Genomic DNA, 450324 nt, shown 5'->3' with positions numbered 1-450324 from the left:
GAGCAGGAGCTGGTGGCATTGGCGGAGGCGGCGGGGGTTGAGGTGAATCCGCTCAGCGGCTATTGGCTGGACGACAGCGATGAGCCTGTGGACAAGCGCGCAGGCCTGGTGCTCGGCTTTGCCGCAGTCCCGGAAGCGCAGATTGCAGACGCCGTGATGCGCCTGCGCAAGGCATGGCGCTAGAAGCCCGCTAGAGAGTGCGCGCTGGCCCTGTAGGAGCGGCGTGAGGGCCAGAACGCTATCAGGTACCGGACTTGATCCGGGTCCAGGCGCGGGTCCGGGCTCGCTCGGCGTCGCGGGCCAAGGGTTTGAGGGTGTACAGCGTTTGCATCGCCTCAGCCGTCGGGTACAGGTTGGGGTTGTTGCGAATCGCCGCGCTGACTTTCTCGGTAGCGTCCTTGTTGGGATTGGGGTATCCGACAAAGTCGCTGATAGGCGCGATCACTTCTGGGCGCAGCAGATAGTTGATGAACACATGCGCGTCCTCGGCGTTGGCGGCATTCTTCGGAATCGCCAGCATGTCGAACCAGATCGGCGCGCCTTCTTTGGGCAGGCGCATATCCACGACTACGCCATTGTTGGCTTCGCGGGCACGGTTGGCGGCTTGGGAGAAGCTGCCGGAATAGCCGACCGCGACGCAGATATCGCCATTGGCGATGTCTGCCATGTACTTCGAGGAGTGGAAGTAGGTGATATACGGGCGAATCTTCAGCAGCAACGCTTCGGCCTTCTTGTAGTCCTCGGCCTTGTTGCTGTTCGGGTCCAGGCCCAGGTACTTCAGCGCCAGCGGCAGCACCTCCGACGGCGAGTCGAGCACGGCCACGCCGCACTGCTTGAGCTTGGCCAGGTTTTCTTCCTTGAAGATCAGGTCCCAGCTGTCCACTGGCGCGTTGTCGCCCAGCGCTGCCTTGACCTTGGCTGGGTTGAAGCCGATCAGCACGGTGCCATACATGTAGGGCACCGCGTACTTGTTGCCGGGGTCATTGGCTTCGATCAGCTTCATCAGGGCCGGGTCAAGGTGCTGCCAGGTGGGCAGTTTGCTGCGGTCCAGCGGTTGGAACACGCCGGCCTCGATCTGCTTGGCCAGGAACACGTTGGACGGTACCACGACGTCATAGCCGGAGTTGCCGGTCAGCAGCTTGGCTTCAAGCGCTTCGTTGGTGTCGAAGATGTCGTAGATCAGTTTGACCTGGCTGTCTTTTTGGAAGTCAGTCAGGGTCTGTGGGGTGATGTAGTCGAACCAGTTGTATACGCGCAACGTGCGCTGTTCGGCCTGGGCCTGGATGGCACTGCTGAGCAGGCCAACGGCGAGCAGCGGGGCAAGCATGTGCTTTAGGGTGATCATGGTCAGGCTCCTGGCTGGGCACGCTGGAAACCTTCCAGCACGTTGACTGCGTTGATGCCGATTTCTTCCACAGCGTAGCCACCTTCCATCACGAACAAGGTCGGCTTGCCCAGGCGCGCGATGTGCTCACCCATCTCCAGGTAGTCGGGGCTATCGAGTTTGAACTGCGAAATCGGGTCATCCTTGAAGGTATCGACGCCCAGCGAAATCACCAGCACATCCGGTGCATAGCTGACGATGCGCTCGCAGGCCGCCACCAGCGCCTGCTTCCACGCCGCCCAGTCGCTGCCGGCAGGTAGCGGGTAGTTGATGTTGCAGCCCTCGCCGGGGCCTTCGCCGAGTTCGTCGGCATAACCGAGGAAGAACGGGAATTCGTCCTGCGGGTCGCCATGAATAGAAGCGAAGAACACATCATCTCGTTGGTAGAAGATGTCCTGAGTGCCGTTGCCGTGGTGGTAGTCGACATCGAGGATCGCCACTTTCTTGTGTCCCTGGTCGAGGAATGCCTGCGCAGCGATGGCGGCGTTGTTCAGGTAGCAGTAGCCGCCCATGACTTCGCTGGCGGCATGGTGGCCCGGTGGTCGGCACAGCGCAAAGGCAGCGTGGGCGCCTTGCTGGATAGCGTTCTGGGCGGTGAGGGCGACCTGCGCAGCGCTGTAGGCGGCCTGCCAGGTGCCGGCGGTGATCGGTGCACCGGCATCGAAGCTGTAGTAACCCAGCTCGCCATGCAGCCCGGTTGGTTTGACCTGGCGCAGAGTGCGCGCTGGCCAGGTGAACGGCAGCAGGTCGCCGTCGTGGCCCAGCGCTGCCCAGCGCGCCCAGGCGCCTTCGAAGAAATTCAGGTAGTCGGCGCTGTGGATGCGCTGCAATGGTGCGCGGCCAAAGTCGCGAGGCGCCTGTACCGGGCCAAGATTGCGCGCCTTGACCCGATCAAGCACGTGATCGGCGCGCGAAGGCATCTCGAAGCAGGGCATCAGCTGCCCGTCGATCAGCTCGCAACGGCCGTGGTGCAGGCGGTGGTCATCGGAATAAATCGTCAGCATTTTGTTGTTCTCCGAAGTAACTGGCGTGCGCCATTGTCGGCGGCACGCAGCTGAGGGAGAACGGCAGGCATGGCCAAAAGGGGATCAATGTGGCCAAGCTCGCTGGCCACTCTGGGCTAACCGCGAAAGTGGCTCGGCGCTACACCGCTCCAGCGTTGAAAGGCATGGCGGAAACTCGCCGTCTCGCTGAAGCCGAGGGTTTCGGCGATTCGGTAAATGGGCATCTGGTCCTCGGCGAGCAATTGCTTGGCACGCTCGAAACGCAGGCTGTCGAGGATCTGCTGGTAGCTGCTGCCCAGCAACTGCAGGTGCCGGCGCAGGGTCCGCGAGGAACAGTTCATCTGGCGTGCCAGGCCTTCCAGCCCAGGTGCTGCATCCAGTTGCTGCAGCAGCAACTGGCGAATCCGCCCCAGCCAGGCCTGGCGCCCGGTGAACTCCAGGTTCAGCTGGCGACAGCGCTCACTCATGGCCTTGTGGGTAATCGGGTCGGCCAGCGGCAGCGGCGTGTCCAGCCAGCGTCGCTCGAAGGCGAAAGCGTTGTCACGGGCGGTAAAGCCCAGCGGACAGTCGAAGGTTTCGGCATAAAGCCCGTGATAGGCAGGCGCTGGCTGAGCAAAGCGGGCCGCCAGCAACGGCAGCCGCTGGCCGAGCAAGTCTTCGCAGATGGTCTTGAGGGACACCAGGCAGAATTCGGCATTGAAGCTGGCCAAGGCTGGGCTGTCGGAATAGTCACTGGCACTCAGCCACACCCGCTGGCCATCTTCAATCAGGCGCAGGCTGAACACGGTGCCCAACAGCGCGGGGTAGCGCAGCGCCAGGCGCAGGGCGTCACCCAAAGTGGCACTGGAGAGCAAGGCGTAACCGAGCATGCCGTAGCACGACACATGCATGCGCCGGCCCAGCTCCAGGCCGATCTCCTCGCGCCGGGCCACGGCGTTGGCGCACACCTGCAATTCCTGTTGGGTGGTGATGCGCGCATCGGCATGGCCAAGGTCGGCCGGGCCAATGCCGCTGCCGGCCAGCAGGCTCGAGGCGTCGTTATGCTCTTCCTGAAAAACCTTGAGGATCAGCGAAACGGCATTGAGGGTGGTCAGGTGGCTGTGCAGCATGCTCGTCTATCCCGTGGCTTGGGAGGGATTAACGAGCAAGTTGTGTGCCGCACCGCTGGGCTGATACCCCGCGGCGGTAAAGCGCAGATAAAAAAAGGGCCCGATGCATGCGCTCGGGCCCTTGAAAGGTCGAGAGGTGTCTAGTCCCTCAAACCTGGTGAGACGGGTTACAGCAGCCGGTTATGCCTTGAGTGGCACCAGGCGTGGAGCAATCATGTTTTCCGGACGCAGGATGTCGTTGAGCATCGCTTCGTCGAGCAGCTTCTCTTCACGCACCAGTTCCAGTACGCCGCGGCCTGTTTCCAGGGCAATGCGGGCGATACGGGTGGCGTTTTCGTAGCCGATGTACGGGTTCAGTGCGGTGACCAGGCCGATCGAGTGCTCGACCAGTTCACGGCAACGTTGTTCGTTGGCAGTGATGTCGACGATGCAGTGCTCGCGCAGCATGTCCATGGCGCGCTGGAGCAGGCGGATCGAGTCGAAGATCTTGTAGGCGATCAGCGGCTCCATCACGTTCAGCTGCAGCTGGCCACCTTCGGCGGCGATGGTCAGGGCGAGGTCGTTGCCCATGATTGCGAAGGCAACCTGGTTGACCGCTTCCGGGATAACCGGGTTGACCTTACCGGGCATGATCGAGCTGCCTGGCTGACGCGCCGGCAGGTTGATCTCGTTGATGCCGGTACGTGGGCCGCTGGACAGCAGGCGCAGGTCGTTGCAGATTTTCGACAGCTTGACTGCAGTACGCTTGAGCATGCCCGAGAACAGCACGAAAGCGCCCATGTCGGAAGTCGCTTCGATCAGGTCGGCAGCCGGAACCAGTGGCTGGCCGCTGATGGCAGCCAGGCGCTGCACGGCGAGCATCTGGTAGCCCGGGTCGGCGTTGATGCCGGTGCCGATGGCGGTGCCGCCGAGGTTGATTTCGGTGAGCAGCTCAGGAGCCAGCGAACGCAGACGGTTGAGGTCTTCGGTCATGGTGGTGGCGAAGGCGCGGAATTCCTGACCGAGGGTCATCGGTACGGCGTCCTGCAGCTGGGTGCGGCCCATCTTCAGTACGTGGTTGAACTCTTCACCTTTGGCAGCGAAGGCCTGGATCAGGCTGTCTAGGCTGGCCAGCAGCGCGTCGTGACCCAGCAGCAGACCCAGACGGATCGCAGTCGGGTAGGCGTCGTTGGTCGACTGCGCCATGTTCACGTCGTTGTTCGGGTGCAGGTACTGGTACTCGCCCTTCTGGTGACCCATGGCCTCCAGCGCGATGTTGGCGATGACTTCGTTGGCGTTCATGTTGGTAGAAGTACCAGCACCGCCTTGAATCATGTCGACCACGAACTGCTCGTGGTAGTCACCACGGATCAGACGGGCGCAAGCCTCGCTGATCGCAGCATGCTTGGCATCGCTCAGGTGCCCCAGCTCACGGTTGGCATCAGCAGCAGCCTGCTTGACCATCGCCAGGCCCACTACCAGTTTCGGGTAGTGCGACAGCGGGACGCCGGAGAGGTGGAAGTTGTTGGCAGCGCGCAGAGTCTGGATGCCGTAGTAGGCATCAGCAGGGACTTCAAGGGTACCAAGCAGATCTTTTTCGACGCGGAACGATGCAGCGGAGGACATGATAGATATCATCTCGAGTTTGACCCGGCACCTGCCGGAATGCCGCCAATCCTAGGCTGGAGCGCATTTGTCGGCCAATGCTGTTAGGCGCTATCCTATGCACAAACGGCATAATGATTGATGTGACGTCAACTGACATTCGAGCGTGTTCCATTTTGGTGCATGCCGGGAGATGGCTGCATGAACCTAGAAAGCAAATGGCTGGAAGATTTCAGCGCGCTGGCCTCGACGCGCAGTTTTTCGCAGGCGGCCGAGCGTCGCTTCGTTACCCAGCCTGCTTTCAGCCGGCGTATCCGCAGCCTTGAAGCGGCACTTGGGCTGACCCTGGTCAACCGCTCGCGCACGCCAATCGAGCTGACCGAGGCCGGGCAGCTGTTTTTGGTCACGGCGCGCACGGTTGTTGACCAGTTGAGCGAAGTTCTCCGCCATTTGCATCATCTGGAAGGGGGGCAGGGAGAGGTTATTCAGGTGGCTGCGGCGCACTCGCTGGCTTCGGGGTTCTTCCCGCGCTGGGTGGCTCAGCTGCGTAACGACGGCCTCAACATTGCCACCCGGCTGGTCGCGACCAACGTTGGCGATGCCGTGCATGCCCTGCGCGAAGGCGGCTGTGACCTGATGCTGGCCTTCTACGACCCCGACGCTGCGCTGCAGATGGATGCCGAGATTTTCCCGTCGCTGCACATGGGCACCACCGAGATGCTGCCGGTGTGTGCTGTGGGGCCGGATGGCCAGCCGCTGTTCGACCTTGAGGGCGAAGCCAGCGTGCCGTTGCTGGCCTACAGCGCCGGGGCGTTTCTGGGCCGTTCGGTGAGCCTGCTGCTGCGCCAGCGCAACCTGCGCTACACCACCGTTTATGAAACGGCGATGGCCGACAGCCTCAAGAGCATGGCCCTGGAGGGCATGGGCGTGGCCTGGGTGCCGCGTCTGTCGATGCAGGGTGAACTCGCCCGCGGCGAGCTGGCGGTGTGCGGCAGCAGTGCCTGGCATGTGCCGCTGGAGATCCGCCTGTACCGCTGCGCACTGGTGCGCAAGGCCAACGTAAGGCTGCTGTGGCGCAAACTGGAAGGCGGCACAGTTGACCCAAAAGTCAGCCAAACCCCCGAAAAATAGGCTCGACAGTTGGTCGCCAGGGGTGCCGGGATGCGCTTGCGTTACGTTATACTGCGCGGCCCCTGGACCGGATAGATATTCCGGTCGTGATCAGCATACAAGCCACGCCGGTCGTCCCGCGTGGCTTGTTGTTTTTTGACGCGCCTGCGGGCGCACAAGCGAAGAGGCTCGACGATGAGTGCACTGGTTGGCGTGATCATGGGCTCCAAGTCCGATTGGTCCACCCTTAGCCACACCGCCGATATGCTGGAAAAACTCGGCATTCCCTACGAAGTGAAGGTGGTTTCTGCCCACCGTACTCCGGATCTGCTGTTCCAGTATGCCGATGAGGCCGATGGCCGTGGCATCGAGGTGATCATCGCCGGTGCTGGTGGCGCTGCCCACCTGCCAGGCATGTGCGCCGCCAAGACCCACCTGCCGGTACTCGGCGTGCCGGTCCAGTCGGCCATGCTTTCGGGCGTCGACTCGCTGCTGTCGATCGTGCAGATGCCGGCCGGCGTGCCGGTCGCGACCCTGGCCATCGGCAAGGCAGGCGCGATCAACGCCGCGCTGCTGTCGGCGAGCATCCTCGGTGCCAAGTACCCGCAGTTCCACGCCGCGCTCAAGCAGTTCCGCGTAGAGCAGACCGAAACCGTCCTGGACAATCCTGACCCGCGTCAGGTTTGAGGCTTAGCACATGAAGATCGGTGTAATCGGTGGCGGCCAGTTGGGCCGCATGCTGGCCCTGGCGGGCACTCCGCTGGGCATGAACTTCGCATTTCTCGACCCGGCTCCGGACGCCTGCGCCGCGCCGCTCGGCGAGCATCTGCGGGCTGACTATGGCGACCAGGACCACCTGCGCCAGTTGGCCGACGAAGTCGACCTGGTAACCTTCGAGTTCGAGAGCGTCCCGGCCGAAACCGTGGCCTTCCTCTCGCAGTTCGTGCCGGTATACCCGAGCGCCGAAGCCCTGCGCATTGCTCGCGACCGTCTGTTCGAGAAGAGCATGTTCCGCGATCTGGGTATCCCGACCCCAGCCTTCGCCGACATCCTCTCGCAGGCTGAACTGGACGCGGCGGTCGCCAGCATCGGCCTGCCGGCCGTGCTCAAGACCCGTACCCTGGGTTACGACGGCAAGGGCCAGAAGGTGCTGCGCACAGCTGAAGACGTGGTCGACACCTTTGCCGAGCTGGGCAGTGTGCCGTGCCTGCTTGAAGGCTTCGTGCCGTTCACCGGCGAAGTGTCGCTGGTGGCGGTGCGTGGTCGCGATGGCGAGACGCGCTTCTACCCGCTGGTGCACAACACCCACGACAACGGCATCCTGCGCCTGTCGGTTGCCAGCGAAGACCACCCGCTGCAGTCGCTGGCCGAAGACTACGTTGGCCGCGTGCTCAAGCAGCTCGACTATGTCGGCGTGATGGCGTTCGAGTTCTTTGAAGTCGACGGTGGCCTCAAGGCCAATGAAATCGCCCCGCGCGTGCACAACTCCGGGCACTGGACCATCGAAGGCGCCGAGTGCAGCCAGTTCCAGAACCACCTGAGGGCCATCGCCGGCCTGCCGTTGGGTTCGACTGCCAAGGTCGGTGAGAGCGCCATGCTCAACTTCATCGGTGAAGTACCGGCGGTGGACAAGATCGTCGCCGTCGACGACTGCCACCTGCACCACTACGGCAAGGCCTTCAAGGTCGGGCGCAAGGTCGGCCACGCCACCCTGCGCTGCGCCGACATGGTCAGCCTGCATGAGAAAATCGCCGAAGTAGAGGCGTTGATCGCAGGCTGAGGGAACCTCTGCCGGTTGCCTGCCCTCTGAGATGGCAACATGCCAAAGCGCTGTCTAGGCTTTGGCATGTCTCATCTTCAAAAGCAGAGGGATTGCCATGGGCATCATCGGAACCATTTTCATCGGCCTCATCGTTGGCTTGCTGGCGCGCTTCATCAAGCCAGGCGACGACAGCATGGGCTGGATCATGACCATCCTCCTGGGTATCGCAGGCTCCCTGCTGGCGACCTACGGCGGCCAGGCACTGGGCATCTATCAGGCCGGTCAGGCTGCAGGCTTCTTCGGTGCGCTGGTTGGCGCCGTGGTCCTGCTGGTGATCTACGGCATGATCAAGAAACGCTGATTGCACGGTAGAATGCTCGGCAATTCTCCCCGAGTTGCCGAGCGTTCTCATGCGTGCGTTGTTCCTCCTTCCCCTCCTGCTGGCCAGCACCCTGGCCCATGCCGAGCTGCCCGAAACCGACTGGCTGGAACTGATGCCCAAGTCGGACCAACTGGCGCTGGAGCAGATGCCAGAAATCGATCATGACTCGCCTGAAGCTACCGGTACCTTTACCGACAAGGGCGGCCTTAAGCAGAGCAAAGGCTTGCCGGCAGTGATGTACTCGAGCAAGACCGTGCCGGCCATGAACGGCAAGCAGATTCGCCTCGGTGGTTATCCGGTGCCGCTGGAAAGCGACGCCAAGGGCAACAGCACGTTGTTCTTCCTGGTGCCGTATCCAGGCGCCTGCATCCACGTACCGCCGCCACCGCCTAATCAGTTGGTGCTCGTGCGCTATCCGAAAGGCTTGAAGATCGACGATATCTACACACCGCTGTGGGTCAGCGGGCGTCTGCAGGTGGAGAAGGTCAGCAATGATCTGGCGGATGCTGCTTATGCCTTGGAGGCCGGGCAGGTGCGGGTTGTGGAGGATGCGGACCTTTGATGTAGGTCCCCGAAGATAGGTGCAGCACTGCAGAATGCCGGGGGCCGCTGCGCAGCCCTTTCGCGACCCAAGGCCGCTCCTACAGGGGACCGCGTTGGCAAGTAATGCGCAGTCACTGTAGGAGCGGCCTTGTGTCGCGAAATGAGGGCGCAGCCCTCACCGAGGCCAGCAGATCAGAGCCTCGCTGCCTATCTGCAGGCTCAACACATGCCGCTCACCAGCCTTGAGCTCAACCAGATCATCCCAGACATTCGCCGTCTCGATGCACAGCATTCGCTGCCAGCCATCGTCGGCCATGTCCGGCAATTCGCGGGCGCGGTCGGTCCAGGGGTTCCAGATCACCGCCGAACGCGAGCCGCTGCTGGTAAGGGTAATCCGTCGCTGCCAAAGCGGGTCGACAATGCTTAGCTGCTCAGGGGTATCGAGGTAGATGCGATCGGTTTCGCCGCTGAAACCCAGCGCGTCCTGCTGCGTGCGTTGCTCCCAGTCAGCCAAGGTCTCGATGTAGCTCAGCCCTGCAACGCCTTCGACCTGCGCCTGGCGCACATCGCTGACGGCAAAGTAGCTGTGCAGCGCCTGGCTGATGGTGACGCTGTCATCCCCCAGGTTGTGACTGGTCAGGGTGACACTGAGCTGCGCGCCAACCTCGATCAGCAGCTTCAGCTCGACCTTGTGCGGCCAGCCCGGCAGTTCGCCGTTGGCAGCCTCAGGCAGCGAGAATTGAATCTGCACGGTTTCGCCCGCCTGCTCGATGCCCAGCAACTGCCAGTCACGGCCACGCACCAGCCCATGAGCCGGGGCCTCTGCGCCGCTGTACATTTTTTGAACAGACTGTGGGTTGCGTTGCAGGTTGCCAAACCAGGGCCAGCATACCGGGACCCCGGCACGCACCGATTTGCCCTGGCGGAACAGCGCTTGCTCACTCAACCACAGCAGCGGCGGTTGGCCGATGCGCTGATAGCTGAGAATCTGCGCGCCCTGCTGAGCGATCAGCAGTTCCGCCTGCGGGCAGCTGACGCGCCAGCAAGCTAGCTCGCCGTGGGTTTCGGTTTCGACCTGAAAGTTAGCCATACGCTCATCTCGTTGTTTGCACCTGGGTTTCCGACCCTGTGCTGTGCAACGAGTTTAACCCCGGCGTGGCTCAGCGACGAGGGACCGAGCGGGTGCGGCCACTGCCATCGATGGCGACGAACACGAACACCGCCTCGGTGACCTTGCGCCATTCGCTGGACAGCGGGTCGTCGCTCCACACTTCGACCATCATCTGGATCGAGCTGCGGCCAATTTCTACAGTTTGGGTGTAGAACGACAATTGCGCGCCAACCGCCACCGGGACCAGAAAGGCCATGCGGTCGATCGCCACGGTTGCCACCCGGCCACCGGCAACGCGGCTGGCCATGGCGGTACCGGCGAGGTCCATCTGCGCGACCAGCCAGCCGCCGAAAATATCGCCAAAGCCATTGGTTTCGCGGGGCAACGCGGTGATCTGCAGGGCCAAATCGCCTTGCGGGATAGGATCTTCTTGTTCGAGCTCAATCATGCCGTGGGGCCTCTGACCCGTGACGCTTCGTTGGTTGGCGCAATCAAGGTCGCCGTGAAAACGATCAGCCCATACTACGCTGATTTCGTTTTGGAGGGCGGCCGCAGGGAAACTCTGCGAAACCGCCTGAGCATAATGACCGGCGTTTTCGCACAACATCCCACAACGGGAGCATTCTTTTCATTCGAATGGGCAGTATATAGACGCATGCCGCCACGGACGACCATGCATTGATGAATATCGAGAGAGTTTTTCTGCCGCTATGAGTGCCGGCAGGCAATTTGTTATCTTCTTCCCTCAACTATCCAGAAGCCGCGTTGCAAGCGGCCTGCACGTCCAACAAGAGACTTCCGATGACCTCCGTGCCGAGCAGTATCGAGCAGCCTTCGCGGCCGCTGACCCGCAGTGACTACAAGACGCTCTCGCTGTCCGCCCTGGGCGGGGCGCTGGAGTTCTACGATTTCATCATCTTCGTGTTCTTTGCCACCGTGGTCGGCAAGCTGTTCTTCCCGCCGGACATGCCCGAATGGCTGCGCCTGATGCAGACCTTCGGCATTTTTGCCGCAGGTTACCTGGCGCGGCCCTTGGGCGGCATCATCATGGCGCACTTCGGTGACCTGCTCGGGCGCAAGAAGATGTTCACCCTGAGCATCTTCATGATGGCTCTGCCGACGCTGATCATGGGCCTGCTGCCGACCTACGCGCAGATCGGCCTGTGGGCGCCGATCCTGTTGCTGCTGATGCGGGTGATCCAGGGTGCGGCGATTGGCGGGGAAGTGCCCGGCGCCTGGGTGTTCGTCTCCGAGCACGTGCCGGCGCGCAATACCGGCTACGCTTGCGGCACCCTGACCGCCGGGCTGACCGCGGGCATCTTGCTCGGCTCGCTGGTGGCAACCCTGATCAACACCGTCTACACCCCGGTAGAAGTGGCCGATTATGCCTGGCGCATCCCGTTCCTGGTCGGCGGTGTATTTGGCCTGTTCTCGGTGTACCTGCGCCGCTGGCTGCATGAAACCCCGGTATTCGCCGAGATGCAGCAACGCAAGGCCCTCGCCGAAGAGCTGCCGTTGCGGGCAGTGCTGCGTGACCACCGTGGCGCGATCGTGCTGTCGATGCTGCTGACCTGGCTGCTGTCGGCAGGCATCGTCGTCGTCATCCTGATGACCCCGGCGCTGCTGCAGACGCTGTATCAGGTCAGCGCGCTGGATTCGCTCAAAGCCAACAGCGTGGCCATCGTCCTGCTCAGCCTGGGTTGCATTGCCGCTGGTAGCCTGGCCGACCGCTTCGGCGCCGGGCGTGTGCTGGTGATCGGTAGCCTGGCGCTGCTGGCCAGCTCGTGGACCTTCTACCACAGCCTGCCCAACCACCCCGAGCTGCTGTTCCCGCTGTATGCGGTAACCGGCATGTGCGTTGGCGTGATTGGCGCTGTGCCGTATGTGATGGTCAAGGCGTTCCCGGCGGCGGTGCGCTTCAGCGGCCTGTCGTTCTCCTACAATGTCGCCTATGCGATCTTCGGCGGGCTGACGCCGATGGCGGTGACCGGCCTGTTGAAGATCAGCCCGATGGCGCCGGCTTACTACGTGGCGGTGCTGTGCACGGTCGGCCTGCTGGTGGGCCTGTATCTGCTGGCGAAAAAACGCTGACAGAGGCGTTTCAGCTTTAACAAAAATGAAAGGCCATCTCGCGGATGCGATGATGGCCTTTCATCCAATTGTCACATTGAAGTCATAGAGTGTTCATGCGCCCTGCAGATACTGGGGCCCGTTCCATCCAGCACCCCCCATATTCCTGCTAGGAGCAAGGCATGAAACTGAAGCGTTTGATGGCGGCCCTCACGTTCGTCGCCGCTGGCGTTGCAACCGCCAACGCGGTGGCCGCTGTCGACCCAGCGATCCCGACCTACACCAAGACCACCGGTGTATCGGGCAACCTCTCCAGCGTCGGTTCCGACACTTTGGCGAACCTGATGACTCTGTGGGCCGAGGCCTACAAGAAGGAATACCCCAACGTAAACATCCAGATTCAGGCTGCCGGCTCCTCGACTGCGCCACCCGCGCTGACCGAAGGCACCGCCAACCTCGGCCCGATGAGCCGCAAGATGAAGGATGTCGAGCTGCAGGCCTTCGAGCAGAAGTACGGCTACAAGCCTACTGCCATCCCGGTCGCGGTCGACGCCCTGGCAGTCTTCGTGCACAAGGACAACCCGATCAAGGGCCTGACCATGGCGCAGGTCGATGCGGTGTTCTCGTCGACGCGCCTGTGCGGTGCCAAGGCCGACGTGAAAACCTGGGGTGACCTCGGTGTGACCGGCGACCTGGCCAACAAGCCGGTACAGCTGTTCGGTCGCAACTCGGTATCCGGCACCTATGGCTACTTCAAGGAAGAAGCCCTGTGCAAAGGCGACTTCAAGCCTAACGTCAACGAGCAGCCGGGTTCGGCTTCGGTGGTACAGTCGATCAGCAGCTCGCTGAACGGCATTGGCTACTCGGGCATCGGCTACAAGACCGCCAGCGTCAAGACCGTGCCGCTGGCCAAGAAAGAAGGCGGCGAGTTCATCGAAGACAACGAAGAGAACGCCCTCAACGGCAAGTACCCGCTGTCGCGCTTCCTCTACGTCTATGTCAACAAGGCGCCGAACAAGCCGCTGGCCCCGCTCGACGCCGAGTTCATCAAGCTGGTGCTGTCGCAAGCAGGCCAGCAGGTGGTAGTGAAAGATGGCTACATCCCGCTGCCGGCCAAGGTAGCTGCCAAGGCGCTGGCTGATCTGGGCCTGTCGCATGCCGGCAACGTTGCCAAGCAGTAAGTAACACTGGACGGGGTTGGCCTGTGGGCCGGCCCTGTCAGCTATTTTCAGTCCGGCGCCAGGCTTACTGTGCGGCGGGCTTTGTTGCGTCAACGCACTGTCATGTTTTTGTAATATGGGACCGCTAGGGTGTGCGCATGAATGATCTGGCCAACTCCACCATGAGCGACAAGGCTCCACCGGTGCGCATTGACTTCAATACGCCCGAGCTGCAACGCAAGCGCCGCATGCGCGCCCTCAAAGATCGCCTGACCCGCTGGTATGTCCTGGTGGGCGGGCTTGCCGTGCTGGCGGCGATCACCCTGATCTTCTTCTATCTGGCGTACGTGGTGCTGCCGCTGTTCCAGGGCGCCGAGCTGACCCGCAAGCAGGCGTTGCAGCCGGCCTGGCTGCAGCAGGATGCCGGCAAGCCGCTGTTGATCGCGCTTGAAGAACAGAATCTGGTCGGCCTGCGGGTGTCCGACCAGGGCCAGGCGTTGTTCTTCGACAGCAAGACCGGGGCCGAGCTGAAACGTGTTGACCTGCCAGTTCCGGCCGGGGCGCACGTGACCTCGATCAGCGCCGATCAACCGGGCAGCCCGCTGATCGTGCTCGGCCTGTCCAACGGCCAGGCACTGCTGTTCAGCCACACCTACAAGGTCACCTACCCGGACAATAAGAAGACCATCACCCCCGGCATCGACTTCCCCTACGGCGAGACGCCATTCGTGCTCGATAGCGCAGGCCGCGCGCTGGAACATGTCAACGTCAACCTCAATGGTGAGTCGCTGATTCTGGCCGGCTCGCACGGTTCGCAGTTGCTGGTCAGCCAGCTCACCCGCGAAGAAAACATGATGACCGGCGAGGTCAGCAGCGAGCAGACCAGCATCGACCTGCCGCAGATGACCGAAACGGTCAAAGCGATCTATGTCGACCCGCGCCAGCAGTGGCTGTATGTGGTCAACGGTCGTGCCCAGGCCGATGTGTTCAGCCTGCGCGACAAGAGCCTCAACGGTCGCTACAAGCTGCTCGAAGACGGCCAGGCGGAAATCACCGCCAGCACCCAGCTGGTGGGCGGTATCTCGCTGATCTTCGGTGACTCCAAGGGTGGCCTGAGCCAGTGGTTCATGGCCCGCGACCCGGATGGCGAGTCGCGCTTCAAACTGATCCGCAGCTTCCAGCTCGGTAGCGCGCCGGTGGTGCAGATCGACGCTGAAGAGCGTCGCAAGGGCTTCATTGCTCTGGACAGCGCCGGCCAGTTGGGCGTGTTCCACAGCACTGCGCACCGCACCCTGCTGGTCGAGCCAGTTGCCGAGGGCGCAGGCATTCTGGCCCTGTCGCCGCGGGCCAACCGCATCATCATCGAGCAAGGCGGCAAACTGCTGCCGCTGAGCCTGAAGAACCCGCACCCGGAAGTGTCCTGGAGCGCGCTGTGGGGCAAGGTCTGGTATGAGAACTATGAAGAGCCGAAGTACGTTTGGCAGTCGACTGCCTCTAACACCGACTTCGAGCCCAAGCTGAGCCTGTCGCCACTGACCTTCGGCACGCTCAAGGCAGCCTTCTACGCGATGATTCTGGCGGCACCGCTGGCCATCGCTGCTGCGATCTACACCGCCTACTTCATGGCTCCGGGCATGCGCCGCAAGGTCAAGCCGGTGATCGAGTTGATGGAGGCGATGCCGACGGTGATTCTCGGCTTCTTTGCCGGCCTGTTCCTCGCACCGTACCTGGAAGCGCACTTGCCGGGCGTGTTCAGCCTGTTCCTGCTGATGCCATTGGGCATTCTCTTGGCCGGCTTCGGCTGGAGCCGCCTGCCCGAGTCGATCCGCCTGCGTGTGCCGGACGGCTGGGAAGCCGCGATTCTGCTGCCAGTGATCCTCTTCACCGGCTGGCTGTCGCTGTCCATGAGCCCGTTCCTCGAGAGCTGGTTCTTCGGCGGCGACATGCGCCTGTGGATCAGCAATGACCTAGGCATCACCTACGACCAGCGCAACGCCCTGGTGGTTGGTATCGCCATGGGCTTTGCAGTCATCCCGAACATCTACTCGATCGCTGAAGACGCCGTGTTCAGCGTGCCGCGCAGCCTGACCCTGGGTTCGCTGGCGCTGGGCGCAACGCCATGGCAGACCCTTACCCGAGTGGTGATCCTGACGGCCAGCCCGGGGATCTTTTCGGCGCTGATGATCGGCATGGGCCGTGCGGTCGGCGAAACCATGATCGTGCTGATGGCCACCGGCAACACACCGGTGATGGAGATGAACCTGTTCGAAGGCATGCGCACCCTGGCGGCCAACGTTGCGGTGGAGATGCCGGAGTCGGAAGTCGGCGGCAGCCATTACCGGGTACTGTTCCTCGCGGCGCTGGTGCTGCTGATGTTCACCTTTGTGATGAACACCCTGGCCGAGCTGATTCGTCAGCGTTTGCGCAAGAAATACTCGTCGCTTTGATAGAAAGGTAGAGATCCGTGAAAAAGGATTCCCTCAAAGGCTGGTTCAAGAGCGGCGCTCCCGGCGTTTGGATCAGCGGTGGCGCCGTCGCCATCGCCGTGATCATGACCGTTGGCCTGCTGGCGGTGATCGCCGTGCGTGGTCTTGGCCACTTCTGGCCGGCCGACGTGATCCAGGCCACCTACAAGGTGCCAGGGCAGGCCGAGCACATCGTCGTCGGCGAAGTGGTGCAGCAGGAACAGGTACCCCTGGCTCGGCTCAAGGGCGCTGGCCTGCCGGTGCCGGACAACGGCCCGGAATTCATGACCCGCGAGCTGATCAAGGTCGGCAACCGCGACCTCAATGGCAGCGACTTCACCTGGGTGGTCGGCGACTGGCTGGTTGATCAGACCGCCCCGGCGGACTTGATCGCCTTGGAACGCCGCGAGTGGGGCAACTTCTATGGCTATCTGGTCAGCGTCAAGCAGGACGGCCAGGTGGTGGCCCACGGCGATGCAGCCTGGGCCGAGCTGCAAGCTCGCCTGAAACGCGCGAACAAGCTTGCCGGCGAGCTGCAAAACCTTGAGAAGAAAGACATCGGTGCCATCAACCATGGCCTTGAACGCCTGCGCCTGCAGAGCCGCAAGCTGGAGCTGGCGGGCAAGCTGGACGCCACCGCGCAGGCCGATCTTGAGGCCGAGCGGGCCGAGCTGAACAGCCGCTACAAAGCCATCGAAGAGCGCCTCGGCGCGCTGCACCGCGATTTCAGCCGGGACAGCCTGGTGGTGCGCGATGGCAATGGCCGCGAGCTGGAGATCAACCTCGACAAGGTGGTGCACGCCTATCAGCCTAACGGCATGGGCATCGTTACCAAGATGGGCACCTATTTCGCCAAAGTGTGGGAATTCCTCAGCGACGACCCGCGTGAGGCAAACACCGAGGGCGGGATTTTCCCGGCCATCTTCGGCACGGTGATGATGACCCTGATCATGGCCATCATCGTCACCCCGTTCGGTGTGCTGGCGGCGGTCTATCTGCGTGAATACGCCCGCCAGGGCCCGGTCACCCGGCTGATCCGCATCGCCGTGAACAACCTCGCTGGCGTCCCGGCGATCGTCTACGGCGTGTTTGGCCTGGGCTTCTTCGTCTATGTGCTGGGCGGCTCGATCGACCGGCTGTTCTTCCCCGAGGCGCTGCCGGCGCCGACCCTGGGTACGCCGGGCCTGCTCTGGGCGTCGCTGACCCTGGCGCTGCTGGCCGTGCCGGTGGTGATCGTGGCCACGGAAGAAGGCCTGGCGCGAATCCCGCGGACCCTGCGCGAAGGCTCGCTGGCGCTCGGGGCGACCAAGTCCGAGACGCTGTGGAAGATCGTGCTGCCGATGGCCAGCCCGGCGATGATGACCGGCATGATCCTCGCCGTTGCCCGCGCCGCTGGCGAAGTCGCGCCGCTGATGCTGGTGGGGGTGGTCAAGCTGGCGCCGACGCTGCCGGTCAACGGCAACTACCCTTACCTGCACCTTGATCAGAAGATCATGCACCTGGGCTTCCACATCTACGACGTCGGCTTCCAGAGCCCCAACGTCGAAGCCGCGCGGCCGCTGGTGTACGCCACCGCGTTGTTGCTGGTGCTGGTGATTGCCACGCTCAACCTGTCGGCGGTATGGATGCGTAACCACCTGCGCGAGAAGTACAAGGCGCTCGATCACTGATTCAGCTTCACGCCACAAGCGCCCGGCTCAGCAGCCAGGCGCTTTTGCCCAGACCGCAGCTTGCAGCTCGAAGCCGGCAGCTACAAACGGAGTGAGACCATGCAACACGAAACTCAAGCCCATGGCATCGACATGTCGGCCCTGGGTCGCAACAAGCAGGGCCTGCGCCTGGCCGAAGAAGCCGTGGCCATCGAAGTGCCTGGCCTGTCCCTGTACTACGGCGACAAGCAGGCGCTGTTCGACGTCAGCCTGAATATCCCCAAGCAGCGCGTGACCGCCTTCATCGGCCCGTCCGGCTGCGGCAAGTCGACCTTGTTGCGCACCTTCAACCGGATGAACGACCTCGTTGACGGTTGCCGCGTCGAAGGCGAGATCAACCTCTACGGCACCAACATCTACCGCAAGGGCGAAGACGTAGCCGAGCTGCGCCGGCGGGTCGGCATGGTGTTCCAGAAGCCCAACCCGTTCCCCAAGACCATCTACGAGAACGTGGTCTACGGCCTGCGCATCCAGGGCATCAACAAGAAGCGCACCCTCGACGAAGCGGTCGAATGGGCGCTGCGCGGCGCGGCCTTGTGGGATGAGGTCAAGGACCGCCTGCACGAGTCGGCCCTGGGTCTGTCCGGTGGCCAGCAGCAACGTCTGGTGATTGCCCGCACGATTGCCGTCGAGCCGGAAGTGCTGCTGCTCGATGAGCCGTGCTCGGCGCTCGACCCGATTTCCACGCTCAAGGTCGAAGAACTGATCTACGAGTTGAAATCCAAGTACACCATTGTCATCGTCACCCACAACATGCAGCAGGCGGCGCGCGTCTCCGACTACACCGCGTTCATGTACATGGGCAAACTGATCGAGTATGGGGACACCGATACGCTGTTCACCAACCCGGCCAAGAAGCAGACCGAAGACTACATCACCGGTCGTTACGGCTAGCAGCCGCTGCCGGCTCCACGCCGGCACCGACCCGAATACTCTGAAGCTTGCAGCAGCGGGCTTCTGCGCGGAGCGAACGCATGATCAACAAAGAAAGCCTTACCCATCACATCTCCCAGCAGTTCAATGCCGAGCTCGAAGAAGTGCGCAGCCACCTGCTGGCCATGGGCGGGCTGGTCGAGAAGCAGGTCAATGATGCCGTCACCGCGCTGATCGAGGCTGACTCGGGCCTGGCCCAGCAAGTGCGCGAAGTCGATGAGCAGATCAACCAGATGGAGCGCAACATCGACGAAGAGTGCGTGCGCATTCTCGCCCGGCGCCAACCAGCGGCTTCTGACCTGCGCCTGATCATCAGCATTTCCAAGTCGGTGATCGACCTTGAGCGCATCGGCGACGAATCCACCAAGATCGCCCGCCGCGCGATCCAGCTGTGTGAAGAAGGCGAGTCGCCGCGCGGCTACGTCGAAGTGCGCCACATCGGCGACCAGGTGCGCAACATGGTCCGCGACGCGCTGGACGCCTTTGCCCGCTTCGACGCCGAGCTGGCGCTGTCGGTGGCGCAGTACGACAAGACCATCGACCGCGAATACAAGACGGCGCTGCGCGAGCTGGTCACCTACATGATGGAAGACCCACGCTCGATCTCGCGGGTCCTCAGTGTGATCTGGGCGCTGCGTTCGCTGGAGCGGATCGGCGACCACGCACGCAACATCGCCGAACTGGTGATCTACCTGGTGCGCGGCACCGACGTGCGCCACATGGGCTTGAAGCGGATGAAAGCTGAGGTCGAAGGCACCGCAGGCCGCGAGGCTGAAATCGCTAATGTTTTGGCTGAATCGGACGATAAATAGGATTGCTCCCGAGCCTCAACGCCCGGCCCAGTGCCGGGCGTTTTCGTTTGCGGTCGAGCAGCCAGCAGGCACCCGCGAACAGTGTGCGACGTCCCGACCTGATTCGCTGCTTGGCAAATGGCCATCAGTGAGCGTTATGCTAGTCGGGATCAAGAGGAGTATCGATGAGTAAAGTCAATGTGCTGGTTGTGGATGACGCCCCGTTCATTCGCGATCTGGTAAAGAAGTGCCTGCGCAATGCCTTCCCGGGTATGGTCATCGAAGATGCAGTGAACGGCCGCAAGGCCATGGCATTGCTCGGCAAGGAGCATTTCGACCTGGTCCTGTGCGACTGGGAAATGCCGGAAATGTCAGGCCTGGAATTGCTCACCTGGTGCCGTCAACAGCCAGAGATGAAGGCCCTGCAGTTCATCATGGTGACCAGCCGTGGCGACAAGGAAAACGTTATTCAGGCGATTCAGGCCGGGGTTTCCGATTTTGTCGGCAAGCCGTTCACCAACGAACAGCTGCTGACCAAGGTGAAAAAATCCCTGAGCAAGATCGGCAAGCTCGACAGCCTGATGGCAACCGGCGTGGCCAAGGTCAATTCGGCGTTTGCCAATGATTCGCTGAGCGCCCTGACCGGTGGCCGCCCGGAGGCTGCCAGAGCCGCTCCGGTGGCTGCCGAGGCTGCCCGGCCGCTGGTCGCCGCAGCTGCGCCGAAGGCCGCGCCAAGCGCCGCACCGGCCGGTCGTGGCCAGGGCCAATTGCGCCTGGCCAGCGGCGCGCAGGCCTGTGTGATCAAGGCCCTGAGCCTGAAGGAAGCGCTGCTGGTGGTGCGTCGCAGCGCCAACCTGCCGCAGGTGCTTGAAGGCGCAGTGCTCGACCTTGAGCAGGGTGACAACGCTGAAGTCGCGCGTCTGAACGGCTATCTGCATGCAGTGGCGGCGATGGAGCCCAAGCCGGACAGCGACTGGCTGCAACTTACCTTCAAGTTTGTCGACCAGGACGCGCAGAAGCTCGACTACCTGTCGCGCTTGATTGCCCGCGGCACTACTCAGAAGCACTTCACGCCCGGCGCTTGAGGCGCTGTCCGACGCAGCCGCGGCCCCAGTCAGCACGGGCCGCGGCTGCGCCGACCAACTGCGACACCCATTGGCAATCCGCCTGCTAGGCTTCGACAGAACTCAACTGTCATAAAGCCACCATCCTATGCCCAGCCGCCTGCTGCTGTTCTGTGCCTTGCTCACGGCTTCGGCGTCGAGTCTGGCCATGACCCTGTATCGAACCACTGATGCCTACGGCGTGGTGTCGTACTCCGACCACGACAGCGAAGGGGCCAAGGCCTATGTGATCTTTCGCGAGCCGATCGTCGAGCGCCTCGATGGCCAGGTTCGGCTTTACAGCGAGGTGATTACCGGCGGGATGCGCTTCAGCGCGCACAACGAGCTGTTCGCGCCGGTCGAGGTCGAGTTGCGTCTGCAGGGGCTGAGCAATGCTCAGGGTGGTAACGCGCCGCGGATCGTGCGCAAGGTGCTGCCAGCACGCTCGACCCAGCTGCTGAGCGTAGTCATGGCCCAGCCCGGCAAGCAGCTGGGGTATCAAAGCAAACTCGACTACGCCCTCGGCAGCCCGCTGCAGCGGCCGCAGGCATTTCGCTACCCGTTCCCCTGGCGGGGCGGCCCGTTTCGCTTAAGCCAGGGGCCGAACGGGCGCTACAGCCACTTCGGCGCCAAGGGCCGCTATGCGATGGACATCGCCATGCCGGAAGGCACGCCGATCATCGCTGCGCGCGGCGGGGTGGTGATCAAGACCGAGAACAGCCAGAACGGCCGCGGTACCAATGCCTCAGGCAACTTTGTGCGCATTCTTCACAGCGACGGGACCATGGGCGTCTACCTGCATCTGATGCAGGGCTCGGTGGTGGTGGGTGAGGGGCAGCGGGTCAGCGTAGGGGATGCGCTGGCCAAGTCGGGCAATACCGGCAACAGCAGCGGGCCGCATCTGCACTTTGTGGTGCAGCGCAACGTTGGTTTGGCGCTGGAGTCGATCCCGTATCAGTTCGACCGGCCCCTTGGCGGGCTGCCCAATTTCACCGCGGGCAATCCGTGAAATTTGGGGTCGCTCTGCGACCCTTTCGCGACACAAGGCCGCTCCTACAGGGTCCGCGCAAGCAAGTCATGCGCAGTCAACTGTAGGAGCGGCCTTGTGTCGCGAAAGGGCTGCGCAGCAGCCCCAAAGACCTGGCGGACACTGGTTATTCCAGCTTGAGCACCTTGGCCAGAACGATCTTGGGCCCCTTCATCTTCTTGATGATGATGCGCAGCCCTTCGACTTCCAGCAGTTCCTCTTCCTCAGGCACCCGATTCAGCGTCTCGTAGACCAACCCGGCCAAGGTCTCGGCCTCGATGTGGTCGAGGTCAACGCCCAGCAGCCGCTCGACCTTGAACAGCGGGGTATCGCCACGCACCAGCAGCTTGCCTGGCTGGTAGGCGAGGATGCCGCGCTCGGTCTTGCGGTGCTCGTCCTGAATGTCGCCGACCAGCACTTCCAGCACGTCTTCCATGGTCAGGTAGCCGATCACCTTGCCATCGGCTTCTTCAACCAGCACAAAGTGCGCGCCGCCCTTGCGGAACTGCTCGAGCAACTGCGACAGCGGCATATGCCGGGACACCCGCTCCAGTGGCCGGGTCAGGTCGTCGAGGTCGACGCTGCCAGGGATATGGTCGAGGTCGGCCAGCTCCAGCAACAGGTCCTTGATGTGCAGCAGGCCGGTGAATTCCTCACGCTCGGCGTCGTACACCGGGTAGCGGCTGAACTTGTGCCGGCGGAACATCGCCAGGATTTCCTTGAGCGGCGCCTTGGCGTCGAGGCTGATCATGTCCTCGCGCGAGTTGGCCCAGTCGACCACCTCCAGCTCGCCCATCTCGACCGCCGAGGCCAGTACGCGCATGCCCTGATCGCTCGGGTCCTGGCCACGGCTGGAGTGCAGGATCAGCTTGAGCTCTTCGCGGCTGTAATGGTGCTCGTGGTGCGGCCCCGGCTCGCCCTGGCCAGCCACCCGCAGGATGGCGTTGGCGCTGGCGTTGAGCAGGTAGATGGCCGGGTACATGGCCCAGTAGAACAGGTACAGCGGCACCGCCGTCCACAGCGACAACAGCTCGGGTTTGCGGATCGCCCACGACTTGGGCGCCAGCTCACCGACGACGATGTGCAGGTACGAGATGACGAAGAAGGCGATGAAGAACGACACGCCCTTGATCAGCTCCGGCGAGTCGACGCCAAAGTACGCCAGCAACGGCTCGAGCAGGTGCGCAAAGGCCGGCTCACCGACCCAGCCCAGGCCCAGCGAGGCGAGGGTGATACCCAGCTGGCAGGCAGACAGGTAGGCATCGAGCTGGTTGTGCACCTTGCGCAGAATGCTGCCGCGCCAGCCGTGCAGCTCGGCGATCGAGTCGACCCGGGTCGAGCGCAGTTTGACCATGGCGAACTCGGCGGCAACGAAGAAGCCGTTGAGCAAGACCAGGAACAGTGCAAAAAGAATCATGCCGAAGTCGGCAAACAGGGAGGTGACGCTGATACCAGGGGAAGGGTCCATGATGGGGTTTTACGGGGTCCGTCTGCGAAAATGATGATAAAAAGCCGCCAGCTGTGCCGGCGCAGGACAGCCAATGTAGCGGCTGAGGCGGCAAAAGCAAAGGGGGGCAGGGCGGCATTGGTCAGTGCCCGCCAGCCACTGCGGCTATCTGCCCTTGCGGATATCCATCTGCACAGCGGCAAAATGGCAGGTAAAGGTGCTGCCGTGGCCGGGCACGCTGCTGATCTCCAGCCGCGCGCGGTGGCGCAGGAGTACGTGCTTGACGATCGCCAGGCCCAGGCCGGTGCCGCCGGTGTGGGAGTTGCGACTGGAGTCCACCCGGTAGAAGCGTTCGGTCAGGCGCGGCAGGTGCTTGGCCTCGATCCCCATCCCCGAGTCCTGCACCGACAGGTGCGCGCCCTGTTCATCGGCCCACCAGCGGATACGGATGTTGCCGCCGTCCTGGGTGTACTTGACCGCGTTGAACACCAGATTGGAGAACGCACTGCGCAGCTCCGACTCGCTGCCTTTGAGGTAGACCCCGGGGCTGGCTTCGAGGCTGATGTTCTGCTGGCGCGGGCCGGACAGCGCCTGGGCGTCGGCCTTGATCGCAGTGAGCAGCGCATCGACTGCCACGGGCTGGTTGTCCGAGGGATAGTCGGTGGCTTCGAGCTTGGCCAGCAACAGCAGGTCGTTGAGCAGCGTCTGCATGCGCGAGCCTTGCTGGCTCATCTGCTGCAGGGCGCGAGTCCAGCGTGGATTGACGTCTTCGACGTTGTCCAGCAGGGTTTCCAGGTAGCCGCTGATCACCGTCAACGGTGTGCGCAGCTCGTGCGAGACGTTGGCGACGAAGTCTTTGCGCATCTGCTCGAGCAGGTGAATGCGGGTGACGTCGCGCACCAGCATCAGGTGCTCGTTGTTGCCATAGCGGGTGATGTGCAGCTGCACGCGCATGCGATCGTTGATCGGCGAGGGGATTTCCAGCGGCTCAAGATAATTTTCGGCTTCGAAGTATTCTTTGAAGCGTGGGTGGCGGACCAGGTTGGTCACCTGCTGGCCGCCGTCCTGCGGGGTCTTGAAGCCGAGCAGCGTTTCTGCCGCGCGGTTCCACCATTCCAGGTTGCCGTCGCTGTCGAGCATGATCACCGCGTCACGCAGGGCGGCCGTTGACTCCTGGACTCGGTCGATCACTGCCTGCAAGCGCCCGCGCACGCGCTGATCGCGGCGTTGCAGATGGTAGATGCTGTCGAACACCTCGCCCCACAGGCCATAGCCGTCGGGTGGTGCTTCGTCGGGCTGATGGTTGCGCAGCCAGTCGTGCAGGCGCAGCAACTGCTTGAGGGTCCAGCCCAGGTACAGCGCCAGGCCGATGGCAAAGCTCCAGCCATAGTAGCCGCTGACCAGGCCGCCGATGATGCAGACGGTGATCAACAGCAGCAGGTGGCGAATCAGGGTCGCGTGCCAGTTCTGGTTCAATGGTTACGGTCCTTGTACAACAGTGTGCAGCCAGCTGCGCAGGCGTCGCTCAGCTTTTGGTCGAGAAACGATAGCCAGTGCCGCGCACGGTTTGTACCAGATTTTCGTAGGCCTCACCCAGCGCCTTGCGCAGGCGGCGGATGTGCACATCGACGGTACGCTCTTCGACGTAGACGTTGCCGCCCCAGACCTGATCGAGCAACTGGCCACGGGTGTAGGCGCGCTCCTGGTGGGTCATGAAGAACTGCAGCAGGCGGTATTCGGTGGGGCCCATCTCGGCTGGCTTGCCGTCGATGGTGACGCGGTGGCTGATCGGGTCGAGCAGCAGGCCGCCGATCTCGATTGGCGACTCGCTGTCGCTCGGGCCGGTGCGGCGCAGTACGGCTTTAAGCCTGGCGACCAGCTCACGCGGCGAGAACGGCTTGGTGATGTAATCGTCGGCGCCGACTTCCAGGCCCTGGATCTTGTTGTCCTCTTCGCCCTTGGCGGTGAGCATGATGATCGGGATGTCGCCGGTCAGTTCATCACGCTTGAGGCGCCGCGCCAGCTCGATGCCCGAGGTGCCCGGCAGCATCCAGTCGAGCAGGATCAGGTCCGGCTTGCGGTCGACGATGATGGCATGGGCCTGCTGCGAGTTCTCCGCCTCGAGGCAGTCGTAGCCGGCCATTTCCAACGCAACGGCGATCATCTCGCGAATGGGCGCTTCGTCGTCGACGATCAGAATGTTCCTGCCAACCATGCTCTCAACCTCTCCTGAATTGGATGTCTTGGCCCGCATTAGATAACGGAATTATTGCAGTCGTGTGACAGGTCGTGGGCTGCCACGGCAAGTATCGACGGCTGAGCTAGGCTGTAAATCCCAACCCCCGAATAAATACGGTGAAATCCAATGACACGATCAACGCTGAACTGGATGGCCTTCTGCGTAGTTTTGGCGCTGCCGGGGGTGGCCCTCGCCGAGCATGGCGGCATGGGCATGGCCAAGGGCGGCATGCTGGTCGACGACAAGGGCATGACCTTGTACACCTTCGACAAGGACAGCGACGGCAAGTCGATGTGCAACGGCGACTGTGCCAAGGCCTGGCCGCCGCTGATGGTCAAGGAAGATGACAAGGCTGCGGCAGGCAAATGGACCCACATCAAGCGCGACGACGGCAGCATGCAGTGGGCCTACGATGGCAAGCCGCTGTACACCTTCGTCAAGGATACCGAAGCGGGCAAGACCACCGGCGATGGCATGAAGGACGTCTGGCATGTAGCCAAGCCCTGAGGGCACCGCTACGCCCTGTGCGAGCGCCTGACAGCGCTGGCCCAGGGCACGCCATCAGCCCAGGGCGTAATCCAGAACCACGCCGATAAAGATCAGCAGCCCCGCCCAGTGGTTATGCAGAAACGCCTTGAAGCACGCGTCGCGATCCAGCTTGCGCGTCGACCAGAACTCCCAGGCAAAGCACAGTAACGCACCCACCAGGCCGAGGTGGAACCAGCCGCCCAGGCCGAACTTGATGCCCGCCAGCAGCAGGCAGGCCAACGACAGCAGCTGCAGGCCAAGGATGATTGCTCGGTCGGCCTCGCCAAACAGGATCGCGGTGGATTTGACCCCGATCTTCAGGTCGTCATCGCGGTCGACCATGGCGTAGTAGGTGTCATAGCCCACCGTCCACAGCAGATTGGCGATGTACAGCAGCCAGGCACTGGCCGGCAGATCGCCGCCAGCGGCCGTGAAGGCCATCGGGATACCCCACGAATACGCTGCGCCCAGTACCACTTGCGGGTAATAGGTGTAGCGCTTCATGAACGGGTAGCAGAACGCCAGGGCGACGGCACCGAACGACAGCCAGACCGTCTGGGCGTTGGTGCACAGCACCAGCAAGAAGCTCACCGCTACCAGCACGGCGAACAGCACCAGCGCCTCGCCCGGCTTGACCCGACCGCTGGCCAGCGGCCGGTCGGCGGTGCGTTTGACGTGGCCATCGACCTTGCGATCGGCGAAGTCGTTGATGCAGCAGCCGGCTGCGCGCATCAGCACTACGCCTAGGCCAAAGATCAGCACGTTGGCCACCGTCGGCGCGCCCTGGCCGGCAATCCATACCGCAGTCAGGGTCGGCCACAGCAACAGGTAGATGCCGATTGGCCGATCCATGCGGCTCAGCTGGACGAAGTCCCAGGCGCGCGGGTGCAGGCGGTTGAGTGACTTCAGCAGTTGCAGGTACATCAGCCGCTTACCTCGCTGGAGGCTTGCCACAAGGCCGGCAGAAACACCTCGGCCACCAGGAGTTGCAGGCCATCGCGCTCGAAGCGCGAGCGCCGGCCCCACAGATCCGCTGCAGCGACTTCAGTGGGCAGCCAATGCTGAGGGTAGCTGCACACCTCGATAGGGTGGCGCACAAAGGCCTGATCGCAGAACAGCAGCTCACCTAATGAACGGCTGCCCAAGGTTTCCAGATCCAGCCCACCGCGCTCCAGCGCGGCGCGCCCGGCCACGCTGCGGGCGAATACCCAAGGCTGGCCATGGCCACGCAGGTAGACCTCACGCACCCAACCTTGCGCACCAGGCTCAAGGCCAAGCGCCAGGCATTCGTCATCGCGCAGTGGCTGCCAGCCCTGGAACAAGGGGGTGACACTGAAATGATCAGCGGACAGGGCAGTCAGGCGGCGGGTCAGCGAGCCTTCATCGAACAGCCAGTCGAGGGTCGGCTGGGCAAGCGTGGTTGCCAGCTGTGGATACGGCAGCCACGCAACAGCGGCTGCTAGCGGGGATTCGTACGACACGTCGGTATGCTTGTTACAGCCAGAGAGGCGCCGAGCTTAGCATGATTGCCTGCGCTGCTTGCATACTGCAGGCTGGGCCAGTAAAAAGCCCGTGGCAGCCGCATGAGCCATAACTCAGCCTGTTGCGTGGCAACAGCGCGATAAGCGGCAAGGCCAAGCCTGAACCTGGATGAGGAGCTGTTGATGAAGAAGTGGCAATGCATTGTATGTGGCCTGATCTACAACGAAGCCGAAGGCTGGCCAGATGACGGCATCGCGCCGGGCACCCAATGGCAGGATGTCCCTGAAGACTGGCTGTGCCCTGATTGTGGCGTAGGCAAAAGCGACTTTGAAATGATCGAAATCGCCTGATAGCAACCCTTGGCAACGTAAAAGGAATACGGCATGACCTCCCCAGTAGTGATCATCGGCACCGGCCTTGCGGGCTACAACCTGGCCCGTGAGTTTCGCAAGCTCGACGGCGAAACGCCGCTGCTGTTGATCAGCGCTGACGACGGCCGTTCCTATTCCAAGCCGATGCTGTCCACCGGCTTTGCCAAGAACAAGGACGCCGATGGCCTGTGCATGGCAGAACCCGGGGCCATGGCCGACCAGCTCAAGGCGGAGATCCGCACCCACACGCGCATTAGCGGTATTGATCCTGGGCACAAGCGGCTGTGGATCGGCGAAGAGGTGGTCGAGTACCGCGACCTGGTCCTCGCCCTGGGCGCACAGACCGTGCAGCTGCCGCTGCAGGGCGATGCCAGCGATGCGGTGTACGCGATCAACGACCTTGCCGACTACGCCCGCTTTCGCCGCGCTGCGGCAGGCAAGCAGCGGGTACTGATTCTTGGCGCCGGGCTGATTGGCTGCGAGTTTGCCAACGACATGAGCCTGGGCGGTTTCCAGGTCGACGTGGTCGCCCCGTGTGAGCAACTGATGCCGACCCTGATCCCGGCTGCCGCCGCAGGTGCGGTGCAGGCCGGCCTGGAGGGCCTCGGTGTGCGCTTCCACCTCGGCCCGGTGCTGGATCGCCTGCAGCGCGACGGCGCTGACCTGCAGGCGCATTTGTCCGACGGCAGCGTGATCGCCTGCGACCTGGTGGTCTCGGCCATCGGCCTGCGCCCGCGCACCGAACTGGCAGCCGCGGCCGGGCTGGCGGTCAATCGCGGGGTGGTGGTGGACCGTCAGCTGCGCGCCTCGCACGCCAATATCTACGCCCTGGGCGATTGCGCCGAGGTCGATGGCATCAACCTGTTGTACGTGATGCCATTGATGAGCTGCGTGCGGGCGCTGGCCCAGACCCTGGCTGGCAATCCGCAGGCGGTAGCTTACGGGCCGATGCCGATCACCGTGAAGACCCCCGCCTGCCCACTTGTGGTTGCGCCACCGCCGCATGGCCGCGCGGGCGTGTGGCAAGAGGAAGGTGAGGGCGCCGATCTCAAGCTGACCTGCCGCGATGAGGCGGGTGCGCTTCTCGGCTATGCCCTGACCGGCAGCGCCGTCATGGAAAAACTCGCTCTAAATCGGCAGCTTCCAGCGCTTATGGCGTAAATAGCTGGCGTTCTGTCGCTTATGACGTTGGCTTGCCGACACAATGGCCGTGCTGATACTGGCGCGGTCCCGGTTGGCGTGCCATTCTCACTCGCGTCTGCCGCAGTTTAGAGCCTGCGGCGCCTTGAGCGCTGCCTCTCCTGGCAGCACGGCAATAACAACAAGAATTCCCGTCCAAGAGGCTTCACTATGCGCAAACCAGAACTCGCCGCTGTCATCGCTGAAAAGGCCGATTTGACCAAGGAAAAGGCCAATGAGGTGCTCAATGCGATCCTCGACAGCATTACTGGTGCCCTCGATAAGGATACCGTTACCCTGGTCGGCTTCGGCACCTTCGAGAAACGTCACCGTGGCGCCCGCACCGGCAAGAACCCGCAGACTGGCGAACCGGTGAAGATCAAGGCCAGCAACACCGTTGCGTTCAAGCCAGGCAAGGGCCTCAAGGACACGGTCAACCCGACCGGCAAAGCTGCAGCACCGGCCAAGGCTGCGGCCAAACCTGCTGCGAAGGCTGCTGCGAAGAAAAAGTAAGCGGCTGAGTTGATTGGGGCCGCTTTGCGGCCTTCGCGGGCAAGCCCGCTCCCACAGGTTAATCAGCGCTGCAGACCCTGTGGGAGCGGGTTCACCCGCGAAGGCTGCAAAGCAGCCCAAAACGCTACCTCTGACATAGCCAACAAACGGGCGCCTTTATGGCGTCCGTTTTGCTTTACATAGGGTAACGGTGGCGGGCTTGTATAAAGTGTTCTGAAAGAGGATAAACTCGGCACTTTCAGTCACATTAAAGTCGAGTCTTGCCGATGAAGTTCCGTTTTATTCTGTGGGCCATGGGCTTGTTGATGGCCCGTGCCAGCCGCAACAATCCGGCGTTCCAGCAGCAACTGCGGGATAAGGATCTGGTGTTCCAGATGCAGACCCTGGATGGCAAGGTCGCCCGTCACTTCATCGTCAGCAACGAGCGCATCAGCAGCAGGGCCGGGCAACATGCGCAGCCAGCCTTCGCCATTGCCTTCAAGGACGCCGCCTACGGCTTCGCCACCCTGCAGGCCAGCAACAAACAGCTGGCGTTCATGCAGGGGATTCAGGACAAGAACATCCAGATCAAAGGCAACCCGGCGCTGGTAATCTGGTTCCAGGGCCTGATGAAGTACCTGAAACCGCGCAAGCGTAAGGCCTGAGTCAGCGGGGCGCCTGGCGCCCCAGTAACAGTCAGCTCAATGCGGCGGGTGGAACTGGGAGGCTAGTTCGCGCAGCAGCGCTTCGGCCTCAAGTACCTTGCTGACGACATCGTCGGCCTTTTCGCGGCTCAGCCCCAGACGCTCGAGCAGGGCATCAGAGATTTCTTCCTGCGGCCCTGAGCCGATCCCGCGCGAGCGCAGCAGACTGGTCGCCAGGCAGACCAGGTTGGGGAACACTGCCAGTTCGCCGTCGTAGCCAGGATCGTGCTGGAAGCGCAGTGCGTTGGACAGCTCTTCAGGCATGTCCCACAGCTTCATCAGCCACGCGCCGATCTGCTCACGGCTGATGCCGAGCAGATGCTGTTCGATGTAGGTGTGGCTCAGGTGCGGGTTGACCTCCAGGTGGCGGCAGATCAGCGAGAAGTGCGGCGGAAATACATGCGCCAGCAGCAGATAGCCAAAGTTGTGCAGCAGCCCGGCGAGGTAGGTCAGGCCAGCTTCAGGGCGCTCGGCGCGCGGCATGGCGCGGGTCAGGCCCTCGATCACGGCAGCGGTGTAGATCGACTGCTGCCAGTACGGCGTGGCTTGCTGTGGGTGGTCCTTGGGCAGGCTCAGGGTCTTGCCCAAAGCCAGGCCCAGCGCCAGGTTGATCACCAGATCGAAGCCGAGCACACGCACGATGGCGTCTTCCACCGAACGGATCTTGCCAGGTGAGGCGTAGTACGGCGAACCAGCCCAGCTGACCACCTGCGCGGCCAGCGCCGGGTCGGTTTCGACCACACCGGTGATGTCGTCGATGCTGGCGTTTGGGTCGACCCGCAGCTTGATGATCTTTTGCGCCGTGTCGGCCAGCGGTGGAATCTCGATGGTTTCTTCCAGGCGCTTCTGAATCCGCCGTGCGGTGAACGCCTGCACCGCCTGGGTGATCTCGTGGGGATCATCGTCAGGACGGTTGAGGTTGGGCTGGATGTCCGCCACGGTCTGGCCGAACTTGCCTGCGCTGGCCTTGCCCAGCATGCGCTTGAACGCGCCGCGCTCGATCTGCAGCAGCAGGCCGCGTTCGCCCGACTGGATCAACAGCGCCTCGGCATCGAGCAGGCGCTCGTCATACAGGCAGGGCGAGCTGGTCAGGGCCGGCAAGGCAGGCAGCGCTTTGAGTTTGTGCTTGTCGAGCATCTGGTTCAGGCGCGTCAGCGGTACAGCGTGCAGCTTGCGCCCGGTCAGCTCGGCGAGGCGATTGAGGTCCAGCAACTGAGTGTGCGGGAACAGCACCAGCAACGCGCCGATTTCGTCATCCAGCAGCACCGCCTGCACGCGCGAGGCGGCAGGCAGGGACGGATGCTCAGGCACCTCCTGATAAGCCACGCCGAGCTTGTCCAGCAGTTGGCGGATAACAGACGGTGCTTGCGGGGATGCGGCGTCCAGGGCTGCTTCAGTCATGAGCTGGATCCAATAGTTTCTTTAAACGCGAAGTATAACCAGTCTGAACGGCAGGCTGGTTGCGTAGTGGGACGTATGTCACACCTGGCCATATTGTTGGCCATGGCGTAGCCAGCGATCGAGCAACGGGCTGACGTGTGCCGGCCAGCGCGTGAGCAGTGCCTGGGCGGCGTCGCGCACGGCTGGCAGCAAGTCGGCGTCGCGCATCAGGTCAGCGACCTTGAACTGTAGCAGGCCGGTCTGGCGTGTTCCGAGCATCTCGCCGGGGCCGCGCAGTTCGAGGTCTTTCTCGGCGATGACGAAGCCGTCGTTGGTTTCGCGCATGATGCCCAGGCGCTCGCGGCCGACCTGCGACAACGGCGGATGATAAAGCAGCACACAGTGGCTGGCCGCGCTACCACGGCCGACTCGCCCGCGCAGCTGGTGTAGCTGAGCCAGGCCAAGCCGTTCAGGGTTTTCGATGATCATCAGGCTCGCGTTGGGCACGTCGACGCCGACTTCGATCACCGTGGTCGCCACCAGCAGCTGCAGGTTGCCGGCCTTGAACTCGGCCATCACCGCAGCTTTTTCGGCTGGCTTCATGCGCCCGTGGATCAAGCCCACGCGCAGTTCGCCCAAGGCTGCGCCGAGGTCTTCGAAGGTGCTTTCGGCGGCCTGGCAGGTCAGCTCTTCGGACTCTTCGATCAGGGTGCAGACCCAGTACGCCTGGCGCCCTTCGGCGCAGGCGGCGCGGACCCGTTCGACCACCTCGAAGCGCCGGCTGTCGACCACCAGCACGGTATTCACCGGGGTGCGACCGGGCGGCAGCTCATCAAGCACCGAGGTGTCGAGGTCGGCGTAGGCGCTCATGGCCAGCGTCCGCGGGATCGGCGTGGCGGTCATGATCAGCTGATGCGGGCATTGCTCGCCGGCCACGCCTTTCTTGCGCAAGGCCAGCCGTTGCTGAACGCCAAAGCGGTGCTGTTCATCGATGATCGCCAGCGCCAGATGCTTGAACTTGACCTCGTCCTGGAACAGCGCGTGGGTACCGACCACCATCGGCGCGCCGCCGGCGATCTGCTCCAGGGCGCTGACCCGAGCCTTACCCTTGAGCTTGCCGGCGAGCCAGGCGACTTCGATGCCGAGCGGCTCCAGCCAACGCTCGAAGGTGATGAAGTGCTGCTCGGCAAGGATCTCGGTGGGCGCCATCAGCGCGACCTGATAACCGGCTTCCAGCGCTTGCAGGGCAGCCAGGGCGGCGACCACGGTCTTGCCTGCGCCGACGTCGCCTTGCACCAGGCGCAGCATTGGCTCAGGTTGGCTGAGGTCGTAGGCGATCTCGTTGCCGACCCTTTGCTGGGCGCCGGTGGGGTTGAAGCCCAGGTTGGCCAGGTACTGCGCGGGCAGCCGGCTGGCCTTGGGCAGCGCCGGCGCACGCAGGCTGCGCAAGCTCTCGCGCAGGCGCTGCTGGGACAGTTGGTGAGTCAGCAGCTCTTCGAACGCGAGGCGATGCTGAGCCCAGTGATGACCCACCGCCAGCTCTTCCAGATCAGCATCGGCGGGCGGGTTGTGCAGGTAGCGGATCGCCTCGTCCAGCGGCGCCAGCTGATAATCGTTGGCCAGCTCCGGTGGCAGCCAGTCGGGCAGGCTGCGCGGGCCGAGCATGGCCAGGCTTTGCTGGCACAGCTGGCGCAGGCGCTGCTGGGTCAGGCCTTCAGTGGACGGGTAGATCGGGGTCAGGGTTTGCTCGACCGGTGGCGCCGGCTCGCTGCCATTGAGGGCGCGGTATTCCGGGTGGTAGATCTCCAGGCCCGAAGCACCTGGGCGGGCCTCGCCGTAGCAGCGCACATGAGTGCCGCGCTTGAGGGCTTCTTTCTGCGCGTTGCTGAAGTGGTAGAAGCGCAGGCTCAGTACGCCGGTACCGTCGCCCAACCGCACTACGAGACTGCGGCGCTTGCCCATGGTCACGTCGGCGCCACTGACCACGCCTTCGATGACCGCGTCCTGGCCCGGCCGCAGCTGGCCGATCGGCACTACGCGGGTGCGGTCCTGATAACGCAGGGGCAGGTGGAACAGTACGTCCTGCAGGTTCTCCAGGCCGACCTTGGCAAGCTTTTCAGCCATCGCCTCGCCGACGCCCTTGAGTTCAGTGACCGGTACCTTGGACAGCTCGCTCATGACTCAGGCCGACTGTTCCACGGGTGACTTGACCACCGAGCAGAGCCGGATCGAGTCGGCCAGGATCTCGATCGCCTTGGGCCGCGGGAAGCTCGCGCGCCAGGCAATCGCCACCGTGCGGAAGGGCGTCGGTGCGGTCAGCGGGCGCACTTCGATGATGCCCGGTGCGTAGTGGTGGCTGTGCACGGCCGACAGCGGCAGGATCGAGATGCCCAGGCCCGAGGCGACCATGTGGCGGATGGTTTCCAGCGAGCTGGATTCGACCGTGGTGTGCTTGGAGCCGTCGTTACCCTTGGCCAGGGTCGGGCAGGCTTCGAGCACCTGATCGCGGAAGCAGTGGCCTTCACCGAGCAGCAGCAGGCTCTTGTCGTTGAGCATGGCCGGGTCGATGGTCTTGCGTGCGGTCCACGGGTGATCCGCCGGCATCAGTGCGCAGAACGGCTCGTCGTACAGCGGCAGGGTCAGCACGTCGGCCTCGTTGAACGGCAGGGCGATGATCACTGCGTCCAGCTCGCCGTTGCGCAGTTTCTCGCGCAGCACATGAGTGAAGTTTTCTTCGATGTACAGCGGCATCTGCGGGGCGACCCGGTGCAGCTGTGGAATCAGATGGGGGAACAGGTACGGGCCGACGGTGTAGATCGCGCCGACCTTGAGTGGTGCGGTCAGCTGGTTCTTGCCGGCTTGAGCCAGTTCACGGATACCTTGCGCCTGCTCCAGGACCTTCTGCGCCTGGGCGACGATGGTTTCACCGACCGGAGTCAGGCGAACCGCGCTCTTGCTGCGTTCGAAGATCAACACGCCAAGCTCGTCCTCGAGCTTCTTTACCCCGACCGACAGGGTCGGCTGGCTGACGTGGCAACGCTCGGCGGCATGGCCGAAGTGTTGCTCCTGGGCGAGGGTGACGATGTAGCGGAGTTCAGTGAGGGTCATAACGTGCGTCCATGAAGTTGCAGCCCCAGCATAGCGGCTGCAATTGATAGACGCACGTTATCAGACTTGCGCTTTTGTGACAGAAACAAAGTGTCAGCGTTTATCCAGCGAGTAGACGAAGGGCGCTACCACTTCGATCGAGCCATTGGTCAGCAGCTCTGCCGGCGGCTTGGGCAGCGAGCCCGCACGGCGGATCATTTCCATGGTCGCTCGGTCCAGCGCTGCGCTGCCTGAACCACCGGCCAGCGAGTAGGACAACACCTTACCGTCGGCGTCGACTACGAAGCGCAACCGGTTGATGCCTTGCAGGCCACGCCGGCGGGCGTCTTCAGGGTAGCGCTTGTACTTGGCCAGGTGACGCAACAGATCGCTCTGCCAGGTCGGCAAGGCCTTGCTGTTGGAGGCGATGCTTGGCGCTGGCGCTGCCGATTTCTGCGGTGGCGCATTGCTCGGCGGCGTATCGACTACCTGCTCATCGGCCGGTGGCGCTTCCTTCGGCGGCTCAGGCTTCTTCTCGGGCTTGGGCGGCTGCGGTTTGGCCTTCGGCTTGGGCGGCTTGGCGATCGCGATCTTCGGTTTTGGAGCCTCCACCAACTTCGGCAGCGGCGGCTCTTCGACCGGAGTCGGAGGCTGCGGAGCGACCTTGGGCGGTGGTGGTGGCGCTGGCTCAGGCAGCGGTGCCAGCTCGACCATCATGGCTGCCGGGGGCAGCTCGATGGCCTGAGGCACCGACCAATTGAGCGTCAGCAGCACAGCGATGGCATGGACACCCAGCACGATCGCCAAGCTGCCGCTGTAACGCGCCAGTTTGTGCCGCGTCTTGATCATTTTTTGGCTGCCGTCTCGAGACCTACCAGACCGACCTTGAGGTAACCGGCCGCGCGCATGTTGTTCATCACTTCCATCAGGTCGCCGTAGTCCACGCCTTTATCGGCCTGGAAGAAGATGGTGGTCTCCTTGTCGCCCTTGGTCTTGGCGTCGAGCATCGGGCCAAGCTGGCTGGGCTGAGCAACCATGTCGTCACCGACGTACAGCTTCTGGTCGGCCTTGACGCTGACGAACACCGGTTTCTCCGGCCTCGGCGCCGGTTTGGCGGTCGAGGCGGGCAGGTCGACCTTGATGTCGACGGTGGCCAGGGGAGCTGCGACCATGAAGATGATCAGCAGCACCAACATCACGTCGATGAACGGCGTAACGTTGATTTCGTGGTTTTCGGCGAGGTCATCGCCACCTTCGTTAAGATGCAGGCCCATGGCTTACCCCACTTTCACCATGTGCGGGGCGACGCGTTCGCCACCCTGGTGGTCGAGGTCACGGCTGACCAGCAGCAAGACCTGCGCCGAAGCATCGGACACCTGTGCGCGGTAGCCGGCGATGGAGCGTGCGAAGACGTTGTAGATGACCACCGCCGGAATGGCCGCAACCAGGCCCAGTGCGGTCGCCAGCAGCGCTTCGGCGATGCCGGGTGCAACTACTGCGAGGTTGGTGGTCTGGGTCTTGGCGATGCCGATGAAGCTGTTCATGATGCCCCATACGGTACCGAACAGACCTACGAACGGCGCGGTCGAACCAATGGTGGCGAGCACGCCGGTACCGCTGCTCATGTTACGGCCGCTGGCAGCAACCAGGCGCTCGAGACGGAAGCTGACGCGTTCCTTGATGCCTTCTTTTTCGCGAGCGTTGGTCGACAGGCGCATTTCCTCGAGGGCGTCATGCACCAGGGTGTGGGCCAGGGTGCCTTCCTTGTTGGATGCTTCGGCAGCTTCCTTGAGGCTGGCGACGCGCTTGAGCGCTGCGATTTCGCCGCGCAGGCGGCGCTTGGCGCCCATCAGCTCGAAGCCTTTGGCAATCCAGATGGTCCAGGTGATGATCGAGGCGATGGCCAGGCCGATCATCACGATTTTCACGACGATGTCGGCGTTCTTGTACATGCCCCATGGCGACAGGTCGTGGGCCATGCCCAGCGAGGTGTCTTCAACCAGCGGCTGCACGTTGTCTTCGGCAGGTGCCTGAGCTTGCCCTTCGGCAGGAGCGGCGGCTGGGGCCTGGCCCTCAGCGGCGGGCGCAGCAGGCGCGGTAGCGGCAGCTGGGGTGGTGGCAGCGGTGGCGTTTGGCTCATCGGCCATGGCGACCGGGGCCAGTACCAGGCTGAACATCAGCGCGGCAATGGCGCGCCAGGCGCGCGACTGGGTTGGCGAAGCGGAGGGTTGAGTACGAGTCATGCTGGCCGGACCTGATGAGTAAAATGGATTGACGTTCACCACGGCCCCGAGACAGGCCGAGAACAGATAGGTCGCCATTATTGCAATTAATTCTTGTTAACAAAAGTAATACAGTATCTTTTTTTTAGCTTTGTCTAGCCGTTGATCGCTCGATCCGGCTAGCCTGACCCTTTATCAATGGAGCTGAATGATGTCGGATTTGTCTGCTTTGATCGTCGGCTGCGGCGATGTCGGCGGCCGACTGGCCCAGCAACTGCTGGCCAAGGGCTGGCATGTGAGCGGCCTGCGCCGCTCGATCGATCAGTTGCCGGCAGGGGTCCAGCCGGTCGCGGCTGACCTCTCGGATACGCAGATTCCAGCGACCTGGCCTGAGCGAGCGCCGGACTATCTGGTGTACTGCGTGGCTGCCAGTCAGCATGACGAAGCCGGTTATCAGGCCGCTTACGTCGATGGCCTGCGCAACGTACTCAGCTGGTTGCAGGCGCGCGGGCAACAGCCGCGGCGGCTGCTGTTTGTGTCCAGCAGCAGCGTGTTCGCCCAGCAGGATGGCCAGTGGGTAGACGAAACAGCGCCGACCGAGCCTACGGGTTATTCCGGCAAAATCATGCTGGAAGCCGAGCAGGTGGCATTGACCAGCGGTATCCCCGCCAGTGTGGTGCGCCTGACCGGCATCTACGGGCCGGGCCGGGAGTGGTTGCTGAGCCAGGTGCGCCAGGGCTACCGGGTTGCTCAGGAGCCACCGCTGTATGGCAATCGGATTCATGCCGAGGATGCTGCGAGCCTGCTGGCCTATCTGCTCGACGCGGATGCCCGTGGGGTTGTATTGGAAGACTGCTATATCGGCGTCGACGACGACCCGGCGCCGCTGGCCGATGTGGTCGCATGGTTGCGCGAGTATTTGGGTGTAACCGAGTGGTCGGATGAACAGCGCGTGCGCCGCACCGGCAGCAAGCGCTGCAGCAATGCCCGAGCGCGGGCGCTGGGTTGGGCGCCGGTGTATCCGAGTTACAAGGAAGGCTATGCGGCGATTTTGCGGGGGGCGGCCAAGCCTTAGGGTTCGTTGGGGGCGCTTTGCGCCCCTTTCGCGACACAAGGCCGCTCCTACAGGGACCGCGAATAACCTTCAGACGCGGTCCCCTGTAGGAGCGGCCTTGTGTCGCGAAAGGGCTGCGAAGCAGCCCCAACATACTTGAATCAGACCCAATTTTTTCAGGCTGCTTCCGGTCAGCTACGCTCCAGCAACCACTGCCGCGGCCCTGGCGCCAACTGCGGCATCTCATCCGGCTGAGCCCGATTGACGGCCTGGAAAATCTCCAGCTGATCACCGCTGTGCTTGAAGATAAACGGCGCACCACGCTGGTCGCGCTCCAACCACAGGCTGTCGTTGCCACCGCCCATGGTTGCGCAATCGCCACCCAGGCACAGCGCATAGCGATTCGGCCCCGGCAGGCCAGTCACGCCGCCAGTGTCGCTGAACTGCACGGTCTCACCTTTGCCGGTGCCTTCGACGATCTTCCAGTTACCACCCAGATACGCGCCATACAGCGCCTTCTCGAAGGTGCTGCCGACCGGCGCATCGGCAGCGGCTGGCGTCAGCGCCTTGCTGAATGCCTGCTCTTTGCCGCCTTCGGTAACGGTAACCAGCTCCTTGCCTTTGAGCTGCAGCGGCGCGCTTGGGCCGCCGTCGAAGTCGACTTGCCATTGCTTGTCGCTGAGGCGCAGGCGGCCGTTGACGCTTTCGTAGCCGTTATAGAGGTAGCTGGCCTGTTGGCTGGCGACGTCGACACGGACTTCCGACACCGGGCCGTTGGCTGCCAGCGCCTGACGCAGGCTGCCACCTTTGGCGGCGGCATCGATGGCGGCTTGGTTGATCCAGGTGCCGTTGTAGTCTTCAGGTTTGTGGCTGGAGCAGCCGCCCAGAATCAGGGCTGCCAGCGCGAGGGGCAGGGCGTGACGCATGGTGGGGAGACCTTCAGGCAGAGGAGGGTGACGGGCAGGGCGCCCGTCACCGCAGGCATCACTCGATGACGAGGATGGCGTCCATTTCGACCTGGGCGCCCTTGGGCAGGGCTGCCACGCCGATGGCGGCACGCGCCGGGTAAGGCTGCTCGAAGTAGCGGCCCATGACTTCGTTGACCTTGGCGAAGTGGCTCAGGTCGGTCAGGAAGATGTTCAGCTTGACGATGTCCTTGAACGAACCACCGGCAGCTTCAGCCACCGACTTGAGGTTCTCGAACACCTGAACGGTCTGCGCTTCGAAACCTTCGACCAGCTCCATGGTGGTCGGATCCAGTGGGATCTGGCCAGACATGTAGACAGTGTTGCCGGCCTTGATCGCCTGGGAGTAGGTACCGATGGCGGCGGGGGCCTTGTCGCTGGTGATGACGGTCTTGGTCATGGTGACTCCTTGCGGTTGGCGGATTTACGCACGCATGCGGGTGATGCGGACCACGCCGGTCAGGGTGCGCAACTTCTTGATCACACGAGCCAGGTGCACGCGGTCGTGCACGCTGACCACCAGCTGGACCACGCTGATGCGGCCATCGCGTTCGTCCATGCTGATTTTCTCGATGTTGCCGTCGGCGGCGTTGACGCTGCTGGCCAGCAAGGCAATCAGGCCGCGCTGGTGCTCAAGCTCGACGCGCAGCTCGACGTTGAATTCGCCGGTGACATCCTTGGCCCAGGACAGCTGCAGGCACTTTTCCGGGTTGTGGCGGATTTCACTGATGTTGCGGCAGTCTTCCAGGTGCACGACCATGCCTTTGCCGGCCGACAGATGGCCAACGATCGGGTCGCCCGGGATCGGTGTGCAGCACTTGGCGTAGCTCAGCACCAGGCCTTCGGTGCCGCGGATGGCCAGCGGGCCTTCCGGGCTTGGCAGCTGTTCGCCTTCGGCCGATAGCAGCCGACGGGCGACCACGTAGGCCATGCGATTGCCCAGGCCGATGTCTTCGAGCAGGTCTTCGATGACTTCCAGGCGATACTCGTTGAGGATCGGCTGGATACGTTCCTGCGGGATCTTTTCCAGGCTGCTGTCGAAGCCGGTCAGCACCTTGTTCAGCAGGCGCTCGCCAAGGTTGATCGACTCGGAGCGGCGCTGCTGCTTGAGCGCGTGGCGGATGTGCGTGCGCGCCTTGCCGGTGACCACGAAGTTGAGCCAGGCCGGGTTCGGCCGGGCGCCCGGGGCACTGACGATTTCCACCGTCGAGCCGCTCTGCAAGGGCTCGGACAATGGCGCCAGGCGGCGGTTGATGCGGCAGGCAATGCAGCTGTTGCCGACGTCGGTGTGCACCGCGTAGGCAAAGTCGACGGCGGTGGAGCCTTTGGGCAGCTCCATGATCCGCCCTTTCGGGGTGAACACGTAGACCTCGTCCGGGAACAGGTCGATCTTCACGCTCTCGATGAATTCCAGCGAGTTGCCGGCACGCTGCTGCAGCTCGAGGATGCCTTTGACCCACTGGCGGGCGCGGGCGTGGCTGCCCTTGGGCTGCTCTTCCTCGTTGGACTTGTACAGCCAGTGTGCAGCGATGCCGTTGTTGGCCAGCTCTTCCATTTCGCGGGTGCGAATCTGGATTTCGATGGGAACGCCGTGCATGCCGAACAGGGTCGTGTGCAACGACTGGTAGCCGTTGGCCTTGGGGATCGCGATGTAATCCTTGAAGCGCCCGGGCAGCGGCTTGTACAGGTTGTGCACAGCGCCGAGCACGCGGTAGCAGGTGTCGACCTTGTCGACAACGATGCGAAACGCGTACACGTCCATGATCTCGTTGAAGGCGCGGCGCTTGCCGCGCATCTTCCGGTAGATGCCATAGAGGTGTTTCTGGCGACCGCTGATTTCGCCCTGAATGCCATCAGTGCCGAGGCAATTGGCCAGGGACTGTTCGATCTTGGCGACGATTTCCTTGCGGTTGCCGCGGGCGCGCTTGACTGCCTGGTGGATGCGCGCCGAGCGCATCGGATGCATCGCCTTGAAGCCAAGGTCTTCGAACTCCACGCGCACATTGTGCATGCCCAGGCGGTTGGCAATCGGGGCGTAGATCTCGAGGGTTTCTTTGGCGATGCGTCGGCGTTTTTCGCCCGACAGCACTTCCAGGGTGCGCATGTTGTGCAGGCGGTCGGCAAGCTTGACCAGGATCACGCGGATATCCCGCGCCATGGCCATGGCCATCTTCTGGAAGTTTTCGGCCTGCGCCTCGGCCTTGGTCTCGAAGTTCATCTGGGTCAGTTTGCTGACCCCATCAACCAGTTCGGCAACCGTCTCGCCAAACTGCTGGCTGAGGGCTTCCTTGGCGATGCCGGTGTCTTCGATCACATCGTGCAGCATGGCCGCCATCAGGCTTTGATGGTCCATGTGCATGTCGGCGAGGATGCCGGCGACTGCCAGCGGATGAGTCACGTAGGGTTCGCCACTGCGGCGGCGCTGCCCATCGTGCGCCTGTTCGGCGTAGAAATAGGCTCGGCGAACCAGGTTGACCTGGTCCGGACCGAGGTAGGTCGATAGCCGTTCGGCGAGGGTGTCTATGCTCGGCATGGGTATACCTCCTGCCGAGGAAGAAGTCCGGTTGCCGCGCGACGTCGACCTGGCATCAATCAGACAGCCTCGTTGGACTCGTCCTCGAACGCGGCGAATACCGGATCTTCGGTGACGATCTCTTCGGCAGCCAGGAATTCGTTGGTGATGATGCCTTCAGCGATTTCGCGCAGGGCAACAACGGTAGGCTTGTCGTTTTCCCATGCAACGCGTGGCTCTTTACCACCGGTGGCCAGCTGACGGGCGCGCTTGGTGGAGAGCATGACCAGCTCAAAGCGGTTATCCACGTGTTCCAGGCAGTCTTCTACAGTTACGCGGGCCATGGTCTTCCTCAGTAGCAATGCGGTAGGGCGTACAGCCCATAATGGGCGGTGGACTGGGTAGTTTAAAAAATCACCAGCCAATAGGGAAGGGCTGTTTTATAGCCAGCCTTGCCCGTCAGTCCTGAAACTGCCTCGATCATGCCGTTCTGGGCTGGCCTGCAAGGGCCGGCCCGCAGCGCGAAAGCACCGTTTCAGACGCCTCGATAGCGCTGACGATAACGGGTTCCGGGGCTGCAATACAACAGCCGCAAACGGCTTATCGCAACAATGCTGCACGCAAATGTGGGGTCAGCTCCTCAAACAGCGTCTGCACCGAGCGCAGCGCACGGCAATCGGGGCGTGTCAGCAGCCACAACTGGGTATCGCAACCGGCCAGCGGTGCGCTCAGCGCCTCGACATCAGGCATGTCGTGCACCATGTAATCGGGCAGCGCTGCCACGCCCAGGCCAGTGCTCACCAGCTGCGCAATGGTCGACATGCCGCTGCACTGATAGCGCGGGTTCAGGCCGGGATACTGCTGGTTGCGCCAGACCACGGTGGGGTGGTCCTGCATCGAGTCATCCGGCGCAATCCAGGCCACGCTGCTGACCGACTGCTCGAGCCGCTCGCGCAGGCTGGCATGGCCGCAGATAACGTAGGAGGTCGAGCCCAGGCAGCGCCCGACCAGATGCTCAGGCGGGGTGTTGGTCAGGCGCAGGGCAATATCGGCGTCGCGCCGGCTGAGGTTGGCGAACGTGTTCGAGGTGCCCAGCTCCAGCGACAGCGCCGGGTAGTTGGGCATGAACGTCGCCAATGCCGGCAGCAGCAGGCTGTGCAAAACCGCCTCGGTACAGGTCAGGCGCACCGTGCCGCTGACCACCTGCTCACCGCTGGTCAGGGCAATCCTTGCCGCTTCCAGCGCCAGCTCGGCACGTTCCGCTTGCTCGGCCAGGGCCTGGGCAGTGTCGGTCGGCAGGTAGCCTTTGCGGCTTTTGACGAATAATGCGGTGCCCAACGCCGACTCCAGGCGGCGAATCGAGCGGAACACCGTCGAAACGTCGACTTTCAGCAGCTCTGCGGCCTTGGCCAGGGAGCGACCGCGCTCCAGTGCCAGGACCAATGAAAGGTCGGCATGAGTAATCTGATATTGCATTGGTGCACGCTCTGCTTGCCGAAATGCCAATGTCTGTTGCGTTGAGGCCATTTTATAGTGAAACGGCCTGCGGGAATCAATGCACTCCGTCGGGCCGACAATCCCCACGATGGGACAGTGAAAAGAACAACAGCAGCATCCATCGTCGCCCATAAGGCGCCAGCCGTATCTCTCCACATCGCCGCTCCACACCCAAAGGATGTACACCATGACGTCGGTAAACCCGCGCGCCAGCACTTCCAGCGAGATGTCCGACTTTCTCAAGGCGCATCCGGACATCCAGTACGTTGATCTGCTGATCTCCGACATGAATGGCGTGGTTCGCGGCAAGCGTATCGAGCGTGCCAGCCTGCACAAGGTCTACGAGCGCGGCATCAATTTGCCGGCGTCGTTGTTCGCCCTCGATATCAACGGCTCGACTGTGGAGAGCACCGGTCTGGGCCTGGACATCGGCGACGCCGATCGGGTCTGCTACCCGATCCCCGGCACCCTGTGCTACGAGCCCTGGCAGAAGCGCCCAACCGCGCAGCTGCTGATGACCATGCACGAGATCGAAGGCGAGCCGTTTTTCGCCGACCCGCGTGAGGTATTGCGCAAGGTAGTGAGCAAGTTCGACGATCTGGGCCTGGATATCTGTGCCGCGTTCGAGCTGGAGTTCTACCTGATCGATCAGGACAACCTCAACGGCCGGCCGCAGCCGCCACGCTCGCCGATCTCCGGCAAGCGCCCGCAATCGACCCAGGTGTACCTGATCGACGACCTCGACGAGTACGTCGACTGCCTGCAGGACATGCTCGAAGCCGCCCGCGAGCAAGGCATCCCGGCCGATGCCATCGTCAAGGAAAGCGCCCCGGCGCAGTTCGAGGTCAACCTGCATCACGTTGCCGACCCGATGAAGGCCTGCGACTACGCGATCCTGCTCAAGCGCCTGATCAAGAACGTCGCCTACGACCATGAGATGGACACCACCTTCATGGCTAAGCCCTATCCGGGCCAGGCTGGCAACGGCCTGCACGTGCACATCTCGCTGCTCGACAAAAAGACCGGCAAGAACATCTTCACCAGCGAAGACCCGCTCGAAAGCGCGCCGCTGCGCCACGCCATTGCCGGCGTGCTGGAAACCATGCCGGCGTCGATGGCGTTTCTTTGCCCGAACGTCAACTCGTACCGCCGCTTCGGCGCGCAGTTCTATGTGCCCAACGCGCCGAGCTGGGGCCTGGACAACCGTACCGTGGCCGTGCGCGTGCCGACCGGCAGCAGTGACGCAGTGCGCCTCGAACACCGCGTGGCCGGCGCCGACGCCAACCCGTACCTGATGATGGCGTCGATCCTGGCCGGCATTCACCACGGCCTGACCAACCAGCTCGAGCCGGGTGAGCCGATCGAGGGCAACTCCTACGAGCAGCTTGAACAGAGCCTGCCGAACAACCTGCGCGACGCCCTGCGCGCGCTGGATGACAGCGAGATCCTCAACCAATACATCAGCCCGGACTACATCGACATCTTCGTCGCCTGCAAGGAAAGCGAGCAGGCCGAGTTCGAGGTGTCGATTTCCGACCTTGAGTACAACTGGTACCTGCACACGGTGTAAGCCCATGAGCGCAAACGTGGTCCCTCTGATCGGTGTCAGCGCCTGCCGCCAGCAGGTCGGCAAGAATGCTTCGCACACTGTTGGCGACAAGTACGTGGAGGCGGCCGGCTTTGCCGGGGTCCCGTTGATCCTGCCTGCGCGCGATGTCGGCAGCGACCCGCTGGCACTGCTGTCGATCCTCAATGGCATCGTTTTCACCGGCTCGCCTTCCAATGTCGAGCCGCATCACTACAATGGCGCCGCCAGCGTTGCCGGCACCCGCCATGATCAGGCGCGTGATCGCCTGACTCTGCCTTTGCTGCGCGCAGCCATCGCCGCCGGCGTGCCGGTGCTGTGTATCTGCCGCGGCTTTCAGGAATTGAATGTGGCCCTGGGCGGCAGCCTGCACCAGCGCGTGCAGGAGCTGCCTGGCTACCTCGACCACCGCGAACCGCAGGACGCGCCGCTGGAGGAGCAATACGGCCCTCGGCATCTGGTGCGCACTGAGGCGGGCGGGCTGTTCGAGCGTTTTGGCCTGCCTGAGCAGTTCGAGGTCAACTCGCTGCACAGTCAGGGTATCGACCGCCTGGCCAGTGGCCTGCGTGTCGAAGCACGGGCCCCGGATGGCCTGATCGAAGCGGTGTCGATGCTGGACGCGCCGGGCCTGGTGCTCGGCGTGCAGTGGCACCCGGAGTGGCGTTTCGCCGAAAACCCGGTCTCGCTGCGCCTGTTCCAGGCGTTTCGCGAGGCCTGCAAGGCCCATGCTGTGCGGGAGGTTTCACGCCAGAAAACAGTCTGACGTCAGCCGAAGGTCTCGGATGACTCACCCCCGACAGCAAGCTTTCAATGAGTGAAAGCGGACCCTCAGCGGTCTGTGAAAACAATACCAATATCGACGGCGAATACTCATGAGCGAAAACACAGACAACGGCCGCCCGCCCGGTGCGGCGGCCGCTTCAGACGGCAGCGCCCCTCGCGCCAGCAAAGGCCTGGCCAAGGGCCGGCTGGGCTTGCTGGCCAGCGTGGTGCTGGGCATTTCCACCATTGCCCCGGTCTACACCCTGACCGGCGCGCTTGGCCCGACCGTGCGTGAGGTTGGCGCGCACCTGCCGGCCGTGTTCATTGTCGGTTTCCTGCCAATGCTGTTGGTTGCCCTCGGCTACCGTGAGCTGAACGCGGCAGAGCCGGACAGCGGCACCTCGTTCACCTGGTCGGCCCGCGCGTTCGGCCCGATGATCGGCTGGATCGGCGGCTGGGGCCTGGTGGTGGCGACCACGATTGTGTTGTCCAACCTGGCTGGCGTGGCGGTGGACTTCTTCTATCTGTTCCTCGCGCAGATCACTGGCGATCAATCGCTGGCCGCGTTGGCCGACAATCTGGCGATCAACATCATCACCTGTTGCGTGTTCATCGCGCTGGCGGTGTGGATCTGTTGTCGCGGCATGGGCACCACCATGACCGTGCAGTACGGCCTGGTCGCCTTGCAGTTACTGGTGCTGATCGGCTTCGCCTTTGCTGCCTTCGGTGAAACCACCGCGCCGCCACCGCTGGCATTTGACCTGGCCTGGTTCAACCCATTCGGGGTCGAGTCGTTCTCGGCGTTTGCTGCGGGCTTGTCGTTGTCGATCTTCATCTTCTGGGGCTGGGACGTGTGCCTGACCGTCAGCGAAGAGTCGATCGGCAGCGATGAAGTGCCGGGCAAAGCGGCGACCTGGACGGTGCTGTTGATTCTCTGCCTGTACCTGCTCACCGCCATCGCCACCCTGCAATTCGCCGGGATCAGTGATGTCGGCCTGGGCCTGGGTAACCCGCGCATTCAGGAAAACGTCTTCGCGCACCTGGCCGGCCCGGTCATGGGCCCGTTGGCGATCCTCATGTCGATCGCGGTGCTGGCCAGTACTGCAGCGTCGTTGCAGTCGACCTTCGTTTCGCCGGCGCGCACATTGCTGGCGATGGGTTACTACGGCGCGGTGCCAAAGCGTTTCGCCAACGTCTGCCCACGTTCGCAGACGCCACGCTATGCCACCATTTGCGCGGGCATTGCCGCAGCACTGTTCTACGTGACCATGCGTACCCTCAGTGAGAACGTGCTGGCCGACACCATCACCGCGCTGGGCATGATGATCTGCTTCTATTACTCGCTGACTGCGTTTGCCTGCGTCTGGTACTTCCGCCAGAGCCTGTTCAGCAGCCTGCGGCACTTCCTCATGCGCGGCGTCTGCCCGCTGCTGGGTGGCGCAATCCTCTCGGTGATCTTCGTGCGCACGGCAATCGACAGCGCGTCGCCAGATTTTGGCAGCGGCTCGCATGTGGGTGGGTTGGGGCTGGTGTTCGTGATTGCGGCGATCATCTCGCTGCTGGGCATCTGCCTGATGCTGCTGTCGCGGCTACGCCTGCCGGCGTTCTTCCTCGGCGCTACCTTGCAGCAGCAGGCCAAGCTGCAGTTGCAGGAGTGAAGTGATTTGGGGCCGCTAGCGGCCCCAAAACAGATCAGCCAACCAATTGCTCGAGCAGCGCACCATGGCGCTGCTTTTGCTTTTCAAGCAGCAGGCGATTGGAGCGGAACACTGCCTTGATGTCCGCCAGCGCCGCATCGAAATCATCATTGATGATCACGTAGTCGTACTCGTCGTAGTGAACCATCTCGTTGACCGCTTCCTTCATGCGCCCTTCGATGATCTCTTCGCTGTCCTGGCCGCGCCCGGTCAGGCGTTGGCGCAACGCATCCTGGCTCGGCGGCAGGATGAAGATCGACAAGGCATCGGGCATCAGTTCGCGCACTTGCTGAGCGCCCTGCCAGTCGATCTCCAGAATCAGGTCAAAGCCCTCATCCAGGGTGGATTGCAGCGCGCTGCGGGAGGTGCCGTAGAAGTTGCCGAACACCTCGGCGTGCTCGATGAAGTCACCCTTGTCGATCAGGCTCTGGAACTGCTCGCGGTCGACGAAGTGGTAGTTGACCCCGTCTTTTTCGCCCGGTCGCATTGCACGGGTGGTGTGCGAGACCGATACGCGGATATGCGTGTCTTCCCGGGTGATCGCCGTGAGTTCGGTAACCAGGCTGGTCTTGCCCGCGCCAGATGGCGCCGAGATGATGTAGAGAGTGCCGCTGCAGTGGTTCATGGTCGGGATGGCCTTACTCGATGTTCTGTACTTGTTCACGCATCTGCTCGATCAACACCTTGAGGTTGACCGCCGCCTGCGTACTGCGCGGGTCGAATGCCTTGGAGCCAAGGGTGTTGGCTTCGCGGTTGAGTTCCTGCATGAGGAAGTCCAGGCGTCGACCTGCAGCGCCACCGGACTTGAGCACCCGGCGCACTTCGGTGATGTGGGTGTTGAGGCGATCCAGCTCCTCGGCGACGTCGCTTTTTTGCGCGAGCAGGACCATCTCCTGCTCCAGCCGCTGCGGGTCGAGCTCGGCCTGCATGTCGTGGAAGCGATCGAGGATCTTCTGCCGCTGCACCGCCAGCATCTGCGGCACCAGGGCGCGCAGGGTAGTCACTTCGCTGGCCATGCCGTCGAGGCGCTCGTTGATCAGCCGCGCCAGCTCCTGGCCTTCGCGTTGGCGCCCGGCCTTGAGCTCCTGCACCGCTTCGTCGAACAAGGCGATGGCTTCGGCATTGAGGGCCTGCGGGTCGCTGGCATCGGCCACCAGCACGCCGGGCCAGGCGAGTACTTCCAGCGGGTTCAGCGGCGCTGGCTGCTTGATCAGGCTGGCGACGGTTTCGGCGGCGGCGACCAGTTGCGCGGCGCGCTCGCGGTCGACCTGCAGCGGCTTGCCGGTGCTGTCTTCATTGAGGCGCAGGGTGCATTCGATCTTGCCTCGTGACAGCCCTTGGCGCAGGCCTTCGCGCACCGCGCTTTCAAGCTCGCGCAGGGCTTCTGGCAGGCGCAGGTGCGGCTCCAGGTAGCGGTGGTTGACCGAGCGCAGCTCCCAGACCAGAGTGCCTTGGCTGCCGGCGCGCTCGACGCGAGCAAAAGCGGTCATGCTGTGCACCATGGCGGACTACCTCGCATAAGAATGATGGGGCAGCCGGGTCAGGCTGCAAGGCGCGCGATTGTAACGCAGAGTGGGCTGTGCGCCCAATTTCGGCCATGTCATCGATCGCCTTGGCCGAAGGTTGGAGAAGCCGACAGGCTGGCGCCTGCGACGATAGGCATGTCCTCGCCGGGCTGCGGGCTTTATAATGCTCGGCAGATTCGAATCCCAGTACAGGTATCCCAAATGAAACGTCCAAGTGGTCGCGCCGCCGATCAGCTCCGCTCGATCCGCATCACCCGCAACTACACCAAGCACGCCGAGGGCTCCGTACTGGTCGAGTTCGGTGACACCAAGGTCATCTGCACGGTCAGCGTCGAAAACGGCGTGCCGCGCTTCCTCAAAGGCCAGGGCCAGGGTTGGTTGACCGCCGAGTACGGCATGCTGCCGCGTGCAACCGGTGAGCGTAACCAGCGCGAAGCCAGCCGTGGCAAGCAGGGTGGCCGCACCCTCGAAATCCAGCGCCTGATCGGCCGCTCGCTGCGCGCTGCGCTGGACATGAGCAAGCTCGGCGACCTCACCCTGTACGTCGACTGCGATGTGATCCAGGCTGACGGCGGCACTCGCACGGCCTCGATCACTGGCGCCATGGTCGCGCTGGTCGATGCCCTGGCGGTGATCAAGAAGCGCGGCGGCCTCAAGGGCGGCAACCCGCTCAAGCACATGATTGCTGCCGTATCGGTAGGCATGTATCAGGGCGAAGCAGTACTCGACCTGGATTACCTGGAAGACTCCGCGGCCGAGACCGACCTCAACGTGGTCATGACCAGCGCCGGTGGCTTCATCGAAGTGCAGGGTACCGCTGAAGGTGCGCCGTTCCAGCCGGAAGACTTCAACGCCATGCTGGCGCTGGCGCAAAAGGGCATGAACGAGATCTACGACCTGCAGAATGCGGCTTTGGCTGACTGAATGGGTTGGTAGCGGTTGGGGCCGCTGCGCGGCCCTTTCGCGACACAAGGCCGCTCCTACAGAAACCGCGTTTGCCAAGGCTACGCGGTCCTTTGTAGGAGCGGCCTTGTGTCGCGAAAGGGGCGCAAAGCGCCCCCAATGGCGGATCAGATCGTCAGAGTCCAGTCATAGTCCACAATCAGCGGCGCATGCTGAGAGAACCGCGGCTGACGCGGCAGGCGGGCACTGCGCACAAAGCGGCGCAAGCCCGGCGTAAGGATCTGGTAGTCGAAGCGATAGCCCAGGTTGAGCATCTCGGCCTGTTCGTTATCGGGCCACCAGCTGTACTGATCGCCTTCGCGGCTGACTTCACGCAGCGCGTCGACATAGCCCATGTCACCCACGATCGAATCCATCCACGCCCGCTCGGGCGGCAGGAAACCAGGCGACTGCTGGCTGTCGCGCCAGTTCTTGATGTCGAGCTTCTGCTGCGCCACGTAGAACGAGCCGCAATAGATGTATTCGCGACGCTTGCGCCGCTGTTTGTCCAGATACTTGCCAAAGTCGTCCATCAACTTGAATTTCTGGTTCAAGTCTTCGTCGCCGTTCATGCCCGAAGGCAGCAACAGGCTGGCAATACTGACTTTGTCGAAATCTGCTTGCAGGTAACGTCCGTAGCGGTCGGCTGTCTCGAAGCCCAGGCCGGTGATGACTGCCTTGGGCTGCATCCGCGAGTAGAGCGCCACACCACCTTGGGCGGGCACCTCTGCATCGCAGGCATAAAGGAAATAGCCATCGAGCTGGAAAGCTGGGTCGTCGAGTTCAAAGGCCGAGGCGCGGGTATCCTGAAGGCAGATGACGTCGGCATTCTGGGCTTGTAGCCAGCTGAGCAAACCACGCTCGGCTGCAGCCTGAATGCCATTAACGTTCACACTGATGATCCGCATAAATGGCCCCAAAAATCTCGTGCGTGTATGATACCCGAGCTCAACTCATTTAGCTAAATCCGTGGTGTCTGGGACTTTTTCATGCAGCCGTATCAGCGCGACTTCATCCGTTTTGCCATCGATCGCGGCGTTCTGCGCTTCGGTGAATTCACCCTGAAATCGGGGCGTACCAGCCCGTACTTCTTCAATGCGGGGCTGTTCAACAGCGGCTCGGCACTGGCGCAGTTGGGACGTTGCTACGCGGCGGCCATCGTCGACAGCAAAATCCCCTTCGACGTGCTGTTCGGCCCGGCCTACAAGGGTATCCCGCTGGCTTCGGCCACTGCAGTCGCCCTGGCTGACCAGCATCAGCTGGACGTGCCGTGGTGCTTCAACCGCAAAGAGGCCAAGGCCCATGGCGAAGGCGGCAGCCTGGTCGGCGCGCCGCTGGAAGGCAATGTGCTGATCATCGATGACGTGATCACCGCCGGTACTGCGATCCGTGAAGTCATGCAGATCATCAGCGCCCAGCAGGCCACGGCCGCTGGCGTACTGATCGCGCTCAACCGCGAAGAGCGTGGCAACGGCGAGCTGTCGGCGATCCAGGAAGTGGAGCGTGACTTCGGTATCCCGGTGGTCAGCATTGTCTCGCTGACCCAGGTGCTCGAGTTCCTCGCCGACGATCCGCAGCTCAAGCAGCACCTGCCAGCGGTCGAGGCGTACCGCGCGCAATACGGGATCTGAATGCCCTGCGCGGCCTTTGTAGGAGCGGCCTTGTGTCGCGAAAGGCCCGCAAAGCGGGCCCGACAATGTTGCGGTGCGGCATATATCTAGGGGCCGCTACGCGACCCTTTCGCGACACAAGGCCGCTCCTACAGGGGGCGGTGTCGGGTGCTTAGTCAGTACCGTACTTGGGCGAACGCGGACCGTACAGGATGCCGCCGTTCGGATACGGTGACAGCAACCGCGCGCTGGTCATTCCGGCAATCGGGTAGCCGGCGTCATCCTGCACGCTGCTGATGACCTGGTTGACCGCCGCCATCACCAGCATGCCGATCAGACCACCCTGGTTCTGCCGACCTTCTTCACTGGACGCCGTCGCGCTACCGGTCCACAGCGTGGTGCCGCTCTTCAGGTCGACCAGCTTGGCGCTGGCGGTAACGATGGTCGCACTGCTCAGCACCATGTAGCGGGTGCCATAGTCACTCACGGTCACGTACAGGCCGGCATCGGCGCCGAAGATCTCCTGCAGCTTGCTGGTCGGCAGCTCATGGATATCCGACGGCGTAGTCATGCCGTTCTGGCGGAACGTCTCGTCGACCAGCGCCACAGGCATCACGTAATAACCCGCTTCGGCCAGCGGATAGGTCACCTGCGCAAGCATGCTGTAGGTAGCCTTGACGTCCGGCGACTGGTTCAGCGGCGGCAGAATCAGGATCGACTTGGGCCGCGCCTGCTTGTACGCCGAGTAGTCCACGCTGCGGCGCTCGGCGCAACCGGCGAACAAGGCCAGCACGCAGGCGCCGACGATCAGTTGGGTGATCCGCTTGATCATTGCTTGGCTCCCTTGCGTGCGTTGTTCATGAGAAAGTCCATGTACTTGGCCGACTCGGGGAACAAGGCCTTTTCAGTCTGGAACTGCTGAATCATCTGGTCGTCCTTGCCCAGGCTGGAATAGATCAGCCCCAGCTGCGCGTGATAACCCGGCGGCACTGCGCCGTTCTTGGCCTTGATCTTCTCCAGGTCGCGTTCAAGGGCGATGGCCTGTTCTTCCTTGGCCTGGCCCTTGAAGTACTCATTGACCTGCGGCTGGTAGCTTTCCCATTGATACAGCGGTTTGTGCGGGGTGCCGCAGCCGGTCAGCAGAACGCTGCCCAGCGCAATGCCGGCGACCAGGCGCCAGCCTTGAGGGAGGATGCTCATGAGTGTGTCTTCCTTGTCGTGCAACTCGGCCTATCGGGCCTGAGGCTTCCATTGGCCGTTGTCGATCGCGTCGACCATCTTGTTGATTGCTTCGCGCATGGCCAGGTCGAGGACCTTGCCATTGAGCGTGGAGTCATAGCTGGCGGTACCGCCAAAGCCGATGATCTCGCGATTGGAAAGGGCGTACTCGCCGGCACCCTGGGCCGAATAGACCACTTCCGAGGTGCTGATATTGACGATGTTCAACGCCACTTTGGCGTAGGCGATCTGGGTCTTGCCGCGGCCCAGAATACCGAACAGCTGGTGGTCGCCGACTTCTTTGCGGCCGAACTCGGTGACGTCACCGGTGACCACGAAATCCGCACCTTTGAGCTTCTGCGCCATGCCCTTGATGGTCGCTTCCTGCTGGATCTCGCCCATGTTGTCGCGATCAAGCACATTGAAGCGGTTGGTCTGCTGCAGGTGGGTGATGAGGATGGTCTTGGCCTGGCCGCCGAGGCGGTCGACGCCGTCGGAGAAGATCCCGCGCATGTAGCTGGAACGGTTGTCGAACTTGCCCACAGCGATTGGGGTGCGTTGGCCGCTGTACGGGCGGTTGACGCTTTCGACCTGTTGCACGGCAACAGCTTTGGACGTTTCAGTGGCGCAGCCGGCGAGGGACCCAACAGCCAGAACGGCTGCCAGCACGAGTCCATGTGATGCGTATTTCACGCGCTTTCTCCAGGGTAGATATTAGTTTTTGCAGGGGTATTACGGGGCCGCTGCGCAGCCCTTCGTGGCGGTCCGGCGTCCCGGTGAACCCGCTCCCACAGGGACATGAGCTGTACTTGTGGGAGCGGATTCACCGGGACGCCGGACCGCCGCGAAGGGCTGCAAAGCAGCCCCAATAAATCAGGCCAAAGCGCGCTTGCTGTTGGTGATCAAGGTGCCGACGCCGCTGTCGGTGAAAATCTCCAACAGCACCGCGTTCGGTACGCGACCGTCGATGATGTGCGAGCTCTGCACGCCACCTTGTACCGCTTCCAGCGCACATTTGATCTTTGGCAGCATACCGCCGTAGATGGTGCCGTCGGCGATCAGCTCGTTGACCTGCTCGGTGGTCAGGCCGGTCAGGACCTGGCCCTGCTTGTCCATCAAGCCGGCAATGTTGGTCAGCAGCATCAGCTTCTCGGCCTTCAGCGCTTCGGCAACCTTGCCCGCCACCAGGTCGGCGTTGATGTTGTACGACTCACCGTTGGCGCCGACACCGATCGGCGCGATCACCGGGATGAAGTCCCCGCGCACCAGCATGTTGAGCAGATCGGTGTTGACCCCGACCACTTCGCCAACGTGGCCAATGTCGATGATCTCGGGCGAGGTCATCTCTGGTGTCTGCCGGCTGACCTTGAGCTTCTTCGCGCGGATCAGCTCGGCGTCCTTGCCGGTCAGGCCGATGGCGCTGCCGCCATGGCGGTTGATCAGGTTGACGATGTCCTTGTTGACCTGGCCGCCGAGCACCATCTCGACCACGTCCATGGTCGCCGAGTCGGTCACGCGCATGCCGTCGATGAAGTGGCTTTCGATCGACAGACGCTTGAGCAGGTCACCGATCTGCGGGCCACCGCCATGCACTACCACCGGGTTGATGCCGACCGCTTTCATCAGCACGATGTCGCGGGCAAAGCCGGTCTTGAGCTCTTCGCTCTCCATCGCGTTGCCGCCGTACTTGATCACCAGCGTCTTGCCGACGAAGCGACGGATGTAAGGCAGCGCTTCGGACAAGACTTCGGCTACATGGGAGGCGGCTTCGCGATCGAGGGTCATGCAGGGCTCCATTGGGTACGGATAATCGGTCAGAACGGCAGTTGCAGGTCAGGGGCTACCCGCAGCAACTGCGCGCGGAAAACATCCTTGATACGTTGCAATTCGGCCTCGCTGTCGGCCTCGAAGCGCAGCACCAGCACCGGCGTGGTGTTGGAGGCGCGGACCAGGCCCCAGCCTTTGGCGTAGTCGACCCGCACACCGTCGATGGTGGTCAGGTTGGCTTCACCCCAGTCGGCGTCACGTTGCAGTGCATCAATGATGCTGAATTTACCCTCGTCGGTCACATCAATATTGATTTCCGGCGTAGAGATGTCGTTCGGGAACGCAGCGAACAGGCTCTCGGCGTCCTGCTCGGCCTGGCTGAGGATCTCGAGCAGGCGTGCGGCGCTGTAGATGCCGTCGTCAAAGCCGAACCAGCGTTCCTTGATGAAGATGTGCCCGCTCATTTCGCCAGCCAGCAGCGACCCGGTCAGTTTCATCTTCTTCTTGATCAACGAGTGACCGGTCTTCCACATTAGCGCGCGACCGCCGTGCTGTTCGATCAGCGGGGTCAGGCGACGGGTGCATTTGACGTCGAAGATGATCTCGGCGCCTGGGTTGCGCGAAAGCACGTCCTGGGCAAACAGCATCAGCAGGCGGTCGGGGTAGACGATGTTGCCGGTGTTGGTCACCACGCCCACGCGGTCGCCGTCGCCATCGAAGGCCAGGCCGATATCGGCGCCGGTTTCCTTGACCTTGGCGATCAGGTCTTGCAGGTTTTCAGGCTTGCCCGGATCCGGATGGTGGTTAGGGAAGTTGCCGTCGACTTCGCAGAACAGCGGGATTACTTCACAGCCCAGAGCTTCGATCAGTTGCGGGGCATTCACGCCCGCTGCGCCGTTGCCGCAGTCGACCACTACCTTGAGTTTCTTCGCCAGCTTCACATCGCCAACGATCTGCTGATGGTAGCGCTGAAGGATCTCGACCTGCTCGACGCTGCCTTCGCCGCGGCTCAGGTCGTTGGTTTTCAGGCGGGTCAACAGGGCCTGGATCTGCTCGTTGGCGAGGGTGTCGCCGGCGATGACGATCTTGAAGCCGTTGTAGTCAGACGGGTTGTGGCTACCGGTGAGCATCACCCCGGAGGTACCGGCCAGCACGTTGGCGGCGTAATACAGGGCAGGGGTTGGCACCAGGCCAACGTCGCTGACCTTGCAGCCGGCTTCGACCAGGCCCTTGATCAGTTGCTCGACCAGCATCGGCCCGGACAGGCGACCGTCACGGCCAACCGAGATATTCGGCTCGCCCTGAGCGAGGGTCTGGGCGCCAATGGCACGGCCGATCCAGTAAGCGGTTTCAGCGTGCAGGGTCTTGCCGACCACGCCGCGGATGTCATAGGCGCGGAAGATGCTCTCAGGCAGTGCAGGGACCAGCTGGGCCATATCGTTCATCTCTGGGAAAGCTCCAATGTCTAAGGCTTCTGGGTAGGCGCAAACTGCACGCTTGGACGGTACTTTCGCCAGAGAGTTCGCCATCCGTGGCGCAAACGAGGGTTCTCTGGCCGTTATTGGCTGCCCGAATGACCGAAGCCGCCAGCGCCACGTTGGCTCTCGTCGAAGGCCTCGACGATGTCGAAATGCGCTTGTACCACAGGTACCAGGACAAGCTGTGCAATACGCTCGCCAACATTGATGGTGAACGCGCTATTGCCGCGGTTCCAGCACGACACCATCAGCTCGCCCTGGTAATCCGAGTCGATCAAACCGACCAGGTTGCCGAGCACGATGCCGTGTTTGTGGCCCAGCCCCGAGCGCGGCAGGATCAACGCTGCCAGGCCTGGATCGCCGATGTAGATCGACAGGCCGGTCGGGATCAGCAGGGTCTGGCCCGGCTCGAGCACGGTGTCCTGTTGCAGCATGGCGCGCAGGTCCAGGCCGGCGGAACCAGGCGTGGCGTACTGCGGCAGGGGGAATTCGGCGCCGATGCGCGGGTCGAGAATCTTGGCTTGAAGAGCGTGCATGTAACTTATTGAACCTGCTTGAGTCGTTCGGCGATAAAAGCAACCAGCTGGCGGGCGATCTTGCCCTTGCTGGTCTGCGCGAATAGGGTCTGGTGCTGCTGGCGATCGATCACGGTCAGGGCGTTTTCCTCGCTGTTGAAGCCGATGCTGGGGTTGGCCACATCATTGGCGACGATCAGGTCGAGGTTCTTGTCCTTGAGCTTGCGCGTGGCGTAATCGAGCAAGTGTTCGGTCTCGGCGGCAAAGCCGACGCTGAACGGGCGGTCGGCACGGCCAGCAATGGTCGCAAGGATATCCGGATTACGCACCATCTGCAGCAGCATGCCGTCGCCGGTCGTAGGATCCTTCTTGAGCTTCTGTGTGGCGACTACTTCCGGGCGGTAGTCCGCTACCGCAGCCGAGGCGATGAACAGGTCGCAGGGCATGGCGGCTTCGCACGCCGCGAGCATGTCCCGCGCGCTCACCACGTCGATCCGGTTGACCCGGTCGGGGGTCTGCAGGTGCACCGGGCCTGTCACCAGGGTTACCCGAGCCCCGGCTTCGGCAGCCGCTTCGGCCAGAGCGAAACCCATCTTGCCGGAGCTATGATTGGTGATGTAGCGCACCGGGTCGATGTTCTCTTGGGTCGGCCCGGCGGTGATCAGTACGTGCTTGCCGGTCAGTGCCTGGCGCTTGAAGCTCTCGGCGGCGCACCAGGCCAGGTCGGTGGCTTCAAGCATGCGGCCAAGGCCAACGTCACCACAGGCCTGGCTGCCGGAAGCCGGGCCGAATACCTGAATACCACGGCTTTGCAGCAGTTCCAGATTGGCCTGGGTCGCCGGGTCGCGCCACATCGCCTGATTCATCGCCGGAGCGACGGCCACGGTGGCATCGGTGGCGAGCACCAGGGTGGTCAGCAGGTCATTGGCCATGCCTTGGGCCATGCGCGCCATGAGGTCGGCGGTGGCCGGGGCAATCAGCACCAGATCGGCCCACTTGGCCAGTTCGATGTGGCCCATCGCCGCTTCGGCGGCAGGGTCGAGCAGGTCCATGTGCACCGGGTGACCAGACAGCGCCTGCAAGGTCAGCGGGGTAATGAACTCGGCGCCGCCGTGGGTCATCACCACGCGCACCTGGGCGCCGTGTTCCAGGAGTCGGCGAATCAGCTCGGCGCTCTTGTAGGCGGCGATGCCGCCACCGACGCCGAGAACGATGCGCTTGCGATACAGCCGCTGCATAGGCTTGCCTTTTTTCAGTAAGCGGATGACGACGATTGGGCCTGCGGCAGATCGTCGCATTTTCGAAGCGAAATAGATTAACACACGGCTTAAACGCGCCGCAGCAGCACTCAAGGAGCAGTAATGAACATCAGGGAATGGCCGGCTGACGAGCGGCCGCGAGAAAAGCTGTTACAGCGCGGTGCAGCGGCGTTGTCCGATGCCGAGTTGCTCGCCGTGCTGCTGGGTTCGGGGGTGGCCGGGCGCAATGTAGTCGACCTTGCACGGGGTTTGCTGGCGCGCTTTGGCGGGCTTCGGCAGTTTCTCGAGGCGCCGCGCAGCGCAGTGCTCGGTGAGCCTGGGCTGGGGCCGGTGAAATACGCGCAGTTGCAGGCGCTGCTGGAGACCGGGCGGCGTTATCTGCACGAGACCATCGAGCGCGCCCCCGCGCTGGAAAGCCCAATGGCGGTCCGGCGCTATCTGAAGTCGATGCTGCGCCATGAACACAGTGAGGTATTTGGCTGCCTGTTTCTCGACTCCAAGCACAGGCCGTTGGCGTTCGAGATCCTCTTTCGCGGCACCATCGACCGGGCCAGCGTGTACCCGCGTGAGGTAGTTCGGCGCTCGCTGGTGCACAACGCCGCGGCGCTGATCATCTGCCACAACCATCCTTCCGGGAGCAGCGAGCCGAGCCAGGATGATGTACACCTGACCATGACCCTCAAGCGCGGCCTGGCGCTGATCGATGTGCGTGTGCTCGATCACCTGATCATCGGCGAGGGCGAGCCGCTGTCCATGGCCGAGGAGGGCTGGATCAGCGGCTAAGCGCGGGTCCCGCTACCACACGCTCGGTGTAGGAGCGGCCTTGTGTCGCGAAAGGGGTGCGCAGCGCCCCCAAAATATCAGCTTCGCTACTGACATCGCCGGGCCAGCTACGCTGGCCTTTCGCGACACAAGGCCGCTCCTACAAGGACCGCGTGAATCAGCGGGTGACTGTGACCTTGCTGAAATCCAGCCGCCCGAACGGGCTCACCTGGTAGCCCTCGACGCCTTTGGCCAGCAGGGTTGCGGCGGTTGGGTGAGCCAGCGGCAGCCACAAAGCCTGCTGCTGGATCAGCGCCTGGGCCTGCTGATACAGCCGGCTGCGCACGCTTTGGTCGTTGGTGGTGCGGCCAGCGTTGATCAGCTGGTCCAGACGGCTGTCGCAGAAGCGCGCGAAGTTGGTCCCGGACTTGACCGCCGCGCAGGAAAACTGCGGGCTGAGGAAGTTGTCCGGGTCGCCGTTGTCGCCGGCCCAGCCCATGAACAGCAAGTCATGCTCACCGGCTTTGGCGCGGCGGATCAGCTCGCCCCACTCAATCACGCGGATCTCGGCTTTGATGCCGATCTTGGCCAGGTCCGCCTGCAGCATCTGTGCGCCGAGGTTGGGATTGGGGTTGAGCAGGCTGCCCGACGGGCGAGTCCAGATTGTGGTGCTGAAACCGTCTGGCAGGTCCGCCTTGGCCAGCAGCGCCTGGGCTTTTTTCAGGTCGGTCGGATAGCCGGGCAGGTCCTTGGCGTAGCTCCAGGTATTGGCCGGGTAAGGGCCGTTGGCGGCGGTTGCGGTGCCCTCGAACACGGCTTTGAGGTAACTCGACTTGTCGAAGGCGAGGTTGATCGCCTGACGCACCTCGGGCTTGTCCAGCGGCGGATGCTGGCTGTTGATGGCGACAAAGGCGGTCATGAAGGCAGGGGTGGACTCGACCTTGAGCTTGTCGTCCTCGCTGGCCGCAGTGATGTCCAACGGCTTGGGCGAAAGCGCCACCTGGCATTCGTTGCGCTTGAGTTTCTGCAGGCGCACGTTGGCGTCCGGGGTGATCGCGTAGATCAGCGGCCCGACCGCAGGTTTGCCGTCGAAGTACTCAGGGTTGGCCTCGTAGCGCACCTGCGCGTCCTTCTGGAAGCGTTTGAATATGAACGGGCCGGTACCTATCGGTTGCGTGTTGAGCTTCTCCGGGGTGCCTGCCTTGAGCAGCTGGTCGGCATATTCAGCCGAGTAGATCGAGGCAAAGCCCATGCTCAGGGTGGCCAGGAAGGTCGCATCCGGGTGGCTCAGGGTGAAGCGCACGGTGTGCGGGTCGCTGGCATCGATCGATTTGATCAGGCTGCCCAGCTGCAGCGACTGCGCGTGCGGGTAACCGCCAGGGGCGGTCTTGTGCCAGGCGTGGGCCGGGTAGAGCATGCGCTGGAAGCTGAACAGCACATCGTCGGCGTTCAGGGCCCGGCTAGGCTTGAAGTAGGCGGTGCTGTGGAATTTGGCGTCGTCACGCAGCTTGAAGTCGTACACCAGGCCGTCGGCCGAGACAGTCCAGCTCAGCGCCAGGCTTGGCACCACTTTGCCCTGCTTGGCATCGAATTCGACCAGACGGTTCATCAGCACATCGGCCGAGGCATTGGTGGTGGTCAGCGAGTTGTACTGCACCACGTCGAAGCCTTCCGGGCTGGCTTCGGTACACACCACCAGTGGTGCGGCCTGGGCGAGGCCGGCCAGCAGCAGGCTGGATGAAAACAACAGGGAACGAGCGGCGGCGCGCATGTAAAGTCCTTGGCTGATCAGTGACCCATCTGCCGGTGCAGTCTGGAAATGTCCTACCCTAGTGTGCGAACTGACAAATGACCACACCCTTTTTTACAAACCTAGCGACGAGCGGTCGACAGCCGGCAACCCTAGTCGTTATGCTTGCCGCACTCGCTTGGCCTGCTGCAGAAAGTCATTTTCTGTTGTTGTGGCCGAGTCTTTCTGATATAAAGCAGCGCTCTTTTCTAGGGGCTCGCTCTGTCGCGAAAGCGGATCAGGTTGATAAGACCCCCGGAAACACGGCGCCTAGCGCCATAGACTGAGAGATTAAGCGGCCAACCCATGCCGGGTTGGGCATGTGGTTTTAGAGGGCTGAGGCATGTCGAGAGTCTGTCAAGTTACCGGTAAGGGTCCGGTGACTGGGAATAACATTTCCCACGCAAACAACAAAACCCGTCGTCGTTTCCTGCCAAACCTGCAGCACCACCGTTTCTGGGTTGAATCCGAGAAGCGTTTCGTGCGTCTGCGCGTTTCCGCCAAAGGCATGCGTATCATCGATAAGCGCGGCATTGATGTCGTTCTGGTTGAAATTCGCCGTGCTGGCGCCAAGGTTTAAGGGAGAGCATCATGCGTGAATTGATCCGTCTGGTATCGAGTGCTGGCACTGGCCACTTCTACACCACTGACAAGAACAAGCGCACCACCCCGGACAAGATCGAGATCAAGAAATATGATCCGGTCGTCCGTAAGCACGTGACCTACAAGGAAGCCAAGATCAAGTAATTGATCCGGCGACCGAAAAAAACCCGCTTCCTCACGGAAGCGGGTTTTTTTTTGCCTGAATGGCTGGGCAGATATCGTTCAGGCAAGGCGCTGGTCAGCGGCAATAGCGCCTTGCTCAAGACCTGCCCGGCGGGCTCAGGAAATCACCAGGCCAGTGATGCAGTTGTCGCCATCAGCCTGGATAAGTACGCGGTCGGTGCGTATATCCATGGTGCTGATGTCGTTGGGGCCGACTGCGATATGCAGGTCGGTGAGCTCGAGAATGTAGGCTTTGACGCTTTCTACATAACGCGAGCCGATGACGTGACGAGCAGGGCCGAGGATGTCGGTGGTCATGGTGAATCTCCTTGAAGTGTCCGAAATTGGACGCTTGCATGATTCACTGCAGCGCTTGCCGATCAGCGGTACATGTTCACCACGCCATGGCGTGACTTACTTCTGCTCGAACATCACGTAAATCTTGCGGCAGGGCTCAAGTACTTCCCAGGTACCCTGGAAGCCTGCCGGAATGACGAATCGGTCACCTGCACGCAGCGTCTTCGCATCGCCGGCCTGGTCACGCAGCACCGATACGCCGTGGACGATCTCGCAGTACTCATGTTCGGTGTAATTCACCGTCCATTGGCCGACCGCGCCTTCCCACACGCCCGCCGCAAACTGACCGCATGGGCTGGAGTAGTGGTTGTAGACAGCCTGATCCGGCTCGCCCTTGAGGATTTTCTCGGCCGCCGGGCGATAGCGTTCTGCTTCGGTGAGGACCTGGGCGAAGTCGATAATGCTGGAGATGGTCATCGGTCAAACCCTGTTGTTGTTTAATAAAATTAACATCTGTAGGCGTTTGGGCCTTTGGTGTCAAATATATTGATAGTTTACCCGGGCTGGTTTAGGGTAACTCCTGCCCGCGTGCGCTTGTCGCCCGGCCAGAATTTTTGCCAGCGCCCGAGAATCCTCAGTGCGGCGCTGCACCTTAACAAGAGGAGGAGTTTCCTATGACCACCCTGACGCGTGCAGACTGGGAACAGCGTGCCCAACAACTGAAGATCGAAGGCCGCGCCTTCATCAATGGCGAGTATACCGGCGCCGTTTCCGGCCAGACCTTCGACTGTCTGAGCCCGGTGGACGGACGCTTCCTGGCCAAGGTTGCCAGCTGCGACGTGGCCGACGCCAACCGCGCTGTTGAAAACGCCCGTGCTACCTTCGAGTCTGGCGTCTGGTCGCGTCTGGCGCCAGCCAAGCGCAAGGCCAAACTGATCCGCTTCGCCGAGCTGCTGCGCAGCAATGTCGAAGAGCTGGCCCTGCTCGAGACCCTCGACATGGGCAAGCCGATCAGCGACTCCTCCAGCATCGACATCCCCGGTGCGGCGCAAGCCCTGCACTGGAATGCCGAGGCCATCGACAAAGTCTACGACGAAGTCGCGCCAACCCCGCACGACCAGCTTGGTCTGGTGACCCGCGAGCCGGTTGGTGTGGTCGGCGCCATCGTACCGTGGAACTTCCCGCTCCTGATGTCCTGCTGGAAGCTCGGCCCGGCGCTGGCGACCGGTAACTCGGTGGTGCTCAAGCCATCCGAAAAATCGCCGCTGACGGCCATTCGCATTGCCCAGCTGGCAATTGAAGCGGGCATCCCGGCTGGCGTGCTCAACGTGCTGCCAGGCTACGGCCACACCGTGGGCAAGGCGCTGGCCCTGCATATGGACGTCGATACCCTGGTATTCACCGGCTCGACCAAGATCGCCAAGCAGTTGATGATCTATGCCGGCGAGTCGAACATGAAGCGCATCTGGCTGGAAGCCGGTGGCAAGAGCCCGAACATCGTCTTCGCCGACGCACCGGACCTGCAAGCCGCTGCCGAAGCCGCTGCCAGCGCCATCGCCTTCAACCAGGGCGAGGTCTGCACCGCCGGTTCGCGTCTGCTGGTCGAGCGTTCGATCAAGGACAAGTTCCTGCCTATGGTCGTCGAAGCGCTCAAGGCCTGGACCCCAGGCAACCCGCTGGACCCAGCGACCACCGTAGGTGCGCTGGTCGACACTCAGCAGATGAACACCGTGCTGTCGTATATCGATGCCGGCCATCAGGACGGCGCCACGCTGGTCGCCGGTGGTAAGCGCATCCTTGAAGAAACCGGTGGCACCTATGTGCAGCCGACCATCTTCGACGGCGTGACCAACGCCATGAAGATCGCCCAGGAAGAGATCTTTGGCCCAGTGCTGTCGGTGATCAGCTTCGACACCGCCGAAGAAGCCATCGCCATCGCCAACGACACGCCATACGGCCTGGCCGCAGGCATCTGGACCTCGGACATCTCCAAGGCGCACAAGACCGCTCGCGCCGTGCGTGCTGGCAGCGTGTGGGTCAACCAGTATGACGGCGGCGACATGACCGCGCCGTTTGGTGGCTTCAAGCAGTCGGGCAACGGCCGTGACAAGTCGCTGCACGCACTGGAGAAGTACACCGAGCTGAAGGCGACCTGGATCAAGCTGTAATCCTCTAGGTAGCGTCTGCGGGCAAGCCCGCTCCCGGCGGTTCGGCGTCAGTCTCAGTGACTGCGCCGTACCTTTGGGGGCGGGCTTTGCTGCTGTTGGGTGAAAGACAATTCTGCCTGGGAGGCAGTCATGCGTTGGGCAACCTACTTTGCCGTGCTGGCCTCAGTGCTCAGCGTCGGCCTCGCGCTGGGCGTGAGCATGCCGCTGGTATCGCTGCGCCTGGAAATCTGGGGTTACGGCAGCTTCGCCATCGGCGTGATGGCGGCAATGCCCGCAGTGGGCGTGCTGATCGGCGCCAGCCTGGCCAGCCGCCTGGCTGGCTGGGTCGGCGTGCCGGCAGCGATGCGCCTGTGCCTGTGGGGCGGGGCGTTGTCGATTGCGCTGGTCGCGTTGCTGCCCAGCTACCCGTTGTGGCTGGCGCTGCGGTTGGTGATTGGTATGTCGCTGACAGTGGTGTTCATCCTTGGCGAGAGCTGGATCAACCAGTTGGTGGTCGAGCAGTGGCGCGGCCGGCTGGTGGCGCTCTACGGCAGCAGCTATGCCTTGAGCCAGCTGGCCGGGCCGCTGGTGCTGGGTATGCTCGGCTCGGATGATGACTTTGGCTTCTGGGCGGCAACCGCGTTGCTGATCCTTGCGCCGTTGCTGCTGTTTGGCCGTGGCGGCGCGCCGACTACCGAAGCCTGTAGCGTGACCTTTCGCGACCTGCTCGGGTTCTGCCGCCGGCTGCCGGTGATCGCCTGGGCGATTGCCTTGTTCGCGGCGTTCGAGGCGATGATCCTGACCTTGCTGCCGGTGTACTGCCTGCAGCAGGGGTTCAGCACCGAAGTGGCGTTGTTCATGGTCAGTACGGTGGTGGTGGGCGATGCGGTGTTGCAGCTGCCGATTGGCCTGCTGGCCGACAAGATGTCGCGGCGCACCCTGTTCAGTGGTTGTGCGCTGACATTGATGGTGTCCAGTCTGGCGATTCCGTTGTTGATGGAGACCGCGTTGATCTGGCCGCTGTGGGTGCTGTTTGGTGCCAGCGCTGGTGGCTTGTTCACCTTGTCGCTGATCCTGATAGGCGAGCGTTATCGCGATGATGAACTGGTGCGGGCGAACGCCCATGTAGCGCAGTTGTGGGGGATTGGTTGCCTGCTTGGGCCGTTGTTGGCCGGGGCGGGCAGCCAGTGGATCAGCGGGCATGCATTGCCGTTGATCATGGCCTTGGGGGCGGCGGGGTTGGTGCTGCTGACCCGGCGGCCTGGGGCCTTTGAACCGGTGGCTGACTGAGGATTGCTGGGGGCTGCTGCGCAGCCCTTCGCGGGTGAACCCGCTCCCACAGGGTTTTGCAGCGCCGCCTTAACCTGTGGGAGCGGGTTTACCCGCGAAGGGCCGCAAAGCGGCCCCAGCAATCTCAGATCAAAGCATTTTCTCCAGCCCCACCGCCTTGCTCACCCAGGCATTGAACCGCCGCCAAACCCCGCCCGGCTCCTTGCTCAGCACATGCCGCTGGCCGTTGTCCTCGGTCACCCAGACCATCTTGCCGTCTTCCAGTACCGGCTGATAACTCAGCGCCGGCGCCATACCCTGCAAGGCCAGCTCGCGGGTGTATTCGGCCAGCTCCGGGCTGTCTACCAACACGCCGACTTCGGTATTCCACAACACCGAGCGCGGGTCGAAGTTGAACGAGCCGATAAAGGTCTTGTGCCGATCAAACACAATCGCCTTGCTGTGCAGACTCGAATCCGAACCACCATGGAAATTCAGGCCGCCGGCACTCGGATCACCCGGCTGACGGCGCAGCTCGAACAGCTGTACACCGTGTTCAAGCAGGGCACGCCGATACGGCGCATAGCCGCCATGCACCGCAGGTACGTCAGTGGCTTCCAGCGAGTTGGTCAACAGCCGCACCGACACCCCAGCGTCAGCCCGGCTGGTCAGATACACCAGCCCCGATTCACCTGGGACGAAATACGCCGACACCAGAATCAGCTCATGTTTGACGCTCTCCAGATCCGGCGCCAACTGCCGCGTCAGCAGCAGATGCGGATCCGGTTCGTCCTGCGCCAGCACCTTGCTCGGCGCGTCCCACAGCGCCTGGCTGTGGGCCCAGATCAGCTCGTTGCGCCAGGTGTCCAGGCGTGGCTGCGATTGATACGCCATCAGCCGGTCATACAGCGCTTTGCGCTTGATCCGCGCCTCGGCCAGTGACACCTCCAGACGCTGGCGGCTGGCGCGCAGGTCGTCGGCATCCGGCATGCTCCAGAGGAAATCGCCGATCGGCCGGCTGAGGGCGCTGTTCCAGTACTGGTCAAAACTGTGCCCAAGCTGCTCGGCCACCGGGCCGACACCAAGCATGTCGATGTCGGTGAAGTTCAGGTTGGGCTCGGCGTCGAAGTACTCGTCGCCCAGGTTGCGCCCGCCGACAATGGCCATGCTGTTGTCGACCAGAAACAGCTTGTTGTGCATGCGCCGGTGCTGGAGCGACAGGTTGAACAGGCGGCCGACGGCGCGGGTGACACCGGTGCTACGGCCCAGGTGCAGCGGGTTGAACACGCGCATGTGGATGTTGGGATGGGCGGCGAGGGTGGCCATCAGCGTATCGAGGCCGTCACTGGTGGTGTCGTCGAGCAGGATCCGCACGCGCACACCACGGTCGGCGGCTTGCAGCAGTTCATGCACCAGCGCGCGGGTGCTGAGGCCGTCATGGACGATGTAGTACTGCACGTCGATGCTGGCCTGGGCGTTGCGGATCAGCTCGGCACGGGCGCGGAAGGCCTCGTTGCTGTTGGGCAGCAGGCGAAAGCCCGAACGGCCTTCATAGGGCGCGGCCTGGCGCTGCACCGAGCGGCCAAAGGCCGAATCACTGGCCGGTAGCGCCTGGCTGACTTCACGAACCGGATTGACGCTGGCGCAGCCAGAAAGGCCGAGCAGCAGCGCCAGCATGAGAGGCAAAGCTCGCTGAAGTCTCAAGGATGAATCGTCCTGTGCGCAGAAGGCTGAGTGCTATGGACCATGTCAGGTGGGGCAAAGTTACGCCTCGCTGTGTTCATCGATCAGCAGGCGCAAGGCGGTTTCGCCGACCTTGCGTACCGCCGCCTCGATCTCGGCGCTGGGCCGCGCCGCGTAGTTCATGCGCAGGCAGTGCCGGTACTTGCCGGAGGCGGAGAAGATACTGCCCACGGCAATCTGTACCCCTTGCTCCAGTAAAGCGCGGTTCAGCCGCAGCGTGTCGAAACTTTCCGGCAACTCGACCCACAGCATGAAGCCGCCCTGCGGCCGGCTGACGCGGGTGCCTGGCGGGAAGTAGCGCGCCACCCAATCGCTCATCAGATCGCGCCCACGCTGGTACTGGCTGCGCATCCGGCGTACATGCGGGTGGTAGTGGCCGCCTGCGATGAAGTCGGCGATGGCCAGCTGCGGTTGCACGCAGGTGCTGCCAGTGCCGATGTACTTCATGTGCAGCACCCGCTCCAGATAACGCCCAGGCGCCACCCAGCCGATGCGCAGGCCCGGCGCCAGGGTCTTGGAGAAAGAGCTGCAGAGCAGCACACGGCCGTCTTCATCGAACGACTTGACCGTCGGCGGGCGCGGGTAGTTGTAGGCCAGGTCGCCGTAGACGTCGTCTTCCAGAATCGCCACGTCGTAGCGTTGGGCCAGGGTCAGCAGGGCCTTCTTGCGTGCCTCGGGCATGATGTAGCCCAGCGGGTTGTTGCAGCTGGGGGTGATCTGGATGAGCTTGATCGGCCACTGCTCCAGGGCCATTTCCAGCGCCTCCAGGCTGATCCCGGTGGTTGGGTCGGTGGGGATCTCCAGCGCCTTCATGCCCAGGCCTTTGAGCGTCTGCATGGCGCCGTGGAAGCTGGGCGAATCCACCGCAACGATGTCGCCCGGTTCGCACACTGCGCGGATGCTGGTCGACAGCGCTTCGTGGCAGCCGGTGGTCACCACCAGGTCGGCCGGGCTGACGTGGCAGCCGGAATCGAGCATCAGCCGCGCGATCTGTTCGCGCAGGGCGATGTTGCCGTGGATGTTGTCGTAATACAGGCCGGGCATGTCCTGGCGCCGGCTGAGCTGGGCCAGGCTGCGCAGCAAGGGCTTGAGGCTTGGACTGTTGACGTCAGGCATGCCCCGGCCAAGCTGGACCACGTCTGGTCGAGGCGTGCCGCGCACCAGCTCCAGCACCTGCTCCCACTGTGAAATCTCCACCGGCCGTTGCGCTGGCCGGGTCACGGCGGGCAGGGCTGGCAGGCTGCGGTGGTCGGTGACGAAGTACCCCGATTTAGGCCGCGGCGCGACCAGGCCGTTGTCCTCGAGCATGCGGTAGGCCTGCTGTACGGTGCTCAGGCTGACCCCGTGTTCGACGCTCAACGCGCGCACCGACGGCAGTCGCTGGCCAGGGCGGTAGAGCCCTTGTTCAATGCGCGCGCCGAGCATTTCAGCGAGGTTCAGATACAGCGTCACGGCAATACTCCTGCAGCGCACGAGGCGATTGACCAGTACAGATCGGGCAAAAATACAGCATTCAGCGTCAGATTCGCCAATTCTGTATGGGAATAATAAAGGTTTTGTGCGTCTGTATTGGCTATGGTTCAGGCGCGCATGCTTTCTCCACGGTTGAACTGGAACAGGAGCAAGCAGCAATGGGTTTTTTCAGCGATGTGCGTGTGCAACCCACAGTCGAACAGCTTGAGGCGCGTCAGCCCCAGGTCACCAGTGCTCAAGCAGGCTTGAGCGGTGCTGGCCTGATGCTGCATCGCTGGCGCACGCGGCGCGCCCTGCTCGAGCTCGATGACGCGCAACTGCGCGATATCGGCCTGAGCTGGGAGCAGGCGCGTCAGGAGGGCAGCAAGCCGTTCTGGAAGGCCTGACGTGCGCGGCGGCTACACCAGCTCTTTGAGTCGATGCCAGAGCATGCCCAGCGCCAACAGCGGCGAGCGTAGGTGTTGGCCGCCAGGGAAGGTAATGTGCGGCACCTTGGCGAACAGGTCGAAGCGCCCGCTGTGCTGGCCGCTGATCGCTTCGCCGAGCAGACGCCCGGCCAGGTGCGTGGCGTTCAAGCCATGGCCGGCGTAGGCCTGGGCGTAATACACGTTGGCCTGGCTGGCCAGCCGGCCAACCTGCGGCAGGCGGTTGGCGCCGATGCCGATCATGCCACCCCATTGATAGTCGATGCGCACATCCGCCAGCTGCGGGAACACCTTGAGCATCTTCGGCCGCATGTAGCCGGCGATATCCTGCGGGTCGCGCCCGGAGTAGTGACAGGCGCCGCCGAACAGCAGCCGGTGATCAGCCGAAAGGCGGTAGTAGTCGAGCGCCACGCGTTGGTCGCAGACCGCCATGTTCTGCGGCAGCAAGGCCCGCGCGCGTTCTTCACCCAAGGGTTCGGTGGCAATTACGTAGCTGCCGGCGGGTAGTACCTTGCCGCCCAGTTCACGGTTGAGGTCGTTGTGATAAGCGTTGCAGCACAGCACCAGCGTGCTGGCGCGGACCGTGCCGCCGGCAGTTTGCACCTGCACTTGCGGGCCATAGTCGATGCGCGTGACCTCGGAGTGTTCGTGCAGACGCACGCCCAGGCCAGCAGCAACAGCTGCCTCGCCCAAGGCCAGGTTGAGCGGATGCAGGTGGCCTGAGCCCATGTCGATCAGGCCGCCGACGTAGCGCTCTGAGTTGACCACAGTGCGGATGTCTTCTGCCGGCACCAGACGCAGCTCATGGCTGTAACCGAGGCTGCGCAGCTCTTCGGCATCGGCGGCAAAGCCCTGCAGCTCGCCGGGCTTGTTCGCCAGGTCGCAGTAGCCCCAGGTCAGGTCGCAGGCAATCGCATGGCGCTCGACCCGCTGGCGGACGATATCCACCGCTTCCAGGCCCATCAGCTTGAGGCTGTGCACACCCTGCTCGCCGAGCACCGGCAAAAACTGCTCAAGGCCATGGCCGACCCCGCGAATCAGCTGACCACCGTTGCGCCCGCTGGCGCCCCAGCCGATCTTGCGCGCTTCGAGCAAGATCACCGACAGGCCGCGTTCGGCCAGTTCGATGGCTGTGTTCAGGCCCGAATAGCCACCGCCGACGATGCACACGTCGGCGCTGTGCTGGCCTTGCAGGGGTGAATGATCCGTCTGTGGCGCGCTGCTGGCGGCGTAATAGGAGGCGGCGTGCTGCGCGCTGTGGATCATCGGATCGGCCTTGGCGGAGAGTCAAAGGCGGCGAGCATAAGCCGCTGATCAAGCTCGCGGCAAGCCAGGCGGGTTGCGGCGGCAAAAGGGCTTATAATCAGCGCACATTCCGCATCGTTATCGCTGTCACGCCATGTCCTGCAACCGCCACAAGATCCACTTTTTGCGCGAACTGATCCCTTCTTTCGAATGCGAACCCGGCTGTCACGACTGCTGTGGGCCGGTGACCACCTCGGCGGAAGAAATGGCCGCACTGCCGCGTAAATCCGCTGAAGAGCAGGCCGCCGCGCTGGAGCGGCTCGACTGCGTGCACCTCGGCCCGCAAGGCTGCACGGTGTATGGTGAGCGGCCGATGATCTGCCGCCTGTTCGGCACCACCCCGCGCCTGGCCTGCCCGCGCGGGCGCGGCCCGGCCGAACCGATCGAGCCCGAGGCGGAGCAGTTGGTGCACCAGTTCATTGCCAGCACCCGCCAGGTGCTGGTCTGAGGGTTGGACCCAACCCGGGTGCACACGGTCCCTGTAGGAGCGGCCTTGTGTCGCGAAAGGCCCGCAAAGCGGGCCCGGCGATTTCGGCGGCGAAGCTGAGATCTGGGGCCGCTACGCGCCCCTTTCGCGACACAAGGCCGCTCCTACAGGGGCCGCGTCATGCCTGTTTACGTCTGTATCTCAGTCGGGAATCGGCAGGCACAGGCTCTCTTTGACTTCTTCCATGACGATGTAGCTCTTCGACTCGCGCACGTGCGGCAGCTTCAGCAGGATGTCGCCGAGCAGCTTGCGGTACGAGGCCATCTCGGAAATCCGCGCCTTGACCAGATAGTCGAAATCGCCCGACACCAGGTGGCACTCAAGTACATGGGGCAGCTTGAGCACAGCGCGACGAAACTCCTCGAAAGTATCTCCAGACTTGTAGTCCAGGCTGATCTCGACAAACACCAGCAAACTGCCCTTGAGATGCTGCGGATTGAGCCGGGCGTTATAGCCCATGATGATCCCCTCGCGCTCCAGGCGACGCACGCGCTCGGTGCACGGGGTGGTGGAGAGGCCGACCTTTTCACCCAGCTCGGTGAACGAGATACGGCCGTCATTCTGCAGGATCCGCAGGATATTGCGGTCGATCTTGTCCAGTTCACGCTTGCTCTGATGCTGGGTTCTCATAGGGGATGCCCCTCCGTAAAAGCCGACATGGCCAAGAATTGTCGCCAAATATAGGCCTTTATATAGTGAAATGCACTGGCCGGTCCTTCATATACTGCGCCCATTCGTGCCATACAAACAAAATGTTGCGGCGTGCCGCATGCGAGGGATAGACGATGCGAGTTCTGGTACTTGGTAGCGGTGTAATCGGTACCGCCAGTGCCTACTACCTGGCCCGGCAAGGTTTCGAGGTGACGGTGGTCGACCGCCAGCCAGCGGTGGCCATGGAAACCAGCTTTGCCAACGCCGGCCAGATCTCGCCGGGCTACGCCTCGCCCTGGGCTGCTCCAGGTGTGCCGCTCAAGGCCATCAAGTGGCTGCTGGAGCGCCACGCCCCGCTGGCGATCAAGCTCACCGGCGATGTAGACCAGTACCTGTGGATGGCGCAGATGCTGCGCAACTGCACCGCCAACCGCTATGCCGTGAACAAGGAGCGCATGGTGCGCCTGTCCGAGTACAGCCGCGACTGCCTCGACGAGCTGCGCGCCGAGACCGGCCTGAGCTACGAAAACCGTGCGCTGGGCACCACTCAGCTGTTCCGCACCCAAGCACAACTTGATGCGGCAGCAAAAGACATCGCCGTACTCGAGCAGTCGGGCGTTCCGTACGAGTTGCTCGACCGCGACGGCATTGCCCGTGTCGAGCCGGCCCTGGCCGGGGTTACCGACATTCTTGCCGGTGCCCTGCGCCTGCCCAACGACCAGACCGGCGACTGCCAGCTGTTCACCAACAAGCTGGCCGAGATGGCGATCAAGCTTGGCGTCGAGTTCCACTTCGGCCAGGACATCCAGCGCCTGGACCATGCCGGCGACCGCATCAACGGCGTGTGGATCGACGGCAAGCTGGAAACCGCTGACCGCTACGTGCTGGCGCTGGGCAGCTACTCGCCGCAGATGCTCAAGCCGCTGGGCATCAAGGCGCCGGTGTATCCGCTCAAGGGTTACTCGCTGACCGTGCCGATCACCGACCCTGGCATGGCGCCGACCTCGACCATTCTCGACGAAACCTACAAGGTCGCGATCACCCGCTTCGAAAACCGCATCCGCGTCGGCGGCATGGCCGAGATCGCCGGTTTTGACCTGTCGCTGAACCCGCGCCGGCGCGAAACGCTGGAGATGATCGTCAACGACCTTTATCCTCGCGGCGGCGACCTGAGCCAGGCCAGTTTCTGGACCGGCCTGCGCCCGGCCACCCCGGACGGCACGCCGATCGTGGGTGCGACCAGCTTCCGCAACTTGTTCCTCAATACCGGTCACGGCACCCTGGGCTGGACCATGGCGTGTGGTTCCGGGCGTTTGCTGGCCGACCTGATCGCCAAGCGCAAGCCGCAGATCAGCGCTGAGGGCCTCGATATTTCCCGTTACGGCAACCACAAGGAGTTCGCCAAGCATGGCAATCCAGCGCCAGCTCACCAATGAGCGCATGAGTCAGATCGTCACCCACAACGGCACGGTGTACCTGGCTGGCCAGGTCGGTGATGACCTCAGCGCCGGCATCGAGCAGCAGACCCGCGAGACGCTGGCGACCATCGAGCAACTGCTCGACCAGGCCGGTACCGACAAGACCCGCCTGCTTTCGGTGACTATCTACATGAAGGACATCGACGCCGACTTCGCCGGCATGAACGCGGTCTGGGACCAGTGGCTGCCGGCCGGCGTCGCGCCAGCCCGGGCTACCGTCGAGGCCAAGCTGTGCGAGCCGGAAATCCTCGTCGAGCTGTCGGTGGTCGCTGCACTGCCGTAACCCGTTCCCTCACCCCGGCGCGGTGGCTACTTACCCCCACCCGCCGTGCCGGGGGCTTATTCAACAACCCGTACTGCCAAAAGGCTGCCGCCATGCGTCCCGCCCGCGCCCTGATCGACCTCCAGGCCCTGCGCCACAACTACCGTCTGGCCCGTGAACTGTCCGGTGCCAAAGCCCTCGCCGTGATCAAGGCCGATGCCTATGGGCATGGCGCTGTGCGCTGTGCGCTGGCGCTGGAGGCCGAGGCCGATGGCTTTGCCGTAGCCTGTATCGAAGAGGCGCTGGAGCTGCGTGCTGCTGGCATCAAAGGGCCGATTCTGTTGCTTGAAGGCTTCTTCGAGGCCAGCGAGCTGGCGCTGATCAGCGCCAATGATCTGTGGTGCGTGGTGCATTCGTTGTGGCAACTGGAAGCGATCGAGCAGAGCGCTGTGGCCAAGCCGCTGAAGGTCTGGCTCAAGCTCGACAGCGGCATGCACCGAGTGGGTCTGCATCCAAAGGATTACCAACAGGCCTATCAACGCCTGCTGGCCAGCGGCAAGGTGGCGCGTATCGTGTTGATGAGCCACTTCGCCCGCGCCGACGAGCTTGATGCGCAGGCTACTGCGCAGCAGCTCGCGGTATTCGAAGAGGCGCGCCAAGGCCTCAGCGCCGAATGCAGCCTGCGCAACTCACCGGCCGTGCTTGGCTGGCCGCAGGTGCCGAGCGACTGGGTGCGCCCGGGCATCATGCTGTACGGAGCAACGCCGTTCGAGGTGCCTCAGGCCGAGGCGAGCCGGCTGCAACCGGTCATGACTCTGCAATCGCGGGTCATCAGCGTGCGCGAACTGCCTGCCGGGGAACCGGTCGGTTATGGCGCCAAATTCATCAGCCCACGGCCGACTAGGGTCGGTGTGGTTGCCATGGGTTATGCCGACGGTTATCCACGTCAGGCCCCGACCGGCACCCCGGTGCTGGTGGCCGGCAAGCGCAGCCAACTGATCGGCCGGGTGTCGATGGACATGCTCTGCATCGACCTCACCGATATCCCCGAGGCAACCCTGGGCAGCCCGGTGGAGCTGTGGGGCAAGCAGGTATTGGCCAGTGACGTGGCCGGGCATGCCGGGATGATTCCTTACCAGCTGTTCTGCAACCTCAAGCGGGTGCCGCTGGAATATATCGGCGAATAAGCCTGCCCGCGGACGGGCAGGGGTGTGGAGTGTTGTAAATACTGAACGGCATTGCCATGATATCGTTCACATTCGACCCCACCCCCACCGTTTCAGGAGGCGCAAGCTTTGGACGTCGGCGAACGACTGCAAGCCATCCGCAAGCTCAAGGGCCTGTCCCAGCGGGAACTCGCCAAGCGCGCGGGGGTAACCAACAGCACCATCTCGATGATCGAGAAAAACAGCGTGAGCCCGTCGATCAGCTCGTTGCGCAAGGTGCTCAGTGGCATTCCGATGTCGATGGTCGAATTCTTTTCGGTAGAAATGGAAGTCGAAAGCCAGGCCCAGATCGTCTACAAGGCCCATGAGCTGATCGACATCTCCGACGGTGCGGTGACCATGAAACTGGTCGGCAAGTCGCACCCCAATCGCGCCATCGCCTTTCTCAACGAGGTCTATCCACCAGGCGCCGATACCGGTGACGAGATGCTCACCCACGATGGCGAAGAGACCGGCATCCTCCTTGAAGGCCGCCTGGAGCTGGTAGTCGGAAGCGAGACATTCTTGCTCGAAGCTGGCGACAGTTACTACTTCGAAAGCACCCGCCCGCACCGTTTTCGCAACCCGTTTGCCGAGCCCGCACGCTTGATCAGTGCCGCGACACCGTCGAACTTTTGATCCAGCGCAGCGTATTGATTCGCCAATAGCCCTTTCCCTTGTGTGGTCGTTTCCCGGCTCTGATGGAGCCGCTATACTTTTCAACGCCCGCAATTCGTGGCTGCGGGCGTGATCAGCCACCATGAGGGTGAACGCGTGAACCAAATCAAGAAGATGCTGGCCATACCAGCTGCCGTTTTCGCCCTGTGGGCAGTCACCGCAAACGCGGCGACCAACGATGATATTGCCAAGCGCCTGGCACCGGTCGGCCAGGTGTGTGTTCAGGGTCAGGAATGCAAGGGTATGGAAGTCGCAGCCGTGGCCAGCGGTGGCGCGGCCAAGTCGGCTGATGATGTGATCGCCAAGCATTGCAACGCCTGCCATGCCACCGGCCTGCTCAATGCGCCGAAGATTGGCGATACCGCTGCGTGGAAAGAGCGGGCTGATCATCAGGGCGGGCTTGATGGGATCCTCGCCAAGGCGATTACCGGGATCAATGCCATGCCGCCTAAAGGCACCTGTGCCGATTGTTCGGATGATGAGCTGAAGGCGGCGATTCAGAAGATGTCCGGGCTTTGATGCGGAGTTGATAGGTTGATTGCTGGGACCGCTTTGCGGCCCTTCGCGGCGGTCCGGCGTCCCGGCAAGCCCGCTCCCACAGGAATAGCGCCAAGTCTGCCTTCAGCGCTGTCTCTGTGGGAGCGGGTTCACCCGCGAAGGGCTGCGCAGCAGCCCCCGCAATCCCAGCCCAGGTGCAGCAAATCCCGCCCGCCCACGGTCCAACCCCCTGACCGCATGGACGTCAAAGGAGGCACCGATGGCCCACAGCTGCAGCATCGACCAGGCCGTAGACCACGTTCTGGCCCATTTGCCCACCCATATTCACATGGGCCTGCCGCTGGGCCTGGGCAAACCGAATGCCTTCGTCAACGCGCTCTATGCCCGCATCCGTGAGCTGCCCGAACGCCGCCTGACCCTCTACACCGCGCTCAGCCTCGGCCGGCCGCCAATGGGTGATGGCCTGCAGAAGCGCTTCCTCGAGCCCTTCATCGAACGGGTCTTTGCCGACTATGAAGAGCTCGACTACCTGGCCGACCTGCGCGGTGACAAGCTGCCCGCCAACATCCGCGTCGAGCAGTTCTTCATGCAGCCCGGCAGCCTGCTGCACAGCAGCATGGCCCAGCAGGACTACGTCAGCAGCAACTACAGCCACGCCGCCCGCGATATCAACGCCAAGGGCCTCAACCTGATCGCGCAACTGGTGGCCGAAACCCCGGAACGCCCGGACCATCTGAGCCTGGCCTGCAACCCGGACATCACCCTCGACCTGCTGCCGATGGTCGCCAAGCGCCGCGCCGCCGGCGAGACCATCCTTCTGCTCGGCCAGGTGCACACCGAGCTGCCGTACATGCCCGGCGCTGCCGAGCTGGATCGCCAGGCCTTCGACCTGTTGATCGACCAGCCCGAGCAGCGCCGGTTGTTTTCCACCCCGAACATGCCGGTGGCGACCCAGGACCATTGCATCGGCCTGCACGCCAGCGCCCTGGTGCGCGACGGCGGCACCCTGCAGATCGGCATCGGCGCCATGGGCGATGCGGTAACCGCCGCGCTGCTGGCGCGTCAGGGCGACAACGAAGGTTACCGCGCCGTGCTGGACGAGCTGGATATCCAGCCGTGGCTGCCTCTGATCGAGCGCGAAGGCGGCCTGGATGGCTTCGCCCAAGGCCTCTATGGCTGCAGCGAAATGTTCGTTAACGGCCTGCTGGCGCTGGCCGAAGCCGGCGTGGTGCGGCGCCCGGCCGATGAGCACGGGGTGCTGGTGCACGGTGGTTTCTTCCTCGGCCCGCGGGCCTTCTATCAGCGTCTGCGCGAGATGCCGCTGGAGCAGCGCCAGCGCTACGCGATGACCGCCATCAGCTACATCAACGAGCTGTATGGCCAGGAAGAGTTGAAACGCCGCCAGCGCCGCGATGCACGCTTCATCAACACCGTATTCGGCATGACCCTGCTCGGCGCCGGCGTTGCCGACCAGTTGGAAGACGGTCGTGTGCTGAGCGGGGTAGGCGGGCAGTACAACTTCGTCGCCCAGGGCCACGCGCTGGAAGGCGGCCGCTCGGTGCTGCTGCTGCGCAGCTGGCGCGAGGCCGGTGGCGAAGTCAGCTCCAATCTGTACTGGACGTACGGCCACTGCACGATCCCGCGGCACCTGCGCGATATCGTCGTCACCGAATACGGCATCGCCGACCTGCGCGGGCAAACCGACAGCGAAGTCATCGCCCGGCTGCTGGCAATCAGCGATTCACGTTTCCAGGGCGAGTTGCTCGAGCAGGCCAAGGCCGCCGGAAAGCTGGCCAAGGACTTCGTGCTGGATCAGCGTTTTTGCGACAACACCCCGGAGCGCCTCGAAGCGCTGCGTGAGCGGCATCCACGACTGTTCCCGGAGTATCCGCTGGGCACGGACTTCACCGCCGAGGAGCGTGATTTGTTCAGGGCGCTGAACTGGCTCAAGAGCAAGTTCAAGCTGAGCGAGGTGCTCGAGCTGGGCAAGGCAGCGCTCGATGCACCGCCGCCCGAAGCCTATCCGGCGCAGCTGGCGCGGATGGGCCTGGAGCAGCCGCAGGGGCTGAAACACGAGTTGTATCAGCGCCTGCTGCTGGCCGGGTTGCAGGCAACCCGGTGAGGGTCACTCGATGAAGGTGACCACGCCGCCCGCGAGCGACTTGACCCGCGCCAGCGACTCGACCCGGTAACCCTGGCTGTCGAGCTCGGCGCGACCGCCCTGGAACGACTTCTCGATAACGATGCCAAGCCCGGCGACGGTAGCGCCAGCCTGCTTGATGATCGAGATCAGCGCCTGCGAGGCCTTGCCGTTGGCGAGGAAGTCGTCGATGACCAGCACGCGGTCGCTGCTGTTGAGATGACGCGGCGAAATCGCCACGGTGTTCTCGGTCTGCTTGGTGAACGAATACACCGAGGCAGTCAGCAGGTTTTCGGTAAGGGTCAGCGACTGGTGCTTGCGGGCGAACAGCACCGGTACACCGAGTTTCAGGCCGGTCATGATCGCCGGAGCGATGCCCGAAGCTTCGATGGTCACGATTTTGGTCACGCCGGAGTCTGCGTACAGGCGGGCGAATTCGTCACCGATCAGCTGCATCAGGGCAGGATCGATCTGGTGGTTGAGAAACGCGTCGACTTTGAGAACCTGGTCGGAAAGCACGATGCCTTCTTCGCGAATCTTCTGCTGCAGTGCTTCCACTGTGGTATTCCTCGATGTAGCAAAAAGTGGCCACGGCTGAGTGCCATGACAAAAGTGTAAAAGGGTTCAGCGCTTGAGCATTGCCCGTATATCGGCCAAGGCGTTATTGCCGCGCGCGGCTTTGACTTCCACCGGCGCATCGTCCAGACCTTCCCAGCACAGATCATCCGGCGGCAGTTCGTCAAGGAAGCGGCTAGGCGTGCAATCGATGATTTCGCCGTACTGCTTGCGCTTGGCAGCGAAGGTGAAGGCCAGGGTCTGGCGGGCGCGGGTGATGCCCACGTAGGCCAGGCGCCGCTCTTCTTCGATGGTGTCGGCCTCGATGCTGGAGCGGTGCGGGAGGATTTCCTCTTCCATGCCCATGATGAACACGTAGGGGAATTCCAGGCCTTTGGAGGCGTGCAAGGTCATCATCTGCACGCCTTCGGCGTTTTCCTCTTCTTCCTGCTGACGCTCGAGCATGTCGCGCAGGACCAGCTTGCCGATGGCGTCCTCGATGGTCATGTCACCCTCTTCGTCTTTCTCGAGGGTGTTTTTCAAGGCATCGATCAGGAACCAGACGTTGCTGATACGGAAATCCGCCGCTTTGTCGCTGGCGGTGTTCTGGCGGATCCAGTTTTCGTAGTCGATGTCGCGGACCATTTCGTGCAGCGCGGCGATCGGGTCGTCCAGCGCAACCTTGTGACGAACGCCGTCGAGCCAGTGCTTGAAGCGCTGCAAACGCTCGGTGTAGCGCGCATCAAGGTGCTCGCCGAGACCGATTTCATCACTGGCGGCATACATCGACACGCCACGCTCGGTGGAATAGTTGCCGAGCTTTTCCAGGGTGGTCGAGCCGATTTCCCGGCGCGGCACGTTGATCACGCGCAGGTAGGCGTTGTCGTCATCCGGGTTGACCAGCAGGCGCAGGTAGGCCATCAGGTCCTTGACCTCCTGGCGGCCGAAGAAGCTGTTGCCGCCCGACAGGCGATACGGCACCTGGTGGTGCTGCAGCTTCAATTCGATCAGCTTGGCCTGGTAGTTGCCGCGGTAGAGGATGGCAAAGTCGCTGTAGGGGCGGTCGGTGCGCAGGTGCAAGGTGAGGATTTCCATGGCCACGCGCTCGGCCTCGGTTTCTTCGTTCTTGCAGCGGATCACGCGGATCTCGTCACCGTGGCCCATCTCGCTCCACAGCTGCTTTTCGAAATCATGCGGGTTGTTGGCGATCAGCACGTTGGCGCAACGCAGGATGCGGCTGGTCGAGCGGTAGTTCTGCTCGAGCATGACCACCTTCAGCGACGGGTAGTCCTCTTTCAGCAACATGAGGTTTTCCGGGCGAGCACCGCGCCAGGCGTAGATCGACTGGTCATCGTCGCCGACCACGGTGAACTGGTTGCGCATGCCGATCAGCATCTTCACCAGCAGGTACTGGCTGGCGTTGGTGTCCTGGTATTCGTCGACCAGCAGGTAGCGCACCTTGTTCTGCCAGCGCTCGAGCACCTCCGGGTGCTCCTGGAACAGCTTGACCGGCAGCAGGATCAGGTCGTCGAAGTCCACCGCGTTGTACGCCTTGAGCGTGCGCTGATAGTGGGTGTAGACGATGGCGGCGGTCTGTTCGCGCGGATTACGGGCTTTTTCCAGCGCCTCGGCGGGCATGATCAGCTCGTTCTTCCAGGCACCGATCATGTTCTTGATCTCGTCGATGCCGTCGTCGCCGGAGTACTCCTTCTGCATGATGTCCGACAGCAAAGCCTTGATGTCGGCCTCGTCGAAGATCGAGAAGCCCGGCTTGTAGCCCAGGTGCTTGTGCTCCTTGCGGATGATGTTCAAGCCCAGGTTGTGGAAGGTGCACACGGTCAGGCCGCGACCTTCACCTGGCCGCAGCAGGGTGGCGACCCGCTCCTTCATCTCGCGCGCAGCCTTGTTGGTGAAGGTCATGGCGACGATGTACTGGGCACGGATGCCGCAGTTCTGGATCAGGTGGGCGATCTTGCGGGTGATCACGCTGGTCTTGCCGGAGCCAGCACCGGCGAGCACCAAAAGTGGGCCGCCGACATAGTCACAGGCTTCTTGTTGCCGGGGATTGAGTCGGGACATGCTAGAACCGGGGTCGCCAGAAAATAGCCGCGCATTCTAACAGGCAAGTCACGCTTGTGGCGCGACCGTCTGACGCCGGAGTCAGACTTTTGTGACGTCCGGTGCCCTGCCTGGCGGGAGTGGATCAGGGCATTGCCGCCACAATCGAGCTATTACTCAAATCAGATTTGCCGGTTGTACGATTTATGGAGCAGGATGCGCGACAGAATACGACGGAGTGCAGCCCCGGGATGGGTGTTAATAAGAGTGAATATCATTTGACTCTTGAGGTAGGATACCCCCGTTACGGTTAACGATCTCGCCTAAGGAGCGCGCTTGTCCACGCCTGTCGAACCCTTGCGTTTGCTGCTGTTGGCCGATGAGCCGGAGTGGGCCGCCAGCTTGCGCGACTGCCTGCAGCCTTTGGCCGGCAGCGCGGTGCTGCTGACCGCGCCCAACTGGGAGGCGGTCAACAGCCTGTTTGCCCATGACCGTCAGGCGGTGGTGCTGGCAACCCCTGCGCTGCTGCCGACCCCAGGCCGCTGCGAGTTGCCGACCATTGTCCTGCTCGAAGAGGAGCCCGAAGCGCCGCCCGCCGGCGTCAGTGACTGGCTGGTGCTGGCGCAACTGAGCAGTGACAGCCTGCGCCGCTCGCTGCGCCATGTGCGTGAGCGCGGCGTGCTGGTCGCCACCCTGCAGCGCCTGGCCGAGCAGGACCCGCTGACCGGCATCGCCAACCGCCAGGGCTTTCAGGCCCTGCTGACCACGCGCCTGGCCGAACACGACGGCCGCGGCGTTGCCCTCGGCCATCTGGACCTGGACAACTTTCGCCACGTCAACGATGCCCTCGGCCATCAGGGCGGCGACCGGCTGATCCTGCAGGTGGTGACCCGGCTCAAGCTGCAGCTGGAGGCGGGCGATCAGCTGGCTCGGCTGGGCAGCGACGAATTTGCCCTGCTGATCGACACCCGCCGCGAGCCGAACCGCGCCGAGTGGGTCGCCGAGCGCATCGTCGAAGCGCTGGGTGAGCCGTATTGGGTCGATGGCGAAAGCCTGCTGGTGGGCTGCAGCCTGGGCCTGGCCCATGCCCGCGCGCAGGCCGGCGCCGACCCATTGATGTGGCATGCGCACATCGCCATGCGTCAGGCCAAGAGCGTGCAGGGTTGCAGCTTTCATGTGTTCAACGAGCGGATCAACCGCAACGCACGCAGCCTGGCCGACCTTGAAGGCGAACTGCGCCGCGCCCTGCGCCGCGACGAGCTGGAACTGCATTACCAGCCACGGTTGAACCTTGCCGATGGCCGCATCGTTGGCCTCGAAGCACTGGTGCGCTGGAACCACCCCGAACGCGGCCTGCTGCCGCCGAGCGAATTCGTGCCGCTGGCCGAGCAGAGCGGCCTGATCGTGCCGCTCGGCTACTGGGTCATCTCACGTGCCCTGCGCGACATGCAGGGCCTGCGTGAGCACGGCATTGCGCCGCTGCACATGGCGGTCAACCTGAGCTTTCGCCAGTTTCAGGACAGCCAGCTGCTGGCGACCCTGAGCCGGTTGATCATCGAGCATGGCGTCGATGCCCGCTGGCTTGAGTTCGAGCTGACCGAAACCGCGGTGATGCGCCGCAACGAGCTGGTGCGCCAGACCATGGACGCCCTGGGCCGCCTGGGCGTGCGCTTCTCGCTGGACGACTTTGGCACCGGTTTTTCGTCGTTCGTGCACCTGAACAGCCTGCCGATCACCTTGCTCAAGGTCGACCGCAGTTTTGTCGGTGGCATGGAGCTGCGCGAAGAGAACCGCAAGCTGGTCCACGCGATGATCAACCTGGCGCACAACCTCAACCTCGAGGTGGTTGCCGAGGGCGTTGAAAGCGAGGAGCAGATGGCCCTGCTGCGCGGCTTTGGCTGCGACCAGGTGCAGGGTTTTCTGGTCAGCCAGCCGCTGCCGGTGGATGAACTGGTGAGCTACCTGCAGCAGGTGCCGGTCGCGGCGATTCGGGCTGTCTGAGTCCGTTGGGGCTGCTTTGCAGCCCTTTCGCGACACAAGGCCGCTCCTACAGAGGACCGCGTCGTCTGGCCCTTACGCGGTCGGCGTAGGAGCGGCCTTGTGTCGCGAAAGGGGTGCGTAGCGCCCCCGGCATTGCCACTGACACAATCCACCAAGATCATCACAAGCAATCGCCGTCAAACCCCCACGGCAGCCTTGCGCAACATCCGCCCCATCCGCCATTCAAACGCGAAGGTCAGCGCCACCGATGAGCAGGCCAGACCCAGCGCCAGGCCCCACCAAATGCCAAGTGCACCGCCGCCGAGGTTGAAGGCAAACAACCACGCACTTGGCGCACCGATCAGCCAATAGCAGCACAGACCAATCAGGAAGGTGGTCTTGGCGTCTTGCAGGCCGCGAATCGAACCCATGGCAATGGTCTGCACGCCATCGAACAACTCAAACCACGCCGCCACCATCACCAAACCCACTGCTAGCTGGAAGATGCCGGCAAAGGCAGGGTCATTGCGGTCGATGAACAGCCCGACCAACTGCTCGGGCAGCAACAGGAACAGCGCGGCAAAGGCAAACATCAACAGCGCACCAAAGCAGATACCGACCCGCCCGGCACTGCGCGCCGCGAGCAGGTTGCCTCCGCCGTAATACAGGCCGACCCGCATGGTCACCGCATAAGACAACCCGGTCGGCACCATGAACGCGGTCGAGACGATCTGCAGGGCGATCTGATGCGCCGCCAACTCGGTGCTGCCGAGCACACCCATGCACAGCGCGGCGAAGGCGAACAAGCCGACTTCGACCATGTACGTGCCGCCAATCGGCAGGCCTAGCCGCCACAGCTCGCGCAACGCCGACAGCGATGGCCGCGCCAGGCCCTTGCGCAGCGGGTAGGCGTCGTAGAAACGGTGCCAGCGGATATACAGCGCCAGGGCGATGGCCATGCCCAGCGAGACCAGCGCGGTGACCAGGCCAATGCCGACCAGGCCGAGCTTGGGCAAACCGAACATGCCCTCGATCAGCGCATGGTTGAGCAGGTAGTTGAGCACCGTGCCGACCAGGCTGATGACCATCACCGGCGTCGACCGGCCCAGGGCGCTGGTAAAGCCGCGCAAGGCCATAAAGGTCAGGTAGCTGGGCAGTGCCAGTGGCAACAGGGTGAGGAAGGCCATGGCCGCCTCGACGTTTTCCGGTTGCTGGCCAAACATCAACAGCACCGGGCCGAGGTTCCACAACGCCAGCGCGGCGCCCAGCGCCAAAGCCCAGGCCAGCCAGATACCGGCTTGAGCCAGGCGGGTGGCGCCGGCGATATCCCCGGCACCCTTGCGGATCGCCACCAGCGTGCCGACGGCGGCAATCACGCCCAGGCAGAAGATCGACACGAACGAATAGCTCGCTGCGCCCAGGCCACCACCGGCCAGGGCCTGCGGGCTGATCCGCGCCATCATCAAGGTGTCGGTCAGCACCATCAGCATATGCGCCAACTGCGAGGCAATCAGCGGCCCGGCCAGGCGCAGCAGAGCCTTGAGTTCAACGGTGGGCGCTACATGCATGGTGAGAGTCCTTGATGCTGAGGGATGAACAGGAGGTGGATTCTGAGGCCTGGGTCAACTTTCCACAAAAGGATAAATGCGATCGTTGCCATGAGTTGAACTCATGTATGTATGATTTGCCATGCCAGTTCGTGCCCCCCGTATTGCAGGTGCCCCATGTCCAGACAACTCCCTGCGCTCTATGCGCTGCGCGCATTCGAGGCCGCTGCACGGCACACCTCGTTCACCCGCGCCGGCGAGGAGTTATCGATTACGCAAAGCGCCGTCAGCCGGCACATCCGCACGCTGGAGGAGCACTTCGGCTGCCGCCTGTTCGTGCGCAGCGGCCGCAGCCTGCAGCTGACCGAGGCGGCGCGGATGCTGCTGCCCGGCGTGCGCGATGGCTTCGCATCGCTGGAGCGCGCCTGCGATACCTTGCGCGGCGAAGATGACATCCTGCGCATGAAAGCCCCATCGACCCTGACCATGCGCTGGCTGCTGGCGCGGCTGAGCCGCTTTCGCCATCTGCAGCCGGGCAACGAAGTGCAACTGACCAGCGCCTGGATGGACGTCGATCATGTCGATTTCAATCACGAGCCGTTCGACTGTGCGGTATTGCTCAGTGACGGTCAGTTCCCGGTTGACTGGGAGGTGCGGCGGTTGTTCTCCGAGCTGCTGATCCCGGTCGGCGCTGCACAGCTGATCGACGAGGGGCCGTGGGATGAGCAGCGCCTGGCCGGCATCGAGCTGCTGCATCCGACCCCGGACAAACGCGACTGGCGCAGCTGGCTGGCGCGCATGGGCCTGGCCGACAAGGTCTCGCTCAAGGGCGGGCAGGTGTTCGACACGCTTGAACTGGGCATGATCGCTGCAGCGCGCGGCTACGGGATTTCCATGGGCGACCTGTTGATGGTGGCCGAAGACGTCGCTCAAGGCCGGCTAAGCCTGCCGTGGCCGACCGCAGTGGCCAGTGGTATGGACTATTACCTGGTGTGGCCACGCACAAGGCCCGGCACAGAGCGGCTGCGCCGCCTGAGCGGATTTCTCCAGGAAGAAGCGGCGGCAATGGACTTGCCAGCCGTGCAGATCCTGCCAGCGCTGGCGCAGTAAAACGTTTGCGAATGTCCCGGTCAGACACTCAAGTATTCGTCCGCGACGCCGACTTAATGGCACCAGCGTCCCGCAAGAGGACGCGATTACCCGTCGAAAGCAGCGGGCGGTCAGCGCGATCAGGATGATCCCGGCCCCTTGCCAGGAGCTTGCACATGCCTCAACCCCGTGCCCGGATTGCCTCACAGCTCGGTATCGCCCTCGCCATCGTGCTGGCGCTGGTGATCACCGGCAGTACCCTGTTTGCCCTGCGTTCGCTGGACAACGCCAACCTCGCCACCCGCCAGGAACACCTGGCCAGTGAAGCGCGGCTGTTGGCCGACCAGCTGGATACCTTCCATGGCTCGCTGAAGGACAACACCCAGCGCCTCAGCGGCCTGTTCGAGCGCCGCTTCGCCTCGGGTCTGAGCCTGCATGCCAGTGAAACCGCCACCGTCGCCGGCCAGGCCACGCCAGCGTTGTATCTGGGTGAGCGCCTGCTCAACAACGATTTCCAGCAGGTCGACGAGTTCAAGCAGATGACTGCCGGCGTCGCCACCGTGTTCGTGCGCAGCGGCGATGACTTCATCCGCATCAGCACCTCGCTGACCAAGCAGGATGGCAGCCGCGCCATCGGTACCCAGCTCGACCGCCAGCACCCGGCCTACGCCAAGTTGATGGCCGGGCAGACCTATGTCGGCCGCGCCGCACTGTTCGACCGCAACTACATGACCCGCTATGTGCCGGTGAGCGATGGCGGCGGCCGAGTCATTGCCGTGTTGTTCGTCGGCTTCGACTACACCGATGCGCAGAACGCCCAGTTCGCCAACCTCAAGCGCTTCCGGATTGGTCACACTGGCTCGCTGGCGCTGCTCGACGAGCAAGGCAAGTGGCTGGTGCCACCGGCTGATGTGCGCGACGCTGATGCGGCTGCGCAAGCTGTCAAGAACCTCGCCGCAGAGCCAGGCACTGGCAGCTTCTGGGACAACTTCGACCAGCAGATTTTCAGCGTTGCCATGCCGTTTGCCGAAGGCCCGTGGACAGTTGTGGCGAGCATGCCCGAGACCGAGATTCGCGACGTGACCTGGAGTGTCGGCCTGCGCCTGGCGATCGGCAGCCTGCTGGCCATGCTGCTGGCGGTGGCGGCGACGCTGTTCCTGCTGCGGCGTAAACTGCGCCCGCTGAGCGACCTGCTGCGCCAGGCCGAAGCCTTGGGCGCGGGTGATCTGAGTGCGCGCCTGACGGTCAGCAGCAACGACGAGATTGGCCAGCTGGCCCGCAGCTTCAACCAGATGGGTGAAGCACTGTCGACCATGGTTGCGCACATCCGCAGCGCCTCCGAGCAGGTCAGCGGCCGTGCTCGTTCGCTGGCCGGGCTGTCGTCCGGTGCCTGCGAAGGCATGGAGCAGCAGTCTGGCGAAATCACCAGCATGGCTGGCGCCGTCGAAGAGTTCAGCGCCACCTCGATGAACATCGCCGACAATATGGCCGGCACCGAGCGCATGGCCCGCGACAATGCCGAGCACACCCGGGTTGGCCGCAGCGCGATGAACGAGGCGTCAGCCTCGCTACGGCAGATCGCCGATGCCCTCGGCGGCACTGCTGAAGTGATGGACACCCTCGGCGCCCGCTCTCAGGAAATCGGTGGCATCGTCGGCGTGATCACGGCTATCGCCGAGCAAACCAACCTGCTCGCGCTCAACGCTGCAATCGAAGCAGCCCGAGCTGGTGAGCAGGGCCGCGGCTTTGCCGTGGTGGCCGACGAAGTCCGCGGTCTGGCGGCACGCACGCGCTCTGCGACCGACGAAATTTCCGGAATGATCGGCAGCATCCAGCAGCAGACCGGGCACGCCATCAGCACCCTGCAGCAGGGCAACCGTTTGATGCAGGAAGGCCTCGAGCGCAACGTCAAAGTGGCTGATGCGCTGGCCCAGATCGACCAGCAGAGCCGTGACGCCGGTGAGCAGTTTGCTGCGATCAGCGCTGCCACTCAGGAGCAGAGCAGCACCGCGACCTTGCTCAGCCGCAACCTGCAGAGCATCGCCCAGGCCAACAGCGAGCAGCACGATGTGGCCAATGAACTGGCCACCACCGCGCGTGAGCTGGAAGGCCTGGCAGCGCAGTTGCGCCAGGAAGTGGATCGCTTCCGCGTCCGCTGACAGCCGCCGCCGCGCAGGTCGGCCTGCGTAGCGGCTGCAATCAGGCGAGGGTTACAGCGCGCTCAGGTTCAGTGCCTGGGCACAGGCCTGCAGCGAGCGCTGTTCGCTCTGCGCGTACAGCGCCAGCTCATCCTGCACCGACAACCCCAGCGCCGCCTCGAATGCCTCGCGGTTGGCATTGCTGCCGTAGTTGGCCTGGGCATCGTCGCCCAGGTTGGACTGGAAGATCCCCGCCGCACTGACCGGCAGGAAGTCTTCGTAAACCAGCGCCTCGAAATGCACATGCCCGGCGTCGATCAGGCCCTGCAAGGTGCTCGGCCGGCCGGCTTCGTTGCGCGCTGCCAGGCCCTTGTCGGTGGCGAAATAACGGAAGTAGGCCAGGCCCTGCTCGCGCATCTGTGCCAGGTCATCGGGGAACTCGGCGAACTGCGCCTGGAGCAACTGCTGGTAGCGCTCGGCATTGGCCTCGGCCGGCACCCCGCCGAGGGCTGCGCGGGTCGCATCGAGCAAGGTGTCGTACAGGGCCCGGCCCTTGGGCGTCAGCGCTGCTCCACGCTGTTCGATTTCGCCGAAGCGCGCGGTGTGGCTGCCTTCGCTGCCGGCCTGATCGGTGAAGGCGACCTTCTCTTGCAGGGCCTTGAAGCTGGTCTGACGCAGCAGGATCGGGTGGCGCCGGGTTGGCGGGCCTTCAACCACGGCCTTGGGTGGAATGCCCTTGGCCGGCATGCCCAGCTGAATCGCATCGATGTCCAGTGTGCGTGGGGTCAGGTGATTGATGTGCGGGCCCTTGAACGCCACCACATCGGCAATCAGCCGGTGCTGGTCATGCAGTTGCTGGTACTGCTCGGCAGTCACCGTCGCCTGCTGGTGCCAGCGGAAGGTGTGCAGCGCCTCTTGCACAAAGGTCTCGGCGTCTGCGGCGTTGAGGCCGTTGTTGCGCTCGCATTGGGCGATCAGCTCCAGCACCCGCGGGGTGAAGATCTGCCGCTTGGCCAGAATGCTCGCCGCCAGCTCGCGCAATTGCGGGTTGTCGATCAGCTCCAGGCGCAGCAGCGAGGTGAACACCCGGAACGGGCTGACGTGCAGCGACTGCTCATGTACTGCACGAAACGCTGTCGAGTGCACCGGCACACCCGCCGAGCTCAGGTCGTAGTAACCCACCGGCTGCATGCCCATCACCGCGAACAGGCGGGCGATGGTGGCCAGCTCGGCGGCGGTGCCAACGCGGATGGCGCCATGGCGTTCGTGGTCGAGACGCTCGATTTCACCGGTCCAGCGCAGCGCCTCAGCGACCTGCGGCTGTTGCTGCATGACCTGCTGGTTGATTTCGCTGACCAGCTCCAGCAGCGTGCCGTAGAGCGGCACTTCCTGTTTGTACATGAGCGACATGGCGGCAGAGAACTGCGCACGGATGCTGTCTGGGCTGACGAAATCATGAGCGGGCATCGCAAGCTTCCTGGTGGTTAATTGGACCATTACATGAAAACTGGGAATGGACTGACGCCACAAGCGAAAAAAAGTAGAGGTGTCATTCCCTTTAAGATTGATGTTGCTTGGTTGGGGCCGCTTTGCGGCCCTTCGCGGCGGTCCGGCGTCCCGGTGAACCCGCTCCCACAGGGTTCGGCGGTGCAGCTATAACCCTGTGGGAGCGGGCTTGCCCGCGAAGGGCTGCGCAGCGGCCCCAACACTATCAGCCCGAAAGCTGATCTCTGGTCCACTCCACCAAAGCCCGCACCTTCGGCACTTCAGCCGCATGCTCGGCATACGCCAGATAATGCGCGCCATTACTGCGCATAGCATGCTGCCAGGCAATCACCAAACTGCCCTCGGCCAGCTCCTTCTCCGCCAGATAACGCGGCACCAGCGCCACGCCGCAGCCCGCCTGAGCCGCACTCAAGGCCATATAGAAGGTGTCGAAGCGCGGCCCGTGGTAGCTGTTATCAGTATGCAGGCCCTGCTCCAGGAACCACTCATGCCAGGCCTCCGGCCGTGAAGTGCTCTGCATCAACACCAATTCGGCCAGCGCACTGGCATCGCTCAACTCGCGGCCTTGCAGCAGCTCAGGCGCGCACACCGGCACCACTTCCTCGTCGAACAACTGCACGCAGGTCGCCCCCGGCCAGGTGCCCTGGCCAAAGAAGAACACCACGTCGGCCGAGCCCTGCAACAGCGAGAACGGCTCCATCTCGTTGCGGATATCCAGGTGGATATTCGGGTAGCGTTTGCCAAAGCCTTTCAGGTGCGGGATCAACCAGCGCACGCCAAAACTCGGTTGAGTAGCTACTTTCAATATCTCGGTCTGCTCGCCGTAGGTGAGGATGTAGCGGCTGGACATGTCGACCTGGGTGAGGATCTTGTTCACCTCGGCCAGGTACAGGCTGCCCGCAGGCGTCAGCTGCAAGCGCCGGCGGATGCGCAGGAACAGGTGGTGGTGGAGCATTTCTTCAAGCTGCGCGACCTGTTTGCTGACCGCACTCTGGGTCAGGTGCAGCTCTTCGGCGGCGCGGGTGAAGCTCAAGTGACGGGCTGCAGCTTCAAAGCACTGCAGGGCCGTCATCGACGGTACCAGACGTTTCGACATGGCAGTCTCTATGCAAGGGGATCATGACCTGACGGAATGATATGCGGAATAAAGGTCGTTTGTTGCACTGCTGTGATCGGATTAATACTGATCCACATCATATTTACCACCCTTCAGCCGATTTAGGAGAAGCACGATGGTTGCTGCATTGCTCGAGCGCCTTGGCGTCGCCGCCCAGGCCTACACCCAGGGCGACTACCCTGTTCATACCCCGATCGACGGTAGCCAGATCGCCACGGTGAAACTGCTCGGCAAGGCCGAGACCACCGCCTGCATCGACCAGGCCCACGCCGCCTTTGAAGCCTGGCGCACTGTGCCGGCCCCGCGTCGCGGCGAGCTGGTGCGTTTGTTCGGCGAAGTATTGCGTCAGCACAAGGCCGAGCTCGGTGAGCTGGTCTCGATCGAAGCCGGCAAGATCACCCAGGAAGGCCTGGGCGAAGTGCAGGAAATGATCGATATCTGCGACTTCGCCGTCGGCCTGTCGCGTCAGCTGTACGGCCTGACCATCGCCTCCGAGCGCCCTGGCCACCATATGCGTGAGTCGTGGCATCCGCTGGGCGTGGTTGGCGTGATCAGCGCCTTCAACTTCCCGGTAGCCGTGTGGGCGTGGAACACCGCGCTGGCGCTGGTAGCCGGTAACGCCGTGGTCTGGAAGCCGTCCGAGAAGACTCCGCTGACCGCACTGGCCTGCCAGGCGCTGTTCGAAAAAGCCCTGCTGGACTTCGGTGATGCACCGGCCGGCCTGGCCCAGTTGGTAATCGGCGGCCGTGAAGCCGGCGAAGCGCTGGTCGACGACCCGCGTGTACCGCTGGTCAGCGCCACCGGCAGCACCCGCATGGGCCGTGAAGTCGGCCCACGGGTTGCCGCACGCTTTGGCCGCAGCATCCTCGAACTGGGCGGCAACAATGCCATGATCCTTGCGCCGAGTGCCGATCTTGATCTGGCCGTGCGCGGCATTCTGTTCTCCGCTGTCGGCACCGCTGGCCAGCGCTGCACCACCCTGCGTCGATTGATCGTGCACCGTTCGATCAAGGACGAAGTGGTTGCCCGCGTCAAAGCCGCCTACGGCAAAGTGCGCATCGGCGACCCACGCGAAAACAACCTGGTCGGCCCGCTGATCGACAAGCAGTCGTTCGACGCCATGCAAGGCGCATTGGCCAAGGCCCGTGACGAAGGTGGCCAGGTGTTTGGTGGTGAGCGTCAGCTGGCCAGCCAGTACCCGAACGGCTACTACGTGACCCCGGCAATCGCCGAGATGCCTGCGCAGAGCGAAGTGGTCCGCCACGAGACTTTCGCACCGATCCTGTATGTGCTGGCGTATGACGACTTCGAAGAGGCCTTGCGCCTGAACAACGAAGTGCCACAAGGCCTGTCGTCGTGCATCTTCACCACCGACCTGCGTGAGGCCGAGCGCTTCCAGAGCGCAGCCGGCAGCGACTGCGGCATCGCCAACGTCAACATCGGTACCAGCGGTGCAGAAATCGGCGGCGCGTTCGGCGGCGAGAAAGAAACCGGCGGCGGTCGTGAGTCGGGTTCGGATGCCTGGAAAGGCTACATGCGTCGCCAGACCAACACCGTCAACTACTCACGCGAATTGCCGCTGGCGCAGGGCATCGTGTTCGACTGATGATCGCAGGCGGGGGTCTCGGCCCCCCTTCGCGGCCGCGTGCCGCGAGCGGCCGCCTGGCGGCCACACCGTAACAAGAAAAATAAGCTGAGGCCGGTCATGCCTGAATTGCGTCAACAATGTCTCTGGGAACACGTCACTCCGGCGAGCGTCGCCGTGCAGGCCCTGGCGGGCGAGCACAAGGCCGACGTCTGCGTCATCGGTGGCGGTATCACCGGCCTGTCGGCAGCGATCCATCTGCTCGAACAGGGCAAGTCGGTGATCGTTGTCGAAGCCTGGAAAATCGGCCACGGCGGCTCCGGGCGCAACGTTGGCCTGGTCAACGCCGGCACCTGGATTCGCCCCGACGATGTCGAAGCGACCCTCGGTCAACAACAGGGCAGCCGCTTGAACAAGGCCTTGGGCGAGGCACCCGCCGAGGTGTTTGCCATGATCGAGCGTCTGGGCATCGACTGCCAGGCCCAGCACAAAGGCACCCTGCACATGGCGCACAACGCCACCGGCCTGGCTGACCTGGAGGCGCGCCACCAGCAATGGAGCCGGCGCGGCGCCAACGTCGAACTGCTGACCGGGGCGCAGTGCCAGGAATACTGCGGTACCGACAAGATTTCCGCCGCGCTGCTCGATCACCGCGCCGGCACCATCAACCCGATGGCTTACACCCAAGGCCTGGCTGCTGCAGTAGAGCGGCTGGGCGGCAAGCTGTTCCAGCAATCCTCGGTCGAAGGCCTGCAGCGCGATGGCGCTGGCTGGCAGGTCAACACCGGCAAGGGCGTGGTCCGCGCCGATAAGGTGGTGATTTCCACTGGCGCCTACACCGAGGGCGACTGGAGCAACCTGCAAAAGCACTTCTTCCGTGGCTATTACTACCAAGTTGCCTCGGCACCGCTGCACGGCGCAGCCGCCGACAAGGTGCTGCCCCATGGCCAAGGCTCGTGGGACACCCGTACTGTACTCAGCAGCATCCGCCGCGATGACCAAGGACGCCTGCTGCTCGGCAGCCTGGGTCGGGTCGACAACAAGCCGGCATGGTTTGTACGGCGCTGGGCCGACCGCATTCAGAGCCACTACTACCCGGAGCTGGGCAAGGTCGACTGGGAAATGCACTGGACCGGCTGCATCGACTTCACCCCAGATCACCTGATGCGCCTGTTCGAACCTGCGCCGGGGTTGGTCGCGGTGACCGGCTACAACGGCCGCGGCAATACCACCGGTACCGTGATTGGCCGGGCCTTTGCCGAGTTTCTGCTCAAGGATGACCCCGAGCACCTGCCGCTGCCGTTCTCGCCGATGAAAGCCGTCAGCGCGCCGTCGTTGCGGACTGCGTTCTATGAGTCAGGCTTCTCGCTGTACCACGCCGGCCAGTGCTTGCGGGTGGTCCTCTAACCTGAAAGCTTGCACGGTCGATGTAGGAGCGGCCTTGTGTCGCGAAAGGCCAGCGTAGCTGGCCCGGGGTTTCAGCGGCGAAGCTGAAATCTTGGGGCCGCTACGCGACCCTTTCGCGACACAAGGCCGCTCCTACAGGACCGCGGCGGGCAGGGCTATTTATGCAGCCAACTGAGAAAACCGCCTTTCTTGACCAGCGCCGGTTTCTGCATCAGCAGTGAATCTCGGCTCTGCCGGCGGAACCGCTGTAGCTTGGTCAAGGCCATCTGCACGTCGTTGCGCTGGTCCAGGCAACTGCGCAGCTGTTCCTTGTCGATCCGATACAGCACGCAGCCGCTCAGGGTGCGGAACTCCACCGCCGACTCTTCTTCATCGACCAAACCCTCAATGGCCAGCAGCTCGCCCGGCCCCATGCGCCCTGCCTCGACCAGCCGCTCGCCGTCGCGCACCGACGCCGAAACCACGCCGCTGGCGATCACCAACACATGTTGCGAACGCTCGCCGATGCCAAGGATCACCTGATCGACCAGGTACTCCACCGCCGTCATGTGCTGGCTCAGCTCGTCGCGCTCGTCGCTGCTCAGGGAGCGGAACAGGCGCACCTCATCCAGCAGCTCGCGCTGGCGGCTACGAGGCGCCGAGGCCAGGTCGGCATTCCAGATCACGCCGCTGGCTTCCAGGTGCCGGTGGGCAAGGTCGAACAGCTGATTGCGCACCTCGCCCTTGCGCGCCATGTCGGCGATGAAACCACTGGCTTCATACTCCACCGACTCCAAGGTCGAGGCTTTCACCGAGACCTTGGGCGCAGGCGTGGCGAGTAACGCAGAGGTGCCCTGCAGGGCCTTTTCCAGCGCATCGAACACTCGCTTGGGACGCACTTTGGCCGGCACCACCACGCTGATGCTCAGCCCATGGCGGTCCGCCGGGCGGCTGTGATTGAGCAGCTTGGCCTTGGCCGCCACCGAGTTGGGTACCACCGCCAGGCTGCCGCTGGCAGTGATCATCCGCGTCGCCCGCCAGTCGATATCGACCACCTTGCCCTCGGTGCCGTCGATCGAAATCGAATCGCCAATCTGATACGGCCGCGTGGTATTCAGAACGATCCCCGAGAACACATCGCTCAAGGTGCTCTGCAACGCCAGGCCGATCACGATCGCCATTACCCCCGACGTCGCCAGCAGCCCCTTGACCGGCAACTGCAGCACATAGGCCGCCGCAGCCACCACCGCCACCAGAAAGATCAACGCCCCCAGTACGTCCTGTAACAAGCGCCCGCCATGGCTGCCGCGCGCCCCCAGCAGCACGCCGAACACCACCGTCACCGTCCGTGCCGCAAACAGCCACCAGCCAATCGCCAGCACTGTCGCCAGCAGATTGCGCGCCACATCATCGACCCACGGCGGCGGCTGCAACGGGCTCATCCCCGCCGCCAACAGCACCGCGCTGAACAACACAAAGATCGCCAGACGCGCAGCGATACGCCACGGCTGGCGCTGCAGCGGGATCAATTGCCAGAGCAGTAGATCAAGCAGGATCAAGCAGGTGCCGAGCAACAGCGGGTAGGACTGGATGAACGCCAGCATGACGGTCTCGGTGCGGGGGAGGGCTGAGGGGTAGTAAAGATTAGGTGAGGGGGACAAGCAACCGGGCCGTAGTCGCAACACAAGGCCCTAATCACCATCGTTCACCAAATAGAACGCTAAAGACAAATTTAGCTATCTAGTCGCACAAAGGGCTTGGTTTTAATCTTTACTCATCAACGCGAAACACCCAACTCACTCGAAACCAAGACCCTTGCGGAGCACCAAACCATGAACAACTTCAAATACAACCGCCTGAACAAAGACGACGCCGTAGTCCTGCTGGTCGACCATCAAGCTGGCCTGCTGTCGCTGGTGCGCGACATCGAGCCGGACAAGTTCAAGAACAACGTGCTGGCCCTGGCTGACCTGGCCAAGTTCTTCAACCTGCCAACCATCCTCACCACCAGCTTCGAGCAAGGCCCGAACGGCCCGCTGATCCCCGAGCTGAAAGCGCTGTTCCCGGATGCGCCGTACATCGCTCGCCCTGGCCAGATCAACGCCTGGGACAACGAAGACTTCGTCAAGGCGGTCAAGGCAACCGGCAAGAAGCAGCTGATCATTGCCGGTGTGGTGACTGAGGTGTGTGTAGCGTTCCCGGCATTGTCGGCTTTGGAAGAAGAGTTCGATGTGTTCGTGGTGACCGATGCCTCCGGCACCTTCAACGAGATCACTCGTGACGCCGCCTGGAACCGCATGAGCAGCGCCGGTGCACAACTGATGAACTGGTTCGGCGTGGCCTGTGAGCTGCACCGCGACTGGAGGAACGACATCGAAGGCCTCGGCGCGCTGTGCTCCAACCACATCCCGGACTACCGCAACCTGATGACCAGCTACAGCGCCCTGACCGCCGCCGGCAAATAAGCCGCGCCCTCAACCCAGCGCCGGCCCACAGCAACAGCGTGGGCCATGGCCAGTCGCCTTTGCCCAGGGAACACCCATGAAAAGTGCAACCGTCGATAACCGCAACGTGGTGACCCTGGTCATCCAGCACAAGGCGCGGGCCGCCGCGCTGGCGCAGTACGAGGCATGGCTCAAGCGCGCGGTCACCACCGCTCGCCAGCAGCCGGGCCACCTCGACGTCAACGTGATCCGCCCCGATGGCGGTGGCTGCCACTTCACCACCGTGGTGCGTTTTGCCGATGCTGAACTGCTGCAGGCATGGGTCAATTCAGCTGAACGCCAGGCACTGGTCAGCGAGGTGCTGCCGCTGCTTGAAGACGGCGATCACACCCATGTGCATGACGACCCGGAGTTCTGGTTCACCCCGGCCAGCAGCAACACGCCAGCGCCGCCGCGCTGGAAGCAGGCCGTGCTGACCTATCTGGTGATCTGCCCGTTGACCATGTTGGTACCGATCGTGCTGGCACCGCTGTTCACTCGCGTGCCGCAACTGGCCGGGCCGGTCATTGGCAACCTGATCGGCAACCTGCTGGTGATCCTGCCGGTGGTGTTTTTCATCATGCCGTGGGTAACCCGCCGCTGCGCCAACTGGCTACGTGGTTGAAACATTTCTGACGCTACGCTGTGCAAGCCCCTACCTAATATTCTGGAGATACCGATATGAGCACGTTCGTAACCCGCGATGGCACTTCGATCTATTTCAAGGACTGGGGCAGCGGCAAGCCCGTGCTGTTCAGCCATGGCTGGCCGCTGGATGCGGACATGTGGGACACCCAGATGGAGTTTCTCGCCAGCCGCGGCTACCGCGCGATTGCCTTTGATCGGCGTGGCTTCGGTCGCTCCGACCAGCCGTGGACCGGCTATGACTACGACACCTTCGCCGACGACATCGCCCAGCTGATCGAGCACCTCGACCTGCGCGACGTGAGCCTGGTGGGCTTCTCCATGGGCGGCGGTGACGTCAGCCGCTACATTGGCCGGCATGGCAGCGAGCGGGTGGCCAAGCTGGTGTTGCTCGGCGCAGTAACGCCAGTGTTCGGCAAGTCCGAGAGCAATCCGGATGGCGTCGATGCTTCGGTGTTCGAAGGCATCCAGGCGGGCCTCAGAGCTGACCGAGCGCAATTCCTGGCTGACTTTGCCACGCCGTTCTACGGCATCAACAAAGGCCAGGCGGTTTCCGCCGGGGTGCAGGCGCAGACCCTCAACATCGCCCTGCTGGCGTCATTGAAAGCGACTCTGGATTGTGTCAGCGCGTTTTCTGCCACGGACTTCCGTCCGGACATGGCCAAGATCGACGTGCCGACCCTGGTCATCCATGGCGACGCCGACCAGATCGTGCCGATGGAAACCACTGGCAAGCGCGCAGCAGAAATGATCAAGGGCGCTGAGTTCAAGGTATACAGCGGCGCGCCGCACGGCTTTGCGGTTACCCACGCACAGCAGTTGAACGAAGACCTGCTGGCGTTCCTGGCCAAGTAAGCCACCGAGGCGGCGCGGTTCACTCCGCGCTGCTCCCGCCCCTAATCCAAGGATTTGCCCATGACCGCCGACCTGATCCTGTTCAACGGCAAGCTGCACACCGTCGACCGTGAAAACCCAACCGCCACCGCCGTGGCCATCAAGGACGGGCGTTTTCTCGCCGTGGGCAGCGACGCCGAGGCCATGGCCTTGCGCGGCGACAGCACGCAGATCATCGACCTCAAGCAGCGCACGGTGATCCCCGGCCTCAACGACTCGCACCTGCACCTGATCCGCGGCGGCCTCAACTACAACCTTGAGCTGCGCTGGGAAGGCGTGCCTTCGGTAGCCGATGCCCTGCGCATGCTCAAAGACCAGGCGGCGCGCACGCCAACTCCGCAGTGGGTGCGGGTAGTCGGTGGCTGGAACGAGTTCCAGTTCGCCGAAAAGCGCATGCCGACCCTCGAAGAGATCAACCAGGCCGCGCCTGATACGCCGGTATTCCTGCTGCACCTGTACGACCGCGCGCTGCTCAACCGCGCCGCGCTCAAAGCCGTCGGCTACGACAAGGACACGCCCAACCCAGCCGGTGGCGAGATCCAGCGCGACAAGTTCGGCAACCCGACCGGCATGCTCATCGCCCGCCCCAACGCAATGATCCTCTACGCCACTCTGGCCAAAGGGCCGAAGCTGCCACTGGAGTATCAGGTCAACTCGACCCGCCAGTTCATGCGTGAACTCAACCGCCTCGGCCTGACCAGCGCGATCGATGCCGGTGGTGGCTACCAGAACTTCCCCGACGATTACTCGGTGATCCAGGAGCTGGCCGACAACAACCAGCTGACCGTGCGCATCGCCTACAACCTGTTTACGCAAAAGCCCAAGGAAGAGCTCGACGACTTCCGCAGGTGGACCTCCAGCGTCAAGCTGCACAGCGGCACCGACTTCCTCCGGCACAACGGTGCTGGCGAGATGCTGGTGTTCTCCGCCGCCGACTTCGAGGACTTCCTCGAGCCGCGCCCTGACTTGCCGCAGACCATGGAAGAAGAGCTGGAGCCGGTAGTCCGCCATCTGGTCGAGCAGCGCTGGCCGTTCCGCCTGCACGCCACTTACAACGAGTCGATCACGCGCATGCTCGACGTGTTCGAGAAGGTCAACCGCGACATCCCGTTCAACGGCCTGCCGTGGTTCTTCGACCACGCCGAAACCATCACCCCGCAGAACATCGAGCGCGTGCGTGCCCTGGGCGGCGGCATCGCCATTCAGGACCGCATGGCCTTCCAGGGTGAGTACTTCGTCGACCGTTACGGCGCCAAGGCTGCCGAACAGACCCCGCCGATCAAGCGCATGCTGGAAATGGGCGTGCCGGTCGGTGCCGGTACCGACGCCACTCGGGTGTCCAGCTACAACCCGTGGACCTCGCTGTACTGGATGGTCAGCGGCAAGACCGTCGGCGGCATGGAGCTGTACCCCGAAGGGCTGAGCCGCGACACCGCGCTGCAGTTGTTTACCCAGGGCAGCGCCTGGTTCTCCAGCGAGCAGGGCAAGAAGGGCCAGCTCAAGGTCGGCCAGCTGGCTGACCTGGCAGCGCTGTCGCTGGACTTCTTCAGCGTCAGTGAAGAGGCGATCAAGAGCATCGAGTCGGTGCTGACCATTGTCGACGGCAAGGTCGTGTACGGGGCGGCCGAGTTCGACAAGTTGGGTCCGGCGCAGGTGCCGGTGTTGCCTGAGTGGTCGCCGGTAGCCAAGGTGCCGGGGCACTGGCGAGCGGGTACACCGTCGCTGGCAGCGATGCCGCATCAGTGTTCCGGGCCATGTGGGGTGCATGCGCACAGCCATGACAAGGCGCGCAAATCGAGTGTGCCGGTGAGTGACTTCCAGGGCTTCTGGGGATCGCTGGGCTGTTCGTGTTTCGCGTTCTGATTTGATCGGAATAGGGCGGCTTCGACAGGTAAATGGGTCGCCTGAACATACACGATCCCTGTAGGAGCGGCCTTGTGTCGCGAAAGGGCTGCGTAGCGGCCCCAAGATTTATGCCACGCCACTGAATCGCCGGGCCAGCTACGCTGGCCTTTCGCGACACAAGGCCGCTCCTACACGAATCGCGTCAAACTCAGGATCAGGCTTCGGGACAGATGTCGCTGTAACCCACTCAAGCCATATCGCAGGACACAAACTCTTCCGCCAGGTGATCGATCAGCGAACGTACCGACGGCAACAAGCCACGCCGCGACGGGAAGATCGCATGGACGATACCGCAGCGCGGATTCCACCCCGGCAGCACTTCCACCAGATGCCCGCTGGCCAGATCCTCACGCACAGCCACCTTCGGCAAGTGCGCAATACCAGTCCCCGCCACCACAAAATGCCGCAGCGCAAACAGGTCATCGGTGACCATCCGCGGCGTATGCGGGATGACGATGCTGCGGCTCATGTCCTCGCCCTGAAACAACTCCCACTGATACTCACGCTGCGCGCCGCCCCAGTGCAGGCTCGGCAGCTGGCTGAGCTGCTGCGGATCGAAGCCCACCGGCAGCTGCTCAAGAAACGCCGGTCGCCCGACCAGGCACTGGGTGCTGTTGCTCAGCACCTTCATCACCATGTCGGTGTTTTCCAGCGGCGGAAAGCGCACCCGCAACGCCACATCGAAGCCCTCGTGCAGCAAGTCGACGCGGCGGTTGGTGCTCTCGATGAACAGCTCGACCCGCGGATATTTGAGCATGTAGCGAGTCAGCATCGGCCCGACCCAGGAGTTGAGCAGGGTGGTCGGGCAGCTCATGCGCACCAGCCCGCGCGGCTCGCTGCGGTTGCGCTCGATCACCTCGGCGGCGCTCTCGGCCTCGACCCGCATGGCCAGGCAACGGCGGTAGTACTCCTGGCCGATTTCGGTCAGCGAGCAATGCCGGCTGGTGCGATGCAGCAGGCGCACGCCCAGGCGTTCTTCGAGGTCGGCGATGCGCCGGCTGAGCTTCGACTTGGGCATGTCCAGCGCCCGCCCGGCAGGCGCAAAGCCACCGTGCTCGACTACCTGAGTGAAGAAGTACAGCGAGTTGAGGTCTTCCAAGCGGGTCTCCTGGTCAGTCGCTTGCTGCTGCGCCGGAGTGTTTGCGACTCGAGCGAGACGGAGCGTAACAGGCCAGGGGTGGCGGGGGCGGGGGATTTTTTGTGGTCGCGGGGTGGCGAGCGGATAGCTGCTTGGGATTTTTCCCACGAGCTTGGCTGAATGCATCACCGCGCATTTCAAGGTCACAAGGCACAGACTGCGCACTTGGAAATAATCCCGTGAGCGTAGCGCTGGGGTGCTGATGCACTGCAGCTGATAGCACGCAGCAGATTACTTGGAGATCGATGCTTGTGTTCAATCCCAGTCACCCAGGCGAATCGCTGCGCGAAGATGTCCTGCCCGCTATCGGCATGAACGTCTCTTCGCTGGCTCGCCACCTTGGCTACTCACGCGGGCAACTGTCCGCGGTCATCAATGGGCGCGCAGCGTTGTCAGCTGACCTGGCTTATCGCCTTGAGCTGGCAGGCCTGGGTGCTGCCCGCCAGTATCTGGCGGAGCAGGCGGCCTACGATCTGTGGCAGGCCGCGCAGCGGGAGCATCCGCCTATCTGTCGATTGGTGTTGGCCTGAGCCGGCCTCAGTCGGCGTCTGACTCGAACAACCGCGCCAGCTCGACCCGTGCTTCCTTGGCGTTCTGCATGACCTTGGCACGGTCGTCGCGGATGCGGCCCTGGGCTTCGAGTACCTGCTCGTCGTGTTCGGCGAAGCGCTGGATGCGATCGGCGGCCTGATCGTCCGACAGGCCAAGCCCGACCAGTGCGCGGCGGCTCATTTCCAGGCTGGAGTGGAAAGTCTCGCGGATCGGCTCGGCGCCGACGTCCATCAGCTTGTGCACATGCTGGCGGTTGCGCGCGCGGGCGAGCACCTTCAGATGTGGATAGAGACGTTTGACCCGCTCTGCCGTGCGTGTGGTGATCTCTGGATCATCGGTGGTCACGATCAGGTATTCGGCCTCGCCGACCTTGGCTGCGTGCAGCACTTCAGCGCGCATCGGGTCGCCGTAGAACACCGGCGCCTGCTCGAAAGTGCGGGTCATCTCGATGGCATCGACCGAGGTGTCGAGCGCAATGAACGGGATCTTCTGCGCACGCAGGATGCGGGACACGATCTGGCCCATGCGGCCCATGCCGACGATCACCACCCGCGGCGCATCGGTCTGGATGTCCTTGTACTGTTCCGGCACTTCACGCGTGGCTGGCGGGCGCTTGAGCAGGCGTGCGCAGATCATCAGCAACAGCGGTGTGGCGGCCATCGACAGGGTGATGGTCATCAACAGCAAGTCATAGGTGTAGCTGTCCAGCAGGCCTTGGTCCTTGCCCAGCTTGAACACCACAAAAGCGAACTCGCCGCCGGCCGCCAGGACGACGCCCAGGCGCAGGGCATTGGCCGTGTTGAGGCCACCCAGACGCCCGACCAGCATCAGCATCGGCAGCTTCACGGCGATCAGCAGTGCAGTCAGACCGAGTAGCAGCCACGGCGTGTCGAACAGCAGGCTGAGGTTGGCACCCATGCCGACACTGATGAAAAACAGGCCGAGCAGCAGCCCTTTGAACGGCTCGATCTGCGACTCCAGCTCGTGCCGGTATTCCGAGTCGGCCAGCAACAGGCCGGCGAGAAATGCGCCCAGGGCCATGGAGATTCCGGCCAGCTCCATCAGCCAGGCAGTGCCGATCACCACCAGCAGCGCAGTCGCTGTGGACACTTCCGGCAAGCCGGTGCGGGCGACGATGCGGAACACCGGACGCAGCAGATAACGGCCACCGACGATGACCACGGCGATGCTGGCGAAGATGGTCAGGCCGTGTTGCAGGCTGTCGCCGTGGCTGGTGTCCGGGCCGCTGGCGGCAAGCAGAGGCACCAGCGCGATCAGGGGTATGGCGGCGATGTCCTGGAACAGCAGGATGGCAAATGCCAGACGCCCGTGCGGGGCATTCAGCTGCTTGGTTTCGGCCAGCGTCTGCAGGCCAAAAGCGGTCGACGACAGCGCCAGGCCAAGGCCCAGCACCAGCGCAGCGGGCAGCGATTGGGCGAAGCCGAACAGGGCGATGGCGCCGAGTATCGCGCCAGTCAGCAGCACCTGCGCCAGCCCCACGCCGAATACCGCTTTGCGCATCAGCCACAGCCGCCGCGGCGACAGCTCCAGGCCGATGATGAACAGCAGCAAGACCACGCCCAGCTCGGAAATATGCGCGACGCTTTCAGTGTCGCGGATCAAGCCGAGTACCTGCGGGCCGATGGCTACGCCGGCAAGCAGGTAACCGATGACGGCGCCGAGCTGCAGGCGCTTGGCCAACGGCACGGCAATCACTGCGGCAAGAAGGAAAATGACGGCGGTTTGCAGCAGGCTGCCTTCGTGTGGCATCGCTCGAACTCCATGAGCTGCAAAGAGGGCAGCGGGATCAGATTAGTCGCGCATTGTGAAGGGCAGGGTAGGTGCAGACAATCCGCCTGTGCAGAGACACATTGTCATTACAGTGGCGACAATCAACGCGCACTGCCTGCAAACAAACGCGGGGCAAGCCTTTTTCAAGACTTGCCCCGCAGAGTGTTTACAGCAACGTTGTACGATGACCTAGCTGAACAATTCCACGCCCAGCTGGAACGCGACCCACAGCGCCAGGCCGGTGGCGAATGCCAGGGCGATGTTCTCGAACAGGTTGTTGCGGTATTCCTTGCTTAGCAGCGACTTCTGGTTGGACATGATCAACAGGCCCAGCGAAATCACCGGCAGACCAATGATATTCAGCGCGCTGACGCCGATGGTCAGGGTGACGAAGTCAGGCATGCCCGGGATCGACCAGATCAGCGGCGTGACCAGGATGAACAGCATGAACCAACGGTGCGCCGGGTCCTTGTGGAACTCCTTGCCATAACGCTCGCGACGCTTGGGCTGCACGTGCTGCAGGGCGTCGGTGATCAGCATCGGGAAGGCCGTGGTCTTGCCGGAAATGCTGGCGAACAGGGTGGCGAACACACCGATGAAGAACACATACCAACCGATCGGGCCGAAGAAGATTTCCAGCGCCTTGCCCAGGTCGCCGAGGGTTTTAACTTCGATGCCGTTGGGCCGCAGGATTTCTGCGCCAACGATCCAGATCGCCAGGTTGATGACGATACCGACGAATACTGCGAAGAGCAGGTCGTTGCGTTGCACGCGCTTGTGCTGCGGGCCAACCCAGCCTTTTTGGCGCATCACGTAGGGGTGGACGAAGTTGGCTACCGAACCGGCCACTGCGCCGATCACCGACACCGCTACCAGCATGGCGCCATGCACGCCTTCGTCAGGCGGGATGCTGAAGCCGATGGTACCTTTGACGATGCCTGCCACATCCGGCCCGGACATCACCGCCAGCGCCAGAAACGCCAAGGTCATGATCGCCAGCAAGGCTTTCATCACGCCTTCGATCAGTGAATAGATATTGCGCCCGACCAACATCCAAACCGCCAGCACCACCGCCATCGAGCACAGCAGCGGGTAGTCGACGCGCAGCAGCATGGCCAGTGATTCGCCGGCGCCCTTGATCATGTAGGCGTTCATCAAATGGCCCATGATCAGCGCGTAGCCGAGCATGAACCAGGCGAACACCGGGTGCAGTTGGGCGTAGCCCTGGAGGATGGTCATGCCCTGGTTATTGCACAGCTGGAAGCGGGCGATGATGTTGACGATCAGGTAGCGCAGCAGCAGCGAAACTGCCAGCACCCACATCATTGCGTAACCGTAGTTGGCGCCGGCCACGGAAGAGGTGATCAGATCACCTGCGCCCAGCCACGACAGCACGGCGATGATGCCCGGGCCGAGTAGCTTGGCGATGCGCCCGAGGCGGCTTTGCGAGGGCACGGCAGCTTTGCCCTCGGCAGAAGGTAGGCTGGTCATTGGATGTCTCCGTTATTTTTGTAGTGAGAGCCGGCGCAGTCGAACATGCTGATAGGACGTCGTACAACTAAAATCGCAGAGCAAACATTACAAAATATTGCGGTAAATCCGGGGTGTTTTGTGCAGGCCTTGCAGGGCTTGAGCTCCCGTGGAATGTGGCCTGCTGACATCACAGGGCGCTTGTAAGACCTTTCCCAACTTCGCACTGGGCGCTTCAGGTTGGATGGCCTTCGGAAGTATCCTACGTCCTTTGCGGAAGCTGCCGTATTGTCGGGGAAATGCCTCAGGGCTAACGTCGTCGGGTCGCCTGAACAGGGCGAACGGGCGTGAGACACCCGGCAACAGGCAAGCAACCGTTTTATGGCGGTCGTATATGGACAGGCGTATGCCTGGCCGGGTTTGCCTGTGCCCCGTGTCTCACACCATGTACGACTGCCACCCAATTCTGTGAGACGAGGAGGACGGCAGTTCCTATCCGAGCACAGGAGTTTCGCCATGAAAAAGATCGTTCCCGATCCACCCCGTTTCAAGCTGATCATTTCCCCACATTTTTCTGCTCACAGCGACATGCTCCCCTCTGATTCCCTGACCTTGGCCAATGAGTTTCTGTGCGGTGTGGTCGAAACCCTCGACCAGCAATGCCAGGAAACCCCTGACGAGCCGGACCTCAACGCCCTGGCCAGCGCCGCCCATGCAACACGCATGGCCCGCACCCTGGTTGAACACGCATTGACCAAACTGCATAGCTGAAGGAGCGAGGGTATGAGCGAGCAAACCAACGCCATCACTACGGTAGGCGTAGCTTCGACCGAGCTGTTCACCGTCCGCCCCGGTATCCCGATCACCCAAGCGTTTGATGAGCTGTCGGTGCTGCTGGGGTGTATCCGTCATCTGACCGATGAGGCCGAAATGCAGGGCGACCTGCAAGCCGGCAGCGCGGCGCGGATCCTCAGCGGGTTGGCCAAGGCGCTGGTCAATGACATGGAGACCGGGGTGAATCGGCTTCGGTGATCGGCTTGGGCGCGGTGTATGGGGGCCGCTTTGCGGCCCTTTCCGACCGGTCCGGCGCCCCGGCAAGGCCGCTCCTACAGTGACCGCGTACGTCGGTATAGCGCAGTCCCCTGTAGGAGCGGCCTTGTGTCGCGAAATGAGGGCGCAGCCCTCACCGAGGCCGCTAAAGCCAAACACAATCCCAATGCGGATACTCGCCAGCTCTGCGCACGAGCCCCGCACGTATTGGGTTGCGAATGATGTATAGCGCGACAGCTTTGACATCCTCATCCCGGCGCAGGGCCCGGTCATGAAAACCTTGCTGCCAGATGTGCTGTCGAGCGGCCCCAGCACGGTACAAACCGACGCTGCAGCGTGATTTAAATGTACACATCAGGCTGGCGAGGGATCCCGTTCCAAGCTCTACCAGCCAGTGTAGGTGGTCGGGCATGAGTACCCAGGCTAAAGAGCGGCATGCACCCTTATCCTGGATTTGGCGTAGTTGATGGATAGCCGTTCTGGCGTAGATCAGATCGGTGAAAACAGGCTGACGATCTCGGGTAACAGTGGTGAGCAAATATAAGCGTCCGGGCTCGGATATGCGGCCACGGCGCAAGCTGCTGGCGTGAGGACTGTCCATGTCCTGCTCCTGTGATTACGGTTTGCAAACGGTAGTCGCGGTGGCGCAGAGGTATGTGTGATTACGGTATCTGGATGTGACTTCGGTGAGGGCTACGCCCTCATTTCGCGACACAAGGCCGCTCCTACAGAGTGGGTGTGCGTCAAAGGCGACGCGGCCTTCATCCGACTTGTTACAAGATTTTTCGTGAAATCCGCCCGCCGCCCTTGAGCAGAAGCGAGTGGAAGTGAACAATGTTCTCTTTCGTATTCCCCTCGAGACTGGCCATGACTTCCCGTCCCCGTTTACTCGCCTGGCTGCTGTGGCCAGTGCTGGCGCTGTGCAGCGCGCTGGCCATGGCCGAAGCCCCTGCAGAGGCAACCAAGGCCTTGCACCTGCTCGATTACATTGGTGCGGATTACCCGCCAACCGTGCGCGAGGGCAGGGTGGTCGATGACGGTGAGTACCGCGAGCAACAGGAATTCAGCGGCGTACTCGCCGAACTGGTGAAAAACCTGCCAGCGCACGCCGAACGCGATGCCCTCGAACGGGGCGTACAGGATTTGCGCACCGCCATCGATCAGCGCCAGGACGGGCCTAACGTTGCTCGCCAGGCACGCCAGCTCGGTGCTCGTCTGGCCGTTGCCTATGAGGTCAGCCAGGCCCCGGTAATCACCCCTGATCCCGCCCGCGGCGCCGCGCTGTACGCGCAAAACTGCTCGATCTGTCACGGCGACAGCGGTGCAGGCGATGGCCCGGCCGGGCTCGGCCTGGAGCCAGCGCCGGCCAACCTGCGCGATGTCGCCCGGCTCGATCAGCTCAGCCTGTTCGACCTCTACAACACCCTTGGCCTGGGCATCGAAGGCACCGAAATGCCCTCGTTTGCCGACCAGCTCGACGAGCGTCAGCGCTGGGACGTAGCGGCCTATGTCGCCAGCTTCAGCGCCGCGCCACAGGCCGCTGCTGGTGCGCCGGCGTGGAACCTGGCTGATCTGGCCCGGCAGACCCCCGCAGAGGTTGCCGCCAGCCACAGCGCCGAGGCCGTCGCTGCGTTTCGCGCTCAGCGCGCGCAGCCGCCGCAGGTGAAACGTGGCCCGGCACAATTGCTCGAATACACCGCCAGCACCCTCGACAAGAGCCTGGCGGCCTATCGCGACGGCGATCACGACCAGGCCTATGACCTGTCGGTAGCGGCCTATCTGGAAGGCTTCGAGCTGGTCGAAAGCTCCCTCGACAACATCGATGCCCAAGTGCGCAAGGACACCGAGAAGGCCCTGATGGCCTATCGACAGTCGTTGCAGGACGGCCTGCCCGTCGCCCAGGCCGAACAGCGACTGAGCGAGGCCAAGGCCAAGCTCGACGCGGCCGCCAAGCTGCTTGGCAGCGATGGCCTGAGCTGGTCGCTGAGCTACATTTCCGGGCTGTTGATCCTGCTGCGCGAGGGCCTCGAGGCGATTCTGGTGCTGGCCGCGATCCTGGCCTTTCTGCGCAATACCGGCCAGCAATCTGCGGTGCGCAGCGTCAACGTTGGCTGGGCGCTGGCACTGGTCGCAGGCTTCGCCACCTGGGCGGTAGCGGCGTATCTGATCGACGTTGGTGGTGCTCAGCGCGAATTGCTCGAAGGTTGCACCGCGCTGTTTGCCAGCGTGATGGTGCTGTGGCTCGGCGTGTGGATGCACGACCGGCGCCACGCTGCGGCCTGGCAGGACTACATCAAGAGCAGCCTGGTCGGCGGCGGCGGGCGCTTTGGTTTTGCATTGCTGGCGTTCTTCTCGGTGTACCGCGAGCTGTTCGAGGTGATCCTGTTCTACGAAACCCTGTGGCTGCAATCAGGGCCTGCCGGGCACAACGCTGTGCTGGCCGGTGGCGCCACCGCGCTGGTGTTGCTGGTGGGCCTGGCCTGGGTGATCCTGCGCGGTTCAGCCAAGCTGCCGCTGGCGCTGTTCTTCAGCATCAACGCCGCGCTGCTGTGCGCACTGTCGGTGGTGTTTGCCGGGCATGGCATCAAGGCCTTGCAAGAGGCGGGCATCCTCGGCACGCGGCCGGTGGCGTTCTTTGAATTCGACTGGCTGGGCATTCATGCCGATGCCTACTCACTGGCGGCACAAGCCTTGGCACTGAGCGCGATCGCACTGCTATATGGCCGTTCTTGGCTGGTCGAGCGGCGCCGCGCTGCGGCCAGTTGAGCTGCGATCTGGCACACTGGGCGCAGTGATGAACAGCCGATGAGAATGCAGCAATGCGTATATGGATCGATGCCGACGCCTGCCCCAAGGCAGCCAAGGACCTGATCGTAAAGTTTGCCCTCAAGCGCAAGCTTGAGGTGGTGATGGTCGCCGGCCAGGCGCAGATCAAGCCGGCGTTTGCCTGCGTAAAGCTGATCGTGGTGCCGAGCGGGCCGGATGCCGCCGATGATTATCTGGTCGAGAATGCCGTGCCCGGCGAGCTGGTGATCTGCAGCGATATCCCTTTGGCCGACCGCCTGGTGAAAAACGGCGTGGCGGCGCTCGACCCGCGTGGCCGCGAGTTCGATGAGCGCAATATGGCCGACCGGTTGGCGACGCGTAACCTGTTCACCGAGTTGCGGGAGCAGGGCCAGGCCAGTGGTGGTCAGGGGCCTTATGGCGAGAAAGAGAAGCAGGAGTTCGCCAACTCCCTCGACCGCATCCTGACCCGCCTCGCGAGGGGCTGATCACGGCTATGATCGCAGCACCACGCAGCGCCGGCCTGGCCAGCGCTGCAGGGCGGCTCAGTGGTCGTTGGCGTGGGTCAGCTCCAGCACCCGGTCGACCAGCTTGTAGATGCCGCTGGCCGCATCGCTGATCGAGGTAGCGAGCATATACGCCGGGGTGGTCACCAGCTTGCGCTGGGTGTCTTCGACGATGTCATGTACATCGCACTCTTCATGGGTGCCGCCCATCTTAACCACCGCCGCGCTGGTGCCGGCATCGTTACCGATGGTGCAGACCACGCCCGGGCCGTAGATCTTCGCTGCCAGGGCTGGCGAAATGCACATCAGACCGACCGGTTTGCCGGCTTCGGCGAAGGCCTCGGCCAGTGCCAGTACGTCTGGTTGAACCGTGCACTTGTCACCTTCAACGGCAAAGTTGGAGAGGTTTTTCGCAGCGCCAAAGCCGCCGGGCACGATCAGCGCATCAAACTCGCTGACGTCTGCTTCGCGAATGTCCTTGACCCGGCCGCGGGCAATCCGCGCCGACTCGACCAGCACATTGCGGGTCTCGCTGGTTTGCTCACCGGTCAAATGATCGATTACATGCAGTTGCGGGATGTTTGGTGCAAAGCACTGCACCTGCGCGCCGCGCTGGTCCAGGCGCAGCAGCGTGATCACGCTTTCGTGGATTTCAGCGCCATCGTAGACACCACAGCCGGAAAGAATCACCGCCACTTTTTTTGTCATGCTTGTTTCTCCAGAGTCCAGGCGCCAATTGTTGCTTGGCACTGTACTAGGATCACGGCAACAGCGGCATGTTCATTCTTGCGGTGGGCTTGGCTTGTCGGTCAGCTGCTCGGCGGCAGCTGCTTCGGCAGCCGCCTTGCGCTCGGCGCGCTGGGTGCGCAAATACCGGCGCAGCCACAGCAGCAGGCCAAGCACCAGCAGGCCGCCAAGTACCCACAGCTCGTACTTTTTGACGTTGCCAAGCAGGCCTTCGAGGATCGCCCCGAAGTGATAGGCCGCAGCGCCCAGGGCCACTGCCCACACCGCAGCGCCAATGCCGTTGAGCAGCAGGTAGCGGCGCGGCGGATAGCCCGACAGGCCAATCGCCACCGGCATCACCGTGCGCAGGCCATAGACGAAGCGGAAGCTCAGTACCCAGATGTCCGGGTGACGGCGGATATGGTCCAGGGCGCGGTCGCCCAAGGCTTGCCAGCGCGGTCTGCGTGCCAGGATTGCGCGGCCATGGCGGCGGCCCATGAAGTACCACAGCTGGTCGCCGGCATAGCTGCCGAAGAAAGCCACCACGCACACCATGTTGATGTCCATGTAACCGCGGAACGCAAGAAATCCCGCAAGCACCAGGATGGTCTCACCTTCAAAAAATGTGCCGAGAAAAAGGGCAAAGTAGCCGAAATCCTGCAGGAATTGTTGAAGCATCTTCTGGGGTGCTGGCGAAATGAACGCGCAGCCTACCCCTTCGCGGGCCGTGGGGAAAGTGTCCAAATGTGTCTCGACGTGAACAATTCCTACAAGGTGATTGCCTGTGGCGACACGTCGCAGGGTTGCCCAAGGGTGTAACACAGGCGTCATAATGGCCGCTTATAACTGTCGCGCTGCCCGCCTGCGCGGGCTCAGGAGTCTGCCGTGAGCTTTACCCCCGCCAACCGTATGTTTCCTGCCACACGTCTGCGTCGCAATCGCCGCGACGAGTTTTCCCGTCGCCTGGTGCGTGAAAACACCCTGACGGTCGATGACCTGATCCTGCCGGTTTTCGTTCTCGATGGTGAAAACCGCCGCGAGGAGGTGCCGTCGATGCCAGGTGTCGAGCGCTTGTCGATCGACTTGCTGCTGGAAGCTGCGCAGTCCTGGGTAGAACTGGGGATTCCTGCGTTGGCCCTGTTCCCGGTAACCCCGGTCGAGAAAAAGACCCTGGACGGCGCCGAAGCGTGGAACCCGGATGGCATCGCCCAGCGCGCCACCCGCGCCCTGCGTGAGCGCTTCCCGGAGCTTGGGGTGATCACCGACGTTGCGCTGGACCCGTTCACTACCCACGGCCAGGATGGCATCCTCGACGAAGACGGCTACGTGCAGAACGACATCACTGTCGATGCGCTGGTACGCCAGGCGCTGTCCCACGCCGAGGCTGGCGCGCAAGTGGTGGCGCCTTCTGACATGATGGACGGCCGCCTCGGCGCGATCCGCGAGGCGCTGGAAGTCGCCGGTCACGTCAACGTGCGCATCATGGCCTACTCGGCCAAGTACGCCAGTGCCTACTACGGCCCGTTCCGCGATGCAGTAGGCTCGGCGCTGAACCTGGGCAAGGCCAACAAGGCGTCCTACCAGATGGACCCGGCCAACAGCGATGAAGCCCTGCATGAAGTGGCCACTGACCTGGCCGAAGGCGCCGACATGGTCATGGTCAAGCCGGGCATGCCGTACCTGGATATCGTCTACCGGGTCAAAACCGAGTTCAAGGTGCCGACCTTTGTCTATCAGGTCAGCGGCGAATACGCCATGCACATGGCGGCAATTCAGAATGGCTGGCTGAGCGAGGCCGTGATCCTCGAATCGCTAACCGCTTTCAAACGTGCAGGCGCCGATGGCATTCTCACTTATTTCGCCGTTCGCGCCGCCCAATTGTTGAGAGGGCAGTAACGCCCTTCAGGAACGTCAGATGAATAACGAAGTGCTATCCCCGGTCGACATCAAGGATGCTCAAGCGCTACCGCAAGAGCTGACGCAAACGCCGCCAGACCTCGAGCCGGTGGCCGAGCCTGTGGTCGAAGCGGTTGCCGACGCCGCAGTCGAAGCTGCGGCGCCGACTCCAGCGCCGGCGCCGGCGATCCCGGTGCCAAGCCTGGACGACAGCAGCCTGTACATTCATCGCGAGCTCTCGCAGCTGCAGTTCAACTTCCGCGTGCTGGAACAGGCGCTGGACGAATCGTATCCGCTGCTCGAGCGCTTGAAGTTCCTGCTGATCTTCTCCAGCAACCTCGACGAGTTCTTCGAGATCCGCGTCGCCGGCCTGAAGAAGCAGATCAATTTTGCCCGTGAGCTGGCCGGCGCCGACGGCCTGCAGCCGCATCAGGCCCTGAGCCGGATCAGCGAGCTGGTGCACCACGAAGTGGATCGCCAGTACGCGATCCTCAACGACGTGCTGCTGCCAGAAATGGAAAAGCACAACATTCGCTTCATTCGTCGTCGCAACTGGACGCCGAAGATCAAAACCTGGGTGCGGCGCTTCTTCCGCGACGAGATCGCGCCGATCATCACCCCGATCGGCCTCGATCCGACTCACCCGTTCCCGTTGCTGGTGAACAAGAGCCTGAACTTTATCGTCGAGCTCGAAGGGGTCGATGCGTTCGGCCGCGATTCGGGTCTGGCGATCATCCCGGCGCCGCGCTTGCTGCCACGGGTGATTCGCGTACCGGAGGAGGTAGGCGGCACCGGTGCCAACTACGTGTTCCTCTCGTCGATGATTCACGCCCACGCCGATGATTTGTTCCAGGGCATGAAGGTCAAGGGTTGCTATCAGTTCCGCCTGACCCGTAACGCCGACCTGGCGCTGGATTCGGAAGAGGTCGACGACCTTGCCCGCGCCCTGCGGGGTGAGCTGTTCTCGCGTCGCTACGGCGATGCAGTGCGCCTCGAAGTCGCCGACACCTGCCCCAAGCATCTTTCCGATTACCTGCTCAAGCAGTTCAGCCTGAGCGAGAACGAGCTGTACCAGGTCAATGGCCCGGTCAACCTGACCCGGCTGTTCAGCATCACCGGCCTGGAAAGCCACCCGGAGCTGCAGTACCTGCCGTTTACCCCGGCGATCCCCAAGCTGCTGCAGAACGCCGAAAACATCTTCAGCGTGGTCAGCAAGCAGGACATCCTGCTGATGCACCCCTTCGAGTCGTTCACCCCGGTGGTCGACCTGCTGCGCCAGGCAGCCAAAGACCCGCATGTGCTCGCCGTGCGCCAGACCCTGTACCGCAGCGGCGCCAACTCGGAGATCGTCGATGCGCTGGTGGATGCGGCACGTAACGGCAAGGAAGTCACCGCGGTGATCGAGCTGCGCGCGCGCTTCGACGAAGAGTCCAACCTGCAGATGGCCAGCCGTCTGCAGGCTGCTGGCGCGGTGGTGATCTATGGTGTGGTCGGCTTCAAGACCCACGCCAAGATGATGCTGATACTGCGTCGCGAACAGGGCGAAATCGTCCGCTACGCGCACCTCGGCACCGGCAACTACCACGCCGCCAACGCCCGTCTGTACACCGACTACAGCCTGCTGACCTCGGATGACGCGCTGTGCGAAGACGTCGGCAAGCTGTTCAGCCAGCTGATCGGCATGGGCAAGACCCTGCGCATGAAAAAGCTCCTGCATGCGCCGTTCACCCTGAAGAAGGGCATGCTCGACATGATTGCCCGCGAGACTCAGTGCGCGCTCGACGGCAAGCCGGCGCACATCATCGCCAAGTTCAACTCGTTGACCGACGCGAAGATCATCCGCGCGCTGTACAAGGCCAGCCAGTCAGGTGTGCGCATCGATCTGGTGGTGCGTGGCATGTGCTGCCTGCGCCCAGGCATTGCCGGGGTTTCGCACAATATTCACGTGCGCTCGATCATCGGCCGCTTCCTTGAGCACACGCGGGTGTTCTACTTCCTCAATGGCGGCGAAGAGCAGATCTTCCTGTCGAGTGCCGACTGGATGGAGCGCAACCTCGATAAACGCGTCGAGACCTGCTTCCCGGTCGAGGGCAAGAAGCACCTGCTGCGGGTCAAGAAGGAGCTGGAAAGCTACCTGACCGACAACACCCAGGCGTGGATCCTGCAGTCGGATGGCCGTTACGTGCGCAGCACGCCGACCGGCAACCAGAACCCGCGCAGTGCCCAGGCGACCCTGCTGGAGCGCCTGAGCAACCCGGTTCTCAACGTACGCTGAGGACGAAGCCGACCCGGGCCAGCCACTCCGCCTCGTTGGCGAAGTCGGCCTGGGTCAGCGGGTGCTGTTCCAGCCAGCCATCCGGGAACACCACTTCCAGGCTGTTCTCGTGGGCTTGCAGCACCACTTTGGGCATCTCTTGGGTGCCGCGGATGTGGTGGAACAGGATGGCGAAGCGCAGCAGCACGCACAGGCGAATCAGCTGGCTGCCTTCATCGCCGAACTCGGCGAATTTATCCTTGGGAATGTTGCGACGATGGCCGCGCACCAGCAGCGCGAGCATCTGCTGGTCTTCCCGCGAGAAGCCGGCCAGGTCGGAGTGCTCGATCAGGTAGGCGCCGTGCTTGTGGTAATGATAGTGGGCGATGTCCAGGCCCACTTCATGGACCTTGGCCGACCAGCTCAGCAGGTCGCGCCAGTTGCCTTCTTCCAGATCCCAGTCCTTGGCCACTTGATCAAACGCGTGCAGCGCCTTGCGTTCGACCCGGGCGGCCTGGTCGTGGTCGACGTGGTAGCGCTCCATCAATGAGTTGAGGGTGCGCTCGCGCACGTCTTCGTGGTGATGGCGGCCAAGCAGGTCGAACAGCACGCCCTCACGCAGGGCGCCGTCGCAGTGATCCATGCGTTGCAGTTCAAGTGCATCGAAAATGGCTTCGAGAATCGCCAGGCCGGCCGGGAAGATCGTGCGGCGGTCAGGCTTGACCCCTTCGAAGTCGACCTTGTCGGTGTCGCCCAGCTTGAACAGCTTGCGCTTGACCCAGGCCAGGCCTTCGGCGTTGACCTCACCGTTGCCCAGACCGCCGGCCTTGATCGCCGCGCCAATGGCGCGAATGGTCCCGGACGAGCCGATCGCTTCGTCCCAGGTCAGCCGGTGCAGGGCGGTTTCGATGCTCATCAGCTCCAGGCGCGCGGCGGTGTAGGCCTGGGCGTAGCGCGCCGGGGTGATCTTGCCGTCGCGGAAATAGCGCTGGGTATAGCTGACGCAGCCCATTTGCAGGCTCTCGCGCAGCAACGGCTCGAAACGCTGGCCAATGATGAACTCGGTACTGCCGCCACCAATGTCGGCGACCAGGCGCTTGCCCGGGTTGTCAGCCAGGGTGTGCGACACGCCGAGGTAGATCAGACGTGCTTCTTCACGGCCGGAAATGACCTCGACCGGGTGGCCGAGGATGGCTTCGGCACGCTGGATGAAGTCGTTGCGGTTGCGCGCTTCGCGCAGCGCGTTGGTGCCGACGATGCGCACGGCGCCATCGGGCATGCCGTTGATCAGCTGGGCGAAGCGCTTGAGGCACTCCAGGCCCCGCTGCATGGCTTCTTCGCTGAGGCGGCGCTCTTCGTCGATACCGGCGGCCAGCTGAACCTTCTCGCCCTGCCGCTCAAGAATGCGGATTTCCGTGTGGTGGGCCTTGGCCACGACCATGTGGAAACTGTTGGAGCCCAGGTCGATGGCGGCGATCAGGGATAGGTTCTTCGCGGAGTTCTGCGGCATGATTTTCGAGATTCTCGGTCGGTTACCTGGCAATCCTGCCACGAACGCGGGCATACGCCAACGCGTGGCTGGGCAAGGTTTGATGCAAAGCAAGGTGCGCACGGATCGTATGACACCTGTGTGACAGTTTCGATGCGTAGCGTCTTGCCCAACTATAGTTACACTCAATCGTCCGCGACTTCCTGTAGCCAGCCGGTGCAGCTATGATGGGCCACGATTTTGCTTTCCACCTGGAGATATCCATGAGCAACGACCTGATCAAACACGTCACCGACGCCACCTTCGAGGCCGAAGTCCTGAAGGCAGAAGGCCCGGTGCTGGTCGACTACTGGGCTGAATGGTGTGGCCCATGCAAGATGATCGCTCCAGTCCTGGACGACATCGCTACTACCTACGAGGGTAAACTGACCGTCGCCAAGCTGAACATCGACGACAACCAGGAAACCCCGGCCAAGCACGGCGTGCGTGGCATCCCGACGCTGATGCTGTTCAAGAACGGCAACGTCGAGGCAACCAAGGTTGGCGCGCTGTCGAAATCACAACTGGCTGCGTTCATCGACGCCAACCTGTGATGTTAAAAGGCCCCGGTAAATCCGGGGCCTTTTCTTTTTGCGAACACTAGACGCGCAAAAAAGCAAGTGTTACATTCGGCCTCGCACTGTTTCTTCAAGTGCCCCCTGCACGCCGTCGCCGAAGCATCCCAATTCGAATCAGTACGCGATCCTGTCGCCTTCTTGCGGCGCGGCTTCATTAAGCCAGAAGCTTAATTCTCCCTTCTTACATGATTACGTCCACTCCCCTTATGAACCTGACTGAACTCAAGCAAAAGCCGATTACTGATCTGCTAGAAATGGCCGAACAGATGGGCATTGAAAACATGGCCCGTTCGCGCAAGCAGGACGTGATTTTCGCCCTGTTGAAAAAACACGCTAAGAGCGGCGAAGAGATCTCGGGTGACGGCGTGCTGGAGATTCTCCAGGATGGTTTCGGTTTCCTGCGGTCGGCTGATGCGTCCTACCTGGCCGGCCCTGACGATATCTACGTCTCGCCCAGCCAGATCCGTCGCTTCAACCTGCGTACCGGTGACACCATCGTTGGCAAGATTCGCCCGCCGAAGGAAGGGGAGCGTTACTTCGCGCTGCTCAAGGTCGACACGATCAACTACGACCGTCCAGAAAACGCGAAGAACAAGATCCTCTTCGAAAACCTGACGCCGTTGTTCCCCAACAAGCGCCTGAAGATGGAAGCCGGCAACGGTTCCACCGAGGACTTGACCGGGCGTGTGATCGACCTGTGTGCGCCGATCGGCAAGGGCCAGCGCGGCCTGATCGTCGCTCCGCCAAAAGCGGGCAAGACGATCATGCTGCAGAACATCGCCGCCAACATCACCCGTAACAACCCTGAGTGCCACTTGATCGTTCTGCTGATCGACGAGCGCCCGGAAGAAGTTACCGAGATGCAGCGCACCGTGCGCGGCGAAGTGGTTGCTTCGACCTTCGACGAGCCGCCAACCCGCCACGTGCAGGTTGCCGAAATGGTCATCGAGAAGGCCAAGCGCCTGGTTGAGCACAAAAAAGACGTGGTCATCCTGCTCGACTCGATCACCCGTCTGGCCCGTGCCTACAACACCGTCATCCCGAGCTCCGGCAAGGTCCTGACCGGTGGTGTCGATGCCCATGCACTCGAGAAGCCAAAACGCTTCTTCGGTGCTGCGCGTAACATCGAAGAAGGCGGCTCGCTGACCATCATCGCCACCGCGCTGGTTGAAACCGGCTCGAAGATGGATGAAGTGATCTACGAAGAGTTCAAAGGTACCGGTAACATGGAACTGCCTTTGGACCGTCGCATCGCCGAGAAGCGTGTGTTCCCGGCCATCAACATCAACAAGTCGGGCACGCGTCGTGAAGAGCTGCTGACTGCTGATGACGAGCTGCAGCGCATGTGGATTCTGCGCAAGCTGCTGCACCCGATGGACGAAATCGCTGCTATCGAGTTCTTGACCGACAAGCTCAAGCAGACCAAGACCAACGACGAGTTCTTCCTGTCGATGAAGCGCAAGTAAGCTTCGCTTGGTGCCAGCAAAAGCCGGGGAAACCCGGCTTTTTGCTGTCTGGTTGTATGCTTTGACGCGATCCATACGACGCTGCTCTGTGTAGGAGCGGCCTTGCGTCGCGAAAGGCCCGCAAAGCGGGCCCAGCAATTCTGCGGCGTTGCCTAAATCGTGGGGCCGCTACGCAGCCCTTTCGCGACACAAGGCCGCTCCTACACTACGGCCCGCTAAGGCGCTAGACTGTGCACCCCGACCGATACGGCCAACACGAGGCTTACGCATGCAGTATCGCGATTTGCGCGACTTTATCCGTGGCTTGGAGCAGCGCGGCGAACTCAAGCGCATCCAGGTTCCGATTTCACCCGTCCTGGAAATGACCGAAGTCTGCGATCGCACCTTGCGTGCCAAGGGCCCGGCGTTGCTGTTCGAAAAACCTGTCGGCTTCGACATCCCGGTGCTGGGCAACCTGTTCGGCACACCGGAGCGGGTCGCCATGGGCATGGGCGCCGAATCGGTCGCGGAGCTGCGCGAGATCGGCAAGCTGTTGGCCTTTCTCAAGGAGCCCGAGCCGCCCAAGGGTCTCAAGGATGCCTGGTCGAAGCTGCCGATCTTCAAGAAAGTCGTGTCGATGGCGCCCAAGGTGGTCAAGGACGCGGTGTGCCATGAGGTGGTGATCGAGGGCGACGACGTCGACCTCGGCCAGCTGCCGATTCAACACTGCTGGCCGGGCGACGTGGCGCCGCTGATCACCTGGGGCCTGACCGTCACCCGCGGGCCGAACAAAGAGCGGCAGAACCTGGGCATCTATCGCCAGCAGGTGATCGGCCGCAACAAAGTCATCATGCGCTGGTTGAGCCACCGAGGCGGCGCGCTGGACTATCGCGAGTGGTGCGAGAAGCACCCGGGCCAGCCGTTCCCGGTGGCGGTAGCGCTCGGCGCCGACCCAGCGACCATTCTCGGCGCGGTCACGCCGGTGCCGGACACCTTGTCCGAGTACGCCTTCGCCGGCTTGCTGCGCGGCAATCGTACCGAGCTGGTCAAGTGCCGCGGCAGCGACCTGCAGGTGCCGGCCACGGCGGAAATCATCCTTGAAGGGGTTATCCACCCTGGCGAGATGGCCCCGGAAGGCCCGTATGGCGATCACACCGGCTACTACAACGAAGTCGACAGCTTCCCGGTGTTCACCATCGAGCGCATCACCCATCGGCGTAATCCGATCTATCACAGCACCTACACCGGCCGGCCGCCGGATGAGCCGGCGATTCTGGGTGTGGCGCTGAACGAAGTGTTCGTGCCGATCCTGCAGAAGCAGTTCCCGGAGATCACCGACTTCTACCTGCCGCCGGAAGGCTGCTCGTACCGCATGGCGGTGGTGACCATCAAGAAGCAGTACCCAGGCCATGCCAAGCGGGTAATGCTCGGTGTGTGGTCGTTCCTGCGACAGTTCATGTACACCAAGTTCGTTATTGTCACCGACGACGATATCAACGCCCGCGACTGGAACGACGTGATCTGGGCTGTCACCACGCGCATGGACCCCAAGCGTGATACGGTGATGATCGACAACACGCCGATCGACTACCTGGATTTTGCTTCACCAGTGTCGGGGCTTGGCTCGAAGATGGGCCTGGACGCCACACACAAGTGGCCGGGCGAGACAACACGCGAATGGGGCCGGGTCATCGTCAAGGATGATGCCGTCACCCGCCGTATCGATGAGCTGTGGGATCAGTTGGGAATAGATTGATGCAGGTAACGTTGCAGCCCTCCGGGGCGGTACTGGCGCTGGAGCCCGGTGAAAGGATTCTTGATGGTGCGCGGCGCCTGGGCTATGACTGCCCGAGCAGCTGTCGCAATGGCAACTGCCATGTCTGCGCGGCCTTGTTGGTCGAAGGTCGCGTGCGCCAGGACGGCGAAGTGCGCGATCATGGCGAGCTGTTCACCTGCATCGCCGAGCCGCTGGAAGACTGCGTGCTGCTCTGGGACGGCGTTCTGGCCCTCGGCGAGCTGCCGTTGCGCACGCTGGCCTGCACGGTCAGCGAGTGTGTCGAGGTGGGTGGTGATGTCTGGCGCGTGCGCCTGCGTGCCCCTGCCGGCAAGCCGCTGCGCTACCACGCCGGCCAATACCTGATGATCGAGCGCGACGGCGCCGACAAGGCTGCCTTCTCGCTGGCCTCGGCACCGCATGCCGGGCGTGATCTGCAGCTGCACGTACTGGCTCGCGAGCCCAGCTCGGTAGCCTTGATCGAGCAATTGCAGCGCGACGGCCTGGCGCGTATCCAGATGCCGTTTGGCGACACCCACCTGGCCGAGCTGCCGGATGGGCCGCTGGTGTTGATCGCCGCCGGCACTGGCATGGGCCAGATGCACAGCCTGATCGAGCACTGCCGGGCCAACGGCTTCAAGCACCCGGTGCACCTGTACTGGGGCGTGCGTCGTCCAGAAGACTTCTACGCGATCGAGCACTGGGACGAGTGGCAGCGTTTGCCGAATCTGTTCCTGCACAAGGTAGTCAGCGACCTGTGCGGTTGGGAAGGGCGCTGCGGGATGCTCCACGAAGCGGTCTGTGAAGACATCGCCGACCTCAATGACGTGCACGTCTATGCCAGCGGCTCGCCAAACATGGTCTATGCCACGTTGGATGCTTTGGTCGAAGCCGGAATGGACGCCCATCGTATGCGCGCTGATGTATTTGCCTACGCGCCGCGTGGCTGATTGCTAATAACCAAAGTTACTCGAGTTGATTATAAGGCGGTAATTGTTACCGCCTGCGCCACTAACTTTATCTATACTCGCAACAGCACTGCCCACTCGCCTGCAATGCCCGTGTTGTAGAGGCTGCTGCCTGCGCCAGGGCTTGTACAACAGTGCCTTTCTGCCGTACGGTAAGTCCAGCGCAGCGTCAGTGAGTTACAGTGGCGCTCATTGCAAGTTCTCGGGGAATAATGGCGGCAGCTTATGTCGGCAATTGAAAGTCTATCCTGGAAAGTGTCCTATCCGCCGTCGCTGGACTTCGGTCAGCAACTCACGCGCGAGCAACTGTCGGTGTCGATGCAGTCGACCATGTCACGTCATCGTGGCGGGCCGGTCTGGTTGTTTGCCTATGGCTCGCTGATCTGGCGGCCGGAATGCAACTCGGTCGAACGCCAACGCGCGCGGGTACATGGTTATCATCGCGGCCTGTACCTGTGGTCGCACGAGCATCGTGGCACGCCCGAGTGCCCCGGGCTGGTGTTTGGCCTGGATCGCGGCGGCTCGTGCAGCGGCTTTGCCTATCGGCTGGAAGACAGCAACCTGGATGACTCGCTGATGGCCCTGTGGCAACGGGAGATGCCGTACCCGGCGTATCGCCCGCACTGGCTGACCTGCCGGCTCGACGATGGCAGCAAGGTGCAGGCGTTGGGCTTTGTGCTGGAGCGGCACTTGCCGTGTTACGCCGGCGACCTGCCGGATGGGCTGCTCAGCCAGATCCTGGCCAGCGCCAGCGGGCGCTTCGGCACCACCCGCGATTATGTCGAGCAGACCTTGAATGCGCTGCGCAGCCATCAGATGCCGGATCGCAATCTGGAAGCACGCTTTCGCCGCTGCCATAACCTGCGCGAGGTTTGAGCCCCGCGCAGGCCTCGTTCAGCGGGTCTGCACCACCAGCTTGCCCACCGCCTTGCGCTGCGCCAGTTGTTCGATGGCGCTGCCGGCTTCGGCCAGTGGATAGGTTTTCGACACCAATGGTTTGATCTTGCCCTCGGCGTGCCAGGCGAACAATTGGCGGAAGTTGGCCGCGTTGTCCTGTGGCTGACGCTGGGCAAATGCACCCCAGAACACTCCCACTACTGCCGCGCCCTTGAGCAGCGCCAGATTGACCGGCAACTGCGGGATCACGCCGCTGGCAAAGCCCACCACCAGCAGCCGGCCGTTCCAGGCCAGGCCGCGCACCGCCTGGTCGAACAGCTCGCCGCCGACCGGGTCGTAGATCACGTCGACGCCCTGGCCGCCAGTCAGGCGCTTGATTTCATCCTTGAGCGAGCTTGTGCTGTAGTCGATTAGCTCGTCTGCCCCGGCAGCCGTGGCTACCGCCAGCTTGTCGACGCTGCTGGCTGCGGCGATCACCTTGGCACCCATGGCCTTGCCGATCTCTACCGCTGCCAGGCCGACGCCGCCGGAAGCGCCCAGCACCAACAGGGTTTCCCCGGGCTGCAGGTTGCCCCGCTGGCGCAGTGCGTGCAGCGAAGTGCCGTAGGTCATGCCCAGCGCGGCGGCGGTGGTGAAGTCCATGCTGTCGGGGATTGGCAGCACGTTGTAGTAGGGCACCGCGACCTGCTCGGCAAACGCGCCCCAGCCGGTCAGGGCCATGACCCGTTGGCCCACCTCGAATGCGCCAGCCTTGGCGCCCACCGCCGCAACCACGCCGGCCGCTTCGCTACCCGGCGAGAACGGTAGCGGTGGCTGGAACTGGTATTTGCCTTCGATGATCAGCGTGTCAGGGAAGTTGACCCCGGCGGCGTGCACGTCGAGCAGGACCTCGTTGATCTTCGGCTGGGGGCTGGCGACGTCTTCAAGCACAAGGTCGCGCGCCGGGCCCAGGGTTTTGCACAACACGGCTTTCATCGGGGCTATTCCTTTGCAGGTGATGGCCGATAAGTGTAGGAGGACTGCTTGCCCGGTCAACGAGCATGCTCGGCCCTGATGGCCCGGCATAAGCCCGGGCTTGGGTTTGCGCGACGTGCTGGGTAAGCTGGCGCCAACTGTATGTGAGGAGCGAATTCGTGAAAGCGTGGATCTTGATGGTTATGGCGCTGATGCTGCCAATGGCGGCGATGGCCGAGGAGGCCGCAGAAGGCGCGCCGAAGGTTGCCTATATCAGCCTGAGCCCGCCCTTTGTCGGCAACTACGCACTGGATGGCAACAGCAAGCTGCGCGTGTACAAGGCTGACGTGGCCCTGCGCGTGACCGGCGATGCGGCCGCAGCGGCGGTCAAGCACCATGAGCCGCTGATCCGTAATCAGCTGGTGGCGCTGTTCACCCAGCAGACTGTGGACAACATGAGCAACGTCGAGGCCAAGGAGCGCCTGCGTCAGGAAGCGCTGAAGCAGGTCCAGCAGGTGATGGAGAACGAGGAAGGCAAGCCGATCGTCGAGGACTTGCTGTTCAACAACCTGATTGTGCAGTGATGTTGATGCGGTGAAGCCCATTGGGGCTGCAAAGCAGCCCCTCTGCTTTTCACTTGGCCAGGGCGAGAATGGCAGCCCACTGCTCCGCAGTCACCGGCATCACCGACAGCCGTGTACCTTTCTGCACCAGCGGCATCTCCTCCAGAGCTGCCTGCTGCTTGAGCAAACCAAGCCCGAGCAAAGGCTTGAAGGTGCGCACATGGGCGACGTCGACGGCGCTCCAGGGGTTCTTGTCGGCGCTGGCCTTGGCATCGTGGTAGTGACTCTGCGGGTCGAGTGCCGTAGGGTCGGGGTACGCCGCTGCAACAATTTTGCCGATACCAGCAATGCCCGGCTGCGGGCAGCTTGAGTGATAGAAGAAAAACTCGTCACCAACCGCCATGGCCCTGAGGAAATTGCGCGCCTGGTAGTTGCGCACCCCGTCCCAGCGCGCTTCGCCGAGGCGCTTGAGGTCATCGATGGACAATTCGTCCGGCTCGGATTTCATCAGCCAATAGGCCATGGACGCTGCTCCTGACAAAGTCTGAAATAACTAGTTGCATGAAACCGACAGCCGGTTGACGTCAACGTTTGCGTGTCGGCTCCGGTTGGCGGAAAATGCGCCGATTTTAAGCACTATGCTCAGTCAGCACTGAAAAAGCTGGCAAGCCCGAATCAGTTGCCAGGGGGCAATCAATGAACAAACGCAAACCGGACCTGCTGTGGATCCTGGCCTTTATCTTTGGTCTTGGGGTCGTTACCACCGGTTATGCGCAGAGTTTGCTCGAGCGAAAGATGGACGTCGCCTACCAGACCCCTGTCGAACAAGCGCCGCAGCAACGTTGAAGTCATTGCGCGCTCAATTACGCGCCAGGTACCAGTGGCGGTCCGAGACCGTGCCTTGCAGTGGTACATCCCAGCTGGCCTGCGCCAGACGCTCGACCTTCTGGCATTCATGCGCCAGTCCCAGCAGCAGTGGTTTCTTCCAGGTCTTGCGCCGGCTCTGATAAGCCAGGCTGCGGTCATAGAACCCGCCACCCATGCCCAAGCGGCCTCCCACTTCGTCAAACCCGACCAACGGCAGCAGGATCAAGTCCAGCGCCCAGATTGGCCGTTGCCGCTTGCGCTCGATTACCGGCTCCGGGATGCGAAAGCGATTGCGCTTGAGCACCTCACCCTGGTCGTAACGCTGGAACACCATGCGTGTGGCCGGCCAGGCGTGCAGCACCGGCAGGTAGATGCGCTTGCCGCGCCGATGGCCCTCGCGCAGCAGCAGACGCGGGTCGATCTCGCCGTCATTGGGCAGGTACAGGGCAATGTGGCGGGCGCGGCGGAACAACGGATGCTGGGCCAGCTGACGGTACAGGCCGCGCGACGCCTGACGCTGTTGTGCAGGCGTGAGGGCTCGGCGTGCATTACGCAGCTGGCGACGGAGTTGCGGGCGGGTGAGGGGCGCGGTGTCGGTCATGGCACAGAGATCCCGGAGGTGTCGGCCGCCGTGGCGGCCAGACCAGTTGCCCGCCAGAGCAGGCGGGCAATGCAGAATTCAGGCTCCCCGATAAGACCGCTATCGGCGTAGCCCTTGAACCCGAAAGTTCAAGGTGGAGATTGCAGGGGGCGTTAAGGCTTTCCGTCGGGCGGACATGCACACCGGCCCCAGCGTGCAACCCCCGTGGTTGTGCGTATCGGCTCAGGGACATAACCGACTGGCGCATCTCCCAGGGAGTGACGCCAGTATACCGATCTCAGCCGTTTTTGGTACCCGTGTCGTCGGCCAATGCGCTGTCGACGCGCTCGAGCAGGTCACGCACCTGCTCGCGAGTGGTGCCGCCGCTGGCCACTTCAGGGGTTTCCTGGCGGTGGAGCATTTCGTGGGTAATGTTCAAGGCCGCCATCACCGCAATGCGATCGGCGCCGATGACTTTGCCGCTGCTACGGATCTCGCGCATCTTGCCGTCCAGGTAGCGCGCGGCGCTGACCAGATTGCTGCGCTCTTCGGGCGGGCAGATGATCGAGTAGTCTTTGTCGAGGATCTGTACGGTGACGCTATTGCTTGAACTCATGAGTCTTGCTCCAGGGCCTTGAGCCGCAAGATCATGGATTCGACCTTACGCCTTGCGATCTCATTTTTTTCAATGAGGTGGGCGCGCTCTTCGCGCCAGGAAGTTTCCTGCGCTAATAGGAGTGCATTTTGCCGTTTAAGTTGCTCGACGCGCTCGATCAGCAGCTCGAAACGGCTCATCAGCGCTTGCAGGTCGTTGTCTTGCATGGGGGGCACTCGTTTCGCTCCATCGTTTACGGCCTGGCCATGATGCCGGTGCCGGGCCTTGGGCGGCCAGTGCCGATGGTCTTGGCGCGCCTGCCGGTGCTAGGATACAAGGTCTTCATTCTAGACATTGCGCCGTCTGGCGCCTAGCAGCCCATGCCTAATACTCAATCGCCGTACACCGCTTTCGCCACACTGCTCTCGAGCAATGGCCACCCTGTCTCCCCCGCCGAGCTGCACGGCCTGTTGATCGGCCGCAGCTGCGCCGGCGCAGGCTTCGATGCCGAGGCCTGGCTGGCCGACGCCGCCAACGCCCTTGAGGTCGAACCGAACGACTCTGTGCGCAACGCCCTGATCGGCCTGCAGGAGATGGTCAAGGCCGAACTCACCGGCGACGACGTCGCTCTGGTGCTGTTGCTGCCAGGTGATGAACAACCGCTGACCGAACGTGCCGCCGCCCTTGGCGAGTGGTGCCAGGGCTTCATCGCCGGCTTTGGCTTGAACGCCGGCGGCAAGGACCTGTCCACCGAAGCCAAGGAAGTGCTGCAGGACCTGGTGGCGATCTCGCAGGTGCAAGACGCCCTGGAAGAATCCGAGGACGGCGAGAGCGACTACATGGAAGTCACCGAGTACCTGCGCGTTGCGCCGCTGCTGCTGTTCACCGAGCTGGCCGCGCCGGTTGCGCCTGCCCCCAAGCCATCGCTGCACTGATCAGTCGGGATCGTCTGCCCATGAGCCACATACCCAAGGCCGAGTATGCCCGTCGGCGCAAGGCGCTGATGGCGCAGATGGTCCCCAACAGCATTGCCATTCTGCCTGCCGCTGCGGTTGCCATTCGCAACCGTGACGTCGAGCACGTGTACCGTCAGGACAGCGACTTCCAGTACCTCAGCGGCTTTCCCGAGCCTGAGGCGGTCATCGTTCTGATCCCCGGTCGCGAGCACGGTGAATACGTGCTGTTCTGCCGTGAACGCAACCCGGAGCGCGAGCTGTGGGACGGCCTGCGTGCCGGTCAGGAAGGTGCCCTGCGCGAGTATGGCGCGGACGATGCGTTTCCGATTACCGACATCGACGAGATCCTGCCGGGCCTGATCGAAGGCCGCGAGCGGGTGTACACGGCGATGGGCAGCAACCCCGAGTTCGACCGGCGCCTGATGGACTGGATCAACCTGATCCGCTCCAAGGCCCGCCTTGGTGCGCAGCCGCCCAACGAGTTCGTTGCGCTGGATCATCTGCTGCACGACATGCGTCTGTATAAATCGGCAGCAGAAGTGAAGGTCATGCGCGCCGCTGCGGCGATTTCTGCGCGGGCCCATGTGCGGGCCATGCAGGCCTGCCGGGCGGGGCTTCACGAATACAGCCTGGAGGCCGAGCTCGATTACGAGTTTCGCAAGGGCGGGGCGAAGATGGCGGCCTATGGCTCGATCGTCGCAGCTGGGCGTAATGGCTGCATCCTGCACTATCAGCAGAACGACGCCGTGCTCAAGGACGGCGACCTGGTGCTGATCGATGCTGGCTGCGAGATCGACTGCTATGCCAGCGACATCACCCGCACGTTCCCGGTCAGCGGGCGTTTTTCCGCTGAGCAGAAAGCCATCTACGAGCTGGTGCTCGAAGCCCAGGCTGCGGCCTTTGCCGAGATCGCCCCAGGCAAGCACTGGAACCATGCCCATGAAGCGACGGTGCGGGTTATCACCGCGGGGCTGGTGCGGCTGGGCCTGCTCAAGGGCGAAGTGCAGGCGCTGATCGACAGCGAGGCCTACCGCGCGTTCTACATGCACCGCGCTGGGCACTGGCTGGGCATGGATGTGCACGATGTCGGCGAGTACAAGGTCGGCGGCCAGTGGCGGGTGCTCGAAGTGGGTATGGCGCTGACCGTCGAACCTGGCATTTACATCGGCGCCGACAATCAGGCCGTGGCCAAAAAATGGCGCGGTATCGGCATCAGGATCGAGGACGACGTGGTGGTTACCAGGCAGGGCTGTGAAATTCTTACCTCCGGCGTACCGCGTACGGTTGCCGAGATCGAGGCGCTGATGGCCGCTGCCCGCGAGCAGGCGGCATGAGCCGGGTCAACCTGGCGATCATCGGCGGCGGCCTGGTCGGCGCCAGCCTGGCGCTGGCGCTGCAGGCCGGGGCCAAGGCGCGTGGCTGGAAGATCCTGCTGATCGAGCCGTTCGCTCCTGGCGATGCGTTTCAGCCAAGCTACGATGCGCGCTCGTCGGCGTTGTCGTTCGGCACCCGGCAGATCTACCAGCAGTTGGGCCTGTGGCCGGCCATCAGCCAGCGCGCCGAGCCGATTCTGCAGATTCACGTGTCCGACCGCGGCCGCTTCGGCGCCACCCGCCTGGATGCCAGCGAAGAAGGCGTGCCGGCGCTGGGCTATGTGGTGGAAAACGCCTGGCTCGGCCAGTGCCTGTGGCAGGGCCTGGACCCGGAAGTAGTGAGCTGGCGTTGCCCGGCCGAGGTCAAGGCGATGCAGCCGATCGAGGGCGGTTACCGCTTGCAGTTGGATGACGACACCAGCCTTGAGTGTGACCTGGCCGTGCTGGCTGACGGTGGTCGCTCGGGCCTGCGCGAGCAGTTGGGTATCCATGTGCAGCGCCGGCCGTATCAGCAGAGCGCCTTGATCGCCAATATCACCCCGGGTGAGGCGCACGGCGGTCAGGCATTCGAGCGCTTTACCGAACAAGGGCCGATGGCCTTGCTGCCGTTGCCGGACAACCGCTGTGCGCTGGTCTGGACCCGCCAGGGGATGGACGCCAAGCGCCTGGCCGAGATCGACGAGCGCAACTTCCTCGCCGAGCTGCAGCAGGTCTTTGGCTACCGCCTCGGTGCGCTGCGCCAGGTTGGCGCACGGCATCTGTATCCGCTGGCGCTGGTGGCTGCCAGCGAGCAGGTGCGCCCGCATCTGGTGGTCCTCGGCAATGCCGCGCACAGCCTGCACCCGATTGCCGGGCAGGGCTTCAACCTGTCGCTGCGCGATGTGCAGGCACTGGCTGAAGGCTTGCTGGCCGGTCCGCAGCACCCCGGCGACCTGGCGACCCTGCAGACCTATCAGCAGCGTCAGCAGCTCGACCAGAGCCTGACCATCGGCTTCTCCGATCAGGTCACGCGGATGTTCGGCAGCAGCCAGCCGTTGCTGGCCACCGGGCGCAACCTGGGCTTGCTCGGCCTCGACCTGTTGCCACCGGCCAAGCGCTGGTTCGCCCGCCAGGCGATGGGCCTGGGCACCCGCAGCGATCTGCGGGGTCGCCTGTGAGCGATTCGCGTCGGCTGGCGCGCAAGGCCCGCATGCTGCGCTGGTTGCTGAATATCTACCCGCCCTACTTGGGTGCCGGTATTCGGGTGCAGCAGATCAGCCCCGACATGAGCCACATCAAGGTGCGCATGAAGCTCACCCGCTGGAACCGCAACTACGTCGGCACCCAGTTCGGCGGCAGCCTGTATTCGATGGTCGACCCGTTCTACATGCTGTTGCTGATCGAGCGTCTGGGCAGCGAGTACATTGTCTGGGACAAGGCCGCCAGCATCGACTTCATCTCACCGGGCAAAGGCCCGGTGTATGCCGAGTTCAACGTCGATGACGCGCTGCTGGCCGAGATTCGCCAGCAGACCGCCAGCGGCAAGAAATACCTGCCGCGGCTGCAGGTCGACATCCGCGACGGCGCCGGTGAACTGGTGGCGCGGGTCGATAAAACTCTTTATGTACGGCTCAAGCCGCAAGTGAGGCAGGCGTAAGGCATGGAAACGCGCGCAGATGTACTGATTGTCGGTGCCGGTATGGTCGGCAGCGCCCTGGCCCTGGCATTGCGCCACAGCGGCCTGCAAGTCGTCCTGCTCGACGGCGGCCCGTTGTCGGTCAAGCCGTTTGACCAGCAAGCCGCGTTCGAGCCGCGGGTCAGCGCCTTGTCGGCGGCCAGCCAGCGCATCCTCGAGCACCTCGGCGCCTGGGACGGCATCGTCGCCCGGCGCCTGTCGCCGTACACCGACATGCACGTGTGGGACGGCAGCGGCACCGGCCAGATCCACTTCTCGGCGGCCAGTGTTCACGCCGACCTGCTGGGTCATATCGTCGAAAATCGGGTGGTCCAGGACGGCCTGCTGGAGCGCTTGCTCGACAGCGACATAGGCCTGCTGGCCAATGCCCGCCTGGAGCAGATGCGCCGCTCCGGTGATGAGTGGCTGCTGACCCTGGCCGATGGCCGTCGCCTGCGTGCGCCGTTGGTTATCGCTGCCGATGGCGCCAATTCGGCGGTGCGCCACCTGACCGGCTGCGAGACCCGCGAGTGGGATTACCTGCACCAGGCCATCGTCACCAGCGTGCGCTGCAGCGAGGCGCACCAGGCCACCGCCTGGCAGCGCTTCACCGACGAGGGGCCGCTGGCGTTTCTGCCGCTGGCGCGTGATGGCGGCCAGCAGTGGTGCTCGATCGTCTGGTCGACTACCCCAGAGCAGGCCGAGCAACTGATGAAGCAGGACGATGCCGCCTTCGCCGAGGCCCTGCAGCGGGCCTTTGAGGGGCGTTTGGGTCAGGTGCTTGAGGTTGACCCTCGGGTCTGCGTGCCGCTGCGCCAGCGCCACGCCAAGCGCTATGTGGCTGAAGGTCTGGCGTTGATCGGCGATGCCGCCCATGTGATTCACCCGCTGGCCGGGCAGGGCGTCAACCTGGGCTTTCTTGATGCCGCGGTACTGGCCGAAGAGCTGGTCCGGGCCTGCGAGCGCGGCGAGCGGTTGGCGGATGTGAAGGTACTGAGCCGCTACGAGCGCCGGCGCATGCCGCACAACCTGGCGCTGATGGCAGCCATGGAGGGCTTCGAGCGGCTGTTCCAGGCCAACCCGTTGCCGCTGCGCTGGCTGCGCAACAGCGGTTTGAAGTTGGTCGAGCAACTGCCTGAGGCGAAGGCGCTGTTCGTGCGTCAGGCGCTGGGTTTGTCGGGCGATCTGCCGGAACTGGCCCGGCCCTGACTGCAACATCTGGTAACTGCTCAGCGGGTGAGCTGCTTAATGGTATTCACTACCATTCGCAGCTCAATCACCCGCGAGGAATTCCCGATGTTGCCACGCAAGCACCTACTGGCCGCCCTGGCCCTGACCCTGTTCGGCGGCACTGTGCAGGCGGCGGACGAAGTGGTGGTGTACTCCTCGCGCATCGATGAGCTGATCAAACCGGTGTTCGACGCCTACACGGCCAAGACCGGGGTCAAGATCAAGTTCATCACCGACAAGGAAGCGCCGCTGATGCAGCGCATCAAGGCCGAGGGCCAGAACGGCGTGGCTGACCTGCTGCTCACCGTGGATGCCGGCAACCTCTGGCAGGCCGAGCAGATGGGCATTCTGCAGCCGATCAAGTCGGACATCATCGACGCCAACATCCCTCCCCAGTACCGCGCCAAGTCCCATGACTGGACCGGCCTGAGCCTGCGCGCGCGGACCATCGTCTACTCCACCGAGCGGGTCAAACCGAGCGAGCTGAGCACCTACGAGGCGCTGGCCGACAAGCAGTGGGAAGGGCGCCTGTGCCTGCGTACTGCGAAAAAGGTCTACAACCAGTCGCTGACGGCGACCATGATCGAGACCCATGGCGAGGCCAAGACCGAGCAGATCATCAAGGGCTGGGTCGGCAACCTGTCCACTGACGTGTTCTCCGATGACACCGCTGTGCTGCAGGCCATCGAAGCCGGCCAGTGCGACGTTGGCGTGGTCAACACCTACTACTACGGCCGCCTGCACAAGCAGCAGCCCACTCTGCCGATCAAGCTGTTCTGGCCGAATCAGGCCGACCGTGGCGTGCACATCAACCTCTCGGGCATCGGCCTGACCAAGCATGCGCCGCACCCGGAAGCAGCGAAAAAACTGGTGGAGTGGATGACCGGCGAAGAAGCGCAAAAGCTGTTTGCCGACATCAACCAGGAGTTCCCGGCCAACCCTAAGGTCAAGCCGTCGGATGAGGTAGCTGCCTGGGGCACGTTCAAGGCTGACAGCCTGCCGGTGGAAGTGGCCGGCAAGCGTCAGGCCGAGGCGATTCGTCTGATGGATCGGGCTGGCTGGAACTAAGCGCCGGGCTTTATCCTTGCTGGCTGCTGATTTTTGGGGCCGCTCTGCGGCCCTTCGCGGCGGTCCGGCGTTCCGGTGAGCCCGCTCCCACAGGTTCTGCGGCGCTGCAGGTCCCTGTGGGAGCGGGTTCACCGGAACGCCGGACCGCCGCGAAGGGCCGCAAAGCGGCCCCAACCTATAAACGAGACTCGAGACTTGTCCCACGACCCCCAACGCCGCTGGTACCTGCCGGTCGGCCTGATCGCCGCTCTGGTACTGCTGCCGCTGAGCGTCCTGCTGCTGTCATGGCAGTCGATCGATATGCAGATCTGGTCGCACCTGCTCGACACGCAAATGAGCCGTCTGCTGGGCAATACCCTGACCCTGGTAGTCGGTGTGGGCATCGGCGTCACCATACTCGGCGTGAGCCTTGCCTGGCTCACCAGCCTCTGCGAGTTCCCCGGGCGGCGCTGGCTCGACTGGGCCTTGATGCTGCCGTTCGCCATTCCGGCCTATGTACTGGCGTTCGTATTCGTTGGCCTGCTGGATTTCGCCGGGCCGGTGCAGAGCGCTCTGCGTGAACTATTCGGGCCGATGCGCCTGCCCCGGGTGCGGTCTACCGGCGGGGTAATCACCGTGCTGGTGCTGGTGTTCTACCCCTACGTGTATCTGCTCGCGCGAAGCGCATTCATGGCTCAGGGCAAAGGCTTGATGGAGGCGGCCCGGGTCCTGGGCCTGTCGCCGTTGCAGGCGTTCTGGCGGGTTGCGCTGCCGATGGCGCGGCCCGCCATCGGCGCCGGCATCGCCCTTGCGCTGATGGAAACCCTGGCGGATTTCGGCGCCGTGGCGGTATTCAATTTCGACACCTTCACCACCGCCATCTACAAGACCTGGTACGGCTTCTTCAGCCTGTCCAGCGCGGCCCAGCTGGCCAGTTTGCTGCTCTTGGTAGTGATGCTGGTGCTGTATGGCGAACGCCGCGCCCGCGGTGCCAGCCGCAGCGGTAACGAGCGGCCACGGGTGCAGGCGTTGTATCACCTGCGCGGGCTCAAGGCGTGGGCAGCCAGCGGCTGGTGTCTGCTGGTGTTCGCCTGCGCCTTCGTCATCCCGCTGCTGCAACTGCTGGTGTGGTTCTGGCAGCGTGGCCGGCACGATCTGGATGAGCGCTATGTCGGCCTGGTCATGCACACCCTGTACCTTGGCGCGATGGCGGCACTGATCACGGTCACCGCCGCGCTGCTGCTGGCGTTTGCCCGCCGCCAGGCACCGACCGGGGCGATCCGCGCCGGTGTTGGCCTGGCCAACCTGGGCTATGCCTTGCCCGGTTCGGTGTTGGCGGTGTCGATCATGCTGGCGTTCAGTTATCTCGACAATCAATTGGTGGTGCCGCTGTCGCAATGGCTGGGCGGTGCCGGCCGGCCGTTGCTGCTGGGCAGCCTGGCGGCATTGTTGCTGGCCTATCTGGTGCGCTTTATCGCGGTCGCCTATGGCCCGCTGGAAAGCAGCCTCGAGCGGATTCGACCGTCACTGCCGGAAGCCTCGCGCAGCCTCGGCGTCGGCGGGCCGAGATTGTTTTTCAAGGTATATCTGCCGTTGTTGGTACCGGGCGCTCTGAGTGCCGCCTTGCTGGTGTTCGTCGATGTGCTCAAGGAGATGCCGGCGACCTTGCTGATGCGTCCGTTCGGCTGGGACACCCTTGCCGTACGGGTGTTCGAGATGACCAGCGAGGGCGAGTGGGCACGCGCTTCGCTGCCCGCGCTGACGCTGGTGCTGGTCGGCCTGTTGCCGGTCATCGGCCTGATACGCCGTTCGGCCCGTCGCCCGGGTCAGACTCACTGAGGATGCCAGCCCGCGCCCTTGCCGCTACAATGCGCGCCATTCGCTGCGGCGGGTCCTACAAGATCAGGTGACGATTGAACGTCGCCGACCGTCGCCGCTTCGCCACGCCCGGAAGGAGAAACCCATGGGACAGCGCACACCTTTGTACGACTGGCACTTGGCGCTAGGCGCCAAGATGGTCGACTTTGGCGGTTGGGACATGCCTCTGCACTATGGCTCGCAAGTCGAGGAGCACCATCAGGTGCGCGCTGACTGCGGCGTATTCGACGTCTCGCACATGACGGTGATCGATGTCGATGGCCCGGCAGCCACACCCTGCTTGCAGTACCTGCTGGCCAATGACGTGGCCCGCCTGGGCAGTACCGGCAAGGCGCTCTACAGCACCCTGCTGAATGAACAGGGCGGTGTGGTCGACGATTTGATCGTGTATCGCACCGAGGCCGGCTACCGGCTGGTGGCCAATGCCGCCACCCGAGCCAAGGTCGTCGCCTGGCTGCAGGCGCACAGCGCTGGCTACGAGGTCAACGTCACGCCACGTCCGGAGCTGGCCATTATCGCCATCCAGGGCCCCCGTGCCCGCGACAAGGTGGCTGAGCTGGTGTCCTGGTCGCGCGCAGCGCTGATCCGTGAGCTACAGCCATTCGAAGGCGTGGCTGAGGGCGATTGGTTCATCGCACGCACCGGCTACACCGGCGAAGACGGCCTGGAGATCATTCTGCCTGCCGAACAAGCTCCGGTTTTTTTCAATGACCTGGTTGGCGCCGGTATCGCCCCGAGTGGCCTCGGCGCGCGCGATACCCTGCGCCTGGAAGCCGGCATGAACCTGTACGGCCAGGACATCGACGAGCAGCACACCCCACAGACCTCCAACCTCGGCTGGTGCATCGCCTGGCAGCCGGCCGAGCGCGAGTTCATCGGCCGCAGTGCGCTGCTCAATGAAATCGAGCACGGCGTGCAGGAAAAACTGGTCGGGCTGGTGCTCGAAGAACGCGGCGTGCTGCGTGCCCATCAGGTGGTTCGCGTCGCCGGGATTGGCGAAGGGGAGATCACCAGTGGTAGTTTCTCTCCTACGCTGAGCAAGTCGATTGCCCTGGCGCGTGTGCCGATGGCCACCGGCGAGCGCGCCGAGGTCGAAATTCGCGGCAAGTGGTACCCGGTGCGGGTGGTCAAACCGACCTTCGTGCGCCACGGCAAGATTCTCATCTAACAATTATCTGGCGGGCCGACCGCTGATCCCTGACATCGAGGACCCTACGACATGAGCAATATTCCCGCCGAACTGCGTTTTGCCGAAAGCCACGAATGGGCACGGCTGGAAGCCGATGGCACGGTAACCGTTGGCATCAGCGATCACGCCCAGGAGGCTCTGGGTGACGTGGTTTTCGTCGAGCTGGCTGAAGTTGGCAAAGTGTTCGCAGCAGGCGACGCTGCTGGCGTGGTCGAGTCGGTCAAGGCCGCTTCGGATATCTACGCGCCGGTCTCGGGCGAAGTGATTGCGGTCAACGAAGACCTGGCTGACAGCCCTGAATCGCTCAATGACAGCCCTTATGAATCGTGGATCTTCAAACTCAAGCCGGCCAACACTGCCGAGCTGGACAAGCTGCTCGACGCCGCTGGCTACAAGGCTGCTATCGGCGAGTAAATAGCCCCGCTGCAGCGCTTGTCGCTCCTGGGCCGGCACGGCTGGGCCAGGAGCGGTCGCTATCACTCAGTTGCCACCATCGGTAGCAACAGCGCGGGCTTATTCAGCTACAGCGTTTTTGGCCAGGATGGCATTGGCCAGTTGCATGTCGCTTGCCTCCAGGCCTGGATTGTCGGCCCGTACCTGACGCATCGCAGCTTCAAGGAACGGCCCGCGAATAGCCCCTTCACTGGCAACGAAGCTGCCGGCATCGTCCTGCGCAGCGACGATCATCTTGTGATCCTTGAACGTCAGATAGGTCGACGCAGTAGTTGCGCCGGACGAGATGACGTTGTGCCAGAAGCTGTCGGCCATGGCCGAGCCAACGGGCAGCGAAAGCAGGGCAGCGGCGGCGATGGCTGTTTTGAAACGCATGCTGAAGTACCTGGGAGGGTGGGCGGATAATGCTTGCTTGGATGCTCGATCCACAGGCCAAGTTCCTTGCGCGCTAAGGAATATTCGTCAGCTGCAGACGTTCAGCACTTCACTCAGACTGGTCAGCCCGCGGGCGATCTTGGCCTCACCGTCGCTGCGCAGATCGCGCAGGCCATCGCGCAGGGCATGCTGACGCAGCTGCGCCAGGTCGGTCGCCGGGCCAATGCTGCCGAGTAAGGCTGCACCTGGTGTGAGCAGCTCAAACAGCCCGATACGGCCCAGGTAACCGGTACTGCGGCATGCCCGACAGGGCATGGGCGGCTGCGCTGACTGGCCTTTGCAGGTGGCGCACAAAGTGCGCACCAGACGCTGGGCCATTACCCCGATCAACGTGGCTTTGATCAGGTAATCGGCAACGCCCAGCTCTTGCAGGCGAACAATCGCTGCGCAGGCATCGTTGGTGTGCAGGGTCGACAACACCAGATGGCCGGTCAGTGCTGCCTGCATGGCCACCTGAGCGGTTTCACGGTCGCGGATTTCACCAATCATGATGATGTCCGGATCTTGCCGCAGCAGCGCCCGAACGCCGTTGGCAAAGCCCAGGTCAAGGCTGGGCTGCACCTGCAATTGGTTGAACGCTGGCTCCAGCCGCTCGATCGGATCTTCGATGGTGCACAGGTTGACCTCTGGCGTGGCCAACCGCTTGAGGCTCGCGTACAGCGTGCTGGTCTTGCCCGAGCCGGTCGGCCCGGTTACCAGAATGATGCCCTGACGCTGGCGCAGCAGTGCCTGCCAGCGGTGCAGCAGCTCGCCATCGAGGCCGAGCCGGTCGAAGTCCTCATGCAACTGCTGCGGGTCGAACAGGCGCAGCACCAGCTTTTCGCCAAACGGGGTGGGCAGGGTCGACAGGCGCAGCTCGACTTCCATCTCGCCGGCCAGCCGCGTCTTCAGGCGACCGTCCTGCGGTCGGCGTTTCTCCGCGACATCCATGCGGGCCAGATGCTTGAGGCGGCTCACCAGCGCCAGGGTAACGGCCAGGGGAAAGGCATACACCGTGTGCAGCAGGCCGTCGATGCGATAGCGCAGCTGGCCTTGTTCACGGCGCGGTTCGAGGTGGATATCGCTGGCGCGCTGCTCGATCGCGTACTGCAGCAGCCAGTCGACGATATGCACGATGTGCGCATCCTCCGCGCCGGCCTCGCCTTGGCGCTTACCCAGCTCCAGCAACTGCTCGAGCTCGCCCAGGCTGGCATCCTGTTGCAGGCCGGCACCCTGAACCGAGTGGGCCAGGCGGAACAGGCTCTGACTCAGTTGGCGAATGTGCACTGGGCTGGCTAGCACGCGCTGGACGCGCTTGCCCAGGCTGCGCGCCAGATCGTGCTCCCACTCACGCTGAAAGGGCTGCGAACTGGCCACGGTGACGCTGTGCACATCGACTGCCAGAGCGAGGATGCCATGGCGGTCGGCGAAGGCACGCGAGATCAGGCTGCCGACCTGGGCCAGGTCGATCTGCAGCGGGTCGAGCCGGACGAAGGGTTGCTGCACGGCATCGGCCAGCCATTGGCACAGGCTGTCCAGATCGAGGACATGGCCGGGGCGCTGTTGATCGCTCAGGTTCAGGCTGGCGATGATTTCGAGCGGGTGGCTGTTGCTCTGGTTAGGCGCTTCAAGGGCCTGCAGGACATCGCTGGGTTGCAGGCGGTGGTCGGTGAGCAAGGCGTCGAGCAGGCGTTTGAGGTCGAGGTCGTGGCTGTCTTGGGTATGCATTGTGGCGGCGTCCGTGCCGGAAAGGTACGGGCAAGGCTAGTCGCCTGGACGGGTTTGGCGTCGATGCAACGATTGCGGGGTTTTACTGGCTGAAATTGGTGTTTTGCTTGAGTAAGTCGGGGGCTGCTTTGCAGCCCTTTCGCGACACAAGGCCGCTCCTACAGGGACCGCGTACTATCTGCTTGCGCGGTCCCCGTAGGAGCGGCCTTGTGTCGCGAAAGGGGCGCAAAGCGCCCCCCAGCGCCCGTCAGCCTGCCGCCACACCCTGCAACTGCGGCAAGTTGCTGAGCTCGACCTCACCAACGCAAACCAGATTGCGCAGCTTCTGCGCGATGACTTCAGCGCGATGCCAGCTCAAGCCATCGATGCCGATGTCCAGCTCCAGCCAGTCGCCCTGCTGACGCATCTGCACACTATTAGGCGTGAGGAACTGCATCGCGAACAGGTTCAGCACTCGGCACAGGCTGTCTGGCTCGGCCTCGGCTTGCAGTTGATAACGCACGTGGCTGTGCGCCGCGCTGGCGGCCCAGACGTCGGAGCGGGGCAGGGTATCGGGCCGTTCGAGTGCGTTCATGAGATTCTCCTCCAGGGCGGAAGAAATTCTGCCACGCGGAAGGCGGCATTTTTTCGCTATGATTGAGTCGATTTGCCAGATCGACAGATAGATCAATTCGCAGGTAAGCAGTTTGGAGAATAGTTAATGCAAAGCGAACTGGACGCCTATGACCGCCGCATCCTGCAGCTGCTGCAAGAGGATGCTTCATTGTCCAGCGCGCAGATTGCCGAACGTGTCGGCCTGTCGCAGTCACCCTGCTGGCGGCGCATTCAACGGCTGAAAGAAGAGGGGGTGATTCGCGCTCAGGTGACCCTGCTCGACCGCAAGAAGGTCGGCCTGAATACGCAGATCTTCGCCGAGGTGAAGCTAAACGCCCACGGGCGTTCCAACTTCGCCGGCTTCACCGAAGCGATCCGCGAATTTCCCGAGGTGCTGGAGTGTTACGTGCTGATGGGGTCGGTGGACTTTCTGTTGCGCATTGTCACCCCGGACATCGAAGCTTACGAACGGTTCTTCTTCGAAAAGCTGTCGAATGTGCCGGGGATCCAGGAGGTCAACTCGATCGTGGCCTTGTCCGAAATCAAGTCCACGACCAGCCTGCCGTTAGCGCGTTGACGGCGACTTGAGCAGGTGCTTCCAGGCACGGTTCTGCTCGATCGCACGGGCCTGTTCGACGCGGGCGATCAGCAGTTCGTCGTTCTCTTCTTCGCCCAGCGGCTGCTCGGCCAGCTTGTGCAGCTTGTTCAGCTCGCCATAGAGGCGGTCCATTTGCGGCACGTCGAGTACCTGGCGGGCGTGGCGCAGCCAGGTCAGCAGGGTTTCAATGCGGGGCAGCTGCTCGCCGAGGTCTTCCGGCTGCTGCACATAACGCTCCTGCAGCTTCAGCGCGCGGGCTTCTTCGCCGACCAGGTGCTGCAGCCAGTTGGCCAACTGCGCCTTGCCCTGGCGCTCGCCACGGGCTTTGCGCTCGACGGTCCAGGTGCGGGCCAGCAACCAGCGTGAGGTTTCCAGCGAGAACTGGCCCCAGCGTGGGTCTTCCAGCTCTTCGCTGAACTGCTCGGGCGCGGCGCGTCGGACGTCTTCGTCGTCGTTACCGGCCTGAACCAGCGGGCGCCAGTCTTCCAGCAACGCGTCGAGGCTGGCGCGCAGGGCGCTGGTGGTCGCGCGCGGCGCGGCCTGGCCCATGCTGCCAGCCAGGGCGCGCAGTTCGCTCAGGCACTGTACCCAGTCCTGCAGCAGGCGCCAGTGGCCGCTGTGGCGGTACTGCTCGGCCAGCCGTTGGCTGCTCGCCAGCAACTGCCAGGCCAGGGCGGTGAAGGCATCGTCGACCGGCATCTCGGCGTCGAGCTCGGCGCTTGGCAGGTCCAGCTCGTAGCTGTCCGGCTCAAGCAGGCGGTAGCCACGCTCGGCCTTGCTGATGTCGCAGGGCATCAACGGCAGGCTGGCGGCCAGCTCGGCGGCCAGTTCCAGCAGGGCTTCGGCGGAACCTTCGCGCAGCTCAAGCTCCAGCTCGCAGATTTCTTCCTTGCGCTTGCCAGCGATGACAAAGCCTTGGTCCAGTGCTGCTTCGATAACCACTTTGGCCTTGCCGCGGCCCCAGGAGATCTCGGCGAACTCGCGGGTGAAGTCGGTGGTGAACAGCGGTTTGATGGTCTTTTTGTCGAGCTCGGCGAGTTGCTCGGGCCAGCAGCTGGCGTCGAGTTTTTTCAGGTCGAGCTTGGCTTTTTCCAGCGACCACTCGAATTCGTTGCGCTCGGACAGGCCAGCGACGCTCTGGCCCCGGCACTTGAGGGTCTGGATGACGGCATCGCCGTCGCGGCGCAGACGCAGGGCGACCCGCGCGGCTGACAGCTCACGCTCAGGGGTGTCGAAGTACTGGTTGAGCAGTTCGCGGGTCTGCCAGCCGGACTTGTTGCGCTTCTTCAGCAGGGGGTGCTCACGAAGGGCGGTGAGAGTCTCGCGGCTGGCGCGGAGTTTGAGTTCGGTTTCTTTGTGCATCGCGGGCTCGAAGGAGGGGCATCGTTGCGAGGCAGTCTACAGCAGTCGGCCGTGCTGCTGTGATCCGACTGGTCGGTTGCCCCGGTGCAGCGGCCTTGCGCCGTCTACGTCAGGCGTTGTTATGATGGGTCGACGTTTTCGAGGAATCCGCGCATGCCGTTGCCATCGCTGAAAGACCAGTTCGCCGCCCTGATCGCCGCGCCATCGGTCAGTTGCACCCAGCCCGCACTGGATCAGTCCAACCGCGTGGTAATCGACTTGCTCGCCGGCTGGCTGAGTGACCTTGGCTTCACATGCGATATCCAGCAGGTCACCCCCGGTAAGTTCAACCTGCTGGCCAGTCGCGGCACGGGGCCTGGCGGGCTGATTCTGGCCGGCCACAGCGACACGGTGCCGTTCGATGAGCAATTGTGGCAGAGCGACCCGCTGAAACTGACCGAGGTGGGCGATCGCTGGGTCGGCCTGGGCAGTTGCGACATGAAAGGCTTCTTCGCGCTGGTGATCGAGGCCGTGCTGCCGCTGCTCGAACATGACTTCAAGCAGCCATTGCTGATCCTCGCCACCTGTGACGAAGAAAGCTCGATGTCCGGCGCCCGCGCCCTGGCCGAGGCCGGTCAGCCGCTTGGCCGTGCCGCGGTGATCGGCGAGCCGACCGGGCTCAGGCCGATTCGCCTGCACAAGGGCATCATGATGGAACGCATCGACATTCTCGGCCGCAGCGGCCATTCGTCAGACCCAAGCCTGGGCCACAGTGCGATGGAAGCGATGCACGCAGTGATGGCCGAGATGATCGGCCTGCGCCAGCACTGGCAGCAGACCTACAGCAACCCGCAGTTCACTGTGCCGACGCCGACGCTGAACTTTGGCTGCATTCACGGTGGCGACAACCCCAACCGGATCTGCGGCCAGTGCGCGCTGGAGTTCGACCTGCGGCCGTTGCCCGGGATGGACCCGGAGCAACTGCGCGCGGCCATTCGCGCCAAGCTGGTGCCGCTGGCCGAGCAGCATCAGGTGAGCATCGACTACAAACCGTTGTTCCCGGAGGTGGCGCCGTTCGAGCAGGCCGCCGACAGCGAGCTGGTGTGGGTGGCCGAGCGCTTGACCGGGCACCGTGCCGAAGCTGTGGCCTTCGCCACCGAGGCGCCCTACCTGCAACAGCTGGGCTGCGAGACCATTGTGCTTGGGCCGGGCGACATCGCCTGTGCCCATCAGCCCGGCGAATACCTTGAAATGTCACGTATCGAGCCTACCGTGCGTCTATTGCGTGACCTGATCAGGCACTATTGCCTGAGCTAAACGTCCATTGAGCTGATTCGTTACCTGCCAGAGGAGAGTGCGTGTGACCGCAAGCCTGTTCCGACGATGACCTCGCACCGTTGTGCGTCTTGACCGTTCTCCGTCCACTTAGCCACAGGCCCTGTCATGCCCGATTACGTAACCTGGCTCCGCCACGCTTCGCCGTACGTCAACGCTCACCGTGACTGCACCTTCGTCGTCATGCTGCCCGGCGACGGCGTCGATCACCCCAACTTCGGCAATATCGTCCACGACCTGGTGCTGCTGCACAGCCTTGGCGTGCGCCTGGTGCTGGTGCACGGTTCGCGCCCGCAGATCGAAAGCCGCCTGGCGGCCCGTGGCCTGACCCCGCATTACCATCACGGCATGCGCATCACCGACGCCGCGACTCTGGATTGCGTGATCGACGCGGTCGGCGCCTTGCGCGTGGCCATCGAAGCGCGCCTGTCGATGGACATGGCCTCTTCGCCCATGCAGGGCGCACGCCTGCGCGTGGCGTCCGGCAACCTGGTCACTGCACGGCCGATCGGCGTGCTCGAAGGGGTCGACTATCACCACACCGGTGAAGTCCGCCGGATCGACCGCAAGGGCATCAATCGCCTGCTCGACGAGCGCTCGATCGTGCTGCTGTCGCCGCTGGGCTATTCGCCGACCGGCGAGATCTTCAACCTGGCCTGCGAAGACGTCGCCACCCGCGCGGCCATCGAACTGGCCGCCGACAAGCTGCTGCTGTTTGGCGCCGAGCCCGGCCTGCTTGATGAAAACGGCCGGCTGGTGCGCGAGTTGCGTCCACAGCAGATCGCGCCGCACCTGGCACGGCTGGGCAGCGACTATCAGGGCGAACTGCTGGATGCTGCCGCCGAGGCCTGCAAGGGCGGCGTGGCGCGTAGCCATATCGTCAGTTATGCCGAAGACGGTGCGCTGCTCACCGAGCTGTTCACCCGCGACGGCGGCGGCACCCTGGTGGCCCAGGAGCAGTTCGAGATCGTCCGTGAGGCGAGCATCGAAGACGTCGGTGGCTTGCTCGAGCTGATCAGCCCGCTGGAAGAGCAGGGCATTCTCGTGCGCCGTTCGCGCGAGGTGCTGGAGCGTGAGATCGAGCAGTTCAGTGTGGTCGAGCGCGACGGTCTGATCATCGCCTGTGCGGCGTTGTATCCGATTGCCGATTCGTCGGCGGGGGAGCTGGCGTGCCTGGCGGTCAACCCTGAGTACCGCCATGGCGGCCGTGGCGATGACCTGCTCGAGCGGATCGAATCGCGGGCGCGCACGCTGGGGCTGAAGACCCTGTTCGTACTCACCACACGTACAGCGCACTGGTTCCGTGAACGCGGCTTCGAGCCCAGTGGGGTCGAGCGGCTGCCGGCAGCAAGGGCTTCGCTATACAACTTCCAGCGCAACTCGAAGATCTTCGAGAAGACCCTGTAAGCCTCACGCCACAATGAAAAACGCCGTCTGAGCAGACGGCGTTTTGATTTACACGGTGTGCAGGTACCAGTTGTACTCGAGGTCGGAGATCGAGTGCTCGAACTCCTCCAGCTCGCTTTCCTTGCACGCGACAAAGATGTCGATGTACTTAGGATCGATGTACTTGTTCAGCACTTCACTGTCGTCCAGCTCGCGCAGGGCATCACGCAGGTTGTTCGGCAGGCTCTGCTCAAGCTGCTCGTACGAGTTGCCTTCGATCGGTTCACCCGGTTCGATCTTGTTGGTCAGGCCGTGGTGCACGCCTGCCAACACAGCCGCCATCATCAGGTACGGGTTGGCGTCGGCGCCCGCTACACGGTGCTCCAAACGCACCGCATCGGCGGAACCGGTCGGCACGCGTACAGCCACGGTACGGTTGTCCAGGCCCCAGCTCTGTGCGTTGGGCACATAGAACTGAGCGCCGAAGCGTCGGTACGAGTTGACGTTCGGGCACAGGAACGCCATCGACGCGGGCAGGGTCTCGAGCACACCGCCGACTGCGTGGCGTAACGCGGCGTTCTGCTCGGGATCCTCGCTGGTGAAGATGTTGTGGCCATCTTTGTCCAGGATAGAGATGTGCACATGCAGGCCATTGCCAGCCTGGCCGGGGTACGGCTTGGCCATGAAAGTGGTGTCCATTTCATGGTCGTAGGCAATGTTTTTGATCAGACGCTTGAGCAGCACTGCATAGTCGCAGGCCTTGAGCGCATCAGGCACATGGTGCAGGTTGACTTCGAACTGCGCCGGGGCGCTTTCCTTGACGATGGCGTCAGCCGGGATGCCTTGCTCTTTGGCACCTTCAAGGATGTCCTGCAGGCAGTCGGCGTATTCGTCGAGGTCGTCGATCAGGTAGACCTGGGTCGACTGCGGGCGTTTGCCCGAGATCGGCGAGCGCGGCGGCTGCGGACGGCCGTTCACGTTTTCCTGGTCGATCAGGTAGAACTCGAGTTCGAAGGCGGCGCAGATGGTCAGGCCCATGTCGTCGAACTTGCTCACGACCTGGCGCAGCACTTCACGTGGATCGGCGAAGAACGGCTCGCCTTCGATCTCGTGCATGGTCATCAGCAGCTGAGCGGTAGGGCGCTTCTGCCACGGCTCGTTGCACAGGGTGTCAGGGATCGGGTAGCAGATGCGGTCCGCATCGCCGATGTCCAGACCCAGGCCCGTGCTTTCAACGGTCGAACCGTTGATGTCGAGGGCGAAGAGGGAGGCCGGCAGGTTGATGCCTTTCTCGTAAACCTTGTGGAGGCTGGTGCGCTCAATGCGCTTGCCGCGCACCACACCATTCATATCTGCAATCAGAAGGTCAACGTAGAGAACCTCAGGATGTTCCTTAAGGAACGCGTTCGCTTCGTTAAGCTGAACGGCACGCGGGGGTACCGACATGATGCAACACCTTTGTTGTTAAAAATATCAATCAAGGGGGGCTTGCAGTTCCAGTCAATCGGAAACGCAAACCGAAGTCAAGCCAACCCCTTAACGCCCTGAAATGGCACATCTACGGCAGATTTGCTGCATATCGGGGCGAAGCATTATCCGCTATTTAAGCCGAAAAGGGTTATCTCGGCCTGCCTGTCTTTTATTTTTTACGGAGGTGTTGTGTAAAAAAATGAACAAGGCTAAGCTCGGTCGCAACCCAAAACACAATAATACGAGGGTCATATGGTCCGCTTGTCGCGACCTGCAAGTGCTGTCTGTGCAGTGCTTTCAGGGACTCAATCCGTCTGCCGCAAGGGCAGCGCTCAGCCATTTGCTGACGCTGATGCTCTGGCCGCAATAATTGACGGTCGCCCCGGTCCATACGCCTTACGTCGCAGTCTGCTACGCCCCCTTCGCTTGATCTGCCCTGTGAATGCTTCAAGGAATCCCGCCGTCGGCGTGGTTCCGGTGACGTCCTGTGTGCGCAGTTTTGCAATGCCCGGCTACTCCATCCAGAATCAAGGCGCGGGTCTGCTGCGGCCCTTGCGCCGAGCCGGCTACCGTCTTGATCGACGCCCGACGTCAGCACTGCCCGAGCTATCCCGACCGGGCCACCTTACCTCCTGAGGTATTTATGAGTAACAACCTCGACCAGCTCACCGATTGGTTGAAAGAACACAAGATCACCGAAGTGGAATGCATGATCAGCGACCTGACCGGCATCACCCGCGGCAAGATCTCGCCGACCAACAAGTTCATCGCCGAAAAGGGCATGCGCCTGCCTGAGAGCGTGCTGCTGCAGACCGTGACCGGCGACTATGTCGACGATGACATCTATTACGAACTGCTCGACCCGGCCGACATCGACATGATCTGCCGACCTGACGAGAACGCGGTGTTTCTCGTGCCTTGGGCCATCGAGCCGACTGCTCAGGTGATCCACGACACCTACGACAAAAAGGGCAACCCGATCGAGCTGTCGCCGCGCAACGTGCTGAAGAAGGTGCTCAAGCTCTACAGCGACAAGGGCTGGCAGCCAATCGTCGCGCCGGAGATGGAGTTCTACCTGACCAAGCGCAGCGAAGACCCGGACTTCCCGCTGCAGCCGCCGGTAGGCCGCTCGGGCCGCCCGGAAACCGGCCGCCAGTCGTTCTCGATCGAAGCCGCCAATGAATTCGACCCGCTGTTCGAAGACGTCTATGACTGGTGCGAACTGCAGCAGCTGGACCTCGACACGCTGATCCACGAAGACGGCACGGCGCAGATGGAGATCAACTTCCGTCACGGTGACGCGCTGCACCTGGCCGACCAGATCCTGGTGTTCAAACGGACCATGCGCGAGGCTGCGCTCAAGCACAACGTCGCCGCCACCTTCATGGCCAAGCCAATGACCGGCGAACCGGGCAGCGCCATGCACCTGCACCAGAGCGTGGTCGACATGCAGACCGGCAAGAACATCTTTGCCAACGCCGACGGCAGCATGAGCCAGCTGTTCCTCAACCATATCGGCGGGCTGCAGAAGTTCATCCCGTATGTGTTGCCGCTGTTCGCCCCCAACGTCAACTCGTTCCGCCGCTTCCTGCCCGACACCTCGGCGCCGGTCAACGTCGAGTGGGGTGAAGAAAACCGCACCGTCGGCCTGCGTGTGCCGGATGCCGGGCCGCAGAACCGCCGAGTCGAGAACCGTCTGCCAGGCGCCGATGCCAACCCGTACCTGGCCATCGCTGCCAGCCTGCTGTGTGGCTACATCGGCATGATCCAGGCCATCGAACCGAGCGCACCAGTGCAGGGCCGTGGCTACGAACGGCGCAACCTGCGCCTGCCGCTGACCCTGGAAGATGCACTGGAACGCATGGAGAACTGCCAGGAGTTGGAGCAGTACCTGGGCAAGAAATTCATCGCCGGCTACGTCGCCACCAAGCGCGCCGAGCATGAAAACTTCAAACGCGTGATCAGCTCCTGGGAACGTGAATTCCTGCTGTTTGCCGTCTGAACCAACCCGGCCCGCAGGAGCGCGGCTGCCTTACAACGGAGAAGCACATGAGCGTCAACAACCCGCAAACCCGTGACTGGCAAACCCTCAGCGGTGAGCACCACCTGGCACCTTTCAGCGACTACAAACAGCTGAAGGAGAAGGGCCCGCGCATCATCACCAAGGCTGAGGGCGTGCATCTGTGGGACAGCGAGGGTCACAAGATCCTCGACGGCATGGCCGGGCTGTGGTGCGTTGCGGTCGGTTACGGGCGTGAAGAGCTGGTGCAGGCGGCCGAAAAGCAGATGCGCGAGCTGCCGTACTACAACCTGTTCTTCCAGACCGCCCACCCGCCGGCGCTGGAGCTGGCCAAGGCGATCAGCGACGTGGCCCCGGCGGGCATGACTCATGTGTTTTTCACAGGCTCCGGCTCCGAAGGCAACGACACCGTGCTGCGCATGGTTCGCCATTACTGGGCGCTCAAGGGCAAGCCGCACAAGCAGACCATCATTGGCCGCATCAACGGCTACCACGGTTCGACCGTGGCCGGTGCCAGCCTGGGCGGCATGAGTGGCATGCACGAGCAGGGCGGCTTGCCGATCCCGGGCATCGTGCATATCCCTCAGCCGTACTGGTTCGGTGAAGGCGGCGACATGAGCCCGGACGCGTTCGGTGTGTGGGCGGCCGAGCAGCTGGAACAGAAGATTCTCGAAGTCGGCGAAGACAATGTTGCGGCGTTTATCGCCGAGCCGATCCAGGGTGCTGGCGGGGTGATCATTCCACCAGAAACCTACTGGCCGAAGGTCAAAGAGATCCTCGCCAGATACGACATCCTGTTCGTCGCCGACGAAGTGATCTGCGGTTTCGGCCGCACCGGCGAGTGGTTCGGTTCGGACTACTACGACCTCAAGCCTGACCTGATGACCATCGCCAAGGGCCTCACCTCCGGTTACATCCCCATGGGCGGTGTGATCGTGCGTGACAAGGTCGCCCAGGCACTCAGCGAAGGCGGCGATTTCAACCACGGCTTCACCTACTCCGGGCATCCGGTGGCGGCTGCAGTCGGCCTGGAAAACCTGCGCCTGCTGCGCGATGAGCACATCGTCGAGCGCGCCAGGACAGAAGCGGCACCGTATTTGCAAAAGCGTTTGCGTGAGCTGCAGGACCACCCATTGGTAGGCGAAGTACGCGGCCTGGGCTTGCTCGGCGCGATCGAGCTGGTCAAGGACAAGGCAACTCGCAGCCGTTACGAAGGCAAGGGCGTCGGCATGATCTGCCGTAACTTCTGCTTCGACAACGGCCTGATCATGCGCGCCGTAGGCGACACCATGATCATCGCGCCGCCGCTGGTGATCTCCCATGCCGAGATCGACGAACTGGTGGAAAAGGCGCGCAAGTGCCTGGATTTGACCTATGAAGCGGTGAAATAGCCGCCTGCTACGCTAGCGTTGTGACATTAGGCGGTTACAAGGGTCTGCTGTTGTTGATACAGCGCCTTGTAACTTGCCAGACTAGCGACTGTTTCAGTCGCCCAGCGCTGCACCATGGGACCTGGCTGCTGAACAGATGGCTTGATAATAAATTCTGGAGCATTACGCATGAAGAAAATGGGCAAGACGTTGCTGGCCGCCGCCCTCATGGGTGCCATGGCTACCGCAGTTCAGGCTGACGACAAAGTACTCCACGTCTATAACTGGTCGGACTACATTGCCCCGGATACCGTGGCCAAGTTCGAAAAGCAGACCGGCATCAAAGTGGTCTACGACGTGTTCGACAGCAACGAGACCCTTGAGGCCAAACTGCTGGCAGGCAGGTCCGGCTACGACATCGTCGTACCGTCGAACAACTTCCTCGCCAAACAAATCAAGGCCGGCGTCTATCAGGAGCTGGACCGCTCCAAGCTGCCCAACTGGAAAAACCTCGACGAAGACCTGCTCAAGGCCGTTGGCGATGCCAGCGACGCAGGCAACAAGCACGCCTTCCCTTACATGTGGGGTTCGATCGGCATCGGCTACAACCCGGAGAAGGTCAAGGCCGCGCTGGGCGTGGACAAGATCGACTCGTGGGACACCGTGTTCAAGCCAGAGAACATGGCCAAGCTCAAGAGCTGCGGCGTGACCTTCCTCGACGCCCCGACCGAAATGATCCCGGCCGCTTTGCACTACCTGGGCAAGCCGACCAACAGCAAAGACAAGGCTGACCTGAAAGCAGCCGAAGACCTGTTCATGAAGATTCGCCCATCGGTGGCCTACTTCCACTCGTCCAAGTACATCTCGGACCTTGCCAACGGCAACATCTGCGTTGCAGTCGGCTACTCGGGTGACCTTGAACAGTCCAAGGCCCGTGCCCACGAGGCTGGCGACAAGGTCAAGCTGGCGTACACCATTCCCAAGGAAGGTGCCGGCACCTTCTACGACATGGTCGCCATCCCCAAGGATGCCGAGAACCTCAACGCCGCTTACCAGTTCATGAACTACCTGCTGCAGCCTGAAGTCATGGCCGAGATCACCAACGCCGTGCGCTTCCCGAATGGCAACAAGGCGGCGACTGCTCTGGTCGACAAGGACATCACCAGCGACCCGGCCATCTACCCGTCGGATGCGGTGAAAAAACAGCTGTACGCAATCAGCGATCTCGATGCAGCCACGCTGCGTCTGATCACCCGCAGCTGGACCAAGATCAAGTCGGGCAAGTAAGCCTGATTGAAAGCCTCTGGGCCGGGGTTTTCGGCCCGGAGGCGCACCATGACGAATAAGTTTGCCGCAGCGTCCCTGCAAGGGTAAGTTGCGCGCCGGTTTTGCCAGTCTGGCGGCGCCTTTATCACTGACGGCTACCGTCACCGAATGCACTGTTTTTCAAGGAGCATCCACTTGTCTAAATCTGTACTTCGCAAGGCCTTGCTGGCCGGAGCGGGCCTGACGCTGGCATGCAGCGTCCAAGCGGCGCCTACGGTGCATCTGTACAACTGGTCGGACTACATCGGGCCAACCACCCTCGCCGATTTCGAGAAAGAAACCGGCATCAAACCGGTGCAGGACGTTTTCGATTCCAACGAAACCCTGGAAGGCAAACTGCTCGCCGGTCGTACCGGCTATGACGTGGTCGTGCCGTCCAACCATTTCCTCGGCAAGCAGATCAAGGCGGGCGCATTCCAGAAGCTCGACCGCAATCTGCTGCCCAACTATGCCAACCTCGACCCGGCGCTGATGAAGCGCCTGGAGAAGAACGACCCCGGCAACCTCTATGCCGTGCCGTATCTGTGGGGCACCAATGGCATCGGTTACAACGTCGACAAGGTCAAGGCCGTGCTCGGCGTCGACAGCATCGACTCGTGGGCCGTGCTGTTCGAGCCGGAAAACATGAAGAAGCTGTCCAAGTGCGGGGTGGCCTTCCTCGATTCGGCGGACGAAATGCTGCCAGCGGTGCTCAACTACATGGGCCTCGATCCCAACAGCAGCAACCCCCAGGATTACGCCGCAGCCGAGAAGAAGCTACTGGCCGTGCGCCCTTACGTGACCTACTTCCATTCCTCCAAATACATCACCGACCTGGCCAACGGCGACATCTGCGTCGCTGCCGGTTTCTCCGGTGATGTGTTCCAGGCCAAGGCCCGCGCTGAAGAAGCGAAGAAGGGCGTCAACCTGGCCTACGCGATTCCCAAGGAAGGCGGCAACCTCTGGTTCGATGTCCTGGCGATTCCAGCCGACTCGAAAAAAAGCAAAGAGGCCCACGCTTTCATCAATTATCTGCTCAAGCCTGAGGTTATCGCCCAGGTCAGCGATTACGTCGGTTACGCCAACCCGAACCCCAAGGCTGGCGCGCTGATGGACCAGGATGTCAGGAACGACGCCGCGGTTTACCCACCGCAGGAAGTACTGGACAAGATGTTCGTCAACAGCGAGTTGCCGCCCAAGGTACAACGTTTGATGACCCGCAGCTGGACCAAGGTCAAGTCGGGCAAATAATCATCCAAACCCGCCTCCTTGAAGGCGGGCTTAAAAATCTTGTTGGGAGTTTCACTCATGGCAGTTGCCTCCGGTGCCTATAAGAAAGCCCTCGAGGGTGGCCAGCAACCCAAGCAGGTGCTGGTCAAGATCGACCGGGTCACGAAGAAGTTCGACGAAACAATTGCCGTGGACGATGTGTCCCTGGAAATCCGCAAAGGCGAAATCTTCGCCCTGCTAGGTGGCTCCGGCTCCGGTAAATCGACCCTGCTGCGCATGCTGGCAGGCTTCGAGCGGCCGAGCGAAGGGCGCATCTATCTGGATGGTGTCGACATCACCGACATGCCGCCGTACGAGCGGCCGATCAACATGATGTTCCAGTCCTACGCCTTGTTCCCGCACATGACCGTGGCGCAGAACATCGCCTTCGGCCTGCAGCAGGACAAGATGCCCAAGGCCGAGATCGAAGCCCGCGTGGACGAGATGCTCAAGCTGGTGCACATGACCCAGTACGCCAAGCGCAAGCCGCACCAGCTGTCCGGTGGCCAACGCCAGCGGGTGGCGCTGGCGCGCTCGCTGGCGAAACGGCCGAAGCTGCTGCTGCTCGATGAGCCGATGGGCGCGCTGGACAAAAAGCTGCGCTCGCAGATGCAGCTGGAGCTGGTGCAGATCATCGAGCGGGTCGGCGTGACCTGCGTGATGGTGACCCACGACCAGGAAGAAGCCATGACCATGGCCGAGCGCATCGCCATCATGCACCTGGGCTGGATCGCGCAGATCGGCTCGCCGATCGACATCTACGAAACCCCCACCAGCCGCCTGGTATGTGAGTTCATCGGCAACGTCAACCTGTTCGAAGGGCAGGTGGTCGACGACGCCGAGGGCCACGCGCTGATCGCCAGCCCCGAGCTTGAGCGCAATATCTATGTCGGCCACGGTGTTTCCACCTCGGTCGAGGATAAGAGCATCCTCTATGCGCTGCGTCCGGAGAAGATGCTGGTCACCACCGAGCAGCCGGGCTACGAATACAACTGGTCGCGCGGCAAGGTGCATGACATCGCCTACCTGGGCGGCCACTCGGTGTTCTACGTCGAGCTGCCGAGCGGCAAGATCGTCCAGTCGTTCGTGGCCAACGCCGAGCGCCAGGGCACTCGCCCGACCTGGGGCGACGAAGTCTACGTGTGGTGGGAAGACGACAGCGGCGTGGTACTGCGCTCATGAAAATCCGCAAGCTCAAGCGAGCCTTCCAGCGGCTGGTCCCGGAGGGACGGCACCTGGTGATCGGCGTGCCGTTCATCTGGCTGTTCCTGTTCTTCATGCTGCCGTTCTTCATCGTGTTGAAGATCAGCTTTGCCGAAGCCGACGTGGCGATCCCGCCATATACCGAGATCTACACCTACGTCGAAGACAAGATTCAGTTAGTGCTCAACCTGGCCAACTATGGCCTGTTGACCGAGGATGAGCTGTATATCTCGGCCTACCTCGGCTCGTTGAAGATGGCCTTCATCAGCACCGTGCTGTGCCTGCTGATCGGCTATCCGATGGCCTATGCCATCGCCAATGCGCGCAAGGAAAGCCAGACCGTCCTGCTGCTGCTGATCATGATGCCGACCTGGACCGCGATCCTGATCCGGGTGTACGCCTGGATGGGCATCCTCAGCAACAACGGGTTGCTCAACAGCTTCCTGATGTGGATCGGTCTGATCGACCAGCCGCTGCAGATCCTCAACACCAACCTGGCGGTGTATATCGGCGTGGTCTATTCGTACCTGCCGTTCATGATTCTGCCGTTGTTCGCCAACCTGGTGAAGCACGACCAGAGCCTGCTGGAAGCCGCTTCGGACCTCGGTTCGAGCACCTTCAACAGCTTCTGGAAGATCACCGTGCCACTGTCAAAAAACGGCATTATTGCCGGCTGCATGCTGGTGTTCATCCCGGTGGTGGGTGAGTTCGTCATCCCGGAACTGCTCGGCGGCCCGGAAACCCTGATGATCGGTAAAGTGCTGTGGCAGGAATTCTTCAACAACCGTGACTGGCCGGTAGCCTCGGCGCTGGCGGTAGTGATGCTGGCGATCCTCATCGTACCGATCCTGCTGTTCAACCGTAGCCAGGCCAAAGAGATGGAGGGCAGAGCATGAAGCGTTTCAGTTTTTCCAAGCTGATGCTGGTGCTCGGCTTGCTGTTCATCTACCTGCCGATGCTGATCCTGGTGATCTACTCGTTCAACGCCTCCAAGCTGGTGACGGTATGGGGCGGCTGGTCGCTGAAATGGTACATCGGCCTGCTCGACAACACCCAGCTGATGGGCTCGGTGATGCGCTCGCTGGAGATCGCCTGCTACACCGCGGTCGCCGCGGTGGCGCTGGGCACCCTGGCCGCGTTCGTGCTGACCCGGGTCACCCGCTTCAAGGGCCGCACGCTGTTCGGCGGCCTGGTCACGGCGCCGTTGGTCATGCCCGAGGTGATCACCGGTCTGTCGCTGTTGCTGCTGTTCGTGGCCATGGCGCAGATGATCGGCTGGCCGCAGGAACGTGGCATCGTCACCATCTGGATCGCCCACACCACGTTCTGCGCAGCCTACGTGGCGGTCGTGGTGTCGGCGCGCTTGCGGGAGCTGGACCTGTCGATCGAGGAAGCGGCAATGGACCTCGGTGCCAAGCCGTGGAAGGTGTTCTTCCTGATCACCATCCCGATGATCGCGCCGTCGCTGGCGGCGGGCGGCATGATGTCGTTCGCGTTGTCGCTGGATGACCTGGTACTGGCCAGCTTCGTTTCCGGGCCGGGCTCGACCACCTTGCCGATGGAAGTGTTCTCGGCAGTGCGCCTGGGCGTGAAGCCCGAGATCAACGCCGTGGCCAGCCTGATCCTGCTGTCGGTGTCGCTGGTGACCTTCATGGTCTGGTACTTCAGCCGCCGCGCTGAAGAGCACCGCCGCAAGGCTATCCAGCAGGCTATCGAGGAGGGTGCAGCGGCAAGCGTTGGCCAGCCTCAGGTGCGTCGCCCGAACCAGGCGCCTGCTTCGGCCTGATCGGCGTTATCACCGCTACCTCGTCGCTTGCCAGAGCGGCGGGGTTCGCAGTGCGACATTTTTCTGAGTTTTTCTCTCGCTTGAGATCGCTGGGCCCGCTGCGCGGGCCTTTCGCGACACAAGGCCGCTCCTACATGGACGGCGCCGTGCAGTAATTTTCGCATTTCGATCAAAAAAACAGGATGCACGCCCTCCCGTAGGAGCGGCCTTGTGTCGCGAAAGGGCCGCGCAGCGGCCCCGACGATTTCACGACAAGTGCACCCTCGGGACACGTAGAAAGGAATCGGGCTTACTTCGGCCAGTTCCATGCGGGCTTGTCGGCTGCTGATCATGCGCGACTGGCGCGACAACCGGTGTACGTCAGTGCTGATTGCGGAACCCTGATCTACGCTAACAGTCGCATCCCTCGAACCATTTGCGCGCAAGCAAGGAGCACGCATGCCGTTGAGGCGCCTATTGTCGGTCGCTTGCCTGGGTTATTTGTCGCTATTGGTGGGTTGCAAGGAAGAAATTGCCCCGCCGGAATTGCCCAGAGTAGGTGTACAGCAAGTCCAGACCACAGATTTTGCCGCCAACGTGACCCTTACCGGTGACGTGCAGGCGCGCGTCCAGACCGACCTGTCTTTCAGGGTCGGCGGCAAGATCATTTCGCGTAGCGTCGACGTCGGCGATCACGTCAAGGCCAACCAGGTGCTGGCACGGCTCGACCCCAAAGACCTGCAAAATAACGTCGACTCGGCCAAGGCCGAGGTATTCGCTGCGCAGGCGCGGGTGACCCAGACCAGCGCAGCCTTCGTTCGCCAGCAGAAACTGCTGCCCAAGGGCTACACCAGCCGTAGCGAATATGATTCTGCCGAGGCGGCGCTGCGCGGCAACCAGAGCGCATTGAAGGCCGCTCAGGCGCAGTTGGCCAATGCCAGGGAGCAGCTGAGCTACACCGCGCTGGTGGCCGATGCCGACGGCGTCATCACTTCGCGCCAGGCCGAGGTCGGTCAGGTGGTGCAGGCGACCATGCCGATCTTTGGCCTGGCCGTGGACGGTGATCGCGATGCGGTCTTCAACGTCTACGAATCGCTGCTGATGGCGCCGCCCAGCGACGCGCCCGTGATCGTCAAGCTGCTCGACAACCCGCAGGTGCAGGCTCAAGGCCAGGTGCGCGAAGTGACCCCGACGGTGTCTGCTGACAGCGGCACGGTGCAGATCAAGGTTGCCCTGCAGAGTGTACCCGCCGGCATGCAACTCGGCTCGCCGGTTACCGCCAGCGGCCGCACCCAGGGCCGGCCGAGCATCGAACTGCCGTGGTCGGCCTTGACCAAGGCGCTCAAGGAGCCGGCAGTGTGGGTAGTCGGCGAGGGCGACAAGGTTGAGCTGCGGCCAGTCCAGGTCGGCCGTTACCTCACCGGTAGAGTGGTGATTGCCGACGGCGTGAAAGGTGGCGAGACCGTGGTGGTCAGCGGCGGACAGCTGTTGCACCCCGGTATGCAGGTCGAGAAAGTCAACGCCAAGGACGGAGGCGCCGCGCCATGAAAGCAGTGTTGTTGATACTCTGCTCGGCGGCGCTGCTGGGCGGCTGTGGCAAGGACGAAGAAGCTGCCGAACCGGTCCGCCCGGTGCTGTCGACCGTGGTCCAGCCGCAGGTTCAGGCGCAGCTGGGGCGCTTCGCCGGGACCATCCAGGCCCGCTATGAAAGCACCTTGGGCTTTCGCGTGTCAGGGCGGATCGCCCGGCGCTGGCTCGATGTCGGCGCCCAGGTCAAACCAGGCGATATCCTCGCCACCCTCGACCCGACCGATCAACAGAACCAGTTGCGCGCCGCCGAGGGCGATCTGGCGCGGGTCCAGGCGCAGTGGATCAATGCCCAGGCCAATGCCCGCCGCCAGCAGCAACTGTACGACCGTGGGGTTGGCGCCCAGGCCCAACTGGACATTGCCCAGACCGATCTGAAAACCACCGGGGCCTCGCTCGAACAAGCGCGCGCCGCGGTCAGCCAGGCCCGCGACCAGCTCGACTACAGCACCCTGCGCAGCGACAACGCCGCCGTGGTCACCGCCTGGCGTGCCGAGGCCGGGCAAACCGTCAGCGCTGGCCAGGAAGTGGTCACGCTGGCCCGCCCGGACGTCAAAGAGGCAGTCATCGACCTGCCGATCGGCCTGGCCGAACAATTGAGCAAAGACCTGACCTTCACCGTTGCCGCGCAGCTCGATCCGACAGTCAACACCACCGCCACCCTGCGCGAACTGGAGCCGCAAGCCGACGCCACCACCCGCACCCGGCGTGCGCGGCTGACCTTGGCCAGCACTCCCGCCGCGTTCCATCTGGGCACGGCGATCAGCGTCAACCTGTCCTCGGCGGTCACTCCGCGTAGCGAACTGCCGCTGAGCGCCTTGCTCGAACGCGACGGCAAGACCCAGGTGTGGGTCCTCGACACCCAACAAAAGACCGTGGCCCTGCGCGACGTGACCCTGATCGACCGCACCGCCAGCAGCATTGTCGTGGCCTCCGGCGTGCAGCCGGGCGAGCGCGTGGTAACTGCCGGCGTGAACAGCTTGAAGCCCGGCCAGCCGGTCAGCTTTGACGAGGATGCCCAATGAAAGGAAGCTTCAACCTGTCCGAATGGGCGCTCAAACATCAGTCCTTTGTCTGGTATCTGATGTTCGTCAGTGTGCTGATGGGGGTGTTCTCCTACTTCAACCTGGGCCGTGAAGAAGACCCATCGTTCACCATCAAGACCATGGTCATCCAGACCCGCTGGCCCGGTGCGACCCAGGACGAGACGCTCAATCAGGTCACTGACCGCATCGAGAAAAAGCTCGAAGAGCTGGACTCGCTCGATTACGTCAAAAGCTATACCCGCCCCGGTGAATCGACGGTTTATGTGTACCTGCGCGATACCACCAAGGCGCCGGATATCCCGGCGATCTGGTACCAGGTCCGCAAGAAGATCGACGACATCCGCGGCCAGTTCCCCGAAGGTATTCAGGGCCCGGCGTTCAACGATGAATTCGGCGACGTTTACGGCACCATTTATGCCTTTACCGCCGATGGCCTGAGCCAGCGGCAACTGCGCGATTACGTCGAGCAGGCCCGCGCCGAAGCCCGCGAAGTGCCCAATATCGGCAAGATCGAGCTGTTCGGCGTGCAGGACGAAGTGCTCTATCTGAACTTCTCCACGCGCAAACTGGCGGCACTGGGGATCGACCAGCGCCAGGTCATGCAGGCACTGCAAGCACAGAACGCAGTTACCCCAGCGGGTGTGATCGAGGCCGGCCCTGAGCGGATTTCGGTGCGCACCAGCGGCCAGTTCAGCTCCGAGAAAGACCTCGAGGGCGTCAATCTGCGGATCAATGATCGCTTCTTCCGCCTGGCCGACATCGCCAATATCCAGCGTGGCTACACTGACCCACCGGCACCGATGTTCCGTTACAACGGCCAGCCGGCGATTGGCCTGGCCATCGGCATGAAGGCCGGCGGCAACATCCAGGCGTTTGGCGCCGAGATGAAAGCCAAGATGGACCAGATCATCACCAACCTGCCGGTCGGGGTGGGTGTGCACACCGTGTCGGATCAGGCCGTGGTGGTGAAGAAGGCAGTTGGCGGCTTCACCAGTGCCTTGTTCGAGGCGGTGCTGATCGTGTTGGCGGTAAGCTTCGTCAGCCTCGGCGTGCGCGCCGGGCTGGTGGTGGCGTGCTCGATCCCATTGGTGCTGGCGATGGTGTTCCTGTTCATGGAATACAGCGGCATCACCATGCAGCGGATCTCGCTGGGTGCGCTGATCATCGCCCTCGGCCTGCTGGTGGATGACGCGATGATCACCGTCGAGGTGATGGTCACGCGCCTGGAAATGGGCGAGACCAAGGAGCAGGCGGCCACCTTTGCCTATACCTCGACGGCCTTCCCGATGCTGACCGGCACTCTGGTCACAGTGGCCGGCTTTGTGCCCATCGGGCTCAACGCCAGCTCTGCCGGCGAGTACACCTTCACTCTGTTCGCAGTGATCGCGGTCGCGCTGATCGTGTCGTGGGTGGTGGCGGTGTTCTTCGCTCCGGTGCTCGGTGTGCATATCCTCAAGGCCAACAAGGTCAAGGAACACGAAGCCAAGACCGGCCGCGTCGGTCGTGCCTTCGAGCATGGTTTGCTGTGGTGCATGCGCAACCGCTGGTGGACGATCATCGGCACGGTGCTGATCTTCGCCCTGGCGCTGTTTTCGATGCGCTTTGTGCAGAACCAGTTTTTCCCGTCATCGGACCGCCCGGAAATCCTCGTCGACCTCAACCTGCCGCAAAACGCCTCGATCGAAGAAACCCGGAAGGTGGTCGATCGCCTGGAAGCGAAGATCAAGGACGACCCCGATCTGGTGCACTGGAGCAGCTACATCGGTCAAGGAGCGATCCGCTTCTACCTGCCACTCGACCAGCAGCTGCAGAACCCGTACTACGCCCAGCTGGTGATCGTCAGCAAAGGCCTGGAAGAGCGTGCCGGGCTGATGGACCGGCTGCGCAAGCTGCTGCGCGAAGACTTCGTTGGCATCGGCAGCAACGTGCAGTCGCTGGAGATGGGCCCGCCGGTGGGCCGGCCAATCCAGTATCGGATCAGTGGCAAGGACATCGACCTGGTGCGCAAGCACGCCATTGACCTGGCGACCCTGCTCGACGGCAACCCGCATATCGGCGAGATGATCTACGACTGGAACGAGCCGGGCAAAGTCCTGCGGGTAGAGATCGCTCAGGACAAGGCGCGCCAGTTGGGCTTGTCGTCCGAAGACGTCGCCAACGTGATGAACAGCATTGTCACGGGCGTGCCGATCACCCAGGTCAACGACAGCATCTACCTGGTCGACGTGATCGCCCGTGCCGAGGACAGTGAGCGCGGCTCGCCCGATACCTTGCAGAACCTGCAGATACTGACCCCCAACGGCACCTCGATCCCGCTGCTGTCGATCGCTACCGTGCGCTACGAGCTGGAGCAGCCGCTGGTGTGGCGCCGCGATCGCAAGCCGACCATCACCATCAAGGCCTCGGTCAACGGTGATATCCAGCCGACCGACCTGGTCAAGCAGCTCAAGCCGAGTATCGAAGAGTTCGCCAGCAAGTTGCCGCCGGGCTACGAAGTGGCCACCGGCGGTACGGTGGAGGAGAGCAGCAAGGCGCAGGGGCCGATCGGCCAGGTTATCCCGTTGATGCTGTTCTTGATGGCGACTTTCCTGATGATCCAGCTGCATAGCGTGCAGAAACTGTTCCTGGTGGTCAGCGTGGCGCCTTTGGGCTTGATCGGGGTGGTGCTGGCGCTGGTGCCGACGGGTACGCCAATGGGCTTTGTGGCGATCCTTGGGATCCTGGCGCTGATCGGTATCATCATCCGCAACTCGGTGATCCTGGTGACCCAGATCGACGAGTTCGAGGCCCAGGGCCTGTCGCCCTGGGCGGCCGTGCTGGAGGCGACCAACCATCGCCGCCGGCCGATCCTGCTCACCGCCGCCGCAGCCAGCCTGGGTATGATCCCGATTGCCCGCGAAGTGTTCTGGGGGCCGATGGCCTACGCCATGATCGGCGGCATCATCAGTGCAACGCTGCTGACGCTGTTGTTCCTGCCGGCGCTGTATGTGGCCTGGTACAAGATTCGCGAGCCAGAACAGTCATCCAGCTAATACTGCGCGCTGTTCAGAAAAGGCCATTGCCCAGCGCAATGGCCTTTCTGCTTTTGGTTATATAAACATTCTTAAATAGTATTTTTAAGAATATCTGCACATCACTATTATCAGCTTCAAGCCAGGCGCAAATCCCCTTCAAACCCCTGCCCGGCACTTCACTCACAGGAGAACGAGCATGAGTGCATCCCTGCGTAGCATCGACGGTCAGGACGAAGCGACCATTTTGCGTGAGATCCAGGCCGCTCTGCGCGACCTGCGCTTCGGCGCGGTAGAGATCACCGTGCACAACGCTCAGGTCGTGCAGATCGAGCGCAAGGAGAAGTTCCGCCTGCAGCAGCCCGGCAACAAGACCGGCTGATCGCGCACCACCTACTAATTAGAAAAATGCCAATTCGGGAGCTTCACCATGTCCATCCGCCGTTATGCGCTCGCCGCTCTGGCCAGTGCCGTGTTTGCCGGTTCCGCCATCGCCAAGGACTACGAACTGCTCAACGTGTCCTATGACCCAACCCGTGAGCTGTACCAGCAGTACAACGCCGAGTTCATCAAGCACTGGCAGCAAGCGCACCCGGATGACAAGGTCAAGATCCAGCAATCCCATGGTGGCTCGGGCAAGCAAGGCCGTGCGGTGATCGACGGCCTGCGCGCCGATGTGGTGACCCTGGCCCTGGCCGGCGACATCGACGAAATCGCCAAGCTCGGCAAGACCCTGCCAGAGAACTGGCAGACCCGCCTGCCGGACGCCAGCACGCCGTATACCTCGACCATCGTCTTCCTGGTACGCAAGGGCAACCCGAAAGGCATCAAGGACTGGGGCGACCTGATCAAGAACGACGTGTCGGTGATCACTCCCAACCCGAAAACCTCCGGCGGCGCCCGCTGGAACTTCCTCGCCGCCTGGGCCTATGGCCTGAAAGCCGGCGGCAGCGAAGCCAAGGCCCAGGAATACGTGCAGCAGCTGTTCAAGCACGTGCCAGTACTGGACACCGGCGCCCGCGGTTCGACCATCACCTTCGTCAACAACGGTCAGGGCGATGTGCTGCTGGCGTGGGAAAACGAAGCGTTCCTGGCCTTGAAGGAAGATGGCGGCACCGACAAGTTCGAAATCGTCGTGCCTTCGCTGTCGATCCTTGCCGAGCCGCCAGTGGCCGTGGTCGACAAGAATGCGCAGAAGAAAGGCAACGAGCAGATCGCCGAGGAATACCTCAAGCACCTGTACAGCCCGGCCGGGCAGAAAATCGCCGCCGAGAACTTCTACCGCCCGCGTGACCAGAAGGTGGCTGCCGAATACGGCAAGCAATTCCCCAAACTTGACCTGGTAACCATCGACAAGGACTTCGGCGGCTGGAAAACTGCACAGCCGAAATTCTTCAACGATGGCGGTGTGTTTGATCAGATTTACCAGGCGCAGTAGGGCCAGGAAAAGCGGGGCCGCTTCGCGACCCTTTCGCGACACGAGGCCGCTCCTACACGCGATCCCTGTAGGAGCGGCCTTGCCGGGGCGCCGGACCGGTCGCGAAAGGGCTGCAAAGCAGCCCCAAGATTCAGAGCCGTGCACCGGCCCGGCATAATCGCCGGGCCTCGTGCGTTCAACCAGGGACCTTTATGTCACGTCGTATATCCCCCGTCATACCCGGCTTCGGGCTGACTCTGGGCTACACCTTGGTGTACCTCAGCCTGATCGTGCTGATACCGCTGGCGGCCATGTTCGTGCATGCCTCGCAGCTGACCTGGGAGCAGTTCTGGAACATCATCAGCGCCCCGCGAGTGATCGCCGCGCTGAAGCTGAGTTTCGGCACTGCCCTGTTCGCCGCCATCATTAATGGCATCATCGGCACCCTGCTGGCCTGGGTGCTGGTGCGCTATACCTTCCCCGGGCGCAAGATCATCGACGCGATGATCGACCTGCCGTTCGCCTTGCCCACGGCAGTCGCCGGCATTGCCCTGACCGCGCTGTATGCGCCGTCCGGCTGGGTCGGGCAGTTTGCCACCGACCTCGGTTTCAAGATCGCCTACACGCCGCTGGGTATCACTCTGGCGCTGACCTTCGTCACCCTGCCGTTCGTGGTGCGGACGGTGCAGCCGGTGCTGGCGGACATCCCCCGTGAAGTCGAAGAAGCGGCTGCCTGCCTGGGCGCAAAACCGTTGCAGGTGTTCCGTCATATCCTCATGCCGGCGCTGCTGCCGGCCTGGTTGACGGGCTTCGCGCTGGCCTTTGCCCGCGGGGTTGGCGAGTACGGCTCGGTGATCTTCATTGCCGGCAACATGCCGATGAAGACCGAAATCCTGCCGTTGCTGATCATGGTCAAGCTCGACCAGTACGACTACACCGGCGCTACTGCCATCGGCGTCTTGATGCTGGTGGTTTCCTTCATTCTGCTGCTGCTGATCAACTTGCTTCAGCGGCGCATCGAAACCCCTTGAAGGAGGACCACCCATGTCTGGTTCAACTCTAGGCGCAACGGCCGCCGCCAATGCCGCCCGGCGCGGCAGCGCCACTTCACGGCGGGTGCTGATCATCTCGGCCTGGCTGGTGTTTGCGCTGTTCCTGCTGTTGCCGCTGGTGATCGTGGTTTCCCAAGCGCTGAAGAACGGCTTCGGTACGTTCTTCGAGGCTATCTTCGAGCCCGATGCACTCTCGGCGCTCAGGCTGACCTTGCTCGCGGTGGCCATTTCGGTGCCGCTGAACCTGCTGTTCGGGGTCAGTGCGGCGTGGTGCGTGAGCAAGTACAACTTTGCCGGCAAGAGCATCCTGGTCACCTTGATCGACCTGCCGTTCTCGGTGTCGCCGGTAATCGCCGGTCTGGTCTATGTGCTGATGTTCGGCGCGCAGGGCTTCTTCGGGCCGTGGCTGCAGGATCACGACATCCAGATCGTGTTCGCCTTGCCGGGTATCGTCCTGGCGACCATCTTCGTCACCGTGCCGTTCGTGGCCCGTGAGCTGATCCCGCTGATGCAAGAGCAGGGCACTCAGGAGGAAGAGGCTGCGCGCCTGCTGGGCGCCAATGGCTGGCAGATGTTCTGGCATGTGACCCTGCCCAACATCAAATGGGGCCTGATCTACGGCGTGGTGCTGTGTACTGCGCGAGCGATGGGCGAGTTTGGTGCGGTGTCGGTGGTGTCCGGGCATATCCGCGGGGTTACCAACACCTTGCCGCTGCACGTCGAAATCCTCTACAACGAATACAACCACGTCGCGGCGTTCAGCGTGGCGAGCTTGCTGCTGATCCTGGCGCTCTTCATCCTGCTGCTCAAGCAGTGGAGCGAGAACCGTATTAACCGTCTGCGCCAAAGCGCAGCGGAGGAATAATTCATGTCGATCGAAGTTCGTAACGTCAGCAAGCGCTTCAACAGCTTCCAGGCTCTGGACAACATCAACCTGGATATCAACAGCGGCGAGCTGGTGGCCTTGCTCGGCCCGTCGGGCTGCGGCAAGACCACCCTGCTGCGGATCATCGCCGGCCTCGAGACGCCGGACGATGGCAGCATTGTGTTCCATGGCGAAGATGTTTCCGGACACGACGTGCGTGATCGCAACGTCGGCTTCGTGTTCCAGCATTACGCGCTGTTCCGCCACATGAGCGTGTTCGACAACGTCGCTTTCGGCCTGCGCATGAAGCCCAAGGGCGAACGGCCGAGCGAGAGCCGGATTGCCGAGAAGGTCCATGAGCTGTTGAACATGGTCCAGCTCGACTGGCTGGCCGACCGTTACCCCGAGCAGCTCTCTGGCGGCCAGCGTCAGCGTATTGCCCTGGCTCGCGCCTTGGCGGTCGAGCCCAAGGTACTCCTGCTCGACGAGCCGTTCGGTGCGCTGGATGCCAAGGTGCGCAAAGAGCTGCGCCGCTGGCTGGCGCGGCTGCACGAAGACATCAACCTGACCTCGGTATTCGTTACCCACGATCAGGAAGAAGCAATGGAAGTCGCCGACCGCATCGTGGTGATGAACAAGGGCGTGATCGAGCAGATCGGCTCGCCGGGTGAGGTGTATGAAAAGCCGGCCAACGACTTCGTCTATCACTTCCTCGGTGACTCCAACCGCATGAGCCTGAGTGAAGGCAACCATGTGCTGTTCCGCCCGCACGAGGTGTCGTTGTCGCGGCATGAAACCGAAGGCCATCATGCGGCTGAAGTGCGTGATATTCGGCCGTTGGGGGCGACTACCCGGGTCACCTTGAAGGTGGAAGGGCAGAGCGAGCTGATCGAAGCCGAGGTGGTCAAGGACCATGACAGCCTGACTGGGCTGGCGCGGGGGGAGACGTTGTTCTTCCGGCCTAAGGTTTGGCAGATGGTTGCTGATATCTGATCCATTTTTGGGGCCGCTTTGCGGCCCAATCGCGACACAAGGCCGCTCCTACAGGGACCGCGCATGCCCTGGCACGGCGCGGTCCCTGTAGGAGCGGCCTTGTGTCGCGATTGGGCTGCGCAGCAGCCCCATACCCCGGCAAACCAATGCCTCCCGTGAATATTTAATATGCCGCCCAGGCATCAAAATCCCCGCCCTCACCCCCAGCCCAACAACCACGCGGCCTGCGGCCCTCGCCCCAATACCAATATTCAATAAAGTTCTAACTTTACGTTTAAACATTACTTTCAGAGATAAGCGTCTGGCGCCGATGATTCAGCCATGAATCGAGACCCCAGGAGTTTGATCAATGGGTAATGTCCATACGGCCGTCAGGGCCTACGACCAGCCATGGCGTCCGGCCCCGGGCGACCTGGTCGAGCTTGGACGCACGCTTCGCCTGCCGCTCGGCCAGCTGCGCCTGCAACGCACGCCGGTCAGCGGCCTCAAGCGCCGCGACAAATGGGCCTTGGCCCTGCTGGTAGTGGCGCTGCATGGCGCGGCCGCGTACTGGATCAGCCAGAGCCCGACGCCACCGTTGCCAGTCGTGCCACCGCAGATCCCACCCATGACCATCGAGTTCGCCGCACCGGCCCCGCCCGTGGTCGAGCCGCCACCGCCTGCACCAGCGCCGCCGGTAGTCGAGCCGCCACCGCCGCCGGTAGTCGATGAGCTGGCGGCCAAACCTGCGCCCAAACCGAAACCCAAGCCGGTACCCAAGCCTGTCGCCAAGCCTGTGGCCAAGCCCGTACCGAAACCGGTGGAAACCCCGCCGCCGCCAGTCGCTGCACCAGCGCCAACGCCAGCTCCACCGGCGCCAGCGCCGGTCACGCCGCCGTCGGCCAACGCTGCCTACCTGAAGAACCCGGCGCCGGAATACCCGCAGATGGCCCAGCGCCGCGGCTGGGAAGGCACCGTGCTGCTGCGGGTCGAGGTCATGGCCAGCGGCAAACCGGGCCAGATCCAGATTCAGAAAAGCAGTGGCCGCCCGGCCCTCGACGACGCCGCACTGGCCGCCGTCAAGCGCTGGAGCTTTGTCCCGGCCAAGCAGGGCGATGTCGCCCAGTCCGGCTGGGTGAGTGTGCCGATCGACTTCAAGCTTCGCTGATTACACCCCCGAACATGCACCTGAACCGTATACCGACCGAACATAGGAAGACTTCATCATGAGCCTGCTGGCATCCGCATCTCCCCTCGAGTCCGTTGAAGTAGCCGTGATCTGGCTGCTGGTTGTGTTCTCTGTCGCCACCTGGGGCCTGGCGCTGATCAAGGCCGTGCAGTTCGTGCGCCTGAAGAACCAGGACAAACGCTTCCACAAGCAGTTCTGGGCAGCGTCGAGCCTCGACTCGGCCGCCGAGCTCAGCCATGAGCTGCCAGGCCCGGCCGCCCGTGTGGCGCAGGCCGGGTACGCCGCCATCGCCGTGGGTGAGCCTGGCCATGCCAGCGACCTGAGCCAGTCGATCAACCATCAGGACCGCCTCGAACGTGCCCTGCGCCAGCAGATCGTGCGTGAACGGCGCTCGCTGGAAACCGGCCTGGCAGTCGTTGCCAGTATCGGCAGCACCTCGCCTTTCATCGGCCTGTTCGGCACCGTCTGGGGCATCATGGAAGCGCTCAAGGGCATCAGCGCGGCAGGTTCGGCCAGCCTCGAAACCGTGGCCGGGCCGATCGGTGCGGCACTGGTTGCAACCGGCGTTGGTATTGCCGTCGCGGTGCCGGCAGTGCTGGTCTACAACTACTTCCTGCGCCGGCTCAAGCTGACCGCTGCCGACCTCGATGACTTTGCCCATGACTTCTACAGCCTGGCCCAGAAGAGCGCCTTCCGCGTCCTGGTCCACCCGACCGCACACAAGCCTCAGGCTGGCTTCACCCAGCCCGTGAAAGAGGCGTCCTGATATGGCCTTTTCAACCCAGGACAACGACGAAGTCCTCAGCGAAATCAACGTCACGCCACTGGTCGACGTCATGCTGGTGCTGCTGGTGGTGTTCATCGTCACCGCACCGCTGCTGACCAACGCCATCCCGATCAACCTGCCCAAGACCGAAGCCGTGGCCCCGGTCGAGCAAAAAGACCCGCTGGTGGTGAGCATCGATGGCGGCGGCAAGCTGTTCATCAACAAGGACGAGATCCAGCCAGACCTGCTCGAAAGCAACCTCAAGGCGGCCAAGCTCAAGGACGCCGAGGTGCGCGTGCAGCTGCAGGCCGACGACGGCGTCAATTATGGCGAAGTGGCCCGCGCCATGGCGGCCATCGAACGCGCCGGGATCACCAAGCTGGCGGTGATAACCGCACGCTAGAGCCCGCCATACCCTCTTCAGGCAAGTGCTTCAGGGCCATACCTCTTGGCAGGGGGATGGCCCTTTTTTTTATTTGCGCCGGTTAGATTGGTTATAAATACATAGCTTCTTATTCCTTTACGGATGTATCTCGCTCCCTATACTGGTCAGCAAGCACGCAAACTTCCTGGAGGCGTCCCCATGCGCAATGAGTCAACTCGTTACCTGATTGTGCCGGGCTGGCAAGGATCGCCAGGCAATCATTGGCAAAGCCACTGGCAGCGTAGCCTGCCCAACAGCGCTCGGGTCGAGCAGGCCGACTGGCTGACGCCGCAGCGGCGCGATTGGGTGCAGGCACTGGAGCAGGCGATTGCCGCCGACAGCACACCGGTAATCCTGATTGCCCACAGCCTGGGCTGCATCACTGTCGCCCACTGGGCAGCAGCAGCCAGCCCGGCCTTGCTAGCGCGGGTACGTGGCGCCTTGCTGGTGGCACCGGCGGATGTCGAACGGCCAACCTGCGCGCCGGCGCTGCGCAACTTCGCGCCGATCCCGCTGCAGGCGTTACCGTTTGCCAGCCAGGTGGTGAGCTCGGACAACGACCCGGCGGTTAGCGTGCCGCGGGCGCTGTACCTGGCTCAGGAATGGGCGGCCGAGGCGGGCCTGTTGGCCAATGCCGGGCACATCAACGTCAAGTCCGGGCATGAGCGCTGGGAGCAGGGCTTTGCCTACCTGTACCGCCTGCAAAGCCGGATCGAGCAGCGCACGCTACGGCGCGCCTGATCCGGCAGTTATCCACAGAATGCCTGAGACGCCCGGCTGCTGATGGCCCGGCGGGAGTTTGTCATGACCTTGCACGCCCCTTTCGGCCAGCCGCTGCTGACCTTCCCCGAGCTGGATAAAAGCCCGCTGAGCATTCGCGCCAAGGCGCTGGTGTTTGTCGACCCGCGCTCGCAGCAGCTGCGCCGAGACCTGGAGCGCCTGGCAGTGCAGCCGCTGCCGGTGCTGATCCGTGGCGAAACCGGCACCGGCAAGGAGCTGCTGGCGCGGCAGATCCATCGCGCCAGCGACCGCGCCGGGCTGTTCGTTTCGGTCAACTGCGCCGCCATCAGCCATACCTACGCCGATGCCGAACTGTTCGGCTACAGCGCCGGCAGCCACGGCGGCACCGCCAGCAGCCGGGCCGGTTGGTTTGGCTCGGCCAATGGCGGTACGTTGTACCTGGATGAGATTGCCGACCTGCCGTTGGCGATTCAGGCCAAGTTGCTCGCGGCCTTGGAAAACCGTGAAGTGACCCGGGTCGGTGCGCATCAACCGCAGCCGGTCGATGTGCGGCTGGTTGCCGCTTCCAGTATCGACCTGGGCCTGGCCGTAGCGGCTGGGCGCTTCAACGAGCGGTTGTACCTGTACCTGCACGAAGGCGAACTGGAACTGCCGGCCCTGCGTGAGCGGGTCGGCGATATCCTGCCGTTGGCCGAGTACTTCGTCGGCATCTACAGCGCTCGGCTGGAGCGCCCGGTGCCACTGATCAGCGACCTGGCCCAGCAAGCGCTGGAGGCGCATACCTGGCCGGGCAATACCCGCGAGCTGGAAAACGTCATCCATTTCGCCCTGCTGGTGAGCGATGGCGACGAGATCCTCGCCGAGCAGCTCGACCTGCCCGACACCGCACCGCTGGCCAGCCTGGCGGCGCGATTGAGCCAGCTCGGTCATAGCCGTGAGCCGCACACCAGCGCAGCCCTGCGCCAGTTGCTCGAGTCCGCCTTGGCGGCACTGAAATAGTCCATCATGCGGCTAATAATCGAAGTCGATGATGGCCAATTCTTTTTGATATAAGCAGCTAATCAAAAGATATTGTTCCGGAATATAAAATCCCGGTATCGTCCGCTTCACGCCCAGCGCAGCTTGCGCCGGGCACCCCATATTGCCGTCGCCGATGGCTCAGCTTACTTAAGGATCACCATGAAGAAATCCCTGCTGACTGCGGCCCTGGCTGCTGCCCTGGCGCTGACCGGCGTTGCCCACGCCGCCGAGAAACTGGTTGTCGCTGCCACCCCGGTACCGCACGCCGAGATCCTCGAGCTGATCAAGCCGACCCTGGCCAAGGAAGGTGTCGATCTGGAGATCAAGGTCTTCACCGACTACGTGCAACCGAACGTGCAGGTCGACCAGAAGCGCCTGGACGCCAACTACTTCCAGACCCTGCCGTACCTGAAGAGCTTCAACGAAGGTAAAGGCACCAACCTGGTCACCGTGATTGGTGTTCACGTTGAACCCTTCGGCGGCTACTCGAAGAAGATCAAGAACCTCAGCGAGCTGAAAGACGGCGCCACCGTTGCCATCCCCAACGAAGGCAGCAACAGCGGCCGCGCCCTGATCCTGCTGCAGAAGGCTGGCCTGATCACCCTGAAAGACCCGAAAAACGCCCTGGCCACGCCGAAAGACATCGCCGAGAACCCGAAGAACCTCAAGTTCAAGGAACTCGAATCGGCCATGCTGGCGCGCGTGCTGGATCAGGTCGACCTGGACATGATCAACACCAACTACGCCCTCGAAGCAGGCCTGAACCCGGCCAAGGATGCCTTGATCATCGAAGGCAGCGACTCGCCGTACGTCAACTTCCTGGTGGCCCGCCCGGACAACAAGGACAGCGATGCCATGCAGAAACTGGCCAAAGCGCTGACCAGCCCTGAAGTGAAAGCCTTCATCGCCAAGAAATACAGCGGTGCGGTACTGCCAGCGTTCTGATTAACGCACGCTGACCGCCCTGTAAAAACGCCGACGCATTTGCGTCGGCGTTTTTTTTTGCGACGCGATTTGCCCAGTGTTTCCAGTGATATAGATATTCTATAAAGATATTTAATAAAGTATTTTTATAGCTGTAGAGTCTAACCAGAGTGTCCACCGGCACGATCCGACTGACCGCAACAACGACGCCGAGCCACCCTCGCGCCGATCTGGGAATGACCTATGTCGCAGCTTCGCCCCCGCCTGCCGAGACGCCTGTCATGAATTTCGACAGCGCATTCTCGATAAGCACCTTGCCCACTTTCTTCCAGGCCGTAGGGGTCACCTTGCAGGTCGGCCTGATCGCCATCGCCAGCTCGTTGCTGGTTGCATTGCTCAATGCTTCGATTCTGGTCATGCGCACGCCTTACCTGTGGCGTGCAGTGCAGGCCTACGTCGAACTGGCGCGCAACACCCCGCTGCTGATCCAGCTTTTTTTCATTTACTTCGCCTTGCCTTCGCTGGGGATCAAGGTGTCGGGCTTCGCTGCCGCGATCATCACCATGACGTTCATGGGCGGCGCTTACTTGACTGAGGTGCTGCGCGCTGGAGTCGAGGCCGTGCCACAGGCGCAGCTGGAATCCGGGCGCTCCATCGGCCTTTCAGAAGGCCAGCTGCTGCGCCATGTGATCTTGCCGCAAGCCGGCATCCTCAGCCTGCCAGCGCTGTTCGCCAATTTCATCTTCCTGCTCAAAGAGACCACCGTGGTCTCGGCAGTGGCGGTGCCAGAGATTCTCTATACCACCAAGAACTACATCGCCTTGTACTACAAGACCTATGAAATGCTGACCGTGCTGACACTGCTCTGCGTGCTGCTGTTCCTGCCGCTGTCGCTGCTACTGCGTTACCTGGAAAGGAGGCTGCAACATGGCCAGTTCGGCTCCTGAGCTCCTGCTGATCTCGCTCCCGCAACTCGCGGCGGGCGCTGTACAGACCTTGAGCATATCCGCGCTGAGTATCCTCCTGGCCACTGCCGGCGGCCTGCTCTATGGGGTGCTGGCGACCCTCGGCAACCGCCTGCTCAATGTGCTCTTGCTGGTCTATCTGGAGCTGTTCCGGGCGATCCCGGTACTGGTCTGGCTGTATCTGCTGTTCTTCGGCCTGCCGATCTTCTTCGCGCTGAACATCCCAAGCTTCTGGTGCGCGGTGCTGGTGTTGAGTTTGTGGGGCGCCAGCGAAGTCGGTGAAGTGGCCCGCGGCGCCTTGCAGTCGTTGCCCCGTGGCCAGCGCGAAGCCGGCCTGTCGATTGGCCTCGCTGGCTGGCAGCTGTATGGCTATGTGTTGCTGCCCCAGGCGCTCAAACGCATGACTCCACCCACCATCAACATTTACACGCGGATCATCAAGACCAGTTCGCTGGCGGTGCTGATCGGCGTGGTCGAGGTGATCAAGTCTGGCCAGCAGATCATCGAGCGCACTTACGAGTCGGTGCTGATCTATGGCGCGCTGTTGCTGTTTTTCTTCTTTGTTTGCTATCCACTTTCGGCCGCCTCGCGTGTGCTGGAACGGCGCTGGGCTCACGCATGAACGCACTGATCGAATTCAACCGCTTCAACAAATTCTTCGGCGAGCAGCAGGTGCTCAACGAAGTGGATCTACAGGTGCAGGCTGGTGAAGTGGTGGTCATCCTCGGCCCCAGTGGCTGTGGCAAGAGCACCCTGTTGCGCTGCCTCAATGGCCTGGAACAGGCCCACAGTGGTCACCTGCGGCTGGACGGTGAGGAGCTGCTTGACGCTGGCACCGACTGGCGCCAGGTGCGTCAGCGCGTGGGCATGGTGTTCCAGAGCTATCACCTGTTCGGCCACATGAGCGTTATCGACAACCTGCTGCTCGGCCCGCTCAAGGTGCAGAAGCGCCAGCGCGCCGAGGCGCTGGCGCAGGCCGAAGCGCTGTTGGCCCGGGTTGGCTTGCTGGACAAGCGTGACGCCTTTCCTCGGCAGTTGTCCGGTGGTCAGCAGCAGCGGATCGCTATCGTGCGCTCATTGTGCATGAACCCGCAGGTGATGCTGTTTGATGAGGTCACCGCCGCCCTCGACCCGGAGATGGTCAAGGAAGTCCTGCAAGTCATCCAGGGCCTCGCCCGCGACGGTATGACCCTGCTCATCGTTACCCACGAAATGGCCTTTGCTCGTGCAGTGGCCGACCGCATCGTGTTCATGGAGGCCGGCAGGATCCTTGAACAAAGCGACCCCGAGAGCTTTTTCACGCAACCGCGAAGCGCACGCGCGCAGCAGTTCCTGGAGAAATTCTCCTTTGTCGAAAGCCTGCCGAAGACACTAGAAAAGGAACTGTCATGAAAGCTGCCGCCCTTACCAAACTGCTCGCACCGTTGTTCGGCCTGGCCTTGCTGGCCGGCTGCAACAAGGCTGAAGAGCCGCCTAAACCGACCACTTCAGCTGCCAGCCCGGCTACCAGCTACCTGGAAGTGATCAAGGCCCGCGACAAGTTGATCGTGGGCGTGTTCACCGACAAGCCGCCGTTCGGTTTCGTCGACGAGACAGGCCGCTACGTCGGCTTTGACACCGACATCGGCCGGCGCCTGGCCAAGGATCTGCTGGGTGATGAAAACAAGGTTGAGTTTGTCGCAGTCGAACCGGCCAGCCGTATACCGTTTCTGCAAAGCGACAAGGTCGATCTGATCCTGGCCAACATGACCGTTACCCCTGAGCGCAAAGAAGCGGTGGAATTCACCAACCCCAACCTGCGCGTCGCCGTGCAAGCCATCGTCGCCGACGGCAGCCCTGTGCAAAAACTCGACGAACTGGCAGACAAGACCATCATCGTCACCACCGGCACCACGGCTGATATCTGGCTGACCAAGAACCATCCGGACTGGAAGCTGCTCAAGTTCGAGAAGAACAGTGAGTCGCTGCAAGCCCTGGCCAACGGTCGTGGTGATGCCTATGCGCAGGACAACCTGATCCTGTTCAGCTGGGCCAAGCAGAACCCGGGCTATCGTGTGCTGCCAGAGCTGCTGGGTGAAGAGGCGCCGATCGCACCGGCAGTGAAGAAGGGCAATATCGAGTTGCGTGACTGGGTCAATGCCGAGCTGGCCAAGCTGGGTGAAGAGAAGTTCCTGCTCAAGCTGTATGACCTGTACGTGCGCAAGGAACTGTCGGACGACACCAAGCCTGAAAGCGTGATCGTCGAAGGCGGCAAGTGGCAGGGCTGATCTGCCACACGCTGCCAGATCAATCAGCGGGCATCAGGCGCAAGCTACTGCGCGCCGGGATCACGCCCAGCTGCGCCCGCTGATAACGGCCTTCGATGTAGTCCTCGGCCTGATCGCGATAATGCCGGTCGAACGGCACGCCGCTCTGGCCGAGCGGGTTGATGCTCAGCGCCTGGGCGGGGTCGGCGAAGTCGATGAGCCGCCGGGTCGAAGGCCCATAGGTCACCGGCCAGGGCGCCGGGCCGATCTTGGCCGAGAGATTGTTCGGCGCCTCGTGGGTCCCCGGCGCTGCAAACGGGCCGACGTTGAACAGCAGATTGAGCGGCTTCTGCACGCCCAGCGGATGGTTGTGGGTCAGGGTATGCGCCTTGCCCCATTGCCAGTTGGCCGGGTCGGCGCCAAAGGTTTCGCCCAGGTGGGCCAACGTCTTGCGCCAGGCCTGGCGCACCACCGCACTGCGACCGGCAGGGTCAGTGGCGCCGCGCTGGCTCCACCAGGGTGATCCCGGATCAGCTGCAAGTCGGGGAAGAGCGGCATCGATGGCGCGGGTGTTGAGCAGCATCGTGAACCAGGTATCGCCCAGTTCATCGTGCAGTGCGGCATGGGCCAGCTCGTACAGGAACTGATTGAACAGGGTCGCGCTGGTCGAATCCAGCGGGTAGTCACCGCGCCAGGCAGCGAGCTGCTCGACCAGCTCCTGCTCCTGCACGCCCTCGGCCGCTTCGCGCAAGGTCGCCAGCAATGGCGCGAGCAGGCGTGGGCCGTAGTCGCTGGCGGTGTCCAGTTGCAGCGCCTGGCTGTTGCTCATGTCCCATTTGATCTGCGGGTTGGCCAGTTGCCGGTCAAGCTGACGGCCGCGGTCGGCCAGGTTGTAGTAACCCGGCACCGGAATCGTGGCCGGCGGCTGAAAGTTGGCCGAGACGATGTAGCCGCTGGCTGGGTTTTCCTGCTGCGGGTTGAAGTTGAAGGGGTAGAAGCCAAGCTTGTCTGCCTGGCCGCTGCTGCCGTCGAGAATGAACGCCGGGTTGACCCCCTCCGGGCGAATCGGCAACTGCGCCGCCGCCCACCAGCCGATATCACCACTGGCATTGGCCCACACAAGGTTCAGCCCGGGCGACTGAATCTTCACCGCCGCCAGGCGCATCTTGTTCAGGCTGTCGGCGCGGTTGAGCTGGTAGAAACCTTCAAGGATCGGGTTTTCGGTTTGCAGGAACGCCCACCACATGGCAATCGGCGTGGCTCCCGCCGTTTCGCCGAGCACGCTGTTGACGATCGGCCCGTGGGACGAGCTGCGCAAGGTGATCTCGACCGGCGCTGCGTCCTTCACGACGATCTGCTGCTGACTGCGTTGCAAGGTTTGCCACTGGCCGTCGATCATCACCTGTTCGGGATTGGCCGGGTTGCTGCGCTCGGCAATCAGGTCGACGTCGTCGTTCTGGAACATGGTCAGGCTCCAGCCGAAATCGCGGTTGTGGCCGAGCAGGGCAAACGGGTTGAGTGCCTGGAAGTAGCCATACAGCTCAAACCCCGGCGTCGACAGCTCGGCCTCGTACCACACCGCCGGCACGGCAAAGCCGATATGCGGATCGCCGGCCAGCAGCGGGCGGCCGCTGCGGGTGCGGCTGGCTGAAACTGCCCAGGCATTGCTGCCTTCGAACTGCGGCAGGCCGGCGGCGGCCAGGGCGTCCTGGCTGGCGCTGGCCAGTTGCTCGAGGCTGCGCCAGTCAGCGGCTGCCAGGCGCGGGGCGAGGGCGCCTTCGGGTTGCCAGTCGAGGTCGAAGATATTCAGGTAGTCAGCGCCGAGCTGATCGCGGATGTAGGTCAGCGCCGGTTCAGTGCGAAACGCGGCGGCGAAGCTGTAGGCCAGATAACCGGCGATGCTTAGAGTGTCCTCGGCGCTGAAGGGGCGTGGGGTGATGCCGAGTAGGTCGAACTCGACCGGTTTGGGGTGGCTGGCCTGCCATTGGTTGACCCCATCCAGATAGGCCTGCAAACCCTGCCAGGCGGGGCCTTGGCGATCCTGACGCTGGACCATGCGGGCGGCCTGCTCGCGGATGCGCAGGCTGCGGAACAGGGTATCGGTGGCGACCAGCTTGCTGCCGAGCACTTCGGCCAGCTCGCCTCGGGCCAGGCGGCGCATGATCTCCATCTGGAACAGCCGGTCCTGCGCGTGCACATAACCCAGTGCGCGGTACAGGTCGGCTTCGCTCTGCGCCTGGATATGCGGCACGCCGCGCTCGTCATAACGCACATTGACCGGCGCCTGCAGGCCGCGCAGGCTCAGCTCGCCATCGCGTTGTGGCTGCTTGCTGTGGACGTACCAGTAACCGCCAGCAGCGGCCACGGCAATCAGCACGACCAGTACGGACAAGCTGCGTTTCATCAGAACTCCTTGTGCATATCAACGCAAACGGTTGTCAGATCATTGACCGAATCGCGCCACCCGCCTAGCCCCAAAAGGAGTCTGCATGTCCCTCAGCGAAAAACAGAAGATGCTCAGCGGCCAGCTTTACCACGCAGGCTGCCCCGAGTTGCAGGCTGAGCAACGCAGCAACAAGCAGTGGATGGACCGTTACAACGGCAGCGACGAGCAGCTCAAGCTCAGCCGCCATAACTTGCTGGCCGAGCATCTTGCCGCAGTCGGCGAGGGCGTGATCATCCGCCCGCCGTTCTATTGCGACTACGGCTACAACATCAGTATCGGTGCCAACACCTTCATCAACTTCAGCTGCGTGATCCTCGACGTGCTGCCGGTACACATCGGCCACGACTGCCAGATCGCGCCGTCGGTGCAGATCTACACCGCCGATCACCCACTCGACCCGGACGTACGCCGCACCGGCCTGGAAAGCGGGCGGCCGGTGCACATCGGCAACAACGTCTGGATCGGTGGCGGTGCGATCATTCTGCCGGGGGTCACCATCGGTGATGACGCGGTGATCGGTGCCGGCAGCGTGGTGACTCGCGACGTCGCCGCCGGGGCGGTGGTGGTGGGGAATCCGGCGAGAGTGCGGGACTAAAGAAGATGCCCTGCGGTGTGGCCGCAGGGCATTGTTCAAGCGTTTTTGAATCCAGGCTTGCCGTTGGCGGCGCGCCATTCCTTGACGCGCTTCAAGACCCCCTCGGGGCTAACGTCGGCGCCGGCGGGAGGGTAGAAAAGAACATCCGTCTGGTCTGGATGTTCAGTGACTTTTACGAAGTGGAGCACCAGGCTTTCCCGATACTTCTCTAACGCTGTACCGGTCAGCGGTGTAGGGTCAGTGTAAAGCTCAGAGATCAACGCTAGAAACTCGGACTCTTCATAGTCTTCAAATTTGTTCTTGAATTTCATTGGCCACCCCGATGATGGTTGATGTGTTGATTGGGTGTCATGACTACGATGTTGTCCAGGTCATAAACACTTCCGCCCTGTGCGACCTCATGGATGTGATGCAACTCGAACTTCATGCGACTGCCTCTTTGCCCGCTGAGGGGGGCGTAGGGTGCTTTTCCGTTCAACATCTCTTGAATGTTCAAAGGAGTGAAATGCTTTCTGAAAACCTCATCTGCTGCCACCTCCATCCAGATCGCCTCACGAAGCTTACCGAAGCTGCTGAATCTCCGCCCCGTGAGCCTTTCCGCAATTCTTGTAGGAATTGCCGCACCCTGCGGTGTTGACCCTGCCTCAAGAAATCGGTCAGTCGGTAGCTGACCTGCGCCCTTGGCAACCCCCGCAATCTCCCGCGGATCGCGGAACATTACATAGATCGGTGCCAACCCGGAGTCGGCTGGGAAGATGATGACGTAGTCATCGATATGCGTATCCGCCAGCTCGGGAAACTCGCGAATGTCCGCTGCAGGCGGGGTGCTGATGCTGCCGGGGTAGTGCTTCTGCAGGTCCTCGACGATGGGCAATCCCGGGATGGCATTGCCGCTCTCCGGGTCGTACCTGTCGAGGCTGGTGGGTGGCGTTGCCGGGTGCCAGAGCAGGGTGGCAGCGCCGGGGCCTTCTGCCGTGAAGCGATAGGCCCCTTGGGCGGTATCCCATTGAGCCTGGCGTACCCGCACATCGCGCAGGACATTGCTGCCATCCGTGGCAACCAGGTACACCTCAGTCCGCGCGTCCCTCGGCGTTGCGTTCATGCGCAGGGCCAGTTCGAGGGTCTGGCCTGCCCGGCGATTGGCCTCCTGAGTGAGGTCCGCGCCGGGGGTGAGGTAGGCCAGTGGCACGCTCACGCCCATGCGTTCACCATCGCCCAGACGGGCGGAGTAGAGCATCAGCGGTAGTGCGCGCGCTGCCGTGACGGCGGCTTCGGCGAGCAGACGCACAGCGCCTTTGCTCACCGCCTGGCCGAGGTCGTCCCAAACGGCTTCGAAGTGGGCCAGGCCACCCGCTGAGCTGGCCAGCACCAATGCATGGCGGGTACTGGCGGTCCAGGCGTGGAAGGTGAGTGGGGTGTTGCTCGGGGTCTGCCCCGAGAGCATCGACAGGTGGGCCTTCTCGTCGTACCCGGCGTGAATGTGGCCTTTGGCGATCGACAGCAGCTCGGCGACTGCCGCCTTCTCCTCAGGCCAGGTGTTGTGATGGTGATCGCTGTGGCGAATGATGCTCTGCTTGAGCTGCAAGAGTTCCGAACGCCGCTCAATCGGCGTTGTGGGGCGCTCCATGCTCAACGTGAAGTCGATCTTTGCAGGGGCGGACTGCAGCAGCTTGAAGCGCAGCGCGGTCTGGGCCGCCTGTTTTCTGACCGTGACTTGCGTTTGAATCAGTTGAGATAGTTCATGCTCAAGTTCGTCGGCGTGTTGCAGCGCCGTCTCTTCAGCGATGTCCTCGTGTTGATGGCGCTGGAAGTCATTGATCAACGTCTCCAGCGTTGCGCGAGAAAGCTGGTATTCATGGCCGAGCGCGAGAGCTGTATTGAGCTCCAGCTCCACCCGGTTGATGAGCTTGGCTACCTGTTCGCGTTGAGTGGCCTTGAGCTTGGCATTGGCGAGGTCGCGTTGCAGTCGCAGGCGCCGCCGGCCGATTTCACCAATCTGCCTGACTAGATGCTTGGCCTCGAAGGCAGCGCGATAGGATGCCAGCCACGCAGCACGGGGATCTGCCGGCGCGTTTGGACGCGTGGTAGCTGCGACGAATTCGTGGAGGGTGCGGTGCTCGGGATCACTGCCGAAGAAGCTGTTGGCCTGTTGCTGGACCTGCTGCAAGCGCGTTTGGTACTGCGCTATGAGCTGATCGGTTGCGGCAATTCTGCGGTCGATCGCGGCGACTTCGCTCAGGCCTTCGAGCGAACCCGCTTGGCTGTCCAGGGCGTGATCGAGCTGTTGACCGAGCGTGGCCTGAAGCCGTTCGTGGTCCTCTTTGACTTGACGTTTATCGGCCTCTGTCTGCGCAACCAGGTCGATGACCAGTCTGCCCGGGCGAAAGGTTGAAACGTAGTAGTGGTGGGGGATCCGGTTGTGGCCCCAGTGCAATTTAAAGCTGTTGTTGGAGTTGCCTGAGACGTTGGTGGGGGGAAGGGTGATGGGTCCTCGCTGTGACATACAGAGCTCCTTGTGCTGTATGTCGCTACGCTAGGGATCCTCCCTGGGGGCTCTGCCGTAGATAATTAGTGGCTGCCCTCTATCTGCCAGGGGCAGAAACACCCGATTGCAAGCGAGTTCGAAGCCTGCACCTGGCGGTCTTCAAGCAAGGCCTCGAGGATCGGCTCGATGAAACTGTTACTCGAGTTGCACACCGCGCCTTCGCTGTATGGGCCGAAGTAAGCCAGGCGGCCCTGGCGGTCCCAGATCGCCACGGCGGGGCTGGCCGGCAGGCTGGCACTGCCGGGCAGTTCGTGCAGAACCTTGAGCGCGGCCAGGTTGGCCGGCAGCGCGCCATGGCTGGCGGGCTTTTGCAGCAGATAGAAACTCACTCCCTGCGGCGTGAACTGCTCTACCAGTTCGCTCAGGTGTTGCTGGTTGCCGACGTTGCACGGGCACGCCGGGTCCCAGAAATGCACCACACGGATAGCCCCGGGGCCGGCAAGCTCGGCGGGCAGGCGCAACTGGCTGCCATCGAACAGCGTCGCCTGATTGGCGAACGGGCGCAGATAACGTGACTGGAAACTGTCGTAAGTCCACCACAGCACGGCGGCGCAGAGCAGGGTGATGGCCAGGGTCGACAGCTTCTTCATGGGGGCCCGCAGCTGCGGTACTCGCTTTTGGCAATGAGTTGGAGGGGCGCCCAGCTTGCCATGCGCCGCGCTTGAGCTGAATATCCCAGATCAATACTTGTTTGCGGACTTTGCCGATGCCTGCTCCTTTCAACGTCGACCTGCGCAGCGGCCTCGCGCCACTGTCGAGCCGCCAGCCGTTATCTGCCGAGGCGCATTCATACCAGCACTTCTATGGCCTGGATCTGCCTGTGCAGCGTTTGCTCGGCAGCTTCGAGGCGGGCGGTTTCGAGCTGGTGGGCCAGGCCTGGCTGCCGCCGCAGCCGGTGGCGACGCTGTTCGTGCTGCACGGCTACTACGACCATATGGGGCTGTACCGGCATGTCATCGAGTGGGGGCTGAGCAAGGGCTTTGCGGTGGTCAGCTGTGACTTGCCAGGGCATGGCCTGTCCAGTGGCGAGCGGGCCAGTATCAGTGACTTCGGGCTTTATCAGCAGACGCTGGTGGCGCTGTTCGGCCAGGCCCGTGAGCTGGAGCTGCCGCGCCCGTGGCATCTATGCGGGCAGAGCACCGGTGGGGCAATCGCGGTCGATCACGTACTGCATGCCGGGGAACACAGCCCGGTCGATGGCGAGCTGATCCTGCTTGCACCGCTGGTGCGGCCGCGGGCCTGGCACTGGTCCAAGCTCAGCTATCGGCTGCTGCGCCACTTCGTCAACGGCATCCAGCGCCAGTTCAGCGAAAACAGCAACGACCCGGCGTTTCTGCCGTTTCTGCAGGCCGACCCGCTGCAACCACGGCGTTTGCCGACTGCCTGGGTGGGTGCGTTGATGAGCTGGGTCAAGCGGATCGAGACGGCGCCGTCGAGCACGCGCAGGCCTTTGATTGTGCAGGGTGAGGCCGATGGCACGGTCGACTGGCGTTACAACCTCAAGGTACTCAAGGCCAAGTTCGCTGATCCGCAAATCCTGCTGCTGCCAGATGCGCGCCACCACCTGGCCAATGAATTGCCGGCAACGCGTCAGCGCTACCTTGAGTTCATCAACCAGCGGCTGGGCTGATTACTTGAGCTGATTGCCGTTCTGGCCGACCGCAAGTCCTGCTCGCACTGCTGCAAGAGCCGCCTGGTAATACGCCTGACCGTCAGCTGATTCGGCGAAGTTGGCGAACTCTTCCAGTTCGGCGTCGCTGAGCTCGCGGTAGACATAGAGCAAGGTGTTGTTGAGGTCTTCGCCGATCTGGTTCATCAGGCGCTGGCGCTGGCCGTCGAGCAACCCTTGCGCCTGACCGCCACCAAACAACCCAGGGATCATCGAGCTCAGGCTGTCGGCAGCCACGCCAGCGATCGCCAGGCTGACTTCGGCGCCGGCCTCGCGCGCGGGCAGGGCCTGGGCCAGGTGGCCCATGATCAGTTGCCGGGTATCGCTGACCTGCAGCTTTGGCAGGCCTTTGGCGTTCTTGGCCAACTGGTCTTTGCGCGTGGCGAGCAACTCGGCGGCCACCACCTTGCGCCCCAACGGCGAATTGAAGAATGCCAATGCCGGCGCCGGGTTGGCCAGCTTGCTGCGCAGCTGCGCCTGTGCGCGCTGGTCCATGGCCTGGGCCTGGAAGCGTTGGTTGCTGTTGCTCACCAGCGCCTGGTAAACCGCAGGCGGCAGGCTGTTGCGGTAGCGCTGTTGGGCAGCACTCACGGCATCATTGAAGTGGGCGCGCTGGTCGGGCCAGCCGGCGGCCTTGTACAGCTGATCGAGGCTGTCTGCCCAGACATGCATGGTGCAGATCATCAGCAACAGCAGGGTAAACAAACGGCGCATTCAGGACTCCTGTCGGCAGTGGGCTATTGTCCGTGGCGCAGTGGGAGTTTGTCGAGACGCAATGACGCCGGTCAGCCAAGTGGCGCTGGAGGGGGCCTGGGCGAATGGCTATGATGCGCCATGCAGATTACTTCCGATGTTTCCAAGCTGTCCGCGATTGTCGATGACCTGGCCGGCCAGGGCTGGTCGCAGCAGGCCGACTTTTTGCCGGCCGAGCTGGTCAGCGCGCTGGCCGCTGAATGCCGCCGGCGCGCCGGCGACGGCCAGCTCAACCCGGCCGGGGTTGGCCGTGGCGGCACGCTTGAGGTGCGCGAGGCGATCCGAGGCGATCATATCCGTTGGCTGGAGCCTGGCGAATCGGGCGCTTGCGATCGCTACCTGGACGCCATGGACGCGCTGCGTCAGGCAATCAATCAAGGCCTGTTCATCGGCCTTGAAGACTACGAATGCCACTTCGCCCTGTACCCGCAGGGGGCGTTCTATCGGCGCCATCTGGACCGCTTTCGCGATGACGACCGCCGCGCCGTGTCGGCTGTGTTCTACCTCAATCAGGACTGGCAGCCCGGCGACGGTGGCGAGTTGCGCATGTTCCTCGATGAACAGCGCGTGCATGACGTCGCGCCCACGGCCGGCACCTTGGTGGTGTTTCTGTCTGGCGATGTGCCCCATGAAGTGCTGGCGGCCGGGCGTGAGCGCCTGTCGTTGACTGGCTGGTTCCGCAGGCGTGGCAATGAGCCGTTCTGAATTGTCGCGGGTTCTGGTCAGTGCATGCCTGCTGGGCCAGCCGGTGCGTTACGACGGGCGCGCCAGCGGGCATCCGGACGTGCTGCAAGGCTGGCAGGCCGAAGGCCGTGTGGTCGCGCTGTGCCCGGAGGTGGCCGGCGGCTTGCCGACGCCGCGGCCACCGGCGGAGATCCCCGGCGGGCAGGGCGCGCAGGTACTCGACGGGCAGGCGCAAGTGATCGCGGTGTCGGGCGAGGACGTCAGTGCGGCGTTTTTGGCGGGTGCGCAGATCGCCTTGGCGCTGGTGCGCCGGCACGGCATCCGGGTCGCCGTGCTCAAGTCCGGCAGCCCCTCCTGCGGTAACCAGCTGACCTACGACGGCAGCTTCAGCGGGGTCAAAGTGGCGGGGCAGGGCGTGACTACTGCGTTGCTGCGCCGCGAAGGTGTGCAGGTGTTCAGCGAGCTGGAACTGGCCGAGGCGCAGCAGGCGCTGGCCGCCCTCGACCGCTGATGCATTACCGGCAGGTCACTGGCCGGCGGTGGGTTGCTCACCCTTGAGCCACTTCTTCTCAAGATCAGCCAGTCTGCCGTCATCCTTGATCCGCTGCAGGGCGTTGTTCACTGCGCTCTCGAAGGCCGGGTTGTCTTTCTGGAACGGGATCACCAGCTTGTCACTGCCAAACGGCTGGCTGACATCCAGTGCCGCGTCGACCTTCTGCGCAGCGCGCAGCTGGCTCAGGGCAACGTCGATCTTGCCGCTCTCGACCTCGGGCAATATCTGCTCTGCGGGTGTTTCGATGAACTCGGCACGCAGGTCCAGCTCCTTGGCCAGGGCCTGGCCAAGCTCGACATCGAAGCCCGCCAGGTGTTCGTCCTGTTTGAAGGCATAAGGCGGTGTATCGGCTTGCACGGCAATGCGCAGTTCGCCCCGGTCGTTGATTTCGTCTATCAGCTCGGCCTGGGCCAACGGACTGATCAGTACTGCCAGCAGTACGCCAATGGTCAAACGCATGAGTATCCCTTCTTGTTCAGCAGGTAAATTTCATTCGCCGCGGCTTTATTTGTGGCTGCGGTCGAACGCTGGCTATGACCGTGGGTCTCTCCTAATGTTTAAACCGCTGATAAATTATTTATGACAGCGGGCCCAGACACCTCGGGCCACATTTGGACTATGTTGATGCTCCGCTGCCGATCGTTTCCTGGCGGCGGTCAATGAAGTGAATCACAGGAGAAGTGAATGAACAGCCTATTTTCGCGTGCTGCCGTGGCCGGTCTGCTTATGGGGGCGTCGGTACTCGCCAGTGCAGCGGATGCTCTGCAAAGCCAGGAGCCACCGAAGGATGCCAAGGTCTTCATTGTTTCCCCGGCGGATGGGGCCACGGTCGACAAGACCTTTACCGTCAAATTTGCCATCGAAGGCATGGCGCTGAAACCCGCTGGCGACCAGACTCCGCATAGCGGCCATCACCACTTGCTGGTGGATGTCGACAAGCAGCCACTGAGCGATACCCCGCTGCCGACCAGCCTGATGCCGGAAAACAACGCGCCGCTGCCGGCTGGGCCGCAGGTGCTGCATTTCGGCAAGGCGCAGACTGAAGCGACCATCACCCTGACACCGGGCAAGCACACCCTGCAGCTGGTGCTGGGTGACAAGTATCATGTGCCGTTCAAGCCTAGCGTTGAATCGCAGAAGATTACCGTTACCGTTAAGTGACAGTAATTGGGGCCGCGTTGCGGCCCTATCGCGACACAAGGCCGCTCCTACAGGGGATTACGCGATCTCCTGTAGGAGCGGCCTTGTGTCGCGATAGGGCTGCAAAGCAGCCCCAATATCTTCAGCCAGCAATCAAGCTCAGAACAGTACGCGCGAGCGGATAGTGCCCTTCACGTGCTGCAGTTTTTCCTGAGCCAGATCCGAATACTCGGCATCGACGTCGATCACCACGTAGCCAACCTTCTCGTCGGTCTGCAGGAACTGACCGGAGATGTTGATCCCGTTTTCGGCGAAGACCTTGTTGATCTCGCTGAGCACGCCAGGGATGTTCTCGTGGATGTGCAGCAGGCGGTGTTTGCCTGGGTGGGCCGGCAGGGCCACTTCCGGGAAGTTGACCGACGACACCGAAGTACCGTTGTCGCTGTACTTGACCAGCTTCTCGGCGACTTCCAGGCCAATGTTGGCCTGCGCTTCGGCAGTCGAGCCACCGATGTGCGGAGTCAGGATGACGTTGTCCAGGCCACGCAGCGGGCTTTCGAACTCGTCATCGTTGGAGCGCGGCTCCACCGGGAACACGTCGATGGCGGCGCCGATCAGGTGCTTGTCCTTGATCGCGTTGGCCAGGCTTTCCAGCTCGACCACGGTACCGCGGGCGGCGTTGATCAGGATCGAGCCCTTTTTCATCGCGCGGATTTCTTTCTCGCCGATCATCCACTGGGTCGATGGCAGCTCAGGCACGTGCAGCGAGACGATGTCGGCCAGGCCCAGCAGTTCATTGAGGCTAGCCACCTGCGTGGCGTTGCCCAGCGGCAGTTTGGTCAGCGGGTCGAAGAAGTACACTTGCATGCCGACGCTTTCAGCCAGTACCGACAGCTGGGTGCCGATCGAGCCGTAGCCAACGATGCCGAGCTTCTTGCCGCGAATCTCGAACGAGTTGGCCGCGCTCTTGATCCAGCCGCCGCGGTGGCAGGCAGCGTTTTTCTCGGGGATGCCGCGCAGCAGCAGGATCGCTTCGGCCAGGACCAGCTCGGCTACCGAACGGGTGTTCGAGTACGGCGCGTTGAACACGGCAATGCCGCGCTCGCGAGCAGCGCCAAGGTCGACCTGGTTGGTGCCGATGCAGAAACAACCTACCGCCACCAGCTTCTTCGCGCAGTCGAAGATTTCTTCGGTCAGTTGGGTCCGCGAGCGGATACCAATGAAGTGCGCGTCGGCGATCTTTTCCTTGAGCTCGGCTTCGGGTATTGAACCGGTCAGGTACTCGATGTTGGTGTAGCCGGCAGCCTTGAGGGTATCGACCGCGTTCTGGTGCACACCTTCAAGAAGAAGGAACCGGATCTTGCTCTTGTCGAGAGAAGTCTTGCTCATCTGCGTAAACCTGTATCCCGGAGAAATAATGGCGAGGAGGTGAAGCGGCGCGGCGTCGGCCTTAGCACGAACAGCGGGAGGGCTATGCTAGCATACGCGACACAATCTGAGCTCCCACCGACAGGTGAAGAGTGCTCAGGGTGACTATGAATAAGTCGAGAGTTCCGGCGATGACCCACCCTGCGGTAATTGAAGAGCTGCTGACCTTGGTCGACCCTGGCAAGGTGCTTACCGACCCTGCTTCGCTGGAGGCGTACGGCAAGGACTGGACCAAACATTACCCGCCCGCGCCAAGCGCGATTGTGCTGCCCAAGACCATCGAACAAGTGCAGGCCATCGTCGCCTGGGCCAATCGCCATCAAGTTGCGCTGGTGCCTTCCGGTGGCCGCACTGGCCTGTCCGCCGGGGCCGTCGCCGCCAACGGTGAAGTGGTGGTGGCCTTCGACGCCATGAATCAGGTGCTCGCCTTCAATGAGTTCGACCGCACCGTGGTCTGCCAGCCTGGCGTGATCACCCGCCAGTTGCAGCAACTGGCCGAAGAGCACGGCCTTTATTACCCGGTCGACTTCGCCTCGTCCGGCTCCAGCCAGATTGGCGGCAATATCGGCACCAATGCCGGCGGGATCAAGGTGATCCGCTATGGCATGACCCGCAACTGGGTGGCCGGCATCAAGGTCGTCACCGGCAAGGGCGAGCTGCTCGAGTTGAACAAGGACCTGATCAAGAACGCCACCGGTTATGACCTGCGCCAGCTGTTCATCGGCGCCGAGGGCACCCTGGGGTTTGTCGTCGAGGCGACCATGCGCCTTGATCGGGCGCCACGCAACCTGACGGCGATGGTCCTTGGCACCGCTGACTTCGATTCGATCATGCCGGTGCTGCACGCGTTTCAGGGCCGGCTCGACCTGACTGCCTTCGAGTTCTTTTCCGACAAGGCGCTGGCCAAGGTCATGGGCCGCGGCGATGTCCCGCCGCCGTTCGCCACCGCCTGCCCGTTCTATGCACTGCTGGAGTTCGAAGCCAGCAACGAGGACGTGGCCAATGACGCCCTGGCCACCTTCGAGCACTGCGTCGAGCAGGGCTGGGTGCTGGATGGGGTGATGAGCCAGAGCGAGACTCAGCTGAAAAACCTGTGGAAGCTGCGCGAGTACATCTCCGAGACCATCTCGCACTGGACGCCGTACAAAAACGATATCTCGGTTACCGTTTCCAAGGTGCCGGCCTTCCTGCGTGAGATCGATGCCGTGGTCGCCGAGCATTACCCGGACTATGAAGTGGTCTGGTATGGCCATATCGGCGACGGCAACCTGCACCTGAACATCCTCAAGCCCGATGACATGAGCAAGGATGATTTCTTTGCCTCCTGCGCCAGGGTCAACAAGTGGGTGTTCGAGATCGTTCAGCGCTACAACGGCTCGATCTCGGCCGAGCATGGCGTTGGCATGACCAAACGTGACTACCTCGGTTACAGCCGCTCAGCGGAAGAAATCGCCTGCATGAAGGCAATCAAGGCCGTTTTCGACCCTAACGGCATCATGAATCCGGGTAAGATCTTCGCTCCTGAATAAAAGCAGCCAGCACAAGGAATCGGCCATGAGTTACCAGCACCAGTACGTAGACGGCACGCGCATCCACTTCCCGCTGGGCAAAGTGGTCTGCATCGGGCGCAACTACGCCGAGCACGCCAAGGAACTGGACAACCCCATCCCGAGCGAGCCACTGCTGTTCATCAAGCCTGGCAGCTGCGTGGTCCCGCTGGCGGGCGGCTTCAAGATCCCGAGCGATCGTGGTGCGGTGCACTATGAAGCCGAGATCGCGGTGCTGCTGGGCAAGTCCCTTTCGGCCAAGCCTTCGGAAGAAGAAGTGCTCGACGCCATCTCCGGCTTTGCCCCGGCGCTGGACCTGACCCTGCGTGACGTGCAGGCCAAACTCAAGGAAAAGGGCCTGCCGTGGGAGCTGAGCAAGAGCTTTGATGGCGCCTGCGTACTGCCGCCGTTCGTGGCCGCCAGCGCATTCGAAGACCTCACCGACATCCCGGTGCGCCTGACCATCAATGGTGCCGTGCGTCAGGATGGCAGCAGCGCGCTGATGCTCAACCCGATCGTGCCGATGATCCAGCACATGGCGGCGCAGTTTTCGTTGCAGGCTGGTGATGTGATTTTGACTGGGACTCCGGCTGGGGTTGGCCCGTTTGAAGCCGGTGACGAACTGGTGCTGGAGTTGCCTGGGGTTTGCCGGTTTGAGAGCAAGGTGCTCTGAGCATTCGATAATGCCGGGGGGCGCTTTGCGCCCCTTTCGCGACACAAGGCCGCTCCTACAGGCAGCGGCGCCAGTAAGCCTTGCGGCTTTTCTGTAGGAGCGGCCTTGTGTCGCGATAGGGCTGCACAGCAGCCCCCGACGCACTCAATACAAACGCAATTCTTGTCATTTTTTTCACAATCGATCTGGATAATGCGGCTACCCGAAAGCCCATTCGCCGCGCCCAACCCTGCTCGGCTGTCTCAGGAATCTCCTGCCATGACGTCATCCAGCGCTTCAATCCCCCCTTCCCGCAAGCGTCGCCTGTTCCTGCGTTGGCCCTTTTTGCTGGGTGTCGTGGCGGTGATCGGCTATGGCGTGGTGTTCGCCATGCACTGGGATGATCGTGGCCTGCTCTGGATCAAGGAGCGCTTCGAGAGCAAATTCGAGCGCAGCGAAAGCATCTGGCTGCCGGACTATACGGCCGACATCGATGCCAAGGTGCTGCCCGGCATGAATGATGACGAAGCCTCAGACCTTGCCTACAACCCCCGGACCAAAACCCTGTTTGCGGTGATGGGCAAGAACCCGTTTCTGGTCGAGCTGACGCTGGACGGTGACGTTCTGCGCAAGATGCCTTTGCATGGCTGGTCGAACCCGGAAGGCGTGGCGGTGCTTGAAGGTGACCAGCTCGCCATCGTCGATGAGCGCAGCCACGATCTCACCTTGGTTACGGTTGGGCCGGACACCCGCGAACTGAATCGCAAGGATTTTCACAGCTACGATCTGGGCGAGTCGGCCGATAGCAACAAGGGCTTCGAAGCCGTCGCCTGGGACCCACTGCGTCAGCGGCTGTTGATCGGCGAAGAGCGCCCGCCGCGCTTGTTCAGCTGGGCCACCGATGGCCGCAGCCCGCTGACCGGAGCCAAGCAGCCGGTGCCCAGCGATGAACTCGACCTGCGTAATCTTTCGGCCCTGAGCATCGATCCGCGCACCGGTCATCTCCTGCTGCTGTCGGCTGATTCGAACATGCTGCTGGAGCTGGATGAAACCGGCGAGCAAGTCAGCTTCATGACCTTGCTCGGTGGTTTCAACGGCCTCAAGGACCGCATCCCGCGCGCCGAAGGCGTGGCGATGGATGAGCACGGCACGTTGTACATGGTCAGCGAGCCGGATCTGTTCTACCGCTTCAAGAAGAAATAACGGCAACGGCAATGATGGCATTAAGCTTGTCTTCAGCTGATCGTGATTAGCTTTGCCTTCCATTCACCGAGTTTGCCTCCATGCGCCGTTATCTCCGCTTGCCTGTGCTGTTGCTGCTGTCCGTTGTTGTCATGTTACTGGTGATCGGCGTGAAGGGTTATGAGTCGCGACTGTTCGAGCGCGGCTGGTTCAACCTCAAGACCTGGTGGCAGCCGGCCGAGCAAAGCATCGGCCTGGACCGCTATCAGGTGGTGCTTGAAGGGCAGGTCATCGAAGGCCTGGATGACGATGTATCGGCGCTGACCTTCGACCCTGATCGTAAAACCCTGTTTACCGTCACCAACAAACGCTCCGAGCTGATCGAACTGTCGCTGGACGGGCGTATTCTGCGCCGCGTGCCGTTGACCGGTTTCGGTGATCCCGAGGCGGTCGAATACATCGGCCCCAACAGCTTCGTGATTACCGACGAGCGCCTGCAACGCTTGATCCGGGTGCACCTGGATGACAACACGCGCTTTCTCGACGCCAACGACGCCGAGCAGCTCAGCCTGGGCATCGGCCTGAACGGCAACAAGGGCTTTGAGGGCCTGGCCTACGATTCGGCCGGCAAGCGCCTGTTCGTGGCCAAGGAGCGCGACCCGATGGTGATCTATGAAGTACGCGGCTTCCCCCACGACAATCCCGAGCAGCCTTATTCGGTGCAGGTCGACCAGGACCGCAAGCGCGACTCGCGGTTGTTCGTGAAGGACTTGTCGAGCCTGCAGTTCGATGAGCGCAGCGGCCATCTACTGGCGCTGTCGGATGAATCACGGCTGGTGGTGGAGCTGGATGTGAAGGGCAAACCGCTGAGTACGCTGTCGCTGCGCAAGGGTTCGCAAGGCCTGCAGAAGACCGTGCCGCAGGCGGAGGGGATTGCCATGGATGATGCCGGGACGATCTATCTGGTCAGCGAGCCGAACCTGTTCTACGTGTTCAAGCAGCCGGCGGACTGAGTACCGCAGCCCACGGCCACCTTGAACAGGGGCCGTGGGCGCGTCGCTGTTTACTTGGCGGTGAGGGTCTTGACCCCTTCGGCGGTGCCGAGCAGCAGCACATCGGCCGGGCGCGCGGCGAACAGGCCGTTGGTGACCACGCCGACGATGGCGTTGATCTGCTGCTCGAGCTCGACCGGGTTGGTGATCTGCATGTTGTGCACATCCAGAATCACGTTGCCGTTATCGGTCAGCACGCCTTCGCGGTAGACCGGGTCGCCGCCCAGCTTGACCAGTTCGCGGGCAACGTGGCTGCGCGCCATCGGGATCACTTCGACCGGCAACGGGAATTCGCCCAGTACCGGCACCAGCTTGCTGCCGTCTGCGATGCAGATGAAGGTCTTGGCCACGGCGGCGACGATCTTCTCGCGGGTCAGTGCAGCGCCGCCGCCCTTGATCAGGTTCAGGTGCGCGTCGCTCTCGTCGGCGCCGTCCACGTAGAACTCAAGCTCACTGACGCTGTTCAGCTCGTACACCGGGATGCCATGGCCCTTGAGGCGCTGGGCAGTGGCCTCGGAGCTGGCGACTGCGCCGTCGAAGGCGCCTTTGTGCTGAGCCAGGGCGTCGATGAAGAAGTTGGCAGTCGAACCGGTGCCGACGCCGACGACGCTCTTGTCGTCCAGCTTGGGCAGAATGAGATCGACAGCGGCCTGGGCGACGGCCTGTTTCAGTTGGTCCTGGGTCATGCGGGCTCCGAATGGGGCAGGGGAGTTTCGAGAGGCGCACAGTATAGCGGCAAGTGCCGGCAAAACCTCGGCTTTGCTGTGGTCCGCCGACGCGGCGCTGGGGTAGACTCGCAGGCCTTGTCCCGCGGCCAGTGATGCTTTCCCGATGCTCGAACAGTACGTCAAGATGATCCTCACCTCGCGCGTGTACGACGTTGCCGTCGAAACGCCGCTGCACAGTGCCGGCCAGCTGAGCAAGCGCCTGAACAATCAAGTGCTGCTCAAGCGTGAAGACCTGCAGCCGGTGTTCTCGTTCAAGATCCGCGGGGCGTACAACAAGCTGGCGCAGCTGACTGCCGAAGAGCTGGCCCGTGGCGTGGTCACGGCATCTGCCGGCAACCATGCCCAGGGCCTGGCCCTGGCTGCGCGCGAGCTGGGCATCAAAGCCACCATCGTGATGCCCAAGACCACCCCGGAAATCAAGATCGAAGGCGTGCGCTCGCGTGGCGGCAAGGTCGTGCTGCACGGCGACTCGTTCCCCGAGGCGCTGGCCTATTCGCTCAAACTGGTCGATGAAAAGGGCTTCGTCTATATCCACCCCTACGATGACCCGCACACCATCGCCGGCCAGGGCACCGTGGCCATGGAGATTCTGCGCCAGCACCCAGGCCGCCTCGACGCGATCTTTGTGCCGGTCGGCGGCGGTGGCTTGATTGCCGGCATCGCTGCCTACGTCAAATACCTGCGCCCGGAAATCAAGGTGATCGGCGTCGAGCCGGACGACTCCAATTGCCTGCAGGCGGCCATGGCCGCTGGCGAGCGGGTAGTGCTGCCGCAAGTCGGGCTGTTCGCCGATGGCGTTGCGGTCGCGCAAATCGGCCAGCACACCTTTGATATCTGCAAGCTGCACGTGGACGAAGTGATTACGGTCAGCACCGATGAAATCTGCGCCGCGATCAAGGATATCTACGACGATACCCGCTCGATTACCGAGCCTGCCGGCGCCTTGGGCGTTGCCGGGATCAAGAAGTACGTGGAAATGACCGGCGTCAGTGGTCACACTCTGGTTGCCATCGACTCCGGCGCCAACGTCAACTTCGACCGCCTGCGGCATGTGGCCGAGCGTGCCGAGCTGGGCGAGAAGCGCGAAGCGATCATCGCCGTGACCATTCCCGAGCGGCCGGGCAGCTTCAAGGCCTTCTGCGAGGCCATCGGCAAGCGCCAGATCACCGAATTCAACTACCGCAAGCACACCTCGGACGAGGCGCACATCTTTGTCGGCGTGCAGACCCATCCCGATACCGACCCGCGCGCCGCGCTGGTGCAGCAGTTGATCGAGCAAGGCTTCCCGGTTATCGACCTGACCGACAACGAACTGGCCAAGCTGCACATCCGCCATATGGTCGGCGGCCATTCGGCGCGGGCCCACGACGAGATCGTGCTGCGCTTCGAATTCCCCGAGCGGCCAGGGGCGTTGTTCAACTTCCTGACCAAGCTGGGCGGGCGCTGGAATATCTCCATGTTCCACTACCGCAACCACGGCGCCGCAGACGGGCGCGTGGTGGCCGGCTTGCAGGTGCCTGAAGACGAGCGTCATCTGGTGCCGGCAGCGTTGGCCAAGATCGGCTACCCGTACTGGGATGAGAGCGAAAACCCGGCCTACCGGCTGTTTTTGGGTTGAGGGGCTAAGCTAGACCTCGAGAGGCTTCTCGGCGCGGTGCTGTATCAGCCAGCCGCGCCAAGGCCCGCACGCGCAACCCAAGGATCTGCACATGGAATACCTGACTACCCTGAAGACCGTGCACGTTGTCGCCACCATGCTGTTGCTCGCCTGCGCCCTGGGCCTGGCCATCTACACCTGGCGGCTGCGCCAGCGTAGCGATGCGGCGGTTTATGGCCAGCTGTTGCGCCGCCCGCTGCTATTCGTCTGGCTGTTGCTCGGCGTGTGTCTGGTGAGCATGCCATTCACCGGCTGGTGGCTGGTGCATCTGGTCGGCTGGCCGTTGGGGCAGACCTGGCTGTTGGCCTCGAGCGTGATCTACACCGTCGGTGCGCTGAGTGTGTGGTGGCTGCTGATCCGCCTCAACCGCTTGAGCCGGGCTGAGCCTGGCAGCCTGCGCCTGACCTTGGCGCTGGCCGTGTTCAGTGCGGTGTGCTTTGTCTCGATTGCGGGCCTGATGGGCGCCAAGCCGGTCTGAGGTAGCCCGCGACAACCCTATTTCACAGGGAATTTCACCTGGCTGCACATAAGCATGGCGGGCGCGTTGCTGCGCTTGTGAGCTTTGTGGAACAATGCGGCAATATGCGTTTTCGAGGTTGCTGCCGTGATCGACCCGGATGGATTTCGCCCCAACGTCGGTATCATTCTCACCAATGATGCCGGACAGGTGCTATGGGCTCGACGGATCAACCAGGATGCCTGGCAATTTCCCCAGGGCGGTATCAACCCTGATGAGACGCCGGAAGATGCCCTGTACCGTGAGCTGAATGAAGAAGTCGGCCTTGAGCGTGACGATGTGCAAATTCTTGCCTGCACCCGCGGCTGGTTGCGTTATCGTCTACCCCAGCGGCTGGTGCGCACGCACAGCCAGCCATTGTGTATCGGCCAGAAACAGAAGTGGTTCCTGCTACGCCTGGTGAGCAACGAGCAACGGGTGCGTATGGACCTGACCGGCAAACCGGAATTCGACGGCTGGCGCTGGGTCAGCTATTGGTATCCGCTGGGCCAGGTCGTGACATTCAAGCGCGAGGTCTACCGCCGCGCCCTGAAAGAGCTAGCCCCGCGCCTGCTGACGCGCGACTGACGACGGAGTTCGACCCCGAGCCATGCTCAATACGCTGCGCAAGATCGTCCAGGAAGTGAACTCCGCCAAAGATCTCAAGACGGCGTTGGGGATCATTGTCTTGCGCGTCAAGGAAGCCATGGGCAGCCATGTCTGCTCGGTTTACCTGCTTGACCCGGAAACCAACCGCTTCGTGCTGATGGCCTCCGAAGGCCTCAACAAACGCTCGATCGGCAAGGTCAGCATGGCCCCCAACGAAGGCCTGGTTGGCCTGGTCGGTACCCGGGAAGAGCCGCTGAACCTGGAAAACGCCGCCGATCACCCGCGTTATCGCTACTTTGCCGAAACCGGCGAAGAGCGCTACGCGTCGTTTCTCGGCGCGCCGATCATCCACCACCGCCGCGTGGTCGGGGTGCTGGTTATCCAGCAAAAGGAGCGGCGCCAGTTCGACGAGGGCGAAGAAGCCTTCCTGGTGACCATGAGCGCGCAGTTGGCCGGGGTTATCGCCCACGCCGAAGCGACTGGCTCGATCCGTGGTCTGGGCCGTCAGGGCAAAGGCATTCAGGAGGCGCGCTTCGTCGGCGTACCGGGTTCGCCTGGCGCTGCGGTAGGCCGCGCGGTGGTAATGCTGCCGCCCGCCGATCTGGAGGTGGTGCCGGACAAGACCGTCGATGACATCGACGCCGAACTGAAACTGTTCAACAACGCCCTCGAAGGCGTGCGCGCCGACATGCGCAAGCTGTCGGCCAAGCTTGCCACCCAGCTGCGCCCGGAAGAGCGGGCGCTGTTCGACGTCTACCTGATGATGCTCGAAGACGCAGCCCTCGGTGGCGAAGTGGTCGAAGTGATCAAGACCGGCCAGTGGGCCCAGGGCGCCTTGCGCCAGGTGGTCGGCGAGCACGTCAACCGCTTCGAGCTGATGGACGACGACTACCTGCGCGAGCGCGCGTCCGACGTCAAGGACCTTGGCCGGCGGCTGTTGGCTTACTTGCAGGAAGCCCGTTCGCAGACCCTGGTCTACGCCGAAAACACCATTCTGGTCAGTGAAGAGCTGACGCCCGCGATGCTTGGCGAGGTGCCTGAGGGCAAGCTTGCCGGTCTGGTTTCGGTGCTTGGCTCGGGTAACTCGCATGTGGCCATTCTGGCCCGGGCGATGGGTATCCCGACGGTGATGGGCCTGGTCGACCTGCCGTATTCCAAGGTCGACGGCATCGAAATGATCGTCGACGGCTACAAAGGCGAAGTCTTCACCAACCCCAGCGACGTGCTGCGCAAGCAGTACAAGGAAGTGGTCGAAGAAGAGCGCGAACTGGCCAAGGGCCTGGACGCGCTGCGCGAGCTGCCCTGCGTAACCCCGGACGGCCACCGTATGCCGCTGTGGGTCAACACCGGCCTGCTCGCCGACGTCGCCCGGGCACAGCAACGCGGCGCCGAGGGCGTTGGCCTGTACCGCACCGAAGTGCCGTTTATGATCCAGCAGCGGTTCCCCAGCGAGAAGGAACAGCTGGCGATCTACCGCGAGCAGCTGGCGGCCTTCCACCCCCTGCCGGTGACCATGCGTACTCTGGACATTGGCGGTGACAAGGCGCTGTCGTACTTCCCGATCAAGGAAGAAAACCCGTTTCTCGGCTGGCGCGGCATTCGCGTCACCCTCGACCACCCGGAAATTTTCCTGGTGCAGACCCGTGCCATGCTCAAGGCCAGCGAAGGCCTGAACAACCTGCGCATCCTGTTGCCGATGATTTCCGGCATCCATGAGCTGGAAGAAGCCCTGCACCTGATCCACCGTGCCTGGGGCGAGGTGCGCGACGAAGGTACCGACGTGCCGATGCCGCCGGTGGGGGTGATGGTCGAAATCCCGGCAGCGGTGTACCAGACCAAAGAGCTGGCGCGCCAGGTCGACTTCCTCTCGGTCGGCTCCAACGACCTGACCCAGTACCTGCTGGCGGTCGACCGCAACAACCCGCGGGTCGCCGACCTGTATGACTACCTGCACCCAGCGGTGCTGCAAGCCGTGCAGACGGTGGTGCGCGATGCCCATGCCGAGGGCAAGCCGGTGAGTATCTGCGGCGAGATGGCCGGTGACCCGGCGGCAGCGATCCTGCTGATGGCGATGGGCTTCGACAGCCTGTCGATGAACGCCACCAACCTGCCCAAGGTCAAGTGGATGCTGCGCCAGGTCAATATGAGCAAGGCCAAGGAACTGCTGGCCGACGCCATGAGCCACGACAACCCGCAAGTTATCCACAGCTCGCTGCAGCTGGCACTGAAGAACCTCGGCCTGGCGCGGATGATCGGGCCTGGCGCGAACAAGACCCTGTAAACCAAAGGATGCTGGTGGCTCTGCTCAGACCACCAGCTCGACCTCACCCAGATGCCCGCCGTAGGGACCAAAGCTGCGTTCGAGCATGCGCCGCTGCCCCGACTTGTGCACAAGCAGCACCGTGCTGGCGCGGGTGCCGTAGTTCTGGCTGGCAATGAACGCGCTCGACAGCAACCGCTCGGTGGCCAGGCCGACACCAGTGTCCGGCAAGTCGGCGTCCAGCGCAGGCTGAGCATTGCCAAGCAACCCCAGCAGGCGCTGCGGCTCGGCCTCGTCGAGTAGTTCGCGCAGGCCTTGGCGGGTCTGCACCAGCTTCGGCCACGGTGTATCCAGCCTTGCATTGGACAGCCCGTAGACGCCCGGCTCAAGCAACTGCGGCGCCGCGTCTGGGGCGTGCAGGTAGCCCAACCGCTGCTTATCGCCAACCAACAGATTGAAGCCTGAGTACTCGCTGCTGCGGCGGGCTACCTGCTCAAGGTATTGCTCGACGCCGAGCTCGCCGCGCAGGTACCCAGCCACCAGTTCACCGCGCGAGCGCAGGCCTTGTGGCTGGCGCGGGTCGCGGATATTGGTCAGCGCCGCGAAGCGCCCGTTCGGGCCGATCCCCAGCCAACTGCCGCCGGCCTCGAGGTCGCGCCCGGCGTACACCCCTGGCGCGTCGTCCCAGGCGCCCAGCGCCTGGCTGGGGCGGGCGTAGAACTCGTCACGGTTGGCCGCAACGATCAACGGCAGGGCATCCCCCGGCCGCCAGGCAAATACGATCAGGCACATGGCGTAGCCTCTGGTTTTTGCCCACTCTACCCACTGCGCCGAGCACTGGCCATCAGCTGACACAGACTTCACTAGAGCGACGAGGCCAGCTTCCGTTACCATGCCGGACTGAATTGTCATGGGGTCGACGAATGGAGTTCGTACTCTACCTGCTGTTGGGCGCCTGCGCCGGCGTCCTGGCCGGGCTATTCGGCGTGGGCGGCGGGATCATCATCGTGCCGGTGCTGGTGTTCAGCTTCACCTTGCAGGGCTTCGAGCCCTCGGTGCTGACCCACCTGGCCGTCGGTACTTCGCTGGCGACCATCATCTTCACTTCGATCAATGCCGTGCGCGAGCACCAGCGCAAGGGCGCGGTGCAGTGGTCGGTGTTTGTCTGGATGACTGTCGGCATCCTGATCGGTGCGGGTATCGGCGCCAAAACCGCTTCGTTGATCCAGGGTCCTATGCTGCAGAAGATCATTGGCGTGTTTGCCCTGGTGGTCGCCGCGCAGATGGCCCTCGACCTCAAACCCAAGGCCAGCCGTGGCATTCCTGGCAAGCCTGGGTTGTCGGCGGCCGGCGTGGTCATTGGCTGGGCCTCGGCAATCTTTGGCATCGGTGGCGGCTCGCTGACCGTGCCGTTCCTGACCTGGCGCAGCCTGCCGATGCAGCAGGCGGTGGCGACCTCATCGGCCTGCGGCTTGCCCATCGCCCTGGCCAGCGCCCTGAGCTTCATGCTGCTGGGCTGGGACGACAGCCAGCTGCCGCCGCACAGTCTCGGTTACGTGTACCTGCCAGCACTGCTTGGCATTGCCCTGACCAGCATGTTTTTTGCCCGTTATGGCGCGCGCCTGGCGCACAAGCTCTCGCCGCGCCTGCTCAAACGTCTGTTCGCCGCGTTGCTGTTCTGCGTCGGCCTGAGTTTTTTGATTTAGCTGCCTGATTTGATCGAGAGGAATCACCATGCTGCCTTACCCGCAGATCGACCCCGTGGCCCTGGCCATCGGGCCGCTGAAAATTCACTGGTACGGCCTGATGTACCTGATCGGCATCGGCGGTGCCTGGCTGCTGGCCTCGCGCCGGCTGAACCGCTTCGACCCAACCTGGAGCCGCGAGAAGCTCTCGGACCTGGTGTTCTGGTTGTCGATGGGGGTGATCGTCGGCGGGCGTTTGGGCTATGTGCTGTTCTATGACCTGCACGCCTACCTGGCCAACCCGACGCTGATCTTCGAAGTGTGGAAGGGCGGCATGTCGTTCCACGGCGGCTTTATTGGCGTGATGCTGGCCGCGCTGTGGTTCGGCAAGCGTAACAACAAGTCATTCTTCGAGCTGATGGACTTCGTGGCGCCGCTGGTGCCGATCGGCCTGGGCGCCGGGCGCATCGGCAACTTCATCAACGCCGAGCTGTGGGGCAAGGCGACCGACGTGCCGTGGGCGATGGTCTTCCCGCCGTTCAGCGACCCGGCGCAACTGCCGCGTCACCCGTCGCAGCTGTATCAGTTTGCCCTCGAAGGTGTGGCATTATTCCTGATCCTTTGGCTGTACTCGCGCAAGCCGCGCCCGACCATGGCCGTTTCCGGCATGTTCGCGCTGTTCTATGGCATCTTCCGCTTCATCGTCGAGTTCGTGCGTGTGCCTGATGCCCAGCTTGGCTACATCGCCTTTGGCTGGTTGACCATGGGCCAGTTGCTCTGCCTGCCAATGATCATTGGCGGCATCGCGTTGATCTGGCTGGCGTACAACCGCAAACCCACGGCCAACGCCGCGGTCTGATTTTCACGGCAGGGGCGATCCCCCTGCCGTTCTCGTTACAGGTAAGTCATGAAACAGTATCTAGATCTGGTCCGCGACGTCATCGACAACGGCACCCTGCAGAGCAACCGCACCGGCGTGCGCACCATCAGCCTGCCCGGCGCCATGCTGCGCTTCGACCTGCAGAAAGGCTTCCCCGCCGTGACCACCCGCCGCCTGGCATTCAAGTCGGCCATTGGCGAAATGGTCGGTTTTCTGCGCGGGGTGAAAAACGCCGGCGAGTTCCGCGAGCTGGGCTGCAAGGTCTGGGACCAGAACGCCAACGAAAACGCCCAGTGGCTGGCCAACCCGTTCCGCCAGGGGCATGACGACCTCGGCGAAATCTACGGCGTGCAATGGCGCCAGTGGCCCGGCTATAAGCGCGTGCCGCTGAGCAACCCGGCAGCCATCGCCATGGCCGAGCAGCAAGGCTTCCGCCAGATCGCCCAGGACGAAGAAGACGGCCAGGCGTTCGTCATTCTCTACAAGGCCATCGACCAGGTGCGCCAGTGCCTGGACACCATCGCCAACGACCCGGGCAGCCGACGCATCCTGTTCCACGGCTGGAACTGCGCCCAGCTCGATGAAATGGCCCTGCCGCCGTGCCACCTGCTGTACCAGTTCCACCCCAATGTCGAGACGAAGGAAATCTCTCTGACCCTCTACATCCGCTCCAATGACCTCGGCCTGGGTACGCCATTCAACCTCACCGAAGGCGCTGCGCTGCTGTCGCTGTTCGGTCGCCTGACCGGCTACACCCCGCGCTGGTTCACCTACTTCATCGGCGACGCCCATGTGTACGAGAACCACCTGGACATGCTCAACGAGCAGTTCACCCGCGAGCCATTGCCGGCACCCAAGCTGGTGATCAGCGACCGCGTGCCCGAGTTTGCCAAGACTGGGGTGTATGAGCCGGAGTGGCTGGAGAAGATCGAGCCTAGTGATTTCAGCCTGGAAGGCTACGAGCACCACCCGCCGCTGACGGCGCCGATGGCGGTGTGATTTGGATTGGTCGCGGGGACAGGTGCCCCGCGATATGTCCGATTGGACGCTTGCATCGGGATGCATGCGCCAGCTGTTCTGACTTCAGCTACCGACGCTCGACATGATCCGAAACACCCTGCTTGACCAGTCTTCTATGTGAATGCAGGAGTTGCTGTATCCTAGGCTCCGCAACCGATTTGGCGTTCAGCAGCGAGTCCGCTGCTACGCTTGGGGTATGTGTTCAGGCGGTGCCTGGAGAGGAATGATTGCATGAGCGGCAAAAATATCTTGGAAACTCTGCTGCAATGGGTTTATCCGCCCTCCGATGAAGCCATGGCCATAGCCAGGCGACTCAACAGGGTCGCGGAGCAGGTGCAGGTCAGTGATCATGGGGCTGTCTCTATGTCGACCTCTACCATCCTGCAGGATGCTGAGTTTGCGCGTGCCTGCGAGGCCGCCAAGGCCGCGATTTCAAGGCACAACTAGGTCGCGTAATGGGTTTTCTTCTCGTATTACCCATCCTGATCTGCGGCTTCATCTACTGTAAGTACAACTTCTACGACAAGACACTCATCGCAAAATACGAAGGGCAGTCCCTGTACCTTCATATCGCGATGAGAGGGCTCGTACTCACATTGCCTTGGCTGGCAATTGTTTTCCTCATCGAGTGGGCCACCGATGGTTTTTTTGGGCTTGCAGAGGTTCTCACCGACCGCGGTTTCACTGCACTCAATGAGAGACACCTATTCTCGACCATGCTGGTGGCAATCCTCACAGCGCCGTTGTATGCCTACCTGGCTGCAAAGGTCCGCTTCAAGATCACCCGGTACCGCCATGGGCTGAACAACGATTATCTCACCCGCTCTTTCATCCTGGAGACAATGCTGCCCACTAGCACTCATCAGGCGCTGCTGCTCGATTCGCTGTTCAACAAACGTCTGTACATGTTCAGCATGGAAGATCGCAAGGTGTACATCGGCTGGGTAAAGTACTTCGGAAACCTGCAGGACCATGACTCGAACAACGATGAAGGTTTCTCGATCATCCCGGTTTACAGCGGCTTTCGCGACAAGGACCAGTTGACTGTCGAGTTCACCACCTTCTACGACAAAGTCTACGACGCGGTTAAAAAAGGCCGGGCGTCAGGCATTGACGACGGCACTGAAGACCGCTGCACCGCCGCAGACCGGGCGGACGAGATTGGGAGTCTGTTCAGCATCAGCTTATTGCAGAAGAACATCGTGTCGATGACCTTCTTCGAAGGTGACTACTGGCAGGAATTCAAAAGGAACGAAGTCAGGCCCGACAGAACTACGGCTGCATCAGCTTGAACACAGCTGCTCTACGCCGATAGTGCAGCCCGATCAATGCCCATGACTCCTCCCCACATGCGAGTGCTCGGTCTCTGGCACTGACACCGCACCATTCACCTCCAGCTGCTGCAGAATCGCGCATTCCGCCCCGGGTGCGGTGCAGCGTTGGCGCAGGTCTACCAGTTGCTCTTGCAGTGCCAACAGGCCGTCGATGCGGGCCTGGACGTGGTCGATATGCTCGTCGATCAGCGCGTTGACGCTGCCGCATTGGCCCTCCGGGCTGTCGCGCAGGCGCAGCAGGCTGCGGATCTCGTCCAGGGTCATGTCCAGCGTGCGGCAGTTGCGGATGAAGGTCAGGCGCTCGACGTGGGCCTGGGTGTACAACCGGTAGTTACCGTCACTGCGGGCAGGCTCTGGCAGCAGTTGCTCGCGCTCGTAGTAGCGGATGGTCTCGACGGCGCAGTCAGTGGCTTTGGCCAATTCCCCGATTTTCATCACAAATCCTCTGCAGATGGCTTGACCCTATAGTGGCTACAGGGTGTTCACTTGGCAATAACTACCCTGTAACCGAGCGTCTTTGCCGCGCAAAGCCTGCTCAAGGGATCGGCGCATCAGCTAAGGACGACTCCATGAACCAGCCTGTCAGCCATGACCACGCACATGACCATGACGCCCATGACCACGGCCATGAGCACAAGCATGCGCATGCCGCCAAGAGCGCTTGCCAAGACACCAAGGCCCACAGCTGCTGTGGCGGCGAGCCTGCGCCTGCGCTGGTGCAACTGACGGAGCAGGCCAGCAGCGATGCGCAGCTCAGCCGTTTTCGCATCCAGGCCATGGACTGCCCGACCGAGCAAGGTCTGATCCAGGACAAGCTGGGCAAGATGGCCGGTATCGAGCAGCTTGAATTCAACCTGATCAATCGTGTGCTCGGCGTGCGCCATACCCTGCAAGGCACCGACGCAATCGAACGGGCGATCGACAGCCTGGGCATGCGCGCCGAGCCGCTGACCGACGATGAGAGCAGCGCCGCTGCGCCTGCCGCCAAGACCCGCTGGTGGCCGCTGGCCCTGTCGGCAGTTGCGGCGATTGCCGCTGAAATCGTGCACTTCAGCGCGCTGGCGCCGGAGTGGGTGGTGGCCTTGCTGGCCTTGGCAGCCATTCTTGGCTGTGGCCTGGGCACCTACAAAAAGGGCTGGATTGCCCTGAAAAACCGCAACCTCAACATCAACGCGCTGATGAGCATCGCGGTGACCGGCGCCGTATTGATCGGCCAATGGCCCGAGGCGGCCATGGTCATGGTGCTGTTCACCGTTGCCGAGCTGATCGAAGCGCGCTCGCTGGACCGTGCGCGCAACGCCATTGGCGGTTTGATGCAGCTGACCCCGGACATGGCCACCGTGCAGCAGGCCGATGGCCAGTGGCGTGAGGTGGAAGTGCGTGGTGTGGCGCTCGGCGCATCGGTGCGGGTGCGTCCAGGTGAGCGCATCGGCCTCGACGGGGAAGTGCTCAGCGGGCAATCGAGTGTCGATCAGGCACCGATCACCGGCGAAAGCCTGCCCGTGGAGAAGGTTGTTGGCGACAAACTGTTCGCCGGTACCATCAACCAGGAAGGCGCGCTGGAATACAAGGTCACCGCCCTTGCCGGCCAGTCAACCCTGGCGCGGATCATCAAGGCTGTAGAAGAAGCTCAGGGCGCGCGTGCGCCGACCCAGCGCTTTGTCGATCAGTTCTCGCGCATCTACACCCCGGTGGTGTTTGCCCTGGCCCTGGCCGTGGCGCTTCTGCCGCCGCTGCTGATGGGCGGCGTCTGGTTTGACTGGATCTACCGCGCGCTGGTCCTGCTGGTGGTGGCGTGCCCGTGTGCACTGGTGATTTCAACCCCGGTGACGATCGTCAGTGGCCTTGCCGCAGCGGCGCGCAAGGGCATTCTGATCAAGGGCGGGGTGTATCTGGAGGGCGGGCGCAAGCTGGACTTCCTCGCCCTGGACAAGACCGGCACGATCACCCATGGCAAGCCGGTACAGACCGATTTCAGCGCGCTTGATCCGCTGTTTGCAGACCGCGCCCAGGCGCTGGCCGCAAGCCTCGGCGAGCGCTCCGACCACCCGGTATCGCGGGCCATCGCGCAGTTTGCCAAAGCGCAGCAGCTGGCGCTGAGCGACGTCAGCAACTTTGCCGCGCTGTCCGGGCGCGGTGTGCGTGGTGAGATCGACGGCCAGCTGTACCACCTGGGCAACCATCGCCTGGTGGAAGAGCTGGGCCTGTGCTCGCCGCAGCTGGAAGCGCAGCTCGATGCCCTTGAGCGCCAGGGCAAGACCGTGGTCCTGCTGCTCGATCGCAGCGGCCCGCTGGCGCTGTTTGCCGTAGCCGACACGGTCAAGGACAGCAGCCGCCAGGCAATTGCCGAGCTGCACGAGCTGGGTATCAAAACGGTCATGCTGACCGGTGATAATCCGCACACCGCGCAAGCGATCGCCGCCCAGGTAGGTATCGACCGAGCCGAAGGCAACCTGCTGCCAAGTGACAAGCTGAAAACCATCGAAGCGCTCTACGCCCAGGGGCACCGAGTCGGCATGGTCGGCGACGGCATCAACGATGCACCGGCGCTGGCCCGCGCTGAAATCGGCTTCGCCATGGCGGCAGCGGGCACCGACACGGCGATTGAAACCGCCGATGTAGCCTTGATGGACGACGACTTGCGGAAAATTCCGGCATTCGTCAGGCTCTCCCGCGCCAGCGCGGCCATCCTCACCCAGAACATCGTCCTGGCGCTGGGGATCAAGGCGATCTTCCTGGCGGTTACCTTTACCGGCATGGCTACGCTATGGATGGCTGTCTTCGCCGACATGGGCGTGAGCCTGCTGGTGGTGTTCAACGGTCTGCGCCTGCTGCGCAAATAAGGGATCTGCATGCTGAGTTCCGAGCTCAAGGCCTTCTACATGGTTGTCCGCCTGGGCAGCATCACCCAGGCCGCGAAGAAGCTCGGGCTCAGCCAGCCCACAGTGACCACGCAGATTCGCCAGCTGGAAAGCCACTACGCGGTAGAGCTGTTCTACCGCGGTGGGCGCCGGCTGGTGTTGAGCGAGAGCGGTGCGCGCTTGCTGCCGATGGTCAAGACCTTGCTGCAGCAGGAAGCCGACATCGAGTTCGAGCTGCGCAACAGCGGTCAGGCCCAGGGCAGCCTGCGTATCGCCGCCACCGCGCCGTATTACATTCTCGATCTGGTGAAAATCTTTCGCCAACGCCTGCCGCAGGTCGACGTGGCGGTGGAAATCGGCAACTCCCAGCAGGTGCTGGAGATGCTCGAAGAGTACCGCGTGGATGTCGCTGCATCCTCGCAACTGGTCGAGGATGCGCGATTGGTGCGGCGCGTGCTGGGCACGGACCCGCTGGTGGTGGCCGTGCACCGCAGCCATCCGCTGGCACAACGGCAGACGCTGGCCATCGATGCCCTGGCCGGGCATTGCCTGCTGATGCGCGAGCAGGGTTCAACCACGCGGCTGATGACCGAGCAGATGCTTGCCGGGCGTGGGGTCAAGGTCGGCACCTTGCTCGAGATCGGCAGCCGCGAGTCGATCCGCGAGGCCGTGCTGCGCAACATCGGCATCAGCATCATCGCCCGCCACGAGGTGCCGCATAACCCCGAACTGGCCGTGCTCACCCTGGAAGGTGCGCCGGTCATGCACGAGTATCTGTACTGCCTCAAGGAGCGGCGCCAAGCGCGCCTGCCAGCGGCGTTTCTTGGTGTCGCGCAGGAAGTATCGGGCATTCAGTTGTAAGTGCTGCGGCGGGCCTCCTTTCGCAAAGGCCTGCACGGCCACTACCAAATCTGCCTATGGCACTATCGCCAGCTTTGCCCTGAACGCCACAGAACCTTCGCATTGCCTCCCTAGCATGGCCTCTATCTGATCACGAGGCCTGGCCATGACCCACGCTATCCCTACCCCTGGCGCACCGGTAAACGTGCGCGGTATCGACAAACGCTTCGGCGCCTTCACTGCGCTGAACAACGTTTCCCTGGATATCGGTGCCGGCGAGCTGGTGTGCTTGCTCGGCCCGTCCGGCTGCGGCAAGACTACCCTGCTGCGTTGCATCGCCGGCCTCGAGCGGCAGGATCGGGGCGAGCTGTACCTGGGCGAGCGCGACATCTCCGAGCTGCCGCCGCAGGCCCGCGACTACGGCATCCTGTTCCAGTCCTACGCGCTGTTCCCCAACCTCACCGTCGAGGCCAACATTGCCTACGGCCTGAACGCCAGTAGCCGCGACCAAGCCCGCCAGCGGGTCGGGCAGATGCTTGAGCTGGTCGGCCTGCTTGGCAGCGAGAAGAAATACCCCGGTCAGTTGTCCGGTGGCCAGCAACAGCGGGTAGCGCTGGCCCGCGCCCTGGCTCCGGCGCCGTCGTTGTTGCTGCTCGATGAGCCGATGTCGGCGCTGGATGCGCGGGTGCGTGAGCACCTGTGTGGCGAGCTGCGCCAACTGCAGCGCCAGCTCGGCATCACCACCCTGATGGTCACGCACAACCAGGACGAAGCCATGTTGATGGCCGACCGCATTGCCGTGATGAACAACGGCCAGGTCGAGCAGTACGACACCCCGCAAGCGATCTACGACCGGCCGGCCACGCCGTTCGTGGCCGAGTTCGTTGGCCAGGGCAACTGGCTGCCGTTCCAGCGCAACAGTGCCAGCCACGCCCAGGTCGGCGGGATGAACCTGCGTCTGGCGGCCAATGCCGGCGCGGCCAGCAGCGGTCGGCTGTTCTGTCGCCCGGAGGCGATCACGGTCAACCCGCCCGTGCATGAAGAGAACCTGTTCCCGGCCAAGGTGCGCGAGATCACCTTCCTCGGTAACCGCTGCCGCATGGCCTTTGAGCTGCAGACCCTGCCGGGGCATACCCTGCTTGCCGAACTGGCGCCGGAGGCCATGCCGCGTCTTGGTTCCCAGGATATCTGGGTGGCGCTGCCGCCGCAGATCCTGCAGGTGTTTGCCTGAGATGGCCGGGCCAATCTCCATGCCCTTGAGCCTGGCCAAGGCGGACCGAGGCAACGGCATCGCGCTGGCCGACCGGATCTTTGTGCTTGGCGGCAAAAGCCTGCTGCTGGTGTTGCTGATCGTGGCGGTGCTGCTGCCGCTGCTGGCGATCTTCTGGCGCGGCTTCAGCGGCGACGCGGGCCAGGGCGGCGGCCTGCTGGCAGCACGGGAGCTGTTTGTCAGCGCCAATTTCCGCTGGCTGCTCGGTAACAGCCTGGCAGTTGCCTTCACCGTGGCCGCCATTGTCATACCGCTGGCGTACCTGTTTGCCTACGCGCTGCAGCGCACACTGATCCCGGCCAAACCACTGTGGCGGGGGATTTCCCTGCTTCCGTTGTTGGCCCCGTCGATGTTGCCGGCAATTGCGCTGGTCTATCTGTTCGGCAATCAGGGCCTGCTGCGCAGCCTGCTCAACGACAACATCTACGGCTTCTGGGGCATCGTTGTCGGCGAGGCCATCTACACCTTCCCGCATGCCTTGATGATCCTCCTGTCGGCGCTGTCGCTGGCCGATGGGCGGCTGTTCGAAGCGGCGTCGAGCATGGGCGCGGGGCCAGTGCGGGCATTCTTCAGCGTGACCTGGCCGGCGACCCGTCAGGCCGTGTTTGCCGCGTTCTGCCTGGTGTTCACCCTGACCATCACCGACTTCGGTGTGCCGGTGGTGGTGGGCGGTGACTATCAGGTGCTGGCACTTGAAGCCTACAAAGCCGTGGTCGGGCAGCAGCAGTTTGGCCGCGGTGCACTGATCGGTATGGTCCTGCTGCTGCCGGCGCTGTTCAGTTTTGCTGTCGATGCCTGGCTGCGTCGGCGCCAGGGCCAGGCCATGAGTGGCCGGGCGCAGGTGTTCGAGCCCAAGCCGTCGCGCCGCCGCGATGCGGTTTTTCTCGCGGTGGTGGTGCTGGTGTGCAGCGTGCTGCTGGCGGTGGTGGGCATGGCGGTGTACTCGTCGCTGGTCACGTTCTGGCCTTACAACCTGTCGCTGTCGCTCAAGCACTACCTGTTCGAGGACACCGCTGGCGGTGGCTGGCTGGCCTATCGCAACAGCGTCAGCATGGCGCTGTGCACCGCCTTGATCGGCAGCCTGGTGATCTTCGTCGGCGCCTACCTGATGGAAAAAACCCAGGGCCAACGCCTGCTCAACCAGTCGCTGCGACTGCTCAGTTTCATTCCGATGGCAGTGCCGGGGCTGGTGTTGGGCCTGGGTTACGTCTTCTTCTTCAACCTCGCCAGCAACCCGCTGCATGTGTTCTACGGCAGCATGACCCTGCTGGTGGTGTGCACCATTGCGCACTATCTGACCACCGCCCAGATGACCGCAACCACCGCCCTACGCCAGCTCGACGGCGAATTCGAAGCCGCGGCGCTGTCGCTCAAGGCGCCGCTGTACCGGCACTTTCTGCGGGTCAGCCTGCCGATCTGCCTGCCGGCCTTGCTCGACATCATTCGCTATCTGTTCGTCTCGGCGATGACCACGGTGTCGGCGGCGATCTTCCTCTACAGCCCGGACACCATCCTCGCCGCCGTAGCGGTGTTGAACATGGATGATGCCGGCAACGTCGGCGGCGCTGCGGCGATGTCGACGCTGATCCTGCTCACCAGTGCTACTGCCTCATTGCTGCTGGCTGCCGCCTCGCGTGGCCTGCTGCGCCGCTCCCAGGCCTGGCGCCAACCCGCGCCCGGCCATTGACCGCCTGCCCCATCCTAAAGGAACCGCACCATGTTCAAGCCAGTTGCCCTTGCTGCTGCCATCAGCGCCATTTTCAGCCTGCAGGCGTCGGCCGCAGAGACTCAGCTGACGGTCTACACCGCGCTCGAAGCCGAGCAGCTGAAGACCTACAAGCAGGCCTTTGAAAAGGCCAACCCGGATATCGAGATCAAGTGGGTGCGCGACTCCACCGGCATCATCACCGCCAAGCTGCTGGCCGAAAAAGACCGCCCGCAGGCTGATGCAGTGTGGGGGCTGGCGGCGTCCAGCCTGGCCATTCTCGACCAGCAGAAAATGCTCGAAGCCTATGCGCCGAAGGACCTGGAGACGATCTCGAGTAACTACCGCGACGCGGCCAATCCGCCGGCCTGGGTGGGCATGGATGTGTGGGCTGCGACCATTTGCTTCAACACCGTCGAGGCCGAAAAGCAGGGCCTGAGCAAGCCGGTCAGCTGGCAGGACCTGACCAAGCCTGAGTACAAGGGCAAGATCGTCATGCCCAACCCGGCCTCATCGGGCACCGGTTTCCTCGACGTCAGCGCCTGGCTGCAGACCTTTGGCGAGCCGCAGGGCTGGGCGTACATGGACGGCCTGCACCAGAACATCGGCCAGTACGTTCACTCTGGCTCCAAGCCGTGCAAGCTGGCCGCGTCGGGTGAGTTCCCGATCGGCATTTCCTTCGAGTACCCGGCTGTGCAGCTCAAACGCCAGGGCGCGCCGCTGGACATCATCCTGCCCAAGGAAGGCCTTGGCTGGGAGATTGAAGCCACTGCAGTGATCAAGGGCACGACCAAGGCCGCTGCCGCCAGGCGCCTGGCAGACTTCTCTGCCAGCCCTGCGGCTATGGACCTGTACAAGGAGAACTTCGCCGTGCTCGCCGCTCCCGGCATTGCCAAGCCACAGACCGAGTTGCCGGCAGACTACGAGCAGCGACTGATCAAAAACGACTTTGCCTGGGTCTCGCAGAACCGCGACAAGATCCTTGCCGAGTGGCGCAAGCGCTACGACGGCAAGTCGGAGAAGGTCGCTCAGCAGTAATTCACAGCTGCTCGAGCAACAGCTCCAGTTGTTCCTGGCGCTCGGCCTGATTGAGCCGTGCGCCAGGGTTGAGCGACGACCATTGCGGGTGCGCCCGGGCCTTGTGCAGGGCTTCGGGCAGCTTGCCCTCGCGCCAGGCCTTGTCATCCCCGGCCTGCAGCTGAATGCTTTGCTGCGCCGCATGGCCGCGGCTGTCCAGGGCCTTGAGCAGCTGCTGCTGACGCAACGCCAGCAGCCGCAGCACAGCGTCATCCACCGTCAATTCACGCTGGCCCTTGAGCTTGCCGAGCAAGCGTGAGCCGTAGCTGCGTGCGGTTTGCAGCGCGCCGCCGGCGATTGCCCCGGCCAGCGCAGCGGCGCCCAGGGTCAGCCCGCCGACCAGCAAATCAACGCCAGCGCCCGCTGCTGCACCGGCAGCGACACCGCTGCCCAGGCGCACACCAAGCAGTTTCAAGGTTTCCGGGTTGAACAGGTCGTCGCCCCAGCGCCCATCCAGTAATGGCAGGTCGCCTGCGCTGGCGTCTTCGCGGCGGAACGCATACAGCTTGAGCAATCCGTCGACACAGCGCTGCTCGCGCTGGCGCACTGCTTGGCGCAGGGCTTCTATCGCCTGCGCTTCGGCCGCCGGTTGGGCCTCGACGCTACGCCGGCAGGCGGCACAATCGAGCAGCAGTTCGGCGATCAGGCGCTTGGCGCTGTGCTGGCGGGCCAGGCGCTGCGCTTGCTGATCCTCGATCAGCCGTTGCAGGGCGGGGCGTGAGTCTTCCAGCAGCAGCGCCAGGCTTTCATACAGGCGGCGCTCGCCGTCCTCCGGCGGGGCCACGCTGTCAAACCGCACCAGCGCATGCAGGCCCAGCCGTGCCAGGGCTTCGCGCCATTCCGGCTCGCGGTGCTCGCTGCTGGCGACGAAGTTGAGCACCGGCAGCAATGGCCGGCCGCAGCTGGCCAGCACTTCCAGTTCATCGCGGTACTTGGCCAGCACCGGCTCACGGGCATCGATCACGTACAGCCCGGCATTGCTGGCGAGCAATTGGCGCAGCACCTTGGCTTCCTGTTCGAAGCGCTGACGGGCTTCGCTGCCTTGCAGAAAGCGCTCGAGCCGGGCCGGCCCGTCCAGGCGTTCGCCGGGGCGTTCGAGGCGTTCGAGGTAATCGAGCAGGGCGATGGCATCTTCCAGCCCAGGGGTGTCGAACAGGTCCAGCAATGGTTCGCCATCCACCGACAACCGTGCGCCTTCAACATGGCGGGTAGTGCTGGGGCGGTGCGAGACTTCGCCGAAACCGACGTCACGGGTCAGCGTGCGCAGCAGCGAGGTCTTGCCGACATTGGTATGGCCGACCACGGCCAGTTTCAGCGGCTCAGTCATGGCCTTGCTCCAACCAGTTGAAAGGGGCGCTGTCGGCATAGGGCAGGCCGAGGCGGTCGAGGGCTTCGTGCCAGTCGCTCAGGCGCGCGCTGTCCAGGCTTTGTCCGGCAAGTGCTGGCAGCAACCAGATCCGCGTGGCGCCTGCGTTGCGCGCCAGCTCGGCGAGCAGCGCCAGACTGCCTCGGTCTGGCGAGCGGCGCGGGTCGCAGGCGATGGCCAGGCGAGCCGGCGGGAAGCGGCTGAGTTGCTCAAGCAACTTATTGCGCGACTCGCGGCTGTCGAGCAGGCCGGCGTCGCTCACGCCTGCCGGCAAGGCGGGCGGCCAAGGGCGCTGATCATCCAGTTCCAGGCCGACCAGCACTGCACCGCTGGCGCTGGCGTCCACTTGCCCGGCGTGAAACTCCGGCAGTAATTGCGGTGCTGCGTCCTGCACGCCCAGCCGTTCGCTGCTGGGCATCAGCGCATCGCGCAAGTGCGCATAGCCGGGCAGGCTCACGTCCAGTTGCAGGCGGTTGCGGCCCTGGCGCCAGCGCCACAGGCACAGCAGCGCCAGCAGCAGGCGCGGCAGCAGGCCATAGACCAGCACCACCCCAAGCAGCCAGCTGGCCCAGGCCTGGCGCGCTACATCCAGCGCCGGCAGGGTCGCGCCGCTGGCGCGGATCATCGCTTCGTCCGGCACGGCAAAGCCCAGCAGCGAGGGCAGGGCGCCAAGGGTGTGGGTCAGGGTAATGAACGGCTCGGCGGCGAGCAGGGTGGTCTCCCAGACAAAGCCGTAACGGCGGGTTGCCAGCAATGCCAGCAGCATGACCACGGCGGCAATCATCGCCAACAGCCACAGGCCATGCACCATGGCACCGAGCAACCAGCGATTGAGGCGCTTGCGTTGCAACAGCACCACCAGGGCCGGCGCCAGGTGCGCGGCCTTGGCGTCGCGGGCGAAGCGCTCGCTCAGCCATAGCCACAGCCGGCCCAGGGTTGCCCCTTGCTCGCCGGCCAACAGCAGCCCGCCGGCCCAGCCGATCAGCATCAGCAGGTTGAGCCCGAGCAGGCTGCCCAGGGCCCAGAACACATTGACCGGGCGCTGGCCATCGCCGAGCGCGGCCAGGCCCAGGCCGGCGCCGCTGACTACGGCCAGAATCATCATTGCCAGCAGTGCCAGCCGTGCGCCTTGTTTCCAGTGGCGCAACGCTCCAGCCAGGCCATCGCGTTCGGCCAGCCACAGGGCGCGGGTTTCGATCCGCGCAGCAAGGTCGCCGCCTTGCTGGCGGGCGCGGCGGTTGGCTTCCTGATCTTCCAGAGGGCCGGCGTGTTCCTCGCGCAGGCGGACCGCTTCGGTGAGCCAGCGCTTGTCAAGTGGAGTCGGTGCAGTCACAGGGTCTTCCAATGCACAGGTCAGGGCACAAGCTTAACCCAGCCGCGGTTTGCTATCCTCGTCGGCATGAAGACATCTCTCCCCCTCAGCCTGATCGCGGCCTGCGCCAGCAACCGCGTGATCGGCATCGACAACTCCATGCCCTGGCACTTGCCGGGGGACTTCAAATACTTCAAGGCAACCACCCTCGGCAAGCCGATCATCATGGGCCGCAAGACCTGGGATTCGCTGGGCCGGCCGCTGCCGGGGCGGCTGAACATCGTCGTCAGCCGGCAGCCTGGCTTGCAGCTGGAGGGCGCCGAGGTGTTCCCCTCGCTGGAGCAGGCGCTGGCCCGCGCCGAGCAATGGGCGCACGAGCAGGGCGTCGATGAGCTGATGCTGATCGGCGGCGCGCAGTTGTATGCGCTGGCGCTGGAGCAAGGACTGGTCAGCCGCATGTACCTGACCCGGGTCGAGCTGTCGCCGCAGGGTGATGCGTGGTTCCCGGAGTTCGACACTGAGCAGTGGACACTGGATTCGAGCGAAGCGCAGGCGGAAGAAGGCAAACCTGGCTATCACTTCGAGGTGTGGACCAAACGTTGATAAACAGGGGCCGCGATGCGGCCCTTGTGCGTTTCAGGTGTGGCTCAGCTCAGCGTGCTGGTCATCGTCCATCACGGTCTTGTCGGTGCTCTTGAGCAACTGGCTGGTGACCACGCCGGCGGTCATCGAGCCATTCACGTTCAACGCGGTGCGGCCCATGTCGATCAGCGGCTCGACCGAGATCAACAGCGCCACCAGCTCGACCGGCAGGCCCATCGCCGGCAGCACGATCAAGGCAGCGAAGGTCGCGCCGCCACCCACACCGGCAACACCCGCCGAGCTCAAGGTGACGATGGCAATCAAGGTCGCAATCCACAGCGGGTCGAAGGTATCGATACCCACCGCTGGCGCTACCATCACCGCCAACATGGCTGGATAGAGGCCGGCGCAGCCGTTCTGGCCGATGGTCGCGCCGAACGATGCGCTGAAGCTGGCGATCGACTGCGGCACGCCCAGGCGCCGGGTCTGCGCTTCGATATTGAGCGGAATGCTCGCCGCACTGGAGCGGCTGGTGAAGGCGAAGGTCAGCACTGGCCAGACCTTGCGCAAAAAGCGCAGCGGGCTGACCCCGGTGGCGGCCAGGATCAGGCCGTGGACCACGAACATCAGGCCCAGGCCGAGGTATGACACCAGCACAAAGCTACCCAGCTTGAGGATATCTTCGATGTTGGAGCTGGCGACCACCTTGGTCATCAGCGCCAGTACGCCGTACGGGGTGAGCTTCATCACCAGGCGCACCAGGCGCATGACCCAGGCTTGCAGGGTGTCGATGGCCGACAGCGCGCGTTCGCCTTTTTCGCGGTCATCCTTGATCAGCTGCAGCGCCGCCAGGCCCACGAACACGGCGAAGATCACCACGCTGATGATCGAGGTAGGCTTGGCCCGGGCCAGATCGGCAACCGGGTTGCTCGGCACGAACGACAGCAGCAGCTGCGGAATATTCAGGTCGGCGACCTTGCCGGCATAGTCGCTCTGGATCGCCTGCAGCCGCGCTGCTTCTGGGATGCCCGCGACCAAGCCCTCGGCGCTGAGGCCGAACAGGTTGGTCAGCAATACGCCAATCAACGCGGCGATGGCAGTGGTCAGCAGCAATGTGCCGATGCTCAGCACACTGATCCGGCCCAGCGCCGAGGCATTGTGCAGGCGCGCTACCGCACTCAGGATCGAGGCAAAGATCAGCGGCATGACGATCATCTGCAACAGCCCGACGTAGCCATTGCCGACCAGATCGAGCCAACCGATGGTGGCCTTGAGCACCGGATGCCCTGCGCCGTAAACAGTGTGCAAGGCCAGGCCGAACCCAACGCCCATGACCAACCCGAGCAGGACCTTCTTGGCCAGGCTCCAGTCGGTGCGGCGGGTTTGCGCCAGGCCCAGCAGCAGGGCCAGAAACGCCAGCAGATTAAGTGACAACGGCAGGTTCATTACAGCTCCGGGATCTAAATAGGGGGGCTTCGCGTCTGGGCGCGATTGCGAACTCAAATGCTAACAGCTTGAAAACAAACGAATTTATATCTGAATGGAATGTGCTTAGGTCGGTATGGAATAACAACGTCTTGGACGTCGCAATAATCAAACCGTTTCACCTGATGAACGCCGCCTGAGCGGGCGCACGGGCTACAGGCGAAAAAAAACCGGCGCACCAGGCGCCGGTCTGTTTTTGCCGAAAAGCCTTACAGCCCGTCGAGCAACGCCTTGTCGCGCACAGCACCCTTGTCGGCACTGGTCGCCAGCAACGCGTAAGCCTTCAGCGCCGTGGTGACTTTGCGCGGACGCACTTCCACTGGCTTCCAGCCCTTCTTGTCCTGCTCGGCGCGGCGGGTGGCCAGCTCCTCATCGCTGACCAACAGGTTGATCGAGCGGTTGGGGATGTCGATCAACACCTTGTCGCCATCGCGCACCAGACCAATCGCGCCACCGGCTGCGGCTTCAGGCGAAGCGTGGCCGATCGACAGGCCCGAGGTACCGCCAGAGAAGCGGCCATCGGTGAGCAGGGCGCAGGCCTTGCCCAGGCCTTTGGACTTCAAGTACGAGGTCGGGTAGAGCATCTCTTGCATGCCCGGGCCGCCTTTCGGGCCTTCGTAACGGATGATCACGATATCGCCGGCCTGCACTTCGTCGGCCAGAATGCCGCGTACAGCGCTGTCCTGGCTTTCGAAGATCTTCGCATTGCCTTCGAACACATGGATCGACTCATCAACACCGGCGGTTTTCACCACGCAGCCATCGAGGGCGATGTTGCCATACAGCACGGCGAGGCCGCCTTCTTGCGAATAGGCGTGCTCGAAGCTGCGGATGCAGCCGTTTTCACGGTCGTCGTCGAGGGTTTCCCAGCGGGTCGACTGGCTGAACGCGGTCTGCGTCGGGATGCCTGCCGGACCGGCCTTGAAGAAGGTGTGCACGGCCTCATCGTCGGTCTGGGTGATGTCCCACTTGGCAATGGCTTCTTCCATGCTCGGGCTGTGCACGGTCGGCAGGTCGGTGTGCAGCAGGCCGCCACGGGCCAGCGAGCCGAGGATGCTGAAGATGCCGCCGGCGCGGTGGACGTCTTCCATGTGGTATTTCTGGATGTTCGGCGCCACCTTGCACAGCTGCGGCACCTTGCGCGACAGCCGGTCGATGTCACGCAGGTCGAACTGGACCTCACCTTCCTGGGCAGCAGCGAGCAGGTGCAGGATGGTGTTGGTCGAGCCGCCCATGGCGATGTCGAGCATCATGGCGTTTTCGAACGCCTTGAAGTTGGCGATGTTGCGCGGCAGCACTGAGGCATCGTTGCCGCCGTAGTAGCGCTTGCACAGCTCGACGATGGTACGGCCGGCAGTGAGGAACAGCTGCTCACGGTCGGAGTGGGTGGCCAGGGTCGAACCGTTGCCAGGCAGGGCCAGACCGAGTGCTTCGGTCAGGCAGTTCATCGAGTTGGCGGTGAACATGCCGGAGCACGAGCCACAGGTCGGGCAGGCGCTGCGCTCGTACTCGGCGACTTTTTCATCGCTGGCGGTAGAGTCGGCAGCGATGACCATGGCGTCGACCAGGTCCAGGCCGTGGCTGGCGAGTTTGGTCTTGCCGGCTTCCATCGGCCCGCCGGAAACGAAGATCACCGGGATGTTCAGGCGCAGGGCGGCCATGAGCATGCCAGGGGTGATCTTGTCGCAGTTGGAGATGCACACGATGGCGTCGGCGCAGTGGGCGTTGACCATGTACTCGACCGAGTCGGCGATGATCTCGCGGCTGGGCAGCGAATAGAGCATGCCGTCGTGGCCCATGGCGATGCCATCGTCGACCGCAATGGTGTTGAACTCTTTGGCCACGCCACCGGCGCGCTCGATCTCGCGGGCGACCAACTGGCCCAGGTCCTTGAGGTGCACATGCCCCGGGACGAACTGGGTGAACGAGTTGGCGATGGCGATGATCGGTTTCTTGAAGTCTTCGTCCTTCATCCCGGTAGCGCGCCACAGGGCACGGGCACCGGCCATGTTGCGGCCGTGGGTGGAAGTCTTGGAACGATAATCAGGCATGAAGCACTCCTGGCGGCTGAATCAGGTCAGAAAAAAGGGAAGTGAGCTTCTCTTGTCCTTTGCACCGCAGGCCGGTTGCCACTGGCACGGATGAGGTCGAAAACACTACGGGATCGCCGCAAGCTCGACCAGAGCTCATAAACCCGCCGGGGATGACTGGCGATGAATAGGCCGATTCTACACCGCTGCGGCCGTGAAGGGAGGCCGATGTGCCGGGTGGATATCGGCTAGGTGTTGGCCGAACTGTCGTAGGAGCTTTCCTAAATGGGTACAACCGGGCAATTGCGTGCTGACGTCCCCGCATCAGCTGCCTATTATCGCCGCGCCGCATGTGCGGCTCGACGAGATACACCCTCAATGGACCTTCCCAGTTTTCAGTTCATCACGAACCTGCATTCTGGCACTGAGCGCGCTGGCGCCAGGGCTGCCGAAGGCTTGCACCTGAGAGGGTGAGGGGCTGCAGGCGCCCGCGTCGGCGCCTGGAGACACCGCATGCACTACTCCCCTGATTTTGTAGAGGCGCAAGCCAACCAGCGCCGCGCCGCCCAGGCTCGACGTGACCAACTGCTGCAGTTGCAGCGTTATCCCATCGGCACCGCCGGCGCGCTGATGATCAGCCACTACTCGAGCCTGGACAGCGGCTTGAGCGCCAGTCAGGCAATCGACATGCTGCGCCGCGAGGCGGCCGATGCCGAAACCATCTACCAGTCCTATGTGCTCGATGAGCAGCGCAACCTGCTCGGCACCGTGTCGCTGCGCGAGCTGATCCTGGCCGCGCCCGAGGCGGCAATCGAGCAGGTCATGGTCCGTGAGATCATCAGCGTCAGCGTGCACACCTTGCAGGAAGAGGTGGCGCGGTTGATCCGCCTGCACGACTTGCTGGCGGTGCCGGTACTCGACGACGGCGGCCGCCTGGTCGGCCTGGTGACCTGCGACGAGGCACTGGATGTGGTGGTGGAAGAAGCCACCGAAGACTTCCACAAGGGCGCGCTGATCGCCAATCACGTCGGCAACCTGCGCGACGCCACGCTGGGGCTGCTCTACCGCAAGCGCGTGCTGTGGCTGGTGTTGCTGGTGTTCGGCAACCTGTTCTCGGGCGCAGGGATCGCGGCCTTCGAGGAAACCATCGCTGCGCATATCGCCCTGGTGTTCTTCCTGCCATTGCTGGTCGACAGCGGCGGTAATGCCGGTGCGCAATCGGCGACGCTGATGGTACGGGGCCTGGCGACGGGCGAAGTGGTCATGGCGGACTGGCTGCGAATGCTTGGCCGCGAGTGCGGCGTAGCCCTGGCGCTGGGTGCGACCATGGCAGTGGCGGTGGCGTCGCTGGGGATGTTGCGCGGAGGTGCGGACATCGCCTTTATCGTCGCCAGCAGCATGCTGGTGATCGTCTTGATCGGCAGCCTGATTGGCATGAGCCTGCCGTTTCTGCTCAGCCGGATCAACCTCGATCCAGCCACGGCGAGTGGGCCGCTGGTGACGTCGGTGGCTGATGCAGTGGGGGTGTTGATCTACTTCGGCATTGCTTCCCAGGTGCTGGATATCTGAGCAGCAGCGATGACAGCGACCAGGCGTCGCTGTCATCGCGCTCAGGCCAGCGGCTTAGCTGTTGGGCAGCAAGCGGCAGGTGATGCTCTTGATGTAGCGGGTTTCAGGGATCGCCGGGTGCACCGGGTGATCAGGACCCTGGCCGCCGCGCTCGAGCAACTGCAGGTTGCGGTCGAGGTGACGGGCGCTGGTCAGCAGGATGTTGTTGAGGTCGTCATCGGGCAAGTGCATCGAGCACGAAGCGCTGACCAGAATGCCGTCCTTGTTGAGCAGGCGCATGGCTTGCTCGTTCAGGCGACGGTAGGCGCCTTCGCCGTTTTTCAGGTCTTTCTTGCGTTTGATGAAGGCGGGTGGGTCGGCGATGATCACGTCGAAGCGCTCTTCAGCGGCCTTCAGCTCGCGCAGTGCTTCGAACACGTCACCTTCGATGCACGTCAGCTTTTCGCCGATGCCATTGAGTGCCGCGTTGCGCTCGACGCCATCCAGGGCAAAGCTCGAAGCATCCACGCAGAACACTTCGCTGGCGCCGAACACGCCGGCCTGCACGCCCCAGCCACCGATGTAGCTGAACAGGTCGAGCACGCGCTTGCCTTTGGCATACGGCGCCAGGCGGGCGCGGTTCATGCGGTGGTCGTAGAACCAGCCGGTCTTCTGCCCTTCACGCACCGGGGCTTCGAACTTGACGCCGTTCTCTTCCAGGGCGACCCAGTCCGGCACTTCACCGTAGACGGTTTCGACATAACGCTGCAGGCCTTCGGCATCGCGCGCGGCGGAGTCGTTCTTGAACAGGATGCCGCTTGGCTTGAGCACCTGCACCAAGGCAGCGATGACGTCGTCCTTGTGCTGCTCCATGGTCGCCGAGGCCAACTGCACCACGAGGATGTCGAAGAAACGGTCGACCACCAGCCCTGGCAGCAGGTCGGAATCGCCGTAGACCAGGCGGTAGCACGGCTTGTCGAACAGGCGCTCACGCAGCGACAGGGCCACGTTGAGGCGGTGCACCAGCAGCGATTTGTCCAGCTGCAGCTTGATGTCACGCGACAGCAGGCGCGCGCAGATCAGGTTGTTCGGGCTCAGCGCGACGATGCCCAGCGGTTTGCCGTTGGCCGCCTCGAGCACAGCCTGCTGGCCGGCTTGCAGGCCTTGCAGTGGGGTCGCGGCAACATCGATTTCGTTGCTGTAGACCCACAGATGGCCGGCGCGCAGGCGGCGATCGGCATTGGCTTTGAGGCGTAGGCTGGGCAGGGACATGACGTCGCTCCGGAAAAAAGAGCGGGATTATAGCCTGTTGCCCGGCCCGCCGCTGCGATGGATGACGAAGCGCTGCGCGGGCTGCAGCCGGCGCTGACACCTCAGGTAGCAATCCCGCTCAGCGCTGCCATCAAGCAGCGGTTGGTGCGTTGGGGTGCGGCGGGGTTAGAATCGGCTGACCTTATCGAGTGTGTACGTATGTCTCAGGAACTCACCGCCGAACAGATCCAGCACGCCTTGCAGGGCATCACCATACCGCCGCAGCCGCAGATCATGGTCGACCTGCAGTTCGAGCAGTACATGCCCGACCCGGATCTGGAAACCATCGCCAAGCTGATCGCGCAGGATCCGGGGCTGTCGGGGGCCTTGCTCAAACTGGTCAATTCGCCGCATTTTGGCCTGAGCAACAAGATTGGCTCGATCCAGCGCGCGGTCAACCTGCTCGGCAGCCGCTCGATCATCAACCTGATCAACGCGCAGTCGATCAAGGGCGAGATGAGCGACGAGACCATCGTTACCCTCAACCGCTTCTGGGACACCGCCCAGGACGTTGCTATGACCTGCCTGACCCTGGCCAAGCGGGTCGGCATTCAGGCAGCGGACGAAGCCTACACGCTGGGCCTGTTCCACGATTGCGGCGTGCCGTTGATGCTCAAGCGCTTCCCCAGCTACATGGAAGTGCTCGAAGAGAGCTACGCGAAAGCCGATGAGCTGACCCGCGTGGTCGATACCGAGAATCGCGCGTTCAACACCAATCATTCGGTGGTGGGGTATTTCACCGCCAAGTCCTGGCGCCTGCCCGAGCACATCAGCGCTGCCATCGCCAATCACCACAATGCGCTGGCGGTGTTCCGCGACGAAACCTCGCGCAATACCCAGAGCCAGCTGAAGAACCTGCTGGCAGTGCTGAAGATGGCCGAGCACATCTGCTCGTCGTATCAGGTGCTGGGCAATCAGTCGGTCGACCATGAGTGGAATGCGATCAGCGCGCTGGTGCTCGATTACATCGGCCTGTCCGACTACGACTTCGAGAACCTCAAACAGACCATTCGCGAACTGGGTGGGCGCTGACCGATGCCTGAATTGCCAGAAGTCGAAACCACCCGCCGGGGGATTGCGCCGTATCTTGAGGGGCAGCGCGTCAGCCGCGTGGTGGTGCGCGAGCGGCGTCTGCGCTGGCCAATCCCGGAGGACCTCGATGTGCGCTTGTCCGGGCAGCGCATCATCAGCGTCGAGCGGCGGGCCAAATACCTGTTGATCAACGCCGAGGTCGGCACGCTGATCAGCCATCTGGGCATGTCAGGTAACCTGAGGCTGGTCGAACTGGGTTTGCCAGCGTCTCGCCATGAGCACGTCGATATCGAACTCGAGTCCGGGCTGGCGCTGCGCTACACCGACCCGCGCCGCTTTGGTGCGATGCTCTGGTCGCTCGATCCGCTCAAGCATGAGCTGCTGCTGCGGCTGGGGCCGGAGCCACTGACCGAGCTGTTTGACGGTGATCGCCTGTTCAAGCTGTCACGTGGGCGGGTGATGGCGGTCAAGCCGTTCATCATGGACAACGCGATAGTGGTCGGGGTGGGCAACATCTACGCCACCGAAGCGCTGTTCGCCGCCGGCATCGATCCGCGCCGCGAGGCAGGCGGTATATCCCGTGGGCGTTATCTGAAGCTGGCGCTGGAGATCAAGCGGGTGCTGGCGGCGGCCATCGAGCGTGGCGGCACCACCTTGCGCGACTTTGTTGGCGGCGATGGCCAGCCGGGTTATTTCCAGCAGGAGCTGTTTGTCTATGGTCGTGGCGGCATGCCCTGCAAGGTATGTGGCACGGACCTGCGCGAACTCAAGCTGGGCCAGCGCGCCAGTGTGTATTGCCCGCGCTGCCAGCGCTGACGCCGCTCAGGGCAGCACCAGTGCCTGGCCAACCCCACGCGGATCACTGGCAGCTTCGAGGCTGCCAGCCTGCTTGTTCCAGTACAGCACCTGCTGGTTGCCATAGCTGCGACCAAGATCCTTCAGGCGATAGCCGCGCGCTTGCAGCTGGGCTTGCTCGCCAGCACTGAACGCCCCCGGCTCGTGCTCGACCACATCGGGCAGGTACTGATGGTGATAGCGCGCAGTGGCCGGCCAATCCTGCACCGGTTGGCCCTGCAAAAAGCCCATCATCGACAACAGCACCATGCTCGGAATGCGGCTGCCGCCTGGTGTGCCGAAGCTGGCGAACTGGGTCGGGCTTTCGATAAAGCTTGGGCTCATGCTCGACAACGGCCGCTTGCCCGCCGCCACGGCATTGGCCTGACTGCCAGCCAGGCCATAGCTGTTGCTGCCACTTGGGTCGGCGGCAAAGTCGTCCATTTCGTTGTTCAGTACGACGCCGGTGCCGGCCACGGTGAACGCCGCACCAAACGGCAGGTTGACCGACAGCGTCGCGGCAAGGGCATTACCCTCGGCATCAATCACTGCAAAATGCGTGGTGTGATCGCCTTCGCGCCAGGCCGGCGCGGGCGGCAGGGCACTGCTTGGGGTGGCTTGATAGACGTCGATGCCGTCCGCCAGACCGGTCAGGTAATTGCGTGCCAGCAGCATGTTGATCGGGTTGCTGACGTAATCGGGATCACCCAGCAGGCCGCGGTCGCGGTAGGCGCGGCGCAACACTTCCAGCACATAGTGGCTGCGCTGGACCGGCTCGGCGCTCTGCCACGGCAGGCGCTGGAGCATCGCCAGGCTTTGCGCCAGAGCAACGCCGCCGGCCGAGGGCGGCGGGCTGCTGACCAGCTCGCGCTGGTCGGCCAGCTTGAAGCGCAAAGGCTCGCGCCAGACGCTGCGATAGCTGGCCAGGTCGTCCAGGCTCCAGATGCCGCCCGCCTGGCGTACCCCGGCCACCAACTGCTGCGCCAGCTGGCCGCGATAGAAGCCATCGCGGCCGTGCTTGGCAAGCTGTTGCAGGGTAGCTGCCAGTTCTGGCTGGCGGATCAGTGTGCCCAGTGCCGGCACCTGATTGTCACGCAGGAACAGTCGCGCGCTCTGTGCATCGTCACGCAACGCTGCAAGACGCATCTGCGCCCGGTCGCGATAGACCCGGTCAACGGCAAAACCTTCGTTAGCGAGGCGAATGGCCGGCGCCAGGCTGTCCTTGAGCGGCAGCTTGCCGTGGGTGCTGGCCAGATCAGCCAGGGCTTGCGGCAGGCCAGGGATGGCAGCGGCCAATGGGCCATTGATCGACAGGCTCGGGCTGAGCTTGCCATCTTTCAGGTACATGTCAGCGGTTGCGGCGGCGGGGGCACGCTCGCGGGCATCGAGAAAACGGTAGCGGGGCGTCTCGCCGGCTTCACGCAGCAGGAAGAAGCCACCACCGCCCAGCCCGGAGCCGTAAGGCTCGACCACGGCCAGCGCAGCGCTGACAGCAATGGCGGCATCGAAGGCATTGCCGCCCTGTTCGAGGATCAAGCGGGCGGCAGCGGTCGCTTCGGCGTGCGGGCTGGCAATCGCAGCGCGGCCAGGCGCCTGGGCCTGGGCGGCCGTCGCCAGCAGTGTGACAACCGCTCCAAGCGCCGCCCGGCGCAAACCGCGCAGGCTGATCACTAGGCTTTGCCAGTGATCCGCTGATATTTGGCCATCAACTCGTCGGTGGTTTCCGGGTGCGCTTCATCCAGCGGGATGCAGTCAACCGGGCAGACCTGCTGGCACTGCGGCTCGTCATAATGGCCAACGCACTGGGTGCACAGGTTCGGATCGATCACGTAGATCTCTTCACCTTGGGAGATGGCAGCGTTCGGGCACTCGGGTTCGCAGACGTCGCAGTTGATGCAATCGTCGGTGATGATCAGGGACATGGGGGCTCCGGCCGGGGCTCTGGGCCCGGGCATGTTTCAGACCTAATGGCCGCAATTGTGCCGCAATCGCGCCCGCAGTGCACGCGGGCGCGACGTTCAGGCGCTGCAGATCACTTCTTGAAGCGTTCGGTGAGGGCCTCGGCCACTGCTGGATGAACGAACTTGGTGATGTCTCCGCCCAGTGCGGCGATCTCCCTGACCAGCGTCGAGGAGATGAACGAGTAACGTTCCGAAGGCGTCAGGAACAGGCTTTCGACGTCGGGCGCCAGTTGCCGGTTCATGTTCGCCAGCTGGAACTCGTACTCGAAGTCCGACACTGCACGCAGGCCGCGCAGGAACACATTGGCGTTCTGCTCCTTGGCGAAATGCGCCAGCAGACTGGAGAAGCCGATGACCTCGACATTGGGCAAGTGGCTGGTGACTTCACGCGCCAGAGCGACCCGTTGTTCCAGCGGGAACAGTGGGTTTTTCTTGGGGCTCGCCGCCACGGCGATGATCACGTGATCGAACAGGCGCGAAGCGCGCTCGACCAGGTCGCCATGGCCCTTGGTAATCGGGTCGAAAGTACCCGGGTACAACACTCGGTTCATCGCGTCATCCTGGCTGGAGTGCGTTGGGGAGTCGGATGGTAGCGCAGCGACTGCGCCCGGCCAAGTCGCACGGCCTGACCAAGGCACTATAGACAGTCCGGGCAGGGCTTGTCATGCGCGCGCGAGTCAGCGAATGAACAGCTTGTAGACCAGCCGTTGCAGTGCCTTGCCGTACGGCGGATAGATCAGCCGGGCCAGATTGAGCCGCTGTTTACTCAGTACTGCCCTGGCGTTGCTGAAGGTCAGGAAGCCGTCGTGGCCGTGATAGCGGCCCATGCCCGAAGGCCCGACGCCGCCGAAGGGCAGGTCATCCTGGGCAACATGCAGCAGGGTGTCGTTGATGCACACCCCGCCCGAGTGACTGTGCTGCAGCACCAACTGCTGCTGCGCGCGGTCCTGGCCGAAGAAGTACAGGGCCAAAGGCCGCGGCCGCTGATTGACGTAGGCGAGCGCATCGTCGAGCTTGTCGTACGGCACCAGCGGCAGCAGCGGGCCGAAGATTTCGTCCTGAATGACCTGCATGTCATCGCTCACATCCAGCAGCAGGTGCGGCGGCAGGCGGCGGCCTTCGCGGCTTTCATGCGGATACAGGTCAAGCACCTGGGCACCTTTGTCGCGGGCATCCGCGAGCAAGCGCTCAAGCCGCTGCAGCTGCTGCGGGTTGATGATCGCGCTGTAGTCGCGGTTGCCGGCGATGCTTGGGTACAGCCGGCGCACGGCCTGGCGGTAGGCGTCGGCAAACGCGCCGACACGATCACGCGGTACCAGCACATAGTCGGGCGCGACGCAGGTCTGGCCGGCATTGAGCAGTTTGCCAAAGGCGATGCGCTCGGCTGCACTGGCCAGGGCTGCGCTGGGCGAAACGATGACCGGCGATTTGCCGCCCAGCTCCAGCGTTACCGGAGTCAGGTTATGCGCCGCCGCAAGCATCACCCGCCGGCCGATGCTGGTGGCACCGGTGAACAGCAGGTGGTCGAACGGCAGGCGGGCAAACGCCTGGCCGACTTCGACCTCGCCCAGTACCACGCTGACCAGATCCTCGGGAAACACCCGCGCCAGCAGCGCTTGCAGCGCAAGGCCGCTGGCCGGGGTGGCCTCACTGAGCTTGAGCATGACCCGGTTGCCCGCCGCCAGCGCCCCGGTCAATGGGCCAATGGCCAGAAACAACGGGTAGTTCCACGGCACGATGATGCCGACCACACCCAAAGGTTGGTACTCCACCCGGGCACTGGCCGGCTGAAAGGCCAGGCCGACCTTGCGCCGCGAAGGCCGCATCCAGCGCTGCAGCTGGCGCTCGGCATCGCGCAGGCCTTGCACCGTGGGCAGCAGCTCGGCCAGCAGGGTTTCATCAGCGCTACGCCCGGCAAAGTCAGCGTCGATCGCATCGATCAAGCGCTGCTGGTCTGCCAGCAATGCTTCGCGCAGGCTCTTCAGCCATTGCCGGCGCTGCGCGGCAGGTGGTGACGGGTTGGCCGCGAACGCCTGTCGCTGCAGGGCGAACATCGCTTGCAGGTCGAGGTCGGAATGCACAGGAGGCGCGCTCAGGGTTGAAGACATCACAGGCTCCGCGAGGCCGGACAGGTGCTAGAGCTTGTACTCTAATTCGATCAGGATTTCGACCCGTCAGCGGCCTTCAATCGTGCAACCGTGGCTGGATTGACCGTAAGATGCGGTATCGAACTGCCCGTAACCTGGAGCTGAGCATGGCCCCACGCATCAACACCCGTGAGCGCATCGTGCAAAACAGCCTGGAGCTGTTCAACCAGCAGGGCGAGCGCAGCGTCAGCACCAATCACATCGCTGCGCACATGGAAATGTCGCCCGGCAACCTGTACTACCACTTCCCCAACAAGCAGGCGATCATCGCCGTGCTGTTCAGCCAGTACGAAGAGCTGGTCGACAGCTTTCTGCGCCCGCCCCAGGGCCGCGCGGCGACCGTCGAAGACAAACGCTTCTATCTCAAGGCACTGCTCGCGGCGATGTGGAACTTCCGCTTCCTCCACCGCGACCTTGAGCACTTGCTCGAAAGCGACCTGGAGCTGGCCGCCCGCTACCGGCGCTTTTCCCAGCGCTGCCTGTTGCAGGGCCAGGCGATCTACCGCGGATTTGTCGATGCCGGCATCCTCGCCATGCTGCCCGCGCAGATCGAATCGCTGACCATCAATGCCTGGATCGTGCTGACTTCGTGGGTGCGCTTTCTCAGTACCACCCGCGAGCATTCGGCGCATCTGGGTGAAGAAGCCTTCAAGCGCGGCGTCTATCAAGTGCTGGTGCTGGAGCTCGGTTTTGTAACCGCCGACGCTCGCGCCGCCGTCGACGCTTTGTGCGATGAATTTCACATACCGTTCAATCAGGCCCTGGCGCACTGACGCCTTGCTGCCATTCGATCAGGAGATTGCCATGCCTCTCGCGCAGTTGATCACCCCACAGCAGTTGGCCGAGCGCCTCGACTCGCCTCAGCTGGTGATTCTGGACTGTCGTTTTGCTCTGGAAGACGTTGACTATGGCCAGCGCAGCTATGCCCAAGGGCATATAGCCGGCGCGCATTTTGCCGATCTGGAGCGCGACCTGAGTGGCAAGGTGGTCAAGGGCGAGACCGGCCGCCATCCGCTGCCGGACCCGCAACGGCTGGCCGAGCGCCTGCGCGAGTGGGGTGTGGATAACCACAGCGAGGTGGTGCTGTATGACGACGGCCCTGGTGCCTTCGCGGCGCGCGCCTGGTGGCTGCTGGCCTGGTTGGGCAAACGCGACGGTGTGTCGATTCTTGATGGCGGGCTCAAGGCCTGGCATGCGACGCAACTGCCGCTGAGCCTGGACCCGCCGGACAAGCGTGAAGGGAGCTTCAGCGGTGAAGCCGACATGCAGTTGTTGATCGATGCCGAGCAGTTGCTGGCCGAGCTGGGCAAGCCCGAGCTGACTTTGCTCGATGCCCGTGGCTTGCCGCGTTTTCGAGGCGAAGTAGAGCCGATCGATCCAGTGGCAGGGCATATTCCGGGTGCCAGATGCGCGGCATTCACCGACAACCTGGGCGCCGATGGCCGTTTTCTGCCGGTTGAACAACTCAAGCAGCGCTTTGCCGAACAGTTGGCCGGGCGCGCGCCAGAGCAACTGGTTGCCTATTGCGGTTCCGGGGTGACGGCGTGTCATAACCTGTTTGCCCTGGCGCTGGCCGGCTATCCGTTGGGCCGCCTGTATGCAGGTTCCTGGAGTGAGTGGATCAACGACCCGCAGCGTGGCGTGGCCACTGGCGACTGAGGCCCTCAGCGCTTAACCGCGCTCGGCCAGCCACTGCGGAATGCGTCGCTCAAGGTAGTACTCAGGCTTGCGCAGGCTGCCTTCGACAAAGCCCACATGCCCACCGCGAGCATGCAGCTCGAATTCGGTCTGCGCCGGCAGCTCTTCCGGCGTCGGCAGGCTGTGGGTGAACACGAAAGGGTCGTCCTTGGCGTGAATGATCAAGGTCGGTGTGCGGTTGTCACCCAGGTAATAGCGGCTCGATGCCCGCCGGTAGTAATCGTGGGCGTCGGCAAAGCCGTGCAGCGGCGCGGTGACCTTGCCGTCGAAATCCCAGAACGTACGCATCTTGCCCAGCGCGCCCAATTGCTCGATCTGCTCCAGCCCCTGCTGCTGGCCGGTGGCACGAAAGTGCTGCTGCTTGTGCTGCACATAGGCGAGCATCTCGCGCATGAAGTGCGCTTGATAGACCTTGGAAAAGCCCAAACCGATGCGGTCGGCGCACTGGTCCAGGCGAAACGGCACCGACACCGCCACGGCCGCCTGCAACTGACTGGCGCTGCCGCTTTCCCCCAGGTATTTGAGCAGCACATTGCCGCCCAGCGAATAACCCACCGCATACAACGGCGCCAGCGGCCGTTGCGCCCGCAGGTGCTGGATGATCTCGGCGAGGTCTTCGCTGGCGCCAGAGTGATAGCTGCGCGCGAGCAGGTTTGGCTCCCCCGAGCAGCCGCGCCAGTTGACCGCAACGCTGGCCCAGTTGCGCGTCTGCAGGGCCTGCTGCAAGCCCTGCACGTAGTGCGAACTGGAAGACCCGGTGAGGCCATGCAGAACCACCACCAGCGGTGCATCCAGCGTGTGCGGGCCGTGCCAGTCGAGGTCGATGAAGTCACCATCCTCAAGCCACAGCCGCTCACGGCTGCGCGCCAGCGCCGGCAGCTTGCGCCAGAGCGGGCCCCACAGGGTTTGCAGGTGAGGGTTGGTCAGGCCGGTGGCCGGGCGAAAAGGGGCGATGTGGCTGGGCATGCTGGGCGGCTCGTGATGTGCCTGCCTAGAGTGCCATGAAACACCGCCCCGGGTGTCATTGCTCGTTGATTGGCAGCTCCGGCAGAGACGCTTGCGGCGCCCGGGTGCCGATGCTCACCGCGACCTTGCGGGTCAGATCAAGCTGTTGCTGCAGGGCTGCGCGTGCGCTCTGCACGGTGACTGCGCTCAACTGCGTTTGGTAGTTGATCAAGTGCTCGGGTGGGAGGCCCTGCTGGCAAGTGATGCTGAGCAGCTCGACCAGTTCCTGATTGGTGGCCACCGCCCGCACCAACTGGCCAGAGCGCTGCTGTCGGGCCAGTGCCAATTCGGCTTCGCTGGGGCCTTGCTCGACCAGCGCCTCGAGCATCTGCGCGACCAGTGTCTGCGTCGCTTTGGTGTATTGCGCTGCGCAGTCCCAGTCGATGCTCAGGACGCCACCCGCCTTTAGTGGCGAGACACGTGAGCGGATGTCATAGGTCAACCCGCGGCGCTGTCGCAGCTCATGCATCAAACGTGAGTCGAAGCCGGCCCCGAGTGCGTCGACCGCCAGCATCAGCGCCGGAAAATCAGCGTGCAATGGCTGCCCGCTCATGGGGACTGCGAGCAGCAAGGTATTGCTCGCGCCGTCGGCATCGGTATGCACCGTGGCCGGGCTGTTCAGCGGCGCAGGCGCCAGCTCGGCCGCGGCCCAGCCCTGCGGCAGGGCCTGCGCGAGGGCCTCGACCAGCGCCTCGGCGTCTGCCCGCGACAGATCGCCAACTATCGAAACCTGCAGGTTGTTGGCGGTGTAGGCACGTCGGTGAAACGCTTGCAGGTCTTCACGGCTGATGGCCTCGATACCTGCTGCGTTGCCACCCATGGGTGTGCCGTAGGGGTGGCCAGCGTAGAGCTGGGCAAACGCCTCGGCCCGCGCCCGGTGTGCACGCGACTGCAGCCGTGAGGCCTGGAAAGCCAGCAGTTGCTGCTTGACCTTGGCCAGTTGCGGCGCGCCAAAGCCAGGTCGTGCAACCATCTCGGTAAACAGTGCCATGGCCGGTTCAAGCACCGCCGCGCTGCTCAGGCTGCGCAGTGACAGTGAGGCATGTTCAAGGCGTATCTGTGCATCGGTGACAGCGCCCAGCTGTTCGATCTGTTCGGCAAACGCGTTGGCGTCGCGCTGCTCGGTGCCTTCATCGAGCATGTACAGGGTCAGGGCGGCCAGGCCGCTGTGCTCGGCGTCCAGGCTGGTGCCGGCATTGAAGCGCAGGACCACATCGACCATCGGCAATTGGCGCGATTCGACGAAGCGTACCTGCGTACCGTGATCGGTCTGCCAGGCCTGCACGTTGGTGCGGACTTGCTCCAGCTGATTCAGGTCGATGCCTCGCGCACTGATCAGGCTTGCGGTGATCGAGTCAGTCATGAGTGGTGTCCCCTGCCAGCATGTAGGTAATGCTCAGCCGTTCGCGAGTGAGGTAGGTGGATGCTGCATGGCGTATATCTTCAGCGCTGACCTGTTCGACAGCATGCTGCTCACGGTCGAGAAATGTAGGGTCCAGGCCACTGGCGGCGAACCTGCCGATGACATCCGCCTGCTCACTGATCCGATCTCGATCGAACACCAGACTGGCCAGCAGGCGCGCCTTGGCCCGCTTCAGCTCGACCTCGCTTGGCGCGCTTTGGGCAAGCGCCTGCAACTCGGCCCAGACCGCTTCCCCGGCTTGCTCCGGAGTGCCTTGTGCGGGGTTGCTGAACATATAGAACGACAACAGGCTGTCGCCGCGCATGACGTGCTCGTAACTGGCGCGCATGGCCTGAAGCAACTGCCTGCCGTTGATCAGTCGCTGATACAGCCGCGAGCTGGCGCCGTTCATCATCAAGCCAGGGATAAGGCGCAGGGCGCAGCTGTGCAGTTCGTCAGCAGCGGTTGCCTGGCTTGGGGTGTTGAAGCTCATGATCAACCCCGGTCGCATGCCTGGCAGCGCGACAGTCTGGCTGCGTGGTGCCAGCTCGGCAGGCGCCAAGGGCCTTTCGATGGCCGGCAAGCTGCTCCAGGCGATGCTGGCGAAATGGCGTTCGACGTATGCCCGCAGCCGCAGCAGATCGATATCGCCTACTACTACCAACGTGGCGTTGTTGGGTTGATACCAGCGCAGATACCAGTCACGCGCCGCCTCGGCAGTGAGCGCTGTCAGATCTGCTGGAATGCCGATGATGGGCGCGGCGTAGGGGCTGCTGCCGTGGGCCATTCGGGTGTGGCGTTCGAGGGCAATATCCAGTGGGGTCTGGTCATCGCTGATGCGGCGCTCCGCCAGCACCACCTGCAGCTCGCGGTTGAACGTCTCGCTGTCGAAATGAGCGGTTTCCATGGCATCAGCCATGGCTTCGAGCACGATCTCCAGGCGGCTGGCCGGCAGCGTCACGGGAAAGTACGTGGCGTCTTCCGAGGTGAAGGCATTGGGCTCGCCGCCGAGCAGGGTGATCAGCTTGGAGTAATGGCCCTGGGCAAGTTTGCTGCTGCCGGCGAACATCAAATGCTCAAGCAGGTGCGACAGCCCGGAGTTGCCGAGCGGCTCGTAACTTGAACCCACGTGGTACCAGAGCTGCGCGCTGACCAACGGCGCCCGGTGATCTTCACGTAGATAAACGGTGAGGCCGTTGTCGAGGGTAAATCCCTGCAAGGGGGACGGCGAGGTCGCCGCGGTGGACGGTAGTGGGGGCGAGGTCATGATCGCAAGTGCTCCTGTTCGGCGTTATGCCGCAGCAGCTTCGATCAAGCGGGGAGCCCACCTGCGTTACTTAGTTACTTAGTTACTTAGTTACTTGGGTTACGCAGGTGTGGAAGGCACTGTCAGCCGCGTTGCCACAGGGCGTAATGCACCTGACCGGCTTTCTTCTCACGGTGCAGGCGCCAGCTGGCTGGCATCTGCAGCGACGACGGCGGTGCTTCGCTTTCGGTGTAGATCCAGGCCCGCTCGCGCAGCCACTGACGTTCTTCGAGCAGGCTGCAGGCGTTGGCCAGCAGGTCCTGATTGAACGGCGGATCGAGGAAGACCACGTCGAACTGCTTTTTCGCTTCGCCATCCAGATAACGCAGGGCGTCGGTTTGAAGGATCTGCCCGCGGGCGCAGCGCAGCAGCTCGAGGTTGTCCTTGAGGTTGCTGACGGCGGCGCCGTTGTTGTCCAGCGCCACGGCATTTTCGGCGCCGCGCGACAGGGCTTCGAGCACCAGCGCACCGCTGCCGGTGAAGGCATCGAGCACCTGCGCCCCTTCGATGTAGGGCGCGAGCCAGTTGAACACGGTTTCGCGCACGCGATCAGGGGTTGGCCGCAGGCCAGGGCCGTCCGGCACCGGCAGGCGACGGCTGCGCCACTCGCCAGCGATGATGCGCAGGTGACCCTGGCCTTGGCTCACGCCGGGTTTGGCGCGAGCGGGGGTGGATGGCTTGGCCATTAATGCTCCGGTACGCCAAGCGGCTGCTCGGCGGGTTTGTCAGTAGGCGGCGGCAGCGGTTGCTGCGCGACTTTCGGGCCGACCGTGACGATCACCAGTTTGTCCGCTGCCAGGTGCTTGTTCATGGCGGCCTTGACCTGCTCGACGGTGAGGCTCTGCGACTGCTGCATGAAGTCTTCGAGCCAGGTCAGAGGCAGGTTGTAGAAGCCGATTGCGCCCAACTGGCCAACGATGCTGGCGTTGCTGGCATTGGACAGCGGGAAGCTGCCGGCCAGTTCGCGCTTGGCATCGTCCAGCTCTTGCTGGGTCGGGCCGCTCTTGAGGTAGTCGGCAAGGATATCCTGAACCAGCTTGAGTGTCCCTTCGCTGAGTTCGGCGCGGGTCTGCAGGTTGATCATGAACGGACCGCGGACCTGCATCGGGCTGAACACCGAGTACACCCCGTAGGTCAGGCCGCGCTTCTCGCGCACTTCGCTCATCAGTCGTGTGCCAAAGGCGCCGCCACCGAGGATCTGGTTGCCTAGCGACAGGGCTGGCCAGTCCTTGTCCTGACGGTCGATACCGAGCTCGGCGAGCATCAGGTGGGTCTGCTTGGACGGGAAGTCGATGTGGGTCAGGCCTGCTTTCGGTTCGCTCGGCTCGGCCGGTTTGGCCAGCGCCGGGCCTTGCGGCAGGGCGGCGGAAACCTGCGCGGCAATCGCTTCGGCATCACTGCGGCTGAGGTCGCCGACCAGCGCGATCACAGCGTTTTTCGAAGTGTAGGCCTTGGCGTGGAACGCTCGCAGTTGCTCCAGGGTAATCGCCGGGATGCTCTGCGCGGTGCCGTCACTTGGCTGGGCATACGGGTGATCGCCATACAAGTTGGCGAACAGCGCCTTGCCGCCGATCTTGGCCGGGTTCTGCTTCTCGTATTCAAAACCGGCCAGCAGCTGGTTCTGGATGCGTTTGAGGGCGTCGGCGGGGAAGGTCGGCTTGCCGACCACTTCGGCAAACAGCTTCAGGGCCGGCTCGCGCTTGTCGCTGGCGCTGAGGCTGCGCAGAGTCGCTACCGCCATGTCGCGGTAGGAGCCATTGCCAAAGTCGGCGCCCAGGCCTTCGAAGCCTTCAGCGATTGCAGTGACGTCCTTGCCGGCGACGCCTTCGTTGAGCATGGCGTTGGTCAGCGTGGCCAGGCCGGCGACGTTACCGTCCTGGCTGCTGCCAGCGGCAAAGGTCACGCGCAGGTCGAACATCGGCAGCTCGCGGGCTTCGACGAACAGCACACGGGCGCCTTCGGCGGTGTTCCAGCTCTGGATGTTCAGTTCACGCCGGCTCGGCGCCTTGCCGTCCAGTTCGGCCAGCGACTGCAGGGTATTGGCCGGGCGCGCGGCAGTGCTGGCGGGCTTGGTATCGGTAGTGGTTGCGGTAGCGGCATCGGACTGCGCCGGGCGGGTCAGCATGATGGTGCCGGCGACTGCCAGGGCAACCGCGCCGAGACCGATCAGGGCGTAGCGTGGAAGGCGGCGATCACTCATGAGCGGACTCCTCGGGCAGTACATGGGCAACGCTCAGGCGTTCGCGGGTGAAATAGGTGCGGGCGGCGTCCTGGATGTCCTGCGGGGTCACTTGCTTGAGCTCGTCCAGTTCGCTGTCGATCAGCTTCCAGGACAGGCCGACGGTTTCCAGCTGGCCGATGGTGGTGGCCTGGCTGCTGATCGAGTCACGGTCATACACCAGCCCGGCGATGACCTGGGCGCGCACACGCTCGAGCTCTTCGGCGGTTGGCGGGGTGGTCTTGAGTTCGTCGAGCAGTTGCCAGATGCCTTTTTCGACATCAGCCAGGGTCTTGTGCTTTTGCACATTCGGCGTGGCCGAGATCAGGAACAGGCTGTCACCGCGGGTAAACGCGTCGTAACCGGACGACGCGCCGGCGACCAGCTCCTGGCCACGCTCAAGCCGCGCTGGCATGCGCGCACTGTAGCCGCCGTCAAGCAGCGCCGAGATCAGCCGCAGGGCATGCACGGTGCGTGGCTCCTTGGCGGTGGCCAGGCCCGGCACGTTGAAGCCGTAGATCAGGCTCGGCAACTGTGTGCGCACGTGCAGGGTCAACTGGCGCAGGCCGGGCTCGGCCAGCTCCAGTGGCAACTTGGACGGCGGCACGGCGCGTTTCGGGATGGCGCCGAAGTACTTCTGCGCAAGGCCTTTGACTTCATCGACGGTAACGTCGCCGACCACCACCAGGGTGGCGTTGTTCGGCGCGTACCAGGACTCGTACCAGTGACGCAGCTCCTCGACCTTCATCCGCTCAAGGTCAGCCATCCAGCCGATGGTCGGCGTGTGGTAGCCGCTGGCGGGGTAGGCCATGGCGCTGAACAGCTCGAACGCCTTGGCGTTGGGCTGATCATCGGTGCGCAGGCGGCGTTCTTCCTTGATCACTTCGATTTCGCGGCTGAACTCGTCGGCCGGCAGGCGCAGGCTGGCCAGGCGGTCGGCTTCGAGCTCGAACGCGACCGGCAGGCGATCGCGCGCCAGTACCTGGTAATAAGCGGTGTAGTCGTCGCTGGTGAAGGCGTTTTCTTCAGCGCCGAGGTCGCGCAGGATCCGCGAAGCTTCGCCCGGGCCGAGTTTGGCGCTGCCTTTGAACATCATGTGCTCGAGCGCATGGGACAACCCGGTCTGGCCCGGCGTCTCGTAGCTGGAGCCGACCTTGTACCAGATCTGCGAGACCACCACGGGGGCGCGGTGGTCCTCGCGCACGACCACTTTGAGGCCGTTGTCGAGGATGAATTCGTGGGTCGGTTGCGGATCGGCGGCAAAGGCTGCCAGGGGCAGGCAGAGCGTGCTGAGCAGCAGGCCAGCAGCGCGGCGGGCTAGAGCATTCATACGATGATTAACCTGTACGGCGGCCCGCTTCGGTTTAGCGTCAGCAGGCCAGGAGGTGCTAGGATACTGATCCGGTTGCCTGGCGACCATGCCTGTCGCCGTTCTGGCCCACAGGACCCTACGACAAAACGTTGCGCATGAACCAGCCGGATTCAAGATAGTCTGTTCTGCGTGATAGAGAATTCCAGATGCGCCACTAATGGCTCATCGCGACTTGAGATAGCCGTCCTCCATGTTTGGTTCCAACGACGACAAGAAAGCGCCGGCCGAGGCTGGTGAGAAAAAAGGCCTGTTCGGCTGGTTCCGCAAGAAACCACAGCAAGCTGTCGCCGAACAGCCGCAAACCCCTGAAACCCAGGTTATAGAGCCTGTTGCACCCGTCGAGCAGGCTGCTCCGGTTGCGCCAGCGGCGCTGGCCGAGCTTGAACCTGTGCTGCGTGAAGCGGCGCCGGTGATCGCGCCGCAGCCGGTTGTCGAGGCTGCGCCTGAACCTGAGCCGCTTGTGCCAGCGCCCGTGGCTGAAACCGCACCGCCGGTCAGCAATCTGGTACTGCCGGTGGCCGAGGAACCGGTTGCGCTGGTGCCGGACCTGGAGCCAGTGGCGCCACCGGTCATTCCTGAGCGGCCGCTGGTCGAGCCGATAGCTGTTGAAGTGGTTGCCGAGCCTGAAGTGGTTGCTGAGGCTCCTGTACTCGAGCCAACGCCAGAACCAGAACCAGAGCCACAAGCTCCGGTAATTGCTGCCGCGCCAGTCGTCGAGCCTGAGCCGGCTGTTGTCGCCGCCGCCGCTGTGCCTGCCGTCGTCGAGCCAGCCGCAGCTCCTGCAGTTGCCAGCGAGCCTGCCAAGGCCGGGTTCTTCGCCCGCCTCAAGCAAGGCCTGTCCAAGACCAGCGCCAGCATCGGCGAAGGCATGGCCAGCCTGTTCCTGGGCAAGAAGATCATCGACGATGATCTGCTCGAAGAAATCGAAACCCGCCTTTTGACCGCCGACGTCGGCGTCGAAGCCACGTCGGTGATCGTGCAGAATCTGACGCAGAAGGTCGCGCGCAAGCAGTTGGCCGACGCCGACGCGCTGTACAAGTCGTTGCAGGACGAGCTGACCGCGCTGCTGCGCCCGGTCGAGCAGCCCTTGCACATCGACACCAAGCACAAGCCTTACGTGATCCTCGTGGTTGGCGTTAACGGCGCCGGCAAGACCACTACCATCGGCAAGCTGGCCAAGAAGCTCCAGCTCGATGGCAAGAAGGTCATGCTGGCCGCCGGCGACACCTTCCGCGCCGCTGCGGTCGAGCAGTTGCAGGTCTGGGGCGAGCGTAACCAGATCCCGGTCATCGCCCAGCACACCGGCGCCGACTCGGCGTCGGTGATCTTCGATGCCGTGCAGGCCGCCAAGGCTCGTGGTGCCGATGTGCTGATCGCCGACACTGCTGGCCGCCTGCACACTAAAGACAACCTGATGGAAGAGTTGAAGAAGGTCCGTCGGGTGATCGCCAAGCTGGATGCCGACGCACCCCACGAAGTGCTGCTGGTGCTGGATGCCGGCACCGGTCAGAACGCCATCAGCCAGGCCAAGTACTTCCACCAGAGCGTCGAGCTGACCGGCCTGGCCTTGACCAAGCTGGACGGCACCGCCAAAGGCGGGGTGATCTTCGCCCTGGCCAAGCAGTTCAAGCTGCCGATCCGCTTCATTGGCGTGGGTGAAGGTATCGATGACCTGCGCACCTTCGAGGCCGAGCCGTTCGTCAAAGCCCTGTTCAACGAGCGGGAGCCTTCATGATTCGATTCGAACAGGTCGCCAAGCGCTACCCCAACGGCCACGTCGGCCTGCACGAGCTGAGTTTCCGCGCCCGTCGCGGCGAGTTCCTGTTCGTTACCGGCCACTCCGGCGCCGGCAAGAGCACCTTGCTGCGCCTGTTGCTGGCCATGGAGCGCCCGACCAGCGGCAAGTTGTTGCTGGCGGGGCAAGACCTCGGCCAGATCAGCAACGCGCAGATCCCGTTCTTGCGTCGGCAGATCGGCGTGGTGTTCCAGAATCATCAGCTGCTGTTCGATCGTACCGTGTTCAACAACATCGCCTTGCCGTTGCAGATTCTCGGGCTGTCCAAGCCGGAGATCGCCAAGCGTGTTGATTCGGCGCTGGAGCGCGTGGCACTGAGCGACAAGGGCGATCTGTTCCCGGCGGACCTGTCCACCGGCCAGCAACAGCGCGTCGGTATTGCCCGTGCCATCGTTCACCAGCCCGCTTTGCTGCTGGCTGACGAACCCACCGGTAACCTCGACCCGCGCCTGGCGGCCGAGATCATGGGCGTGTTCGAGGACATCAATCGTCTCGGCACCACCGTTCTGATTGCCAGTCACGACCTGGCTCTGATCGCCCGCATGCGCCACCGCATGCTGACCCTGCAACGCGGCCGACTGATCGGCGATGGCGAGGCTGGCCAATGAGCACTACCCGCACCCCCAAGGTTTCCGAGCGCGTTGCGCCCAAGCCCGCTGACCCGCAACCAGGCAAGAAACGCGGCGGCAGCGACGACGACGGCCCGGACTTCCGCACCCTGTTCCACGCCTGGCTGGAAAGCCACCGCGCCAGCCTGCTCGACAGCCTGCGCCGGTTGGCCAAGCAGCCGATCGGCAGCTTCTTCACCTGCCTGGTGATGGCCGTGGCCCTGAGCATGCCCATGGGCCTGTCGCTGTTGCTGAAGAACATCGAACAACTGGGCGGCTCGTGGCAGCGTGCTGCGCAGATTTCGCTGTACCTCAAGCTCGATGCGGGCAGCAAGGAAGGCGAGGCGTTGCGCGATGAAATCAAAGGCATGCCTGGCGTAGCCGATGCCCAGTTCGTCAGCCGCGAAGAGGCGCTCGAAGAGTTCCAGCAGCAGTCGGGCCTTGGCCAGGCGCTGCGCGAGCTGCCGGACAACCCCTTGCCAGGCGTGGTTGTGGTTACCCCAACCGAAGTCGACAAACCGGCCCTGGAAGCCTTGCGCCAGCGCCTTGCCGAGTTGCCGCGGGTGGATGTGGCGCAGCTGGACCTGGTCTGGGTCGAGCGCTTGGCGGCCATCCTCAAGCTGGGCGACCGTTTCGTCTTTGGCCTGGCCGTGATGCTGGTTTCGGCTTTGTTGTTAGTAATCGGCAACACAATTCGTCTACATATCGAGAACCGCCGCGTCGAGATCGAGGTGATCAAGCTGGTCGGTGGTACCGACAGCTATGTACGCCGGCCGTTTCTGTATATGGGCGCGCTGTACGGGCTGGGCGCCGGACTGCTGGCGTGGGCGATTCTGGCGTTTGGCCTGAACTGGCTCAACGACGCGGTGATCGGCCTGTCCGGGCTGTATGGCAGTGACTTTGCGCTGGCCGGCGTGCCGGCTGCCGACGGTCTGTCGCTCTTGATTGGTGCGGTATTGTTAGGGTATATCGGTGCATGGATTGCGGTGGCCCGCCACTTGAATGAGCTGGCCCCACGATAATGTTTTTGCGCCATCATTGACGTAAACGGGAACTTGGACGACAGTTTCCGGTCTGTTATGGCAGTGCTCACAAGGCACGAATCCAGTGAGTCGGAGGTTCTTGAATGACCACTTCGTTGCAACCTGCCTATGCGTTGGTCCCCGGTGCAAACCTGGAAGCCTACGTACATACGGTGAACAGCATTCCCCTGCTGACGCCCGAGCAGGAGCGTGAACTGGGCGAACGTCTTTTTTACGAGCAGGATGTTGAGGCTGCTCGGCAAATGGTTATGGCCCACCTGCGCTTCGTCGTGCACATCGCACGCAGCTATGCAGGGTATGGCCTGGCGCAAGCCGACCTGATCCAGGAAGGTAACGTCGGCCTGATGAAGGCTGTCAAACGCTTCAACCCGGAAATGGGCGTACGTCTGGTGTCCTTCGCGGTGCACTGGATCAAGGCCGAGATCCATGAGTTCATCCTGCGCAACTGGCGCATCGTCAAGGTCGCGACCACCAAGGCCCAGCGCAAGCTGTTCTTCAACCTGCGCAGCCAGAAGAAACGTCTGGCCTGGCTGAACAACGATGAAGTGCATCGTGTGGCCGAGAGCCTGGGCGTCGAGCCGCGTGAAGTGCGCGAGATGGAAAGCCGCCTCAGCGGCCATGACATGGCCTTCGATCCTGCTGCTGAAGCGGATGACGACAGCGCGTTCCAATCGCCGGCGCATTACCTTGAAGATCACCGCTACGACCCGGCGATGCAGCTTGAGGACGCTGACTGGAGCGACAACTCCACCAGCAACCTGCACCAGGCCCTGAGCGGCCTGGACGATCGCAGCCGTGACATTCTCTATCAGCGCTGGTTGGCTGAAGAGAAGGCCACATTGCATGAGCTGGCCGAGAAGTACAGCGTATCGGCTGAGCGTATTCGTCAGCTCGAGAAGAATGCGATGAACAAGGTCAAGGCACTGATCGCAGCCTGATCGCTCGCAGCAATGAAAAAACCGCCTGGCCCGGAAGGGGCAGGCGGTTTTTTTGTGGCCGCTGAACGCCGGCGGCTAATTCACTGGCTGCGACCGGCCTCAAGCTGGCGCAGGTATTCGGCGCCACCCAGCTGGCTCATCTGTCGGCGAATCCAGCCTGCGCGGCTGGCCACGTAAGTGCTAGGCCGGCCGGCGTTCCACTTCAACGGGCTGGGCAGCACCGCTGCGAGCTGCGCGGCCTGCTGGCGGGTCAAGCGGCTGGCATCGATGCCAAAGTGATAGCGCGCTGCGGCCTGGGCGCCAAATACCCCGGGGCCCCATTCGACGCTGTTCAGGTACACCTCAAGGATCCGCTCCTTGGACCAGAACAACTCGATCAAGGCCGTGAACCAGGCTTCCAGGCCTTTGCGGAACCAGCTGCGGCCCGACCACAGGAACAGGTTCTTGGCCACCTGCTGGGTCAAGGTGCTCGCTCCGCGGATATTGCCACCGCGCTCGTTATGGGCAAATGCGGCCTGAATCGCCGGGATGTCAAAGCCCCAGTGGCTGGCAAATTTCTGGTCTTCACCGGCGATCACCGCGACCTTGAGGTCATCGGATATGTCCTGCCAAGGCTGCCAGTCGCGCTGCAGGTCTATCGGCTCGCCGCTGAACCACGACTGCACCTTGCGCTCGACCATCAGCGCCGTGCCCGGTGGCGGCACCCAGCGCAGGGCCAGAACCAGCACAATACTGCCGGCGGCAAACCAGAGCAGGGCGCGTACGCAGCGACGGATCAGGGATGACAGCATGGCGATGGCTTGGCCGGACCGATGGAACCGGCCATTATACAGACCCCTCTCGAGGAGTCCTCCCCATGCTTCGCAGCTTCCTTATGCTAGCCGCTTTTTTTGCCTTCACCGGTGTCGCCCTCGGTGCGTTTGCCGCACACGGCCTGAAAAACCGCCTGACTGCCGACTACCTGGCGATCTTCCATACCGGCGTGACCTATCAGCTGGTGCATGCCTTGGCGCTGTTTGGCGTTGCCCTGCTGGCTGCGCATTTGCCAGGGCGGCTGGTCGGCTGGGCCGGTTGTCTGTTCGCCGTGGGCATCGTGCTGTTCTCCGGTAGCCTTTACCTGCTGACCCTGACCGGGGTGAGCAAGCTGGGCATGATCACCCCCATCGGCGGCCTGTGCTTCCTCGCCGGCTGGCTGTGCCTGGGCCTGGCAGCGTGGCGGCTGGGCTGACCGGCTGGTCCACAATCGCGACTAATGGCGCCTGTCGCCCTTGGGTTCAGGGGTTGATCGGGGCTAGAATGCGGGCCCCAAAGAACAACGGTGGCCGTGTGCATGCGCATTCAATTGAACGGTGAACCCTACGAAGTGCCTGCCGGCGAGAACGTTGCCGGCTTGCTCGCGCGGCTTGAGCTGACCGGGCGCCGGGTGGCGGTCGAGCTCAACCTCGATATCGTGCCGCGCAGCCAGCACGACAGCACGCTGCTAAACGAAGGTGATCAACTCGAAGTTGTTCACGCCATCGGCGGCGGCTAGTCGACTGACGTTCACCTGCAAGTCCCGCAACCTTTCCAGAGGAACAACGATGAGCAATGTTCGTAGCGACAAGCCCTTCATCCTGGCCGGGCGCACATTCCAGTCGCGCCTGCTGGTTGGCACCGGCAAGTACCGTGACATGGAAGAAACCCGCCTGGCCATCGAAGCCTCGGGTGCCGAGATCGTCACCGTCGCCGTGCGCCGCACCAACCTGGGCCAGATCCCGGGCGAGCCGAACCTGCTCGACGTGCTGCCACCTGACCGCTACACCATCCTGCCCAACACCGCTGGCTGCTACGACGCAATCGAAGCCGTGCGGACCTGCCGCCTGGCCCGTGAGCTGCTCGATGGCCACAACCTGGTCAAGCTGGAAGTGCTAGCCGATCAGAAGACCCTGTTCCCCAACGTGATCGAAACCCTCAAGGCCGCTGAAGTGCTGGTCAAGGAAGGTTTCGACGTGATGGTCTACACCAGTGATGACCCGATCATCGCGCGTCAGCTGGCAGAGATCGGCTGCATCGCGGTGATGCCGCTGGCGGGCCTGATCGGTACCGGCCTGGGCATCTGCAACCCGTACAACCTGCAGATCATCCTTGAAGAATCCAAGGTGCCGGTGCTGGTCGATGCCGGCGTCGGTACTGCTTCCGATGCCACCATCGCCATGGAAATGGGCTGCGAAGCGGTGCTGATGAACTCGGCCATCGCCCACGCCCAGCAACCGGTGCTGATGGCCGAAGCCATGAAATACGCTATCAATGCGGGTCGTCTGGCCTACCTGGCCGGGCGTATGCCGAAAAAACTGTATGCCAGCGCCTCGTCGCCGCTGGATGGTCTGATCAAGTAAGAGTTTCTGATGACTGAATCGCAAGATACGCCGATCCCCGCTGACGGCGAAGAGCGCCCACACCGCCGCATCAAGAGCTTCGTGATGCGCGCAGGGCGCATGACCGAAGGCCAGCAACGTGGTCTTGATCAGGGCGCGCCCCTGTTCGTGCTGCCGCTGGCCGACAGCCCGGTCGATTACGACCAGGTATTCGGCCGCTCGGCGCCGCGTACCCTGGAAATCGGCTTTGGCATGGGTCACTCGCTGCTGGAGATGGCGGCTGCTGCCCCGGAGCAGGACTTCATCGGCGTTGAAGTGCACCGCCCGGGTGTTGGCGCGCTGCTCAATGGCGTGCTGACCCAGGGGCTGCAGAACCTGCGGGTGTACGACTGCGATGCGATCGAAGTGCTCAACCGCTGTGTCGCGGATAACAGCCTTGATCGCTTGATGCTGTTCTTCCCGGACCCGTGGCACAAGGCGCGTCACCACAAGCGCCGCATCGTCCAGCTGGAGTTCGCCGAACTGGTGCGCAGCAAGCTCAAGCCAGGTGGCGTGTTCCATATGGCCACCGACTGGGAACCGTATGCCGAGTACATGCTGGAAGTGATGAGCGCCGCGCCGGGCTATCGCAACCAAGCCGAGGATGGCACCTATGTACCGCGCCCGGCAGAGCGGCCGATCACCAAGTTCGAACGCCGTGGTGAACGGCTTGGGCATGGGGTTTGGGATTTGAAGTTTGTGAAAGTCGACTGATACCGTGGTGGCTGGATTGGGGCTGCTGCGCAGCCCTTTCGCGACACAAGGCCGCTCCTACAGAGGACCGCGTCGTCTGGTGTAGGAGCGGCCTTGTGTCGCGAAAGGGGCGCAAAGCGCCCCCAATACACGGTCTAGGCATCAACCACGCCGATCAGCCACCACCCCAATCAACACCAACACCACCAGCAACACCGGCGCCAGCGCGTAGTTGTTGAACTGGCTGAGTCCCTTGATCACCCACGGCGTGGCATAGATCAACGCCGCACCGCTGCCCACCATCACCAGCAAGGCCATGAACGGTATGCGCAACGCGCCGGCCAGGCCGCCCAGACGCTGGTCTACCCACCCCTTGATATCTGTGCCGAACAGCACCAGCAGGCAGCCTACCAACGCCAGCGAAATCTCCGACAGGTTGCTGCGGCTCCAGCGCGACACGGTCGCAAGCAGGTCAAGTACCAGGTCCATGGGTCATCCTTAGGTCAAGAAATACTGCAGCAGGTCATTGAGGAACAACTGGCCGCGCGGTGTGGCTGCCAGCCGATCCGGTTCGACCTGCAAAAGGCCCTTTTGTTCGGCCAGGCGCCGGGCTTCGGCCAGCTGCGCCAGCGGCAAGCCAGTGCGGCGGTGGAACAACTCAGCCTCGACCCCATCCGTCAGGCGCAGCGCATTCATCAAAAACTCGAACGGCAGCTCATCGACTGGCAGCAGCTTCTCCCCAGCCTTGTAAGGCTTGGCCGGGTTCAGGTAATCCTTGGGCAGGCGCGTCTTCCAGGTGCGCAGGATGCGCCCGTCGGCGAACGACAGCTTGCCGTGGGCGCCGGCGCCAATGCCTATGAAGTCGCCGAAGCGCCAGTAATTGAGGTTGTGCCGGGCGGCGCGATCGGCCTGGGCATAGGCCGACACCTCGTACTGATGGAAACCATTGTTGGCCAGCAGCAACTGCCCGGCTTCCTGGATATCCCAGAGAATGTCGTCTTCAGGCAGCTCGGGCGGCTGGTTCCAGAACACCGTGTTCGGCTCGACGGTGAGCTGATACCAGGACAGGTGCGTCGGGCCCAGGTCGATTGCCTGCTGCAGGTCGCCCAGAGCGTCCTCCAGCGACTGATCGGGCAGGCCGTGCATCAGGTCCATGTTGAAGTTGTCAAAACCCGCTGCGCGCGCCATATCGGCCGCGCGGATCGCCTCGTCGCCGTTATGAATGCGGCCAAGCTTCTCCAGCTTGGCCGGTTGGAAGCTCTGCACGCCGATCGACAGGCGATTGATGCCGGTCTGGCGGTAAGCCTTGAACTTGTCCTGCTCGAAGGTACCCGGGTTGGCCTCCAGGGTTATCTCGATATCGGCGGCAAACGCGATGCGCTGTTCAACCCCGCGCAGCAGGCGGTCCAGCGCAGCGGCGCTGAACAGGCTTGGCGTGCCACCGCCAAAGAAGATCGTGCTGATGGTGCGGCCCTGTACGGCAGGCAGCTCTTGTTCAAGGTCGGCCAACAAGGCGTCGACGTAGGCTTCTTCAGGCAGATCGGGGCCGGCCTGATGCGAGTTGAAGTCGCAGTAGGGGCACTTGCGCACGCACCAGGGGATATGGACGTACAGCGACAGCGGGGGCAGCTCCGGCAACGCCAGGCGCGCGCCAGCGGCCCGCGGATGGAGCAGCTGGATCGACGGCTTGTCGGTCATGCCAGGCCCAGACGCTGACGCAGCAGGGCCATGGCGCGGGCGCGGTGGCTGAGCTGGTTCTTCTCCAGCGGCGCGAGCTCTGCGCTCGAGCAGTTGCGCTCGGGCACCCAGAACAGCGGGTCGTAGCCAAAGCCATGCTCGCCGCTGGCAGCACGCAGGATGCTGCCGTGCCAGAGGCCTTCGCAGAGGATCGGCAGCGGGTCATCAGCATGCCGTACCAACGCCAGCACACAGACGAACTGCGCACCGCGCTGCTCATCCGGCACGTCTTTCAGCGCGTCGAGCAGCTTGGCGTTGTTGGCGGCATCGCCCTTGCCGTCGGCATAGCGTGCCGAGTAGATGCCCGGCGCGCCGCCGAGAAAGTCCACCGCCAGGCCGGAGTCATCGGCCAGTGCTGGCAGGCCGGAAATGCGCGCCGCATTGCGCGCCTTGAGAATGGCGTTTTCGACGAACGACAGACCGGTTTCTTCCGGCTCGACCTGGCTGAATTCGCCGATCGAACGCAGCTGCACCGACTCGCCAAGCATGGCCTGGAGTTCCTTGAGCTTGCCAGCGTTATGGCTGGCCAATACGAGTTGCTGAAGATTGATCATTCGCCTGGGAACACTTCCTGGTTGAAGCTGAAAGAATGGCTGGCGCCGCCGCTGGCGACCGTGAGTTCGAAGATCAGCGTCTGCACCTGCTCGATCGGGAACTGGGCAAGGTAGCTGACGCCGTTGGGGTCGCTGACCTGGCGGAACGCCAGCGCGCTGCGGCGCCCGGTCAGGTCCTTGACGCTGCCGCTGACCATGGCCAGGTCCGGTTTGCCGCCCTTGAGCACCGAGACGGTCAGCACGCCCTGGTTCTTGCTGCGGATCAGGCCATTGGCGCTGGCAACCGCCGGCTGCAGCATGCTCGAAGTAAAGGCGCTGTAATGCACCGTGACATCACCGAACACTTCCTTGCGCTGGGCTTTGGCCGCATCGGCAGCCAGCACCGGCAAGGCCATGCACAGGCCGAGCAGTAATACAGCGAGTCGACGCATCGGGCGAATCCTCCGAGTTGTAACGGGTCAGACGGCGATCTGGTGTTCGCTCAGGCTTGGGCTGCTGAGGCGATAGATGCCGATCTCTCCCAACAGATTAGGCCAAACCCGGCCACCGATGCCATTGCGGTGCAGGCGGTCGACGGCCAGCCGGTCGAGGACCTTGGCATGGTGATCGACGCACAGCTGCTCGAAGTCGGCAAAGGTGCAGAAGTGGATGTTCGGCGTGTTGTACCAGGTGTACGGCATGAAGTCCGAAACCGGCATGCGGCCCTTGCTGGCCAGGTACCAACGGCAGCGCCAGTGGCCGAAGTTGGGGAAGGTGATGATGCACTCGCGGCCCACCCGCAGCATTTCAGCGAGGATCCGGTCAGGGTATTCGACCGCCTGCAGGGCCTGGGTCATGACTACCACGTCAAAGCTGTTGCTGGCAAAGTTGCCCAGGCCCTTGTCGAGGTCCTGCTCGATGACGTTGACGCCTTTAGCCACGCACGCGGCGATGTTATCGGCGTCGATCTCCAGGCCGTAGCCGGTGACTTGCTTGAGGTCGCGCAACGACGCCAGCAGCTCGCCGTTGCCGCAGCCCAGGTCGAGGACCCGGCTGCCGGCGGGGATCCAGTCTTGGATGATTTCCAGGTCGGCTCTCATGCGGTCCTCAGATGGCGATGCGGTTCATGTAGTTCGAGAAACCCAGCATGTAGCGAGGCGTTGGTATCAGGAAGGCGTCGTGGCCATACGGCGAGTCGATTTCCAGATAGCAGACGTTCTTGCGTGCGGCCATCAACGCATCGACGATTTCTCGCGAGCGGGCCGGCGAGAAACGCCAGTCGGTAGTGAACGAGATAACGCAGTAGTCTGCCGTGACCTTGCTCAAGGTTGCCGCCAGATCGCCGCCATGGGCGGCAGCCGGGTCGAAATAGTCGAGTGCCTTGGTCATCAACAGATAAGTGTTGGCATCAAAGCGGCCGGAGAACTCTTCACCCTGGTAGCGCAGGTAGCTTTCGACCTGGAACTCGACGCTGTGGAAGTCGTAGTTGAGCTTGTCGCTCTTGAGTTCGCGGCCGAATTTCTCGCCCATCGAGTCGTCCGACAGGTAAGTAATGTGGCCGACCATGCGCGCCAGCATCAGGCCGCGCTTGGGGATCACGCCCTGGTCCTGGAACGAGCCACCGTGAAACTCGGGGTCAGTGAGGATGGCCTGGCGTGCGACTTCGTTGAAGGCGATGTTCTGCGCCGACAGCTTGGGCGCGGAGGCGATATCGACGCAGTGACGGACGCGATCAGGGTAGGTGATGGTCCATTGCAGGGCCTGCATGCCACCGAGGCTGCCACCCACCACGGCGGCCCACTGGCTGATGCCGAGACGGTCGGCCAGGCGCACCTGGCTGTGTACCCAGTCTTCCACGGTGAGCACCGGGAAGTCGGCGCCGTAGGGCTTGCCGGTCAGCGGGTTGACGCTGCTCGGGCCGGTGCTGCCGTTGCAGCCGCCAAGGTTGTTCAGGCTGACCACGAAGAAGCGGTTGGTGTCGATCGGCTTGCCCGGGCCAATGCAGCTGTCCCACCAGCCGGGCTTGCGCTCGTCGGCACGGTGAAAGCCTGCGGCATGGTGATGGCCAGACAATGCATGGCAGATCAGCACAGCGTTGCTCGCGCTGCTGTTGAGCGTGCCATAGGTTTCATAGACCAGCTCATAGCTGGCCAGCGATCGGCCGCAGGCCAGCGCCAACGGTTCATCGAACCGGGCAGTCTGCGGTGTTACCAGACCGACGGAATCTTCGGGAAAGACAGTGGACATCGACCCTGCTCACGCTTGACGGAGGCGTAAGTCTAAAGAGCGCTACCCCCAGCGGCAAGCACAGGCTGCCGCTGGCGGTGCACCGGTCAGATCATTCGCCACAGCTCTTGCGGCATGCCGGCATAGGCTGCCAGTGGTGGCATCACGAACGACTGGATCACCTGGATCGCCAGGAAGGCAAAGATCGGCGAGATGTCCAGGCCGCCCAGGTTCGGTATCAGGCGGCGGAACGGCGCCAGCACGGGCTCGGCGATCTGGTAGGCGAGCTCGGCAGCCGGGTTGTGGCTGTTGGGCGCAACCCAGGAGACGATGACCATGACGATCATGGCGACCCAGAAGATCTTCAGGAACAGCGAGGTGACGCCAATGATCGCCCACATCAGCAGGTGCAGGATGTCACCGGCGGTGCCGTAGGTGATCATCAGCACAAAGGCCATCAGCAGCGCCTGAATCAGGATCGCCAGCAGCAGCGACGAGGTATCCAGGCCGAAGATGCTCGGTACGATACGCCGGATAGGCTTGAGCAGCGGTTGCGTGGCGCGCACCGCGAACTGGCTCAGCGGGTTGTAGAAGTCGGCCTTGACCAGTTGCAGCACAAAGCGCAGCAGAACGATCGCCAGATACAGGCTGACCAGGGTTTGCACCACGAAAATCGCGGCGCCAGACAGTGCATTCATCAACAGCTCCTTATTTGCCCAATTGTTCGGCGAGCTCGGCGGAGCGCGTTGCCGCGGCCTGCAGCGCCTGTTCGACGATGGCCTCGAAAGCATTGCCCTGGAACGACTTGATCGCCGCCTCGGTGGTACCGGCAGGCGAGGTGACCCGGCGGCGCAGCTCGGCGGCATCGACATCACTGGCGACTGCCATGTGCGCCGCGCCAAGGGCGGTTTGCAGGGTCAGCTGGGCAGCGGTTTCACGCGGCAGGCCGAGCTTTTCGCCGGCAGCGGTCATTGCTTCGATCAGCAGGAAGAAGTACGCCGGGCCACTGCCGGAGACTGCCGTTACGGCGTCCAGCTGCTGCTCGTGCTCCAGCCACAGCGCCGTGCCTACGGCCGACAGCAGTTCTTCGGCCTGCTGACGTTGCTCGGCAGACACCTGCTCGGTGGCGTACAGGCCGCTGACGCCTTGGCGCAGCAGGGCCGGGGTGTTGGGCATGCAACGGACCACAGGGCGCGGGCCGAGCCAGTCTTGCAGGCTGGCGCAGGTGATCCCGGCGGCGATGGAAACGATCAGTTGGCCGTCCTGCAGGTTGGCCTGCAGGCCTTGGCACACGCTTTTCATGACCTGCGGCTTGACCGCCAGAACGATCACGTCGGCGTCGGCGATTGCTTGAGCGTTGTCTTCGAACACCTCGATGGCGTGCTCGGCGCGAACCCGGTTGCGGGTCTCGGCGCCAGGGTCGCTGGCGCGAATCTGCGCAGCATCCAGACCCTGCGCACGCAGGCCGCCAATCAGGCTGGCGGCCATGTTGCCGGCGCCGATAAAGGCAATACGTGTCTTGCTCATGTCAGGTCCTTAGAAAAAAGTGAGTAAAGCATGGATTCAAGCCTGCCCGTAATCGCGGGCGCCGAACAGGGCGGTGCCAATACGCACCCAGGTCGCACCTTGGCTGATGGCGGCCTCGAGGTCATGGCTCATGCCCATCGACAAGGTATCCAGGCCAAGATTGAGGCTGGCCTGCAGCTCGCGCAGCCGCGCAAAGGCCGCCTCCTGCACCGCGCGCTCGTCGCTCGGCTCGGGGATGGCCATCAAGCCACGCAAACGCAGGCCCGGCAGTGCTGCTACCGCCGCGGCCAGTGCCGGCAGCTCAGCCGGGGTACAGCCCGACTTGCTGTCCTCGCCACTTACGTTGACCTGCAGGCAGATGTTCAGCGGTGGCAGTTCGGTCGGGCGTTGTTCGGACAGGCGCTGGGCGATCTTCAAGCGGTCTACCGAATGCACCCAGGCGAAATGCTCGGCAATCGCGCGGGTCTTGTTCGATTGAATGGGGCCGATGAAGTGCCAGGTCAAGGCCAGGTCAGTTAATTCATCTTGCTTGGCCAGGGCTTCCTGGAGGTAGTTCTCACCCACGTCGCGCACGCCGGCGGCATAGGCTTCACGCACCGCGGCGGCGGGTTTGGTCTTGCTCACGGCCAGCAACCTGATGCTGGCCGGGTCGCGGCCACAGGCCTGCGCTGCGCTGTCGATACGGGCGGCGAGGGCGCCGAGGTGGTCTGCTATGGTGGACATGGAAGAATGCCGGCGGCTCAGTGATCTGCGCCATTCTACCTGCTTGATAGCCTTTGGGGAGTCTCATGGACGTGACTGACCTGCTGGCCCAGGCCGCTGCTGCAGGGGCATCCGACCTGCATCTGGCCGAGGCCGAACCACCACTGCTACGCGTGGACGGCGAACTGCGCCGGCTCGATCTGCCACGGATGCCAGCCGGCCAACTTCAGCAAGGGCTGGCACCGCTGCTGGCTGAGCACCAGCTGCAGCAATGGCTGGCCGGTGCCGAGCTGGATCTGGCCGTGACCCTGAACCAGGGCCGCCGCTGCCGCATCAACCTGTTCCGCCAGCGTAACGGCCTAGCCGCCAGCCTGCGCTTGATCCCAAGCCATGTGCCAAGCATTGCCGAGCTTGGTCTGGAAGATGTATTGCAAGCTGTTGCCCAGTGCACTGATGGGCTGGTGCTGATCGGCGGGGCAACCGGTAGCGGCAAATCCAGCACCCTCGCCGCACTGGTCGACTGGCTCAACCGTGAGCGCTCGTTGCACATCATCACCCTGGAAGACCCGATCGAAGTTATCCACCGCAGCCAGCGCAGCCTGGTCACCCAGCGTGAGGTCGGCCAGCACAGCAGTGACTTTGCCCAAGGCCTGCGCAGCGCCCTGCGTCAGGACCCTGACGTGGTCGTGCTGGGTGAGCTGCGTGACCTTGAGTCGATCCGCCTGGCGCTGCGCGCGGCGCAGACCGGGCATCTGGTGCTGGCGACCGTGCACACGCGCTCGGCGGTGAGCAGCATCGACCGTATGGTGGAGGTGTTTGCCGCCGACGAGAAACCGCTGGTGCGCACTCTGCTGGCCGACTCGCTGCGGGTGGTGGTGGCGCAGGTGCTGGTCAAACGGCGCGGTGGCGGACGGGTTGCGGCGCGGGAAGTTCTGCTGGCGAACACGGCGGTGCGCAACCTGATCCGCGAGGGGCGGTTGGCGCAGATCTATTCACTGATGCAGGCGGGAGGTGCGGCGGGGATGAAGACCATGGACGCAGCTTTGCAACAGTTGCGCGCTGAAGGCGTGATCGAAACGGGGTAGCATCTGCACTGGCCTCATTGCGAGGCCAGCGCGCACCGGTCAGCGTTTGGCCAGGCTCAGCTGTTGCTCTTTCGGCAGGACCCGCTTGGCGACCACGTAGTGTTTCTGCCAGTAGGGCTTGCTCAGTTGGTCGATGCTGACCGACTTGCCACGACGCGGCGCATGGATGAAGCGATCGTTGCCCAGGTAAATGGCAACATGATTGACCCGGCGGCTCTTGATGTTGAAGAAGATCAGGTCGCCTGGCTTCAGATCGCCCTTGGCAACCTTGACGCCGTGACCCTGGGCCATGGCATTGGAGGTACGCGGTAAATCGACGTCTGCCACGTCGTTGAACGCATATTTCACCAGCCCGCTGCAGTCAAAGCCCTTGCCTGGCGTGCTGCCGCCCCAACGATAAGGGGTACCGAGCACATTCACCGCGCGGCTGAGCACGTTGCTGCTCTGCTTGGCGGACATTGCCACAGCCGGCAGAGCATTGGCAGCATTGCTTGGGCGGGCACGCAGATTGGCCGATTTGGCTGCTGCATGTTTGACCGGTGCATGCTTCACAGTGGCGTTGGTGGTGTAGCCCGTGAAGCCGTTGGGAAGTCGTTGCTCACGATTGGTGGCGTGGGCTGCCAGGGGTAATAAGAGGCAGAGGGTCAGCCATGTCTTGAATAAAGGCGGCATAGTTGAAGCTCTTGAAAGATGATTAGGTGATGACGCGCAACTTTATAACAGCTTTTTGCTCAAAAAATGATCCGTTGGTCGACTGGAAGGAACCATGCGTCGACTTCACATGAAAAAGTCACATTTATTCTGAGAATATTTTTGGCTAAGCCACGAGGGCTAGGAATGAATACTTATCAACAAGGGGCGCCTTATCACGACACCCACAGCAAGGTACTGGGCTACCTTTTGTGGATTTTCGGCTTTCTCGGTGCGCACCGTTTCTACTACGGCAAACCGATTACCGGGACCATCTGGTTCTTCACCCTGGGCCTGTTGGGCATTGGCTGGTTGATCGACCTGTTCCTGATCCCGGCGATGGACCGCGAGGCGGACATGCGCTTCCAATCCGGGCGAGTCAACTACAGTCTGGCGTGGGTGCTGCTGACCTTCCTCGGTCTGTTCGGCGTGCATCGGCTGTACATGGGTAAATGGATCACAGCGATCATCTACTTCTTTACCGGGGGCCTGTTCCTGCTTGGCATCCTTTACGACTTCTGGACGCTCAACCGGCAGATTTCCGATGTGAACAGCGGCCGGGTCTGATCACCGTCTGTAGGAGCGGCCTTGTGTCGCGAAAGGGCTGCGTAGCGGCCCCAGGATTTATGCTTCGCCGCATATATCGCCGGGCCAGCTTCGCTGGCCTTTCGCGACACAAGGCCGCTCCTACAGGGGCCGGCGCCGGGCAGGGTCGTTCCGTCAGGGGCCGGCGCCGGGCAGGGTCGTTCCGTCAGGGGCCGGCGCCGGGCAGGGTCGTTCCGTCAGGGGCCGGCGCCGGGCAGGGTCGTTCCGTCAGGGCCGGCGCCGGGCAGGGTCGTTCCCGTAGCGGGCAGGAGGCTATTGGCGGGTCTGTCGCTGTTGCAGCAGCAGATTGCTGAAGCCCGCGCCGGCCAGCTGCTTCTGGGCAACCGTGAGCTGTTCGCGGTTGCTGAATGGGCCGACCAGCACCCGGTACCAGGTCTCTTCCTTGACCGTGCCCGACTCGACCTTGACCACCTGGCCGAGCAGGATGATCTGCGCCCGCACCTTGTCGGCATCGGCTTCTTTGCGGAACGAACCGGCCTGGAGGAAGAACTGCGTCGTCGCCGCTGGCTTGATCACCGGCGGTGGCGGCGGTGGCGTCTGCCCGAGCAAGGCTGCCTGCGCGCGTGCCGTATCGATTTTCGCCGCCTCGGCCGGGGTCACCGGTTGCGCCGGCACCGGCGGGGTTTTCTCCGGCACGGCCTCTGGCGGCACGATCACTTCCGACTCTGGCAGCAAGGTGTAGAAGTCGTACTTCGGCTTGACCGGTGCTTGCGGCGTGGCCGCAGTAGTCTTGGCCGCTTCGGCAGTCCTGCCCGGTTTTTGCTGTTCCGGCTTGGCCCGCTTGATGTCGTCACCGCCAGGCTCGAGCTTCATCAGGAAGACAATGAACGCGCCAACCGTCAGGCCGACCGCCAGCCAGATCCAACCCGGGATCGGTTGTTTGGCAGGGGCCTGTTGGCGGCTGGCGCCGCGCTTGGGTGCAGGTTTTTTCTTGGCAGCCAACTTACATGCGCTCCAGGGTTTCCAGGCCGAGCAACTCCAGGCCTTGCTTGAGCGTGCGGCCGGTCAGGGCGGCCAGGCGCAGGCGGCTCTGTTGTTGTTCAGCGGTTTCGGCGGCGATGATCGGGCAGTTCTCGTAGAAACTGGAGAACAACCCGGCGATGTCGTACAGGTAGCTGCACAGTACGTGCGGGGTGCCTTTGTCGGCGACGCTGTTGAGCACTTCGCCGAACTGCGCCAGGCGTGCGGCCAGGTCCTGTTCGTGCGGGGCCTGCAGCACGATCTGGCCGTCGAGCTGATCGTAGCCCTTGCCCAGCTTGCGGAACACCCCGGCGACGCGGGTGTAGGCATACAGCAGGTACGGCGCGGTGTTGCCTTCGAAGTTGAGCATCAGTTCGAAGTTGAAGCTGTAATCGCTGGTGCGGTGCTTGGACAGGTCGGCGTATTTCACCGCGCCAATGCCGACCACTTCGGCGATCTGACGCAGCTCGTCTTCGGCCAGGCTCGGGTTCTTTTCCTTGACCAGCGCATAGGCGCGGTCCTTGGCTTCGTTGAGCAGGTCGATCAGCTTGACGGTGCCGCCGTCACGGGTCTTGAACGGGCGGCCATCGGCACCGTTCATGGTGCCGAAGCCCATGTGTTCCATCTTCATCGGGTGGCCGACGAAGCCTGCGCGGCGGGCCACTTCAAACACCTGGTTGAAGTGCAGCGCCTGGCGCTGGTCGACGAAGTACAAGGCGCGATCGGCCTTGAGCACGTTGCTGCGATAGCGCACGGCGGCAAGGTCGGTGGTCGCGTACAGGTAGCCGCCATCGGCCTTCTGCACGATCACCGGCAGCGGCTCGCCATCGGCAGTCTTGAATTCTTCGAGGAACACGCACTGCGCGCCCTGGCTTTCGACCAGCAGGCCTTTGCTCTTAAGGTCGCTGATGACGTTGGCCAGGTCAGCGTTGTAGGCGCTTTCGCCCATCACGTCGGCCATGCTCAGCTTGACGTTGAGCAGCTCGTAGGTCTTCTGGCAGTGCGACAGCGAGATGTCCTTGAAGCGCGTCCACAACGCCAGGCAGTCCGGGTCGCCGGCTTGCAGCTTGACCACCAGACCACGGGCGCGGGTGGCGAATTCTTCGGACTCGTCGAAGCGCTTCTTCGCGGCGCGGTAGAAGTTTTCCAGGTCAGACAGCTCGTCGCTGGTGATTGGGTTTTCCTGCAGGTAGGCCATCAGCATGCCGAACTGGGTGCCCCAGTCGCCGACGTGGTTCTGGCGGATGACCGTGTCGCCGAGGAACTCCAGCACTCGGGCAACGCTGTCACCGATGATGGTCGAGCGTAGGTGGCCGACGTGCATTTCTTTTGCCAGGTTCGGCGCCGACAGGTCGACCACGACCTTCTCGGCCGGGCCGGCCTTGCGCACGCCAAGTTGGCTATCGGCCAGGGCGGCATCGAGACGCTCGGCCAGGGCCGCGGTGTTCTGGAAGAAGTTGAGGAAGCCTGGGCCGGCGATCTCGACCTTGCTGATGTCGGCGCTGGTCGGCAACGCTGCGATGAGCTTTTCGACGAGGTCACGCGGCTTCATCCCGGCTGGCTTGGCCAGCATCATGGCGATGTTGCTGGCGAAGTCACCGTGGGTCTTGTCGCGGGCGTTTTCCACCTGAATCGCCGGGGTCAGGCCGTCAGGCAGCACACCGTCGGCGACGAGTTGGGTGAGGGCTTGCTGGATCAGCTGGCGAATGGTGTCTTTCATCGGAATCTCTTTTCGACCGCAAGCGCGGCGGAGCGCTTCGATGCGCAGGTGGAAAAACTGAGCATTATCCGTGGCTGAGCCGTGGTTGCCAACCTTTGCGGGTATCAACGGCGCGTCAACAGCTCAGTACAGGTCGACCGGATCGACGTCCAGCGACCAGCGCACCTGACGTCCGCTGGGCATCTGTTCCAGCTCCAGCAGCCAGGCGCTGATCAGCCGGTGCAGCGGCGCGCGGGCGCTGGCCTGCAACAACAGCTGCGCGCGGAAGCGCCCGGCGCGGCGTTCCATCGGCGCCGGCACCGGCCCGAGCAGCTCTATGCCCTGGCCGCCCTGTTCGGCCAGCAAGCGCTCGGCGGCACTGCACGCTTCATCCAGAAATCCTTCGGCCTGGCCCGGCTTGTGCGCTTCGGCGCGCAGCAGGGCGAGGTGGGCGAAGGGCGGCAGGCCGGCGCCGCGGCGTTCGCTCAGGGCCTGTTCGGCAAAGGCGAAGTAGCCTTCTTCAGTCAACTGCACCAGCAGCGGGTGCTCGGCCAGGTGGGTCTGCACGATGACCTTGCCCGGCTCTTCGGCGCGGCCGGCGCGTCCGGCGACCTGCACGATCAGCTGGGCCATGCGCTCGCTGGCGCGGAAGTCCCCAGAGAACAGCCCGCCATCGGCATCGAGGATCGCCACCAGCGTGACCCGCGGGAAGTGGTGGCCCTTGGCGAGCATCTGCGTGCCGACAAGGATGCTCGGCTGGCCGCGCTGGATGGTGGTGAACAGGTTGTGCATGGCGTCCTTGCGCGAGGTGCTGTCGCGGTCCACGCGCAATACCGGGAAGTCCGGGAACAGTACTTTCAGGCGTTCTTCGGCGCGCTCGGTGCCAGCACCCACCGGGCGCAGGTCGACGTGCGCACACTTGGGGCAGCGCAGCGGCAGGCGCTCGTCATAGCCGCAGTGGTGGCAGCGCAGTACGCCGGAGCGCTGGTGCACGGTCATGCGTGCATCGCAGCGCGGGCAGCCCGACATCCAGCCGCAGTCGTGGCACAGCAGCGTCGGGGCAAAACCGCGGCGGTTGAGGAACACCAGCACCTGCTGGCCGGCCTCGAGGGTTTTGCCGATGGCCTGTTGCAACGGGCCGCTGATGCCGCTGTCCAGCGGCCGGCTGCGCACGTCCAGGCGCAGGAAGCGCGGCTGCTTTGCGCCGCCGGCGCGGTGGTTCATGCGCAGCAGGCCGTAACGGCCGGTGTGGGCGTTGTGCAGGCTTTCAAGCGAAGGCGTGGCCGAGCCGAGCAGGATCGGCACGTTCTCTTGATGGGCGCGCACCAGCGCCAGATCACGGGCGTGGTAGCGCAGGCCCTCCTGCTGTTTATAGGAGCCGTCGTGCTCTTCGTCGATGATGATCAGGCCAGGGTTTTTCATCGGCGTGAACAGCGCCGAGCGGGTGCCGATAATGATGTCGGCTTCGCCATCGCGGGCCGCCAGCCAGGCATCCAGGCGTTCGCGGTCATTCACCGCCGAGTGCAGCAGGGCAATGCGCGCATTGAAGCGCTGCTCGAAGCGCGCCAGGGTCTGCGGGCCGAGGTTGATCTCGGGGATCAGCACCAGCGCCTGCTTGCCGGCTTCCAGGGTTTCGCGGATCAGTTGCAGGTAGACCTCGGTCTTGCCGCTGCCGGTAACCCCAGCCAGCAGAAATGCATGGAAGCTGCCAAAGCCCGAGCGCACGGCTTCGAAGGCTGCCCGCTGTTCGTCGTTGAGCGGCAGCTGCGGCTGCGCCAGCCAGTGCTCGGGGCGGCCAGCCGGGCTTTGCCGGCGCACCTCGAGCTGCACCAGCTCTTTGGCCAGCAGCAGGTCGAGGCTGTCCTTGTTCAGGCCCAATTTGCTCAACAGGCTGTGGGCAACGCCATGCGGGTGCTGCGACAAAGTCTGCAGGGCTTCGCGCTGACGCGGGGCGCGGGCGATCCGCGGGTCGTCCAGGCGCGCGTCGGGGGTAACCTGCCAGAACCGTTCCTGGCGGATTTCGGCTGCTTCGCCCTGGCGCAACAGCACCGGCAAGGCCCAGCTCAAGGTATCGCCCAGGCTGTGCTGATAGTACTGGGCGGTCCACAGGCACAGCTTGAACAGGGATGGCGGCAGCGGCGAGGTCGGGTCGAGCAGGGCAATCGCAGGTTTGAGCTTGTCAGCCGGCACCTCACTGGTGGCGCAGACCTCGACCAGGACGCCGATCATCTCACGCCGACCAAAGGGCACACGGATGCGCATGCCCGGGGTCAGCGGCTGGCGGGCCATGGCGGCCGTGGCCCGGTAGTCGAACAGGCGACGCAGGGGCGAGGGCAGGGCAAGGCGCAGGATGACGTCGGACACGCAGAAGGTCTCTGAAGGGCATTTCGGAACAGTTCAGGGCAGCGCCGAGCCTAGCAGACGACGGTCGGTGCGTGCGACAACTTGCGCTGACGCTGCGCTCTGGTATTATTCCCCGCCTAATTACGTGCGGTATTCAACAATAGGTGTTGGGTGGCGGCACGCAGCTCGAGGAAGTGACCATGAAAGAGAATATTCATCCGAACTACGAAGTAGTTGCAGTCACCTGCAGCTGCGGCGCCAAATTCGAAACCCGTTCGACCCTGGCCAAGCCGCTGGCGATCGACGTGTGCTCCCTGTGCCACCCGTTCTACACTGGCAAGCAGAAAGTCCTGGACACCGGTGGTCGCGTACAGAAGTTCGCAGATCGCTTCGGCATGTTCGGTGCCAAGAAGTAAGATTGCGCATGGCGAAGCCCTTGGCTCTCGCGCTGCTGCAACGAAAAGCGTCCCTTGTGGGCGCTTTTTTTATGGCCGCGATTTGCGCCATGCCGGCGCAGGCCTTCTGCCCACTGCCGGTCAAGCCGCAGCAAGTCGCCGTGCGCCAGGTGGTAGATGGCGACACCGTGCGCCTCAGCGATGGCCGCAGCGTACGCCTGATCGGCATCAATGCCCCCGAGCTGGGCCGCAAGGGCCGCCCAAGCGAGCCCTATGCCGAAGCCGCCAGGCAGCGCCTGCAGGCGTTGATCAAGGCCAGTGATGGCCGGGTCGGGCTGGTGCGCGGGGCCGAGGCAAAGGACAAATATGGCCGCACTCTGGCGCATATCTATGGGCGTAATGGCGACAATCTTGAGGCGGTGCTGCTCAGTGAGGGCCTTGGCTTGCGCGTAGCCATAGCGCCCAATGTGCGCCTGGCGGGCTGCCAGGAAGCAGCCGAGCAGGCGGCTCGTTCGGCTCGCCTTGGGCTGTGGCGGAATTCACCAGTGCAGCGCGAGAGCGCCCTGCGCGAGTCCGGATTTGCCGTGCTCAGCGGCACCGTACGGCGTATCGAGCGTAACCGTGGCGGGGTCTGGCTAGACCTTGGCGAGCGCGTGGTGGTGCAGGTGCCCGCTCGTCTGCAGCGGCACTTCCCGGCGCGCTTCTTCGATAACCTCAAAGGGCGCCAGGTCGAGGTCCGCGGCTGGGTGATCGACCGCTCCCGCAAGGGTGTGATCAAGCCTGGGCAGCGTCGCTGGCTGCTGCCATTGACCGATCCGAGCATGCTCAAACGGGCCTCTGGCTAAAAAATTGTAGACATTAACGTCTGCAATTGTACACACTGAATCCCGCATGCCCCGTGGGTTGTAGCGTAAAGTCGTAGGCCATGGGCCTTGACACATGTGACCGGGCAGTCTTGTCGCCCCCCGGCACTTTGCGTATCCTCGGCGGTCCGTCAGAACAGTAAATAAGCGGAATTGCCCACCATGTCAGACCTGAAAACCGCCGCTCTCGAATATCATGCTCAGCCTCGTCCGGGGAAACTGAGCGTCGAGCTCACCAAGCCAACCGCCACTGCGCGTGACCTGTCCCTGGCCTACAGCCCGGGCGTTGCCGAACCTGTGCGCGAGATCGGTCGTGATCCAGAGCTGGCTTACAAGTACACCGGCAAGGGCAACCTGGTCGCAGTGATCTCCGACGGTACCGCCATTCTTGGCCTGGGTGACCTCGGCCCACTGGCTTCCAAGCCGGTCATGGAAGGCAAGGGCGTTCTGTTCAAGCGTTTCGCCGGTATCGACGTATTCGACATCGAAGTCGAGTCGGAAAGCCCACAGGCCTTCATCGACACCGTGCGCCGTATCTCGATCACCTTCGGTGGCATCAACCTCGAAGACATCAAAGCGCCAGAGTGCTTCGAAATCGAACGCACCCTGATCGAGCAGTGCGACATTCCGGTGTTCCACGATGACCAGCATGGCACCGCCATCGTCACCGCGGCCGGCATGATCAACGCCCTCGAAATCGCTGGCAAGAAGCTCGAAGAAGCGCAGATCGTCTGCCTGGGCGCCGGCGCTGCTGCGATCTCCTGCATGAAGCTGCTGGTCAGCATGGGTGCCAAGGTCGAGAACATCTTCATGATCGACCGTACCGGTGTTATCCACTCCGGCCGTGAAGACCTGAACCAGTACAAGGCGCAGTTCGCTCACGCTACCGACAAGCGCAGCCTGGCTGACGCTCTGCAAGGTGCTGACGTGTTCGTGGGTCTGTCCGGCCCGAACCTGCTGAGCGCTGAAGGCCTCAAGTCGATGGCTGCCAACCCGATCGTGTTCGCCTGCTCGAACCCGGATCCAGAGATCAGCCCGGAGCTGGCTCACGCTACCCGTAACGACGTGATCATGGCTACCGGTCGTTCCGACTACCCGAACCAGGTCAACAACGTGCTGGGCTTCCCGTTCATCTTCCGTGGTGCTCTGGACGTTCGCGCCAAGCGCATCAACGAAGAGATGAAGATTGCTGCGGCCATCGCGCTGAAGGACCTGGCCAAGCAGCCAGTGCCTAAGGAAGTTTGCGATGCGTACGGCGTGCAGGCGCTGGAGTTTGGTCGTGAGTACATCATTCCGAAGCCGATGGACCCACGTTTGATTACGCTGGTTTCTGATGCGGTGGCCAAGGCTGCGATCGAAAGCGGTGTTGCTACCCTGCCTTATCCGAAGCACTACCCGCTGAAAAGCGTGGACGATGTGTTCAACGGCTAAGTATGGCGTAATGAAAAACCGGCCCTGATGGGCCGGTTTTTTTATGCCTGCGATTAGCCGCGCAGCAACGCCGTACACGGTCCCTGTAGGAGCGGCCTTGTGTCGCGAAAGGCCCGCGAAGCGGGCCCGGCGATGTCGGCGGCGGTGCTGAGATCTGGGGGGCGCTTCGCACCCCTTTCGCGACACAAGGCCGCTCCTACAGGGGCACGACACGCGTTCGGTATAGGAGCAGGCCGGACCGCTCGGAATGGGGCGCAGAGCGCCCCCGGCTTTTGGACTTAGAACAGGTCCATCGGCGCTGCCTCATCCGCTGGCAGAGGGCTGCCAGGTGCCGCGCCGTTGCCCAGTTCATCCACCGACGGCGGTGAATCTTCGGCCTTGAACAGTTCGAAGTAGGCATTCGGCGTGCTCGGGGTCGCTGCGCGGCCGCTGACCGGATCGACCCGCAGGCTGAGGATGCCTTCAGGTTCGGCTGGAGCGTGGTTGGGTTTGTCTTTCAAGGCGGCGCCCATGAAGCTCATCCAGATGGGCAGTGCCGCAGTACCGCCGTATTCGCGGCGGCCGAGGGTTTCTGGCTGGTCGAAGCCAACCCAGACAGTGGTCACGTAGTCGGCGTTGTAGCCGGAGAACCAGGCGTCCTTGGATTCGTTGGTGGTACCGGTCTTGCCAGCCAGATCGGTGCGGCCGAGGGCCATCGCCCGGCGGCCGGTGCCGCGCTTGATCACGTCCTGCAGCATGCTGGTGAGGATATAGCTGGTGCGCGGGTCGATGATCTGTTCGGCGAGCACGGGTGTCTGCGCACTGAACTGGGCGTTGGCTGCTGGCGCTTCGCCCGGCAGGCCGCTGCTGATCGGCTGCTCTGGCGCGGCGATGCCGGCCTCGTCGCTGCCGCCGCCCTGCGGCACATGCGCAGGGTTGGCGGTGAACAGGGTATCGCCGTTGCGGCTTTCGATGCGTTCGATCAGATACGGGCTGATCTTGTAGCCGCCGTTGGCAAAGGTGCTCCAGCCGGTGGCGATTTCCATCGGGGTCAGGGTCGCGGTGCCGAGCGCCAGCGACAGGTTGCGCGGCAGGTCCTGCTTGTTGAAGCCGAACTTGGCGATGTAGTCGATGGTGCGGTCGACGCCCATCGCCTGCAGCAGGCGGATCGAGACCAGGTTGCGCGACTTGTACAGCGCTTCACGCATGCGGATCGGGCCGAGGAAGGTGTTGGTGTCGTTTTTCGGCCGCCAGACCTTGTCCAGGTACTCATCGACAAACACGATTGGCGCGTCATTGACCAGGCTGGCGGCGGTGTAACCGCTGTCCAGGGCCGCGCTGTAGACGAACGGTTTGAAGCTCGAGCCCGGCTGACGCTTGGCCTGCATGGCGCGGTTGTAGTTGCTCTGCTCGAACGAGAAGCCGCCGACCAGGGCGCGGATCGCGCCGTTGTACGGGTCGAGGGTGACTAGTGCACTCTGCGCGCCCGGCACCTGGCTGAACTTTAGCTTGCCTTCATCCAGGCGCTGCACGCGGATCAGGTCGCCGATCTGGGCGACATCGGCAGGCGATTGTGGCGCCCGGCCTTGAGCGTTGGTGTTCAGATACGGCCGCGCCCATTTCATGGTGTCCCAGGCCACGTCCTGCTCTTCGCCGTTGCGGGTGAGCACTTTCAGGCCGGTCTTGTCGACCTGGGTAACGATGGCCGGCTCCAGCCCACCGAGGGTGCGCTGCTTGCTCAGCTCCTGCAGCCAGGCGGCGTGGGTCTTGCCCGGGAAGCGTGACTCAGGGCCGCGGTAGCCATGGCGCTCGTCGTAGTCAGACAAACCATTGAGCACGGCACTGTTGGCCATGTTCTGCATGTCGCTAGGCACCGTGGTGGTCACCCGGAAGCCTTCGGTGTAGGCCTCGCTGCCATAGCGGCCGACCATCTCCGCGCGGGCCATTTCGGCAATGTAGGGCGCGTTCACTTCTGGCGTCGGCACGTGGTAACTGGCGTTCAGCGGCTCAGCCAGGGCGGCGTCGTAGCTGGCCTGATCGATCTTGCCGAGCTTGTACATGCGCCCGAGGATCCAGTCGCGGCGCTCTTTGGCCCGGGTCGGGTTGGCCAGTGGGTTGAAGCGCGAAGGGGCCTTCGGCAGACCGGCGATCATGGCCATCTGCGCCAGGCTGACGTCGCGGATCGACTTGCCGTAGTAAACCTGCGCTGCGGCGTCGATGCCGTAGGCGCGGTTACCCAGGTAGATCTTGTTGACGTACAGCTCAAGGATCTCGTCCTTGGTCAGTTCGCGTTCGATCTGCAGGGCCAGCAGGATTTCGTTGGTCTTGCGCGAGAAGCTGCGCTCGCTGGTAAGGAAGAAGTTCTTCGCCACCTGCATGGTGATGGTGCTGCCACCGGTCTGGATATGACCAGACTTGACCAGTTGGGTCGCGGCGCGCATCAAGCTGCTCGGATCGACCCCGTAATGGTTGAGGAAATTATCGTCCTCGGCTGACAGAAGCGCCTGAATGAACTGTGGGGGAATTTCCGCGAAGCGGATCGGCGAGCGGCGCATTTCGCCAAACTCGGCAATCAGCTTGCCATCGCTGCTATAGACCCTCAGAGGGATCTGCAACTGGATGCTTCTGAGCGAGTCGACCGAGGGCAGGCTGGGACTAAGATACAGAAACGCCCCGCTCAGACCGAGTACGAGGGCACAGATGACTGCGACGAAAGACCACCAGAAGAACTTCAGCAGGCGTATCAAGGCTTTTGGGTGTCCAGGTTGAGAAATGGAGTGCGCACAGGTCCGGCAGACAGGCAAAAACGCTGGGCATTATAAGCAGTTTTCGCCCCGTCGGGCGACCGCCGGGGCGACCGGTCGGGCCAATCGCGCGGGCTGACAATGATGGAGCAGGGAGACAGCGATGCTTGGACGCTTGGGCAAGGATGCCGGTTCATTGTTGGGTGTGGAAATAGCCGCCGACTCGGTGCGCATGCTGCAACTGCAGGGGCGCCAAGGGGCTGAGCACGTCAGCGCCTGGGCGTATCAGCCGCTGCCGGTGGCAGTTGGCAATGACTGGGCGCAAGCCCCAGACGCCCTGACAGACGCGCTGCGCTGCGCCTTTGAGCGCTGCGGCAGTCGGCGTGCGCAGGTTGCGGTTGCGCTGCCGGGCGGGGCGACGTTGTGCAAGCTTTGTTGCCTCCCAGCAGGCTTGTCGGCGGCTCAACTGGAGCAGCGCCTGCTGGTCGATGCCGAGCAGATGTTCCCGTTTGCCCTGGAAGACCTGGCGTTGGACTTTCAAGTCCTCGGCCCGGCGGTCGAGCCGGTGGGGCATGTCAATGTGCTGGTTGCCGCCTGCCGCCAGCGCTCACTGGATCAGCTCGAGCAGCTGCTGGAGGCCGCAGGCCTGTGCGCGGTGGCAGTGGAGGTCGACAGCATCGCCCTGCGCCGGCTGGTGGCCGACGGCCAGGCGCTGCTGCGTATCGAGCAGGGCGGGGCAGCGTTGCATAGCTGGCCGGCAAGTGGCCTGCCGCAGCGTCAGGAGCTGACTTTCGGCGCCCATGAGCCAGACGATGCACGCCTGCAGCGCGTGCTTGAGTTGTGCGCAGCAGCGCTGCCAGGCGAGCACGATGTACAGGTGGTTGCGGCCAGCGAACAGGCACCACGCTGGCTAGCCGCTCTCGCTGCTCGATTGCCCTGCGATGCGCTGTCGCCGCTGCACGGTCTGGGCACGGCTGGCCTGAGCAGTCGTGCCGAGCTGGCGCGGGTGGCGCCGCACATGGCGCTGGCCTGCGCTCTGGCCTTGGGCGGTGCTTGCTGATGCTGCGTCTGAACCTGCTGCCCTGGCGCGAACGGCAGCGGCTGGCGGCGCTGCGACGGTTTCAACTGGCGCTGATCGGTAGCCTGCTGCTGGCGCTCGCCGGCGTGATCATGCTTGACCAGCTGGCGCGCCAGCGTGGTCAGCAGCAACTGGCGGCGATTGCCGAACGCCAGGCTGATGTCGCCCGGCTCGATATCCAACTGCAGCAGTTGAAGGCGGTGCAGGGCAGCCATGAGGATGTAATGGCGCAGTCAGCAGCGCTGCAAGCGCTGCGCAATGGCCAAAACCTGCTGCCGAGGATGTTCGCTGAGCTGGAGCAGGCACTCGGGGCCAGTTTGCAACTGACCGAAATGTCCATCCATGAGGGGCAGTTGCGACTGCTCGGGTTGGCGGCGTCGCCTGCGGTAGTGGCGCAGTTCATCCGCGATCTGCAGCAATCAAGGCGATTCGACGCGCTTGAGCTGAAGCATATTCGTGCAGTTGCAGACGGCGATGAGTTCCTGTTGCTCGCACGTCTGTCGGCGCTTGAGCTTTGATCGGCTCATGGCCTCCCGACTGGCAGCAAGTGGCGAGCAGTTCGCCGGTGGCCAGGTTGGCGATGCTGCTCGCACCGCTGCTGATAGTGGCCAGTGTGGCCTGGCTGATGCGCTTTGAGGGTGTGCAGCGCACCTACCGGATGCAGGCGGCAACACTGCAGGTACTGGAGCAGACCTTAGCGGCCAAGACGCTAGGCGTGCAGGACTTGCCCGCCGCGCAGGAGGCACTTGCTGACAGTGAGGTGCAGTTGCAGGACGCCCGCTGGCGCCTGGCGGCCGGGCAGGAAATGAGCGACCTAGTCGATCAGTTGGCGCGGTTCGGTCATGCCCATGGGCTGCTGATCGAGCAGTTGGAGGTCGGCGAGCCAAGCCAGGCGGCCGGCTACCTGGTTGCGCCGCTGCAGTTGCAGGTGATCGGCAATTACCCGGCGCTGCGGGCATGGCTGGATGACTGGCTAGGCCAGATCCGCCTGCTGCACGTCTCGACCCTGCAGCTTGCAGCAGCAGACCAGCCCGGGATGCTGCGGCTGCGCTTGCACGTGCAGGCCTTTGACGCGGGCCAGCAGTTACCGGCGCCGATCTCGCTAGCTCATGAAGCCGCCAGGCAGCGGGCACCGCCAGCGCAGGTCGATCCATTTCAGGCGTGGTCTGTACGCAGCGCAGCCGATGATCTGGCCCGGGTGCCGCTGGCTCAGTTGCAGATGGTCGGCAGCCTCGCCCGCGATGGCCAGTATCAGGCTCTGGTGTGGTGGTCCGGGCGTTTGTATCGCGTGCGCGCGGGTGACTCACTGGGTCGCGACCAGGGTGTAGTGGCGCGGGTTGACGAACGGCAGTTGGAGGTGCGCGAGCAGGTCTTGCTTGGTGGAGCCTGGCAGGAGCGATCGACCCTGGTTGGGTTGCGAAAGCATGTGACGCAAGGAGGCATGAATGAAGCTCGGACAACTGGCAATGCTGCTGGCGACGGTTCTGGCGATGCACGGGGCGCAGGCGAAGACCTATCAGGGTGAACCGCTGTCGCTGAATTTTCAGGATGTCGAAGTTCGCGCGGTGCTGCAGGTGCTGGCCGACTATGCCGGGATCAACCTGGTGGTCAGTGATACGGCAACCGGCAACGTTACTCTGAGGTTGATACAGGTGCCCTGGGATCAGGCGCTGGATCTGGTTCTGCGCAGCAAAGGGCTGGCGAGCCGGCAGGAAGGCAATGTGCTGCTGGTGGCGCCGGCGGCCGAGCTGGCCGGGCAATCACGCGACGAACGGCTGGGTCGGGAGCTGGACGCCCAGTTGCAGCCGCTCGAACGCGCGTTGTTGCCAGTGCATCACGCCAAGGCTGCGGAGCTGGCCGAGTTGCTGTTGGCGACCTTGGCCGACGACGGCATCCTGACCGGGCGCGGCAGCCTGGGTGTCGATGCGCGGACCAACACGCTGGTGGCATACCAACCGGCAGAGCGGCTGGTCGAACTGCGCCGACTGGTCACCGAGCTGGATGTGCCAGTACGCCAGGTACTGATCGAAGCACGCATTGTCGAGGCCAATGTCGACTATGAGAAAAGCCTTGGGGTGCGCTGGGGCAAGCCGTTCAGTGGCGCTGAAGGCCGCAGCGGCAAAGGGTTGTTCGTTGATCTAGGCGTGGATCGGCCGACTTCGGCGGTGGGCCTGGGGCTGCTGCGCGGCGACGCCTTGCTGGACCTGGAACTCAGCGCGATGGAAAAGAGCGGCAATGGCGAAATCATCTCGCAGCCCAAAGTGGTGACCGCCGACAAGGAAACCGCACGCATCCTCAAGGGCACCGAGGTGCCTTATCAGGAAACCAGCAAGAGCGGCGCGACCTCGGTGTCGTTTCGCGAGGCCTCGCTATCGCTCGAAGTTACCCCGCAGATCACCGCCGATGGGCAGGTAATCATGACCGTGCGCGTGACCAAGGACGAGCCGGATTACGTCAATGCACTCAACGATGTACCACCGATTCGCAAGAACGAGGTCAACGCCAAGGTGCGCGTGGCCGACGGGCAGACCATCGTCATCGGTGGCGTCTACTCGACCACGCAAAACAATGTGGTCGACAAGGTGCCATTTTTCGGCGATCTGCCGTATGTTGGGCGGCTGTTTCGACGCGATGCATTACAAGAGAAAAAATCCGAGCTGCTGGTCTTCCTGACTCCGCGTATCATGAGTGACCAGGCGATTGCTGTGAGTCGTTGATTCTGTGCGAAATTTGATACTTGTAGGGCCCATGGGCGCTGGCAAAAGCACCATCGGACGCCTGTTGGCCAAAGAGCTGCGCCTGCTGTTCAAGGATTCCGACAAGGAAATCGAACTGCGGACGGGCGCCAATATCCCGTGGATCTTCGACAAGGAAGGCGAGCCGGGCTTTCGCGATCGTGAAGAAGCGATGATCGCCGAGCTCTGCGAGCTGGACGGCGTAGTCGTGGCGACCGGCGGCGGTGCAGTCATGCGTGATGCCAATCGGCGTGCTCTGCATGCCGGTGGCCGGGTGATCTACCTGCACGCCTCGGTTGAGCAACAGGTCGGCCGCACGGCACGCGATCGCAATCGGCCGCTGTTGCGCACCGCCAACCCGGAAGCGACCCTGCGTGCCTTGCTCGAATCGCGTGATCCGCTGTATCGCGAGATTGCCGATGTGATCGTGGAAACCGACGAACGGCCGCCACGCATGGTGGTCCAGGATATTCTCGAGCGCCTCGAGCAGTTGCCGCCCCGCTAAGCCGGGACTATTCTCGGCCACCAACGCCGAGGCAGGGGTTCAACCTTACCGCGTGTGTCGTTCAGGCGACGCCGCGCTCCAGACATTGTGGGGATACATGCAGACACTTAAGGTCGATCTGGGCGAACGCAGCTACCCGATCTACATTGGCGAAGGACTGCTGGACCAGCCTGAACTGCTGGCCCCGCACATTGCCGGCCGGCAGGTAGCCATTGTCTCCAACGAAACTGTCGCGCCCCTGTATCTGCAGCGCCTGAGTCAGACCCTGGGTGCCTATTCGGTGCTGCCAGTGGTACTGCCAGATGGCGAAGCGCACAAGAACTGGCAAACCCTGCAACTGATTTTCGATGGCCTGCTGACCGCGCGCCATGACCGCCGCACCACCGTGATCGCACTGGGCGGCGGGGTAATCGGCGACATGGCCGGTTTTGCCGCAGCCTGCTACCAGCGTGGTGTCGACTTCATTCAGGTGCCGACCACGCTGTTGTCCCAGGTCGATTCGTCGGTGGGCGGCAAGACCGGCATCAACCATCCGCTGGGCAAGAACATGGTCGGCGCGTTCTATCAGCCCAATGCGGTGCTGATCGACACCACCAGCCTGAAGACGCTGCCGGCGCGCGAGCTGTCGGCAGGCCTGGCCGAAGTGATCAAGTACGGCCTGATCTGCGACAAGCCATTCCTCGCCTGGCTCGAAGAGAATATGAGCGCCCTGCGCGGTCTCGACAACACGGCGCTGACCGAAGCGATTCGTCGCTCCTGCGCGGCCAAGGCTGCGGTTGTGGGCGCCGACGAGCGCGAAACCGGCCTGCGCGCCACGCTCAACCTCGGCCATACTTTTGGCCATGCCATCGAAACCCACATGGGCTATGGCGTCTGGCTGCATGGCGAGGCGGTGTCTGCAGGTACCGTGATGGCGCTGGAAATGTCCATGCGTCTGGGCTGGATTGACCAGGCCGAACGTGATCGCTCGATTCGCCTGCTGCAGGACGCAGGATTGCCGGTGGTGCCACCACAGGAAATGACCCCGGCGCATTTCATGGAGCATATGGCGGTCGACAAAAAGGTCCTCGACGGGCGCATGCGGCTGGTGCTGTTGCGCCAGCTCGGCGAAGCCGTGATTACCGACGACTATCCGCAAGAGATCCTTCAGGCCACGCTGGCAGCGGATTACCGCGCCATTGTGGCCCAGCTTTGAGGTTGTGACAGCGCAATGACCAGTTTGCATGCCGATGAGGCGTTTCTCGACCATTACCAGCTGAGCCACGATCCGTTCGCGCCGCGTGTGCCCGGTTTCAAGTTCTTCCCCGCCCAGCGCAAGCCAGTGCTTGGTCAACTGCATCACCTGGCGCGTTACAGCCACCTGATGCTGGTGGTCACCGGCCCTGTGGGCAGCGGCAAGACCCTGCTGCGTCAGGCGCTGGTCGCCAGCACCAACAAGCAGTCGGTGCAGAGCGTGGTGGTCTCGGCCCGCGGTGCCAGCGACGCGGCCAGCGTGCTCGGCCAGGTGGCGCAGGCGCTTGGCGTCGCGCAGCCGGAAGTGCAGGCGATCCTGTCGCAGGTGGTGCAACTGGCCCTGACCGGCCAGGAAGTCTATCTGTTGGTGGACGATGCGGAACAACTCGACGAGTCGGCACTCCAAGCGTTGCTGGAATTGGCGGCAGGCGTTGCCGAAGGGCGCCCGCACGTATTCCTGTTTGGCGAGCCTTCGCTGATTGCCGGGTTGGATCAGCTCAATGGTGAGGGAGATCGTTTCCACATCATCGAACTTGAACCCTACAGCGAGGAGGAAACCCGCGAATACCTTGAACAACGCCTGGAAGGCGCTGGCCGCGGTATCGAGGTATTCACGGCCGAGCAGATCGCCGATATCCACGAACATGCGGATGGCTGGCCTGGCAACATCAACCAGGTTGCCCGCGACACTTTGATCGAAGCCATGATCGCCACGCGCAGCACGGCGAAGCGACCATCCATGGGGTTCAAGATGCCTAAGAAACACGTACTCGCGCTGTCTGCAGTTGTCGTGGTCGCCGTAGCGGCGGCGGTCCTGATGCCGAAGAAAGGCGCTGACAAGCCTGCTACCGACGCACCCGCAGCGCAGGCTCAACTGCCGCTGGGCGAAGGCCAGGCCAACAGCAGCAACCCGGCTATCGAGTTCTCCGGCTCGCAGCCAACACCACTGCCGCTCAATGGCCAGTCGCAACCGGTCATGCGCGAGCCGCTGGCCCAGGCCGCAGGCATGGGTGACGGTGAAGAAGCCAGCCCAGCCGGCAACACTGCATTGCAGCCTGCCAATCCACCGACCGTAACCACCATTGCCCCGCCTGAAGGCGTACCGGCAGGCCCTGCCGCGGCACCTGCGCAGCCAATCGCCAGCGTTCCAGCGCCCAAGCCTGCCCCAGCCCAGCCAGCCGCTCAGCCAGCCAAGCCTGTCGCAGCGGCCAAGCCAGCCCCGGCGCCAACCCAGGTTGCCAGCGCCAAGCCTGCGTCGTCTGCCGCTGGCGGCAGCGGCAACAGCGCCTGGTACGGCAGCCAGAAAGCCGGCAACTACGTTGTGCAGATTCTCGGCACCAGCTCCGAGGCGTCGGCCCAGTCGTTCGTCAAAGCGCAGGGTGGCGACTATCGCTACTTCAAGAAAACCCTGCAGGGCAAACCGCTTTACGTCGTCACTTACGGCAACTTTGCCAACCGTGATGCAGCAGTTGCTGCAATCAAGAACTTGCCAGCGAAGGTCCAGGCTGGTAAACCTTGGCCACGTACCGTCGGCAGCGTCCAACAAGAGCTGACCACGACCCGCTGATACCTTCCGGGCGGCACCACCCCGCCGCCCAGTTGCTGAGCGACTCCTGACTTTCGTCTAGCCTGCTGCGTGTGATCGCGGCAGGCTTTTCTGTCCCAGACTGCCGGCCACAAGCCTCTAGTTGCAGTTCAGGCTGAAACGCTTCAGACTCCGAACCATGCCGTACCACGGCAAATGTTCAAAAACATTCAAAAATGCGACATAAATTTACAGCGATTCGTCGTTTGAATTTGTGGGCTTCCCTGTCGCTGTGCAACAATGGTTTCACGTTGCCCCCCGCAAAAAAGCTGGCATTCGACCGGTGTGGATGGTAAGTGGTTGTACTAAAAAGAGATTTGCCTCCGTCGAGGGGCGAACCTGGTGAGAATGTGTCTATGAAAACAGGTCTGTACCATCCCGAAGAATTCAAGGACAACTGTGGCTTTGGCCTGATCGCCCATATGACGGGCGAGCCAAGTCACCACCTCCTGCAAACGGCCATGCAAGCGCTGACCTGCATGACCCACCGCGGCGGCATCAACGCTGACGGCAAGACCGGTGACGGTTGTGGCTTGCTCATGCAAAAGCCCGATCAGTTCCTGCGTGCCATGGCCAAAGAGCACTTTGCCGCCGAACTGCCCAAGCAGTACGCCGTCGGCATGGTGTTCTTCAACCAGGACCCGATCAAAGCCGAAGCCGCGCGGGCCAATATGGACCGCGAAATCATCGCGGCCGGCCTGCAACTGATCGGCTGGCGCAAGGTGCCAATCGATACCAGCGTGCTGGGTCGTCTGGCCCTCGAGCGCCTGCCGCAGATCGAACAAGTGTTCATTGGTGGTGAAGGCCTGAGCGATCAGGACATCGCGATCAAGCTGTTCAGTGCCCGTCGCCGCTCGTCCGTGGCCAACGCCCATGACGCCGACCACTACATCTGCAGCTTCTCGCACAAGACCATCATCTACAAAGGCCTGATGATGCCGGCGGACCTCGCCGCATTCTTCCCGGACCTGGGTGACGAGCGCCTGCAAACCGCGATCTGCGTGTTCCACCAGCGCTTCTCGACCAACACCTTGCCGAAATGGCCGCTGGCGCAGCCGTTCCGCTTCCTCGCCCACAATGGCGAGATCAACACCATCACCGGCAACCGCAACTGGGCCATGGCCCGGCGCACCAAGTTCGCCAACGACCTGATCCCCGACCTCGAAGAGCTCGGCCCGCTGGTCAACCGGGTCGGCTCCGACTCGTCGAGCATGGACAACATGCTTGAGCTGATGGTTACCGGCGGCATCGACCTGTTCCGCGGCGTGCGCATGCTGGTACCGCCAGCCTGGCAGAACGTCGAGACCATGGACGCCGACCTGCGCGCCTTCTACGAATACAACTCCATGCACATGGAGCCGTGGGATGGCCCGGCCGGTATCGTCATGACCGAAGGTCGCCATGCGGTCTGCCTGCTCGACCGCAACGGCCTGCGCCCAGCGCGTTGGGTCACCACCCGTAACGGCTACATCACCATCGCCTCGGAAATCGGCGTGTGGGGCTATCAGCCGGAAGACGTGGTTGCCAAAGGCCGCGTTGGCCCAGGGCAGATCTTTGCCGTGGACACCGAAACCGGGCAGATCCTCGACACCGACGCCATCGACAACCGCCTCAAGTCGCGCCACCCGTACAAGCGCTGGTTGCGCCAGCATGCCACGCGCATCCAGGCTACCCTGAGCGACGACCAGGGCGCGGCCAGCTACGACGCTGACCAGCTCAAGCAGTTCATGAAGATGTTCCAGGTCACCTTCGAAGAGCGTGACCAGGTGCTGCGTCCGCTCGGCGAGCAGGGCCAGGAAGCGGTCGGCTCGATGGGCGACGACACGCCGATGGCTGTGCTGTCGCAGCGCGTGCGTTCGCCGTACGACTTCTTCCGCCAGCAGTTCGCTCAGGTGACCAACCCGCCGATCGACCCGCTGCGCGAAGCGATCGTGATGTCGTTGGAAATCTGCCTCGGCGCCGAGCGCAACATCTTCCAGGAATCGCCTGAGCACGCCTCGCGCGTCATCCTCAGCTCGCCAGTGATCTCGCCAGCCAAATGGCGCTCGCTGATGAACCTCGAGCGCGAAGGCTTCGAGCGGCAGCTGATCGACCTCAACTACGAAGAAGGCCTGGGCCTTGAAGCGGCCATCCGCAACATCGCCGATCAGGCCGAAGAAGCGGTGCGCAGCGGCAAGACCCAGCTGGTGCTGAGCGACCGCTTCATCGCCCCGGGCAAGCTGCCGGTGCATGCGTCCCTGGCAGTTGGCGCGGTGCACCACCGCCTGACCGAGCAGGGCCTGCGTTGCGACAGCAACATCCTGGTCGAGACCGCAACTGCGCGTGACCCGCATCACTTCGCTGTGCTGCTCGGCTTCGGCGCCTCGGCGGTGTACCCGTACCTGGCCTACGAAGTGCTGGCCGACCTGATCCGCACCGGTGAAGTGCTGGGCGATCTGGATGAAGTGTTCAAGTACTACCGCAAAGGCATCTCCAAGGGCCTGCTGAAGATCCTGTCGAAGATGGGCATCTCGACCATCACTTCGTACCGCGGTGCGCAGTTGTTCGAAGCCATCGGCCTGTCCGACGAAGTGGTCGGTCTGAGCTTCAAGGGCGTGCCGAGCCGCATCAAGGGTGCGCGCTTCGTCGACCTCGAAGGCGATCAGAAGCTGCTCGCCGCCGAAGCATGGAGCGCGCGCAAGCCGATCCAGCAAGGTGGCCTGCTCAAGTTCGTCCACGGCGGCGAATACCACGCCTACAACCCGGATGTGGTCAACACCCTGCAGGCCGCCGTGCAGCAGGGCGACTATGCCAAGTTCAAGGAATACACCGCGCTGGTCGACAAGCGTCCGGTGTCGATGATCCGTGACTTGCTCAAGGTCAAGGTTGCCGAGCAGCCGCTGGCGATCGATCAGATCGAGCCGCTGGAGGCCATCCTCAAGCGCTTCGACTCGGCCGGTATCTCGCTTGGCGCGCTGTCGCCTGAGGCTCACGAAGCACTGGCCGAGGCAATGAACCGCCTGGGCGCGCGCTCCAACTCCGGTGAGGGCGGCGAAGACCCGGCCCGTTACGGCACGATCAAAAGCTCGAAAATCAAACAGGTGGCCACCGGCCGCTTTGGCGTCACCCCGGAATACCTGGTCAACGCCGAAGTGCTGCAGATCAAGGTCGCTCAGGGCGCCAAACCGGGCGAGGGTGGCCAGCTGCCTGGCGGCAAGGTCAACGGTCTGATCGCCAAGCTGCGCTATGCCGTGCCTGGCGTAACCCTGATCTCGCCACCGCCGCACCATGACATCTACTCGATCGAAGACCTCGCGCAGCTGATCTACGACCTCAAGCAGGTCAATCCGCAGGCGCTGGTGTCGGTCAAGCTGGTGGCAGAAGCCGGTGTCGGTACCATTGCGGCCGGCGTGGCCAAGGCCTATGCCGACCTGATCACCATCTCTGGCTACGACGGCGGCACCGGCGCTTCGCCGCTGACCTCGATCAAGTACGCCGGTGCACCGTGGGAACTGGGCCTGGCGGAAACCCACCAGACCCTGCGCGGCAACGACCTGCGCGGCAAGGTCCGGGTGCAGACCGACGGCGGCCTGAAAACCGGCCTCGACGTGATCAAGGCGGCCATTCTCGGCGCCGAAAGCTTCGGCTTCGGTACCGCGCCAATGATCGCCCTGGGTTGCAAATACCTGCGTATCTGCCACCTGAACAACTGCGCCACCGGTGTTGCCACGCAGAACGAAAAGCTGCGCAAGGACCACTACATCGGCACTGTCGACATGGTGATCAACTTCTTCACCTTCGTTGCCGAAGAAACCCGCGAGTGGCTGGCCAAGCTGGGCGTCAGCAGCCTTGGCGAGCTGATCGGTCGCACCGACCTGCTCGAAGTGCTGCCGGGCGACACCGAGCGGCAGCAGTACCTGGACCTCAGCCCGCTGCTGGGCAGCTCGCACATTCCGGCCGACAAGCCGCAATTCTGCCAGGTCGACAAGAACCCGCCGTTCGACAAGGGCGAGCTGGCCGAGAAGATGGTCGAGATGGCCTTGCCGGCGATCCGCGATCAGGCCGGTGGCGAGTTCGACCTCGACATCTGCAACTGCGACCGTTCGATTGGTGCGCGTATCTCGGGTGAAATTGCCAAGCTGTACGGTAACCAGGGCATGGCCGCCAAGCCGATCACCTTCCGCTTCAAGGGCACTGCCGGGCAGAGCTTCGGCGTGTGGAACGCCGGTGGCCTCAACCTGCACCTGCAGGGCGACGCCAACGACTACGTCGGCAAGGGCATGACCGGTGGCAAGGTGACCATCGTGCCGCCTGCCGGCAGCCCGTTCAAAACCCAGGAAAGCGCCATCGTCGGCAACACCTGCCTGTATGGCGCCACCGGCGGCAAGCTGTTCGCTGCCGGTACTGCCGGTGAGCGCTTCGCGGTACGTAACTCGGGCGCCCATGCGGTGGTCGAGGGTACTGGCGATCACTGCTGTGAATACATGACCGGTGGCTTTGTCTGCGTACTGGGCAAGACCGGTTACAACTTCGGCTCTGGCATGACTGGCGGCTTCGCCTACGTGCTCGACATGGACAACAGCTTCTTCGACAAGCTCAACCACGAACTGGTGGAAATCCAGCGCATCAGTGGTGAAGCCATGGAAGCCTACCGCAGCCATCTGGCGCGAGTCCTTGCCGAGTACGTCGACGAGACTGGCAGCGAGTGGGGGCGTGAGCTCTCGGAAAACCTGGACGACTACGTGCGTCGCTTCTGGCTGGTCAAGCCAAAGGCTGCGACGCTCAAGCAATTGTTGTCCAGCACCCGTGCCAACCCGCAGTAAAAGCAGCTGCAAGTGGCAAGCCCCAAGCTGCAGCCAAAAGCAGCATGGGGTGTTGCCCGGCCTACGTGATTGTCTTGCGGCGTGCAGCTAACGGCTCGCAGCTGCTGTGAAGAGGTATTGAAAATGGCTGAACGTCTGAACAACGACTTCCAGTTCATCGAAGTTGGGCGCAAAGACCCGAAGAAAAAACTGCTGCGCCAGCGCAAGAAGGAGTTCGTCGAGATCTACGAACCGTTCAAGCCGCAGCAGTCTGTCGACCAGGCACACCGCTGCCTGGGTTGCGGCAACCCGTATTGCGAGTGGAAGTGCCCGGTACACAACTTCATCCCCAACTGGTTGAAGCTGGTATCCGAAGGCAACATCCTCGCGGCAGCCGAACTGTCGCACCAGACCAACACCCTGCCGGAAGTGTGCGGCCGGGTCTGCCCGCAGGATCGTCTGTGCGAAGGTGCCTGCACCCTCAACGACGGTTTTGGCGCGGTGACCATCGGCTCGGTCGAGAAATACATCACCGACACCGCCTTCGCCATGGGCTGGCGCCCGGACATGTCCAAGGTCAAACCGACCGGCAAGCGTGTCGCCATCATCGGTGCCGGCCCGGCTGGGCTGGGCTGCGCCGACGTGCTGGTGCGCGCTGGGGTAACCCCGGTGGTGTTCGACCGTAACCCGGAAATCGGCGGCCTGCTGACCTTCGGCATCCCTGAGTTCAAGCTGGAAAAGACCGTGCTGAGCAATCGCCGCGAAGTCTTCACCGGCATGGGTATCGAATTCCGCCTGAACACCGAAGTGGGCAAGGACATCACCCTCGAGCAGTTGCTGGCCGAGTACGATGCCGTGTTCATGGGCATGGGCACCTACACCTACATGAAGGGCGGCTTCCCCGGTGAGGACCTGCCAGGCGTGCACGATGCGCTGGACTTCCTGATCGCCAACGTCAACCGCAACCTGGGCTTTGAGAAGTCGCCGGAAGACTTCGTCGACATGGCTGGCAAGAAGGTCGTGGTGCTCGGCGGTGGTGACACCGCGATGGACTGCAACCGCACTTCGATCCGCCAGGGTGCCAAGTCGGTCAGCTGCGCCTACCGTCGTGACGAAGCGAACATGCCGGGCTCGCGCAAAGAGGTGAAGAACGCCAAGGAAGAGGGCGTGAAGTTCCTCTACAACCGCCAGCCGATCGCGATTGTTGGTGAAGACAAGGTTGAAGGCGTCAAGGTGGTCGAGACCCGTCTTGGCGAGCCGGATGCTCGTGGCCGTCGCAGCCCTGAGCCGATCCCGGGTTCCGAAGAGATCCTGCCGGCCGATGCGGTGGTGATCGCCTTTGGTTTCCGCCCAAGCCCGGCGCCGTGGTTCGAGCAGTTCGACATCCAGACCGACAGCCAGGGCCGGGTGATTGCGCCTGAGCAGGCCCGCTTCAAGCACCAGACCAGCAACCCGAAAGTGTTTGCTGGCGGGGATATGGTGCGTGGGTCGGATTTGGTGGTGACTGCAATCTTTGAAGGCCGGAATGCGGCTGAGGGGATTCTGGATTATCTGCAGGTCTGAAGATTGCCGGGGCTGCTTTGCAGCCCTATCGCGACACAAGGCCGCTCCTACAGGGACCGCGCAAGCTCGAGACGTGCGCGGTCCCTGTAGGAGCGGCCTTGTGTCGCGAAAGGGCCGCAACGCGGCCCCAGGTTCTCAGGTCCGCCCACTAAATCGTTTGACCCAAGACACCCAATAGACAAAACGCATGGCCTTGGCCGTGCCTTTTGTGCTGGCGTCTGAGAAAATGCCCGCACTTTTTTTCCGGATGCCGACATGACTGCCCTGAAGAACGACCGTTTCCTGCGTGCACTGCTCAAGCAACCCGTAGACGTCACGCCCGTCTGGATGATGCGCCAGGCCGGCCGTTACCTGCCGGAGTACCGCGCCAGCCGTGCCCAGGCCGGTGACTTCATGAGCCTGTGCAAGAACCCGCAGTTCGCCTGCGAGGTGACCATGCAGCCGCTCGATCGTTATCCGCTGGACGCGGCGATCCTGTTCTCGGACATCCTCACCATCCCTGATGCCATGGGCCAGGGCCTGTACTTCGAGACCGGTGAAGGCCCGCGCTTCAAGAAGGTGGTCAGCACCCTCGCCGATATCGAGGCGCTGCCGATCCCTGATCCGCACAAGGACCTTGGCTATGTGATGGATGCGGTCAGCACCATCCGCCGTGAGCTCAATGGGCGCGTGCCGTTGATCGGGTTCTCCGGTAGCCCGTGGACGTTGGCCACCTACATGGTCGAAGGCGGCTCGTCGAAAGACTTTCGCAAGAGCAAGGCCATGCTCTATGACAATCCTCAGGCGATGCACCTGCTGTTGGACAAGCTGGCTCAGTCGGTCACCAGCTACCTCAACGGGCAGATCCAGGCTGGTGCGCAGGCGGTGCAGATCTTCGATACCTGGGGTGGCAACCTGTCGGCGGCGGCGTATCAGGAGTTCTCCCTGGCGTATATGCGCAAGATCATCAGCGGGCTGATCCGTGAGCATGATGGGCGCAAGGTGCCGGTCATTGTGTTTACCAAGAATGGTGGCATGTGGCTGGAGAGCATTGCCGAGTGTGGCGCTGATGCGCTGGGTCTGGACTGGACCTGCGAGATCAGCGATGCGCGGCGGCGGGTGGGCGACAAGGTGGCGTTGCAGGGCAACATGGACCCTACTGTGCTGTACGCCAAGCCGGCGGCGATTCGAGCTGAGGTTGCGCGGATTCTGGCCAGCTATGGCCATGGGACTGGGCATGTGTTCAACCTTGGGCATGGGATTACGCCGGAGGTGGATCCTGAGCATGCTGGGGCGTTTATTCATGCGGTGCATGAGTTGTCGGCGCAGTATCACCAGTAGTAGCCAACGCGCTGTCCCTTAAGTACGCAGGCCGCTCTGTGTAGGAGCGGCCTTGTGTCGCGAAAGGGGTGCGCAGCGCCCCCAGCGATCTTCAGGTCGTTCACGATGGCGTGGTCTTATCCATTTACTGTGGGGGGCCGCTCAGGCCCCTTTCGCCCTTACGGCGAGTCACTTTTTTGGCAAACGCCCCAAAAAAGTAACCAAAAAAATGCTTGGCTCCACATCCGGCCCCTCCGCTGCGCTGCGGGGTTCCCTCGCTCCGGCCTTGCTCCCGGGAGGACCGCGCTGTACGGCCCATCCTGGGCCGCAGCGCTTGCCGGCCATCCATGGCCGTCACCTCCCTTCGCAAGACCTGCGCTCGGCCTCCTGAGTCGCCGGTGAATCAAGATCAAGATCAAGAGCACGCCTCGCTGCGCTGGCGCAGAGCGGGGCAGTGTGGGTTTCGCGATGGTGGTTGGCCGTTGGATTGCCGGGGCCGCTTTGCGGCCCTTTCGCGACACAAGGCCGCTCCTACAGTGGACCGCGTAGTATCGACAAACGCGGTCCCTGTAGGAGCGGCCTTGTGTCGCGAAAGGGGTGCGAAGCGCCCCCATTTTTGCGACACAACCGCATTAAGCTTAAATTCAGCGATCATCGTTAATCTGGTCCCATCTCAACCGATACAGGACTCGATCACCATGAAAGCTCGCTACCTCGCTCTGATCCTCGCCCCACTGTTCAGCACCGCTGCTCTGGCCACCACCTACACCGGCCCGGGCGCGCAGCCGGTTACCACCGTGGCCGCTGCCAAGGATGCAGCTGACGACACTCGTGTGGTCCTGCAGGGCTTGGTTACCAAGAAGCTGGATAACGACGACAAGTTCGAGTTCAAGGACAACACCGGCACCATCACCGTCGAAATCGACGATGAAGACATGCCCGCAGCTGGCTTCAACGACAAGACCAAGGTCAAGCTGACCGGTGAAGTGGAGAAGAATCTGGTGAGCCGTGAAGTGGATGTCGACCTGGTCGAAATCATCAACTGATCGACGCTTCCAAGCGACCGCGTGCAGCCTTTGGCTTCACGCGGTTTTTGGTGCTAGCCGGCTCAGGTGCAGCGCCACCAGCAAGGCTACGGCCAGCAGGCTGCCGATGAACAGGCCGATGCCGTTCCAGCCGGCCATGTGCCAGAACACCCCGCCCGCGGTACCCGCCACACTCGACCCTGCGTAGTAACTGAACAGATACAGCGACGACGCCTGGCCCTTGGCTTTCAAGGCGCGGCGGCCGATCCAGCTGCTGGCTACCGAGTGCGCGCCGAAGAAGCCGAAGGTGAACACCAGCATGCCGACGATGATCATCGCCAGCGGGCTGGCCAGGGTCATCAACATGCCGCCGGCCATGACCAGAATGCTGGCCCAGAACACCTTGCGCCGGCCCAGCCGGTCGGCCAGGGCGCCGACCTGGGCGGAGCTGTAGATGCCCGACAGATAAACAATCGACAGCAGCCCGACCAAGGCCTGGTTCATGTGATAAGGCTCGGCCAGCAAGCGGTAGCCGATGTAGTTGAACAGGGTGACGAACGCACCCATCAGCAAAAATGCTTCGAGGAACAGCCAGGGCAGGCCGGCATCGCGAAAGTGCATGACGAAGCCGTTGAGCAGGCTGCGAGGGTTCAGCGTCTGCGGGCGGAAGTTGCGCGATTCGGGCAGCACTTTCCAGAACACTACCGCTGCCACCAGCGCCAGGCCGCCGATGCACAGCATCGCCGTGTGCCAGCTGACGAAGTCGATCAGCACGCCACTGATCAGCCGCCCGCACATACCGCCAATGGCGTTGCCACCGATGTACAAGCCCATCGCCAGGCCAATGTGCTGCGGGTGGATCTCTTCGCTCAGGTAGGTCATCGCCACCGCCGCCAGCCCGCTCAGCGACAGACCGACCAGCGCCCGGGTCGCCAGCACCAGCTCCCAGCTTGGCATCACCGCGCTGGCCAGGGTCGACAAGGCGGCGCAGACCAAGGCGAATACCATCACCGGCTTGCGGCCGATGCGGTCGGAGATCGGCCCGGTAATCAGCAGGCCGATGGCGAGCATGGCGGTGGCTACCGACAGCACCAGGCTGCTCTGCGCAGCGTTGATGGCAAATTCCTGCGACAGCAACGGCATCATCGGCTGCACGCAGTAGAGCAGGGCAAAGGTGGCAAAGCCGCCGCTGAACAGCGCCAGCACCGTCTTCATGAACGCCGGGCTGCCTTTTTCGATCCAGATATCCGGCAGCGGGGCGGCTTCGATCAAATGGGGCATTACAGCAGTTTTCACGACGGGGCCCTCAAAAGCGCTGGCTGATGTTGCCAATTGGGAAAAATCATATAGCTGGCTAATGATTAGATCCAATATATTGTTCGACCTGTTTAAGACGTTTAACGACTCGTTCGGAGCAGCTATGGAACTGCGTCATCTGCGTTACTTCATTGCCGTAGCCGAAGAGCTGCACTTCGGCCGGGCTGCACAGCAACTGGGTATCTCCCAGCCGCCGCTGAGCCAACAGATCCAGGCGCTGGAGCAGGAGCTGGGCGCGCGGTTGTTCGAGCGCACCAATCGTCGGGTCGAGCTGAGCGAGGCCGGGCGCTTGTTCCTCGAGGAGGCGCGGCAGGTGCTGGCACAGGTCGATAAAGCCGCCGACGTCGCCCGCCGTGCGCAGCTGGGTGAACTCGGCGAGATGAAGATCGGCTTTACGTCTTCAGCGCCCTTCACCTCGAAGATCCCCAAGGCTATCCATGCGTTCCGTCAGCGCTACCCGGCGGTGCACCTGAGTTTGAAGGAGATGAGCAGCCGTGATGTCGCGGCGGCGGTGTTCGATGAATCGATCGAAGTTGGCCTGATGCGGCCGATGCCGTTGCCCGAAGGCCTGCAGGTCACCGAACTGTTCCGCGAGCCGCTGGTGGCAGTGCTGAATGCTTCGCACCCATTGGTTGCCGGCAGTGAACAGGGCCTGCACATGGCCGATCTGGCCCGTGAACCATTCGTGTTCTTCCCGCGCAGTTATGGCAGTGGCTTGCATGCACAGTTGCTGGCGCTGGCCCGCCAGGCAGGCTTCAGTCCGCATTTTGCCCAGGAGGTGGGCGAGGCGATGACGATTATCGGCCTGGTTTCGGCAGGTCTCGGCGTCTCTGTGCTGCCAGCCTCGTACCAGCGCATGCGCATCGATGGCGTGGTCTATCGCACGGTGCTGGATGAGGGCGCGGATACCGCCGTGTGGCTGGTCCAGCGCCAGGCTGGCAGCTCGGTGATGGCCAAGGCGTTTGCCGACCTGCTGATCGGCAACGCCTGATGGCGGCGGTTTAGTCGACGCGAGCCAGGTCGCCTTTCAGGGCGACGCCTGCGATCACGGCGCCGGCGTGGCACTCGTAGGTGCTGGCGTCTTTACGCTCGTTCTTCTTGTAGTAGCTGGCGATGTTGGTCACTGCGTTGGCATTGGCCTGGCGCGCGGCGTCTTGCAGGGTTAGCAGGGCCGACTGCAAGGCCCACTCGCAAGCACCTTCGTCAGTCTTGTTGAAGGCGTTGGTCTTCTTGTTGGTGACCGCGCCGGGCTTGATCACGCTGACCTTGCCACGCGGTTGCACGCCCGCCAGGTAGAACTTCACCGAGCCGTCGAGTTTTTTCTCGGCAAGCATTTGTTGGACGACTTTGTCGAACGGCAGGTACAGCGCGGTATCGCGTGCCTGGCTGATGCCGGGCAGGGTGCAGAGCAGTAGGGCGGTGGTGGCGGTCCAGGTCTTCAGGCGCATCGGATCGTTCCTCGATCGGGGTGTGTTCAGGGCCAGCGGCGGAAGATCAACGAAGTGTTGACGCCGCCGAAAGCGAAGTTGTTGTTCATCACATACTGGTTGCTCATGCTGCGGAACTCGCCGCGCAGGTAGTCCAGCTCGCCGCAGCGAGGGTCGATTTCATCCAGGTTGAGCGTGTGCGCATACAGGTCGCGGTTCATCATCTCGATGCTGAACCACGACTCCAGCGCGCCGCAGGCGCCGAGGGTGTGGCCGAGAAAACTCTTTTGCGAACTGATCGGCATGTGCGGCCCAAACAGGCTGCTGGTGGCGAGGGTTTCGGCAATGTCGCCCTGTTCGGTCGCGGTACCGTGGCCGTTGACGTAGCCGATCGCCTGCGGCGCCAGCGCGGCGTCTTCCAGCGCCAGCTCCATGGCCCGGCGCATGGTGCGCTGCTCGGGTCGGGTGGTGTGCTGGCCATCGGCATTGCTGCCAAAGCCGACGATCTCGGCGTGGATGCGCGCACCGCGGGCCAGGGCATGCTCGAGCTCTTCGAGCACCAGCATGCCGCCGCCTTCGCCGATCACCAGGCCGTCGCGACCATTGTCGTAGGGGCGCGGGCTCAGTTGCGGGGTGTCGTTTTTCAGACTGGTGGCGTACAGCGCATCGAACACCATCGCCTCGGTCGGGCAGAGCTCTTCGGCGCCGCCGGCGAGCATCATCGGCAAGCGCCCGAACTTGATCGCTTCATAGGCATAACCAATGCCCTGGCTGCCGCTGGTGCAGGCGCTGGAGGTGGGGATCAGGCGCCCGGTCAGGCCGAAGAAGATGCTGATATTGGCGGCAGTGGTGTGCGGCATCATGCGCACGTAGGAGTTGGCGTTGAGGCCATCGGCTACCGAGTTGAGCAGCATGTTGCCGAACGCCTTGATCTCGTCGGTGCTGCCGGTCGACGAGCCGCAGGCCACGCCCATACGGCCGTCGCGGATGATTGGATCATCGAGCAGGCCGGCATCGGCCAGCGCCTGCTCGGCCGCAGCCACAGCCAGGCGCGATACCCGGCCCATGCTGCGCAACTGCTTGCGGGTCCAGTGGCTGGGCACCTTGAAATCGTCGACCGGGCCAGCAAGCCGGGTGTTCAACTCGCTGAAGCGATCCCATTCATCCATGCGCCGGATACCGCTGCGCTGGTTGGCGAAGTGGCCGGCGATGGTTGCCCAGTCGCTGCCCAGGGAGGTGATGCCGGCCATGCCGGTGACGACTACGCGACGCATCAGCACAACCCTCCGTTGACTGCCAGCACCTGGCGGGTGATGTAGGCGGCTTCCGTCGACATCAGGAAATTGACCACGCCGGCGACTTCCTCGGGCGTGCCCATGCGCCCGGCTGGGATCATCTTCATCAGCTCGTCTACCGGCACGTGCTCATCGAGCATGGCGGTGTCGATCAGCCCTGGGGCGACGCAGTTGACGGTGATCTGACGTTTGCCCAGCTCGATCGCCAGGGCCTTGGCCGCGCCGATCACGCCGGCCTTGGAGGCGCTGTAGTTGACCTGGCCGCGGTTGCCGATCAACCCCGAAACCGAGGTGATGCAGACGATCCGGCCCGGCTTGCGACGGCGGATCATGGGCATGCTCAGCGGATGCAGAACGTTGTAGAAACCGTCCAGGTTGGTCCGCAGGACCTGGTCCCAGTCCGCGTCGGTCAGCGCCGGGAAGGCGCCATCGCGGGTCAGCCCGGCGTTGCAGACCACGCCGTAGTAAGCGCCGTGGGTCTCTACATCCTGTTCGAGGATGGCCCGACAGGCTTCGCGGTCGGCTACGTCGAACTGCAGCACCCGGGCCTGTTGACCCAGAGCGTGGATTTCGGCGGCAACACCGTCGGCTTCGGCGCGGCCACTGCGGCAATGCAGCACCAGGTCATAACCGGCACGCGCCAGGCGCAGGGCGATCGCTCGGCCGATGCCGCGGCTCGACCCGGTGACCAGGATGGTATCAGTCATGGCAAGGCTCCTCAGGGGCCGCTTCGGTCAGGTAACCAGCGACCTGCGGCGGGCGATAGACATTCAGGCGGGCGCTGGCATGCAGCCCCGGCCCGCGCAGATGGCACTCGAACACGCCCATGCCGTTGTCGTCTTCCAGCGAGCGCAGGGCGTGGATGTGCAGCTCGGCGCCGGCAGGAAAGTGCTCGACATCGCAGTGGTAGTTGCGCGTGCCAAGGAGAAACCCCAGCTCAACCGGCAGGCCATCGCGACGGGCGCGGCAACCGGCATAGGCGGCAACGCTCTGCGCCATCAGCTCCAGGCCGAGCCAGGCCGGCAGGCTGCCGTCGGCGCGGTTGAACAGGCCGCCAGGGCGCACGGTGCTGCGGGTGTGGATCTGCTCGTCGTCGCAGCTGTCGACCTGATCGATCAGGATCATGTCGCCGGCATGCGGCAGCAGTTCGGCCAGAGGCCAGGCAATCATGGGGTGTCTCCAACAATCAGGCTGACGTTGTTGCCGCCGAAGGCGAACGAGTTGCTCATTATCCGGCGTGGCCGGCCCGCGTGCATCCGCTGCGTGCCGTCGACCAGATTCAGCGCAGGCAGGCGCGGGTCGGCCTGGCCGTCCCAGACATGCGGTGGCAACTGGCCGTGCGGGTTGTGCGCACTCAGGCTCAGCCAGCAGAAGGCAGCTTCCAGCGCGCCAGCGGCGCCGAGGGTGTGGCCGGTCATCGGTTTGGTCGACGAGCAGGCCAGCTGCGCGCCGAACAGGCCGTGCACCGCCAGGCTTTCCATGGCGTCGTTGTGCTCGGTGGCGGTGCCGTGCAGGTTCAGGTAGTCAATCTGTTCGGGCTCGAGGCCGGCGTTGTTCAAGGCCAGGGCCATGGTCTGCCGTGCCCCGGCGCCGCTCGGGTCGGGCGCCGAGATATGGTAGGCATCGCTGCTGGCGCCAGCGCCGAGCAGGGCCAGTGAAGGGCCATCGGTATTGCGCTCTGCGGTCATCAGAAACAGCGCAGCCGCTTCGCCGATATTGATCCCGTCACGGTTTTGCGAGAACGGATTGCAGCGTGCCTGGCTGATCGCCTCAAGGGAGTTGAAGCCGTTCAGGGTCAGGCCACAGAGGCTGTCGACGCCGCCGCACAGCACAGCATCGCAGACGCCCAGGTCGAGCAGGCGCCGGGCGCTGAGCAAGGCCCGCCCGCTGGAGGTGCAGGCGGTGGAAATCACATAGGCCGGGCCGCTCAGTTGCAGCCAGTCGGCCAAAAACTCGGCCGGCGCGCTGAGGGCTTGCTGGTCGTAGCGATAGTCCGGCGGAAACTGCCCGCTCTGGCGCTGCTGGGCGATGGCGGCGCTGCCCTCGGCAATCCCCGAGGTGCTGGTGCCGAGCACCACCGCGATACGCTGCGCGCCGAAGCGGGCGATGGCCTGACGGATTGCCGGCTCGATCTGCATGGCGGCGCTGTACAGCAATTGATTGTTGCGGCTGTGCTGCGCTGGCAGCGGCACTGCCGGCAGCTCACCTTGAACCGCGCCGACGGTCGGACAGCGCTCGGGGATCCAGCCAGGTTGGGCCCGCATGCCCGAACAGTCACCGGCAAACAGGCGTGCGGCGACCTCAGCCTGGCCACGGCCGAGGGCGCAGGTCAGGCCCAGGGCATTCAGGTAGGCGGTCATGGCAAGCGCTCGCTGGATAGGGGGTCGACTAGATAACGCAGGCCGTGGGCCAGTTTCAAGTCAAAAGCGCCCGGCTGCCGATAGCTGACCTGCCAACGCTCGCCCAACCAGCGCTGCTGGCCTTGTTCGCGGGCATCCGGGTAGAGCTGCGCCAGTTGCTCGGAGGGGGTCAGAGCAAACAGCAGCGCGGCAAACAGCTCGCGTGCCGGGGCATTGGGCGGCAACAGGCCGTCGGCCTGCCAGCGTTGACCATCGAACAACTGGCGTGCCTGGGGAATGCCCAGCAGATCGAGCAGCGACCAGCGCAGTTGGCCGTTCTCGGCCTGCACCACCAGCATCCAGTCCTGGCGCTCGCCGGCCTGCTCGCGCTGCACATGCAACTGCTGGGGCAGCTGCAAATTCGGTATCTGCGCCGGCAGCGGCGCGCGGCTGCTACAGGCGGCCAGCACCAGGCACAGCGTCGCCAGCAGCAGCGCCCTCATGGCTGCACCTGCGGCTTGCGGGCGACCACATTGACCAGGGTTTCTTCGCGCTGGCCCGGCGCGGGCGGTTTGCGCAGGCGCAGCCGTTCGAGCAGGCCGAAGTCCTTGGCGCGGCTCCACCACAGGTACGGGTAGGAGACATTGCGCGCAGTAAAGGCAAAGCCCTGGTCGCGCAGCATCTGCAGATAGCCTTCGGCGCTCTTCTGCACATGCATCGGGTGGCGGAACAGCCAGCGGATCACCCAGGTGTCGATATAGGCTTCGGTGGATTCGGCGAACAGCAGATAACCACCGGGCTTGAGCACTCGCCAGAACTCGGCGAGGGCCTGCTCCTGTTCCACTAGATGGTGGAAGGTCTGGTGGCAGAAGACGATATCGACGCTGGCGTCAGGCAGTTGCAGCTGGGCGCAGTCGCTGCCCAGCAGCTCGACCGTGAGGCCCTGCCGCGCAGCTTCGGCGCCGCTCAGTTCCAGGCTGTGCGGGTCGGCATCGATACCGACCAATCGGCCCGGGGCAAACACCTGCTGCAGGTGTTTGAACGATTTGCCCTGGCCGCAGCCGGCATCGAGCAACACCGGCGCCGCTGGCAGCGGGCTGTCGAACAACTGGCGCAGGTCGTCGATGGCCACCCGCAGTACATGGTGCTGCCAGGTGTGGCTGCGCAGGAACCAGAAACCAAAGCGGGTTTCTTCGACGTAGCTGTCGCTGAGGAACGGTTGCTGGCTCATGCCTGGCCTCTCGCGCAAAGTGCCGCCAGTGTCGCCAGCCGACGCCGGGGTTCGGCCACGAACGGGTTGCGCTCATCCCAGGCGTAGCCAGCCAGAATCGAACTGATCATGGCGCGAATCTGCGGCGAGCTGCCGGGGTGATAGATCACGTCCTGGAAGCTGCCGTCATACCAACCCTCGACATACGCGCGGAAGGTATCCACCCCTCGTTTGAGCGGCGCGGCAAACTCCAGCTGCCAGTCAACCGCCTCGCCGCGCAGCTGGCGGTCGAGCAGGGCGGCGGCCATGCTCGCCGAGCGCATGGCGATGGTGACGCCGGATGAAAACACCGGGTCGAGGAACTCCGCGGCGTTGCCGAGCAGGGCAAAACCGTTGCCGTGCAGGGCTTTGACGTTGGCCGAGTAGCCGCCGATGGTCCGCGCCGGGGTGTCCCACACGGCGTTGGCCAGGACCTTGGCCAGGCTTGGCGTCTGCGCCACGAAATGCTGCAGGCAGGCGTCCAGATCGGTTGGCGCTGCTGCAAAGCGCTCGGCGGCCGCGACCACACCCAGCGAAGCGCGACCGTCGCTGAACGGGATGGTCCAGAACCAGATGTCGCGGTGTTCCGGGTGGGTGGTGATCAGGATCTTGTTGCGGTCGAAACCGGGCAGATCGATGCGGTCTTCGATGTGGGTAAACACCGCCTGGCGCACCGGGAAATTCGACGGTGCTTCCAGGTCGAGCAGGCGCGGCAATACGCGGCCATAGCCGCTGGCATCGAGCACGAAGTCTGCCTGCACCTCGTATTCGCTGGCGTCGGGCCGGCGTGCGCGCAGGCGTGGCTGCGCAGCGCTGATGTCGGCGCTGATGATCTCGTGCTCATAGCGGATTTCCACGCCCTGGACCTCGGCCTGGTCGGCCAGCAATTTGTCGAACCGCGCCCGCTGGACCTGGAAGGTACTCGGCCGGCCCTGGCTGAAGGTTTCGCCGAAATCAAACGCACTGTACTCATCGCCCCAGGCAAAGGCGGCGCCGTCCTTGTACTGGAACCCCGCAGCTTCCAGCGCTTCGAGCATGCCGGCTTCTTCGACGAAGTCGATGCAGTGCGACAGCAGGCTTTCACCGATGGAGAAGCGCGGGAAGCGCTGGCGCTCGATGATCAACACGTCGTGGCCGCGGCGCTTGAGCAGTGCGGCAGCGATGGCGCCGGAGGGGCCAGCGCCGATGACCACGACTTGGTGGTGTTGCAGTTCACAGTTCGGCATGTGGCCTCCTTGGCGGTGTGAGGGAAGTCTGCGGGATGCGATGCAGGCCGGCGAAGGCAGGCATGAGGGTGGCAATCAGGCTCATCAGCATCAGCGCGAAATACAACGCCGGGCTGATCAGTTGCTGGGTCAGCAACAGATTGAGAAAGACGATTTCGCTGAGGCCGCGGATATTCAGCAGCAGGCTCTCGCGCCATTTGCTGGCGCCGGCAAACGACGCGCTGGCCCAGCTCAAACCGAGCCAATTGCCAAGCAGCTTGCTCAGGATCGGCAGCACCAGCAGCGCCAGCAGTTGGCTGGCGTCGAAGCCGGCAAAAGCGTGCTGCAGGTCGATCTGCACCACGCCGTAGGTGAGGATCAGCGGCACCGCCAGGCCTTGTTGCAGGCGGCGGTTGCTGGCGTCTGCCAGCGGCAGGCGTAACTGCAGGCCAAGCACGCGCAGGCAGGCCAGGTAGCCAACGCCGAAGATCAGCGCGTTGAACCGGTAATGCTCGGCGGCAAACAGCAATAGCAGAAACACCAGGCCGTACAGGCGCGGCGCGCGCAGGCCCAGCCCACGCAGCACTACCGGCGTCAGCGCCGCCAGCGCCGGCACCGCCAGGCTGCTCGGTTGCAGGCTGCCCTGGCCCATGCCGAGCAACAGCCAGCAGGCCAGGTCGATGACGATCGCGGCCTGCAGCAGGCGCTGGCTGGCGGCTGGCGGGTAGTCGATGGCGCGCAGGTACAGGTACAGCACCGGGATTGCGGTGATGGCGAACACCAGGCCCATGGCCAGGGCGCTGACCCCGCTCAGTTCAAGCAACCACAGCGCGCAGGCGAGACCGCAGGCAAACGGTACGGCGAAACTGGGCAGGGCGATCTTCAATGCTTGCGGGTCGAGGCGCAGGTGCGCGACGTCGGCGAGGATGTGCCCCAGCAACAGGGCAAAGCTGCCGCCGTACAGCGTCTTCAGCCAGCTCGGGGCGATCAGCTGGGCGCCGTCGAGCTGCCAGTGCGGTTGCACCCACAACAGCATCAGCAGCGGCACTACCAGCGCAGCCAGCAGCAGTTGGCTGACGATGGGGATCAGCCCCAGCCGTTTACCGACGGCGCTGGCCACGGCGAACAAGGCCAGGGCCATGATCCAGAACAGGACGATGATCATGGCTGCACCGCCGGCGTCTCGCGTGCGGCTGCCCACGGCGCCAGCAGGAAGCTGAAGATCAACCCGAGGCTGACAGCCAGGCCGAAGTTGCTCACCGCAGGCGTCTGCGACAGCGCCAGCAGGCCGAACGACAGCCAGGTGGTCAGGGCCGCCAGCAAGGTGCCGAGCAGGCTTACCGCGGCGCCACCGATGCGCTCGTGCATAAGGATGGCGTAGTCGACGCTGATGGCCGTGACCAGCAGCAGGCCAAACAGACTGAACAGCGTCAGCGGCTGCCCCAGCCAACCGAGGCTGGCCAGGCTGCACAAGGCTGCCAGCAGCGGCAGGGCGACGATGCGCAGCGAACCGCGCAGGCCGAACGGGATTGCCAGCACCACCAGGATCAGTGCGCAGGACAGCAACTTGAGCTCGGCGGCGCTGATCTGGGTGGCGGCGAACAGTTGATTGAGTTCGCCGAGCCGGTCGACCAGTTGCACGCCATCAAGGCCGTCGGTCTGCAAGCGCAGCAGGCTGGCATCGCTCAGGCCTTGCAGGCTGACGATGGCGGCGACGCCGGAGGCGTCCTGGCCCAGCCAGAGCGGGCGCCAGGCTTCTGCGAGCGGACCGGCGAGGGCCTGCTCGATGCTCAGGGTCGGCAACGCTTGCAGCTGTTGCAGCTGCGCTTGCAGGCCGGCTTGCGGCACGCCGAGCTCCACCAGCGGCTGCCAGTAGTCGCTCAGGCGGGCCAGCGCTTGCCGGGTTTGCGCTTGCTGCTCAGGGCTGGCGACGATCTGCGAGAGGCTCAGATAACCCTTGAGCTTGCCCAGGTCACGCAGCTCGTCGAGCTTGGCCGACAACGCCTGCAAACGCTGGAACAGTTGCTCTGGGTCAGCCCCGCGCACTAGGTAGAACTGGCTGGTTGGCTGGTAGCCGGTGATGCGTGCGACTGCCTGAGCTTGCTCTTGCAGTTGCGGCGGGCTGGCCACCCATTGGCGGATGTCATTGCGCGTGTCCAGCCGCCACAGCCCGGCGGCGCAGAACAGCAGCACCAGCACCAGCAGCACGGCGCTGGGCACTCTGCGCAACAGCCGCTCGCGCCAGTCGGTGAGGGCTTGCGCGATGCGCAGCGGCCACTGCGCAGGCTTCAGCTCGACCTGGCCCAGCAGCGCCGGCAGCAGGCACACCGCGCACAGGTAGGCGCCGATCAAGCCGGCGGCCGAGAACGCGGCGATTTGGGTCAATGCCGGAAACGGCGTGAACGCCAGCGCCAGATAACCGATGCAGCTGGTCGCCAGGCTCAGGCTCAGCCCCGGCAAGGTCAGGCGTACTGCCGGCCAGCTGCGCCATGGCTTGAGGCTCCAGCTCTTGGACAGGTAGTGCAACGGGTAATCCACCGCCACACCGATCAGGCTCGAGCCCAGCACCAGGGTCATCACGTGCATGTGGCCGAACAGCGCCACGCACACCACCGAGCCGAACAGCATGCCGGTCAGCACCGGCACGAACGCCAGCAGCGCCCGCCAGCGACGGAACGCCAGCAGCAGCAAGAGCAGGATGCTCAGTGTCGCGCCACCGCCGACCCAGGTGATTTCGCGGCTGGCCTGTTGTTGGCCGGCGGCCGCGTACAGCAGGCCACTGGCGGCCAGCAGCTGGGCGCCTTGCGGCTCGGCCTGGCGGCGGGCGTCGGCCAACAGCTCGGCCACCTGCAGCGGTAGCTTCATGTCGAAGGCCGTGCCCAGGGTGCGCGCCCGCAGCAGCACCCACTGGCGGCCATCGGCCTGCGCGATCAAGGCGCCGCTGGCCGTGTCCAGTTCGATATTGACGGGTTTCGGCTGGCTGTTCTGAATACGCCCGGTCAAGCCCAGCCAGTCGTCCTGAGCGGGCACCAGGCTGAACCCGGAAAACGGGTCGAACAGGCTCTGCACGCGCTGCTCGATGAATGCCGCAGGCTGTTCGCGCAGCAGCTTGCGGTCAGCTGCCGAAAGCATCGCCACGCGGCCGGCGAGCAACTGTTCGCGCACCGCGCCGAGGTCTGTCTGCAGGCTCCATTGCACGCGCTCGAACAGCCCGCTGGCCTGCCATTGGCCGGCCAGTTGCTCGGCCAGGGCCAGCGCTTGCTGGCGTTCGGTATGGCCAACCAGTACCAGTACCTCGCGGTTCAGTGGCTCTTGCACGCGCAGTTCGGCGCGCTTGACCAGGGCGTCTTCGGTGGCGCCCGGCACCAGCGCCATCAGGTCGGCCGACAACGGCGCGCCGCGGTGCCATTGCCAGCCGGCGATGGCCAGCATCACCAGCAGCAGGGCGAGAAAGCCGCGTGGCAACCAGCGTTCAATCGACAAAATCGCTGCGCTCCGTGTCGCTGAGGGCGGCCGCGCCGTGGCTGTCGGTCATGCGCAGCAGCGTGCTGTCACCCTGGGTTTCGCTGAGCTGAATCTGTTCGACGAACTGGCCGCCGCTGATGTCGATGCGGGTGAATATCTGTTTGAGCAGCAACGAGCGCGGCGTCAGTTGCAGCTGCCAGTGCGCGGCGTCACCGCTCAGGTTCAGCTCGAAGTCGCGCTTGAGGCCGGCGCTGTCGCCTTGCAGCACGGCGAAGAACAGCCGGTTCTGCTCGGCGCCGGCACTGGCGCTGGGCAGGCGCTGCCAGCCGCTTGGATCGCGCCGGGCAATGCCGTTGGCATCGATCCGGTAGTCCTGGCGTAGCGGCGTCTGCAACAGCCACAACAGACCATGCTCGCGGGCCAGCACGAACTGGCCCTTGCTCAGCAATGGCTGGGGCAGGGCGCGCAGGTGCTTTTCCTGAATGAACGGGCCTTTGACCACGGCCGGCGCGCTGAGCTGGCGCTGCAGGTCATCAAGGCTGAATGCGTGCGCCAGCGGGCTGAGCAAACACAGGACAAAGGCGATCAAGGTGCTCAGGCGCTTCATGGCAAAACCCTCTGCACGGCGTCGAGCATGACCTGCGGCGAGGCCAGCTGCATCTCGCCGCTGTCGATGTGCACGGCGACCTGCACCGTGCTCGCACGGGTCATCCGCTCGCCGGTTGCGGCGTCGCTGATCAGGTAATTGATCTTCAGCCGGTTTTCCCACTCGACCAGGCTCGCACGCACGGTCAGGCGCTGGCCAAAGGTGGCCCCACGGATGTAACGCAGCTGCAGATCGATTACCGGCCAGGCAAAACCGCTCGCCTGCATCTGCACGTAGTTGTGGCCAAGATGGTCGAGCAGCGCGCAGCGGGCCACTTCGAGGTATTTGACGTAATGGCCGTGCCAGACCACGTGCATGCTGTCGACGTCGAAAAACGGCACCAGCACTTCGGTGTCGAGGTGGATCACTCCCGCACTACGCATGCAGCCTCCAGTGGCGTTGGCCGATACGCAGCAGGCACTGGCGCAGGTCGGCTTCCAGCGCGCGGTCTTCGATCACTGGGTCGAACTCGCCGAGCAGGGCTTGGTGCATCTGCGCCAGCGCTGGCGGCAGGGCATGGCTGTCAGCCTGGCGGGCCCGCAGCCACACGCCCTGGTTGGCGGCCAGCAGGGTCGCAGCGGCAACCTGCTCGGTCAGCTCCAGCACGCGCAGGGCGTCGCGCGCAGCGATGGTGCCCATGCTCACCTTGTCCTGGTTGTGGCATTCGGTGGAGCGCGAGAACACGCTGGCCGGCATGGTCATCTTGAGCGCTTCGGCGGTCCAGGCACTGGCGCCGATCTGCACGGCCTTGAAGCCATGGTTGATCATCGCCCGCTCGGCCGGGGCGCCCGACAGGTTGCTTGGCAGGCCGTGGTTGTAACGGGTGTCGACCAGCAGTGCGAGCTGGCGGTCGAGCAGGTCGGCAACGTTCGCCACCAGAGTCTTCAGGCTGTCCATGGCAAAGGCGATATGGCCGCCATAGAAGTGCCCGCCATGCAGTACGCGCTCGGCGTCGCCGTCGATGATCGGGTTGTCGTTGGCGCTGTTCAGCTCGGTTTCGATGAAGCCGCGCAGCCAGCCCAGGCTGTCGGCCAGCACGCCCAGCACATGGGGGGCGCAGCGCAGTGAGTAACGGTCCTGCAGGCGGTGCAGCGGCGGCAGCGGGGCGTCGATGGCCAGGTCCTGGCGCAACCAGGCGGCGACCTGGGTCTGGCCGGGGTGCGGCTTGGCGGCGAACAGGCGCTCGTCGAAGTGCTCCGGGTTGCCCTGCAGGGCGATGACGTTGAGGGCGGTGATGCGCGTGGCCAGCTGCAGCAGGTAATCGGCACGGGAGAAGGCCAGGCAAGCCAGGCCGGTCATCACGGCAGTACCGTTCATCAACGCCAGTGCCTCTTTGGGACGCAGCACCAAGGGCTGCCAGCCCAGCTCGCGGTGCACGTCGGCACTGCTGCGGCGCTGGCCCTGGTAGCTGACCTCGCGCTCGCCGGAGAGGGTCGCGGCGACGTACGACAGCGGCGTCAGGTCGCCGCTGGCGCCGACCGAGCCTTCTTCCGGGATCAACGGCAGGATGTCGTGTTCGAGGAACGCGCGCAGGCGCTCCAGCAACTCCAGGCGCACCCCCGACACGCCATGGCTCAGCGAGCGCAGGCGGGCTGCCAGCACGGCGCGCACTGCCGGTGCTTCGAGCAGGCGGCCCAGGCCGCAGCCATGGAAGGTGTACAGGTGCTGCGGCAGCGCCTCGACATGCTCCAGCGGCACGGCCACCACGCAGGAATCGCCGTAACCGGTGGTAACGCCGTAGATCACCCCTTCCTTGCTCAGCAGGGTGTCGAGAAAGCGCGCGCCACGGGCGATGCGTTCGCGGTAGGCGGCGTCGTCCTGCAAGTGGGCGCTGGCCCGGCGTTCGGCCAGGGCTACAACAGCTTCGATGGCCAGGTGCGACTCACCGAAAGTTACAGGCTCATGCGGATGCATCGTCGTCGGTCTTCCAGAAAGGGTAGAAGTTGAACCACTGCAGCGGCGCTTGGCTGCAGTAATGCGCCAGGCGTTGCGCATAGCGCGTGGTCCATTCGGCAATCACTTGGTCGCGCTGGCCGCGGCGCCATTGCACACGCTCGGCAAAGGGTTCGAGGGTGACCCGGTAGCGGCCTTGCAGCTTGAGGCAGAACAGCAGGTTGAGCGGGCAGCCAAGGATCCCCGCCAGCAGCCACGGCCCCTGCGGGAATGCGGCGCGGTGGCCGAGGAAATCCACCTCGACGGTGCGCGCGCCGTGCAGCGGTACGCGGTCGCCGGCAATCGCCAGCCATTCGCCGCGCTCGAGTCGCTCGGACAGCTGCAGCATCACTGCCGGGTCCAGCTCGCTGACCTGAATCAGGCGCAGATTGGTCGCGCCGGCCTCGCCCAGCAGGCGGTTGAAGCGCTCGGCGTGGCGGGTGTGCACCAGCACGTTCATGGTCACCTGCTCGCCCAGTTCGGCCAGCGCCCGGCACACTTCCAGGTTGCCCAGGTGGGCGCCCACCAGCATCTGCCCGCGCGCGCCGCGCAATTGCGTGCGCAGTTGCGCCGGGTCGTCGATTTCGATGTCTTCCAGGCGCAGACGGCCGTTCCATACGTCGAGCTTGTCCAGCAGGGCGTCGGCGAATGCCATGAACTGGCGGAACACCTGCCACTGGCTCGGCGCCGGTGTCTGCCCGCCGTTCCAGGCGCTGAGCCGCTGCTGGTATTGCCAGGTACTGCGCCGGGCGCGGCGGCCGAACAGGAAGAAGTAACCAACGATGACGTGGATCAGCGGGCTCAGCACGCGCCGGCCAAGTAGCCGTACCAACGTTGCGGTCAGCTTCATCAGCCAGAAACTGCCGCGCTCCTGATGCTGCGCCCAGTGTTGCGAAGGCGTCGTCATGCGCGCCACCTGCGCCAGACGATCAGCGGTGCGCGCAGGAGCATGCCGAAGAACAGCTTGGCGTGCATCTTCGAGATCAGCGCGTTGTCATGCACCAGGCGAAAGTGCGACAGGCCGTCCTGCGGGTAGTGCACTCGGGTGGGCAGCCAGCGCATCGGCTGGTTGCGCCAGGCCAGGCGGACCAGGATCTCCGGGTCGAAATCCATTCGCCGGCCAAGCTTGACGCTGTTGATCAGGGCCAGCGTGGCGGGCAGCGGATACACGCGAAAGCCGCACATGGAATCGGGAATCTGCAGCGACAGGCTGTTGATCCACACCCAGACGTGGGTCAGGTAGCGCGCATACAGACGGCCCTTGGGCACACTGGCGTCGTATTGCGGATAACCGCACACCAATGCCTGTGGATCACTCTGCGAAAGCTCAAGAAACCGGCCGATGTCGCCCAGGTCATGCTGGCCGTCGGCGTCTACTTGCAGCGCATGAGTGAAACCCAGCCGCGCCGCTTCGCGCAGGCCGGCCATCACCGCGCCGCCCTTGCCCTGGTTGACGCTCAGGCTGACCAGATAGATGTCCGCCTGGGTAGCCAGTTGCGCCAGTACTGTGGCGCAGGCGGCGCTGCTGGCGTCGTCGACCAGCACGCAGGGCAGGCCGGCGCGCTGCAGGTCGCTGACCACCGCCGGCAGCGCGTGCTCGTGGTTGTATACCGGGATCACTGCGCAAGGCTTATGCATCGACCGTCTCCATCAGAATGCGGCCGCTGGAGCAGGCCTGCCCGGCGCAGGTGTAGGCGAAGTAGAGTTTGCCGCGCTCGCTGTCCCAGCGCAGGCTCAGCAGCAGTTCGTCGCCGGGGCGCACCAGTTGCTGGAATTTGAGCACTTCCATGCCGGCGAAGCGGCGCTCGCCCGGCAGTAGTTCACTGGCCAGGGCAATCGCCCAGTCGACCTGCACCACGCCCGGCAGCACCGGCGTTTTCGGGAAGTGCCCGCTGAAGCAGGCCAGGTCCAGCGGCACGTGCAGTGTGAGCAGGTGCTGATCCTGCTCCTGGCGCTGCTCGAGCAGCTCCGGCTGCATGCTGCGTGGCGCTTGCAGCAGCGCCTGCACCTGGGCCTCGGGCAGTTTGCCCTGGCTGGTCAACGGCAGCTGGCGCAGCAGCCGCCAGCGCCGCGGCAGGGCGACCGCTTCGCAGTGATCGGCCAAGTGCCGTCGCAGGCCTTCGATCAACGCGCGTCGGCCCTGATTGCGCAGGGCGTGCAGGCCGCTGGCCGACAACACCAGCAAGGCGCCGAGGTAGGCGCGGCCCTGTTCGAGCATGCCCAGCCGCGCTTCGCTGACCCAGGCATGGCTGCACAGCGCTTGTTCGAGCAGGGGCAGCGATACGCGTTTTTCTTCCAGCTTGACGATCCGGTCGAGCCGGCCGAGCAGGCGCAGGCGCCCGTCGGTGCTGAACTCGACCGCATCGGCTGTTTGTTCGACATGCCCGGCGGGCAGGTAGGGTGAGGCAATGCGCAGGGCGCCATGCGCGTCCTGGCTCAATTGCACCTCGGCAAAGGGCTGCCACAGGGTGTCGCCCTGACGCCAGGCGATGCCGCCGGTTTCAGAGCTGCCGAAGATCTCGGTCGGCCATTGGCCGAGCAACTGCTGCAGGCGCTGGCCGGCCTCGGCGGGCAGGGCGCCGCCCGAGGTGAACACCCGGCGCACGTGGCCCAGCGCCGGCCAGTCGAGGTTGTCGCCCATGCGTTTGAGCAGGGCCGGGCTGGCCACCCAGGCGAAGTCTGCATGCTCGCGGCTGGCACGTTGCAGGTCTTCGGGGAACGGCAGTTGGCGGCGCTCGAAGCCGCGCCCGGCGCACAGCGGCCAGAGCACGCGGAACAGCAGCCCATAGATATGTTGGGTAGCGACGCTGCCAATGATCCAGGCATCGCCCAGGCTGGCGCCCCACAGCGCTTGCAGCGCGCTGACTTCATTGGCCAACTGGCGCAACTGCTTGTCGATGCGCTTGGGCTCGCCGCTGGAGCCGGAAGTGCACAGGCTGATCGAGCAGGTGTGCAGGTCAAGGTCGGCCGCCGGCAATGGCTCGCCGAGCAGGCTGAGCAACGACTGATCGCCAGCCTGGTCGCTCAGCCACAGGTCAACCTGCTCACTCCAGCGCGACCGTGTGGCGGCTTGCAGGTCGGCTGGCAGCAATACGGTGACGCCAGCGCGCCAGGCACCGAGCAGGGCGATCGCCAGCTCGGCGGCGTCTTCCAGGTGCACCGCCAGGCGCTGAACGCCGCGCTGTTGCAAGCCACCGGCGAGGCGCAGGGCCTGGGTGCACAGCTCGGCGTGGTCCAGTGCTGGCGCCTGGGTCACCTGGCGCGGCGCATCCAGCGGGCGCAGCAGGTGGTGAAGATTGATCCAGTTCATGGGCGTCCTCGCACACGTTGTCTTGTCAGCCATTCGCCAGCGAACAGCAGGCCCATCGCGATATAGGCGACCAGGCCGTTGTACAGGGTCCACCAGCTCAGTGGCGCCCACAGGGTCAGGCCCGCAGCGATCAGCCCGTTAAGCAAAAAGAACAGGCACCACACCTGCGTCACCCGGCGGGTGTAGTGCACCGCACGGGCCGGCAACTCAGGCTCGCGCAGGCGTGCCAGGCGCTCGGCCATGGGCATGCCGTGGAGCAGGCTGGAGCCGAACAGGCCGAGCATGAAGGTGCTGATCAGCACCGGGTACCAGCGCAGCAGTTGGGCGCTGTCGCTCAGCCCGAGCAGGGCGCAGAAGGCCAACGCCAGCGCGGCCATGCACAGGCTGGCTGGGCGGCGCGGCGCGCTCAAGGCGCGGGCCAGCCACAGGCCACCCAGCAACAGGGCGAACTGCCATGGGGCAAAGTGCGCCAAGCCGAAATGCACGGCAAACGGGTACAGCACCCCAGCCACGATCAGGCCGAGGCCGATCAAGCGTTTCATGCGGCTGAGTTGACCAGGCGGAACACCGCTTCGACCACGTCATTGACAGTGCGCACGGCCTTGAACTCTTCGGCGGCGATTTTCTTGCCGGTTTGGCGCTTGATGTGGTCGATCAGGTCGATCGCATCGATGCTGTCGATTTCCAGATCCTGATACAGGTTGGCGTCCAGGGTTACGCGCTCTGGCTCCAGCTCGAACAGCTCGACCAGCGCATCGCGCAAAATATTGAAGATGTCTTCGCGGGTTTGCATGTGAGTTCTCAGGCGGCGTTGCGGGCAGTGACGAACGCCGCCAGGGCGGCGACGCTGCTGAAATGGTTGCGGGTGTCCTTGGCGTCGGCGTCGATCTTGATGCCATAGCGCTTCTGGATCGCCAGGCCGAGCTCAAGGGCGTCCACCGAGTCCAGGCCCAGGCCTTCGCCAAACAGCGGCTGCTGGTCGTCGATGTCGTCCACGCCGATGTCTTCCAGGCCGAGGGCGTCGATGATCAATTGCTTGAGGTCACGGTTAAGGTCTTGCTGTGGATCGCTCATCGATGGCGAGCTCCTTGATGTAGTACTGATGCAGATAATCGTTGAGTGCGCGCGAGGCCTTTGGCGCAGGGCCAAGGGCAGCAAACGTTTGTGGGTCGATATCGGCGCCGACACTCAGGCTCAAGTGCACGCGGCGCTGGGGGATGCGGTACCAGGGTTCGTTCTTGGTCAGGGTGGTCGGGCTGACCTTGATGGTTACGGGGGTGATGATCTTCGCACCGCGCAGGGCAATCGCGGCGGCGCCGCGATGAAAGGCCGGCGCCTGGCCGGGCGGGGTGCGGGTGCCCTCCGGGAAGATCACCAGCGGCTGGCCGTCGCGCAGGCATTGCACGGCGTTGTCGAGCATGTCCATGCTGCCGTCGTTGCCCAGGTACTGCGCTTCACTGACCGGACCGCGGGTGAAGGGGTTGTCGAACAGACTCTGCTTGATCACGCAATTGCCCTGACGCACCAGGCCGATGAGAAACACCACATCGATCAGCGAGGGGTGGTTGGCGATGATCATCTGACCGGGGCGGCCGAGGCGCTCGGCGCCGTCGATCTGGTAGGTGAGCACGCCACTGAACCGCATCACCCGTACGAACTGCCAGAACAGCCAGCTGATGGTGTAGCGCGCGCGTTGGCGATGACGCACCACTCCACCCGGCAAGCAGCTGAGCAATGGAAACACCAACACGCGCAGGCACAGGCCGCCGAGACCAAACAGGCAAAAGCACGCCGCTGTCGCCAGCAGGCGCCAGTAATAGTGATCGCGGGGCTTGCTCACGGCTGCCGTTGCCAGGTCCATGACCGCCGCTTCCAGGTATGGGTGAAGCAATCCACGCCGCTCAGCGTGGCCTGCAGCCAGTTCAGGGCATGTGGCAGGGCGGGTGGCGACGACTGCGTGGCTGCCGGGCCAAGGCTCAGTTGCCACTGCTGACCCGGGGTGACCAACAGGCCGAGGGCGTAGGCGAAAGGCACATCATCGACCCAGGCGTCATAGACCGCCGGCGGCAGTTCTTCGCAGACGATCAGCAGCACTGCTGGCGCGCCTTCCGCCAACAGCGCCGACGCTTCGAGCAAGCCCTGCTCGAGGCCATCGCCGGCAGCGGCAATGGCGGTCATCTCGCTGGTTTCGCCGCGCAGGATCGACCACAGCCCGATCACCGCGTTGTGCACCGACAGGCTGAACTGGGTCGGCGACAAGGGCTGGCGATCAGCCAGGTCGCTGAGGATGGCAAAGGTGCGCGGGGTTTCGCCATGACGCGAGGCAAACACCAGCGGCAATGCCTCGCGCCCTTCAGCCAGCGGCCAGCCGACAGCAAAGGCCATGCGCGCCAGATTACTCAGGCGACGGCGCTGCATGGCCGGCAGGAACGAGACGTCTGGCGACGCCGCTTCACTGCAGCTGTGTCGGCTGCCCTGGGCCCACGCCTGCCAGTCGGCAGGCGTCGCCAGGCCTGGGGCCCAGGCACGCCATTGGCTGATATTGAAGGTGATCACGGTGCTTTTAATTCCGCCCTGAAGGACTGCCTTGCCGAGGGATGACTCGTAACAACGACCTGACAGGGTTGGCGCATTTGCCAAGTGGCGCGCATTATCGCGGCGCCAGCGGCGTGTAGCAATTGCTGGTTACGTAATCGTCATCTGACAAGTTCATTTACGTTTTGCACAATGCCGACATGTGGTGTAGGCAAATTCCGACAAGCGGTGCAGCCAGTGTATCGGCTACCGTTGGTGCGGCTTGATCCAAGCGGCACTGGTCAATGTCCGGGCCTCGTCACATACTCGGGCATTCGTTGATACACGGAGGTCTCTCATGCGGCGCGTGGTATTCAATCAGAAAGGTGGCGTGGGCAAATCGAGCATTGCCTGCAACCTGGCGGCAGTCAGCGCCAACGAAGGCTACCGGACCCTGCTGATCGACCTGGACTCCCAGGCCAACTCGACCCAGTACCTGACCGGGCTGACCGGCGACGACATCCCCATGGGTATCGCCGACTTCTTCAAGCAGAGCCTGTCGACCGGGCCGTTCTCGAAGAAGAACAAGGTCGATATCTACGAAACCCCGTTCGACAACCTGCACGTGGTTACCGCCACGGCGGAGTTGGCCGACCTGCAGCCCAAGCTCGAGGTCAAGCACAAGATCAACAAGCTGCGCAAACTGCTCGAAGAGCTCGACGAGGATTACGATCGGATCTACATCGATACCCCGCCGGCGCTGAATTTCTATGCAGTATCAGCGTTGATCGCGGCTGACCGAGTGCTGATTCCGTTCGACTGCGACAGTTTCTCGCGCCAGGCGCTGTACGGCCTGCTGGCCGAGATCGAAGAGTTGAAGGACGACCACAACGAAGACCTGCTGGTCGAAGGCATCGTGGTCAATCAGTTCCAGTCACGCGCCAGCCTGCCGCAGCAGATGCTCGATGAGCTGATCGAAGAGGGCCTGCCGGTGTTGCCGGTGTACCTGACCAGCTCGGTTAAGATGCGCGAATCGCACCATGCCAGCCTGCCGCTGATCCACCTGGAACCGCGGCACAAGCTGACCCAGCAGTTCGTCGAGCTGCACGCGCTGCTCGAAGAAAACGCCTAGACGCCCTGGCTGCGCAGCCACTCCAGCAATGACTGGAGTGGAAATGCGCCAGCCTGACGGCTGATTTCGCGACCGTTCCTGAACAGGATCAAGCTAGGGATCGAGCGGATGCCCAGTTGGCTGGCCAGGTTGCGGTTGGCTTCGCTGTCGAGCTTGGCCAGGCGGCAGCGACCGCTCAGTTGCGCTGCGGCCTGGCTGAAGATCGGCGCGAACGACTTGCATGGCCCGCACCAGTCGGCCCAGACGTCCAGCAGCAGCGGCAGATCGCCTTTGATCTGGCTGGCGTAGTTGGCTTCGCTGAGGTCGAAGGGTTTGCTCAACAGCACGGGCTGTTTGCAGCGGCCGCATTTTGGGGTGTCAGCCAGGCGCTCGGCGGGCAGGCGGTTGAGGCCGTTGCAGTGTGGGCAGGGGATTACTAGTGGCTCGGACATTTTGCCTCCTTATGGATGCGGTTCTGGTCGGAGATTTTGGGGGCGCTCTGCGCCCCTATCGCGACACAAGGCCGCTCCTACAGTGACCGCGTACTTCGGTATTGCGCGGTCCCCTGTAGGAGCGGCCTTGCGTCGCGAAAGGGGCGCATAGCGCCCCCCGACGTCCTCAAAAGGTACTCAAGAAGAGCAGCTGATCTCCAGATGCTTACCCCACTCCGGCGGCCGCTCGGCGTAAGCCTGCATCCCCGGCTGCTCTTCAAACGGCCTGCTCAACACCTGATGCAAACGTCGCACTTCAGTGTAATCCCCGCCATTGGCCGCTTCGATGGCCTTTTGCGCCAGGTAATTGCGCAGCACGTACAGCGGATTGACCGCGTGCATGCGCTCGCGGCGACCTTCGGCGTTGCCTGGCTCGCGCTCACAGCGGGCCAGGTAGGCCGCGCCCCACGCATCGAAGCCGGCCAGATCAACGAAGTCATCGCGCACTACCTGCAACGCTGCGGCAGCGGGCTGATCGCCAAGCCGGCGGAAGAACAGCGTGTAGTCGACGCCGCCGCTCTGCATGCGTTGCAACAGGGTTTCGACCAGTTGCAGGTCGTCATCCTCGGCAGTGGTCAGGCCCAGGCGACGGCGCATCAGGTCGAGGTAATGGGTTTGATACAGCGGCAGGAACAGGCCCAGCGCCTCTTTCAACGCCTCGACCTCGACAAACGGGGTCAAGGCCTGGGCCAACGCGCTGAGGTTCCAGTGGGCGATGGGCACCTGATTGCTGTAGCTGTAACGCCCCTGATTGTCAGAGTGGTTGCAGATGAAGTTGGCGTCGAAGTCGTCGAGGAAGGCGAACGGGCCGAAGTCGAAGGTGATGCCTAGGATCGACATATTGTCGGTGTTCATCACCCCATGGCAGAAGCCATACGCCTGCCAGCGCGCGATCAACTCGGCGTTGCGCTCGACGATGGTCTGGAACATCGCCAGGTACGGCTGCTCGGCGTTGCGGCATTCAGGGTAATGCTGCTCCAGCACATGGTCGATCAGCAGCTGCTGCTGTTCTGGCTGGCGGGTGTAATAGAAATATTCAAAATGGCCAAAACGGATATGGCTCTGTGCCAGGCGCAGGATCATTGCCGCGCTCTCCTGGGTCTCACGCCACACCGGGGTGCTCGAGCCGATCACGCACAGCGCGCGGCTGCTGGGGATGCCCAAGGCGTGCAGGGCTTCGGAACCGAGAAACTCGCGAATTGACGAGCGCAGCACAGCGCGGCCATCACCCATACGCGAATAAGGCGTTTGCCCGGCGCCCTTGAGGTGCAGGTCCCAGTGCTCGCCGGCGTCGTTGACCACTTCGCCCAGCAGCAATCCGCGGCCGTCGCCCAGACGCGGCGTGTAGCCACCGAACTGGTGCCCGGAGTAGACCATCGCCCGTGGGTCGGCGTCCTGCCACGACTGCTGGCCGCTGAACAGCTCGGCAAACAGCGGCAGCGCTGCCTGCGCCGGGTCGAGGTCGAGCAGGGCCATTGCTGATTCGCTGGCCACCACTACCCGCGGCTCGGCGATCGGATCAGGCAGTACCTGCGTGGAGAAGGCATCGCCCAGGCGGGCGAAGCGATTGTCGAAGGTCAGTTGGTCTAGGGCTTTCACGGGCCGGCTCCTGGCATGGCGGACGAGGGCCAGGCCCTCGCCGCGAGTGTGCGGTGCATGCCGGTTGGAGTCCAGTCAGACCGGTTGAGTGCCTTCGGGTTTTGTTCCGTCACCACCTTCAACGGCGATCAGCTTCTGCTTGTGGCCCTGGGTATCCATCAGGAACACCTCGACCTGACGCACCGAGATCTTGATGTCGTGGGCCTTGAACTCGCGGCTGATGTAGCGGTTGATCTCGTCCAGGGTCGGGTTGCGGTCGCCGAGGTCGCGCACGTGCATGCGCAACTCGTGATCCAGCGAACTCTCGCCGAAATTGAGGAAGTACACCAACGGCTCCGGGTCTTTCAAAACCCGCGGGTTCTCGTGGGCACCCTTGAGCAGCAGCTCGCGCACCAGGTCCAGGTCCGAGCCGTAGTCGATCCCCAGCTTCAGCGTGACCCGGGTGACCGTGTCGGTCAGCGACCAGTTGATCAACTGGCCGGTGATGAAGGTCTTGTTGGGGACGATGATGTCCTTGCGGTCGAAGTCGGTGATGGTGGTGGCGCGGATGCGGATCTTGCTCACCGTGCCGGACAGGTTGCCGATGGTGATGGTGTCGCCAATCCGCACCGGGCGCTCGAACAGGATCATGATCCCCGAGATGAAGTTGGCGAAGATCTCCTGCATGCCGAAGCCCAGGCCTACCGAGAGCGCTGCGACCAGCCACTGCAGCTTGTCCCAGCTGACGCCGAGGGTCGACAGGGTGCTGACAAAACCGACCCCGGCGATCACATAGGATAGCAGCGTGGTTGTTGCGTAGGCGCTGCCCTGGGCCAGGTTCAGGCGTGACAGCACCAATACCTCGAGCAGGCCGGGCAAGTTGCCGGCCAGGGCGAAGGTGATGCCGATGATCACCAGAGCGCCGAGCAGGTCGCCGAGGCTGATCGGCACCATACTGGCGGCGGCGCCGGTGCCGCTGGTGTACTCATACAGGGTGAAGTTGTTGAGGTAGGCGAACACCGAGAGCAGGTCCGCCCAGACCCAATACAGGCCGCCGATGAAGCCGCCGAGCAAGGCCAGTCGGATCAAGCGCAGCGATTGCTGGTTGACCTGTTCGATGTCCAGGGTCGGTTCTTCGACGATAACTTCACCGTCCAGGCCTTCCTTGCTGGCCTGGCGTTTGCTCAGTGCGCGCTGGTAGGCCAGGCGCCGCGCCGCCACCGACAGGCCGCGCACGAAGGCGGCTTCGATCACCAGCCAGAACAGCAACAGGTACAGGGTGTAGATCAGTCGGTCGGTGAGTTTCAGCGCGGTGTAGTAGTAGCCAAAGCACACCGCCACAAACAACGCGATCGGCAGCGCGGTGAAGGCTACCCCGACGATCTTGCGAAACAGTGAGGTGTCGCGGTGCGCTGGGCTGCTCAACAGCAGCCGGCTGAGCAACCAGGCCATCAAGGCGTAGCAGGTCAGCACCACGCCGATACCGAGCACATCGTTGGCCAGCGCCGAGGGCTGATGCTCGGCCACGGCGACCACACCGACCAGCGCCAGCACCACGGTGCCCAGCCGGCGCACCCAGCCACGTAGGAACTGCACCTGCGGCTTGTGCCAGCGGAAATGCACCTCGGCGACGCCGCCCGGGGCGAGAATGCGGTAGGCGGTATAGAACACCAGCCAGGCCTGGGCCAACTGCCACAAGGCGGCGCTCAGGTTGCCATTCTGCCCGCGTGCATCGACCTGGAGGATGTACGCGCACAGTGCCAGGGCCAGGCTCAGCGGCATCGCCAGCAGCACGTTGATCAGCAGCGCCTGCGGCGTGTGCCACTGGCTGTCGCGCTTGAAGTGGCCGATGTCCATGTGCACCTTGTTCAGGCGCTGATACAGATAACGCCGGCGCCATTGCAGGGCGCCGATCAGCAGCAACAGCGGCACGAACAGCAACGGTCGCAGGCTGAGACCCTGCAGCAGTTCGGTGACGCCCGAACCCCACGGCAGGTTGGCTACCTGGTCGACCAGGCGCCCTGGCACACTGCTCAGCCATTCCCAGTCCAGCGGCTTGTTGCTGGGGATCCAGAACATCTGCTCTTCCAGGGTTGTGCGCAAGCCTTGAGCGGTGCTGAGCAACTGCTTCTGGTTCAACTGCAGGGTGATCGATTCGTTGAGCAGTGCCGACAGCTCGCGGTTGAGCCGTTCGAGCAGATCGCTGCGGGTGATGGCCACGTCCAACAGTGCCTTGCGCAGTTCGGGCGTGACGTCCTGCGGTGGCTGGCTGGCGAGCACCCCGTCGACGTAGCTGATCGGGTTGCTCATCTGCTCGCGCTGCTGGCTGACCTCGAACTGGTACAGGCGGATATCGGCGATCTGGTCGGCCAGGTCACGGTCGAGCTTCAAGTGCGGCAGGGTCTGCTTTTGCCGGTAGAGAATCTTCGACAGCAGCAGGCTGCCCTTGAGCACTTCGATCTGCTCATCGAGCACCTGATCGGCCTGGGTCAGGCTGTCGAGTTGCTGCTTGGTCTTGAGGTTCTGCTGGGTCAGCTCGTTGAGACGGTCAGTACTTTTCAGCAGGTAGTCGGAGAGCTTCAGGTTGGCGGCGCTTTCGTTGGCCAGCAGGACACTGCCGCCGGACTTCTGCGCTTCCAGCGATTGCTGGGTCACCGTCTGCTGCGACTGCGCCAGACGCTTGTCGTTGATCAGCGTCTGCAGTTGCTGGATTTCCTGCTCCAGGCGCGAGGTGCGCTCGACCAGCAGGTCATGCTGGGCGCTGCCCAGGTCCTGCAGCAGGCCATTGCCGGCCAGTTCCTGGCGGCGCAGCAGCGTTTGTGCGTTGAGTGAGGCGAGTTCGGCGGCGAGCTGGTTGCGCTGGTCGGCGGAGAGGGTCTTGCCGGCGTCCTTGCCTGACTTGAGGCTGAGGTTGATCTGCTGGATACGGGTCTGGTTGCTGCTGATCTGCGCCTGCGCCCGCTCCGGGCGGGTTTGCGAGCTGATCATCAGACTGTTGGCATCGGCCAGCGCCTTTTGCAGCTCGCCTTGCAGCGTGCTGCGCTCGCTGAGCAGTTGCTCGAGTTGCGGCACGCTGAGGTTGGCGTAGCGCTGGGTGACTGGGGCCGGCTTGCTTGCCTTGAGCTTGGCCAGCTCGCGCTGGGCCTCGCTGGTCAAGCGCGGGGCATCGGCCAACTGCTGCTTCAGCGCCTTGAGCTTGGCCGTGCTGTCCTGCTGGCTGGCGAGCAGGCTCAGGGTCTGCTCAAGCACCTGCTGCAGGCTCTTCTGGTCAGCCTCGGGCAGCTTGCGCTCGGCAATCTTGTCGAGGCTGTTCTGCACGCTGGCAGTGGTCGGAGCCTCGGCAGCGGTGGCGCCGAAAGAGAGGGACAGGCACAGCCCGAGCAGGGCTGCGCGAAGGTGCACGCGCAGGGACATAAGCAGAGTCTTGTCAGGGGTTCGTGTGATACGAGGCAAGTCGAGGGCTACAGGAACAAGCCCGGGCCGGGGCGAGTTCCTTCGGGGAATTTGACGCCGACTTTGTCGATCTTGTTCCCGTCCATGACTGCGACCGTCCAGATTGTGCCGTGCCATTCGATCTGATCGCCTACTACTGGAGCGCCTCCGACCTTTTGTCGGATGAACTGCGCCAGCGCCATATCGGCGTTCAAACCGTCCAGTTGCAGGCCATAAAGTGCCGCTACCTGGCCCAGCTCGGCATCGCCTTCGAGAACGAAATCGCCAAAGAAGCGCAGGTCCAGGCCGCGTTGTGGCGCCTGGCTGAACAGCTTGCCCAGCGCCGGCAGGTTGTGTTCGTGGCCGATCACGCAGAGCATGTCGTCTACCTCGAGCACGGTACTGCCGGACGGGTGCAGCAGCTGCTCGCCGCGAAACAGCGCGGCAATCCGCGTGCCTTCGGGCATCTTCAGCTCGCGCAGGGCGGCGCCGATGCACCACTTTTCTGCGCCGAGGCGGTAGACGAACATCTCCCACTCGCTGGTGATGTGCACCTCCAGCGCCGAGCGCGAGATCGGTGCCGGGTCAGGCGGTACCGTGACCTTGAGCAGCTTGGCCATCCACGGCAGGCTGGTGCCCTGCACCAGCAGCGAGATCAACACGATGAAGAAGGCCAGGTTGAAGAACAGCTGCGCCTGCGGCAGGCCCGCCATCAGCGGGAACACGGCCAGAATGATCGGTACCGCGCCGCGCAAACCGACCCAGGCAATGAAGCCCTTCTCGCGGTCATGGAAGGCCTTGAACGGCAGCAGCGCAGCGAACACCGACAGCGGCCGCGCCACCAGAATCATCCACAGCGCCAGGCCCAGGGCCGGCACTGCAATCGGCAGCAGGTCATGCGGCGTGACCAGCAAGCCGAGCACCAGGAACATGCCGATCTGCGCCAGCCAGGCCATGCCGTCGAGCATGTGCAAAATACCGTGGCGGCTGCGGATCGGCCGGTTGCCGAGCACCAGGCCGCACAGATACACCGCGAGGAAGCCGCTGCCGTGCAGGGCGTTCGTCAGCGAAAACACCACCAGCCCGCCAGCCACTACCAGGATCGGGTAGAGGCCGCTGGCGAGGTTGATCCGGTTGACCATCTGCAGCATCAGCCAGCCGCCGCCCAAGCCCAGCAGGCCACCGATACCGAACTCGCGCAGCAGGTGGGTGAGCAGGCTCCAGTGCAGGCCGGTCTGGCCGCTGGCGATCATGTCGATCAGGGTTACGGTGAGGAACACCGCCATCGGGTCGTTGCTGCCCGACTCGATCTCAAGTGTGGCGGTGACTCGCTCGTTGAGGCCTTTGCCACCGAGCAGCGAGAACACCGCCGCGGCGTCGGTCGAGCCGACGATGGCGCCGATCAGCAGGCCCTGGATCAGGCTCAGCTCGAACAGCCAGGCCGCGACCATGCCGGTCAGCGCGGTGGTGATCAATACCCCGACCGTGGCCAGCGACAGCGCCGGCCACAGCGCTACGCGAAAGCTCGCCACCCGTGTGCGCAAGCCACCGTCGAGGAGGATCACCGCCAGCGCCAGGTTGCCCACCAGGTAGGCAGTCGGGTAGTTGTTGAAAATGATCCCGCCGCCGTCGACGCCGGCCACCATGCCGACCGCCAGGATGATGACCAGAATCGGAATGCCCAGGCGCGATGACAGCGAGCTGACCAGAATACTTGCACCCACCAGCAATGCGCCGATCAGGAACAGGCTGTTGATGGTGCTTGCATCCAAGGGCGGTACTCCGGAGAAACGGGGGGACAGGCGGCGCTGTTACGCAGGTTGCGTGCCAACTGATTCTAACCCGACGCCTGCGCGGGCTGTAAAGCGTTACCGCATATTGATGCGGCATCCAGGTTGTAGTGCTGGCCCCTCTTTGCACAGGCCACCGCGTATGACCCACCCTAACGATATGCCTCTGGCGGACATCGCCCGCCGATATCTGGGCCAGTTTCCTGACCTGCATGGCCTCGCCCGCCGGGCCGCCGGCCATGTGCTGCGCCGTCAGCTCGGTCACTGGCTCGACCCTGATCAGGTGTTCTGGCATGAGTTCGACAGCGCCAGCAGCAGCCCGCGAACCTACACCGGCTTTTGTCACGGCGGCCCGCCCAAGCGCTCGATGAGCCTTACCGAGCTGATGATCCAGCGTTTCAGTCCGGCGCAGCAGGCCAATAGCGACCAGTTGTCGGTGTATGGCGGCTTCTATCGAGTGGACGCCAGTCACGCAGTTTTTGATGAGCGCAATGAGCTGCGCCTGTCGGCCCAGAGCGTGCTGGAGCAGTGTTGGGCGATGGACTTCGCGGCTGTTTATGGCGGACGACTGGCGCAGTTTCGATCCGAGCGAGGCGACGACTTCTGCGTGCTGGCGCGTGCGCGATTTGTGGCTGCGGTCGCGCAGGCGGCGTTGAGCAAGGACGAGCAGCACGAGTTGCTCAGCGCCTCACTGGCCAGCGCGCAACTGCCTCTGAGCAGCAAGACCCTGGGCCTGTCCCAGCCCAACGGTAGCGTCAGCGGCTGGGGTCGCCTGAGCCTGGAAGGCGTCGAGGCGAAGACCCTGCTGGTGCGCAGCATGCACAGCGGCAAATGCTGCCTGTATCGGGTGGAGGAGCATGCCAGCATTGTCCTGCTGGAAGATGCCGTGGCGCTGCAGGCGTGGTTGCTTGGCCAGGCGACGGCAGCGGCGGGTCAGGCGCAGTTGTTGCAGCACTTTGTCGGCACCGATCTGCTGGAGCAGTCATTGCGCCCGCGTGTGGAAAAATACCTCGGCCAGTTGGCGATGCCTGATCACGCGCTGACTATCAGCAGTCAGCCGCTGCGCGGTGACCTGTTTGTGCACCTGCGCAATCAGGCTATGGATATGCTCGCCAGTAATGCCCATGAACGGCTCACCAGCAATGCTCAGCTGCGCCGCGAGCGTTGGCTTTCTGGATTGCAGACGGCGGCCTTGATACTGGCGCCAATGAGCGTCGCAGGCTGGCCCGTGGCACTGATTTCACTCGGGCTTGGGCTTGGGTGCCTGGCCTTGCATGTCGACCGCGCCCTCCATGGCAAGCGCGAATGGCGAGCAGCGGCGTGGTGGGCAGTCGTGCTGGATATCCTGTTCATCCTGCTTGACGCTGCCATGATTCGGGCTTCCGATCTGTTCGCGGCGGCGCAGTTGCCACCCCCGCGGGCGCTCGCAGCCCCACCGACTATCGCCGAAGACGGCTGGGAAGCGTTCATGCAGCCCGCCGCTGATGCCTTGCTGGTGCGTTCCGATCAAGCCCTGGCCCGTCAGCAAACAGCGCTTGCGCAGGTGCCGTGGGCCGACGCCGGCCAGGTCGATGAGCGCGGCTGGTATCTGGATGCGTTCAGTGAGCCTTACGCGGTCTATCGCGATGAACTGGGCTACGGCGCGCCGGCGATAGCCGAATACAGCCATGCGCCGCAGCGCTTCAACAACCTGTGGCGCGGGCTGCCACTGGACGACCGCCTGGCAGTCTGTATCGACCGTAGCCATGCCCTGGCCGAGGCACTTGAGCAGATTGGTCAGCACAGCCCGGTCACCTTGTATCGCGCTGCCTCGGGCATCCGCAGCACCGGCAATACGGCTTTTCATGCAGGCCGAGTTGCAGTCGGCGACGTACTGGTCAGTAGCGAATTCACCTCATTTACCGAAAACCCTTACGTGCTGTGGGAGGTGTTCAACAGCCCGGAGGTGCAGGTGTCGGGCAGGCCAGCCTTCGATGATGGCGCCGTGGTGTATGTGCTGGAGCCAGGCGAGCATGTGCGGGCGACACCGGTCGCGGCGTTTTCCAGCAGGCCTGATGAGGCCGAGTCGTTGATGCTGCCTGGGCGCTATGTCGAGGTCACGCGCATCAGGCCTGTCGACAACGCGCGGTATCGCTTTATCGAGGTGCGTCTGAGGGCGTTGGCGCAGCCTCCGATAGGAGGGCTGGTGCATGATCTGCGTAGTGGCGAGGTGTTTGATCGGGAGGGGTTGGCGCGGCGGTTGGGGGCTGGCGGCGATGATTCGTTGATGCGGCGGTTTTTTCCTATGGCGACCTGACTCGTCGGCCATGAAGACCGATTGGGGCCGCTTCGCGCCCCTTTCGCGACACAAGGCCGCTCCTACACGGACACCGCGCAATACCTACATGCGCGGACCCCTGTAGGAGCGGCCTTGTGTCGCGAAAGGGCTGCAAAGCAGCCCCAGCAATCTTGAACAGATGTTACGGCTGTTTAACTTCCCGCATCGGCTTGCCTTTCACCGGCGCGCCGTCTGCCACATAGTACTTGGCAGTGCTGCGCGGCAGCGGCTGGCGGCCACGGATCTTGTCGGAGATTTTCTCGGCGATCATGATCGTGGTGGCGTTGAGGTTGCCGGTGATGATGATCGGCATGATCGACGCATCGACCACACGCAGGCCTTGCATGCCATGCACCCGGCCCTGGTCATCGACCACGGCCATCTCGTCGGTGCCCATCTTGCACGAGCAGGACGGGTGGAACGCGGTTTCGGCGTGCTCGCGGATGAACTTGTCGAGTTCTTCGTCGGTTTGCACGTGAGCGCCGGGGCTGATTTCGCGGCCGCGGTACTGGTCCAACGCAGGCTGGGCCATGATCTCGCGGGTCAGGCGGATGCCATCGCGAAATTCCTGCCAGTCCTGTTCGGTCGCCATGTAGTTGAAGAGGATGCTCGGGTGCTGGCGCGGGTCCTTGGACTTGAGCTGGATACGGCCGCGGCTAGGCGAGCGCATCGAACCCATGTGCGCCTGGAAACCGTGTTCCTTGACGCCATTGGAGCCGTTGTAATTGATCGCCACCGGCAGGAAGTGGTACTGGATGTTCGGCCACTCGAACTCAGGCCGGGAGCGAATGAAGCCGCCAGCCTCGAACTGGTTGCTGGCGCCGATGCCAGTCCCGTTGAACAGCCACTCGGCACCGATTGCCGGCTGGTTCCACCACAGCAGCGAGGGGTACAGCGAGACGGGCTGGGTGCAGGCGTACTGCAGGTACAGCTCGAGGTGGTCCTGCAGGTTTTCACCTACGCCTGGCAGGTCGTGTACCACCGGCACGTCGAGGCTTTCGAGCAGTGCACGCGGGCCGACGCCGGAGCGTTGCAGCAGTTGCGGCGAAGCAATCGCGCCGGAGCTGACGATGACTTCCTTGCGCGCACGTGCTTCCACGCGCTCTTCGCTGTCGCCGACCAGGTAGGTCACGCCGACAGCGCGTTTGCCTTCGAACAGGATCCGGTCGCTCAGGGCATGGGTGACGATGGTCAGGTTCGGGCGCTTCTTGGCCTGGTCCAGGTAGCCGCGCGCGGTGCTCGAACGACGGCCGTTCTTGGTCACCGAACGGTCCATCGGGCCGAAGCCTTCCTGCTGGTAGCCGTTGAGGTCTTCGGTGCGCGGGTAACCGGCCTGCACGCCGGCTTCGACCATGGCGTGGAACAGCGGGTTGTTGCCGGCTTTTGGCGTGGCCACGCTGACCGGGCCGTCACCGCCGTGATAATCGTTGGGGCCGATGTCGCGGGTTTCGGCCTTCTTGAAGTACGGCAGGCAGTCGAGGTAAGTCCAGTCTTCAAGGCCTGGCAGCTTGGCCCAGCCATCGAAGTCCATGGCGTTGCCGCGGATGTAGCACATGCCGTTGATCAGAGACGAGCCACCCAGACCCTTGCCACGGCCACATTCCATGCGACGACCGTCCATGTGCGGCTCTGGATCGGTTTCGTAGGCCCAGTTGTAGCGACGGCCCTGCAGCGGGAAGGCCAGCGCGGCTGGCATCTGGGTGCGGAAGTCGAAGCGGTAGTCAGGGCCGCCGGCTTCGAGCAGCAGCACGCTGACGTTGGCGTCTTCGGTCAGGCGGGTGGCGATGGTGTTACCGGCCGAGCCGGCACCGACGATGATGTAATCGAACTGTTGGGACATGCAAGTACCCTCGTTGTGGCGGTGTCAGGGAGCAGGACGCCCGCGCCGCAAGGCACGGGCTTTGGGCTACACGAGGTGCTTAGAACACCGAGGTGTAGCCGCCGAGCTCGACCTGAACCGACTTGATGCGGGTGTACTGGGCCAGCGAGCTGACGCCGTTTTCGCGGCCGACACCGGATTGCTTGTAACCACCGACCGGCATTTCTGCCGGCGACTCGCCCCAGGCGTTGATCCAGCAGATGCCGGCTTCAAGCTGGTGAATGATGCGGTGGGCGCGGCTGATGTCGTTGGTGCAGACGCCGGCAGCCAGACCGTATTCGGTGTCGTTGGCGCGGCGGATGACTTCTTCTTCGGTCTCGTAGCTGAGGATGCTCATGACCGGGCCGAAGATCTCTTCCTTGACGATGGTCATGTCGTCACGGCAGTCGGTGAACACAGTCGGCGCGACGAAGGCACCCTTGGCCAGGTCGCCTTCGCTCAGACGCTCGCCGCCGCAGAGGACGCGGGCGCCTTCTTCCTTACCTTTGGCGATGTAGCCGAGCACGCTTTCCATGTGCTGGAAGCTGACCAGCGGGCCGAAGTTGGTGTTCTCGTCTTCCGGGTTGCCAATGCGGATGCGCGCAACGCGCTCGGCGATCTTGGCTTCGAAGGCGGCTTTCATCGACGCCGGGATGAACACCCGGGTGCCGTTGGTGCAGACCTGACCGGAGCTGTAGAAGTTGGCCATCATGGCGATGTCGGCGGCCTTGTCCAGGTCGGCATCGGCGCAGATGATCAGCGGCGACTTGCCGCCCAGTTCCATGGTGACTTCCTTGAGCGACGAGCTCGAAGCGCTGGCCATGACTTTCTTGCCGGTGGTGGTGCCGCCGGTGAACGATACTTTTTCGATGCGTGGGTGCTCGGTCAGCAAGGTGCCGACTTCACGACCACTGCCGGTGAGCACGTTGAACACGCCATCCGGCAGGCCGGCTTCGGTGTAGATCTCGGCCAGTTTCAGGGTGGTCAGCGAAGTGACTTCCGATGGTTTGAAGATCATCGCGTTGCCGGCCGCCAGTGCTGGTGCCGATTTCCACAGGGCGATCTGGATCGGGTAGTTCCACGCGCCGATACCGGCGGTCACGCCCAGCGGCTCGCGGCGGGTGTAGACAAAGGAGCTTTCGCGCAGCGGGATCTGCTCGCCTTCGATGGCTGGGACCAGGCCTGCGTAGTACTCGAGCACGTCGGCGCCGGTGACGATGTCGACGTAACGGGTTTCCGAGTACGACTTGCCGGTGTCGAGGGTTTCCAGCATGGCCAGTTCATCGTTGCGCTCGCGCAGGATGTCGACGGCGCGACGCAGGATGCGCGAACGCTGCATGGCAGTCATCGCGGCCCAGACTTTCTGGCCACGTTCGGCGCTCTCGACGGCACGTTCGACGTCAGCAGCAGTGGCGCGCTGGACGTGGGCGAGGACTTCGCCGGTCGCCGGGTTGATGGCTTCGAAGGTGGCATCGCTGCCAGCGTCGACATAACCACCATCGATGTAGAGTTTTTGCGTTCCGAAACGGGCCATAGAATCCTCGCAAGTGCAGTGTGTGATTGGCTAGCCGCGTTGCGCTCCTGCTGTTGAGGCAGTCGCTGCGTGCGATCGTTCAGCCGCCTGGGGCGTTGTATCCAGGGCGTGCTGCTTAGCCAGTTGTAAATCCATGTATTCGTAGGCAATCCGGATTGCCTGCTCGGTATCGAACGCGTCGCCCGAGAGTGCGCCACGCAACCACAGGCCGTCGATCAAGGCTGCCAGGCCACGAGCGGCCTTGCGCGCATGGTAGAGCGGCAGGACGCGGCGAAACTGACAGCACAGGTTGGAATAAAGGCGGTGATCGTTGATCCGCTGCAACCTGTGCAAGGACGGCTGGTGCATGCTGGCGGCCCAGAAGGCCAACCAGGTTTTCATTGCCGGGCCGCTGACCTGGCTGGCGTCGAAGTTGCCTTCGACGATGACTCTCAGGTGCGCCCGCGGGCTGTCGTCGGTGAGGGCCAGTCGACGGGCGACGGTGCCTTCGCTCAACGCATTCATGAGGTGGCGCATGGTCGCTGCGATCAGGCCGTTCTTGTCCTGAAAGTAGTGACTGATGATGCCGTTCGACACTCCAGCCAAACGGGCGATCAGCGCAATGCTGGCATCTCCCAGACCGACCTGATCGACCGCCTGCAGGGTGGCTTCGATCAACTGCTGACGGCGAATGGGTTGCATACCGACCTTGGGCATCTGGCAAATCTCCTCAGGCCTGCGGGCAGACGACAAGCGGCTGCCTCGGCGAAGGCCAGTCTATTTTGTTTTGATTGAACGTTCAATCAATAAAGAATAAGCTCTGCGACAATTTGTGCCATTGACAGTTGTTTACGGCTGTCGAGCAGGCATCGATTGGCACCCCAGAAAAACGTGCAACCCCCGGAATACAAGGCGTTGACGGGCATGGGCGCTGCGCAATACAGAATCTGCCGAGCGGTCGCAAGACTGCGCGCAGGGCCCTCGGAGCGGGGCTTGGCTCTGTAGTTGTGCATCGTTTCGCTACGGGATCACGGTTTTCCTGAGTGCTTTTATAACACCTGTCGCAGTGGCATTAATTGACCAATTGCACGGGATTGACTGATTAGCCTCCACCCCAGCACTGCCCGGAGCATTCGTGCAATGAGTTCTGCCTCCCTAACCAAACCCCCCGCCGAGAGGGTCCGGGTCAACAACGTGGTGTTCATCACCTCTGCGCTGCTGATCCTTGTTCTGACTGCCTTGCTTATCGCTGTACCCGACACCGCCGGTGAAGTGCTCAACGTCGCCCAGACCTGGCTGACGCGCAGCTTCGGCTGGTATTACATGCTGGTGATTGGCGGCTACCTGGTGTTCGTCATCGTTCTGGCCTTCTCCAGCTTCGGCAAGCTCAAGCTGGGCGGCAAGGATGACAAGCCGGACTTCAGCTACGGCGCCTGGGCCGGCATGCTGTTCTCGTCGGGTATCGGTATCTCGCTGCTGTACTTCGGTGCGTCCGAGCCGCTGGATCATTACTTCAACCCGCCCGAGGGCACCTCGGCCAGCGCAGAAGCTGCGCGTCAGGGCCTGCAGCTGACCTTCCTGCACTGGGGCCTGCACGGCTGGGCGATCTATGCTCTGGTTGGGCTGGCAGTCGGCTACTTCGCCTATCGCCACAACCAGCCGCTGGCCTTGCGTTCGGCGCTGTACCCGTTGATGGGCGAGCGTTGGGTCAAGGGCAGCGCCGGCCATGCGGTGGACATCTTCGGCATGTTCGTGACCCTGCTGGGGCTGGTGACCAACCTCGGTATCGGCTCGATGCAGGTTGCTTCGGGGCTCGAGTACCTGTTCGGCATGGCGCACAGCAACACCAATCTGCTGATCGTCATCCTGGTCATGGCGACGGTAGCGACGGTGGCCGCCGTATCGGGTGTGGAAAACGGCATCCGCCGCCTGTCCAACCTCAACATCGTGCTGTTCAGCGGCCTGCTGATCTTCGTCTTGCTGGCCGGCGATACCCTGCACCTGCTCAACGGCTTTGTGCAGAACACCGGCGACTACCTCAACGGCATCGTGCTGAAGACCTTCGACTTGTACGTGTACGAGAACGAAGCGGGCAAGTCCGAGCGCTGGTTGGGCCTGTGGACCGTGTTCTACTGGGCCTGGTGGATTTCCTGGGGCCCGTTCGTAGGCATGTTCATCGCCCGTATCTCCAAGGGCCGCACCGTGCGTGAGCTGGTTGCCGGCGTGCTGCTGATCCCGCTGGGCTTCACCCTGGCCTGGCTGTCGATCTTCGGCAACACCGCGCTGGACCTGGTGATGAACCATGGTGCAGTGGAGCTGGGCAAGACGGCGCTCGAGCAGCCATCGATGTCGATCTACCAACTGCTGGAATACTTCCCGGCCGCCAAGATCGTCATCGGCGTGGCGGTGTTCGTCGGCTTTGTGCTGTTCCTGACCCCGGCCGACTCCGGCGCGGTAATGATGGCCAACCTGTCGTGCAAAGGCGGCCAGGTCGATGAGGACGCGCCGCACTGGATGGTCGTGTTCTGGTCGGTGGTGATCACCCTGGTGACCATTGGTTTGCTGCTGGCCGGCAACTTTGCCGCCATGCAGACCATGGTGGTGCTCGCAGGGCTGCCGTTCTCGGTGGTGCTGGTGCTGTTCATGTTCGGCTTGTACAAGGCCATGAAGCAGGACTCGCAGCTGGAGCAGGAGCGGGCCGAGTTGGCCGCCCGCGGCCGTCGTGGTTTCAGCGAGCGACTCAGTGCGATGGAGCTGCAGCCGACTCAGTCGGTGGTGCAGCGCTTCATGGACAGGCACGTCAGCCCGGCCCTCAAGGACGCCGCCGCGCAGTTGCAGGCGCAGGGTTTCGAGGTTGAAACCCGGGTCGGTCAGTCGCGCAACATGATGGGCTTGCGGGTGATGATGGAAGAGGGCAACCCGTTCGTCTACGAAGTCAGCCTGGACGGTTACCTGGCTGCGCCGAGCGAAGCGCCGGTCGAAGGTGAAGCCGAAGTGCGGCAGCGCTACTACCGCGCCGAGGTGTACCTGCATGACGGCAGCCAGGAGTACGACCTGATGGGCTTCCTGCCTGAGCAGATCGTGCGTGATGTGCTCGATCAGTTCGAGAGCCACCGCCAGGTATTGGGGCGAGTCTACAGCTGAGTCAGGCGTGAGCCGCGCCTCCCTCGCGGCTCACGCAGCATATAAGTAACGCCTCGCCTGCGACGTTACCTCGGACCCTTGTGGCTTACACCCACAAGGAGTCCCCACTATGTCCGATGTCCCGGCCAGAATCCCCCCTGGCGACCTGCAATATGCAGTCGCAGCGCAATTCTCCACGCGCCCCACTTTGCGCCAGGTGCTCGGCGAGCAGCTGATGAAGCTGATCACCGCGCAGTACCCACTGGTGGCCATCCATCGCCCCGAGATGACCTCGGCCGAGCCGTTGTACCTGATGTCGCCGCAGGCCGATGGCAGTTGGCGCATCGAGCCGTTGGTCGATGCCGTGTTGCAGTCGATGCTCGACCTGCAGCCGCTGGACTACGCGGACGCCCATGGCCTCGACTATCGCTTCAGCCTGCAGCGTCCCGAGCGCTTCTATGCCATCCCCGACGGTGACCAGACCGACGAGGGCGACATCATCGAACCCCGGCAGCTGGCGGCTGCTTTCAACGACCTGTGCGGTCATTTGCTCGAGCATTATCAACAGGCGCAGATCGATTACTGGAACGGTGAAGGTGCTGCGCTCGACCGCGATCTGTGGTTGCAGCAAACCCTGCGTGCCAGCCTGATGCTGGGGTTGCGTGAACAGGAGTTGGAGGACGCGGAGCGTACCTGTCTGCGAGATCTGATTGCGGGCAAGGCGGACGGCATCAGCGTGCAGGCGGTGCGTATCGAGCTGAGCTGCGACGAGCAGGTATTGGATAAGGTGCTGCCCGGCCTGCTGGTCAGAGCCAGTGACGAGGTGACCAGTGTCAACCTGTGGTGCACGCCTGCTGGCGATGTCCGCAGCTTCGCTTCGCTGGACGCGTTCGCAATCGCTTTGCAAGTGCAGTTTGCCGAGCAGTATCGCTTTGACAGCTTGCAGTGGAGCGGTTTCGAAGCCCAAGGAGATGCCTTTGCGCTGCTCAGTGGGCTTTTGCTGGATGCGCTGCTGGATGACCTTGCGAGGATCCGCTGGAGCACAGTGGGCAGTGTCGATGAATTGGTCGAGCGTTTTCAGCAGGTCAGCGAGCCGGCGTGGTTCTTTGCCCAGCGTTCGGCTGCAGACAGCGCGCAGCAAGCGTTGAAGCTGCCCCATGGCTTGCGTGCAGCCACTGCCGATGACCGCACCGCCTATGTCCAGGCGATGCTCGACCTGAGTGCGGAGCAGGCAGCATTTACCGGCGGCCGCACGGTGGAAGGCGTGGATGACCTGCACAGCTACACCGCGCGGCGCTTGCGTGAGGAAATGCTCAAGGATCACCCGGTCGATGCCAACTACTTTGCCGACGACCTGATACTTACCGCCGAGCTGGTGGTAAACGACCAGCACGGTTTGGGCTTCCCGCAGAAAATCGGCTCCACAACGTTGTCGCTGACCCGCTTCGCCATCGGCCGGCTCGATGCCACCGAGGGCGGCGTGGTGACGCACATCGCACATCGGCATGACCAGTTGCTGATGAGCTGGATGACATTGGCGTACATCCGCGAACTGGTCGAGCGGGTCGACGTTGGCGGCACCTACCCAGGCTATGTCAACGCGCTGCTCGACGACGCCAGCACGCGTAGCGAGCAGATCGCCAGTTTTACCCGCCGGTGGCGCACTACCTTGCGCTTCGATGCGGCGCGTGCGCGGCTGGTCAAGCGCGTTGAGGCGTCCGCTTACCAAACCCTGGCGCGCTTCTGCCGCGGGCGGAGCGAACCTGGTGAGGTGAAGATCGCGCCGCTGGCCTTGCGCCGCTCGGCCAGCTCGGGGGTGATCGATCAGGTGCATGGCTTCTACGTGATCAAAATCGCCTCGCCCGCTTGCTGGTTGTTGTATTGCCCGGTCTATACCAACAGCGCGTTGCGCCAGTTCAAGGACAAGCAGGCCCTGCTGGAAGCCATTGCCGTGCCCGGGCAGTTGCAGGATGTCGTGCTGGTCTGGCTCGACCAGGCCCAGCGGCCGGTGTACGACCATGGTGGGTTCCGTGAGCCGCATCTGCCGCAGTGGGTGACTGATCCCTATCCGGGGCTGGACAAACCCACGCCAGCCCAGCTGCACCTGAGCTTCTGGGAGCAAGACGTCGATGCACGGATGTTCGATGCTCGGCGGCAATGGATGCTCGAATTGGCTGATCGCAGCACCGTCAGCAACAGCCAGCAACGCTGGCGTGTGCTCAAGGCATTCTCCTGGGAACTGTTCAACGTACTGCTGCCGGTTCTGCCTGGGCCAGTGGCGGCAGTTGCCTGGTTGTATGTCGGGGCCAGTGCACTGGCTGATGACATCGCCAGGTTGTCCAGCGCGAACACCGCAGATCAGGTCGAGGGGGTGGTCGATCTACTCAATAACACAGTGATGGTCGCGCTCCAGTGGCAGATCCCCCGCATCGCTGCGCGCCCGTTGTCGCGACGAGATCAAGGTTTGCTGATCGAAGATCTGCCTGCCAGCGATGGCCGCGAGATACGCAGACTGTCACCGGCGCCATCGCCGGGCAACGTGCAGTCTGCGTTTCTGTTGCAGGCCCAAGCCAATACGCGCCTGGACTTCTCATGGCGTGGGGCGGGCGGTATCAACAGGTACTCGGCGCAGCAACGCAGTTGGCTGCGCGAACTGACGGCAAACGTCACCATTGACGGCTTGTCAGCGCAAGTCCAGGGGCCTGATGCGGGGTTATTCGTGGTGGACGGCGAGCGCTATGTCGGGCTTGGCGCCGATGTCTATCGAGTGATCTTCGATGAGGGCCATGCCTGGGTGGTGGGTGAGGATGATCAGCTCGGCCCGCGATTGTTCAATGACCCCACAGGCTGGCGCGTCGATACCGGCCTGCACGGTGGCAGTGGCCGCAGCCTTGCCAAACAGCGCCTGCGCGACAAGATTGCCGCGCCCATCAACGCGGCTATGGCTGCCGCGGAGCAACACATCGCGCAGGCAGAAAAGGCAGGTGATGACTACACCGCTCTGAGCGATTCGATCAACGCATTACGCAGCTCTCTCGAGGAAATCGACCGGCGTATGCGGGTTGAGCAACCCACCGACCCGGTCGAACTGGCCCAGCACCAGAGAGTGGCCGCGTTATTCGCTGCCAAGCGTACGGAATTGACCATGAAGAACGAGGGGCTGCGCAGGCAGCGTCTGGCTACCCTGAGCACAATGCTTGACAGCTACGTTGCCGCAGAGCAAGCCATCGTTACCCTGCTGGACAACCCCAGCTACGTGCGCACTGCCGCCAACCTGATGGCAGGGCACCGCAACACCCTGAGCACGGTCCGTCAGGCGATGATGGGTTATGCCAAGTTCATGATCGAAGAGATACTCTCGGTAGGACCGTTCTACGATTACGCACGCGTGACGCAAAACATGGCAACAGCCGCGCCGCACGAGCGCGCAGCCATGTATGAGCAATACCGGCAGACGCTTGAGCAACTCACCGTCGACCAGGTTTATATCGTCAAGGCGTCGAGTCAGCTTGACCGGCTGCTGGCGGTCAGTGATCTCGACCTGCCGATATCCAGCCTTGGCACCACCCAGACGGTTGCCGAGATCATTGCCGGACGTACCACCACCACTGCTACCGTGCGCTTCTTCCAGGCCATGAGCGAGGTTGAGCTGGCCTTGCGCTTCCAGGCCAATGCCGGCGTGCGCTCGTACATGGTGTTCTCCGATGCCCTTGCCAGCCAACGGCTGCGGGTGGCGGCGCAGACCCATCACTTGTCGTTTTTCTGCGATTTGTCGGTGACCGAGCGGATCGAGGTGCTGCAGAGCGCCTGGGATCAGTATCTGGCAGCGGTACTCAATTGTCAGCGAATCAAGAAACTGGGCAGCGATCTGGTCGACACCCAGCGTCTTGAGGCGTATCAGCAGCAGATGGTCGCGCTCAAGCAGATGGCCGGGGACGCGCTGGTAGATGCCTTGCGCGAACAGGCCTCGGGGCAGGTGCCTGCTGATCGCCATGCGGTCTACCCAGCACGCGCCCTGGAAGTCGCCCATACTCACGCCGGGCAGATCGTCATCGGCAGCGTGGCGCAGGTCGAAGGGCGTAGCGTCCTGCAGGTGCAGGCGACCTTCAACAAACGCATCATCCACAGCTTCGAGCGGGTCGACGGCACCTGGCAGGAAACGCTTGCTGCAGCGCAACCGCGGCCTGAACCCGCGACAGCGGCCCCGGGTGAAGATAGAAACCGCAGCCTGGCGCAAGGTTTACTCGAGCAGAACCCGGAGATCATCCAGCGTGCCGGGCAGATGGTGGTCGAGGATGGTGACGATCAGGCGCTGATCGCCGAGTTCGACGGGCAGATCGACAACCTCAGCGAGTTGCGCCAAGGGCTGGCCGATGTCGACCCCACCGATGAGCTGCTGGCGCGTCTGGATGATGCACTGGTCAGTCTGCGCGCGGCACGCTTGAGCAGCCTTACCGAGCTCTACAGCAAGACCCGCTACCCGAGCGCCAAGGCGCTGAATTTCCTGCATGAGCGCGGTTTGCTCAGCGTCGAGTATGTTGGCCCGCGTCAGCAACTGGTTGATGGCTACCTCGACGAGTATCGGATCAGCCTGGTCAAGCCGGATGGCCAAGGCCGCAGCAAGGCGCTCTGGGCCGCACACTTCCATTTCAACGACGCGCAGGCAGCGCCCACCGCCTTCGACAAGGGCCACCTGAAACTGTGGGGGCAGCGCAAGCTGGGCTACCGCGAGCAAATGGCGGCGGCTGCCCGTGGCCAGGTCCTGAGTATCTACCGCGGTAACCTGACCTACGCGCAAGCGCGTCAGGCCATCCCGTTCAACGACCTGGGTTGAACACGCTGCAGGTCAAGGTCCAGCCCGGTGGGCTGGACCTTTTGCGTTCAGCGCTGAGATGACTGCAGGATGTCGCTGCGAACTTCTGACTGCACGGCATTGATGTCTTCGCCACGGCTGCAGAGCTTGAGTGGCAGCTGTGTGGCCTTGAACTCATAGACCGCGTGGCGGGCACGGCGGTAACCGGCCGGGTCGGCGCAATCGGTGCTGGCCACAGCGCCACGTTTGACCCAGTAGCGCACCAGATCCGGTGGATGTGGTGTCCAGGTCACCTGCACGTTGCCATTTGCCAGTGGCTCGATGCTGACGTCCGGTGCCGGTACGCTTGCCGCCGGTAGCAGCTGGACGGGTAGGCTCAGGCTGTTGGCCATGAGTGCTGGCGAAGGCAGTTGCTCGGGAGATTCGACGCCGATCAGGCACAGGAAGTACCAGCCCGGTGTGTTGCCGATCGGTTCATCGATGTGGTTCTCCTGGGCAGCCACGGTGCCGCTGTAACCGGTTGGCACTTCACAGTCGAGCGGATCGCGCACCGTTTTGTAGCGATAGCGTGGCGTATCGATGCTGAACAGCGTATCCCAACCTGGCGCTGGCAGCGTGCCGTCGGCGCTGGCCAGCTTCAGGGTAGGTTTGACCCGTCGCTGGATCTCGGCCTGGAAGCCTGGCAGCAGTTGGCAGTGCTCCAGTGTCAGGTCGGCACGGCCTTCGGCGAAGCAGCCGCGGATGCGCTGCACCGGCATGGCAACATTGGATGAGACGCCGGCAACCGGCGTGCCGCTGTCGAACAGGCAGGGCGTGTTCAAGCCGCACTCAGCCGAGGTTGCGCTGACCACGCTGTTGATCACGGCGACCAGGCGCTGCTCGCTGTCCAGCACCGGGCTGCCGGACGCGCCTTCATCGATGCCGGGGCAGTCATTCTGCTGAACGTTGCGCCAGACCCAGGGGTATTCGATGGCGACAGCGGTGGCCTGCGCACGGCACTCGGCGCTGCGCAGGCCCGCATCTGCAGCGCTGGTGGCGAAAATTGCCTGGACTGCGCTGGGGGCCGGCCCGGGCGGGGCAAAAGGCAATGGTGTAACGCCGCTGGCCATCACTTCGGCAAGCGTCACGTCGAGTTCGAGCAGGGCCAGGTCGGTGCCTTGCATGCTGCTCCAGATGCGCTGTTTGAGGGTGAAGGTCTTGCGCGCTTGCGGGGTGTCGACGAAGTAGTTGAACGCAATGTTGCCCGTTATCGGTTGCTCACCGGCGATGATGCCGTTGCGTCTGTCGACGCAGTGGCCTGCGGTCACCAGATACGCGGGGCCGTCGCTTTGCGCAGCGCCGGTGCGGCTGTCGATCAGGCTGGCGATGCATTCGCGTCGATTGTCGAGTGACAGGCGGCCGATGCCGCTCCATTGCTGACTTTGTGACTGCGCGTTGAGCAATGGCTGTGGGGCTGGAGCGGCGGGTTCGGCCAGGGCTGGCAGTGAGCAGCAGAGCAGGCTCAAGGCAAGCAGGCTTGGTTGCAGGTTGGGCATGGCAGGGTCCTCCGGATGATTGCCGATTGCAGGCTGCCATCCGGGGGCCGGGGTGAGTGTTACATAGTGCTTGCGCGCGACTCGACCTAGCGGTTGCTGTAACGACCGTGCTTGCCGTGGGCGGGCATGGCCTGATTACCGCGCTCGGCGATCATCTGCGTCAACCCGATCAGCTCGATGCCCTGGGCACGCAGGCGTGGCAGTTCGCGCTCGAGCACCTCGAGAGTCTGTGGATACGGGTGGCCGATCAGCACCGCCGAACCCTGCCGGCGGGCCAGCTCGATGCCTTGCTGCAGTTGGCCGGTAATTGCTGCAGTGGTGCGTTCATCGTCGAGAAATACATCCCGCGAGACATGCGCCAGGCCGTCTTCCTGAGCCTTGGCGGCAGCCACCGTGGCGGCACTGGTGCGGCTGTCGACGAAGAACAGGTCACGCCGTTGCAGCTCGCCCATCAGCCAGGCCATGGCCTGCGGCTGTGACGTCATCCGGCTGCCCATGTGGTTGTTGACGCCGGCGGCATAAGGCACCTTGACCAGCGCAGCGTCCAGGCGCCGGGCCAGCTCTTCGATCGGCAACCCGGGGTGCCAGGCGTAGGGACCGGTGGCCGGGTCCATCGGCATGTGCAGGATCACCGTCTTGCCGGCTTTATGGGCCTGGCGGGCGAAGTCGCTGGCGTGCGGGGTGTCGGGCATCACCGCCATGGTCACCGGGCCGGGCAGGGCAAGGGTGCGCTGGTCGCGCTCGATGCTCTGGCCAAGGTCGTCGATGATGATGCTCATGTAAGCCTTGGCCGGCGCCGCGTGGGCAGCGCCGGCCAGCAGGCAGAACAACGTCAACAGCAGATAACGCATCAGCGGATCATTCGCCCTTGGTGATGTTCAGGCCTTTGAGCAGGCTCAGCGCCTGGCTCAGCTGGAAGTCATCATCCTGCGGACGCTCTTTGCGCTTGCTGCTGCCGGTCGGGCGGTCAGCGCCGCCGTTGCCGTTGCCCAGGTGACCTTGCAGGTCGGCTTCCTTGAAGTTCTCGGTGTCGGCCTCGGCGGTGAGCTTGGCCTGGCGCACTTCGATATCAGGGACGATGCCCTGGGCCTGAATCGAGCGGCCGTTGGGGGTGAAGTACAGCGCGGTGGTGAGCTTCAGGGCGCGGTCATTGGCCAGCGGCAGCACGGTCTGCACCGAGCCTTTGCCGAAGCTGTCGGTGCCCATCAGCACACCGCGTTTCTGGTCTTGCAGGGCGCCGGCGACGATCTCCGAAGCCGAGGCGCTGCCGCCGTTGATCAGCACTACCAGTGGTACGCCTTCACTGGCGTCGGCCGGGTCGGCCGAGAAGCGCAGCTCGGAGTTGGCGATGCGGCCTTTGGTGTAGACGATCAAGCCTTTGGTGAGGAAGTGGTCGGCCACTTCGACCGCCGACTGCAGTACGCCGCCGGGGTTGTTGCGCAGGTCGAGCACGACCCCGCGCAGCTTCTTGCCGTTGTCCTTGCGCAGCTTGGCGAGGGCCTTGCCGACTTCTTCGCCGGTCTTGACCTGGAACTGGGTGATACGGATATAGCCATAGCCGCTTTCCAGCAGTTGGCTCTTGACGCTCTTGACCTGAATGACGGCACGGGCGAGGGTCACGTCAAACGGGGTGCCGCCATCGCGGACCAGGGTCAGGGTGATCTTGTCGCCGATCTTGCCGCGCATCTTGTCGACCGCTTCGGTCATGCTCTGGCCACGGGTCGGCGCGCCGTTGATCTTGACGATCAGGTCGCCGGCTTCGATGCCGGCACGCGAGGCCGGGGTGTCGTCGATTGGCGAGACAACTTTGACGAAGCCGTCTTCCATGCCCACTTCGATGCCCAGGCCGCCGAACTCGCCACTGGTGCTTTCCTGCAGCTCCTGGAAGTCTTCCGGGCCGAGGTAGGCGGAGTGTGGGTCAAGGTTGCTGAGCATGCCTTTGATGGCGTTTTCCAGCAGGGTCTTGTCGTCCACCGGTTCGACATAGGCGGCCTTGATGCGGTCCATGACTTCGGCGAAGGTGCGCAGCTCTTCCAGCGGCAGCGGCGACTTCGCCGTGGCCTCGGGAGCTGGCGTTGCGGCTGGCTTGGCCGGCTCGGCGGCATGGGCCAGGGGCGCGCCGATCGCCAGGGCGACGGTCAGGGCCAGTTGGGTGAGGCGAGGCGAGTGCAGCATGTCGAACGAACTCCTGATCCTGTTGGCGCTCCCGCAGGAGCCTCGGTGCAGCCACCGTAAATAAGTTGAAATGCCTAGCCACGGCACCATTGCGCCGGGTCGCTCGGGCGGCCCTGCTGACGAATGGCAAAGTACAGACCTGCGCTTTCCTGGCCACCGCTGTCACCCACGGTGGAGATGGCTTCCCCAGCCTTGACCACATCACCGGCGCTTTTGAGCAGGCGTTGATTGTGGCCATATAAGCTCAGATAGCCATTACCATGGTCGAGAATGACCAGAAGTCCAGCCCCACGCAACCAATCAGCAAATACCACTCGGCCGCCGTGGACCGCGCGAACCTGGGTGCCACTGCTGGCGCTGATCATCACGCCATCCCACTTGGCGCGGGCATCACCGCCACGGGCATCACCGAAGCGTGCCAGCAGTCGACCATTGACTGGCCATGGAAGTTTGCCCCGCGCAGCAGAAAATGCACCGCCATAGTTGGCGCCATCGCCGGAAACCATCGGACCGAGGGTGGTCAGGGCCTTTTTCGGTGGCTCGGCCGGCGCCTCGGCTGGGGCCTGGCGTGCGGCCAAGGCCTCCTGCTGGCGGCGTTGTTCGGCTTCGCGCTGAGCGATCAGGGCTTTTTGCCGCGCCTCTTCCGCTTCGCGGGCCTGGCGCGCGAGGGTTTCTTCGATGGTCTTGAGCACCTTGCCCAGTTCGGCCTGGTCCTGCTCACGGGCTTGCAGCTTCTGGTCGCGCTGCTTCAAGTCGCTGTTGAGCTTGGCCAATACCGCCTTGCGCTTGTCGCGCTCGGCTTCAAGCTCCTGCCGGCGGCTGTCGAGGTTGCCGCTCTGGGCAAGCAACTGCGCCTGCTGGCTGGCAATGTCCTTCTCGACATTGGCCAACTGACGCAGGGTCTCGTTGAATACGCGCAACTGCTCCATGCGCGCCTTGCTCAGGTAATCGTAATAGGTGAGGGTACGGGCGAATTTCTCCGGGTTCTGCTGGTTGAGCAGCAGTTTCAGGTATTCCTCGCGGCCGTTGTTCTGATAGGCCGAGCGAGCCTGACTGGCAATCAGGCCTTGTTGTTCAGTGCGGGCGGACTGGAGTTTTTTTTTCTCGGTATCAAGGCGCTCCAGTTCGCCCTCGGTCTTTTTTAGTTCTTGCTGCAGGGCCTCCACCTGCTTTTCCAGGTTACCGATGTCGGTCTCGGTGCTCATCAGGTCTTTTTGCACACCGGATTTTTCTTCCTGGAGCTTGCCCAGCATCTTCTTGAGCTCGGCGATGTCCTGGCGGGTGGCATCCAGTTGTTGCTGGGTCTGTGCGCGCTCATCGGCAAAGGCCGGGCTGAGCAGGCATGACAGGGCGAGAAGGATCAGGGCGCGGAACATGGAGTGGGCGTACCAGGGATGGAGACTGGCCTAGTATGCCCGCCTGGGCCTGCAAACAAAACGCCCCGCGGCATTTGCAGCGGAGCGTTTGTCTGGAAACAGCGGTATGGCGGGCGGTTTATTCGACCAGAATCGAAGTCCCGGTCATTTCTGCCGGGATCTCCAGGCCGAGCAAGGTCAGCATGGTTGGCGCAACATCGGCCAGCACACCGCCTTTACGCACCTTGAGCTGGCGCTTGCCGACATAGATGAATGGCACCGGCTCGGTGGTGTGCGCGGTATGCGCCTGGCCGGTGCTCTCGTCTTCCATCTGCTCGACGTTGCCGTGGTCGGCGGTGATCAGTGCTTCGCCACCGACTTTGTCCAGGGCCTCGACGATACGCCCGACGCAGGTGTCGAGCGCCTCGACGGCTTTGACTGCAGCGGCAAACACGCCGGTGTGGCCGACCATGTCGCCGTTGGCGTAGTTGACCACGATCACGTCGTAGCGCTGCTGCTCGATCGCTTCGACGATGCGATCGGTGACCTCGGGTGCGTTCATCTCGGGCTGCAGGTCATAGGTGGCAACCTTGGGCGACGGGATGAGGATGCGCTCTTCGCCTTCGAACGGCTCTTCGCGGCCACCGGAGAAGAAGAAGGTGACGTGGGCGTACTTCTCGGTTTCGGCAATCCGCAGTTGGGTCTTGCCTTTCTTCGCCAGGTATTCGCCGAGCACGTTGTCCAGGCTGGCCGGAGCGAAGGCTGCCGGCGCGGGGATCTTCGCCGAGTACTGGGTCAGGCCGATGAAGGCTGCCACTTTTGGTTGGCGGGTGCGGGCGAACTCGTTGAAGTCGGGCTCGACGAACACCCGCGACAGCTCGCGAGCGCGGTCGGCGCGGAAGTTCATGAAGATCACTGCATCGCCGTCTTCGACAGAGACCGCTTCGCCAATCCGCGTGGCCTTGACGAATTCATCGCTCTCGCCGCGCGCGTAGGCCGCTTCAAGCCCTTCCACGGCGGTAGCCGCAGTGTGGTCGGCACTGGAATCGACGATCAGGTTGTAGGCCGCCGCGACGCGGTCCCAGCGGTTGTCGCGGTCCATCGCGAAGTAGCGGCCGATGAGGCTGGCGATACGGCCCTTGCCCAGCTTGGCAAAGGCAGCATCGACCAGCTCGAGCGACGACTGCGCGCTGCGTGGCGGCGTGTCGCGGCCATCGAGAAACGCGTGCAGGTAGATCTTCTCGGCGCCGCGCTGCGCGGCCAGTTCGGCCATGGCGATCAGGTGATCCTGGTGGCTGTGCACGCCACCGTCGGAGAGCAGGCCGAGGATGTGCACGGCCTTGCCGGCGCCGACGGCCTTGTCGACTGCACCGCAGAGCACCGGATTGGTGAAGAACTCGCCATCGCGGATGGCCTTGGTTACCCGGGTGAAGTCCTGGTACACCACGCGGCCGGCGCCGAGGTTCATGTGGCCGACTTCGGAGTTGCCCATCTGCCCGTCAGGCAGGCCGACGTCCATGCCCGAGCCGGAGATCAAGCCGTTCGGCTGGGTAGCGCGAAGGCGATCGTAAACCGGCGTCTGCGCGGCAAGAATGGCGTTGTATTCGACGTGTTCGCTGTGCCCGAAACCATCAAGGATGATCAGGACCAGAGGCTTGGGGGTGTTCGTCATCAATCGCACTCACGGTTGCCAGAAGATGATAAAGACCCGATTTTAGGGCAAATGCGCCAGCCAGGGCGAAAATTCATCGTGTTTGCCGACTGGCGCTGCAACGTTTGCAGATGAATGCTGCACGCCTGCCCGGCGGGCGGGCTTTGGTGGGCCTTGGCTGCTGTGTATACTGGCCGACATTTTCAATCGCGTGGAACACACCTGATGGTTGCTAACCTGATTACATTTGCCACAAACCACTTCATTCTGGTGGCGATTTTCTTTGTTCTGCTGATCCTGCTGTTGCTCAACGAAATCCGTCGTGGCGGCCAGAGCCTGAGCAACGGCCAGCTGACTGCGCTGGTCAACGCCGACAAAGGCGTGGTGCTCGACATCCGCACCAGCAAGGAATTCGCGGCCGGCCACATTGTTGGCGCCCTGAACATCCCGCAAGACAAGCTCGCCAGCCGTATGGCCGAGCTGGAAAAGCACAAGGACAAGACCCTGATCGTGGTCGACAGCATGGGCCAGCAATCCGGTACCCATTGCCGTGAACTGCTCAAGGCTGGTTACACCGCGGCCAAGCTCAGCGGTGGTATTTCCAGCTGGAAAGCCGATAACCTGCCCCTGGTGAAGTGATATGAAGCCCGTCATCGTCTATTCCAGCGACTATTGCCCGTTCTGCATCCGCGCCAAGCAACTGCTGCAAAGCAAAGGCGTGCCGTTCGAGGAAATCAAGGTCGACGGCAAGCCCCAGGTTCGCGCTGAAATGAGCCAGAAGGCCGGCCGTACCTCGGTGCCGCAGATCTGGATCGGCAGCACCCACGTCGGTGGTTGCGATGACTTGTACGCCCTCGAGCGCACGGGCAAGCTCGACAGCCTCCTCGCGGCCTGAATCACACCGCATTCAACCCATTAGGATTAGGATCAGCCATGACTGAGCAACAGACCAACGGCGCTGCTACCGACGACAACGCAGCACAATTCTCCATGCAGCGTATCTACGTGCGCGATCTGTCTTTCGAAGCACCGAAGAGCCCGCAGATCTTCCGTCAGCAGTGGGAGCCGGCTGTTTCGCTGGACCTCAACACCCGTCAGAAAGCCCTGGAAGGCGACTTCCATGAGGTCGTGCTGACCCTGTCGGTAACCGTCAAGAACGGCGACGAAGTGGCCTTCATCGCGGAAGTGCAGCAGGCCGGTATCTTCCTGATCAAGAACCTCGACCCGGCTTCCATGAGCCACACCCTCGGTGCGTTCTGCCCGAACATCCTGTTCCCGTATGCGCGCGAAACCCTGGACAGCCTGGTTACCCGCGGCTCGTTCCCGGCGCTGATGCTGTCGCCAGTGAACTTCGACGCCCTGTACGCGCAAGAGATGGAGCGCATGCAGGCCGCCGGCGAAGCACCGTCGCTGCAATAAGCACGGCTGCCAGACCGAGAAAAGCGCCCTGTTGGGCGCTTTTTTTGTGGCTCAGACAAAGCCCTGCTGGCGCCAGGCTTCATACACTGTCACTGCCACGGTGTTGGACAGGTTCAGGCTGCGACAGCCCGGGCGCATCGGCAGGCGCAGCTTCTGCTCGGCGGGCAGGGCGTCGAGTACCTCGGCCGGCAGGCCGCGGCTTTCCGGACCGAACAGGAAGGCATCGCCCGGTTGATAGGCAACCTCGTGAAACGGGTGCGAGCCTTTGGTGGTGAAAGCGAACAGGCGCGGCTGACCGAGGCTTTCCAGGCACGCTGCCAGGCTCTCGTGGCGCTTGAGCGTGGCATACTCGTGGTAGTCCAGCCCGGCCCGGCGCAGGCGTTTGTCGTCCAGCTCGAAGCTGATCGGCTCGATCAGGTGCAGGGCGCAGCCGCTGTTGGCACACAGGCGGATGATATTGCCGGTATTCGGCGGAATTTCTGGTTGAAAAAGGATGACGTGAAACATGCACGGCTCCAAGCGTGAAGATGACGAGCATTCTACCCCTGAACCGGATCAGCGTTCGAAAGCGTTCCCGCGGGTCATGCTGTCGCTGGCCATCGTCGGGGTGATGGTCGGCTTGATGATCGGCCGCCTGACTACACCCGAAGAGCGTGTGCTGGAGCAGATCGGGGTCGTGCAGGGCGGGCTTGACCTGTGGTTCAACGAAGAGCCAAAGCTGCATGGCGAGAACGTCGAAGGCACGGTGGCGATTGTGTTCGAAGCGAAGGGCAAGGCGCAGCGCGGGCAACTGATGCTGGAGGAGAAACCGGTGGGATGGCGTTTGCAGAACAGCGACAAGGGCTTGCTGCTGACGGTGGTGGCCGCGCGCCCCCTGCAGGGCGAGTGGAGCGCTGCAGAGGACGCGGGACGCTGGCGTGTGCAGGTGAGGCTGCACGAATAAAAGAGGGGATTCCCGGCCTGCCTGTACCGAGGTCCCCAGAACTTGCTCGACTTGCGAATAAAATAGGGGTCACCCGGCCTGCCTGTACCAGGGCCCCCGAAACTGGTTGTGCAATAGCTATTGCAGGGGGCGTGCCAGGTTTGTAAAAGCAGTGTTTGTTGGACTTTGCGGGTGATTTGGCCGGGATTTGAGGTCGTTTTTGCCTTGCGGCGGTGCGTTGAGCACGATCTCGGTGCATGGCCTGGAAATGGTTGGGGCCTATCCAAACCTAGCGCGGTCCCTGTAGGAGCGGCCTTGTGTCGCGAAAGGCCAGCGTAGCTGGCCCGGCAATGTTAGCGGCGAAGCTGAGATCTGGGGCCGCTACGCGACCCTTTCGCAACACAAGGCCGCTCCTACAGGGACCGCGCTGGGCCGGGCTGCCCAGCATCACGCCGATACCCGGCGGTGTGCTTGAGTGCGGTCTCGATCTTGATCCGTTCGAAGCCCGGTATTGGCCTGGAAATGGTGGGGCAGCTACAGAAGGCGCTGATCCAGAACCCTGCCCCTGTAGGAGCGGCCTTGTGTCGCGAAAGGCCCGCAAAGCGGGCCCGGCAATGTTAGCGGCGTAGCTGAGATCTGGGGCCGCTGCGCGACCCTTTCGCGACACAAGGCCGCTCCTACAGGGACCGCGCTGGGCCGGGCGGCGCGTCAGGCGTGGATCAATGATCGTCGCCGTCGTCCTCATCGCCGCCGTCGATCTTCATCCCCAGCCCAGCAACACCGCAGCATCACGCCGCCGCCCGGCGGCACTGGCCTTCAAATGGCTGGGGCCGCTACGCGCGGTCTGTGTAGGAGCGGCCTTGTGTCGCGAAAGGCCCGCAAAGCGGGCCCGGCTGTGTCAGCGGCGGAGCTGGGATTTTGGGGCCGCTACGCGACCCTTTCGCGACACAAGGCCGCTCCTACAGGGACCGCGCTGGGCCGGGCTGCGCGTCAGGCGTGGATCAATGATCGTCGCCGTCATCCTCGTCGCCGCCGTCGATCTTCATCCCCAGTTCCTTGATCTTGCGGGTCAGGGTGTTACGCCCCCAACCCAGCAACACTGCAGCATCACGCCGCCGCCCGGCAGTGTGCTTGAGCGCAGTCTCGATCATGATCCGTTCAAAGCTCGGCACAGCGCTGTCGAGCAGATTCGACTGCCCCCGCGCCAACGCCTGATCTGCCCACTGGCGCAGTGCCTGCTCCCAGTTGGTCACCGGCGCAGCATCCTGCGGCAGGTTGAGCAGCTCCGGCGGCAGGTCACCCACCAGCACTTCGCGGCTGGAGGCCATCACCGTGATCCAGCGGCAGGTGTTTTCCAGCTGGCGCACGTTGCCCGGCCACGGCAGGTTGCGCATGAACTCTTCGGTTTCCGGCTTGAGCAATTTAGGCTCGACCGACAACTCCTGCGCCGCCCGCCCAAGGAAGTGCCGGGCCAGAGTCGGGATATCCTCACGGCGGTCGGACAACCGCGGGATATGAATGCGGATCACGTTCAGGCGGTGGAACAAGTCCTCGCGGAACTTCCCCGCCTGGACCAGGGTTTCCAGGTTCTGGTGGGTTGCGGCAATGATGCGCACATCGACCTTGACCGGAATATGCCCGCCAACCCGGTAGAACTCACCGTCCGCCAATACCCGCAGCAGGCGAGTCTGGGTGTCGGCCGGCATGTCGCCGATCTCGTCGAGGAACAAGGTACCGCCATCGGCCTGCTCGAAGCGGCCACGGCGCAGGTTGGCAGCGCCGGTGAATGCACCTTTCTCATGGCCAAACAGCTCTGACTCCATCAGGTCCTTGGGGATCGCCGCCATGTTCAGGGCAATGAACGGCGAAGCAGCCCGCGGGCTGTGACGGTGCAGGGCGTGTGCAACCAACTCTTTACCGGTACCCGACTCGCCGTTGATCAACACGGTGATGTTGGAGTGGCTGAGGCGGCCGATGGCGCGGAATACTTCCTGCATCGCCGGCGCTTCGCCAATGATTTCCGGGGTGCGCGTCAGCGTCGGCGCAACGTGCAGGCCTTGCTGCTCCTGAGCGTGCTGGTTGGCGCGTTTGACCAGCGAGACCGCCTCGTCAACGTCGAACGGCTTGGGCAGGTACTCGAAGGCGCCACCTTGATAAGAGGCTACTGCGCTGTCCAGGTCGGAATGCGCGGTCATGATGATCACCGGCAGACGCGGATGCTGCTCGCGAATCTGTGCCAGCAGGTCGAGGCCGCTGGCACCCGGCATGCGGATGTCGGAAATGATCACGTCCGGCTGCTGCCGGGCCAGGCGACCCATGACCCCGTCAGCGCTGTCGAAGCTCTGGGTGGTCATGCCCTCCTGTTGCAGGGCTTTTTCCAGGACCCAGCGGATGGAGCGATCATCGTCGACGATCCACACGGTTTCACTTCGGCTCATGGGGCAGTGGCTCCTTGTTCCAGAGGCAGGAAGATCGAGAAGGTGGTGTGGCCGGCATGGCTCTCACACTCGATCAGGCCCTGGTGCTGGCTGATGATGTTCTGGGTAATGGCCAGGCCGAGCCCGGTACCGTCCGGGCGCCCGCTGACCATGGGATAGAAGAGGGTGTCCTGCAGTTCCGCCGGGATGCCGGGGCCGTTGTCGGTGATTTCGACGCGGGCGACCAGGCGGTGGCGGATGTGGCCAATGGTGAACTGGCGCACTGCGCGGCTGCGCAGGCTGATGCGGCCCAGGCGCAGTTCGTTCTGGCTGCTGATCGCCTGCATCGCATTGCGCACGATATTGAGTACGGCTTGAATCATCTGCTCGCGGTCGATCAGTACATCCGGCAGGCTCGGGTCGTAATCACGCACCAAAGTGATGCAGCCCTGGCTTTCGGCCTCGACAAGGCTGCAGACGCGCTCCAGTACTTCGTGAATGTTGGTCATCGCCAGCGACGGCAGTTTGTTCGAGCCGAGCATGCGGTCGACCAGGTTACGCAGGCGATCGGCTTCTTCGATGATCACGTTGGTGTAATCGCGCAGGCCGTCATTGGGCAGTTCGCGGGCGAGCAATTGCGCCGCACCACGAATGCCGCCCAGCGGGTTCTTTATTTCGTGGGCGAGGCCGCGTACCAGCATCTTGGTGGTTTCCTGCTTGGACAGCTGGGCTTCTTCCTTGGTGATGCGCAGCAGTCGGTCGCGGGGGTGCACTTCAAGCAGCAGCAGGGTCTGGCCTTGATGCAGGATCGGCGTGACGGCGTAATCGACGGTAATGCTTTGCCCGGTCAGCGAGGTCAGCTGCGCTTCACGCTTGGTGAACGGATGCGCCTGTTCGACGGCCTGGCGCAGCGAGTTGAGCGCTTCGCTCGACTCGGTGAACAGCTCGCTGATGAACTGCCCGTGGCTGCGCTGGCCACTGACGGCCAGGAGCATTTCCGCGGCCGGATTCATGTACTCCAGGCGCAGCTCGGCATTGAGCAGCAGGGTAGCCGTGGTCAGGTTGTCCAGAAGCAGTCGGTGCTGCGCATCGCTGATGGTCATGGGGCGTCGTCGACCTCTTTTGGCACATGGGTCGCCGTTGGCTGAGCCAAGGGCGGGCGCGCTGGTGATCCGCGTGATGGTTTGAAAATGCAAGAAACAAACCAAGGCTCCGAAAAGAAGCGCAATTACCGGAAAAAGCCCTGTTCATGCGCTATTGCAGGCCAAAAACTATCGATGAAACGATTCACTTGAACCATATTGGGCTGCATGGCAGAGCAGTAGGCTCAGCTATGCACCAATATAGAGCATCTTGGTCGCGTGCTCAGTCGCAGAGCTGTCCGGTAGCGCGGATCATGCCGGCACGGTGCAGTGCATCGCCCTGGCGTTGCGCCAATGCCAGGGCCAGCTTGCGCGCGCACTGGCGGCTGCGGGTTTGATCGAAAGACGCCAATTGGTGCAGCAGGTCTGTCTGCAGGCCGTCCAGCCGCGGGCGGATGATGCGTTGCAAGTCATGCCGTGGCAGTGCCGGCGCCGCTCCGGCGAGCTGCCATTGCGACAGCCGCGCATACTGCACCAGCTTGTTGGCCTCTATCTGATCATGAAAGAACGCCGCTGCACGGGCAGGGTCAAGGCCATGGCCAGGCGCCGCGCTGCGCACGCCAGCAATGATGGCCTGTTCGCGCTCGGTTGCCTGGACGGGCTGGGCGTTATCCCATTTATGCAACGCCACCACATCGGCCACGGCCAGTCGTCGCTCGATCAGGTCAAGCAGGGGTGAGAAGGCGGGATCATCAGGGGTGGCGCTGCAGCCGCTCAGGCCGAGGGTGCAGGCGAGGATAAAGAGGGCAAGGCGCATCGGCAGTCTCCTTTTCAATGGAGGCTGGAAGTGTGCGGTGATGCCGAGGGTGCGCAAGTCGGACGCTTCTGAAAATCCTGTCTGGCGAAACGGAAAACGGCCTCCCGAGGGAGGCCGTCTTCAGTTGATGCCTAGCGACGACAGGCGTCGCTCACATCAGCAGCTGTAGTACAGCTCGTATTCCAGTGGGTGCACGAAGGTGCGCACCTTGATTTCCTCTTCGCTCTTCAGCTCGATGAAGGCATCGATGAAGTCGTCGGAGAACACGCCGCCCTTGGTCAGGAACGCACGGCCTTTATCCAGCTCTTCCAGAGCTTCTTTCAGGCTGCCGCAGACTTGCGGAATGTCCTTGGCTTCTTCTGGTGGCAGGTCGTAGAGGTTCTTGTCGGCAGCATCGCCTGGGTGAATCTTGTTCTGGATGCCGTCCAGGCCAGCCATCAGCAGGGCCGCGAAGGCCAAGTATGGGTTGGCCGATGGGTCCGGGAAGCGTGCTTCGATACGGCGAGCTTTCGGGCTGCTGACGTAAGGAATACGGATCGAGGCCGAGCGGTTACGAGCCGAGTAGGCGAGCATTACCGGTGCTTCGAAACCTGGGACCAGACGCTTGTAGGAGTTGGTCGACGGGTTGGTGAAGCCGTTCAGTGCCTTACCGTGCTTGATGATGCCGCCGATGAAGTACAGGGCGGTATCGGACAGGCCGGCATAGCCTTCGCCAGCGAAGGTGTTCTTGCCGTCTTTCCAGATCGACATGTGCACGTGCATGCCCGAGCCGTTGTCACCGTACAGTGGCTTGGGCATGAAGGTAGCGGTGCGGCCGTAAGCGTCGGCAACGTTGTGCACGACGTATTTCAGGGCCTGGACTTCGTCAGCTTTCTTCACCAGGGTGTTGAACTTGACGCCGATTTCGTTCTGACCGGCAGTCGCCACTTCGTGGTGGTGAACTTCAACGATCTGACCCATTTCTTCCAGTGCGTTGCACATGGCAGTACGGATTTCGTGGTCGTGGTCGAACGGAGGTACTGGGAAGTAGCCGCCTTTGACGCCTGGACGGTGGCCTTTGTTGCCGCCTTCGATGTCAGCACCGGTCATCCACGAGCCTTGCTCGGAGAAGATCTTGAACATCGAACCGGAGATGTCGGACTGGAACTTCACTTCGTCGAAGATGAAGAACTCAGGCTCTGGGCCGGCGAACACGGTGTCACCCAGGCCAGTGCTCTTGAGGTACTCTTCAGCGCGCTTGGCGATCGCACGTGGGTCGCGATCGTAGCCGAGCATGCTCGACGGGTCGACGATGTCGCAGGTGATGATCAGGGTTGGTTCTTCGGTGAACGGGTCGAGTACAGCGGTATCGTCAACCGGCATCAGGATCATGTCGGAGGCTTCGATGCCTTTCCAGCCGGCAATCGACGAACCGTCGAACATCTTGCCGACTTCAAAGAAGTCTTCGTCCAGACCATCACGCGCCGGCATGGTCACGTGATGCTGAGTGCCTTTGGTGTCCGTGAAACGCAGATCAATCCACTTGACGTCATGATCTTTGATGAGTTGAACCGACTTCGACATGTTGTCCTCCGGAGGGTCTAGAGCGCGGTGGGCCGCTGCCCTGGAAAAAGGGTGTTGCTGGGCGCGGATAGTCGGCCAAGCTTACCTGCCTCACAAGAGAGCAAATTGCATGCCAGTGCCCGAAAATGGCGAGCTTGGGATAAAAGTGGGCGTTCAAGGGCATTTGTGAAGGTTGGTCGTGGTAAAAGCGCACTCTTAAGAGGCGATTATTCCGGTGGGTGCACAATAATGGTGCGATCGGTAACGCGGCGCACTGCTCGAGGGCGAAATGCGCCTTCTATGGACACGCTCTGAATGTCACTGATAATTCCGCTAAGAATCGGCCGAACGGGCCGGTCCTGACGGGCTTCCAACCTTTCTGTTCAAAAGTTGGTCAAATCCTGAGCAATTTCCGCTATAATTCGCGCCCCTCATTTTCGGCAGGCCCTGGGCGCGCTGTTTACCCATGAAACTCATCGTCAAAGTCTTCCCAGAAATCACCATCAAGAGCCGGCCGGTGCGCAAGCGCTTCATCCGTCAGCTCTCGAAGAACATCCGCAACGTGCTCAAGGACATCGACCCTGAGCTGAAGGTTGACGGTGTCTGGGATAATCTCGAAGTGGTCACCCGCCTCGAAGACGAGAAGCTTCAGCGCGAGATCATCGACCGGCTGTCGTGCACGCCGGGGATCACCCACTTCCTTCAGGTAGAGGAATACCCGCTGGGCGACTTCGACGATATCGTCGAGAAGTGCAAGGCGCATTACGGCCATCTGCTGGCCGGCAAGCGCTTCGCCGTACGCTGCAAGCGTGGCGGCCACCACGACTTCACCTCGATGGATGTCGACCGTTATGTTGGCAGCCAGTTGCGCCAGCAGTGCGGCGCCGCCGGTATCGACCTGAAAAACCCGGAAATCAAGGTGCGGATGGAAATTCGCAACCAGCGCCTGTACGTCATCCACAATCAGCACCAGGGCATCGGCGGTTATCCGCTGGGCGCACTGGAGCAGACCCTGGTGTTGATGTCCGGTGGTTTCGACTCCACCGTTGCGGCCTATCAGATGATGCGTCGCGGCCTGATGACCCACTTCTGCTTCTTCAACCTTGGCGGCCGTGCCCATGAGCTGGGAGTGATGGAAGTCGCTCACTACCTGTGGAAAAAATACGGCAGCAGCCAGCGCGTGCTGTTCATCAGCGTGCCGTTCGAAGAAGTGGTCGGCGAGATCCTCGGCAAGGTCGACAACAGCTATATGGGCGTCACCCTCAAGCGCATGATGCTGCGTGCTGCGGCCAACATCGCCGACCGCCTGCAGATCGACGCGCTGGTCACCGGCGAGGCGATTTCCCAGGTGTCGAGCCAGACCCTGCCCAACCTCACGGTGATCGATCAGGCCACCGACAAGCTGGTACTGCGGCCGCTGCTGGCCAGCCACAAGCAGGACATCATCGATACCGCTTATCAGATCGGCACAGCCGAGTTTGCCAAGCACATGCCAGAATACTGCGGCGTCATCTCGGTCAACCCGACTACCTGCGCCAAACCGCAGCGGGTTGTCTATGAGGAGGCCCAGTTCGATATGCAGATCCTGGAGCGCGCGCTGGAGCGTGCCCGCTTCATTTCGATCGACCATGTAATCGACGAACTGAGCCAGGACATTCAGATTGAAGAGGTGGCCGAGGCCACTCCAGGCCAGATCGTCATCGACATTCGTCACCCCGATGCGCAAGAGGATCAACCTCTGGTGATCGACGGTATCGAAGTCCAGGCCATGCCTTTCTATGCCATCAACAGCCGCTTCAAGCAGCTCGATGGCAACCGTCAGTACCTACTTTATTGCGACAAGGGCGTCATGAGTCGCCTGCATGCGCATCATCTGCTCAGTGAGGGACATGCCAATGTGCGTGTTTATCGTCCGGCATAAACTGCCAGGGCTGTATGGCGGCAGCATCCGCCATCGCCCTCCCGACCCGCGGGCCCGCTGAGCCTTTTACCTTCATATTGGCCGTCTAGAATGGGCGGCAACCGAATCCTCTGATCGAGATACATTTGTGATCGAAAATCTGCGTAACATCGCCATCATCGCCCACGTTGACCATGGTAAAACCACTCTGGTCGACAAACTCCTGCGTCAGTCGGGCACCCTGGAGCGTAACGAGCTCAATGACGAGCGCGTCATGGACTCCAACGACCAGGAGAAAGAGCGCGGTATTACCATTCTGGCGAAAAACACCGCCATCAACTGGAATGGCTACCACATCAACATCGTCGACACCCCCGGCCACGCCGACTTCGGTGGCGAAGTTGAGCGTGTAATGTCGATGGTCGACTCCGTGCTGCTGCTGGTCGACGCCCAAGACGGCCCTATGCCGCAAACTCGCTTCGTGACCAAAAAGGCTTTCGAAGCTGGCCTCAAGCCAATCGTTGTAATCAACAAGGTTGACCGTCCGGGCGCGCGTCCTGATTGGGTTCTGGACCAGATCTTCGATCTGTTCGACAACCTCGGCGCTACCGACGAGCAGCTGGACTTCCAGGTCGTCTACGCCTCGGCCCTGAACGGCATTGCCGGTCTGGACCACACTGCCATGGCCGAAGACATGACCCCGCTGTACCAAGCGGTTGTCGACCACGTTCCACCACCTGCTGTTGACCGTGACGGCCCGTTCCAGATGCAGATCTCCGCTCTGGACTACAACAGCTTCCTCGGTGTTATCGGCGTTGGCCGTATCGCCCGTGGTCGCGTCAAGCCGAACACTCCGGTTGTGGCCATCGATGTCGACGGCAAGAAGCGTAATGGCCGTATCCTTAAGCTGATGGGTCACCACGGTCTGCACCGTGTCGACGTTGAAGAAGCTGCCGCCGGCGACATCGTCTGCATCAGCGGTTTCGACGAGCTGTTCATCTCCGACACCCTGTGCGACCCGTTGAACGTCGAGGCGATGAAGCCGTTGACCGTCGACGAGCCAACCGTTTCCATGACCTTCCAGGTCAACGACTCGCCATTCTGCGGTAAAGAAGGCAAGTTCGTGACCTCGCGTAACATCAAGGACCGTCTGGACAAAGAGCTGCTGTACAACGTTGCACTGCGCGTTGAAGAAGGCGACTCGGCTGACAAGTTCAAGGTTTCCGGTCGTGGTGAGCTGCACCTGTCGGTACTGATCGAAACCATGCGTCGCGAAGGCTTCGAGCTGGCCCTGGGCCGTCCTGAAGTGATCATTCGTGAAGTCGACGGCGTCAAGCAAGAGCCGTTCGAAAACGTCACCATCGACATCCCAGAGGAAGCTCAGGGCAAGGTCATGGAAGAGATGGGCCTGCGTAAGGGCGACCTGAGCAACATGGTCCCGGATGGCAAAGGCCGTGTGCGTCTGGAATACAACATCCCTGCTCGTGGTCTGATCGGTTTCCGTAACCAGTTCCTGACCCTGACCAACGGTGCTGGCATCCTGACCTCGATCTTCGATCGCTACGCTCCAGTCAAGTCCGGCCACATGTCCGGCCGTCAGAACGGCGTACTGGTTTCGGTTGAAACCGGCAAAGCCCTGACCTACTCGCTGGAAACCCTGCAGGCGCGCGGCAAGCTGTTCGTCGAGCACGGTCAAGAGATCTACTACGGTCAGATCATCGGCCAGAACAGCCGCGACAACGACCTGGGTGTAAACCCAACCAAAGGCAAGAAGCTCGACAACATGCGTGCTTCGGGTAAAGACGAAACCATCGCTCTGGTTCCGCCGGTTCGCTTCACTCTGGAACAGGCTCTGGAATACATCCAGGAAGACGAGCTGTGCGAAGTCACGCCTAAGTCGATCCGTCTTCGCAAGAAGATCCTCGACGAAAGCGAGCGTACCCGCGCTGCCAAGAAAGCCAAGATCTGATCCAGCGCGGCGGCTACGGCTCCACTGGAGCCGGCAGCCCTCGCCCTGATCTATCGTTGGTCAGCAAAACGCCCGATGCCTAGCATCGGGCGTTTTGCGTTGTGGGCCTGCAGTCGCGTGGTTTGTTATTGCAACAGACTGCTGACATGCATCAGGCTCGCGTCGTTCAGGCTGCCAGTGGCAGCCAGCAGCTCGAGCTGGGCCATCAGCAAGGTGTGCCGTTGCTCGGCCAGGCGCAGGTCGGCATCGCTGAATTGCTGCTGGGCATCGAGCACCTCGGTGTTGATCCGCGCGCCCGCTTCAAAGCCCTTGGTCACCGACCTCAGGTTGACCTCGCTGGACTTGCGCGACTGGCGCAGCGCGGCGTAACGGCTCAGGCCGCTGCTCACCCGCAGGTAGGCCCGCCGCGCCGCCAGCGCAGCATCGCGGCGGGCATCCTCCAGGTCGTCCTCGGCCTTGCCCTCAAGCGCATGGGCTTCGCGCACCTTGCTGCTGGTGCGGCCCCCTGCGTACAACGGAATATCCAGCTTGATCCCGACCACGGTCTGCCGATAGCGCGCTTCTGGCAGGGTCACGTCATACAGCTCGCCGCCCACCGCTGCAAAGCGACCATGGGCGGCGATCAGGTCAACCGTTGGCAGATGACCGGCGCGCTCGCGCTCGATACCCATCTGCGCCAGGCGCTGGTCGATCTGCGCCGCCTGCACCGCCAGGCTGTCGGTCCGCGCCTGGCTCGCCCAGTCGTCGATCGATGCCGGTTGCGGTGCGCTGAAGTGGATATCGCGGCCAAGGCTGGCAGCAGGCAAGCGGTGACTGGCGGTGAGTTGCGCGAGGGTTTCGTTCGCCAGGTCGAGCATGCCGCGCGCGCTGATCAGCTCTGCCTGGGCTTCATCGTGACGCGCCTGGACCTGCTCAAGCGTACTGCGGGTGGTGGCACCGTCACCGAGCAAGTGCTCGATACGTGCCTGCTGCTGGGCCAGGGTCTGCAGTTGCTGGGTGCGCGCGTTGAGCCCTTCACGCGCCAGCAATACATCCAGGTAGGCTCGGGCAACGCGCAGCATCAGTTCCTGCCGGGCCTGTTCAATGTGCACTTCGCTGGCGCTTACGCGCAATTTGCTTTGATCGTGAGCAACCACGTTTTGCCAGCGCAGCAGGGGTTGGGTGAGGACCACGGCGTAAGCGTTGGTGTTGTCGCGGTTGTGCCGGTAATACGAAGACTCTTCGCGGTCGACCCAGGCTGCGCCGCCTGTGGCCGACAGGCTTGGCAGCAGATCGGCGCGTCGTTGCAGCTGGCGCTCGGTGCTGACCGCTGCTTGCGCCTGCACCGCAGCGAACTTCATGTCGTGGCTCAAGGCCTGCTGATACAGCGTGTACAGGTCATTGCCAGCGGCGGCCGGCGAGAGGCTCGCCAGCGCCAGGCAGACGATGCCGGCCAGCGGGGAGAAACGTTCAGGGTACAGCCCGGGAATACGCAAGGGATGGCTCCATCAGAGATCTATCGGGCGAGGGTGCTGCGACGCATCAGCAGCATCATGGGAATACCGACTGCCATGACCGCCCCAAGGGTGCCGAACAGCATGCTGAACGCCAGCATCTGCGCCTGCTCGCGCGCCTCAAGGTAGGGCATCAAAACGGTCGCCTGCTGGCTGCTGGTGGCCAGTGACAGAAACAGCGGATCTTTGCCGACAGCGCCCCAACCACTGGCGATCAGCGACCCTTCGGTGACGTGCTCGGACAACAGCCGGTAGCGCTCCCAGGCATAGCGCGTGAGCAAGGTGGCGGCGATGGCGATACCGACGCTGCCGCCCAGCTGGCGCATCAGGTTGAGTACCCCTGAGCCGCCGGAAACCAGATGCAGGGGCAGGCGGCGCATCGCCAGGTTGGTCAAAGGCACGAAAATCATCCCCAGCCCGAGGCCGCGGATGACCAGTGGCCAGTACAATGTGTCGGGGTTGCTGGCCAGGGTGAATTGGGTGTGCAGGTACATCGCGTAGCAGTACAGGACGATCCCCGCAGTCACGAAAATGCGCTCGTCGATCTTGTTTTCCTGCGACAGCTTGCCGATCACCAGGGTGCTGATAGCGCTGGCCACCGCGCCGGGGAAGATCACCAGCCCGCTCTGATAGGCACTTTGCTGCAGCAGTGTCTGTAACAGCAGTGGCACCATGAACAGCGTGCTGTAGAGGCCAAAGCCGACACAGAAAGCGCAGACGCAGCCCATCAGAAACTCGCGATCCTGAAACAGGCTGACGTTGACGATAGGGTTGGCGGTGCGTCGCTCCCACCAGAAGAAGCCCAGCAGGCTGAAAACGCTGATCAGAACACAGGCAACCGTCCAGTCCGACTCGAACCAGTCCCAGTGTTCGCCACGTTCAAGCAGGATCTGCAGGCTGCCGACGCCCAGGGCCAGCAAGCAGAAGCCGCTGTAGTCGACGCTGCTGGGTTTGTGCTCGTTGGGCGAGTCGCTGATGCACAGCCAGCACAGCAACAACGCCACCGCGCCGATCGGCAGGTTGATCAAAAAGATCCAGTGCCAGGACAGCGCATCGATCAGATAGCCGCCAACGCTGGGGCCCAGGGTTGGCCCCATCATCACCCCGACGCCATACAGGGCCATGCCGGTGCTGACCTTTTCCTTGGGGAACACGTCGTAGATGATCGCTTGCGAGATGCCCAGCAGGCCGCCACCGGCCAGCCCCTGGAGGATACGAAAGGCGACCAGTTGCCAGAGTTCGGTGGACATTGCGCAGCCCAGCGATGCCGCGACGAATAGCGCCGTTGAAACGATGTAGTAGCGGCGCCGGCCAAACCAGGCCGAGAGCCAGCCGCTGGCGGGCAGAATCACCACGTTGGCCACCACGTAACCGGTGGACACCCAGGAAATCTCGTCCACCGATGCACCGTAGGTGCCCATCAGGCTGGGGATGGCGACGTTGACGATCGTCACGTCGAGCAGCTCCATCATCGACACCAGCGTGACGGTGAAGGCGATCAGGTAGGGCGACCTCATAGCGCTGCACTGCTTTGCTTGGGCGCGTGCACCTCGACGAAGGCACTCATGCCGGGGCTCAACAGCTGGTCGTAGGGCGGCTCAAGTTGATCCAGGGCGATACGCACCTGCAGGCGTTGCACCACCTTGGTGAAGTTGCCGGTGGCGTTTTCCTGGGGCAGCAGGGAAAACCGTGCGCCCGTCGCAGGAGCCAGGCTCTGCACCGTGCCGCTGAAGCGCTGGTCAGGGAACGCGTCGACGGAGATTTGCACCTTTTGCCCCACGCGCACGCGGCCAACCTGGGTTTCCTTGAAGTTGGCGACGATCCACAGCGGCTCGCTGCCGATCAGGCTCAACAGTTTTTGCCCGGCAACAACATACTGGCCAGGCTCGACCTCCTTCTTCGATACCACACTGGCCAGTGGCGCGGTCTGGCGGGTGTCCTCCAGGCGGATACGCGCCAGCTCCAGGTCGGCCTTGGCGGCGTCGATGCGGTAGTCCTGAACCTTGAGTTCGGCCTTGTTGGCCAAGGTGCTTTGGGCAGCCGCGCGGGAGTTGCCACGGGCGACTTCCTGAGCGTGGTTCAAGGCCTCGAAGCGGGCCCTGGCGCTTTCCAGATCCTGCGTGCTCATCACCCCTTGGCCATGCAGGCGGGTGGCGCGCTGGTAGTCGTTGCGGGCTTGTTGCACGGTCGTGTGGGACTGCGCCAGAGCCGCCTCGGCTGCCTGGCGCCGGGCCATGGCGCCGAGGATCTGGCTGTCCAGCTGGCCCGGGCTGCCGTCCTGGCCAGCGGCCACGCGCAAGGCCTGCCAATGGGCCTGGCGTTGGTCGAGCTGCTGCAGGTATTCGCTGTCGCGGATCTGGAACAGCAGATCGCCCTTGGCCACTGCCATGTTGTCGTGCACCGCAACCTGCTCGACCACCCCGGAGAGCCTGGCCCGCACCGGCACGATGACGCCTTCGAGTTCGGCATTGTCGGTGCTGACATAGGTGTTGGCGTAGTGCCAGCGTTGCCACCCGAAAAACCCCAAGCCAGCGACGACAGCGACCGCGAGTGTCAGCTTGATGAGCTTGTCTTTGGTCATGTCCTGGATACTCCCGTCTCATGTAGGTTGGCCCGTGCGGGCCAACGGCAACGCCTGTGGTCAGAGGCTGGCTTCCAGCTCGGCGCAGTGCGTCTGGCGCGGTACACGCGGGCTGGCCTGGGCCAGCATCTGTTGCACGCCATCCCACAGGGCGATGCGTGCAGTCAGCGCATTGCGGGCGTTGTCGACCATGTCGCGGTGCTGCTCGGAGGTGACGATCTCGGCGATGATGCGTTTGGCGGCGGGGCCATGGTCGTCGCCGTCCATTTCGATGTGGCGCTTGAGGTAGTAGGTGAACATCGGTGCTTGCGCTTCGCTGACCGACCATTCCTTGAGCAAACCGCCGAACATGTCCGGGATGATGTCTTCGCGACCAAAGAAGAAGTAGGCGAGCACCGCTTCGGTGGTGCCGTGCTGGGCAACGTCCAGGGTCTGGCAGACGAACACTTTGGCCGGTACCGGAATGGCCGGATCGGCCAGGGCCAGGCTCAGCGGCGTGCCGGCCACGATGGCGGCGAGGAAGCGGCGGAACACCGAGGTGTCGGCGCCGATTTCCTCCATGGCGATCAGGTACAGGTCCAGGTGGCTGATAAAGCCGCCGTCGGGGTGCTCGTCGGTTTCTTCGCCGACCACGATCTCGTTGATCAGGCGGGCTGCGGTGATGTGGACCGGCGGCACCCAGGGCAGGGTGACGCAGGTCAGGTCGCGCTGGATGCGTTTGAGCAGGGTCATGAAGTCCCACACGGCAAACACGTGTACTTGCATCAAGGTGCGCACGTCCTCGACGCTGCGGATCCCGGCAAACACTGGGTGGCTGCACAGCTGCGCGCGCTCGCGCTCGATGTGGCTGTCGATATCGAATGACATAGGTGCTCCTGCTGCCTGTCGATCAGGCATGTTGTCCATGGGGTGAGGTCAGTGTTTTGCGCTGTAGCGATGGCGCCCCGAGGCGTATCTGAACGCGCTGAAAAAGCTTGTTTCGAGCAGGTGGCGCTGGTCGTCATACCAGCCATGCTCGAGTAATTGGCGGTGCACCTGTGGCAAGCGCCAGCAAGGCACGCCGGGATACAAGTGGTGTTCCAGGTGATAGTTGGAGCCTGCGTGCAGCCAGGTGCTCAGGCGAGCTGTCCGCGAGCGTGCCGGCGGCGCCGGGTGTTCGGCGCTGAAGGCATGCTCCTGATAGGCATTGATCGCCGACACCAGAAACGCCACCAGCAAGGCGCCCGCCAGGCCGATCAGCAGCCCATCGATGTACCAGGCGCCAATCCCGTAGAGGGACAACCAGGCCACCTGGCAGAACAGGTTGAAGCGTGCCAGCCCGCGCACCTGGCGCGCCGGCATGGGTAGCGGCGAGGGCTGCTGCAGCGCGCCGAAGGCCAGCCTGCAGGTGGCCTGCAGGTAGCGCAGGGTGGCCATCAGGCGCGACAGGCTGATGCGGCTCAACACGCCACGGTAACGACAGAACAGGCGGTAATCCGGGTCCTTGTCGCTGTTGCTGTGGCGATGGTGTTGCCAATGGTCGACGAAGTAACCGGTGACACAGAACCCCGGCAGCAGCGCACTGACCAGCACACCCAGGCAGGCGCTGTGCAGCGGCGTGCGGCTGAGGTTGAAGTGCATGCCCTCATGGCCAAGGATGCCCTGCAGGAACAGGCCATAGCCGGCTACCAGCAGCAGTGGCGAACAGAGCAACATGCGGCTGGCCGAAGCGCCGCCGGCCAGCCACACGAACAGGCCCAGCGGCAGCAGGTACAGGGCCAATGCATAGCCGATCACCAGGGCCGACTCCGCCGACCGCGCCTGGAACAGCGTACGGTCCAGGCGCAGCGGCGATCTGCGTGGGGTGAGCATGGCCACAGTCAATCGATCAGCTCCGGCTTGAGCACCAGGTGGCCGCCGCGAGTGAGGGTGCGCAGGCGCATGGCGATAAACGCATCGACAAGGCTCGGCAGGCTGCGCGCGGTGTACATGGCCAGAGTGCCCATGAAGGTCAGACCGCGGTTGCGCAGGCCCTTGCGGGTGCACGCGCGGACCAGACCGTCGGCGGCTGCGTCGAGGTTTTCTTCCAGCGACAGCAGGGTCCGCTGGCCGCTCTTGAAGCTGACCAGACGTTTGACCGATAGCCCGACACGTTGCGCCGGCAGATGGATCTGCGTGTCGATGAAGCCGGGAAACACCGTGACCACATCCAGCTGCCCGCGATACTGCATGCGCAGCACGTCCGAGTACGCCGCCAGGGCGCGCTTGCTGGTGGCATAGGCGGCTACGTAAGGCGCATTGACCAAGGCGAACAGCGACGACACGTTGACGATCTTGCCACGCTTGCGCAGCAGGCCCGGGAGCAGCTCGGAGACCAGTTGCCATGGCCCGAACAGGTTGATGTCGAGCGCCCGGGTGACCTCTGCGGTGACCCCGCTCTCACCGCGTTCCAGGGTCAGCGTGCCGGCGTTGTTGACCAGGATGTCGATGTCGCCGAAGTCCACGCTCAGTGCGCTGACTGCCGCAGAAATGGCGGCGCGGTCACTCAGGTCGACCTGGTAGAAAGCGTCCAGGGTCTCTGCGCTTGATGGCGCAAGCACATCCAGGCCGATCACCGTGGCGCCCTGGCGCTTGAGCTTGACGGCAGCGGCCTGGCCCAGGCCGCGGGTGCTGCCAGTCAAAACGACGATCTTTCCTTGCAGGTTCATGGGTGCGCTCCGGCGATGCTGAAGGTTGAGTGGGTGAGGTAGGTATCAAGGTTGTCAGCCATTGCCAGCCGCGCTGGCGGATGGAACTGCAGGCCACGGCACGCCAGCAGCGCAGTGGAACTCTGCGTGCCAGTGATGAAGGCCATGCCGCCGAGCATCGTGTGCGCCTGGTCGGACAGCTCGACCAGCAACTGCTCGACGCCGTAGCGCACCAGCAGCAGTCGCGCCAGCACTGCGGCCAGGTCATCGGGGTGGCGCTCGACGTCCAGCGCCGCACCGTCCAGCGCACTGAGCGCCAGCTGCAGCTTGGCCGCAAGCTCGACACGGTGGTGGGCGGTCCAGCGTTGCAGGTCGCTGACCTGTTCGATCAGGCCGGCACACGCGCCTACATACGAGGCCGTGATCAGCAGCTCGAACCAGATGAAGCCGACCATCTGCACCTCGCCCAGCTGGTGCTTGTAACCGGCAGAAAACAGCATCTTTTCCGGCACCAGCACGTTGTCCAGGCGTACTTCGAAGCTCTCTGCGGCGGCCAGTGCGCTGTTGTGCCAGAACGGCCGGTGGCTGAGGCCCGGCGAGTTGGCCGGTATCAGGGCAACCATCAGCTCTTCGCCGTCGACACCCTGGCGGGTGTAGCTGGCGGTCAGCAGGTCCATCGACTGGCCGAGGCAGCACGGTTTCTTGCTGCCGGTCAGGCGCACGCCTTCGGTGCACTGCTGCGCCTGCATGCCGGAATCGAGAATGCCCGCGCCGGACTGGCCTTCGGCAAAGCCTGAGGACAACAGCAGACGGTTCTGCGCAATCGCTGCCAGCAGCAAACCTTCGGCGCCGCTGCCGTCGCGGGTCAGCGCAACCAGGCTGGCCACCGAAAACTGATGCATGGTGCTGGCGACTGCCAGTGACGGCGAGCGGGCGCCCAGGGCGATCTGCACCTGGACGGCGTCATCGATGCTGGCGCCGCGACCGCCGGCGCTGGCGGCGACCAGCAGGCCGACCGGGCCGTATTGCTTGAACAGCGCAACCACGTTGCTGGCCGGTGACTCACGCTCGAGGTAATCAAGCGCCGCCAGGCGAGCATCGAAACCCGGTGCGTGCTGCTCTAGCGCTGTGCGCGCGCGGGTCAGTAGAGAGAGGGGCATGGTTCAGCCTCCACGTAGCAGGTCGGAAACAGCCCGGTAATGATTGACTCGATGTTTTCCCGGATCGCTGTCTGTGCCACCGGGTCAAGCATGTCGGCGAGCATCGGCAGGCCGAGGTCGAAGCGCGAGTTGAAGCACACGCGCGCGCCATCGCCGTCGGCAGTGATCTTCCAGGTCCCGGAAAAATGATCGACATCCCCGGCCACCTGCTCGAAATGGATCTCCCGGCGCTGTGGATCGAAGGTGTCGCGCTCCTGCCACTTGAGGATGCCGCTGTGGAAATTGACCTCCCACGAGGTCAGCGAGACGTTTTCGCCAAGCGGTTCAACAACGATGCTTCTGACCGAATCGCACAACTCCACGTAATTGCCGAAGTCGCGGATGACGGCAAACACCTCATCTGCATTGGCGCGGGGAATATGCGCCTGGACGCTGACTTGTTTCATGGTGACTCCAGTGTTCAAAGGGCTGGCACGCTGACGGCCAGTGCCCGGGTAAAGCCGTCGAGCAGCCATTGGCAGTCCTCGGCGCTCAGTAATGGGGAAGGGGTAAGGCGAATCACCCGATGATCGTTGAGTGAATGGCAGACGATGATGCGTTGCTCGATCAACGCCATGACCATGTTGGCGGCGATTGACGCCTGCTCGAATTCAAAGCCCAGCAACAGGCCGGCACTGCGCAGTTGCACGCGCTGGGCCAGGCCCAGGCGCTGCAGCAGCTCGCTGAAGCGGGCGTGCAGGTCATGGCCCAGCGCTGCGGCGCGTTCGACCAGACCGTCCTCCTGCATCACCTGCAAGGTGGCGCGCACTGCGGCCATGGCCAGCGGGTTGGCGCCGAAGGTGCTGGTGTGCAGGGTCGGGTTGCGATTGAACGGTGCATACACCGTCGCTGTGGCGACCATTGCCGCGACCGGTACACAACCACCGGAGAGGCTTTTACCCACCAGCATGATGTCTGGGGCTACCGCTTCGTGATCGCACGCCCACCAGCGGCCAGTGCGGCCCAGACCCGATTGAATTTCGTCGAAAATCAACAGCGCCCCATGTTCGTCGCACAGCGCGCGAACGGCCGTCAGATAACCTGGCGGCGGTAGTACCACGCCCGCTTCGGCCTGCACCGGCTCAAGAATCACGCAGGCTCGCTCCGGGCTTGCGGCCAGACACTGCTGCAGGGCATCGATATCGCCGAAAGGCAGGAACTCGCTGTTGCCGAGCAACCCATCGAAGGGCTCGCGGTAATGCTCGCGGCCAGTTACCCCAAGGGCGCCGAGGGTCTTGCCATGGAAACCGCCGACGGTCGACACAACCCGGCGGCAGCCGTTGACCCGCGCCAGCTTGAGCGCCGCTTCGGTGGCTTCGGTGCCGGAGTTGCAGAAGAACACGTACTGCAGTTCGCCAGGGCAGACTGCCGCCAGCGCCTGGGCCGCGAACGCCTGCTCGGCATTGAGCAGCAACTTGCTCGCCAGCGCATTGCGCTGCAGCTGCTGGGTTACTGCAGCCACCACCACCGGGTGGCCGTGGCCAAGAAAGAACACGCCATAGCCGCCTGCATCCAGATAGCGCCGGCCCTGGTCATCATCGATGTACACACCCTCGCTGGCGTGCTCGATGGGCAGGTTCATCAATGCCGCCAGCCGTGCGTAGCCGGCATTCACATGCTGGCGAAAGCAATGTTCGGCAGTAACGGGTTCAGGCGTGGCGATGAGCGCCTGCTTGAGCGCCTGAGTCATTGCAGGGCCTCCGCCAGTTTCGCTGCGCTGGCCGGTGCCGGCTGCCTGAGCATGCGCGTCAGTGCGCCGAGCTTGGGCGCCAGATGGTTCAGCGACTGCAGCAGCTCACGGCCGACGTCGCGGCCGCCCAGCTGTTCTGCGGACAACAGCTCCGGCAACGAACTGGGCAGCGGCGAGAGCAGGCTGGCATAGCGGCAGAGCTGGTGCGCACGCTCCAGTGCCGCACGCACGTTGCTGCTCAGCGCAGGGAGAAACACCGGCCGTACCAGACGCTCGTAGACCTCGGGCGCCATGCACCGTGGCCGGGTGAAGGCCACGCCCTGGTTAGCCATGGACTGGCACATCAGGTCCAGCAGGTGCTGCATGGTCAGCGCCTGGGGGCCGCTGGTGAGGAAGTAGTCCTGGCCGATCAGGCGTCGGCCCAAGGCGTTGGCAATGGCCTGGGCGGCGACATCGCGGGCAATCAGGTCGACATGACCGTTGTCGGGGCACGGCACGATCGGCAGAAAACCCGACATCATCAGCCCCATAGTCATGTGGAAGCCCTGGAACGTCGGCATACGGCCGCTGTTGGCGTCACCGATGATGATCGACGGGCGGAAGATCGAGGCCTGGATGCCCGCGCTGCGTACCAGCGTTTCGGCTTGACGCTTGGCCACCTCGTAGGGCGTCTCGGTGAGTACTCCGGCGGCGTAGTCGCACGGGTGTGTGAAGGCTGTACTGATGTGATAAAGCGGCACTTCGGCCTGCTGCACGAACGCCACTACGTTCTCGGTGCCCTGGTAGTTGACCGAGAAGATCTCGTCGATCTCACCGTCCATACGGGTCACGGCAGCACTGTGGACAACCCAGTCCACCTCGGCCAGCAGGCGCATGTACAGTTCGTCATCCAGACCCAGGCGGGGCAGGCAGATGTCGCCTTTGAGGGTTTCTACCCGGGGATCAGCTATACGGCTTTTGCGGGTCAGGCAGAGCAGTTGATGGTCATCGGCGAGATGATCGATCAAGGACTCGCCCAACACTCCGGCGCCACCTGTCAGGAGGATGGTCAGCTTGCGTTGTTCAGACATGAAGGTCGCTTCCTGCGCAGTCGTCTAATGGCCCCTACCTCACAGGAACACGCACAGGATCAGCCCGGCGCAGGCGCAGTCATCCGTGCGCGGCAACCGGGTTCGGGACGCTGGCGCACAGTGACGGGTGTTCTTGGTTCAAGCGGGTAGGACGGGCTGCATTTTTTGCTACAAGACGTTACTGGGTCTTGAACGAAACGCTTGTCTTTCGCAGTACCGTGGCAGCCTCGCCAGGGGTCATGCCGATCATCCGCCGCATCATCCGGGCCAGATGGGCCTGGTCGGCGAAGCCACCGTCAATCGCCGCCTGACTAAGGCTCGCGCCGTCGGCGAGGGCGCGCGAGGCGCGTTCAAGCTTGTGCCAGATCAACCACTTTGACAGCGATACACCCATTTGCTGGGTGGCCACGCAACGCAGGCGCGGCCCGGACAAACCGACGGCTTCTGCTGCGCGGGTCACGCTGCCGGGCCCGCCACTGTCCAGGCGCAGCAGATTGAGGGCTTTGCGCAAGCGTAGGTCGATTGGCATGTCGACGGCGAGCAGGCGTTCGACGGCTTCGATGGCGGCAGGGAGAGAGGAGGCGTTGATGAAGCACTCGATCAGTGCCGGGCTGGGCAGGGCGACACCGTCTTCCTGGAGCAGGCTTTTCAGCGCTCGCCCCAAGGCGATATCCGGGCTGACATAGATGAAGGCCACCGGGTGCCGGGCGGGGACGGCACGGTGTTCGACGTTCGGCCCGATGATCACTGCGCGAGCCCGCACCACCCGGTCTGCCAGTTCCAGGGTGATGTCCTCACCCAGGCCGATGCACAGTTGAATGGCGACATGCGAGTGGGCGCTATTCTGGTCGGTACGACCGATATAACCCGCCCAGGAGTCACCGAAGGTCACACTGCCGTCCCACATCACACGTTTTTCCTGACCTGAAGGTTCACAAGCCCTAGCGGTCAGCGCACCGCTACTTTTGGCTTGTAGGCACAGAAGCCCGGGCGCGGCCCCACTTTTGGGTGATTGCGGCAGGTGTCCGGGCGCTTGTCATAAATGGTGCACAGGCGGCTCTTACGATCCAGATAGAGACAATCATCGTTGCTCATTCGGGTCAAGGTGAAGATCCCCGACTTCTGATTGAAACGCTCGATGATGCCGTCCTTCTGCAGACGTTTGGCAACGTTCTTGGCCGGCTCGTCCTTGTCGAAGTCATCGACCACGCCAATACGGATCAGGTCTTTGATCTTCACTTCCACCGGCAGCGTGCAGCAGGTCGAATGGCAGCCCCCGCACATATGGCTGGAGTAGCGCTGCCAGGTATCGAGGCGGTCGACTTCAGCCGCGGCAATCAGGGTCGGTTTCATAGTTATAAGGAGCGAATCACGGTGTAGGGGCGCGCGATGATACCGGAGTTGTTCAAATTGTGAACAACCTTTCGCCCGATTATGCTTGTCGGCATGAAAACTGCGAACAACAACTGCCAGCCCCTGTCGAAGGGTCTAGTCTGAACACTCTCCTGCCTTTGCCCACTTGCCCGAGGATGTCACATGTCTCAGCAACCCAAAGCACGTGACGTCGAGGTCACCGAGTTCCGTGCCGCTGTATTGGCCAAGCTGACCTATGCGGTCGGCAAGGACCCGGAGCACGCCTTTGATCACGACTGGTTCGAGGCCATTGCCCTGGCTGCGCGCGACCATATGGTCGATCACTGGATGGACCACACTCGCCAGGCCTACCGACGTAGCCAGAAACGCGTCTACTACCTCTCCCTCGAGTTTCTGATCGGCCGGCTGCTGTACGACAGCCTGAGCAACCTCGGCTACCTGGAAATCGCCCGCGAAGCGCTGGATGGGCTCGGTGTCGACCTTGACCGCATTCGCCTGCTGGAGCCGGATGCCGCGCTCGGCAATGGTGGCCTTGGCCGGTTGGCGGCGTGCTTCATGGAGAGCATGTCGACCTTGGGCATTGCCGCCCATGGCTACGGTATCCGCTACGAGCATGGCTTGTTCCGCCAGGCCGTGGTCGATGGCTGGCAGCAGGAGCAAACCGAGAACTGGCTCGACTTTGGCAACCCGTGGGAGTTCGAGCGGGCCGAGGTGATCTATCCGATCAGCTTTGGTGGCGGTGTCGAAACTGTCACCGCCGCAGATGGCCAGCAACGGCAGATCTGGACGCCGGGCGAAACGGTACGGGCGGTTGCCTACGATACGCCGGTGGTCGGCTGGCGCGGTTCCAGCGTCAACACCCTGCGCCTGTGGCGTGCACGCGCGCTGGAAGAGCTGCACCTGGAGCGCTTCAACGCCGGTGACCACCTGGGTGCGGTCGCCGAGGTGGCCCGCGCCGAGAGCATCTCGCGCGTGCTCTACCCTGCCGACAGCACCGAGGCGGGCCAGGAGCTGCGCCTGCGCCAGGAGTACTTCTTCGTTTCCGCCTCGCTGCAAGACCTGCTGCGCCGGCACCTGAACATGCACAAGAGCCTGCTCAACCTGCCTGATGCGGCGGCGATCCAGCTCAATGACACCCACCCCTCGATTGCCGTGGCCGAGCTGATGCGCTTGCTGGTCGACCAGCATGAAATCCCGTGGGACAAAGCCTGGGAAGTGACCGTAGGCACCCTGGCCTACACCAACCACACGCTGTTGCCAGAGGCACTGGAAACCTGGCCGGTGGCGCTGATGGAGCGCATGCTGCCGCGGCACATGCAGATCATTTACCTGATCAATGCCTACCATATCGATGCCCTGCGGGCCAAAGGCCAACACGATTTCGACGTGTTGCGCGCGGTGTCGTTGATCGAGGAAGACAACGGCCGCCGCGTGCGCATGGGCAACCTGGCGTTTCTCGGCTCGCACAGTGTCAACGGCGTGTCTGCGCTGCACAGCAAGCTGATGAAGAGCACAGTGTTCTCCGAGTTGCACAAGCTCTACCCGGATCGGATCAACAACAAGACCAACGGCGTCACCTTCCGCCGCTGGCTGCACCAGGCCAACCCGCAGCTGACTGCGATGCTGATCGAGGCGCTCGGGCGTGAAGTGCTGGATGACGCCGAGGTTCGCCTCAAGGACCTTGAGCCGTTCGCCGAGCAACCGGCGTTTCGCAAGCAGTTCGCCGCGCAGCGGCTGCACAGCAAGCGTGCCTTGGCGAGCATCATCCAGGACCGCGTCGGCGTCACGGTCAACCCCGAGGCGATGTTCGACGTGCAGGTCAAGCGCATCCACGAGTACAAGCGCCAGCTGCTCAACCTGCTGCACACGGTGGCGCTGTATCAGGCAATTCGCGCCGAACCAAGCACCGACTGGGTGCCGCGGGTGAAGATCTTCGCCGGCAAGGCGGCCGCCAGCTATCACCAGGCCAAGCTGATCATCAAGCTGTCCAACGACATCGCCCGGGTGGTCAACAACGACCCGACCGTGCGCGGCCTGCTCAAGGTGGTGTTCCTGCCCAACTACAACGTCAGCCTGGCCGAGAGCATCATCCCGGCGGCCGACCTGTCCGAGCAGATTTCCACTGCCGGCTACGAAGCGTCCGGCACCAGCAACATGAAGTTCGGCCTCAATGGCGCGCTGACCATCGGCACCCTGGATGGCGCCAACGTCGAGATGTGCGAGCAGGTCGGTGCAGAGAACATGTTCATCTTTGGGCTGACGGCGCAGCAGGTCGAGGCGCGCAAACGCGCGGGTGATTTTGGCGCCAGTGCGGCGGTGGCCGAGTCGCATCGTCTCAATGATGTGCTGCATGCCATTCGTAGCGGGGTGTTCTCGCCGGATGATCCTTCGCGTTATACCCAGCTGATCGATTCGTTGATCGACTATGACCGCTTCCTGCTCTGCGCCGATTTCGACGCTTACTGGGACGCTCAGCGCAAGGTCGATGAGCTGTGGCATCAGCCGGAACAGTGGTGGCGGATGGCGGTGCTCAATACCTCGCGGATGGGATGGTTCTCGTCGGACCGGACCATACGCGAGTACGCGACCGAGATCTGGAAAGCGTTGGATTGAGCTGACCATGGCAGGGCACCAGGCCGACCATCGGCGGGTGCCGTGCTGAACTACACTTCGGTTCGGCCGTCTGATCGGCCGGGCGGGTGTGTTGCTAGCTAGGCTTTATCCGTCACTGTAGACTTGCCGGTGCTCTGGGTTGGGGCCGCTTTGCGGCCCTTTCGCGACACAAGGCCGCTCCTACAGGGACCGCGCTGTCCTGTAGGAGCGGCCTTGTGTCGCGAAAGGGTCGCGCAGCGGCCCCCGTTACGCCAAACCAAGGGCATTACTGTAAACTGCCGGGGTTTTTCACCCTCTTTCCTTTTCGGAGCCATACATGTCCCGCGTTACCCTGAGTCGCTATCTGATTGAGCAGACCCGCAGCAACAATACTCCTGCCGATCTGCGCTTCCTGATCGAGGTGGTGGCGCGCGCGTGCAAGGAAATCAGCCACCACGTGTCCAAAGGCGCCCTCGGCGGCGTGCTGGGCAGCATGGGCACCGAAAACGTGCAGGGCGAAGTGCAGAAAAAGCTCGACGTGATCTCCAACGACATTCTGCTCGAAGCCAACGAGTGGGGCGGTCACCTGGCCGGCATGGCGTCCGAAGAAATGGACAATGCCTACCAGATCCCGGGTAAATATCCGAAGGGTGCCTACCTGCTGGTGTTCGACCCACTGGACGGCTCGTCGAACATCGACGTCAACGTCTCGGTCGGCACCATCTTCTCGGTGCTGCGCTGCCCGCAGGAATACCTGAGCCAGAACGAAACCCTCAACGAAAACGCCTTCCTCCAGCCTGGCACCGAGCAGGTTGCCGCCGGTTACGCGATCTACGGCCCGCAGACCATGCTGATCCTGACCTTGGGCAACGGCGTCAAAGGCTTCACCCTGGACCGCGAGCTGGGCAGCTTTGTCCTCACTCACGAGAACATCCAGGTGCCGGAGACCACCGCCGAGTTCGCTATCAACATGTCCAACCAGCGTCACTGGGAAGCGCCGATCCAGCGCTACGTCGGCGAGCTGCTGGCCGGTGAGACCGGGCCGTTGAAAAAGAACTACAACATGCGCTGGATCGCCTCGATGGTGGCCGACGTGCACCGCATCCTCACCCGTGGCGGCCTGTTCATGTACCCACGCGATTCGCGTGAGCCGAGCAAGCCAGGCAAGCTGCGCCTGATGTACGAAGCCAACCCGATGTCGTTCATCATCGAGCAGGCCGGCGGCGCTGCCACCAACGGTGAGCAACGCATCCTCGACATCCAGCCGGACAGCCTGCACCAGCGCGTTTCGGTCATCCTTGGCTCGAAGCAAGAGGTCGAGCGCGTTACGGCCTATCACAAGGAATAAATCATGCTCGCACCTTGGCAGCCGTTGCTGGAGTGGTGGTTCGGTCCGGGCAAGAGCCCGCAGGCCGTGGCTGACGAGAAGAGCACGCTGTGGTTCGGCAAGCACCATGACGACGAGGCGCGCGAGCGCTTCGGCGCGCTGTGCGAGCAGGCCCTGGCGGGTGGTCTCGAAGACTGGCAGCAAAGCCCGCAGGGCTGGCTTGGCCTGATCCTGCTGCTCGATCAACTGCCGCGCATGATCTACCGCGACACGCCGCGCGCCTTTGAAGGTGACCGCCGCGCGCAGGTGGTAGCCATGCAGGGTTTGCAGCATGACTGGGATTACCAGTTGCTGCCGATCCAGCGGGTGTTCGTGCTGTTGGTGCTGGAACACGCTGAGGTGCTCGACTGGCAGCACCTCAGCGTCGAGCGCTACCGGCAGTTGCTGGACGAGCAACCGGAGGCCAACCGCCGTCTGTTCGAAGGCTTCCTCGATTACGCCGAGCAGCATCAGCGCGTGATCGAGCGCTTTGGCCGGTTCCCGCAGCGCAATCTGCTGCTGGACCGTCCGAGCACCGATGAAGAAATGGATTTCCTGCTCGAGCCGGGTTCACGGTTCTGATGCAGCGCTGAGCGGCTGCCCCATCTGCGTAGGCGAATGGGGCAGCGGCTGGCTCAGATCCTGAAACTGCCAACCAACTGCTGCAACCGTTCGACCTGATGTTCCAGGTCGTTGCAGGCACGCAAGGTGCTCTGCAGGTTGTGCACGCCTTCCTGATTCAGCGTATTGATTTCGCTGATGTCGACATTGATCGACTCGACCACAGCCGTCTGCTCTTCGGTGGCGGTGGCAACCGACTGGTTCATGCCGTCGATCTCGCCGATGCGCTGGGTCACGCTGCCCAGCCGTTCGCCGGCCTGATTGGCAATCCCCACGCTGTGCTCGCTCTGCTGCTGGCTCTGGTTCATGGTGCTGACCGCCATCTGCGCGCCGGCCTGCAGCTCTTCGATCAAATGCTGTACCTGCTGCGCTGATTCCTGAGTGCGGTGGGCCAGGCTGCGCACCTCATCGGCAACCACGGCAAAACCACGCCCGGCCTCGCCGGCGCGGGCAGCTTCGATGGCGGCGTTCAGCGCGAGCAGGTTGGTTTGCTGCGAAATGCCGGTGATCACATCGAGGATCTGCCCGATGTTGCTGGTGTGCGCGTTGAGCGTCTGGATGTTCTCGCAGGAGTCGCTGATGCGCGCCGACAGCTGATGCATGGTGCTGATGGTTTGCCCGACCACCTGCTGGCCTTCTTCAGCCAAGCCGCGCGCTGCGGTCGAGTGCTGCGAGGCGAGCGCAGCGTTCTGAGCGATTTCATGGGCAGCGGCACCGAGCTGATTGATCGCTGCGGCGACACTGCTGGTGCGGCTCGACTGCTGGTCGGCGTTGTTGATCGAGGCGTTGGAGGCAGTCACCACCTGGCCGGCCACGGCATTGACCTGGCCGGTTGCCGAGGCCACTTCGCGGATCGACTCGTGGATACGCTCGACAAAGCGGTTGAACGACTGGCCAAGGCTGCCGAATTCGTCCTGGGCATGGATGGTCAGGCGCCGGGTCAGGTCGCCTTCGCCCTCGGCAATGTCACGCATGGCGCGGCCCATCGCATGCAGCGGCTGCATCAGCACGCGAATCAACAGGCCGAGCAGGGCAATGATGGCGATGATCGCAATCACCGTCGCCACCGCAGCCGACGTGCGCAGCTCGCTCAGCATGGCGAAGGCGGCGTCCTGGTCGAGCACCAGTGCGACATACCAGTCAACCGACGAGATGCCGTCGACGTGGGTGAAGTTGATGAACTGCTTGCGCCCGTCGAACACGACTTCCTTCAGCCCGCTGCTGATCTGCGGGGTGTCGCCAGGGAACAGATCGGCAAGGGTTTTCAGGGCCAGCTCAGGCTTGGGGTGGATCATGATCTTGCCTTCGCCGTTGACGATGAAGGCATGGCCATTGCCATCGAAGTCCAGCGCGTTGATCAGCTTGCTGATGGTCTGCAGGTCGGTGTCGACGCCACTCACGCCGAGCAGGCGGCCGCCTTGTTGCACCGGCGTGGCCAGGGTGATCACCAGCTTGCCGGCCGAGGCGGAGATGTACGGCTCGGTGACGATGGTCTGGTTGGCCGCAGTCGCCGCCTTGTACCAGCCACGCTGGCGCGGGTCGTAGTCGGCGGCGCGGTTGCCGGCGGGTACCGATTGCATGCTGCCGTCCTGGCCGCCGAAGTAGCTCAGCTGGAAGTTGTTGGCATATACCGGTAGCGCCAGGGCACGGTCCAGGCTCGGCTTGCCGGGGCCATCGACGGCTACTTGCTGGGCCAGGCTGTCGAGCACCTGCACGCGGCTGTCGAGCCAGTTGCGGATGTTGCCGGCAGTCAGGCTGCCCAGGTCCTGCAGCGATGTCTGCGTGTCGCTGCGCAGCGACTGGCGTTGCCGGTAGTCGTTGAACAGCACGAAGCAGGTGAAGGCGACCGCAACTACGAGGGCCGCGGCCAGCAGGATCTTGTGGCTGAACTTGAGATTTTTGGTCATGGCTGAGTCTGCGCGAATGCACGTCGAAGGGCAGGGGATAGGGCAGGCTGCTGCTCCACTGCTCGTTGTGTCGACTTGTGCGGGTAAAACATGAGTCGTTGGCCGGTCAGACGACCAACGGCCGGCATTTAAGCGCTGCGGCCAGGGAACCACGGAGGCTTTTTGCTCTCCAAGGTCTCCACAGGCGCCTCGCCTGATGTCCGTGTCCAGGAGTGTCCCTTCATGTCGTTGCGTTCCCTCGCCCTGTTGTCGTTGTGCGTCGTGCTGACTGCGTGCAGCAAGATCAACCAGGAAAATTACTCCAAACTCAGCGCCGGCATGAACCGCGCGGCAGTCGAACAACTGCTCGGTACTCCGACCGAGTGCTCTGGCGCGCTGGGCATGAGCAGTTGCACCTGGGGCGACCAGAACAGTTTCATCAGTGTGCAGTATGCAGCGGACAAAGTATTGATGTACTCCGGGCAGGGCCTTAAATGAGGCATGTGAGTCTGCTGCTCGGGCTGTGCCTGAGCCTGTTATTGGGCGGCTGCGCCACGGGTAGCCATGACCCGTTGGCGCCGAAGACGGCAGGCGCCGTCGACCTCAAGCGCTATCAGGGCAAGTGGTTCGAGCTGGCCCGCCTGCCGATGTACTTCCAGCGTGACTGCGCGCAGTCCGAGGCGCATTACAACGCCCGGCCCGATGGCAGCATCGGCGTGCTCAACCGTTGCCGCATGCTCGACGGCCAGTGGATCCGCGCCGAAGGCAGCGCCACGCCGCAGGAGGCTGGGCACACCGACAAGCTCTGGGTCGAGTTCGACAACTGGTTCACCCGCCTGGCGCCTGGTGTGGCCAAGGGCGAGTACTGGGTGTTGTACGTCGACTCGCGTTATCAGACCGCGTTGGTCGGCAGCCCGGACCGCAAGTACCTGTGGATCCTGTCGCGTACGCCGAGCCTGCCGGCCTGGGAGCGCGAGAGCCTGCTGGCCAAGGCACGTCAGCAAGGCTACGACACCAATCGCCTGATCTGGCGCGTAGCCGACCGCGACATCGCCGCGGCACACTGAGCCCTCAGCCAAGCAGCTGGCCTAGCACATTGGCAAATGCTCGGTTGCTCTCGGCTTCCTGAGCATGGCGGCCCTGGCGCACCACCCACGCGCCGTTGACCATCACGTCGCGGACCTGGCGATCGCCGCCGGCAAACAGCCAGCGGTTGAGGATGGCGTCGCCTTCGGCAGTAGCGATGTACGGGTCCTCACCGTCGAGCACCAGCCAGTCCGCGCGCTTGCCCACCGTCAACTCGCCGATCGGCTGCCCCAGGGCTTGCGCGCCACCGCTGAGCGCTGCGTCATAAAGGGTGCGGCCAACCATTGGCTGGTCGCTGCGATAGAGCCGATTGCGGCGCTGATCACGCAGGCGCTGGCCGTATTCGAGCCAGCGCAGTTCCTCGACCACGCTCAGCGACACGTGGCTGTCCGAGCCAATGCCCATGCGCCCGCCCCGAGCCAGGTAGTCCACCGCCGGGAAGATGCCGTCGCCCAGGTTGGCCTCGGTGGTCAGGCACAAACCAGCTACCGCGCCGCTTTCGGCCATCGCCGCGACCTCGTCCGGCGCCGCGTGGGTGGCATGGACCAGACACCAGCGGCGGTCGACCTCGACGTTTTCGTAAAGCCACTGCAGCGGACGCCGCCCGCTCCAGGTCAGGCAGTCGTCGACTTCCTTCTGCTGCTCGGCGATGTGAATGTGTACCGGGCAGTCCTGCTCGCCGCTGGCGAGCACCGTGGCAATCTGCTCGGGGGTGACCGCGCGCAGCGAGTGGAAGCACAAGCCCATATGCTGCGCAGGTTGCGCCGCCAGTACTGGCTTGAGCTGTTCGTGCAGGCGCAGGTACTGCTCGCTGCTGTTGATGAAGCGGCGTTGGCCCTCACTGGCGGGCTGGCCGCCGAAACCTGCGTGGCTGTACAGCACCGGCAACAAGGTCAGGCCAATCCCGGCGGCGCTGGCAGCGGCACTGATGCGCCGTGACAGCTCGGCCGGATCGGCATAGCGCTGGCCGTCGCGGTCGTGGTGCACGTAATGGAATTCGGCGACCGAGGTATAGCCGGCCTTGAGCATCTCGATGTACAGCTGGCGGGCGATGACCTGCAGTTGTTCCGGGCTGATCTGGCCAACCATGCGGTACATCAGCTCGCGCCAGGTCCAGAAGCTGTCGTTGGGGTTGCCGGCCACTTCTGCCAGCCCCGCCATGGCGCGCTGGAAGGCGTGCGAATGAAGGTTGGGCATGCCCGGCAGCAGCGGCCCGGCCAGGCGCTCGGCGCCGTCTGCCGAGGCATCGACCTGCAGGCTGGCAAGCCGGCCCTGGGCGTCGACCTCGAGACGGACGTTGCGCGCCCAACCGCTGGGGAGCAGGGCGCGCTCGGCAAAGTACACGGACATGTAGGCATCTTCCTGTTCTTGTTAGCTTGTATATACATATACAGGCGTTTGCCTGCCCGGTAAACTGCGGCAAGCTACTGCTCACTCAAACCGCACAAGGATCAAAGCCGTGCCGACACCTCCTGTCTCCGCGCTGGTTGCCCAGATGGGCGAAGGGCCGGCGCCGCTGTATGCCCGGGTCAAACAGATGATCGTCCAGCAGATCGAAAACGGCAGCTGGCCGCCGCATCACCGGGTGCCGTCCGAGAGCGAGCTGGTCAACCAGCTGGGATTCAGCCGCATGACCATCAACCGCGCCCTGCGCGAGCTGACGGCTGACGGATTGCTGGTGCGCATGCAAGGGGTCGGCACGTTCGTCGCCGAGCCCAAGAGCCGTTCCGCGCTGTTCGAGGTCAACAACATTGCCGACGAGATCGCCGGCCGTGGCCATCAGCATAGTTGCCAGGTGATCGTGCTCGGCGAAGAGGCTGCAGGCTCCGAGCGCGCCCTGGCGCTGGATATGCGCGAAGGCCAGCGGGTGTTCCACTCGTTGATCGTGCATTACGAAAACGGCGTGCCGGTGCAGATCGAGGACCGCTACGTCAACGCCGCGATTGCCCCGGACTACCTCAAACAAGACTTCACCCGGCAGACCCCCTATGCCTACCTGTCGCAGGTAGCGCCACTGACCGAGGGCGAGCACGTGGTCGAGGCGATTCTGGCCGAGCCGGACGAGTGCCGCCTGCTGCAGATCGATGCCGGCGAGCCATGCCTGCTGATCCGCCGCCGCACCTGGTCGGGTCGCCAGCCGGTCACCGCCGCGCGGCTGATTCACCCCGGTTCCCGCCATCGCCTGGAAGGACGCTTCAGCAAATGAGCCAGATGCAGTTGTTGCGCGCGGCGGATTACCCGCGCATGCCATGGAAGAACGGCGGCGGTTTTACCGAAGAGATCGCCCGCGATGCCGGCGACGGTCTGGACGGCTTTGGCTGGCGCCTGTCGATAGCCGATATCGAAGAGTCCGGCGGCTTTTCCAGCTTTGCCGGGTACCAGCGGATCATCAGCGTGCTGCAGGGGGATGGCATGCGTCTGCTGGTCGATGGCCAGCTCAGCCGGCCGTTGCTGGCGTTCGATGCGTTTGCCTTCGGCGGCGAGAGCCAGGTCCAGTGCAAGTTGCTGGGCGGGATGATCCGCGACTTCAACCTGATCTACGCGCCGCAGCGCTATCGGGCGCGGTTGCAGTGGTTCGATGGCACCAGCCGCCTGTACAGCTCAGCGTCGACGCTGTTGCTGTTTGCCGCTGGTAGCCAGGTTGAAGTGCAGATGGCCGGGCGCGAGCTGCAGCGGCTGGGGTTGTATGACTGTTTGCGCCTGGAGGGCAATGAGGGGTTGCTGGGGTTGGATGTGCAGGGGCGGTTTTGCCTGATTGAATTGATTGCGGTTTGAGATTGCCGGGGCCGCTTCGCGACCCTTCGCGACACGAGGCCGCTCCTACACAGTCCGCGTAACCCCTGACACGGCGCGGTCCCTGTAGGAGCGGCCTTGTGTCGCGAAAGGGTCGCGAAGCGCCCCCAGCCATCTAACGTTGAGCTCCAAACAATTTGGTTGTCCATGCTTGTACATACAAGTAAAGGTGTGTTTGTATATTACTCATCGACACCCCGCCGTCGGATGACCGCAAAGGACCTCTCCCGTGACTGACAACAACAAATACCGTGACGTAGAAATCCGTGCCCCACGTGGCAACACGCTGACCGCCAAAAGCTGGCTGACCGAAGCGCCACTGCGCATGCTGATGAACAACCTCGACCCACAAGTGGCCGAGAACCCCAAGGAACTGGTGGTATACGGCGGTATCGGCCGCGCCGCGCGCAACTGGGAAAGCTACGACAAGATCGTCGAAACCCTGACCCGCCTGGAAGACGACGAGACCCTGCTGGTCCAGTCGGGCAAGCCGGTCGGCGTATTCAAGACCCACAGCAACGCCCCGCGCGTGCTGATCGCCAACTCCAACCTGGTGCCGCACTGGGCCAACTGGGAACACTTCAACGAACTGGATGCCAAGGGCCTGGCCATGTACGGCCAGATGACCGCAGGCAGCTGGATCTACATCGGCAGCCAAGGCATCGTCCAGGGCACCTATGAAACCTTCGTCGAGGCCGGCCGCCAGCATTACAACGGCAGCCTCAAAGGCAAGTGGGTGCTCACCGCAGGTCTGGGCGGCATGGGTGGCGCACAGCCGCTGGCCGCGACCCTGGCCGGTGCCTGCTCGCTGAACATCGAATGCCAGCAGAGCCGTATCGACTTCCGCCTGAGCAGCCGTTATGTCGACGAACAGGCCAGCGACCTCGATGACGCCCTGGCGCGCATCGCCAAATACACTCAGGAAGGCAAGGCGATCTCGATTGCCCTGCTCGGCAACGCTGCCGAAATCCTGCCTGAGTTGGTCAAGCGTGGCGTGCGCCCGGACATGGTCACCGACCAGACCAGCGCCCACGACCCGCTCAATGGCTACCTGCCGGCCGGCTGGAGCTGGGAGCAGTACCGCGACCGTGCGCAGACCGACCCGGCCGCCGTGGTCAAGGCCGCCAAGCAGTCGATGGCGGTGCACGTCAAAGCCATGCTCGACTTCCAGCAGCAAGGCGTGCCGACCTTCGACTACGGCAACAACATCCGCCAGATGGCCATGGAAGAGGGCGTCAGCAATGCCTTCGACTTCCCAGGCTTCGTCCCGGCCTATATCCGCCCGCTGTTCTGCCGCGGGGTCGGCCCGTTCCGCTGGGTGGCGCTGTCGGGTGACGCCGAAGACATCTACAAGACCGACGCCAAGGTCAAGGAGCTGATCGCCGACGACGCTCACCTGCACCGCTGGCTGGACATGGCCCGCGAGCGCATCAGCTTCCAGGGCCTGCCAGCGCGGATCTGCTGGGTTGGCCTGGGCCAGCGTGCCAAGCTCGGCCTGGCCTTCAACGAGATGGTCCGCAGCGGTGAGTTGTCGGCGCCAATCGTGATCGGCCGCGACCACCTCGACTCAGGTTCCGTGTCCAGCCCCAACCGCGAAACCGAATCGATGCAGGATGGCTCCGACGCCGTGTCCGACTGGCCGCTGCTCAATGCCTTGCTCAACACCGCCAGCGGCGCGACCTGGGTGTCGCTGCACCATGGCGGCGGCGTTGGCATGGGCTTCTCGCAGCACTCGGGCATGGTCATCGTCTGCGACGGCAGCGATGAAGCCGCCGAGCGTATCGCCCGCGTATTGACCAACGATCCGGGCACCGGCGTCATGCGTCACGCCGATGCGGGTTACCAGATCGCCGTTGACTGCGCCAACGAGCAGGGCCTCGATCTGCCGATGATCAACGGCTGATCAGCCGCCGCCACAACGACGATACTGAATAACAAGAAGGGGCCTGCGGGCCCCGCCAATGGAGTAGCGAAGTGACCGAACTGACCCTCAAGCCCGGTACCCTGACCCTGGCCCAGCTGCGCGCCATTCATGCCGCACCCGTCAAGCTGCGCCTGGACGACAGCGCGGGCTCGGCGATCGAAGCCAGCGTCGCTTGTGTCGAGCAGATCCTCGCCGAAGACCGCACCGCCTACGGCATCAACACCGGTTTCGGCCTGCTGGCCTCGACCCGCATCGCCCGTGAAGACCTCGAGAACCTGCAGCGCTCGCTGGTGTTGTCGCACGCCGCCGGCATTGGCGCGCCGCTGGACGACGCCCTGGTGCGGCTGATCATGGTGCTCAAGATCAACAGCCTCAGCCGTGGTTTTTCCGGCATTCGGCGCAAGGTCATCGATGCGCTGATCAGCCTGGTCAACGCCGAAGTCTATCCGCACATTCCGCTGAAAGGCTCGGTCGGCGCCTCCGGCGACCTCGCGCCGCTGGCGCACATGTCGCTGGTGCTGCTTGGCGAGGGCAAGGCCCGTTACAAGGGGCAGTGGCTGGAAGCCAACGAAGCCCTGGCTGTGGCCGGCCTCGAACCGCTGACCCTGGCCGCCAAAGAGGGCCTGGCCCTGCTCAACGGCACTCAAGCTTCTACCGCCTATGCCCTGCGCGGCCTGTTCCATGCCGAAGACCTGTTTGCCGCCGCGATTACCTGCGGCGGCCTGACCGTCGAAGCCGCATTGGGCTCGCGCTCGCCGTTCGATGCACGCATCCATGAAGCGCGCGGCCAGCGCGGCCAGATCGACGCTGCGGCCTGCTACCGTGACCTGCTCGGTGACTCCACCGAAGTGTCGCGCTCCCACGAAAACTGCGGCAAGGTCCAGGACCCGTACTCGCTGCGCTGCCAGCCACAGGTCATGGGCGCCTGCCTGACTCAGCTGCGTCAGGCCGCGGAAGTGCTGGCGATCGAATCCAACGCCGTCTCCGACAACCCGCTGGTATTTGCCGCCGAAGGCGATGTGATTTCCGGTGGCAACTTCCACGCCGAGCCAGTGGCCATGGCAGCCGACAACCTGGCCTTGGCAATCGCTGAAATCGGTTCGCTGAGCGAGCGCCGCATTTCGCTGATGATGGACAAGCACATGTCCCAGCTGCCGCCGTTCCTGGTCGAAAACGGCGGGGTCAACTCCGGCTTCATGATCGCCCAGGTCACCGCCGCAGCATTGGCCAGCGAGAACAAGGCGCTGTCGCACCCGCACAGCGTCGACAGCCTGCCGACCTCGGCCAACCAGGAAGACCACGTGTCGATGGCGCCGGCAGCGGGCAAGCGCCTGTGGGAGATGGCCGAGAACACGCGTGGCGTGCTTGCCATCGAGTGGCTCGGTGCCTGCCAGGGCCTGGACCTGCGCAAGGGCCTGAAAACCTCGGCCAAGCTGGAGCAGGCGCGCCGCGCCCTGCGTGCCAAGGTTGCCCACTACGAGCGTGACCGGTTCTTCTCGCCGGATATCGAAATGGCCAGCGCGCTGCTGGCCGAAGGCACGCTGACCGGGTTGTTGCCGGCTGGAGTATTGCCAAGCCTGTGAAATGGCGGAGCCTGCTGCGCAGGCCTTCGCGGGTGAACCCGCTCCTACAGGTTTAAAAGCTGCTCTAACCCCTGTGGGAGCGGGTTCACCCGCGAAGGGCCGCGCAGCGGCCCCCAACCGCGCTAATTCGTCCATAAAAATAAAAGGGACGCAGCATGCAACAATCTCAAGGTCTAAAACGCGGGCTAACGTCCCGCCACATCCGTTTCATGGCGCTCGGTTCGGCGATCGGCACCGGGCTGTTCTATGGTTCCGCCTCGGCCATCCAGATGGCCGGCCCAGCGGTACTGCTGGCCTACCTGATCGGTGGCGCCGCCGTGTTCATGGTCATGCGCGCACTCGGCGAAATGGCCGTGCACAACCCGGTCGCCGGCTCCTTTGGCCAATACGCCAGCACTTATCTCGGGCCGATGTCGGGCTTTGTGCTGGGCTGGACCTACGCCTTCGAGATGATCATCGTCTGCATCGCCGACGTGACCGCCTTCGGTATCTACATGGGCTTCTGGTTCCCTGAAGTGGCGCGTTGGATCTGGGTACTGGGCATCGTCTTCCTGATCGGCGGGCTCAACCTGTGCAACGTCAAAGTGTTTGGCGAGATGGAGTTCTGGCTGTCGCTGCTCAAGGTCGGCGCGATTGTCGCAATGATCCTTGCCGGGCTCGGCATCATGGCCTTCGGCATGGGCCAGGTCGGTAGCGGTTCGGCAGTCGGCGTGAGCAACCTGTTCGAGCATGGCGGCTTCATGCCTAATGGCATTGCCGGGGTGATCGCCTCGTTTGCCGTGGTGATGTTCGCCTTTGGCGGTATCGAAATCATCGGCATCACTGCCGGCGAAGCGAAAGACCCTAAGCGGGTCATTCCAAAGGCGATCAACGCCGTGCCGCTGCGTATCCTGCTGTTCTACGTGCTCACCCTGTTTGTGCTGATGAGCCTGTACCCATGGCCGCAGATCGGCAGCCAGGGCAGCCCGTTCGTGCAGATCTTCAGCAACCTGGGCATCGGTGCTGCTGCGGCTGTGCTTAACGTAGTGGTGATTTCTGCTGCGGTTTCGGCGATCAACAGCGACATCTTCGGTGCCGGTCGCATGATGTACGGCCTCGCCCAGCAAGGCCATGCCCCGCGTGGCTTCGCCCAGTTATCCAAGCACGGTGTGCCTTGGCTGACGGTGGTGGTGATGGGCGCTGCGCTGCTGATCGGCGTGGTGCTCAACTACCTGATCCCGGAAAACGTGTTCTTGCTGATCGCCTCGATCGCCACCTTCGCCACGGTCTGGGTGTGGCTGATGATCCTGCTCACCCAGGTGGCCATGCGCCGCAGCATGAGCCGTGAAGAAGCTGCCAAACTGGAGTTCCCGGTACCGTTCTGGCCGTATGGGCCGGCCCTGGCGATTGCCTTCATGGTGTTCATCTTTGGTGTGCTCGGTTACTTCCCGGACACTCAGGCCGCATTGCTGGTCGGGGTGGTGTGGGTGGTGTTCCTGGTCGCGTCCTACCTGCTCTGGTGCAAGCCGCGCGCAGGTCAGGGCCAGTTGGCCGAGCAGCAGGCCGAGCTGCACCGCTAGTAACGGAGGAAGTGTATGGCAACGTTATGGCAGCACTGCCATGTGGCAAGCATGGTCGGCGGCAGTTATTCGATCATCGAGGATGCGGCGATCATCACCCGCGCCGGGCAGATCGAATGGGTCGGCCCACGCGCCGAGCTGGCGCCACAGGCCGACCTGGAGACGGTCGACCTGGGCGGTGCCTGGGTCACCCCGGGGCTGATCGACTGCCACACCCATGCGGTGTTTGGCGGTAACCGCAGTGGCGAGTTCGAGCAGCGCCTGCAGGGCGTCAGCTATGCCGAGATTGCCGCCCAGGGCGGTGGCATTGCCAGTACCGTGCGCGCCACCCGGGCGGCCAGTGAAGAGCAGTTGCTGGCCAGCGCGCGGCAGCGGGTCCAAGCATTGATGCGCGATGGCGTGACCACCCTTGAGATCAAGTCAGGCTACGGCTTGGACCTGGCCAGCGAGCGCAAGATGTTGCGCGTCGCTCGGCGTCTGGGCGAAGCGCTACCGCTGACCGTGCGCAGCACCTGCCTGGCCGCTCACGCCTTGCCGCCGGAATACGCCGGGCGCGCCGATGACTACATCCAGCATATCTGTGACGAGCTGCTGCCAGCGTTGGCCGGCGAAGGCCTGGTCGATGCGGTGGATGCCTTCTGCGAACACCTGGCGTTCTCGCCGGCGCAGGTTGAGCGGGTGTTCATCAAGGCGCGCGAGCTGGGCTTGCCGGTCAAGCTGCATGCCGAGCAGTTGTCATCGCTGCACGGCTCTAGTCTGGCGGCCCGTTATCAGGCGCTGTCGGCCGATCATCTGGAGTTCATGACCGAAGACGACGCCATCGCCATGGCCGCGGCGGGCACCGTCGCGGTGCTGCTGCCGGGCGCGTTCTACTTCCTGCGCGAAACCCAGTTGCCACCGATGGAGGCGCTGCGTCGGCACGGGGTGAAGATCGCCCTGGCCAGCGACCTCAACCCTGGCACCTCGCCCGGCCTGTCGCTGCGGCTGATGCTCAACATGGGCTGCACGCTGTTCCGCATGACCCCTGAAGAGGCGCTGGCCGGAGTAACTACGCATGCCGCCACGGCACTGGGCCTGGGCAGCACCCACGGCACGCTGGAAGCCGGCAAGGTCGCCGACTTCGTCGCCTGGCAGATCGAACGCCCGGCCGACCTCGCTTACTGGCTGGGCGGCGACTTGCCCAAGCGGGTAGTGCGCGGCGGTGTGCAATCAACTTTTTGAGCGAGACCTCATGGACAACGTACTGAGCTTTCACCAGGGCCGCCTGCCGCTGCTGATCAGCATGCCTCACGCCGGCCTCGGCCTGACCGCCGCGGTGCGCGATGGTCTGGTCGAGCAGGCACGCAGCCTGCCTGATACCGACTGGCATATCCCACGGCTGTATGACTTCGCCCGTGAGCTGGGCGCCAGCGTGATCGCGGGTGAGTACTCGCGGTTCGTCATCGACCTGAATCGGCCGGAAGATGACCAGCCGCTGTACGCCGGGGCAACCACCGGCTTGTATCCAGCGACCCTGTTCGAAGGTGAGCCGTTGTTCGCTGCCGGGTTGGAACCGTCTGCAGCAGAACGGGCCGAGTATCTCGAACAGATATGGCGGCCCTACCACGACACCCTGCGCCAGGAGCTGGCGCGTCTGCGTGAAACGTTCGGCTATGCACTGCTGTGGGATGCGCATTCGATCCGCTCGCACATCCCGCACCTGTTCGACGGCAAGCTGCCGGACTTCAACTTTGGCACCTTCAATGGCGCCAGTTGCGATCCGGCACTGGCCGAGCAGCTGCAGCGTACCTGCGCCCAGGCTTCGGGTTACAGCCATGTGCTCAACGGGCGCTTCAAAGGCGGCCACATCACTCGACACTACGGCGCCCCGGCCGAGCACGTGCATGCCGTGCAGCTGGAGCTGGCGCAGTGCACCTACATGAACGAGAGCGAGCCGTTCGCCTATCGCGACGACCTGGCGCAGCCTACTCAAGCCATACTGCGCCAGTTGCTCGAGGTGATGCTGGCCTGGGGTGAGGCGCGGTACGCGCGCTAGGCGCGCACCGCGCAGGGCTGCGCAGCCGGTCAGCTGCGATCAGGGTTGGCGAGGATGGTCAGTTCGCGGACGAGCAGGCGCTCCCTGGCCTGCTTGTCATCCGCCAGCGCCTGATACTCGACTGTCAATTGCTCCAGCGGGCGGTCGGGGAACTGGTCGGGCAGCGCCAGTACCTGTTCCTGGTAATGCGCTTCTATGGCGGCGAAGCGCTCGGCATGCGTGACCCGTAGATAGCGCTGCCATTCACTGTTGGCCACCGCGTAGTCGATAAACGCCTCGGAGCGTTCATCGCGCTGCACCCTGTCCACGGTGAGTGCCAGCTCGTCGCGGCTGACGTCGGCAAACGCTTCATAAAGCATGTTGTCATTCGGCACGCCGAGTTTGAGCTCGTGGTTGAGGCCGCGGCGGTAAGCCAGGCGTACTTCCGCCTCGTCGCGGCCCTTGGCGTTACCACGGGCAATCTCGTCCAGCCGCTGCAAGCGATACAGCCTGCGCAGCTCGCTGTACAGGCTTTGCTCCGAGTCGGCCGCTTCGGTCAGCAGGCGTTGCTGGTCGATCAGCAACTCGAGGTTCTGGAAGATCAGCAAGGCGCCGTCGTGGCAGGTCTGGTTACCGGTGGCTGGGTCGACCAGCGCTTCTTGTGCCACGGCATTGAGCAGCAGCCGATTGTCCGCACTGACCACCGCCGCCACCAGGACCTTGCGGATGCGCTGGCTGAAGGCGACCCGCGTGCTGCCGTTGCGATAGGGCGCCGCTTGCTGCAGGCGTCCAACCATCGCCAGCAGATGCTGGGCATCCCCGGCCTGTTGCAACTGCTGCCAGGCGTCCTCCAGCGCTTCGTTCTGCAGTGCCGAACCGAGCAGCCAGGCGCTCAGGCGCGGTTCATCGCCAGCAATTGGCAATACCGGATTATGCAAATGGCCACCCGCCAGTTCGTCGTCCGATGAAGTGACCAGCAGCAGGTCCTCGGGCACGTCCATGGCGAAGGTGAAGCTGCGCTGGCTCTCCGAAGAGGTGCGCGCACGGAACATGGTGTCGTGGGTCAGCGGGTTGTCGAACAGCGAGATCGACGATACCGGGAAGTCATTGTCGAGGTTGCTGAGGATATGCTCCGGCAGCTCGGTAAGCTGGTTTTCGCTGAGATCCAGCAGCTCCAGCGGCAGCACGCCATCGACCCAGCTCGGCCACTGCTGGATACCCATGTTGTTCAGTTCCAGCCGGCGCAGGTTACGCAGCCCTGGCGGGGCTTCGGCAATCGCAGCGAGGCGGTTGCCGGCAAGCTCGAGGACCGTCAACCGGGTCAGCTGGGCAATGGTTGCGAGCATGTGCTCGTCGACCTCCAGGCCCATGTCGCGGATCGACAGGTAGCTCAGCTCAGGCAGGCGCAGAAACGCAGTGGGCAGATCCGGGCTGGCCTGGACATGCTCGACAATGCGCAGGCTTTCCAGCTGCGGGAAGCGGCTGAAGAAGCTGTCCAGCTGCGCGGTGCTGCCGCTCATGCGCGACAGTGACAGATTGCGTACCCGCTCGTAGAAGAAAGCTGGGAGCTGCGGCGGGAAGTGGCTTATGTCGGTATTGGCCAGGCGTAAGGTAGTGCGCGTCAGGCCCAACTCCTGACTGCGCCAGAAGGCATTGATGGCGGCGTCCAGGCGGTAGCGCGCGATCATCACTGCTGGCTCCAGTGGCGCTGTCGAGCTGGACGCATTGCTCCAGTTGTCGAGGGCATCGCTGAGCGCCTGACGGCGTTGAGTGTGTTCCTGCAGGCGGTTGCTCAGGGCGGGTGACAGGTCGGCTTCGATGCGGCTGCTCATCTGGTCCTGATTGAGCATCACCCGTAGCAGCTGCTCCTCGACGAGCGGGTTGCCTTGCAGAAGGATGGTTGTAGCCGGGCCGCTGCCAGGCTCGTCGCCGAGCAGGTAGCTGGGCAGGGTACGAATCTGGTTGTCGCGCAGCGAGAGCTCACCAAGCTGCACCAGCGCATTCTGGCTCAGGCCTTCGGGCCAGTGGTCAAACAGCATCCGTTCAAGGCCGAGGAAGTCCAGCGTGAGCACGCTGAAGTCGGCCTGATAGCGGGACGACAAGCGATTGCCGCTCAGATCAAGGCGGCGTAACTGGCTCAGGTTGGCCAGGCTTTCGATGTCGACACCACTGAGCGGCAGGTTCTGATTGATCACGCTGAGCGATTCCAGTGCCGGAAAATGCTGACCGATCAGCGAAATACCGAACAGCAGTTGTGAGGGAGCGGCCTGGGCCGAATACGGCCGGCTGATCTCCAGCGTGCGCAGTTGCGGGAACTGGCAAAACAGATTGATCAGTTGTCGCTCATGCACCGTCCAGCCGCTGGTGTTGCCGAAACCAGGCTCGATCAGTTGCAACTGGGTGACCGATGCGCCGAAGAACTCCGGCAGATTGTCGGGGAAACTTGCCAGGTTGACGGCTTGCAGGCGCAGCACTGGTGACTCTCCAGCGAGCGTTGGCAATGCGCTGTCGTGCCAGTGCTGCATGAACTGATCAGCCAGCCGCGTCATCGCGTCAGCCTCGGCACTGGTGCCGGTGTGGCTGGCATGCCAATCGTCCAGCCGGCTGCGCAGGGTGCTGCGCTGGTCGAGCAGGCGTTGCAGCAGGGCATTGATATCGGCCCGGTTCATGCCGCTGTCCTGCAGATGGTTGAGGATCTGATCGGCTGACCATGCGGTGCGTTCAGGCAGGCCGGTGAGCCTGACCATGCGCAGCAAGGCATGCCGGGTAAAGCCCGCTGCCGGGCCGCCGCGCCCGCCCAGGGTATAGCCAAGACGGCCGTCGGCCAGCCGCATCGGTGAGCGGTAGCCAGGGCGCACTGCTTGCATTGCGAGCATCTCGCGCAGCGTCTGGCGTGGCATCAGTGGCGCTTGCTGGATGAACTCGCGCAGGCGCCGCGCATCGGTAATGCCGGCGCTGCTCAGGCTTTCCTGAAGCGCCACAGGCAGGGCTTGCAGCAGTGCGCCATACAGCGATGAATGCACCTGCGGCGCGGTGTTGTCGGCAGGGTCCAGGTACAGATAACCGGCGGCGGCGCTGACCACGGTGATCGGTTGCTGGGCATCTTGCGGGCCGATGCTGTCGGCACTCAGAGGCGAGGTGATGCGTTGTTCCAGACGCAGCGCCAGATCCGCTGGCCAGCCAGGCAATTGCTGCAGGCTGCGCAGGATCAGGCGGTCGCTGTCCCAGTTGCGCACGCTGTGCAGGTAGAGGCCTTCATAGGCTCGGTTGAGGCGCACCTGTTGTTGATAGACGCGAATCTCCTCGGCCAACCGGCGCGGGATTTTTCCGCTGGTCAAGCCGACGGCTTCCTCGGCGCTGGCATGGCGCAGCAGCTCCTCGATGATCGGCACCGGCAGTTGCGGGTATTGCTGCGCGATGACTGCCGCGCCCTGGCTCTGGCTGGGCCAGTGCTGACGATACTGTTTGGCGAACTCAGCGCGCAGGGCGCCAGGTTCGGTGAGTGTCGCGCGCAACTGTCGATCGAGATTGAAGCGGACCATGCTGTCCTCAAGGGCTGCCGGCAGCCGTTGGTTCTCGCTGAGTATGCGCCGCAGTGCAGCCTGGTCGCTGTCGGTAATCTGCAGGATGCGCAGGGCGCTGATGTCATCGAAGCTGGCGCTGAGGTGGCCAAGCCGGCGAAACAGCTCAAGCCCTTGCCATTCGCGCGGGCGGTCCAGGCCGTGCAGCCATGCCCCCGCGCCGTTGTGGCGCAGAGGCGGCGCATAGGCCGATGGCCGGCGCGGGTGCTGGATGCGAAACTGCGCGTCGGTTGCGCTGCGGCTCACCGCAAAGGTCTGATCGGGCAGGCGCAGCCAGCTGCGGCCATCGTGCTGATACAGCCCCAGTGCATCCGCTTCGAGCTCGGCCGGCAGGCTGATGTCTTGCGCATAGGGCGTCAGGTCAGGCCGCCACAGACGCAGCTGGCCTGCTTCGACCTCGACTGTTTCCAGTTCTTCGATCCACGAGGGTGTGTCGACGGGTGAGGGCTCAACGGGTGGTTCTGTGACCAGTCCGGCGCCGGGTTTGCCGACAGCCGCGCCGAGGCCGCTGCCGACGACATGGCTGCCCGCGGCAAAAGCCGCCATCAGTGCAACGTTCTCGACCACATCCATCAGGTAGGCATGGGCTTTTTCGCGATCATCGTGCTGCCAGCTTTCGATCCCTTCATAGACCTCGTAGCTCAGTTGCAGGGCACACACGCCCATCATCACCTCACCGAGTACCGGGATGAAAAAGCCCGCTACGTTGAGCGCTGTCAGGCTCTGGGCCAACAGATGCTCGCGGTGCCTGACTGCCGAAATGACGTCGATGATCGCCGTCGGCATGGCATGAAACGCGGCATCCTGCTCGTGGCGGAATACCCGTTCGGTCACCAGCCCTTGCAGCAGCGAGCCTGTCAGCGGGCGGGTCTGCAGGTGCAGTTGGGCTTGCGGGTCAGGGGTTCTTTCATAAGTGCCGCGCACGCTCAGCTTGAGCGGTTGCAGGCGGTCGAGCAGTTTTTGCTGGATAAGCGCCTTGTTTCGCTCGGGCAGGCAGTGATCCAGATAGCCGATGTCGGCGAGCAGCCGGTCACGCAGGCTGGCCTCGCAGGCCGCCAACGAGGGGAATTGTTGCAGCGGGGTCTGCGGATCAGCGGGAATGTACAGCGCGACCACAGGCGCGGCGCCCTCGGCGGCAAAGTGGAGCAGGCGCAGGTCGGTCAGTTGCACATCCCATAGCGAGACGACACTGAACGTCAACGGCGCAGCGGGCAGCGGCTGGTCCAGCGGCGCCGCCAGGGCTGACTTGTACAGCGCCTCGCTGATGTCGCCTTTGAGGTAAGCCAGGTGCAGGCTCTGGGTAAAATTGCAGCGTTGTACCTGGGCCAGCTTGGCGTAGGTGTCCGGGTTGCTGCTGCGGGTGTCGGCGCTGTCGTAGTAGATGGCCTGCAGCAGCGCTTGATACTGACCGCCGATATCGAGCGTCCGGCACAGTTGGGCGAATCGTTCAGGCAGCAGTTCCAGCGCATTATGGATCGGCACCGTGCCCATGAAGCCCTTGTAGTCGAGGATCACGGACTTTTTCAGCAGTGCCTGCTCGTTGTCCATGCCGCCGGGCAGCGCCGCGCTTGCTTCAAAATTGCGCAACGCGTACTGCAGCAGCGAGCGGGTGGCTTGCCTGTAGGCACTGGCCGAGTCCACGGCCGGGTCCGCGGAGAGGGGCCGGACATCGAGCAAGTAGGTGGCGCTGACATCGACGTCGAGTTCGAGCTGCTGCTTGAGTGCATCGCTCAATTGCTGTCGGGCGAATTGCTCAAGGCCAGGCAGGTGCTGGAATAATTGCGCCACTTCGGCGGCGGCGTTCTGCAACAGCGCATGCTGTTCGGCCAGGGCCTTGACGATGGCTGGCTGCTGCAGGCCTGCCTTGGCCAGCCAGGCGGGTGGATTGGCGAGGGCGTTGCGCAGGGCGCTGTGCACCGCGGGCGAGGCCTTGCCAAGCCAGTTCGGGGTCTTGCTGGCGATCAGATGGTAGGCGCTGTTGAGTTCGGTTGAAGTGTTTGCGGCAGTAGTCATGGAAGAGCCCGTTCAGTTGGGGAAGGCTCTGCGACTATGTCTGCGGCGTGCAAACCCGTGCGGTACATATAGTGCGGGTTGCGGTGCGCTGGCTCAGATGGGCGCCGTTGCGGTGGTTGGCGCGTGTTGCCGATGCGCCCCGACATGATTCGGGTTTATGATGGCGGCAGCCGAAGAATAGCCCTTCATGGAGTGCGCAATGCAGACCCTGTACCCGCAGATCAAACCTTACGCCCGTCACGATCTGGCCGTGCAAGCGCCGCATGTGCTGTATGTCGACGAGAGCGGTTCGCCAGAAGGTCTGCCGGTGGTGTTCATCCACGGTGGCCCGGGTGCCGGCTGCGACGCGCAGAGCCGCTGCTACTTCGACCCGAACCTGTACCGCATCATTACCTTCGATCAGCGCGGTTGTGGCCGCTCGACCCCGCACGCCAGCCTGGAAAACAACACCACCTGGGACCTGGTCGAGGACATGGAGCGCATTCGCGAGCACCTGGGCATCGACAAATGGGTGCTGTTCGGCGGCTCGTGGGGCTCGACCCTGGCCCTGGCCTACGCGCAGAAACACCCCGAACGCGTACACGGGCTGATCCTGCGCGGCATCTTCCTCGCCCGCGCCCAGGAAATTCGCTGGTTCTACCAGGAAGGCGCGAGCCGACTGTTCCCTGACTACTGGCAGGACTACATCGCGCCGATCCCGCAGGACGAACGCGGCGACCTGGTCACGGCCTTCCACAAACGCCTGACCGGCAACGATCAGATCGCCCAGATGCACGCCGCCAAGGCCTGGTCGACCTGGGAAGGCCGCACTGCCACCCTGCGCCCCAATCCGCTGGTGGTCGATCGCTTCTCCGAACCGCAGCGGGCGCTGTCGATTGCCCGCATCGAATGCCACTATTTCACCAATAATGCGTTCCTGGAGCCTGATCAACTGATCCGCGACATGCCCCGCATCGCCCACCTGCCGGCGGTTATCGTGCATGGCCGCTATGATGTGATCTGCCCGCTGGACAACGCCTGGGAGCTGCATCAGGCCTGGCCCAACAGCGAGCTGAAAGTGATCCGCGATGCCGGCCACGCTGCGTCCGAGCCGGGTATCACCGACGCGCTGGTGCGCGCCGCCGACCAGATGGCCCGGCGCTTGCTGGACCTGCCGTTGGAAGAAGCGTGAAGGCCCTGCTGCAGCGCGTGCAGAGCGCACGCGTCGAAGTTGCCGGCGAAGTGGTCGGTGCGGTCGAGCAGGGTTTGCTGGTATTGGTGGCGGTCGAGCCTGCAGATACCCGCGAACATGCCGACAAACTGTTGCACAAGCTGCTTAACTACCGGGTGTTCAGTGATGCCGATGGCAAGATGAATCTGTCGCTCAAGGACATCGGCGGCGGCCTGCTGCTGGTGTCGCAGTTCACCCTGGCCGCCGATACCCGCAGTGGCATGCGCCCGGGCTTCTCGACCGCCGCGCCACCTGCGCTTGGCGCCGAGTTGTTCGAGTATCTGCTGGGTCAGGCACGGGCGTCCCATGACGACGTTGCCAGTGGCCGTTTTGGTGCAGATATGCAGGTTCATCTGGTCAATGATGGCCCCGTAACATTTATGTTACAAATCTGAGGCGAAATAACCGCTTGTTTGTACAAAACAAGAGGGTTTTGACGATAAATAGTTGTTGCCGCCTGATGCGTTGTCACGCGGCCTGCTAGATAATCGCGCGGCTGTAGAGACCTGCGTTCGCAGGTCCGTTTTACCAAGACTTGAGGACTGTCTGGAGCCGTTTGGGGAATCATTGAGCCCTTACGGGGTCCGAACAGTGCTCGCCAACCCGGCATTTGTAGCTGGCCGTTGGTTTCATGATCTGTTTTCGGCGAGGGTTGCTCGTGATTGTAAGTCCCCGTAATGCACCAAAGATCCCCGGCAATCGGTTGCGTACCGCCCTGGCGGCTGGCGTGGCCTTGGTCGGCCTGCTGAGCGCGGGTCAGCTGTGGGCATTCAACCTTGACGACGTCGCCGCCAAGGCGAAGGATCTGGCCGGTCAGAAGTACGAAGCACCGAAGAGCAATCTGCCGGCGGTGTTCCGTGACATGAAGTACGCCGACTACCAGAAGATCCGTTTCCTCCAGGAAAAGGCCGAATGGGCTCAGGACAAGACCCCGTTCAAGCTGTCGTTCTATCACCAGGGCATGCACTTCGACACGCCGGTGAAAATCAACGAAGTCACCGCCTCCAAGGTTGAAGAGATCAAGTACGACGCCAGTCGTTTCGATTTCGGCGACGTGCCGCACGACGCCAAGACCGTGGAAAACCTCGGCTACGCCGGTTTCCGCGTGCTCTACCCGATCAACAAGGCTGACAAGCAAGACGAAATCATGACATTGCTTGGCGCCAGCTACTTCCGCGTAGTCGGTAAGGGCCACGCCTACGGCCTGTCGGCGCGTGGCCTGGCCATCGACACCGCGCTGCCGTCGGGTGAAGAATTCCCGCGGTTCACCGAATTCTGGGTCGAGAAGCCCAAGCCGGCCGACAAGCACCTGGTGATCTACGCCCTGCTTGATTCGCCGCGCTCCACCGGTGCCTACAAGCTGACCGTACGCCCGGGCAGCGACACCATCGTCGACGTCAAGTCGCGCATCTACCTGCGTGACCACGTCAGCCGTCTGGGCGTTGCACCGCTGACCAGCATGTACCTGTTCGGCCCTAACCAGCCGTCCAAAGTGCTCAACTACCGCCCAGCCCTGCACGACTCCGAAGGCCTGGCGATCCATGCAGCCAACGGTGAATGGCTGTGGCGTCCGCTGAACAACCCGCGCCACCTGGCCGTGAGCAACTTCAGCGTGGAAAACCCGCGTGGTTTCGGCCTGATGCAGCGCCACCGCGCCTTCAGCGACTACGAAGACCTCGACGACAACTACCAGAAGCGTCCAAGCGCCTGGATCGAGCCGCAAGGCGACTGGGGCAAGGGCACTGTCGATCTGGTCGAGATTCCGACCGCTGATGAAACCAACGACAACATCGTTGCCTTCTGGAGCCCGGAAACTCTGCCTGAGCCAGGCCAGCCAGCGGATTACAACTATCGCCTGCATTGGACCATCGACGAGGCCAAGTTCCAGGCCCCTGATCTGGGCTGGGTCAAGCAGACCCTGCGTTCCACCGGTGACGTCAAGCAGTCCAACCTGATCCGTCAGCCAGATGGCAGCGTAGCCTTCCTGGTCGATTTCGCCGGTCCCGTACTGGCCGCCCTGCCAGAGGACAGCGCCGTGCGCAGCCAGATCAGCGTTGGTGACAATGCCGAGGTGGTCGAGAACAACCTGCGCTACAACCCGGAAACCAAAGGCTGGCGCCTGACCCTGCGGTTGAAGATCCAGGATCCGAAGAAGTCCACCGAGATGCGTGCCGCGCTGCTCCAGGACGTCCCGGTCGAAGCGCCAAAACCGGCCAAGGACAGCAAGCATGTCAAGGCTGCGGCCAAGCATGCCAAGGCTGAAAAGCCTGCCGAGCAACCTGCTGCAGACGCGGCAGCCACCCCTGCGGCCCCGGTCACCACCGAGAAAGTGTTGACCGAGACCTGGACCTATCAGTTGCCTGCCGATGAGTAATTCGAACCTACGGCCAGTCTCGGTTGCCGAGTACCTGGCCCACCTGCCCCTGAGTGATGAGCAGCGCGCGCAACTGGCCGACTGCAACTCGTTCAGCGAGCTGCACCAGCGTCTGGCGGCCGATCCGGCCGCCGGCTCTGCCGAGGCGTCGGTGGCTGCCCGCCTGACCGTCGGCAGTGCCGGCGAGATGGAAGAGGCCGAGATGCTCGGCGTCGACAGCAATGGCAACCTGAGCCTGAAGATCGCTCCGCCGATCACCCGCACCCGGGTGTTGCCGGAACCATGGCGGACCAACGTGCTGGTGCGCATGTGGCGGCGCCTGACCGGCCGCCCCAACGCCCCGCAACCGCCTCAGCGCGAGCTGCCGGCGGCACGCTGGCGCTGGGTAGGCTCGATGCGCCGTTACATCCTGCTGGCCCTGATGCTCGGTCAGACGTTTGTCGCTGGCTGGTACATGAAGGGTATCCTGCCGTATCAGGGCTGGTCGTTCGTCGACCTTGACGAAGTGCTCAGCCAGCCGCTGTGGGATACCGTGGTGCAGGTCTGGCCGTATGCCTTGCAGACCTCGATCCTGATCCTCTTCGGCATTCTCTTCTGCTGGGTTTCGGCCGGCTTCTGGACCGCCCTGATGGGCTTCCTCGAGCTGCTCACCGGGCGCGACAAGTACAAGATTTCCGGCAGCAGTGCCGGCAGCGAGCCGATCGATGCCCAGGCGCGTACTGCGCTGGTCATGCCGATCTGCAACGAAGACGTGCCGCGGGTGTTTGCCGGCCTGCGCGCGACCTTCGAGTCGGTCGCCGCCTCCGGCAACCTTGACCGCTTCGACTTCTTTGTACTCAGCGACTCCAACGATCCGGATATCGCCGTGGCCGAGCAACAGGCCTGGCTGGAAGTGTGCCGCGAGGCCAAAGGCTTTGGCCGGATCTTCTATCGCCGCCGTCGCCGCCGGGTCAAACGCAAGAGCGGCAACCTCGACGACTTCTGCCGTCGCTGGGGCAGCGAGTACAAGTACATGGTGGTGCTCGACGCCGACAGCGTCATGAGCGGTGAATGCCTGAGCAGCCTGGTGCGCCTGATGGAGGCCAACCCAGACGCCGGTATCATCCAGACAGCGCCCAAGGCGTCGGGCATGGATACCCTCTATGCGCGTCTGCAGCAGTTCGCTACCCGTGTCTACGGCCCGCTGTTCACCGCTGGCCTGCACTTCTGGCAGCTGGGCGAATCGCACTACTGGGGGCACAACGCGATCATCCGCATGAAGCCCTTTATCGAGCACTGCGCGTTGGCGCCGTTGCCGGGTAAAGGTGCCTTTGCCGGCGCGATCCTCTCTCACGACTTCGTCGAAGCTGCGCTGATGCGCCGCGCCGGCTGGGGTGTGTGGATTGCCTACGACCTGGATGGCAGCTACGAAGAATTGCCACCCAACCTGCTCGACGAGCTCAAGCGTGACCGTCGCTGGTGCCACGGCAACCTGATGAACTTCCGCCTGTTCCTGGTCAAGGGCATGCACCCGGTACACCGTGCGGTGTTCCTGACGGGGGTGATGTCGTACCTGTCGGCGCCGTTGTGGTTCTTCTTCCTGGTGCTGTCGACGGCGTTGCTGGCGACCAACACCTTGATGGAGCCGCAATACTTCGTCGAGCCGTTCCAGTTGTACCCGCTGTGGCCGCAATGGCACCCGGAGAAGGCCATCGCGCTGTTCTCCACCACGGTGGTATTGCTGTTCCTGCCCAAGCTTTTGAGCATCATCCTGATCTGGGCCAAGGGTGCTACCGAATTCGGTGGGCGCTTCAAGGTGACCGTGTCGATGCTCATCGAGATGCTGTTCTCGATGCTGCTGGCGCCGGTGCGGATGATCTTCCACACCCGCTTCGTCTTGGCCGCGTTCCTTGGCTGGGCCGCGACCTGGAACTCGCCGCAGCGTGATGACGACTCCACGCCGTGGAGTGAAGCGGTGCGTCGGCATGGTCCACAGACCCTGCTCGGCGTGGCCTGGACGGTGCTGGTGGCCTGGCTCAACCCAAGCTTCCTGTGGTGGCTGGTGCCGATTGTTGGTTCGCTGATGCTGTCGATCCCGGTATCGGTGATTTCCAGCCGCGTGGGCCTCGGTCTGCGCGCCAAGGACGAGAAGCTGTTCCTGATTCCCGAGGAATACGCCACGCCAACCGAGCTGCTCGCCACTGACCAGTACACCCACGAGAACCGTTGGCATGCGTTGAACGACGGCTTCGTGCGGGCTGTGGTCGACCCGCGGCAGAACGCGCTGGCCTGCGCCATGGGCACTGCCCGGCATGGCCAGTCGGCGGCGATCGAGGCACTGCGTGAAGAGCGCATCGCCAAGGCGCTGGAAGTCGGTCCTGCCGGGCTGGATGGCAATACGCGCCTGGCGCTGTTGAGCGACCCGGTGGCGCTGTCGCGTCTGCACGAGCGGGTCTGGGCTGAGGAGCATGCAGCCTGGATTGACGCCTGGCGCAGTTCGATCAACAGCGATCCACATTCGCCGTTGTTGCCGTTGCATCCAGAGGGTGATGCACAGCCTGCCATGGTTGGCGCCTGATATAACGCTGGGGCCGCTTCGCGGCCCTTTCCGACCGGTCCGGCGCCCCGGCAAGGCCGCTCCTACAGGTAACAACGCGTAGGACGGCCCTGCCGGGGCGCCGGGGCGGTCGCGGAAAGTCTGATGTAACGCTGGGGCCGCTTTGCGGCCCTTTCGCGACGCAAGGCCGCTCCTACAGGTACAACGCGATCCCTCTATAGGAGCGGCCTTGTGTCGCGAAAAGGGCGCAGAGCGCCCTCAGGGCCCCTCGATACCCCCATTCTTTTTGGCCAACAAAGTCCCCCCCAGCTCTAGGTCCCGGGCCGCGCATGCGTTAGCATCGCTTCCGGTATTCCGAGCAGGCCAGTACGGCCGTGCCAACAATAAGATTCGTACTCTTTCTTTGCTAGGGGACTTGGTGATGATGAAGAAATACCTGTCGCGACTGCTGGTCGGCGTCACGGCGCTGGTCGCGGTGACTGCGGCCCAGGCCGGCGCCATCGACGATGCGGTCAAGAGCGGCACCCTGCGGGTCGGCATGGACCCAACCTACATGCCCTTCCAGATGACCAACAAGCGTGGCGAGATCATCGGCTTTGAAGTCGATATCCTCAAAGCCATGGCCAAGTCCATGGGCGTCAAGCTGGAGACCGTCTCCACCGCGTACGACGGCATCATCCCGGCCCTCCTGACCAACAAGTTCGACATGATCGGCAGCGGCATGACCCTGACTCAGGAACGCAACCTGCGCCTGAACTTCAGCGAACCGTTCATCGTGGTCGGCCAGACCCTGCTGATCCGCAAGGAACTGGCGGGCGAGATCAAGTCGTACAAAGACCTGAACAGCGACAAGTACCGCATCACCTCCAAGCTCGGCACCACCGGCGAGATGGTGTCCAAGAAGCTCATCAGCAAAGCCAAGTACCACGGCTATGACAACGAGCAGGAAGCGGTCATGGACGTGGTCAACGGCAAGGCTGACGCCTTTGTCTACGACGCCCCATACAACGTGGTGGCGGTCGAAAAGGCCGGCGCTGGCAAGCTGCTGTTCCTCGAAGAACCCTTCACCTACGAGCCACTGGCGTTCGGCCTGAAGAAAGGCGACTACGACAGCATCAACTTCATCAACAACTTCCTGCACCAGATCAAGCACGACGGCACCTATGATCGGATCCACGACAAGTGGTTCAAGAACAAGGACTGGCTCAAGGAAATGGAATAAGGGCCCAGGCCACAAGCCCAGGCTTTGACCCCGACGCGCAGGCAAACCCTGCGCGTTCGCATTTACGGAAGTACCCACGTGATCAAACACAAGAAAGCCCAGTGGCCCTGGCACGGGCTGACCGCGCTGGTGCTGGTCGGTCTGGCCATCAGCCTGTACCTCGCCACGTCGATGATGGCCTACGAGTGGCGCTGGAACCGCGTCCCGCAGTATTTCGCCTACCAGGCTGAAGAAGCTCAGCGCGCCGCCAGCTATGGCACGGTTGAAGAAATCGTGGTCCAGGGCGACAACGCACGCGTTACCCTCAAGGGTGAAGACGGCGAGCAGCAAGTGCTGGACGTGGTCAAGGACAGCCTGCAACTGAGCCGCGGCGATGACGTTGCCGAAGGCGATCAGATCGGCGTCACCCGCCATTGGGCAGCCGGGCCGTTGGCCTGGGGCCTGTGGACCACGCTGTGGCTTTCGGTAGTGTCCGGTGCGCTGGGCCTGGTGATCGGCCTGTTTGCCGGGTTGTGTCGGTTGTCCAACAACCCGACCCTGCGCGACCTGTCGACGGTCTACGTCGAGCTGGTGCGCGGCACGCCATTGCTGGTGCAGATCTTCATCTTCTACTTCTTCATCGGCACCGTGCTTAACCTCTCGCGCGAGTTCGCCGGGGTGGCCGCGCTGGCGCTGTTCACCGGCGCCTACGTGGCCGAGATCGTGCGGGCCGGGGTGCAGTCGATTGCCCGTGGGCAGAACGAAGCCGCACGTTCGTTGGGCCTGAATGCCAGCCAGTCGATGCGCCATGTGATCCTGCCGCAGGCGTTCAAGCGGGTGCTGCCGCCGCTGGCCGGGCAGTTCATCAGCCTGGTCAAGGACACTTCACTGGTCTCGGTGATCGCCATCACCGAACTGACCAAGAGTGGGCGCGAGGCGATCACCACCTCGTTCTCGACCTTCGAAATCTGGTTCTGCGTGGCAGGCCTGTACCTGCTGATCAACCTGCCGCTGTCGCACCTCGCCAGCCGGCTCGAGCGGAGGCTTGCGCAAAGTGATTGAAGTCCGTGATCTGTTGAAAGTGTTCGACACCCGTGGCCAGGTAGTGCGCGCGGTGGATAACGTCAGCACCGGCGTGGCCAAGGGTGAAGTGGTGGTGGTGCTGGGCCCGTCGGGCTCGGGCAAGTCGACTTTCCTGCGCTGCCTGAACGGCCTTGAGCACTTCGATGCCGGCTATGTGTCTATCAACGGCATACCGCTGGCCGACCCGAAAACCGACATCAACGCCTATCGCCGTGAAGTCGGCATGGTCTTCCAGCACTTCAACCTGTTCCCGCACATGACTGTGCTGGAGAACCTGTGCCTGGCGCAAAAGGTCGTGCGCAAGCGCAACAAGGCCGAGCGTGAGGCCAAGGCGCGGGCGCTGCTGGACAAGGTCGGGATCGCCGAGAAGGCCAACGAATTCCCGTCGCGGCTGTCCGGCGGCCAGCAGCAGCGCGTGGCGATTGCCCGGGCGCTGGCAATGGAGCCGAAGGTAATGCTGTTCGACGAGCCGACCTCGGCGCTCGACCCGGAAATGGTCGGCGAAGTGCTCGACGTCATGAAGACCTTGGCCAAAGAAGGCATGACCATGGTCTGTGTGACCCACGAAATGGGCTTTGCCCGCGAAGTGGCCGACCGCGTGCTGTTTTTCGATCATGGCAAGCTGCTGGAAGATTCGGCACCGGCGGCGTTCTTTGATTCGCCCAAAGACCCGCGCGCCCAGGCCTTTCTGCGCCAGGTGTTGTAAGCCCAAGGTTCGGTGCCGGCCAGGTTGGCCGGCACCGTTCTTCGGTTACAGGCTAAAACGGCCGACCATGCCCCGCAGGTCCCGTCCCAACTGCTCCAGCTCTCCACTCGAAGCGGCGGTTTGCTCACTTGCCGCGCTGGTTTGATCGGACACATCACGCACATTCAGCACGCTGCGATTGATCTGCTCGGCAACTACGCTCTGCTCCTCGCTGGCGGTGGCGATCTGCTGGTTCATACCCTGAATATTGGACACCGTCTGGGTGATCTGGCCCAACGCATCGCCGGCCTGGCGGCTCAGCTCGACGCTGCGCTCGGTGAGCTGCTTGCTGTTGTCGAGCAGGTGGGTGACCTGATCGGTGCCACTGTGCAGGTTGTCGATCAATTGCTCGATCTCCTCGGTCGATTGCTGGGTACGTTGTGCCAGCCCGCGCACTTCGTCGGCAACCACGGCAAAGCCACGGCCTGCCTCGCCAGCCCGCGCTGCTTCGATGGCCGCGTTCAAGGCCAGCAGGTTGGTCTGCACCGAGACTGACTTGATCACATCCAGAATGCTGCCGATGCGCTGGCTCTCGGCGGCCAGGTGGTGCATGGCCTCCAGGCAATGGTCCATCTGTGCGGCCAACTGCTCGATCTCGGCCACGGCCAGGGTGACCACGGCATCGCCCTGTTGCGCCTGCTGGTCGGCGCTAGTGGCGGCCTGCGCGGCCTGTTCGGCGTTCTGCGCGACCTCCTGGACGGTGGCGCTCATCTGATTCATGGCAGTGGCGACCTGGTCGGTATCCTCCTTCTGCTGGTTGATCCGTGCCTTGGTGTCCTGGCTGGCCACGGCCAGTTGCGAGGCCGCGCTGGAGAGCTGATCGACGCCCTGATCGATGCCGCCGATCAGCTCACGCAGGCTCACGGTCATGTCGCGCATGCTGGTCTGCAACTGGCCCAGCTCGTCGCGCCGTTCAACCGTGTCCAGCTGGCTGAGGTCCCCCCTAGCGATGCGCGCGGCCTGGGCCAGGGTCTGGCGCAGGGGCTGGAGTATCTGCCCGGTGATCAACCAGGCGGCGATGACCCCGACCAGCAGTGCCATCAACGCGACGCTGGTCAGCAGCGAGCGGTCTTCAATGGCCTCATGGTCGCGCTGTTCGATCTTCTGCTTGGCCAAGGCAACGCTGGCGGCACTCAGTTGGTCGCCGAGCTTCTCCATGTCGTTGTGTAGTTGTTCCACCTCGATCGCGGCGCTGCGGTACTGCTCAAGGCTGCTGCGATAGCGCCCCAGCTCGGCGCCAGGGCGTTCGGTCAAGCTGCGCGGCAGGCCCAACGGCGCCAGAGCGCCAAGCAGTTGCGCAAGCGTGCTGTCGGCGGCGCTCAGGGCCGAGTCGCCGACTTTGGCGAACGCCTCCAGCGGCGAGTAGGTGTAGGCCGGCAGCAGGCTTTGCTGGTTGGCGCCCTCGACGTGCCGCGAGAGGCTATCCATCAAACCGATCACGTTATTCTGCTGACCGTCGGCTGAGAGTTTCAGCAGGGTCTGGTTCTGCAATTCGTCGATCGCCTGGCCCAGCGTGTGCTCCTGCTGTTGCATGCCCTCACGCAGTTGCCGGCGCTTGTCGACCGCCTGTTGCAGCAGGCCGAAGTCTTCGCGCAGGCGTTTGAGCTGTTGCAGTTTCTGCGTGAGCAGCTGGCGTGACTGGTCGACCGAGCTGCGTTGCTGGAGGGTGGCGAGCATGCTCTCGAGCTGCTCGATGATGGCGCTGATGCGCGTCCTGCTGGTCTCGTCGGCGAGCACCCGGTAGGTGATCCGCTCTGCGCGCAAGTCCTTGCTCAGGTCATTGATGTGGGTAATTTCGCTGAGTTGTTGCGAGCGGCTGATGGCGCCGTCGAGGGCGTTCCAGCCACTTATTGTGGTGGCCAGGGTAAGCAGCAGCACCACGCTGAAGCCCAGCGCCAACTTGAGCCTGACGCTCAGGTTGCCGAGCGTGCGATTGATAAAGCCGAACATGGCATACCTCCGTCCATTCAAGATGACCACGGACTGTGGCCATGCCTGCTCATCGGCGCGGAGGCTGTAGGACTTGACCTGCAAATCCTGTAGGAAAGTTCGCTGCGCGGCCTAGGAAGATTCCTAGGGCGCACACAGATGGGTTGCTCGCCTAGAGTCGGAAACGCCCCACCAAATCCTGCAGGTGGTTGCCCAGGCGCGCCAGCTCGACGCTGGAGCTGGCGGTCTCTTCACTGGCTGCCGAGGTCTGGTCGGAGATATCGCGCACGTTCATCACGCTGCGGTTGATCTCTTCGGCGACCGCGCTCTGCTGCTCGGCGGCAGTGGCGATCTGCTGGTTCATGGCCTGGATCGACGACACCGTGCGGGTGATCGTCTCCAGCGAACCGCCGGCACGCCGAGTCAGCTCGACGCTGCTCTCGGTCAGGTCGCGGCTGGCGTCCATCACGCTGGCTACGCGTTGGGTGCCGCTCTGCAGGCCGGCGATCAGCGCTTCGATCTCTTCGGTTGATTGCTGCGTGCGCTGAGCCAGGCTGCGCACTTCGTCGGCCACTACCGCAAAGCCGCGCCCGGCCTCACCGGCGCGCGCAGCTTCGATGGCGGCGTTGAGGGCAAGCAGGTTGGTCTGCTGAGCGACTGCCTTGATCACATCGAGCACGCTGCCGATCTTGTCGCTTTCGCCCTTGAGCTGGTTCATCGCCTCGCTGGAGTTGTTCACTTCGCTGGCCAGACGCTCGATCTGAGCGATCGCTTCGCCGACCACACGATCACCCTCACGGGCCTGCTGGTCGGCCGCCAGGGCGGCCTCGGAGGCTTGTTCAGCGTTGCGTGCAACTTCATGTACGGTAGCGGCCATTTCGTTCATGGCGGTGGCGACCTGGTCGGTTTCGATCTTTTGATTGTTGACCCCGGCGCTGGTCTGCTCGGTGACTGCCGACAGCTCTTCAGCCGCACTGGCGATCTGGGTGACGCCGTCGCCGATCCCGCCGATCAGCTCGCGCAGGCTCACAGTCATGCGCTGCATGCTGGCCTGCAACTGGCCGAGTTCATCGCGACGGTCGATCTGCAGGTTCTGGCTGAGGTCGCCGCTGGCCACCCGTTCTGCTGCGGTCAGGGTGTAGCGCAGTGGTATAACGATCTGGCGGGTGATGGCCCATGCCGCGATCAGGCCGAGCAACAGGGCCAACGCGGTGGCGCCGGCGAGCAGGGTCTTGGCTTGCTGCGTGCCTTGGTCGCGCACCTCGGTTTGCGAGCTGGTCATCTGCTTGCTGGTGTCGATCAGCACAGCGCCTTGTTCGGTCATGCGCTGCAGGGCCTGCTCGGCGGCGGTCTGGGCACTGGCAAACTGGTTGACCGCATCGCGGTAGGCGGCCAGCGCAGCCGAGGCGTCATCCAGGCTTGCGGCATATTCAGCCGGCAGCTTGGCCGGTAGCGCCTTGAGCACGGCCAGAGCCTGGTCGATGGCCGTCAGGGCGGTCTGCTGGAATTCAGGTTTACCGCTGTAGGTGTAACCGCGCACCTGGAAGCGTGCCTGCTGCAGCAGGGCGCTGACCTCGACGGCGTGTTGGTACTGGCTGACATCGCCGGCCGCCAGCAGGCGCTGCTGGACCTGGCTGATCAGTGCAGCGGCCTTGTCGGCGCTGTCGCCGAGCACGCTGCGGCTGGCATCGCGGCGCTGGCCGGCCTGGCGGATGTCAGCGAAGGCTTGTTGATACTGGCGCACTGCCTCACGTTGCTGCTCAAGACGCTGCACGTCGGCGGGCTGCTCGATCTGGCCGAGCATCAGTTGTACCTGGCGGTCCAGGTTGCCCAAGGCTGTTTCCAGCGCGGCGACGCCTTTTTCGTCGCGGTCACGCTCGTACTGCTGGCGAGCAATACGCAGTTCCTGGGTGTACTGATGGATCACCGAGATGTTGCCCAGCTTGTCGCCGCGCGAGGTAACGCCGTTGATACCGGACCAGCCAGTCAAGGTGATCGCCAGGGTCAGCAACAGGACCAGGCCAAAACCAAAGCCGAGCTTGCGGCTTACACTCATATTTCCCAGAGACTGGGTAACCCACTGGAACATGTTCGACTCCCCCGGCGTTGGCGCTGCAGATTTTTCTTGTGCTGCTCAGGCCATCGGCCTTGGCCGGGGAAACTTGACGGAAAAGTTCTGACCGATCAGTCAGAAAATCCGAGAAAGGAGGGCGGTGACGGCCGTTTCGACGCGCAGAATACGTGCACCCAATTGGACCGGTTGCAGGCCGGCCTTGGCCAGCAGGTCGACTTCGTAGGGGATCCAGCCGCCTTCCGGGCCGATTGCCAGGGTTACCGGCTGCTGCACGGCGCGAGGGCAGGCCGGGTAGTCGCCGGGATGGCCAACCAGGCCCAGGGTATCGGCGGCGATGGCCGGTAGCCGGTCTTCGACGAACGGCTTGAAGCGCTTCTCGATGATGACTTCCGGCAGCACCGTATCGCGCGCCTGTTCCAGGCCGAGGATGAGGTTTTCGCGGATTGCCTCGGGGGTGAGAAACGGCGTTTGCCAGAAGCTTTTCTCGACCTTGTAGCTGTTGAGCAGGATCAGCCGTGGCACGCCGAGGGTGGCGATGGTCTGGAACAGCCGGCGCAGCATCTTCGGCCGCGGCACGGCAAGGACAAGGGTCAATGGCAGCTTGGTCGGCGGCTGCTGGTCAAAGCTGACCTGCAGTTCGGCTTCGTGGCCCTCCAGGCGAACTACACTGGCCTGGCCCATCAGCCCATCGATCTGGCCCACGCGCAGGGTGTCGCCCACGGCAACGCGGTGGATCTCTTGCATGTGGGTGAAGCGCCGATCAGCCAGCACGACGCGGTCGGCCGCGATGAAGTCGGCCTGTTCAAGCAGCAGCAGGTTCATGGCTGGGTCGCTGGCGGCTGGTCTTCCGGATCGTCGGCAGCGGGCTCTTCGAGCGGCCCACGTTTGCGGATCAGGCCACCACAGAGCACGCCGATTTCGAACAGCAACCACATCGGCACGGCCAGCAGGGTCTGCGAGAAGATATCCGGCGGAGTCAGGACCATGCCGACCACGAAGCAGCCGATGATCACGTAGGGGCGGATCTTGCGCAGGTACCTGACGTCGACCACGCCGATCCACACCAGCAACACCACTGCAACCGGGATCTCGAACGCTACGCCGAAGGCGAAGAACAGGGTCATGACGAAATCAAGGTAGCTGGCGATGTCGGTCATCATCGACACCCCTTCCGGGGTGGCGCTGGCGAAGAAGCCGAAAATCAGCGGGAACACCAGGAAGTAGGCGAAGGCCATGCCGGCATAGAACAGCACGATGCTAGAGACCAGCAGCGGGATGGCGATGCGCTTTTCATGGCGATACAGGCCCGGGGCGATGAAGCCCCAGATCTGATGGAGGATCACCGGAATCGCCAGGAACAGCGAAACGATCATGGTCAGCTTGAACGGCGTCAGGAACGGCGAGGCCACGTCGGTGGCGATCATCGTCGCGTTGGCCGGCAGGTGATCGCGCAGCGGCGCCGAGACCAGGGTGTAGATCTGCTGGGCAAACGAGAACAGCCCGGCAAAGATCAGGAAGATCACTGCGATACAACGCAGCAGGCGTGTCCGCAGTTCGGTCAGGTGCGAAACCAGCGGCATCGGCTGGTCGTGGTCCGGTCTATCGCTCATGGGGCTCGTGGCGTCTGGGGCGGCTCAGGGATGGCGGCCGGGGCAACAGGCGTGCTCGGCTCGGCGGGCACTGCGGTAGGGGCTTGCGCTGCGGCTGGCGGCTCTGCCAGCGGCACGATCGGCGCGCCAGCGTCTACCGGCGGTTGGGCCGGCTTGGGCGGCTCTGCCTGTGGGTTGAGGATGCGCCGGGCCTCCTGCTCCATCGACAGGATGTGCTCGTTGTGCAGCTGACGGCGGATGTCGTCGGCGCCGATTTCGCGCTCGACTTCCATCTTGATGCTGTTGAAGCTGCGCTTGAGCCGGCCGATCCACAGCCCCGCGGTACGCGCGGCGCCGGGCAGGCGCTCGGGGCCGAGCACCACCAGGGCGACCAGGCCGACGAGCAGCAACTCGCTGAAGCTGATGCCAAACATGGGTCAGTCTTTCCGCTGCGGCTCTTGGACCGGCTGGGCCTGGCCCTCGAGGGTGGTGTGCGGTTGAGTCAGCGGCGCGGTGGTATGGGGCTGCTGGGTTGGCGGCACCGGCTGCATCGGTTGCACCGGCGGCGGAGTCTGCTCGGCAGGTTTGTGTTCTTCGTCGCTCATGGCCTTGCGAAAGCCCTTGATCGACTCACCGAGGTCACCGCCGAAGTTTTTCAGCTTCTTGGTGCCGAACACCAGGACCACCACGACAAGCAGGACGATCCAGTGTTTCCAGTCAAAAATACCCATTTTGTACTCCTGAAAAAGGTGTGTCGGCTTCGCCAATACGCTCCTTGCAGGAGCGGCCTTGCCGGGGCGCCGGATCGGTCGGAACAGGCTGCAAGGCAGCCCCATCAATCAGTGCATCACTATCAGGCCGAAGGCTGCCGCGCTGCCTTCTCATCATGCCCGGACAACCCAAAGCGGCGGTCCAGCTCATCCAGCACCGCCTGCGGATGTTGCCCCAGTGCCGAAAGCATCACCAGGCTATGGAACCACAAGTCCGCTGTTTCGTAGATGACATCACTGCAGTCGCCGCTGTGCTCAGCGTCCTTGGCAGCAATGATGGCCTCGACCGACTCTTCACCGACCTTCTCGAGGATCTTGTTCAAACCCTTGTGATAGAGGCTGGCAACGTAGGAGCTGTCCGGGGCCGCGCCTTTGCGGGCCTCCAGTACTTCGGCAAGACGGGTCAGGGTATCGCTCATGTCAGTGGCCTGCGCGGTAAATTGCATCGGGATCTTTCAAAACCGGGTCGACGATGACCCATTGGCCATTCTCGAAGACGCGGTAGAAGCAGCTTTCGCGGCCTGTGTGGCAAGCGATATGGCCCAGTTGCTCGACCATCAGGATGATCACGTCGGCGTCGCAGTCCAGGCGCATCTCGTGCAGCTTCTGCACATGGCCGGATTCTTCACCCTTGCGCCACAGCTTGCCACGCGAGCGCGACCAGTAGATAGCACGGTTTTCGGCGGCAGTCAGGGCCAGCGCTTCGCGGTTCATCCAGGCCATCATCAGTACGCGACCGCTTTTATGGTCCTGGGCAATTGCCGGCACCAGGCCATCGCTGTCCCACTTGATCTCGTCCAGCCAGTCTTTCATCGTCGACTCCAAAACCGGGCCCGCTCCGCTACCGGGCCTGTTGCGTTAGTGTGCCAGCCAGCAGCGTGGCTGGCTATCGGCGTACCACCAGGTACAGCCCGGCGCTGAGCATCAACCAGGCCGGCCACGCCGCTGGCGCACCCAGGTTGACGGCGCCCGTGGCAAGGATGGCGCCACCGGCGAGCAGGCCGGCACCGAGCAGGCGCAGCGCCCATTGGTCGCCATTCCGGCGCCGCTCGGGCATCTGCGGGTCGTGCAGGTGCGGTTGCGACAGCCGCTCGAGCAGGTCGCGGGTCATGTCGGCCAGGTGCGGCAGTTGCTCGGCCTGGCTGTAGATATTGCCCAGCACCGCCTTGGGGCTCATGCGCTCGCGCATCCAGCGCTCCAGAAACGGCTTGGCTGTGCTCCACAGGTCCAGCTCCGGGTACAGCTGACGGCCCAGGCCTTCGATGTTGAGCAGGGTCTTTTGCAGCAGTACCAGCTGCGGCTGGACTTCCATGTTGAAGCGCCGCGCGGTCTGGAACAGGCGCATCAGCACCTGGCCAAACGAGATGTCTTTCAGCGGCTTCTCGAAGATCGGCTCGCACACGGTGCGGATCGCCGCTTCGAATTCATTGACCTTGGTGTGCGCCGGGACCCAGCCGGAGTCGATGTGCAGCTCGGCTACACGGCGATAATCACGGCGGAAGAAGGCGATCAGGTTGCGCGCCAGGTAGTCCTGGTCTTCGGCGGTGAGGCTGCCGACGATACCGCAGTCGATGGCGATGTATTGCGGGCTCCACGGCTTGACCGTGCTGACGAAGATGTTGCCTGGGTGCATGTCGGCATGGAAGAAACTGTCGCGGAACACCTGGGTGAAGAACACCTCGACGCCACGCTCGGCAAGCAGCTTCATGTCGGTGCGCTGGTCGGCCAGGGCCGCCATGTCGGTGACCGGCACGCCATAGATGCGCTCCATCACCAGCACCTTGGGCCGGCACAGGTCCCAATACACTTGCGGCACGTACATCAGATCGGAGCCTTCGAAGTTGCGCCGCAGCTGGCTCGAGTTGGCCGCCTCGCGGAGCAGGTCGAGCTCGTCATAAATGGTTTTTTCATAGTCGCCGACCACTTCCACCGGGTGCAGGCGGCGGGCATCGGCGGACAACCGCTCGGCGCCCTTGGCGATCAGGAACAGCCAGGCCAGGTCCTGGGCGATGATCGGCTTGAGGCCAGGGCGCACCACCTTGACCACCACCTCTTCACCGGTTTTCAGGCGTGCGCTGTGGACCTGGGCGACCGAGGCCGAGGCCAGTGGCTCGACGTCGAAGCGGCTGAACACTTCACTGACCTTGGCGCCCAGTTGCGCTTCGATCAGCGCCACTGCTTTTTGCGGGTCGAATGGCGGCACGCGGTCCTGCAGCAACATCAGCTCGTCGGCGACGTCGCTTGGCAGCAGGTCGCGGCGGGTCGACAGCAACTGGCCGAACTTGATGAAGATCGGCCCCAGGTCCTGCAAGGCCAGGCGCACCCGTGCGCCGCGGCTGAGCGGCGAGGGCTTGCGCGGCAGCCAGCGCCAGGGCATGAGCAGACGCAGGCTCATCAGCCACCAGGGCAGCGGTTGCTCGAACAGAATGTCATCGAGGCGGTAGCGAATCACTACACGCTGGATACGAAACAGGCGGCGGACGGCGAGCAACTTCATGCTTTATCGCTGGTATCAAGGGATCGGGCAAGGCGGCGGATGCGCGCCTCGAGGCGTTCGACATCGACCTTGACGCGGTCGAGCTCGCTGAATGCGGCCTCGGCTTCGCGGCGGCCGACCAGGGTACGGGATTCTTCGGCAAGGTACTCGGAGAGGTTCTGGCTGAAGCGCGCCAGGCCCTGCCGGGTCCAGCGTGCACGCAGGCGCAGATGGCCGGCGAGCAGGGCGGTGGGCACCGGGCCCAGCCAACGCGACAGCTCATACTCCCAGTCCAGCTCGAGGTCTTGCAGTATGGCGACGAGGTCGAGCAGTACGGCGCTGTCGCCGTGCAACTGGACCTGAGGGCTGTGCAGTACAGCAGTCTTGTCCTTGGCCACGGCCAACTGGATCAGGCTGCCGGCCGGTGCGCGCAGAGTGCAGTCGGCCTCGCTTTCCCAGTGCGCGGCCAGCAACAGGCCATCTTCATCGAGCAGGATGTACAGCTGCAGGGCCGGCTGCAGGCAGTCGATGGCGATCACCTTGCCTTCCAGCGCGGCCAGCCGCGGCAAGGCCGTGCTGTCCAGGCGCAGGACGCGGTTGAGGCCATGCTCGACGCTGGCGAGCAGCCCGGCCAGCAACATCAGGGTTTGATCCCCCGGTGCACGGCGACGATACCGCTGGTCATGTTGTGATAGGTGACGCGGTCGAAACCGGCATCGACCATCATCGCCTTGAGCGTTTCCTGATCGGGGTGCATGCGGATCGACTCGGCCAGGTAACGGTAGCTTTCCGAGTCATTGGTGATCAGCTTGCCGGCCAGCGGCATGAAGGCGAACGAGTAGGCGTCGTAGGCCTTGGACATCAGCTTGCTGGTCGGCTTGGAGAACTCCAGCACCAGCAGGCGGCCACCGGGCTTGAGCACGCGCAGCATGGAGCGGATGGCATCGTCCTTGTGGGTAACGTTGCGCAGGCCGAAGGCGATGGTCACGCAGTCGAAGTGGTTGTCCGGGAACGGCAGCTTTTCAGCGTCGGCCTGGACGAATTCGATGTTGCCGGCAACGCCACGGTCGAGCAGGCGGTCACGGCCGACCTTGAGCATCGACTCGTTGATGTCGGCCAGCACGACCTGGCCAGTCGGGCCGACCAGGCGCGAGAACTTGGCCGCCAGGTCGCCAGTACCACCGGCGATATCCAGCACCCGGTTGCCACTGCGCACACCGGACAGCTCGATGGTGAAGCGCTTCCACAGGCGGTGCATGCCGCCCGACAGCACGTCGTTCATCAGGTCGTATTTGGCGGCTACGGAGTGGAAAACCTCGGCGACTTTCTTCGCTTTCTGGCTTTCTGGCACATCTTTGTAGCCGAAATGAGTGGTGGGTTCGGCGTGTTCGCCTTTGCGCTGGTCGTTCATATCGCATCACCGGAAAAAAGTATCGCCATTCTAGGGGCAATGGGCGGATTTGTCTTGGCGGGGTGTGCCCTCGGGCAGGGGCGGGCATAATGGCGCCATTGTCTTTATATCCAGGATTGCCCGCATGACCCAGATCAGCGTTGAACGCAAACACGCCCTCGGCCGCGAAGCCGCCCGCGCCAAGGCCGAGGCGCTGGTCGACAAGCTGACCCGCGAATACGGCCTGGAAGCCAACTGGCAGGGTGACCGGGTCGAGGTTTCGCGCAGCGGCGCCAAGGGCAGCGTCGAGATCGGCGATGATCTGATCCGTGTGCAACTGAAGCTTGGGATCATGATGTCGATGATGAGCGGGACCATTCGTAGCGAGATCGAGCGGGCGCTGGATAAAGCCTTGGCCTGAGTTGGGGCTGCTATTTTTGGGAGCGCTTTGCGCTCCAATCGCGACACAAGGCCGCTCCTACAGGGGATTGCGTTTTCTGTAGGAGCGGCCTTGCCGGGGCGCCGGACCGGTCGGAAAGGGGCGCAAAGCGCCCCCCGACATTCTCCAATGCTTAGGGTGAGGATTCTAATTTTTCCCCCTACCTTATGCTCAAGCCCGACTTCCATGGGCGGTTCCTCCATCCCCTATGAGCGAGAGGTGCAGAGCATGGCCAAGACTATTTTGAAGAGAACCCAGGACGAGGCCCAGGGCACCCTGGGCGAAGTGCGTAGCTACGCCCGCAAGATCTGGCTGGCAGGCCTGGGCGCCTACGCCCGCGTTGGCCAGGAAGGCAGCGACTACCTCAAGGAGCTGGTCAAGGCCGGCGAAGGGGTGGAAAAGCGCGGCAAGAAAACCCTCGACAACAAACTCGACGCCGCCAACGACCAGCTCGATGAAGCCGGTGCCGAAGTCAGCCGCGTGCGTGGCAAGGTCGAGGTGCAGCTGGACAAGATCGAAAAAGCTTTCGACACGCGGGTCGCTCGCGGCTTGAATCGCCTGGGCATTCCGTCTAAACATGACGTTGAGGCGTTGTCCATCAAGCTTGATCAACTGCACGAGTTGCTCGAGCGCGCCGCGCGCAAACCATAAGGAGAGCAGGATGGCTGGCAAGAAGAATACTGACAAAGAAAGCGGCTCCTGGATCGGCGGGATCGAGAAGTACTCGCGCAAGATCTGGCTGGCGGGCCTGGGGATCTACTCCAAGGTCGACCAGGACGGCCCCAAGCTGTTCGATTCGCTGGTGAAGGACGGCGAAAAGGCCGAGAAGCAGGCGAAGAAGACGGTTGATTCGGCCGCTGACGACGCCAAATCGGCGACTAATTCGCGGGTTGCCGATGTCAAGGAACGCGCTTTGGGCAAGTGGGGCGAGCTGGAAGAAGCCTTCGACAAACGCCTCAACAGCGCCATCTCGCGCCTCGGCGTACCGAGCCGCAACGAGATCAAGGCCCTGCACCAGCAGGTCGATACGCTGACCAAACAGATCGAGAAGCTGACCGGCGCTTCGGTAGCGCCTGTGTCCAAGGCGGCCGCTAGCAAGCCTGCCGCGAGCAAGTCTGCTGCCAAACCGTTGGCCAAGGCGCCGGCGAAAACCGCCGCCGCCAAGCCCGCAGCCAAACCGACAGCAGCCAAGCCAGCAGCTAAAACCGCAGCGGCCAAACCTGCAGCCAAGGCCGCTACAGCCAAACCAGCAGCGGCCAAGCCCGCCGCCAAAGCTGCAGCCAAGCCTTCCGCAGCGAAAAAACCTGCGGTGAAAAAAGCACCGGCCAAACCGGCAGCCGCCAAACCAGCTGCGGCACCAGCCTCAAGCTCGGCACCTGCTGCGACCAGCACTGGCGACACCCCGTCGGCGCCGCTGAACGCCGCTAGCCCGGAGTGATGTCAGCGCGGGTCAGGCATTGGCGAATTACCGCTGCTGCCTGCCCCGCGTTGGCCTTGCCGGCGTGCATCAACTTTCCAGGTACTTCATCGCCAACTGCTCCGCCGCACGCCGTGCGGGCAACTGCAGGTGCGGTGCCACCAGCATCATCACCTGATACACCACCACGCCCACATCCGCCGCCCGGCCGATCACGCGCTGATAATCCAGCGAGAACATCAAGGTCATGGTGATCTGCTCGACCAACTGCCCCAATGCCTGGGTTTCACTGGTGACCTGCCCGTGCGCCTTGAGGCTGGCCAGCAGCGCCGCCAGGGTGCGTTTGATCGCGTTGATCAGGTTGCGCATGCCGCGGGCCAGCTTGGGCAGGCGCCCGGTCAGGTTCGACAGGTCCTGAAACAGAAAACGGTACTGGGCCATGCGCTCGACGATCAGGTGGAGGAACAGCCAGTAGTCCTCGGCCTCGAGGCGCACGTCCAGCGGCGGGTCGAGCAGTGGCATCAGTGCCTCTTCGAAGCGCTCGAACAGGCCGTTGACCAACGGCTCCTTGCCGTGGAAGTGGTAGTACAGGTTGCCCGGGCTGATCCCCAGCTCATTGGCGATTTCCAGCGTCGACACATTCGGTTCGCCCTGCTGGTTGAACAACTGCAGGGCACATTCAAGGATACGGTCACGGGTCTTCATCGAGTCAGCGCACCAATACGTAAGTGCCAGGTGCCGGCGCCAGGGGTGGATAGGTGGTGTTGCCCAACGTAGTGCGCGGAGCCTTCAACGGCCCCGAGCGCTCGACGATCCACTCCAGCCACAGTGGCCACCAACTGCCTTCGCTGCGCTTGGCATCGTGGAACCAGGCGCGTGGGTCGCTGCTCAGGCGTGGGTTATCGAGGTAGTAGGCCTTGGGGTTGCCGGGCGGGTTGATGATGCTCTGGATATGACCGCTGTTGGCCAGCACGAACCGCTGCTTGCCGCCGACCAGCAGCGCCGAGCGGTACACCGCATCCCATGGGGTGATGTGATCGTTGCTGCCGGCAACATGAAAGCTGTCCAGTTCGACCTGCTTGAGATTGATCGGCGTGCCGCACACCTCCAGGCCATCGGCGTGGGCCAATGGGTTGTGCTTGAAGAAGTCCAGCAGGTCGCCATGCAGCGCCGCCGGCAGCCGCGTGCTGTCGGCGTTCCAGTAGAGGATGTCGAAGGCCGGCGGAGCCTTGCCGAGCAGGTAGTTGTTGACCCAGTAATTCCAGACCAGGTCGTTGGGCCGCATCCAGGCAAAGATCCGCGCCACTTCGGCGCCATCGAGCACACCGCGCTGATAGGAGCGGCGCTTGGCAGCTTCGACGGTCTGCTCGTCGGCAAACAGGCTGGCCGGGCTGTCGAACTGGCTGTCGAGCAAGCTCACCAGATAGGTCGCGCTGCGTACCCTGCGTAGTTGTTTTTTGGCCTGCAGATGGCCTTGCAAGGCCGCCATGGTCAGGCCGCCGGCGCAGGCGCCGAGCAGGTTCGGGTCGCGGTTGCCGGAGATGCTGCGGCAAGCGTTGAGCGCTTCTTCCAGCGCCTGCACGTAGCTCGACAGGCCCCATTCGCGATGGCGCGGTTCGGGGTTGCGCCAGCTGACCATGAACACCTGCAGGCCGTTCTTGAGCATGTACTGGACGAAGCTGTTGCCTGGACTGAGGTCGAAAATGTAGTACTTGTTGATCTGCGGCGGCACGATCAGCAGCGGTCGCGCATGCTGTTGCTCGCTCATCGGCTGGTACTGGATCAGCTCCAACAGCTCGTTGCGAAACACCACCGCGCCGGGCGTGGTGGCCACGTTGCCACCCACGGCAAAGGCGTTCTGGTCGACCTGGCGCGGCATGCCGTCGTTGTGGCGCAGGTCGTCAAGCAGCTGGCCAAGACCGCGTAGCAGGCTCTGCCCACCGGTATTGAGCAGCTCTTTGACCGCCAGCGGGTTGAGCAGTGAGTTGCTCGGCGCCAAAGCGTCGTTGATCTGGTTCAGTAGAAACTGCGCGCGGGCGCGATCATCAGCCGACAGGGAGCTGTGCTCGATCCACAGCCGCGATTGTTTCTGCCAGGCCAGATACGCCTGCAGGCCGCGTCGGTACAGCGGGTTGTCCTGCCAGGTCGGGTCAGCAAAGCGGGTGTCGCGCGGGTGCGGCTGCAGTGGCGAGTCGCCGAGCATCACCCGGCCCAGCTGGCTGCCCAGGGCGAACAGGTGGCGGGCCGTGTGCAGCGGATCGCGCAGGCCCTGGCGGCCAACCTGGCGCAGGGTCGAAATCAGATCGCGACCGCGCAGGCCGGTGATGGCGTTCTGCACATTCATCACCGTGACCGGGGCGGGTGAGTTGCCTTTGGCCGGCTTTTCTTGCATGACAACACTCCCTCGTTGTGATGGCGTCGGTTGCACCAGCGCGGTCGCGGCGTCACTGCCCGCCCAGCGCCAGATGCACAGGCGTAACTAGGTGCCGCTGGCGGGGCGCGGGTGCATCCGTGCGCGCTGCCGTTCCTGCTCGAGAAACTTCATGATGATCGGCGCCACCGCTTCGGCCCGGGTAATCAGGAACAGGTGGCCGTCGTCGATGATGTGCAACTGGGCGTTGGGGATACGCCAGGCCAGCAGGCGCATGTTGATCAGCGGGATCAGCGGGTCGTCGTCACCGGCCAGCACCAGGGTCGGCTGGCTGATCTTGTGCAGCCAGTGGATGCTGGTCCAGCCAAGGCCGGCGAACAGCTGCCAGTAATAGCCGAGCTTGCCGCCCGAGCGCACCTTGGCGGCATGCCGGGCGGCCAGTTCCGGGTCGCGGCGAAACGCGCCTCCGTAGATCAGCGGCGCGATGCGGATCACATGGGATGGCTGCACGTAACGCCGCGGGCTGGCCATCATCCACAGCACCTTGGGCTTGCCCGGCACCATCACCGCGCCGGCCGCCGTGGCCGCCAGCACCAGCTTCTTGCAGCGCTCCGGGTAATCATGGGCGAATTGCTGGGCGAGGGCGCCGCCCCAGGACACACCGATGACGTTGACCTGGCCGTAGTCGAGGTAGTCGAGCATGCGCGCCGTCAGCTTGGCCAGGCCAGGAAAGCGATATGGCTGGCGCGGCGTCGATGAGCCGCCGACGCCGGGTACGTCGAAGGCGATCACTTCGAGGTCCGGATCCAGCGCCTCGATGAATGGAAACACCAGCTCAAGGTTGGCACCGATGCCGTTGAAGATCAGCAATGGCGTCAGGTGCGGCTTGCCTGGGCGAACCGCCGTGCGGATGGACTGGTCGTCCAGCTCGACGGTGCGAAATACATAGGGTTGCGGCATGCGCGAAACTCTGTGAGGAACGAAGCGCCACGGCGCAAGGCCGTGGCGGTCATGCTCAACGTTCGTGAACGTAAGTGCCCGGTGCAGCTTCGCCGGCGACATAGGCCCGATTGCCCAGCCGCGCTGGCGCTTTTTTCAGCTCGCCCGCACGCTCGCCGAGCCAGGCTTGCCAGTGCAGCCACCAGGAGTCGGCGTGCTTGATGGCATTTTCCTGCCAGGCCAGCGGGCTGTCCGGGCGATCTTCGCCGGTCATGAAGCGCGCCTTGGGGTTGCCCGGCGGGTTGAGAATGCTCTGGATATGACCGCTGCTCGACAGCACGAACTCGATCTTGCCACCGAACAGATGCGCCGAGCGGTAGCAGGCCTGCCATGGCGTGATGTGGTCGGCGGTGCCGGCCAGGCTGTAGATATCGCATTTGACCTGCTTGAGGTCGATGGCCGTGCCGCACACTTCCAGCGCTTGCGGGCGGGTCAGCGGGTTGTTCTTGAACATCTCGATCAGGTCGCCGTGGAAGGCCGCCGGCAGGCGCGTGGTGTCGTTGTTCCAGAACAGGATGTCGAACACCGGCGGCTCGTTGCCGAGCAGGTAGTTGTTGACCCAGTAGTTCCAGATCAGGTCGTTGGGGCGCATCCAGGCAAACACCTTGGCCATGTCGCTGCCTTCGAGCACGCCGGCCTGGTAGGAGTGGCGCTTGGCCGACTCCAGAGTCTGTTCGTCGACAAACAGCGCGACCTGGTTGTCCATGGTGGTGTCGAGCACGCTCACCAGCAGGGTCAGGGCGTTGACCTTGTTCTCGCCGAGCGCGGCATAGTGGCCGACCAGCGCGGTGCAGGTGATGCCGCCGGAACAGGCCCCGAGCATGTTCAGGTCCTTGCTGCCGGTGATCGCCAGCACCGCGTCGACCGCTTCCTTGAGCGCGTCGATGTAGGTCGACAGGCCCCATTCGCGCTGGGTCTTGGTTGGGTTGCGCCAGCTGATGATGAAGGTCTGCTGGTGCGAGCGCAGGCAAAAGCGCGCCAGGCTCTTGTCCGGGCTCAGGTCGAAGACATAGAACTTGTTGATCTGCGGCGGCACCACCAGCAACGGCCGGGCGTGCACTTGTTCGGTGATCGGCCGGTACTGGATCAGCTCGAGCACGTCGTTGCGAAACACCACTGCGCCTTCGCTGGTGCCGAGGTTCTTGCCGACCTCGAACGCGTCCTTGTTGACCTGGCTGGGCATGCCGCCATTGCTGACCATGTCCTTGGCCAGGTTGGACATGCCATCGAGCAGGCTCTTGCCGCCGGTTTCGAAGAAGCGTTTGACCGCTTGCGGGTTGGACAGGGTATTGGTCGGCGACATGGCCTCGGTCATCAGGCCGATGACGAACTGGCCGCGGCTGATGTCCTGTGGCGACAGGTCGCTGGTGCTGATCCAGTCGTTGAGCTCCTGGCGCCAGGCCAGGTAGGTCTGCAGGTAGCGTCGGTACAGCGGGTTTTGTTGCCAGGCTGGGTCATTGAAGCGGCGGTCGTCACCGGCCGGTTGCAGGCTGGACTTGCCCAGCAGCACGTTTTTCAGCTCCAGGCCAAAGTGGGCGACGTGTTTGGCACTGTGCAGCGGCTGGCGAATGGCCTGGCGCAGCACTGTGCGCGCCGTGCTGAGCAGGTCCTTGCGGCGAATGCCGATGATCGGGTTCAGGCCCAGGGTGTTTTCCGAGGCCTGGCGCTGCAAGTCATCGTTGTTCTTGTTACTCATCTACGACGCTCCGTTGTCCTGAGACGAGTACCGGCTGGCTGAGGCAGATACACAGCACATGCCGGTACAGATCGCTCGGGTGACCAGTGATAAGGAACAGCGCTGCGGCGAGCGGATGCGTAGTGGTGATGAGCTGCGGGGGATTCTGCGTGTGAAGACAGCCTGCTTTCGCTCGCGACCTCTACAACAACCGGCTCGGCCCTGCTTGCCTGAATGCAATGCAGGGAGCTTGCCAGCTCCATTGGTTACCCGACTTTCATGTATTGCGCAAGACAGCCCAAACCCTGGCTGGCATCAAGCCATTCAAGCAGAGCAAATTAGAAAATGCGCTCTAAACATGACAATCCTTGCGCTAGAGCATCAGCTTGACCACAGATTCGGCAGGATCGCGGGATTTGCCGGCCTTGCGCAGCTCGTCGAGATAGTCGGCCCACAGCTCGGCCTGGCGCAGGCTGAGTTGCTCGAGGTATTCCCAGGTGAACAATCCGCTGTCATGGCCGTCGTCGAAGATCAATTTCAGTGCATATTGGCCGGCCGGTTCCACACCGACGAGGCCGACGTTGATCTTGCCGAACTGGAGGATGGGTTTGCCGTGGCCCTGGACCTCGGCGGAGGGCGAGTGCACGCGCAGGAATTCGGCGGGCAGTTGGTAGACCTCGCCGGGGGCGTAGGTGAGGGCGAGGGTTTTCGAGGCTTTGTGCAGGTTGATGGCGGTGGGTAGGCGGGGCATGGGGCGGGATCTCTGTAGGAGCTGAGGGCCATGGGGGCTGCTGCGCAGCCCTTTCGCGACACAAGGCCGCTCCTACAGGGGACCGCGGTGTCTGTAGGAGCGGCCTTGCGTCGCGATTGGGCCGCATAGCGGCCCCCGACGGTCTTACAGAATATACCGCGACAGATCTTCGTTCTGCGCCAGCTCACCGAGATGGCCGTTGACGTACTCGGCGTCGATCCGGATCGGCGTGTCGTCATGCGCACTGGCCAGGTCGCCAGCACTGAACGAAACCTCTTCGAGCAGACGTTCGAGCAAGGTGTGCAAACGGCGCGCACCGATGTTCTCGGTCTTCTCGTTGACCTGATAGGCAATCTCGGCCAAGCGCTTGATGCCGTCGGCCGCGAACTCGATGTTGAGCCCTTCGGTCTTGAGCAGCTCGCGGTACTGTTCGGTCAGCGACGCGTGCGGCTCCTGCAGGATGCGCTCGAAGTCTTCCGGGGTCAGCGCCTTGAGTTCGACGCGGATCGGCAGACGGCCTTGCAGCTCGGGCACCAGGTCGCTCGGCTTGCTCAGGTGGAATGCACCGGAGGCGATGAACAGGATGTGGTCGGTCTTGACCATGCCCAGCTTGGTGTTGACCGTGCAGCCTTCGATCAACGGCAGCAGGTCGCGCTGGACCCCTTCACGGGATACATCGGCGCCGCCGACATTGCCGCGCTTGGCCACCTTGTCGATCTCGTCGATGAAGACGATGCCGTGCTGCTCGACCGCTTCGAGGGCCTTGGCCTTGAGCTCTTCTTCGTTGACCAGGCGGCCCGCTTCTTCTTCGCGGACCATCTTCAGCGCTTCCTTGACCTTGAGCTTGCGCGACTTGCGCTTGCCCTTGCCCATGTTGGCGAACAGGCTCTGCAGCTGGTTGGTCATCTCTTCCATGCCGGGCGGTGCGGCGATGTCGACGCCCATGCTCTCGGCTACTTCGATCTCGATTTCCTTGTCGTCCAGCTGGCCTTCGCGCAGGCGCTTGCGGAACAGCTGACGGGTGTTGGTATCGCTGCTCGACGGCGCCGCTTCTTCGGCGAAGCTGCTGGCGCTGCGGGCCTGTGGCAGCAGTGCATCGAGGATGCGGTCTTCGGCGGCATCTTCGGCGCGGTGGCGCACACGGATGATTTCCTGCTCACGGAACAACTTCAATGCAGCGTCGGCGAGGTCGCGAATGATCGACTCGACGTCGCGACCAACGTAGCCGACCTCGGTGAACTTGGTCGCTTCGACCTTGATGAACGGCGCGTTGGCCAGCTTGGCCAGACGACGGGCGATTTCGGTCTTGCCGACACCGGTCGGGCCGATCATCAGGATGTTTTTCGGGGTGACTTCAGCGCGCAGCTCAGCCGGCAGCTGCATGCGCCGCCAGCGGTTGCGCAGGGCAATGGCGACGGCGCGCTTGGCGTCGTCCTGGCCGATGATATGGCGGTTGAGTTCGTGGACGATTTCGCGGGGGGTCATGGACATGATCTATTCGGTCCTTAAGCGCAGCAAGTCAGCGTGGGAAAGCCCAACCACCGGGGTCGGGCGCCAGAACAGCTGATTACTCGGCCAGGTCCTGCTCCTCGATGGTCAGGTTGTGGTTGGTGAACACGCAGATGTCACCGGCGATGTGCAGCGCGGTTTCGGCGATTTCGCGAGCCGACAGCTCAGTCTTGTTCAGCAGGGCACGGGCAGCGGCCTGGGCGAAGGCGCCGCCGGAACCCATGGCGATCAGGCCGTCTTCTGGCTCGACCACGTCACCGTTGCCGGTGATGATCAGCGAGGCGTCCTTGTTGGCCACGGCGAGCATGGCTTCGAGGCGGCTCAGGGAACGGTCGGTACGCCATTCCTTGGCCAGTTCGACGGCGGCGCGAACCAGGTGGCCCTGGTGTTTTTCCAGTTGGCCTTCGAAGCGCTCGAACAGGGTGAAGGCATCGGCAGTGGCCCCGGCGAAGCCAGCGATGACCTGACCGTGGTACAGGCGGCGGACTTTTTTCGCGTTGCCTTTCATCACGGTGTTGCCGAGGGATACCTGGCCGTCGCCCGCCATGACGACTTTGCCGTGGCGGCGGACTGAAACGATGGTAGTCAAGGGAGAGTCTCCACGCAGCGGGGCGAAAATGCCTGATGCAGACTCATATGGGGGGAGGGGGGAAGGATTTCAACCTTGGCGGATGGGTGGTTGGCCAACACGCCTGGGCTACGCGGTCGATGTAGGAGCGGCCTTGTGTCGCGAAAGGGTCGCGCAGCGGCCCCACATTATCAGCTTCGCCGCTGACATCGCCGGGCCCGCCTTGCGGGCCTTTCGCGACACAAGGCCGCTCCTACGGGGACCGCGTCGAACCTCAGGCTTCGTGGCAGATGTGGCCGTCCACCAAGGTATAACGCACCGCACTCGGCAGGCAGTGGCCGATGAACGGGCAGTTGTCGCCGCGCGACAGCCAGTGCTCGCCAGCCACGGTCGAGGCCTGCGGATCAAACAACACCAGATCCGCCGCACCGCCAACCTTCAGCTCACCTGCCGGCAAGCGCAGTGCCTGTGCAGGCCCGCTGGTCAGTCGCGCGAGCAAGGTCGGCAGGTCCAGCAGGCCATCCTCGACCAGCGTCATCGCCAGCGGCAGCAACAGCTCGACACTGCTGATCCCAGGCTCGGTAGCGCCAAACGGCGCCAGCTTGGCATCGCGCTCGTGCGGCTGGTGATGGCTGGAAATCGCCTGGATCACCCCCGACTTGACCGCTTCACGCAGGCCATCACGATCCGCCGCTGTGCGCAGCGGTGGCTGCACGTGGTAGAGGCTTGAGAAGTCGCGCAGCGCCTCGTCGGTGAGGATCAGCTGGTACAACGCTACGTCAGCCGTGACCGGCAGGCCCAACGCCTGCGCCTGGGCAATCAGGCGGGCGCCGCGGGCGCTGGTGATCTGGGTGAAGTGCGCCCGCACGCCGCTCTGCTCGACCAGCAGCAGGTTGCGCGCCAGGGCGACGGTCTCGGCGCTTTCCGGGATGCCCGGCAAGCCGAGGAAGCTGGCCATGGCACCTTCGTGGGCCAGCCCGCCGAGGGCCAGGTCATGGTCCTGGGAGTGGAACACCACGGTCAGGTCGAAGGTGGCCGCGTACTCCAGCGCGCGGGCGAGGGTGCGGTTGTTGGGGATCTGTTTCAAACCGTTGCCAAAGGCTACGCAGCCGGTATCACGCAGGGCCACCAGTTCGGCCAGCTGCTCGCCGTCAAGGCCCTTGGTCAGGGCGCCGATCGGGTAAACCTTGCTGTTGCCGGCTTCACGGGCACGGTCGAGCACCAGCTCGGCCACTGCCGAGGTGTCCAGCACCGGTTTGGTCTGCGGTGGGCAGCACAGGCTGGTGACGCCACCGGCGACGGCCGCGCGGGTTTCGCTGGCGATGTTGCCCTTGCGGCTGTAGCCCGGCTCGCGCAGGGCGACGTCGAGGTCGACCAGGCCCGGTGCGGCGACCAGGCCGTTGGCGTCGATGCTGCGGCTGGCGCTGAAACCGGCCGGGGCGGCGCCGATGGCGACGATCTTGCCTGCCTCCAGGTGGAGGTCGCTGATGCTGTCCAGGCCGCTAATGGGATCGATGACCCGGGCGCCAAGAATACTGATGCTCACAGGGCGTGCTCCTGGTCCAGTTGTCGTTGCGTGTTCTGCCCGCTCATGGCCATCGACAGCACAGCCATGCGCACGGCGATGCCGTAGGTGACCTGATTGAGGATCACCGAATGTTTACCGTCGGCGACCGCCGATTCGATCTCGACGCCGCGGTTGATCGGCCCCGGGTGCATGACGATGGCATCCGGTTTGGCCCCGGCCAGGCGCGCCGTGGTCAGGCCGAACAGGCGGTAGAACTCGCCTTCGCTGGGCAGCAGGCCGCCGGCCATGCGCTCACGCTGCAGGCGCAGCATGATCACCACGTCGACGTCCTTGAGGCCTTCGGCGAGGTCGGTATAGACCTTTACGCCGTACTGCTCGATGCCCACCGGGATCAGGGTTTTCGGGCCGATCACACGGATGTCCGGGCAACCCAGGGTCTTCAGCGCGAGCATGTCGGAGCGGGCCACGCGCGAGTGCAGGATATCGCCGACGATGGCGACCGAGAGGTTCTCGAAGCTGCCTTTGTGGCGGCGAATGGCAAGCATGTCGAGCATGCCCTGGGTCGGGTGCGCGTGGCGGCCGTCGCCCCCGTTGATCACGGCAACGTCCGGGCACACGTGCTCGGCGATGAAGTGCGCCGCGCCCGAGTCGGAGTGGCGCACGACGAACATGTCGGCGGCCATCGCTTCAAGGTTGCGCAGGGTGTCGAACAGGGTCTCGCCCTTGCTGGTCGAGGAGGTCGACACGTTCAGGCTGATGACGTCGGCCGATAGCCGCTGGGCCGCCAGCTCGAAGGTGGTGCGGGTGCGGGTGGAGTTTTCGAAGAACACGTTGCACACGGTCTTGCCGCGCAGCAACGGGACTTTCTTCACTGCCCGGTCGCCGACTTCAAGGAACGAGTCGGCAGTGTCGAGAATCTCGGTGAGCAGTTCGCGGGGCAAACCATCAAGCGAGAGGAAGTGGCGCAGCTGGCCCTGATCATTGAGCTGCAGCGGGCGCTTGGCGTCGAGTGGCGTCATCGCGGGGGACTCTTAAAGGGCGGAAGCGGTAGCAAGGTCCTGGCGCTCGAGGGCGAGCGGGGCCGGGCCGGTCAATTTTACCCGCTCATCGGCTGCCAGTGACAGCGTGGCGCCGAGCACGTTGGGCCGGATCGGCAGTTCGCCGGCATCCAGGTCGAGCAGGCACACCAGGGTGACGCTGGCCGGGCGGCCATAATCGAACAGTTCGTTGAGGGCTGCGCGAATGGTGCGCCCGCTCATCAGCACGTCGTCGACCAGCACCAGGTGCTGGCCTTCAACCTCAAACGGCAGCTCGGAAGGGCGCACTTGCGGGTGCAGGCCGTTCTGGCTGAAGTCGTCGCGATAGAACGACACATCCAGGGTGCCCAGCGGGCTGCTGTCGGCAAGCTCCTGCTGCAGCGCCTGAGCGACCCACACACCACCGGTGCGGATGCCGATGAAGCGCGGCTCGGCAATGTTGCGGCGGGCCAGGTGGGCGCGAAGGTCGACGGCCATCTGCCGGATCAACTCGGCGGGGTTGGGTAGGCTCATTGCGTGCTCCTCGGGGCGCCGGCAGACCCGGCGGCAAAGCGAAAGGTGGAATCAGTGACCGGTGTTGGCCTCCAGCCAGCCCTGCAGGAGCAGCGCGGCGGCGATGGCGTCGACCGGGTTGTCGCGATAGGTGCCGCGCTGACCGCCACGGGCCATGCGCTCGCCCTTGGCTTCGAAGGTGGTCAGGCGCTCGTCGTGGGTGTGCACCGGCAGGTTGTAGCGGCCGTGCAGGCGGTTGGCGAACTTTACCGCGCGGGCGCTCATCTCGCTGGGGGTGCCGTCCATGTTCAGCGGCAGGCCCACGACGATGGCGTCGGGCTTCCATTCCTTGATCAGTTTTTCCACCTGAGCCCAGTCGGGAATGCCGTCCTGGGCACGCAGGGTGCACAGCTCGCGGGCCTGGCCGGTGATGACCTGGCCAACCGCGACGCCGATCTGTTTGGTGCCGTAGTCAAAGCCCAGCAGCAGGCGCACCTCGGCCATCAGGCGTGGCCTGCCTGGCTGGTCAGCAGGCTGAGGTTGATCCCCAGCGACGCTGCCGCCGCACTCAGGCGCTGGTCGCTGGTCAGGCTGAAGATGATGTCCGGGTCGAACGGGCAGTTGAGCCAGGCGTTGTCGGCCAGTTCCGCTTCCAGCTGGCCGGCTTCCCAGCCCGCGTAACCGAGGGTGATCAGGCTCTGCGCCGGGCCTTCGCCGTTGGCCAGGGCAAACAGCACATCCTGCGAGGTCGACAGCGACAGGCCTTCGAGCTCGATGGTGGCCTCATAGCTGCGCTCGCTGCTGTGCAGGACGAAGCCGCGGTCGGTCTGTACCGGCCCGCCGATGTAGATCGGCACCTGCAGGGTACGCAGTGGCGGCTCTTCGTCCGGGCGTAACTGCTCGAGGATGTCTGCCAGGTTGAGTTCCTGCGGCCGGTTGACCACCAGGCCCATGGCGCCATTGGCGTTGTGCTCAACGATATAGGTCAGGGTCTGGGCAAAGTTCGGATCGGCCATGTGCGGCATGGCGATCAGGAACTGATGCTTGAGGTAACTCGGAGTGAGGTTTTTCATGGGGGTAGTGTGGCGCCAGGCGACGTCAGCTTCAAGCTACAAGCTGTGAGAAAAAACCACTGACGCGGTTTAGTTGCTCGACAGCCGGTCGCCACGGGCAAAGCGCCAGGTGCGGATGATCTCCAAACGGTCGAATTCGGCCAGATCACCGGTAAACGGCGCAAACGGCGCGGCCAGGCGAACGATGCGCTGCGCGGCCTGGTCCAGCAGCGGTTGGCCGGACGACTCCAGCACCAGCACCTCGAACAACGAACCATCACGGTTGATCGAAACCATCATGCGCAGGTTGCCGTAGATCTGCTGGCGGCGGGCTTCGTCGGGGTAGTTGAGGTTGCCGACCCGCTCGACCTTCTTGCGCCACTCTTCCTTGTACCAGGCGCCTTTGTCGCGCATGGTCGAGGCTGCGTTCAAACGATGGATCTTGGGCCGCTTGGCATACAACTGCTGCTCGTTGGACAGCTCGGCTTCAAGGCTGGCGATCTGGCTCGACAGCTGTGAGCTGTCAAATTCCGGGGTCGCCGCAGGTGGCTTGGGCTGGGCCTTGGTTTCCTTGGGCTTGGGCTCGACCTTCTGCACCTTGGCTGCCGTGGTGGCGACCGCCGCCTTCTGCGGAGCAGGCGGAGTTTCGCGCTTGGCCGCCGGCGGAGGCGTGACCTTGTTGATCTTGCTGTCCTGGAACGGCGCCAGTTCAGTGGTCTTGGGCACCGCTTTCTTGTCCAGAGTGCCGCTGCCTTGCTGGTTGTCCTGGGCCTGGAAGTCGGCCTTTTCGGGCGCTTTCTCGCTCTTGAAGGTTGCCAGGGTGATATCCATGGTGTGGCGGATTTCACTCGGCTTGACCACCGTGAAGCCGACCCCGAGGATCAGCGCCAGGTGCACCAGGGCAGCCAGGAACAAGGTAAAGCCAAGCCGGTCCACCGGGCGAACGCGGGGTGGCAGCAGGTCGGCAGGGATGTCAGCGGGCAGCGTCATCGGGTATCCAGCAATCGCCAGGCGGGGTAGCAGGTCAAAGGACCGGCATCATACCGCACTGAGCGATTGCGCTTCGCGTCGGTGGTCAGCGCGCCTTCAGCTTGCGATCAATGGCGTCCATCAACTGCACGCCGATCTGGGTGCCGTAGGCGTTGTCGATTTCGCGGATGCAGGTCGGGCTGGTCACGTTGATTTCGGTCAGATGTTCGCCGATCACGTCCAGACCCACGAACAGCAGGCCCTTTTCGCGCAGGGTCGGCCCGACCTGGGCGGCGATCCAGCGGTCGCGCTCGCTCAGCTCGCGCGCTTCACCACGGCCACCGGCAGCCAGGTTGCCACGGGTTTCGCCGCTGGCCGGGATGCGCGCCAGGCAGTACGGCACCGGCTCGCCGTCGATCATCAGGATGCGCTTGTCGCCGTCCTTGATTGCCGGCAGGTAGGCCTGTGCCATGATCTGCTGGGTACCCAGCGCGGTCAGGGTCTCGAGAATTACCGACAGGTTCGGGTCACCGACCCGGTGGCGGAAGATCGAGGTGCCGCCCATGCCGTCCAGCGGCTTGAGGATGACGTCGCCATGCTCGGCGGCAAACGCACGGATGATGTCCGGGCGACGGCTGACCAGGGTTGGCGGGGTGCACTGCGGGAACAGCGTGGCGAACAGCTTTTCGTTGCAGTCGCGCAGGCTCTGCGGGCGGTTCACCACCAGTACCCCGGCAGCTTCGGCCTGCTCCAGCAGGTAAGTGCTGTAGACGAACTCCATGTCGAACGGCGGATCCTTGCGCATCAGGATCACGTTGAGGTCGCTCAGCGGTGCGTCGATTTCAGCGTCCAGCTCGAACCACTTCTCGGGATTGGCGAATACCTGCAGCGGGCGCATTTTGGCCCGCGCCACGCCAGCGCTCTGGTACAGGTCCTGCTGCTCCATGTAGAACAGCGTCCAGCCGCGGGCCTGGGCTGCCAGCAGCATGGCCAGCGAACTGTCCTTTTTGTAGGAGATGGACGCGATAGGGTCCATGACAATCCCGAGGCGAACGCTCATGGGTGAAATCCTCTTGGCGGCAATTTGGCCGCGATGGCAATAGATAAAGTGGCTCAGGGTGGCGCCGCGCGCGCCGTCGGTCAAGGGGGCGGCAACGGCAAAGGCTGTCAGGATGCGTGCAGCTTCAAGCTGCACGCTATAAGCTGCTGGTAAATGCGCACAGTCGCTGGCGCAGCGCTTTTTCGGCGCGCGTGAACCTTGTACTGTGCGGCGCAACGTCATTGTCGGTAGGCGATTATGGAACAACCCCTGAAGGTGATGGTGATCGACGATTCACGCACGATCCGCCGCACTGCGCAGCTGCTGCTGGGTGAGGTCGGCTGTGAAGTGATCACCGCCAGCGACGGCTTTGACGCGCTGGCCAAGATTGTCGACCATAGGCCGCGGATCATCTTCGTCGACGTGCTGATGCCGCGTCTGGACGGTTACCAGACCTGCGCCGTGATCAAGCACAACAGCGCCTTCAAGGACACCCCGGTGATCCTGCTGTCGTCGCGTGATGGCCTGTTCGACAAGGCCCGCGGCCGCGTCGTTGGCTCTGATCAATTTTTGACCAAACCATTCAGCAAAGAAGAATTGCTTGAGGCGATCCGGGCCCATGTGCCCGAATTTGCCGCCCAGGCGCAACCTGCATCCTGACCGCGCCTGGCATGGCGGCGGCACTTTCCTTCAATGGGGAACAGCATGGCCCGAGTTCTGATTGTCGATGATTCGCCGACCGAGTTGCACAAACTCACCGCGATCCTGGAAAAGCACGGCCATGAGGTACTCAAGGCCGACAACGGCGCCAATGGCGTAGCGCTGGCCCGCCAGGAAAAGCCCGATGTGGTCCTGATGGACATCGTCATGCCCATCCTCAACGGCTTTCAGGCAACTCGCCAACTGAGCAAGGATGCCGCTACCAGCGGCATCCCGGTGATCGTCATCACCGCCAAGGACCAGGAAACCGATCGGGTCTGGGCGGCGCGCCAGGGCGCGCGTGATTTTCTCATCAAACCGGTCGATGAAGACTCGCTGCTGGCCAAGCTGAAAGCGGTGCTCGACATTTGACCACCCGCCGCGCCTCGCTGACTGCATTCGAGCTGCTGCTCGACATCGATCGCCGCTGCCGTCTGCTGGAGGCCGATCAGCCGTCGCAGGACAGCCGGCTGCAACAGTGGAGCGGAATTGGTTTTCGCGTTGCCGAACAGTGGTTCGTGGCGCCCATGGTCGAAGTCGCCGAAGTCTTGCGCGAGCCGCGCAGCAGCCGCGTCCCTGGCGTGCAGCCGTGGGTGTGCGGGGTGGCCAACCTGCGTGGGCGGCTGTTGCCGGTGATGGACCTGAGCAGCTTTTTCGGCCTTGGGCCACTGCCGCCAGGCAAGCAACGGCGGGTGCTGGTGCTGGACCACGAGGCACTGTTTGCCGGTTTGCTGGTCGATGAGGTGCTGGGGTTGCAGCACTTCAGCCTGAGCAGCCTTGACCTGTCGCCACCACAGCCGTTGCTGGCGGCGGCAACACCGTTTGTGCAGGGCCATTTTGCACGCGAGCACAACTGGGCCATCTTCAGCCCGCTGGCCCTGGCCCAGGCGCCGGGTTTTCTTGATGTAGCGTTGTAGAGGATCGACCGTGAACAAGCCTGTCAGCCCCGTCACCCCACCGGCCGTGACCCCGCGCGTGCGCAGCAGTGCGCAGATCACCGTGCTGTTCGTGGTGCTGATCCTGTCGATCATCCTGCTGTTCGCCAACTTCGCTTACCTCAACACCCAGTCCAATTACGACAAGCAGTACATCGGCCACGCCGGTGAGCTGCGCGTGCTGTCCCAGCGCATCGCCAAGAACGCCACCGAGGCCGCTGCCGGCAAGGCCCTGGCGTTTCGCCTGCTGTCGGATGCGCGCAACGACTTCGAGCGGCGCTGGGGCTACCTGCGTGAAGGTGACAAGGCCACCGCGCTGCCGGCGGCGCCGGCCAAGGTCCGCGATGAAATGGAAGCGGTGCGCCAGGACTGGGAGACGCTGCGCAAGAACACCGACGTGATCCTCGCCAGCGAACAGACCGTGTTGTCGCTGCATCAGGTGGCGGCCACCCTGGCCGAGACCGTGCCGCAATTGCAGGTCGAATACGAGAAGGTAGTCGAGATCCTCCTGCAAAGCGGCGCGCCCGCCGCGCAAGTGGCGGTGGCCCAGCGCCAGTTGTTGCTGGCTGAGCGCATTCTGGGTTCGGTCAACACCGTGCTCGCCGGCGATGACTCGGCAGCGCAGGCGGCCGATGCCTTTGGCCGCGATGCCAGCCGCTTCGGCCAGGTGCTCGAAGGCATGCTCGGCGGCAACCCGGCGATCCAGGTCACTCGGGTCGAGGACGCCGACGCCCGCGCGCGACTGGCGGAGATCGCCGAGCTGTTCCAGTTCGTCTCCGGCAGTGTCGATGAAATCCTCGAAACCTCGCCTGAACTGTTCCGCGTGCGCGAGGCGGCGAGCAATATCTTCAGCCTGTCGCAAACCCTGCTCGATGAAGCCTCGCACCTGGCCAACAGCTTCGAGAACCTGGCCAACGGGCGCACCCTGGATACCGTTGGCGGCTACGTGCTCGGTTTGCTGGCGCTGGCCTCGATCATTCTTATCGGCTCGGTGATGGTCCGCGCGACCAATCGCCAACTGCGCGAAACCGCCGAAAAGAACGAACGCAACCAACAGGCAATCATGCGCCTGCTCGACGAAATCGAAGAGCTGGCCGACGGCGACCTGACAGTGACGGTGTCGGTCACCGAAGACTTCACCGGGGCCATCGCCGACTCGATCAACTACTCGGTCGACCAGCTGCGTGACCTGGTCACCACCATCAACCATAGCGCCCTGCAGGTCGCTGCCGCCGTGCAGGACACGCAGAACACCGCACGTCAGCTGGCCAAGGCCTCCGAACAGCAGGCCGAGCAGATCAGCGAAGCCTCGGTGGCAGTGGGCGACATGGTCGAGTCGATCGACCGGGTTTCGGCCCACGCCTACGAGTCGGCCAAGGTCGCCGAGCGTTCGGTGGCCATCGCCAACAAAGGCAACGAGGTGGTGCACAATACCATCCACGGCATGGACAACATCCGCGAGCAGATCCAGGACACCGCCAAGCGGATCAAGCGTCTGGGTGAATCGTCTCAGGAGATTGGCGACATCGTCAGCCTGATCGACGACATTGCCGAACAGACCAACATTCTCGCCCTCAACGCAGCGATTCAGGCCTCGCTGGCCGGTGAAGCCGGGCGCGGTTTTGCCGTGGTCGCCGACGAAGTCCAGCGCCTGGCCGAACGCTCGTCGTCGGCCACCCGGCAGATCGAGGCATTGGTGCGGACCATTCAGACCGACACCAACGAGGCGGTGATCTCCATGGAGCAGACCACCGCCGAAGTAGTCCGCGGAGCGCGTCTGGCGCAGGATGCCGGGGTGGCTCTGGCGGAAATCGAAGGCGTCTCGCAGACCCTCGCCGAACTGATTCACAGCATTTCCGATGCCGCCCAACTGCAGACCTCTTCAGCTGGGCAGATTTCCCACACCATGGCTGTGATCCAGCAGATTACCGCGCAGACCTCGAGCGGCTCCGGCGCCACCGCCGACAGCATTCGCCACCTGGCGCGGATGGCCAGCGAGATGCGCCGCTCGGTCTCCGGTTTTACCTTGCCGGCCCCGGCCGAACCCCGCTGAGGAATAACCCATGACCTCGGCAGCCGTAAGCCCCGAACGTCACGACACGGTCGCCCTGGCCTGGACCAAGGCGCCCATTCTCGATTGCCTGGCCCAGGCCCGGCAGGCCCTTGAGCGGTTTGCCGGCGACCCGACGGAGCTGGCCACGCTGGCGCTGTATGTGGATAACCTGCATCTGGTCCACGGTTGCCTGCGCATGCTTGAACTGCGCGGGGCGACGCGCCTGGCCGAAGAGCTGGAGTTGCTCGGGCGAGCCATGGCCGACGGCCAGATCAGCCCGCGCGGCGACTGCCTCGGCGCGATGTTCCGTGGCCTTGAACAGCTACCACCTTACCTTGAGCGCCTGCGCGGTGCCCGCCACGACTTGCCGCTGGTGATGCTGCCGTTGCTCAATCGCCTGCGCGAGTGCCGGGGTGTCGAGCCGCTGGCCCAGGGCAGCCTTATGGGCGAGGCCGCGCAGCGCCTGGCCGGTGCTGCCGACCTGGCTGATCTGGACCTGTCGCTGGGCAACTGGCGCGAGCAGTTGCAGGCCGGCCAGGGCCGCGACGCCCTGCGTTCGGTGGTGGCGGCGCTGTGCGACGACCTGATGCGAATCAAGGACTGCCTCGATCAGTTTGTCCGGGGCGAGCAATCGCGCGAGCAACTGGACGCCCTGGTCGCGCCCTTGCGTCAGGTCGCAGACACCCTGGCTGTGTTGAATTTCCAGCAACCGCGGCGGGTCATCATTGATCAGGTGCTGGCGTTGCAGGCCCTGGCGCAGGATCAGCAGAGCGTCGACGATGCGCTGTTGATGGACGTTGCCGGGGCCCTGCTGTACGTCGAGGCGACCCTCAATGGCATGGTCGGGCCGCTGGAAGAAAGCGGCCAGGGCAGCATGCCCGGCTCGGACATGGCGCACATCCGCCACCTGGTCTTGAGCGAGGCAGTGTCGGTGCTGCAACAGGCCAAGGACCTGATCGGCGACTGCCTCGAATCGGGCTGGCCGCGCCAGCGCCTGCAAGCCTTGCCGGGTTTGTTGCAGCAAGTGCGCGGTGCATTGGCGATGCTCATGCTGCCTGCTGCCGCCGAGCTGTTTGCTGGTGCCGCAGGCTATGTGCAGGGCTGGCTGGCGCATCTGGATGAAGAGCCACAGCTGGATGAACTGACCCACCTGGCCGATGCGCTGTGTGCCGGCGAATGCTATTTGCAGTGGCGCGTGGCGGATCCGCTGGCCGACGCCCAGCCGTTCATCGACATGGCCAGGGCCAGCCTGACGGCGCTTGGCGTGAACTGTGGGCATGGCGCACGGGACGATGAAGGCGAGGAAATCGACGCCGAGTTGCGCGAGGTCTTCCTTGAAGAAGCCAACGAGCTGCTGCCCGAGATCGAACGCCACTGGCTGCGCTGGCGCGCCGATAACAGCCTGCGTGAGGCGCTGATTGAAGTGCGTCGCGCTTTGCACACGCTCAAGGGCAGCGGCCGCATGGTCCGCGCCGAAGCGCTGGCGGAGCTGGCCTGGGGCGCCGAGCGGCTGATCAACCGGGTGCTCGAAGGCCGGGTCGGCCTGGCTGGGCAAGGCCTGGTCGCCTTGCAGCAGGCGTTCGTGCGCCTGCCGGACCTGCTTGCCGATTTCGCCGTGGGCCATTTGCCGCCGCTGGCCGAGGTCGAGCATCTGGTCAGCCAGTTGCACGCGCTGGCCGTCAACGAAGCCCCTGTCGCGGCGGGGCTGGACGGGCTTGATCCGCAGTTGCTGGAGATCTTCCGTAACGAGGCGCAAGGCCATCTGGCCAGCCTCGAGGCGTTTCTGCTCGCTGCCGACAGCCACGGTACGCCGGTCAGCGACAGCTTGCAGCGCGCGCTGCACACGCTCAAGGGCAGCGCCGCCATGGCCGGGGTGATGCCGATCGCCGAGCTGGCCACAGCCTTCGACCGGCTCGCACGGGAATACCGCGGCCATGAGCTGCGCCTGCAACAGACCGAACTCGACTGGCTGGAAGCTGCCCACGCGCTGTTTCACCTGGGCCTGGCGCAGCTGCACAGCACACCGCTGGCGCCCATAGTCGGCGCCGCTGAGTTGATCGAGCAGGTTGGCCAGAGCGTCGATGGCCAGCTGGCGGCATTGCACGACGAGCCGTCGGCCAATCGCCGCAGCCGCCGTGACCCACAGCTGATCGCCAGTTTTCTGGCCGAAAGCATGGATATTCTGCTCGATGCCGAGTCGCTGCTGGCGCGCTGGCAGCAGCAACCGCAGCAGCGCCAGGAGCTGGAAACCCTGCTCGACGAACTGACCAGTCTCAGCCACAACGCGAACCTGAACGACCTCTGGCAAGTGGACGAGGTCTGCGAGGCGCTGCTCGATCTGTACGGTGCGGTGGAGGAGGGCAGCCTGGTCGCCGACACGCGCTTTTTCAACCAGGCCCGCCAGGCCCACGACGTGCTGATCGATATGCTCGACGAGATTGCCGCCGGGCAGGAAGTCAGCTCGCGCAGCGAATGCGTCGACGGTTTGCGCGTACTGCTCGATCAGGCGCTGGCGCCGGATGCCACCGGCCTGATCGGCCGTGATGGGGTCACGCCGCTGCCGCCCCTTGAATATGCGCAGATAGAGCAGCCAGCGCTGCTCGACGCCCCGCCAGAGCCAAGCCAGGCACCGGCCACTGTTGAACCCGCCGAAGCGCCAGACAGCCCAGGTGATCGGGAGCTGCTCGAGGTGTTCCTCGAAGAGAGCTCGGACATCGTCGAAAGCTCTGCGGCCGCGCTGGCCCGCTGGCAGGCTGACCCGCGCAGCAGTGTCGAGGTCGAGACCTTGCTGCGCGACCTGCATACGCTCAAGGGCGGCGCACGCATGGTCGAAATCGCCGCGATCGGCGACCTCGCCCATGAGCTGGAATTTCTCTACGAACTGCTTGCCGCCGGCCGCCTGCCGCCGACCGCAGCGCTGTTTGCCCTGCTGCAGAACTGCCACGACCGCCTGGCCCATATGCTCGACGCAGTGCGCCTGGGCCAGCCGCTGCATGCGGCCACGGCGCTGATCGACTACATCCGCAACTTCAGCAGCGCGGCATTGACCGACAGCGCCGCCGCGCCGGCCATCGCCAGCGACGCGGCAGTGCCCGCCGAAACGGCTGCGGTTGCCCCGGAGCGGGCGCCGGGCGATATGGTCAAGGTCGATGCCGAGCTGCTCGATGATCTGGGCAACCTGGCCGGCGAGCACGCGCTGATCCGCGGCCGTATCGAGCAGCAGGTCAACGACGCCCAGTTCGCCCTCAGCGAGATGGAAACCACCCTTGAGCGCATGCGCGATCAGTTGCTGCGCCTGGAGATCGAAACCCAGGCCAGCAGCGCCAGCCGTTATCAGGCTGAAAGCGACAGCTATGACGATTTCGACCCGCTGGAAATGGACCGCCATTCACAGTTGCAACAACTGTCGCGGGCGCTGTTCGAATCTGCCTCGGACCTGCTCGACCTGAAGGAAACCCTGGCCCAGGGCGCGCAGGAAGCCCACGGCCTGCTGCAGCAGCAGGCGCGGGTCAACAGCCAGTTGCAGGAGGGCCTTACCGCCACCCTGATGGTGCCGTTCGAGCGCCTGGTGCCGCGCTTGCAACGCGTCGTGCGGCAGGTCTCCAGCGAGCTCGGCAAGCAGGTCGAGCTGGTGGTCGGCAATGCCGAGAGCGAGCTTGACCGCAGCGTGCTGGAGCGCATGGTGGCGCCGCTTGAGCACATGCTGCGCAACGCCGTCGACCATGGCCTGGAGTCGCGCGAGGCGCGACTGGCGGCGGGTAAGCCGGAGCAGGGCACGATCCATCTGAATCTGCTCCACGAAGGCGCTGACATCGTTATCGAAATGAGTGACGACGGTGCTGGGGTGCCGCTGGCGGCAGTGCGCGACAAGGCCATCAAGCGCGGCCTGCTCGATCCACGCGCACGCCTGAGCGACCACGAAATCCTCCAGTTCATCCTCCGACCCGGCTTCTCCACGGCAGAAAAGATCACCCAGATTTCCGGGCGCGGGCTGGGCATGGACGTGGTCCATGAAGAGGTCAAGCAGCTCGGCGGGGCCATGAGCATCGCCTCCAGCCCCGGCAAGGGCGCGCGCTTCCAGATTCGTCTGCCGTTCACGGTGTCGATCAACCGCGCCTTGATGGTCCACCTCGGCGATGAGCAGTACGCCATTCCGCTCAACACCATCGAAGGCATCGTCCGCGTGCCGCCCAGCGAACTGGCTGCCTGCTACCAGCTGGACACACCGAGCTACGTGTATGGCGGCCACGCCTACCAGCTGCGCTACCTGGGCGAGTTGCTGCAAAGCGGTGTTGCCCGGCCTGGCCTGCTTGGCCAGAGCGTGCCGTTGCCGGTGATTCTGGTGCATTCGCAGGAAGCGTCGTTCGCGATTCAGGTCGACAGCCTGTCGCCGAGCCGCGAGATCGTGGTCAAGAGCCTCGGCCCGCAGTTTGCTGCAGTGCCGGGGCTGTCCGGGGCAACCTTGCTCGGTGACGGTCGGGTGGTGCTGATTCTCGACCTGCTCGGCCAGCTCCGCGGCCAGCAACGGCGCCTGGCCCGCCTGCCCAGTGGCGACGTGCATCAGCAGCGTCAGTTCGAGGCCGCGCCTCGGCAGCGGTTGGTGATGGTGGTCGACGATTCGGTGACGGTACGCAAGGTCACCAGCCGTCTGCTCGAGCGCCACGGCATGAGCGTGCTGACCGCCAAGGACGGCGTCGATGCCATGGCCTTGCTGGCAGAACATCGGCCCGACGTACTGCTGCTGGACATCGAAATGCCGCGTATGGATGGCTTTGAAGTGGCCACGCGGATCCGCCAGGACCAGCGTCTGAAGGACCTGCCGATCATCATGATTACCTCGCGCAGCGGCCAGAAGCACCGCGACCGCGCCATGGCTATCGGCGTCAACGAATACCTGGGCAAGCCGTATCAGGAGTCGCTGCTGCTGCAAAGCATTGCCCACTGGAGCCAAACCCATGCTTGAACATATCGCCGGCCAACGCAGCAGCCTGACCGGCCTGCTGCTGCCGCTGGGTGACCGGACGCTGGTCCTGCCAAATGTGGCTGTGGCAGAGTTGATCGGCCAGCGTGCGTTGTCTTGTCAGATCGGTGAGCCAAACTGGCACCTGGGCTGGCTCGACTGGCGCCAGCAACGCTTGCCGCTGATTGGTTTCGAGGCGGCCTGTGGCGGCCAGACGGTGTGCGGTGAGCGTGCGCGGATTGTCGTGCTCAACGCGCTCGGTGATACCGGCCTGCGCTACCTGGCGTTGCTGCTGCAGGGCATCCCGCGGGCGTGCAAGCTGGACAGCCAGCTCAATTATGTCGACGTGCCGTTGAACGCCCTGGAGCTGGCGGCGGTCCAGGTAGGCGAGCAGGTAGCGCGGGTGCCGGACCTGGTCGCGCTGGAGCGGATGGTGCGCGAGGCGGCGCTGCGCTGAAACCCGGAACTAGCGAGGAGGTCTTTGACTGCATGTATTACGGTGAACGCTTCAATGCCTGGACGCACCTGGTCGGTGCCATTCTGGCTTTCATCGGAGCCAGCTGGCTGATCATCACCGCCGGCCTGCAAGGCGACCCCTGGAAGATCATCAGCTTCTCGATCTATGGCGGCACCCTGGTGCTGCTGTACAGCACCTCGACCCTGTACCACAGCACCCGCGGCCAGGCCAAAGTGATCATGCGCAAGCTCGATCACCTGTCGATCTACCTGTTGATTGCCGGCAGCTACACCCCGTTCTGCCTGATCAGCTTGCGCGGCCCGTGGGGTTGGAGCCTGTTCGGGGTGGTCTGGGGGTTGGCGGTGATCGGCATGTTGCAGGAGATCAAGCCGCGCTCGGAAGCGCGGATTCTGTCGATCATCATCTATGCGGTGATGGGCTGGATCGTGCTGGTAGCGGTCAAGCCGTTGCTGCAGACCTTGGGCACTGCCGGCTTTGCCTGGCTGGCAGCCGGTGGTGCGTGCTACACCATCGGCATCATCTTCTTCGCCTATGACAGCCGTTTTCGCCACTGGCACGGCATCTGGCACCTGTTCGTGATTGCCGGCAGCCTGCTGCACTTCATCGCCATCAGCTTCTACGTGCGCTGAGCAGCGGTTAAAAATCGCCCCACAGCTGCTGCGCCACCGCGAGTGCCACCACCGGCGCGGTTTCGGTACGCAGCACGCGTGGGCCGAGGCGCGCGGCATGGTAGCCGGCGGCCTTGGCCTGCTCGACTTCGGCGTCGGTCAAACCGCCTTCCGGGCCGATCAGAAACGCCAGCCGCTCAGGCCGCTGGTGGCTGGTCAGCGGCTCGGCGACCGGGTGCAGGACCAGCTTCAGGTCAGCCTCGGTTGCCTTCAGCCACTCGGCCAGGCTCAATGGCGGATTGATCTGCGGCAGGGTCGAGCGGCCGCATTGTTCGCAGGCGCTGATCGCCACCTGGCGCCAGTGCGCCAGACGCTTGTCGGCGCGTTCGTCCTTGAGCCGCACTTCGCAACGTTCGCTGACGATCGGGGTGATCTGGTTGACGCCCAGCTCGGTGGCTTTCTGGATGGCCCAGTCCATCCGCTCGCCGCGCGACAGGCCTTGGCCGAGGTGCACCTGCAGGCTTGAGTCGGCTTGGCCGGGCAGAGCCTGGTCGAGGTTGACGCGCACGCTCTTTTTGCCCACTTCAAGCAGTTGGCCGAGGTACTCCTGGCCACTGCCATCGAACAGTTGCACGGCATCGCCAGCGGCCATGCGCAGCACGCGGCCGATGTAATGGGCCTGGGCTTCGGGGAGGTCGTGTTCGCCGATGGACAGGGGGGCGTCGATAAAGAAGCGGGACAGTCTCATGGTTCTGCTCTGGAATTAGGGAAGACATATACAACTGGGCGACGGGACACCCCGCCGCCCAGGTCTGTTGCAAGGGCTGTGCTCAGCCCGGATCGCGGAAGTCAGGGTGGAAGTTCTGCGGCACGGCCACGCTGATGCTGTCGCGGGTGGCGATATCGATACCCTCGCTGGCCACCTCGGCAAGGAAGTCGATCTGCTCGGGGGTGATCACATACGGCGGCAGGAAATACACCACGCTGCCCAGCGGGCGCAGCAGGGCGCCGCGGGTCAGGGCATGTTCGAATACCTTGAGGCCGCGCCGTTGCTGCCACGGGTAAGCGGTTTTACTGGCTTTGTCCTCGACCATTTCGATGGCCAGGGCCATGCCGGTCTGGCGCACTTCGGCCACATGCGGGTGATCGACCAGGTGCGCGGTGGCGCTGGCCATGCGTGCCGAGAGGGCCTTGTTAGCCTCGATCACGTTGTCCTGCTCGAAGATATCCAGGGTCGCCAGCGCTGCGGCGCAGGCCAGCGGGTTGCCGGTGTAGCTGTGCGAATGAAGGAACGCGCGCAGGGTCGGGTAGTCGTCGTAGAAGGCCTGATAGACATCATCGGTGGTCAGGCAGGCCGCCAGCGGCAGGTAGCCGCCGGTGAGGGCCTTGGACAGGCACAGGAAGTCCGGACGGATGCCGGCCTGCTCGCAGGCGAACATCGTCCCGGTACGGCCAAAGCCCACGGCAATCTCGTCGTGGATCAGGTGTACGCCATAACGGTCACAGGCTTCGCGCAGCAGCTTGAGGTACACCGGGTGGTACATGCGCATGCCGCCGGCGCCCTGGATCAGCGGCTCGACGATGACTGCCGCGACAGTGGCGTGATGCTCGGCGAGGGTCTGCTCCATGGCCAGGAACATCGTCCGCGAGTGCTCCTCCCAGCTGATCCCTTCAGGGCGCAGGTAGCAGTCCGGGCTGGGCACCTTGATGGTGTCGAGCAGCAGCGTCTTGTAGGTTTCGGTGAACAGCGGAACATCGCCCACCGACATCGCCGCGATGGTTTCACCGTGGTAGCTGTTGGTCAGGGTGACGAAGCGCTTCTTGGCGCTCTGGCCCTTGTTCAGCCAGTAATGGAAGCTCATCTTCAGCGCGACTTCGATGCACGACGAGCCGTTGTCGGCGTAGAACACCCGGTCCAGCCCGGCCGGGGTCATGGCCACCAGGCGCTCGGACAGCTCGATCACCGGCTGATGGCTGAAACCGGCCAGGATCACGTGTTCGAGCTGGTCGACCTGATCCTTGATGCGCTGGTTGATGCGCGGATTGGCATGGCCGAACACGTTGACCCACCAGGAACTGACGGCGTCCAGGTAGCGCTTGCCTTCGAAGTCCTCAAGCCACACGCCGTCGCCGCGCTTGATCGGGATCAGCGGCAGCTTTTCGTGGTCTTTCATCTGGGTGCAGGGGTGCCACAGGACCTTGAGGTCACGTTGCATCCACTGATCATTGAGGCCCATCGGCACTTCTCCTGGCGGCACGGCTTGGTTTGACCGCACAAGCCTAAGCAAAGGTGCCGGCCACCACAACCGTGATCAGGCTCAATGGCGCACAGCGGGCTGCCAGCTCAGGGCCGGGATGTGCACGGTGCCGGCCTGGGTGGTGGAGATGGTCAGGGTGCGAAATGGCCCCAGCAGCAACTGGCGGGTAGGCGAACTGGCGTAGTGACCAGGTACGATTTCGGTGCCGGCCACACCGGACAAGGTCAGCCAGTACAGCGGTGGCGGGCCCAGCAATTCGGGGTCGAGGCCGAGGTATTCGCATTCGATCAGGTCGTCTTCATCCAGCTCGAGGCGGTCGCTGACGACGTAGAACTCCATCACCAGGCTGTCGACTTCCTTGCCGAAGTCGATCTTCAGGTCGTTGTTCTGGCCAATCACCAGTTCTGTACCGGGATTGCCGTTGAGCGCTGTTGCCAGGCCTGCATAAGAGGTACAGCTTGAGCTGATGCTCAGGCCATAGTTGCCCTGCCAGATGGCATGCGGGATGAAGTTGCGCGGCTGCAGGCGGGCAAAGTATTGGTGCTGTTGCATGGCTGATGGTTCCGCTGCGGTCGACGCCGCCACTGTCCGACGAAAGCGGCAGCGCTGGCTACTGACAAAAATGCCAGTTGCGTGAGCGACTTGGTGTCGCCCTGCTGGCAGGGTGCCCACGGGTGACGTATTCTTAGCGCAATTTTCTCGGGGGCTTCTTCCCCGCTTTCATCGACCTGTTTTCAACCGGAGTTTGCCGACATGGCTGCTGCTTGGGTGCGCCTGTGCGCGTTGGTATTGATCGGATTTTCCAGCACCTCGGCGCTGGCGCAGGACAAGACACCCACGGCAATCGTCGTCGGTGGGGGCCTGGCCGGCCTGACGGCTGCCTACGAGCTGCAGAACAAAGGCTGGCAGGTCACGCTGCTGGAAGCCAAGGCGGGCATGGGCGGGCGCTCTGGCCTGGCCACCAGCGAATGGATCGGCAACGGCAAAGCCCAGCCGGTCCTCAACCAGTACCTGGATCGCTTCAAGCTCGATACCCTGCCGGCCCCTGAGTTCGTGCGCACGCCGGGCTACCTGATCGATGGCGAATACTTCAGCGCAGCTGACCTGGCCGTCAAGCAGCCGGCGACCGCTGAAGCGCTCAAGCGCTATGAGAAGACCCTCGACGATCTGGCCCGCTCGATCGACGACCCGCTCAACCCGCAGGCCAACAGCACGCTGTTCGCCCTCGACCAGATCAACGTCTCCAATTGGCTCGACCGCTTGCAACTGCCTGCCACCGCGCGGCAATTGATCAACCAGCAGATTCGTAGCCGCTATGACGAGCCTTCGCGCCTGTCGCTGCTCTATTTCGCCCAGCAGACCCGCGTCTATCGTGGCGTCAGCGACCGTGACCTGCGTGCTGCGCGTCTGCCGGGCGGTAGCCCGGTGCTGGCTCAGGCCTTTGTCAAACAACTGAAAACCATCAAGACCAACGCGCCGGTGACTGCGATCGTTCAGGACAAGGACGGCGTTACCGTCAAGGTCGGCGCTGTCGGCTATCGCGCCGATTACCTGGTGATGGCGGTGCCGCTGCGTGCCCTGGCCAAGATCCAGATGACCCCGGGCCTGGACAACCAGCATGTGGCTGCGATGAAAAGCACCAACTATGGCTGGCGCGACCAGATATTGCTCAAGTTCAAACAGCCTGTGTGGGAAAGCCGGGCGCGGATGTCGGGTGAGATCTTCAGCAACACCGGCCTGGGCATGCTCTGGATCGAGCCGGCGCTCAAAGGTGGTGCCAATGTGGTGATCAACCTGTCGGGCGACAACGCCCGCCTGTTGCAGGCTTTTGGCGACAAGCAGATGGCCGACCAGGTGCTGATTCGCCTGCATGCGTTCTATCCGAAGGCCCGCGGTGCATTCACTGGCTATGAAGTGAAGCGCTATAGCGCCGATCCTGGTACTGGTGGTGCCTACCTGGCCTATGGCCCGGGGCAGATCAGCAAATATTGGCGCCTGTGGGAGCGCCCTCTGCAGCGCATCAGCTTTGCCGGTGAACATACCGACGCGCTGTACCCGGGCACTCTGGAAGGCGCCCTGCGCAGCGGCCAGCGTGCTGCCGGCCAGGTGCAGGACCTGCTGGCAGGCAAGTCGTTTGATCCGGTCAAGGCCGTGCCTGTGGCGGCAGCTGCTGCAACCGGCGCTGCGGCGGCCAAGGGCGGCTTCTTCTCCAATTTGTTTGGTGGCGGCGACAAGGCGGCGAAGGGCGGCTTCTTCTCCAATCTGTTTGGTGGCGGCGACAAGGCGGCCAAGGCTGACAAAGCGCCAGCCAAGGACGAGCCGGCCAAGGGCAAGGACGCCGAGCCAGCCAAGCCTGGCTTCTTCTCGCGCCTGTTCGGTGGCGCTGAAGAGCCTGCAGCCAAGCCAGCACCGGTTGCCAAGGCTGCGGAAGTTGCACCGGTAGCGCCTGCGCCAGCGCCAGTGGTTGCACCGATACCGGAGCCTGCGGCCAAGCCTGCACCGGCCAAGCCTGCGGCAAGCAAGGCCGCACCCGCCAAGCATGCGCCTGCACACAAGCCAGCTGCCAAATCCGAAGCGGCGAAGAAGGCTGCAAGCAAGCCTGCGCCGGCGAAGAAAGCCAGCACCAAGGCCGAGCCGGTGAAGAAGCCGGCGGCCAGCAGCCAAGGCTGATTGATCCAACACTCCCCAAGGGCCGCATCGCGGCCCTTTCTCATTGTGCGGGCGCACCGCGCTGGTCTAGGGTTAATGTTTCCTTAATAACTGGTCGAGAGAATAAGCATCGATTAATTCGATCTACCAAAGCAGTTTTTTCCGCTTTTATTCGATACGTTTCGCGCTAGTCTGTACGCAGCTTCAAGGGAGAGCGCCGCCAACATGCAAGTACGCAATTCATCAACTCGCTACGGCCTGGTCAGCATGGTCATGCACTGGGGTGTAGCGCTGGCAGTCTTCGGGCTGTTTGCCCTGGGCCTGTGGATGGTCGGCCTCGACTACTACGACCCGTGGCGCAAGGCCGGTCCGGACCTGCACAAAAGTATCGGCCTGGTGTTGCTGGCGGTAATGCTGCTACGGGTGCTGTGGCGCTTCATCAGCCCGCCGCCGGCAGTGCTGGCCAGCCATGACCGCTTCACCCGAGTTGCAGCCAAAGTGGGCCACCTGGCTTTATATGCAGGCCTGTTTGCGGTAATGATCGCCGGGTACCTGATCTCTACCGCCGATGGCGCGGGGATCTCGGTGTTTGGCCTGTTCGAGGTGCCGGCATTGCTCAGCAACCTGCCCGACCAGGCTGACACCGCTGGCGTGATCCATTTTTACCTGGCCTGGGGGCTGGTGATATTCGCCGTCCTGCATGGCCTGGCAGCACTGAAACACCACTTTATCGACCGTGACGCGACCCTGATTCGTATGCTGGGCCGCAAAGCTTGACCCTCAACCTCAATTGCAAGGAATCGAAAGGATGTTGAAAAAGACTTTTGCCGCTCTGGCGCTCGGTACCGCTCTGTTCGCCGCTGGTCAGGCCATGGCCGCAGACTACAAGATCGACAAGGAAGGCCAGCACGCGTTCGTTGACTGGAAGATCAGCCACTTGGGCTACAGCTTCATCCACGGTACTTTCAAAGACTTCGACGGTAGTTTTACCTGGGATTCGGCCAAGCCTGAAGCCAGCAAGATCAACGTCGACCTGAAGACCGCCAGCCTGTGGTCGAACCACGCTGAGCGTGACAAGCACATCGCGAGCAAGGACTTCCTGGACGTCAGCAAGTATCCAGAGGCCAAGTTCGTCTCCACCGCAGTCAAATCGACCGGTGACAAGACCGCTGATGTGACCGGCGACCTGACCCTGCACGGTGTGACCAAGCCGGTAACCTTCAAGGCTACCTTCAACGGTGAAGGCAAGGATCCATGGGGCGGCGAGCGCGCTGGCTTCAACGCCACCACCACCCTGAATCTGAACGACTTCGGCATCAAGGGCCCAGGCCCAACCTCGCAGACACTGGATCTGGATATCAGTGTTGAAGGCGTGAAGCAGAAGTAATCAGCCGCACATGAAAAAGCCGCCCATCAGGGCGGCTTTTTCATGTCTGCAAAACCGTAATCAGCGATTACGGGTCAGCAGGGCCGGGCGCTCGCCACGCGGGCGGCTCGGCAAGTCTTCCAGCTGCTCAGGCGTTGGGTAACGCTCGAGCTTGGATTCCTTGCGGATGATTACCGGCTGGCTTTGCGATTCACGCGGGTTGCGTACTGCTGGCTCTTGACGAGCGCTGTCGTCACGGGCTGGGCGGTTACGGCCCGGGTTGCCGTCGCGACGGCCACCACCAGCGTTGCTGCCGTTGTTGCTGCGTGGACGCTTGTCGCCAGCACCCTGACGCGGCTGGCCGCTGCCGCCGTTGTTGCTGCGGCCTTTGGCTGGCGCACCAGCACCGGCACCGCGAGTGCCGCTGCCTTGGGTTTGGCCGGCACCAGCTGCAGCGCCTGGGCGACGGTTGCGGCCCTGGTTCTTGCCATTCTGGTATGGGCTGACGTAGTCGGCCTTGTTACCGAAGTTATCCACGTCGTCGTCGAGGAACGCTTCCGGGTCACGGTTGCCGTTGCCATTACCGTTGGCTGGCGCCGATGCTTCGCGGCGCTCGCCCTGTGGCTGGCGCGGCTTGTTCTCGCGTGGCTTGCGCGGCTGCTGCTGGCGCTCACCGGCAGGCTTGTCGGCCGGCTTTTCAGCGGTGCTGCTCTGCTTGGCGCGGCCTTTGTCCTTGCCCTTGTCCTTGCGTCCGCCGTTGCTGTCTTTGCTGGCGTCGCCGCGCGGCTGGTTACGACCACCGCGGCCGTTGGCCTGCGGGCGCTCACGGACTTCAGGCTTTTCGACTTCGACAGTGCTGGCGTCAAAGCCCATCAGGTCGCCGTCCTGAATTTTCTGGCGAGTGACACGCTCGATGCTCTTGAGCAGCTTCTCTTCGTCCGGGGCAACCAGTGAGATGGCTTCACCCGAACGACCGGCACGGCCAGTACGGCCGATGCGGTGCACGTAGTCTTCCTCGACATTCGGCAGCTCGAAGTTGACCACGTGCGGCAACTGGTCGATGTCCAGGCCACGCGCGGCAATGTCGGTAGCGACGAGGATGCGTACGTCGTTGGCCTTGAAGTCGGCCAAGGCCTTGGTGCGTGCGTTCTGGCTCTTGTTGCCGTGGATCGCAGCAGCCGGCAGGCCGTGCTTCTCAAGGTACTCGGCCAGGCGGTTGGCACCATGCTTGGTGCGGGTGAAGACCAGCACCTGTTCCCACGCGCCGAGGGTGATCAAGTGCGCCAGCAGGGCGCGCTTGTGGCTCGCCGGCAGGCGGTAGACGCGCTGTTCGATACGCTCGACCGTGGTGTTCGGCGGCGTGACTTCGATGCGCTCGGGGTTGTGCAGGAGCTTGTCGGCGAGGTCGGTGATGTCTTTGGAGAAGGTCGCCGAGAACAGCAGGTTCTGGCGCTTGGCCGGCAGCCGGGCCAGGACCTTCTTCACGTCATGGATGAAGCCCATGTCGAGCATGCGGTCGGCTTCATCGAGGACCAGGATTTCGACGCGGGACAGGTCAACCTTGCCTTGACCGGCGAGGTCGAGCAGACGGCCAGGGCAGGCCACCAGTACGTCGACGCCTTTGGCCATGGCCTGAACCTGTGGGTTCATGCCGACACCGCCGAAGATGCAGGTGCTGACCAGGCTGAGGTCGCGTGCATACACTTTGAAGCTGTCGTGCACCTGAGCCGCCAGTTCGCGGGTCGGGGTCAGTACCAGTACCCGCGGTTGACGCGGGCCGTGGCGCTGGGATTTGTCTGGGTGGCCACCCGGGAACAGACGCTCCAGGATCGGCAGGGCGAAACCGCCGGTTTTGCCAGTACCTGTCTGTGCGGCGACCATCAGGTCGCGACCTTGCAACACGGCGGGGATGGCCCGCTGTTGCACTGGGGTAGGCTCGGTGTAGCCCGCTGCTTCGATAGCGCGGACAAGTGCCTCGGAGAGACCGAGGGAAGCAAAGGACATGGGCAATCCTGTTCTGGTGGGGGCTAGGCCCTATAGGGTGATCTGCCTGGCGCGACGGGCATCTGAGGGATGCGATCGCGTCCGGTCCAGCTTGGTGTCCACTGCGCATCAGAGAAACATCGGGGCTGCGCTGTAGAGCGCGTTGACGATGATCGAGATGCCTGGATGAAGACCGAGCGTCCGGGCGTGAGCCTGGCGGGAAGGCCCGAGTATAACAGAGCTAGCGCAGTGTGCTGCGTTCCTGCTGCTCAACGGCTCCAGTAAGCCCTCCAAGGTCGTCTTCGAAGTTAGCGATCATCTGTGCGTAGGCGGGTTCTTGCTTGAATCGGCGCAGTTCGTCGGCGAACGAGCGAGCCAGTTGTTCGCGCCCGGGCTTGCGCGCCAGACCCAGATACTGACTTTGCCGATTGATCAGCAGTGGCAATTGTTCGGTTTGCTGTTGCAGCCCCATCTGCTGGCGCAGGTAGCGCCCGACGCGACTGTCGGTTACCAGCAGATCGATGCGGCCAAGCATCAGTTTGCCGAGGTTGGCTTGATGGGTCTGTGCCGGCTCTTGCTTGAACAAGGTTGACTGATTGAATGCCGCGCCATAGTCGTAGCCCGGCGAAGTGCCGATGGTCAGCCCGGCGAGGTCCTCCAGCCGCTTGACGGCGCGGTGCTGGCCGCGTCTGCCCAGCAAAACGAACTCGACTTCAGACAGTGGTTCGTCCGGGAACACCATGTACACCTTGCGCGCATCGTTCTGGAAAATCCCCAGTACGCCATCGACCTGGCCTTGCTCGACCATCGCCAGGCAGCGCTTCCACGGCATGAACTCCCAGTCGACCTGCACGCCGAGGCGCTTGAACACCTCGCTGGCCACCTCGTACTCGATGCCCTGCGGCTGGCCGTTGTGTTCGTAGATGTAGGGCGCCCAGTCATCGCTGACCACGCGCAGGCGTTCGGCCTGAGCCGAACAGCTCAGGCAGACAAGCAACAGGCAGAGTAGGCGGGGCAGAGGTGACATGCCGTGAGAGTACGCCGTCCATCGGGCGATGAACAGTGAACGGCGCTTGTACAAACGCTGATTGTTGTAAACACCTGGGTGGCGGTCACAAACACCTGTAGGAGCGGCCTTGTGTCGCGAAAGGCCCGCAAAGCGGGCCCAGATTTTCAGCTTCGCCGCCAACATCGCCGGGCCAGCTTCGCTGGCCTTTCGCGACACAAGGCCGCTCCTACACAAAGCAGACCGCGTCAGCGGGGCAGCTTTAGGTTGTTCCAGATCGCCAGGCTCGGCTCGGCCTGGTTCAGGGTATAGAAGTGCAACCCAGGTGCGCCGCCTTGCAGCAGTTGCTCGCACATCTTGCTGATCACTTCTTCGCCAAAGGCCTGAATGCTCGCGCTGTCGTCGCCATAGGCTTCAAGCTGCTTGCGGATCCAGCGCGGTAGTTCAGCGCCACAGGCGTCGGAGAAGCGCGCCAGCTTGCTGTAGTTGGTGATCGGCATGATGCCGGGCACTACCGGGATATCCACGCCCATCTTCTGCACGCGCTCGACAAAGTAGAAGTAGCTGTCGGCGTTGAAGAAGTACTGGGTAATGGCGCTGTCGGCACCGGCCTTGACCTTGCGCACGAAGTTGCTCAGGTCAGCCTCGAAGTTCTGCGCCTGTGGGTGCATCTCGGGGTAGGCGGCAACTTCCAGGTGGAAGTGATCGCCAGTCTCTTGGCGGATGAACTCGACCAGATCGCTGGCGTAGCGCAGTTCGCCCGAGGCCATGCCCATGCCCGACGGCAAATCACCGCGCAGGGCGACGATCCGCTTGATGCCTGCAGCCTGGTATTCGCTGAGCAAGCCGCGCAGGTCGGCCTTGGAATCACCGACGCAGGACAGGTGCGGCGCGGCGGCAACTTTGACTTCATGTTCCAGCTGCAGCACGGTATTGAGCGTGCGGTCCCGGGTCGAGCCGCCAGCGCCGTAGGTGCAGGAGAAAAAATCAGGATTGTAGCCAGCCAGCTGGCGAGCAACGGCCATCAGCTTTTCATGACCGGCTTCGGTCTTGGTCGGGAAAAACTCGAAACTGTAACGGCGTTCTTCGGACATCGTTCGTTCCTCATGCAGCCAACGCCAACAGCGCGCCTTCAGCTGCAATCTGCAAGTAAAAGCCAGAGCGGTGAAGGCCGGTCTGGCTTGGCGTCGTTCAATTGCATGGACTGCCCGCGGCAAGCATGCCTGCCGCGGGCCGCTCGCTTAGTAGCGGTAGGCGTCCGGCTTGAACGGGCCTTCGACGGTGACGCCGATGTACTCGGCCTGCTGCGAGGTCAGCTGGGTGACCACGCCGCCGAAGCCGCGGACCATTTCCAGGGCAACTTCTTCGTCGAGTTTCTTTGGCAGCACTTCAACGGTCAGGCGCTCGGCTTTCTTCTCGGCGGAGAGGTCAGCGAACTTCTGCTCGAACAGGAAGATCTGTGCCAGCACCTGGTTGGCGAACGAGCCGTCCATGATCCGGCTTGGGTGGCCAGTGGCGTTGCCCAGGTTGACCAGACGGCCTTCGGCCAGCAGGATCAGGTAGTCGTCGTTCTGCGGGTCGAAGTCGCCAGCGCCGGTACGGTGGATCTTGTGCACCTGCGGTTTGACCTCTTCCCATGCCCAGTTCTTGCGCATGAAAGCGGTGTCGATTTCGTTGTCGAAGTGGCCGATGTTGCACACTACCGCGCGCTTTTTCAGGGCCTTGAGCATGTTTGCATCGCAGACGTTGACGTTACCGGTGGTGGTCACGATCAGGTCGATCTTGCCCAGCAGGGCCTTGTCAATGCAGGCTTCGCTGCCATTGTTGACGCCGTCGATGAACGGCGAAACCAGCTCGAAACCGTCCATGCAGGCTTGCATGGCGCAGATCGGGTCAACTTCGGAAACCTTGACGATCATGCCTTCCTGACGCAGCGACTGGGCCGAGCCCTTGCCGACGTCGCCGTAGCCGATGACCAGCGCCTGCTTGCCCGACAGCAGGTGGTCGGTGCCGCGCTTGATGGCGTCGTTGAGGCTGTGACGGCAGCCGTACTTGTTGTCGTTCTTGCTCTTGGTGACCGAGTCGTTGACGTTGATCGCCGGGACTTTCAGCTCGCCTTTGGCCAGCATGTCGAGCAGACGGTGAACACCGGTGGTGGTCTCTTCGGTAACGCCGTGCACGCGATCCAGCACCTGCGGGTACTTGTCGTGCAGCAGCTGGGTCAGGTCGCCGCCGTCGTCGAGGATCATGTTGGCGTCCCATGGCTGGCCATCCTTGAGGATGGTCTGCTCAAGGCACCACTCGTACTCTTGCTCGGTCTCGCCTTTCCAGGCAAATACCGGGATACCGGCAGCGGCGATCGAAGCTGCGGCCTGGTCCTGAGTGGAGAAGATGTTGCAGGAAGACCAGCGCACTTCGGCACCCAGGGCAACCAGGGTTTCGATCAGCACGGCAGTCTGAATGGTCATGTGAATGCAGCCGAGGATTTTCGCACCCTTGAGCGGTTGCTCTTCGAGGTACTTGCGGCGCAGGCCCATCAGTGCCGGCATTTCCGATTCGGCGATGATGGTTTCGCGACGGCCCCAGGCGGCCAGGGAGATGTCAGCGACCTTGAAATCGGTAAAACCAGCAGGCGTGTTTACAGCGCTCATGAAGAGCCTCCATTCGTAGTGTGCGAATGGGCGCCGTTGTGCGTTGAGCGTCCACTTGAGCGGACAACGCCCCATCCGAGCCTGACAGGTCGAACCTGCTGCAGCGCCCCTCGGACAGGTGGCGGGCATGGCACCGCGGCGGGTGGCCATGTTAAACGGCGCTGATTATAGCCGGGCAGGGCGATCAGGCCCAAGGTTTTCTGTCGATTAATCGCGACGATAGTCGATGATCAATGGAGCCCCGCGGCAGGCTCTGCCATCATGACTGCACGTTAGCCAGAGCTGGTAGGAGCAATGATGAACTTCCACACCCGCAAATGGGTAAAACCTGAAGACCTCAACCCCAACGGCACTCTGTTCGGTGGCAGCCTGCTGCGCTGGATCGACGAGGAAGCGGCGATCTACGCCATCGTCCAGCTGGGCAATCAGCGGGTGGTGACCAAGTACATCTCGGAGATCAACTTCGTCAGCGCCTCGCGCCAGGGCGACATCATCGAGCTGGGTATCACTGCTACCGAGTTTGGCCGCACCTCGATCACCCTCAAGTGCGAAGTACGCAACAAGATCACCCGCAAGAGCATCCTCACCGTCGACAAGATGGTCTTCGTCAATTTGGGTGACGATGGCTTGCCGGCTGCGCATGGGCGCACCGAGATCAAGTACGTGCAGGATCAGTTTCCTGACTCTGCCGTAGAGTGAATTTTTGGGGCTGCTTTGCAGCCCAATCGCGACACAAGGCCGCTCCTACATAGGAACGCGATCCCCTGTAGGAGCGGCCTTGTGTCGCGATAGGGCCGCAAAGCGGCCCCAGCAATCTCAAGCCTGAGCGCTGACCTTGCTCACCACCCGCCCAATACTCAACCCCTGAATCAGAATCGAAGACAGCACCACGATATAAGTAATCGACAGCAGCAAATCCCGCTCCTCACCCAGCGGCAACGACAACGCCAGCGCCACCGACACGCCCCCACGCAAACCACCCCAGGTCAGCACGCGAATGGTGCCCTGCGGCACGCTGCGCCAGCGGCGCAACAGCAGGATCGCCGGCGCTACCGTGAGCAGGCGCGACATCAGCACGGCCAAGGCCAGTACCGAACCTGCTGCCAGGTGCATCCAGTTGAACGGCAGCAGCAACAGCTCCAGGCCGATCAGGGCGAACAACAAGGCATTGAGCATGTCGTCGATCAGTTCCCAGAAACCGTCCATATAGCGCCGGGTCATGTCGTTCATGGCCAGGTTGCGGCCCATGTTGCCGATGATCAGGCCGGCCACCACCATCGCGATCGGTGCCGAGACGTGCAGCTCGTAGCACATCGCCGAGCCGCCGATGACCAGCGCCAGGGTCAGCATGACCTGGACCTGGTATTGGTCGATGCTCTTGATCATGCGATAGGTCGCATAGCCGATCAGGCCGCCGAAGGCGATCCCGCCGATGGCTTCGCGGGCGAACAGCAGGGCGGTCTCGGAGATGCTTGGGGTCTCGCCCAGCTGGACGATGCCGAGCAGTACCGTGAACACCACCACCGCCGTGCCGTCGTTGAACAGCGACTCGCCAACGATGGTGGTCTTCAGCGGCTTGGAGGCGTTGGCCGTACGCAGCGCGCCGAGCACGGCGATCGGGTCGGTCGGCGAGATCAGTGCGCCGAACAGCAGGCAGTAGATCAGGCTTACATGCCACCCGAACAAGGCGAACACCCAGTGTGCGAGATAACCGATGACCACGGTGGCGATCAGTACGCCGATGGTCGCCAGCAGGCCGATCGGCCAGCGGTAGCTGCGCAGATCGCTGAGGTTGACGTGCAGGGCGCCGGCAAACAGCAGGAAGGCCAGCATCCAGTGCATCAGCAGGTCATTGAAGTCGATCTGGTTCATCAAGCCTTCAACGCGCTCTTCCAGGCCTGGAAAGCCGATCAGGCTCAGGCCCTGCAGAATCAACGAGAACAGCAGCGCCGTGACCATCACACCGATGGCCGGCGGCAGGCCGATGAAGCGATAGTTGACGTAGGTGAGGAGGGTGGTCAGGCAGATAAAAGCGGCAACAAGCTCAAGCATCCCGAATCCTGTAAAAAGTGGCTTCCAAGTCGGACCCGAGTCGTTCGGGTCAGGGGTTTGATGGTCCGGCAGGGGGCATGGGACACACTCTATGACCAGAAATGTCCAGATCGTTCAAAATGTGTACAAGCGCGCCTTGGCCCTGACGGTCGCGTAACCCGCTATATTGTGCCGACCTCTGAGTCTGAGCCCTGCAAGGAACCCTCGCGTGCTGGCAACCGTTCTCGTCCTTTTCGCAGCCCTGTTGCATGCCGTCTGGAACACCCTGGTCAAGTTCAGTGGCGAACGGCTGCTGGTGATTGCCAGCATGGATTCGGTGGCGTTGCTGTTCGCTGTGGTGGCTGTGTGGTTCGTCGATTTCCCGCCTGGCGAGATCTGGCCCTGGCTGCTGGTGTCGGCGCTGGCCCAACAGATCTACCGAGTCTTGCTGATCAAGGCCTACCGGGTGGGCGACCTGGGTCTGGTTTACCCACTGATGCGCGGTTTGTCACCGCTGGTGGTGCTGGGTCTGACTCTGGCGTTTGCTGGCGAGACCCTCAGCGGGCAGCAGATCATCGGCATCTTGCTGATCCCGTGCGGCATGGCCTGCCTGCTCTGGCAGGGCGGCGGCGGGGCGCGCTTGCCGTGGTCGATGTTGCCGGTGGTGGGCCTGATCGGCCTGTGCATCGGCTGCTACACCTGGTTCGACGGCCAGGGCGTGCGTGCGTGGGGCAAGCCCTTTGATTATCTGGTGTGGCTGACCCTGCTCAGTACCTGGCCGTTTCCGCTGCTGGCCGGCGTCGCCCGGCGTGCACCGTTCGTGCAGTTCTGGCGTAATCAATGGCGGCTGGGCCTGGCGGTCGGTGTTTGCGTACTGGCGAGCTACGCTCTGGTGCTGTGGGCGATGCACCTGGGGTCGGTGGCCGAGGCGGCGGCGTTGCGCGAGATCAGCGTGATTCTGGTGGTGCTGCTGGGCATGCGCTACCTCAAAGAACCTTTCGGCGGGCCGAGGCTCTTAGCTTGCGGGCTGGTGCTGGCAGGCATGCTGGTGATGAAGCTCTGAATCCAACTCTTTCGAACAAGGAATTCTGTCCATGACCGTTGCCCTGTGGTGCATTTTGATCGCGGCGATCCTGCCGCCGCTGTGTGCGTTGATCGCCAAACTCAGCAGCGGCCGTTTTGGCATGCAGCACAACCACGATCCGCGTGCGTTTCTGGACACGCTGTCAGGGCTGCCACGCCGCGCCCATGCGGCCCAGCAGAACAGCTATGAAGCGTTCCCGGCCTTTGCGGCGGCGGTGCTGGTGGCCGACATTGTCGGCAATGCCGAGCAGGTGACCCAGGATGTGTTGGGGGTGATGTATATCACCAGCCGGTTGCTCTACATCATCTGCTACCTGGCCGATTGGGCGATATTGCGCTCGATTGTGTGGTTTGCCGGGCTGGCGATGATCGTGGCGTTCTTCGTGGTTTCAGCATGACCGAGCGCCTTGCACCGTCGCTGTAGGAGCGGCCTTGTGTCGCGAAAGGGGTGCGCAGCAGCCCCGGGATCTCAGCTTCGCAACCGAAATTGCCGGGGCCGCTACGCGACCCTTTCGCGACACAAGGCCGCTCCTACATCGACCGCGTAGCGCAGCGGACACCGCAATCGCCTCACCCATCCGCCAAGGTTTGACGCGATCCCCGTAGAGGCGGTTGGGTCAGGGGACTTTGGGTAGCTCAGGCAATGGCTGGCCTTTGGGCCAGAGCATCCAGATCTGCCCTGGCTGCTTCATGTTGCCGGCCAACTCGCCGGCTTGCGGCCCGGTACCCCAGAACAGGTCGGCACGTACTTCGCCGGTGATCGCCCCGCCGGTATCCTGCGCGCCGACCGGGCGCACCACGGGTGAACCATCCGGGCGGGTGGTCGACAGCCATAGCAGGCTGCCCAGCGGGATCACCTTGCGGTCGATGGCGACGCTGTAGCCTGCGGTCAGCGGCACATTCAACGAACCGCGCGGGCCTTCGTTGCTGTCCGGCCGGGTGCTGAAGAACACATAGCTAGGGTTGCTAGCCAGCAGCTCCGGCACCCGCTGCGGGTTGGCCTGGGCCCAGGCGTGAATAGCGCCCATGCTGACGTCTTCTTTCTTCAACTGGCCTTGTTCGATCAGCCAGCGGCCGATCGGCCGATACGGATGACCGTTCTGATCGGCATAACCCAGGCGCAACTGGCGCCCGTCTTCCAGCTGAACCCGGCCAGAACCCTGAATCTGCAGAAATTGCAGATCCATCGGGTCGGTCAGCCAGGCCTGCACTGGTGCGTCGACGCCATCACGGTAGATGGTTTCCGAGGTGTCGTAGGGCTTGAGAACGCGGCCTTCCAGGCGCCCGCGCAGGCGTTTACCCTTGAGCTCGGGATAAATACTCGCCAGGTCGACCACGATCATGTCCGGCGGCACGCCGTACACCGGCACCTGGGCAGCTGCGGTGCGTGTCAGGCTGCCCGGGTAGACCGGCTCGTAATAACCTGTGATCAGCCCGGTAGCGTTGTTCTCGGCTGAGCGCAGGCCATACACCTGCAGGTTTTGCTGGAGAAACGCGCGGGCCTGGGCGGCATCGTCAGGAATGCGCAGCGCCGCTTCGCAGGTCGCAGCCCAGACTGCATCGCGCTTGAGCTTCTCGCAGCCGACGCGCCAGGCCTGGAAGCCGGCCAGCAAGTCGGCGTCGCTGACGCTTGGCAGGTCTTTCCAGGTGGCAGGCGCATAGGTGGCAATGGCGTGCGGTTCAGGCTTGGTGCTGTCGCCACCGTTGCAGCCGGTCAGCAGGGCCAGGGCTGGCAGCGCCCAGGCGAGCTGGCGCAGAGCAGATTTCATGGTTGAATCCTTGAGCGGGCGGCGGCGTGGCTGCCCCTGTTTTCTGTAAGGGTATTGGTCTTTGTCGAGCAGGCGAGGATACTGTCGGCCCTCTTCCGATGCCAATGTGACCGTGATGTTCAAATGTTTCACCGTGCTGCTGGTAGCTAGCCTGGCCCTGCTGGGCTGCGACCGTGTCGATCCTAACTCACCGCTCGGGCAGCGCAAGGCGATCTTCAAGCAGATGCTCAATACCAGCGAAGACCTTGGCGGCATGCTGCGCGGACGCTTGCCGTTCGATGGCGACAAGTTCGCTGCTGGCGCAATCAAGCTCGATGGCCTGGCCCACGCGCCGTGGGAGCACTTCCCGCAGGTTCAGGATGGCGGCGACAGCAGTGCGCGGGCCGAGGTCTGGCAGCGTCAGGCGCGCTTCGAGGAGCTGGCTCGGCAACTGGAAGGCGTGACTAGCGAACTGGTCACCGCGAGCAGCAGCAAACCGCTGAACGCAGCGCAGTTGCAAGCACCTATGGACAAGGTCGAAGCGGCCTGCAAGGCCTGCCACACCGAGTTTCGTAACCACTAGGTTGCGGTGACGCCGGAGTGATTACTTCTCCAGATCGTCGAGCGCTTCCTGCAGCTCCTTTTTCGATTCGGCAAGCTTGTCTTTACGCTTGTTGATCTTCTCGGAGTCGCCACGCTTCATGGCCTTGTCCAGATCCTTGGTGCGCTTGTTCACCTCGTGACGCGCATCCAGCACCTTCTGCTCGCGCTCTTTGCGCAGGCTGTTGTCGGTGCAGTTGGCAGTCACTTCGCTCAGGGCTTTTTCCAGGCCAGCCTGCTGGTCGCTGTTGCCGTGGGCGCGTGCCTGCTCGATCTGTTCGCTGATCGCTTGCTTCTTGGCGGCGCAACCTTTGAGCTCGGTCTGCTCGGCAGCCAGCGCGCCGTGGGCAGTGAGGGCAAGCAAGGCGGACAGGGCGAGGGTAGAGAACAGTTTCATCGGGGACTCCATTCGGGTGCAGGGCAGCGAAAAGGGAAATGCTGCCCTGATCCGGCGAAATTAGAAACCCTTGATTGTGTGATGGCGTAACTGCCCGGCCAGTATCTGCACTGCGTTGTCACTGAAAAATGCCTGCAACTGCTCGGCACGGCCGTTGCCGATTCCGGGTTCCTGCAGCCATTCTCGTACGGTTTTGCTTGCCAAGGTCTGCCAGTCAGGGCCTGGCTCAAGGCGGCGCGGCGCAGGCATACCCAGGCCGTGTAGCCAGCGCTGGAAGGGCTGCTGTCGGGCTTGGGTGAACACCTCGAGCAGCTGTTCGGCGCGGGTTTCAGCGATGCCTGCAACACCCAGCAACTGCTCCCGGTCCAGGTTCAGCCAATCGTCCAGCGTGCTGACCAGGCCGCTGTCGACCAACTGAGTCCAGGTTGCCGCACCCATCCCTGGCATGTTCAGGCCTTGCTTGCCGCCCAGCCAGTGCAGGCGGGCGACAAACTGCTGGCGACAGGCGGGGCTGTCCTGCCAGCAGCTGAGTGCATGGTAGCGGCCCGGTTCCGGCGCCTGTACCGGCGCGCGCTGGCTGCTGCGGTGCACCACCGACTCCAGCCGCGGAATGGTCAAGCCGGCCAGGCTTATTGCCACCTGATCGCCTGCACGGATGTCCAGCGCCTGCCAGCGTGCCAGTGAACCCAGGCTGACCTGGCTGACCTGACGATCATCCAGCTGCAGCGGTTGTAGCTGGACCAGAGGAGTGATGCGCCCGGTGCGGCCAACCTTGAACTGCACCTCGCGCACTTCGGCCAGTGCCTGGCGCAGCGCATACTTCCAGGCTGCAATCCAGTACGGCGCATTGGCCTGCCAACGCTCTGCGGCGGGGCGCTGGTCCTGGCGCAGGATCACCCCGTCAGTGGCGAATGGCAGGGCTGATCGATACCAGTGCTGGCGCCAGTGTGCGGCCTGCTCGAAGGTGTCGACGGCGACGCTGTACTGCTGGCTGTCGCTGAAACCCAGTTCGGCCAGGCCCCTGAGCCGTTCTGCCTGGGTTGCAGGGCCCTCGGGCCAATCCCAGACGAACAGGCCGATATCCGCGCCCAATTGCGCGCTGAGCTGCTTGCGCGCCATCAGGCCGGCGACACTCCCGCGTGCGCCGCGTCCACCGGCGGTTGCCTGCACGTGGTTGTCCAGGCGCAGGTACAGCTCACCCTGCAGCGCCAGGTCGAGGGCGCTTGGCAGTTCGTGCTGGATGCCCGAGAGGTACGGCAGGTGCCGGCTCCAGTCATGCCCATGGACGCCGTCACCGCGGCTCAGCAACTGCACCAACCGACCTTGTCGGTAAACCAGCGAGACCGCCACACCATCGACCTTGGGCTGAATCCACACGGCCTGTTTACCGCGCAGCCATTGTGCGGCGGCCTGCTCATCACGCAGCTTGGCGACGCCGGTATGCACCGTCGGGTGCGCCAGCGGGCCGCGCGCGCTGGCCAGCGGGTCGTCACTGGCATTGATGGCGAAGCACTGTTGCAGGTCCAGCAGGCGCTGCCGGCTTTGGTCGTAGAGTTCATCGTCGACCAGCGCGACACCTTGGCGATGGTAGTGGTCGTCCCACCTTGCCAGTGACTGGCGCAACTGCTCGACCTCTTGTTGCGCCCGCTCGCCAGGCCAGGCGGGGCAAGCGGCGGCCTGAGCAGCCGAGAGGTACAGCAGCGGCAGCAAACACAGCAGTAGTTTCAGCATCATGGCCAGCGTCCTTGCCAGGCGATTCGGAGTCCTCAGCCTAGGCGCGCAAACGGATCAACGCCGGGCCAGTTTGTCAGGCGATATGTCACAAAAAAGCCCCTGCCGATCACTCGGCAGGGGCTTTCGTCTGTGGCCGTAAGAAGACTTACAGGCCAGCAGCGTCCTTCAGCGACTGGGCGCGGTCGGTGCGTTCCCAGGTGAAGGTGGTGAAGGTGTCGTCACCCACAGTCTTCTGCTCAGGGGTACGGCCGAAGTGACCGTAGGCTGCAGTTTCCTGATACATCGGGTGCAGCAGGTCGAGCATGGTGGTGATTGCGTAAGGACGCAGGTCGAAGCACTCACGCACCAGCTGGACGATCTTGGCGTCGGAGATCTTGCCGGTACCAAAGGTATTCAGCGAGATCGAGGTCGGCTGAGCGACACCGATGGCGTAGGAAACCTGAATCTCGCAACGCTCGGCCAGGCCGGCAGCCACGATGTTCTTCGCTACGTAACGACCGGCGTAGGCCGCCGAACGGTCAACCTTGGATGGGTCCTTGCCGGAGAATGCGCCGCCGCCGTGACGGGCCATGCCGCCGTAGGAGTCGACGATGATCTTGCGCCCGGTCAGGCCGCAGTCGCCCACTGGGCCGCCAATGATGAACTGGCCAGTCGGGTTGATGTGGAACTGGGTGTCCTTGTGCAGCAGTTCGGCAGGCAGAGTGTGCTTGACGATCAGCTCCATGACGGCTTCTTTGAGGTCTTTTTGCGAGACTTCAGGGTTGTGCTGGGTCGACAGCACGACTGCGTCGATACCGACAACCTTGCCGCCTTCGTAACGGCAGGTGACCTGCGACTTGGCATCCGGGCGCAGCCACGGCAGCAGGCCGGACTTGCGCGCTTCGGCCTGGCGCTCGACCAGGCGGTGCGAGAAGCAGATCGGTGCTGGCATCAGCACGTCGGTTTCGTTGCTGGCGTAGCCGAACATCAGACCCTGGTCGCCGGCGCCTTGATCTTCAGGCTTGGAGCGGTCAACGCCCTGGGCGATATCGACCGACTGCTTGCCGATGATGTTCATCACCGCGCAGGTCGCGCCATCGAAGCCGACGTCGGAGCTGTTGTAGCCGATGTCGACGATGACGTCGCGCACGATCTGCTCGAGGTCGACCCAGGCCGAGGTGGTGACTTCGCCGGCAATAATGGCAACACCGGTCTTGACCAGGGTTTCGCAGGCCACACGGGCGAACTTGTCCTGGGTGATGATGGCGTCCAGGACCGCGTCCGAAATCTGGTCGGCGATCTTGTCCGGATGTCCTTCAGACACGGACTCGGAGGTGAAAAGGGAGTATTCGCTCATCTCGACGGGTTCCTAAAATTTACCGATGGTGATGTCGCCAGCCGTCCGCTGAAAATGGCGGACCTGGATCTGGAAACCGTTACGCAAGCCCACATACAGGCTGTCTCCGAGAGCCAGCCCTGCTGCCCGGGCCCAACGGGCCAGGTCATCCTGCTCAAAGCCCAGCCAGAGATCGCCGCAGGCCTCGCGGGCCCAATGCTGATCATGGCTGCACAGTTCGGTGACCAGCAGGCTGCCGCCTGCCTTTACCCGTTTGGCCAGCAGGCGCAGGGCCTGGGCCGGATCGCTGAAATGGTGCAAGACCATGTTCAGCACTACGCAGTCGGCTGTCACATCCGTTGCACCCAATGCATCGGCCAACTGCAGATTTACATTACTCAAGCTTTCCCGTTCACAGACCTGGCGCGCCAGTTCGAGCATGGTCGGGCTGTTGTCCATCGCTGTGACGCTGGCAAAGCGCCGGGCCAGATCGGGCAGAAAACCGCCGTCACCCGGGCCGACTTCAAGGGCACTGGCGTGCGCGCCGAAGCTGAGTTTGTCGAGCAGTGCCAGCAGGCTCTCGCGGTACTGCGGCAAACCGGCGATCAAGTCCTGCTGGGCACGAAACTTTTCTTCCACGCGCAGGAAGAAGTCCTGGCTGGTAGCGGCCCGGCGCTGTTGCACCTGGGCAATGCGCGCCTGCACTGCGGCCGGCAACGCCAGGTCGTCGACCTCTTCAAGCAGTGCTGTATGCAGCCGGCCACCGGGGCGCAGGCTGTCGGGCAGGGCGCGCCGGTAAAAGATGGCGTTGCCTTCGCGGCGCGTGGCTACCAGTTCGGCCTGGGCCAGCACCTTGAGGTGATGACTCATGCCGGACTGGCCGACGTCGAAGATCTGCGCCAGCTCGAGCACGCCGAATGAGTCACTGGCCAGCGCGCGCAATACATGCAGGCGCAGCTCGTCGCCGCTGGCTTTGCATAAAGCTGCCAGGTCGTCGCTGCGTTGCAGGGCCAAAGGTTGCGCGGGAAGATTCATAGCGCGGCAGTCTAGACAGGCAAGGTTGCCCTCGCAAGGGCAATATCAAAAAGTTTTGATATTGGACGATGGATGGCCCGCGTGCGTCCGAACCACCCTCTATTCTCGCGAATCGCTCATCAATCACAGGAAAAACACCCAACTGCGACCATCCGTCATTGCCCCGGAGCCGACTGTGGGGGAAAATGGTCGTCTTTTTTGCGCTTCATTACTTATTCAAGCCCCCAGGAGACTTAGCGATGCCCAGCCGTCGTGATCGTGCCAACGCCATTCGTGCCCTCAGCATGGATGCCGTGCAAAAGGCCAACAGCGGCCATCCCGGTGCCCCAATGGGCATGGCGGATATCGCCGAAGTGCTTTGGCGCGACTACCTGAAGCACAACCCGAGCAACCCGAGCTTCGCCGACCGTGACCGCTTCGTGCTGTCCAACGGCCACGGCTCGATGCTGATTTATTCGCTGCTGCACCTGACCGGCTATGACCTGTCGATCGACGACCTCAAAGGCTTCCGTCAGCTGCACAGCCGCACCCCGGGCCACCCGGAGTTCGGCTACACCCCAGGTGTCGAGACCACCACTGGCCCACTCGGCCAGGGCCTGGCCAACGCAGTCGGCTTCGCCCTCGCCGAAAAAGTCATGGCGGCGCAGTTCAACCGTGACAGCCACAACATCGTCGACCACAACACCTACGTGTTCCTCGGCGATGGCTGCCTGATGGAAGGCATCTCCCATGAAGTCGCCTCGCTGGCCGGCACTCTGGGCCTGAACAAGCTGGTCGCGTTCTACGACGACAACGGCATTTCCATCGATGGCGAAGTCCACGGCTGGTTCACCGACAACACTCCTGCACGCTTCGAAGCCTACAACTGGCAGGTGATCCGCAACGTCGACGGCCACGATGCCGAAGAGATCAAGATGGCCATCGAGACGGCGCGCAAGAGCGATCGTCCGACCCTGATCTGCTGCAAGACCATCATCGGTTTCGGTTCGCCGAACAAGCAGGGCAAGGAAGACTGCCACGGCGCACCGCTGGGCAACGACGAAATCGCCCTGGCCCGCAAAGAGCTGAACTGGAACTACGGCCCGTTCGAAATCCCGGCCGACATCTATGCCGAGTGGGACGCCAAAGCCGCCGGTGCCAAGGCCGAAGCCGAGTGGAACCAGCGCTTTGACGCTTACGCCGCTGCTCACCCAGAGCTGGCTGCGGAGTTCAAGCGTCGTATGGCCGGTGACTTGCCTGCCGACTTCTCGACCAAGGCTCAGGCCTACGTCAACGAAGTTGCTGCCAAGGGTGAAACCATCGCCAGCCGCAAGGCCAGCCAGAACGCCCTGAACGCCTTCGGCCCGCTGCTGCCCGAGTTCCTCGGCGGTTCGGCTGACCTGGCCGGCTCCAACCTGACCTTGTGGAAAGGCTGCAAAGGCGTCGACGCCGTTGATGCCAGCGGCAACTACGTGTTCTACGGCGTGCGCGAATTCGGCATGACCGCGATCATGAACGGCGTCGCCCTGCACGGCGGCCTGGTGCCTTACGGCGCGACCTTCCTGATGTTCATGGAATACGCCCGCAATGCAGTGCGCATGTCGGCCCTGATGAAGCAGCGCGTGATCCACGTCTACACCCACGACTCGATCGGCCTGGGCGAAGACGGCCCGACTCACCAGCCAATCGAGCAGCTGACCAGCCTGCGCAGCACGCCGAACCTGGACACCTGGCGCCCGGCCGATGCGGTCGAGTCGGCGGTATCCTGGAAGCACGCACTGCAGCGCAAGGACGGCCCTTCGGCGCTGATCTTCTCGCGTCAGAACCTGCAGCATCAGCAGCGCGATGCGCAGCAGATCGCCGACATCGAGCGCGGCGGTTATGTGCTCAAGGACTGCGCTGGCGAGCCTGAGCTGATCCTCATCGCTACCGGTTCCGAAGTCGGTCTGGCTGTACAGGCCTTCGACCAACTGACCGAGCAAGGCCGCAAGGTCCGTGTCGTCTCGATGCCGTGCACCAGCGTGTTCGATGCTCAGGACGCCAGCTACAAGCAGGCTGTGTTGCCGCTTGAAGTCGGCGCACGGATCGCCATCGAGGCTGCCCATGCCGACTTCTGGTACAAGTACGTCGGCCTCGAAGGTCGCGTCATCGGCATGACCACTTACGGCGAGTCGGCTCCGGCCTCGGCGCTGTTCGAAGAATTCGGCTTTACCCTGGAGAACATCCTCGGTACTGCTGAAGAGCTGCTGGAAGACTGATATAAAACAGGGTGGGCAGTGATGCCCGCCATGTCGTGACAAGGGGAGGGCTTTGCCCTCCATCGCGACACAAGGCCGCTCCTACAGGTACTTCGCCGTCGATAAGGCAGCGCGGTGCCTGTAGGAGCGGCCTTGTGTCGCGATTGGGCCGCACAGCGGCCCCAATGGCCCTAAAGCTTTAGTGAGCTCCGAATGCCCCAGCGTCCCTACAAAGTTGCACTCAACGGTTATGGCCGCATTGGCCGCTGTGTCCTGCGCGCGCTGGTTGAGCGGGGGGCTGCGGCGAGCTTCGAGATCGTTGCCTTGAATGACCTGGCCGATCAGGCCAGCCTGGAATACCTGACACGCTTCGATTCCACCCATGGCCGCTTCCCCGGCGAGGTCAAGGTCGATGGCGATTGTCTGCATATCAACGGCGACTGCGTACAGGTGTTGCGCAGTGCTACCCCGGAAGGCGTCGACTGGGCCGCGCTGGAGGTTGACCTGGTGCTCGAATGCACCGGCGCCTACAACACCCGCGCCGATGGTCAGCGCTTTCTCGATGCCGGCGCGCCACGGGTGCTGTTCTCGCAGCCGATGGCCAGCGAGGCCGATGTCGACGCCACCATCGTCTATGGCATCAACCAGGCCTGCCTGAGCGGTGCCGAGCAGTTGGTGTCAAATGCCTCCTGCACCACCAACTGCGGCGTGCCGCTGCTGCGCGTGCTGGATCAGGCGTTCGGCATCGAGTACGTGCAGATCACCACCATTCACTCGGCGATGAACGACCAGCCGGTGATCGACGCCTATCACCATGAAGACCTGCGCCGCACCCGCTCGGCGTTTCAGTCGGTGATCCCGGTGTCCACTGGTCTGGCGCGTGGCATCGAACGGCTGCTGCCGGAACTTGCCGGGCGAATTCAGGCCAAAGCGGTGCGTGTGCCCACTGTCAACGTGTCGTGCCTGGACATCACCCTGCAGACCGCCCGTGACACCACCGCCGCCGAGGTCAACCAGGTGCTGCGTGACGCAGCCCTGAACGGCCCGCTGCGCGGGCTGCTGGCCTACACCGAGCTGCCCCACGCCAGCTGTGATTTCAACCATGACCCGCATTCGGCCATTGTCGATGCCAGCCAGACCCGCGTTTCCGGCCCCCGCCTGGTGAACCTGCTGGCCTGGTTCGACAACGAATGGGGGTTTGCCAACCGTATGCTCGACGTTGCTGATCATTTCCTGCACGTCGTCCACCAAACCCGCAGCAAACAGCCCTGAAGGACTGCATTCATGACCGTGTTGAAGATGACTGACCTCGACCTGCAAGGTAAGCGCGTACTGATTCGCGAAGACCTCAACGTGCCTGTCAAAGACGGTGCGGTTGCCAGCGATGCGCGTATCCTGGCGGCGCTGCCGACCATCAAGCTGGCCCTGGAAAAAGGCGCCGCGGTAATGGTCTGCTCGCACCTCGGTCGGCCAACCGAAGGCGAGTTCTCTGCCGAGAACAGCCTCAAGCCAGTGGCTGACTACCTGAGCAAGGCGCTGGGCCGCGACGTACCGCTGGTGGCCGATTATCTCGACGGCGTCGAAGTTGCCGCCGGTGAGCTGGTGCTGTTCGAGAACGTGCGCTTCAACAAGGGCGAAAAGAAGAACGCCGACGAGCTGGCGCAGCAGTACGCTGCCCTGTGCGACGTATTCGTGATGGATGCCTTTGGCACCGCCCACCGCGCCGAAGGCTCGACCCACGGCGTGGCCAAGTTCGCCAAGGTCGCTGCTGCCGGCCCGCTGCTGGCTGCTGAGCTGGACGCATTGGGCAAGGCCCTGAAAGCCCCGGCCAAACCAATGGCTGCCATCGTTGCCGGCTCCAAGGTGTCGACCAAGCTCGACGTGCTGAACAGCCTGAGCACGGTCTGCGACCTGCTGATCGTCGGTGGCGGCATTGCCAACACGTTCCTCGCCGCTGCTGGGCACAAAGTCGGCAAGTCGCTGTACGAGCCTGACCTGGTCGAGACTGCCAAGGCCATCGCCGCCAAGGTCAACGTGCCGCTGCCGGTCGACGTGGTGGTTGCCAAGGAGTTCGCCGAGAGCGCCGTAGCCACCGTCAAGCTGATTGCCGACGTTGCCGACGACGACATGATCCTCGACATCGGCCCGCAAACTGCCGAGCAGTTCGCCGAGTTGCTGAAGTCGTCGAAAACCGTGCTGTGGAACGGTCCGGTCGGCGTGTTCGAGTTCGATCAGTTCGGTAACGGCACCAAAGTGCTGGCCCAGGCCATTGCCGGCAGCGACGCGTTTTCCATCGCGGGCGGTGGTGACACCCTGGCGGCCATCGATAAATATGGCGTTGGCAGCGATATCTCCTACATTTCTACCGGTGGCGGCGCGTTCCTCGAATTCGTCGAGGGCAAGGTTCTGCCTGCCGTGGAAATCCTGGAACAACGAGCCAAGGCCTGAGCATGAAGGCGCCTGGCGCAGGGAGCGAGCGGATGCTCAAGCAATTGCCGGTGTTGATCGTGGCTTGTCTGCTGGGCGCCTGCTCCAGCGGGCCGGCTGCCGATGGCGAGCCGTCGCAGGCCGCGCCGGGCGGGTGTTACCAGTCACAGTGGCAGGCCGAGACGGTGCCGGTGATCAACAAGCGGCTGGGGCCGGACGGCCTGGAAAAGTACGACGACGAGCACCAGCGCAAGGCGCCCGGTTGCCCTTGATGGGTTGGCGGGCAACCTAAACTGGGTTTTGTGGTCTTGGATTAGGGGCTGCTGCGCAGCCCTTCGCGGGTAAACCCGCTCCCACAGACGTGCACCGAACCTGTGGGAGCGGGTTTACCCGCGAAGGGCCGCGCAGCGGACCCATAACGGGGGTTTCGGATGAAAGCGCTATTGGCCCTGATGGCTCTGGCGACACTGGCAGGCTGCTCACTGCTGCAGCCAGCACCGGCTGCGCCGACAGACACCTGGACGCGCTGGGTCTGTGATACACAGACCGAAGTTTCCTGGCGTTTCGCCGATGCCAGCCAGGACTCGGTCGATGTCCGCCTTGGCGGTGATGACCAGGTCTACCGGCTCAAGGCCGAGCCCGGCGCCTCTGGCGCGCTGTACAGCGATGGCGTTCTGGCCCTGCATCTGCGCGGCGAAGAAGGCCTGGTGTACTGGGTAGCAACCAACGATCTGATAGGGCGGGGCTGCAAGGCACCGTGATGGCCGGGTCGCTTCGGCGGCCCACATAACATGAACAGCAACCGCCCTATGGCAGGTTTGCACGAAACAACGACGCTTGTCGGGAGAGAGATACACAATGGCACTCATTAGCATGCGCCAGATGCTGGACCACGCCGCCGAGTTCGGTTACGGCGTCCCAGCTTTCAACGTCAACAACCTCGAGCAGATGCGCGCCATCATGGAAGCCGCCGACAAGACCGACTCTCCGGTCATCGTGCAGGCCTCGGCCGGTGCTCGCAAATACGCCGGTGCACCCTTCCTGCGCCACCTGATCCTGGCGGCAATCGAAGAATTCCCGCACATCCCGGTGTGCATGCACCAGGACCACGGCACCAGCCCTGACGTCTGCCAGCGCTCGATCCAGCTGGGCTTCAGCTCGGTAATGATGGACGGCTCGCTGGGCGAAGACGGCAAGACCCCAACCGACTACGACTACAACGTCCGCGTCACCCAGCAGACCGTCGCCATGGCCCACGCCTGCGGTGTTTCGGTAGAAGGCGAGCTGGGCTGCCTGGGTTCGCTGGAAACCGGCATGGCCGGTGAAGAAGACGGTATCGGCGCCGAAGGCGTGCTCGATCACAGCCAGATGCTGACCGATCCGGAAGAAGCCGCCGACTTCGTCAAGAAGACTCAGGTCGACGCCCTGGCCATCGCCATCGGCACCAGCCACGGCGCCTACAAGTTCACCAAGCCGCCTACCGGCGACGTGCTGGCAATCGACCGCATCAAGGAAATCCACAAGCGCATCCCCAACACCCACCTGGTGATGCACGGTTCTTCCTCGGTGCCGCAAGAGTGGCTGGCGATCATCAACCAGTACGGCGGCGACATCAAAGAGACCTACGGCGTACCGGTTGAAGAGATCGTCGAAGGCATCAAGTACGGCGTGCGCAAGGTCAACATCGACACCGACCTGCGCCTGGCTTCGACCGGTGCCATGCGTCGCCTGATGGCAACCAACCCGAGCGAGTTCGACCCACGCAAGTTCTTTGGCGAAACCGTCAAGGCCATGCGTGACGTGTGCATCGCCCGTTACGAAGCCTTCGGCACCGCCGGCAATGCCTCGAAGATCAAACCGATCTCCCTCGAAGGCATGTACCAGCGCTACCTGAAAGGTGAGCTGGCTGCCAAGGTCAACTGATCAGGGCTGTACGCTTGAAGAAACCCGCAGCGATGCGGGTTTTTTTATGTCTGCGAGATGACCGTTAGTCGGCATGGGAAACTAAATTCGGTGATAGCGTTCTGATTCCATTGCACCCCGCCAACTGCGGTCTAGAGTAGACGGGTAGGAAGCAGTCGCTCTTACAAGAGAAGCAGCATGGATGAAGCTCAACCCACTGCAACGGACGGCAAGTCCGTCTTGCTGGTTGTCGACGATTACCCAGAGAACCTGATCAGCATGCGTGCCCTGCTGGCCCGTCAGGATTGGCAGGTATTGACTGCCTGTTCGGGCACCGAGGCGCTCGGCGCGCTGCTCCGCCATGAAGTCGACCTGGTTTTGCTCGACGTGCAGATGCCAGAGATGGACGGCTTTGAAGTCGCCCGCTTGATGCGCGGCAGCCAGCGCACCCGGCTCACTCCAATCATTTTCCTGACTGCCAACGAGCAGTCGCAGGATGCCGTGCTCAAGGGCTACGCCGCCGGCGCCGTGGATTATCTGTTCAAACCGTTCGACCCGCAGATCCTCAAGCCCAAGGTGCAGGCCCTGCTCGAGCAGCAGCGCAACCGGCGCATGCTGCAACGCCTGACCCGCGAGCTGGAAGCGGCGCGGGCCTTCAATGCCTCGATCCTGGAAAACGCCGCCGAGGGCATCCTGGTGGTGGATGAGAGCGGCACCATCAGCTTTGCCAACCCGGCGATCTCAAGCCTGCTGGATACCCCGGTGCAGCTGCTCCAGGGCGCCCACGTGCTTGACCTGCTGCAACTGGCGACACCGAGCCTGTGGCGCGAGTCGGACTTCTTCAAGGCGTACCAGCAACGGCAGATCTTCCGCGTGCACGATGCGCAGTTGCGCACCGCCGACGGGCAACTGGTGCCGGTGGCGTTGTCCTGCGCGCCGCTGCCGAGCGAGCAGCACGCCATGGTGATTACCCTGCTGGACATGTCGGTGGTGCGCAGCCTGCACCAGCAGCTGGAACAGCAGGCGGTCACCGATCCGCTCACCGGCCTGCTCAATCGGCGCGGCTTCTACCAGGCTGCCGAAGCTGCGCTGCTGCGCAACGAGCACTCGGAGAAGGTTCAGGCACTGATGTACATGGACCTCGATGGCTTCAAGCGGATCAATGATTCGCTCGGGCACGAGGCGGGCGACGAGATCCTGCAATGGGTCGCGTCTCAACTGAAGGATTGCCTGGGCAGCGAGGCGCTGCTGGCACGGATGGGCGGTGATGAATTCACGGCCCTGTTCGACGGCCTGCCGTATCCAGAGCTGGCCGGGCGCTTCGCTGAGCGGGTGCTCGAACGCCTGTCGATCACCCATCAGGTCGACGGCGTCGATGTGTCCCTGGGCGTCAGCATTGGTATCGCTACCTACCCCGACTGCGGCGGCACTTTCGAGGGCCTGCTGCGCGCGGCAGACACGGCGATGTACGCCGCCAAGCATGCTGGCCGTCAGCAATACCGGTTTTACGATCAGGAACTGAACGGCCGTGCGCGGTCGCGGCTGATGCTCGAAGACGGTGTGCGCAGCGCCATCGAGCAAAAGGACTTCAACCTGGTGTTCCAGCCGCAGGTGGCGTTTGCCGATGGCCAGTTGCGTGGCTTCGAGGCGCTGCTGCGCTGGCAGCACCCCAGCGTCGGTGATGTACCGCCGGGCTTGTTCATCCCGCTGCTGGAAGAAACGCGGCTGATCAGCCGGCTGGCCAGCTGGATCTACGATCAGGGTGCTGCCCAGCGCAAGGCCTGGCGCGCGGGCTTTGCCGATGACCTGGTGCTGGGCATCAGCCTGAGCCGGGTGCAGTTCGCCATGCCCAATCTGGTTGATGAACTGCAGGCGGTGATCCAGGCGCACGGCTTGCGCCCGGCACAGCTTGAGGTCGAGGTGGCGGAAACTTCGCTGATGTACAACATCGACGCCGCCGTGAAGCAGGTCAACCGCCTGCGTGAGCTGGGCGTGCGAGTAGCGCTGGACGACTTTGGCGCCGGCGACTGTTCGCTGCGGATGATCCGCGATCTGCCCATCGACACGCTCAAGCTTGACCGCCACCTGGTCGCACGCCTGCCCGACTCGGCCAGCGATGCGGCGTTGGTACGCAGCGTCATTGGCCTGTGCGCCGACTACGCGATCACGGTCATTGCCGAAGGCGTGGAAACCGAAGCCCAGGCGGCCTGGCTCAAGGCGCACGGCTGCGGCTATGTGCAAGGCTTTTTGGTGGCGCGGCCGATGACCGCTGCCGATGCGAGCGGCTTTCCGTTGTTTTTCCACTGGCCCGGGCAATGATTGGCTAGAATCGCGTGTGCTTTTATCGACCGCCGTGCCATGACCGACCTACGTTACCTGCAAGCCTACCCACCGCACCTGCAAGAGCAGGTGCGACAGATGATCGCCAGCGACCGCCTGGGCGAGTACCTGCGCCAGCGCTATCCCGCCCGTCACCAGGTGCAGAATGACAAGGCGTTGTACGCCTACGCTCAGGAGCTGAAGCAGAACTACCTGCGCAGTGCGCCGAACCTGGACAAGGTGCTGTTCGATAACCGCCTCGACCTGACCCACCGCGCCCTGGGTCTGAATACGGCTGTGTCGCGGGTGCAGGGCGGCAAGCTCAAGGCCAAGAAAGAAATCCGCATCGCGGCCTTGTTCAAGGACGCCGCGCCAGAGTTTCTGCGCATGATCGTCGTGCATGAGTTGGCGCACCTGCGTGAGCGCGACCACAGCAAGGCGTTCTATCAGCTCTGCCAGCACATGGAGCCGGATTACCACCAGCTGGAATTCGACCTGCGTGTTTACCTGACCTACCAGGAACTGCCCAATCAATCCTAAGGACCCCGAGCATGGAAGTGAGCAAGACCAAGAGCAGCTTCTACCGCCGCCTGTACGTCGCCTGGCTGATCGACAGCCAGACCGCCGCCAGCGTACCGGCCTTGACCGAAGCCACCGGCATGCCCCGGCGTACCGCTCAGGACACCATCGCTGCGCTGGCGGACCTGGACATCATCTGCGAATTCGAGCAGGAGAGCGGCGCCCGCAACCATGCCGGGCAGTACCGTATCCGCGACTGGGGCGCGATCGACAAGCAGTGGATCGGCGCGCATCTGGCGCACATCCGTCAGGTGCTGGGCTACCCCTGAATCAACCTGCAGCGGGTCGCTCGCGGCCGCTGCGCTTTCCCTGCCAGTCGCGCCTGGCTTAGCATGGCGCGCTTTACCCTGAGGAATGCTTGCGATGTCTGCACCCCGGCCGGCGCTCAGCCCCCGCTTCAGCAACTACGCCGCCATGGCCGATGGCGTCGCCACGTTGCTGTTTCCGCATGCTGAAGTGGTGGTGCATGACCTGCGCAGCCAGACCATCGTGCATATCGCCAACAATATCTCCAAGCGCCAGCTCGGCGATGACTCGGCGCTGCACGACCTGCCCGCCGACCTCAATGGCGCCACCCGCCTGGGCCCGTACGAAAAGCTCAACTGGGACGGCCAGAAAATTCGTTCGATCAGCAGCGTGATGCTCGATGACAACGGCCAGCCCGAAGCGCTGCTGTGCATCAACTTCAACGTATCGCTGCTGGAGCAGGCCAGGCAGGCGCTGGATGTGTTCTTCCAGGCCAGCCGCCTGCTGCCGCAACCTGAAGTGCTGTTTCGTGATGACTGGCAGGAGCGCATCAACACCTTCATGCACAGCTGGCTGGCCGAACGTAGCCAGAGCCTCAACACCTTGGAGCGCGAGCACAAGCGCGAGCTGATCGAGGCTCTGCATGGCGAAGGCGCGTTCCGCGGCAAGAGCGCTTATGACTATGTGGCCAACGTGCTGAACATGGGCCGGGCGACCGTCTACAAGTACGTGAAGCTCGCGCGCGAAAGCTGATCAGCTGTCGACCTGCTCGCTGGTGCTTGCGTGGCGTGGAAATAAAATCTATCGTAGATTTAATTTCCATATGAGTGCGCTGCCTGGGTGGCGCTCTGTCACCGAGAGCATTACCGATGATCGACGACCAAGCACTGGGCTCCCTGCAGCAGGCCATCACTGAAGCACACACCGCGCTGCGCCCGCAGGTCGCGGTCACGCCGTTGACCTTGAGCAGCCGCCTGAGTGCCCTGAGCGGCTGTGAGGTCTACCTCAAGTGCGAGCACCTGCAGCACACCGGCTCGTTCAAATACCGCGGTGCCAGCAACAAACTGCGCCTGCTTGACCCGGCTCAGCGTCAGCGCGGCGTCATCACCGCCTCATCCGGCAACCACGGCCAGGGCCTTGCCTTGGCCGGTCAGGCCCTCGGCGTGCCGGTCAGCGTCTACACCACCACGCAGGCCTCCAGCTACAAACTGGAGGCCATGCGTGCGCTGGGCGCCGAAGTCATCAGTCTCGATTTGGATCCGCTCGGCGCCGAACTGGAAGCCGGGCGCCAGGCGCAGCTGCAAGGCAAGCCGTACGTGTCGCCGTACAACGACTACCAGATCATCGCCGGTCAGGGCACGGTCGGTATGGAGCTGTTCGAGCAGCAGCCAGAGCTGGACGCAGTATTCGTGGCTGTGGGCGGCGGTGGTCTGATCAGCGGCATTGCAGCGGCCCTGCATGGCCTGTCGGCGAAAACCCGCATCGTTGGTTGCTGGCCAGCCAACTCGCCGGCCCTGCATGCCTCACTGGCCGCCGGTCGAATCATCGAGGTCGACGAGCAGGAGACCATCTCGGATGGCACCGCCGGCGGCGTTGAGCCCGACAGCGTGACCCTCGGCCTGTGCCAACGGCTGCTGAGCCAGAGCGTGCTGGTCAGTGAGGCGCAGATCAAGGCTGCCATGCGTGAGGTTGCCGCCAGCGAGCGCTGGATCATCGAGGGCGCCGCAGGCGTGGCGATGGCTGGCATGCTGGCGCTGGCCGAGGAGTATCGCGGCAAGAAAGTCGCGGTGGTGCTGTGCGGCCGCAATATCGTGCTGGAGAAATACCTCGAGGCCATCGCATGAAGGTCTACGAGTTGCCGGCGATCATGGCCGCGCTGGATGTCCATCAGGCCATGCGCGCCATCGAACAAGGTTTTGTCGCTTATTCCGCAGGACGGGTGCAGGTGCCACCGGTGCAGGCGTTCGGTTTCCCGCAGGCAAACGGCGACTGCTGCATCAAGTCGGCCTATGTTGAGGGCAGCGAGACCTTCACGGTCAAGGTTTCCACTGGTTTCTACAGCAACCCGCAGCAGGGCCTGCCGAGCAACGACGGGCTGATGCTGGTGCTCAGTGCCAGCACCGGCCAGCCTTTGGCGCTGTTGGCTGATCAGGGTTGGCTGACTTGCATGCGCACCGCCTTGGCAGGGCGCATCGCGGCACGCTTGCTGGCGCCGAACAGGGTCGAAGCGATCGGCATCCTCGGCACCGGCATGCAGGCGCGCTTGCAGTTGGAGCAGTTGCTGGCAGTCACCGCCTGCCGCGAGGTGCTGGTGTGGGGGCGTAGTGACGCCGCGCGGCGCGACTACAGGGCGTTTGCCGAGGCGCTGGGCTGCACGGTGCGCTGTGTCGAGCAGCCGCGGGCAGTGGCCGAGGCGGCCAACCTGCTGGTCTGTGCCACGCCTTCCCGCGAGCCGCTGCTGCAACGTGAATGGCTGCTGCCAGGCAGCCACATCACTGCGGTCGGCGCCGATGCACCAGGCAAGCAGGAACTGGCGGTGGAGCTGGTCGCCAGTGCGCAGCGGATCATCGTCGATTCGCGCCGCCAATGTAGCCAGTACGGTGAGGTGTCCCATGCGCTCAAGGCCGGTTTGATCGCCCCGGGCTTGCTGAGCGAACTCGGCGAGGTGCTGGCCGGGCACGCGGCCGGGCGCGAACACGACGGGCAGCTGACCCTCGCCGATCTGACTGGCGTCGCTGTGCAGGATGCGCAGATTGCCCGCTGCGTGCTGGAGGCGCTGCAACGCTGACCATTGGGCCTCGCAACGAGGCCTGATTATTGCTTTGGCAAGTAATCTGCCGGCTTGGCCAAAATAGAGGCCATTTGACATCATTGTCCGCTGCCGGCAGCACCGCGGATCTGTATTCTGCTCGGTATGACGGAGCACATGTTACCGTCATCCGCGGGAGCCCCCCACTGCCAAAAGGATTCGTGCATGCGGCCACTGCTGTGCCTTGCCGGGCTGTTGCTGGCGTTGCTGGCCTCGCCTGCAGCTGCAGAGCAAAAACTGCGTCTGGTTGCCGACAGCTGGCCGCCGTTCACCGACGCCAGCATGCCCGGTGGTGGCCTGGCAACCAGCCTGGTGACCACGGCCTTGATGCGCGCAGGCTTTACCAGTGAATACGAAGAAGTGCCCTGGGCGCGGGCGTTGAAAGGGTTGGGCGAAGGGCGTTATGACGTGCTGGTCAACGCCTGGTACAACGAGTCGCGTACCCAGATCGGGGAGTTTTCCGGTGCCTTTCTGAGTAATCGCATTCGCTTGCTCAAGCGCCAGGGTGAGGCCTTCACTTATCAGCGCCAGGCTGACCTGTACCCCTACAGCATCGCCGTGGTGCGCGGTTACGCCTATTCGCCGAGCTTCGACGAAGACAGCCGCCTGAGCAAGGTTCAGGTGCGCAATTTCTCCTCGGCTGTGCGCATGCTGGCGGCCGGGCGGGTCAAGCTGGCGGTGGAAGACGAGTATGTCGCCCGCTACAACCTGCAGCGCGAGCCACAGCAGGTGCGTGACTCAGTCAGTTTTGTCGACCCACCGCTGGGTGAGAACAGCCTGCACATTCTGGTCAGCCTGCAGCACCCGCAACATCGGCAGATCGTGCAGCGCTTCGAGCGCGCCATCGCGGCCATGAAAGCCCATGGCAGCTATCAGCGCCTGCTGCGCCAGCATGGCTTCTGAGCCTTGGCTCAGCTAGGCGCACCCTCCTTGATCAGGTGCGCGGCCATGGTCCGCAGCGGGCCGAGCTGGCGGCAGATCAAGGCCAGTTGCGTCTGCACCAGGCGCTGATGCTCATCCAGCTCTTCCGGCATCTGCTCGAGAGCATTGGCCAGGGCTTCTTCTTCATCACTGTGAATCGCCACCGGCAAGCGCGCGGCCAGGCCGTTGGCGATCTGATCGAGGCTGTTGGCCAGGCTGACCCCGGCGCCGTCGATCAGCTGTTCGTGGACCTCTGGCGGCAGCGCCGTATCGCGGTGCGCGCCCAGCCCTGACAGGTAGCTGAGCAAGGTGTGCGAAAGCACGAGGAAGCGGAAACCGACGTCGGCCTCCTTACGGAAGTGGCCGGGCTCCATCAGCATGTTGGCCAGGGTGGTCGACAGCGCCGCATCGGCGTTGTGCGCATTGCGCCGGGCCAGGCGATAGGCGAGGTCATCGCGCTTGCCATATGCATACTGCTGCATGATCTGACGCAGGTACTCGCTGGCGCAGGTCAGGGTATTGGCCAGTACCTTGTTCAGGCGCCGCCCCTGCCAGTCGGGCAGGAACAGGAACACCGCCAGAATGGCGATCAGGCTGCCGACCAGGGTATCGAACAGGCGTGGCAGGAACAGCCCGTAACCGTCGCCGATCTGGTTGAAGCAGAACAGCACCATCAGCGTGATCGCCGCGGTGGCCAGGGTGTAGCGGGTGGTGCGGTTGACGAAGAACACCACCCCGGCAACCACTGCGAACAACGACTGCACCACTGGGTTGGGGAACAGGTCGAACAAGGCCCAGCCGACGGTCAGGCCGATCGCCGTGCCGAAAATCCGCTGCACCAGCTTGCGCCGGGTCGCGCCATAGTTGGGCTGGCAGACGAACAGCGTGGTGAGGATGATCCAGTAACCCTGGGTCGGGTGAATCAGATGCACCATGCCATAGCCGATCGACAGCGCCAGCGGCAGGCGCAGGGCATGCCGGAACAGCAGCGAAGTTGGCGTCAGCTGCGTGCGCAGGCGGCTCCAGACGTCCTTGAAGTTGCGCGGCGAGCGGTCCAGCAGGCTGCTGTCACTGGCATCGGCGAGGCCGTCGGGGTTGCTGGCGTCGGCAAGCAGGCGGTCCAGCGTGGCGAGATTGCCGGCCAGCGCCCGCAGCGAACGCAACAGGCCGCGCCAGGCTGGGTTGCTCTGGATGCGCAAGTGCTCAAGGGAGGCATGCAGGTCTTCCAGCGCCTCGGCAAAACCGCTGCCGTAGACAAACGGCTGGCGCATGCGGATCGACTCCGACAATTGCTGGCAGGCCGAGCCTTGTTGGCGCAGCAGGCGCTGGCAGCGGAACATCACGTCGCTGTGGAAAAACGCCTCGGCCAGGGCGTTGTACGGGTAGTGCGAGGCACTCACGCGTTCGTGAATGTCCTGGGCCAGGAAATACAGCTTGAGGTAGCGGCTGACCTTGGAGTTGGGTTGGCTGTTGCCGACTCGGTGCAGGATGATCTCTTTGGCGGCGTTGAGGGCTGCGACCACCTTGCCGTTCTGCTGTGCCAGCTCCAGGCGCCGCGACTCCACTTCAAGGTTGCGAATCGGCTCGAACAGGTTGGCCTTGAGCTTGAGGTAGCGGCCCAGCTCAAAGAACAGCTTGGCCAGGCTCTGCTGCACCGGCTGGTTGGAGAACAGCGCCTGCCACAGCACCGACAGCAGCCCGTACCAGGCGGCGCCTGCCACCAGCAGCAACGGCTCGTGCCAGAAGTCGGTGACCTCGCCGCCGCGCTGGTCGACGCCGATCATGGTGTACACCGAGAGGATCAAGGTCGCCGAGGCAATCGCGCCGTAGCGCTCGCCCAAGGCGCCGAGCATGGTCAGGCAGAAGGCCGCCAGGGCCAGGGCAATGGCAAAGATCCAGGGGTAGGGGAACAGCAGCTCGACCGACAGGGCGGCGATGGCAAAACAGGCCAGGGTCACCAGCAGGGCGCTGAGGCGGCCCTGCCAGCCGTCGTCGGTCTCGGCCAGGGCGCTGGCGATGATCCCCAGAAACAGCGGGATCAACAGCTTCATTTCATCTTGATACCAACACAAGGCCATGCTGCCGGTAAGGGCGATGGTCACCCGGATGGCATAACTGAACTTGTCCTGGCCCCACAAACGACGCAGAGAATGACGAAACGAGCTCGATGACATAGTGGCCTGCTGGCAGTGATCGATGAGAACCTTTCAGGGCATTGCTGAAAGGATTCTACATTACACGAACTGCGCTGCGGCGTTGGCAGAAGCCCAGGCCCACTGGAAATTAAATCCGCCGAGATGGCCGCTGACATCGAGCACTTCACCGATGAAATAAAGCCCAGGGCTTTTCAGCGATTCCATGGTCTTGGACGACACTTCGCGAGTGTCGACGCCGCCCAGAGTGACCTCGGCCGTGCGATAACCCTCGGTGCCTGCCGGCACCACCTGCCAGCAGGCCAGCTTGTCAGCGATCTGCGCCAGCTCGGCCGGTGTGTACTGCTTCATCGGCTTGGATTCGAACCACTGCTCGGCCAGCAGGTTGGCCAGCTTGCGCGTGAACACCTCGCCGAGCACGGTCTTCAGCTCGCTGTTGGCGCGCTCGGTTTGCTGGCTTTGCAGCCAGTCCAGCGCGTCACGGTCAGGCAGCAGGTTGATCTCGACGCTGTCGCCGGCCTCCCAGAACGAAGAAATCTGCAGAATCGCCGGGCCGCTCAGGCCGCGGTGAGTGAACAGCAGGTTCTCGCGGAAGCTGCTGCCGTTGCAGCTGGCGGTGCAGTCCAGCGAGGTGCCCGAGAGCTCGGTGCACATGGCCTTGAGCTGCGGCTCGGTGATGGTGAACGGCACCAGCCCGGCACGGGTGGGCAGCAAGGTGTGGCCGAACTGGCGCGCCACCTGATAACCAAAGCCGCTGGCGCCCAAGGTCGGGATCGACAAACCACCGGTCGCAATCACCAGCGACTGGCAGGCGAACGGGCCGGCACTGGTCTGCAGGCGATAACCCTCGGCGGTTTTTTCGATGGTCTCGATGCTGATGCCCATGCGCAGGTCTACCCCTGCAGCGTCGCATTCAGCCAGGAGCAGGTCGAGGATGTCGCTGGACTTGTTGTCGCAGAACAGCTGACCGAGCTTTTTCTCGTGATACGGCACCTGGTGCTTGGTCACCAGTTCGATGAAGTCCCACTGGGTATAGCGGGCCAGCGCCGATTTGCAGAAGTGCGGGTTGTTCGAGAGGAAGTTGCTCGGCTCGGTGTACATGTTGGTGAAGTTGCAACGCCCGCCACCCGACATGAGGATCTTCTTGCCCGGTTTGTTGGCATGGTCGAGCAGCAGCACGCGGCGGCCACGGTTGGCGCTGAGCTGAGCGCACATCAGGCCGGCGGCGCCAGCGCCGAGGATGATCACGTCGGTGGAGTGCACGGGAGTTACCTGAAATCAGTTGAATACGAGATGGGGCAAGCCCTGCGCCGGTGGCGCAGGGGGGTAGCAGCTATCAGAGGATGCGCACTTTCAACGCACGACCCTTGATCTTGCCGCTGTTGAGGCGCTGCATGGCCTGCTTGGCCAGCGCTCGCTCGACTGCCACAAAGGCCTGGAAATCGAAGATGGCGATCTTGCCGACCTGCTTGCCAGGGATGCCGGCATCACCGGTCAGGGCACCGAGGATGTCGCCCGGGCGC

The 450324-nt window shown here is 63.3% G+C and carries 407 protein-coding genes, 1 other RNA gene, 5 pseudogenes and 1 riboswitch (2 of these 414 running past the window's edge); of the genes and pseudogenes, 212 read left to right on the top strand and 201 right to left on the bottom strand.

What is annotated here, in order from left to right:
* Nucleotides 1–183, top strand: partial view of a PLP-dependent aminotransferase family protein gene (locus tag ACQZ2L_RS02525; RefSeq protein WP_430324594.1) — the final stretch only. It extends 1344 nt beyond the left edge of the window; 183 of the gene's 1527 nt are visible here — the last part of the coding sequence; its start codon lies beyond the left edge, outside the window; it ends in the stop codon at nucleotides 181–183.
* Between the two features lie 58 nt (nucleotides 184–241).
* Here ACQZ2L_RS02525 and ACQZ2L_RS02520 read toward each other — a convergent pair whose 3' ends face one another.
* The 4 genes from ACQZ2L_RS02520 to aspA form a co-directional block, all read right to left on the bottom strand.
* Nucleotides 242–1345 (bottom strand): polyamine ABC transporter substrate-binding protein, encoded by a 1104-nt coding sequence (locus tag ACQZ2L_RS02520; RefSeq protein WP_430324593.1) that lies wholly within the window; start codon nucleotides 1343–1345, stop codon nucleotides 242–244.
* 2 nt (nucleotides 1346–1347) lie between these two features.
* Nucleotides 1348–2388 (bottom strand): histone deacetylase family protein, encoded by a 1041-nt coding sequence (locus tag ACQZ2L_RS02515; RefSeq protein ID WP_430324592.1) that lies wholly within the window; start codon nucleotides 2386–2388, stop codon nucleotides 1348–1350.
* 116 nt (nucleotides 2389–2504) lie between these two features.
* A complete protein-coding gene (locus ACQZ2L_RS02510) occupies nucleotides 2505–3497 on the bottom strand; it encodes an AraC family transcriptional regulator (RefSeq protein ID WP_430324591.1) in 993 nt (330 codons plus the stop codon).
* Nucleotides 3498–3677: 180 nt separating this feature from the next.
* On the bottom strand, nucleotides 3678–5102 hold the full coding sequence (gene aspA / locus ACQZ2L_RS02505) for an aspartate ammonia-lyase (RefSeq protein WP_430324590.1): 1425 nt from the start codon (nucleotides 5100–5102) through the stop codon (nucleotides 3678–3680).
* Nucleotides 5103–5282: 180 nt separating this feature from the next.
* Here aspA and ACQZ2L_RS02500 point away from each other — a divergent pair, with 180 nt between their 5' ends.
* The 5 genes from ACQZ2L_RS02500 to ACQZ2L_RS02480 all read left to right on the top strand — a co-directional run bounded on the left by ACQZ2L_RS02500 (nucleotide 5283) and on the right by ACQZ2L_RS02480 (nucleotide 8897).
* Entirely contained in the window at nucleotides 5283–6212 is a 930-nt protein-coding gene (locus tag ACQZ2L_RS02500) for a LysR substrate-binding domain-containing protein (protein WP_103435531.1), read from the top strand.
* Between the two features lie 174 nt (nucleotides 6213–6386).
* On the top strand, nucleotides 6387–6878 hold the full coding sequence (gene purE / locus ACQZ2L_RS02495) for a 5-(carboxyamino)imidazole ribonucleotide mutase (RefSeq protein ID WP_101322841.1): 492 nt from the start codon (nucleotides 6387–6389) through the stop codon (nucleotides 6876–6878).
* Nucleotides 6879–6888: 10 nt separating this feature from the next.
* Nucleotides 6889–7971, top strand: coding sequence for a 5-(carboxyamino)imidazole ribonucleotide synthase (locus ACQZ2L_RS02490; protein WP_430324589.1), 1083 nt, complete (start codon nucleotides 6889–6891; stop codon nucleotides 7969–7971).
* A gap of 97 nt (nucleotides 7972–8068) precedes the next feature.
* The gene (locus ACQZ2L_RS02485; protein ID WP_101322843.1) at nucleotides 8069–8314 is read left to right on the top strand and encodes a GlsB/YeaQ/YmgE family stress response membrane protein; all 246 of its coding nucleotides are present in this window, start codon (nucleotides 8069–8071) and stop codon (nucleotides 8312–8314) included.
* A 49-nt stretch (nucleotides 8315–8363) separates the two neighbouring features.
* Nucleotides 8364–8897, top strand: coding sequence for a DUF3299 domain-containing protein (locus ACQZ2L_RS02480; RefSeq protein WP_430324588.1), 534 nt, complete (start codon nucleotides 8364–8366; stop codon nucleotides 8895–8897).
* A gap of 156 nt (nucleotides 8898–9053) precedes the next feature.
* On the opposite strand, the gene ACQZ2L_RS02475 is transcribed toward ACQZ2L_RS02480, so the two are convergent.
* Complete coding sequence (locus ACQZ2L_RS02475) at nucleotides 9054–9968, bottom strand: D-hexose-6-phosphate mutarotase (RefSeq protein ID WP_430324587.1); 915 nt, start codon at nucleotides 9966–9968, stop codon at nucleotides 9054–9056.
* 70 nt (nucleotides 9969–10038) lie between these two features.
* Nucleotides 10039–10437: an acyl-CoA thioesterase gene (locus ACQZ2L_RS02470; RefSeq protein WP_101322846.1), complete on the bottom strand. Its 399-nt coding sequence runs from the start codon at nucleotides 10435–10437 to the stop codon at nucleotides 10039–10041.
* Between the two features lie 353 nt (nucleotides 10438–10790).
* Here ACQZ2L_RS02470 and ACQZ2L_RS02465 point away from each other — a divergent pair, with 353 nt between their 5' ends.
* The 8 genes from ACQZ2L_RS02465 (at nucleotide 10791) to ACQZ2L_RS02430 (ending at nucleotide 21229) form a co-directional block, all read left to right on the top strand.
* Nucleotides 10791–12080, top strand: a complete 1290-nt coding sequence (locus ACQZ2L_RS02465) for an MFS transporter (RefSeq protein ID WP_430324585.1) — start codon at nucleotides 10791–10793, stop codon at nucleotides 12078–12080.
* A gap of 161 nt (nucleotides 12081–12241) precedes the next feature.
* Entirely contained in the window at nucleotides 12242–13240 is a 999-nt protein-coding gene (locus ACQZ2L_RS02460) for a phosphate ABC transporter substrate-binding protein PstS (RefSeq protein WP_103435535.1), read from the top strand.
* A 137-nt stretch (nucleotides 13241–13377) separates the two neighbouring features.
* Complete coding sequence (locus ACQZ2L_RS02455; RefSeq protein WP_430324584.1) at nucleotides 13378–15666, top strand: ABC transporter permease subunit; 2289 nt, start codon at nucleotides 13378–13380, stop codon at nucleotides 15664–15666.
* 17 nt (nucleotides 15667–15683) lie between these two features.
* Complete coding sequence (pstA, locus tag ACQZ2L_RS02450; RefSeq protein ID WP_430324583.1) at nucleotides 15684–17354, top strand: phosphate ABC transporter permease PstA; 1671 nt, start codon at nucleotides 15684–15686, stop codon at nucleotides 17352–17354.
* Nucleotides 17355–17453: 99 nt separating this feature from the next.
* Nucleotides 17454–18287 carry a phosphate ABC transporter ATP-binding protein PstB gene (pstB, locus tag ACQZ2L_RS02445; protein WP_430324582.1) on the top strand — a complete coding sequence of 278 codons (834 nt, stop codon included), beginning with the start codon at nucleotides 17454–17456 and terminating at the stop codon, nucleotides 18285–18287.
* A gap of 80 nt (nucleotides 18288–18367) precedes the next feature.
* The gene (gene phoU, locus ACQZ2L_RS02440) at nucleotides 18368–19138 is read left to right on the top strand and encodes a phosphate signaling complex protein PhoU (RefSeq protein ID WP_103435538.1); all 771 of its coding nucleotides are present in this window, start codon (nucleotides 18368–18370) and stop codon (nucleotides 19136–19138) included.
* 164 nt (nucleotides 19139–19302) lie between these two features.
* Complete coding sequence (locus tag ACQZ2L_RS02435) at nucleotides 19303–20202, top strand: response regulator (protein WP_430324581.1); 900 nt, start codon at nucleotides 19303–19305, stop codon at nucleotides 20200–20202.
* A gap of 127 nt (nucleotides 20203–20329) precedes the next feature.
* A complete protein-coding gene (locus ACQZ2L_RS02430; protein WP_430324580.1) occupies nucleotides 20330–21229 on the top strand; it encodes a peptidoglycan DD-metalloendopeptidase family protein in 900 nt (299 codons plus the stop codon).
* Nucleotides 21230–21374: 145 nt separating this feature from the next.
* On the opposite strand, the gene ACQZ2L_RS02425 is transcribed toward ACQZ2L_RS02430, so the two are convergent.
* From ACQZ2L_RS02425 to phoB, 3 genes are all read right to left on the bottom strand, one after another.
* On the bottom strand, nucleotides 21375–22715 hold the full coding sequence (locus ACQZ2L_RS02425; RefSeq protein WP_101322855.1) for a hemolysin family protein: 1341 nt from the start codon (nucleotides 22713–22715) through the stop codon (nucleotides 21375–21377).
* Between the two features lie 144 nt (nucleotides 22716–22859).
* Complete coding sequence (phoR, locus tag ACQZ2L_RS02420) at nucleotides 22860–24170, bottom strand: phosphate regulon sensor histidine kinase PhoR (protein ID WP_430324579.1); 1311 nt, start codon at nucleotides 24168–24170, stop codon at nucleotides 22860–22862.
* A 49-nt stretch (nucleotides 24171–24219) separates the two neighbouring features.
* Nucleotides 24220–24909 carry a phosphate regulon transcriptional regulator PhoB gene (gene phoB, locus ACQZ2L_RS02415; protein ID WP_103435541.1) on the bottom strand — a complete coding sequence of 230 codons (690 nt, stop codon included), beginning with the start codon at nucleotides 24907–24909 and terminating at the stop codon, nucleotides 24220–24222.
* A gap of 150 nt (nucleotides 24910–25059) precedes the next feature.
* Between phoB and ACQZ2L_RS02410 the strand changes: the two genes are divergently transcribed.
* Nucleotides 25060–25440: a COG4315 family predicted lipoprotein gene (locus tag ACQZ2L_RS02410; protein WP_430324578.1), complete on the top strand. Its 381-nt coding sequence runs from the start codon at nucleotides 25060–25062 to the stop codon at nucleotides 25438–25440.
* A 54-nt stretch (nucleotides 25441–25494) separates the two neighbouring features.
* On the opposite strand, the gene ubiA is transcribed toward ACQZ2L_RS02410, so the two are convergent.
* Both ubiA and ACQZ2L_RS02400 read right to left on the bottom strand, forming a co-directional pair.
* A complete protein-coding gene (gene ubiA, locus ACQZ2L_RS02405; protein ID WP_430324577.1) occupies nucleotides 25495–26385 on the bottom strand; it encodes a 4-hydroxybenzoate octaprenyltransferase in 891 nt (296 codons plus the stop codon).
* Nucleotides 26385–26942: a chorismate--pyruvate lyase family protein gene (locus ACQZ2L_RS02400; protein WP_430324576.1), complete on the bottom strand. Its 558-nt coding sequence runs from the start codon at nucleotides 26940–26942 to the stop codon at nucleotides 26385–26387. Before ACQZ2L_RS02400 ends, ubiA begins: the two co-directional genes overlap by 1 nt.
* Nucleotides 26943–27125: 183 nt before the next feature.
* On the opposite strand from ACQZ2L_RS02400, the gene ACQZ2L_RS02395 reads away from it, so the two are divergent.
* The 4 genes from ACQZ2L_RS02395 (at nucleotide 27126) to ACQZ2L_RS02380 (ending at nucleotide 29650) form a co-directional block, all read left to right on the top strand.
* Complete coding sequence (locus tag ACQZ2L_RS02395; protein WP_101322861.1) at nucleotides 27126–27293, top strand: rubredoxin; 168 nt, start codon at nucleotides 27126–27128, stop codon at nucleotides 27291–27293.
* Between the two features lie 33 nt (nucleotides 27294–27326).
* A complete protein-coding gene (locus ACQZ2L_RS02390; RefSeq protein ID WP_430324575.1) occupies nucleotides 27327–28475 on the top strand; it encodes an NAD(P)/FAD-dependent oxidoreductase in 1149 nt (382 codons plus the stop codon).
* Between the two features lie 189 nt (nucleotides 28476–28664).
* The gene (locus ACQZ2L_RS02385) at nucleotides 28665–29006 is read left to right on the top strand and encodes an HU family DNA-binding protein (RefSeq protein WP_101322863.1); all 342 of its coding nucleotides are present in this window, start codon (nucleotides 28665–28667) and stop codon (nucleotides 29004–29006) included.
* 266 nt (nucleotides 29007–29272) lie between these two features.
* Nucleotides 29273–29650 (top strand): helicase, encoded by a 378-nt coding sequence (locus tag ACQZ2L_RS02380; RefSeq protein WP_430324574.1) that lies wholly within the window; start codon nucleotides 29273–29275, stop codon nucleotides 29648–29650.
* Between the two features lie 36 nt (nucleotides 29651–29686).
* Here the strand turns inward: ACQZ2L_RS02380 and ACQZ2L_RS02375 are convergent, their stop codons facing one another.
* The 6 genes from ACQZ2L_RS02375 to exbB all read right to left on the bottom strand — a co-directional run bounded on the left by ACQZ2L_RS02375 (nucleotide 29687) and on the right by exbB (nucleotide 36399).
* Nucleotides 29687–31090 carry an HDOD domain-containing protein gene (locus ACQZ2L_RS02375; protein ID WP_430324573.1) on the bottom strand — a complete coding sequence of 468 codons (1404 nt, stop codon included), beginning with the start codon at nucleotides 31088–31090 and terminating at the stop codon, nucleotides 29687–29689.
* Nucleotides 31091–31168: 78 nt separating this feature from the next.
* Entirely contained in the window at nucleotides 31169–33247 is a 2079-nt protein-coding gene (gene recG / locus ACQZ2L_RS02370) for an ATP-dependent DNA helicase RecG (protein ID WP_430324572.1), read from the bottom strand.
* 3 nt (nucleotides 33248–33250) lie between these two features.
* The gene (locus ACQZ2L_RS02365) at nucleotides 33251–34177 is read right to left on the bottom strand and encodes a LysR substrate-binding domain-containing protein (RefSeq protein WP_430324571.1); all 927 of its coding nucleotides are present in this window, start codon (nucleotides 34175–34177) and stop codon (nucleotides 33251–33253) included.
* Nucleotides 34178–34270: 93 nt separating this feature from the next.
* Complete coding sequence (locus ACQZ2L_RS02360) at nucleotides 34271–35005, bottom strand: energy transducer TonB (protein ID WP_430324570.1); 735 nt, start codon at nucleotides 35003–35005, stop codon at nucleotides 34271–34273.
* Nucleotides 35002–35430, bottom strand: a complete 429-nt coding sequence (gene exbD / locus ACQZ2L_RS02355; protein ID WP_101322869.1) for a TonB system transport protein ExbD — start codon at nucleotides 35428–35430, stop codon at nucleotides 35002–35004. The genes ACQZ2L_RS02360 and exbD overlap by 4 nt, the downstream gene beginning before the upstream one ends.
* 3 nt (nucleotides 35431–35433) lie before the next feature.
* Nucleotides 35434–36399, bottom strand: a complete 966-nt coding sequence (exbB, locus tag ACQZ2L_RS02350) for a tonB-system energizer ExbB (protein WP_430324569.1) — start codon at nucleotides 36397–36399, stop codon at nucleotides 35434–35436.
* 190 nt (nucleotides 36400–36589) lie between these two features.
* On the opposite strand from exbB, the gene ACQZ2L_RS02345 reads away from it, so the two are divergent.
* Nucleotides 36590–37453: an SDR family oxidoreductase gene (locus tag ACQZ2L_RS02345; protein WP_430324568.1), complete on the top strand. Its 864-nt coding sequence runs from the start codon at nucleotides 36590–36592 to the stop codon at nucleotides 37451–37453.
* 170 nt (nucleotides 37454–37623) lie between these two features.
* Here ACQZ2L_RS02345 and ACQZ2L_RS02340 read toward each other — a convergent pair whose 3' ends face one another.
* The 5 genes from ACQZ2L_RS02340 to ACQZ2L_RS02320 form a co-directional block, all read right to left on the bottom strand.
* Nucleotides 37624–38358, bottom strand: coding sequence for a hypothetical protein (locus ACQZ2L_RS02340; RefSeq protein ID WP_430324567.1), 735 nt, complete (start codon nucleotides 38356–38358; stop codon nucleotides 37624–37626).
* Nucleotides 38359–38416: 58 nt separating this feature from the next.
* The gene (locus tag ACQZ2L_RS02335; RefSeq protein WP_101322872.1) at nucleotides 38417–38797 is read right to left on the bottom strand and encodes a RidA family protein; all 381 of its coding nucleotides are present in this window, start codon (nucleotides 38795–38797) and stop codon (nucleotides 38417–38419) included.
* Nucleotides 38798–38821: 24 nt separating this feature from the next.
* Nucleotides 38822–40930 (bottom strand): bifunctional GTP diphosphokinase/guanosine-3',5'-bis pyrophosphate 3'-pyrophosphohydrolase, encoded by a 2109-nt coding sequence (spoT, locus tag ACQZ2L_RS02330; RefSeq protein WP_430324566.1) that lies wholly within the window; start codon nucleotides 40928–40930, stop codon nucleotides 38822–38824.
* Nucleotides 40931–40989: 59 nt separating this feature from the next.
* The gene (gene rpoZ, locus ACQZ2L_RS02325; protein WP_101322874.1) at nucleotides 40990–41253 is read right to left on the bottom strand and encodes a DNA-directed RNA polymerase subunit omega; all 264 of its coding nucleotides are present in this window, start codon (nucleotides 41251–41253) and stop codon (nucleotides 40990–40992) included.
* A gap of 256 nt (nucleotides 41254–41509) precedes the next feature.
* A complete protein-coding gene (locus ACQZ2L_RS02320) occupies nucleotides 41510–42385 on the bottom strand; it encodes a LysR family transcriptional regulator (protein ID WP_101322875.1) in 876 nt (291 codons plus the stop codon).
* Between the two features lie 208 nt (nucleotides 42386–42593).
* Between ACQZ2L_RS02320 and ACQZ2L_RS02315 the strand changes: the two genes are divergently transcribed.
* From ACQZ2L_RS02315 to ACQZ2L_RS02305, 3 genes are all read left to right on the top strand, one after another.
* Nucleotides 42594–43976 (top strand): glutamine synthetase family protein, encoded by a 1383-nt coding sequence (locus ACQZ2L_RS02315; RefSeq protein WP_103435549.1) that lies wholly within the window; start codon nucleotides 42594–42596, stop codon nucleotides 43974–43976.
* A 4-nt stretch (nucleotides 43977–43980) separates the two neighbouring features.
* Nucleotides 43981–44754, top strand: a complete 774-nt coding sequence (locus tag ACQZ2L_RS02310) for a gamma-glutamyl-gamma-aminobutyrate hydrolase family protein (protein WP_430324565.1) — start codon at nucleotides 43981–43983, stop codon at nucleotides 44752–44754.
* 109 nt (nucleotides 44755–44863) lie between these two features.
* Nucleotides 44864–46411, top strand: a complete 1548-nt coding sequence (locus ACQZ2L_RS02305; protein WP_430324564.1) for an APC family permease — start codon at nucleotides 44864–44866, stop codon at nucleotides 46409–46411.
* A 34-nt stretch (nucleotides 46412–46445) separates the two neighbouring features.
* Here ACQZ2L_RS02305 and gmk read toward each other — a convergent pair whose 3' ends face one another.
* Nucleotides 46446–47075 carry a guanylate kinase gene (gmk, locus tag ACQZ2L_RS02300; RefSeq protein WP_150572514.1) on the bottom strand — a complete coding sequence of 210 codons (630 nt, stop codon included), beginning with the start codon at nucleotides 47073–47075 and terminating at the stop codon, nucleotides 46446–46448.
* Nucleotides 47076–47088: 13 nt separating this feature from the next.
* Nucleotides 47089–47952, bottom strand: a complete 864-nt coding sequence (locus tag ACQZ2L_RS02295; RefSeq protein WP_430324563.1) for a YicC/YloC family endoribonuclease — start codon at nucleotides 47950–47952, stop codon at nucleotides 47089–47091.
* A gap of 225 nt (nucleotides 47953–48177) precedes the next feature.
* On the opposite strand from ACQZ2L_RS02295, the gene rph reads away from it, so the two are divergent.
* Nucleotides 48178–48900 (top strand): ribonuclease PH, encoded by a 723-nt coding sequence (rph, locus tag ACQZ2L_RS02290; protein WP_430324562.1) that lies wholly within the window; start codon nucleotides 48178–48180, stop codon nucleotides 48898–48900.
* 146 nt (nucleotides 48901–49046) lie between these two features.
* Here rph and ACQZ2L_RS02285 read toward each other — a convergent pair whose 3' ends face one another.
* Nucleotides 49047–49826: an exodeoxyribonuclease III gene (locus tag ACQZ2L_RS02285; protein ID WP_101322882.1), complete on the bottom strand. Its 780-nt coding sequence runs from the start codon at nucleotides 49824–49826 to the stop codon at nucleotides 49047–49049.
* A gap of 81 nt (nucleotides 49827–49907) precedes the next feature.
* Between ACQZ2L_RS02285 and pyrE the strand changes: the two genes are divergently transcribed.
* Nucleotides 49908–50549 (top strand): orotate phosphoribosyltransferase, encoded by a 642-nt coding sequence (gene pyrE / locus ACQZ2L_RS02280; RefSeq protein WP_314875162.1) that lies wholly within the window; start codon nucleotides 49908–49910, stop codon nucleotides 50547–50549.
* A gap of 151 nt (nucleotides 50550–50700) precedes the next feature.
* Here the strand turns inward: pyrE and ACQZ2L_RS02275 are convergent, their stop codons facing one another.
* The 7 genes from ACQZ2L_RS02275 to coaBC all read right to left on the bottom strand — a co-directional run bounded on the left by ACQZ2L_RS02275 (nucleotide 50701) and on the right by coaBC (nucleotide 56744).
* Nucleotides 50701–51360: a DUF799 domain-containing protein gene (locus ACQZ2L_RS02275; protein ID WP_430324561.1), complete on the bottom strand. Its 660-nt coding sequence runs from the start codon at nucleotides 51358–51360 to the stop codon at nucleotides 50701–50703.
* On the bottom strand, nucleotides 51357–51728 hold the full coding sequence (locus tag ACQZ2L_RS02270; protein ID WP_430324560.1) for a DUF4810 domain-containing protein: 372 nt from the start codon (nucleotides 51726–51728) through the stop codon (nucleotides 51357–51359). Before ACQZ2L_RS02270 ends, ACQZ2L_RS02275 begins: the two co-directional genes overlap by 4 nt.
* A 30-nt stretch (nucleotides 51729–51758) precedes the next feature.
* Nucleotides 51759–52439 (bottom strand): CsgG/HfaB family protein, encoded by a 681-nt coding sequence (locus tag ACQZ2L_RS02265; RefSeq protein WP_430324559.1) that lies wholly within the window; start codon nucleotides 52437–52439, stop codon nucleotides 51759–51761.
* A 180-nt stretch (nucleotides 52440–52619) separates the two neighbouring features.
* Nucleotides 52620–53531, bottom strand: coding sequence for an acetylglutamate kinase (argB, locus tag ACQZ2L_RS02260; RefSeq protein ID WP_150571447.1), 912 nt, complete (start codon nucleotides 53529–53531; stop codon nucleotides 52620–52622).
* Nucleotides 53532–53560: 29 nt separating this feature from the next.
* Nucleotides 53561–54958 (bottom strand): phosphomannomutase/phosphoglucomutase, encoded by a 1398-nt coding sequence (locus ACQZ2L_RS02255; RefSeq protein WP_430324557.1) that lies wholly within the window; start codon nucleotides 54956–54958, stop codon nucleotides 53561–53563.
* A gap of 113 nt (nucleotides 54959–55071) precedes the next feature.
* On the bottom strand, nucleotides 55072–55527 hold the full coding sequence (dut, locus tag ACQZ2L_RS02250) for a dUTP diphosphatase (RefSeq protein ID WP_430324556.1): 456 nt from the start codon (nucleotides 55525–55527) through the stop codon (nucleotides 55072–55074).
* 5 nt (nucleotides 55528–55532) lie between these two features.
* Nucleotides 55533–56744: a bifunctional phosphopantothenoylcysteine decarboxylase/phosphopantothenate--cysteine ligase CoaBC gene (gene coaBC / locus ACQZ2L_RS02245; RefSeq protein WP_101322890.1), complete on the bottom strand. Its 1212-nt coding sequence runs from the start codon at nucleotides 56742–56744 to the stop codon at nucleotides 55533–55535.
* A 123-nt stretch (nucleotides 56745–56867) separates the two neighbouring features.
* On the opposite strand from coaBC, the gene radC reads away from it, so the two are divergent.
* Nucleotides 56868–57548: a RadC family protein gene (radC, locus tag ACQZ2L_RS02240; RefSeq protein ID WP_430324555.1), complete on the top strand. Its 681-nt coding sequence runs from the start codon at nucleotides 56868–56870 to the stop codon at nucleotides 57546–57548.
* A 157-nt stretch (nucleotides 57549–57705) separates the two neighbouring features.
* Here radC and ACQZ2L_RS02235 read toward each other — a convergent pair whose 3' ends face one another.
* Nucleotides 57706–59298, bottom strand: a complete 1593-nt coding sequence (locus tag ACQZ2L_RS02235) for an ABC transporter substrate-binding protein (protein ID WP_430324554.1) — start codon at nucleotides 59296–59298, stop codon at nucleotides 57706–57708.
* Between the two features lie 361 nt (nucleotides 59299–59659).
* On the opposite strand from ACQZ2L_RS02235, the gene rpmB reads away from it, so the two are divergent.
* Nucleotides 59660–59896 carry a 50S ribosomal protein L28 gene (gene rpmB / locus ACQZ2L_RS02230; protein WP_101322893.1) on the top strand — a complete coding sequence of 79 codons (237 nt, stop codon included), beginning with the start codon at nucleotides 59660–59662 and terminating at the stop codon, nucleotides 59894–59896.
* An 11-nt stretch (nucleotides 59897–59907) separates the two neighbouring features.
* A complete protein-coding gene (gene rpmG, locus ACQZ2L_RS02225) occupies nucleotides 59908–60063 on the top strand; it encodes a 50S ribosomal protein L33 (protein WP_021702025.1) in 156 nt (51 codons plus the stop codon).
* 135 nt (nucleotides 60064–60198) lie between these two features.
* Here rpmG and ACQZ2L_RS02220 read toward each other — a convergent pair whose 3' ends face one another.
* A complete protein-coding gene (locus tag ACQZ2L_RS02220) occupies nucleotides 60199–60399 on the bottom strand; it encodes a hypothetical protein (RefSeq protein WP_430324553.1) in 201 nt (66 codons plus the stop codon).
* Nucleotides 60400–60495: 96 nt separating this feature from the next.
* Nucleotides 60496–60855, bottom strand: a complete 360-nt coding sequence (locus ACQZ2L_RS02215; protein WP_430324552.1) for a cupin domain-containing protein — start codon at nucleotides 60853–60855, stop codon at nucleotides 60496–60498.
* A 197-nt stretch (nucleotides 60856–61052) separates the two neighbouring features.
* Here ACQZ2L_RS02215 and ACQZ2L_RS02210 point away from each other — a divergent pair, with 197 nt between their 5' ends.
* A complete protein-coding gene (locus tag ACQZ2L_RS02210; RefSeq protein WP_430324551.1) occupies nucleotides 61053–62546 on the top strand; it encodes an aldehyde dehydrogenase in 1494 nt (497 codons plus the stop codon).
* Nucleotides 62547–62675: 129 nt separating this feature from the next.
* Nucleotides 62676–63815 carry an MFS transporter gene (locus ACQZ2L_RS02205; protein ID WP_430324550.1) on the top strand — a complete coding sequence of 380 codons (1140 nt, stop codon included), beginning with the start codon at nucleotides 62676–62678 and terminating at the stop codon, nucleotides 63813–63815.
* 129 nt (nucleotides 63816–63944) lie between these two features.
* Here ACQZ2L_RS02205 and ACQZ2L_RS02200 read toward each other — a convergent pair whose 3' ends face one another.
* On the bottom strand, nucleotides 63945–65498 hold the full coding sequence (locus tag ACQZ2L_RS02200) for a phospholipase D family protein (RefSeq protein WP_430324549.1): 1554 nt from the start codon (nucleotides 65496–65498) through the stop codon (nucleotides 63945–63947).
* Between the two features lie 60 nt (nucleotides 65499–65558).
* A complete protein-coding gene (locus ACQZ2L_RS02195; RefSeq protein WP_430324548.1) occupies nucleotides 65559–66989 on the bottom strand; it encodes a PLP-dependent aminotransferase family protein in 1431 nt (476 codons plus the stop codon).
* 179 nt (nucleotides 66990–67168) lie between these two features.
* Between ACQZ2L_RS02195 and ACQZ2L_RS02190 the strand changes: the two genes are divergently transcribed.
* Entirely contained in the window at nucleotides 67169–67396 is a 228-nt protein-coding gene (locus ACQZ2L_RS02190; RefSeq protein ID WP_430324547.1) for a DUF1127 domain-containing protein, read from the top strand.
* Between the two features lie 12 nt (nucleotides 67397–67408).
* Here the strand turns inward: ACQZ2L_RS02190 and ACQZ2L_RS02185 are convergent, their stop codons facing one another.
* Nucleotides 67409–68701: an NAD(P)/FAD-dependent oxidoreductase gene (locus ACQZ2L_RS02185; protein WP_430324546.1), complete on the bottom strand. Its 1293-nt coding sequence runs from the start codon at nucleotides 68699–68701 to the stop codon at nucleotides 67409–67411.
* Between the two features lie 133 nt (nucleotides 68702–68834).
* On the opposite strand from ACQZ2L_RS02185, the gene ACQZ2L_RS02180 reads away from it, so the two are divergent.
* Complete coding sequence (locus tag ACQZ2L_RS02180; protein WP_314875115.1) at nucleotides 68835–69188, top strand: YkgJ family cysteine cluster protein; 354 nt, start codon at nucleotides 68835–68837, stop codon at nucleotides 69186–69188.
* Between the two features lie 180 nt (nucleotides 69189–69368).
* Here the strand turns inward: ACQZ2L_RS02180 and dadR are convergent, their stop codons facing one another.
* Nucleotides 69369–69857 (bottom strand): transcriptional regulator DadR, encoded by a 489-nt coding sequence (gene dadR, locus ACQZ2L_RS02175; RefSeq protein ID WP_003258963.1) that lies wholly within the window; start codon nucleotides 69855–69857, stop codon nucleotides 69369–69371.
* Nucleotides 69858–70012: 155 nt separating this feature from the next.
* On the opposite strand from dadR, the gene dadA reads away from it, so the two are divergent.
* The 6 genes from dadA (at nucleotide 70013) to ACQZ2L_RS02145 (ending at nucleotide 76121) form a co-directional block, all read left to right on the top strand.
* Nucleotides 70013–71314 carry a D-amino acid dehydrogenase gene (dadA, locus tag ACQZ2L_RS02170; protein WP_430324545.1) on the top strand — a complete coding sequence of 434 codons (1302 nt, stop codon included), beginning with the start codon at nucleotides 70013–70015 and terminating at the stop codon, nucleotides 71312–71314.
* The gene (locus ACQZ2L_RS02165; RefSeq protein ID WP_101322905.1) at nucleotides 71286–71639 is read left to right on the top strand and encodes a RidA family protein; all 354 of its coding nucleotides are present in this window, start codon (nucleotides 71286–71288) and stop codon (nucleotides 71637–71639) included. The genes dadA and ACQZ2L_RS02165 overlap by 29 nt, the downstream gene beginning before the upstream one ends.
* A gap of 92 nt (nucleotides 71640–71731) precedes the next feature.
* Entirely contained in the window at nucleotides 71732–72805 is a 1074-nt protein-coding gene (gene alr / locus ACQZ2L_RS02160; RefSeq protein WP_430324544.1) for an alanine racemase, read from the top strand.
* 108 nt (nucleotides 72806–72913) lie between these two features.
* Nucleotides 72914–73462 (top strand): cupin domain-containing protein, encoded by a 549-nt coding sequence (locus tag ACQZ2L_RS02155; protein WP_314875102.1) that lies wholly within the window; start codon nucleotides 72914–72916, stop codon nucleotides 73460–73462.
* Between the two features lie 135 nt (nucleotides 73463–73597).
* Nucleotides 73598–74020, top strand: coding sequence for a c-type cytochrome (locus ACQZ2L_RS02150; RefSeq protein ID WP_430324543.1), 423 nt, complete (start codon nucleotides 73598–73600; stop codon nucleotides 74018–74020).
* Between the two features lie 238 nt (nucleotides 74021–74258).
* Nucleotides 74259–76121: an acetyl-CoA hydrolase/transferase C-terminal domain-containing protein gene (locus ACQZ2L_RS02145; protein ID WP_430324542.1), complete on the top strand. Its 1863-nt coding sequence runs from the start codon at nucleotides 74259–74261 to the stop codon at nucleotides 76119–76121.
* A gap of 3 nt (nucleotides 76122–76124) precedes the next feature.
* Here the strand turns inward: ACQZ2L_RS02145 and xpt are convergent, their stop codons facing one another.
* Together xpt and rep are read right to left on the bottom strand one after the other, a co-directional pair.
* Nucleotides 76125–76697 (bottom strand): xanthine phosphoribosyltransferase, encoded by a 573-nt coding sequence (gene xpt / locus ACQZ2L_RS02140; RefSeq protein ID WP_101322909.1) that lies wholly within the window; start codon nucleotides 76695–76697, stop codon nucleotides 76125–76127.
* A 66-nt stretch (nucleotides 76698–76763) separates the two neighbouring features.
* Nucleotides 76764–78773: a DNA helicase Rep gene (gene rep / locus ACQZ2L_RS02135; protein ID WP_430324541.1), complete on the bottom strand. Its 2010-nt coding sequence runs from the start codon at nucleotides 78771–78773 to the stop codon at nucleotides 76764–76766.
* A 315-nt stretch (nucleotides 78774–79088) separates the two neighbouring features.
* On the opposite strand from rep, the gene ACQZ2L_RS02130 reads away from it, so the two are divergent.
* Nucleotides 79089–80753 (top strand): putative bifunctional diguanylate cyclase/phosphodiesterase, encoded by a 1665-nt coding sequence (locus tag ACQZ2L_RS02130; protein ID WP_430324540.1) that lies wholly within the window; start codon nucleotides 79089–79091, stop codon nucleotides 80751–80753.
* A 176-nt stretch (nucleotides 80754–80929) separates the two neighbouring features.
* On the opposite strand, the gene ACQZ2L_RS02125 is transcribed toward ACQZ2L_RS02130, so the two are convergent.
* Nucleotides 80930–82300 carry a NorM family multidrug efflux MATE transporter gene (locus ACQZ2L_RS02125; RefSeq protein WP_430324539.1) on the bottom strand — a complete coding sequence of 457 codons (1371 nt, stop codon included), beginning with the start codon at nucleotides 82298–82300 and terminating at the stop codon, nucleotides 80930–80932.
* Between the two features lie 156 nt (nucleotides 82301–82456).
* Between ACQZ2L_RS02125 and ACQZ2L_RS02120 the strand changes: the two genes are divergently transcribed.
* The 3 genes and pseudogenes from ACQZ2L_RS02120 to ACQZ2L_RS02110 all read left to right on the top strand — a co-directional run bounded on the left by ACQZ2L_RS02120 (nucleotide 82457) and on the right by ACQZ2L_RS02110 (nucleotide 85527).
* Nucleotides 82457–83389: a LysR substrate-binding domain-containing protein gene (locus ACQZ2L_RS02120; protein WP_430324538.1), complete on the top strand. Its 933-nt coding sequence runs from the start codon at nucleotides 82457–82459 to the stop codon at nucleotides 83387–83389.
* A 155-nt stretch (nucleotides 83390–83544) separates the two neighbouring features.
* Nucleotides 83545–84666 (top strand): annotated as a pseudogene (locus tag ACQZ2L_RS02115) (Cache 3/Cache 2 fusion domain-containing protein); the annotation flags it as partial.
* A complete protein-coding gene (locus ACQZ2L_RS02110) occupies nucleotides 84661–85527 on the top strand; it encodes a methyl-accepting chemotaxis protein (RefSeq protein WP_375140266.1) in 867 nt (288 codons plus the stop codon). The pseudogene ACQZ2L_RS02115 and the gene ACQZ2L_RS02110, both read left to right, overlap by 6 nt.
* Nucleotides 85528–85578: 51 nt before the next feature.
* Here ACQZ2L_RS02110 and hglS read toward each other — a convergent pair whose 3' ends face one another.
* Nucleotides 85579–86973, bottom strand: a complete 1395-nt coding sequence (gene hglS / locus ACQZ2L_RS02105; RefSeq protein ID WP_430324537.1) for a 2-oxoadipate dioxygenase/decarboxylase HglS — start codon at nucleotides 86971–86973, stop codon at nucleotides 85579–85581.
* 244 nt (nucleotides 86974–87217) lie between these two features.
* Nucleotides 87218–88108 (bottom strand): LysR substrate-binding domain-containing protein, encoded by an 891-nt coding sequence (locus ACQZ2L_RS02100; protein WP_430324536.1) that lies wholly within the window; start codon nucleotides 88106–88108, stop codon nucleotides 87218–87220.
* A gap of 136 nt (nucleotides 88109–88244) precedes the next feature.
* Here ACQZ2L_RS02100 and amaB point away from each other — a divergent pair, with 136 nt between their 5' ends.
* Both amaB and amaA read left to right on the top strand, forming a co-directional pair.
* Nucleotides 88245–89735 (top strand): L-piperidine-6-carboxylate dehydrogenase, encoded by a 1491-nt coding sequence (gene amaB, locus ACQZ2L_RS02095; RefSeq protein WP_430324535.1) that lies wholly within the window; start codon nucleotides 88245–88247, stop codon nucleotides 89733–89735.
* A 99-nt stretch (nucleotides 89736–89834) separates the two neighbouring features.
* A complete protein-coding gene (gene amaA, locus ACQZ2L_RS02090) occupies nucleotides 89835–91121 on the top strand; it encodes an L-pipecolate oxidase (protein WP_430324534.1) in 1287 nt (428 codons plus the stop codon).
* Nucleotides 91122–91276: 155 nt separating this feature from the next.
* On the opposite strand, the gene ACQZ2L_RS02085 is transcribed toward amaA, so the two are convergent.
* Nucleotides 91277–92704 (bottom strand): mechanosensitive ion channel domain-containing protein, encoded by a 1428-nt coding sequence (locus ACQZ2L_RS02085; RefSeq protein ID WP_430324533.1) that lies wholly within the window; start codon nucleotides 92702–92704, stop codon nucleotides 91277–91279.
* A 228-nt stretch (nucleotides 92705–92932) separates the two neighbouring features.
* On the opposite strand from ACQZ2L_RS02085, the gene ycaC reads away from it, so the two are divergent.
* The 4 genes from ycaC (at nucleotide 92933) to ACQZ2L_RS02065 (ending at nucleotide 96985) form a co-directional block, all read left to right on the top strand.
* Nucleotides 92933–93565 (top strand): isochorismate family cysteine hydrolase YcaC, encoded by a 633-nt coding sequence (gene ycaC / locus ACQZ2L_RS02080; protein ID WP_314875068.1) that lies wholly within the window; start codon nucleotides 92933–92935, stop codon nucleotides 93563–93565.
* Between the two features lie 76 nt (nucleotides 93566–93641).
* Nucleotides 93642–94208, top strand: a complete 567-nt coding sequence (locus tag ACQZ2L_RS02075; protein WP_430324532.1) for an antibiotic biosynthesis monooxygenase — start codon at nucleotides 93642–93644, stop codon at nucleotides 94206–94208.
* 56 nt (nucleotides 94209–94264) lie between these two features.
* The gene (locus ACQZ2L_RS02070) at nucleotides 94265–95083 is read left to right on the top strand and encodes an alpha/beta fold hydrolase (RefSeq protein WP_430324531.1); all 819 of its coding nucleotides are present in this window, start codon (nucleotides 94265–94267) and stop codon (nucleotides 95081–95083) included.
* A 60-nt stretch (nucleotides 95084–95143) separates the two neighbouring features.
* Nucleotides 95144–96985: an amidohydrolase gene (locus ACQZ2L_RS02065; RefSeq protein ID WP_430324530.1), complete on the top strand. Its 1842-nt coding sequence runs from the start codon at nucleotides 95144–95146 to the stop codon at nucleotides 96983–96985.
* 229 nt (nucleotides 96986–97214) lie between these two features.
* Here ACQZ2L_RS02065 and ACQZ2L_RS02060 read toward each other — a convergent pair whose 3' ends face one another.
* Complete coding sequence (locus tag ACQZ2L_RS02060) at nucleotides 97215–98126, bottom strand: LysR substrate-binding domain-containing protein (protein WP_430324529.1); 912 nt, start codon at nucleotides 98124–98126, stop codon at nucleotides 97215–97217.
* Nucleotides 98127–98410: 284 nt separating this feature from the next.
* Here ACQZ2L_RS02060 and ACQZ2L_RS02055 point away from each other — a divergent pair, with 284 nt between their 5' ends.
* Complete coding sequence (locus ACQZ2L_RS02055) at nucleotides 98411–98695, top strand: HigA family addiction module antitoxin (RefSeq protein ID WP_430324528.1); 285 nt, start codon at nucleotides 98411–98413, stop codon at nucleotides 98693–98695.
* Between the two features lie 7 nt (nucleotides 98696–98702).
* Here the strand turns inward: ACQZ2L_RS02055 and ACQZ2L_RS02050 are convergent, their stop codons facing one another.
* Both ACQZ2L_RS02050 and ACQZ2L_RS02045 read right to left on the bottom strand, forming a co-directional pair.
* Entirely contained in the window at nucleotides 98703–100487 is a 1785-nt protein-coding gene (locus ACQZ2L_RS02050; RefSeq protein ID WP_430324527.1) for a monovalent cation:proton antiporter-2 (CPA2) family protein, read from the bottom strand.
* A 210-nt stretch (nucleotides 100488–100697) separates the two neighbouring features.
* The gene (locus tag ACQZ2L_RS02045; RefSeq protein ID WP_430324526.1) at nucleotides 100698–101999 is read right to left on the bottom strand and encodes an Nramp family divalent metal transporter; all 1302 of its coding nucleotides are present in this window, start codon (nucleotides 101997–101999) and stop codon (nucleotides 100698–100700) included.
* A 495-nt stretch (nucleotides 102000–102494) separates the two neighbouring features.
* Here ACQZ2L_RS02045 and ACQZ2L_RS02040 point away from each other — a divergent pair, with 495 nt between their 5' ends.
* Together ACQZ2L_RS02040 and ACQZ2L_RS02035 are read left to right on the top strand one after the other, a co-directional pair.
* Nucleotides 102495–102749, top strand: a complete 255-nt coding sequence (locus tag ACQZ2L_RS02040) for a hypothetical protein (RefSeq protein ID WP_430324525.1) — start codon at nucleotides 102495–102497, stop codon at nucleotides 102747–102749.
* 12 nt (nucleotides 102750–102761) lie between these two features.
* The gene (locus ACQZ2L_RS02035; protein WP_430324524.1) at nucleotides 102762–103010 is read left to right on the top strand and encodes a DUF3077 domain-containing protein; all 249 of its coding nucleotides are present in this window, start codon (nucleotides 102762–102764) and stop codon (nucleotides 103008–103010) included.
* Nucleotides 103011–103173: 163 nt separating this feature from the next.
* On the opposite strand, the gene ACQZ2L_RS02030 is transcribed toward ACQZ2L_RS02035, so the two are convergent.
* Nucleotides 103174–103629, bottom strand: a complete 456-nt coding sequence (locus tag ACQZ2L_RS02030) for an REP-associated tyrosine transposase (protein WP_430324523.1) — start codon at nucleotides 103627–103629, stop codon at nucleotides 103174–103176.
* A gap of 233 nt (nucleotides 103630–103862) precedes the next feature.
* On the opposite strand from ACQZ2L_RS02030, the gene ACQZ2L_RS02025 reads away from it, so the two are divergent.
* Nucleotides 103863–105794 (top strand): FTR1 family protein, encoded by a 1932-nt coding sequence (locus tag ACQZ2L_RS02025; protein ID WP_430324522.1) that lies wholly within the window; start codon nucleotides 103863–103865, stop codon nucleotides 105792–105794.
* A gap of 53 nt (nucleotides 105795–105847) precedes the next feature.
* Nucleotides 105848–106300 carry a YaiI/YqxD family protein gene (locus ACQZ2L_RS02020; RefSeq protein WP_150570429.1) on the top strand — a complete coding sequence of 151 codons (453 nt, stop codon included), beginning with the start codon at nucleotides 105848–105850 and terminating at the stop codon, nucleotides 106298–106300.
* A 57-nt stretch (nucleotides 106301–106357) separates the two neighbouring features.
* On the opposite strand, the gene elbB is transcribed toward ACQZ2L_RS02020, so the two are convergent.
* Nucleotides 106358–107026, bottom strand: a complete 669-nt coding sequence (gene elbB / locus ACQZ2L_RS02015) for an isoprenoid biosynthesis glyoxalase ElbB (protein WP_430324521.1) — start codon at nucleotides 107024–107026, stop codon at nucleotides 106358–106360.
* Between the two features lie 72 nt (nucleotides 107027–107098).
* Nucleotides 107099–107722 carry a DedA family protein gene (locus tag ACQZ2L_RS02010; protein ID WP_430324520.1) on the bottom strand — a complete coding sequence of 208 codons (624 nt, stop codon included), beginning with the start codon at nucleotides 107720–107722 and terminating at the stop codon, nucleotides 107099–107101.
* 207 nt (nucleotides 107723–107929) lie between these two features.
* On the opposite strand from ACQZ2L_RS02010, the gene hemB reads away from it, so the two are divergent.
* Together hemB and ppk1 are read left to right on the top strand one after the other, a co-directional pair.
* On the top strand, nucleotides 107930–108940 hold the full coding sequence (hemB, locus tag ACQZ2L_RS02005; RefSeq protein WP_103435597.1) for a porphobilinogen synthase: 1011 nt from the start codon (nucleotides 107930–107932) through the stop codon (nucleotides 108938–108940).
* 19 nt (nucleotides 108941–108959) lie between these two features.
* Nucleotides 108960–111215 carry a polyphosphate kinase 1 gene (gene ppk1, locus ACQZ2L_RS02000; protein WP_430324519.1) on the top strand — a complete coding sequence of 752 codons (2256 nt, stop codon included), beginning with the start codon at nucleotides 108960–108962 and terminating at the stop codon, nucleotides 111213–111215.
* Here the strand turns inward: ppk1 and ppx are convergent.
* On the bottom strand, nucleotides 111202–112704 hold the full coding sequence (gene ppx / locus ACQZ2L_RS01995; RefSeq protein WP_430324518.1) for an exopolyphosphatase: 1503 nt from the start codon (nucleotides 112702–112704) through the stop codon (nucleotides 111202–111204). The two genes, ppk1 and ppx, sit on opposite strands and share 14 nt — an antisense overlap.
* Nucleotides 112705–112946: 242 nt before the next feature.
* Here ppx and trxA point away from each other — a divergent pair, with 242 nt between their 5' ends.
* The 5 genes from trxA (at nucleotide 112947) to ACQZ2L_RS01970 (ending at nucleotide 118363) form a co-directional block, all read left to right on the top strand.
* Nucleotides 112947–113276 carry a thioredoxin TrxA gene (trxA, locus tag ACQZ2L_RS01990; RefSeq protein WP_101315253.1) on the top strand — a complete coding sequence of 110 codons (330 nt, stop codon included), beginning with the start codon at nucleotides 112947–112949 and terminating at the stop codon, nucleotides 113274–113276.
* 230 nt (nucleotides 113277–113506) lie between these two features.
* Entirely contained in the window at nucleotides 113507–114766 is a 1260-nt protein-coding gene (gene rho / locus ACQZ2L_RS01985) for a transcription termination factor Rho (protein ID WP_314876958.1), read from the top strand.
* 268 nt (nucleotides 114767–115034) lie between these two features.
* Nucleotides 115035–116501 carry a 4-hydroxy-3-polyprenylbenzoate decarboxylase gene (ubiD, locus tag ACQZ2L_RS01980; RefSeq protein ID WP_430324516.1) on the top strand — a complete coding sequence of 489 codons (1467 nt, stop codon included), beginning with the start codon at nucleotides 115035–115037 and terminating at the stop codon, nucleotides 116499–116501.
* Nucleotides 116501–117469 (top strand): CDP-6-deoxy-delta-3,4-glucoseen reductase, encoded by a 969-nt coding sequence (locus tag ACQZ2L_RS01975; protein WP_430324515.1) that lies wholly within the window; start codon nucleotides 116501–116503, stop codon nucleotides 117467–117469. The genes ubiD and ACQZ2L_RS01975 overlap by 1 nt, the downstream gene beginning before the upstream one ends.
* Nucleotides 117470–117712: 243 nt before the next feature.
* A complete protein-coding gene (locus ACQZ2L_RS01970; protein WP_430324514.1) occupies nucleotides 117713–118363 on the top strand; it encodes a gamma-glutamylcyclotransferase in 651 nt (216 codons plus the stop codon).
* 18 nt (nucleotides 118364–118381) lie between these two features.
* Here the strand turns inward: ACQZ2L_RS01970 and ACQZ2L_RS01965 are convergent, their stop codons facing one another.
* A complete protein-coding gene (locus ACQZ2L_RS01965; RefSeq protein ID WP_430324513.1) occupies nucleotides 118382–119359 on the bottom strand; it encodes an NADPH:quinone oxidoreductase family protein in 978 nt (325 codons plus the stop codon).
* A 158-nt stretch (nucleotides 119360–119517) separates the two neighbouring features.
* On the opposite strand from ACQZ2L_RS01965, the gene ACQZ2L_RS01960 reads away from it, so the two are divergent.
* Nucleotides 119518–119922: a flagellar basal body-associated protein FliL gene (locus ACQZ2L_RS01960; RefSeq protein WP_314876962.1), complete on the top strand. Its 405-nt coding sequence runs from the start codon at nucleotides 119518–119520 to the stop codon at nucleotides 119920–119922.
* 49 nt (nucleotides 119923–119971) lie between these two features.
* Here the strand turns inward: ACQZ2L_RS01960 and ACQZ2L_RS01955 are convergent, their stop codons facing one another.
* Complete coding sequence (locus tag ACQZ2L_RS01955) at nucleotides 119972–120424, bottom strand: EVE domain-containing protein (protein ID WP_430324512.1); 453 nt, start codon at nucleotides 120422–120424, stop codon at nucleotides 119972–119974.
* A 173-nt stretch (nucleotides 120425–120597) separates the two neighbouring features.
* On the opposite strand from ACQZ2L_RS01955, the gene ACQZ2L_RS01950 reads away from it, so the two are divergent.
* Nucleotides 120598–120747, top strand: a complete 150-nt coding sequence (locus ACQZ2L_RS01950; protein ID WP_178080737.1) for a hypothetical protein — start codon at nucleotides 120598–120600, stop codon at nucleotides 120745–120747.
* Between the two features lie 13 nt (nucleotides 120748–120760).
* Here ACQZ2L_RS01950 and ACQZ2L_RS01945 read toward each other — a convergent pair whose 3' ends face one another.
* The 4 genes from ACQZ2L_RS01945 to ACQZ2L_RS01930 all read right to left on the bottom strand — a co-directional run bounded on the left by ACQZ2L_RS01945 (nucleotide 120761) and on the right by ACQZ2L_RS01930 (nucleotide 122170).
* Nucleotides 120761–121369, bottom strand: a complete 609-nt coding sequence (locus ACQZ2L_RS01945) for a 5-formyltetrahydrofolate cyclo-ligase (protein ID WP_101315269.1) — start codon at nucleotides 121367–121369, stop codon at nucleotides 120761–120763.
* A gap of 80 nt (nucleotides 121370–121449) precedes the next feature.
* Nucleotides 121450–121629: non-coding RNA, 6S RNA (gene ssrS / locus ACQZ2L_RS01940), on the bottom strand.
* A gap of 17 nt (nucleotides 121630–121646) precedes the next feature.
* Complete coding sequence (locus tag ACQZ2L_RS01935) at nucleotides 121647–121964, bottom strand: cell division protein ZapA (protein WP_101315271.1); 318 nt, start codon at nucleotides 121962–121964, stop codon at nucleotides 121647–121649.
* On the bottom strand, nucleotides 121961–122170 hold the full coding sequence (locus tag ACQZ2L_RS01930) for a TIGR02449 family protein (protein WP_101315273.1): 210 nt from the start codon (nucleotides 122168–122170) through the stop codon (nucleotides 121961–121963). Before ACQZ2L_RS01930 ends, ACQZ2L_RS01935 begins: the two co-directional genes overlap by 4 nt.
* Before the next feature lie 153 nt (nucleotides 122171–122323).
* On the opposite strand from ACQZ2L_RS01930, the gene ACQZ2L_RS01925 reads away from it, so the two are divergent.
* The 9 genes from ACQZ2L_RS01925 (at nucleotide 122324) to gcvH (ending at nucleotide 131684) form a co-directional block, all read left to right on the top strand.
* Nucleotides 122324–122878: a UPF0149 family protein gene (locus ACQZ2L_RS01925; RefSeq protein ID WP_186701649.1), complete on the top strand. Its 555-nt coding sequence runs from the start codon at nucleotides 122324–122326 to the stop codon at nucleotides 122876–122878.
* A 20-nt stretch (nucleotides 122879–122898) separates the two neighbouring features.
* Nucleotides 122899–124233: a Xaa-Pro aminopeptidase gene (gene pepP / locus ACQZ2L_RS01920; RefSeq protein ID WP_314876967.1), complete on the top strand. Its 1335-nt coding sequence runs from the start codon at nucleotides 122899–122901 to the stop codon at nucleotides 124231–124233.
* Nucleotides 124230–125429: a 2-octaprenyl-6-methoxyphenyl hydroxylase gene (ubiH, locus tag ACQZ2L_RS01915; protein ID WP_150570423.1), complete on the top strand. Its 1200-nt coding sequence runs from the start codon at nucleotides 124230–124232 to the stop codon at nucleotides 125427–125429. Before pepP ends, ubiH begins: the two co-directional genes overlap by 4 nt.
* A complete protein-coding gene (locus tag ACQZ2L_RS01910; RefSeq protein ID WP_103435608.1) occupies nucleotides 125426–125908 on the top strand; it encodes a DUF4442 domain-containing protein in 483 nt (160 codons plus the stop codon). Before ubiH ends, ACQZ2L_RS01910 begins: the two co-directional genes overlap by 4 nt.
* A gap of 3 nt (nucleotides 125909–125911) precedes the next feature.
* Entirely contained in the window at nucleotides 125912–127135 is a 1224-nt protein-coding gene (locus ACQZ2L_RS01905; protein ID WP_430324511.1) for a 2-octaprenyl-3-methyl-6-methoxy-1,4-benzoquinol hydroxylase, read from the top strand.
* 87 nt (nucleotides 127136–127222) lie between these two features.
* Entirely contained in the window at nucleotides 127223–128224 is a 1002-nt protein-coding gene (locus tag ACQZ2L_RS01900; protein ID WP_430324510.1) for an extracellular solute-binding protein, read from the top strand.
* Between the two features lie 195 nt (nucleotides 128225–128419).
* A complete protein-coding gene (locus tag ACQZ2L_RS01895) occupies nucleotides 128420–130042 on the top strand; it encodes an ABC transporter permease (protein ID WP_430324509.1) in 1623 nt (540 codons plus the stop codon).
* Between the two features lie 124 nt (nucleotides 130043–130166).
* Nucleotides 130167–131249 carry a glycine cleavage system aminomethyltransferase GcvT gene (gene gcvT / locus ACQZ2L_RS01890; RefSeq protein ID WP_181090009.1) on the top strand — a complete coding sequence of 361 codons (1083 nt, stop codon included), beginning with the start codon at nucleotides 130167–130169 and terminating at the stop codon, nucleotides 131247–131249.
* 51 nt (nucleotides 131250–131300) lie between these two features.
* Nucleotides 131301–131684 carry a glycine cleavage system protein GcvH gene (gene gcvH, locus ACQZ2L_RS01885; RefSeq protein WP_430324508.1) on the top strand — a complete coding sequence of 128 codons (384 nt, stop codon included), beginning with the start codon at nucleotides 131301–131303 and terminating at the stop codon, nucleotides 131682–131684.
* A gap of 99 nt (nucleotides 131685–131783) precedes the next feature.
* Here the strand turns inward: gcvH and ACQZ2L_RS01880 are convergent, their stop codons facing one another.
* The 3 genes from ACQZ2L_RS01880 to ACQZ2L_RS01870 all read right to left on the bottom strand — a co-directional run bounded on the left by ACQZ2L_RS01880 (nucleotide 131784) and on the right by ACQZ2L_RS01870 (nucleotide 134439).
* Complete coding sequence (locus ACQZ2L_RS01880; protein ID WP_186701103.1) at nucleotides 131784–132098, bottom strand: DUF2388 domain-containing protein; 315 nt, start codon at nucleotides 132096–132098, stop codon at nucleotides 131784–131786.
* A gap of 87 nt (nucleotides 132099–132185) precedes the next feature.
* A complete protein-coding gene (locus ACQZ2L_RS01875) occupies nucleotides 132186–133865 on the bottom strand; it encodes a GspE/PulE family protein (RefSeq protein WP_430324507.1) in 1680 nt (559 codons plus the stop codon).
* A 247-nt stretch (nucleotides 133866–134112) separates the two neighbouring features.
* Entirely contained in the window at nucleotides 134113–134439 is a 327-nt protein-coding gene (locus ACQZ2L_RS01870) for a hypothetical protein (protein WP_430324506.1), read from the bottom strand.
* Between the two features lie 126 nt (nucleotides 134440–134565).
* On the opposite strand from ACQZ2L_RS01870, the gene ACQZ2L_RS01865 reads away from it, so the two are divergent.
* Nucleotides 134566–135036 (top strand): Lrp/AsnC family transcriptional regulator, encoded by a 471-nt coding sequence (locus ACQZ2L_RS01865; protein ID WP_101315298.1) that lies wholly within the window; start codon nucleotides 134566–134568, stop codon nucleotides 135034–135036.
* On the opposite strand, the gene ACQZ2L_RS01860 is transcribed toward ACQZ2L_RS01865, so the two are convergent.
* Entirely contained in the window at nucleotides 135025–136419 is a 1395-nt protein-coding gene (locus tag ACQZ2L_RS01860; protein WP_430324505.1) for an inorganic triphosphatase, read from the bottom strand. The two genes, ACQZ2L_RS01865 and ACQZ2L_RS01860, sit on opposite strands and share 12 nt — an antisense overlap.
* A gap of 153 nt (nucleotides 136420–136572) precedes the next feature.
* On the opposite strand from ACQZ2L_RS01860, the gene argE reads away from it, so the two are divergent.
* Both argE and argA read left to right on the top strand, forming a co-directional pair.
* On the top strand, nucleotides 136573–137715 hold the full coding sequence (gene argE, locus ACQZ2L_RS01855; protein WP_430324504.1) for an acetylornithine deacetylase: 1143 nt from the start codon (nucleotides 136573–136575) through the stop codon (nucleotides 137713–137715).
* A 126-nt stretch (nucleotides 137716–137841) separates the two neighbouring features.
* On the top strand, nucleotides 137842–139140 hold the full coding sequence (argA, locus tag ACQZ2L_RS01850) for an amino-acid N-acetyltransferase (RefSeq protein ID WP_430324503.1): 1299 nt from the start codon (nucleotides 137842–137844) through the stop codon (nucleotides 139138–139140).
* 48 nt (nucleotides 139141–139188) lie between these two features.
* On the opposite strand, the gene ACQZ2L_RS01845 is transcribed toward argA, so the two are convergent.
* Nucleotides 139189–140565, bottom strand: a complete 1377-nt coding sequence (locus tag ACQZ2L_RS01845) for a glutamine synthetase family protein (RefSeq protein ID WP_314876979.1) — start codon at nucleotides 140563–140565, stop codon at nucleotides 139189–139191.
* Between the two features lie 667 nt (nucleotides 140566–141232).
* Between ACQZ2L_RS01845 and ACQZ2L_RS01840 the strand changes: the two genes are divergently transcribed.
* From ACQZ2L_RS01840 to ACQZ2L_RS01720, 25 genes are all read left to right on the top strand, one after another.
* Nucleotides 141233–142591, top strand: coding sequence for a glutamine synthetase family protein (locus tag ACQZ2L_RS01840; protein ID WP_430324502.1), 1359 nt, complete (start codon nucleotides 141233–141235; stop codon nucleotides 142589–142591).
* Nucleotides 142592–142638: 47 nt separating this feature from the next.
* The gene (locus ACQZ2L_RS01835; RefSeq protein ID WP_430324501.1) at nucleotides 142639–144000 is read left to right on the top strand and encodes an aspartate aminotransferase family protein; all 1362 of its coding nucleotides are present in this window, start codon (nucleotides 142639–142641) and stop codon (nucleotides 143998–144000) included.
* 168 nt (nucleotides 144001–144168) lie between these two features.
* Nucleotides 144169–145266 (top strand): polyamine ABC transporter substrate-binding protein, encoded by a 1098-nt coding sequence (locus ACQZ2L_RS01830; RefSeq protein ID WP_430324500.1) that lies wholly within the window; start codon nucleotides 144169–144171, stop codon nucleotides 145264–145266.
* A 174-nt stretch (nucleotides 145267–145440) separates the two neighbouring features.
* Nucleotides 145441–146535 (top strand): polyamine ABC transporter substrate-binding protein, encoded by a 1095-nt coding sequence (locus tag ACQZ2L_RS01825; protein WP_430324499.1) that lies wholly within the window; start codon nucleotides 145441–145443, stop codon nucleotides 146533–146535.
* Nucleotides 146536–146592: 57 nt separating this feature from the next.
* Nucleotides 146593–147735, top strand: a complete 1143-nt coding sequence (gene potA / locus ACQZ2L_RS01820) for a polyamine ABC transporter ATP-binding protein (RefSeq protein WP_430324498.1) — start codon at nucleotides 146593–146595, stop codon at nucleotides 147733–147735.
* Nucleotides 147732–148652 carry an ABC transporter permease subunit gene (locus ACQZ2L_RS01815; RefSeq protein WP_101315318.1) on the top strand — a complete coding sequence of 307 codons (921 nt, stop codon included), beginning with the start codon at nucleotides 147732–147734 and terminating at the stop codon, nucleotides 148650–148652. The genes potA and ACQZ2L_RS01815 overlap by 4 nt, the downstream gene beginning before the upstream one ends.
* Entirely contained in the window at nucleotides 148649–149542 is an 894-nt protein-coding gene (locus ACQZ2L_RS01810; RefSeq protein WP_430324497.1) for an ABC transporter permease subunit, read from the top strand. The genes ACQZ2L_RS01815 and ACQZ2L_RS01810 overlap by 4 nt, the downstream gene beginning before the upstream one ends.
* 438 nt (nucleotides 149543–149980) lie before the next feature.
* A complete protein-coding gene (locus ACQZ2L_RS01805) occupies nucleotides 149981–151069 on the top strand; it encodes an efflux RND transporter periplasmic adaptor subunit (protein WP_101315323.1) in 1089 nt (362 codons plus the stop codon).
* On the top strand, nucleotides 151066–152133 hold the full coding sequence (locus ACQZ2L_RS01800; RefSeq protein WP_314876988.1) for an efflux RND transporter periplasmic adaptor subunit: 1068 nt from the start codon (nucleotides 151066–151068) through the stop codon (nucleotides 152131–152133). Before ACQZ2L_RS01805 ends, ACQZ2L_RS01800 begins: the two co-directional genes overlap by 4 nt.
* A complete protein-coding gene (locus ACQZ2L_RS01795) occupies nucleotides 152130–155186 on the top strand; it encodes an efflux RND transporter permease subunit (RefSeq protein ID WP_430324496.1) in 3057 nt (1018 codons plus the stop codon). The genes ACQZ2L_RS01800 and ACQZ2L_RS01795 overlap by 4 nt, the downstream gene beginning before the upstream one ends.
* Nucleotides 155187–155364: 178 nt before the next feature.
* Complete coding sequence (gene oscA, locus ACQZ2L_RS01790; RefSeq protein WP_101315329.1) at nucleotides 155365–155547, top strand: sulfur starvation response protein OscA; 183 nt, start codon at nucleotides 155365–155367, stop codon at nucleotides 155545–155547.
* Nucleotides 155548–155595: 48 nt separating this feature from the next.
* Nucleotides 155596–156603 (top strand): sulfate ABC transporter substrate-binding protein, encoded by a 1008-nt coding sequence (locus ACQZ2L_RS01785; RefSeq protein WP_430324495.1) that lies wholly within the window; start codon nucleotides 155596–155598, stop codon nucleotides 156601–156603.
* 191 nt (nucleotides 156604–156794) lie between these two features.
* The gene (gene cysT / locus ACQZ2L_RS01780; protein WP_101315333.1) at nucleotides 156795–157613 is read left to right on the top strand and encodes a sulfate ABC transporter permease subunit CysT; all 819 of its coding nucleotides are present in this window, start codon (nucleotides 156795–156797) and stop codon (nucleotides 157611–157613) included.
* A 13-nt stretch (nucleotides 157614–157626) separates the two neighbouring features.
* The gene (cysW, locus tag ACQZ2L_RS01775) at nucleotides 157627–158499 is read left to right on the top strand and encodes a sulfate ABC transporter permease subunit CysW (RefSeq protein ID WP_207072879.1); all 873 of its coding nucleotides are present in this window, start codon (nucleotides 157627–157629) and stop codon (nucleotides 158497–158499) included.
* Nucleotides 158500–158502: 3 nt separating this feature from the next.
* The gene (locus tag ACQZ2L_RS01770) at nucleotides 158503–159492 is read left to right on the top strand and encodes a sulfate/molybdate ABC transporter ATP-binding protein (RefSeq protein ID WP_430324494.1); all 990 of its coding nucleotides are present in this window, start codon (nucleotides 158503–158505) and stop codon (nucleotides 159490–159492) included.
* A 349-nt stretch (nucleotides 159493–159841) separates the two neighbouring features.
* Nucleotides 159842–160639: an energy transducer TonB gene (locus ACQZ2L_RS01765; protein WP_430324493.1), complete on the top strand. Its 798-nt coding sequence runs from the start codon at nucleotides 159842–159844 to the stop codon at nucleotides 160637–160639.
* Between the two features lie 58 nt (nucleotides 160640–160697).
* Nucleotides 160698–161426, top strand: a complete 729-nt coding sequence (locus ACQZ2L_RS01760; RefSeq protein ID WP_430324492.1) for a MotA/TolQ/ExbB proton channel family protein — start codon at nucleotides 160698–160700, stop codon at nucleotides 161424–161426.
* Between the two features lies 1 nt (nucleotide 161427).
* Entirely contained in the window at nucleotides 161428–161829 is a 402-nt protein-coding gene (locus ACQZ2L_RS01755; protein WP_101315343.1) for an ExbD/TolR family protein, read from the top strand.
* Nucleotides 161830–162009: 180 nt separating this feature from the next.
* On the top strand, nucleotides 162010–162591 hold the full coding sequence (locus ACQZ2L_RS01750; protein ID WP_430324491.1) for an alpha/beta hydrolase: 582 nt from the start codon (nucleotides 162010–162012) through the stop codon (nucleotides 162589–162591).
* 63 nt (nucleotides 162592–162654) lie between these two features.
* Nucleotides 162655–163590 carry a sigma 54-interacting transcriptional regulator gene (locus tag ACQZ2L_RS01745; RefSeq protein ID WP_430324490.1) on the top strand — a complete coding sequence of 312 codons (936 nt, stop codon included), beginning with the start codon at nucleotides 162655–162657 and terminating at the stop codon, nucleotides 163588–163590.
* 180 nt (nucleotides 163591–163770) lie between these two features.
* Nucleotides 163771–164556, top strand: coding sequence for a MetQ/NlpA family ABC transporter substrate-binding protein (locus ACQZ2L_RS01740; RefSeq protein WP_101315350.1), 786 nt, complete (start codon nucleotides 163771–163773; stop codon nucleotides 164554–164556).
* Between the two features lie 260 nt (nucleotides 164557–164816).
* Nucleotides 164817–165482, top strand: coding sequence for an amino acid ABC transporter permease (locus ACQZ2L_RS01735; protein ID WP_430324489.1), 666 nt, complete (start codon nucleotides 164817–164819; stop codon nucleotides 165480–165482).
* Nucleotides 165463–166122 (top strand): amino acid ABC transporter permease, encoded by a 660-nt coding sequence (locus ACQZ2L_RS01730; RefSeq protein ID WP_430324487.1) that lies wholly within the window; start codon nucleotides 165463–165465, stop codon nucleotides 166120–166122. The genes ACQZ2L_RS01735 and ACQZ2L_RS01730 overlap by 20 nt, the downstream gene beginning before the upstream one ends.
* Nucleotides 166119–166892, top strand: coding sequence for an amino acid ABC transporter ATP-binding protein (locus ACQZ2L_RS01725; protein ID WP_430324486.1), 774 nt, complete (start codon nucleotides 166119–166121; stop codon nucleotides 166890–166892). Before ACQZ2L_RS01730 ends, ACQZ2L_RS01725 begins: the two co-directional genes overlap by 4 nt.
* On the top strand, nucleotides 166889–167767 hold the full coding sequence (locus ACQZ2L_RS01720) for a transporter substrate-binding domain-containing protein (protein WP_430324485.1): 879 nt from the start codon (nucleotides 166889–166891) through the stop codon (nucleotides 167765–167767). Before ACQZ2L_RS01725 ends, ACQZ2L_RS01720 begins: the two co-directional genes overlap by 4 nt.
* A gap of 19 nt (nucleotides 167768–167786) precedes the next feature.
* Here ACQZ2L_RS01720 and ACQZ2L_RS01715 read toward each other — a convergent pair whose 3' ends face one another.
* A complete protein-coding gene (locus ACQZ2L_RS01715) occupies nucleotides 167787–170150 on the bottom strand; it encodes a penicillin acylase family protein (RefSeq protein ID WP_430324484.1) in 2364 nt (787 codons plus the stop codon).
* A gap of 85 nt (nucleotides 170151–170235) precedes the next feature.
* On the opposite strand from ACQZ2L_RS01715, the gene ACQZ2L_RS01710 reads away from it, so the two are divergent.
* Nucleotides 170236–170787 (top strand): sugar O-acetyltransferase, encoded by a 552-nt coding sequence (locus tag ACQZ2L_RS01710; RefSeq protein ID WP_430324483.1) that lies wholly within the window; start codon nucleotides 170236–170238, stop codon nucleotides 170785–170787.
* Nucleotides 170788–170822: 35 nt separating this feature from the next.
* Here ACQZ2L_RS01710 and ACQZ2L_RS01705 read toward each other — a convergent pair whose 3' ends face one another.
* The 3 genes from ACQZ2L_RS01705 to ACQZ2L_RS01695 form a co-directional block, all read right to left on the bottom strand.
* Nucleotides 170823–171098: a bacteriocin immunity protein gene (locus ACQZ2L_RS01705; RefSeq protein WP_430324482.1), complete on the bottom strand. Its 276-nt coding sequence runs from the start codon at nucleotides 171096–171098 to the stop codon at nucleotides 170823–170825.
* Nucleotides 171095–173290, bottom strand: a complete 2196-nt coding sequence (locus ACQZ2L_RS01700) for an S-type pyocin domain-containing protein (RefSeq protein ID WP_430324481.1) — start codon at nucleotides 173288–173290, stop codon at nucleotides 171095–171097. The genes ACQZ2L_RS01705 and ACQZ2L_RS01700 overlap by 4 nt, the downstream gene beginning before the upstream one ends.
* 65 nt (nucleotides 173291–173355) lie before the next feature.
* The gene (locus ACQZ2L_RS01695; protein ID WP_430324480.1) at nucleotides 173356–173922 is read right to left on the bottom strand and encodes a DUF6436 domain-containing protein; all 567 of its coding nucleotides are present in this window, start codon (nucleotides 173920–173922) and stop codon (nucleotides 173356–173358) included.
* A 116-nt stretch (nucleotides 173923–174038) separates the two neighbouring features.
* On the opposite strand from ACQZ2L_RS01695, the gene ACQZ2L_RS01690 reads away from it, so the two are divergent.
* Entirely contained in the window at nucleotides 174039–174962 is a 924-nt protein-coding gene (locus tag ACQZ2L_RS01690; protein WP_430324479.1) for an alpha/beta hydrolase, read from the top strand.
* Here the strand turns inward: ACQZ2L_RS01690 and ACQZ2L_RS01685 are convergent, their stop codons facing one another.
* The gene (locus tag ACQZ2L_RS01685; protein WP_430324478.1) at nucleotides 174963–175715 is read right to left on the bottom strand and encodes a hypothetical protein; all 753 of its coding nucleotides are present in this window, start codon (nucleotides 175713–175715) and stop codon (nucleotides 174963–174965) included. It abuts the gene before it with no gap.
* Between the two features lie 120 nt (nucleotides 175716–175835).
* Here ACQZ2L_RS01685 and ACQZ2L_RS01680 point away from each other — a divergent pair, with 120 nt between their 5' ends.
* Both ACQZ2L_RS01680 and ACQZ2L_RS01675 read left to right on the top strand, forming a co-directional pair.
* A complete protein-coding gene (locus tag ACQZ2L_RS01680) occupies nucleotides 175836–176459 on the top strand; it encodes a 2OG-Fe(II) oxygenase (protein ID WP_430324477.1) in 624 nt (207 codons plus the stop codon).
* Complete coding sequence (locus tag ACQZ2L_RS01675; protein ID WP_430324476.1) at nucleotides 176446–176949, top strand: DUF523 domain-containing protein; 504 nt, start codon at nucleotides 176446–176448, stop codon at nucleotides 176947–176949. Before ACQZ2L_RS01680 ends, ACQZ2L_RS01675 begins: the two co-directional genes overlap by 14 nt.
* Before the next feature lie 15 nt (nucleotides 176950–176964).
* Here ACQZ2L_RS01675 and ACQZ2L_RS01670 read toward each other — a convergent pair whose 3' ends face one another.
* Nucleotides 176965–177450: a substrate-binding periplasmic protein gene (locus ACQZ2L_RS01670; RefSeq protein WP_430324475.1), complete on the bottom strand. Its 486-nt coding sequence runs from the start codon at nucleotides 177448–177450 to the stop codon at nucleotides 176965–176967.
* A 225-nt stretch (nucleotides 177451–177675) separates the two neighbouring features.
* Between ACQZ2L_RS01670 and ACQZ2L_RS01665 the strand changes: the two genes are divergently transcribed.
* Nucleotides 177676–178152 carry a DUF4399 domain-containing protein gene (locus tag ACQZ2L_RS01665; RefSeq protein ID WP_101315369.1) on the top strand — a complete coding sequence of 159 codons (477 nt, stop codon included), beginning with the start codon at nucleotides 177676–177678 and terminating at the stop codon, nucleotides 178150–178152.
* A 138-nt stretch (nucleotides 178153–178290) separates the two neighbouring features.
* Here the strand turns inward: ACQZ2L_RS01665 and serA are convergent, their stop codons facing one another.
* Complete coding sequence (gene serA, locus ACQZ2L_RS01660) at nucleotides 178291–179520, bottom strand: phosphoglycerate dehydrogenase (protein ID WP_430324474.1); 1230 nt, start codon at nucleotides 179518–179520, stop codon at nucleotides 178291–178293.
* 170 nt (nucleotides 179521–179690) lie between these two features.
* On the opposite strand from serA, the gene ACQZ2L_RS01655 reads away from it, so the two are divergent.
* The 4 genes from ACQZ2L_RS01655 (at nucleotide 179691) to ACQZ2L_RS01640 (ending at nucleotide 183953) form a co-directional block, all read left to right on the top strand.
* A complete protein-coding gene (locus ACQZ2L_RS01655) occupies nucleotides 179691–181088 on the top strand; it encodes an FAD-binding oxidoreductase (protein WP_430324743.1) in 1398 nt (465 codons plus the stop codon).
* A 25-nt stretch (nucleotides 181089–181113) separates the two neighbouring features.
* Nucleotides 181114–181779: a fumarylacetoacetate hydrolase family protein gene (locus tag ACQZ2L_RS01650; protein ID WP_430324473.1), complete on the top strand. Its 666-nt coding sequence runs from the start codon at nucleotides 181114–181116 to the stop codon at nucleotides 181777–181779.
* 258 nt (nucleotides 181780–182037) lie between these two features.
* Entirely contained in the window at nucleotides 182038–182961 is a 924-nt protein-coding gene (locus tag ACQZ2L_RS01645; RefSeq protein ID WP_430324472.1) for an SdiA-regulated domain-containing protein, read from the top strand.
* An 80-nt stretch (nucleotides 182962–183041) separates the two neighbouring features.
* Entirely contained in the window at nucleotides 183042–183953 is a 912-nt protein-coding gene (locus ACQZ2L_RS01640; RefSeq protein ID WP_430324471.1) for an SdiA-regulated domain-containing protein, read from the top strand.
* Between the two features lie 50 nt (nucleotides 183954–184003).
* On the opposite strand, the gene rpiA is transcribed toward ACQZ2L_RS01640, so the two are convergent.
* Nucleotides 184004–184678: a ribose-5-phosphate isomerase RpiA gene (rpiA, locus tag ACQZ2L_RS01635; RefSeq protein WP_430324470.1), complete on the bottom strand. Its 675-nt coding sequence runs from the start codon at nucleotides 184676–184678 to the stop codon at nucleotides 184004–184006.
* A 145-nt stretch (nucleotides 184679–184823) separates the two neighbouring features.
* Here rpiA and ilvA point away from each other — a divergent pair, with 145 nt between their 5' ends.
* The 4 genes from ilvA (at nucleotide 184824) to ptsP (ending at nucleotide 189763) form a co-directional block, all read left to right on the top strand.
* Nucleotides 184824–186338, top strand: coding sequence for a threonine ammonia-lyase, biosynthetic (gene ilvA / locus ACQZ2L_RS01630; protein ID WP_430324469.1), 1515 nt, complete (start codon nucleotides 184824–184826; stop codon nucleotides 186336–186338).
* Between the two features lie 91 nt (nucleotides 186339–186429).
* Complete coding sequence (locus tag ACQZ2L_RS01625) at nucleotides 186430–186855, top strand: DUF2269 family protein (RefSeq protein WP_430324468.1); 426 nt, start codon at nucleotides 186430–186432, stop codon at nucleotides 186853–186855.
* 126 nt (nucleotides 186856–186981) lie between these two features.
* Complete coding sequence (locus ACQZ2L_RS01620; RefSeq protein ID WP_101315386.1) at nucleotides 186982–187461, top strand: RNA pyrophosphohydrolase; 480 nt, start codon at nucleotides 186982–186984, stop codon at nucleotides 187459–187461.
* 22 nt (nucleotides 187462–187483) lie between these two features.
* Entirely contained in the window at nucleotides 187484–189763 is a 2280-nt protein-coding gene (ptsP, locus tag ACQZ2L_RS01615) for a phosphoenolpyruvate--protein phosphotransferase (RefSeq protein ID WP_150570401.1), read from the top strand.
* Nucleotides 189764–189787: 24 nt separating this feature from the next.
* On the opposite strand, the gene ACQZ2L_RS01610 is transcribed toward ptsP, so the two are convergent.
* Nucleotides 189788–190534 (bottom strand): NRDE family protein, encoded by a 747-nt coding sequence (locus tag ACQZ2L_RS01610; protein WP_430324467.1) that lies wholly within the window; start codon nucleotides 190532–190534, stop codon nucleotides 189788–189790.
* A 131-nt stretch (nucleotides 190535–190665) separates the two neighbouring features.
* Here ACQZ2L_RS01610 and ACQZ2L_RS01605 point away from each other — a divergent pair, with 131 nt between their 5' ends.
* The 5 genes from ACQZ2L_RS01605 (at nucleotide 190666) to ACQZ2L_RS01585 (ending at nucleotide 194619) form a co-directional block, all read left to right on the top strand.
* Nucleotides 190666–191448, top strand: coding sequence for a sulfite exporter TauE/SafE family protein (locus ACQZ2L_RS01605; RefSeq protein WP_430324465.1), 783 nt, complete (start codon nucleotides 190666–190668; stop codon nucleotides 191446–191448).
* A 28-nt stretch (nucleotides 191449–191476) separates the two neighbouring features.
* The gene (lgt, locus tag ACQZ2L_RS01600; RefSeq protein ID WP_430324464.1) at nucleotides 191477–192286 is read left to right on the top strand and encodes a prolipoprotein diacylglyceryl transferase; all 810 of its coding nucleotides are present in this window, start codon (nucleotides 191477–191479) and stop codon (nucleotides 192284–192286) included.
* A gap of 48 nt (nucleotides 192287–192334) precedes the next feature.
* Nucleotides 192335–193306 carry a thymidylate synthase gene (locus ACQZ2L_RS01595; protein WP_430324463.1) on the top strand — a complete coding sequence of 324 codons (972 nt, stop codon included), beginning with the start codon at nucleotides 192335–192337 and terminating at the stop codon, nucleotides 193304–193306.
* Between the two features lie 252 nt (nucleotides 193307–193558).
* A complete protein-coding gene (locus ACQZ2L_RS01590; protein ID WP_430324462.1) occupies nucleotides 193559–193774 on the top strand; it encodes a hypothetical protein in 216 nt (71 codons plus the stop codon).
* Between the two features lie 8 nt (nucleotides 193775–193782).
* Nucleotides 193783–194619 (top strand): hypothetical protein, encoded by an 837-nt coding sequence (locus tag ACQZ2L_RS01585; protein ID WP_430324461.1) that lies wholly within the window; start codon nucleotides 193783–193785, stop codon nucleotides 194617–194619.
* 33 nt (nucleotides 194620–194652) lie between these two features.
* On the opposite strand, the gene cadR is transcribed toward ACQZ2L_RS01585, so the two are convergent.
* Complete coding sequence (gene cadR / locus ACQZ2L_RS01580; RefSeq protein WP_181105839.1) at nucleotides 194653–195096, bottom strand: cadmium resistance transcriptional regulator CadR; 444 nt, start codon at nucleotides 195094–195096, stop codon at nucleotides 194653–194655.
* A gap of 134 nt (nucleotides 195097–195230) precedes the next feature.
* On the opposite strand from cadR, the gene ACQZ2L_RS01575 reads away from it, so the two are divergent.
* From ACQZ2L_RS01575 to ACQZ2L_RS01555, 5 genes are all read left to right on the top strand, one after another.
* The gene (locus ACQZ2L_RS01575) at nucleotides 195231–197504 is read left to right on the top strand and encodes a heavy metal translocating P-type ATPase (protein ID WP_430324459.1); all 2274 of its coding nucleotides are present in this window, start codon (nucleotides 195231–195233) and stop codon (nucleotides 197502–197504) included.
* 9 nt (nucleotides 197505–197513) lie between these two features.
* Complete coding sequence (locus tag ACQZ2L_RS01570) at nucleotides 197514–198383, top strand: LysR family transcriptional regulator (protein WP_430324458.1); 870 nt, start codon at nucleotides 197514–197516, stop codon at nucleotides 198381–198383.
* Nucleotides 198384–198528: 145 nt separating this feature from the next.
* Nucleotides 198529–199593 carry a putative 2-aminoethylphosphonate ABC transporter ATP-binding protein gene (locus ACQZ2L_RS01565; RefSeq protein WP_430324457.1) on the top strand — a complete coding sequence of 355 codons (1065 nt, stop codon included), beginning with the start codon at nucleotides 198529–198531 and terminating at the stop codon, nucleotides 199591–199593.
* A 1-nt stretch (nucleotide 199594) separates the two neighbouring features.
* A complete protein-coding gene (locus ACQZ2L_RS01560) occupies nucleotides 199595–201319 on the top strand; it encodes a putative 2-aminoethylphosphonate ABC transporter permease subunit (protein ID WP_430324456.1) in 1725 nt (574 codons plus the stop codon).
* 30 nt (nucleotides 201320–201349) lie between these two features.
* Entirely contained in the window at nucleotides 201350–202375 is a 1026-nt protein-coding gene (locus ACQZ2L_RS01555; protein ID WP_430324455.1) for a putative 2-aminoethylphosphonate ABC transporter substrate-binding protein, read from the top strand.
* Between the two features lies 1 nt (nucleotide 202376).
* Here ACQZ2L_RS01555 and ACQZ2L_RS01550 read toward each other — a convergent pair whose 3' ends face one another.
* Together ACQZ2L_RS01550 and ACQZ2L_RS01545 are read right to left on the bottom strand one after the other, a co-directional pair.
* Nucleotides 202377–203741, bottom strand: coding sequence for a GTPase/DUF3482 domain-containing protein (locus ACQZ2L_RS01550; protein ID WP_430324454.1), 1365 nt, complete (start codon nucleotides 203739–203741; stop codon nucleotides 202377–202379).
* On the bottom strand, nucleotides 203734–205125 hold the full coding sequence (locus tag ACQZ2L_RS01545; protein ID WP_430324453.1) for a DUF2868 domain-containing protein: 1392 nt from the start codon (nucleotides 205123–205125) through the stop codon (nucleotides 203734–203736). Before ACQZ2L_RS01545 ends, ACQZ2L_RS01550 begins: the two co-directional genes overlap by 8 nt.
* Nucleotides 205126–205179: 54 nt before the next feature.
* Between ACQZ2L_RS01545 and ACQZ2L_RS01540 the strand changes: the two genes are divergently transcribed.
* Nucleotides 205180–205695, top strand: coding sequence for a dihydrofolate reductase (locus ACQZ2L_RS01540; protein ID WP_430324452.1), 516 nt, complete (start codon nucleotides 205180–205182; stop codon nucleotides 205693–205695).
* A 33-nt stretch (nucleotides 205696–205728) separates the two neighbouring features.
* On the opposite strand, the gene ACQZ2L_RS01535 is transcribed toward ACQZ2L_RS01540, so the two are convergent.
* Complete coding sequence (locus tag ACQZ2L_RS01535) at nucleotides 205729–207120, bottom strand: L-cystine transporter (protein ID WP_430324451.1); 1392 nt, start codon at nucleotides 207118–207120, stop codon at nucleotides 205729–205731.
* Between the two features lie 248 nt (nucleotides 207121–207368).
* Nucleotides 207369–209210, bottom strand: a complete 1842-nt coding sequence (gene ilvD, locus ACQZ2L_RS01530) for a dihydroxy-acid dehydratase (RefSeq protein ID WP_430324450.1) — start codon at nucleotides 209208–209210, stop codon at nucleotides 207369–207371.
* A gap of 492 nt (nucleotides 209211–209702) precedes the next feature.
* Here ilvD and mgtE point away from each other — a divergent pair, with 492 nt between their 5' ends.
* Entirely contained in the window at nucleotides 209703–210758 is a 1056-nt protein-coding gene (mgtE, locus tag ACQZ2L_RS01525) for a magnesium transporter (protein ID WP_430324449.1), read from the top strand.
* A gap of 54 nt (nucleotides 210759–210812) precedes the next feature.
* On the opposite strand, the gene ACQZ2L_RS01520 is transcribed toward mgtE, so the two are convergent.
* Entirely contained in the window at nucleotides 210813–212009 is a 1197-nt protein-coding gene (locus tag ACQZ2L_RS01520) for a class I SAM-dependent rRNA methyltransferase (RefSeq protein ID WP_430324448.1), read from the bottom strand.
* A 252-nt stretch (nucleotides 212010–212261) separates the two neighbouring features.
* On the opposite strand from ACQZ2L_RS01520, the gene ACQZ2L_RS01515 reads away from it, so the two are divergent.
* Nucleotides 212262–213080 carry an HDOD domain-containing protein gene (locus ACQZ2L_RS01515; RefSeq protein WP_430324742.1) on the top strand — a complete coding sequence of 273 codons (819 nt, stop codon included), beginning with the start codon at nucleotides 212262–212264 and terminating at the stop codon, nucleotides 213078–213080.
* A 3-nt stretch (nucleotides 213081–213083) separates the two neighbouring features.
* Nucleotides 213084–213896 carry a bifunctional DNA-formamidopyrimidine glycosylase/DNA-(apurinic or apyrimidinic site) lyase gene (gene mutM / locus ACQZ2L_RS01510; protein WP_314877036.1) on the top strand — a complete coding sequence of 271 codons (813 nt, stop codon included), beginning with the start codon at nucleotides 213084–213086 and terminating at the stop codon, nucleotides 213894–213896.
* 6 nt (nucleotides 213897–213902) lie between these two features.
* Here mutM and ggt read toward each other — a convergent pair whose 3' ends face one another.
* The 4 genes from ggt to ACQZ2L_RS01490 form a co-directional block, all read right to left on the bottom strand.
* Complete coding sequence (gene ggt / locus ACQZ2L_RS01505; RefSeq protein WP_430324447.1) at nucleotides 213903–215585, bottom strand: gamma-glutamyltransferase; 1683 nt, start codon at nucleotides 215583–215585, stop codon at nucleotides 213903–213905.
* Entirely contained in the window at nucleotides 215585–215836 is a 252-nt protein-coding gene (locus ACQZ2L_RS01500) for a YfhL family 4Fe-4S dicluster ferredoxin (protein WP_101315429.1), read from the bottom strand. The genes ggt and ACQZ2L_RS01500 overlap by 1 nt, the downstream gene beginning before the upstream one ends.
* 110 nt (nucleotides 215837–215946) lie before the next feature.
* Nucleotides 215947–216426 carry a pantetheine-phosphate adenylyltransferase gene (gene coaD / locus ACQZ2L_RS01495; RefSeq protein ID WP_101315431.1) on the bottom strand — a complete coding sequence of 160 codons (480 nt, stop codon included), beginning with the start codon at nucleotides 216424–216426 and terminating at the stop codon, nucleotides 215947–215949.
* A gap of 126 nt (nucleotides 216427–216552) precedes the next feature.
* Entirely contained in the window at nucleotides 216553–217983 is a 1431-nt protein-coding gene (locus ACQZ2L_RS01490) for a coniferyl aldehyde dehydrogenase (RefSeq protein WP_430324446.1), read from the bottom strand.
* A gap of 146 nt (nucleotides 217984–218129) precedes the next feature.
* On the opposite strand from ACQZ2L_RS01490, the gene ACQZ2L_RS01485 reads away from it, so the two are divergent.
* Both ACQZ2L_RS01485 and ACQZ2L_RS01480 read left to right on the top strand, forming a co-directional pair.
* Nucleotides 218130–218795, top strand: a complete 666-nt coding sequence (locus ACQZ2L_RS01485; RefSeq protein ID WP_430324445.1) for a TetR/AcrR family transcriptional regulator — start codon at nucleotides 218130–218132, stop codon at nucleotides 218793–218795.
* 31 nt (nucleotides 218796–218826) lie between these two features.
* A complete protein-coding gene (locus ACQZ2L_RS01480; protein WP_430324444.1) occupies nucleotides 218827–219681 on the top strand; it encodes a sulfurtransferase in 855 nt (284 codons plus the stop codon).
* A gap of 12 nt (nucleotides 219682–219693) precedes the next feature.
* Here the strand turns inward: ACQZ2L_RS01480 and ACQZ2L_RS01475 are convergent, their stop codons facing one another.
* The 6 genes and pseudogenes from ACQZ2L_RS01475 to ACQZ2L_RS01450 all read right to left on the bottom strand — a co-directional run bounded on the left by ACQZ2L_RS01475 (nucleotide 219694) and on the right by ACQZ2L_RS01450 (nucleotide 226981).
* Nucleotides 219694–220686 (bottom strand): hydrolase, encoded by a 993-nt coding sequence (locus ACQZ2L_RS01475; protein ID WP_430324443.1) that lies wholly within the window; start codon nucleotides 220684–220686, stop codon nucleotides 219694–219696.
* A gap of 55 nt (nucleotides 220687–220741) precedes the next feature.
* A complete protein-coding gene (locus tag ACQZ2L_RS01470) occupies nucleotides 220742–222088 on the bottom strand; it encodes a M16 family metallopeptidase (protein WP_430324441.1) in 1347 nt (448 codons plus the stop codon).
* Entirely contained in the window at nucleotides 222081–223394 is a 1314-nt protein-coding gene (locus ACQZ2L_RS01465; protein ID WP_430324440.1) for a M16 family metallopeptidase, read from the bottom strand. The genes ACQZ2L_RS01470 and ACQZ2L_RS01465 overlap by 8 nt, the downstream gene beginning before the upstream one ends.
* A 122-nt stretch (nucleotides 223395–223516) precedes the next feature.
* The gene (rsmD, locus tag ACQZ2L_RS01460; RefSeq protein WP_430324439.1) at nucleotides 223517–224119 is read right to left on the bottom strand and encodes a 16S rRNA (guanine(966)-N(2))-methyltransferase RsmD; all 603 of its coding nucleotides are present in this window, start codon (nucleotides 224117–224119) and stop codon (nucleotides 223517–223519) included.
* Nucleotides 224119–225471, bottom strand: a pseudogene (locus ACQZ2L_RS01455) (M16 family metallopeptidase); the annotation flags it as partial. The pseudogene ACQZ2L_RS01455 and the gene rsmD, both read right to left, overlap by 1 nt.
* Nucleotides 225472–225625: 154 nt before the next feature.
* Nucleotides 225626–226981, bottom strand: a complete 1356-nt coding sequence (locus ACQZ2L_RS01450) for a M16 family metallopeptidase (RefSeq protein ID WP_430324438.1) — start codon at nucleotides 226979–226981, stop codon at nucleotides 225626–225628.
* A 232-nt stretch (nucleotides 226982–227213) separates the two neighbouring features.
* On the opposite strand from ACQZ2L_RS01450, the gene ftsY reads away from it, so the two are divergent.
* The 4 genes from ftsY (at nucleotide 227214) to rpoH (ending at nucleotide 231407) form a co-directional block, all read left to right on the top strand.
* On the top strand, nucleotides 227214–228758 hold the full coding sequence (gene ftsY / locus ACQZ2L_RS01445) for a signal recognition particle-docking protein FtsY (RefSeq protein ID WP_430324437.1): 1545 nt from the start codon (nucleotides 227214–227216) through the stop codon (nucleotides 228756–228758).
* Nucleotides 228755–229426, top strand: coding sequence for a cell division ATP-binding protein FtsE (gene ftsE, locus ACQZ2L_RS01440; RefSeq protein ID WP_101315453.1), 672 nt, complete (start codon nucleotides 228755–228757; stop codon nucleotides 229424–229426). The genes ftsY and ftsE overlap by 4 nt, the downstream gene beginning before the upstream one ends.
* On the top strand, nucleotides 229423–230448 hold the full coding sequence (gene ftsX / locus ACQZ2L_RS01435) for a permease-like cell division protein FtsX (RefSeq protein ID WP_430324436.1): 1026 nt from the start codon (nucleotides 229423–229425) through the stop codon (nucleotides 230446–230448). Before ftsE ends, ftsX begins: the two co-directional genes overlap by 4 nt.
* Nucleotides 230449–230552: 104 nt before the next feature.
* Nucleotides 230553–231407, top strand: coding sequence for an RNA polymerase sigma factor RpoH (gene rpoH / locus ACQZ2L_RS01430; protein ID WP_101315457.1), 855 nt, complete (start codon nucleotides 230553–230555; stop codon nucleotides 231405–231407).
* A gap of 80 nt (nucleotides 231408–231487) precedes the next feature.
* On the opposite strand, the gene mtgA is transcribed toward rpoH, so the two are convergent.
* Nucleotides 231488–232198, bottom strand: coding sequence for a monofunctional biosynthetic peptidoglycan transglycosylase (mtgA, locus tag ACQZ2L_RS01425; protein ID WP_430324435.1), 711 nt, complete (start codon nucleotides 232196–232198; stop codon nucleotides 231488–231490).
* Nucleotides 232199–232263: 65 nt separating this feature from the next.
* Between mtgA and ACQZ2L_RS01420 the strand changes: the two genes are divergently transcribed.
* From ACQZ2L_RS01420 to trmB, 4 genes are all read left to right on the top strand, one after another.
* The gene (locus ACQZ2L_RS01420; protein WP_101315461.1) at nucleotides 232264–232635 is read left to right on the top strand and encodes a DUF423 domain-containing protein; all 372 of its coding nucleotides are present in this window, start codon (nucleotides 232264–232266) and stop codon (nucleotides 232633–232635) included.
* A gap of 102 nt (nucleotides 232636–232737) precedes the next feature.
* Nucleotides 232738–232938 (top strand): sulfur carrier protein ThiS, encoded by a 201-nt coding sequence (thiS, locus tag ACQZ2L_RS01415; protein ID WP_181088344.1) that lies wholly within the window; start codon nucleotides 232738–232740, stop codon nucleotides 232936–232938.
* A 49-nt stretch (nucleotides 232939–232987) separates the two neighbouring features.
* Nucleotides 232988–233782, top strand: coding sequence for a thiazole synthase (locus ACQZ2L_RS01410; protein ID WP_101315465.1), 795 nt, complete (start codon nucleotides 232988–232990; stop codon nucleotides 233780–233782).
* Nucleotides 233783–233791: 9 nt separating this feature from the next.
* A complete protein-coding gene (gene trmB / locus ACQZ2L_RS01405) occupies nucleotides 233792–234514 on the top strand; it encodes a tRNA (guanosine(46)-N7)-methyltransferase TrmB (RefSeq protein WP_430324433.1) in 723 nt (240 codons plus the stop codon).
* A 141-nt stretch (nucleotides 234515–234655) separates the two neighbouring features.
* On the opposite strand, the gene ACQZ2L_RS01400 is transcribed toward trmB, so the two are convergent.
* The 9 genes from ACQZ2L_RS01400 to ACQZ2L_RS01360 form a co-directional block, all read right to left on the bottom strand.
* Nucleotides 234656–234982 (bottom strand): DUF3392 family protein, encoded by a 327-nt coding sequence (locus tag ACQZ2L_RS01400; RefSeq protein ID WP_101315469.1) that lies wholly within the window; start codon nucleotides 234980–234982, stop codon nucleotides 234656–234658.
* Nucleotides 234983–234991: 9 nt separating this feature from the next.
* The gene (gene hemW / locus ACQZ2L_RS01395; protein ID WP_430324432.1) at nucleotides 234992–236191 is read right to left on the bottom strand and encodes a radical SAM family heme chaperone HemW; all 1200 of its coding nucleotides are present in this window, start codon (nucleotides 236189–236191) and stop codon (nucleotides 234992–234994) included.
* Entirely contained in the window at nucleotides 236188–236784 is a 597-nt protein-coding gene (gene rdgB, locus ACQZ2L_RS01390) for an RdgB/HAM1 family non-canonical purine NTP pyrophosphatase (protein WP_430324431.1), read from the bottom strand. The genes hemW and rdgB overlap by 4 nt, the downstream gene beginning before the upstream one ends.
* Entirely contained in the window at nucleotides 236781–237215 is a 435-nt protein-coding gene (locus ACQZ2L_RS01385) for a DUF4426 domain-containing protein (protein WP_430324430.1), read from the bottom strand. Before ACQZ2L_RS01385 ends, rdgB begins: the two co-directional genes overlap by 4 nt.
* Before the next feature lie 27 nt (nucleotides 237216–237242).
* Nucleotides 237243–237863, bottom strand: a complete 621-nt coding sequence (gene metW / locus ACQZ2L_RS01380; protein ID WP_101315477.1) for a methionine biosynthesis protein MetW — start codon at nucleotides 237861–237863, stop codon at nucleotides 237243–237245.
* A 7-nt stretch (nucleotides 237864–237870) separates the two neighbouring features.
* A complete protein-coding gene (gene metX, locus ACQZ2L_RS01375) occupies nucleotides 237871–239010 on the bottom strand; it encodes a homoserine O-succinyltransferase MetX (protein WP_430324429.1) in 1140 nt (379 codons plus the stop codon).
* 86 nt (nucleotides 239011–239096) lie between these two features.
* On the bottom strand, nucleotides 239097–239687 hold the full coding sequence (locus ACQZ2L_RS01370; RefSeq protein WP_101315481.1) for a YggT family protein: 591 nt from the start codon (nucleotides 239685–239687) through the stop codon (nucleotides 239097–239099).
* Nucleotides 239688–239697: 10 nt separating this feature from the next.
* Nucleotides 239698–240516, bottom strand: coding sequence for a pyrroline-5-carboxylate reductase (gene proC / locus ACQZ2L_RS01365; RefSeq protein WP_430324428.1), 819 nt, complete (start codon nucleotides 240514–240516; stop codon nucleotides 239698–239700).
* A 36-nt stretch (nucleotides 240517–240552) separates the two neighbouring features.
* Nucleotides 240553–241239, bottom strand: coding sequence for a YggS family pyridoxal phosphate-dependent enzyme (locus ACQZ2L_RS01360; protein WP_430324427.1), 687 nt, complete (start codon nucleotides 241237–241239; stop codon nucleotides 240553–240555).
* 65 nt (nucleotides 241240–241304) lie between these two features.
* On the opposite strand from ACQZ2L_RS01360, the gene ACQZ2L_RS01355 reads away from it, so the two are divergent.
* Nucleotides 241305–242303 (top strand): type IV pilus twitching motility protein PilT, encoded by a 999-nt coding sequence (locus ACQZ2L_RS01355; protein ID WP_430324426.1) that lies wholly within the window; start codon nucleotides 241305–241307, stop codon nucleotides 242301–242303.
* 39 nt (nucleotides 242304–242342) lie between these two features.
* Here the strand turns inward: ACQZ2L_RS01355 and ACQZ2L_RS01350 are convergent, their stop codons facing one another.
* Complete coding sequence (locus tag ACQZ2L_RS01350; protein WP_430324425.1) at nucleotides 242343–242975, bottom strand: C40 family peptidase; 633 nt, start codon at nucleotides 242973–242975, stop codon at nucleotides 242343–242345.
* A 165-nt stretch (nucleotides 242976–243140) separates the two neighbouring features.
* Between ACQZ2L_RS01350 and ACQZ2L_RS01345 the strand changes: the two genes are divergently transcribed.
* Nucleotides 243141–243560 (top strand): NINE protein, encoded by a 420-nt coding sequence (locus ACQZ2L_RS01345; RefSeq protein ID WP_101315491.1) that lies wholly within the window; start codon nucleotides 243141–243143, stop codon nucleotides 243558–243560.
* Nucleotides 243561–243851: 291 nt separating this feature from the next.
* Here ACQZ2L_RS01345 and ACQZ2L_RS01340 read toward each other — a convergent pair whose 3' ends face one another.
* The 3 genes from ACQZ2L_RS01340 to ACQZ2L_RS01330 all read right to left on the bottom strand — a co-directional run bounded on the left by ACQZ2L_RS01340 (nucleotide 243852) and on the right by ACQZ2L_RS01330 (nucleotide 248622).
* Nucleotides 243852–244541 carry an SPOR domain-containing protein gene (locus ACQZ2L_RS01340; protein WP_430324424.1) on the bottom strand — a complete coding sequence of 230 codons (690 nt, stop codon included), beginning with the start codon at nucleotides 244539–244541 and terminating at the stop codon, nucleotides 243852–243854.
* Between the two features lies 1 nt (nucleotide 244542).
* Nucleotides 244543–246279: an arginine--tRNA ligase gene (gene argS / locus ACQZ2L_RS01335; protein ID WP_430324423.1), complete on the bottom strand. Its 1737-nt coding sequence runs from the start codon at nucleotides 246277–246279 to the stop codon at nucleotides 244543–244545.
* A gap of 123 nt (nucleotides 246280–246402) precedes the next feature.
* The gene (locus ACQZ2L_RS01330) at nucleotides 246403–248622 is read right to left on the bottom strand and encodes a primosomal protein N' (RefSeq protein WP_430324422.1); all 2220 of its coding nucleotides are present in this window, start codon (nucleotides 248620–248622) and stop codon (nucleotides 246403–246405) included.
* A gap of 179 nt (nucleotides 248623–248801) precedes the next feature.
* On the opposite strand from ACQZ2L_RS01330, the gene rpmE reads away from it, so the two are divergent.
* The 3 genes from rpmE to ACQZ2L_RS01315 all read left to right on the top strand — a co-directional run bounded on the left by rpmE (nucleotide 248802) and on the right by ACQZ2L_RS01315 (nucleotide 251290).
* Nucleotides 248802–249017: a 50S ribosomal protein L31 gene (gene rpmE / locus ACQZ2L_RS01325; RefSeq protein ID WP_101315499.1), complete on the top strand. Its 216-nt coding sequence runs from the start codon at nucleotides 248802–248804 to the stop codon at nucleotides 249015–249017.
* Between the two features lie 2 nt (nucleotides 249018–249019).
* Nucleotides 249020–249841 (top strand): thermonuclease family protein, encoded by an 822-nt coding sequence (locus tag ACQZ2L_RS01320; RefSeq protein WP_430324421.1) that lies wholly within the window; start codon nucleotides 249020–249022, stop codon nucleotides 249839–249841.
* Between the two features lie 180 nt (nucleotides 249842–250021).
* Nucleotides 250022–251290 (top strand): malic enzyme-like NAD(P)-binding protein, encoded by a 1269-nt coding sequence (locus ACQZ2L_RS01315; protein WP_150570375.1) that lies wholly within the window; start codon nucleotides 250022–250024, stop codon nucleotides 251288–251290.
* A 278-nt stretch (nucleotides 251291–251568) separates the two neighbouring features.
* On the opposite strand, the gene ACQZ2L_RS01310 is transcribed toward ACQZ2L_RS01315, so the two are convergent.
* Nucleotides 251569–254013, bottom strand: a complete 2445-nt coding sequence (locus tag ACQZ2L_RS01310; protein WP_430324741.1) for a penicillin-binding protein 1A — start codon at nucleotides 254011–254013, stop codon at nucleotides 251569–251571.
* A 163-nt stretch (nucleotides 254014–254176) separates the two neighbouring features.
* On the opposite strand from ACQZ2L_RS01310, the gene pilM reads away from it, so the two are divergent.
* The 11 genes from pilM to ACQZ2L_RS01255 all read left to right on the top strand — a co-directional run bounded on the left by pilM (nucleotide 254177) and on the right by ACQZ2L_RS01255 (nucleotide 269838).
* Nucleotides 254177–255073 carry a type IV pilus biogenesis protein PilM gene (gene pilM / locus ACQZ2L_RS01305; protein WP_430324420.1) on the top strand — a complete coding sequence of 299 codons (897 nt, stop codon included), beginning with the start codon at nucleotides 254177–254179 and terminating at the stop codon, nucleotides 255071–255073.
* Nucleotides 255073–255609: a PilN domain-containing protein gene (locus ACQZ2L_RS01300; protein WP_430324419.1), complete on the top strand. Its 537-nt coding sequence runs from the start codon at nucleotides 255073–255075 to the stop codon at nucleotides 255607–255609. Before pilM ends, ACQZ2L_RS01300 begins: the two co-directional genes overlap by 1 nt.
* A 62-nt stretch (nucleotides 255610–255671) precedes the next feature.
* Nucleotides 255672–256616: a pilus assembly protein PilP gene (locus ACQZ2L_RS01295; RefSeq protein ID WP_430324418.1), complete on the top strand. Its 945-nt coding sequence runs from the start codon at nucleotides 255672–255674 to the stop codon at nucleotides 256614–256616.
* A complete protein-coding gene (locus ACQZ2L_RS01290) occupies nucleotides 256537–257808 on the top strand; it encodes a type IV pilus secretin PilQ (RefSeq protein WP_430324417.1) in 1272 nt (423 codons plus the stop codon). The genes ACQZ2L_RS01295 and ACQZ2L_RS01290 overlap by 80 nt, the downstream gene beginning before the upstream one ends.
* A gap of 4 nt (nucleotides 257809–257812) precedes the next feature.
* Nucleotides 257813–258331 carry a shikimate kinase AroK gene (aroK, locus tag ACQZ2L_RS01285; RefSeq protein WP_101315515.1) on the top strand — a complete coding sequence of 173 codons (519 nt, stop codon included), beginning with the start codon at nucleotides 257813–257815 and terminating at the stop codon, nucleotides 258329–258331.
* A gap of 97 nt (nucleotides 258332–258428) precedes the next feature.
* Nucleotides 258429–259526: a 3-dehydroquinate synthase gene (gene aroB / locus ACQZ2L_RS01280; protein ID WP_430324416.1), complete on the top strand. Its 1098-nt coding sequence runs from the start codon at nucleotides 258429–258431 to the stop codon at nucleotides 259524–259526.
* A 15-nt stretch (nucleotides 259527–259541) separates the two neighbouring features.
* Nucleotides 259542–261131, top strand: a complete 1590-nt coding sequence (locus tag ACQZ2L_RS01275; RefSeq protein WP_430324415.1) for an AAA family ATPase — start codon at nucleotides 259542–259544, stop codon at nucleotides 261129–261131.
* A 374-nt stretch (nucleotides 261132–261505) separates the two neighbouring features.
* Nucleotides 261506–265951 (top strand): glutamate synthase large subunit, encoded by a 4446-nt coding sequence (gltB, locus tag ACQZ2L_RS01270; RefSeq protein ID WP_430324414.1) that lies wholly within the window; start codon nucleotides 261506–261508, stop codon nucleotides 265949–265951.
* 123 nt (nucleotides 265952–266074) lie between these two features.
* A complete protein-coding gene (locus tag ACQZ2L_RS01265) occupies nucleotides 266075–267493 on the top strand; it encodes an FAD-dependent oxidoreductase (RefSeq protein WP_430324413.1) in 1419 nt (472 codons plus the stop codon).
* A 255-nt stretch (nucleotides 267494–267748) separates the two neighbouring features.
* Complete coding sequence (gene hemE / locus ACQZ2L_RS01260) at nucleotides 267749–268813, top strand: uroporphyrinogen decarboxylase (protein WP_430324412.1); 1065 nt, start codon at nucleotides 267749–267751, stop codon at nucleotides 268811–268813.
* A gap of 677 nt (nucleotides 268814–269490) precedes the next feature.
* The gene (locus ACQZ2L_RS01255) at nucleotides 269491–269838 is read left to right on the top strand and encodes a YgiW/YdeI family stress tolerance OB fold protein (protein WP_430324411.1); all 348 of its coding nucleotides are present in this window, start codon (nucleotides 269491–269493) and stop codon (nucleotides 269836–269838) included.
* 36 nt (nucleotides 269839–269874) lie between these two features.
* On the opposite strand, the gene ACQZ2L_RS01250 is transcribed toward ACQZ2L_RS01255, so the two are convergent.
* Nucleotides 269875–271098 carry an MFS transporter gene (locus tag ACQZ2L_RS01250; protein WP_430324409.1) on the bottom strand — a complete coding sequence of 408 codons (1224 nt, stop codon included), beginning with the start codon at nucleotides 271096–271098 and terminating at the stop codon, nucleotides 269875–269877.
* Between the two features lie 139 nt (nucleotides 271099–271237).
* On the opposite strand from ACQZ2L_RS01250, the gene ACQZ2L_RS01245 reads away from it, so the two are divergent.
* Complete coding sequence (locus tag ACQZ2L_RS01245) at nucleotides 271238–272125, top strand: LysR family transcriptional regulator (protein WP_314876716.1); 888 nt, start codon at nucleotides 271238–271240, stop codon at nucleotides 272123–272125.
* Nucleotides 272126–272135: 10 nt separating this feature from the next.
* Here ACQZ2L_RS01245 and ACQZ2L_RS01240 read toward each other — a convergent pair whose 3' ends face one another.
* Genes ACQZ2L_RS01240 through ACQZ2L_RS01140 form a run of 21 tightly spaced genes read right to left on the bottom strand, consistent with a single transcriptional unit; the run spans nucleotide 272136 to nucleotide 290558 of the window.
* Nucleotides 272136–272582: an excinuclease gene (locus ACQZ2L_RS01240; RefSeq protein ID WP_430324408.1), complete on the bottom strand. Its 447-nt coding sequence runs from the start codon at nucleotides 272580–272582 to the stop codon at nucleotides 272136–272138.
* Between the two features lie 26 nt (nucleotides 272583–272608).
* Nucleotides 272609–273835: a beta-ketoacyl-ACP synthase gene (locus ACQZ2L_RS01235; RefSeq protein ID WP_430324407.1), complete on the bottom strand. Its 1227-nt coding sequence runs from the start codon at nucleotides 273833–273835 to the stop codon at nucleotides 272609–272611.
* Nucleotides 273835–274563 (bottom strand): 3-oxoacyl-ACP reductase FabG, encoded by a 729-nt coding sequence (fabG, locus tag ACQZ2L_RS01230; protein ID WP_430324405.1) that lies wholly within the window; start codon nucleotides 274561–274563, stop codon nucleotides 273835–273837. Before fabG ends, ACQZ2L_RS01235 begins: the two co-directional genes overlap by 1 nt.
* Nucleotides 274556–275026: a hotdog family protein gene (locus ACQZ2L_RS01225; RefSeq protein WP_430324404.1), complete on the bottom strand. Its 471-nt coding sequence runs from the start codon at nucleotides 275024–275026 to the stop codon at nucleotides 274556–274558. Before ACQZ2L_RS01225 ends, fabG begins: the two co-directional genes overlap by 8 nt.
* A complete protein-coding gene (locus tag ACQZ2L_RS01220) occupies nucleotides 275023–276216 on the bottom strand; it encodes a beta-ketoacyl-[acyl-carrier-protein] synthase family protein (RefSeq protein ID WP_430324403.1) in 1194 nt (397 codons plus the stop codon). Before ACQZ2L_RS01220 ends, ACQZ2L_RS01225 begins: the two co-directional genes overlap by 4 nt.
* On the bottom strand, nucleotides 276213–276698 hold the full coding sequence (locus ACQZ2L_RS01215; RefSeq protein ID WP_430324402.1) for a hypothetical protein: 486 nt from the start codon (nucleotides 276696–276698) through the stop codon (nucleotides 276213–276215). The genes ACQZ2L_RS01220 and ACQZ2L_RS01215 overlap by 4 nt, the downstream gene beginning before the upstream one ends.
* Nucleotides 276695–277426, bottom strand: coding sequence for a class I SAM-dependent methyltransferase (locus tag ACQZ2L_RS01210; protein ID WP_430324401.1), 732 nt, complete (start codon nucleotides 277424–277426; stop codon nucleotides 276695–276697). Before ACQZ2L_RS01210 ends, ACQZ2L_RS01215 begins: the two co-directional genes overlap by 4 nt.
* The gene (locus tag ACQZ2L_RS01205; protein WP_430324400.1) at nucleotides 277423–278670 is read right to left on the bottom strand and encodes an NAD(P)/FAD-dependent oxidoreductase; all 1248 of its coding nucleotides are present in this window, start codon (nucleotides 278668–278670) and stop codon (nucleotides 277423–277425) included. The genes ACQZ2L_RS01210 and ACQZ2L_RS01205 overlap by 4 nt, the downstream gene beginning before the upstream one ends.
* A complete protein-coding gene (locus tag ACQZ2L_RS01200) occupies nucleotides 278657–279814 on the bottom strand; it encodes a sodium:proton antiporter (protein ID WP_430324399.1) in 1158 nt (385 codons plus the stop codon). The genes ACQZ2L_RS01205 and ACQZ2L_RS01200 overlap by 14 nt, the downstream gene beginning before the upstream one ends.
* Nucleotides 279811–282081: an MMPL family transporter gene (locus ACQZ2L_RS01195; RefSeq protein WP_430324740.1), complete on the bottom strand. Its 2271-nt coding sequence runs from the start codon at nucleotides 282079–282081 to the stop codon at nucleotides 279811–279813. Before ACQZ2L_RS01195 ends, ACQZ2L_RS01200 begins: the two co-directional genes overlap by 4 nt.
* A 40-nt stretch (nucleotides 282082–282121) precedes the next feature.
* Nucleotides 282122–282721, bottom strand: a complete 600-nt coding sequence (locus ACQZ2L_RS01190; protein WP_430324398.1) for an outer membrane lipoprotein carrier protein LolA — start codon at nucleotides 282719–282721, stop codon at nucleotides 282122–282124.
* Nucleotides 282718–283143, bottom strand: coding sequence for an acyl-CoA thioesterase (locus ACQZ2L_RS01185; protein ID WP_430324397.1), 426 nt, complete (start codon nucleotides 283141–283143; stop codon nucleotides 282718–282720). Before ACQZ2L_RS01185 ends, ACQZ2L_RS01190 begins: the two co-directional genes overlap by 4 nt.
* Complete coding sequence (locus tag ACQZ2L_RS01180) at nucleotides 283136–284674, bottom strand: HAL/PAL/TAL family ammonia-lyase (protein ID WP_430324396.1); 1539 nt, start codon at nucleotides 284672–284674, stop codon at nucleotides 283136–283138. The genes ACQZ2L_RS01185 and ACQZ2L_RS01180 overlap by 8 nt, the downstream gene beginning before the upstream one ends.
* Nucleotides 284661–285599: a glycosyl transferase gene (locus ACQZ2L_RS01175; protein WP_430324395.1), complete on the bottom strand. Its 939-nt coding sequence runs from the start codon at nucleotides 285597–285599 to the stop codon at nucleotides 284661–284663. The genes ACQZ2L_RS01180 and ACQZ2L_RS01175 overlap by 14 nt, the downstream gene beginning before the upstream one ends.
* Nucleotides 285596–286330: a glycosyltransferase family 2 protein gene (locus ACQZ2L_RS01170; protein ID WP_430324394.1), complete on the bottom strand. Its 735-nt coding sequence runs from the start codon at nucleotides 286328–286330 to the stop codon at nucleotides 285596–285598. Before ACQZ2L_RS01170 ends, ACQZ2L_RS01175 begins: the two co-directional genes overlap by 4 nt.
* Nucleotides 286323–288002: an AMP-binding protein gene (locus tag ACQZ2L_RS01165; RefSeq protein WP_430324393.1), complete on the bottom strand. Its 1680-nt coding sequence runs from the start codon at nucleotides 288000–288002 to the stop codon at nucleotides 286323–286325. Before ACQZ2L_RS01165 ends, ACQZ2L_RS01170 begins: the two co-directional genes overlap by 8 nt.
* On the bottom strand, nucleotides 287999–288544 hold the full coding sequence (locus ACQZ2L_RS01160) for a hypothetical protein (protein ID WP_430324392.1): 546 nt from the start codon (nucleotides 288542–288544) through the stop codon (nucleotides 287999–288001). The genes ACQZ2L_RS01165 and ACQZ2L_RS01160 overlap by 4 nt, the downstream gene beginning before the upstream one ends.
* Nucleotides 288541–288795 (bottom strand): acyl carrier protein, encoded by a 255-nt coding sequence (locus ACQZ2L_RS01155; protein WP_314876733.1) that lies wholly within the window; start codon nucleotides 288793–288795, stop codon nucleotides 288541–288543. Before ACQZ2L_RS01155 ends, ACQZ2L_RS01160 begins: the two co-directional genes overlap by 4 nt.
* Before the next feature lie 8 nt (nucleotides 288796–288803).
* Nucleotides 288804–289076, bottom strand: coding sequence for a phosphopantetheine-binding protein (locus ACQZ2L_RS01150; protein ID WP_430324391.1), 273 nt, complete (start codon nucleotides 289074–289076; stop codon nucleotides 288804–288806).
* Entirely contained in the window at nucleotides 289051–289863 is an 813-nt protein-coding gene (locus tag ACQZ2L_RS01145; RefSeq protein ID WP_312387326.1) for a lysophospholipid acyltransferase family protein, read from the bottom strand. The genes ACQZ2L_RS01150 and ACQZ2L_RS01145 overlap by 26 nt, the downstream gene beginning before the upstream one ends.
* Nucleotides 289839–290558 (bottom strand): beta-ketoacyl synthase chain length factor, encoded by a 720-nt coding sequence (locus ACQZ2L_RS01140; protein ID WP_430324390.1) that lies wholly within the window; start codon nucleotides 290556–290558, stop codon nucleotides 289839–289841. Before ACQZ2L_RS01140 ends, ACQZ2L_RS01145 begins: the two co-directional genes overlap by 25 nt.
* A gap of 316 nt (nucleotides 290559–290874) precedes the next feature.
* Between ACQZ2L_RS01140 and ACQZ2L_RS01135 the strand changes: the two genes are divergently transcribed.
* On the top strand, nucleotides 290875–291648 hold the full coding sequence (locus tag ACQZ2L_RS01135; RefSeq protein ID WP_430324389.1) for a ParA family protein: 774 nt from the start codon (nucleotides 290875–290877) through the stop codon (nucleotides 291646–291648).
* Here the strand turns inward: ACQZ2L_RS01135 and trxC are convergent.
* The 4 genes from trxC to ACQZ2L_RS01115 all read right to left on the bottom strand — a co-directional run bounded on the left by trxC (nucleotide 291645) and on the right by ACQZ2L_RS01115 (nucleotide 298900).
* Nucleotides 291645–292079, bottom strand: a complete 435-nt coding sequence (trxC, locus tag ACQZ2L_RS01130; protein WP_430324388.1) for a thioredoxin TrxC — start codon at nucleotides 292077–292079, stop codon at nucleotides 291645–291647. The two genes, ACQZ2L_RS01135 and trxC, sit on opposite strands and share 4 nt — an antisense overlap.
* 177 nt (nucleotides 292080–292256) lie before the next feature.
* A complete protein-coding gene (gene selO, locus ACQZ2L_RS01125) occupies nucleotides 292257–293717 on the bottom strand; it encodes a protein adenylyltransferase SelO (protein WP_430324387.1) in 1461 nt (486 codons plus the stop codon).
* Nucleotides 293718–293792: 75 nt separating this feature from the next.
* Nucleotides 293793–297110: a mechanosensitive channel MscK gene (mscK, locus tag ACQZ2L_RS01120; protein WP_430324385.1), complete on the bottom strand. Its 3318-nt coding sequence runs from the start codon at nucleotides 297108–297110 to the stop codon at nucleotides 293793–293795.
* A 47-nt stretch (nucleotides 297111–297157) separates the two neighbouring features.
* Nucleotides 297158–298900 carry a potassium/proton antiporter gene (locus tag ACQZ2L_RS01115; RefSeq protein WP_430324384.1) on the bottom strand — a complete coding sequence of 581 codons (1743 nt, stop codon included), beginning with the start codon at nucleotides 298898–298900 and terminating at the stop codon, nucleotides 297158–297160.
* Nucleotides 298901–299060: 160 nt separating this feature from the next.
* Between ACQZ2L_RS01115 and ACQZ2L_RS01110 the strand changes: the two genes are divergently transcribed.
* Nucleotides 299061–301214 carry a dermonecrotic toxin domain-containing protein gene (locus ACQZ2L_RS01110; protein WP_430324383.1) on the top strand — a complete coding sequence of 718 codons (2154 nt, stop codon included), beginning with the start codon at nucleotides 299061–299063 and terminating at the stop codon, nucleotides 301212–301214.
* A 163-nt stretch (nucleotides 301215–301377) separates the two neighbouring features.
* On the opposite strand, the gene betA is transcribed toward ACQZ2L_RS01110, so the two are convergent.
* The 3 genes from betA to betI all read right to left on the bottom strand — a co-directional run bounded on the left by betA (nucleotide 301378) and on the right by betI (nucleotide 305323).
* A complete protein-coding gene (betA, locus tag ACQZ2L_RS01105) occupies nucleotides 301378–303075 on the bottom strand; it encodes a choline dehydrogenase (protein WP_430324382.1) in 1698 nt (565 codons plus the stop codon).
* A gap of 79 nt (nucleotides 303076–303154) precedes the next feature.
* Complete coding sequence (gene betB / locus ACQZ2L_RS01100; RefSeq protein ID WP_314876743.1) at nucleotides 303155–304627, bottom strand: betaine-aldehyde dehydrogenase; 1473 nt, start codon at nucleotides 304625–304627, stop codon at nucleotides 303155–303157.
* Between the two features lie 30 nt (nucleotides 304628–304657).
* Entirely contained in the window at nucleotides 304658–305323 is a 666-nt protein-coding gene (gene betI / locus ACQZ2L_RS01095) for a transcriptional regulator BetI (protein WP_430324381.1), read from the bottom strand.
* Between the two features lie 423 nt (nucleotides 305324–305746).
* On the opposite strand from betI, the gene betT reads away from it, so the two are divergent.
* Nucleotides 305747–307750 (top strand): choline BCCT transporter BetT, encoded by a 2004-nt coding sequence (gene betT / locus ACQZ2L_RS01090; protein ID WP_430324380.1) that lies wholly within the window; start codon nucleotides 305747–305749, stop codon nucleotides 307748–307750.
* 109 nt (nucleotides 307751–307859) lie between these two features.
* Complete coding sequence (locus tag ACQZ2L_RS01085) at nucleotides 307860–312563, top strand: dermonecrotic toxin domain-containing protein (RefSeq protein WP_430324379.1); 4704 nt, start codon at nucleotides 307860–307862, stop codon at nucleotides 312561–312563.
* Nucleotides 312564–312610: 47 nt separating this feature from the next.
* On the opposite strand, the gene ACQZ2L_RS01080 is transcribed toward ACQZ2L_RS01085, so the two are convergent.
* The 5 genes from ACQZ2L_RS01080 to gpmI form a co-directional block, all read right to left on the bottom strand.
* Entirely contained in the window at nucleotides 312611–314077 is a 1467-nt protein-coding gene (locus tag ACQZ2L_RS01080) for a trypsin-like serine peptidase (protein WP_430324378.1), read from the bottom strand.
* An 86-nt stretch (nucleotides 314078–314163) separates the two neighbouring features.
* Nucleotides 314164–314928 carry a divergent polysaccharide deacetylase family protein gene (locus ACQZ2L_RS01075; RefSeq protein WP_430324377.1) on the bottom strand — a complete coding sequence of 255 codons (765 nt, stop codon included), beginning with the start codon at nucleotides 314926–314928 and terminating at the stop codon, nucleotides 314164–314166.
* Nucleotides 314929–314935: 7 nt separating this feature from the next.
* Nucleotides 314936–316252, bottom strand: a complete 1317-nt coding sequence (locus tag ACQZ2L_RS01070) for a S41 family peptidase (RefSeq protein ID WP_101315598.1) — start codon at nucleotides 316250–316252, stop codon at nucleotides 314936–314938.
* 74 nt (nucleotides 316253–316326) lie between these two features.
* Nucleotides 316327–317628 carry a murein hydrolase activator EnvC family protein gene (locus ACQZ2L_RS01065; protein WP_430324376.1) on the bottom strand — a complete coding sequence of 434 codons (1302 nt, stop codon included), beginning with the start codon at nucleotides 317626–317628 and terminating at the stop codon, nucleotides 316327–316329.
* A gap of 118 nt (nucleotides 317629–317746) precedes the next feature.
* Nucleotides 317747–319279, bottom strand: a complete 1533-nt coding sequence (gene gpmI / locus ACQZ2L_RS01060; RefSeq protein ID WP_430324375.1) for a 2,3-bisphosphoglycerate-independent phosphoglycerate mutase — start codon at nucleotides 319277–319279, stop codon at nucleotides 317747–317749.
* A 204-nt stretch (nucleotides 319280–319483) separates the two neighbouring features.
* Between gpmI and ACQZ2L_RS01055 the strand changes: the two genes are divergently transcribed.
* Genes ACQZ2L_RS01055 through secB form a run of 3 tightly spaced genes read left to right on the top strand, consistent with a single transcriptional unit; the run spans nucleotide 319484 to nucleotide 320677 of the window.
* Nucleotides 319484–319897, top strand: coding sequence for a rhodanese-like domain-containing protein (locus ACQZ2L_RS01055; protein WP_101315604.1), 414 nt, complete (start codon nucleotides 319484–319486; stop codon nucleotides 319895–319897).
* Nucleotide 319898: 1 nt separating this feature from the next.
* Nucleotides 319899–320153: a glutaredoxin 3 gene (gene grxC, locus ACQZ2L_RS01050; protein WP_430324374.1), complete on the top strand. Its 255-nt coding sequence runs from the start codon at nucleotides 319899–319901 to the stop codon at nucleotides 320151–320153.
* A gap of 38 nt (nucleotides 320154–320191) precedes the next feature.
* Nucleotides 320192–320677 carry a protein-export chaperone SecB gene (secB, locus tag ACQZ2L_RS01045; RefSeq protein ID WP_430324373.1) on the top strand — a complete coding sequence of 162 codons (486 nt, stop codon included), beginning with the start codon at nucleotides 320192–320194 and terminating at the stop codon, nucleotides 320675–320677.
* A gap of 51 nt (nucleotides 320678–320728) precedes the next feature.
* On the opposite strand, the gene trmL is transcribed toward secB, so the two are convergent.
* A complete protein-coding gene (gene trmL, locus ACQZ2L_RS01040; protein ID WP_103435738.1) occupies nucleotides 320729–321184 on the bottom strand; it encodes a tRNA (uridine(34)/cytosine(34)/5-carboxymethylaminomethyluridine(34)-2'-O)-methyltransferase TrmL in 456 nt (151 codons plus the stop codon).
* Between trmL and ACQZ2L_RS01035 the strand changes: the two genes are divergently transcribed.
* Nucleotides 321183–321620: a hypothetical protein gene (locus ACQZ2L_RS01035; RefSeq protein ID WP_150571220.1), complete on the top strand. Its 438-nt coding sequence runs from the start codon at nucleotides 321183–321185 to the stop codon at nucleotides 321618–321620. The two genes, trmL and ACQZ2L_RS01035, sit on opposite strands and share 2 nt — an antisense overlap.
* A gap of 980 nt (nucleotides 321621–322600) precedes the next feature.
* Here ACQZ2L_RS01035 and ntrC read toward each other — a convergent pair.
* The 4 genes from ntrC to glnA all read right to left on the bottom strand — a co-directional run bounded on the left by ntrC (nucleotide 322601) and on the right by glnA (nucleotide 327478).
* The gene (gene ntrC / locus ACQZ2L_RS01030; RefSeq protein WP_101315613.1) at nucleotides 322601–324037 is read right to left on the bottom strand and encodes a nitrogen regulation protein NR(I); all 1437 of its coding nucleotides are present in this window, start codon (nucleotides 324035–324037) and stop codon (nucleotides 322601–322603) included.
* Entirely contained in the window at nucleotides 324034–325119 is a 1086-nt protein-coding gene (gene glnL, locus ACQZ2L_RS01025; RefSeq protein WP_430324371.1) for a nitrogen regulation protein NR(II), read from the bottom strand. Before glnL ends, ntrC begins: the two co-directional genes overlap by 4 nt.
* A gap of 262 nt (nucleotides 325120–325381) precedes the next feature.
* Nucleotides 325382–325915, bottom strand: coding sequence for a chorismate mutase (locus ACQZ2L_RS01020; protein ID WP_430324369.1), 534 nt, complete (start codon nucleotides 325913–325915; stop codon nucleotides 325382–325384).
* A 156-nt stretch (nucleotides 325916–326071) separates the two neighbouring features.
* Nucleotides 326072–327478, bottom strand: a complete 1407-nt coding sequence (glnA, locus tag ACQZ2L_RS01015) for a type I glutamate--ammonia ligase (RefSeq protein ID WP_101315620.1) — start codon at nucleotides 327476–327478, stop codon at nucleotides 326072–326074.
* 445 nt (nucleotides 327479–327923) lie between these two features.
* On the opposite strand from glnA, the gene thiI reads away from it, so the two are divergent.
* Nucleotides 327924–329378: a tRNA uracil 4-sulfurtransferase ThiI gene (gene thiI, locus ACQZ2L_RS01010; RefSeq protein WP_103435741.1), complete on the top strand. Its 1455-nt coding sequence runs from the start codon at nucleotides 327924–327926 to the stop codon at nucleotides 329376–329378.
* A 127-nt stretch (nucleotides 329379–329505) separates the two neighbouring features.
* Entirely contained in the window at nucleotides 329506–331326 is a 1821-nt protein-coding gene (gene typA, locus ACQZ2L_RS01005) for a translational GTPase TypA (protein ID WP_103435742.1), read from the top strand.
* A gap of 125 nt (nucleotides 331327–331451) precedes the next feature.
* Here typA and ACQZ2L_RS01000 read toward each other — a convergent pair whose 3' ends face one another.
* The 12 genes from ACQZ2L_RS01000 to ACQZ2L_RS00945 all read right to left on the bottom strand — a co-directional run bounded on the left by ACQZ2L_RS01000 (nucleotide 331452) and on the right by ACQZ2L_RS00945 (nucleotide 343378).
* Nucleotides 331452–332801, bottom strand: coding sequence for a TolC family outer membrane protein (locus ACQZ2L_RS01000; protein ID WP_430324368.1), 1350 nt, complete (start codon nucleotides 332799–332801; stop codon nucleotides 331452–331454).
* 20 nt (nucleotides 332802–332821) lie between these two features.
* Nucleotides 332822–334336 (bottom strand): DHA2 family efflux MFS transporter permease subunit, encoded by a 1515-nt coding sequence (locus ACQZ2L_RS00995; RefSeq protein ID WP_430324366.1) that lies wholly within the window; start codon nucleotides 334334–334336, stop codon nucleotides 332822–332824.
* On the bottom strand, nucleotides 334333–335400 hold the full coding sequence (locus tag ACQZ2L_RS00990; RefSeq protein ID WP_430324365.1) for an HlyD family secretion protein: 1068 nt from the start codon (nucleotides 335398–335400) through the stop codon (nucleotides 334333–334335). Before ACQZ2L_RS00990 ends, ACQZ2L_RS00995 begins: the two co-directional genes overlap by 4 nt.
* A 60-nt stretch (nucleotides 335401–335460) precedes the next feature.
* Nucleotides 335461–336267, bottom strand: coding sequence for a DUF3050 domain-containing protein (locus ACQZ2L_RS00985; RefSeq protein WP_430324364.1), 807 nt, complete (start codon nucleotides 336265–336267; stop codon nucleotides 335461–335463).
* Nucleotides 336268–336315: 48 nt separating this feature from the next.
* Nucleotides 336316–337251, bottom strand: a complete 936-nt coding sequence (locus ACQZ2L_RS00980; RefSeq protein ID WP_430324363.1) for a fatty acid desaturase family protein — start codon at nucleotides 337249–337251, stop codon at nucleotides 336316–336318.
* An 8-nt stretch (nucleotides 337252–337259) separates the two neighbouring features.
* Nucleotides 337260–338087 (bottom strand): SDR family NAD(P)-dependent oxidoreductase, encoded by an 828-nt coding sequence (locus ACQZ2L_RS00975; protein ID WP_430324362.1) that lies wholly within the window; start codon nucleotides 338085–338087, stop codon nucleotides 337260–337262.
* A complete protein-coding gene (locus tag ACQZ2L_RS00970) occupies nucleotides 338084–339226 on the bottom strand; it encodes an acyl-CoA dehydrogenase (protein WP_430324361.1) in 1143 nt (380 codons plus the stop codon). The genes ACQZ2L_RS00975 and ACQZ2L_RS00970 overlap by 4 nt, the downstream gene beginning before the upstream one ends.
* The gene (locus ACQZ2L_RS00965) at nucleotides 339208–339672 is read right to left on the bottom strand and encodes a type II toxin-antitoxin system RatA family toxin (RefSeq protein WP_430324360.1); all 465 of its coding nucleotides are present in this window, start codon (nucleotides 339670–339672) and stop codon (nucleotides 339208–339210) included. The genes ACQZ2L_RS00970 and ACQZ2L_RS00965 overlap by 19 nt, the downstream gene beginning before the upstream one ends.
* Nucleotides 339673–339686: 14 nt before the next feature.
* Nucleotides 339687–340955, bottom strand: coding sequence for an aspartate aminotransferase family protein (locus tag ACQZ2L_RS00960; protein WP_430324359.1), 1269 nt, complete (start codon nucleotides 340953–340955; stop codon nucleotides 339687–339689).
* Nucleotides 340952–342025 (bottom strand): SDR family oxidoreductase, encoded by a 1074-nt coding sequence (locus ACQZ2L_RS00955; protein WP_430324358.1) that lies wholly within the window; start codon nucleotides 342023–342025, stop codon nucleotides 340952–340954. The genes ACQZ2L_RS00960 and ACQZ2L_RS00955 overlap by 4 nt, the downstream gene beginning before the upstream one ends.
* Nucleotides 342026–342203: 178 nt before the next feature.
* Nucleotides 342204–342932: a helix-turn-helix domain-containing protein gene (locus ACQZ2L_RS00950; protein ID WP_430324357.1), complete on the bottom strand. Its 729-nt coding sequence runs from the start codon at nucleotides 342930–342932 to the stop codon at nucleotides 342204–342206.
* A gap of 41 nt (nucleotides 342933–342973) precedes the next feature.
* Nucleotides 342974–343378, bottom strand: a complete 405-nt coding sequence (locus ACQZ2L_RS00945) for a YkgJ family cysteine cluster protein (RefSeq protein WP_430324356.1) — start codon at nucleotides 343376–343378, stop codon at nucleotides 342974–342976.
* A 183-nt stretch (nucleotides 343379–343561) separates the two neighbouring features.
* Between ACQZ2L_RS00945 and ACQZ2L_RS00940 the strand changes: the two genes are divergently transcribed.
* The 3 genes from ACQZ2L_RS00940 to ACQZ2L_RS00930 all read left to right on the top strand — a co-directional run bounded on the left by ACQZ2L_RS00940 (nucleotide 343562) and on the right by ACQZ2L_RS00930 (nucleotide 347939).
* Nucleotides 343562–346012, top strand: coding sequence for a glycogen/starch/alpha-glucan phosphorylase (locus ACQZ2L_RS00940; RefSeq protein WP_430324355.1), 2451 nt, complete (start codon nucleotides 343562–343564; stop codon nucleotides 346010–346012).
* Nucleotides 346013–346328: 316 nt separating this feature from the next.
* Nucleotides 346329–347339, top strand: a complete 1011-nt coding sequence (locus ACQZ2L_RS00935; RefSeq protein ID WP_101315630.1) for a class 1 fructose-bisphosphatase — start codon at nucleotides 346329–346331, stop codon at nucleotides 347337–347339.
* Nucleotides 347340–347342: 3 nt separating this feature from the next.
* Nucleotides 347343–347939, top strand: coding sequence for a DUF924 family protein (locus ACQZ2L_RS00930; protein ID WP_101315633.1), 597 nt, complete (start codon nucleotides 347343–347345; stop codon nucleotides 347937–347939).
* A gap of 53 nt (nucleotides 347940–347992) precedes the next feature.
* Here the strand turns inward: ACQZ2L_RS00930 and ACQZ2L_RS00925 are convergent, their stop codons facing one another.
* Together ACQZ2L_RS00925 and ACQZ2L_RS00920 are read right to left on the bottom strand one after the other, a co-directional pair.
* Nucleotides 347993–348778, bottom strand: a complete 786-nt coding sequence (locus ACQZ2L_RS00925) for a methyl-accepting chemotaxis protein (RefSeq protein WP_430324739.1) — start codon at nucleotides 348776–348778, stop codon at nucleotides 347993–347995.
* Between the two features lie 69 nt (nucleotides 348779–348847).
* Nucleotides 348848–349885 (bottom strand): annotated as a pseudogene (locus tag ACQZ2L_RS00920) (HAMP domain-containing protein); the annotation flags it as partial.
* A gap of 222 nt (nucleotides 349886–350107) precedes the next feature.
* Here ACQZ2L_RS00920 and bamE point away from each other — a divergent pair.
* The gene (gene bamE / locus ACQZ2L_RS00915) at nucleotides 350108–350362 is read left to right on the top strand and encodes an outer membrane protein assembly factor BamE domain-containing protein (RefSeq protein ID WP_101315637.1); all 255 of its coding nucleotides are present in this window, start codon (nucleotides 350108–350110) and stop codon (nucleotides 350360–350362) included.
* A complete protein-coding gene (locus tag ACQZ2L_RS00910; protein ID WP_150572667.1) occupies nucleotides 350359–350931 on the top strand; it encodes a lipocalin family protein in 573 nt (190 codons plus the stop codon). Before bamE ends, ACQZ2L_RS00910 begins: the two co-directional genes overlap by 4 nt.
* A gap of 4 nt (nucleotides 350932–350935) precedes the next feature.
* Here ACQZ2L_RS00910 and ACQZ2L_RS00905 read toward each other — a convergent pair whose 3' ends face one another.
* Nucleotides 350936–352300, bottom strand: coding sequence for a formimidoylglutamate deiminase (locus ACQZ2L_RS00905; RefSeq protein WP_430324354.1), 1365 nt, complete (start codon nucleotides 352298–352300; stop codon nucleotides 350936–350938).
* 145 nt (nucleotides 352301–352445) lie between these two features.
* On the opposite strand from ACQZ2L_RS00905, the gene hutC reads away from it, so the two are divergent.
* The 7 genes from hutC (at nucleotide 352446) to hutG (ending at nucleotide 360844) form a co-directional block, all read left to right on the top strand.
* Entirely contained in the window at nucleotides 352446–353156 is a 711-nt protein-coding gene (gene hutC / locus ACQZ2L_RS00900; protein ID WP_178080811.1) for a histidine utilization repressor, read from the top strand.
* On the top strand, nucleotides 353153–353725 hold the full coding sequence (locus tag ACQZ2L_RS00895) for a HutD/Ves family protein (RefSeq protein WP_430324353.1): 573 nt from the start codon (nucleotides 353153–353155) through the stop codon (nucleotides 353723–353725). Before hutC ends, ACQZ2L_RS00895 begins: the two co-directional genes overlap by 4 nt.
* Nucleotides 353726–353972: 247 nt before the next feature.
* Nucleotides 353973–355646, top strand: a complete 1674-nt coding sequence (hutU, locus tag ACQZ2L_RS00890) for a urocanate hydratase (protein ID WP_430324351.1) — start codon at nucleotides 353973–353975, stop codon at nucleotides 355644–355646.
* 71 nt (nucleotides 355647–355717) lie between these two features.
* The gene (gene hutH, locus ACQZ2L_RS00885; RefSeq protein WP_430324350.1) at nucleotides 355718–357250 is read left to right on the top strand and encodes a histidine ammonia-lyase; all 1533 of its coding nucleotides are present in this window, start codon (nucleotides 355718–355720) and stop codon (nucleotides 357248–357250) included.
* Nucleotides 357251–357405: 155 nt separating this feature from the next.
* A complete protein-coding gene (locus tag ACQZ2L_RS00880) occupies nucleotides 357406–358809 on the top strand; it encodes an amino acid permease (protein WP_430324349.1) in 1404 nt (467 codons plus the stop codon).
* 15 nt (nucleotides 358810–358824) lie between these two features.
* Nucleotides 358825–360030: an imidazolonepropionase gene (gene hutI, locus ACQZ2L_RS00875; protein WP_430324348.1), complete on the top strand. Its 1206-nt coding sequence runs from the start codon at nucleotides 358825–358827 to the stop codon at nucleotides 360028–360030.
* A 10-nt stretch (nucleotides 360031–360040) separates the two neighbouring features.
* Nucleotides 360041–360844, top strand: a complete 804-nt coding sequence (gene hutG, locus ACQZ2L_RS00870) for an N-formylglutamate deformylase (RefSeq protein ID WP_430324347.1) — start codon at nucleotides 360041–360043, stop codon at nucleotides 360842–360844.
* A gap of 29 nt (nucleotides 360845–360873) precedes the next feature.
* Here the strand turns inward: hutG and ACQZ2L_RS00865 are convergent, their stop codons facing one another.
* Nucleotides 360874–366417 (bottom strand): dermonecrotic toxin domain-containing protein, encoded by a 5544-nt coding sequence (locus tag ACQZ2L_RS00865; protein WP_430324346.1) that lies wholly within the window; start codon nucleotides 366415–366417, stop codon nucleotides 360874–360876.
* 199 nt (nucleotides 366418–366616) lie between these two features.
* Here ACQZ2L_RS00865 and pip point away from each other — a divergent pair, with 199 nt between their 5' ends.
* The 7 genes from pip to ACQZ2L_RS00830 all read left to right on the top strand — a co-directional run bounded on the left by pip (nucleotide 366617) and on the right by ACQZ2L_RS00830 (nucleotide 375527).
* Nucleotides 366617–367588, top strand: coding sequence for a prolyl aminopeptidase (gene pip, locus ACQZ2L_RS00860; protein ID WP_430324345.1), 972 nt, complete (start codon nucleotides 366617–366619; stop codon nucleotides 367586–367588).
* Nucleotides 367585–368022 (top strand): D-aminoacyl-tRNA deacylase, encoded by a 438-nt coding sequence (gene dtd / locus ACQZ2L_RS00855; protein WP_430324344.1) that lies wholly within the window; start codon nucleotides 367585–367587, stop codon nucleotides 368020–368022. Before pip ends, dtd begins: the two co-directional genes overlap by 4 nt.
* A 263-nt stretch (nucleotides 368023–368285) precedes the next feature.
* Complete coding sequence (locus tag ACQZ2L_RS00850) at nucleotides 368286–370001, top strand: glucan biosynthesis protein G (protein ID WP_430324343.1); 1716 nt, start codon at nucleotides 368286–368288, stop codon at nucleotides 369999–370001.
* A complete protein-coding gene (gene mdoH, locus ACQZ2L_RS00845) occupies nucleotides 369994–372558 on the top strand; it encodes a glucans biosynthesis glucosyltransferase MdoH (protein ID WP_430324342.1) in 2565 nt (854 codons plus the stop codon). Before ACQZ2L_RS00850 ends, mdoH begins: the two co-directional genes overlap by 8 nt.
* 403 nt (nucleotides 372559–372961) lie before the next feature.
* A complete protein-coding gene (locus ACQZ2L_RS00840; RefSeq protein ID WP_101322924.1) occupies nucleotides 372962–373759 on the top strand; it encodes a transporter substrate-binding domain-containing protein in 798 nt (265 codons plus the stop codon).
* Between the two features lie 78 nt (nucleotides 373760–373837).
* The gene (locus ACQZ2L_RS00835; protein WP_181088400.1) at nucleotides 373838–374800 is read left to right on the top strand and encodes an amino acid ABC transporter permease; all 963 of its coding nucleotides are present in this window, start codon (nucleotides 373838–373840) and stop codon (nucleotides 374798–374800) included.
* Nucleotides 374793–375527 (top strand): amino acid ABC transporter ATP-binding protein, encoded by a 735-nt coding sequence (locus ACQZ2L_RS00830; RefSeq protein WP_430324738.1) that lies wholly within the window; start codon nucleotides 374793–374795, stop codon nucleotides 375525–375527. Before ACQZ2L_RS00835 ends, ACQZ2L_RS00830 begins: the two co-directional genes overlap by 8 nt.
* 45 nt (nucleotides 375528–375572) lie before the next feature.
* Here ACQZ2L_RS00830 and ACQZ2L_RS00825 read toward each other — a convergent pair whose 3' ends face one another.
* The 13 genes and pseudogenes from ACQZ2L_RS00825 to ubiE form a co-directional block, all read right to left on the bottom strand.
* Entirely contained in the window at nucleotides 375573–376436 is an 864-nt protein-coding gene (locus tag ACQZ2L_RS00825; protein ID WP_430324737.1) for a methyl-accepting chemotaxis protein, read from the bottom strand.
* Nucleotides 376428–377516 (bottom strand): annotated as a pseudogene (locus ACQZ2L_RS00820) (methyl-accepting chemotaxis protein); the annotation flags it as partial. The gene ACQZ2L_RS00825 and the pseudogene ACQZ2L_RS00820, both read right to left, overlap by 9 nt.
* A 151-nt stretch (nucleotides 377517–377667) precedes the next feature.
* Complete coding sequence (locus tag ACQZ2L_RS00815; protein WP_430324736.1) at nucleotides 377668–378381, bottom strand: methyl-accepting chemotaxis protein; 714 nt, start codon at nucleotides 378379–378381, stop codon at nucleotides 377668–377670.
* Nucleotides 378382–378522: 141 nt separating this feature from the next.
* Nucleotides 378523–379551: pseudogene (locus ACQZ2L_RS00810) on the bottom strand (methyl-accepting chemotaxis protein); the annotation flags it as partial.
* A 132-nt stretch (nucleotides 379552–379683) separates the two neighbouring features.
* Nucleotides 379684–380391: a 16S rRNA (uracil(1498)-N(3))-methyltransferase gene (locus tag ACQZ2L_RS00805; protein ID WP_430324341.1), complete on the bottom strand. Its 708-nt coding sequence runs from the start codon at nucleotides 380389–380391 to the stop codon at nucleotides 379684–379686.
* Nucleotides 380388–381179, bottom strand: a complete 792-nt coding sequence (gene tatC, locus ACQZ2L_RS00800) for a twin-arginine translocase subunit TatC (RefSeq protein WP_430324340.1) — start codon at nucleotides 381177–381179, stop codon at nucleotides 380388–380390. Before tatC ends, ACQZ2L_RS00805 begins: the two co-directional genes overlap by 4 nt.
* Complete coding sequence (tatB, locus tag ACQZ2L_RS00795; protein ID WP_430324339.1) at nucleotides 381176–381592, bottom strand: Sec-independent protein translocase protein TatB; 417 nt, start codon at nucleotides 381590–381592, stop codon at nucleotides 381176–381178. Before tatB ends, tatC begins: the two co-directional genes overlap by 4 nt.
* 3 nt (nucleotides 381593–381595) lie before the next feature.
* On the bottom strand, nucleotides 381596–381889 hold the full coding sequence (locus ACQZ2L_RS00790) for a twin-arginine translocase TatA/TatE family subunit (protein WP_314876784.1): 294 nt from the start codon (nucleotides 381887–381889) through the stop codon (nucleotides 381596–381598).
* A gap of 122 nt (nucleotides 381890–382011) precedes the next feature.
* Nucleotides 382012–382347: a phosphoribosyl-ATP diphosphatase gene (locus ACQZ2L_RS00785; RefSeq protein ID WP_430324338.1), complete on the bottom strand. Its 336-nt coding sequence runs from the start codon at nucleotides 382345–382347 to the stop codon at nucleotides 382012–382014.
* Between the two features lies 1 nt (nucleotide 382348).
* On the bottom strand, nucleotides 382349–382741 hold the full coding sequence (hisI, locus tag ACQZ2L_RS00780) for a phosphoribosyl-AMP cyclohydrolase (protein ID WP_430324337.1): 393 nt from the start codon (nucleotides 382739–382741) through the stop codon (nucleotides 382349–382351).
* A 73-nt stretch (nucleotides 382742–382814) separates the two neighbouring features.
* The gene (ubiB, locus tag ACQZ2L_RS00775) at nucleotides 382815–384425 is read right to left on the bottom strand and encodes a ubiquinone biosynthesis regulatory protein kinase UbiB (RefSeq protein WP_430324336.1); all 1611 of its coding nucleotides are present in this window, start codon (nucleotides 384423–384425) and stop codon (nucleotides 382815–382817) included.
* Nucleotides 384422–385045 carry a ubiquinone biosynthesis accessory factor UbiJ gene (locus tag ACQZ2L_RS00770; protein ID WP_430324335.1) on the bottom strand — a complete coding sequence of 208 codons (624 nt, stop codon included), beginning with the start codon at nucleotides 385043–385045 and terminating at the stop codon, nucleotides 384422–384424. Before ACQZ2L_RS00770 ends, ubiB begins: the two co-directional genes overlap by 4 nt.
* Nucleotides 385045–385815 (bottom strand): bifunctional demethylmenaquinone methyltransferase/2-methoxy-6-polyprenyl-1,4-benzoquinol methylase UbiE, encoded by a 771-nt coding sequence (gene ubiE, locus ACQZ2L_RS00765; RefSeq protein ID WP_101315691.1) that lies wholly within the window; start codon nucleotides 385813–385815, stop codon nucleotides 385045–385047. Before ubiE ends, ACQZ2L_RS00770 begins: the two co-directional genes overlap by 1 nt.
* A gap of 124 nt (nucleotides 385816–385939) precedes the next feature.
* Between ubiE and ACQZ2L_RS00760 the strand changes: the two genes are divergently transcribed.
* The 3 genes from ACQZ2L_RS00760 to ACQZ2L_RS00750 all read left to right on the top strand — a co-directional run bounded on the left by ACQZ2L_RS00760 (nucleotide 385940) and on the right by ACQZ2L_RS00750 (nucleotide 387671).
* Nucleotides 385940–386215 (top strand): polyhydroxyalkanoic acid system family protein, encoded by a 276-nt coding sequence (locus ACQZ2L_RS00760; protein ID WP_430324334.1) that lies wholly within the window; start codon nucleotides 385940–385942, stop codon nucleotides 386213–386215.
* Nucleotides 386216–386461: 246 nt separating this feature from the next.
* Nucleotides 386462–386884, top strand: coding sequence for a phasin family protein (locus tag ACQZ2L_RS00755; protein WP_430324333.1), 423 nt, complete (start codon nucleotides 386462–386464; stop codon nucleotides 386882–386884).
* Nucleotides 386885–386894: 10 nt separating this feature from the next.
* Entirely contained in the window at nucleotides 386895–387671 is a 777-nt protein-coding gene (locus tag ACQZ2L_RS00750) for a phasin family protein (protein WP_430324332.1), read from the top strand.
* Between the two features lie 69 nt (nucleotides 387672–387740).
* On the opposite strand, the gene ACQZ2L_RS00745 is transcribed toward ACQZ2L_RS00750, so the two are convergent.
* The 14 genes from ACQZ2L_RS00745 to gshB all read right to left on the bottom strand — a co-directional run bounded on the left by ACQZ2L_RS00745 (nucleotide 387741) and on the right by gshB (nucleotide 401661).
* Nucleotides 387741–388355, bottom strand: a complete 615-nt coding sequence (locus ACQZ2L_RS00745) for a TetR/AcrR family transcriptional regulator (protein ID WP_430324331.1) — start codon at nucleotides 388353–388355, stop codon at nucleotides 387741–387743.
* A gap of 4 nt (nucleotides 388356–388359) precedes the next feature.
* Nucleotides 388360–390042, bottom strand: coding sequence for a class II poly(R)-hydroxyalkanoic acid synthase (gene phaC / locus ACQZ2L_RS00740; RefSeq protein WP_430324330.1), 1683 nt, complete (start codon nucleotides 390040–390042; stop codon nucleotides 388360–388362).
* An 87-nt stretch (nucleotides 390043–390129) separates the two neighbouring features.
* Nucleotides 390130–390981: a poly(3-hydroxyalkanoate) depolymerase gene (gene phaZ, locus ACQZ2L_RS00735; RefSeq protein ID WP_101315704.1), complete on the bottom strand. Its 852-nt coding sequence runs from the start codon at nucleotides 390979–390981 to the stop codon at nucleotides 390130–390132.
* Between the two features lie 55 nt (nucleotides 390982–391036).
* Entirely contained in the window at nucleotides 391037–392716 is a 1680-nt protein-coding gene (gene phaC, locus ACQZ2L_RS00730) for a class II poly(R)-hydroxyalkanoic acid synthase (protein ID WP_430324329.1), read from the bottom strand.
* Between the two features lie 352 nt (nucleotides 392717–393068).
* The gene (locus tag ACQZ2L_RS00725) at nucleotides 393069–393446 is read right to left on the bottom strand and encodes a gamma-butyrobetaine hydroxylase-like domain-containing protein (protein WP_430324328.1); all 378 of its coding nucleotides are present in this window, start codon (nucleotides 393444–393446) and stop codon (nucleotides 393069–393071) included.
* Between the two features lie 144 nt (nucleotides 393447–393590).
* Nucleotides 393591–394937, bottom strand: a complete 1347-nt coding sequence (gene hslU / locus ACQZ2L_RS00720; RefSeq protein WP_430324327.1) for an ATP-dependent protease ATPase subunit HslU — start codon at nucleotides 394935–394937, stop codon at nucleotides 393591–393593.
* A gap of 76 nt (nucleotides 394938–395013) precedes the next feature.
* Entirely contained in the window at nucleotides 395014–395544 is a 531-nt protein-coding gene (gene hslV / locus ACQZ2L_RS00715; protein WP_101315712.1) for an ATP-dependent protease subunit HslV, read from the bottom strand.
* A 253-nt stretch (nucleotides 395545–395797) separates the two neighbouring features.
* Nucleotides 395798–397069, bottom strand: a complete 1272-nt coding sequence (locus ACQZ2L_RS00710; protein WP_430324326.1) for a dihydroorotase — start codon at nucleotides 397067–397069, stop codon at nucleotides 395798–395800.
* Entirely contained in the window at nucleotides 397066–398070 is a 1005-nt protein-coding gene (locus tag ACQZ2L_RS00705) for an aspartate carbamoyltransferase catalytic subunit (RefSeq protein ID WP_101315718.1), read from the bottom strand. Before ACQZ2L_RS00705 ends, ACQZ2L_RS00710 begins: the two co-directional genes overlap by 4 nt.
* Before the next feature lie 12 nt (nucleotides 398071–398082).
* Entirely contained in the window at nucleotides 398083–398601 is a 519-nt protein-coding gene (pyrR, locus tag ACQZ2L_RS00700) for a bifunctional pyr operon transcriptional regulator/uracil phosphoribosyltransferase PyrR (RefSeq protein WP_430324324.1), read from the bottom strand.
* Between the two features lie 51 nt (nucleotides 398602–398652).
* The gene (ruvX, locus tag ACQZ2L_RS00695; RefSeq protein WP_314876799.1) at nucleotides 398653–399084 is read right to left on the bottom strand and encodes a Holliday junction resolvase RuvX; all 432 of its coding nucleotides are present in this window, start codon (nucleotides 399082–399084) and stop codon (nucleotides 398653–398655) included.
* A complete protein-coding gene (locus ACQZ2L_RS00690) occupies nucleotides 399084–399653 on the bottom strand; it encodes a YqgE/AlgH family protein (protein ID WP_430324322.1) in 570 nt (189 codons plus the stop codon). Before ACQZ2L_RS00690 ends, ruvX begins: the two co-directional genes overlap by 1 nt.
* A gap of 69 nt (nucleotides 399654–399722) precedes the next feature.
* Nucleotides 399723–400622 (bottom strand): energy transducer TonB, encoded by a 900-nt coding sequence (locus ACQZ2L_RS00685; protein WP_220632943.1) that lies wholly within the window; start codon nucleotides 400620–400622, stop codon nucleotides 399723–399725.
* 85 nt (nucleotides 400623–400707) lie between these two features.
* Nucleotides 400708–401661 (bottom strand): glutathione synthase, encoded by a 954-nt coding sequence (gene gshB / locus ACQZ2L_RS00680; protein WP_103435775.1) that lies wholly within the window; start codon nucleotides 401659–401661, stop codon nucleotides 400708–400710.
* A gap of 237 nt (nucleotides 401662–401898) precedes the next feature.
* On the opposite strand from gshB, the gene ACQZ2L_RS00675 reads away from it, so the two are divergent.
* From ACQZ2L_RS00675 to trhA, 7 genes are read left to right on the top strand one after another with little or no spacing between them, the layout of a single operon-like run.
* On the top strand, nucleotides 401899–402300 hold the full coding sequence (locus tag ACQZ2L_RS00675) for a response regulator (RefSeq protein ID WP_101315730.1): 402 nt from the start codon (nucleotides 401899–401901) through the stop codon (nucleotides 402298–402300).
* A gap of 45 nt (nucleotides 402301–402345) precedes the next feature.
* The gene (gene pilH / locus ACQZ2L_RS00670) at nucleotides 402346–402711 is read left to right on the top strand and encodes a twitching motility response regulator PilH (RefSeq protein ID WP_101322927.1); all 366 of its coding nucleotides are present in this window, start codon (nucleotides 402346–402348) and stop codon (nucleotides 402709–402711) included.
* Nucleotides 402708–403256 (top strand): chemotaxis protein CheW, encoded by a 549-nt coding sequence (locus ACQZ2L_RS00665; protein ID WP_103435776.1) that lies wholly within the window; start codon nucleotides 402708–402710, stop codon nucleotides 403254–403256. Before pilH ends, ACQZ2L_RS00665 begins: the two co-directional genes overlap by 4 nt.
* Nucleotides 403257–403266: 10 nt before the next feature.
* Complete coding sequence (locus tag ACQZ2L_RS00660) at nucleotides 403267–405327, top strand: methyl-accepting chemotaxis protein (protein WP_101315734.1); 2061 nt, start codon at nucleotides 403267–403269, stop codon at nucleotides 405325–405327.
* A 10-nt stretch (nucleotides 405328–405337) separates the two neighbouring features.
* Nucleotides 405338–410290, top strand: a complete 4953-nt coding sequence (locus ACQZ2L_RS00655; protein WP_430324320.1) for an Hpt domain-containing protein — start codon at nucleotides 405338–405340, stop codon at nucleotides 410288–410290.
* On the top strand, nucleotides 410283–410744 hold the full coding sequence (locus tag ACQZ2L_RS00650) for a chemotaxis protein CheW (RefSeq protein ID WP_103435779.1): 462 nt from the start codon (nucleotides 410283–410285) through the stop codon (nucleotides 410742–410744). Before ACQZ2L_RS00655 ends, ACQZ2L_RS00650 begins: the two co-directional genes overlap by 8 nt.
* Before the next feature lie 32 nt (nucleotides 410745–410776).
* Nucleotides 410777–411394, top strand: a complete 618-nt coding sequence (gene trhA / locus ACQZ2L_RS00645) for a PAQR family membrane homeostasis protein TrhA (protein ID WP_430324319.1) — start codon at nucleotides 410777–410779, stop codon at nucleotides 411392–411394.
* Between the two features lie 7 nt (nucleotides 411395–411401).
* Here the strand turns inward: trhA and ACQZ2L_RS00640 are convergent, their stop codons facing one another.
* The 3 genes from ACQZ2L_RS00640 to ACQZ2L_RS00630 form a co-directional block, all read right to left on the bottom strand.
* On the bottom strand, nucleotides 411402–412121 hold the full coding sequence (locus ACQZ2L_RS00640) for a 16S rRNA (uracil(1498)-N(3))-methyltransferase (RefSeq protein ID WP_430324318.1): 720 nt from the start codon (nucleotides 412119–412121) through the stop codon (nucleotides 411402–411404).
* An 82-nt stretch (nucleotides 412122–412203) separates the two neighbouring features.
* Nucleotides 412204–413610, bottom strand: a complete 1407-nt coding sequence (locus ACQZ2L_RS00635) for an adenosylmethionine--8-amino-7-oxononanoate transaminase (RefSeq protein ID WP_430324317.1) — start codon at nucleotides 413608–413610, stop codon at nucleotides 412204–412206.
* A gap of 81 nt (nucleotides 413611–413691) precedes the next feature.
* Complete coding sequence (locus ACQZ2L_RS00630) at nucleotides 413692–414183, bottom strand: hypothetical protein (RefSeq protein WP_430324316.1); 492 nt, start codon at nucleotides 414181–414183, stop codon at nucleotides 413692–413694.
* Between the two features lie 201 nt (nucleotides 414184–414384).
* On the opposite strand from ACQZ2L_RS00630, the gene ACQZ2L_RS00625 reads away from it, so the two are divergent.
* The 3 genes from ACQZ2L_RS00625 (at nucleotide 414385) to ACQZ2L_RS00615 (ending at nucleotide 417667) form a co-directional block, all read left to right on the top strand.
* The gene (locus ACQZ2L_RS00625; protein WP_430324315.1) at nucleotides 414385–416301 is read left to right on the top strand and encodes a flavin monoamine oxidase family protein; all 1917 of its coding nucleotides are present in this window, start codon (nucleotides 414385–414387) and stop codon (nucleotides 416299–416301) included.
* A 204-nt stretch (nucleotides 416302–416505) separates the two neighbouring features.
* Entirely contained in the window at nucleotides 416506–417057 is a 552-nt protein-coding gene (locus tag ACQZ2L_RS00620) for a cytochrome b (RefSeq protein ID WP_430324314.1), read from the top strand.
* A 31-nt stretch (nucleotides 417058–417088) separates the two neighbouring features.
* The gene (locus tag ACQZ2L_RS00615) at nucleotides 417089–417667 is read left to right on the top strand and encodes a YceI family protein (RefSeq protein ID WP_101315752.1); all 579 of its coding nucleotides are present in this window, start codon (nucleotides 417089–417091) and stop codon (nucleotides 417665–417667) included.
* A gap of 60 nt (nucleotides 417668–417727) precedes the next feature.
* Here ACQZ2L_RS00615 and ACQZ2L_RS00610 read toward each other — a convergent pair whose 3' ends face one another.
* The 4 genes from ACQZ2L_RS00610 to ahcY all read right to left on the bottom strand — a co-directional run bounded on the left by ACQZ2L_RS00610 (nucleotide 417728) and on the right by ahcY (nucleotide 423286).
* The gene (locus ACQZ2L_RS00610) at nucleotides 417728–419650 is read right to left on the bottom strand and encodes a DEAD/DEAH box helicase (RefSeq protein WP_430324313.1); all 1923 of its coding nucleotides are present in this window, start codon (nucleotides 419648–419650) and stop codon (nucleotides 417728–417730) included.
* A 220-nt stretch (nucleotides 419651–419870) separates the two neighbouring features.
* Complete coding sequence (locus ACQZ2L_RS00605; protein WP_430324312.1) at nucleotides 419871–420656, bottom strand: substrate-binding periplasmic protein; 786 nt, start codon at nucleotides 420654–420656, stop codon at nucleotides 419871–419873.
* A gap of 227 nt (nucleotides 420657–420883) precedes the next feature.
* Nucleotides 420884–421729: a methylenetetrahydrofolate reductase [NAD(P)H] gene (gene metF, locus ACQZ2L_RS00600; RefSeq protein WP_430324311.1), complete on the bottom strand. Its 846-nt coding sequence runs from the start codon at nucleotides 421727–421729 to the stop codon at nucleotides 420884–420886.
* Nucleotides 421730–421876: 147 nt separating this feature from the next.
* A complete protein-coding gene (ahcY, locus tag ACQZ2L_RS00595; RefSeq protein ID WP_430324310.1) occupies nucleotides 421877–423286 on the bottom strand; it encodes an adenosylhomocysteinase in 1410 nt (469 codons plus the stop codon).
* Nucleotides 423287–423307: 21 nt separating this feature from the next.
* Nucleotides 423308–423404: riboswitch (S-adenosyl-L-homocysteine riboswitch) on the bottom strand.
* Nucleotides 423405–423583: 179 nt separating this feature from the next.
* Here ahcY and ACQZ2L_RS00590 point away from each other — a divergent pair.
* On the top strand, nucleotides 423584–423985 hold the full coding sequence (locus tag ACQZ2L_RS00590) for an acyl-CoA thioesterase (RefSeq protein WP_016489524.1): 402 nt from the start codon (nucleotides 423584–423586) through the stop codon (nucleotides 423983–423985).
* A 117-nt stretch (nucleotides 423986–424102) separates the two neighbouring features.
* On the opposite strand, the gene ACQZ2L_RS00585 is transcribed toward ACQZ2L_RS00590, so the two are convergent.
* On the bottom strand, nucleotides 424103–425338 hold the full coding sequence (locus ACQZ2L_RS00585; protein ID WP_430324308.1) for a cation:proton antiporter: 1236 nt from the start codon (nucleotides 425336–425338) through the stop codon (nucleotides 424103–424105).
* Nucleotides 425339–425546: 208 nt separating this feature from the next.
* On the opposite strand from ACQZ2L_RS00585, the gene ACQZ2L_RS00580 reads away from it, so the two are divergent.
* Complete coding sequence (locus ACQZ2L_RS00580; protein ID WP_430324307.1) at nucleotides 425547–426380, top strand: EamA family transporter; 834 nt, start codon at nucleotides 425547–425549, stop codon at nucleotides 426378–426380.
* A gap of 31 nt (nucleotides 426381–426411) precedes the next feature.
* Nucleotides 426412–426798 (top strand): MAPEG family protein, encoded by a 387-nt coding sequence (locus ACQZ2L_RS00575; RefSeq protein WP_430324306.1) that lies wholly within the window; start codon nucleotides 426412–426414, stop codon nucleotides 426796–426798.
* 219 nt (nucleotides 426799–427017) lie between these two features.
* Here ACQZ2L_RS00575 and mltA read toward each other — a convergent pair whose 3' ends face one another.
* Nucleotides 427018–428169 carry a murein transglycosylase A gene (gene mltA / locus ACQZ2L_RS00570; RefSeq protein ID WP_430324305.1) on the bottom strand — a complete coding sequence of 384 codons (1152 nt, stop codon included), beginning with the start codon at nucleotides 428167–428169 and terminating at the stop codon, nucleotides 427018–427020.
* A 115-nt stretch (nucleotides 428170–428284) separates the two neighbouring features.
* Here mltA and ACQZ2L_RS00565 point away from each other — a divergent pair, with 115 nt between their 5' ends.
* Nucleotides 428285–428731 (top strand): c-type cytochrome, encoded by a 447-nt coding sequence (locus ACQZ2L_RS00565; protein WP_430324304.1) that lies wholly within the window; start codon nucleotides 428285–428287, stop codon nucleotides 428729–428731.
* Between the two features lie 21 nt (nucleotides 428732–428752).
* Here ACQZ2L_RS00565 and ACQZ2L_RS00560 read toward each other — a convergent pair whose 3' ends face one another.
* The 4 genes from ACQZ2L_RS00560 to ACQZ2L_RS00545 form a co-directional block, all read right to left on the bottom strand.
* Nucleotides 428753–429145 (bottom strand): DUF1090 domain-containing protein, encoded by a 393-nt coding sequence (locus ACQZ2L_RS00560; protein ID WP_430324303.1) that lies wholly within the window; start codon nucleotides 429143–429145, stop codon nucleotides 428753–428755.
* Nucleotides 429146–429205: 60 nt separating this feature from the next.
* Nucleotides 429206–430879: an NAD-dependent DNA ligase LigB gene (gene ligB / locus ACQZ2L_RS00555; RefSeq protein ID WP_430324302.1), complete on the bottom strand. Its 1674-nt coding sequence runs from the start codon at nucleotides 430877–430879 to the stop codon at nucleotides 429206–429208.
* A 145-nt stretch (nucleotides 430880–431024) separates the two neighbouring features.
* Complete coding sequence (metK, locus tag ACQZ2L_RS00550) at nucleotides 431025–432215, bottom strand: methionine adenosyltransferase (RefSeq protein ID WP_103435795.1); 1191 nt, start codon at nucleotides 432213–432215, stop codon at nucleotides 431025–431027.
* Between the two features lie 12 nt (nucleotides 432216–432227).
* The gene (locus ACQZ2L_RS00545; RefSeq protein WP_314876860.1) at nucleotides 432228–433229 is read right to left on the bottom strand and encodes a metalloregulator ArsR/SmtB family transcription factor; all 1002 of its coding nucleotides are present in this window, start codon (nucleotides 433227–433229) and stop codon (nucleotides 432228–432230) included.
* 239 nt (nucleotides 433230–433468) lie between these two features.
* Here ACQZ2L_RS00545 and tkt point away from each other — a divergent pair, with 239 nt between their 5' ends.
* The 13 genes from tkt to ACQZ2L_RS00480 all read left to right on the top strand — a co-directional run bounded on the left by tkt (nucleotide 433469) and on the right by ACQZ2L_RS00480 (nucleotide 446630).
* Nucleotides 433469–435466 carry a transketolase gene (gene tkt, locus ACQZ2L_RS00540; RefSeq protein WP_430324301.1) on the top strand — a complete coding sequence of 666 codons (1998 nt, stop codon included), beginning with the start codon at nucleotides 433469–433471 and terminating at the stop codon, nucleotides 435464–435466.
* Between the two features lie 192 nt (nucleotides 435467–435658).
* Nucleotides 435659–436717, top strand: a complete 1059-nt coding sequence (gene epd, locus ACQZ2L_RS00535) for an erythrose-4-phosphate dehydrogenase (RefSeq protein WP_430324300.1) — start codon at nucleotides 435659–435661, stop codon at nucleotides 436715–436717.
* A gap of 12 nt (nucleotides 436718–436729) precedes the next feature.
* The gene (locus ACQZ2L_RS00530; protein WP_430324298.1) at nucleotides 436730–437893 is read left to right on the top strand and encodes a phosphoglycerate kinase; all 1164 of its coding nucleotides are present in this window, start codon (nucleotides 436730–436732) and stop codon (nucleotides 437891–437893) included.
* A 32-nt stretch (nucleotides 437894–437925) separates the two neighbouring features.
* Nucleotides 437926–438144: a hypothetical protein gene (locus ACQZ2L_RS00525; RefSeq protein WP_430324297.1), complete on the top strand. Its 219-nt coding sequence runs from the start codon at nucleotides 437926–437928 to the stop codon at nucleotides 438142–438144.
* Nucleotides 438145–438303: 159 nt separating this feature from the next.
* Nucleotides 438304–438633, top strand: coding sequence for an MliC family protein (locus tag ACQZ2L_RS00520; protein WP_430324296.1), 330 nt, complete (start codon nucleotides 438304–438306; stop codon nucleotides 438631–438633).
* 97 nt (nucleotides 438634–438730) lie between these two features.
* A complete protein-coding gene (gene fba, locus ACQZ2L_RS00515; RefSeq protein ID WP_101315791.1) occupies nucleotides 438731–439795 on the top strand; it encodes a class II fructose-bisphosphate aldolase in 1065 nt (354 codons plus the stop codon).
* 177 nt (nucleotides 439796–439972) lie between these two features.
* Nucleotides 439973–442093: a putative bifunctional diguanylate cyclase/phosphodiesterase gene (locus ACQZ2L_RS00510; protein ID WP_430324295.1), complete on the top strand. Its 2121-nt coding sequence runs from the start codon at nucleotides 439973–439975 to the stop codon at nucleotides 442091–442093.
* Between the two features lie 39 nt (nucleotides 442094–442132).
* A complete protein-coding gene (locus tag ACQZ2L_RS00505; protein WP_430324294.1) occupies nucleotides 442133–442633 on the top strand; it encodes a M48 metallopeptidase family protein in 501 nt (166 codons plus the stop codon).
* 11 nt (nucleotides 442634–442644) lie between these two features.
* Entirely contained in the window at nucleotides 442645–442941 is a 297-nt protein-coding gene (locus tag ACQZ2L_RS00500; protein ID WP_430324293.1) for a winged helix-turn-helix domain-containing protein, read from the top strand.
* Between the two features lie 94 nt (nucleotides 442942–443035).
* Nucleotides 443036–443671, top strand: coding sequence for a helix-turn-helix transcriptional regulator (locus ACQZ2L_RS00495; protein WP_103435802.1), 636 nt, complete (start codon nucleotides 443036–443038; stop codon nucleotides 443669–443671).
* A gap of 116 nt (nucleotides 443672–443787) precedes the next feature.
* A complete protein-coding gene (locus tag ACQZ2L_RS00490) occupies nucleotides 443788–444762 on the top strand; it encodes a threonine/serine dehydratase (protein WP_430324292.1) in 975 nt (324 codons plus the stop codon).
* A complete protein-coding gene (locus ACQZ2L_RS00485; protein ID WP_430324291.1) occupies nucleotides 444759–445706 on the top strand; it encodes an ornithine cyclodeaminase family protein in 948 nt (315 codons plus the stop codon). The genes ACQZ2L_RS00490 and ACQZ2L_RS00485 overlap by 4 nt, the downstream gene beginning before the upstream one ends.
* 186 nt (nucleotides 445707–445892) lie before the next feature.
* On the top strand, nucleotides 445893–446630 hold the full coding sequence (locus ACQZ2L_RS00480; protein ID WP_430324290.1) for a substrate-binding periplasmic protein: 738 nt from the start codon (nucleotides 445893–445895) through the stop codon (nucleotides 446628–446630).
* A gap of 8 nt (nucleotides 446631–446638) precedes the next feature.
* Here the strand turns inward: ACQZ2L_RS00480 and yccS are convergent, their stop codons facing one another.
* The 3 genes from yccS to dbpA all read right to left on the bottom strand — a co-directional run.
* Nucleotides 446639–448822 carry a YccS family putative transporter gene (yccS, locus tag ACQZ2L_RS00475; RefSeq protein ID WP_430324289.1) on the bottom strand — a complete coding sequence of 728 codons (2184 nt, stop codon included), beginning with the start codon at nucleotides 448820–448822 and terminating at the stop codon, nucleotides 446639–446641.
* Nucleotides 448823–448882: 60 nt separating this feature from the next.
* A complete protein-coding gene (locus ACQZ2L_RS00470) occupies nucleotides 448883–450064 on the bottom strand; it encodes an NAD(P)/FAD-dependent oxidoreductase (RefSeq protein WP_430324288.1) in 1182 nt (393 codons plus the stop codon).
* 73 nt (nucleotides 450065–450137) lie between these two features.
* Nucleotides 450138–450324, bottom strand: partial view of an ATP-dependent RNA helicase DbpA gene (dbpA, locus tag ACQZ2L_RS00465; RefSeq protein WP_430324735.1) — the end only. 1151 nt of this gene lie beyond the right edge of the window; the window shows 187 of its 1338 coding nt (coding positions 1152–1338); the start codon falls outside the window, past its right edge — the gene reads right to left on this strand; the stop codon is at nucleotides 450138–450140.

The sequence above is a fragment of the Pseudomonas shirazensis genome (assembly GCF_050496565.1).
In the GTDB taxonomy this organism is placed as follows: domain Bacteria; phylum Pseudomonadota; class Gammaproteobacteria; order Pseudomonadales; family Pseudomonadaceae; genus Aquipseudomonas; species Aquipseudomonas shirazensis_A.
The sequence above is the reverse complement of the archived record's forward strand: the minus strand, read 5'-3'. Positions and strand labels throughout refer to the sequence as shown.

Bases quoted from the DNA above. Each gene is read 5' to 3' on its own strand.
- ACQZ2L_RS01950 (WP_178080737.1), top strand. From the start codon at position 120,598: ATGAACAAACGCAAACCGGACCTGCTGTGGATCCTGGCCTTTATCTTT.
- ACQZ2L_RS01720 (WP_430324485.1), top strand. From the start codon at position 166,889: ATGAAAGCTGCCGCCCTTACCAAACTGCTCGCACCGTTGTTCGGCCTG.
- ACQZ2L_RS02270 (WP_430324560.1), bottom strand. From the start codon at position 51,728: ATGAGCATCCTCCCTCAAGGCTGGCGCCTGGTCGCCGGCATTGCGCTG.
- ACQZ2L_RS02455 (WP_430324584.1), top strand. From the start codon at position 13,378: ATGAATGATCTGGCCAACTCCACCATGAGCGACAAGGCTCCACCGGTG.
- ACQZ2L_RS02025 (WP_430324522.1), top strand. From the start codon at position 103,863: ATGTTCTCTTTCGTATTCCCCTCGAGACTGGCCATGACTTCCCGTCCC.
- ACQZ2L_RS02485 (WP_101322843.1), top strand. From the start codon at position 8,069: ATGGGCATCATCGGAACCATTTTCATCGGCCTCATCGTTGGCTTGCTG.
- ftsX (WP_430324436.1), top strand. From the start codon at position 229,423: ATGAGCACTACCCGCACCCCCAAGGTTTCCGAGCGCGTTGCGCCCAAG.
- ACQZ2L_RS01465 (WP_430324440.1), bottom strand. From the start codon at position 223,394: ATGACCTCGCCCCCACTACCGTCCACCGCGGCGACCTCGCCGTCCCCC.
- ACQZ2L_RS00565 (WP_430324304.1), top strand. From the start codon at position 428,285: ATGTTCAAATGTTTCACCGTGCTGCTGGTAGCTAGCCTGGCCCTGCTG.
- phoB (WP_103435541.1), bottom strand. From the start codon at position 24,909: ATGGTTGGCAGGAACATTCTGATCGTCGACGACGAAGCGCCCATTCGC.
- ACQZ2L_RS01965 (WP_430324513.1), bottom strand. From the start codon at position 119,359: ATGAAAGCCGTGTTGTGCAAAACCCTGGGCCCGGCGCGCGACCTTGTG.
- ilvD (WP_430324450.1), bottom strand. From the start codon at position 209,210: ATGCCTGATTATCGTTCCAAGACTTCCACCCACGGCCGCAACATGGCC.
- ACQZ2L_RS01200 (WP_430324399.1), bottom strand. From the start codon at position 279,814: ATGATCATCGTCCTGTTCTGGATCATGGCCCTGGCCTTGTTCGCCGTG.
- ACQZ2L_RS00685 (WP_220632943.1), bottom strand. From the start codon at position 400,622: ATGACGCTGCCCGCTGACATCCCTGCCGACCTGCTGCCACCCCGCGTT.
- ACQZ2L_RS00865 (WP_430324346.1), bottom strand. From the start codon at position 366,417: ATGACTACTGCCGCAAACACTTCAACCGAACTCAACAGCGCCTACCAT.
- ACQZ2L_RS02430 (WP_430324580.1), top strand. From the start codon at position 20,330: ATGCCCAGCCGCCTGCTGCTGTTCTGTGCCTTGCTCACGGCTTCGGCG.
- ftsE (WP_101315453.1), top strand. From the start codon at position 228,755: ATGATTCGATTCGAACAGGTCGCCAAGCGCTACCCCAACGGCCACGTC.
- ACQZ2L_RS01565 (WP_430324457.1), top strand. From the start codon at position 198,529: ATGACCCACGCTATCCCTACCCCTGGCGCACCGGTAAACGTGCGCGGT.
- hemW (WP_430324432.1), bottom strand. From the start codon at position 236,191: ATGACCGACAAGCCGTCGATCCAGCTGCTCCATCCGCGGGCCGCTGGC.
- ACQZ2L_RS00480 (WP_430324290.1), top strand. From the start codon at position 445,893: ATGCGGCCACTGCTGTGCCTTGCCGGGCTGTTGCTGGCGTTGCTGGCC.
- ACQZ2L_RS01185 (WP_430324397.1), bottom strand. From the start codon at position 283,143: ATGCGTAGTGCGGGAGTGATCCACCTCGACACCGAAGTGCTGGTGCCG.
- argB (WP_150571447.1), bottom strand. From the start codon at position 53,531: ATGACCCTCGATCGCGAAGCCGCCTCCCATGTAGCCGAAGTCTTGTCC.
- ACQZ2L_RS01295 (WP_430324418.1), top strand. From the start codon at position 255,672: ATGCTGCTCGCACCGCTGCTGATAGTGGCCAGTGTGGCCTGGCTGATG.
- metK (WP_103435795.1), bottom strand. From the start codon at position 432,215: ATGAGCGAATACTCCCTTTTCACCTCCGAGTCCGTGTCTGAAGGACAT.
- ACQZ2L_RS01145 (WP_312387326.1), bottom strand. From the start codon at position 289,863: ATGGACCTGGCAACGGCAGCCGTGAGCAAGCCCCGCGATCACTATTAC.
- pyrR (WP_430324324.1), bottom strand. From the start codon at position 398,601: ATGAGCCTACCCAACCCCGCCGAGTTGATCCGGCAGATGGCCGTCGAC.
- glnL (WP_430324371.1), bottom strand. From the start codon at position 325,119: ATGACCATCAGCGATGCGCAGCACCGACTGCTTCTGGACAACCTGACC.
- lgt (WP_430324464.1), top strand. From the start codon at position 191,477: ATGCTGCCTTACCCGCAGATCGACCCCGTGGCCCTGGCCATCGGGCCG.
- ACQZ2L_RS02390 (WP_430324575.1), top strand. From the start codon at position 27,327: ATGACCTCCCCAGTAGTGATCATCGGCACCGGCCTTGCGGGCTACAAC.
- ACQZ2L_RS01785 (WP_430324495.1), top strand. From the start codon at position 155,596: ATGTCCATCCGCCGTTATGCGCTCGCCGCTCTGGCCAGTGCCGTGTTT.
- ACQZ2L_RS00930 (WP_101315633.1), top strand. From the start codon at position 347,343: ATGCTCGCACCTTGGCAGCCGTTGCTGGAGTGGTGGTTCGGTCCGGGC.
- ACQZ2L_RS01670 (WP_430324475.1), bottom strand. From the start codon at position 177,450: ATGCGTTTGACCATTGGCGTACTGCTGGCAGTACTGATCAGTCCGTTG.
- ACQZ2L_RS02320 (WP_101322875.1), bottom strand. From the start codon at position 42,385: ATGCAATATCAGATTACTCATGCCGACCTTTCATTGGTCCTGGCACTG.
- ACQZ2L_RS01535 (WP_430324451.1), bottom strand. From the start codon at position 207,120: ATGAACCTGCCGTTGTCACTTAATCTGCTGGCGTTTCTGGCCCTGCTG.
- ppx (WP_430324518.1), bottom strand. From the start codon at position 112,704: ATGCCGCAGAACTCCGCGAAGAACCTATCCCTGATCGCCGCCATCGAC.
- ilvA (WP_430324469.1), top strand. From the start codon at position 184,824: ATGCTCGAACAGTACGTCAAGATGATCCTCACCTCGCGCGTGTACGAC.
- mgtE (WP_430324449.1), top strand. From the start codon at position 209,703: ATGCACTACTCCCCTGATTTTGTAGAGGCGCAAGCCAACCAGCGCCGC.
- ACQZ2L_RS00510 (WP_430324295.1), top strand. From the start codon at position 439,973: ATGGATGAAGCTCAACCCACTGCAACGGACGGCAAGTCCGTCTTGCTG.
- ACQZ2L_RS01700 (WP_430324481.1), bottom strand. From the start codon at position 173,290: ATGTCACAGCGAGGACCCATCACCCTTCCCCCCACCAACGTCTCAGGC.
- ACQZ2L_RS01550 (WP_430324454.1), bottom strand. From the start codon at position 203,741: ATGACTGAGCCGCTGAAACTGGCCGTGGTCGGCCATACCAATGTCGGC.
- ACQZ2L_RS01650 (WP_430324473.1), top strand. From the start codon at position 181,114: ATGAGTTACCAGCACCAGTACGTAGACGGCACGCGCATCCACTTCCCG.
- ACQZ2L_RS02030 (WP_430324523.1), bottom strand. From the start codon at position 103,629: ATGGACAGTCCTCACGCCAGCAGCTTGCGCCGTGGCCGCATATCCGAG.
- ACQZ2L_RS00505 (WP_430324294.1), top strand. From the start codon at position 442,133: ATGACCGACCTACGTTACCTGCAAGCCTACCCACCGCACCTGCAAGAG.
- ACQZ2L_RS01555 (WP_430324455.1), top strand. From the start codon at position 201,350: ATGTTCAAGCCAGTTGCCCTTGCTGCTGCCATCAGCGCCATTTTCAGC.
- ACQZ2L_RS01610 (WP_430324467.1), bottom strand. From the start codon at position 190,534: ATGTGCCTGATCGTATTTGCCTGGCGGCCGGGGGATGCCCTGCCGTTG.
- ACQZ2L_RS01810 (WP_430324497.1), top strand. From the start codon at position 148,649: ATGAAGCGTTTCAGTTTTTCCAAGCTGATGCTGGTGCTCGGCTTGCTG.
- ACQZ2L_RS02185 (WP_430324546.1), bottom strand. From the start codon at position 68,701: ATGATCCACAGCGCGCAGCACGCCGCCTCCTATTACGCCGCCAGCAGC.
- gshB (WP_103435775.1), bottom strand. From the start codon at position 401,661: ATGAGCGTTCGCCTCGGGATTGTCATGGACCCTATCGCGTCCATCTCC.
- ACQZ2L_RS01225 (WP_430324404.1), bottom strand. From the start codon at position 275,026: ATGATTGCCTGGCCTCTGGCCGAACTGCTGCCGCATGCCGGCGACATG.
- hemE (WP_430324412.1), top strand. From the start codon at position 267,749: ATGACTGCCCTGAAGAACGACCGTTTCCTGCGTGCACTGCTCAAGCAA.
- ACQZ2L_RS02380 (WP_430324574.1), top strand. From the start codon at position 29,273: ATGAAGTTCCGTTTTATTCTGTGGGCCATGGGCTTGTTGATGGCCCGT.
- ACQZ2L_RS00640 (WP_430324318.1), bottom strand. From the start codon at position 412,121: ATGAGACTGTCCCGCTTCTTTATCGACGCCCCCCTGTCCATCGGCGAA.
- ACQZ2L_RS00635 (WP_430324317.1), bottom strand. From the start codon at position 413,610: ATGGGCCTCAATGATCAGTGGATGCAACGTGACCTCAAGGTCCTGTGG.
- ACQZ2L_RS00630 (WP_430324316.1), bottom strand. From the start codon at position 414,183: ATGCAACAGCACCAATACTTTGCCCGCCTGCAGCCGCGCAACTTCATC.
- ACQZ2L_RS01055 (WP_101315604.1), top strand. From the start codon at position 319,484: ATGGTTGCTAACCTGATTACATTTGCCACAAACCACTTCATTCTGGTG.
- hslU (WP_430324327.1), bottom strand. From the start codon at position 394,937: ATGTCCATGACCCCCCGCGAAATCGTCCACGAACTCAACCGCCATATC.
- ACQZ2L_RS02190 (WP_430324547.1), top strand. From the start codon at position 67,169: ATGGGTTTTTTCAGCGATGTGCGTGTGCAACCCACAGTCGAACAGCTT.
- ACQZ2L_RS00725 (WP_430324328.1), bottom strand. From the start codon at position 393,446: ATGCCCCGCCTACCCACCGCCATCAACCTGCACAAAGCCTCGAAAACC.
- ACQZ2L_RS01020 (WP_430324369.1), bottom strand. From the start codon at position 325,915: ATGCGCCTTGCCCTCTTTATCCTCGCCTGCACCCTCGGCCTGAGCGGC.
- ftsY (WP_430324437.1), top strand. From the start codon at position 227,214: ATGTTTGGTTCCAACGACGACAAGAAAGCGCCGGCCGAGGCTGGTGAG.
- dadR (WP_003258963.1), bottom strand. From the start codon at position 69,857: ATGAGAACCCAGCATCAGAGCAAGCGTGAACTGGACAAGATCGACCGC.
- ACQZ2L_RS01420 (WP_101315461.1), top strand. From the start codon at position 232,264: ATGCTTCGCAGCTTCCTTATGCTAGCCGCTTTTTTTGCCTTCACCGGT.
- ACQZ2L_RS00980 (WP_430324363.1), bottom strand. From the start codon at position 337,251: ATGCTCACCCCACGCAGATCGCCGCTGCGCCTGGACCGTACGCTGTTC.
- ACQZ2L_RS00840 (WP_101322924.1), top strand. From the start codon at position 372,962: ATGAAGAAATACCTGTCGCGACTGCTGGTCGGCGTCACGGCGCTGGTC.
- cysW (WP_207072879.1), top strand. From the start codon at position 157,627: ATGTCTGGTTCAACTCTAGGCGCAACGGCCGCCGCCAATGCCGCCCGG.
- argE (WP_430324504.1), top strand. From the start codon at position 136,573: ATGCCGTTGCCATCGCTGAAAGACCAGTTCGCCGCCCTGATCGCCGCG.
- ACQZ2L_RS02365 (WP_430324571.1), bottom strand. From the start codon at position 34,177: ATGACCCTCACTGAACTCCGCTACATCGTCACCCTCGCCCAGGAGCAA.
- gcvH (WP_430324508.1), top strand. From the start codon at position 131,301: ATGAGCAATATTCCCGCCGAACTGCGTTTTGCCGAAAGCCACGAATGG.
- ACQZ2L_RS01080 (WP_430324378.1), bottom strand. From the start codon at position 314,077: ATGCCCAACCTGCAACCAAGCCTGCTTGCCTTGAGCCTGCTCTGCTGC.
- ACQZ2L_RS01815 (WP_101315318.1), top strand. From the start codon at position 147,732: ATGAAAATCCGCAAGCTCAAGCGAGCCTTCCAGCGGCTGGTCCCGGAG.
- ACQZ2L_RS02035 (WP_430324524.1), top strand. From the start codon at position 102,762: ATGAGCGAGCAAACCAACGCCATCACTACGGTAGGCGTAGCTTCGACC.
- ACQZ2L_RS01275 (WP_430324415.1), top strand. From the start codon at position 259,542: ATGACCAGTTTGCATGCCGATGAGGCGTTTCTCGACCATTACCAGCTG.
- ACQZ2L_RS02475 (WP_430324587.1), bottom strand. From the start codon at position 9,968: ATGGCTAACTTTCAGGTCGAAACCGAAACCCACGGCGAGCTAGCTTGC.
- ACQZ2L_RS02305 (WP_430324564.1), top strand. From the start codon at position 44,864: ATGAGCGAAAACACAGACAACGGCCGCCCGCCCGGTGCGGCGGCCGCT.
- ACQZ2L_RS00625 (WP_430324315.1), top strand. From the start codon at position 414,385: ATGGCTGCTGCTTGGGTGCGCCTGTGCGCGTTGGTATTGATCGGATTT.
- ACQZ2L_RS00825 (WP_430324737.1), bottom strand. From the start codon at position 376,436: ATGACCGTGAGCCTGCGTGAGCTGATCGGCGGCATCGATCAGGGCGTC.
- ACQZ2L_RS00910 (WP_150572667.1), top strand. From the start codon at position 350,359: ATGAGGCATGTGAGTCTGCTGCTCGGGCTGTGCCTGAGCCTGTTATTG.
- ACQZ2L_RS01665 (WP_101315369.1), top strand. From the start codon at position 177,676: ATGAACAGCCTATTTTCGCGTGCTGCCGTGGCCGGTCTGCTTATGGGG.
- tatB (WP_430324339.1), bottom strand. From the start codon at position 381,592: ATGTTTGGCATCAGCTTCAGCGAGTTGCTGCTCGTCGGCCTGGTCGCC.
- rpoH (WP_101315457.1), top strand. From the start codon at position 230,553: ATGACCACTTCGTTGCAACCTGCCTATGCGTTGGTCCCCGGTGCAAAC.
- ubiA (WP_430324577.1), bottom strand. From the start codon at position 26,385: ATGTACCTGCAACTGCTGAAGTCACTCAACCGCCTGCACCCGCGCGCC.
- ACQZ2L_RS01355 (WP_430324426.1), top strand. From the start codon at position 241,305: ATGGACGTGACTGACCTGCTGGCCCAGGCCGCTGCTGCAGGGGCATCC.
- pyrE (WP_314875162.1), top strand. From the start codon at position 49,908: ATGCAGCCGTATCAGCGCGACTTCATCCGTTTTGCCATCGATCGCGGC.
- ACQZ2L_RS01265 (WP_430324413.1), top strand. From the start codon at position 266,075: ATGGCTGAACGTCTGAACAACGACTTCCAGTTCATCGAAGTTGGGCGC.
- ACQZ2L_RS01800 (WP_314876988.1), top strand. From the start codon at position 151,066: ATGAAAGCAGTGTTGTTGATACTCTGCTCGGCGGCGCTGCTGGGCGGC.
- fba (WP_101315791.1), top strand. From the start codon at position 438,731: ATGGCACTCATTAGCATGCGCCAGATGCTGGACCACGCCGCCGAGTTC.
- ACQZ2L_RS00490 (WP_430324292.1), top strand. From the start codon at position 443,788: ATGATCGACGACCAAGCACTGGGCTCCCTGCAGCAGGCCATCACTGAA.
- ACQZ2L_RS00500 (WP_430324293.1), top strand. From the start codon at position 442,645: ATGGAAGTGAGCAAGACCAAGAGCAGCTTCTACCGCCGCCTGTACGTC.
- ACQZ2L_RS02020 (WP_150570429.1), top strand. From the start codon at position 105,848: ATGCGTATATGGATCGATGCCGACGCCTGCCCCAAGGCAGCCAAGGAC.
- ACQZ2L_RS01640 (WP_430324471.1), top strand. From the start codon at position 183,042: ATGCGCCGTTATCTCCGCTTGCCTGTGCTGTTGCTGCTGTCCGTTGTT.
- ACQZ2L_RS01410 (WP_101315465.1), top strand. From the start codon at position 232,988: ATGAGCAATGTTCGTAGCGACAAGCCCTTCATCCTGGCCGGGCGCACA.
- ACQZ2L_RS02510 (WP_430324591.1), bottom strand. From the start codon at position 3,497: ATGCTGCACAGCCACCTGACCACCCTCAATGCCGTTTCGCTGATCCTC.
- ACQZ2L_RS01220 (WP_430324403.1), bottom strand. From the start codon at position 276,216: ATGACCGCCTACCTGAATGCCCTGGGCCTGACCTGCGCCCTCGGCCGT.
- ACQZ2L_RS00655 (WP_430324320.1), top strand. From the start codon at position 405,338: ATGACCTCGGCAGCCGTAAGCCCCGAACGTCACGACACGGTCGCCCTG.
- ACQZ2L_RS02050 (WP_430324527.1), bottom strand. From the start codon at position 100,487: ATGCCACACGAAGGCAGCCTGCTGCAAACCGCCGTCATTTTCCTTCTT.
- ACQZ2L_RS01875 (WP_430324507.1), bottom strand. From the start codon at position 133,865: ATGCATACCCAAGACAGCCACGACCTCGACCTCAAACGCCTGCTCGAC.
- ACQZ2L_RS00990 (WP_430324365.1), bottom strand. From the start codon at position 335,400: ATGACCAAAGACAAGCTCATCAAGCTGACACTCGCGGTCGCTGTCGTC.
- ACQZ2L_RS02210 (WP_430324551.1), top strand. From the start codon at position 61,053: ATGACCACCCTGACGCGTGCAGACTGGGAACAGCGTGCCCAACAACTG.
- ACQZ2L_RS00815 (WP_430324736.1), bottom strand. From the start codon at position 378,381: ATGAACGAAATGGCCGCTACCGTACATGAAGTTGCACGCAACGCTGAA.
- ACQZ2L_RS01475 (WP_430324443.1), bottom strand. From the start codon at position 220,686: ATGCCCAGCCACATCGCCCCTTTTCGCCCGGCCACCGGCCTGACCAAC.
- ACQZ2L_RS02465 (WP_430324585.1), top strand. From the start codon at position 10,791: ATGACCTCCGTGCCGAGCAGTATCGAGCAGCCTTCGCGGCCGCTGACC.
- ACQZ2L_RS02360 (WP_430324570.1), bottom strand. From the start codon at position 35,005: ATGATCAAGACGCGGCACAAACTGGCGCGTTACAGCGGCAGCTTGGCG.
- ACQZ2L_RS01725 (WP_430324486.1), top strand. From the start codon at position 166,119: ATGAACGCACTGATCGAATTCAACCGCTTCAACAAATTCTTCGGCGAG.
- ACQZ2L_RS00750 (WP_430324332.1), top strand. From the start codon at position 386,895: ATGGCTGGCAAGAAGAATACTGACAAAGAAAGCGGCTCCTGGATCGGC.
- betT (WP_430324380.1), top strand. From the start codon at position 305,747: ATGAGTTCTGCCTCCCTAACCAAACCCCCCGCCGAGAGGGTCCGGGTC.
- ACQZ2L_RS02435 (WP_430324581.1), top strand. From the start codon at position 19,303: ATGAGTAAAGTCAATGTGCTGGTTGTGGATGACGCCCCGTTCATTCGC.
- amaB (WP_430324535.1), top strand. From the start codon at position 88,245: ATGGTTGCTGCATTGCTCGAGCGCCTTGGCGTCGCCGCCCAGGCCTAC.
- ACQZ2L_RS01065 (WP_430324376.1), bottom strand. From the start codon at position 317,628: ATGTTCCGCGCCCTGATCCTTCTCGCCCTGTCATGCCTGCTCAGCCCG.
- ACQZ2L_RS01930 (WP_101315273.1), bottom strand. From the start codon at position 122,170: ATGCAAGACAACGACCTGCAAGCGCTGATGAGCCGTTTCGAGCTGCTG.
- ACQZ2L_RS01590 (WP_430324462.1), top strand. From the start codon at position 193,559: ATGAGCGGCAAAAATATCTTGGAAACTCTGCTGCAATGGGTTTATCCG.
- ACQZ2L_RS01865 (WP_101315298.1), top strand. From the start codon at position 134,566: ATGCAAAGCGAACTGGACGCCTATGACCGCCGCATCCTGCAGCTGCTG.
- ACQZ2L_RS01165 (WP_430324393.1), bottom strand. From the start codon at position 288,002: ATGAACTGGATCAATCTTCACCACCTGCTGCGCCCGCTGGATGCGCCG.
- ACQZ2L_RS01480 (WP_430324444.1), top strand. From the start codon at position 218,827: ATGCCTCTCGCGCAGTTGATCACCCCACAGCAGTTGGCCGAGCGCCTC.
- ACQZ2L_RS01075 (WP_430324377.1), bottom strand. From the start codon at position 314,928: ATGCGTTATCTGCTGTTGACGTTGTTCTGCCTGCTGGCCGGCGCTGCC.
- ACQZ2L_RS02070 (WP_430324531.1), top strand. From the start codon at position 94,265: ATGAGCACGTTCGTAACCCGCGATGGCACTTCGATCTATTTCAAGGAC.
- ACQZ2L_RS01770 (WP_430324494.1), top strand. From the start codon at position 158,503: ATGTCGATCGAAGTTCGTAACGTCAGCAAGCGCTTCAACAGCTTCCAG.
- ACQZ2L_RS00610 (WP_430324313.1), bottom strand. From the start codon at position 419,650: ATGTCCTTTGCTTCCCTCGGTCTCTCCGAGGCACTTGTCCGCGCTATC.
- ACQZ2L_RS01575 (WP_430324459.1), top strand. From the start codon at position 195,231: ATGAACCAGCCTGTCAGCCATGACCACGCACATGACCATGACGCCCAT.
- ACQZ2L_RS01655 (WP_430324743.1), top strand. From the start codon at position 179,691: ATGACCCACCCTGCGGTAATTGAAGAGCTGCTGACCTTGGTCGACCCT.
- alr (WP_430324544.1), top strand. From the start codon at position 71,732: ATGCGTCCCGCCCGCGCCCTGATCGACCTCCAGGCCCTGCGCCACAAC.
- rpmB (WP_101322893.1), top strand. From the start codon at position 59,660: ATGTCGAGAGTCTGTCAAGTTACCGGTAAGGGTCCGGTGACTGGGAAT.
- ACQZ2L_RS00880 (WP_430324349.1), top strand. From the start codon at position 357,406: ATGCAACAATCTCAAGGTCTAAAACGCGGGCTAACGTCCCGCCACATC.
- ACQZ2L_RS01645 (WP_430324472.1), top strand. From the start codon at position 182,038: ATGACGTCATCCAGCGCTTCAATCCCCCCTTCCCGCAAGCGTCGCCTG.
- ACQZ2L_RS02100 (WP_430324536.1), bottom strand. From the start codon at position 88,108: ATGTCGAAACGTCTGGTACCGTCGATGACGGCCCTGCAGTGCTTTGAA.
- ubiD (WP_430324516.1), top strand. From the start codon at position 115,035: ATGCAGTATCGCGATTTGCGCGACTTTATCCGTGGCTTGGAGCAGCGC.
- ppk1 (WP_430324519.1), top strand. From the start codon at position 108,960: ATGAATAACGAAGTGCTATCCCCGGTCGACATCAAGGATGCTCAAGCG.
- ACQZ2L_RS01155 (WP_314876733.1), bottom strand. From the start codon at position 288,795: ATGCAAACCCGCGAAGACATCTTCAATATTTTGCGCGATGCGCTGGTC.
- gcvT (WP_181090009.1), top strand. From the start codon at position 130,167: ATGGGACAGCGCACACCTTTGTACGACTGGCACTTGGCGCTAGGCGCC.
- ACQZ2L_RS00965 (WP_430324360.1), bottom strand. From the start codon at position 339,672: ATGAAACAAGTCAGCGTCCAGGCGCATATTCCCCGCGCCAATGCAGAT.
- ACQZ2L_RS01690 (WP_430324479.1), top strand. From the start codon at position 174,039: ATGCCTGCTCCTTTCAACGTCGACCTGCGCAGCGGCCTCGCGCCACTG.
- amaA (WP_430324534.1), top strand. From the start codon at position 89,835: ATGCCTGAATTGCGTCAACAATGTCTCTGGGAACACGTCACTCCGGCG.
- ACQZ2L_RS02165 (WP_101322905.1), top strand. From the start codon at position 71,286: ATGGCAATCCAGCGCCAGCTCACCAATGAGCGCATGAGTCAGATCGTC.
- ahcY (WP_430324310.1), bottom strand. From the start codon at position 423,286: ATGAGCGCTGTAAACACGCCTGCTGGTTTTACCGATTTCAAGGTCGCT.
- ACQZ2L_RS02490 (WP_430324589.1), top strand. From the start codon at position 6,889: ATGAAGATCGGTGTAATCGGTGGCGGCCAGTTGGGCCGCATGCTGGCC.
- dadA (WP_430324545.1), top strand. From the start codon at position 70,013: ATGCGAGTTCTGGTACTTGGTAGCGGTGTAATCGGTACCGCCAGTGCC.
- betI (WP_430324381.1), bottom strand. From the start codon at position 305,323: ATGCCCAAGGTCGGTATGCAACCCATTCGCCGTCAGCAGTTGATCGAA.
- rdgB (WP_430324431.1), bottom strand. From the start codon at position 236,784: ATGATCAATCTTCAGCAACTCGTATTGGCCAGCCATAACGCTGGCAAG.
- ACQZ2L_RS02275 (WP_430324561.1), bottom strand. From the start codon at position 51,360: ATGATCAAGCGGATCACCCAACTGATCGTCGGCGCCTGCGTGCTGGCC.
- ACQZ2L_RS01745 (WP_430324490.1), top strand. From the start codon at position 162,655: ATGACCTTGCACGCCCCTTTCGGCCAGCCGCTGCTGACCTTCCCCGAG.
- phoU (WP_103435538.1), top strand. From the start codon at position 18,368: ATGATCAACAAAGAAAGCCTTACCCATCACATCTCCCAGCAGTTCAAT.
- ACQZ2L_RS00785 (WP_430324338.1), bottom strand. From the start codon at position 382,347: ATGAGCGATACCCTGACCCGTCTTGCCGAAGTACTGGAGGCCCGCAAA.
- ACQZ2L_RS00650 (WP_103435779.1), top strand. From the start codon at position 410,283: ATGCTTGAACATATCGCCGGCCAACGCAGCAGCCTGACCGGCCTGCTG.
- ACQZ2L_RS01360 (WP_430324427.1), bottom strand. From the start codon at position 241,239: ATGTCCACCATAGCAGACCACCTCGGCGCCCTCGCCGCCCGTATCGAC.
- hutG (WP_430324347.1), top strand. From the start codon at position 360,041: ATGGACAACGTACTGAGCTTTCACCAGGGCCGCCTGCCGCTGCTGATC.
- cadR (WP_181105839.1), bottom strand. From the start codon at position 195,096: ATGAAAATCGGGGAATTGGCCAAAGCCACTGACTGCGCCGTCGAGACC.
- ACQZ2L_RS02145 (WP_430324542.1), top strand. From the start codon at position 74,259: ATGGCCCACAGCTGCAGCATCGACCAGGCCGTAGACCACGTTCTGGCC.
- ACQZ2L_RS00770 (WP_430324335.1), bottom strand. From the start codon at position 385,045: ATGTTGCTGGCCGGGCTGCTCGCCAGCGTCGAGCATGGCCTCAACCGC.
- ACQZ2L_RS01205 (WP_430324400.1), bottom strand. From the start codon at position 278,670: ATGCCGAACTGTGAACTGCAACACCACCAAGTCGTGGTCATCGGCGCT.
- ACQZ2L_RS01560 (WP_430324456.1), top strand. From the start codon at position 199,595: ATGGCCGGGCCAATCTCCATGCCCTTGAGCCTGGCCAAGGCGGACCGA.
- aroB (WP_430324416.1), top strand. From the start codon at position 258,429: ATGCAGACACTTAAGGTCGATCTGGGCGAACGCAGCTACCCGATCTAC.
- ACQZ2L_RS01585 (WP_430324461.1), top strand. From the start codon at position 193,783: ATGGGTTTTCTTCTCGTATTACCCATCCTGATCTGCGGCTTCATCTAC.
- ACQZ2L_RS00895 (WP_430324353.1), top strand. From the start codon at position 353,153: ATGAGCCAGATGCAGTTGTTGCGCGCGGCGGATTACCCGCGCATGCCA.
- ycaC (WP_314875068.1), top strand. From the start codon at position 92,933: ATGAACAACTTCAAATACAACCGCCTGAACAAAGACGACGCCGTAGTC.
- ACQZ2L_RS00545 (WP_314876860.1), bottom strand. From the start codon at position 433,229: ATGAATCTTCCCGCGCAACCTTTGGCCCTGCAACGCAGCGACGACCTG.
- ACQZ2L_RS00950 (WP_430324357.1), bottom strand. From the start codon at position 342,932: ATGTGGGACGGCAGTGTGACCTTCGGTGACTCCTGGGCGGGTTATATC.
- ACQZ2L_RS01835 (WP_430324501.1), top strand. From the start codon at position 142,639: ATGAGCGTCAACAACCCGCAAACCCGTGACTGGCAAACCCTCAGCGGT.
- exbD (WP_101322869.1), bottom strand. From the start codon at position 35,430: ATGGGCCTGCATCTTAACGAAGGTGGCGATGACCTCGCCGAAAACCAC.
- ACQZ2L_RS01170 (WP_430324394.1), bottom strand. From the start codon at position 286,330: ATGCATAAGCCTTGCGCAGTGATCCCGGTATACAACCACGAGCACGCG.
- ubiE (WP_101315691.1), bottom strand. From the start codon at position 385,815: ATGAACGACCAGCGCAAAGGCGAACACGCCGAACCCACCACTCATTTC.
- ACQZ2L_RS01880 (WP_186701103.1), bottom strand. From the start codon at position 132,098: ATGCGTTTCAAAACAGCCATCGCCGCCGCTGCCCTGCTTTCGCTGCCC.
- ACQZ2L_RS01215 (WP_430324402.1), bottom strand. From the start codon at position 276,698: ATGAGGGCGCTGCTGCTGGCGACGCTGTGCCTGGTGCTGGCCGCCTGT.
- serA (WP_430324474.1), bottom strand. From the start codon at position 179,520: ATGAGCAAGACTTCTCTCGACAAGAGCAAGATCCGGTTCCTTCTTCTT.
- ACQZ2L_RS00940 (WP_430324355.1), top strand. From the start codon at position 343,562: ATGTCTCAGCAACCCAAAGCACGTGACGTCGAGGTCACCGAGTTCCGT.
- aspA (WP_430324590.1), bottom strand. From the start codon at position 5,102: ATGTCCTCCGCTGCATCGTTCCGCGTCGAAAAAGATCTGCTTGGTACC.
- ACQZ2L_RS02470 (WP_101322846.1), bottom strand. From the start codon at position 10,437: ATGATTGAGCTCGAACAAGAAGATCCTATCCCGCAAGGCGATTTGGCC.
- ACQZ2L_RS02310 (WP_430324565.1), top strand. From the start codon at position 43,981: ATGAGCGCAAACGTGGTCCCTCTGATCGGTGTCAGCGCCTGCCGCCAG.
- ACQZ2L_RS02045 (WP_430324526.1), bottom strand. From the start codon at position 101,999: ATGACCAGCCTACCTTCTGCCGAGGGCAAAGCTGCCGTGCCCTCGCAA.
- gltB (WP_430324414.1), top strand. From the start codon at position 261,506: ATGAAAACAGGTCTGTACCATCCCGAAGAATTCAAGGACAACTGTGGC.
- ACQZ2L_RS00905 (WP_430324354.1), bottom strand. From the start codon at position 352,300: ATGTCCGTGTACTTTGCCGAGCGCGCCCTGCTCCCCAGCGGTTGGGCG.
- yccS (WP_430324289.1), bottom strand. From the start codon at position 448,822: ATGTCATCGAGCTCGTTTCGTCATTCTCTGCGTCGTTTGTGGGGCCAG.
- cysT (WP_101315333.1), top strand. From the start codon at position 156,795: ATGTCACGTCGTATATCCCCCGTCATACCCGGCTTCGGGCTGACTCTG.
- mutM (WP_314877036.1), top strand. From the start codon at position 213,084: ATGCCTGAATTGCCAGAAGTCGAAACCACCCGCCGGGGGATTGCGCCG.
- ACQZ2L_RS00575 (WP_430324306.1), top strand. From the start codon at position 426,412: ATGACCGTTGCCCTGTGGTGCATTTTGATCGCGGCGATCCTGCCGCCG.
- ACQZ2L_RS00590 (WP_016489524.1), top strand. From the start codon at position 423,584: ATGAACTTCCACACCCGCAAATGGGTAAAACCTGAAGACCTCAACCCC.
- ACQZ2L_RS01625 (WP_430324468.1), top strand. From the start codon at position 186,430: ATGGAATACCTGACTACCCTGAAGACCGTGCACGTTGTCGCCACCATG.
- recG (WP_430324572.1), bottom strand. From the start codon at position 33,247: ATGAGCGAGCTGTCCAAGGTACCGGTCACTGAACTCAAGGGCGTCGGC.
- ACQZ2L_RS01570 (WP_430324458.1), top strand. From the start codon at position 197,514: ATGCTGAGTTCCGAGCTCAAGGCCTTCTACATGGTTGTCCGCCTGGGC.
- rho (WP_314876958.1), top strand. From the start codon at position 113,507: ATGAACCTGACTGAACTCAAGCAAAAGCCGATTACTGATCTGCTAGAA.
- ACQZ2L_RS00495 (WP_103435802.1), top strand. From the start codon at position 443,036: ATGTCTGCACCCCGGCCGGCGCTCAGCCCCCGCTTCAGCAACTACGCC.
- phaC (WP_430324329.1), bottom strand. From the start codon at position 392,716: ATGAGTAACAAGAACAACGATGACTTGCAGCGCCAGGCCTCGGAAAAC.
- ACQZ2L_RS01160 (WP_430324392.1), bottom strand. From the start codon at position 288,544: ATGAAACGCTTGATCGGCCTCGGCCTGATCGTGGCTGGGGTGCTGTAC.
- ACQZ2L_RS01730 (WP_430324487.1), top strand. From the start codon at position 165,463: ATGGCCAGTTCGGCTCCTGAGCTCCTGCTGATCTCGCTCCCGCAACTC.
- rpoZ (WP_101322874.1), bottom strand. From the start codon at position 41,253: ATGGCCCGCGTAACTGTAGAAGACTGCCTGGAACACGTGGATAACCGC.
- ACQZ2L_RS02295 (WP_430324563.1), bottom strand. From the start codon at position 47,952: ATGGTGCACAGCATGACCGCTTTTGCTCGCGTCGAGCGCGCCGGCAGC.
- ACQZ2L_RS02120 (WP_430324538.1), top strand. From the start codon at position 82,457: ATGTCCAGACAACTCCCTGCGCTCTATGCGCTGCGCGCATTCGAGGCC.
- ACQZ2L_RS01350 (WP_430324425.1), bottom strand. From the start codon at position 242,975: ATGCCGCCTTTATTCAAGACATGGCTGACCCTCTGCCTCTTATTACCC.
- proC (WP_430324428.1), bottom strand. From the start codon at position 240,516: ATGAGCAAGACACGTATTGCCTTTATCGGCGCCGGCAACATGGCCGCC.
- ACQZ2L_RS01685 (WP_430324478.1), bottom strand. From the start codon at position 175,715: ATGCGCCGTTTGTTTACCCTGCTGTTGCTGATGATCTGCACCATGCAT.
- ACQZ2L_RS01290 (WP_430324417.1), top strand. From the start codon at position 256,537: ATGAAGCTCGGACAACTGGCAATGCTGCTGGCGACGGTTCTGGCGATG.
- ACQZ2L_RS01370 (WP_101315481.1), bottom strand. From the start codon at position 239,687: ATGAATGCACTGTCTGGCGCCGCGATTTTCGTGGTGCAAACCCTGGTC.
- gpmI (WP_430324375.1), bottom strand. From the start codon at position 319,279: ATGACGAACACCCCCAAGCCTCTGGTCCTGATCATCCTTGATGGTTTC.
- ACQZ2L_RS01680 (WP_430324477.1), top strand. From the start codon at position 175,836: ATGCAGATTACTTCCGATGTTTCCAAGCTGTCCGCGATTGTCGATGAC.
- hglS (WP_430324537.1), bottom strand. From the start codon at position 86,973: ATGCCCGCTCATGATTTCGTCAGCCCAGACAGCATCCGTGCGCAGTTC.
- mtgA (WP_430324435.1), bottom strand. From the start codon at position 232,198: ATGCTGTCATCCCTGATCCGTCGCTGCGTACGCGCCCTGCTCTGGTTT.
- ACQZ2L_RS01955 (WP_430324512.1), bottom strand. From the start codon at position 120,424: ATGGCCTATTGGCTGATGAAATCCGAGCCGGACGAATTGTCCATCGAT.
- ACQZ2L_RS01905 (WP_430324511.1), top strand. From the start codon at position 125,912: ATGGAAACGCGCGCAGATGTACTGATTGTCGGTGCCGGTATGGTCGGC.
- ubiH (WP_150570423.1), top strand. From the start codon at position 124,230: ATGAGCCGGGTCAACCTGGCGATCATCGGCGGCGGCCTGGTCGGCGCC.
- ACQZ2L_RS00525 (WP_430324297.1), top strand. From the start codon at position 437,926: ATGCTCAAGCAATTGCCGGTGTTGATCGTGGCTTGTCTGCTGGGCGCC.
- ACQZ2L_RS02215 (WP_430324552.1), bottom strand. From the start codon at position 60,855: ATGACCATCTCCAGCATTATCGACTTCGCCCAGGTCCTCACCGAAGCA.
- ACQZ2L_RS00985 (WP_430324364.1), bottom strand. From the start codon at position 336,267: ATGTCATTCGATATCGACAGCCACATCGAGCGCGAGCGCGCGCAGCTG.
- ACQZ2L_RS02010 (WP_430324520.1), bottom strand. From the start codon at position 107,722: ATGCTTCAACAATTCCTGCAGGATTTCGGCTACTTTGCCCTTTTTCTC.
- ACQZ2L_RS00620 (WP_430324314.1), top strand. From the start codon at position 416,506: ATGCAAGTACGCAATTCATCAACTCGCTACGGCCTGGTCAGCATGGTC.
- ACQZ2L_RS00935 (WP_101315630.1), top strand. From the start codon at position 346,329: ATGTCCCGCGTTACCCTGAGTCGCTATCTGATTGAGCAGACCCGCAGC.
- ACQZ2L_RS00975 (WP_430324362.1), bottom strand. From the start codon at position 338,087: ATGAACCTGCAAGGAAAGATCGTCGTTTTGACTGGCAGCACCCGCGGC.
- ACQZ2L_RS01805 (WP_101315323.1), top strand. From the start codon at position 149,981: ATGCCGTTGAGGCGCCTATTGTCGGTCGCTTGCCTGGGTTATTTGTCG.
- ACQZ2L_RS00690 (WP_430324322.1), bottom strand. From the start codon at position 399,653: ATGAAAAACCTCACTCCGAGTTACCTCAAGCATCAGTTCCTGATCGCC.
- ligB (WP_430324302.1), bottom strand. From the start codon at position 430,879: ATGATGCTGAAACTACTGCTGTGTTTGCTGCCGCTGCTGTACCTCTCG.
- ACQZ2L_RS01765 (WP_430324493.1), top strand. From the start codon at position 159,842: ATGGGTAATGTCCATACGGCCGTCAGGGCCTACGACCAGCCATGGCGT.
- ACQZ2L_RS01970 (WP_430324514.1), top strand. From the start codon at position 117,713: ATGTCGGCAATTGAAAGTCTATCCTGGAAAGTGTCCTATCCGCCGTCG.
- ACQZ2L_RS01705 (WP_430324482.1), bottom strand. From the start codon at position 171,098: ATGAAATTCAAGAACAAATTTGAAGACTATGAAGAGTCCGAGTTTCTA.
- ubiB (WP_430324336.1), bottom strand. From the start codon at position 384,425: ATGAAGTTGCTCGCCGTCCGCCGCCTGTTTCGTATCCAGCGTGTAGTG.
- ACQZ2L_RS02515 (WP_430324592.1), bottom strand. From the start codon at position 2,388: ATGCTGACGATTTATTCCGATGACCACCGCCTGCACCACGGCCGTTGC.
- rsmD (WP_430324439.1), bottom strand. From the start codon at position 224,119: ATGGCCAAGCCATCCACCCCCGCTCGCGCCAAACCCGGCGTGAGCCAA.
- ACQZ2L_RS01500 (WP_101315429.1), bottom strand. From the start codon at position 215,836: ATGTCCCTGATCATCACCGACGATTGCATCAACTGCGACGTCTGCGAA.
- ruvX (WP_314876799.1), bottom strand. From the start codon at position 399,084: ATGGCCGAGGTGCGCCTGCTGCTGGGCTTTGACTACGGCACCAAACAG.
- ACQZ2L_RS02460 (WP_103435535.1), top strand. From the start codon at position 12,242: ATGAAACTGAAGCGTTTGATGGCGGCCCTCACGTTCGTCGCCGCTGGC.
- rph (WP_430324562.1), top strand. From the start codon at position 48,178: ATGAAACGTCCAAGTGGTCGCGCCGCCGATCAGCTCCGCTCGATCCGC.
- ACQZ2L_RS02065 (WP_430324530.1), top strand. From the start codon at position 95,144: ATGACCGCCGACCTGATCCTGTTCAACGGCAAGCTGCACACCGTCGAC.
- ACQZ2L_RS01085 (WP_430324379.1), top strand. From the start codon at position 307,860: ATGTCCGATGTCCCGGCCAGAATCCCCCCTGGCGACCTGCAATATGCA.
- secB (WP_430324373.1), top strand. From the start codon at position 320,192: ATGACTGAGCAACAGACCAACGGCGCTGCTACCGACGACAACGCAGCA.
- ACQZ2L_RS00790 (WP_314876784.1), bottom strand. From the start codon at position 381,889: ATGGGTATTTTTGACTGGAAACACTGGATCGTCCTGCTTGTCGTGGTG.
- hisI (WP_430324337.1), bottom strand. From the start codon at position 382,741: ATGAAAGACTGGCTGGACGAGATCAAGTGGGACAGCGATGGCCTGGTG.
- ACQZ2L_RS00585 (WP_430324308.1), bottom strand. From the start codon at position 425,338: ATGCTTGAGCTTGTTGCCGCTTTTATCTGCCTGACCACCCTCCTCACC.
- ACQZ2L_RS01345 (WP_101315491.1), top strand. From the start codon at position 243,141: ATGAATACTTATCAACAAGGGGCGCCTTATCACGACACCCACAGCAAG.
- ptsP (WP_150570401.1), top strand. From the start codon at position 187,484: ATGCTCAATACGCTGCGCAAGATCGTCCAGGAAGTGAACTCCGCCAAA.
- ACQZ2L_RS02385 (WP_101322863.1), top strand. From the start codon at position 28,665: ATGCGCAAACCAGAACTCGCCGCTGTCATCGCTGAAAAGGCCGATTTG.
- ACQZ2L_RS01795 (WP_430324496.1), top strand. From the start codon at position 152,130: ATGAAAGGAAGCTTCAACCTGTCCGAATGGGCGCTCAAACATCAGTCC.
- ACQZ2L_RS01245 (WP_314876716.1), top strand. From the start codon at position 271,238: ATGGAACTGCGTCATCTGCGTTACTTCATTGCCGTAGCCGAAGAGCTG.
- ACQZ2L_RS01860 (WP_430324505.1), bottom strand. From the start codon at position 136,419: ATGCACAAAGAAACCGAACTCAAACTCCGCGCCAGCCGCGAGACTCTC.
- rep (WP_430324541.1), bottom strand. From the start codon at position 78,773: ATGTCCCGACTCAATCCCCGGCAACAAGAAGCCTGTGACTATGTCGGC.
- ACQZ2L_RS01400 (WP_101315469.1), bottom strand. From the start codon at position 234,982: ATGGACCTGGTACTTGACCTGCTTGCGACCGTGTCGCGCTGGAGCCGC.
- ACQZ2L_RS02425 (WP_101322855.1), bottom strand. From the start codon at position 22,715: ATGGACCCTTCCCCTGGTATCAGCGTCACCTCCCTGTTTGCCGACTTC.
- ACQZ2L_RS02220 (WP_430324553.1), bottom strand. From the start codon at position 60,399: ATGACCACCGACATCCTCGGCCCTGCTCGTCACGTCATCGGCTCGCGT.
- ACQZ2L_RS01735 (WP_430324489.1), top strand. From the start codon at position 164,817: ATGAATTTCGACAGCGCATTCTCGATAAGCACCTTGCCCACTTTCTTC.
- grxC (WP_430324374.1), top strand. From the start codon at position 319,899: ATGAAGCCCGTCATCGTCTATTCCAGCGACTATTGCCCGTTCTGCATC.
- phaZ (WP_101315704.1), bottom strand. From the start codon at position 390,981: ATGCCGCAACCCTATGTATTTCGCACCGTCGAGCTGGACGACCAGTCC.
- ACQZ2L_RS02285 (WP_101322882.1), bottom strand. From the start codon at position 49,826: ATGCGGATCATCAGTGTGAACGTTAATGGCATTCAGGCTGCAGCCGAG.
- ACQZ2L_RS01830 (WP_430324500.1), top strand. From the start codon at position 144,169: ATGAAGAAAATGGGCAAGACGTTGCTGGCCGCCGCCCTCATGGGTGCC.
- ACQZ2L_RS01385 (WP_430324430.1), bottom strand. From the start codon at position 237,215: ATGCGTCGACTCGCTGTATTACTGCTCGGCCTGTGCATGGCCTTGCCG.
- fabG (WP_430324405.1), bottom strand. From the start codon at position 274,563: ATGACTGATACCATCCTGGTCACCGGGTCGAGCCGCGGCATCGGCCGA.
- pilH (WP_101322927.1), top strand. From the start codon at position 402,346: ATGGCCCGAGTTCTGATTGTCGATGATTCGCCGACCGAGTTGCACAAA.
- tkt (WP_430324301.1), top strand. From the start codon at position 433,469: ATGCCCAGCCGTCGTGATCGTGCCAACGCCATTCGTGCCCTCAGCATG.
- phaC (WP_430324330.1), bottom strand. From the start codon at position 390,042: ATGCAAGAAAAGCCGGCCAAAGGCAACTCACCCGCCCCGGTCACGGTG.
- coaD (WP_101315431.1), bottom strand. From the start codon at position 216,426: ATGAACCGAGTGTTGTACCCGGGTACTTTCGACCCGATTACCAAGGGC.
- trmB (WP_430324433.1), top strand. From the start codon at position 233,792: ATGACTGAATCGCAAGATACGCCGATCCCCGCTGACGGCGAAGAGCGC.
- ACQZ2L_RS01110 (WP_430324383.1), top strand. From the start codon at position 299,061: ATGACCCACCCTAACGATATGCCTCTGGCGGACATCGCCCGCCGATAT.
- ACQZ2L_RS01605 (WP_430324465.1), top strand. From the start codon at position 190,666: ATGGAGTTCGTACTCTACCTGCTGTTGGGCGCCTGCGCCGGCGTCCTG.
- elbB (WP_430324521.1), bottom strand. From the start codon at position 107,026: ATGACAAAAAAAGTGGCGGTGATTCTTTCCGGCTGTGGTGTCTACGAT.
- ACQZ2L_RS00605 (WP_430324312.1), bottom strand. From the start codon at position 420,656: ATGTCACCTCTGCCCCGCCTACTCTGCCTGTTGCTTGTCTGCCTGAGC.
- ACQZ2L_RS00970 (WP_430324361.1), bottom strand. From the start codon at position 339,226: ATGCCCCTCTCTCTACTGACCCGCGCGCGCACAGCGCTAGAGCAGCAC.
- ACQZ2L_RS02410 (WP_430324578.1), top strand. From the start codon at position 25,060: ATGACACGATCAACGCTGAACTGGATGGCCTTCTGCGTAGTTTTGGCG.
- pstB (WP_430324582.1), top strand. From the start codon at position 17,454: ATGCAACACGAAACTCAAGCCCATGGCATCGACATGTCGGCCCTGGGT.
- thiS (WP_181088344.1), top strand. From the start codon at position 232,738: ATGCGCATTCAATTGAACGGTGAACCCTACGAAGTGCCTGCCGGCGAG.
- metX (WP_430324429.1), bottom strand. From the start codon at position 239,010: ATGTCCACTGTCTTTCCCGAAGATTCCGTCGGTCTGGTAACACCGCAG.
- rpiA (WP_430324470.1), bottom strand. From the start codon at position 184,678: ATGACCCAGGACCAACTGAAACAGGCCGTCGCCCAGGCCGCTGTCGAT.
- ACQZ2L_RS01210 (WP_430324401.1), bottom strand. From the start codon at position 277,426: ATGAGCCAGCAACCGTTCCTCAGCGACAGCTACGTCGAAGAAACCCGC.
- radC (WP_430324555.1), top strand. From the start codon at position 56,868: ATGAACATCAGGGAATGGCCGGCTGACGAGCGGCCGCGAGAAAAGCTG.
- ACQZ2L_RS02315 (WP_103435549.1), top strand. From the start codon at position 42,594: ATGACGTCGGTAAACCCGCGCGCCAGCACTTCCAGCGAGATGTCCGAC.
- ACQZ2L_RS00520 (WP_430324296.1), top strand. From the start codon at position 438,304: ATGAAAGCGCTATTGGCCCTGATGGCTCTGGCGACACTGGCAGGCTGC.
- ACQZ2L_RS02055 (WP_430324528.1), top strand. From the start codon at position 98,411: ATGCTTGTGTTCAATCCCAGTCACCCAGGCGAATCGCTGCGCGAAGAT.
- mltA (WP_430324305.1), bottom strand. From the start codon at position 428,169: ATGAAATCTGCTCTGCGCCAGCTCGCCTGGGCGCTGCCAGCCCTGGCC.
- hutC (WP_178080811.1), top strand. From the start codon at position 352,446: ATGGGCGAAGGGCCGGCGCCGCTGTATGCCCGGGTCAAACAGATGATC.
- ACQZ2L_RS01470 (WP_430324441.1), bottom strand. From the start codon at position 222,088: ATGACTGACTCGATCACCGCAAGCCTGATCAGTGCGCGAGGCATCGAC.
- bamE (WP_101315637.1), top strand. From the start codon at position 350,108: ATGTCGTTGCGTTCCCTCGCCCTGTTGTCGTTGTGCGTCGTGCTGACT.
- ACQZ2L_RS01760 (WP_430324492.1), top strand. From the start codon at position 160,698: ATGAGCCTGCTGGCATCCGCATCTCCCCTCGAGTCCGTTGAAGTAGCC.
- ACQZ2L_RS01715 (WP_430324484.1), bottom strand. From the start codon at position 170,150: ATGAAACGCAGCTTGTCCGTACTGGTCGTGCTGATTGCCGTGGCCGCT.
- tatC (WP_430324340.1), bottom strand. From the start codon at position 381,179: ATGAGCGATAGACCGGACCACGACCAGCCGATGCCGCTGGTTTCGCAC.
- ACQZ2L_RS01175 (WP_430324395.1), bottom strand. From the start codon at position 285,599: ATGACGACGCCTTCGCAACACTGGGCGCAGCATCAGGAGCGCGGCAGT.
- ACQZ2L_RS00615 (WP_101315752.1), top strand. From the start codon at position 417,089: ATGTTGAAAAAGACTTTTGCCGCTCTGGCGCTCGGTACCGCTCTGTTC.
- pilM (WP_430324420.1), top strand. From the start codon at position 254,177: ATGCTTGGACGCTTGGGCAAGGATGCCGGTTCATTGTTGGGTGTGGAA.
- ACQZ2L_RS02345 (WP_430324568.1), top strand. From the start codon at position 36,590: ATGTCGGATTTGTCTGCTTTGATCGTCGGCTGCGGCGATGTCGGCGGC.
- rpmG (WP_021702025.1), top strand. From the start codon at position 59,908: ATGCGTGAATTGATCCGTCTGGTATCGAGTGCTGGCACTGGCCACTTC.
- trmL (WP_103435738.1), bottom strand. From the start codon at position 321,184: ATGTTTCACGTCATCCTTTTTCAACCAGAAATTCCGCCGAATACCGGC.
- ACQZ2L_RS01750 (WP_430324491.1), top strand. From the start codon at position 162,010: ATGCGCAATGAGTCAACTCGTTACCTGATTGTGCCGGGCTGGCAAGGA.
- ACQZ2L_RS01240 (WP_430324408.1), bottom strand. From the start codon at position 272,582: ATGCGCCTGAAGACCTGGACCGCCACCACCGCCCTACTGCTCTGCACC.
- ACQZ2L_RS01540 (WP_430324452.1), top strand. From the start codon at position 205,180: ATGAAGACATCTCTCCCCCTCAGCCTGATCGCGGCCTGCGCCAGCAAC.
- potA (WP_430324498.1), top strand. From the start codon at position 146,593: ATGGCAGTTGCCTCCGGTGCCTATAAGAAAGCCCTCGAGGGTGGCCAG.
- ACQZ2L_RS02375 (WP_430324573.1), bottom strand. From the start codon at position 31,090: ATGACTGAAGCAGCCCTGGACGCCGCATCCCCGCAAGCACCGTCTGTT.
- ACQZ2L_RS00560 (WP_430324303.1), bottom strand. From the start codon at position 429,145: ATGAAACTGTTCTCTACCCTCGCCCTGTCCGCCTTGCTTGCCCTCACT.
- metF (WP_430324311.1), bottom strand. From the start codon at position 421,729: ATGTCCGAAGAACGCCGTTACAGTTTCGAGTTTTTCCCGACCAAGACC.
- ACQZ2L_RS01250 (WP_430324409.1), bottom strand. From the start codon at position 271,098: ATGCCCCATTTGATCGAAGCCGCCCCGCTGCCGGATATCTGGATCGAA.
- ACQZ2L_RS01490 (WP_430324446.1), bottom strand. From the start codon at position 217,983: ATGTCTTCAACCCTGAGCGCGCCTCCTGTGCATTCCGACCTCGACCTG.
- ACQZ2L_RS01485 (WP_430324445.1), top strand. From the start codon at position 218,130: ATGGCCCCACGCATCAACACCCGTGAGCGCATCGTGCAAAACAGCCTG.
- pip (WP_430324345.1), top strand. From the start codon at position 366,617: ATGCAGACCCTGTACCCGCAGATCAAACCTTACGCCCGTCACGATCTG.
- ACQZ2L_RS00485 (WP_430324291.1), top strand. From the start codon at position 444,759: ATGAAGGTCTACGAGTTGCCGGCGATCATGGCCGCGCTGGATGTCCAT.
- glnA (WP_101315620.1), bottom strand. From the start codon at position 327,478: ATGTCGAAGTCGGTTCAACTCATCAAAGATCATGACGTCAAGTGGATT.
- ACQZ2L_RS01710 (WP_430324483.1), top strand. From the start codon at position 170,236: ATGTCCCTCAGCGAAAAACAGAAGATGCTCAGCGGCCAGCTTTACCAC.
- ACQZ2L_RS01180 (WP_430324396.1), bottom strand. From the start codon at position 284,674: ATGCATCCGCATGAGCCTGTAACTTTCGGTGAGTCGCACCTGGCCATC.
- ACQZ2L_RS01840 (WP_430324502.1), top strand. From the start codon at position 141,233: ATGAGTAACAACCTCGACCAGCTCACCGATTGGTTGAAAGAACACAAG.
- trxC (WP_430324388.1), bottom strand. From the start codon at position 292,079: ATGTCCGAGCCACTAGTAATCCCCTGCCCACACTGCAACGGCCTCAAC.
- betA (WP_430324382.1), bottom strand. From the start codon at position 303,075: ATGTCCCAACAGTTCGATTACATCATCGTCGGTGCCGGCTCGGCCGGT.
- ACQZ2L_RS02520 (WP_430324593.1), bottom strand. From the start codon at position 1,345: ATGATCACCCTAAAGCACATGCTTGCCCCGCTGCTCGCCGTTGGCCTG.
- spoT (WP_430324566.1), bottom strand. From the start codon at position 40,930: ATGCCGAGCATAGACACCCTCGCCGAACGGCTATCGACCTACCTCGGT.
- mdoH (WP_430324342.1), top strand. From the start codon at position 369,994: ATGAGTAATTCGAACCTACGGCCAGTCTCGGTTGCCGAGTACCTGGCC.
- trxA (WP_101315253.1), top strand. From the start codon at position 112,947: ATGAGCAACGACCTGATCAAACACGTCACCGACGCCACCTTCGAGGCC.
- trhA (WP_430324319.1), top strand. From the start codon at position 410,777: ATGTATTACGGTGAACGCTTCAATGCCTGGACGCACCTGGTCGGTGCC.
- ACQZ2L_RS01150 (WP_430324391.1), bottom strand. From the start codon at position 289,076: ATGAGCGATCCACAGCAAGACCTTAACCGTGACCTCAAGCAATTGATC.
- ACQZ2L_RS01845 (WP_314876979.1), bottom strand. From the start codon at position 140,565: ATGTCGGTACCCCCGCGTGCCGTTCAGCTTAACGAAGCGAACGCGTTC.
- ACQZ2L_RS01675 (WP_430324476.1), top strand. From the start codon at position 176,446: ATGAGCCGTTCTGAATTGTCGCGGGTTCTGGTCAGTGCATGCCTGCTG.
- metW (WP_101315477.1), bottom strand. From the start codon at position 237,863: ATGAGAGCCGACCTGGAAATCATCCAAGACTGGATCCCCGCCGGCAGC.
- ACQZ2L_RS02085 (WP_430324533.1), bottom strand. From the start codon at position 92,704: ATGCTGGCGTTCATCCAGTCCTACCCGCTGTTGCTCGGCACCTGCTTG.
- ntrC (WP_101315613.1), bottom strand. From the start codon at position 324,037: ATGAGCCGAAGTGAAACCGTGTGGATCGTCGACGATGATCGCTCCATC.
- ACQZ2L_RS00945 (WP_430324356.1), bottom strand. From the start codon at position 343,378: ATGAAACCGACCCTGATTGCCGCGGCTGAAGTCGACCGCCTCGATACC.
- ACQZ2L_RS00745 (WP_430324331.1), bottom strand. From the start codon at position 388,355: ATGAAGACCCGTGACCGTATCCTTGAATGTGCCCTGCAGTTGTTCAAC.
- ACQZ2L_RS00960 (WP_430324359.1), bottom strand. From the start codon at position 340,955: ATGACTCAGGCGCTCAAGCAGGCGCTCATCGCCACGCCTGAACCCGTT.
- ACQZ2L_RS02125 (WP_430324539.1), bottom strand. From the start codon at position 82,300: ATGCATGTAGCGCCCACCGTTGAACTCAAGGCTCTGCTGCGCCTGGCC.
- ACQZ2L_RS00805 (WP_430324341.1), bottom strand. From the start codon at position 380,391: ATGAACCTGCTGCTGCTTGAACAGGCCGACTTCATCGCGGCCGACCGC.
- ACQZ2L_RS01870 (WP_430324506.1), bottom strand. From the start codon at position 134,439: ATGAACGCACTCGAACGGCCCGATACCCTGCCCCGCTCCGACGTCTGG.
- epd (WP_430324300.1), top strand. From the start codon at position 435,659: ATGCCCCAGCGTCCCTACAAAGTTGCACTCAACGGTTATGGCCGCATT.
- ACQZ2L_RS02480 (WP_430324588.1), top strand. From the start codon at position 8,364: ATGCGTGCGTTGTTCCTCCTTCCCCTCCTGCTGGCCAGCACCCTGGCC.
- ACQZ2L_RS01135 (WP_430324389.1), top strand. From the start codon at position 290,875: ATGCGGCGCGTGGTATTCAATCAGAAAGGTGGCGTGGGCAAATCGAGC.
- rpmE (WP_101315499.1), top strand. From the start codon at position 248,802: ATGAAAGAGAATATTCATCCGAACTACGAAGTAGTTGCAGTCACCTGC.
- coaBC (WP_101322890.1), bottom strand. From the start codon at position 56,744: ATGCAGCGGCTGTATCGCAAGCGCATCGTTCTCGGCGTCGGTGGCGGC.
- ACQZ2L_RS01070 (WP_101315598.1), bottom strand. From the start codon at position 316,252: ATGCTGCACTCGCCTCGCCTCACCCAACTGGCCCTGACCGTCGCCCTG.
- ACQZ2L_RS01255 (WP_430324411.1), top strand. From the start codon at position 269,491: ATGAAAGCTCGCTACCTCGCTCTGATCCTCGCCCCACTGTTCAGCACC.
- dut (WP_430324556.1), bottom strand. From the start codon at position 55,527: ATGCACGCTCTTCAAGCCAAGATTCTCGACCCGCGCATCGGCGCCGAA.
- ACQZ2L_RS00530 (WP_430324298.1), top strand. From the start codon at position 436,730: ATGACCGTGTTGAAGATGACTGACCTCGACCTGCAAGGTAAGCGCGTA.
- ACQZ2L_RS01195 (WP_430324740.1), bottom strand. From the start codon at position 282,081: ATGCTGGCCATCGCCGGCTGGCAATGGCACCGCGGCGCGCCGTTGTCG.
- hutI (WP_430324348.1), top strand. From the start codon at position 358,825: ATGGCAACGTTATGGCAGCACTGCCATGTGGCAAGCATGGTCGGCGGC.
- mscK (WP_430324385.1), bottom strand. From the start codon at position 297,110: ATGTCCCTGCGCGTGCACCTTCGCGCAGCCCTGCTCGGGCTGTGCCTG.
- pepP (WP_314876967.1), top strand. From the start codon at position 122,899: ATGAGCCACATACCCAAGGCCGAGTATGCCCGTCGGCGCAAGGCGCTG.
- ACQZ2L_RS00955 (WP_430324358.1), bottom strand. From the start codon at position 342,025: ATGTCTGAACAACGCAAGCTGACCATCCTCCTGACAGGTGGCGCCGGA.
- ACQZ2L_RS02335 (WP_101322872.1), bottom strand. From the start codon at position 38,797: ATGACCAAGACCGTCATCACCAGCGACAAGGCCCCCGCCGCCATCGGT.
- ACQZ2L_RS02235 (WP_430324554.1), bottom strand. From the start codon at position 59,298: ATGCGCGCCGCCGCTCGTTCCCTGTTGTTTTCATCCAGCCTGCTGCTG.
- ACQZ2L_RS01975 (WP_430324515.1), top strand. From the start codon at position 116,501: ATGCAGGTAACGTTGCAGCCCTCCGGGGCGGTACTGGCGCTGGAGCCC.
- argA (WP_430324503.1), top strand. From the start codon at position 137,842: ATGCCCGATTACGTAACCTGGCTCCGCCACGCTTCGCCGTACGTCAAC.
- ACQZ2L_RS00675 (WP_101315730.1), top strand. From the start codon at position 401,899: ATGGAACAACCCCTGAAGGTGATGGTGATCGACGATTCACGCACGATC.
- ACQZ2L_RS01695 (WP_430324480.1), bottom strand. From the start codon at position 173,922: ATGAAGAAGCTGTCGACCCTGGCCATCACCCTGCTCTGCGCCGCCGTG.
- ACQZ2L_RS01925 (WP_186701649.1), top strand. From the start codon at position 122,324: ATGCCTAATACTCAATCGCCGTACACCGCTTTCGCCACACTGCTCTCG.
- ACQZ2L_RS01900 (WP_430324510.1), top strand. From the start codon at position 127,223: ATGTTGCCACGCAAGCACCTACTGGCCGCCCTGGCCCTGACCCTGTTC.
- purE (WP_101322841.1), top strand. From the start codon at position 6,387: ATGAGTGCACTGGTTGGCGTGATCATGGGCTCCAAGTCCGATTGGTCC.
- ACQZ2L_RS01740 (WP_101315350.1), top strand. From the start codon at position 163,771: ATGAAGAAATCCCTGCTGACTGCGGCCCTGGCTGCTGCCCTGGCGCTG.
- ACQZ2L_RS02255 (WP_430324557.1), bottom strand. From the start codon at position 54,958: ATGAACGATATGGCCCAGCTGGTCCCTGCACTGCCTGAGAGCATCTTC.
- ACQZ2L_RS02500 (WP_103435531.1), top strand. From the start codon at position 5,283: ATGAACCTAGAAAGCAAATGGCTGGAAGATTTCAGCGCGCTGGCCTCG.
- ACQZ2L_RS01755 (WP_101315343.1), top strand. From the start codon at position 161,428: ATGGCCTTTTCAACCCAGGACAACGACGAAGTCCTCAGCGAAATCAAC.
- ACQZ2L_RS01520 (WP_430324448.1), bottom strand. From the start codon at position 212,009: ATGTCCCTGCCCAGCCTACGCCTCAAAGCCAATGCCGATCGCCGCCTG.
- ACQZ2L_RS02040 (WP_430324525.1), top strand. From the start codon at position 102,495: ATGAAAAAGATCGTTCCCGATCCACCCCGTTTCAAGCTGATCATTTCC.
- ACQZ2L_RS02075 (WP_430324532.1), top strand. From the start codon at position 93,642: ATGAAAAGTGCAACCGTCGATAACCGCAACGTGGTGACCCTGGTCATC.
- ACQZ2L_RS00705 (WP_101315718.1), bottom strand. From the start codon at position 398,070: ATGACGCCACTCGACGCCAAGCGCCCGCTGCAGCTCAATGATCAGGGC.
- ACQZ2L_RS01315 (WP_150570375.1), top strand. From the start codon at position 250,022: ATGTCAGACCTGAAAACCGCCGCTCTCGAATATCATGCTCAGCCTCGT.
- ACQZ2L_RS01300 (WP_430324419.1), top strand. From the start codon at position 255,073: ATGCTGCGTCTGAACCTGCTGCCCTGGCGCGAACGGCAGCGGCTGGCG.
- ACQZ2L_RS01035 (WP_150571220.1), top strand. From the start codon at position 321,183: ATGCACGGCTCCAAGCGTGAAGATGACGAGCATTCTACCCCTGAACCG.
- ACQZ2L_RS01190 (WP_430324398.1), bottom strand. From the start codon at position 282,721: ATGAAGCGCCTGAGCACCTTGATCGCCTTTGTCCTGTGTTTGCTCAGC.
- betB (WP_314876743.1), bottom strand. From the start codon at position 304,627: ATGGCCCGTTTCGGAACGCAAAAACTCTACATCGATGGTGGTTATGTC.
- ACQZ2L_RS01935 (WP_101315271.1), bottom strand. From the start codon at position 121,964: ATGAGTTCAAGCAATAGCGTCACCGTACAGATCCTCGACAAAGACTAC.
- ACQZ2L_RS00755 (WP_430324333.1), top strand. From the start codon at position 386,462: ATGGCCAAGACTATTTTGAAGAGAACCCAGGACGAGGCCCAGGGCACC.
- gmk (WP_150572514.1), bottom strand. From the start codon at position 47,075: ATGAACCACTGCAGCGGCACTCTCTACATCATCTCGGCGCCATCTGGC.
- ACQZ2L_RS00760 (WP_430324334.1), top strand. From the start codon at position 385,940: ATGACCCAGATCAGCGTTGAACGCAAACACGCCCTCGGCCGCGAAGCC.
- ACQZ2L_RS02180 (WP_314875115.1), top strand. From the start codon at position 68,835: ATGTCCTGCAACCGCCACAAGATCCACTTTTTGCGCGAACTGATCCCT.
- ACQZ2L_RS02205 (WP_430324550.1), top strand. From the start codon at position 62,676: ATGCGTTGGGCAACCTACTTTGCCGTGCTGGCCTCAGTGCTCAGCGTC.
- ACQZ2L_RS01945 (WP_101315269.1), bottom strand. From the start codon at position 121,369: ATGACCGACACCGCGCCCCTCACCCGCCCGCAACTCCGTCGCCAGCTG.
- ACQZ2L_RS02110 (WP_375140266.1), top strand. From the start codon at position 84,661: ATGGGTGAAGCACTGTCGACCATGGTTGCGCACATCCGCAGCGCCTCC.
- argS (WP_430324423.1), bottom strand. From the start codon at position 246,279: ATGAAAGACACCATTCGCCAGCTGATCCAGCAAGCCCTCACCCAACTC.
- ACQZ2L_RS02340 (WP_430324567.1), bottom strand. From the start codon at position 38,358: ATGCGTCACGCCCTGCCCCTCGCGCTGGCAGCCCTGATTCTGGGCGGC.
- ACQZ2L_RS00995 (WP_430324366.1), bottom strand. From the start codon at position 334,336: ATGAGGTCGCCCTACCTGATCGCCTTCACCGTCACGCTGGTGTCGATG.
- ACQZ2L_RS01450 (WP_430324438.1), bottom strand. From the start codon at position 226,981: ATGAATGCTCTAGCCCGCCGCGCTGCTGGCCTGCTGCTCAGCACGCTC.
- ACQZ2L_RS01235 (WP_430324407.1), bottom strand. From the start codon at position 273,835: ATGCGTCGCGTAGTCGTCACCGGCATGGCCGGCATCACCTCCCTGGGC.
- thiI (WP_103435741.1), top strand. From the start codon at position 327,924: ATGAAACTCATCGTCAAAGTCTTCCCAGAAATCACCATCAAGAGCCGG.
- ACQZ2L_RS02395 (WP_101322861.1), top strand. From the start codon at position 27,126: ATGAAGAAGTGGCAATGCATTGTATGTGGCCTGATCTACAACGAAGCC.
- oscA (WP_101315329.1), top strand. From the start codon at position 155,365: ATGAGTGCATCCCTGCGTAGCATCGACGGTCAGGACGAAGCGACCATT.
- ACQZ2L_RS01595 (WP_430324463.1), top strand. From the start codon at position 192,335: ATGAAACAGTATCTAGATCTGGTCCGCGACGTCATCGACAACGGCACC.
- exbB (WP_430324569.1), bottom strand. From the start codon at position 36,399: ATGACTCGTACTCAACCCTCCGCTTCGCCAACCCAGTCGCGCGCCTGG.